Genomic DNA, 446,826 nt, shown 5'->3' with positions numbered 1-446,826 from the left:
TCAGCGGCGTGCACACCTCGCCGCCCGCCTGGTCCGGCGCCCTGGTGGGCGACGAGGTGTACGCGGTGCACGTCAACCGGCACGTCGTCCACGTGGTGAGCCGGATGCGGATCACCGACCTGGAGCGGGGCGAGTGCTGCGGCACCGCCCCCGGGAGCTGGAACGAACCCGCGTTCCCCGGGCACGGCGACTGGTCGATGCTCGGCGCCGGTGACTGCGGCGCCCGGGCGGTGCACATCGAGGCCACACCCGTGCGCTTCGACGTGCCGATCCCCGGCAACGTCCTCGCCGAGCTCATCTGGCGCAACCGCCGGGGCCGGACCCGGGCAGCTGAAGTACGTGGCCGACGGGCTCCTGGAACGCTCGATCAGCCTCCAGGGCTTCTACCGCCTCACCCCCGAATCCGCCGACGAGCTGACGAGCTGACGAGGATCGTGGACGGCACCGTCACCTGCTTCCTCGAGTGGGACCGGCAACCATCACCTACTCCAGCGCCGGCTATCCCCCGCCCGTGCTGTTGCATGCCAACGGCACCGCGGTGCTCCTGGACGACGCCACCGACCCGCCGCTGGACGCCCACCCCGAACCTAGCCCCCGCCCCCAGGCCGCCACCGGCAGGACAAGGCCGCCGGTACTCCTCATCATCCCCGGACAGACACTCCAACTCCCTGACGCCCGGCCAGCTCAGACGATCCTGGACTCCAGTCTCGGCGCTCCGGGTACCCGGCGGGGACGAACCGGAGCGGCGCAGCATCGACGGGGTGGCCGCGACCCCCTTGTCCGTGGGCTCTGGCCTGCAGAAACGTCACTTGTAGGGCGGCATGTTCTGGTTCGGGTTCCCGGGGCTCCAGTCCATGTGGGACACGAGGACGGCCAGAAGGAGCACCACCACGATCAGGACGAGCGCCCCCACCCAGAAACTGTCCGCGGGTCCGGGACGGTACGGGTCCGGTGAGCTGTCCGGCCGGTCACCGCCGCCCTCACCAGCCCGGTCCTCGGCATCGCTGTCCTCATCAGGTGCCACGGCCCCTCCTTGGGTCAGGGCCATGGCACCGCGCAGCACGGCAGCCGTCAAGACCGCCTGCAACGGCCAGCCTCCCCGGGCGGCGGTAGGCAGCGCCGACGGGGCCGGTCAGGTGCGGCGTCACCAGGCGCGGCCGCGCTCGGCGGCCGCGGCTTCGGCGACGGTCCGCTGCTGCTCGGCCGCCTCGGCTTCTCGGTGGGCGCGCTGGTAGGCCATGTCCTGGCAACAGCCGCCGCACAGCCGGTTGTCCCAGAGGGCCCGCTGCTCCGCCCGCCGCTCGTCCGAGAACGGCGCCGACCAGCGGGAGCAGGCCGGGCGGCGGCTCTCGCGTTCGGCGGCCTGCTTCTCACGGCGGGCCCCGTCGGCAGCCGCCCGCGCACCACGACACGGCGCCGGGGTGGTGTCCGGTCGGGCGGTGTCGCAGTCCGCTATCCGGCGGTGCGGCCGCTTCGCGCCGTGGCACGGATGCCGGCGACCAGCCGTCCGAGGAAGGCGGCGTTGACCAGTGCGGCCGTCGCGGTGGTGGCGATGAGGAGCGGGGGGCCGATCCATTCGACCGGGGTGTCCCAGAAGACCGCGGGCAGGGGCAGGGCCAGGAGGCCGGCAGGTGCGGTGGCGAGGGCGAGCCACAGGTTGGCGAACGCGGGGTCGTGGAGGACGTAATTGGCGTGGACGACGAGACCGACCGCGGCCGCCACCAAAGCCAGGTAGGCCAGCGAGAACATGTTGTCGAACGCGGGCGCCACAGGAGCGGGGATCCGGCGCGGGCGGGTGTCGGTGTCGCTGGCCATGTCTTCCATTGTTTCGGTTGCTGCTGCAGTGGGGTGGTTGCTGTCGCACCAAGAGTGGATCATCACCGCGGGCCCGGCCTGAGTAGAAGTGCTCATCCCGTCCGGCGCAGGTACGCAGCCTTCCGGGCCGGGCGGGCACCGGTGCCTCGTACGCGCCACGACGTTCTGCCACCGCTGGTGCGGCGCTCGGGTGCCCGCTCGGCGATCACCGGCGTCCATCCGGTCCAGCTCAGTCCGACTGCCGGACATGCCGGCGATGCCGAGGCCCACGATCAACGCACGTTTCTGCATGACTCCCCTCCTTGCTCCGGCTGCCCGCCGCCCGTGCCGGGCGGTGAGCAGCCGGAGAAGTCGGCACGGGAAGGAGTCGGGCCCTGGACGGAAGGGGTGGGGCGGGGGCTTACGGGACGAAGACGAGGCGCTCGCCGGAACGGGTGTCGTTCCATGTCTGCGCGATCCGGGCCAGCGGTACGGCCCGTGCCTGGACGTCGATGGCGCCTTCGGTCACCGCGGCAGCCAGCTCGGGGAGCTCGGCGATGAAGTCGCGGGGGGAGAGCGATCCGATGCCGCTGCCCACGATCTGCAACCGGGCCGAGCGCAGGGCCACGGACGGGACCGCGGCGGACGCGCCCGCGATGGAGCCGATCTGGACCCAGGTGAGCGGTGCGGATCGGTCGGTACGGGCGGTGAGGATCGGGAGCATGGTGCCTGCGGCGGGCGCGCCCCACACGAAGTCGAGGACGACGTCGACGTCGGCTGCGGCGGCGATCTCGTCGAAGGTGAGCGCCCGGTCGGCGCCGAGGGCGGGCAACTCCTTGAGGCGGGCGGTGTCGCGGCCCGCGGCGATGACCTGGGCGGCGCCGAACTGCTTGGCGATCTGGACGGCCATGCGTCCGGCGCTGCCGGTGGCACCCAGGACGAGGACGCGCTGGCCCTCGTGGAAGGTGATGCGGCGGCGCAGGGCGACCCAGGAGGACATGCCCGGGTTCATCGCGGCGGCGATCCGCACCGGGTCCACGTGGTCGGGCAGGACCACGCTCCGACGCGCGTCGATGACGGTGCGCTCGGCGAAGGTGCCGAGGGCAGTGTCGTCCAGGACCGCGTAGCGCAGGCGGCCCGCGGGGTCCCGGACGACGCCGTCGACGCCGGGGACCAGCGGGAGGACGCCGGAGGCGGAGTAGTGGGCGCCGCTCGCCTTGGCCCGGGCCAGGTGGTGCAGGGGCGCCGCGAGGACGTCCACGACCATCTCGCGCTCGCCCCGGGCGACGGGTTCGGGGTGCTCGCCGTAGACGGGCGGTGCGTCGTACGACGTGAGGACTGCTGCATGCATGGGGACTCCTTGGACGTTGGTTTGCATTACCAATCAAAACCAGAGTCATTGGTAATGCAAACAATGTCAAGTAGGGTGGTGGCCATGGCTCCCGACGACTCCGAAGAGGCCCTGATCGACGGCCTGGTCCGCAGCGCCTTCCAGGTCATGAGCGTGCTCACCCGCATCGGCGCCGAGCACGACCTGTCCCTCACCCAGCTGCGCGTGCTCGGCATCGTGCGCGACCGGCGCCCCCGCATGAGCGACCTGGCGGCCTTCCTCGGCCTGGACAAATCGACCCTCTCCGGCCTCATCGACCGCGCCGAACGACGAGGACTGCTGGCCCGCCAAGCCAGCCCCGAGGACAAACGCGCCGTCGTCGTCCTGATCACCGACGCCGGACGCGACCTCACCCAGCGCCTCTACGAGGAGGTGCGGGACGCCCTCGCGCCGGCCACCGGCCGGCTCGACGCGCAGCAACGCCACCAGCTCGCCCACCTGCTGGAGCCCGTCCTCACCCCGCCCCTGCCGGCCGCACCGCGCCCCGCCACCCGGCGCTGAACGATCCGCTCGCAAGCCGCCGCAGCAGGCGGCCAGCCGGGTGCCGGACCACCGCCGCCGAAACGGGCAAGTCAGGCCCACGCAGCTTCCTGAGCGAGCACCGCCTCCCGTTCGAGCGAGGTGTCCCGCAGCAACGCGGTGTCCTGGTAGGACGAACGCTTCCTGGTGATCTTCCCGTTCACGACGTCGGCCGGTTCGAGGACGTTCATCGCCCACGGGACGCCGTCGACGTCGGTGCCACTGCTGGTGGCCACGACCACGACACGAGTGCGGTCTTCGGCGATCAGCCCGTCGACACCGATGGTCGTGATGTCCAGTCCGGTCAGCCGGTGCATCCTGTGCCGTGCCGGCCCGATGGCGGCCCCTCTCTGGAAGCCTTGGCCACGGCGGATATGACCATTCCGGCGTAACTGTGCCCGACCAGTACCACGTCGGTGAGGTCCTCCCCGCGGAGGAGAGCGACGACGTCGGCGACGTGGGTGTCGAGTCCGACTTCCGGACCGAGCAGGTGCTCCCTGTCGCCGTGGCCGGTGAGTGAGGGGGCGAACACCCGGTGCCCGGCCCGGGTCAGCAGGGGTGCCACCCGGTCCCAGACGCGCCCGCTGTGCCAGGCGCCATGGACGAGGACGTAGTTTTTCGTTCGCGGCGTACTCATGGAACAGGACGCTACTGAGTCGATGGGTACCTCTTGGTACCTTCGGCCATGCGTGACTCAGCGGGAGACGTCTTCCTCGCCGACTGCCCGGCCCGGCTCGCCGTCGAGATCATCACCAGCAAGTGGGCGGTCGTCGTTCTGTTCGCGCTCAGCCGCAGACCGTACCGGCACGGTGAACTCGTCGATCTCATCGGCGGCGTCTCGCGCAAGGTGCTCACCCAGACGTTGCGCAAGCTGCAGGGTTACGGCCTGGTCGAGCGCCGTGCGTATGCCGAAGCGCCTCCACGGGTCGAGTACGGCCTGACCGGCCTCGGTCCGACCCTCGTCGAGCCGATCGCCGCCCTGACGAACTGGGCGCGGTCGTACGGTGAGGCCGTCGTCGGCTTCCAGGAAGCGGCGGAGGACGGACCGGCGACCGGCGCGTGAGCGCGGTGGGCACGGACGGCATCAGGATCGGCTGAACCGTCGACGGCAACGCCACTGCGTCTGTTTCGCGCGGTCCCGCCGGGATCGGGGCCGTCACCGACCGCGAGGACGGACGGACAGCTCCCGGCGCGCGCGGTCCGGCAGAAGACGGACGCCGCGTGCTCCGGGCCGCCGGTTCGGCGGCCCGGAGGGCGTTCATTGGCGGCGCCGAGGGCCCGCCGGGCGGTCCGCGATGCCGGACCGGGAGCGGCTTGCTGCGCCGGGTTGACGGGAGGTCAGCTCCCGGCGGCGATACGGGCGCCTTCGATCTGGGTGGCGAGGCCTACAAGGGCGCCCCCGCGGCGTAGCGGGTGAGGCGGCCGTGGGGTGACGGCGGCGGCGCTGTCGGCGCGGTGGACGGGCTCACTCGCCCTGGACATCGCGCCTGTACCTCGCCGACCGGGACGCCGAGGACGTCCTCGGGGTGCTCGGCGCGCAGATCGGCAGCAGCGCCGTGGAACTCTTCGCGTGCCGCCGGTACGCGCTGACCGGTGACGCGCGGGCGGTCGAGCGGTTCTGACGTTGCTGCCCAGGCGCCGCGGCTGCGGATCGCCGCGCGGGTGGGGAAGGCGGGGATCCCGCTGTCCTCCGGCAGGTGATCTTGACCGTTTGCCACACGATCTCGACTTTCGTAGTCCGCACGGCGCTGCACTTGATGCACGGGCGCACGCTGGTTGCCTGCGCCGTCCACATAGAACAGGACTGCCGACGGCGCAGCCCCCAACCGGGTCGGCCCGACGCTTGCCGACCGGGTCGTGGGCGCGAACGGCCCCGTTCCGGAGGTCGTCATCCTCGCGAAACGGGCCCGTCGTTGCCGGGTCTACAGCGTGGAAAGCTGGTGGACCAGGTCGTCGAGGCCGAGCGAGCCCTGGGAGAGCGCCTTCATGTGCCAGGCCTTGAGGTCGAACGCGGCGCCCTGCCGGCGGCGGGCGGCCTCACGCCCCTGTAGCCAGGCGCGCTCCCCGAGCTTGTAGCCGATGGCCTGACCTGGCCAACCGAGGTATCGGACGATCTCGCTGCTGCGCAGTTCAGCAGGGCTGCCGTTGTAGGTGGCCATGAACTCGGTGGCAAGCTGTGGGGTCCAGCGTTCGCCGGGGTGGAAGCCGGAGTCGGCGGGGATGGCCAGGCCGAGGTGCATGCCGATGTCGATGATCACCCGGATGGTGCGCAGCATCTGCTCGTCGAGGAAGCCGAGGCGGTGGGCGGGGTCGGTGAGGAAGCCGAGGTCGTCCATGAGTCGTTCGGCGTACAGGGCCCAGCCTTCGATGTTGGCGCTGACCATGCCCGAGGTGGTCTGGTAGCGGCTGAGTTGGTCGGCGAGGACGACCCACTGGGCGAGTTGCAGGTGGTGGCCGGGGACGCCCTCGTGGTACCAGGTGGTGACGAGCTGCCAGGTCGGGAAGGTGTCCCGGCCGAGGGTTGGCAGGTAGGTGCGTCCGGGGCGGCTGAAGTCCAGGCTGGGGCCGGAGTAGTACGGTGACGCGGCGCTGCCGGCCGGTGCGAGCCTGGACTCGACCCTGCGCAGTGGGCCGGAGATGTCGAAGTGGGTGCCGTCGAGGGCGGTGATCGCCTGGTCCATGAGCTGCTGCAGCCAGTCGCGGACCGCATCCTCTCCCTCGACCGCGTGGCCGTGCCGTTCCAGGTGGTGCATGGCGGCCTTGACGCCTGCTCCGGGCAGCACGCGTTCGGCCTCCGTTCGCATCTCGGCCGCCGTCCGGTGGAACTCGCTCCAGGCCCAGGCGTAGGCCTCGTCCAGGTCGAGATCGGCGCCGGAGTGGTAGCGCACGGCGAGCCGGTAGCGCTCCCGGCCCACGGCGTCCGGGGTGTTGGCGGTGACCGGGGCATAGGTGTCGCGCAGCCAGTCGCGGAACTCGGCGACTGCAGCGGTGGCCTTGTGCGCAGCGGCGTCCAGTTCGCCGCGCAGCCGCTCCGGGCCGGGGGCGACGAACTCGGCGAACCACCCCGCGCCGCCGGTGCCCTCGCCGGTCCAGGCGGTGAGCTGGTCGATGACCGCATCTGCCTGGCGGGGCGCGGCGAGCAGTCCCCGGGAGATCCCCTCGGTGAGCGTCGTGCGGTACCCGTCGAGCGAGGCGGGCAGGTTGCGCAGTCGCCCGGCCACCGCTGCCCAGTCGTCGTCGGTGGCGGTCGGCATGAAGGTGAAGATGTCCCGCACATGGTGGACGTGCGCGCCGATGTTGCGCAGCTGACGGAGGTTCTCGCCGCTGTCGTGCATGGCGAGTTCGGCGGTGAGGCGCTCCCGGAGCAGCCGGGCGCAGGCACGGTCAGTGGGGTCCTCCGTGGCGGGGGCGGCGTCGAGCGCGGTGAGGGTGTGCCGGGCGATGTCGGCGAGCGCCTCGAAACCGTCCGGCGAGAGGTCCGGCTGCCGGTCGTCACCTGGGTGCAGGCCGAGCCAGGCGGCCTCCAGCGGGTCGTGGGCGGCCACCTGGTCGAGGTGGCGGTCGGCGATGGTGCGTGGAGTGATCGTTTCATCGGCCATGTCGTCATCCTGGCGCACCCTCATGGTCGCTGAACAGGCCGAACAGGCGGAGTCACCGAACCGGTATCAAGATCATCGGCCTGTGCCAAAATCCGGTCCGATCTTCCTCCCATCGCCGGCCTGTTCACGCCTCTGAATTCAGCCTGTTTGATTCCCGACCTGGGCCGACGCTACCCAGAGGCTTGAAAACAGGTACTCGCTGGGCTTTTCGCCCGTAAACGGGTGGTTGATCCCGGTTTCTGGGGCGCCCAGGCTGCTGGCGTTCGGTGACGCTTGGGACTCTGGTGGCGGGAGAAACGCCGTTGCATGAATGTCCGCCGGAACTGTGCGCTTCCTCCTGTCTCATCCCCTGGAAGCCGGGCCTGAGCGTATTTGTCTCTCGAGAACCGCGCGACCTACGACAGAGGGAGAGAACACCCCCAACCAAGCCAGGGTCACGGAGACGAGCAGCAGGAACAGCCGCCGCGTAGGTGCCCGCGCGAGGCGCGGACACCTACGCGCGCGGACACCACGCGCGCAGACACGACGGTCCGCCTCACTCGAAGTCCTCGCCCAACCCGCCGCTTCACGTCTCGGCAAGCGCCGCGAGGGCCGCGGTCTCCGCGCGCCCGGGCGCCGTTACCGCACCCGGAAGCGCCGACGGCTCACAGAAATCCGGAGACGGCGTCGGGACGCAGCGGCAGGCGGCCGGAGCGGTGTGCCGGAAACGCCCCAAGACGGGCGCACCAGTAAGCCGGTCATGCGCCTGTGGGGACGACACCGCCCGTTTGCACCCTTGCCCTCCCCTCTTTGACGGCCGCGCTCGGATCCACGTCAGCTCGACACCCGGGGCCCAGTGGACGACATCAACCACGGAACCGGCGAGGCGCCCATGGCTGCTTCGTCCTTGCCGTCCTCGTCGTCGCTGCCGTCATCGCCTTCGTCCGGGCCTGGAATCAGCCCTGCGGGGACACCCCCAGCCACTGGCACCACCCCCATGATCCACCCCGCCCCTGGCCGGCCCACACGAACCGGCCGCCCCGGGCGCAGCACCGGAACCCGGCCCGGGCCGCCGAGGACGATGGGGCGGGGTGCAGCGGCGGTCGGCCGGGGAACGGCCTCCCCGGAGCGCCCCGGCAGGGCGGCCGCGGCGTGCGCGCAGTGGATGACTGGACGTCAGGCCGTGACGTCCACCAGGACTTTACCGACCGCGCGGCTCTCGACCGCTCGGTGCGCGTCGGCGGTGCGGTCGAGGGAAAAGCGGATCAGCGGCAGGCCGTGCTCCTCTCCGACCGGCAGCGCGCCGTCGCGCACTGCGGCGGCGACGTCCTGGGCGGCCGCGGCGCGCGCCTCCGGACCGGCCAAGTAGAGGATCAGGAACTGGAAGCGCGCGTTGAGCACCATGTTCTGCAGTACGTCCAGTTCGACCGGCGTGCCGCCGTCGTTGGCGTAGGTCGAGATCGTGCCGCGCGTTCGCAGCACGGCCAGGTCCAGTGCGAGGTTCGCGCCGAGCGCCACCTCGGCAATGATGTCGACGCCGTTTGGGGCGATCTTGCGGATCTCGGCGGCCGGATCGTCCCCGCGGTAGTTGATCACGTGGTGGGCTCCGGCGGCGGTGGCCAGCCGGGCTTTCTCCGGGCCGCTGATCGTGCTGATCACGGTGGCGCCGGCCCATCGGGCGAGCTGGATCACCGCGTGCCCGACCGCTCCGGCCCCGCCCGCAGCGAGCACCACCTTCCCGTCGAGTGCCCCGGGGTGCAGCTCTCTCTCTCTCTCTCTCTCTCTCTCTCTCTCTCTCTCTCTCTCTCTCTCTCTCTCTCTCTCTCTCTCTCTCTCTCTCTCTCTCTCTCTCTCTCTCTCTCTCTCTCTCTCTCTCTCTCTCTCTCTCTCTCTCTCTCTCTCTCTCTCTCTCTCTCTCTCTCTCTCTCTCTCTCTCTCTCTCTCTCTCTCTCTCTCTCTCTCTCTCTCTCTCTCTCTCTCTCTCTCTCTCTCTCTCTCTCTCTCTCTCTCTCTCTCTCTCTCTCTCTCTCTCTCTCTCTCTCTCTCTCTCTCTCTCTCTCTCTCTCTCTCTCTCTCTCTCTCTCTCTCTCTCTCTCTCTCTCTCTCTCTCTCTCTCTCTCTCTCTCTCTCTCTCTCTCTCTCTCTCTCTCTCTCTCTCTCTCTCTCTCTCTCTCTCTCTCTCTCTCTCTCTCTCTCTCTCTCTCTCTCTCTCTCTCTCTCTCTCTCTCTCTCTCTCTCTCTCTCTCTCTCTCTCTCTCTCTCTCTCTCTCTCTCTCTCTCTCTCTCTCTCTCTCTCTCTCTCTCTCTCTCTCTCTCTCTCTCTCTCTCTCTCTCTCTCTCTCTCTCTCTCTCTCTCTCTCTCTCTCTCTCTCTCTCTCTCTCTCTCTCTCTCTCTCTCTCTCTCTCTCTCTCTCTCTCTCTCTCTCTCTCTCTCTCTCTCTCTCTCTCTCTCTCTCTCTCTCTCTCTCTCTCCACGGCGCGGCCCGTCCTCGGCGACGGTAAGCGCGCGGTGCGCGGTCAGCGCGGGGACGCCGAGGGCGGCGCCGATGTCGAAGCCGACCTCGTCGGGCAACGGTACGGCCTGTTCGGCGGGCACGACGGTGAACTCGGCGGCGGTGCCGGTGGGCCGCCCGGCGGCGGCCATGAACAGCCAGACGCGCTGACCGACCCGGCTGGGGCCGACACCCTCGCCGACGGCGTCGATCGTGCCTGCGCCGTCGAGGTGCGGGGTGACCTCGGAGAACTGCTTGGGGTGGCCGGCGCCGGAGCGCGCCTGCCAGTCGGTCGGGTTGACCCCGGACACGGCGACCCGGACGCGAACCTCGCCGGGGCCGGGCTTGGGCAGGTCACGGTCGACGAACTGGAGAACGTCGGGGGTGCCGTTGTCGCGGTAGATGATGGCCTTCATGATCCGTCCTTGGAGCCTGGTAATGCGGGGTTCCTGGCGTGGCCTGGTGGTTCGTCAGGGTGTCCGGCGTGGGATGTGGTCGCGGCCGGGCCGCGTTGGTTCCGGTCAGCCGATGGGGACTTCGTTGGAGCGGGACTCGATGGCGTCGAGGGTGGCAAGCGTCGCGGCGTCGAGGGTGATCTCGCTGACCGCGATGTTGGTCTCCAGGTGGGGGGCGTCGGCGGTGCCGGGGATGAGCAGCACGTTCGGGGCGTGGTGCAGCAGCCAGGCCAGGCCGACCTGGGAGGGTGTGATGCCCAGGGACTCGGCCACGGCGTGCACCACCGGCTCGTCGGTCGCTTTGGGCAGGCCGGGGAAGGCCCCGCCGAGGGGGAAGAACGGCACCCAGGCGATGCCCTCGGCCGCGCACAGCTGAAGCATGTCCTCGTCGTCGCGGGAGACGAGACTGTAGGCGTTCTGGACGCAGACGATGCCGGCGGACAGGGCGCGGCGCAGGCCGTCGAGGGTGACGCTGCTCAGGCCGATCGCGCCGATCTTGCCTTCGTCGCGCAGGGCGGTCATCACGGCGAGCTGGTCGTCGAGGTCGACGACCTGGTCCCCCTCGGGGCGCAGCCCGGGACCGGTGTCCAGGCGGCGCAGGTTGACGACCGCGAGCTGGTCGACGCCGAGGCTGCGCAGGTTGTCCTCGACGCTGGCGCGCAGCTGTTCGGGTCGCTGTGCCAGACGCAGCGGCAGGTGACCGCCGGGGTTGGGATCGGCCCCCACCTTCGTGACGACCAGGACGTCGTCCTGGGGGCGTAATGCCTCGCGGATCACGTCGTTGGCGAAACCGAATCCGTAGAACTCGGCAGTGTCCACGTGGTCGACGCCCAGTTCGACCGCGCGGCGCAGGAGCGCGACGGCCTCGCCGCGGCGGTCGTGCAGGCGCTCGAGCTGCAATGCGCCGTAGCCGATCCGGAAAACGGTACGGGCGGCTAACGAAGCGGTCGTGGTGGTCATGACGCTGTCTCCTCGAACGGTGTTCGCAAGGCGGTGTACAAAAGTTCGGCCTGGTAGAGGGCCATTGCCGGAGGACACGGTGTTCGAGGGCGAGCAGCTCGGCCGGTGGGTCGTGGCCAGACCGGGGCCTGCCCGCGATGGATTTGCCAGACGGACGGCAGCCGGCCGGTGCGCATCGGCTCGGCCGTCGAACTCTCCGATCCCGCCCGGTCTGGAGGCCGACCAGCAGGACCTGCTGACGGCGATCGGCATCGAGGCGGACCCGAAGCTGGTGGCCGCAAAGGCGGCGGCGGAGGCGAAACCGAAGGTGTCCCGGGTGGACCGCTTCGCCCAGGGCCTGGCCGCTCTGGCGCGGTTCGTCGAGCGGGAAGTCCACGTCCGCGTCCCGCGCCCGCACAAGGAGCCGCTGGAAGTCGCAGTGGCCGGCCCCGGCGGCGAGGAGACCGTCGAGAGACGGGCGAAGCTGACGCCAGGGCAGCTGGCGCAGCTCGCCGAGCACGGCGTGGAGTGGGCGTGAACGGCCACAGCGAGGGCCTGGCGGGCGTGCACTGCGGGGGCGTCGGCTGCCACGGCGGGCACCTCCTCCCAGAGCCCTGGGACGCCACTCAGCAGCGGGCTGCACGTCGCGACCCCTGCATTGACACAGGCGCGCTTCGGCCCGACCAGCGGCGGGTGTTCGGCCGCCGGGGTCCCGACGAGCGCGCCGCCGACGCGTACGGCGACGACTACCTCGGCCCACCGCTCCGCTGGTACTGGTTGGCCGGTGGGCGGGTTGGCTTCTGCGGTGCTGAGGCGAGGCGTCCCGGCTCGGCCTGCCGGTCGGCGATAGGCTGCTGCGGCCCTGAGAAAGCCGCAACGCCGCCCGGCGTCGCCCGTGAACGCACATCGGCACCATGTGCACACCAGGCGGGCACGCCATGCAGCAGCGGCCTGCCCTGTCGCCGCTAGGCTGCACGGCCATGGACATGTTCACGGCCGTCGAACGGGTGGTGTCAGAGGCCGAGCGCCAGCTCGACGCGGGCGCGTGGGAACCGGCCGCACGCGACCTGGCGCTCGTCCGGCAGACCGCCGCGGCCCTGGACCTGGCGGTCGGCCCGGCCAACGTGCAAGAGGCCCTGCCGCGCATCGACCGCCTGGCGGGACTGCGAGAAGCCCTGGCGGCCATCGCTCTGACCGTCGCCCGCACCCACGGCCGCCTCGCCTGGTTCCTCGCCCAGTGCAGCAGCGAACTGGCGCCCGTCCTGCACTGGCGCGCCCTCCCGGCCCCCGACGGCCACGCCTTCGGCGCCGTCCTCCCCGACCTCGGCCAACTCGCCGACGCCGAAAGGGCGGTGCGCTTCCTGGCCGCCATGCTCGTCCGTACCGGCAACCGGCCCGGCACGCAGCACTGACTTCCCTCACGGGCGCTGCCCCGCCTCAACGACGCGCTCGCGGCGGTGTGTGGTGCCCGCGGGTGGTGTTGCAGGGCCGGCCGGTCGCCACACGCCCACTGGCGGGCCGGGGCAGGGTGCGGGGCGTAGCGTCGAAGATGGGGCTGTCCGGCTCTGCGGCCGCTGCGCTGGGGGAATCGACCGATCGGGGCCGCCATGGCCGACACCTTGTCCGAGCCGGCGAATCCGGAGCTGGCGCGGGAGTTTCTGGAGCAGGCTTACAACAACTCGCCGCACGTGCGGCTGACCGGTCCGGTGTCCGGCCGGCCGGTCATTTCGTTCGTCCAGGCCTGTGCGGGGCCGGTCAGCTCGGCCGAGGCGGAGCTGATGTCGGAGCTGTCCATGCAGATGGATCCGGGCGGTCTGGTGGCGGTGGACGTGTTCCGCGGCGGGACCATGGACCGCACCACCGGCCCGGCCATGGCCGCGAACGGCTGGCGGGTGCTGGCCGAGGGTGGGGAGGTCGGGGCGGGATGTCTTCGGGCGACCACGGAGCGTCGGCGATGAGGTCCGATCAGTGGTCACCGGGTTTCTGGCACACGGCTTTTGCTACTTTTCGACATATGCCTGTTGACTTGACCCTGTTCGGGTGGAAGCGTCGGTTTCAGCACCAGCGTCGCACGGGATACGGCACTGGTCGGTCAGGGATTGCGGTCCGGCAGCAGGACAGGCCGGAACAGCCTCCTTTGCGCCGGCCGCGTCCCGAGAGGCAGGTGTGACATGAGTACGCACGTGACGAGGCGTATCGCGACCGGGGTGGCGGCTGCTGCGGCGGCTGCTGCTCTCGGTGTGGGGACTGCGGCCACCGCCGAGGCGAAGATCCAGCCGGTGGACGTGTCCTGCACCAACAACGGCGGCCAGCAGCCCGGTGGCCAGCAGCCCAGCTGCACCGGCGGCGGGCTGACGCAGGACAGCGAGAACCAGAACCCCGCAACCCACGCCCCGCCAGGGCAGAACAAGTGACGTCCTGACAGGTCCGACGTCCTGACAGGTCCGACACAGGCCCCACCCGCAGCCATCCCGGGCACCGTCCTGTCGGGGTGGCTGCCACCCTGCGCGCCCCGTCCCACGACGGGCGCGGATCAACTCGCCGAATCGCATCCCACGATCACCAAGGCCTGGGTCGACACCGGCTACAAGACCCAGGCCGTCGAACACGGGGCGCAGCTCGGCGTCGACGTCGACGTCGTCCCGCGAAACTCCCAGGTCAAGGGCTTCTCGGTCGTGCCACGCAGGTGGGTGGTCGAGCACAGCTTCGCTGGATCATGATGCACCGCCGACTGGCCCGCGACTACGAGACCAAACCCGAGCACTCCGAGAGCATGATCCGCCTCGCGATGATCTCCAACCTCGCCAGGCGGGCAACGGGCGAAAGCACCATAAGCTGGCACAATCCATGAACTATCCCGCAAACGAGCAGGACGTCCTCTCAGACGGGCCCACCGGGCAGTGCGGTACGGCCCTGCGAGGCCGGCACTGCCGTGCCGCCCGCCGGACGGCCCGCCGCCTGTGCGTGGCGGTCGCGCCAGTACGGGTTGTCGTGCGGCAGCCGACCGCTGACCCGCCCGTACATGCCGAACGTCGCGATGAGCAGCCCCATGGCGAAGCTGAAGAGCACGTTGGGCATGCGGAAGGCCAGGACGTTGGCGGACGAGTCCAGCAGGGCGAGGTTGGCGAAGCCGCTGAGGACGAACAGGACCCCGACGGTGATGTTCACGGTGGAGGCGAGGTTGCCGCCGACCGCCGCACCGGCGACGAGCACGACGGCGACGACGATGGAGACCAGGCTGAGCAGGCCGTTGCTGGACAGGCCCGCGATGCGCTCGCCGTCGGTGCTGAAGAAGGACAGGCCGTCCGCCAGCCCCAGGCAGCCAAAGACCAGCAGGACCGCTCCGCACAGTCCGGCTCCGGCCCGGTACACCTGGGACAGGCGGTGGTCGACCGGGAGTTCCTCACGCAGTTTCATGGCCCGCTCCGTTCCGTCGGCATGACTCCGCCGCGCGCACCGCGCGGCGCCCCTCCCGGCTGGAAGCCTCGCTCCCGGGGATGCCGGGCCGTACTCGCAGCACTCGCGCAGCGTTTCGCCGGGGCGGCCCACGGTTCCACGGACCCGCGCTTCGGGAAAGCGGTGCAGAAAAACGGTGCAAAAACAGCGCGAGTGGGCTTGAGGGCTGAATCGCTGCAGCGTGAACGCGTGACGACGCTGACAAGGCCCCGGCCCACCATGGGATCTCCCCGCCGATCGGCAGCAGGGGAAGCCGACGAACTGTGCCGCCTCGTGACGGCGGTGGCCTGCGGCAGCGAGGAGGCGTTCGCCTCGCTGTACGACGCGCTGACGGGACCGGTGTACGGCCTCGCGCTGCGCGTCCTGCGCAATCCGGCGCACGCCGAGGAGGTGGCGCAGGAGGTGCTGCTCGAGGTGTGGCGCACCGCCGGCGCCTACCGGCCCGAGCGCGGCCGGGTGATGACGTGGGTGCTCACCGTCGCGCACCGCCGTGCCGTGGACCGCGTCAGGGCGGTGCAGGCGGCTGCGGACCGGGAGTCGCGGGTGACCTGGCAGGAACCGGCCCCGTGTGACTGCGACTCGGTCGCCGAGACGGTCGAACGGGAGCTGGACCGGGAACGGGTGCGGTCCGCGCTGGCGGGCCTGAGCGACCTCCAGCGCGAATCCGTGGTGCTGGCCTACTACGGCGGGTACTCGCACCGCGAGATCGCCGAGTACCTCGCCGTACCGTTGGGAACGGTCAAGACCCGTATACGGGACGGACTCGGTCGGATGAGGGCGGCGTTCGCAACCCACGCGGTGTGAACGGCGGTGAGCCGCATTCGCACGGCATCGCTCGGACCTCGTGCGGCCGCCCGACGGAGTGGTGAAAGTGCCGCCCGTTGGTCCTGCTCGATACGGTGCGCAAACGCTGCGAGTCCGCCGGCGGCGCCGTACGAGGAACCATGGAACCGCTCGGCCCCGTACCGCGAACGCCGCGGAAACCCGGAAGCGGGAGGACACCATGGCTCTCACCCAGCCCGCCGCAGCACAGGACCGCCCCGTGTCCGTCGTGCCGCCCACCGAGACGCCGGAGTGCGAGGCGTCGACCTGTGCCGGCATCTCCGTGCCCGAGTCGACCGAACTGCACACGGCCTGGCCCGGTTGGATCCCCCTGCTGGTCATCGCCGTCATGGTGGTGAGCTGCCTGGGCTTCCTCGTCGGACGGATCGCCGGATGGTGAACTCCCTGGGTGCGGACGGTCGTTCGCACCGCGACCCCGGCCGACCCGCGGTGCTCGGACCGCCGGCGCCCGTCGACGCGGGGGTGCCCACCGGGGGTGTGGCCCGACGCCTCGGGGTGTCGCCCACGACGGTCCGCTCGTGGGAGCGCCGCTACGGCATCGGTCCCTCGAACCGCGAGCCCGGACACCACCGCCGCTGGAGCCCCCAGGACATCGCCGTCCTGGAGGCCATGTGCCGTCTGACGGCCCGTGGCGTGCCCCCGGGCGAAGCCGCCAGGGTGGTCCTTGCGACCCAGGACGGTGCGGACGTGCGAAAGGACGCACCGCCGGCCCCCTCGAACACCCCGGACGCGCCCGAGGCCGACGGGGCCGGCCGCCCGGGCGGCAGCCGCGCGCTTCGGGTGGGAACGGTCCGCCCCGAGTGCCGCGGCCTCGCCCGGGCGGCCGTGCGCCTGGACGCGCCCGAAGTGGCCCGGATCCTGCGCGAGTCGATGGACTCCCTCGGAATCGTCGACACCTGGACACAGATCATGATGCCCGCGCTGCGCGCAGCCGGACGCAAATGGGCCGCCGAGGGCGAGCAGTACATCGAGGTCGAGCACCTGCTGTCCTGGCACGTCTCCGCCGTGCTGCGCGACGCGGCCGCGCGGCCCGCGGCGACCCGCCCGGTGCCGCCCGTCGTCCTGGCCGCGATGCCGACCGAACTGCACACCCTCCCGTTGGACGCCGTAGCGGCGGGACTGGCCGAACGCGCCCTGCCCTTCAGGATGTTGGGTGCGGCCGTTCCGCCCAGGGCACTGCTCGACGCGATGCAACGGACGGGCCCGGGCGCCGTGCTGCTCTGGTCCCAGGACCGGCGGACCGCCGACCGGGAACTGGTGCACCGGGTGACGCAGAGCGTGTGGGGCCCCCGCGGCTCCCGCAGCCGGGCCCTGGTGCTGGCCGCCGGTCCGGGCTGGAGTCGCGCCCGTCCCCCCGCCGGCACCGCCTGCCCCCGAGACCTCGTCAGCGCGCTGGCCCTGCTGGAGCAGGCCCTCGCCCTCTGAGCCGGCCCGACGGCTGTCCCACCGGCCCCGCGCGAGGACGCAGGTGTCGGCTCCGGTACGGGGTGGCTGCGTGGAACGCCGTCACGACCTGGCCAGGACCCGCGGAAGCCGCTCGGCGACGTCGTCCGCCAACTGTTCGAAAGTGCGCTTCAGGAGCGGGGCGGCGAGCCGGACGAGGCCCTTGAACCGCAGGTGGGCCCGGTATTCGACCATCGCTCCGCTCCCACTCGGACGGACGGTGATGTCGTCCGTGGCGGTGACCGTGCGGTTGTTCCCGACGAACCGCAGGCGCTGAGCGTCGTACCGGACCAGGCGGTAGTCCAGCACCGCGGTGCGGCCCCGGAAGCGCGAGGTGTTGGTCCAGCGGGACCCCACGACCACCGGGCCGGAGTCGAGCCGCACGCAGTCGACCGTGCCGGGGTCCCACTCCCTGGTGCGACCGAAGTCCGCCAAGTACGCCAGGACCTCCGGGGCGGACCGCTCGACCTCGATCCGTCGTTCCACCGACACCACAGCTCCTCCTCGGGCCGTTCTCGTCACGGCAGCCGCCTGCACGCTCGCCCGTTGTTCGGCGCAGGGCAGCGGATCGGATTGCCGGCCGGCCCGATTTCCCGGCGCGGCGGCCGCTACGGCATGTGCCGGAGCAACTGTTCCGCGGCCCCGGGCGCGGCCCGCGGCATCCGCGAGCGGCCCGCGCCCGGCATCGCTGAGCCAGCACCCGCGGATCAGCCCCGCCGCCCGGCGGGCGGCGGGGCTTCGCGCACCACCACGGGGCGGCGGCTACCCCGTGGGCAGGCTCGGCAGCTGCGCACGCGCCTGGTCCTTCACGGACAACTGCGCGCCGATCATGACCTGCGGCGAGCCGCTGCCGCTGCCTGCGCAGAAGCGCCCGTCCTTGACCGGGACGGGCAGGAAGAGCTTGCCCTCGTTGCGGGCCAGGACGAGCCGGGAACCGCTGGTGCAGTCGGCATCGGAGCCGGTCGGTGAGACCGACACCCAACTGACGGCGTGGTAGAGCGACTCGCCCGGATTGATCACCATCGATTCCTCCCTGGTGGTGATGAACCGCAAGGTGCCCAGTACACCGGTGGTGAGCTTGGTGTACGAGCCGCCCGTGCCGTCGGTCCGCACATCGGCGGGCCCGTACAGCTTGCAGGAGTACGGCAGGGTGTTGGTCACCTGGATGAGGCCGGAGTGCCGGGAGCCGCTCTCGTGCAGCTCGATCAGCTTGGCGGTGACATCGGCTGCCGACCCCGAGCCGCCACACACCGGATCCTTCGGGACGTTCGTCAAGGTGGGCCTGGCGCCGGCCACCGGCACACCGCCCTGGGTTGCGGACGCGGAGGCGGGCGCTGCGGCAGCGGGGCCCGCCGGGGCCGCCGCCGGACTCGCGTCGGACCCACAGGCAGTCAGCGCGAACGCCCCGAAAGCCACCACACCGGCCACGGTCAAGTGACGGATCTTCAAAAGAATTCTCCCGAAAGATGAACGGCCGCCCGCGGCGGGCGGGCCCACTCGCAGCACGCGGCCGAACCCTGTTCGGTTCCGCCCGTCCACCGACGTCGGTGGAACGAGCCGGCCTTCGCCGGGCGCGCCGCCTCCGGACCGGAACCGGTCGGCAGCAGGACGGTGTGCGTCGTTGGCCCGGCAGGGTGGCAACGCAGGAGGCGCAGTGGGTCTGCTGCCGATCGCGGCCGTGCCGGGACAGGCCGCACCCATGACGATCCGCATACCCGACGATGCCCTGACGAAGGTGCTCGGCAACACTCTGATCGCCCCGGACCCGGAGAGAGGGGAGGGCCGTGAACCGGCCTTCATGATCGCCCGGCGCACGATCCACACCAGCCAGCCCGACCTGGACATCCTGCGGGGCGGCCGGTCGAACCACTCGACGACCCTGGAGCGGGTGGATCAGCTGGATGCGCTGGGGATGATCTGGTCTGTGTCGGGCGCGAGGTTCGAGGCCGGCTTGGACTGGGCGCGGGTCTGGGCGAAGGGGCAGGCGGGCTCGCTCGCGGCTCCGGCGCGGGCGTCGATCGGCGGGTACGCGATCGGGACGTGGCTCGCCGAACTGCGAGCCGCCGCTCAGGTGCCTGCGGGCGAGCCGGGGGCGCTGGCGCCGGAGCGGCGACGGGAGGCGCACCGCTCGGCGGCTCACCGAGGTTACGCCACAGGTGGAACCGGTCGGCGCGAGGGCACCCGCCTCGCCCGGCCCGGTGGTCCGCCCCCGGCGCTGCCGCCGAGCAGCCTGCCGCCGCTGAGCCGGACACGGTCACCGAACCCGGCCCGGGCTTACCGCTCGGCGCCGAGACCACAGCCCCGGCCGCGTCACGAAGATCGAGTGCCCGGGGCGTGAGATGCCCGTGGGCCGCCCGAACACTAGACTGGATCGGACCTTCCGACCTCCTCGGGGAGGGTGTCATGCCCGCCGTGACCGTGGACAACGTCCTGGATCTGCCGCGTATCGCCGAGCCCGATCCGCAGGTCGCCGAGCAGCGGACGGTCACGACGGTGACCTCCGCGCCCAGCGGGTTCGAGGGTGAGGGCTTCCCGGTGTACCGGGCCTTCGCCGGTGTTCCGACACAGGCGCTCGACCCGTTCGTCCACATGGACCAGATGGGCCAGGTCGACTACGCACCGGGCGAACCCAAGGGGACGCCCTGGCACCCGCATCGGGGCTTCGAAACCGTCACCTACATGATCGACGGTCTCTTCCAGCACCAGGACTCGCACGGGGGCGGCGGTCTGATCACCGACGGCGCCACGCAGTGGATGACCGCGGGGAGCGGGATCCTGCACATCGAGACGCCGCCCGAGGCGCTGGTCGTCTCCGGTGGCCTGTTCCACGGCATCCAGTTGTGGGTCAACCTGCCCAGGGCCAGCAAGTGGAACCCGCCCAAGTACCAGAGCATCGAAGGCCCCGAGGTCACGCTGCTGTCCTCTGCCGACGGCGGCGCGCTGGTGCGGGTCATCGCCGGAGAGCTCGACGGACATGCCGGCCCCGGCTCGACGTTCACGCCGATCACTCTCGTACACGCCACCATCGCTGCCGGAGCGCGCCTGGCACTGCCCTGGCGCCCCGATTTCAACGCGCTGGTCTACGCGCTGGCGGGACACGGTTCGGCGGGGACCGAGGGTCGGCCCCTCGCCGCTCACCAGCTCGCGGTCCTCGGCGCGGGCGACGCCCTGACCGTCACGGCGAGCAGCCGGCCCGACGGCGACACGGCCGACCTGGACGTGCTGATCCTGGGCGGGCAGCCGATCCGGGAGCCGGTCTTCCAGTACGGGCCGTTCGTGATGAACACCAGGGCCGAAATCATTCAGGCCATGGAGGACTACGAGGCAGGCCGGCTCGGGGTGATCCCGGACGACGCGATCATGCCGCACACCGCGCGGGGAGCCGATCGTCGCCCGGAACGGTGACGGCAGGGCGTGGCTCCCGGAATCGTCGTTGCGCATCGTCGGCCGACCCGATACCCCTGTGCCACCGGCAGGTGGCTCCCCGGCCCCGACCTCTTCGGCGAGGCCCCGACGCGCCTGCTCACCTGAAGCGGCCCACCTCCGACTGCACACCGCCGACCCGTTCGTGCTGGAAGTCCGCGACCCGGTACACAGCAGGGTGACGGCGAGTGCGCCGCTGCACCTGCGCGACGGCTGGGCCGCCCGCACCGCCGCCCGGCTCGACCAGCTTCGCGCCGCACTCGCCGGCTACCCCTGAACGCACCCGCTGGGAAGGTGCGGGAGCCTGGGACAGCCCAGGGCCCGAGACCGCGCGATCATACGAGGCCGGACGCAGCACTCCGGCGCAGTGCAGAAAGCCTCACCACTCGGGCCGGCCTCGGAATGCCCGGCCGTCAACGCCGTCCTCGCGTCGACGGCCCGAGCGGCCATCCGGCGGGCATCGACAGCTGCTGCGCCGACGCCGGGATGGCTTGGAGAGCCCGCCAGCAGGACCTGCTGGCGGCGATCGGCATCGAGCCGGACGCCGAACTCGTCGCCGCCAAGCACGCCGCGGAGGCGAAGCCGAAGGCCTCCCGCGCCGACCGGTTCCAGCACGGCCTGGCCTCGCTCGCCGCGTTCGCCGAGCGGGAGGGCCACGTCCGCGTCCCGCGCCCGCACAAGGAGCCGCTGGAGGTCGCGGTAGCCGGCCCCGGCAGGGAGGAGAGCGTCGAGACTGTCCACGTCGGCCCCGGCGCATGGCTGAACAACCAGAAGGCCCGCCGTGCCAAGCTGACGCCGGGCCGGCTCGCGCAGCTCGCCGAGCACGGCATCGGGTGGGCGTAGGCCCGGCCTGGCGGGTGTACTGCTGGAGGCCGAGGACGCCGGCGGCTGGCAACGGCCGCCGCTCGAGCCCGCCGACGCAGACTTTCGGGCCGCCGAAGTGGCCCGCGCTTGGGAGGGTCTGTTGGAGGTCCGACGGCTGTCCGGCACCGCCGCTGCGCCGGCTACTTGGGAGCGGGCCCGTGCAATGTGGGCGGTCGCCCTCGCGCTCGAGGCCGCAAGGCTTCCGCCGTGCGAGGTGGACCACCGCGGTCGGCGCGTGCGCACCGGCTACCGCGTAGTGCCGGGCTCCACCGAGACCGAGGCCCGCGTGGAGTGGCGCGGGCCGGTGTCCTTCCGCACGCGCCAGGAAGCGGCACAGGTAGAGGAGGGGCGTCGGGGGTGGCGCGCGCGCGGCGGTGAGCGCGGCGTGCGCGGTCGCCTTCGTCGACATCCCGTACGCGGCGCTGGCGACGGTGCTGGGGGCGCGGCTGTCGGAGGCGCTCGCCGGGTGGGAGCCGTGGACGCGGGCGGTCGCGGCGCTCCTGCTGGCGGTGGTCGCGGTGCGCGGACTGTTGGGGCTGCGGCGGCCGGCACCGCGGCTGACGGAGGGTCGGGGACGGGGTCCGGCGGGGGCTCGGAGCGAGGCGTCGCGGGGACGTTCCTGCAGTTCACGGGCCTGACGATGGTCAACCCGACGACGGCACTGGACTTCGCCGCGCCGGTGACGGGAGGGGGCGGCCCGGGTGGTGCGGCGGCAGCGGGGCCGCGTTCGTGGCCGGGGTGTGCGTGGCCTCGCTGACGTGGCAGCAGTTCCTGGCGGTGGTGGGGGTGTCGATGGGGCGCGCGCCTCTCGCCGAAGGCGCGGCGACTGACCTACTGCGCCGGGTACGGGCTGGTGGGCTATTACGCTGTGCGACTGCTCTGGGCGTGATGGGTGACGGCTGTGGCTGGTGCCACCAAGACAGGTGGCGGAAGCGGGAACTCCGCTTGATTCGGTGACGGATCGTTATATGACGATCGCTTCGGGTGGAGCTCGCGGGCGGCTTCGCCGGGGCATTGGTGTGATCGGGGGCGCATTGGCGGCCTTTTCGATCATGAAAACCCCCTCAAAAGCTGTCATTTCCGGCGCGATTTCTTGATCCTTACCGCTGGTAACAGTCAACTGACCTGCGCCGTCAGGGAATCGCTTGATGACCGACCGCAACCGCCCGTAGCTTCATGGGCGGTGCAACGAGCACCACCCGGGTTCACCCCGATGCACGGCCCGCCGACTGACCCCCGGCGCGAGGGCCGTGCCCGCCGACCGGCCGAGCTCGGAACGGGCCGGCGGCGAGCGGGGAGACCGGGGCGGCACGGCACGTCGGACACGTGCCCGGCCGCCCGTCGAGTGAGGTGAGCGCAACGTGGGCCCCACCGGGGCCTGGTTCCGCATGCCTGCCCGGGGCTTGTCGAGAGGATGTTCATGACTTCCGGTCACGAGACCACCGCTGCCACCACCTCCACCAAGGCCACCACCAAGCGCAACCGAGTCCGCGTGGCCGTCGTGGCCGGCGCCGCCGTCGCGGCGCTGCCGGTGGCCGGACTCGTCTCGGCCCCCTCGGCCTCGGCCGCCTCCGCCTCGACCTGGGACGCCGTCGCCCGGTGCGAGAGCGGTGGCAACTGGTCGATCAACACCGGCAACGGCTTCTACGGCGGTCTGCAGTTCACCGCCAGCACCTGGCGGGCGTACGGCGGCACCGCGTACGCGCCGCGGGCAAACCAGGCCAGCAGGGCGCAGCAGATCGCCGTCGCCGAGAAGGTGCTCGCCTCGCAGGGCCCCGGTGCCTGGCCGGTCTGTTCCAGGAAGGCCGGTCTGACCAGGGGCGGCGCGCCGGCCCAGGTCGACACCGCCACCAAGGCCAAGCCCGCTCCCAAGTCCAAGCCCGCCCAGGCCCCAATACCCAACCGGAGCTCCACCGACGCCACGCGATCGGCGCGGACGCCGACCCCGTCGGCCCCGGTCAACTCCCCGAGGAACGGCGCCCCCACCGGCACCTACACCGTCAAGAGCGGCGACACCCTGAGCGAGATCGCGGTCAAGTTCGGCACCGACGTGCGGAGCCTGTACGCGAAGAACATCCGGACCATCGGCGGCGACCCGGACCTGATCTTCCCGGACCAGGTGCTGGATCTCTGACCCCTGGTCGGACCACGGCCGGCCACCCCTCCGAGGGGCGGCCGGCTCCGGCACGTGGGCCGCGGTGTCCAGCGCCGTGCGTGGACCCGTGCGCGGCCCTCGGCGTGCGACCGGGCGGGATCGCCCCGGTGTCCGCGTCAGTAGGCTCGCGGGGTGCCGAAGCTGATCAGTGACCGCGAGTTGACCGGTTCCCCCGTCGTCGCCAACAACACCATGAACCGCGAGCGGGGGCTGAGCGGCATCAACAGCTACGCCCGCGAACTGGGCTTCGACCCGGCGGTCCGGCTGGCCGCGGCCGGCGCGGACGCCGCCTGGCTCGACCTGTGCAGCGGCGAGGGCCGCGCACTGGTGGAGGCGGCGCGGGCGCTGCCCGCAGCGGCCGAGTTCACCGGCGTCGACCTGGTCGGCCCGCTCGCCACCCCGTCCGATCTGGCCGCGCTGCCGGCGCTGCGCCTGGTGACCGCGGCGCTCGCGGACTGGGAGCCGCGACGCCGGTACCACCTGATCACCTGCGTGCACGGCCTGCACTACCTGGGGGACCAGCTCGCCGCGATCACCCGGGCCGCCTCCTGGCTCACCCCGGACGGTCTGTTCGCGGCGCACCTGGACCCCGACTCGTTGCGGCGGGCGGACGGTTCCGCCGCCGCCCGGCCCGTGCTGGCGGCGCTGCGGGCGGCCGGGTTCTCCTACCGGGCGCGGCGTCACCTGCTGACGCTGGGGGGCGGACGCGAGGTGCGGCTGCCGTTCGACTACCTCGGGGCGGACCCGGCGGCCGGCCCCAACTGGACGGGCCAGCCGGCCGTGGCCTCGTACTACCGGGACGCGTCGCGCCACCGGGAATCGTCGTGAGGGGGCAGGCGTCCGATCATTTGTTGAACGTTGAACGCAATGTCCGAATGCCGCCGGACTCGTGATCGCCGACGTCCGATGATCGAGTCATGTCCGAGAACACGACAGCGAGTTCGGGGGAGATGACGATGAGCACGACCATGGCGGCCGGACGGCTGGCGGGCAAGGTGGCGCTGGTGACCGGCGGCAGCCGGGGCATCGGCGAGGCGGTCGCGCTGCGGCTGGCCGAGGAGGGCGCCGACGTGGCGCTCACCTACCGGGACAGCGCCGAGCGTGCCGAGGCGGTCGCGGCCAAGATCGAGGTAATGGGCCGCCGCGCCTGGGCCGTACGGGCGGACAGCGCCGACCCCGGGGCGATCCGGGAGGCCGTGGACGCGGTGGCGACGCGGTTCGGCCGACTCGACATCCTGGTGAACAACGCGGGCGTCGGCGTGGTCGGCCCGATCGAGGAGACCGACGAGGCCGACATCGACCGGGTGCTGGACGTCAACGTCCGGGGGCCGCTGCTGGCCTCCAAGGCGGCCATCGCCCACCTGGGCGAGGGCGGACGGATCGTCACCATCGGCAGCTGCATGGCCGAGCGGGTCGCCTTTCCAGGCGGCTCGGTGTACGCGACCAGCAAGGCTGCCCTGTCCGGGCTCACCAAGGCGCTGGCGCGGGAGCTCGGGTCGCGCGGCATCACCGCCAACCTGGTGCACCCCGGTCCGACCGACACCGACATGAACCCGGCCGACGGGCCGAGCGCCGACTTCCAGGCCGGCTTCACCGCGCTGGGCTCGTTCGGCACCCCGGCGGACGTGGCCGGCACCATCGCCCACCTGGCGGGCCCGGAGGGCCGGTACATCACCGGTGCCGCGATCGCGGTGGACGGCGGGTTCGCGGTCTGAGACCGGCGGGTCCTTCGGGAGCGCGGCCCCACCCGGGTGGTGAACCGCATCCGGGCAGGGCTGCGCGCCGGTCCGCGCTCGGCGCACGCCCGCGGGTCATCATCGGCGGGGGTGCCGGGAACGACCCGTCGGCAGCGGCGAAGCGGACGGCTTTCGTGGTGCCCGGCGGCGATGCCTCGCGGCACCGCCGCCGGGTGGTCGTCCCCGCCAGAGTGTCAGCAGCCGTTGAGGATGCTGGTGAGGGCGTTCTTCTCGGCGGTGTCGACGACGAGGCCGTAGTAGTACTTCACCTGGACCCGGGCGCGAACGTAGGTGCAGCGGTAGCTGGTGACGGAGGGGAGCCAGGTGGCGGGGTCCTGGTCGCCCTTGGCCTGGTTGACGTCGTCGGTGACGGCGATCGGCTGGGCCCACAGCAAGGTCAACCGACACAATTCGTTGGCCTGCGGTGACGCGGGACTTCCGAGGGGTCGGTTCCCGCCCGAAACAAGATCACTTCCCGGCTCGTCGGGCATGCGCGGATTACGCCGCCGAGGGCACCTCGGCTATCAGCGCCGCGGCCCCCGGCGGGACTTGCGATTACCTGTCGACGGCGTCGGTCACGCGCTTCCAGCTGTCCAGGTCTGCGATGCGTGCCTCCAATGCGGCGCGTATGCCCGTGGCGCCGGAGGTGCCGAGGGCCAGGCGCAGCGGAGGGTTGGGGCTGTCGACCGCGGTCCGGATGCCTGCGGCGATCCGCGCCGCGGAGGAAAACGCGGATGCCGGCAACTCTCCGATGCCTTTCTGAACCTCGCGGACGGTCTGGTCGTAGTCGGCCAGGCCGGCCGCGACATCGAGGTTGGCCAGGAAGGGGGTCGCGGTCAGCCCGGGCTGGATGATCGTGACCTTGATGCCGAGCGGTGCGACCTCGGCCACCAGCGCGTCCGACAGCCCCTCGACCGCGTGCTTGGTCGCGGCCAGCAGTCCCACGCCGGGATGGGCGGACTGCCCGTAGACGGACGAGCCCTGGAGGATGTGCCCGGATCGCTGGGCGCGGAGCACCGGCAACGTTGCGCGGAGCACGTTGAGCACTCCGAAGACGTTGGTGTCGAACACCGCGCGGATCTGCGCGTCGGAGGCCTCCTCGACAGCTCCGAACAGTCCGTAGCCGGCGTTGTTGGCCACCACGTCGATACGGCCGAACCGTGCGAGCGTGCGCTCCACCGCTTCCCGGACGGCCTGCTCGTCACGCACGTCCGCCTGGATGGGGAGCAGGCGCTCGCCGTGCACTCCGGTCAGTTCGTCCAGGGAAGCGGTGTCGCGGGCGAGCGCCGAGACGACGTCGCCGCTCTCGAGTGCCTGGAGCGTCAGTTCGCGGCCGATGCCGGACGTCGCGCCGGTGATCAGCCATGTGCGGGGGTGGGTCTGCTGGTTGGATGTTCCGTTCATGTTGCGACCGTAGTTAGTTAGATCGCAACGAGTCAAGCCGGTTAACGTTCCAGGTTGCCCGTTAGACGGATTAGTGCCTCTTCCTGCTGATGTAGGGTGAGGGCATGAGCAGTGCGGCAGCCGGATCTCCCAAACTCAGCCCGCGCACCGTCACACCGGCGGTGGAGACCGTGCTCGCGTTCGTGAACACGCGCGCGGACGGGTCCGGTCGGCGGGAGTTGTTCGGGGACGGGGACTCGTTCGCGGCGTGGCTGGCGGAGTACGACGAGTTCGGCGGCGAAACCGTGGCGACCGATGCCGATGCCGCGGCCGCGCGCGAGCTGCGCGATGCCCTGGTGACCGTGCTGCTCGCGCACTCGGGCGACGAGGAGAGCCTGGGTGAGCCGCTGCAGCATGCCGAGCGGCACCTGCGGCGCGCGGGTTCGCTCTACCCGCTGGCGACGGTGGTTACGGCCGGTGGCGTCGAGCTGGCATCGCCGCAGGCGGGGGTGGAGCGTGTGTTCGGAACCGTACTGGCTGCGGTGACGACCTTCGCCCAGAGCAGCGACTGGGGGCGCATCAAGGCGTGCCGGAACCCCCCATGCCATTTCGGTTTCTTCGACCGCACCCGCAATGGGGGCGGGCTGTACTGCAGTCCCGGCTGCGGCTCCCAGGTGTCCATGCGCAACTACCGCCGGCGGCAGCGCCAAGGAAGTCAGGCGCTGCCCCAGGCGTGAGGACGCACTGCCATCGCGGAGCCTTCTGCGATAGCAGGGCCGAGGACGGCGTCGACGAGCCCAGGGGCCTGACAGCGATTGTGAGGGTTTCGGGATCCCACCGCGCCGCGGCGGCTTTCCTGCTGATCCACCCCACCCCCGACACCCACCTGACCAGCCAAAACATATCGGGCCCTCCGCGAAGCGCGGAGGACCCGATGGCGAACTTGCAAGCAACGAGGCCAGTCGATCCGGCATTCCGTCGGATTGACCGGCCTCGTTCGGTCGAATGACCGGCAGGGCGGGTCGTCCTCGGCGGGCAGCAGGCACCCCGCGAGGTGATGGTTCGTCACTTGATAGTCGACGGTACATTCGCGGGGTTGACGGCAGCCCCGCATCGGCGTCTCACCTCTGCGGGAGTGAGTAGCCGTTGTTCAATCGAGCTTGGTGATCGTGAGTTCGAGTCTGACGACTCGGTCGGGTGCTCCTCTGGTCGGCTGGGCATGGAAGTGGGGCCTCCCGCACAACTCGGGTGCCAGGACACTGCCGGGCCAGTCCCGCGCCGACACAACGGTTCGAGCATGCCTACCGAGGGACAGACAGGCACCTGACCTGGGAAAACTTGACCCTGCCTTCGGATTGGGAATCGCTTCTGACGGCTGCTCAGCCGAGCTGCCCGGTCGGCCGCATGGTGATGTGGTTGATGTCCACGCCCGCAGGCTGGTTGAGGGCGAAGACGATCGTGTTCGCGATCTGCTCGGCGGTCAGCGCCGTCTCGGGGCTGCCGCCGCGCTCGTCCCAGAACGGGGTGTCCACCACCCCGGGAGCGACGACGGTCACGCCGACCCCGTCCTGGCCGACCAGCAGCCGGGTGTTCTCGGCCAGCGCGTGCACGGCCCATTTGGTGACCGAGTACAGGTTGCCGGGCGTGTGGCGCACTCCCGCGACCGAACCCATCAGCACGATCCGGCCCTTGGACTCCCTGAGCTGCGGCAGGGTCTCCCGCACCAGCAGCGCCGGGCCCAGGACGTTGGTGAGGACCATGGCCCGCATGTCCTCGGGGGCGTGGCTCTCCAGATTCCCGGGCAGCGAGAACCCGGCGTTGGCAATGACGTTGTCCAGCCGGCCCCAGGTGTCCACCACGCGGCGCACGGCGGCGGCGACGTCGTGCTCGTCGCTGGTGTCCCCGGTGATCGTCAGCAGCCGCTCGCCCGCTCCGGCCGTGGCGGCGAAGGCGGCCAGCTTGTCCGCGTCCCGTCCGGTGACAGCCACCCGGTGGCCCTCCTTGAGCAGGGCTCGGGCGGTGGCGGCACCAATGCCGGTCGATCCCCCGGTGATCAGCGTGACGGGTCCCATCGGACGGCCTCCTCGGCGATGCGGTCGGGGCACGGCCTTACCGACTGCCCCAAAACGCCTGCACTATAGCCCCGACTCCACCACCCAGGCCTGCTCCACCGCCCCCAGCGCCACCTCCCACGGGTACGCCGCCCGATCGCTTTCCTCCGGCGCCTTCGGCACGAACTCGCCTTCCCCGTACAGCACCCGCACGCCAGCCCCGCGCAGCGTCTCGACGCTTCTTTCAAACTGCGGATGCGCCGCCAGCGCGGAGTTGACGCTCGGCAGCATCACGAACGGTATCCGCGGCCGTTCGCGTGGCTGATGCGCTCACGCCGCCTGGCCTGCGACTACGAGAGCCGCACCGACACCTCGGAGGCGGTGATCCGATGGTCGTCGGCCGCGTCGGGCCGGTCGGTGGCGGGGGCGGAGAACTCCGGCAGGCCCAGGGGGCGACGGTCATCACTCATGATCGCCAGTATGACCGCCCGTCAGCAGGTCAAACAGCGCAGCTCCTCGTGGCCGGCCGGGACCGGTCCGCCGACCGAACCGGATCGTTGAGGTCTGCGGGCCTACTGGCCGGAGAGGGCGGCCCTGAATTCTTGGGTGGTCACGGACACCGACCCGGGTGCCGCCCGGTGGCCGCCGTCGACCTGGGGCTTCCCGGCCGTCTCGGCGGCGGTCCGCATCCGGGGCAGCCAGACCCGCTCGACCGCACCGGTGAACTCCTGCGGCACCGGCCTGCGATCGACGATCCCCACGATGACACCGTCTTGCGTCGCCATGCCGTATGTCTCGAAGCGCCAGCCGAGCGAGCGGGCGGCAGAGCGCATCGCCGAGCGCAGCAGGTCCAGCCCGCCGGCTTCCTCGGCCTCCTCGTGGGTCAGGCGGATCTCCCAGGATCCACCGTAGCCACCGGCCCGCGGCGGGCAGGAACGGGTGAGCAGCGGAGGCAGCACGGAGAGCAGGCGGTTGTGGCGGGGGTCCTTGGTGAGAGAGGGCACGGGCGGGAGCCTACGACGTCGGCAAGGGGTATTCGAGGAAGCTCGCAATAGTCCGACGAACGGTGGCGCGGTGCCCCGCTGGTGGTGATCGGTGCAGGTCGCGCGGGGTTTGATTCGCGCGACGGGTGGTGTATGCCGCGCGGTTCCATGCATTCGTCCGCGATTTGAGCGGTCCGGAAATCAGTGGCCCACAGGGGTTGATCGGCGCCGCGGGCTTCCTACTGTCTCGGCTCGTCAGATCACTGATGGAGTGTCAGCCTGCGGGGCCACCCGCCGCTGCTCGCGTCCCGGTCCGACGTCCACCACGGCGTCGGGACCATGGGAGAAGACCGTGGGTGAGATCGAGAGGCAGCCGCACGGCACCGGCTGCCGGCGGCGGCTGGCACGTTGGTGCGGTACCGGTGGTCCGGGCCACCGATCAGCTGCACCAGGGCGCCGGTCAGCAGGCAGGGCAGGGGCATGACCCGCGTCACAGGGGAGTGGCCGCCCCGGGCTACAGGGGGCTGACGCCTGTCACCCCCGGCGCTTACCGTGGGCGGATGGCAACTGAGGGCGGGGGCACTGCGCGGCGGATCGGTCTGCTGTACGTCGCGCTGAACGTGGTGGCGGTCGGGCTCTGGGTGCTCGTGCACTTCGGGTCGGAGACCCTGGCGGGCGCCGGGCTGGTGGGCGAGCGCGGCATGCTGAAGGTGACGAGCTGCCAGGATCGGCCGTATTCCACCGAGCGTGGCGGCAGCGGTACGACGCACCACTGCTACGGCGACTTCCGGCCCGACGACGGCGGCCCGGAGGTCGAGGGCGTCGAGCTGAGGGGCGGTTCGGGCGACGCGTACCTGACGCCGAACTCGTGCAAGGGCAGCCACCCGAACAAGCCCTGGTGGTGCGGGGGCCAGCATCCGGACTCGGTGCGCGCCCGGTACGTCCACGGCGATGCCTGGATCTGGGGCGGTGGCACGGTCCTCCCTACCGGGGTCGCCCTGATGGGGGTCGCCGCGGTCGGCGCGGGCCTGCTGATCGCCTCCCGCACCCTCAAGGAGCCCCGGCCGCGCTGGCTGGGCAGGGTCCCCGCGGCGCTCTGGGCATCCGTGACCGTCGGGTTTGCGCTGACCATGCTGGCCCTGGTGATGGAGAGTTAAGCCCTCTCCCCCGGATCTTGCCAGGCGTACGACGCCGGGCGCCCTCCCCCGACCTCCGGCCGGGTACCCCCACCCGCAAGGGGTGGATCATCATCGCGCACACGCTGTCGGGCCACAGCCGCAGCCGAGCTGTCCGGCGGTGCTGTGAAGCACCGCGGCCGGGTCCAGGCCCGCCGTAGCGGGGATCTCGTGCGAGGACATGATCCGTATCCTGCACCCGGCCTCGGACAGCCTGCGCTCACCCGCTGCCGGCCAGCCGTGCACCCCGGCAGTGCCCAGACCACCCACCGTCTTTAGCGAGCAACGGACTCTCGAGGGTCGCGTCAGGTCGTGGTCGGCGCCGGCAACTCCAGGCCCTCCGGAAGCGGCGCACTGTGCACCACGCCGAGCCGCTGCGTGGCGCGGGTCAGCGCGACGTAGAGTTCTGCGCGGCCGAACTCGGCGGGCTCGACCACCAGCACGCTGTCGAACTCCAGGCCCTTCGCCTGCGCCGGCGAGAGCAGGACCAGCGGGCGGGTGAGGTCCGGCTCGGGTCCGTGGTCGGCGTCGGGCAGCACTGCCGCCAAGGCGCCGAGCAGGCGCGCCGGCGCCACCACGGCCAGTCGCCCGCCCGCGCCGTCCGCCGGGACCGGCTCCGCCGCGACGCACGCCGCCACCGCGTCGGCCAGCCCGGTCGCCGCCGCGACCCTCCGCGCCCACGGGCGGACGCCCGTGGCCCGTACCGAGCGCGGCGGCTCGAAGCCGGGGTCCGTCGCGCGGATCACGCCCGCCGCGACGTCCATGATCTCGGCCGGGGTGCGGTAGTTGACGTCCAGCAGCACCCGCTCGAAGCGCTCGCCCACGTGCGGGCCCAGCGCAGCGGACCAGTTGCCGCAGCTGCCCGGTTCGGAGCTCTGCGCCGGGTCGCCGACCAGGGTCATCGAGCGGGTCGGGCAGCGTCGCATCAGCAGCCGCCACAGCATCGGGGTCAGCTCCTGCGCCTCGTCGACGATGACGTGGCCGAAGGCCCAGGTCCGGTCCGCCGCCGCGCGCTCCGCAGCGGTGCGCCGGTCCGCCTCCTCCTGACGGTCCGCCAGCCGTTCGGCATCGATGAGGTCGTGGGCGGCCAGCTCCTCGGAGTCCTCGTCCTCGCGGTCGGCGAACTCGTGGCTGCGCGAGCCGTAGGAGAGGTCCAGCACGCCCTGGGCGTAGGCGATGGCCTCTTGCCGCTGCGCTTCCTCCGCGGCGAGGCGGGCCGAGTCGTCCTCGCCGAGCAGTTCCGCCGCCTCGTCCAGCAGCGGCACGTCCGCCGGGGTCCACGGCCAGGCCGTGAAGGGCCCGCAGGGAGCGCGGCGGACGGCCTCGGCGTCGGTGTCCGGGAGGTGGGTGGGCTCCTCCAGGTAGTCGGCGACCAGCTGCTCCGGCGTCAGCAGCGGCCACAGTTCGTCGATCACGGCGTGGACCTGAGCGCTGGCGGCGACGCCCTTGCCGATCAGCGCCCGGTCGTCGGCGCCGAGCAGGTTCGGGCCGCCGTAGGGGTCGGCGCCGATCCGGTCCACCAGCTGGGCGGTGAGCCCGTCGATGACCGCGAAGGCGAAGTGCGGCCGGGCCAGGTTGTGCGGCAGCCGCGTGTTGTGGGCGCGTTCGCGGGCGGCTGCGACCAGCTCCCGGTCCAGCACCAGTTCGCCGTCCTCGTGGTCGATGCGCAGCTCCGGCCAGCCCATGGCCTGCCGGTCGCGGAGGTGGGCGGCGAGGGCGTCCGCCATGGCGGCGCCGCCCTTGACGGCTGCCGCTTCGGGCGAGTCCGTGCCGGTGGCGTGCACGCCGGGGAAGAGCTCACCGGGGGTGGCCAGCAGCACCCCGGTCTCTCCCAGCGAGGGCAGCACCTGGCCGATGTAGCCGAGGAAGGCCGGGTTGGGCCCGACGATCAGCACCGCGCGCCGGGCCAGCAGCTCGCGGTGGGCGTAGAGCAGGTACGCGGCGCGGTGCAGGGCCACTGCCGTCTTCCCCGTGCCGGGACCGCCCTCGACGACCAGCACGCCGCGGTGCGGGGCGCGGATGATCCGGTCCTGCTCGGCCTGGATGGTCCGCACGATGTCGTGCATCCGGCCGGTGCGGGCGGCGTCCAGCGCGGAGAGCAGCACGGCGTCGGCGTCCGCGCCCTCGTGGCCGGTGCGTTCGGCGTCGTCGAGATCGAGAATCTCGTCGTGCAGGGCGGTGACCCGGTTCCTTTCGGTGGTGATGTGCCGCCGCCGGCGGAGGCCCATCGGCTCGTGGCCGGTGGCCAGGTAGAACGGGCGGGCGACATCGGCGCGCCAGTCGACGACCAGCGGCGTCCGCTCCTCGTCGTCGGCGCGGATTCCGATCCGGCCGATGTGATGGTCGGTCCCGTCCCGGAATGCCAGCCGCCCGAAGCAGAGTCCGTGCTCTCCGGAGGAGTAGACGGCCAGCAGCCCGCTCTGCTCGGCCACCTGCAGGTCCCGCTCCAGCAGCATCTGCCCGCTGGTCGGCGCCTGCGCCAGCGCGGCGCCGACCCCGGCGGCGGCCTGCGCCTCCAGCTCGGCCAGGCGTCCGCGGAGCAGGTCGATGAATTCCTGCTCCCGGAGAATTTCGTCGTTTGACAATTCCGCTCCCGCTCGCATATACTGACGCCATAAGGTTCCAGGAGTTCAGATTCGAGCAATTCCGAAATGAACGCACGGAACCTCCTAATATACGAGGGAATTCCCCGGGACGCCAGTGCGTCTCGGGTTTTTTGTTGCCCGGGACGGCTTCCGGCTGTGCCGAACGTGGGTGTCTCGGGCCCGGTTGGGCGTGGCAGCGCCGAAGGTCATGGGCTGCCGCGCACGCTGGAGGTTACCGAGCTCTTTCAGGGGTGCAACTCCAGGGTGAGGACAGCCTTGGCCGCTGACATCAGCCAGTTCGGACTGCAGCGGGCGTGGCGGAAGATCCTCCAGCGCTTGAGCGCGGCCACGCCGCGTTCGACCGGGTGGCGGAGTCGGGCGTGGGCCCGGTTCAACAATCTCTGCCCGGCGCTGAGCTCCTTGCGAGGCGGCGCCTGGTCGGCACGGCGAACGTGCCGCCGGCGCCGGTGTGGGTCATGGCGGCCAGAGCGGGGATGCAGAGCCGGATGCGGGTCTTCACGAGGCGGTGGGAGCGGGCTGCGGTCGGGTCATGGGTGCCGCCGGGCAGGGCGCGGGAGATCCACACGAGCCTGCCTCCGGGGCCGGTGATGACCTGGAGGTTCACACCGTGGCGGCGGTGCTTGCCGGAGTAGTCGGCGTGCCCGTCCCCGACACGGCCGCACTCGGCGAGGGTGCCGTCGACCAGGACGTACTCCGGGTCGGCCTCGCGGAGGGCCCGGGTCAGGCCGGGTGCTTTGCGGGCGAGAAGGCCGGTGACCTGGTGCACGTAGGCGTGCGCCGTGCCGACGCTGATCCGGAAGTCGGCCGCGATCTGCGCGAGGGTGTCGTGCTTGCGCAGATACACCAGCGCCACCAGTGCCCGCTGCGAAGGCCGGGGCTTGCATCGGCGGTCACCCTCGCGGGTGACGATCAGCATCGTGACCCGCTCAACGAGCGCGTGCGGCAGGTCCAGTGCGGCAGGACAGGTGACCAACAAGGCTCCCTGGCCGGCTGCTTGAGACGTGAGACATCTCGCTCGACCGCCCTCAGGGCGCTGGGGGCGGTCGAAATACTCGGCGCGACCGGCCTGGTCCTGCCGCCGCTGACGGGCATCGCGCCCCAACTGGCGCCGGCCGCGGCCGGCGGCTTCGTACTCCTCCAGGCCGGTGCGATCGCCGTCCACCTGACCGGCGAAGACCGCCGGATCGCACTCAACGTCGGGCTCACCACCACCGCGGCTGTGACCATCTGGCTGGCCACCAGGCTGTGATGGGGCACACCCCTCGACTGGTGGACGCAACCACAGGGACAGCCGCCACACGACCGCTGTCATTCTCGTGAACATCGAACACGTCGCCATCCGCGCACTGCTCGGCGAGCGTACATCTGCTGTCGTAACCCCGTGAACGAAGCCAAGCGGACCTTCGCCCGGCTCCACCAGTTCAAGCGCCTGCGGATCCGCTGTGAGATACGCGCCGACCTCCACCATGGCCTGCTCCAACCCGCTTGCAGCCTGATCTGCAGTGTCGGTCGCCTGTCGGTCCGATGACAGCGGCGTGTCGGCGGACTCCGACACGCTTTCCGAGAACAGGCGGCCGCAGCTCATCGGCCAACCCGATCCCGAGGAGCCACCATGCACACCCCCGCCACGATCATCGGCGCCGGACTCAGCGGCCTCACGCTGGCCCGCGTCCTGCACGTTCACGGAATGCCGGTCACGGTCTACGAGGCCGAGTCCTCCCCGACGGAACGCACGCAGGGCGGGATGCTCGACATCCACGACTACAACGGGCAGCTCGCCCTGGAGACAGCGGGCCTGATGGATGAGTTCCACGCCATCACCATCGGAGGACGCCAGACGATGCGGCTCGTCGAGCAGGACGGGACCGTTCTGTTCGACAAAGCCGACGACGGCACGGGTGGACGCCCCGAGGTGCAGCGCAGCGACCTGCGACGGATCCTGCTCGACTCGCTCCCGGCCGGCACCGTCCGGTGGGGGCACAAGGTCAGCCATGCCCGCGCCCTCGGCAACGGCCACCACGAGGTGACCTTCGCCGACGGCACCACCGTCGTGACGAACCTTCTGGTCGGCGCGGACGGCGCGTGGTCGCGCATCCGGCCGCTGCTCTCCGACGCCGTGCCTCTGTACGCCGGCACGTCGTTCGTCGAGACCTACCTGTACGGCGCAGACACGCGGCACACCGCCGCCGCGAAGGTGGTCGGCGGCGGGTCGATGATCGCGCCCGCGCCGGGGAAGGAGATCTTCGCCCACCGGGAGAGCGGCGACACCCTGCACGCCTACGTGGCGTTGTCCAGGCCGCAGGGCTGGTTCGCCGCCATCGACTTCACCGATGTCCCCGCCGCGACCGCACGGATCGCGCGCGAGTTCGACGGATGGGCGCGTGAGCTCACCGCGCTGATCACGGACGCCGACACCGCACCGGTCCTGCGCCCCCACTACAGTCTGCCGACCGGGCACCGGTGGGACCGGGTGCCAGGGGTGACTCTGCTCGGGGACGCCGCCCACCTTGCGGCCCCGAACGGCGAAGGTGCCAACCTGGCCATGCTCGACGGCGCCGAACTCGGCAAGGCCCTCGCCGCGCAACCCGACGACATCGAGGCCGCGCTCGGCGAATACGAGCAGGCCATGTTCGCCCGCGGCACCGAGGCCGTCGCCTTTGAAGGCACCGAGGTCGTCCAGGGGATCAACTCCGAGGACAACACAGCCCAGGCCATGCTCAAGATGATCACCGGGCGGGAGCAATGAGCGACCATCCTCAAACCGAAGCCTTCACGCTTCGGTGGTGTGACGGACCTTCCGGGCCTAAATGCCCGGAATGCCCGGAATGCTGAGACCTGACTACGGTCCTTGGCAACAGCGATTCGACTACCTGCGCACGCTGCCGAGCGGGCTGGACGTCGAGCTGACCGACGAGCAGCGCGCCGACTCCGCCCGGCTGCGGGAGGCCGAACGGCAGGCCGCCCACGCTCTGGGACCGACGGCTACCGGGCCACCCTGGCGCCGCCGGACCGGATCGGCCACCGCGCCACCCTCACCCCGCACCGAGCTGCCCGGATAGCCGCTCCTGCTTGGGCCGGGCCGGTGATCGTCCGGCCCGGCCGCCGCGGCGCACCGTACCGGGCATGACGCTGGGCGGTGTGCCCCGTACACGACGGCCCGTGGTGCTGCGCCCACCGATCCCGATGATGCAGCCGGTCCTCACCCGCACCCTGCCGCCCGAGGCCGGGCGGCCCGGCGAGGTCCAGTACACCCCCGAGTGGGACGGCTACCGGGTACTGATCTGCGTGCAGGAGGACCACGCGCCGCTGATCCTGTCCCGGCGCGGCACCGTCCTCAACGCCCGATACCGTCGGCTCTGGTCCTCGAGCGGTCCGGCCGGGCGGACGAGGCGATCAGGTCGCTGGGCGCGGACGTTGCCGCTCGCCGGTACGGGCCGCGGAACACGGTCGAGTTCTACACCGAGCTGCTGGCGCGGCACGGACGGGTCGAAGAGCTGCGGGAACTCGCCACCGGCCCGCAGCAGTCCACCGCCGCGCCCGTACGTGACAGCCCTGGAGAACATCGAATGGGGTGCACTCGTACACCTCCCACCCGTCCCTGCCCACCCGGTCCATGTCCCAGACCAGCTCATTACCCACCGCACCTGCCCTTCAGAACCGCCCGCCCCATGGCTACCACCGCACACCGACATAACGCGCCGCCGGCCGAGGCCACCCTCCCGGACTCTCACTTTTCGAATCCCGGGTGCGCGCTGCCGTACGCTGATCCGACAAGATCCGAAAGAGAGGCCTTAGCTCTTCGCCGCGGTGAGTTCGCGGGCGCGGGCGATCACATCGCCGTGCTCCAGGTGCGGCGCGTAGGCCACCACCAGGCCGCGCCGGGCGCAGGTCCGCTGCAGTGCGGCAAGGAGCAGGCTCGGGTCGCCGTCCTCGGTGAGATCGTCGGTCAGCTGCGTCATGGTGTGGGACGCCCACCGGCCGGTCACCTCTTCGATCGCCTCGACGAGGTCGGCGGGCAGGGCCTCGTTCAGCACGGAGGGGAGGTAACTACCCGGGTCGGCGATGCGCCGCCACAGCTCCGCCACGGTCGGCCCGTCGAGGTGCCAGGGGCCGGGCCCGGGAACGGGTTCACCGGCCCGCAGGCGGTCGGCCCGCCCGATCAGGTCGCCGAACCGCGGGTGGGGCGCGAAGGTCAGCGCGATGCCGTACCCGGCTGCGAGGTCACGCAGGCCGGGGAAGACCAGGCTGCGGTCGTCGTCCGGCGCCAGTCCGTCCAGTACGCCGCTGATGTAGGTGAACATCCTTTCGTCGGCGGCGAGTTCGAAGTCGTCGAGGGTCTCTTCCGGGAACCACCTGGTCACGTCGGACCCGCAGTGGGCGAAGCCGTGGGCGAGCGCGTCCCAGATCCCGGCGACGGCGGTCTCGTCGAGATGGCAGGGGGCCGGCCCGGGGAGCGGCTCGCCCGCTGCGATCCGGCGGGCCCGCTCCAGGACGTCGCCGTGCCGGGGGTGCGGGGCGAAGACCGTACTGATGCCGTACTCGGCGAACTCGCGCCGGAACGAGACGAAGATCCCGCTGGGGTCGCCCTCGTCGTAGCCCTGCACAGCCGAGACGAGCACGTCGAAGAAGTCCGTGCCGGACCGTTCCTCCGCCTCCTCCTGCCACTCCTCCGGAAAGACGCCGTAGAGCATCCCCTCCACCCACAGCTTGTTGCCGAACACCTCGCGCGTGTCGAGCCAGATCTGCTCCACCTGTGCGGTGTCGAACTCCCAGACGGACATCGCGCCGTCGTTCTCTCCCTGATCCACGGCGAGGATGCTACCGACGGGCACGGACAGGGCCGTCGTCGCGGATCATGTGGTCGCCTCGCGTCGGCGCCATTGTTCAGGTCGTGGGGCGGGGCTCAGGCCGTGATCGGTCCGCTTCCAGAACGCCGACCAGCCGCTCGACGAAGAGGAACTCCTGGTGGTCCCGGTCGCACCCCGGCACGGGACCGTCCTCGTCGCCGTAGGGACACCGCGCATACCCCGTCAGGGTGCTGTGCACGATCCGGGCCCACGACGCCATGACCCGCCGGACGGGCCGGCCAGTGCTCTGACCGAGAAGGTTCACCGGGTTGGCGCTGGCAGGTCCTGAGCCGGTTGGATGTCGCGAGACGTCCCAACTCGGAGGAACGAGGCGAGTGGCAGAGCCGGTCAGGGTCCGAAGGCTTGCGGACCAGGAAGGCCAGCAGTTGCAGCGGACCGTGCGCCGGGGCAGCACGAACGCGGTGCGCTACCGGCGGGCGATGATGCTGCTGGCCTCGGCCGGCGGGAACCCGGGTTCCGGTGATCGCCCAACTGGTCCAGGCCGACGAGGACACGGTGCGCGATGTGATCCACCGGTTCAACGAGACCGGCCTGTTCAACGAGATCGGCTTGGCCTGCCTGGACCCTCGGTGGGCGGGAGGCCGTCCCCGCCTGCTCAGCCCTGACGACGGGGACTTCGTCGTCCAGACGGCCACCACCCGCCCGGCCAGGCTCGGGCAGCCCTTCACCCGCTGGTCCATCCGCCCGCTCGGCGGTCATGAGCCCTCCCGAGTACCCGCCCACGGCTCGGACCTGCCCCGCGTGGACCGCGTGGAGGTCGGTCACACCTACGGCGGCGCACGCCGGCCATCGGCCGCCCACCGCCGGACAGCCGTCCCCGGACGGCTGCCCGCAGCCGCCGCGCGGCGGCTGCGGGTGGGGATCGACGCCGACGTCGCGCAGCGCGGACGGTTGCCGCCTTGACAGCGGTCTCCTCGGCAGTGGGTCTGGTGGTGGTCAGCAGTGGGTGCGTGCCTGCTTGATGCCCGGTTCGGCACGGTGGATGTCGAAGGTGGTGGAGAACGTCTGCCGTGCGGTGGCGAGTGTGTCGGCGAGCGGCTGGTACTTCGTGTCCTCCAGGGCGGCCACCCGGGCCAGCTCTGCGGCCGTGTTCAGCCGGCCCACCGCGACGTCCCAGGAGTGGTCCGACGAGCCATCGGCCGGTTGGTCGGGCATCCGGTCGGGCAGCATCCGCACCAGCGTGCAGGCCAGCTCGCCGTCGCTGCTGACCTGTCGGCCGGCGGACCCGGCCGAGCTGCAGGCGGCGAGGGCCAACATCGCTGCGATCACTGGAACAAGACGTCTCATCATGTGCTGCTTCCTTCCCCCGGTTGAACGCACCTGATTACCTTAGGGGATGCGTCTCGACCCGGGGCAAGGGTGGCCGGCCGGGTGGCCGGCCGGCCAGGTGCGGAGCCGGTCGGGCCGGGCTCAGGCCCACTGCTCCGCGGGCCTCACACCCGGGATCGGCTTGCCGATCAGGGCGAGCGGGACGAAGAAGTTCACCTGCCCGATCGCAATCGTCAGCGTCGCCAGGGCCTTCGGGTCGTAGTGCTCGGCGGCCCGGGCGTAGAGCTCGCCGGTGACCCGCTCGGCGCCGGCCGGGGGCGGGGTGCAGCTCACCGAGGCCGGCGGCGGCCGCAACCTTTACCCCCTGCGGTCGACACCTACACCCTGCACGTCCTCCACGAGCACCCGCTCGCCGTGTCCCTCGGCTGGGCCCTCGACGACACCGTCGACTCCCTCGACCACTGGTGGCCTCCCCCAAGGAGGACGCCCGTGGAGCGCACATAGGACCCGCAGTCCTCCGGGACCGTCGGCAGAACGCGATGGAGCGACCCCTACAGACCTTGTAGGGGCTCACGTTCCGTCAGGTCGGAAGAATGCGAGCATTTTCTGGCTGGCGTCCGGCGACATCAGGATTTCCTGAATGTGCGCGGACTGCCGGCCGGCGGCGCTGGTGCGTTCGAACATCTCGCGTTCGTACTCTTTGACGGCGGCGAGCAAGTCGTCCGGGTGCGCGGCCAGTGCGAGGCCGAGCAGGGCACCGTCGAGCAGCGCCATGTTGGCGCCCTCGCCCACCGGCGGCATCAGGTGCGCGGCATCGCCGAGCAGCGTGACGCCCGGCGTCGACGGCCAGGTCAGACCGACCGGGAGAGTGGTGATCGACCGTGGCAGGATCGTGTCGTCGCAGGCTGCGATCAGTGCGGTGAACCGTGAGTCCCAGCCGGTGAACAGGTCGATCAGCCGCACCCGGGCGGCGGCCGGGTCGCCGAACGGGATCCCACTGGTCGCGAACCAGTCCTCGGCGGAGTTGTAGAAGCTGAGGTAGACGCGTACGCGGCCGTCACCGTTGCGCTGCGCCGCCAGGGATTGTCCGTTGCCGAGCACCCAGTAGTTGCCGCGTCCGACCATCGCCGCCAGGTCGGGGTGGGTGCGGTCGATGTCGGGAATTCCGAGCTCGATGACGTTTTGGCCGATATGTTCCGGTCGGGCGTCGGTGAGCTGCGCGCGGACGCGGGAGTTTGCGCCGTCGGCGCCGACCAGCAGGTCATACGTCGCGCTGCTGCCGTCGGCGAAGTGCAGCAGGCCGCTGTCGGCGGATTCGAACGCGTGGCCCCAGCGCACCGCGTGTTCGGGAAGAGAGTCCAGCAGCAGGTCGCGCAGATCGGCACGGTCGACCTCGGGTCGCTCGAGCGGGGCGTCGTCGGGCGTGTCCTCCTGGAGCAGCAGGGTGCCGTCCGGCTCGAGAAGACGCATGTCCTGCCCTGCGCGACGGGCGATGGCGTGGAACCGGTCGGTCAGGCCGGCCTCGCGCAGCGCCCGTTGCCCGGTCCCGGAGTGCAGGTCGAGCATGCCGCCCTGGCCACGCGCGTCGCGTGACGGCTCGCGTTCGTAGACGACGGCGTCGATGCCGTTCACGTGCAGCACACGGGCGAGAGCCAGGCCGCCGAGGCCGGCTCCGACGATGGCGATGGTCATGGTTGCTTCCCCCTTCGATACGCCGTACTGGCCGATACACTGTATCGACCGATGCGGTGTATCGTTGGCGCATGTTGGTGTGGGAGAGGCCGGAGCCGCCGGATCGACCCGTGCCGGCCCCGTTGAGCCGGGAGCGGATCGTGCGAGCGGCGATCCAACTGGCCGACGCGGACGGCCTGGACGCGGTGTCGTTGCGCAAGGTCGCCACCGCGCTGGACGTCCGTCCGATGCGGCTGTACGGCTACATCGCCAGCAAGGAGGAGTTGCTCGACCTGATGGTCGACGCCGTCCACGCCGAGATCCGGCCGGTCGGAGACGGCTGGCAGGAGGTGCTCCGGTCTCTTGCCGAAGCCACTCGGCATGCCGCTCACGAGCATGAATGGCTCGCCGATCTACTGGGCGGCCGACCCCAGCTCGGGCCGCACGCGCTGGCCAGCGGGGAGACCGTGGTGGCCGCGCTGGGCGGCGTCGACGTGGACGCCATCATGCCGGTGGTCGCCGCAGTCAACGCGTACGTGATCGGCGCGGTGCGTCGGGAGATCGCCGAGCGGCGTGCCGAGCGGGCCACCGGGATGGACGAGAAGCTTTGGCAGGCCTCACTCGGGCCCTATCTGGAGCGGACCTTCGCCACCGGCCGATTCCCCGCGCTGGCCACGGTGGTGCGCGATGCCGCCCACCTGGACGCCGACCACACCTTCCGGATCGGCCTCGACTTCCTGCTCGACGGCATCGAAGCCCGCATCTCACGGTGACGCGCGGCCGCGTCGTCCCACTGCGCACCAGCCCGCGGTGCCCCTGTAACGGTGGTGCCTGATGGTGCCGACTGTTCGGTCGATGCCGAGTACCCTCACACCGGCGGAGAGGAGTGCCGCCACGGGTCAGCCCGTGCAAGGCGGGGGTCGAGCTCATCCCCCCGCCCGAGCAGAACCCGGCCGCGCTGGCCGTGGTTGCTGCGGACCGCCTTCCGGAGATGGTCGACGGGCAGACCCCGGGGCGATGGCGGGGCCATCGAGACCGGGAGCGTCCAGCCGATCCGCAACTTCGTCGCCCACTGTGCGGCGGTGGTGGAGATCGAGCGGCAGCCGGCCACCGGGCGAACTACCTTGCCAACCACGCCGAGACCGTCACCAAGTACCGCGAGCACGCCGCCACGGTCGCGAAGCTCTACCGCGCCGCCTACGCGGCGGTGGCCGGGCGACCTGGAGCCGGGAGTACCTCCCGGACCAGGAGCAGGTCGCCGGCGGCTGCCCCGCCGACTTCCTCGCCGCCGTCGAACAGCGGGCCGCCGAATTCGTGCGCGCGGAAGCGCTCCACCTCGACGGCACCTCCTACCGGGGCAGCGGCGAGCCCACGGGCTGCCTCGACGTCGCCGACGGCCTCCTCACATGCCTTCCGGCCCCATCCATCTGCCGAGATACTTCACACGCGGGCAGCTAAGAAAAAGCGTGCAGATCAATACAGCAAAGGCTGCCTGCCGACCGCAGGTCGGCAGGCAGCCTTCATTCAGGTCTCGTAGTCAACCGGCGAAACGTAGTCCCACTCTCGGCGGTTGCTCCGGTGGTGCCGCAGGTGCCGTCGGCCGCGGAGGGCGTCGTGCTCTTGGCGGTCCGGTTGGAGTGCGCGTCGAACGCGTACTGGCGGGTGACGCAGCCGGTGACCGTGGTGCTCTGGTGGGCCTTGTGAGCCGGCCGAGCCGGTCGTAGGCGTAGGTGCGGGTCGCGGTGGAGCTGGTGTCCTTGGCGATCTGGCCCTGGGTGGAGATGTCGGTGCTCTGCGACCAGATCACCGCACCGTCCGAAAATTGCTACGGGAGGGCCGGCTTGAAGATGGTCGTGGGGAAGTCGTGGATCGGCCGGGCCACCTTGAGGCGGTATTCCAGGCTGACGTCGTCGATGAGGAACGGCGCGGTGTTGCCGCGCTCCTCCCAGTGGGTGAACTGCAGGCTCACCTTCCGGGTGGTGCCGCTGAAGAAGGAGTCCGGAAAGGTGACAGTCACCTGCTCGTAGCCGCCGCTGCCGCCAGCTGCGTTGTAGCGGGTGTACAGCGGGGTGCGGGTGCCGTCCTCGGTGACCGCCTCGACCACAAGCCGGTGGGTGATGCCGACGTAGTCGGCCTTCATCCAGAAGGACAGTACCGGAACCCGGTACGCCGGGATGGTGACGGTCTGGTCGATCCGGTGGCCGGCGTAGCCATAGCCGCCGAGCTTGGCCTTCCAGGTGCCGGAGTGGGCGGGGTAGGCCGGGTTGTCGGTTACCAGCTGCCCGTACATCCCGCGGACGTACCAGTCGTCCACCGACACCTGGCCCCACGAGTTGTCGTTGCCAGACTCGAAACCTGGGTTGACGATTCCCTGGTTCGCGGCGGCGGCGCCGGGGGCCGCGAGGAACACGCCGGCGGCGGCGAGGGCTATGACGCCGGTGGCGAGGCGCGCCGAACGCAAGGTCATTCTCATACTTCTCCTGTCACGCTACTGCTCTGAACCCCCGTCCGGGGGAACGGCCGTCCGGCCGGGGCCGGTACGGCGGTACGGACCGTTCGGGAGCATGTCATCCGTGTAAGGCCTCAGGCACATGCCCTGACGGGCTCTCATGAGGGTGGTACAGAAGACGGCGTAGCAGGCAGCCGTCCCGACCAGGTGCACACTCTACCGATCGCTACTGACGGGTTCACAAAGGCGGCGCGCACGCGGCCGATCAGCAGCTGCAGACGAGCCTGCTGCCGCTCGTACGATTCCGGGCGTGCGAAGAAGCGCCGGCCGGTGGGGCCTGCGGTCAGGGACCGAAGAGGGGCAGGACCCAGGCCACCCAGTGCCATCCGGCAGTATCGGCCCGGCCCGCGATTGATCGCAGGGTGTGGTGGCCCGGGCCCGGCTGATCCGACCTGGGAGGCCTGGTGCAGCGCCACGTAGGCTCTTGACCGACATCACCACGGAGGAGGGGGCTCAGGAATGGGCGGAACGGTCACGGGAGTCAGCAGCAACGGCGAGTACTCGTTCACCAAACCGAACCGGGACAGCATCACGTTGCTCGCGGGGCTCGGTGTGGAGGGGGACGTCCACGCCGGGGTGACGGTCAAGCACCGCTCACGGGTCGCGCAGGATCCCACCCAGCCGAACCTGCGCCAGGTCCACCTCATCCATGAGGAGCTCTTCGCCGAAGTCGGCCGCGAGGGATTCAAGGTGTCCTCCGGCGAACTCGGGGAGAACATCACCACCAGCGGCATCCACCTGCCCGGTCTGCCCGTCGGCACGCTTCTGCACATCGGTGAGGAGGCGGTCGTGGAGGTCACCGGCTTGCGCAACCCCTGCCTGCAGATCGACCACTTCCAGCGCGGGTTGCTGAAGCAGGTTGTCGGCCGCGACGAGGCCGGCAACCTGGTGCGCAAGGCCGGAATCATGGGCATTGTCCTGCGGGGCGGCGAGGTCCGGCCCGGCGACGCGATCCGAGCGGAGCTCCCGGACGGGCCGCATCGGCCTCTCGACCGGGTCTGACCTGCTTTCGGGTCTGACCTGCTTTCCCGGCGGGCCGTTACACGGACGTGGCCTCGCGGGTTCTTGTGGTGCGAACATCAAGCAGGCCCCCAGGGGTCAGGGCATTCGCTACCGGCCAGAGCCACTACGATTTCGCCGGATGACGCTGCGTAAAGGACCTGACGTTCCACCGGGTGCCCTTCACTCATGAAGGTCAAGACCTCGAGCTCCGCCTCCGCCTGAGCTCTACCCTGCGCGTGAGCAGGTGCCGGCCGAGGATCAGGAGCGCGGCGTCGCGCAGGTCGGCGGGCCGGCCCTCGGCGCAGGTCGCGAGCATCGCCTCCAGGTCTGCCTCGCGGACCGCGGGCGACTGCCTCTCGGGTGTTGCTCTTCGCCCACCGCGCGCGGAAGGCGGCGATCATCTCGCGGACCTCGATCGTGCCCGGCCGGGTCTTCCCGGGCGTGCTGCGCTCCTGCCAGGTGACCACGGACGACTTGTACGCGGACACCGTGTTCGGGTCGTACCGGCCACTGTTGATCATCCATCCGACGTACTCGATCAGGGTGGCCGTGGTGCACGGCAGGGCGACCCGGCTGCGCTCGGCGCACCACTGCTCGAAAGCTTGACCCGGTTCCGGGTGTTCCGGTCGGTGTTCTTCGGCCGGGCAGCGCGGACCAGACGGGCAGTCTCCGGACTGATGACGAAGTCCCGCGCGGTGTACTCCACGTGCCCGGCGGCCGCCGGGAGTGCCTCGCCAGTGATCAGGACGGTGTCCCTGTGGAAGCTGCTGACGTCCAGGTCCAAGGGGCTGTCGGCCGCCGACGACCGGCCCTGGCGGGGTCGACCAGTTCGCCGTCCAGGACCTCCGGTTCGGTGCTCACCGGCTGTCTTCCGTCGGGGTGGGGATGTGAGGGTGGGGGCTGTAGGGCACGCGGAGGGGGCTGCGGTCGACTTCCCAGCCTTTGCCGTGGTTCACCATCGGCCAGCCGCCGGGGATCGAGGTGTCGGCGAGCCCAGGATCGGCAGCGTGCCCAGCGACGATCAGAATCAGGCCGGTCGTTGAACTCCGGCCGTACCACGGAGAGTTGTCGGAGGGTTCGGGTTCGCTTGGTGCGCTTTGGGTGGCGGCCTTCCGTTCGCGTCGGTCCGCCGCCGCCTGGGCTGCGAGTGTGGTGCCCAGTTCGTCGATCCGCTGGCTGTACCTGCGCAGCTCGGCGGAGAGTCGCTCGGCCGCCCGGTCGGCCAATCCGGCGCGTGCCTCGGCGTCGGTGGCGCGGTGCTCGGTCGCGGCGGGGTCGTGACCGGCCCTACCAGCGGCGCCCGGGGTGTCGGAGTGCTGGGTCGTCACGTGCGAGGCCCTTCTGCTGAGGATCTCTTCTACAGAGGTTGCCTCGCATATTGCCACTTATACGAGGCTATCGGCGTTAGCGGTGGGCATGGGGCGCCGGAGGGTGCAGGTGGTCCGGGGTGGCCGGTCCGCACCCCCGGCAGCCCGTGTCCGCCTGGGCGGGCACGGGCCGGGTCGGGGTGCGGTTCAGTAGGGCAGGACGCGGACCGGGCGGCAGCCGAAGAAGTGGTAGGTGCGGCCGTCGGCGGGGTCGATGTAGGAGCCCTTGACGCAGGCTTCGGTGTCGCCGGCCTGCAGGCCGGAGGTCTCGGTGTCGAAGTGCAGCAGCATGTCGAGGTCTCCGTCCTTCAGCCCGGTGCCCGGGGTGTCGGTGTGTTCGACGACGTCGACCGGATGGCCCTGGCCGTGCGGTTCGGTGCTGCCGCCCGGCCCGGCGAACACCACCCTGCGCGGGCCGAAGCGCACGGTGGGCACCTGGATGCGGGTCGCGTCGAAGGCGAGCGGCAGCCCGTACTCCCCTGTGGCGGTGGTCAGCACTCCGACGGTGACCAGTCCGCGCGGGACGGTCACCGAGGCAGGGAGGGTGCCCTGGGGCTCGATGTCGATCGCGACCGGGAGGACGCAGTCCGCGGTGAACTCGGTCGGCCGGTGGTTGTTCGCCGGTTCGGGGTCGCTGTCGCCCTCCCGAGCGGGGGCGATCGTGGCCGTGAACCGGAAGGCGTGCGGGCCCGGCCGGTCGCAGCGCAGGGTGAAGGTGCTGTCGGCGGTGCGGGATGTGCCGGTGGCGAGGGCGGCCACGGACTGGGTGGCGGTGGCCGGGGTCACGGTGGCTCCCGGATCGGCGGCAGCCTGCATGGTCAGGGTGGTGTCCATCGGCGAGGAGGGACCGTTGTTGGCGGCGGCGGCGCGCAGGGTGACGTCGACCGGTTCGCCGACCAGGAGTTGGGTGGGTGGTTGCTGGGCCGTGAGGTCGGTGACGGTCAGGTCGGCGACCGCGACGACGGTAGTCTCGGTGGTGGCCGTGTCGTTGTCCGGCACCGGGTCGGGGCCCATCAGGTTGTCGACGGTCACCCGGTTGGTCAGGGTGACGGGCCCGCCGGCGTTGTGGACGACGTCGGCGGGGACGTGCGCGGTGATCGTCAGGGTCCGGCTCGCACCCGGCTGCAGGTGACCGACGCCGCAGTTGACGGTCTGTTCCTCCGCGCGGCAGCCGGCGTCGCTGGTGAGGAAGACGGCCTGCGGCGGCAGGGTGTCGGCCAGGACGGTCGCCGCGGACGGACGCGGGCCGTGGTTGGTGACGACGGCGGTGTAGGTGACGTCGGTGCCCGCCGCGACCGGGTCGGGCCCGTCGGTGAGGGTGACGCCGATGTCGGTGGTGTTCATCTCCTCGGCCATGGCGGTCCGCACGGCCAGCGGCGGCGGCGGGTCCTGCTCCACGTTGACCGGGCGTTGGCGGAGTTGCCGAAGTCGCGGAACGGCAGGGAGATGAACGGCCAGTCCTCGGCGCCGTGCAGGGTCGAGTCGGTGGTGTCGTTCGTGCAGTCCGTGGGACGGCTGGCGGACCCGATCGTGTCGAGGTTGACCGGGTCGATCGGCCGCCCGGATGCCGGGTCGCCGTCGCCGTCCCAGTCGGCGGGTTCGTTGAGCGGGCTCGGCGTCCTCCCGCCCCCCTTGGCGGTGAACACGAACTCGTTGACCGGGTCCGTGGCGTCCAGGACGGTCGGTTCGGTGAGGTGGTTCTCGACGAGGTCCGGCAGCGGCGCGACACCGCGGACGAAGCCCTGGGGCGTGATCCTCGGCGGCGAGAAGTCGACGATGTACCCGCCGCCGACGCGGTTGATGCCGTGTGACCCGTAGTTGTAGTTCATCGCGCTCACGTAGTTCGGCTTGCAGTTGCCCTCGTCGGGGCCGCCGTGCCGCAGGTTCAGGGTGTGGCCGAGCTCGTGCAGGATGGTCTCCGCGTCCGGGGTGAACACGACGAAGTCGTTGCCGCCGACCTCGCCGTGCCCGTCCTTGGGCGCGCAGTCCTTACCGGCCGGCTCGTCGTCGGTGGTGAAGGCGACGGACTGCGCGTAGCGGAAGATCCACCGGCGGCTCCTCTCGAAGTTCACCTTCTTGCTGTCGAAGAAGTTCCTCCCGAGCTCGCAGGTGTCGGGCGAGCCGGAGAGGATCTGTCCGCCGCCGAGGTCCTCGCCGGCGTGGCAGTCCGGGTCCTTGGCATCGGGCAGCCGGTCGTTGTCGTTGTCCTGGCCGTCGCGACAGTCGAGGGCCGGCTCCTCGAAACTGACGTCCAGTGGTTCGCCCTTGTTGCACTGGCCGTCGAGGCCGTCGATGCGGCCGTCGCCGTCCGGACTGACGGGGGTGTGCTCGTTGTCCTTGCCGTCGGCGCAGTCGCCGATCAACGGGCCCTCGGAGGCCTTGGGGTCGAGGGGGGCACCGGTGTCCACGTGCAGGGTGATGCCCGGCTTTCCGTCGGGGTTGGGCCGGGCGTTGCCCGCCCCGCCGTGCTCGGTCGCTCTGGTGCCGGCGTTGTCCGGTGCGAAGGCGAAGGCGTTCTTCACGGCCTGGAGGGTGGCCCGGGACGGGAAGTGGCCGGGCTGGGAGTCGATCTCGAGGAAGAGGTCCTTGTGCCGGGGGTCGGCGCCCATGGCGGGGAGGTCGACGTCGACCTCGGTGTCGTCGTCGTCGTTGTAGCCGTTGCGCTCCCAGCCGTCGAGCAGTCCGTCACCGTCCTCGTCGCCGCTGGCGGAGAGTGTGCTGATCTCCCAGCAGACCTTCACCCTCGGCCCGTCGTTCTCGCTGCCGTCCTCGCCGTCGCCGGTGGAGCACGACTGCGGCCAGTTGATCCGGTCGCCGGAGGGGGTGGCCGGGTCGCGCCACTTGCCGGTGGCGTAGGAGACGGTGAAGTCCAGGTTGTTGTCGTCGTCGTGGGAGCTGGAGTCGCCCAGGTCGTCGCCGCCGGGCGCGGCGTCCTCGTCCCAGACCTGGAGGGTGACCGGTACGTCGTCCAGGGTGTCGGGGACCTGGGCGGAGACCGTCCAGAACGGGTCGATGTCGGGGCTGTCGTCCCGGGTGGGCGTCCGGTGCTCCTCGCCGTTGATGAAGACCTTCACGAAGAAGTCGGCGTGGCCCTCGAACAGGCCCTCCAGGCCGACCTCGTCGCAGTCGTCTACGCACTCGATGTGCGTGACGGTGACGGCGAACAGCCGGGTGCCGGGCGCGTCGGCGCGGACCGGTGGTGGGGTGAGGGCCAGTGCCAGCAGCGCGGCCACCAGCACGGCTGCCAGCCGGCGCGGGCCGCCGCGGGCGGTCACGGTTCGCGGACATCGGAGAATTCGTGGCATCGGGGTCCTTCAGGGTGGCGGGATCGGACGACTGCGCTCGGGTAGGAACCGCTCTCGTCGTGCCCGGCTCTTCCCGGCCGTCCGGCATCGACGACCGGCAATCAGTTTGAAGACGAAGGGGCCTTGTGCGGCAGGCTCTCTGCGGCAGTCGTCTGACAGTGTGCCGTAGGCCGGGCGCCCCGCCCGGCAACGCCACGACGCGCCACGGCGACTCCACTTCAGGCTGTCCGGAGACCATCTGATGATCAGTTTGGAGAGTGCCGATCGCTTTGCCCCGGCCAGCAGCCGCGGATCGCGTTGGCCGCGAACGAGACGCTCGCGAACTTGCCGAGCAGGACCGCCAGGCACCAGGGGCGAGTACGGCTGCCTGTCCTTCAGCACCACCTCCCACTCCCCCTCGCTGGCCCACGGACGGCGGGCCACCACAGTGACGACAGTGGTCGGCAGGTCCTGCGGGTGGTCGCCACGGGACGGCCGGACGGCGACGTAGACCACCGCCGGGTACACCTCGCCGGTGCCGGCCCGGGTGAGCGAGTTCAGGACGTCGGCCACGCCCAGCCCCAAACGCCTACCGGGCTGCCGGCTCCGAACCGACGATCGTGGCGTTGCCGATCACCCGCACACTCGGCGCGCCCACCACCGGCCGAACCGCCGACGCCACATCGGCGGGACACAACATCGCCGAGTACTGCGTGTCCGCGCCGGCCTGCTGAACCGTACGCGGCGCAAGAGCCAGAAGATCGACCGCCAAGGCCGGGTGGTCTCTACTTTTCTCCACCGTGAGAGTGCTGTGGTGGCATGGGTGACTCGGCGATCAAGGTTCCGGACACCACCCGCGACCATCCGGCTGCGCTCGCCGAGGAACGCGGTATGACCACCGGCGGTCTGGTGACGGCCCCCTGGCCAACCAGGAACACACGGCCGAACAGCTCGCCGAGCGGGTCCGCAACAGCCGCCGCCTCATGCGCGAGCACGGCATCGAGGTCGACGACAGCGAGCCGGACGCCATGCCGAGCGTCCTGGAGAACGCGTACGCCATCGCGGCGGAGAAGTCCGTGCAGAACCTCAAGCGCGGCACCGCCGCGTGATCATCCTCGACACCTCGTCCGCCGTGACGCTGGCCGCCGGCCACCGGGCACTCGTCCGGCCCGCCGACAACGCCGCCGCATCCCCCTTCAGGCGCCTGGCCGTACCGGCCCTGTGCCTGCTGGCAGCGGAAGCCACGGCGCAGGAAGCCGGCACCTTCGCGCTCGCGCTACCCGCCATCGAGATCGAGCCCCTCGGCTCGGCAGCCGCCGTCACCGTGGCCACCATGGTCCGCGACGGCATCGGCGCCCAGGACACCTCCCACGCTCTCTACTGTGCCCTGCCGACAGGCTCCCACGGCACGATGCACATGATCCTCACCGACCAGGAAAACCACTACCCGCCTGAGGCGATCACCGTGCACATCGACGACCCCCGACTCCTCAGCCGAGCATCCGCTGATCGGCGCCGCCTCGCCGGGTCGGAGACGGCCTGGGTCATCGGGCAGGACCAGGGCGGCGCGATCGTGGCGATGGGCGGCCGTTGGGGCGTCGTCGTGCGGCTGCCGGAGCACGGGCCGGCGCGGTCGGCCAGGGCCGGCGCGACGCTTGACCACCAGTGCTCTGTGTTCGGCGGGCCGGCCGGAAGGGCGAACCGCGGTCGTCCCGTTGTCGTTCGCTCACCCAGCCAGGACCTGCCGCCGGGATGGTTGTGCCGAGGGTCCTATCGCGGTCGGCGTCCTGATTCGTGCTGCCAACGGTCGCGTAGGGCATCGAGGTCTGCCAGGGCGGCGCCGAGTCGCGTGTCCTTGCGGTGCCGCTGGGTGACCTGGGTGAGGTGCCGCCGCGCTTCGTCGTGCGGTGCCGTGTCGTCCTTGGCCGCCGCGAGTTCGGCCTGGGCTTCTGCGATCAGGTGCTTCTGCTGTTCGAGGAAGGCGTTCTCGTCGACGGCCGCGTTCTGCGCCCGGACGGCGAAGGCGCGTACGTCATCCTCGGGATGGTCTGCGTGCGGGTACATCTCGTGCCGGACACCGGTGTTCGGCAGGTCCAGGTAGAGGTGCGACTTGGTGCCCGACTGCTCGAAGCGGACGCGCAGGCCTGCAAGCGGGATCGTCTCGCCGGCGAAGATCAGGACGTGCTCGTGCAGTGTGGTCCTGCCGAGCTCGGCCAGGACCTCGCCGTGGCCGGGGTTTGTGAGTCTCTCCAGGCGCCGCTGTCCTGCTCGCACCCGCTGGTCGTAGGCGAGCCTCCGTGCGTGGGCCTTGGCCTGTGCCGTGGATATCTCCCGGCGGGCGGCCCACTGGATCTGCCGCACAGCGCGCCGGGCGTCGGCCAGCTCCTGACGTTCATCGGCATATGCACTGTCGAAGGCCCTGTCCCACCCTCCCGGGTAGCTCCACATCCGCCACCCGATGAAGCCGACACAGCCGAGAGCTGCAGTCACGACCCAGTACAAGGCTCCCACCCCGTCCCTTCCCGGCCCGCCCTACCCGAACACGGGGCCGCGGGCTCCAAGTATCGGACCAGCGGCATGACCGCAGAACGGGTTTGAGGTGCTTTCAGGCCAGTGGGCGCCCGTGTGCCGGCCCTCGCTACCGTGGCCGGCTGCCCACCGGTGCCCGGTCCGGTGCCGCGGCTGTTGGTCGTGGGCCGCGGTGATCTCTCCCGACCCCACGGACCTGCCGCTGTTCGGCCGGCAGATCCTGGGCCGCAACCGCAGTGAGCAGTGGACCGAGGCCGTCGCCACCGCGCTGCTGGGCGACTGGGCCGCCCCGCTGTACGACGGCACCGGACTCGGCATGGCCGAGCTCGGTCGGCTCCGGGAGGAAGCCCGGACCATCCACCGCCGGCTGGTTCCGCTGTGGCAGCGGCGGACCTACGGCAACAGACGGGTCACCTTGCTGGAGACCCCGGTCTACGAGGACGTGACCCTGCGGGATCTGCCGGCCAACCGGCACCTGCCCGACGATCCACTGCTCGACCAGGTCCCCGGCGGACCCGCCTTGCCGCCGTCCTGAACAGCTCGCCCGGGCCGAAAAGGACGTCCTCCTCACCCTCAGCCACCCCGGCGTGGCCACCTGAGCCGACGCCGCCGCGCCGGCCGGCAGCGACCAGCCGGACAAGGACGGGAAGAAGGTCCACCGCGCAGTCCAGGAACTGCGCCGACGCGACGAGCAGCGCACCGACGGACCGACCAGTTTGTGGCCACAGGTCCTGGAGCACGGAGGGTCCCGTCTGCGCAGCGGGCCCTGAGCGCGGCGCTGGAGCCGGGAGACGGCAATGACACGCCCCGGTGAGCCGGAGATCATGGCCTGGGCGTCCGGCCGCGGTGCGAAGGTGCCCGGCAGGGCGGTGCCGGGAGGCCCGGCACCGCCCCGGTGGCGGGTCAGGCGGTCGCAACGCCGTTCGAGTAGCTCTTCATGAAGTAGGTGCCGAATCCGTTCTGCACCGGATCGCCGCTGTTGTTGATGCAGTGCAGGATGCCGCCGCCGCCGGGGCCGTTGAGACAGACGGTCATCAGGTCGGTGAGGACGACGCCGGGGGTGTCGGGGACCTCGTAGGCCCGGTCGGCGTAGATGTCGGCCTGCAGGTTGAAGTAGCAGTAGCTGCCCAGGCCCCAGGCCCGGTGGTCGGTGACGGAGTCGGCGACCTTGTACGCGGCGTAGCCGCGGGTGCCGTGGTGGACCCAGGCGGACTGCGTGGGGACGTCGTAGGGGTGCTCGTTCTGGAAGAAGTAGGTGCGGCCGTGGTTGCCGTTCCAGAGCACCTCGTACTTCTGGAAGTGCTCGGCGAACAGGCCGTAGGTGGTGACCCGGTCGCCGTTGACGAGGAAGCCGGTGCCGGCGGGGTTGACCGACCAGCCGACGCTGCCGTCGAGGCCGTGGTCCGCGCGCCAGATCCAGATGTGGTCGACGATCACGTCGTTGCTGTCGATCCGGATGCCGACCTCGGTGCCGCCGGGCAGGACGCCGCCCACGCGGGCGAAGACGTCGAAGAGCGCGGTGGGGCGGCTGGAGTGGTTCCTCCGGCTGCGGCCGTTCCCGACCCGGAGCAGGACCGGGGAGCCGGCCGAGGCGGCCTCGAGGAGAAGGCCCGCGACGGAGACGTCGTCCACGTCGGCGACCTCGACGAGCGCGTTGCCGTCGACTGCCTGCAGGGTGGCCAGACCCAGGCCGAGCACGACGGTCCCGGGCCGGGACACCTGCAGAGGGGCGGAGAGCGGGTAGATGCCCGGGGTGAACAGCAGGTGCCGGCCCTGGGAGAGGGCTCGGTTGAGGGTTCTGGCGGAGTCGCCGGGCCGGGCCACGTGGAATCCGGACAGCGGGATGCTGTGTCCGGCGGCCTTGCCGGAGGCCCAGGTCGTCCCGGTGGAGTTGCGGCGCAGAGCGGGGACGAAGACGTGGAACGAGCCGTGGGCGTCCACGGTGAGGAACGGCTTCTCCCGGATGACGGGGGTGCGGTCGACCGTGGTCATCGGAGGGCTGGGGAAGCTCTGGGCGGGAGCACCCTGGGTGCCGACGAAGACCATGTTCCAGTTGGAGCCGGTCCAGCTGCCGAAGGTGTCGTTGCGGGACAGCCACTGCTGCTGCGAACCCGACTCGACCTGGCCGTCCACCAGGCTGTCGGCGAGGAATCCGCCGCTGGACCAGCGGTTGCCGGGCGGGCTGGGCCACAGGGTCATGTTGCCCTTGACGTGGGTGCGGCGCATCGGGGCCGCCTGCGAGACCGCCCAGCGTTCCAGGCCGTCCGGCGGGGCGATGCACAGGTTCTCGGCGGCCCGCCAGAAGTTCTGGGTGCCGTTGCCCTCGAACCACTGCGCGTCGGCGGTGACGTGCCCGTTGATCACGACGTCGTCGGGGCTCTTGCCGAGGCCCAGCACGTGCGTGTAGAAGCCGACGTTGATGTCGACGTTGTAGGTGCCCGGCTTGAAGGCCAGGGCGTACCGCTCCGTGCCGAACTGGTTGGACTCCTGGATCTTGAACACGGCATCGACCTGGGCCTGGATCGCCGCGTCGCCCATGGAGGGGTCGAAGACCAAAACGTTGGCGCCCAGGACGTTGGTGCCCAGGTCGGTGCTGCCGCGGGCGCCTGACGCAGCGGAGGCCGGGCCGGTCGCAAGACTGCCGGCCACGGGCAGTGCGGCGGCGATCGCTGCGCCGCGGAGCACGGTCCGGCGGGTCGGGGTGACAGACATGACTCTCCCTGGCGTGGGTGGATGGGGAGGGGGCCGGGACAGGTCCTCGGCACGGTGAGAGCGCTCTCTCACTCGCGGTGGAGAGTGAAGCACCGGGGCGATGTGGCGTCAATAGGGTTCAGGCATCGGGTGGTTCGGCTGTGGACTTGCGCTCGGAGCAGCACCCGCTGCCTGCTGTCGTCGATCACCAGCGTGAACGCTGCGTCGACCCGCACGGCCGGCGTGCCGGCGCCTGCGCCTCACCTGCGCCGGGATGGGACACGGGTTCGCGCCGATGTCACTCCCGTGGGGCGGCTACGCCCGGTCCGTGCCGACGTGGTGGTCGACGCGGGAGGGGCGGGTGTTCACTGCGGCCCCGCCAGGGGCAGGGGCCGCAGTCGGCAGTGCCGGCCCACAGGAGCAGGTCCAGTTCCATCCCCCGGCACGCCTTCCGCCGCAACGCTGCTCACCGCATTCCGGCCACCGTGACGGCCCACCTCGGAGCCACTCCAGCAGGACTTCGATGTCCTGCCTGCCAGAGGTGCTTGGGTGATTGCAAGGGCTGATGGCCGATCAGGGACGGTCCTCATGGGACCGCCCCTCGATCGTGTGCAGCCGGCACTGGTAGTGACATCGGCGGGAATCCGCCGGGTGGCGGCATCGCCAACCGCGGCGAGGAGCACCGACCACAACGGTGCTTCCACGAACGGGACTGCTCACTCCTCGACGTACAGGAACTCCGGCCCGTAGGTCTTCCCACTGCCGTCGGGCAGTTCCAGCTGTACGAGCTTCCGCGCCTCGGTGCGCATCCCGCCCATGCGGCCGATCGCCGTGAACAGCGCGTCCGAGTCACCCGTCTGCCAGGCTTCCTCCAGTGCCCGCAGCATTGCGCTGAAATGCGCGTTGAATGCGCCGAGCACCTGCTGCACCTCGGGCGCGGGCGCGTTCGGCCCGCCGTTGGCCCACCCGCCTTCCGGCACTCTCGCCATGGGGTAGGCCGGAGGCAACGGAACGTCATCGCCCTTGAAGTCCCAGACGACCGGGTTCTCCGACACCTTGATCAGCTTCTTGCCGCGGAACATCTCCCGGAACACGTAGAAGTGCGCCAGTTCGCCGGGCTTGCCGGGGAAGGGGTTCTCGGGTGAGGCGGAGGTCCCCTCGCCCTGCTCCTTGATGATCTCGATGGCGGCCCGGACCTTCTTGATGGTGTCGAGCGGAACGATCGTGTCGCCCTGGCCGTGGCTCTCCAGGGAGAACTCGATCTGCCGGTCGCCGCTGATCAGGTGCTGCTGCGTCTCGAACACCTCCCCGATCGCGGCGTAGAAGGCCCCGATGGTCGCGGAGGCGTCCATCTGGGCGACCGGATGCTCCGGGCGTTCGATCTCGGAGAACATCTCGACCGAGTCCTTGGTCAGACCCTCGAGGAAGATGATGAGATCGGGCCGCACGCCGCCCGGCAGAGCACGCTCGTACCTCGGGACCACTTTCGGATCGGCAAGGATCGGTGTCCCTCCGATGCTGGTGAGCATGTTGCACACGAGTCCCACATGGGTCATCTCGTCGAAGATGACCTCCCGGATGTCCTTGGCAACCGCCGCGTTCGGTTCCTTGATCGACCACAGGGCGCTCGCATACGGACCGATGGTCGCGATCTCCACCATGACTGCCTGCTGCAGGGAGTTCCTCAGCCACTCCGCATCGCGGTCCGCAGGGAGGACTCCCAGCAGCTCCACGATGGCATTGCTCTCGTACTCCAGGACCTGGGTCATGCCCCGCCTCTCTTCCGCATGCAGACAGAATGAAAGCCTTGCCCATTCAGCAGGCCGGTCAGGCGATGGGCGCGTGAAGCTCGCTGACGGTTCACCCGATCGCGGCGGCAGCGCAGCACGAGATCACCGCTTCATACGGACGCGCCACGGATATGACGAGCGCCGCGGCGCTGTCCCCGTCACGGTTGGCGTCGGCGGCGTCGTTCTCGCCGCCGCAGCTCGCAGCTTCACGGTGGCGGAGCGGACGGAGGACGGACGGAGGTGGGACTCCGCGGGCTGACCCGCCGCCCGGGCGAGACGCGCTCGCCCGCGGAGACAGACAGTGAACCTCTTTCATCCTGAGGCCGTCACCGTGCGCGGTGGCGGCTGTGGCTGCACGACGCGCTCGTACGGCCGCGTTGGCTCTGCCGGGTGGTCTCCTTGGAGTCGACTCCGGTGGCCGTCGGGCGTGCCGCCCGGCGGGATCGAGCCCGGTGCGTCAGCATGCCGGAGAGGCGCCGTACCCCGAAGCGGCAGCCCAGGTCGCCGTTGTCCCGTTCGTAGACCGGAGCGCCGGCGGGTCGTGTCCGCCGGCGCGGCTGGTCCCTGAAGAATCGGAGTTCTCCCTGATGGTGACAACCATTTTCCGCATTGACGCGCCCCCGATCGGCATCGAGATCACGGGCAAAGGATCCAATCCCACCGAGGAGGAGATGGAGGAGGAGCTGAAGGCCCGGCAGGCCTTCCTGGACGCCGTCTCGCCCCACCTCGCAGCGCTGAGGAAGCGGCCGGACCACCGTTCGGGCAACGTCGTGTCAGTGGACTTGCACGGCGCGGACGTGTGGTCCCGGCTGAATCAGTACCTGCTCATGGTGACTGTCGACATCGGCGATCCGCGCATCGACTTCGACTCCTTCCTGCCGACCGGCAGCACCGTCAAGCTGGTGGGAAGCGACTTCACCCCGCTCTCCCACTGGCCGGACGGCAACAAGACCTGACCAGCGCCCCGGCACTGGCCCCGGATCCTGTCGTGACGGGATCCGGGGCGGTCCTCTTCGATACGGCCGACCGGTGCAGGATGCGGCCGTGTCGGTGGCGTGCGAGGACTTGGCCGGGTGGGCCGGTGCGGGACACTCCCGTGGTGGGACGGCTGTGTACTCCCCTGCCGGCCGGATCCCGGTGTGCGGACGGCAGGACACCCTCTCCAAGCACAGGTGCTCAGGGCCCCGGCGCAGGTCGCGGGCTCGCTGCGCGGACCGGTCGGTGTCACCAGCCCTGCGGGCGGCGCTGCGCGAACCGTCCACTGCTGGGAGTCACCCGTGCCCGTACGGACGGGGGATCCTTGGTGGCACTTGCTGACTTCCCGCGGTGTCGCCTTGGTGCAGTTTCCGAGCACGCAGGCGTCGGGGGCCTCAGGGCAGGTCGAGGCGGGCAGACGGGCGCGGCATGTCCTGGACCGCCGCATCTGCATGGTCCGCCAGACGGCGGTCACGCCGGACGGCCGCTGCGCGGCGCGTTGCAGAAGACCGTAGATTCGCTCCTGTCGTCATGCAGAGAAGTTCCAGCATGGCAACGGAATCCGACAGAGCGCTCGTCCGCAGCTCGTCGAAGAGGTCCGGGAGTCACCCGAAGCGCGGAGACCTTCATCAGGCTGACCGGAATTCCCACAGGAACGGAAATCCATCCATGGCAGAGGCAGAACGCGCGGTGATCGCGCTGGAGCTCCACCCCAAGAGCGATGTGACGCCCGAGGACATCAAGGACGCGGTCGTGGACCACGTCGTCAGCCAGATGGCGCGGCTTCGCCGGGCGGGCAATGTGAGCGCGGTGCGCCTGCTGCGGGACCGCGCCGACGGCCGCCACCTCCTGCTGGTGTCGACGGACAGCTTCTGGGACCCGGACGGCACGATCGCGGAACTCGGGCCCCTCGCCGAGATCGACGCCCTCGGTGGGTTCCACTTCATCAGGCTGCCCTCCCTCGACCGGGGGCAGACCGACCCCGCCCGTGACTTCGGCAACGGCATTCGCCTCTTCGAGCTTCGTCCGGCCTCCGGACACACCGCCGACGACCTCGCCGAAGCGGTCGACACCCAGCTCGCCTCCCTGGTCGGCGCACCCCCCACCCGAGGCGGGAACGTCCTGAACGTCTCACTGCTTCGGCAGGGAACCGCCGACCGCCATCTCCTCTTCTTCGGCGTGGACACCGGTACGTCTCCCAGGAACGAGAGCCGCCTCGCCGCCCTCCGCGACACCTCGGACGTCAACGAGCTCGGCTCGTTCATCCAGCAGCCCCTGTCCTGACGGTCAGTCCTCTGCGAGGACGCCGGTCGCGACAGAGAGTCGCGCAACTTATCGTTACCGGGCAATCGCCCGGTGGCCCAGGGCTGTGTCGGCGATCTGCCACGACAGCCGTAGTTCGTGATCCGGCGGGTGTTCGTGCTGGTCGGCGAGGTGTGGGAACAGTCGGACATGACGAGGTGTGACTCACGATCAACACGCGGCGGCCGCGATCACAGTGGCGCACGAGCGGGATTCAGGCGTACCCGCTTGCCATACCCGGCACCGGCACTGCCCCCGCCCTGGCCCCCCTGGATATCAACGAAACCGACGGCCACCAGCGCCGGGCACGGCTGCGCCAACGTCGCCCACTTCATCGACCGCGTCGGCCGCGCGATCGCTTGATCCGACGCGCGGCGATTCACCGGCGGAGGTATCGGCCTGCGCATCGGCGGCGGTGCGCTCGGCCCGGCGGTCGGCGAGCATCTCGTAGCGCAGTGCGTGGGCCATGCGCAGCAAGCGCTGGGTCGCTGCGGGGCCCTGCTTCGACTGCGAGAGGCTGGACTGGGCGTTTCCTTCTGAGCTTGTTCTCAACGTCTGACATCGATCGGCTGTTCTCAGCCGCCCTCGTGGCAGCCCCATCCGCCCCTTCCGGATACCGGCGCCTGCCCGCAGTGCGAAAGCAGGGCCCAGGTAAGAGCCGAGCCGACGTCGCTGAGCACCACTCCAAGGCGTCAGTGACGTCGTTTTCCGCGCTGGTTGGGAGGCAGCCCACGCAAGGGGATGTCGAGTCCCATCCATCCTCACTCCAGTGGCGTTGCCAACGGGCAGAGGTGTCAACGAATCGACACTCTTGTGCTGGGTGCGAAGATCGGGGGTACTCGTCGCTGCCCCCGGTCGTCCCCTACTTGGCACTCTCGACGTCACTCCCTCGCCCCGAGCACCTCGAGAATCTCAGCCGCAGGCCCTGCGCCCCCTGATGCCTGGCCCATGTCCACTAGCTGTTCTGCAAGAAAGGCGCTGAATATGACGGACATCGCGACCATCGAGGCTGCGATCTCGGCCGCCACGGCGGCCATCGGCCTCATCGATAAATTCGGCGATCAAGTGGTGCGGTTCATCACGAAGAGGCCAGAACCGGCCGTGCCACCCGAATACCGTATGCAAATCGAGGAAGCTGACGGGGCCCTCGTCTCTCGATCCCATGGGCAGGAGGTGCAGCGAATCACCGTGGACGATCTGAAGCATCTGCCAGAGCCCCTGGTTCGGCATGTCTCCGTCCTGGAGGGGGCGATGGAGAGGCACTACAAGATCTGGGCAGCTGTCTATCCGCAACTCGCCACTATGGATGGCGTCCAGAAGGCAAAAGTAGAGTTGCAGTTGCAGGAAGTCATTCGAGACATGAGAACGGATCTGGATGGGATCCTGGCCTTCCTTGAGTCATGCGGGCTTCAACTTGACGACCACTACCAGCACATCCGCTATCTGGTACGTGAGGTCTAACCTCCGCGTTTCGGTTGGGGTGGTTGAGCTGGGTTGATCTTCCGGGTCGGTCGTGATGAGGCTGCTGTCGAGGAACGGGCATGCCGAGGGCCCGGCGCGATGGCCGGGTGCTCCTGTGGGTCCTCGGGTCGTGGGTGGTCAGTGGCGGTTTCGTCTGTCAGGTGGCCGGTCGGGGCAGTGCGATCAGGCGGCTGAACGCTGCGGTCAGTTCGTGTCGCCAGGGCCAGGTGGCGGCGATCCGCAGGCGTAGGCGGCGGGCTCCGCGGGTGATCCGGGCGGCGGCGTGCAGGAGGCGGTAGCGGAGCTTCTTGGGCTCGGCGGTGGCCAACTCGCCGTCCAGCAGCAGGGTTCGGGTCCAGGCGAGCAGGTCGATGGCGGTCAGGGACAGCTCCAGCCAGGCCTGGTTGATCGCGAAGTGGCGGGAGGGGAAGCGGCCGAAGCCGGAGCTCTTGCCGCAGCGGATGTGGTCCTCGACCCGGGCGTGGGCGCGGTGGCGGACCTCCAGATGCTGCAGTGAACCTTCGCCGGCGGGCGTATCGGTGAGGAAGACCTGGTGGCGCATGCCCTCGTCCTGGTCGAACAGGGACAGCTGGGCCCCAGGGTGGGGCCGCTCACGGCGGACGATGATGCGGGTGCCGTCCGGGTGTCCGGTGAGGTCGACCAGGCCGGTCAGCTCGGCGACCTCGGCCCCGGCACGGAGGGAACCGTCCTGTTCCAGCGCTGGGTGCCAGACCTGTTCGGGCAGTGCGCGAATGGCTCTGCGGACCTGGTCGGTGACGGCGTGCCCGACCGAGAACGTGGTCCGGATCCCGCGTTGCCGCAGGGCTCGCAGGTGGGCGAGGAAGGCCTTGGCGCCGCCCGCGCTGTCGGCGCGGACGAGGACCGGGGTGCCGTGGCGGTGGGCATCGGGGATCTGGGCGAGGGCCTGGTCGAGGACGGTGATGTGGTCGGCGGCGGTGTTCGCGCCGGCGTTGCCCGGTCGCAGGAGACCTGCCAGGGCCTCGCCGGTGTTGTCCAGGAAGCACAGCATCGGGTGGTAACCGAAGCCGCGTTTGTATGTGGCGGCGGCCTGTTCCTTCTCGGAGTGGCAGGTGACCAGGGTGGCGTCGATGTCCAGCACCAGACCCGGCAGTTCACGTCCTCCGGCATGCGATGCGGGTATCGGGCGTCCGGTCTCGCCGGCCTGCAGCCAGGCGACCTCGCGGGCCCTGGCCCGCGCTGCCCGTAGGGCGTTCAGGGCTGCCGCGTCGATGCCGGCCAGCACGCGCCAGGCGGTCGGGGTGGAGGCGACGGGGCCGAACACCTCGTGCTGGTCGCGCAGTACGGCGAGGTCACAAATCGCCTCGCCGCCGTCGGCGAGCATCACCGCCAGGTCCACCGCGACACGGCCGGGATCGTGCCCGGTCCCGCGTGGTCGCAGCCGGTGCAGGGCATCGGAGAAGGCACTGGTCAGCGTGGTGGCATCAGCCAGATCCGCGAGCAGACGCGAGCCGGCGTGGCTGACCACCCCGTGCCCGTCGGCGCTGACGACAAGCTTGGGACGTGAGCGGGTAGGGTGCACGCAGAAAGTGCCTTCCTGCTGGAACGACTGGGACCTTAGACAAGCCTCATCGTTGCAGCTCAGAAGGCACTTTCTCTTTTTCGATCATGATCCGGACGCAACCCCAGATGAAACGCGCAGGTTAGAAGCGAAAGCTCCTTCTCTGGCAGGCGCCCGCGCGTTGAGCGGGCCATCGTGACGGCACCCCAGTACGGGACCCAGGTATCCCCGCCGTGTCACCCAGCGGAACCCTGCATCAGCTGCGCGTCCCCTCGCGGTATCCAATAACGGCTGCATCCGGTACAACGAGCAGCTTGCCGGTGGTACGCCGAGCCTCCAGATCGCTGTGGGCCTGGGCGGCCTCGGACAATGCGTAGCGGCCCGTTACGGTGACCTCAAGCGCCTTGGAGCGCACCCACTCGAACACATCGGCGGCCCGTCGGAGCAGTTCGGACCGATCGGCGATGAAGTCCCCGAGGCTGGGCCGGATCAGGGTCAGCGAACCGCCCTGGGCGAGCCGAATCGGATCAAACGGCGGCACGGCACCACTTGCCGCGCCGAAGAGCACGAGATGGCCGCGGGTTCGCAGGCTGGCGAGGCTCGCATCGAAGGTGTGCGCGCCGACGCCGTCGAAGACAACCGGCAGTCCCTGACCGCCGTTGAGCCGCCTCACCTCGGCTGCGAGATCGTCGACTGCGGAGGAAAGGATCACCTCAGCGGCCCCGGCACGCTTCGCCAGCTCGGCCTTCGCCGCGGTCGACGTCGTGCCGATCACCCTGCCGCCGAGGTGGGTGATGAGCTGGGTCAAAAGGAGCCCCATGCCACCAGCAGCCGCATGCACGAGCACCGTGTCGCCCCGCTGGACCGGGTAAGCGTCTGTGACGAGATAGTGCGCGGTCATTCCTTGCAGGAGCACGGCGGCGGCGGTCTCGAAGCCGATATCGTCGGGCAGCGGCACCAGCCGCGAGGAGTCCACGACGGCCCGCTCGGCATAGGTGCCGGGAATCTCCACCCAACCGACCCGGTCCCCCACGGCGACGTCAGCCACGTCCGGTCCAACTTCGACGACCGTGCCAGCGCCCTCAGTGCCCGGGGTGAAAGGCAGCGGGAGGACGTATCGACCCTCGCGGTGGTAGACGTCGAGGAAGTTGACCCCGGATGCGGCGACCTCCACGACCGCCTCGCCCGGACCCGGCCGCGGCTGGTCCACATCGGCCTCCTGCAGCACCTCGGGACCGCCCACTTCGTACACCTGAATCGCTCGCATGACCCTCCAATGGTGGCTCTCATCCCCTACCAACCCCGTTGATGGGGACCCGATTCCCGGCATGCAGATCAACGCCCGCCGGCGCCACACGCCACGACCAAGATCATCGCACAGCAAGATCACTTATGGGACAGCCCTTAAGGGCTGTCCCATAAGTGACCGTTGAGATGGCCGGGACAAGGTGGGCTGATCGCCGGCGGGTCGGGCTATGCGGCCTGGAGAAGGTTGTGGAAGGCCCTAACAGAATGCTTGGACGCGCCGGTAGAGGATGAGGCAGGTGGCGAGTTGCAGGAAGCCGTCGTGGATGTCGTCGCGGTGCTCCCAGCGGATTCTGAGGTGGCGGAAGCCGTGCAGCCAGGCCAGGGCACGCTCAACCACCCAGCGGTAGGTGCCCAGTCCTGAACCGTGAGTCTGTCCGCGGCGGGCGATGACCGGGGTCACGCCCAGAGCACGGACCAGCCGGCGGTGGCTGTCGTGGTCGTAGCCGCGGTCCGCGTACAGCAGCCCGGGCCGGCGTCGGGGCCTGCCCACCCGGCCACGTACCGGTGGGATCGCCTGCAGCAGCGGGATCAACTGGGTGACATCGTTGCGGTTGCCACCGGTGAGCGAGACCGCCAACGGAGTGCCGCGCAGTTGGACATCTTGCGTTTGATCACGCGGGGGTTGGAGCGCAACCGCCTTGCAGGCAGGAGGCGTTCCGTGATCTCACGCAGGCTCCGGGTGGTGGCCCGGGCGAGTCGGGAGGGGGAAAGCGCCGCCTGCCCGGTCACATGGCGACGGACGATGCGGAGGGTGCGGGTAAAAGAGATCCGGTCCGGGTCGTGTCCGTCCCGCAGTGCGGCCCGGTGCATCAGGTCCCGCAGCGCGTGGTGGACCAGCAGGAACGCGAAGACCTCCTGCTCGACCCCGCGCGGGTGCTGCGAGCGCAGGACCAGGCTGGACCCGCCCTGGTGGGTCTTGATCTCGTCGAGGGTGTTCTCGATCTCCCACCGCTGGGCATACAGGGCGGCGAGCTCAGCGGCCGGTGCCTCGGCGGGATCGAGGATGCTGGTGATCAGCCGGTAGACGGTGCCGTCACCGCCGAGTGTGTACTCGACGACGCGCACCCGCTCCGGGTCCGTCCGCCGGTAGTGGTCCCGGGCGGCGACGATCTCCGACAGGTAGGAGCCGTCCTCGAGCGTCTCGACGACCGGCAGCACGACCACACTCCGCACCCGCCACAGCAGATCGGCGCCGCCCGCCTTCGCGGCCCGCCACAGATCCAGGCCGCAAAAGCCGCGGTCGGCCAGCACGAGCATGCCCTCGGCCAGTGCGGGGAACACCCCCTCGGCCAGGACGGTCTCGTGGACGGACAGCGGACCCACCTCGGCCGCGAACACCGCATGGGTGCCGCACTCGGCCAGCGCCACCACCCTGGCCTGCGGATATGCGCTGCGGCCCTGACCGCGGCTGGTGCCCGGTCGGCCGAAGAACTCCGCGTTCGCCGCCGTGTCCGGAACATCGAAGACCGTGCCGTCCACCGCGACCAGCCGCCACCGCCGGTACCAGGCGCCCGGGCGACGGCCACCGGCCGACAGACCCGGGCGAACAGCATGCGCAACGGCTCCGGTCCCAACCGCAGCCGGGCCCGGCCGATCGCCGCCGTCGTCGGCACCCGCCACACCTTCGCCCACCGGCCCTCGCCCTCGAGCCCCTGCACGAGAAGCCGGGCCACCTCCTCATAGCCCTGGCCGAAGAACAGGCACATCGCCAGGACGAAGTAGACCACCACCCGCGCCGGCAGCAACCGGTGCCGCTGCTCGACCCGGCCGCACTCCGCGACCACCTCATCGCTCAACTCCGGCGGAAACGCCCGCGTCAGCACCCCCAACGCGATCCGATCCGACAACCGGTCACCCACCGGCGACTTCACCTGTCCAGGACGTGGCACCTCGGCCGCCTTCCAGTCGGCGGTGTCCCCCCAGGTCGGCCCGATGCACGACAGGAGCTGCGCAAGCCCGCTCACGGCACCGGCTCCCCCGGCCTCGCTGCCGGCCGTCACAGCGTCGGTCCGGAAGGCGCATGCTCGCGCGTCGATTCCGCCCACGGCCCTGACGGCCCGCGCGTCGAAACTCTCGTCCATGACCGGGCACAGTAGCCGGTGGCGCCCGAGGACGGCCGGGCCGGCGTCGCGGCGACCTGCCGGACGCCCCTTCCCGGCCCCGTTGCCCATGGTCCCGTACGGGACGGGCCGGGCCCGCCGCTGCCACCGACCGCCCGGGCGCGCAAGCCGGCGGGTGTTTTTGTGATATCCGCCGCGTTCGGGGCTTTTTGCAGGAAAAGTCTGGACTCCGGCGTCGCCGGAGGGATAGAAAACCCCAACCCCGTCGGTCAGTGCACCGACCAATGTCCGCAGGGACCCTCGCGGTGCCGATCCCCGGCCGCACCGGGTACGTCCGCCCCGATGCGCCCTGCACGCCCACCGCCCCGCTCTCCTGCCGAGGTGACACCGTGACAGCGATCAGCGATTGCCCGCGGGACGGCCCCGTCCCCGGGCACGTGTCTCCGAGCCCACCCCGCGTCTGACCCCGCCGCCTCCTCAGCTGCTGCCACCACCGTGCCCGCCCGGCCCCTCGGACGCCCGGGGCGTCCGCCCGGGCAGCTCGTGCTGCCCGCAGACATCCCCCGGCCTTCCCGCGCAGCGCTGCCGTGTGTCCCGTTTCGCGCACCGTGCGCTGCGACCCGTCCCCCGTTCGTGCGACCTGTCGCCCCTTCTGTGTCCCGGAGCCCCCATGCCGAAGCACGCCCGACCGCGCCGCCTCCCGGCCGTTCTCCTGTCCGGCCGGTGGATCACCACCGCGGCCCTGGCGACCGCGGCCGTCGCCGTCACCACCGCCAATGCGGCCCCCGGCCACCCCGACGGCTCCGCTCAGGCCACCTCGGCCGGCAGCCGGACTCCGCAGCTCGAACCCACGGCCTGGAGCACTCCCCCGCCGGCCCGCCACACCGCTGCGACGAGCCGCACCACCGGCGCCATCCCCGCGCAGCGCACCGGCTCCCCCACGCAGCGCACGGCCGTGCCCGTACAGCGCAGCACCGGCACCAGGCACACGGCGGACCCCTCACCGCACGCCGTGCGCCCGACCGCCGCGCCGACGAGGGCGGCCCGCCAGCGGACGGCCGACCGGGCGGGCACCGCCGGGCCCGGCACCACCGCCCGGAGCACGACCACGCCGACCCAGGCCGCACCCTCGACGGCACCGATCGCCTCCACCGCCTCGAACGCCACCGCCCGGACGGGAGCCCCCGGCAGCGCGCAGCCCACCACGCCCTCCACCGCGGCGACGAGCCCCCAGCCGGCCGCCGCCCCCACCGCCCAGGCCGCCGGCGACCTGGACGGCTGGATCAAGGAAGCGCTGGCCGTCATGGCCGAGCACCACATTCCCGGCACCTACGACGGGATCCACCGCAACATCATGCGGGAGTCGTCCGGCAATCCGCGGGCCATCAACCTCACCGACTCCAACGCCGCCGCCGGACACCCCTCCAAGGGCCTCCTCCAGGTCATCGACCCCACCTTCCAGGCCTACCACGTGCCGGGCACCTCCACCGACATCTACGACCCGGTGGCCAACATCACCGCGGCCTGCAACTACGCCGCCCACTTCTACGGATCTATCGACAACGTCAACGGCCCCTACTGACCCCGACAGCCGCCGGGCCACCGGCGGCCGCCCCGGCCAGTCCGGCCGGGGCGCAGCGGGCGGTGTGGGGACGGTCGGCGCGGTGCCGTGCCTGCGGGTCCCGGGCGGTGCATGGGTCGGCGCGTGTTCGGCGGGCGCTTTGTCCTCGGCGGCCGTGGTGGGTGGGGGTTGCGAGTGGCCCGGGCGGGATGCGGGGTTGACGGGGCGGCAGATAGTCTCGCCGGAATGACAGCCATGCTGAACGGTTCCGTCCGGGCCCTGCTCGATGCGCCGGTACCCGCCGTCCTCGCCACCCTCAACCCGGACGGAAGCCCGCAGACGTCGGTGGTGTGGGTCGGCCGCGACGGTGACGACCTGCTCGTCTCGACGGCCGCCGGACGGCGCAAGGAACGCAATCTGCGCCGTGATCCCCGCGCCAGCCTCACCGTGTACGACCCGGCCGACCCACTGCGGTACGTGGAGATACGCGGCCTCGCCACCGTCACCGAAGACACCGGCCGCTCGCTTGCGGTCACGCTCGCCGAACAGTACGAAGGCCCCGGTGCCGGTCAGGAGTACCTCGACCTGCCGACGGAGGTGCTCCGCGTCGTCGTCCGCATCAGCCCGACCAGGGTGGTCGGGACCGCCGCCACCGCCTGACCGCTCGTCATCGGGGCGTTGCTGCCCGGGGCGGGTGCTCGCGGGGGCGGCGGGGGCGCCCCCGCCGCCCCCGCGAGCACCCGCCGGTGCGGGCAGGGGGCCAGGACTCCTGGCACCGGCGTCCGAGCGGGCCGGACACGGCGCCGGGGCGCAGCCGGACACCCGGCGGGTGGGGCGGACGGGACGTCAGGGGCCGGCCGTGCCCGGGGCGGCACACCGGCCCACACCCCGAAGGAACCGGCTGGCACCAGGCACCGGAGGCGACCCGCCGGGCATGCACTTCGCGGACGCCGACCGCCACGGCCCCGATCCCACCGGCCCGGGCCGGCCAACACGACGCGGCCCGGCGGCCGGCGACAGGACGGCACGACCAGGATCCTGACCGTGACGACCAGCGACGGCCGAAAGACCGACCCCGCGTCTCAGCACCCCGACGCGGCCGACGGACAATGGCCGAGGCCACGGACCGGCCACACCGGCCGCACCGATCAACGAAAGGCAGAGAACAGATGACCCTCGAGGAAGGCCGACGCGTCAGGCTGATGGAGGACCTCGCAATCGGCGAGGCAGTCGCCGGACAGCCCGCAGCCGTCGTCGGACTCCTCTCCCTGGGGGCCGGGGTCGAGGGCACTGTCGAACGGGTGGACGGGGAGCTCCCGGAAAGCCACGAGGTCCGCGAGTACCAGCGACTCAAAGAACTGTTCGAGGACTACGGGCACACCATGCCGGAAGCCAGCCGGAAACGGCTCGAAGCCGAGATCGCCGCACTGGAACCGGAATGGGCCGCCCACCAGGAGCAGGGCAACCGGGTGACGGTCCGGGTCCGCTGGGACAACGGCCTCGTCCTCGACGGGGCGCACCAGGACATCCTCACCCCGTTGTGAAACACCGGCCAAAGCCGGGCCCGGCCCGGTGTCCTGCCCGGCGGTCAGCGGAACCGGTGCAGGTTCTCGCCGAGGAAGGCCTCCAGGGTGCGCGGGGCGCGCCCGGCGAGGCGGTGGAAGGTGTCGTCCGGCGTCTCCCTGCGGACCACCGCGAGCTGCTGGATCTCCACCACGTGGGTGGCCAGCCAGTCCGGCATCCCGGCCCGGCCGACCAGGTGGGCGTGCAGCTCGGACGGGCCCAGATCGAGGTATCGGATCGGCCGGCCGAGCAACTCGCCCAGCAGCGTGGTGAGTTCCGGGTAGCTGTAGGCCCGCCCGCCGGTGAGCGGGTACGTGCCGCCGGCCGGCTCCGGGCGGGTGAGGACCGCGGCCGCGGCGTCCCCGATGTCCCGGACGTCCACGTAGTTGCACCGCGCCCGGCCCATCGCACCGTGCACCACCCCGGCCGCGGCGATGCCGGGCGCCAGGAGCAGCAGCTTCTGCATGAAGGCGTACGGCCGCAGGACGGTGGTGGTGATGCCGGAGGACCGCAGCCGCTCCTCGACCAGGTGGTGGCCGCGGGAGACGGCGACGGGAGAGTCCGGTTCGGCGGCGGGCGCGGAGACCTTGACGATGTGTTCCACGCCGCAGTCGACGGCCGCCTCGATCGCGTTCAGCTCGTACCGGACCTGGTGCGGGCCGTTGGCCATGGTGAGGAAGAGCTGATGCGCGCCGCGGAACGCCGCCCGCAGGGAGGGCGGGTCTGCTGCGTCGGCCGGGAGGACCACCGTCCGCTCGCGCGTGTGCCCGTCGAGTGCGGCGGCCAGGCGGGCGGGGTCGCGGCTCAGGGCGCGGCTCGGTGTGCCGAGGGCGGCGAGGCTGCGCAGGGCGGCGCCGCCGGTGGCGCCACCGGCGCCCATGATGACGATCATGACGACTGCCTTTCGGTTCGGGATGTGCTCTCGGGTCGGGGTGCGGTGGGGAGCCGGCGCTCCGGTGTGCGGGTCGGGCGGCTGCCGCGCCGGCGCCAGGTGGTGATGGTGGCCGCGATGGCCGAGGAGACCGGCAGGTCGATCGGCAGCCGCTGCGGCCACGGGCTGTCGGCGAGGGCCGGAACCTGCGGCAGCCAGCGGGCCGCGGCGAGGCCGACGGCCAGGCCGAGCGCCGCGGTGGCCAGGCCCAGGGTGGCGGCCGCGAGCGAGCGCGGCATCCGGGCCCGGGTGCGGACCGGACGGCGCCGAAGTGCGCCGAGGGCGGCGGCCACCAGGGCGGAGGTGCCGCCGATGGTGGTGAGCGCCGCGGTCACCAGGTGCGGCTGCCGGGTGACGGCCCCGCCGAGACCGGCCGTCACGGCGGGCATGGCGTAGGCGACCAGGACCTCGCGCCACAGGACGAAGCGCCCAGGGGCGCCGCGGGCCTTCTTGCTCATGGAATGTCCTTCCGACTGGTTGATCAGGTGATTAGGAACCTAACTATTTGTGCTTAGGTGCCTAACTATTTGGCCCGAAAGAGAGGCGGACCGCCTGGCGGCCCGCCCGAGTGGGGTCAGTCCCGGGTGAGTGCGTCGATGCCCGCGACCACCCGGGCCAGCAGGTCGAGGAAGGTGGCGCGCTCCTCGGGAGAGAGCCCGCCGACCAGCGCCTGCATCCTGGTGAAATGCTCGGGTGCCAGGTCGCGCAGCTTGTCGGCGCCGCGCGCGGTGAGGATCACCACGTTGCCGCGCCCGTCCTCGGTGGACGGCCGGCGGGCCACCAGGCCCTCCCGCTCCAGGCCGTCGACCAGGCCCGTCACGGTCGCCCGGGAGACGCCGAGGCTCGCCGCGAGCTGGGAGGGCGACTTCTCGCCGCCGTGGTCCTCCAGGTCGGCCAGCAGCCGGTAGCGGCCGGTCGAGAGGCCGAAGCGGCCGAAGTGCACCTCGCCCGCCTGACCGATCCGGGCACCGGCCGCCATCAGCCGCGCCGCGACCAGGACCGCCTGCGGATCGGCCGTCAGGCCGTAGCGGGCGATCTGGCGGCGCGCCTGGTCGAGAGTGGGGGCGCCGAGGCCGGTATCGGGATGCTGGGTCACGAGAAGTAATATGGCACCTAATCAGATCCCCGGTCAAGCAGCACCGAAGGCTCCCGGACGACGCGGGAAGCGATCCGGGACGGCGCCCGCCCGGCGCGCTCGAGGACGCTCCGGCCCGTCGCGCCGCACGGCGGCCGACCCGCACACGCCCCACCGCCCCCGGAGCCGGCTCAAGCGCGGCACCCCTTGAGGACGGCCTCGGCGGAGCCGTCCGTCATCCGGCCATCTCCGACGACGGCCGCCGGGGACGCAACATTTCCGGCACCCCGCCACGTGTAGAAGTCGACGCGGGGCACCACCGCCCCGGGCAACTCGGCACGGACGACGGAACCAGGGGCCGGGCACGGATGTCGCCGGAACGCGAGAAGTTGTTCGAACAGTTCGCCGCAGCCCGCTACGGGGCGCTGCGCCGCACCGCCTACCTGCTGTGCGGCGACTGGCACCTGGCCGAGGACCTGGTGCAGGCGACCCTGATCAAGGTGTACGCACGGCCGAAGCCGTCGGCCGGGTCGGCGGCCGTCACCGCGATGCCACCGCCGACTACGGCCGCGGTCGGCGCTCTCCGGTGGTCACCGGGCCCGGGACCACGGCGGGGTCGGTGCGGACGGCCCCAGCCGGGTCACCTCCGGCCGAGTCACCTCCGGCCCGGCGCCGCATCGGTGGCGGTGGCCGGCGCCGCCGCGCAGCGCCCGGTGCAGCACAGCCGCGAAGACGGACGGCCGGAACGGGACGACCCGCCTCGACTACGGCACCAGGCGGGCGACCCCGGCCGCCCGGTGCATCACCGCCTCCAGCGGACCACGGGCGAACCGTGCCGTCCACAGTCCGGCCGCCGCCAGCGTCCCGGCGACGAACGCGGCGAACAGCGGCAGCGGCGGCCCCGGATCCAGCTCGATCCCGAACAGCACGACCACCACGACGTGCCCCACGTACGCCGTCAGCGACAGCCGCCCCACAGCCGCCACAGCCGCCACCGCGGCCGCGCCGGCACCCGCCGCGGCCGGACGGGCGGTCAGTTCCACGCAGCCGGCGACCACCAGCAGCGCGAACCCCAGGGCGCCCAGCACCTCGAAGCTCGTCCCGGTGTGCGGCGCTGCGCCCAGCAGGCCGACCGGATCACCGAGGCCGACCACGCCCGACCCCTCCTCCGGCACCTCCGCACCCAGCAGCCGCACCGCGAGCCAGGAACCCCCGTACCCGAGCACCAGCAACCCGGCCCCGACCGTCGCGGCCCACCGCCGGACGGCCGGCCCGGACGGGTCGAGGCGCGCCAGGGCCATCCCCGCGAGCACGAACGGCATCCAAGTGGCGGCCGGATAGGCCCCGGTGAGCAGCGGTTCGGCGAGGCGCCGGGGCAGGACGTCGGCCGCCCCGGCCGCGCGCAGTGCGTACGAGAGCTGGGGTGCCAGCAGCGCCCAGGCCACGGCGAGGCCGGCCAGCGGCGCGGCGGGCAGGCGGAGCAGCGGCAGGGCGAGCAGGAAGTACGCGCCGTACGCGGCGAGGATGAGGCTGACGGGCGGGTCGAGCGCGTCCAGGGCGGTACCCAGCAGGATCAGCAGCGCGGCGCGGACGGCAATCCCGGCGGCCGTCCGGCGGCCGTTCTGCCCGGTCCCCGGACGGCGGCCGGCGAGCAGCACCAGCGAACAGCCGGCGAGCACCGCGAACAGCGCGGAAGCCCGCCCGTGGGCGAGGCGCATGGCGGCGCCGACCGGGCCTCCGACCTCCGGGTCGGGCCCGAGGTGTGCGGCGAACATTCCGAACACCGCGAGGCCCCGGGCCAGATCCAGCCCGACCAGGCGACCGGGGCGCGCCCCCGAGTGCTTCGGGCGGCCCTCGGAGGCGGTCGCGGTCCCGGCGGCGGTTTCTGACATGCCGTCCACTCTGCCGGGCCCGGACCCCGTACCGCATCGGGCGGCCGGGCGACGACACGACCCGCCGACCGGCGGGGTCGGCACGGCCCTCGCCCAAGCCGGTCGGCACGTCCCTGTGCCCACCGAGGTCGGCGGCCGGCGTCTCCTCGGCAGAGGCAAGGGTGTTGAAAGGGCCGGGCCTTGCCCCGGCCGCCGAGGTCACGTAAGTTCACCGGATGTGAACACCGGATCGGCGCTACGCCACACACGGATCGGCCACCCGGTGGAGGACTGATCGCATGCCGGGTGCGGACCAGGCACCCCGGCCCTCCACGCGGACCTCCCACCGCTCGCGCACCACGAGTCCCTTGTTCGTGCCGAGCAACAGCGAGGTCAGCCACATGGCAGTCACGTTCAACCACACCATCATCGCCGCCAAGGACCGCACCGAGTCGGCCCGGTTCTTCCGGGAACTGCTGGACGTCCCGGAAGCACCGTCCTGGGGCCCCTTCACCAACATCCAGCTCGACGACGGCGTGCTGCTCCAGTTCGCCGAACCGCCGGTGGAGATCCAGATGCAGCACTACGCGTTCCTGGTCGACGACGAGCTGTTCGACCGGGCGTACCGGCGGCTGTGCGACCGCGGCATCGAGCACTGGGCCGATCCGCAGATGCGACGCCCCGGTGAGATCAACAACGAGCACGGCGGCCGGGGGGTGTACTTCAAGGATCCCGCCGGCCACGCGATCGAGCTGATCACCCGGCCGTACCTGTAGCGCGGGAGGGCCTGGTCGGGCGACCGACCCGCGGCACCCGACCAGGCAACCGCCCCGCGGCGGGCCCGTACGCCATGACGGCCCGGCCGGAAGCCCAAGAGCCGGCCCGGCTCACCAGCGCAGCAGCATCACCCCGGCACTCGCCCCGCTGGCCAGGCCGAACAGGGCCAGTTCACTGCCCGGGCGGAGACGGCCCTGCCGGGCGGCGAGGGCGAGTTGGAGGGGCAGCGTCGCGGCGGCGGCATTGCCGGTGCGGGCGAAGGTGGGAACGATCCGGGCGGGGTCGATGCCGCACCGCTCGCAGAAGGTGCGGACGAACGGAACGGACGGCTGGTGGACGCAGATCAGGTCCAGGGTGTCGGGGTCGGCCTGCTGTTCCTTCAGCCACTGGCGGGCCTGCTCGTCCAGGCCGAGGAAGGAGGCCAGCAGGCGTTCGGAGTCGACGTGGAGCCCCTGGGGCCTGCCCGGGGCGTGGTCGCGGTCGAACAGGGTGGCGGCCGGCCAGCCCGCGGAGTTCGCCATGAAGGTGGAGGCGAGGATGCCGGGTTCCTCGGCCGCCTCGACCAGCAGGGCCGCGCCGAGGTCGGCCCCGGTCAGGGAGGTGAGCCCGGTCCGCAGCTCGCCGCGTTCCAGGTGCCAGCGGCTGAGCCGGCTGAGGGTCTCGCCGCAGGCCACCACGATCCGCCGGTGCCGGCCGCAGCGGATGAGTGCCTCGGCGACCTGGAGGGCGTTCAGGACGCCGTTGCAGGCGTTGGTGACGTCGAATGCGGGACAGCCCAGGCCGGCCTTCGCGGCGACGACGTGGGCATTGGCGGGTTCGCGGACGTCGGCGCTGACGGCGGCGAAGAGCAGCAGGTCGACGTCCCGGGGGCCGAGACCGGCCTGCTCCAGTACCCGGGCGACCGCGCGGGCCGCCAGGTCGGAGGGCAGCTCGCCCGCGGCGGCGACAACCCGTTCACGCAGTCCGAAGGTGCGCTCCAACAGGCCGTCCGGGATGCGCAGCGCCGGGCTGTTCCGCCGCAGCCGTTCCTCGATCTCGCCCGCGCTCTGGCGGCCGTCCGGCAGGTCGACGGCGGCCTGGGCGATGCGGGCGTGGGGGCTCATGAGGCACCCTCGTCGGCGGCCGCGCGCACGGTCGCGGCGGCCTGCGCCGTGGTGGCGGCCCGCACCGCGGCGGCGGCACGCGGCAGACCGGCGGCGGCGTGCTTGACGAGGTCGGTCAGGCGCAGCGGCAGGACGGTGTGCAGGGGGACGAGCAGTCTCGCGTCGTGCCCGACGACGCAGCGCGGCCGGGGCCGGCGGGCGGACAGGCAGTGCTCGATGGTCCTGGCCACCGGTTCCGGGCCCGGTACGTAGCGGTTGACGCTGCTGAACAGTCTGGTGGAGCGGTCGTACCCGAGGCCCGGTCCGCGTTCGGACCCGGGTCCGGCGCCACCCGCACGGGCCCGGGCCAGGTCGTCCACGGCCCGGTCGAGCATCGCGGTGGCGAACGCGCCGGGTTCGACCAGGCACACCTTGACCCCGAGGTGGGCCGTCTCGATGCGCAGGCAGTGGGTGAGGGCGCTGAGGGCGTGCTTGCTGGCGCTGTACCAGCCGCCCATGGGCCAGGGCACCCGCCCGAGCCCCGAGGAGACGTTGACGATCCGTCCGCTGCCGCGTTCGGCCATGCCCGGCAGGGTCAGGCGGCACAGGCGCATGACGCCGACGAGGTTGACCTCCAGCACGTGGCGGGCCCGTTCGTCGTCGACGTCCCGCAGGGCTCCTGCCTGGGGTACGCCGGCGTTGTTCACCAGCGCCCACGGTCCGCCCCCGGTCATCTCCTCGACCTGCGCCACGGCCTGCCGGCAGGAGTCCGCGTCGGCGACGTCCAGGACCACCGCACGCAGGTCGATGCCGCTCGCCGCGGCCCGGCCCACCAGGTCGTCCGCCTTGGCCCGGGTGCGTGCCGTGCCGACCACGTCCCAGCCGCGCGCGGCCAGCCGGACGGCCGTCGCCCGGCCGATCCCGCCCGTCGCCCCGGTGATCACCACACTGCGGCCGCCGCCGTGCCCGCTGCCCGCTGCCGTTCCCATTGCGCAACCCCGTCCCTCGCCGCCACGGCCTCTTCCCGGCTCCGGATGATCAACGATCCGGGGGCAGGGGGGTTGCGGGCGGACCGGTGCCGACGCGCCCCCGACCGGCATCGAGGTCGAGGGCGACGGGACCGACGAGGCCGGGACGGCACCGGGGCCGCCGGGGCCGGTGTGAGCGGTTCGCGGCCCCTCGGCCTCGAAGCGGACGACGTCACGGCCGGGCGGGCCGGACGGCGGACGGGCAGACTGCAGACAGGCACCGTCGGATGCGGCGCAGCCCGGGTGCAGCACGGCCCGGCCGCGCGGGGGACGGCCGGGCCGGTCGTCCAAGGAGGTCCGGCCCCGCACCGGCGTCCTGTCGGCAGAAGTTCACCCACATCGCGCAATCCGGTTCCGGTGGCCGGCCGGGCCGTCGCCCCGCCGGCAGCGGTCTGAAGGAGGAGCTGTGAACACGAGCACGGACCAGGGCGGGTTGGACGGTGCGGTGGTCGCGGTGGCGGGTGCCGCCGGCCCCGCGGGCCGGGCGGCGCTCATGCGGCTCGCCGAGGCGGGCGCCGCGGTCGTCGCCTCCGACGCCGACGCGGGCCGCCTCGCGGAGGCGGTGGACGCCGCCCGCTACGCGCACCACGGCGCCACCGTGACCGGGGACACCGTCGACCTGCTCGACCTGGACGCGACCCGCGCATGGGCGGACCGCACCGAGAGGGAGTTCGGCCGCATCGACGGCCTCGTCCACCTCGTCGGCGGCTGGCGCGGCTCCGCCACCTTCGCCGAGACCGACCTCGGCGACTGGAACGTGCTGGAGGACCTGCTGGTGCGGACCGTCCAGCACACCTCCCTCGCCTTCGAAGGCGGACTCGGCCGCAGCGGGAGGGGCCGGTACGTCCTGATCAGCGCCGAGGGCGCCAGTCGGCCCACCGCCGGAAACGCCGCCTACGCCGCCGCGAAGGCCGCCGCCGAGGCCTGGACGCTCGCGCTCGCCGACGCCTTCCGCAAGGCGGGCGGAGACGGCGAGCCGCCGGCCGCGGCCACCATCCTGGTGGTCAAGGCGCTGGTGCACGACGCCATGCGGGCCGAACGCCCGAACGCGAGGTTCGCGGGCTTCACCGACGTGAAGGAGCTCGCGGAGGCGATCGCCGGCCTCTGGGACCGGCCCGCGCAGGAGGTGAACGCCGCCCGCCTGTGGCTGGCCGCCCAACCCACCCCCTGACCGGCGCCACCCCTCGAGCGGCGGGCCGCGGCTGCACGAGGACCTGCGGCAGTGGCGGAGCGGGGCCGACAAGCCCCGGCGCGCACTCCTGCGCCCCGACCGGAGGATCGTGCCCGGTCGGCAGCCGGATGCCCCGGGGTGTGATGTGTGCCGGCTGTCCGGACCGGGCGGAATCAGGCCCCGGAGTCGGCGATGGTGGGGCTCGGCGGCGGGGCACGGGTCAGCTGCGGGTGAAGGTCCCGAGGCCGTCGTGGTTGAACTGCTCGACCACCACGCTCGAGGCACGCCCGTCGGGGCCCACGGTGAACGTGACGCCGGAGAGGCCGACCGCGTTCTCGCCCCGGGTCTGGAAGCTGAACACGTCGCCGTCGTAGTGCCGGAGCGGGAACTGCAGGTTGTCCGGGCCGAGGCTCATCACCAGGCCGCCGTTCCGGGCGGTCACGGTCAGCGGCCCGTAGTAGTTGTTGCGGTACGTCCCGACGTAGGCCGCGTCCGGCTCGGCCGGGGCTGCGCCGGCCGGCGGCTTGCTGTAGTCGGTCGGCGAGACGCCGACCAGTGCGGCGGCGGGGACGACCTTGCCGAGGAAGCTGAGCCAGTCGACCATCTCCCTGCCTTCCTGGGCGAAGTCGAAGAACGCCTCGGCCACCGCCTCCGGGACCCCGATCGGCTGACCGTTGGTCAGGACGACGATCCCGAGCTGCTCGGAGGGCAGCAGGGTCACCACGGTCGCCGCGCCCAGTTCGAAGGCGCCGGAGTGGTTCAGCCGGAGCCGGCCGTGGGAGTCCTGGTTGACGTTCCAGCCGAGGCCGTAGGAGCCGGCGTTGCCTGCGGGCGCCTTCGGCGGGTTGGAGACGATGTGCGGCACCCGGGTCTCGTTCAGGCCCGCCGCGTCGACGACCCGCCGGCCCTCGAACGTGCCGTCGGCGAGTTGCAGGCGCATCCACCGGGCGAGGTCCTGCACGGTGGAGCTCACCCCGCCGGCCGGGGACTGCGGGTCCGGGTTCTCGGTGGTACTGACCTGCCAGCCGGTGTCGGTCCGGACGTGCGGCACCGCCTTGTTCGCCGCGCTGTCGTATGCGGAGCGCAGCGAACTCGTGGAAGTCATCCCCAGCGGCTTGTAGAGGACGTCCGCCGCCAGGTCCTCCCAGGCCACCCCCTTGGCCTTGGCCACGGCGACCGCCGCCTCGGTCAGGCCGTAGTTGGTGTAGGCGTAGCTCGCGCGGAACGGTGCCAGCGTGTGGTCCCGCAGGTGCTGCAGGATGTAGTCGCGCTGGTAGCCGAGGTCCTCCAGCAGGTCGCCGGCGTGGTCCGGCAGGCCGCTGCGGTGCGAGAAGAGGTCGGCGATGGTCACATGGCTGCTCACCCAGGGGTCGGCCAGCGCGAAGCCGGGGTCGTGGGCGGTGACGGGGTCGTCCCACTTCACCGCCTTCTGGCCGACCACGCCGGCGACCACGGTCGAGGCGATCGGCTTGGAGACCGAGGCGAGCTGGAACACCGTGTCCGGGGTCACGGTCTCCGGCTTGCCGAGCTGGCGGACGCCGAAGCCCTTGGTGTGGACGACCTTGTCCCGGTAGACGACGGCGAGGGCCAGCCCCGGGACGCCCGTCTTCGCGATGGCGTTCTGCGCGTAGCCGTCGATCCGGGCCACGGCGGAGGCCACCTGTTCCTCCGTCAGCCGGGGCGGCGGCTGCGGCGGCGGTGCGGTGGCCGGGGCGGACGAGGGACTCGGCGAGGGGGCGGCCGTGGGATCGCCGGTGGACCCGGAGGTGCATCCTGCGAGCAGCAGGCCGGCCAGCAGCGGCGCGGCAGCGCGCACCCCGGGTCGGGCGACGGTCCTGCCCGACCCTGGAGCGGTCTGCCGGGCTGCGCCGTGACGATGCATCAACGTCCTCCCTCGTCCGGGCGGCGCGGCCCCGATCCGAGGGCGCCGCCGCCTCAGGGCGCGAGTATTCGACAGCCCTGGACGGCTCCGGCGGCCGCCGCGCGCCTCACCCTGCGCATTCCACCCGTCCGGCGGCGCCGGGGGCGGTACGGCCGGGTCTGGGCAGTGGCAGCGGTCTCACCGTGGCCGCGGGCCGGCCCGGGACGGCGGACCCGGTACGGGAGGGCGCAGCGCGAGGTGGAAGGATCCGTGTGCAACGCGCCCGTCGGTGGGCCGTCGCTCGGAGAGGACGCCGCTGTGAACGCTTTCGCCTGGTCCTGCCTGGCCGTGGTGTGGGCGTTCGCGCTCAGCACCTCGCTGCCCGCTCTCGCGCGGGGCCGGGTGCCGGGCTGGTGGCGCGCTGTCGGCGATCCGCGCCTGTGGGGGGCCGGCCAGTTGGTTCTCGCCGTCGGCGCCGCCTGGTCCATCACCACCGCCGGCACCCCCATGGCGGCCTGGCCCGTCGGCCCCGCCGCCGTGTTCGCGGGTCTGGGCGTCATGGAGTGGGCCCGCCGCAGGCGCCGCCGCCGCTGCTGAACCGACCGGGCCGGTCGCCGTCACCGCTCCCCGGCCGCGGGGTCCACCACCTGGACGGTGTCGCCGACCGCCACCTGCTCGAAGTACCAGCGGGCGTCCTCGGAGCGCAGTCCGATCTGCCCGAAGGTGAGGTTCTGCCGGCCGAAGGCGGAGGCTCCGTACCAGGGCAGGCTGCAGATGTAGTTGGAGTAGCCGTCCTGGGCGACCAGCCGGACGCACCAGGACAGGGTCAGGTCGTACTCCCCTCCTCCGGCGGCCGGCGCCAGGGTCGGCCCTGTGCTGGAGTTCACGTGGTACGAGGCCAGTTTCTCGGCGACGGTCATCGCACCGGGCCGGGTGGGGTGGTCGGGCCGGCCGGCCGTCGCGGGCAGGACCTTGAGCACGGTCGTGCCGTCCTCGACCCGGACCGTGTGCGCGGTGAGGTCGACCGTGGTCAGCACGCTCCTCGACGAGGGAAGTGCGGTCGGGCTCGGCGCCGGTGCGGTGGGCCTCTGCCGAAGCTCCGGGAGAAGGGCGCCCGAGCCCAGCAGCCCGAGCACGCAGACCGCCGCCACGGCGGCCAGCACTGCGGCCCGTCGCCTGCGCCGCCGGCGCGCACCCCGGCGGCGGACGGTGTCGTAGGGCAGTGGCAGTGCCGCGGGGGCCTGCGCCGTCAGCTCGCGCAGTGCCGACCCGATCACGTCCTCGTGTCCGCTACCCACAATGTCCCCCGGCTCAGGCACAGTTGTCCGTCCTTTCGGAGTGCCGTGGAGTGCTCCCGGCATCCGGTTCGTCGCGGAGGTGTTCCGCGAGTGCGGCGCGGCCGCGGGAGAGGCGCGCCTTGATCGTGCCGACCGCTGTTCCGGCCTCGTCCGCTATCTGCTGGACGCTCAGGTCGCACAGGTGGAACAGCACGATCGCCTGCCGCTGCACCGCCGGCAGCTTGCGCAGGGCTGCGACCAGCGCGGTGTGTTCGGGCCCGGGCCCGGGGGTGTCCTCCGGGACGGCGTGCCCGAGTTCGAGCACCCGGCCGCGGCGAGCCCGACGCCACCGGCTGACGGCCAGTCGCCAGGCGACCGTGCGTATCCACGCCTCGGGTGTGCCCTCGTCGGACGACAGCCGTGCGCGTCTCCCCCAGCCCCGTACGAAGGCCTCCTGGACCACGTCCTGGGCCTCGCTGAAATCCCCCGTCATGGCGTACAACTGCCGTACCAGTAGGGAGAACGAGGACAGGTAGAACGCGCTGTACTCCTCGTCGGTCATCCCGTGTGCCGCTCCGTCTTCTCGATCAGATGCCGGTGCATCCACCGTCGCCACGCACGGGACGGCGGACGGGTTGCGTCCATGTGCCGATCACGCCTGTGATCGTGATCACCGGGCGGGAACTCCCGGCCCGTCGTGCGTACTGCAACCTTTCCGTGCGGCGGCGCGTGGATCACTGCGGGGCCGGCCGCAGGGGCCGGCACAGGAGGGGGAACGACATGCGACGGTGGACCACCGCGCTGGCTGCCGTGATGCTCGCCACGGGGGTTGCGGCGACCGCGGTTCCGACGGCCTCGGCCGTCACCGCGAGTACTGCCTGCCCGGGCGGCTGGGGCAGTCTGGACCGGCAGGACCGGACCGTCCCGTACCAGCCGCAGGCGCTGGCGAACATCCGCACCGGCGCCCAGGAGTGCTTCGACCGCCTGGTGGTGGACGTCCCGGGCACCTCGGCGGCCAACCCGCTCGCCTACCGCGTGCACTACACGGACGGCAACGCCGTCTACCAGTCCGGCTCCGGCACCCCGATCCCGGTGCGCGGCGGCGCCGTGCTGGAGGTCGTGGTCGGCGCGACCGCCTACGACCCGGCCACCTGGCAGGCGGTCTACCCGGCCCGGTCGGGCGACCCGCTGCCGGGCGTCGACCTGACCGGTTACCGCACCTTCGTGGACACCCGTTTCGCCGGCAGCTTCGAGGGCGAGTCCCAGTTCGGCGTCGGCGTCCGGGCGCGCCTGCCGTTCCGGGTCTTCCAGCTCGACAACCGGCTCGTCATCGATGTCGCCCACAGCTGGGGCACCACCGCCTGACCGGCCGAGGACCCGGGCGGTCGCCTGCTGCGGCCCGGGAACAGCGCCGGAGGCCGCCACCCCTGCTGTGGGGGTGGCGGCCTCCGGGCACTACCGGCTCGAGGTCCGGCCGGTCGGCCGGTCAGGCACGGCAGCGCAGCATCTCCAGCGGCGGCTTCGCGAGGAGGTCCGCCCAGAAGTCGTCGCCGAACTCACGGATGCCGGCCTCGGACACCTGCAGCGGAACCCACTCCACCCCGCCGAACCCGGCCGCCTTCAGACACTCCTCGTAGACCTCGCGGCGCGGCGCCGTGGTGAGGATGCTGATCGGCTGCGGGTCGAGAAGGGCCGTGATCCTCACCCGCGGGCCCGTCTCGGCCTCCTCGCCGGTCGGCTCGCAGCGGAAGCCGTACGTCTCCAGGGACGGACAGTCGAACCCGTAGTCGGGCTTCTGGGCGAGCACGAAGAACTCCCCGCCCGGCACCAGGCTGCGGTGGATGTTGCGGCACATCCGCTCCATCTCCGCCACGGACTCGGCGTAGTTGAGGCACTGCACTCCCAGCGCGAGGTCGAAGCGCCGTTCGACGGGCCGCAGTTCGGCCACGTCACCGACCTCGTAGTGCACCCCCAGCGGGTCGCGCCGCTCGATGTCCTGCGCGGCGGCGATCATCTCGACGGAGATGTCGACGCCGAGGACCTCCGTGGCGCCGCGCCGCCTGAACTCCCTGCTGTAGAAGCCGGTGCCGCACGCCAGGTCGAGAACCGACCTGCCGGTCACGTCCCCGACCAGGCCGAGGAAGCTCGGCACCTCCCCGTGCCGCATCAACGGCAGTGACTTGAACCCCTCGAATGCCTCGCCGATCCCGTCGTACTGCTGCACGCTCACGCGCCGCCCCCTCCAGTGCTTCGTCCTGTGTGCGGCCGTGCCGACCCTCGGGTCTCAACAGCCCTTTCGGACCGCGGCCGTGACGGTCAGTCTGCTCCGCGCTGCCCGGCCGCCGTACTGGCAGATGGCACAAAGAAGTCGGCGGGCCGGTTCGGGCCGCGCCCTGCGATCACCCAACACCGATCGGCGCAGCGCCCGTCGGCCACCCCGGGGGCAGGTCGCCCCGGGCAGTGGATGATCATGTGGTCGGAGACCACGGTGCCCGGGAGGACGGGGAAGAACTGTGACATGGCTGAAGGCATCCAGTGCCGCACTGCCGCCGGCGGACAGGTTCGAGTGGTTCCTGGAGACGCTGGCCCGGGAGCTCATGCCCACGGCGGTCAGCACCACCGACCGGGCCGCGTTCCGGGCGGAGGCCGCCGTACCGGATCTCGGGGCCGTGCAGCTGTCGAGGTACTCCCACTCCCCGCTGCTCTCCCGGCGCACCCGGCCCTCATCAGGCGCCCCGGCCCGGAGGCCCGCCGCCGTCGGATGAGGGCCGGCACTCGAATCCACGTTTTGCCCGTCCACCGGTCGCAGCGGGGTCAGGGACGATCGGTGGCTTCCGTCTCGGCGGCGCGGGCGTAGTACTCGGCCGCGTCGGCGGTGAATCCGTCCTGCTCCGCGAGTCGTCCGGCGCGGCCGAAGTGCTCCAAGGCCTCGCCATGGCGGCCCAGCGCCACCAGGGCCTGCCCGCAGAGGTCCGTGAGCATCGCGCGGCGGGCGGGGACCTGGTCCTCCGGGGTGAGGCCGAGCCCGCGCCGGGCGAGCGCGAGGGCCTGCGCGGGCCGGCTGTTCAGCAGGTGGTGCCGGGCCAGGTAGTAGGCGGTGAGCATCTCCGTCTGCGGGCTGCCGGCGTCACGGGCGAGCAGCGCGGCCCGCCGGTAGCCCCGGCCGGCGCTCTCGGACCTGCCCAGCCGTTCGTGGAGCTGCGCCAGGTTGGCGGTCGCGATGGCCTCGCCCTCGGTGTCGCCGGCGCGCCGGGCGAGGTCCGGGGCGCATTCGAGGTGGCGGGCCGCCTCCTCGTGCCTGCCCTGCTCACCGAGGACCCAGCCGAGCAGAGTCCTGATCCGTGACTCGGCGTCGGCGTCCGCGAGTTCGGCCGCGGAGGCGAGGGCATGGCCCAGCGGGGCCTCCCACTCGGCTTCGGGCTGCTGGACGACGAGTGGCCAGAGCAGAGCTGCGAGGCGCCACGCCCGGTCGTGGTGGCCCGCCGCGGTGGCGGCGGCCACTGCGGCGACGAGAGTGCCCCGCTCCCGCGCGTACCAGGTCATCGCCTCGGCGCGGTCCGTGAACTCCGGAGCCAGTACGGGCAGTAGGACGTCCCCGGGGAGGCTGCAGCAGGGCTGGCTGCCCGCGACGGCCACGGCGGACGCGGCGAAGGCGCCGCACAGGTAGTGGTCGAGGAGCGGCAGGATGCGCCCGGGGCCGGGCCCCGGGCCGAGCGTGCGGGCGTACAGCCGGACGAGGTCGTGCAGGGCGTACCGGCCGTGTGCCCGTTCCTCCAGCAGGTTGGCGGCGAGGAGCCGTTCCAGTGCGGCCCTCGCGGCGGCCGGGGTGGCGGCCGTCAGCGCGGCCGCCGCGCCGAGGTCGATGTCGGGGCCGAAGTGGTGCGCCAGCAGGCCCAGTACCTCGGCTGCGGTGGGCGGGAGTTGCGCCACGCTGGCGCGCAGGACGGAGGCGAGGTCGAGGTCGTCGGTGGCGAGGAGTGCGATCCGCTGCCGCTCGTCGTGGAGTTCCTCGGCGGCCTCGCGCAGCGACCGCTCCGGCCGTGTCGCGAGCCGGGCCCCGGTCAGCCGCAGCGCCAGCGGCAGGCCGTCGCACAGCCCGACCAGCCGTCCGGCGGCCACCGGCTCGGCGGCCACCCGGCCCGGCCCGAGGACGCCGGCGAGCAGCGCGGCACCCTGCCGCGGCCCCAGCCGGTCCAGCAGCAACGGGCGTGCACAGTCGGCGGCGACCAGGCTCTCCAGCCGGTTGCGGCTGGTGACCACGGTGGCGCAGCCGGCGGCGCCGGGCAGCAGCGGCCGCACCTGGTCGTAGCTCACGGCGTCGTCGAGGACGACCAGGACGCGGCGGTGCCGGAGCAGCGCGCGGTAGAGGCTCTCGGCGGCCGTGGAGCCCTGCGGGACGTCGTCGGGCCGCGCGCCGAGGGCGAGGAGGAAGTCCCGCAGGACGAAGGCCGGGTCGGCGGCGGGCGCGGTGCCGGCGAAGCCGTCGAGCCGGGCGAAGAGCACGCCGTCGGGGAAGGCCGTGGCGGCGCGCTGGGCCCAGTGGGCGACCAGGGCGCTCTTGCCGACCCCGGCCGGTCCGGTGACCAGGCAGACGGGGGCGTCCGTGACGGGGGCGACGGCGTCGTCCAGGGCGGCGAGTTCGCGTTCCCGGCCGGTGAAGCCGGGCGGGCAGCGGGGCAGCAGGAGCGGCCGCGCCGTCTCGTCGGCGGGGCCGGTTTCCCCGGCGGGAGTTGCGGCGTGCTGCGCGGCGTCGGGTGCGGCGAGTATCCGGGCGTAGGCGCGGGCCATCGCGGGGCCGGGGCCCACGCCCAGTTCGTCGCCGAGCAGCCGGGCCGTCCGGTGGTAGAGGTCGATGGCGGCGGCCTGGCGGTCGGCGGCGAGCAGGGCGTCGAGCAGCGGTGCGACCAGCGACTCCCGCAGCGGGTGGCGGCCCGCCGGGCCGCGCAGCAGGGCGACGGCCTCCTCGGGGCGGTGCGCGGCGGTCAGGGCCTGGCCTAGTTCTTCGACGGCGTTCAGCCGCGACTCCTCCAACTCGGCGGCGAGGGAGACGATCAGGGGTGTGGTGCAGAGCCCGGCGAGGGCGGGGCCGCGCCACAGTGCGAGGGCCCGGCGCAGCGCGGGAACGGTGGCGGCGGGTGTGCCGCGGCCGTGCCGTGCTTCGGAGGCGGCGGCCCGGAACCGGTGGACGTCGGTCCGGTCGGCGGGCGTGCGGAGCAGGTAGCCGTCGCCGACCGTCGCGATCGTGGCGTCACCGGTGGGGTGCAGCAGGCGGCGCAGGTGGGAGATGTGGCCCTGGACTGCGGTCCTCGCGTGCTGGGGCGGCTCCTCGTGCCACAGGGCCTCGGCGAGCCGGTCGGTGGTGACCAGGGCGCCGTCGGCGAGCAGCAGCATCGCCAGTACGGTGCGGCGCTTCGGTGGCCCGAGGCCGACGGCCGTCCCGTCGCGGCGCACCTCCACCGGTCCGAGCAACCGGAATTCGAGCAACGCCCTCTCCCCACTGTTCGTCTGCTGAGCAGTGGGGAGCTACCCGGGCGAGGCGGTGCCCATACGTGTGCCCCCGATCACACAGAGCGATCGGGGGCGTGTCGGGAGCGGTACCGTCGGCTCCGTTACACGTGGGCGTTGACGACGTGCCAGAAGTAGGCGGTCGTCGCCATGACGGCGACGTTCGCGGCGTTCAGTGCGAGGTAGCGGTTGGTGATCCGGTTCCGCAGGGCGACGGTGCCGCCGGGGCCGCCGACGGCGACCCAGTCCCAGGTGCCGCCCTGGCCCCAGTTCGCCTCCACGGCCCCGTTGTCGTCCTGGAGGCTGCCGCCGAAGTCGTAGTTCTGGAGTTCGACGGCGCCGTCACCGCCGACCCGGGCGGTCCACAGGGCGTGGTGGTACTGGTTGCCGTACCAGAGCCTGCTGGCCTTGGCGACGATGCTGTTCCAGCTGTTCTCGCCCAGCCACTGGTCGGGTGCGTGCTGCGGGGCCAGGACGTAGTGCTGGCCGTTGTTGATCACCGTCTGCGCGGCCGTGGCCCGGGCGGCGGCCGGCGCGGGAACGGCTCCTGCGCCGGTCGCGCCCAGCGGCACCAGGACCAGTGCGGCGAGGGCGGCGGCGGTCAGCGCCTTGGCGCCCGGCAGGGTTCGGTGGATGCGCGCCATCGGATCAGCCCTTCTGCACGGTGAAGGTGACGTAGGTGTTGTCGCCGCCGCCGCCGTCACGGCTGCACGTGTAGCCCCTGGGCGCGTCGCAGCTGTACTTGTTGCTGCCGGCGTACGGGTTGTCCCACCAGATCTCGACATTGCCGACGCCGTACATGTTGTAGACGGCCCGGCCTTCCGTCCCGGTCATGAAGCCGTTGGACTCCGACTGCCAGGCGCCGTTGGCGAACGGGTACACCGCGTCCGGCGGCACCATGTTGTGGCTCCAGGTGCCGTGCTTCAGCGAGGAGGACGTGCGGTCCATCGTGGACGTCGTGCGGTTCTGCAGCGTGACGTGGGTGCTCCTGGCCGCGGCCACTGCGGTGGGGGCCGGGGCCGCGGGGGCGTCCTCGACCGTGCCGGCGACGAGGCCCGCCGGGCTGCCGCCCAGCGTGAAGGCGACCGAGGCGTTGTTGCCCCCGCCGCCCGTCCAGGAACAGGTGTAGCCCCGGGGGACGGAGCAGCTGTACGAGTTGCTGCCGGCGTACGGGTTGTTCCAGTGGATCACCACCTCGCCCTTCGCCAGCTGGTAGCGCGCCTCGCCCTCCGTGCCCGTCATGAAGCCGGAGGAGTGCGAGCCCCAGGATGCGGTGGTGGCGTTCCTGACCGACTCCGGAGGGGTGGCGTCGTCCCAGACCCCGTGCGACAGCGAACTGTAGTTGCGGTAGATCACGTCCGCGGTGCCGTTGTAGAGCGACACATGGGTGCTGCGCGCCGACCGCACCTGGGCGGGGCCCGCCGCGTCCTGCCCGCCGGCGGCGACGGCCGTCGGTGCGGCGGCGAGCACGAGCGCGGTGGCGGCCGTCAGCACGGCGGCACTCCCGACCGCACGCACACCCGTCGCCCAGGCCTCGGACGTACCGGTACTCCTCTTGCGGAACATCGCGCCTCCCTGTCGTCCGCCGCTCCGTGCGGCGTGCTCCCAAGGTCGGCGACGGCGCTAACGTTTGGCTGTCGCTCGACTGTCGCCGGCGGGCAGGAGCGGCAGCCGGCACGCGGCGCGCAGCTCCGGCGAAATCCGCACGCGGGCGCCGGGTCCGGTGGGAGGCTGACCGCATGAAGTACATGCTGCTGATGTACGCCGATCCCGCAGCGACCGCGGCGATGTCCGCCGCGGAACGCGCGGACGTCTTCCGCAGGCACGAGGAACTCCACCGGGACCTGGCGGACACCGGTGAACTGCTGAACGGGGCCGGGCTGGCCTATCCCAAGGACACGACGGTCCTGCGGCGGAAGGGCGGGGACGCGGTTGCGTCCGACGGTCCGCTCACCGGGGTCACCGAGCAGTTGACCGCCTACTACGTGCTCGAGTGCGCCACTGCGGAGCGGGCCCGGGAGATCGCCGAACGCGTGGTGGACTTCCACGTGGTGGCGGTCGAAGTACGGCCGGTCCACGACTCGTTCGGCATGGGCTGAGCCCGGGTGCGGTGCAATTGCTGCACCGCGGCCCCGGGCGGTGCAGCGCCCTTCGCCCCCGCTGCGCCTTACGGGCGGTCGGCCTTCGTCATCGGACCGGCTCCTGCCGCCACTGCTGGTTGGGCTTGTTGGTGCAGTCCCACAGGCGCGCCGGGGCGCCCCAGTTCATGCTCCAGTCCGCGATCTCCAGGCACATGAGGGTGGCCGACATGACGGGCATGAAGCCGCCCTGGGTGATCTGGAAGGCCTGGTTGTTGCCGCCGTTGCACTGCCACTGGTCCGCGATGGCGCCGTTCCAGTTGCTGTTCGCGCCCGCGATCTCCAGGCATGCGCCGCTGTTGACGTTGCGGTAGTAGCGCTGGATGGCCTTGCCGGGGGCGGTGTCGACGACCTTCACCCACTGCTGGTTGGCGCCGCCGGTGCACTGCCACTGCCGGACGGGAGCGCCCCAGTCCATGCGCCAGTCGGCGACCTCCAGGCACAGGTCGCTGTTCACGTTCTTGATGACCACCGTCTGCTCGTCGTAGGTGTAGGCCTGCGCCGGGGATATCGCCGGCCCGAGCAGCAGGGAGAAGGCCGCCAGTCCCACGACGGCAGAGCGGCGAGCGACAGATCGAACAGACATGAACACCTCAACTGGGCTTCGACGGAACACACGTTTCTGACGGTGGATCACCACCGAAGCGTGATCATTCCACGGCCCGCCCGCCCAGGCGTTGCGATTGCGAACTTTCCCCGGGCCCCGGCGTCACGGCCTGTCGATCAGCAGGTCCGCCCGACGAGGATCACCCGGGCCAGTCCGCCGGGGAGGCCTCCAGGTCGTTGCCCCGCACCCACACGGAGGAGGCGCCGAGGACGGTGCGGATCACCGCGAACCCGCCCTCCCAGCCGCTCGGCAGCCGGAGCCGGCCACGGCGGACCGCTCCGCTCGTCAGCCCCGTGTCCGCCGTGCGCAGCTCCCCCGTCCAGCCCGGCAGGCCGTAGCGGGGAACGCTACCGGTCAGTTCGGCCTCGACACGGATCTCCCGCCCGTCGGCGAGCAGAACTGCGGGACCCCGGTAGACCGGCGAACTCATGCCACCGACTCTGCGCGCCTCCGGCCACCCGCGCAACTCACACGCGACAGGAGCGCCGACCTGGCCGGTTGCGGCCGGTCCGCGATCGGACATTGTCCGCGAAGGCGTTCGACATTAGCGTTCTTCCCGCTCGCCGCCCGGCGGGCGAGGACACGGAAAGGCGCAGGTGAGAGGGTATGCGAGGGTCGGCGGTGGGAGTGATCCGCAATCCGGTGCTGCCCGGCTCGCACCCGGACCCGTCGATCCTCCGGGTCGGGGAGGACTACTACCTGGCCACGTCCACCTTCGAGTGGTACCCCGGTGTGCGCCTGCACCACTCCCGGGACCTGGTGCACTGGCGGCCCCTCGGCGGCGCCCTGGACAGCCTGCGCCTGCTCGACCTGACCGGCTGCCCGGACTCCGGCGGCGTCTGGGCCCCCAACCTGACCCATGCGGACGGCCTGTTCCACCTCGTCTACAGCAATGTCTCCACATACGCCGGCGGGTTCACCGACTGCCCCAACCACCTGGTCACCGCCCCCTCGATCGACGGACCGTGGTCCGACCCGGTGCCGCTGCACGCCCGCGGCTTCGACCCCTCACTCCTCCACGTCGGGGACGAGAGCCTGCTGGTCAACCTCGTCCACGACTGGCGCCCCGGCCACGGCGGGAGCGCCGGTCTGGAAGCCACCCGCTACGACCGCACCGCACGCCGCCTGGTCGGCGAGCCGGTACGGATCGAACTCCCGCCAGGGGCAGGATGGATCGAGGGCCCCAACCTCTACCGCCGCGGAGACCGGTACTACCTGATCACCGCCGACGGCGGCACCGGCTACGACCACCAGGTGACCGTCGCCCGCTCCCGGACCCTCGCCGGCCCGTACGAGCGCGACCCTGCCGGTCCTCTGCTCACCGCCCGCGACCACCCCGACCTGCCGCTGCAGAAGGCCGGACACGGCAGCCTCGTCGACACCCCCGACGGCTCCTCGTACCTCGCCTACCTCGCCGCCCGCCCCGAGGGCCGCCGCGGTCCGTGCATCCTCGGCCGCGAGACCGCCCTCTCCCCCGTCCACTGGACCGCGGACGGCTGGCCGCGCACGCCCACCGGGCTCCCCGAGGCGGCGGTCGGCGCACCGCCGACCGCCGTTCTCTACAGCGAGAGGAAGGAGAGCGCCGACCGCATCGAGGCACCGGTGCTCGGACCGGACTGGTCCACCCTGCGCCGACCGGCCTCACCCGACTGGATCTCCCTCGACGAAAGCTCCGGCCGGCTCCGTCTGCACGGCGGCCGCTCCCCGCAGAGCCTCTCCGACGCCTCCCTGGTGGCGCGGCGAGTGACCGCCCGGCGCTGCTCCTTCGAGACCGCAGTCGACTTCCGGCCCGCCGGCTTCCAGCACCTGGCCGGTGTCACTGCCTACTACAACACCCGCAACTGGTACTTCCTGCACCTGACCGCCGACGACACCGGCCGCACCGTGCTGCGCCGGGCCTCCTGCGACCGCGGCGTGACCACCGTCGACGAGCAGGGCGAGGAACACATCGCCGAACCCGCCGGGCTGCGTCTCGGCATCGACCTCGACGGCCCGACCCTGCGGTTCCGCCGCGACCTCGGCGACGGCTGGCAGCCCTTCGGCCCCGCGCTGGACGCCACGGTGCTCTCGGACGAGCACGCGGAGGAACACGACCCCGGCGGCATCCGCGCCCTCGGCTTCACCGGGGCCTTCGTCGGCCTGTGGGCCTGGGACCTGACCGGCCGCCAACTCGCTGCAGAGTTCAGCGATACGCACTACCGCACCCACTGACATCCGGCCCGTACTCCACTGGGTTCCGGCCGCCGTGGGCAACGTGCACCCGACCGACCGCACCTTCCCGACTTCGGCCCGGGCCGCTCGACGGACTGCCTGCCCGGGCCGAAACGCACGGACTCCGATGACGGATCAGCTGGGCAGCAGCCGGATGTCGAGCACGGCGGTGGGCGGGCCTGCGGGGCGGAATTCGGGTGTCAGCACGATGCGGCGCTGCCCGTTGCCGTGGTCGAGACGTGCGGTGTAGCCGACAGGCGTGTGACTGCCATTGGTGTCACGGAGCTTGCTCTGGTCGGCGAGCTGTGTGGCGCGGGTCTTGAGGTGCTGGACCCAGGCTTCCGGGCGGGTGCGCGAGGCCGGCGGTACGAGGTGCTGCAGGCCGGTTCGCACGAGCCGGTCCGCGAGGGCGTTCTCGGCCGAGGCGTAACCGCCGGTCGGCAGGGTGTCGACGAAGAGACCGACGGTCAGCGCCCACGCCAGCACGAAGTCCTGGACGTGCTCGAGCTCGTGACTGCGCACGGCCGCCTGGACGGCCGGGGTGATCTCCACGCACAGCTGCTGCGGCTCCAGGTCGGGGCCGGGGTCGGTGGCCCAGGTGACCGGGGGCTGCCCGGTGAGCATGTCGGCGCCGTCCGCGCCCCACGCACCGTTCGTGCGGCTGACCATGGTCACGGCGTGGATGCCGGCTTCGACGATGCACGGGTCGATGTTGGTCGAGTCGAACCGGTGGCCGCGGGCGACGAGCCCGCCGCCGGCGAACTCCAGGGCCAGGGCGTCCGCAGCCCACCGGTACCCGGTGTTGCCGAGCACCAGCTGCCGCCCGTGGACGTTGAGCTGCGCGAGTGGGGACCTTGCGGACGGTCGGCCGATTGACGACGCAACGCTGTATCACATCGGCGATGGAGACTCTTTGTTCTGTCATGCGGTACATCCCCTGGCGCCGGTGGCCCGGCACCCGCAGGAAGCCGTCGAACGGCTCCCCCTGATCGGCAGCCGGTCGGCCGCACCCCATCATCGGCCACCGCCCTCCTCCCCCGCAGGCCCTTCACGGCCGACCCTCGCGGACCGTGTTCAGGATGCGGTGAAGTCGCGGCTGTTCAAGGCGTGGACGGTGCAGGGGCGTCCCAGGACGCTGTCCTCGCGCAGGGGTGCGAACCCCAGGCGGCGGGCCACGGCGGTGGAGGCGGTGTTGCCGTGGTGGATCATGGCGGTGATCTGTGCGAGCCCCAGCGTGCCGAAGCCCCAGGCGAGCACGGCCCGGGCCGCCTCCGTGGCGTAGCCGCGGCCCCAGTGGCCCCTGGCGAAGGTCCAGCCGATCTCGGTCTCGTCGAACTGCTCCCACCAGTTGAGGCCGCAGCGGCCGATCGTCTCGCCGCTGTCGGCCAGTTCGACGGCGCACAGGCCGTGGCCGCGCTCGGCCCACTGCTGCTGGATGTCCCGCAGGCGGGTTGCGGCCTGCTCCGGCGAGTAGGCGCCGACGAACCGGCCCACCTCGTCGTCGGCATGGAGACGCACCCACCAGTCGGTGTCGGCTTCGGTGAGGGGGCGCAGTCGTAGGCGCGGTGTGGTGAGCACGGTCCTTCGGTCCTTGTCGTCCGTGGCGCGGAGTACCGGAGCACCCGCCCGAAAACAATCCTCGGTCGAACGGCATTCTGCCCCGGCCCGCCGGCACGCGTCGGTTCCGGCCATCGGGGAGGGAGCCCTCGAGAGACGGCCGGACGGGCCGTCAGGAAGCGGACGGACGGGCCAGTCTGGCCGCGCAGGCGGCGACCAGCGCGGGTGCCACCTCGGGCATCCGCTCGCCCCAGGAGACGTTGGCGTTCACCTCGCAGACCGTGAACGTGCCGTCCGCCTCGAAGAGCAGATCGACCCCGGCGATCACCAGGCCGATCTCCTTCGCGGCCCGCACCGCCAGCTCCTCCCCCTCCGGGTATCGACCGGGGCAGGGGTCGACGGACCCGCCGAGCGCGACGTTGGACTTCAGCCCGCCGTCCGCAGACGTCCTCACCGCGGCCGCCACCGCACGCCCGTCGACCACGATCACCCGCAGGTCGCGCCCGTGCGAGTGCCGCACGTAGTGCTGGAAGAGGTACGGCACATCGGGGCGCAGACTGCCCTGGAGGTCGGCCAGCAGGGCAGCGTCCGGTGCCAGGAACACCCTTGAACCGCCCTGGCCCCGCACGGACTTGACCACGCACGGTTCGGGGACCCCGGCTGCCAGGGCCTCGTCCAGCCGGGCGTCCGTGTAGGTCCGGGTGTCCGGGACGGGCAGGCCGGCCAGTGCGAGCTGCTGCAGCTGCCAGAACTTGTTGGCACAGGCCAGGACCGCCTCGATCGGATTGAGCACCTCGGCGCCCATCGCCCGCAGGTGGCGCAGCAGGGTGATCTCGCGGTCGTTGGTCAGGGTCGTGACGGGCAGCCGCGCGCAGGCGACCCTCGGCGGGCGGACGGCCCGTCCGGCCAGGTCGTGCAGGGTGAGCCGCCCGCCGGACACGCCCAGCAGCAGCTGGAACGTGTGAACCGCGGCGAAACGCGGGCCGAACTGCTCCGCGAACACCCTGCGGAGCAGCCGTGCCACCGGCGAGTCGTGGACGCCGTGTCCGAGCAGAAGCCACAGCTCGGCGTCGAGGCCCCCGTCCGGCCGGTCGGGGGCCTCCACCAGTGGTCTCCTTCGTGTCCGGGGGCGTTCCGGGGACGCCGCCATCATGGTCAGGGTCGCCGGGGCGGCCCGCGCGCCGCGCCCGCCGTACGCCCGAACGGACCGCGCGCCCGAACGGACCGTACGCCCCTGCGACCGGTCGGTTCGTGCGGGCAGGCAGGCAGGCAGGGGCGGCGGACCCGTCGAGTTTCACCCTCTAGCAGAATCGAGGCGTCGTCGCACGCGCGCACAGGCATCACCAACGGAAGAGCGGAATGTCACGGTTCGTCATAGTCACGGCAGCGATAGTCGTTCCGAAGCCGCGCCTGCAGGCATATCTGCGGGCACCGGTCGCACCCGCGTCCACCTGGACGGAACAGGACTGGGCCGGCCTCTGCGAACCCTGGAGCGACAGCGGCACACGACGCCGGTACCGTCGGGAGCTGGCCGGCGCCGTCGCCGAGTGCGACGGCTGGATCGACGGCGACTACGCCGGCCTGCTGTGCGGCCTCGACGGGGACGGCGAACCGGCGATCCGCTTCGACGAGGCGACCGGCTCGCTCACGGTGGACTTCGACTGCCGGGTCGACTTCCAACTCCCCTCAATGATCTGGGCTTTCACGGCCCTTCGGGGCATGGCCGGCTTCATGGCCGAGGACGACAGCGGGCTCGTGGCGGTCACTGCCGACTGGAGCGACGAGACGGTGCTGATGCACCTGTCGCCCGGCCGGTCGTCGTTCCTCGACCCGAACCGCGACACCGCCGCCCTGGCGAGGGCGCGGGATGCCGCATTCGACGCACGGTGCGCCGCCGGGGACGCCGACACCAACGAGTCCGCGACCGAGGTCGTCGAGCGCCTGCTGCGGCCTTGACGCATCCCTGTGCCGGTCCGCCCGAGTGGGCGCCTCGGCCCTGAGCCTTCGTCCCGAGAGCGCGTTCACGAGGAACCACTCCCGAACACCGGCCGATCTCACCACCTTGACCTGCGGCAATGCCCCAGGCGATCAGCCGCGGCACGGGACAAACAGATGGCTCCCCACCTGACCGGAAAGGCAGACGTTGCCGCGACCCCACCCGGCACCGGGCAGCACCGCCGCCGCCGGTGGGCATCAACTCTGCTCCCAACCAGGCACGTTGAAAGCATTGACGTGAACATACAACGCTGAAAAGCTCATGACACCGGTCTGGACCAGCACCTCTGAAAGCGCTCTCCCCATGCAGGCACGCCTGCCTGCCCGATCCGAGGAGAACCAACGCAATGAGGCACGTCAACGGCATACGGGCGGTACTGCCCGCCCTTCTCGCCCTCACCGCCCTGGGCTTCGGCCCGGCCACCGCATCGGCCGCACCCGACACCGCTCCGGCACCGGCGGTGGCGCAGGCCGCCCCCGACCCCGCGCTGGTCGGCGCGCTGCAGCGCGACCTGGGCCTGACGCAGGACCAGGCCCGCACACGTCTCGGCCAGGAGACGGTCGCGGCCCGGCTGCTACCGCAGGTCCGCGAACTCGCCGGGCCGGCCTACGGCGGCGCATGGTTCGACCCGGCCCAGGGCCGTCTGGTCGTCGGGCTCACCGACCCCGCGCGCGCCGGTGCCGTACGGGCCGCGGGCGCGGCCACCGCCGCCGTGGCCCGCACGGAGGCCTCCCTCGACCTGGCCAAGGCCGCCGTCGACACGGTGAGCAGAAACCGGCCCGCCCCCGCCGCGGTCACCGGCTGGCGCGTCGATCCGCGCCGCAACGCGGTGGTCGTCACCGTCTCGGCCGGCGCCCGCGCCGACGGCCGGGTGAAGGCATTCCTCGAGGCCGCCCGGGCGGCCGGGCCCGTAACCGTCGAGGAGACCTCGGAGCAGACCCCGCGCACCCTCTCGGCCGGTGTGGTCGGCGGCGACCCGTACTACATCAACGGCAACACCCGCTGCTCCATCGGGTTCGCAGTGCAGGGCGGGTTCGTCAGCGCCGGGCACTGCGGCCGGGCCGGCAGCAGTGTCGTCGGCTGGGACGGTTCGGCGATGGGATCGTTCGTCGACTCGTCCTTCCCCGGCAACGACTACTCCTACATCCGCATCGGCAACGGCTGGTGGACCGTGCCGGTCGTCCTCGGCTGGGGCACCGTCAGCGACGTGCTCGTCCGGGGCTCCTGGCAGGCTCCGGTCGGCTCCTCGGTGTGCCGGTCCGGGTCCACCACGCACTGGCACTGCGGCACCGTCCTCGGCCTCAACGAGACGGTCAACTACAGCCAGGGCGCCGTCTACCAGCTGACCCGCACCAGCGTGTGCGCCGAACCCGGCGACTCCGGCGGCTCCTTCGTCACCGGCGACCAGGCCCAGGGCGTCACGTCGGGCGGCTGGGGCAACTGCTCCTCCGGCGGCCAGACCTGGTTCCAGCCCGTCAACGAGATCCTCTCCCGGTACGGACTGACACTGGTCACCGCCTGACCGAGCCCCCGGCCCGCACCGCCCACGGCTCCGGCCCGCACCGTGGGCGGCGCGGGCCGGGCCTTCCGGTGTGGAACAGGCCCGGGGCCGACCACTGCCTTTACGGGTCAGGGCCGGCCCCGGGCGGCGATCAGACCGGCTCCGGCGACGGGCCGCGGCCTGCGACAACCGCGGCGTACAGCGGCCAGCCGTCGACCGTACGGACCACGGGGGCGTCCGGCTCCCAGCCGTCGGAGAGGGCCACGTCGAGGAGGGCGCGGGCGATGCCGGGCTCGTGCAGGTTCAGCACCGGGCCGTCCGCCGTGGCGACCGCGCCGGACGGGAGGAATCCGTCCGTCACCAGCCGCCCGGACCCGCCGGCAAAGGCGATCACCAGTCGGCCGGCGGCATCGGAGCGGCGCACCGAGAGCACGTTGCGGCACCCGCGCACGTACGCCGGATCGCCCTGGTGGTCGTGCCGGACCCACCACAGGTACACCTCGTCCCCGGCGACCATCCGCCGCGGGCTACCGTCCTTGCGCGCCATGGAGGGGACGGTACCCGCCGCACACTGCAGACCACGAGCCGCCCGGGCGGCAGGCCGCCCGCCCGGCCGAGGCCGCTCCGGAGAACGCCCCGGCTGCACCCCGGAAGCGCGAGGCGCTGCTGGCCTGGTCGGCCGAGTCGACCGAGTTGCTGCTGGGCGCCCTGCGCGAGGCCGGCCCGCACCGCGGCTGCTGGACGTGGTGGGGTGTGTACGCGTCGCCGCAGAACGCCGGGGCCGTCGCCCGGCACCAGGTCCAGGAGGCCACGGTGCACACCTACGACGCCCAGCTCACCGCGGGTGACCCACAGCCGCTGCCGGACGAGGCGGCACTCGACGGTGTCGGCGAGTTCCTGGCCACCTGCTGCACGACGCCGAGCGCCTGGCCGTACGAGGCCGCCACCGTCGACTACCACGCCACCGAGGGCCGCTCCTGGCGCCTCTCGCTCTCCGCCGACGGCGCAGGGGCCACCCGCATCCCCGCGCCCGGCGAGGACCCGGGCATCGTCTCTGCCCGGGGCACGGCCGGCGAGCTCGTCCTCGTCCTCTACGCCCGCATCCCGGTGGACTCCCTGAAGATCGATGGCGACCGACGCGTCCTCGGCCTGCTCCAGGCCTGGGAGCCGGAGGAGTAGCACGCGACGGTGCGCCACCTCGTACGCCCCGAGGGCACACCTCCGGTGACGGCTGCAGCAGCACCGTGGTGGCCCCGGGGCCGCTGGGCGCACTCTCCGGCCCGGGGCCCTGGGCGCCCCAGGCGGGCTCGCCATATCCGGCGGGACGCGACCGCTCGGCTCCGCCATCACCCTCCCGGTTCTGGACGGGCTGTCAGGGCCCGGGCAGCGGGGCGTCCCTGCGCCAGAGGTGGGCAGCCACCAGCACGACACCCTAATCCGCTACTAACGGCAGCCACGATGGACATGAGACCAGAGCGGCTGTTCGAGCAGCGAGCGATGCTCGCGGCGGCGGTCGCGTGGGCGCCGGACGGATGTCTGACGACACCCTGGCCTCGATGCCTCCCCACAGAGCGGCGACGTTCGGCGTCTTCGTGGCCGCCACCACCGTCGACACCGCCCGCTTGATCGCTCGTTGGTGTTGGTGGTGCGAGCCCGCCACACGGTGACCTCTTCGAAAACGCGAGCCGTCCGAGTTCCCGAATAGACCGAGGCCCGTGGGGCGAGCTGGTGCCACGAACGGCTACTGAGGTGGCGGACCGGCATCGCGCCGAGTCCTGGGATTAGGTCGCTGCGTGGCCCGCATGCGCTCGTGACCAGCGCAAACATCCGCACATCGGGGAAGACATCTTGATCTACTGCGGCATCGACTGGGCAGAGAGGACACACGACGTCGCCCTGGTCGACGACAGCGGCCAGCTGCTGGCCAAACGGCGCATCGCCGACGACTCGGCCGGCTACAAGGTCCTTCTGGACCTGCTCGCCGAGTACGGCGACACCGAAGAGAACCCGATCCCCATCGCGGTCGAGACCTCTCGCGGCCTGCTGGTCGCCGTCCTGCGGACCGGCAAGCGCCAGGTGTTCGCGATCAACCCGATGGCCGCCGCCCGCTACCGCGACCGGCACAGCGTCTCGCGCAAGAAGTCCGACCCCGGCGATGCCCTCGTGCTCGCGAACATCCTCCGCACCGACATGCACGCCCACCGGCCCCTGCCCGCCGACAGCGACCTGGCCCGAGCCGTCGCCATCCTCGCCCGGGCCCAGCAGGACGCTACCTGGAACCGCCAGCAGATCGCCAACCAGCTCCGCTCCCTGCTCCGCGAGTACTACCCCGCCGCCCTGGCCGCCTTCGAACCCTGGAAGAACGGCCTCTGCCGCCCGGAGGTCGACGAGCTCCTAAAAGCGGCACCGACGCCAACTCGGGCCGCGAAGCTCTCCCGCACTCAGCTCCAGGCGGCGCTCAGGCGGGCCGGCCGCAAGCGCGGCATCGAGGCCGCGGCCGACCGGCTCCGGGACGTGTTCTGCGCGGACTGGGCTCACCAGCCACCGCTGGTCGAGGACGCGTTGGGCAAGCAGATGCTCGCCCTCCTGGGCCAGCTGGAGGCGACGTCGAAGGCGGCCGACGACCTCGCCAATGCGGTGGGGGGTCTTCCCCCGGCACCCGGACGCCGAGATCATCCTGAGCTTCCCGGGCCTCGGCAACCAGCTCGGCGCCCGGGTGCTCGCCGAGCTCGGAGACGACCGCAGCCGGTTCGCGGACGCGCGCGGCCTGAAGGCATACGCCGGTGCCTCGCCCATCACCCGGGCCTCCGGCAAGAAGTCCAGCATCACCCGTCGCTGGGTCAAGAACGACCGCCTCAACCACGCCGGCTACCTCTGGGCCTTCTCGGCGATCACCGCCTCTCCCGGCGCTAAGGCACACTACCGGCGCCGCCGTGACCAGGGCGACTGGCATGCCGCCGCTCAGCGAAACCTCTTCAACCGCATGATCGGCCAGCTCTTCCCAGACCTATGACGAGGCCGTGGCCTTCCCTGAGGGGAGCGTCGCCGCACAGGCAGCAGCGGCTTGAGCTGTCGGGCCGACTACCGGACGGCACAGATTTCTGGCAACACCGAGGCGTCCATGCCTTCCTGGGCAAGAACCTGCTGCGCGAGTCCGCGCGCGCGGATCCACCCCGCATCGCTGGCCAGCGCCGCGGTTGCCCACCGGTCCGAGGACTCGTCGAGGGTCATCTCGTCGAAGATCGAATCGATCACCCGCAGGTCAGGCAGTACGTCACGGCTGAGGAGTCCGTCCTCCACAAGGCCCTCGGCCATGCGAAAGGCGTGATCGAAGTCGAGGGCGATCTCGTCCGTCATGACACTCTGCTTGTTCAGCCATGCCGTCTGAGCTGGTGCAGGTGCTGCCACGACAGTGAGCGCTTCCATCAGCAGGCGACGGCGCCACGAAGGTTCAGGAGTCTCCACGTCCAGATCATCCCACTCGTCCGCTCGGCAGAAGCCCTGCCTGTTCGACCGCGCTCAGCCGCGAACTTGACGCGCTAACCGCCTGAGGTGTCTGCCGGGCGCGTCCCACTGCTCGAGCGAGTCGCGTCGTGGGTCGATCGGGCGCCACTGCGGGTCGACGAGTTCGTCGATCCGGGGCTTCGGCCGTGCTGTCTGCCGTTCTCGTCACACGCGCCGAAGAGCCGGTGGTTCAGCTGGGCCTGGACCAATGAGGTGCTGTTGGCCCCGCTGAGCATTTCCTGCCGCTCGCCCGGGGCACGGCCGTGCCGAGTGGTCGGCCGGCTTCCCCGGGGCCGTGTTCGACGGCGCCCGGAAACGGGCCGTGGGCAAGGCGGTCGGGCTCTGTCACCACCGTTCATACAGGAAGAACGGCCGCACGCCCCGGCCGTGGCCGAAAGCGATGACGGGTCCATCGAGGTAGTTCAACGCGACCGAGATCCGGGTCCGCCACCCGGCCGCCAACCTGCCCGGCCGGAACCGCTTCGTCTCGGGCAAGAGCCGGATGAACGCCATGAAGGCACTGGTGGTCACCGCCGACCGGCGATCGGCAGCCCCGTCCCGGGCAACCGGAACGACTGCAAGGCCTGGGAAACGCGGCCTCCGGGATGTCCGCCAACGCGGAGGCCGTCCGGCCCCACTCCGGACGACCCCAGGGGCTTCAACGGTGTGTCGGCGGCGGTGCGCCCGACGTTCGGGCGTTGGCACCGTCAAAGCGCTACGGCAAAGCCTCCGAACCGGGTTGTGTCAGCAGGCTCCGTGCGAAGGCTCCCCGCTCACCTCATGAATGCAATCACCAGCGAGTCCGACTCCGGCGCGATGTAGTCATACGTCGCGGGGTCGACGTGGCAGTGATGACGCGCATTCGCTGCGGATGCGAAGTCCTCGATGTTGTCGGCAAGGAGGTCGAGGGATTTCCGCCCTCCCCGGATCCTCAGGACCGACTCCTCCACGACGATCGAAGCGTTGTCGAGCTCCGGATCCTCCCGGATCGCGATCCGCGACAACGACCTCTCGTAGGGAAAGGGGTGCCGGTCTTCCGCGAGATCACGGCTTCCCGCCTGCGCCCGCAGCAACTGCCCGAGCGCCAGGAGCTCCGAACGCGTCCCGGAGAGCTCGAGCTCTCCGGTTCCCCCGCTGTACAGAACCTGCAACATCGCACCCCCTACGGCCTGCTGATCCTACCGTTCACCAGGTGGATCGCTCGGCCTGGTCGGGGCTGCGGCTCCACGGCAGATCTCGAACCCAGCGGCGGCACGACCGCGCCGACCACTCCGGGATCCTGCGGCCGCGGAAGGTGAGCCCGGCGTCCGCTTCGGGCAGTCTGAGGTGATGGTCGGCGCCGTTCTCGGCCCGACGGGAAGACCACGCTCCGAGAGCGTGGCGCGGCCGAAGGGAGCCCGGGTGTCGGAAGACGACGAACCGATCCACGATCATCTGGTGGATGCGGCTGCGGTGCACCCCGACGGGTGCGTCGTCGACCTGGGTTGTGGGAGTGGCCCCACCCTGGCGGCCTTCGCGCGACGGCTCCCCGGGGTCCGCCTGATCGGCTTCGACCGGTCGGCGGCCGGTGTCGAGGCATCCCGTGCCCTGTTGGCGGACCACAGGGGCGGCGCCGAGGTCGAGGTGGCGGACCTGGCCGACCGGCTCCCGCTGCCGGACAACAGCGTTGACGCCGTGGTGTCCTACAACGTCCTCGAGTGCCTGCCGGATCCGGCTGCACTGCTCGCGGAGGCCGCCCGCATCCTCAAGCCCGGCGGCCGGGCGGTGGTGGCACACGTCGACTTCGACTCCCTTGTGATTTCAGGTGTTTGTCGGGAGCTGGACCGGCGGATCTGCCACGCCTTCACCGACGACCGGCAGCCCTGGATGGACCACGCGGACGGCAGGATCGGCCGGAAACTTCCAGGCTTGGTGAAGGCCTCGCCACTGCTGCTGGAGCGGGTCCACCCGTGGGTGACGAACTCGACCGAGCTGAGCGGTCATGCCGCCCGGCGGATCGAGCACATCCGGCATGCACTCACCGGCGCCGCCTCGAAGGGGCGCGGTCGGGTGTCTGTGGAGGAGGTCGAGGCCTGGCACGACGCAGTTCGGCTCGCGGCAGACCGGGGGCGCTTCTTCCTGGCCGAGACGGCGGTCGTCGTGACCGCCCGGGCCTGAGCCCCAACGCCGGCGCGGTCCACGGGTGACAAGGTGCCGACGATGGACGCAGCGGATGCGGAGGCGGTCCTCGACGCGGCCGTGACCGCCTACTGGGCAGGCAGCGCCGACCGACCCGGCCGACGGGGTCGCGGTGGGAGCGTTCCGACGTTGCTGCCCCATACGGGGAACGACATCGCCCGGGCTGTCGTCGCCCAGGAACCGAGGAATTCTGTTGGACACCCGGCCATGCCCCCCGCCGCGCCCGAGGCAGCCGTATGGGCGCGGCGGCCACGTCTCCTCGGCGAGGTCCCTCCGCGTCAGTCCCCGGTGAACCGCATGACCAGAGACTTGTCGAGTAGGCACGCCTGCCCCATGCCGCGGAGGCTCGCGAAGATGCCGGCCTCGGCCCGGGTCAGCTCCAGGCCCTCAATTCGTTCGATCTCCGCCAGCGTGAGTCCTGCCCAGTAGGCGTCGAAGACGTGGGACGAATGCGAGTCGAGCCTGAAGAGGGTAGGGAACCGGTCCGGCCCGAACCTCCGTACGGCGCGCCAGATCTCACCGTCCTCGAAGAGCGCGTCCAGCACCTCGTCCTGCGGGCCGGCCTCATCCTTCCGTCGGCCCCGGGCCTTCTTCCCCCTTGTCGCAGCGGGTTTGACGAGTTCCGCAGTGAACCCCACGAGGGCCTCCGCCTGTCCTGCCGACCACACCCTGAGGCATGTTCGCGCAGCGCAGCCGTCCGCCCGGGGTCGAGCGCCTGCGCCGGTGCCCGTTTCCCGCAGATCCGGCTCTCAGCGGGGGTGAAACATCGCCGGGCCGCCGTCGTGGACGGCGCGAAGCCAGGGTTGGCGGACGGCGGGGAGGCGGGCCAGGGTGTCGAGGAAGACCTGGTGGACAGGCCGCAGGGGCCGCGCGGGGTGCGGGGGCAGCGGGTCGTCGCGTTCGACGCCGTGCGGGAGGGTGCCGGTGGCGGGGACGAGTCGGCGTTCGTTGTGGAAGGCAAGGTGCATCCAGACGTTCGCGGCGAGCGGGACGGCGGTGGCGCCGGAGGGCGGCTCCCAAGGCTCGCCGGTCTGCGGGTGCTGCGGAACCAGGGCGATGTCCGGGGCGGGGTCGGGGGTGGGCAGTCCGGGTCCGGCCAGCGCCGCGTGCTTGGCGGGCGGGCCGGGAGGCAACAGGTGGTCGAGGTGCCGGCGGAAGGTGTCGGCGACGGGGCCGTCGGGCACGCTGACCGGTGAACCGCCCGAGGCGGCGACCAGGTGGGCCAGCGTCACCGCGACCGTCGCCTCCCAGCGGGGGCTCCATCCGCCGTTGGCCTCGACCGGCGGTGTGCTGCGGCGTTCGGCCGCCAGGGTCTGCCAGTCCGCGATCGGGCGGGCGGGGCCGGTGGGGACGCAGCGGACGGCGCTCGGTTCGAGCCAGGCCAGCTGCCAGAGTGAGCAGTCGTCGACGCGGGTCGCCACGGGGTGCCCGCAGCGGGCGCAGGCGAGGTTGGGGCCGTCCCGGCCGTCGAGGCCGCAGCAGAGTCCTTCGTTGCGTTCGGGGATGAGGACGGTACCGTGGACGTCGCCCGGGGCCAGGAAGACCGGGCCGGGTGTCCCGAACGACAAGGAACGGACGGGGGCGTACACCCCGCGGGCCTCCGCCTCGCTCTCGTCGATGTCGCCCCACTTCCGCCACGGCGGCCCGAAGGGTTCGGGGTCGACGGCGTACGTCCCGGATTCCATCAGCACCGGTACGGCATGGCCGTTGCCGTAGGTGTTGCGGCCGTACACGGGGAACGCGACCCGCGACACGGATGCGGTCAGTTCGGCTTCGCAGCTCCGGCACGCGAACACGTCCATGCACTCTCCCCCTTGTCCGCACCGGCACGCGAGTATGTCGGGCCCGGTGGGCAGGGGCCAACGCTTTTTTGCCTACCCGCGGCACCACGGACTGCAGCAAGGTCAACCTGCCGCCAATTCGTTCCCCGCGTGGGTGATTGACGACGTCACGGCGGGTTTCGGGCCTGCGCGGCGGCTAGGCTCGCCGCGTGCGAACAGTGTGCTCCCCCGCCATCGCCGTCGCCCCGCGCGTCCGGCTCGCCCCCGCCGTCCGTCCGGCCGCCGTGGGGGCCTGACGGTGGAGGTCTGGCTGCTCAACAACCTGTCGACGTTCACGCTGGCCATGGTCGTGGTGGGCGGCATCGTGGTGGTCGCCGTGCTAGGAAGTGCGCTGACGCGACGGCGCTACCCGCAGACCGCCAGCGGCGACCACAACGACATGGTCGGCGTGGTGCTCAGCATGTTCGGCGCGATCTACGGGGTGATCCTGGCCTTCGTGATCGTGACGCTCTGGACGCAGTTGGAGAACGCGGAGAACGTGGTCGCCGCCGAGGCCACCGCCGCTGCGCAGATCGTCCGGGACGCTCAGGCCTTCCCGCCCGCACATCGCGACGCGGTGGACAGGGCGGTCGACGGGTACGTGCACGTGGTGGTCGAGCAGCAGTGGCCGCTGATGCGGGACGGGCAGGGCGACTACAACCGGACCGCCGCCAAGCTGGAGGAGGTCTACCAGTCGCTGCAGGGCTACCAGCCGTCCTCCCACTCGGAGCAGACGTTCTACGACGAGGCGGTGGACAGCCTCGGCGACGTCGCGGGCCAGCGCCGGGCCAGGATCACCCAGAGCAGCCAGCAACTGCCGGTGCTGCTGCAGGTGCTGGTGTACGGCGGTGCGGTGGTGATCCTGCCGCTGACGTTCCTGTACGGCATCCGCAGCCGGCGTATCCAGCTGCTGTTCGTCGGCTCGGTGGCGGCGCTGATCGGGTTCAGCCTGCTGCTGGTGCTCGTGCTGGACCGGCCGTTCGCCGGGGAGTTGAGCGTGAGCCCGGCCCCGTTCAAGGAGGGCGCCCTCGCCAAGTTCTGGACGGGACCGGTCGTACCCGATTCCGGTGTGGCGGACGCACCGGCCGACCGCTGACCACAGCGCCTGTTCCCAGGCCGGTTCAGCCGGCCGGCTTCCAGCCGAGGGCGGGGCCGAGACGGGTGGCGATGTCGGTGAGGATCTGCACGTAGTCGTCGTGGCCGAAGGTGAACGGCAGCGCGAAGGCGACCTCGTCGACCTCCCGGAAGCCGGCGTGGGCATAGAGCCGCTCGGCGATCTCCGCCGAGCTGCCGACCAGGTCCGGGGCGAACAGCAGGCGGGCCGGCCCCTGGGGCGCGGTGGTGCGGGGCAGCCGGGAGCGGGCGTACTCCTCGTACCGGGCGCGCTGTGCGGCTGTGGCGCTGTCGGTGGGGATGACGACCAGGCCCTGGGAGACCCGGGCGCGCCCGCCGTCGGGGTGCAGCTCGCGGAAAGCCCGGATGTGCGAGCGCTGGACCTCGGCGAAGTCCTCGCCCTGCTCGGCCTTCACCACGCTGCTGGTCAGCAGGTTCATCCCGTTCTCCCCCGCCCACCGGGCGGAGCCCAGGCTGCCGGCGCCGTACCACATGCGGGCGGCCAGGCCCGGGGCGTGCGGCTGGACGCGGTCGGAGAACTCCTCGATGCCCTCGGTGCCGGCGAAGTCGGAGGCCGCCTCGCCCCGCACGAAGTCGAGCAGCCCCCGCACCCGGCCGTGGCCGAAGTCCTCGGCCTCCGCGGTGTGCGGGTACAGCGCGTCCTTCACCCCGTCCCAGTGCATCGGCAGGCCGGTGCTGACGCCGGGGTTGAGCCGGCCGCCCGACAGGACGTCCACGGTCGCCAGGTCCTCGGCCAGCCGCAGCGGGTTCTCCCAGCCCATCGGTGTCACCGCGGTGCCCAGCTCGATCCGCCGGGTGCGCTGCGAGGCCGCCGCCAGCACGGCCACCGGCGAGGAGATGCCGTACTGGAGATGGCGGTGCCGCACCCAGGCGCTGTCGAAGCCCAGCCGTTCCCCCAGTTCGAACAGCGCCAGGGTGGCCTCGTGCCCCGGGCGGGGGTCGGCACGGTCGAACAGACCGATGGTCAGGAAGCCGAGCTTGCGCAGCGGTTCCGAGGGGAGCGGCATCGGTTCTCCTCCTTGTCGGGCGAGGCGCACCGGGCGGTGTGCCGTACTGCCCGTGATCGTGGCACAGCCGCCCGGGGCGTCGTACCCGGCCGTGGGCGAAGGGGCGCGACGGCAGGGGCTGGCACAGACTGGGGGTGGATGATCCCGTCGTAGTGGGCGGGCGGTTCGGCCGTTCGGTGCACCCGGGTCCGTCGTGGTCCCGGCCCGCGCAGGGCGGCCCCGGCGATGTGGGGAGCACCGATGCTTCTGGGACTCGCCACCGCGCTCGCGGCGGCCGTCTGCTTCGGCTTCGCCTGTGTGTTCCAGGCCCGGGGCGCACGGGCCGCGCCGCCGGCGGACCGCATCCGGGCCGGGTTGGTCGCCCACCTCGTCCGATCGGGGCCGTTCCTGCTGGGCACCGGCCTGGACATCGCCGGGTTCGCGCTGAGCGTGGTCGCCCTGCGCACGCTGCCGCTGTTCCTGGTGCAGGCGGTGACCAATGCGGGTCTGGCCGTGACCGCGGGGGCCGCGGTGTGGCTGCTGGGCGCCCGGCTGCGCCGCAGCGACCTGGCCGGCATCGCCGCCGTCGTCGCGGGGCTCGTCCTGCTCGCACTGGTCTCCGGCCGGGAGGGCCGCGACCATGCCGGGCCGCTCTTCCATTACGCGCTGCTCGCTTCGGCCGCCGTCCTGCTGCTGCTCACCGCGCTGCCGGCCGCGCGTCGGGGCAATGCCGCCGCGGCTGCGCTGGGCGTGCTCAGCGGGGCGCTGTTCGGGATCACCAGTCTGGCGGTGCGCGTCCTGGACGTGTCGAGCGTCGGTGCGCTGCTCACCGACCCGGCGGCGTACGCGCTCGCGCTGGGCGGGCTCGGCGGCTACCTGGCCTTCGCGCTGGCCCTGCAGCGCGGCAGCGTGACGGCGGCGACCGCGGCCGGCACGGTGGCGGAGACCTTCGGCCCGGCGCTGGTCGGCGTCGTCGTCCTCGGCGACCAGGCGCGGCCGGGCACCGGCTGGGCGGCCCTGGTCGGCTTCGTCGCCGCGGTGGGCGGCACCTTCGTCCTGGCCCGGTTCGGCGAGATCGAGGCGCCGATCGGGGCGCCGCCGGACGGCTCGAGGCCGTCACCTGACGGCTCCCTCCCCCACACCGCGGAACCGCCCGCAGACCACTCCGTCCCCGCACCGCAGACAGGTGACCGCTGGTGAGCATCGACGACAGCACCGTGCCCCGGACGACGACGGCAGCCTCCGTCGGCAGTGAGGGACAGATCGGCCGGCCGGTCGCGCCGGTGGCCCTGATCACCGGGGCGTCCTCCGGGATCGGCGCCGCCACCGCCGTCCGGCTGCACGCCATGGGCTGGTCCCTGCTGCTGTCCGGCACGGACGCCCGCCGGCTGCACGCCGTCGCCGAACGCACCGGCGGCATCGCCCTGGCCCAGGACCTGCGCGGCCACGACGGGCCCCGGCGGCTCGCCGATCGCGCCCTGGCCGCCGCCGGCCGGGTGGACGCCCTGGTGGCCAGCGCCGGCATCGGCTGGCGCGGGCCGTTCACCACCATGCCGCCCGAGGTCCTGGACGAGATGGTCACCGTGGACCTGGCGGCGCCACTGCAGCTGTCCCGGGCCCTGCTGCCCGGAATGGTCGAGCGCGGGCAGGGCCGGATCGTCCTGATCGGGTCGATGGCCGGCCAGGTCGGGGTGGGCGGCGAGGCGGCGTACGCAGCCGTCAAGGGCGGGCTCTCGCTGTTCGCCGAGAGCCTCTGGTACGAGCTGCGCGGCACCGGCGTCGGCGTGCGGATCATCCTGCCCGGGGCCGTGGACACCCCGTTCTTCGCCCGCCGCGGCACGCCCTTCCACCGCTCCCGGCCCCGCCCGGTGCCGCCCGAGCGGATCGCGGACAGCATCGCCCGGACGATCACCGCTCCCGCCCCGCCCGGTGCCGGCAGCGCGAGTTCGCTCCGCACTGGCTGGCGCTGCCGGCCCGGCTGCACGGCATCGCACCGGGGGTGTTCCGGCGGCTCGCGGACCGCTTCGCGTGAGTGGGCCGGCGCGGGCTGTCCGGTGGGCGGCGGTGGGGGCCGTGGGTGTGGAGGTGCTGCACCTGGCGCCCGCCGTGACCCGGGTGCCCGCAGTGAGTCGGGTGGCTGCACGGCGCACGGCCGGCCACGGCACTGCCGGGCACGTCGCGCTGACCTTCGACGACGGGCCGGACCCGCGGAGCACGCCCGCGTTCCTGGACGCCCTGGACGCGCTCGGGGTGCGGGCGACCTTCTTCGTCCTCGGGTCGATGCTGGAGCGCTCGCCCGTGCTCGGACGGGAGCTCGTCCTGCGCGGGCACGAGGTCGCGGTGCACGGCTGGTACCACCGGCGTCCGTGGTACCCGCGGCCCGGCCGGGACCTCGCGGAGCTGCGGGCCGCGGCGGCCGCCGTCGCCGAGGTCTGCGGGGAGCGCCCGTCCTGGTACCGGCCGCCGTACGGGGTGCTGAGTTCCGGCCTGGCGGCAGCCGCACACCGGCTGCGGCTGCGCACGGTGCTGTGGACGGCCTGCGGCCGGGACTGGACGGCACGGGCCTCGGCCGGATCCGTGTACCGCACCCTGGAGCGGGACCTCCGGGGCGGGGCGACCGTGCTGCTGCACGACTCGGACTGCACCTCCGCCCCCGGCTCATGGCACGCCGCACTCGGCGCCCTTCCACGGATCGCGGACCACTGCACCGAGCTCGGGCTGACCCTCGGCCCCCTGCGGGAGCACGGCCTGAACCCATAGGGGGCGCATGGGGGCACCTGTGGGTGACCCCTCAGCCCTGTGGGTTTCCCTGGCCGTCGAGGCCGACGCGGGTGAGGGCTGCGGTGAAGGCGGTCTGCCAGGCGGCCGGGGTGGCGCTCGGGGACGGGGGCGGGGCCGGGCGGGTGAGGGCGGCCAGGGCGTTGCGGGCGACCTCGCGGGGGCGGGCGGAGGTGACGTCCGCGTGGCCGAGTTCGAGTTCGTGCTGGAGGTTGTCCCGGCCGTGGCCCTGGACGGTGTCGAGGAGCAGCAGGCGGCGGCCGAGGGCACGGGCCTCGCTGCAGGTGTCGCCGGAGCTGGTGACGACGAGGTCGGCGGCGGTCATGAGGGCGGGGATGCGGTCGGTCCAGCCGAAGGCGTGCAGGCGGGGCTGGCGGGCCTGGGCGGCGCGCAGGCGCTGTTCGAGGCTGTGGTTGCGGCCGGCGACGGCGAGGACGTGCGGGCCGGCGGCGGCGAGGGCGGTGGCGGTGCGGGCGAGCGGGCCGAGGCCCCAGGAGCCGGAGATCAGGAGGACGCAGGGGGCGTCGGCGGGCACACCGAGTTCGGCGCGGGCGGCGGGCCGGGCGGGTGGCCGGTAGAAGGGCTTGCGCAGCGGCGGGGGGACGACGGCGACCGGTGCGTCGGGGCGGTAGCGGCGGACGGCGCAGGCGGCGACCTCGGAGGTGACCAGGAAGAGGTCGGTGCCGTCCTGGACCCAGAGCCGGTGCGGGGTGACGTCGGTGCAGAAGACGAAGTGGCGCAGGCCGGGCCGTCCGGCGCGGGCCCGGTTGACGGCGGAGGTGGCGGTGGCGAAGACGGAGACGACGAGGTCGGGCCGGTGCCGGTCGAGCAGCAGCCGGACCTGGTGGGTGAGCCGGGTGCGGGCGGCGCTGTCGGCGAGCAGGGCGAGCCGGCCGCCGGGGCGCAGGGCGGCGAAGTGGAAGGCGTCGTAGAGGCCGGGTACGTCGTGCATGCGGCGGAAGACGGCTTCGCCGGCCCGGCCGGCGTTGGGGCCGAGCAGGGCCATGGCGTCGACGGTGGCGGTGTGCCAGCCGCGGGCGCGGAGAGTGTCGGCGCAGGCCTCGGCCATGACGTCGTGGCCCTGGCCGATCGACCCGGAGATCAGCAATGCGGTGGGCACGGGGTGCTCAGGGCCGGGGTCAGCGGGTGGTGCGGCCGGTGGGTGGCGTGGGGCCGGGGTCGGGGCGGGCGAGGTGCCAGTCGATGTAGCGGCGGACGCCTTCGGCGAAGCTGGTCTGCGGGGTCCAGCCGAGGAGGCGTTTGGCGCGGGCGGCCGAGATCCGGCGGGAGGTGTAGTCGGCGGTTCGGGCCTTGGTGTGTTCGATGGTGACCGGTCCGAGCAGGTGGTCGACGGTGTCGGCGATCTGCCGGACGGAGACGGCGGTGGGGCCTTCGAGGGCGAAGGTCTGGTCCTGGGCGGCCGGGGACAGTGCGTGGACGTGGGCGTCGGCGAGGTCCTCGACGTAGACGAAGTTGCGGGTCTGGCGGCCGTCGCCGGCGATGGTGATGGGCCGGTGGCCGAGGGCGGCCCGGACGAAGCGGGCGACGACGAGTTCGTCGCGCATCCGGGGGCCGTAGGGGATGCCGTAGCGGAGGACGGTGAAGTGCTGTCCGTAGAGCTCGCGGTAGCTGTGGACGAGCATTTCGGCGGCGAGTTTGCCGGCGACGTAGAGGTGGCCGCTGCGTTCGAGGTCGACGGGGAAGTGCTCGTCGAGTTCGCCGCGGTCGGGGCCGGGGTCGGTCTGGGCGGCGCCGTACACCCAGACGGTGCTGGCGAGGACGGTGCGGCTGAGTCCGGCCTGCCGGGCGGCCTCGAGGACGGTGGCGGTGCCGTCGATGTTGATGCGGACGGCGCGGACGGGGTCGGCGGCGACCTTGTCGACGTCGGCGACGGCGGCGAGGTGGAAGACGACCTCGGTGCCGTGCAGGGCGGAGGTGAGGGCCGGCAGGTCGAGGATGTCGAGGTGGGCGTGGTCGGCGGCCGGGTTGAGGTACTGGTCGGTGGTGTCGACGGCGAGGACCTCGTGGCCGGCGGCGAGCAGCCGGTCGACGACGTGGGAGCCGATGAATCCGCAGCCTCCGGTGACGGCTACGCGCATGGTGCGTTCTCCTTGGTCCGGCGGGTCATCGCGCGGCGAGTCGGCGGTGGACGGCGGTGACGGCCTCGATCACCCGGGCGCTCTCGTCCTCGGTCATGTCGGAGTGCACGGGGAGGCAGACGTGGCGGGCGCACACGTCCTCGGCGGCGGGCAGCGGCGGGCCCTGGTAGGGGCCGAGGACGGGCTGCCGGTGCAGCGGGAGGTCGTACACCTCGCCGGCGAGGCGGACGCCGAAGCCGTCGTACACCTCGCGCTTGAAGCGGGCGCGGTCGCTGCCCGGGGGCAGCAGGGCGATGTACTTGTAGATGTTGCTGCGGCAGCCGGGGGGCTCGGGCAGGGGTTGCAGGCCTTCGATGCCGGCGAGCGCGTCGTCGTAGCGGCGGGCGACCTCGCGGCGGGCCTCGACGAACTCCTTGAGCCGGCGGAGGTGGATCGTGCCGACGGCGGCGTTCATTTCGCTGAGCCGCCAGGCGTACCCCTCGCGGACGTGGTGGTTGGCGCCGAAGCTGCCCTTGCCCTGGTCGCGGTAGATGCGGGCCTCGTCGCGGACCTCGGCGGACGCGGTGAGGACCATGCCGCCCTCGCCGCTGGTGACGACCTTCGTCGGGTAGAAGGAGAAGGCGGCGCCGAGGCCGAAGGTGCCGGCTGCGCGGCCGTCGTGGCTGCTGCCGTGGGCGTGGGCGGCGTCCTCGATCAGGGGGATGCCGCGGGTGTCGCAGAGGGCGCGCAGGGCGTCGACGTCGGGGGTGATCAGTCCGCCGACGTGGACGAGGACGACGGCGGCGGTGTCCGGGGTGAGGGCGGCCTCGAGCGTGGCGGGGCCGAGGGCGAAGGTGGCGGGGTCGACGTCCGCGAGCACCGGGGTGCCGCCGGCGTGCAGGACGGCTCCGGCGGTGGCGTAGAAGGTGACGGCGGGGACGACGACGTCGCGGCCGCGGACGCCGACGGTGCGGAGCAGGATCTCCAGGGCCGCCGTGCCGCTGGACACGGCGACGGCGTGGGCCGCCGCGTGTTCGGCGGCGAAGGCCTGTTCGAACCGTTCGGTCCACGGGCCGAGCGTCAGTGCGCCGGTGGCGAGGATCTCCTCGGCCGCGGCGGCGACCGCCGCACGGTCGGCCTCGTCGAACACGATGCGCGCCGCGGGTACCCCCACGTGACACCTCCGGTTGCCTGGTGGGCGGCCCGCCCGTCCTCGGGCGGGGCATCTCAGGCTAAAACGGGCATCTCGATCAGGGGCGGCCGACGGGCCCCGACACCCCGCCGGTACACCGGTCCGGCCGCAGTGGCGGGGCCCCGGAGCCCTCACGGGGCGGTTCACCCACCCGAGTGGGGTCGCCCCTCCGGAACGGGGACGGGCCCGTAGGGGCGTCCCGTGCGCCTACGGGTTGGCCGGCAGGGCCGTGTGCGGGTGGTGGCAGGCGGCGGTGTGGTCCGTGCCGGGGGCGGCCTCGGTGGGGGGCGGGTCGTCCTGTTCGCAGCGGGTGCGCCGGTCGGTGTCGAGGGCTGCGTAGACGGGGCAGCGGGTGCGGAAGCGGCAGCCCTGGTGGCGGACGGTGGGCGAGGGCGGGTCGCCGGCCAGCAGCACCTTGGTGCGGCTGCGTTCGGCGGCCGGGTCGGGCAGTGGGACGGCGGAGAGCAGGGCGCGGGTGTAGGGGTGCCGGGGTCGTTCGAAGACCTCGTCGACGGCGCCGGCCTCGACCGTGCGGCCGAGGTACATGACGCTCACCCGGTCGGCGAGGTGCCGGATCACCGAGAGGTCGTGGGAGACGAAGAGGTAGGCGAGGCCGAGTTCGGCCTTGAGCTGCCGGAGCAGGTTGAGCACGCCGGCCTGGACGGAGACGTCCAGGGCGGAGACGGGTTCGTCGAGCACCAGGAGGTCGGGCTGCACGGCGAGGGCGCGGGCGATGGAGATCCGCTGCCGCTGGCCGCCGGAGAACTGGTGGGGGTAGCGGTCGGCGTGGTCGGGCTCGAGCCCGACCTGGCGCAGCAGGTCGGGTATCCGGCGGGCGATCTCGGCGCGCGGGGTGCGCTGGGCGAGGAGGGGTTCGGCGATGACGTCGCCGATCGGCATGCGGGGGTCGAGGCCGGCGGCGGGATCCTGGAAGACGATCTGCACGCGGGCGCGGAGCCGGTGGGCGGCGGCGCGGTCGAGGCCAGCGGTGTCGTGGCCGAGGAGTTCGATCCTGCCGCCCTGCGGCCGGGCGAGGCGCAGCAGTTCGTAGAGGGTGGTGGATTTGCCGGAGCCGGACTCGCCGACCAGGCCGAGGGTCTCGCCGCGGCGGATGTCGAGGTCGACGCCGTCGACGGCGTGGATCTCGCCGATCCTGCGCTTGAGGACGGCGCCCTTGAGCCGGGGGAAGGTCTTGGTGAGGCCGGTGACGCCGAGCACGGTCTCCCGTTCGGCGCGCGGCAGGTCGGGTTGGCGGGGGGCGGGGAGGTCGGGGACGGGGTAGACCTCGGCGGGGGCCGGGCGGCGTTCGGCGAGTTCCGCGGCGCGCAGGCAGGCGGTGAGGTGGCCGTCGCCGGGGGTGGTGGCGGTGAGGGGTGGTTCGGCGGTGCGGCAGTCGTCCTGGGCGAGCGGGCAGCGGGGGGCGAAGGGGCAGCCGGGGCCGCTCCCGCCGGGCAGGGGCGGCCGGCCGGGGATGGGGACGAGTGGTCCGCCGCGGCCGTCGAGGCGGGGGACGGCGCCGATCAGGCCGAGGGTGTAGGGGTGGTGGGGGCGGGCGAACAGATCGTCGACGGGGGCGGTTTCGGCGATCCGTCCGGCGTACATGACGGCGACCCGGTCGGCGCTGCCGGCGATCACGCCGAGGTCGTGGCTGACCAGGACGAGGGCGGCGCCGGTCTCCTGGCGGGCGGTGCGCAGCACGTCGAGGACCTGGGCCTGGATGGTGACGTCGAGGGCGGTGGTGGGTTCGTCGGCGAGGATGATGTCCGGGTCGTTGGCGATCGCCATGGCGATCATGGCGCGTTGCCGCATGCCGCCGGAGAACTCGTGCGGGAAGCTGTCGAGGGCGCGGCCGGGGGCAGGGATGCCGACGAGGTCGAGCAGGTCGGCGGCGCGTTTGCGGGCGGCGGCGCGGTCGAGCGGCTGGTGGATGCGGACGGCTTCGGCGATCTGGTCGCCGATCCGGTAGACGGGGGTGAAGGCGGAGAGCGGGTCCTGGAAGACCATGGCGATCCGGCGGCCGCGGATCGCGGCGAGTTCGCGGGCGGGGAGGCCGAGGAGTTCGCGTCCGTCGAGGCGGACGGAGCCTTCGACGCGGGCGGTGCCGGGCAGCAGGCCGAGGACGGCGAGGGCGGTGACGGATTTGCCGGAGCCGGACTCGCCGACGATGCCGAGGGTTTCGCCGCGGTGCAGCTCGAGGTCGATGCCGCGGACGGCGGGGCCGGTGCCGAAGTCGACGGTGAGGTCCCGGACGGTGAGGAGGGCGGGGGTCACGGGGTGCTCCGGTGCGTTCGGGGGGCTCGGTTCGTCCGGCGGGGTCGGGCGCGGCGGCGGCCGGGTTCGGAGGTGGGGTCGAGGGCGTCGCGCAGGCCGTCGCCGAGGAGGTTGACGGCGAGGACGAACAGCACCAGCAGGGCGGCGGCGAAGTAGAACAGCCACGGGAAGACGGGTGCGTCGGCGGTGCCGGCGGCGAGCAGGGTGCCGAGGGAGACGTCGGGGGCGCGTACGCCGAAGCCGAAGTAGGAGAGGGCGGCCTCGCTCATGACGGCGCCGCCGACGGCGATGGTGGCGTCGATGATGAGGAAGGAGGAGACGTTCGGCAGGATGTGCCGCCAGATGATGCGCAGCGGCCGCACCCCCATGAACCGTGCGGCGGCGACGAATTCGCGTTCGCGCAGCGAGCGGGTCATGGAGCGGACGACCCGGGCGGTGATCATCCAGTTGAAGAGGGCGAGCAGCAGGACGAAGGCGAGCCAGCCGGTACCGCGGAGCCGGGGCGAGACGATCGCGACGACCAGGAAGGCGGGGAAGATCAGCATCAGGTCGACCAGGAACATCAGCAGCCGGTCGGTCCAGCCGCCGAAGTAGCCGGCGCAGGCGCCGACCAGGGAGGCGAGCCCGGTGGAGAGCACCGCCACGAGCAGGCCGATGACGAGCGACTTCTGGAGGCCGCGGACGGTCTGCGCGAAGACGTCCTGGCCGATGCCGTTGGTGCCGAACCAGTGCTCGGCGGAGGGCGGTCTGCGGATCTCGCCGTAGTTGGGGGTGGCGTAGTCCCAGGGCGTCAGGTGGGGGCCGAGGAAGGCGAGCAGGAAGAGCAGCAGCAGGACGACGGCGCCCACCAGTGCGCCGCGGGAGGCGGCCAGGCGGCCGGCGACCAGGCGCAGCCGTCCGGCGGGTGCGGGCCGGTCGGCCGGGTCGGCGACGGTGGCGGTGGTGGTCTCGGGGAGGGCGGAGGTGGCCATCAGTACCTGACCCGGGGGTCGAGCGCGGCGTGCAGGACGTCGGCGAGGAAGCCGGCGGCGAGCACGGCCACGGCGGCGAACAGGTTGACGGCGACCACGGCGTTGATGTCCTGTTCGTTGACGGCCTGGATGAACCACTCCCCCATGCCGTGCCAGCCGAAAATGGTCTCGGTGAAGGCGGCGCCGGTGAAGATGCCGAGGAAGCTGTAGGCGAACATCGTCGACATCGGGATGACGGCGGTCCGCAGGCCGTGCTTGACCAGGGCGCGGCCTCGGGTGAGGCCCTTGGCCTCGGCGGTGCGCAGGTAGTCGGAGCCGAGCACGTCGAGCATGGTGGAGCGCTGGTAGCGGCTGTAGGTGGCGAGGCCGCCGAGGGCGAGGGAGAGGGTCGGCAGCAGCAGGTGCAGACCCCAGTCGGCGAGGTGGGCGCCGGGGCCGCCGACGAGGTTGGGGGTCTCGTAGCCGGTGAAGGGGATGACCTCGTGGCCGGCGGCGTCCTTGGCGGCGATGGCGCCGTTCTTGAGCAGCAGGGCGACGAGGAAGACCGGGGTGGAGAGCAGGACGAAGGAGAAGACGGTCAGCGCGCGGTCGGAGAGGCGGTACTGCCGGACGGCGCTCCAGGCGCCGCCGGCGACGCCGAGCAGCATGCCGAGCAGGCTGCCGACCAGCAGCAGGCGCAGGGAGACCCAGATGCGGCGGCCGAACTCCTCGTTCACCGGGGTGTTGTGGATGGTGCGGCCGAGGTCGGCGTGGCGGAGCAGGCCGCCGGCCCAGGTGGCGAAGCGTTCGACGACCGGGGTGCGGTCGTTGATGTTGAGCGCGGTGAGCTGTCGGTCGACGGCGGCCGCGGAGGGGCGGGGCTGCTTGGCCTCGAAGTAGGCGCGCGGGCCGAGGGCGGCGCAGGAGAGCGCGTAGGCGAGGAAGACCGCGGCGGTCAGGAGGACGGCGTAGTAGCCGAGCCGTTTCGCCAGATACCGGATCACGGTCTACCGCCCGGGTGGTGCGCACACCTGTCCAACATGGTCATATACCTTCGTTCGGAGGGTTTTTGACGCAGCTTCGCGCAGCAGTTGTACGGCACGGCCGGTCGGCCGTCCAGGGGGTGCTGCGGAGGGCCGTTCCGACGGTCGGTCGAACGCCCTGGTCACAGTCGATCAGACGGGTACGGACGGGATGTTGCGGCGGCGTTGCGCCGCATTTCTTTTCGATCAGTTCTGAACATCGGCCTCTAGTGCGTGAAGTGATGGGCTGTTACGTTCTGCCCCGTCGGCACCGACTTGGCTGCCCACGTTCAAGTGCCGCCACACCTGGCGGCCGTCGACTCTTCGAGACCCCGAGGACACCCGTGATGGACGCATCGCTCGCCACCCGCAGACTCGGCCGCGCCGCAGCCGCCGCGATCGCCGTGGCCCTGGCCGCCACGGCCTGCAGCAGCCCGGCCGACGGCTCGGCCGACGGAGCGGCGAAGACGGTGGTGCCGACCGTGGGCGCCGAGGACAACAACCCGCAGCCGCTGGACCGGCTCCGCGACGGCGGCGAGCTGCGCCAGCCGCTCCAGCAGTGGATCACCCAGTGGAACCCGTACCAGGTCGACGGCACGTACGGCGACGCGGTCGAGATCATGGGATACGTCGAGGCGAAGCTGTTCCGCTCGGACGCCAAGGGCGTCTACCGCCCCGTCCCCGAGTACCTCGCCTCCGCCGAGGTCACCTCCACCTCGCCGCAGGTGGTCACCTACCGGCTCAACCCCAAGGCCGTCTGGTCGGACGGCAAGCGGCTCGGCGCCGAGGACTTCAAGGCGGTCTGGCAGGCCTCCAACGGCAAGAACCCGGCCTACAACCTCGCGGACTCCTCGGGCTACGAGCAGATATCGAGCGTCGAACAGGGCGCCGGCCCCGGCGAGGTCAAGGTCACCTTCGCCGAGCCGTACGCCGACTGGCAGAGCCTGTTCAACCCGCTGCTCCCGGCCGCCGGGCTCGCCACCCCGCAGTCCTTCAACGAGGGCTGGATCGAGAAGGTGCCGGTCTACGGCGGGCCGTTCAGGATAGCCAACGCCGACAAGACGGCCCAGACCATCACCCTCGAGCCCAACCCCGGCTGGTGGGGCCCGAAGCCCAAGCTGGAGCGGATCACCTACCGCGTGATGGACTCCGCCGCCATCACCCAGGCCTTCCTCAACAACGAGGTGGACTACGCCTCGGCCGGCACCGCCACCGCGTACGGGCAGCTCAAGGGCGCCAAGGACGCCGCGATCCGCACCGGCACGCCCTGGGACGAGGTGCACATCTCCTTCGGCGGGAACGGCGCCCTGGCCGACCGGAAGGTCCGTCAGGCCCTCGGGCGGGCGCTCGACCGCGCCTCGCTGATCAAGATCGTCAACAAGGGCGTGCCGGTGGAGTTCAAGCCGCTGGACAACCACCTCTTCATGACCAACCAGAACGGCTACCGGGCCAACGCCGGGGACTGGGTGAAGTACGACCCGGCCACCGCCGGGAAGCTGCTGGACGAGGCCGGATGGAAGGACTCCGGCGGCACGCGGAGCAAGGACGGCCGGCCGCTGGAGCTCCACTACGTGATGAGCGACGGCTCCACGCAGGCCCAGTCCGACCTCGCGGCCGCCGTGCAGAGCATGCTCCAGCAGGTCGGGGTCAAGCTGTCCGTCGACAAGGTGCCCAGCAAGGAGTACTTCTCCAAGTACATCAACCAGGGCCGGTTCGACCTCGCCAGCTGGCGCAACACCGGCTCCTTCCCGCTGTCGCGGACCGTCCCGATCTACCGGGCGCCGCAGGGCGACAACGTCTTCGGCAACTACTCCAAGCTGAGCACCCCCGAGATCGACTCCCTGCTCCGCAAGGCCGCCGCCACCCTCGACCCGGCCGAGGCGGCCGACCTGTACAACCAGGCCGACGTCCGGATCTGGGAACTCGCCCACACCGTCGAGCTGTACCAGCGCCCCAGCATCGTCGCCGTCCGCAAGGGCCTCGCCAACTTCGGCGCCGGCAGCCTCGCGGACACCGTCATCACCTCGGTCGGCTGGGAGAAATAGCCTCGGACACCGCTTCGCCGGCAGACCTCTCAGGGCGCCGCACCGACAGCCGCTGTCGGTGCGGCGTGCGACGATCCCCGGCATGACCACCCACGACGACCTGCTGCACCGAGTCGCGGCGCACGCCCGGAACCTGTCCCGGGCACTGCCGCCCGCCGCCGGCCATGCGGACGTCGCCGAGGCGGAACGGCAGCTGGGATTCGGCCTGCCCGCCCTGCTCGGGCGGCTCTACACCGAGGTCGCGAACGGCGGCTTCGGCCCGGAGTACTGCCTGTTCCCCCTGATCGGCGAGGGCCGGACGGCCACCTCCGCCTACCGGGCCGAGTACGGCCCGGCGCACGGCCGGGCCGACCCGTCGCCGCACTGGCCGCGCGGCGTGCTCCCCGTCCTGGACCGGGGCTGCGCGATGTACGCCGCCGTCGACTGCCTGCACCCCGACGCCCCCGTGCTGCTCTTCGAACCCAATGCCGGGCCCGAGGACTGGGCGGACGCCTGGTTCGAGGACTCGCCGTCACTGGCCGCCTGGCTGGAGTCCTGGCTGTCCGGCGCGGGCTGGTGGGAGGAAGAGGTGATGCTCGGGCCGGCCGCCGTCGAACCCCGGCCCTGGCCGGATGCTTCCCGGCGCATCCGCGAGCACTCCTGACGCGGTGCAGCCGGCAGGCGTGAGGCGGGGAGGAGCCGTCCGGGTGTCGTCGGCGTGTCCTGCGAGCACGTGCGGCGTTGACCCGGCATGAAGACATCCTCCCTGCTCGGGGCCGCCGCGCTCGCCGTCGGCCTGCCCCTGTTCCTCGCCGCCCCGGCACACGCAGGACTCATTGACGGCGCCCTCAACAACGCCAGCGCCGCCAACCAGTCCAACGTGCTCGGGGCCCTGGTGAACAGCTCGCTCACCGACGCCTCGGACAACAATGCCAACACTGCCGCCGCCGGCGCGCTCGGCGCGGCCGGCCTCCTCGGTTCCATCGGCGGCCTCGGCCTGCCGCACTGACCCACCCGGAGGGCTGCCGACCGCCCGGTGGCGCTCCGGCGCACGGCCTGGCGCTCGACCACGGCCCGCGCCCCGGCCCCGCCCGCGCGGCTCCGGGGCGGTCGGCAGGTCGGAACCCACCGACTGCGGGCCCCCGCCGACGCCATCGCGGGCTTCGCGGGTCGGCCGGCCGACGCCCTGGCCAGGGCCGCCGTGCAGTCCGCCACGGCGCTCCGGGACGCCGAACACTCCGTCGCGGTCTGCACCCGTCGGACCGGTGCTCCCGCCAACGACCACAGGGCGAATGTGACGTGAACGACCGTCACCGAAGGATGGACATCACGGAGGTTGGTTAGGCTAACCTCACCTCCATGACCAGCGCCCACCTGGCCGCCACCGCGGCCGGATACACCATGCCTCCGCTCTGGCGGATTCTCACCAAGTCCGGCTACTTCCTCGCACTCTGCGGGGCCATCGGCGCCACCGTCACCTACGCGACCACCGTCCGCCCCGCACTGCGGACACCGGAGAGCACCCCCGAGGACGCCGCCGTGCTGCGCCGCCGCGCCGCCGGCCACCTGGCCTGGGCAGGCCTCGTCCTGCTGGCGGCCGGCTACTTCCAGCTCGCCGCCCGGCTCGCCCGCGCCGGCAAGGGCATGCCCTTCACCGACGCCCTCGCACCCGACCGGATCTGGGACTTCCTCCGCGTCCCGGCCGCCAAGGGAGCCTGGATCGCCCAGGGCACGGTCTACCTCGTCCAGAACGCCGTCCTGCTGCTGACCGCCGGCACTCTCATCGCCCTGTTGCTCCCGGCCGCCCGCCGCCACCTCGATGCCCTTGTGTTCACCGCGCTGCCGCTCGCGCTCGGCGTGACGCTCGTCGCCGCCGTCCCCGCGACCGCCCCCAAGGACGCCGACCGGGTCGTCGACCTCGTCCTCGGCCAGGTCCACATCGTCAGCGGCACGGTCTGGCTCGGCGGCCTCGCCCTGCTCGCCGTCCTCGCCGGCACCCGCCGCCGCCTCGGCAGCACCGCAGGCCTGCTCTGGGCGGACATCTGGCGGCGCTTCAGCCTGGTCGCCATGGTCTGCGTCGGCGCCGTCCTGGCCTCCGGCCTCTGGATAAGCTGGAAGCACGTCGGTGCGGTCGGCCAGCTCTGGACGACCACCTACGGCCTGGTCCTCCTGGTCAAGATCCTGCTGGTCGCCGGGCTGGTCGCGGCCGGCGGCGTCAACCAGTTCTGGCTGATGCCGCGGATCGCCCGGGCCCGCCGCACCGACGCCACCGGCTCGCTGCTCCACCTGACGCTGCGCCACTTCCCCAAGGTGGTCTGGGGAGAGATCGTGCTCGGCCTGGCCGTGCTCGCCGTCGTGCCCTTCCTCAGCGGCTCGGCCCGCGCCGAGGCCGGCAGCCCGCAGGCCGAGTCCACGGCCGGCCTCCTCGCCGCGGGGGCCGCCCTCGTACTGACCCTCGCCGTGTCCCTCTACGCCACGGCGAAGACCTCCGACGCCCTCGCCCGCCGACCCGCCGCCGGTACGCCCTGACGCACGGTCCTCGTACGCCGCGTCCGCCCGCGCGGGAAGGCCCGACCGCGACGCCGGCGGCCCCTCCCGTGCGGGCACCCGCCTGACCTGCGCATCCCCGCTTTCGCGTGCCATCCGGGGGTTGTCGGCGAGGGCCGCCGATGGGATAGGTTAGCCTTGCCTAATTCGAACGGCTGGAGGGTGTCATCCATGGGGCACGGCTGGGAGGGCGTTGTCCTCAAGCTGATGCGGGGCAGGGACTTCGAGTTCACGGTGACCGCGGTCGAGGAGGTCACCGAGCACTACCGGAGGGTGCGGTTCACCGACGGAGGCATGCTCGCCGCGACCGGCGTGCACCCGACGATGTGGGTGCGGATCTGGTTCGACAACGCGGGCAGGCCTCACCAGCGCGCCTACACGCTGGTCGATCCCAACCCTGTTGCAGGAACGTTCAGCCTCGAGTTCGCGCTGCACGACGGCTGCGCCAGCGACTGGGCGCGGAGGGCCGCACCGGGCGACACCGTCCAGGCGACCGTGCAGGGATCCGCCTTCACCGCGCCGGACCCGCTGCCCCGGCAGATGTTCGTGATCGGCGACTCGGCGTCCGTTCCCGCCGTCAACTCGCTGCTGGCGGCGCTGCCCGAGGTGCCGGCCACGGTCTGGCTGGAGACCCAGCACGACTCCGACGAGCAGCTGCCGCTGCGGGCGGACCCGGAACGGCACCAGGTCCACCGGCTCCCCCGCCGGGAGGCCGGGGCCCACCTGGTGTCCGAGGTCCGCGAGGCGCTTCCGCCGCTGCTCACCGACCCCGCCGGCGCCTTCGTGTGGATCGCCTGCGACACCGCCACCACCCGCACCCTGACCCAGTTCGCCCGCAAGGAACTGGCCCTGCCCAAGCAGAACGTCAACGCACTGGGCTACTGGCGGCCCTGACGACCCGTGGTGCCGGCGAGGGGACGGTCCCCCTCGCCGGCACCACGTCTGTTCGGACCGCCGCCACCGGTGCCGTCCGTCCCCTGTGCGCCGGCGCGGTGCGAACCGTACGACCCGTCCAACCCTTCAGAACGAGGAGAACCATGACCGCGCCCGCCGCCACCACCGCGCCCGAGGCCGTCCACGAGCAGACCGTGCCCGGCTTCGGCACCGTCACCGTCCGACCGCTGGACCCGGCCGGCGACTCCGTCCTGGTGCACGGCTGGGTGAACGAGGAGAGAGCCCGCTTCTGGGGCATGGTCGGTCACACCCGCGAGATGGTCCAGAAGATCTACGCCTACGTGGACTCGCTCGACACCCACCACGCCTACATCGTCCAGCGCGACGGCACGCCCGTGGCGCTGTTCCAGACCTACCAGCCGGAGCACGACCCGGTCGGCGAGTGCTATCCCGTCCAGCCCGGCGACTTCGGCATCCACCTGCTCATCGCCCCGGCCGACGACGAGCCCGCCCCCGGCTTCACCGCAGGCCTCGTCGCCGCCCTCACGGCCTTCGCCTTCGCCGACCCCGGCACACGGCGCATCGTCGCCGAGCCGGACGCCCTCAACGAGAAGTCGATCGCCCGGGTGCTGCGCACCGGCTTCGAACTCGGCCCGCAGATCGACCTGCCCCACAAGCGCGCCCAGCTGGTCTTCCTGACCCGCGAGTCCGTCGCCCACGTCCTCGCCGCCCGGGCGTAGCGCACCCCCGGCGCCCGGCCGCTCCGACAGCCCTCGGCCGGGCGGCGAAGGAACCCGTGCGGGTGTCCCGAGCCGCAACCACGCCCTCCGGCGGCACGGAATCCCGTAAGGTCGGCCAATGGCGAAGTACTTCGACGTGCACCCGCAGACCCCCCAGCTGCGCACCATCCGCACCGTGGCCGACAGTCTCCGGTCCGGAGCCCTGGTCGCGTACCCGACCGACTCCTGCTTCGCGCTGGGATGCCGGCTGGGCAACCACGACGGCATCGAACGCATCCGGTCCATCCGCCGGCTCGACGACCGCCACCACTTCACCCTGGTGTGCGAGAACTTCGCGCAGCTGGGGCAGTTCGTCCACATCGACAACGACGTGTTCCGTGCCGTCAAGGCGGCGACGCCGGGCAGCTACACCTTCATCCTCCCTGCCACCAAGGAGGTCCCCCGCCGCCTGATGCACCCCAAGAAGAAGACGGTGGGGGTCCGGATTCCCGACCACGTCGTCACCCGGGCCCTGCTCTCCGAGCTCGGCGAGCCGCTGGTCTCGAGCACCCTGCTCCTCCCCGACGAGAGCGAGCCGATGACGCAGGGATGGGAGATCAAGGAGCGGCTCGACCACGTGCTGGACGCCGTGGTGGACTCGGGCGACTGCGGCACCGAACCGACGACCGTCATCGACTTCTCCAGCGGCGAGGCCGAGATCGTCCGACGCGGGGCCGGGGACACGTCGCGCTTCGAGTGACGCCTCGGGTGCCACCGGGGGCGCGGGGAACTGCGCCCCTGTGGGTCACCCATGCACGTTCGACGACGGGGCCGGTCAGGTGGCGGAGGGGCCGGTCAGGCCAGGCCGCAGTCGGGGGCCGGTCAGGCCAGGCCGCCGTTCGTGAAGAGGACCTGGCCGTTGACCCAGCGCCCGGGGCCGGCCAGGAAGGCGACGGTCTCGGCGATGTCCTCGGGCGTGCCGAGGCGCTCCAGCGGGGGCTGGGCGGCCAGGCGGTCGACGGTCTCCCGGTCCTTGCCGTCGAAGAAGAGCGGGGTGGCCGTGGGCCCGGGCGCGACGGCGTTGACGGTGATGTCGCGGCCCCGCAGTTCGCGGGCCAGGATCAGCGTCATGGCCTCGACCGCGCCCTTGCTCGCGGCATAGGCGGCGTAGCCGGGGAAGGCGAGCCGGGTCACCGAGGTGGAGAAGGTGACGACTGCGCCGCCGGACCGGACGCGGCGGGCCGCCTGCTGGGCGACCACGAAGGTGCCGCGGACGTTGGTGCGGTGCATCCGGTCGAGTGCGGTCAGGTCGAAGTCGGCGACCGGGCCCAGGATCATCTGTCCCGCGGTGTGGACGACGACGTCGATCCCCCCGAACTCCGCCTCCACGGCGTCGAACGCCTGGGACATGGCGTCCTCGTCCGCGATGTCGCCGGCCACAGCGACGGCCCGGCCGCCGTCCGCACGGATCGCCGCCACGAGGTCCTCGGCAGCGGTCTTGTTGCCCGCGTAGTGGACACCGACGGCCATACCGTCGGCCGCGAGCCGCCGGGCGACGGCACTGCCGATGCCGCCCGATGCGCCGGTGACCAGGGCGACCCTGCCGGTGTCGGACCGGGTCGTGTCGGGGTTGGTGGTGTCGGTCATGGCGGTGCCTCCCGCGCGTCTGCTTTGAAATGAACGTCTAGTCCATATAAGCAGATGGTGAACGCTGCGTCCATATGACAGAGTGGGGGGCCTGCCAGCCACACGCATGCGGGAGTACGCCGATGACAGAGCCAGCGCAGGAGACACCCCCGCGTGTACGGCGCGGACGCGGACGGCGCCCGGCCGGCGAGGTCCGTGCCGAGGTCCTCACGGCCGCCGGAGCGATGCTGCTGGAGCAGGGCATGGCCTCGTTCACCATCGAAGGGGTCGCGGAACGGTCCGGCGCCAGCAAGACGACGATCTACAAGTGGTGGCCCTCCAAGGGGGCACTCGCCCTCGACGGCTACTTCCACGCCGTCGAATCCACCCTGGCCTTCCCCGACACCGGCGACATCCAGGCGGACCTGACCGCGCAGATCCGCGCCTTCGCCCGCCTGGTGACCACGACACCGGCCGGGCGCGTGATCGCCGAGCTCATCGGCCAGGCACAGACCGACCCCGACCTGTCCGCCGCGCTCCTCGAACGCTACTCCGGCCCCCGGCGGCAGCTCGCCGTCGAGGCGATGCAGCGCGCCCAGCAGCGCGGCCAGCTGCGCCCCGACGCCGACCCCGAGATCCTGGTCGACCAGCTCTGGGGCGCCTGCTACCACCGGCTCCTGCTGCCCAACCTCCCGGTGACCGAGGACTTCGCGGTCAGCCTGGTCACCAACCTCCTGCACGGCGTCCGGGCCTGACCTCGGCGCGCTCCCGGAGCGGCCCGGGCCGGCTGCTCAGGAGCGCAGGTGGCGGGCGCCGAGGCCGCGGCGGTCACGGAGGAGGGCGCGGAGCGGTCCCGGGCTCTCGTAGCCCACCCGGCGGGCGACCGCCGTCAGGGAGAGCGACGTCGCACGGAGCAGGTGCTCCGCCTGCTCCACCCGAAGGCTCTGCACCAGGCGGATCGGCGAGCAGCCCAGGGTGCGCGTGACCGTGCGCTGCAGGGTGCGCTCGCTGACGCCGAGCTCGCGGGCGGCCTCGGCGATCGAGATCGGCTCCCCGATGCGGACCCGCACCCACTCCTCGAACGCCGAGACCAGCGGGTCGTGCTGGGCCAGCGCGCTGGGGATCGTGTACGCGGCCTGCGAGGCCCGGTCGTCCACCACCAGGTAGCGCCGCACCAGGTCGGCGAGCGCCGGGCTGCGCATCCGGACGATCGCCAGGGCCAGGTCGAGATGGCTGAACGCGGCTCCGGCCGTGGTGACGCCGTCGCTGGTCGTCACCATGCGGCTCTCGTCGACCGTCACCCGGCGGTAGCGCTCCCGGAACACCGGGGCCAGCCACCAGCTGGTGGTCGCCTGCAGCCCGTCCAGCACCCCCGACTCGGCCAGCAGGAAGGTGCCGGTACAGGACGTGGCCAGCGCAGTACGCCGCTCCCTGGCCTCCGCCAGCACCCGGCGCGCCGCCCGCTGTGCGGGTGAACCGACGGCCTCCACCAATGCCTCCGGCCGGCGCTCCATGAGGGCCGGCACCACGAGGATGTCCGCGTCCTCGGCCTCGGCGACGCTTTCGGTGTCCACCCGGTGCCCGAGCCCGGTCCGCACCCGCCGCCGCACCCCGACGGTGCGGATGTCGAACCTCGGCGGTGCCGCCCCGGCCAGCTGCCCGCGCAGCGCATTGGCGGAGTGGAGCACGTCGAGAATCCCCGACACCCCTGAATCGAACGCCCCGTCCAGGACGAGCACCGCTGCTTTCATCCCGACACCCTAACCGGTCGCCGCGTGTCGGAATCGATGCGCGAGCTGCCGGTTCCGACACTCCCGTCGCCGTCTCCGGCGCACCTAGGGTCGAGCCATGACCACGTACGACATGGCCCCCGCCGACGCACCGAGCACCCGCAGCCGCACGCACACCTGGCAGCCGCGCCCCGACATGACTCCCGAGATCCTCGGCATGAGCGGCCTGGAGATCCTCCAGGCGGCAATGAAGGGCACGCTGCCGGCCGCCTCGATCATGAGCACCCTGGGCTTCCGGCTCACCGAGGTCTCCGAGGGGCTCGCCGTCTTCGAGGGCGACCCGGGCGATCACCTGCTCAACCCGATGGGAACCGTCCACGGCGGCTTCCTCGCCACGCTCCTGGACTCGGCACTCGGCTCGGCGGTCATGACACGCCTGCCCGCGGGAACCATGTACACCACCGTCCAGCTGGGCGTGCACATGATCCGACCGGTACTGTCCGACACGCCCACCCTGCGGTGCGAGGGCCGCGCCCTCCACGTCGGCCGCACCACCGCCACTGCCGAGGCCCGCATCGTCGACACCCTCACCGGCAAGCTCTACGCCCACGGCACCACGACCTGCGCCGTCCTGCGCTCCTGACGCTTCTGACGCCCTGGCAGCACTCGGGCCCGGCGGGGGTCGGCCCCGGCTGAGGTCGGGCTGGGTGGTGGGTGAGTCGGTCGACGGGTTGTCTCCTCTCCAGAAGTAGCCGCAGCCTGTCGCTCAGGTGGTGGGCAGGGCCGCGGTCGGACTGTCGGCAGCGGCAGGCGGAGCGGTGCGGTGAGCGCGTTCGACGGCCTGGCCCCAGTACGTTCCGGCGACCATCAGCACTGCACCGAGGGCGGCAGGGGCGGTCAGGTGTTCGCCGCCGAGGCCGATGCCGACCGCCACTGCCCAGACGGGCTCGGTACCGAGCAGCAGGCTGGCCCGGCTGGCGGAACTGCGCTGCACCGCCCAGGTCTGGGCGAGGAAGGCGAACACACTGCAGAACAGGGCGAGGTGGAGCAGCGAGCCCCAGGTCGATGCGCTCGCGTGGGCGAGGGCCGACAGGCCGGAGGCCGCGGGCACCGCGAACACCACTGTGCCGACCACGGTCTGCACTGCCGTCAGGTGCATCGGACGCAGCTCGCGTCCCGCGGTGAGCCTGCCGACCAGGGCTACGTGCGCGGCCCTGACCACTGCGGCGGCGAGCATCAGCAGGTCGCCGAGCCCCGGGGTCCGTAGCCCGGTGCCGGACATCAGCAGGCCGACGGCGACGATGCACAGCCCCGCGGCGGCGAAGAACCTGGCCGGTAGCGGGCCGCGCCCGCCGGTGCGGTCCAGGAACGGGGTCAGCACGATCGTCAGGCTGATGATCAGGCCGGCGTTCGCGGCGCTGGTGTGTGCCACCCCGTACGTCTCGATCGCCAGGACGGCGGCCTGCGTGAGGCCGAGGACCGAGCCGTGGCGCAGTTCATCCCGCCGGAACCGTGCGGACGGGCGGCGGCGCTCACGAAGGGCGCTGCCCGCGAACGCGGCACGGCGGGCACTGGCTGCACGGCCGGCGAGCGCGGCACCGACCGCGATCACGGCGAGGGCCGCGAGGGCGGAGAGTGCGTAGCGCGCGAACAGGACGACGAGGACGGGGACGGCTCCGGTCGCGGACTTCGCGGCGAGGTAGCTGGAACCCCAGACGATCGCCACGAGCAGCAGGACCAGGTCGGTACGGCGGGAATCAGGCACGGCCACCACGCTGCCCGAGCAACACAGTGAAGCCAAGGGCGACCTTCTGAAAGGATCTTTAAGCGCTGCCTACAGTGTTGCTTACACTGTCTGCATGGACGAACGGCAACTGCGGGTCCTGCGGGAGCTCGGCGAACTCGGCAGTGTCACTGCCGTCGCCGAGGCGATGATGGTGACGCCGTCGGCCGTCTCACAGCAGTTGCGGCTGCTCCAGCGCTCCGTCCCGGTGCCACTGACCGAGCGTGACGGGCGGCGGCTGGTGCTCACCGACGCCGGGCGGGCTCTCGCGGACGCGGCGATCGACGTGGCGGCGGCACTGGCCCGGGCCCGGCACGCCGTCGACCGGTACATCGAGCAGCCGCAGGGCGAGGTGTCGCTCGCCGCCTTCCACAGCGCGGGCGCAGCATTCTTCCCGCTGCTGCTGCGGCACTCGGCCGGCACCGCCGACTTTCCGAGGCTCGCCCTCGCCGACGAGGATGTCGCCCAGGACCGGTTCCCCCGGCTCACCCGGGACCATGACCTCGTACTGGCGCACCGCCTCGACCACACTCCGGGCTGGCCCCGGACCGTGGCGGTCACCCCGCTGCTCCACGAGCCGCTGGACGTTGCCCTCCCTGCCGGCCACCCACTGGCCGACCGCGCGGAGGTGACCCCGCACGACGTCGCCGGTCTGCCGTGGATCACCGTCCACGACGGCTTCCCGCTGCTGGCCACCATCGAGGCCATTGGCGCTGCTGCCGAGCGGCAGCTCGACATCGTCCACCGCATCAACGAGTTCACGGTGGCCGCGGAGGTCGTCGCCGCCGACGGCGGTGTGGCCCTGATGCCCCGGTGGACCGGCCCGCGGCACCCGGCCGTCGTCCTCCGTCCGCTGGCCGGTGTGCACGCACGCCGGCACATCGACGTACTGCACCGCCCCGAACGCACCGCCCGCCGGGCTGTCCGGACCGTCCTGCGGGCGCTGGTCCAGGCGGCCGACACCGTCCGCGGCAACGACCGCCCGTAGGCCGTGGGAGACCGCCGGCGCTGCGGCTGCGGCTGCGGCTGCGGCTGCGACTGCGACTGCGACTGCGACTGCGACTGCGACTGCGACGCCTCAACTGCCCAGCTCCCGGGCCAGATTCTTTCCGAAACGATCAGTTGCGTGACATCGCTGACGCGCCGTCAGCCGAGCGCCTACCGTGACGCGTGCCATCAACCGTCCAGCTTTCAAGGGGGCACCGTATGTCCCGGAGCCGGAAGCTCCACCGCCTCAGCAACCCCGATTCTGCCGAGCGTCGCGCGCAGCGCATGCTGTTCCGTCACCTCCGTGACGACACCACTGCGGAACGCGGCCGGATGGCGAAGCGGGTGCATGAGCTTCAGCTCCTCTTGGCGATGGACCCGGTCGACTTCGAGCAGCTCATAGCCCGGTTGATGGAGGCCATGGGCATGCGGGTGGAGCTCACTGCCCGGTCGCGGGACGGCGGAGTGGACGTACGCGGGATCGACTCGGACCCGTTCCGCGGCGGGAACGTGATTGTGCAGGTGAAGCGGTACCGGGACACCGTGACCCCGTCCGCCGTGCGAGACCTGTACGGGACGCTCCAGCACGATCGGGCCGCGACCAAGGCCGTCCTTGTGACGACCAGCAGGTTCGGGCCGAGCTCGCACCAGTTCGTCGCAGGCAAGCCGATCACGCTGATCAACGGCGCCGAGCTGGTGGGCCTGCTCAAGCACCACGGGTTCCACGAGGTGTTCGCAGCGGCTCGGCATGGTGCCGCCGGCGCCGACGGGGACGATCTGCCCGGTGTCGAGGTCGCTGCCGACCCGGCCCGGCTCCTCCTCCACTGGACCGGTGAGGAGGAGTACGACATCGCCGCCCTGGTGTGCCGGGGGAACAGGGCGCTGTCGGACGAGCACCTGGTTTTCTACAACAACGGCTCGACGCCTGACGGTTCGGTGCGGCTGGTCACCGGCTACGGCGATGCGAACGCCTGCCTGATGGTCGACTTCGACGCACTGCCCGCCGACGCCGACCGGCTCGTCATCGTCGCCGCGGCCGACACCCAGAACCACCCGACCGCGACCATGGCCGGATTCGCGGGACCGGCTCTGATCCTCGAACCGGGTGCCGACCAGGACCCGGCGGTGGTGCACCTGGCCGACGGCGCCCCGGCCAACACTGCGATGCGCCTCGGCCGGTTCGATCGCGACACCTCCGGAAACTGGGACTTCACCCCGGCCCTCGCCGGGTACCCGGGCGGACTGCACCAGGCGGTCGTGGCCTACGGCCTCGAGGTCGAAGACTCGTAGCGGGATCGGCGGAGTGGCGATGCCCTGTCCGGTATTGCGGCCAGGAGCGGGGCCGTTCCCTCCGTTGCCGTAGACCCGATGCGGTCGGTCGGCGGGCGCTCCACCGGGTCGGGCGCGCCGGGCCGATCCGTCCGGCCTTGGTGGAGAGGCGAGCGGAAGGACCGAGCGGCTGCTGTGGGCGCCGGCGGTGCGGATGTTGCCGGCCGGACGAGGTTGGAGGCAGCCGCCGTCCGGGCCGACACCGCCTCAGCGGACGAGGAGACCAGGGAACGCCCGACTCGCACTCGCTTCGGCGACCACGCATGCCTGACCAGTGTTGAGGTTCAGGAGGCGTCGCGCATGCGACTGCCGCGGCCGGCTTTGGCGACGGCGTCCTGGAGCTCGCCGCGGTTCATGGTGGAACGGTGCGGGATGTCGAGGTTGGTGGCGCGTTTGTAGAGCTCGCCCTTGGTCAGTTTCGACAGGTCCTCCCCCTCCGCCCGGCCGCCGGCGGTGACGCGCTTCTTCGCTCCGGCCGACTCCTTGCCGGCCTTGGCGGTGGTGGAGGTGGACTTCGTGTCCGCCGCCGCCTTGGGGGTCCGGCGGGACCGGGTTGCCCGGTCCCGGGAGGTGGACGATCCGGCCTCCGCGCCGCCACCACCGCGACTGCCGTCGCTGTCGCTGTCGCCGCCGGAGGCTGTGGCGGTCTTGCCGGTGCGGGCGGTGTCCACGCTGCGGCGCAGGACGTCCATGAGGTCGATGACGTTGGTGGACTCCGGGGCCGGTCCGGCGGAAAGGGTGAGCTCGCGGCCGGCCTGCTTGTCCTCGATGAGCTTGCGGACCTGCTCCTCGAAGGTGTCCTGGTACGCCTCCGGGTCCCAGTCGACGGCGAGCGCCTCGACCAGTTGCTCGGCGATGGCCAGCTCCTTGCCGGTGAATTTCGCCCTGCCGCCGGGCAGGTCGTCGATCTCCTGGCGCGGGTCGCGGACCTCGTCGGCGAAGTGCATGGTGTGCAGCTCCAGCAGGCCGCCCTCGGCGCGCACCGCGGTCAGGTACTCCTTGCCGCGCATCGAGAACATCGCCAGCCCGGCCCGGTTGGAGCGCTCCAGCACCTCGGTCAGCAGCTGGTAGATCTTGGTGTACTCGGAACCCTTGGGGCCCAGGTAGTACGTCCTGTCGAAGAAGATGGGGTCGACCTGGGCGAGGTCGACGAAGCCGGAGATGTCGATGGTCCGGGAGCGGCCCGGGGAGAGCTGTTCCAGCTCTTCGGGCTCCACGACGACGTACTCGCCGTCCTCGACCTCGAAGCCCTTGACGATGTCGCCGAACGCGACCTCCTCGCCGGTGCGCTCGTTCACCCGCCTGTTGCGGACCCGGTCCGCGGTGCCGCGCTCCAACTGGTGGAAGCGCACGGTGTGCGACTCGGTCGCCGTGTAGAGCGCGACCGGCACCGTCACCAGGCCGAACGTCAGCACCCCGGTCCACACCGGCCTGGCCATCTCGGCCTCCTCCATGACGTGCCTTGCCGTACCGTGCCGCGGCGCCGGCCTCCCGCCCGACCGCCCGCTCCGACCGTACGCTCCGGCCGGCCGCCGGGCCACCGGGCTTCTGCGCAGCAGGGCATCAGGTCGAACCGGCGCCCGGGTCAGGTCACCGTGTGCACGGCTGCCATCGCGTCGAGCACCTCCCGGTCGGAGGGCGGGTGGAAGTCCGCGTACCAGTCGCCGACGTCCCGCAGGTACCAGGGCCGGTGCAGGCACACCAGCTCGTCGACCACCGGCAGGACCGCGGCGGCGGCACGGGGCGCGCTCACGGGTGCGGCCATCACCAGTGCGGCCGGACGCCCGTCACGCAGATGGCAGAGCGCAGCGTGGGCGGCGACTCCGGAGGTGAGGCCGTCGCTGACGAGGATCACCGTACGCCCCTCCACCTGGGGGAACGGGCGGTCTCCGCGGTAGAGCGCCTCGCAGCGGTCGACCTCGGCCCGCTCGTCGGCGACGGTACCGCCGAGCCCGTGCGCGGTCACGCCCAGCGTCCTCAGCGCGTTCTCCTCCCAGTGCGGGGGCGCGCCGGGCAGGAGGGCTCCCACGGCGACCTCCGGGCGGTCCGGTACCCGGACGAGGCGCGCCACCATCACGTCGAACGGCGCCTCAAGCGCGGCGGCGACGGCCGCGCCGACCGGCACACCGCCGGGCGGCAGGGCGAGGACCAGCAGGTCGGGCGGGACACTGCCGAGCCGCCGGCAGAGCAGTTCGGCGAGTTCCCGTCCGGCCTGCTCCCGATCGTGGAAACGCATCACGTCCACCTTCTGCCTGCCGTTTCCTCTGTCGGCCGGCGCCTACCCACTGCAGGGAAATCCATGGCACATGGAGGTCGTCGGCCAATCTCCCCCGCCGCACGGGCGGGGGTGACGTGGCGTGATGGAGCGACTGCGCGGTCGACCGGAAACCACGGCGGGTTCTGGCGCGCTTTGCAGTCGCAGTCCGTGCACCGGCGTTGACGCCTTGTCGGGAAGCGCCGCGCAGGCCCTCAGTAGGGCAGCGGGCGTCCGGACGGCGTCCTGAGGTCCAGCGGGGGCCGCGGGCGGCCGCGGCCGGGCTGCACGGCAATCCGAATCCTGGCCATGACCCTCGCCTCCTCTGACCTCGGTACAGAGTGACGTCTGCCCAGGGCCGATGCTTTCCAAGCCTGCTGGACGAATTTCCGTACCGGACCGCACAACCGGGCCGTCACTGATGCCGCGTCCGGCTCAGGACGCCGCGCTCTCCGCCGCGATCATCGCGATCAGGCCGGGCCGCCCGTGTTCCGCCAGGTACCGGCGCTGGCGGTCGGCGCCGTTGCCCTCGGACAGCAGGCGGTGGACCAGCGGGGCCACAGCGCGGGTGTCGCCCAGGGCCTCCAGCACCGGGCCGAGCCGGTCCATCATGCCGCGGACGATCTCTCCGGCCGGTCGGGAGAGCCCGGTGTCCGGGTCGTGCAGGGTGTCGTCCAGGCCGTACCGGGCGGCGTGCCACGCCGCGCCCTCCAGGCTCTCCGGGGTGCGCGGTGCCGGCGGGCGCCCTGCGGCGGCGTCCTGGATCGCGGTGACGACCAGTGCGCGGACGAGTCCGGCCAGCATGACGGCTTCGTCGGCGCGCAGTTGGACGTCCATCGCGCGCAGTTCCACGGTCGGGAACTTCGCCGAGAGCCGGGCCTGCCAGTACAGCTGCCCGCGGTCGCGGATCAGCCGGGCCTCCAGCAGGTGGTCGATCCGGCGTTCGTAGTCCGCCGCGTCCGCGAAGTGGGGCGGGATGCCGCTGATCGGCCAGCGCCCGAAGACGACCGTGCGCCAGCTCGCGTAGCCGGTGTCGGAGCCGTACCAGAGCGGCGAGTTGGCCGACAGCGCGGTGAGCACCGGCAGCCAGGGGCGGAGGCGGTTGAGCACCTCGACGCCCGTCTGCGGGTCCGGGACGGCCACGTGCACGTGCATGCCGTTGATCATCGCCTCGTCGGCCAGCAGTGAGACGACCTGTCGGATGGTGTGGTAGCGCGGGGCGTCGACGATCTCCGGGGGCACGGAGGGCGCGTACGGGGCGGTGCCGCAGGCCGCGAGCCGGCAGCCCGAGGTCTCCGCGGCCTGCGCCAGGGCGTGGCGCAGGCGCAGCAGGTGCCCGCCGACCTCGTCGAGGTCCCGGCAGACCGGGGTGGCGACCTCCACCTGCGCCTGGAGCAGTTCGTTCTGGAGTTCGTCGTGATGGATCGCGGGGTGGAGTCCGGCGATCGCCCGCACCGCGTCGACCCGTGGGAGTGGCAGGCCGCTGTCCGGGTCGAGCAGCAGGTACTCCTCCTCGACCCCGACGGTCGGACGGTCGCCCGTGTTCTCGAGAGGTCGGCCCCCGTCTGCCGTGCCGGTGCCTGCGTCCATGTCTCCGGGCTACCACGTCCGCCCGATGACCACATCCGGGCGGGCACCCACCTGACGCTCTGATGAGCCGATCCCGACGTCGGGCGGCGGCCTGCGTGTCCGCGTGATCGACGTGCGTGCCGGGTACCGGGCGTCGTGGGCACCGAGTACATCTCGGTGATCGTCCAGGCACTCTCGGGATGCGGGGTCGGGCATGCCCGCGTGCCGTCATGCGCCTCCCGTGGCGGGCAGGTCGTTCTTCGCGGGCACGGCGGCGTCGCGGAGGGCGGTGACGAACCGGGCGGCGGGGGTGTCGTGGGGGCGGAGGGCGGCGTGGACGGTGCGGGTGGGGGGCTCGGTGAGGTCGCGGACGAGGACATCGGTGCGCAGCGCCGGGACGAGCAGGTCGGGGACCAGGGTGATGCCGAGGCCGGCGGCGACGAAGGCCTGCTTGCCGAGCAGGCTGCCGCAGTCGATGTCCAGGCGCGGGGTGAAGCCGGCCCGGGCGCAGAGGCCGGTGAGCAGGGTGGCGGAGCCGGAGTAGTCCTCGACCCAGGTCTCGTCGGCGAGTTCGGCAAGGTCGACTCGGGTGCGGCCGGCGAGGCGGTGGCCGAGCGGCAGCAGCAGCCGCAGGGGGTCGTCGAGCAGCGGTACGAGGTCGATGCCGGGCATCGCGGGCAGGCCGGGCGGATAGTCGGTGACGACGGCGACGTCCAGCTCCCCTTCCTGGAGCCTGGGGAGCAGCTGCGGGGTGACGTCCTCGGTGAAGGTGACCCGGACGGACGGGTCGTCGGCGGCGAAGCGGGTGAGGGCCCGTGGCAGCAGGGTCGCGGCCGCAGTGGGGACCGCTCCGACGCGGAGCCGGCTGCTGCGCCGGCGGCCGGCGGCGGCCACCTCCTCGGCGGCGCGGTCGGCGCGGGCGACGATGGCGTGCGCGTGGTCGAGCAGGATCGCTCCCGCGGCGGTCGGCCGTACTCCTCGCGCGTGGCGCTCCAGCAGGGGGCTGTCCAACTGCCGCTCCAGTGCGGCGATCTGGCGGGACACTGCCGACTGGGTGTAGCCCAGCACCTCGGCCGCCCGGCTGATCGACGCCTGGCGGCACACCTCGCGGTAGGACCGGAGGGCTGCGAGTTCCATGGGCCGATCGTACGTCGAGGTATGCGTACTGCGCATGGGTGGGGTGTCGGATATTCGCTTCCGGCAGAGCAGCTGGCGGGGCGAGGATGGCGGCGTCGGGCGCGGCCGTGCAGGGTGTGCGGCTGCCGAGAGGGAGAGTGAGTACGTCATGTCGGAGATCACCCGGATCGCGGCGCCCGCCGGGGTCGCGCCGAGCGGGCGGTACAGCCATGTCGTGAGCGGGCGCGGGCGGTTCGTCGCGGTGTCCGGGCAGGTGGCGCTGGACGAGGGCGGCAAGCTGGTGGGCGAGGGCGATGCGGTGGCCCAGGTCCGGCAGGTGTTCGCCAACCTGGAGCGCTGCCTGGCCGCGGCGGGTGCGGGCTGGCGGGACGTCGTCAAGATCACGTCCTTCCTGACCGATGTCGCCCATCTGTCGGCGCTGCGGACGGTCTGGGACGAGGTGCTCGATCCGGAGCATGCCCCGGCGAGTTCGGCGGTGCAGGTCGCGGCGCTGGTCCGGCCGGAGTTCCTGGTCGAGATCGAGGCGTTCGCGGTCGTGCCCGAGGAGGCGGCGCCGTGAGGGTCGCAGTGTGCGGGCTCGGACGGATGGGGAGTGCGTTCGCCGACGTGCTCGTCGCCGAGGGGCACGGGGTGACGGTGTGGAACCGCACGCCCGGGCGCGGGGTCGCGGGCACGGCGGTGGCGGAGAGCCCCGCGGCGGCGGCCGGTGCCGCGGAGGTCGTGGTGGTGATGGTGCTCGACGGGCCCGCGGCGCGCGAGGTGCTGTTCGGGCCGGACGGGGTGGCTCGCGGGGCCGCCGTCGCCGACGCGAGTGGCGGTGGGACGGTCGTGGTGAATGCGTCGACCGTCGGGCCCGGCGAGGCCCGGGCTCTGGCAGCGGAGGCGGCCGGGGCCGGGCTGCGGTACGTCGAGGCGCCGGTCCTCGGGTCGGTGCCGGCGGTGCGGGCGGCGACGCTGACCGTCCTGGTCGGCGGCGAGGACTCCGACGTGGCGGCGGCGCTGCCCGTCCTGCGGGCCTGGTCGCACGCCGGGCAGGTCCGGCACACCGGGGAGGTCGGGACGGCGTCGGCGCTGAAGCTGGTGGCGAACCTCGGGCTCGGCGTGGTCGCGGCCGGGCTGCGGGACGCGGTCGCCCTGGGGCAGGAGCTCGGGCTGGCCCGCGAGGCCGTCCTGGACGTCCTCGCCGACGGGCACTTCGGCCGCCTCGTGGCCGCCAAGCGCGAACGGCTCGACAAGGGCGACTACGGCGGGGCCGACTTCACGCTGGGGGCACTCGCCAAGGACCTCGGGCTGATGCTCGCGGCGGGCGGCCCCCTGCCGCTGCCCGTGGTCGAGGCGGCCGCCGGCGCCGTCCGGGCCGGAGTGGAGCGGGGCGGCGGGGACTCGGACATCGCGGTGCTGGGCGCCTGACCGGGCGTCGGTGCGAAGAGCGGCCCGCGTTCGCTCTCGGTGTGGGTGCGCCGGGATACCCTCCCGGTTCTGCCGGCCACCGACGCCGGGCCGTTCACCGAAGGGGACAGTCGTGAGCCACCACATGCACCTGCGCGCCGTCCGGGAGTCCGAGGTCCGGAAGGAGTACGCCCGGCTGGAGGAGTTCATGGCCGCTGCCTGGGGCGGGGACGTCCACCCCGCCGAGTGCGCCGCGGGTGTCGCGAAGTCCTTCGAGAAGGACTACGGCCTCGTGCACGAGCTCTACGAGGCGGCCGCCGGTCTTCCCGAGGGCGCAGGCGGGGCATGGGAGCTGCCCGTCTACGGCGGCGACGTCGTCCGCCACCCGACCGACGCGCAGCCGCCTTTCGCCCACCTGACGCCCGGGGCGACGCAACGGGCCTCGGCCTTCCTCACGGACGTCCCGTTCGACGCCCTCTGGGCATCGGCCGGTCGCCGTCTGCACGCCTCCTTCGGCCCGTCCTGGGCGGAGGAGGACGTCAGGGGCATCTTCGTCCGGCACCACGAAGGCATGCGGGCCTTCTACGACCGCGCCGCCACGGACGGCAGGGCCGTCGTCAAAGCCTTCTGGTACTGAGCCCTTCCCCGACCCACCGGGGGTCACCAGTCGGGACGGTGGTCCTGGCCTATCGCGGCGGCGAGGTCTTCGGCGGTGTCGACCGGGAAGGGCCCGCCGTTCAGCAGGACGGCGGATATCGTCACCTGGTCCGACCATTCGATGACCAGCCGCTCCCGGCCGCGCACGTAGCAGTTGCGGCCCCAGACCGTGCGGCGCCCCTGGATCTCCGGGAAGGCGGCAGGGCCGGGCTGCAGAACGCGCGACCAGCCTGCTCGCTCGATCTCCACATCCCAGAAGCCCGGGCCAGCGATCATGTCAACCTCCTACGAGGTGCACGATACCTTCACATCCAGGGCCCGGCGGGGCTGTCGCGGGGCCAATGCGGACCGGGGGTGCATCGGCGGCGCGCGGGAGGCTCCGCAAGCCCCGGAGCGGCGGACTCCGGAGCTCTCCACACCTCTGCTATCACCTGCTATCTTCACGGTATGGCGAAGACCCAGGTGAACCTCCGCATGGACGAGACCATCGCCGAAATGGCCAAGCACGCCGCGGAAACCCGCCGCATGCCGGTGAACGACTACGTGGCGCAGCTGATCCGCGACGACAACGAGAAGCTGCGGCACACCTTCCTGGCCGGCGCGCAGCAGGTGCTTGACGAGTACGGCGACCTGCTGGACGGGATCGAGGCCGCGTGATCCTGCACGTCGACCTCGCATGGATCCTCGAGGTCGCCGAGCGGGCGGGCGTGGGCGATCCGGCCCCCGTCGACCACGGGGTGGCGATCGCCGCCGTGGAGCGGCACCGGGCGGTGGTCGCCGGGCGGGACGTCTACGACGGCCCCCTCGCACGGGCCGCGGCACTCGCCCACACCCTGGGCCGGTTGCCCTGGCTGGAGCGTTCCAACCTCCGGGTGGCCGTCGCCGTCGCCCACGGCTACCTGCTGACCGGCGGACTCGCGGTCAGGCTCGACCAGGAACGGGTGACCGCCGTGGCCGAGGAGCTCAAGCGCCCGGGCTCCACCGCAGCAGACCTCGCCGCCGTCCTCCGGACCTGGACGGCCTGAGCGCCGGTCACGCCGAACGGGCCGTCAGGCCGTCACTCGCCGCACTCCCGGCCGTTCGTGTGGCTCCGAACGAGTGGACTCGCCGGGCGGCGTGCCGGGCCGGGGCTTCGGTGCCGGGCCGCGGTGGTGGTGTTGCCGTCCGAGCCCGTGACCTGGAAGAGGCGCCCCGACGTGCGACGTACCTCCTACCGCCGGCTGTTCGCCGCAACGCTGATCGTGGCGTCGGTGCTGGCCCCCATGACCGCGACTCCCGCCACGGACGTCCACGCCGCGAGCGCCGACCGGCACGACCGGGACGACTGTGCGGGTGACGGTCTCGGCCGCGAGCTGACCGCCCGTCTGGACGGGACGATCGAGGACGTCCGCCACCAGGCGGGCATCCCCGGTGTGGTCGTCGGGCTGTGGATGCCGGGCAAGGGGTGCTACGTCCGAGCGACCGGTGTCGCCGACACCGCCACCCGCGAGCCGATGCCCGTCGACACCTTCGTCCGGATCGGCAGCGAGACCAAGACCTTCACGGTCACGGCGCTGCTCGAACTCGTCGACGAGGGCAGGGTCGGGCTGGACGACCCCATCTCCGACTACGTCCGCGGCGTCCCCGGCGGCGACCGGATCACGCTGCGTCACCTCGCCGAGATGCGCAGCGGCCTGTTCCCGTACACCTCCGACCCGGACTTCATCCACGACCTGCAGAGCGATCCGGAGCGCCCCTTCAACCCGTGGGAGGTGCTCTCGTACGGCTACCGGCACCCGAACACCTTCGCGCCGGGCGAGGAGTTCCAGTACTCCAACTCCAACCTCGTGCTGCTCGGCCTGGTGGTGGAGAAGGTCAGCGGCCAGCGGCTCGCCGACTTCGTCCACCGACGGGTGCTCCGCCCGGCCCGGCTGCGGCACACGCTGTTCCCGAACGGGGCCGAGTTCCCCGAGCCGCACGCACGCGGCTACACCGACCAGACGCTGAGCGGCGCGGTCGAGGACGTCACCGACTGGAACCCCAGCTGGGCCTGGGCGGCCGGGGCGATGATCTCGAGCCTGCAGGACCTCCACCGCTGGGCGGAGGTCGTCGCCGGCGGAGAGCTGCTCAGCCCCGAGACCCAGGCGCAGCGGCTCAGGACGCTGCCGACCGGTTTCCCCGGCACCAGCTACGGCCTCGGGATCTTCGAGACCAACGGGTGGATCGGGCACAACGGTTCCATCCCCGGCTACGAGACCGTGACCGTCCACCTGCCCTCGCAGAAGGCCACCCTGGTCATCATGATCAACACGGACGTGAGCAGCCAGGGCCAGGAGCCGTCCACCCTGCTCGCCCGGGCGATCACCGCGGTCGCCACCCCGGACAACGTCTACGCCGGCGCAGTCGTCCCGCGCTAGGCGCTGTCGCCGGTCGGGCGAGCCATGAGGGGCGCCGGGGTACTTCCCGGCCGAAGGCCGGGGGCGGAACTGCGCCCCTGACGTGCTGCCCGACCGAGCGGTCGAGCGCTATGCGCCGCGTGGCAGGTGGAGCAGGATCTCGGTGTCGGCGGTGCGGCTGAGCAGGCCCGCCTCCTCCAGAGCCGCCAGGGCTTCGAGGAGGACGCCGAGCGGCAGGCCGAGGGCCAGTGCCGCATCCGCCAGGGGGAGCCGCAGATGCGGCGCCGTGCAGGCCCTGGGCGTGTCCTCGGCCAGGTCGGCGAGGAAGCCGCCGACCCTGGCCTGCCCCACGGACCGCGCCTCGCACACCCATTGCCCGACCGGGCCCTGCCACCAGTCACCGTCCACAGGACACCTCCGCCGTCCGGCACAGCTGCACCCAGGTCACCATGGTCCACCCGCACCACCCAAAGGGTGGTACACAAAGCATTCGTGTCGCCGCGTGGGCCGGTAACGATCCGGTCCCGGACGGCTCATCCTCCCGGGCCACGCACCTCCCGGGGTCGGGCCGGGCGTTCGGGGAGTACGAGGGGCGCCCCGGTGCGCGGATGTGCGAGCACTTCCACCGGGTGGCCGTAGACGTGGCCGAGCAGGGGTGGTTGCAGGACGTCGGCGGCCGGACCGTCGGCGACGGTGGTGCCATTGTCCATGAGGACGATGCGGTCGGCGTGGGCTGCGGCCAGTGACAGGTCGTGCAGGACGACCGCCACGCCGTCGCCGGCGTCGGCTCGCCGCCGCGCGACGCGCAGGACCAGTTCCTGGTGGCGCAGGTCGAGGGCGGCGGTCGGCTCGTCGAGAGCAGCAGCGGCGTGTGCCGGGCGAGTACCCGGGCGAGGGCGACGCGGGCGCGTTCGCCACCGGAGAGCGCGGTGAAGGGCCGTTCGGCGAGGTGGGTGCATTCGGTGGCGGCCATGGCCCGGTCCACCGCGTTCTCGTCCCAGTCGGCGGCGGCGGTGCCGTGCCACGGGGCCCTGCCCATCCGGACGACCTCTCCGGCGGGGAACGGGAAGGAGAGTTCGGCGGCCTGCGGCAGCAGCGCGCGGTGGCGGGCGAGTTCGGCGGTGGCGTACCGGTCGAGCGGGCGTCCGTGGAGGCGGACCCACCGGGGGCGAGGTCTCCGGCGCGGACGGAGAGCAGGGTGGACTTGCCGGCGCCGTTCGGCCCGAGCAGGGCGACGATCTCGCCGGCCCGCACGGTCAGGCCGGCGCCGGTGAGCGGTGAGCAGGGGCCGGCCGCGCGGGCCAGCCGGACTCCTTCGGCGGTGAGCGGTTCGGCCCCGGGTACGGGCCGTTCGGGGACGGCGGTCGGGCGGCTGTGCAGTCTCATGCCCAGCCTCCCTGGCGGTTCCGGGTGCGGCGCAGCAGCCAGAAGAAGAACGGGCCGCCGATCAGTGCGGTGAGGACGCCGAGCGGCAGTTCGGCGGGTGCGGCGAGGGTGCGCGCGGCGAGGTCGCCGACGACCAGGACGAGTGCACCGCCGAGGGCGGAGGCGGGCAGCAGGAAGCGGTGGCCGGGACCTGCGGCCATGCGCAGCAGGTGGGGTACGACCAGACCCACGAAGCCGACGAAGCCGCTGACGGTGGTGGCGGTGGTGGCGGCGGCGAGGCTAACCCAAGTCGATGCCTTGCCGACGGCACGTCGGAAAGGGGCCGGCCGTGGGGCGGGGTGCCTCCCGGCCGGCCGTGGGGCGGGGGTGTCGGGCGCAGCACAGCTCGGCGCCGGCCCGTCGGTGCTCCGCCGTCAGGTGGGGAGGCCGATGGCGCGTTCGCCGCTGCGGCGCTGCTGGATCACCACGGCGACGACCAGCAGGGCGCCCTGGGCGACGTTCTGCCAGAAGGAGTTGATGCCTTCGACGGTCAGGCCGTTCTCGAGGCAGCCGAGGAGGGCGACGGCGAGCAGGGTGCCGCCGATGCCGCCCTTGCCGCCCTTGAGGGCGCAGCCGCCGAGGGCGGCGGCGGTGATGGCCTTGAGTTCCAGGCCCTCGCTGCCGGAGGTGGGCTGGCCGCTGCCGGTGCGGGCGGTGAGCAGGATGCCGGCGACGGCGGCGACGACGCCGATCAGGGCGTAGACGGCGACCAGGTACTTGTTGATGTTGATGCCGGCCAGGCGGGCGGCGGTGTCGTTGCCGCCGATGGCGTAGATGTTGCGGCCGATGTCGGTGTACTTGAGCAGCAGGTGGACGGCGAGGGAGGTGAGGATGAGTATCCAGACCATCATCGGCAGGCCGGCGATCTTGCCGCGGCCGAGGAAGACGAACACGTCGTTGTTGAGGACGTAGCCCTGGGCGCGGCCGTCGGAGAGCAGCTGGGCGAGGCCCTTGTAGGCGGCGAGGCCGGCCAGGGTGGCGATGGTGGGGTTGACCCGGCCGTAGACGATGATCACGCCGTTGAGGATGCCGACCAGGAGGCCGACGCCGACGGCGGCGGCCATGCCGACGAAGGCGTTGGAGCCCGCACCGGTGAAGGCCATGGCGCTGACCACGGAGGCCACGCCGGCCTGGGAGCCGACCGAGATGTCGAGGCCGCCGCAGATGATGACGACGGTCTGCACCACGGCGAGCAGGCCGGTGATGGTGGCGGCCTCGGCGATGACCTGCATGTTGGAGACGCTGAGGTAGTTGTCGTTCAGCACGCCGAACAGGGCGAGCACCACGATCAGGGCGCCGATCAGGCTGAGGTTCTGTCCGCCGACGGAGGCGAGGAGGGCGGCGGGGCCCGCGTTCTTCCGGCCGGGGGCGCTGTCGGCGACGGGCGGGGTGGTCGTGGCGGTCATGCGGATGCTCCAGTCGCGGGGGCAGGGGCGATGTCGTCGGCCATGGCGAGGTTGAGGACGGCCTCCTCGGAGGCGTGGGCGCGGTCCAGTTCGCCGGTGATCCGGCCGTTCTGCATGACGACGATGCGGTCGGCGAGGCCGAGGACCTCGGGGAGTTCGGAGGAGATCACCAGGATGGCGACGCCCTCCTCCGCGAGGTCGGCGATGATCTGGTAGATCTCGGCCTTGGCGCCGACGTCGATGCCGCGGGTCGGCTCGTCCAGGATCAGCACCTTGGGCCTGCGGGCGAGCCAGCGGGCGAGGACGACCTTCTGCTGGTTGCCGCCGGACAGCTTGCGGACCTCGTGCTCGATGGACGGGGTGCGCACCCGCAACCGGTCGGCGTACTGCTGGGCGAGGTCGCGCTCGGCCGCCCGCCTGACGAAGCGGAAGCGGCGCAGCCGTTCCAGCACGACGGTCGAGGTGTTGTCGCGGATCGAGCGGTGCAGGAACAGTGCCTGCGCCTTGCGCTCCTCGGGGGCGAGGCCGAGGCCGGCGCGGATGACGGCACCGGGCCTGCCGGAGGGCAGCCGCCGGCCGTCGATGGTGACGGTGCCGGAGTGGATCGGCCTGTCGCCGGCGAGGGCGAGGGCGAGTTCGGAGCGCCCGGCGCCGATCAGGCCGGCCAGGCCGACGACTTCGCCGGCGTGGATCTGCAGGTCGATGTCGCGGACGTCGTCGGTGGTGACGCCGCGGACGTCGAGGACCAGGCGGTCGGTGGCGACGTGGCTGCGGGAGAACATGGTGGAGAGGTCGCGGCCGACCATGAGGCGGACGAGTTCGCCCTCGCCGGTGGTGGCCGCGTCCTGGACGCCGGCCAGCGTGCCGTCGCGCAGGACGGCGATGCGGTCGGCGAGTTGGAAGATCTCCTGCATGCGGTGGGAGACGTAGACGACGGCGACGCCGTCGCTGCGCAGCCGGCGGATCAGCGCGAACAGCGCGTCGACCTCGTGCTCGGAGAGCGAGGAGGTGGGCTCGTCGAAGGCGATGACCTTGGCCTCGCCGGTCAGCGCCCGCAGGATCTCGACCAGTTGGCGCTGGGCCGGGGTGAGTCGGGAGCCGGGCAGATCCGGGTCGAGGACCTTGTCGAAGCCGAGACGATGGAGGTCGGCGGTGATGCGGCGGCGCAGTTCGGCTCGGTCCAGGCGGCGTCCGGCGGTGCGGGGCAGCGCACCGGCGTAGACGTTCTCGGCGACCGAGACGTGCGGGATGATCTCCGGCTCCTGCGGGATGATCCGGATGCCGGCGCGGCGGGCGTCCGTCGGCGTGGCGAACTGGACCGGCTTGCCGTCGATGACGACGCTGCCCCCGGTGGGCCTGTGGTCACCCGTCAGGATCTTGAGGAGGGTGGACTTCCCCGCGCCGTTCTCGCCCATGAGGGCGGTGACCCGGCCGGCGGGGAAGTCGAGGGTGACGCCGTCGAGAGCCTGCACTGCGCCGAACCGCTTGGAGACGTTCCGCACACCGGCGCTGCCGGGGGGCGGTGCGGTGGGCGGCCCGGGATTCGGGTTCGCGTCGTGGGCCCTGCTCATGGTGTCACCTTCGATTCGTGCGGGAGGGTGGCGGGAGGGTGGGAGGAGCTCGTCGCGCGGGGCTGCCGGGGCCGGGCAGCGGCGGCCGGCCCGGGTGTTCGGGCCGGCCGGCCGAGGGGGTGTCAGCTGCAGGAGACGCCGGCGGACTTCCACGTGGTCGGGTCGACCATGGTGGTGGGCGCGAAGGCCTCCTTCGGGAAGTCCTTGCTGTTCTTGAGCTTGTCGTACATGGTCTGGACGGCGAGGGCGCCGACGTCCTTGCCGTTGATGAACAGGGCGGCCTTCATGCCGGTCGGCTTGCTGCCGCTCCAGTTCTTGCAGGCGAGGTACGCGCCGAGGCCGACGCCGATCACGTTGTCGGCGCCGACGCCGGCGTTCTCCAGGGCCGTGACACCGCCCTGGACGTTCTCGTCGTTGCAGCCCCAGACGACCCAGCGCTTGACGCCCGCGTTGGCGGTGATGGTGGCCGCGATCTTGTCCTGGGCGCCGGTCGGGGTGTTGTCGGTGGGGACGTCGATGTTCTGCACCTGGGCGCCGACGCCGGCCGCGAACGCCGCCTTGGCGGCCTTCACACGGTCGCCGCAGACGGTGACGTCCTGCTTCCAGGCGGAGACGGTCCGGGTCTCGGCCGGGTTCCAGCCGGCCTTCTTGAACTCCTCGGCGGCACGCTTGCCGACCTCGGTGCCCATCTGCTCGCCGGAGAAGCCGATGCGGGCGACGAGGCTGCCCTTGTCGCAGGCCGCCGGGTCCGGGCCGGTGGCGCAGATCTGGTCGTCGGAGGTCAGCAGGGCCACCTTGGCGTCCCGGCGATCCCAGGGCTCTTGCAAGGTCTGATTTCTCTGGCATTCGCGCTGGTCAACGGGGGATGCCGAGGAGGTCGAGGGGCTTGGTGAAGGGTTCGTAGGACAGGTCGCGGACGGCCGCGGCGATGTTGGTGGCGCCGTCGGCGCGCAGGTGGTTGAGCGCGGTGTTGCGCAAGCCGGCCATGTTCTCCGGGCCGTGACCGGTGCGGACCTGGGAACGGTCCTCGTCCCAGAGGGTGTCACGAACGTAGTGGATCTTGTTCTCGATGCCCCAGTGCCCGCGGACGGCCTGGGCGAGGTTCTCGGGCTTCGCCCGCGACGAGGGCAGGTCGGTGACCACGTAGACGGTCTCGCGGGTCCGCTTGCCGGTGGCCTGTTCGGTGCGGTGACGAGTGATCCGGGCGACCTGCCTGACGTGCGGGAACGCGAAGTGGGAGACGGTGAGGACCTGGACGACCCGGGTCTCGGTGCGACCGTGGCCCCGGCTGCGGTCGTAGTACTTGGCGGTGGCCTGCTTCCAGGGCAAGGCCCGGCAGCTGGCGTGCAGGGTCGGCTGGTTGGCCTTCACCGTCAGGACGAAGTGGGCCTTCTTGTCCTCGACCAGGAACCGGGCGGTCTCGACCTGGGTGTGCAGGGCGTCGGCGGTGACGACCGTACCGGAGATGTCCAGCGCCGCCAGCAGGTCCCGCAGGCACGGGATCTCGTTCGTCCCGTCCGGCACCCGCAGCTGAGCCAGCAGACGGTCGTCCTGGTCGACGACCGAGAGCAGGTGGGCGGCCTGCCGGTCTCGGGTGCGTGAGCCCCTCGCGCTCTTGCCGTCCGCCGCGAGCCGGCGTGGCCGGGGACCCGGCTCGCCGACCGGCTGCAGCAGGACAGCGAGCCCGGCCGGGTTCAGCTTCTCGACCACACGGCGCACAGTGTCCATCGACGCCGCCGGCCGCACGCCCAGCGCGCCGCGCGGCGGGAAGCCCAGCCTCTCCAGCGTGTGCTGCGGGGCGCGCCGTAGCCACTGACCAATCGCCGCGTACGAACGGGCCCCGGCCACCACCGCGCAGGCCGCCGCGCGGACCAGTGCGAGCAGTGGATACCGCCGTCCGCGCCGATCCCGCGGGTCCCACGCCTCGGGCCCGTCACCCGCACCGGTGACAACGCACGACAGCACGGCCGCGGGCATGGAAGACTCACAGAACACCGAAGCTCCGTTGGTAGTAAGCGACTTGAGAGGTCACTCACACCAACGGAGCTTCGGTCTTTCCGGTCACACCCCCGATGACCAGGCGCTTTGCAAGATCACATCGACCTTGCAACAGCCCTGCCGTTCACCGCTGCCGGCCGTCGCAACGGCGCCACCGTGGACCTTCTCCACTGCTCCCTGCCGTTCGAGCGCGTCGAGATCGCGCCGCACGGTCATGTCCGAGACACCCAGGCTGACCACGAGTTCCGAGACTCGTACGGCGCCGTCGCGCCGCACCGCTTCGAGGATCAGGGCACGCCGCTGCTGTGCGAGCAGTCCTTGGTCTGCCACGGCTTTCCCGGCCCTTCGTGGTACGCCCTGCCGACGGCTCCGAATATAGCGCAGCCGATCTTCGGCACCACCGGTCGGCCGAAACGGCCCCCGGGCGGTAAGCAATTTCCGGTCGGAACGGGCGGCGGAAACGGGCGGGCATGCGGCTTCCGGCCCCGAAATCGGTTATCGGGAGACCTTGACGCCGGCCGCCCCCAGTGCACGGGCGGGCCTCGCCCGACACGCGGCCGGTCCTGCAGCCGCGAGCGCTGCAGGACCGGCCGGCGTTGCCGATGGGAGATCAGGAGCAGGCCAGTCTGGGCGCGGCCCAGTCCGCGTGGTCGAAGTCGATTCCGTCGCCGCCGTCACCGACCTGCAGGGTCAGCTCGTAGGCGCCGGTGAGCGGGGCGTCGAGGTGCACGGCGCCGCCCGCGCCGGTGACCGTACCGCTGTCGGCCACCTTGGCACCGTCGGCAAGGATCTGGAAGCCGACCGCGCCCTTGCTGCCGACCTCCTCGTCCACGCCGACGTCGGTGCTCAGCACGCTGCACCTGCCGCCGAGGTAGTAGGTGATCGTCGAAGCGGCGTGGACGCCGAGGCCCTTGGCGTACGCGGTGCCGCCGATGGTGAGGGTCCGTCCGTCGCCGCCCGCGGCCTCGCCGTTGCTCCTGTCCCGCTCGACCGGGCCCCAGCCGCTGAGGGCGGTGGACCACGGCAGGTCGCTCAGCTCGTGGGTGCCGGCCGACGGTGCCGCCCCGCAGCCGATCCGGGCGCCGGCCCAGTCGGCGTGGTCGTAGGCCTTGCCGTCGCCGCCGTCGGTGACCACCAGCCGGAGGACGGTGCCGCCGGTGAGGTCCGCGGTCAGACGCAGGGCCGGGTCGGTGCCGCGCCGGACCCCGCTGTCGGCGACCAGCGCGGCGTCGCGGTAGACCTGGAACCGCACCGAGCCGCTGCTGCCGGCCTCGTCGTCGACGCCGACGTCCACGACGAGGCCGGTGCACGTCCCGCCGAGGTGGTAGCGGATCTCCGAATCGGAGTGCGTGCCGAGGCCCTTGGCGTACGCGGTGCCGCCGATGGTGAGGGTCCGTCCGTCGCCGGGCGCGGTCTCGCCGTTGCTGTGGTTGCGCTCGACCGGGCCCCAGCCGCCGCCGGCCGCCGTCCAGGCCGAGTCGCCGAGCTGGAAGGCCCCGGTGGGCAGCGGGGTCGGCGCGCTCGGGGTGACCCGGAACATCACCGTGCCGTGCGGGGGCACCGTGGCGCCGATCGCCCCGGTCGTGGTGGTGGTCTGCTTGGACCACAGGTCCTTGAGCGTGTACGAGGCGGCGCCGCCGATCCCGGCCGCCGCGGCGGTGGTGGAGACCGTCTGCGCGGTGCCGGTCTCGTTGGTCAGGGTGACGGAGCGGCCGCCGTCGGCCAGCGGCTTGCTCATCACGACCAGCCCGCCCTGGGAGGAGATCACCGTGCCCTGCCGGCCCAGCGGGTCCTGGTCGACGGCGATCACGTCGGTGTTGGTGAGGATCGCCATCGTCGCGGCGCTCGCGCTGCGCAGGTCGGTGCCGATCAGCAGGGGCGCCGCCATCTGCGCCCACAGGCTGAAGTGGGTGCGGTACTCGGTGTCGGTCATGCCGCCGTTGCCGACCTCCAGCATGTCGGGGTCGTTCCAGGCGCCGGGACCCGCGTACGGGGCCAGGGACTGGTTGGCGTGCGCGATGGAGATCATGCTGGACCAGGAGTCGGAGATGTCCCCGGTGGTGCGCCAGGAGTTGCCGACCTCCTGAGCCCACGTCCAGGGCCGGCTGCTCCCCCACTCGCAGACGGAGTAGAGGATGCTGCGGCCGGTCGCCCTGAGCGCGGCGCCCATGGCCTTGTACCGCTGCTGGGCGTCGACGCCCTGGTTGTAGCAGTTGTCGTACTTCAGGTAGTCGACGCCCCAGGAGGCCCACAGGTTTGCGTCCTGCTGCTCGTGGCCGAGCGCGCCGGGGAAACCCAGCCCGTCGCAGGTCCTGGTACCGGCACTGGAGTAGATCCCGAACTTCAGGCCCTTGGAGTGGACGTAGTCGGCGACCGCCTTGATGCCGTGCGGGAACCGGACGGGGTCGGGCACGAGGTTGCCGGAGGCGTCGCGGTTCGGCAGCGCCCAGCAGTCGTCGAGGTTGACGTAGGTGTAGCCGGCGTCCTTCAGCCCCCGCGAGACGAAGATGTCGGCGATGCCCTTCACCATGGCCTCGTTGAACTCGGCCCGGCAGTACGTGGAGTTCCAGTTGTTGAAGCCCATCTGCGGGGTGAGGGCCTGGGAGTTCTGCAGTGCGGCGGCCGGGGCGGCGGTCGCCAGGTCGAGGCCGACGAGGGCGGCGGCGCTCAGGGCACCGCCGCCGGCCAGCACGGCCAGGGTGGTCGCTAAGCCGACGACCCCGTGTCGATTCGTGTTGGAGATCCGAGCCATGGGCAGCCTCCAGGTCGCGATCAGCACACAAATGCACTGAACCGAACGGAACCAAGCATGGGAGAGCGTCGAGCCGGGCATGACCCTTGTCAAGAGAGTTCGCAACTCTTCGTCATCACGAGCCGACTCTCCGTCATCGAGCCGGGTCTCCGGTCGGCGACCCCCCGAGACTCCCGGCCGCCCCGGGGGCCCTTCCGGGGAGCCTCCGGCCGCGGCACCCCGGGGACAACGAGGGAATCCGACAGAAACCCACACGCCGAACACGGGCGTGAATCCACCCAATGGTCTGGACATATCCGATTGGTCCAGTCCATGATGGAAGACACGCCGGTGCACGCGCGCGACGCGCCGAGACGCCGGCACCGCTCGACGAGGAGTGGCAATGGCCGTCACGGAGGTTCACCGGACCGGCACCCGCACTGCGGTCTACCTTCGCTGTTATCCGTACGACAGCTGGCGGATGGACCTCCACCGGAGGGCCCTAGAGGATCACGCCCGGGAGATCGGCCTCGGCTCTCCGCACGTCTACCTCGACAACGGCTCGTCCTCCGGTGCCCTCAAGCCCGAGCTCCGTCGGCTCCTCGCCCAGGCCGCCCTCGGCCGGGTCACCGAGGTGCTGGTCCCGGGCCGCTGGGTGTTCTCCCTGAACGGCCGCACCGCGGACTCCGTCGTCGAGTTCCTCCGCGGGGTCGGGGTCGCGGTGGTCGAACTGCCGCAGCGCGAACCCCGGAGCGGCCACCGCCTCGCGTCCTGAGCGGACGAAGCGAGGGTGCACCCCACAGGTCGTCACACCGGCTGCGGCGCCACGTGCACTGACCCCGCCTCAGAGCGCCGGCGCCGGGCCGGTGGAGCCCCTGACGAACAGCAGGTCGCCAACCGCAATGCCGCCTCCACCGGACAGGTCCTCGACGTCACCGGTGTCTCCACCGCCGACGGCGCCCGGCTCCAGCAGTGGGCCTGCACCGGCGGCAGCGCCCGGTCCTTCCGCCTCACCGCGGTCGGCTGACCCCACCCCACCGTGCGGGGCGGCCGACGCACCGACCGCCGCTGTCGCAGCCGTGCCGCGCCGTCAGCGGTTCGGCGGCGACTGCGCGTGCTGCGTCAGGGGCGGTCGGCCGCGGCAGGGTCGAGCACGGCGGACATGCCGACCACGGCCACCAGTTCGAGCGGCAGTTCCTTGTCCCCCCTGGCCGACGGCTATCGCCAGCCAGCGGCCCGTCCCGGGGAGTGGCCATGCCTGCATGCTGCCGGCCAGCCGGCTGAGGAAGCCGATCGGCTCCGGCACCTCCTCGCCCTCGCAGCCGGCCTTCAGATACGGCCAGAGGTCGACGGAGATCGGGTCGCCCCAGCGTGCCGCGAGCGCTGCGACCAGGGCGTCGAGGCAGGCCTGCATTTCCGCGTCCGCCGCCATCAGGGCCCGGCCGTCCTCGTCGTCCCAGAAGTCCTGGCTCTGCTTCAGGAAGTACACGCGGTGGTCCGGGCCGGCGTGCCCGGCGGCGTCGCTGACGTGCCGCTCCGGGAAGGGCTGCGCGAGCAGCTCGTCGACCAGGACGAGGTGCTGCTCGAGGTCGGTGGTGGCCATGCGCGCAGGCTACGGCGCGGCACGGACAGTCGGCCGGTGGGGCGGGGCCTACGGACGGCTTGCCGTGCCGGGCGGGGCTTGTGACAGTCCGACCAGCCGGTGGAGGAAGCGGTCGACCTGCTCCTCCAGCGGGGGCCAGGCGCGGTCGGGCTCGTTGACGCGCAGGGAGACCGCGCCGTGGACGGCGGCCCGCAGGTCGAGGGCCACCTCGGCGGCGTCGGCGGCGGGGGCCAGTCCGGCATCCATGCAGCGCCGGACGGCGGCCGTCGTCGCGAGGCCCAGCTCCTCCTTGAAGGGCATGTCGGCCCGCCGGTTGAGGGTGCTCTCGTGCAGCACCTTGTACAGGCCGGGGTGGTCGTGCGCCCATGACCCCAGCACGAGGGTGCGGGCGCGCAGTCGGGCCGCGGCGTCGTCCGCGGCGTCCTCGGCCTGCTGCACGGCGAGCACCAGGTCCCGGTGGCAGCGCTCCAGGGCGGCGAGGACGAGGGCGTCGTGGTCGGGGAAGTGGAGGTACACCGAGGTCGCCGCCACGTTGATCTCGCGGGCCACGGCCCGCAGGGACAGTGCCTGGTCGTCGCCGAGTGCGTCCAGCATGCGCACGGTGGCGACGACGATCTCCTCGCGGAGGCGTTCGCCCTGACCGCGGGGGTTGCGTCCGCGCGGCTCTCGCTTGATCGGTGACTTGTCGTCCACGGCCGCTCATCGTATCCGCACGATCGTTGCCCTGCATTCGTAGCGCTACAGCTGTTCACATACAGCTGTTCACCTACGAGGGGGAGCCATGCAGAACGCACGACTCGAGGAGAACAAGCAGACCGTGCTGGCCTTCTACCGGGCGGCGATCAACGACAAGGACCACGAGGCGGCGGCGGAGCTGATCAGCCGCAGCTACGTGCAGCACAACCCCCGGATCGCCGACGGGCCGGACGGGCTCCGGGAGTTCGTCGAAACGCTCAGGGCCGATTTCCCTCGGCTCCGCGCCGAGGTGAAGCGGATCTTCGCCGAGGGCGACCATGTGATCGCCCATGTCCACGGCGTCCGGGTGCCCGGCGGCCCCGGGACGGCGATCGTCGACATCTTCCGCCTGGAGGACGGCAGGATCGCCGAACACTGGGACGTCATGCAGCAGATCCCCGACGAGGCCCGGAACACCAACGGCATGTTCTGACCGCCCGTCGACAGGCCCGCGCACGGGGGTGACGGCGGCGGGCTGCCCTTCGGTGTCCTCCGGGCAGCCCGCCGAGCGGTCAGGAGAGGTACTGCGCAAGGCCTGCGGGCCGCAGGCCGGCCGCGTCGGCTGCATCCAGCACCCGTGCCAGGTCGCTCGCGAGGGTGTCGGTGAAGTGCAGCAGCACCACGTCACCGGGGCGCAGCGGCCCGCCGTGGTAGACGTTGGACGCGCCCCAGCTGAAGTCCGCGGTGGCGGTCATGACCGTGGTGATGCCGCAGTTGGCGGCCGCCTGCAGGGTGTCGGCGTTCCAGGCCAGGTACGGCGGCCGGACGACCGCGGGTGTCGTCCCGGTGCGCCGCAGGACGGCGTCGCGGGCGCCGCAGATCTCCGCCTGCTGCTCCTCGGGGCTCAGGGTGGTGAGGTCGCGGTGCGAGACGCTGTGGATCTGGACGGAGGAGCCGGGCCCGGCCGTGACCTTGCGGAACCACTCGGGGTCGAAGCCGAGCGGCATCGGCAGCGGGAAGGCGGTGACGGGCACCCGGCGTTCGGCGACGAGGGCGGCCGCCTCGGGCGTGCGCTGCCAGCCGTCGTCGACGGTGACGAAGACGACCGGGTCGGTGGTGGGCACGTTCCACAGGGCGCGGGCGGGTGCCGGCGCGGGGCCGTCCACCCGTACGTCGTCGACGGCGTAGGCGCCCTGGCCGTACCAGCCGTGGAGGTAGAGGCGGACGGCGGTCGTCGCCGTGCCGGTGGTGAAGGAGGTGGTGAGCTGCCGCCATTCGCCGCCGGTGTCCGGGGTCCAGGCGGGTGCGGCGTCGTGTCCGGTGCCCTCGGCGCCCAGGAAGACGTACGCGCCGCGCACCCAGGCGGACACCGTGTAGGTGGTGCCCGGCCGGACGCTCAGGGTCTGCTCGCAGCGCCCGGTGGAGCCCTCCCCCGCGGGGGTCACGGTGAGGGCGGAGGCGCCGCTGCGGGCCGTCCCGGTGACGGCGGCCTCGCCCACGGTGCACTGCCAGCCGGGGATCGCGCCCCAGTCGTCCAGCGGCAGTGCGGGGATCTCGAATCCCGGGTTGGTGGCGAGGTTGGCGGCGGCCGGGGTGTCGGCGTGCGCGCCGGATGCGAACGGGCCGGCGACGGCCAGCGCCGTGCCCGCCGCAACGGCGGCGAGGCGGTGAAGAAGTCTGGACACGGAACAGCTCTCCGAGGGATCGGTGACGACTTGGAGGGGCTCCCCGAGGGAGGGGAGTTCACGCCGTCCGACCGCACCCGGACCGGGCCATACCCTGTCCGGGCCGGGGCCGCGCGTCAAGAGCCGCAGCCGCTCCGATCGACGATCCGTCAGAACTCTTGCAGGGCAGGCCCATCACCCGGTCGGACGGCCGTTGCCTCCTGGAGCACTGCATCAGCCGGCCGCAGCGCCGAACCACCTGGGCAGGGCGGCGAGGAGGTCCTTCTGGTCCTCGCCGACCCAGGCCACGTGGCCGTCGGGCCGCAGCAGTACGGCGGGTGCGTCCAGTTCCTCGCCGACGTCGACGACGTGGTCGACCCGGTCCGCCCAGCCCGCCACGGAGAGGCGGCCGGTCGGGTCGAGCAGCAGGCCGCGGCCGCCGTGCATCAGCTCGTACAGGCGTCCATGCTTCAGCCCGATGTCCCGCATGCGCCGGCCGAGCAGTTCGTGGCCCTCGCCGAAGTCGTAGCGGACGCCGATGGCCGTGATCTTCTCGATCAGGTGGCGGTTCACCTCCTCGAAGTCCATCAGTTCCGACAGCAGCCGCCGCACGGCCCGGGGGCCGGGCTCGGTGGACAGCAGCTCCATCTGCGCACGGGTGTTGTCCAGCACCTCGGCGGCCACCGGGTGCCGTTCGGAGTGGTAGGTGTCCAGCAGCCCTTCCGGTGCCCGGCCGTCGATCTCGGCGGCCAGCTTCCAGCCGAGGTTGAAGGCGTCCTGGATCCCGAGGTTGAGGCCCTGCCCGCCGGTCGGCGGGTGGATGTGCGCCGCGTCGCCGGCCAGCAGCACCCGGCCGACGCGGTAGTGCTCGGCCAGCCGGGTGGCGTCGCCGAAGCGGGAGAGCCAGCGCGGCGAGTGCACGCCGAAGTCGGTGCCCGCGACCGCCCTCAGCTGCTGCTTGAAGTCCTCCAGGGTCGGTGCGGCCGTACGGTCCTCGGCCACTCCCTCGGCGGGCACGATGACCCGGTACGCCCCGTCCCCGAGCGGCATGGCGCCGAACCTCAGCTGGGTCCTGCGGACTTCGGCCACCACCTCGGCCAGGGTCTCCGCCGGAACGTCCAGCTCCATCTCGCCCAGCAGCGTCTCCACCCTGGCGGGCTCGCCGGGGAAGCCGACGCCGAGCAGCCTGCGCACCGTGCTGCGGCCGCCGTCGCAGCCGACGAGGTAGCGCGAGCGCAGCCGTGTGCCGTCGGCCAGCTCGGCGCTCACCCCGTCCTCGTCCTGGCTCAGCCCGACCAGTTCGCAGCCCCGCCGGATCTCGGCGCCGAGCCCGGTGGCGTGTTCGGTCAGCAGGCGTTCGGTGACGCGCTGCGGAATGCCGAGGACGTACGAATGCGCGGTGTCCAGCCCGTCGGGCCACTGCTTGGCCAGGCCGGCGAAGAAACCGCCGACCCTGAACTGCTTCCCGAGTTCGAGGAACTTCTCCAGCAGACCGCGCTGGTCCATCACCTCGATGCTCCGCACGTGCAGGCCGAGCGCGCGGGACTGCACGGTCGGCTCCGCCGCCTTGTCGATGACGAGCACGTGGACGCCGTGCAGCCGCAATTCGCCGGCGAGCATCAGTCCGGTCGGTCCGCTGCCGACCACGATCACGTCAATCATGAAATCCCCGTCCGCCGAGAAGGGAACGCATTTCCGCGAATCCCCGGTTTTCCCCAGGTCCTGACCTCGGCCGACAATTCTGCGCCACTACGGGGGCCTTGCCGCAAGGCCCCCGGTGCGCTATATATTGAGAGTGGCAAGGAGCGTCGGTCTCCTTGCCTTTCTCATTGCGTTCGGCTCATTGCGTTCGGCTCATTGCGTGCCGCCGGGCCCGGGCGTCAGGTCCACTGCTCGGCGGGCTTCCGGCCGGGCAGCGGCTTGCCGATGAGGGCGAGCGGGACGAAGAAGTTGACCTGGCCGATCGCGAGGGTGAGCGTCGTCAGGGCCTTGGGGTCGTAGTGCGCGGCCGCCTCGGCGTACAGCTCGTCCGAGACCCGCTCTCCCCCGCCGGCCGGCGGGGTGAGGACGGCCTCGACCAGGGCGAGGGCCACGCGCTCGGCCGGGGTGAAGTACGGCGCGTCGTGCCAGGTCGCGACCGCGGTGATGCGCTCCTCCGACTCGCCGGCCTTCCGGAGGTTGTCGGCGTGCTGGACGGCGAGGTAGGTGCTGCCCACGATCTGGCCCGCGCGCAGCTGGACGAGGCTGATCGTGGTCCGCGGCACGGAGCGGTTGCCGGTGGCGCGGTACAGCCAGCCGCCCAGCTCCTGCAGCTCCGGCACCTGCGCCACCGGGTCGGACATCCGCGACCGCTCGGCGGCCCCCGCGGTGGCGGACGATGCGGTGGCGGACGATGCGGTGGTGCCGTTGGTGGTCGAAGAAGCGCTCATGGTCGGTGTTCCTCTCGGGATTCGCTCGATGCCGTCACTGCACTGACGGATCGCGGCGCAGCGATGTGACGGCCGAGCGCACCTTTTTCTGCGGCCCCTGCCAACGGCCGCCCGCTCACCCGTGGGCGGTTTCCCCGCCGTGGCCGTGCTGCTCGAAGAGGCGGTCGGCGAGCAGGGCGTGCGCCAGTGTGCCGCCCGCCCGGACGGAGGCGGTGACGAACGCGGTCTCGGCGAGTTCTTCGGCGGTCACGCCGTGCCGCCGGGCGGCGGCGGTGTGGACGTCCAGGCAGTAGGAGCACTGGGTGACGAGCGCGACCGCCACCGAGATCAGCTCGCGGTAGCGGCGCGGCACCGCCCCGTCCTCCCGGTCCACGGCCTGCTGGAAGGCGAGCCAGGCGGCGAACTCGGCCGGGGCGCCGCGGCCGACGGAACGGGCGCGGTGCAGGTCGTCGGGGTGCGCGTACACGGATGTGTCTCCTGCGGTGGTGGGTGGCGGCGGACCGGGTGCCCGGCGCCTGACACCACCTCACCGCGGGTGCCGCGGGCCCGTCCAAGACCGGTTTCGGAGGGCGGTGCCGTCCTCGGTATCGTGGCCGGTCATGGACCTGCGGGCGTTGCGCTGTTTCGTCGCCGTGGCCGAGGAGGGCCACTTCGGCCGCGCCGCGGCACGGCTGCATCTCGCCCAGCCGCCGCTCAGCCGCCGCATCCGTGACCTGGAGGCCGATCTCGGGTGCCGGCTGTTCGACCGCGTCCCGACCGGGGCGCGGCTCACCCCGGCCGGAGAGGTCCTGCTGACGGAGGCCCGGGACCTGCTGGAACGCGCCGAACGCGCCCGCCAGCGGGTCCGCGGCGCCGAGGCCGGACGCATCCTCGTCCTGGGCACCGCGGCGGGCGCCGGTCCGCAGGTCGGTCCGACGGCACTGGCCGCGCTGCGCCGCACCCGTCCCGAGGTCCGGGTACGGCTGCGGGAGGCGCCGATCACCGATCCGACGGCCGGCCTGCGGGAGGGACGGGTGGACTTGGCCCTCACCCGGCTGCCTTTCGACACCGACGGTCTGACGGTCCGTGTGCTCGGCGAGGAGGCGGTGGTCGCGGCCGTCCCGGCGGACGATCCGCTGGCGGCCCGCCCGCGCCTGCACGTCGGGGAGCTGGCCGACCGCCCGCGCTTCCGCCTGCCGCCGGGCACCGACGCCCGGTGGCGCGGCTACTGGCTCGCCGCCGGGGAGGACGACGCGCCCGGCCCGGTGGTGGCGACCGTCGAGGAGTGCCTGCACACCGTCCTGTGGGAGGGCGCCGTCGGTCTGCTCCCGGCCGGGGCGGCCCGCAAGTACGCGCGTCCCGGCATCGCCTTCGTGCCGGTCGACGGCCACCCGCCGAGCCGGGTCGTCACCGTCCGCCGCACCGCCGTCTGCGACCCGCTGGTGGACGCCCTCGCGGACGCACTCGCCGCAGCCGCGGGCCTGGACGCGCCGCGGGGCTGACTCCGGGTCAGCCCACGAACTCCATCTCCGGGTAGCGGGCGGAGGGCCCGTCGAGCAGGTCGCTGCAACGTCCCCGCAGCCACCGGTCGAAGTAGGCCGCCACATAGGCCTCCGTGGTGCGGATCGCGGTGGCCGGTTCGATCGTGCCGATGTCCTTCACCAGGGTGGCCGGCGGCAGGCCGAGCTGCGGGAGCAGTGCCTCGGCGTCCGTGAACGACGCGTGCTCCGAGCCGCGCAGCTTCAGCTCCCGCGCCCAGCCCGGGGTGTGGGCGCGGAACGCCTGCCAGCCGGGCCCGGTGTCGGTGTCGCCGTCCTTGCCGAGCAGCAGGAACGGCCGGGCGAGCCCGTGCTCGGCCACCGGCAGCGGCTTGCCGTCGAAGTCGGTCAGGTTGCCGTCCATGTCGATGCCGGCGGTGATCCTCGGGTCGGCGTCCATGGCGAGGGCCGCGGCCGTGCCGCCCATCGAGTGGCCGGCCATGCCGACCCGGGACAGGTCGAGGGCTCCGGCGAGACCGGCGGGCAGCGTCCTGCCGTCGGCGTCGGGGTTGCGGCCGGCGTTCAGCGCCTCCAACCGGTCCAGGACGAACCGGGTGTCGGCGACCCGGACGTCCAGGGCCTTCCGGATGAACGCGGCGGGGTCGCCCGGCGCGACCATGGTGGCCAGTGAGCCGTCCGGGAACTGGACCTCCGGTGCCTCGTAGGTGTGGTCGACGGTGACCACCGCGTAGCCCCGGCTCGCCAGGTCCGCCACCAGCGTGGTCCCCCAGGTCCGCGGTTCGCCGAGCCCGGGCGAGTAGACCACCACCGGCAGCCGTCCGGCCCGGGCGGCGACGGACGCACCGGCCACCGCGTGCGTACGGACGGCGGCCCAGTCGGCCTGCCCGGTCGGCACGTCGAGGCCGAGGAAGGTGTTGGCCGTCACCGCGTCGAAGTGCGCGGCGGCCTTCGGCAGCATGTACGGCGCAGCGGGGTGTCCGGCGGCCCGGTCCGCGGGGTAGTACACGGTGGCCATCAGCTCCCGGGAGCCGTGGTCCGGCTGCCACGGGTCCGTCCGGCTGTGGTCGACGAGGTGCAGTGCGACCTCCCCGACCCGGTGTCCGCCGGTCGGGGCCGGCAGGCTCGGCGCGGCCGCCCGGACGGACCGGGCCGGTAACGCCGTGGAGTCCGTCGCCGCCTGCGCCGGGAGGGCGGTCGCCAGGCTGCCGAGTGCGGCGGCCGCACAGACGGCAGCAGCAGTGAGGCCGCGCCGCCGGCGGCCGGGACGGTGGTTGGTCCGCATGATCGTCATATCGCCATCCTGCGGCCCGGCGTACGGCCGGCACCATCGGGAACAGCCCCGACTCCCGAGGTCGGGGATTCCCTAGGGGTGGGGTCCTGCGATGCGCTGACGGCTCGGGCAAATTCGCTGGTCGGCGGTGCAGGGGGAGTGATCTGATGCGCCCATGGCCGGAATGAGCATCACAGTGTGTCTGCCCGCGCAGGAAGCGGGGAGGGTGGAGGCGGCGGTCGCCGAGGCGATGGCGCCCTTCGAGCGCGACTACGAACGCGGCGACGACCTGGACATCTGGGACTCCTGGCGGATCACCGGCGGCACGGTGCACGGCGGCGGGTTCCCTGTGCTCCGGGGCCACGAGCGGGACAGCCGGCTGCTCCACGAGTTCCCGAGCCGGTGGCTGACCGGGCACGTACCGGTGGCCAACGACTTCGGCTGGTGCGCGGGCGGGCCTCGTGAGCTCCTCGACCTCTCCGCCTCGCGCGAGGTGGCGCGGGAGCTGGCCGACGCGGCGTGGCAGCGCTGGCACGACCTCGCGGCAGAGCTGCCGCCGGCCCGGCCGTGGCGCCTGTACCTCGATCGCCACAGCGCCGATCCGCGGGCCTACCCGTCCCGGCGCGCCAGCGAGGACTACGACGGTCAGCCCCTGCTGCAGGCGTACCGGAGCTACCTGAGGACGCTGCCCACCGAGTGCTACCGGTGGGACTTCCTGCGCCCGATGGACCCGGTTGCCCGCATCGGAGGCATGCCCCGCCAGGAGTTCGTCGAGTGGCAGACCGCCTACGCCCTGCCCACACGCAACCTCCTCACCCCGGCGGGGTGGTGGTACGAGGACGGTGGCGCGGGTGTGCACGGCACCTGTGACGACCCGTCCGACTGCCGGCACGAGCCCGATGTTCCGGCAGGCTACGACCACATCGACGCCTACCTGGCGGCTCTGCCGGGCGACATGCTCGTGGTCAACGTCCACTGCCACGTCTGAGACGCCGCCCGCCTCGGCCGAGGCGGGCGGCGGCCGGTGACGGGCCGGGGGGCACGGCGGCCGTATCCCCTCACGGGCGGGCCCGGCGGGCCTGTTCGGCCGTGTGCTGCAGGCGGGTGCGGTACTCCTCCCACCAGGCCGGGTCGTCCGATGCCATGCCGGTGTTGTTCTCGTTCATCCCCACGGCGCCGTCGAGGAGTTCGCGGAGGATGTCGGCGTGGCCGGCGTGCCGGTGGGTGTCGGCGATCACCCGTACCAGGGCGTGGTTCAGGGTCACTTCGTTCGCGTGGCTCGGCCACCACGGCACCTTGCCGACCGCGTCGAGCGGGAGTGCCTCGACGGTGGCGTCGGTGTGCGCCCAGGCCCTGCGGTAGCGCTCGACGATGTACTCGCGCGATTCGTCGGCGGTGGCCCACATGTGGGCGTTGGGTTCGGAGCCGTCGCCGAACAGGGGCCCCGGCTCGCCGGAGGGGCGGCCGAAGGCGTCGCCCAGGTAGCCGAATTCGGCGCAGCCCGCATGCTTGACCAGGCCCAGGAGGTTGGTGCCGGTGGGCGTCAGCGGGCGGCGGATGTCGTACTCCGAGAGCCCGTCGAGCTTCCACAGCAGGGCGTCGCGGGCGTACTGCAGATAGCGCCGGAGGTCGGTCTTGGGATCGTCCGGTGGAGTCATGACGGTCAGTCTGCCGCCCGGGCCGTCCCGGTTCACTTCGTTTTCGACCGGCCCTTCGGCGGCCGCGGCCCCCGCCGATCGACGGGTACGGACGCCCGCGGTCGGCGGGCCCGCGGGACCGGTCGGTAGGGTGATCCGACCGATCGTCGAGAGGTACCGCCCACATGTCCGAGAACCCGGCCGAACCGCGCTCCGCCACAAGGACGGCACTGCTCCGACTGACCGGGGTGAGCCGCTCGTACGGCGACCGGGAGGTGCTGCGCCCGGTGGACCTCGCGGTCGCCGCCGGCGAGTGCGTGGCGCTGGTCGGCCACAACGGGTCGGGCAAGTCGACGCTGCTGCGGATCGCGGCGGGCCGCGACCTGCCGACCGCGGGCACCGTCCGGTTCGACGGCCTGGCGATGGACGAGAACGATCCCCGGATCAGGGCCCGGGTGGCGGTCGTCGGCGACACGGTCGCCTGCTACCCGGATCTCACGGTCCGTGAGCACCTGCTGCTGGTCGCCGTCGCGCACGGTGTCGCCGGTGCCGCGGAGTGGGTCCGGCAGGTGCTGGAGGACCGGATGCTCGCCGAGCGGGCCGACGCGCTGACCTCGGCCCTCTCCTCCGGGCAGATGCAGTCCCTGCTGCTGGCCTGCGCCCTCGTCCGCCCGCGGGACCTGCTGCTGCTCGACGAGCCCGAGCAGCGCCTCGACCCCGGTGCCCGCCGGCGCCTCGCCGACCTGCTCAAGGCCGAACTCGCGGACGGCGTGGCGGTGCTGCTGGTCACGCACGACGCCGGGCTCGCCCTGGCGGTGGCCGACCGGGTGGTGGTGCTGGAGGAGGGCGCGGTCGTCCGGCAGGGCGTCCCCGAGGAGGTCCTGCCCGCCGAAGCCGCCAACGCGGCCGGAGGCGGCCCGGCCGTGTCGGCGGGTGCCCGGTGAGCGCCGTGGAGGAGACGGTCGACGGTGCGCCGGCCGAATGGACGGCGGACGACGACTGGACGGACGAGGCACTGGCCCTGCTGCGCACCCTGCGCGCACCGCACCGCTTCAACCGGGCCCGGCAGGCGGCCTACGTGCTCTACTGCACGGTGCTCGTCCTGGTCGTCTGGGGCGGTGTGCCGAGCTTCGGCCTGTTCGTACAGGCCTCGATGGGCGCCGACTACACCGCGCACGGGCCCGCACTGCTGGCGGCCATGCCGAGCGGGATCGCGGCCGTCGGGCTGGCCACGCTGCTGCTCGCCGTCCGCGACGGGCTCTGGCGCGGGCCGGTCGTGCCGCCGCGGGCGACCGTCGACTGGCTGCTGGCCCACCCGGTCCGCCCCCGGCCGGTGCTGCGGCCCTGGTTCTGGCTGTCCTGCGGGCTGGCCCTGTTCCCCGGCCTGGTGGCCGCCGCGGGTGCCGTGGTCGTGCTCGGGCTGACCGTACGGACCGGGCTGCCCGCCACCCTCGGCTGGTGCCTCGCCGGCGGTGTCTGCCTGCCGCTGCTGGGCGTCTGCGCCGCACTGGCCGTGCAGCGGAGCGGACGGGCGGCCCGCCTGGCGCGCCGCCTCACCCCGTACGCCACCGTGCTGGTCCTGGCTCTCGCCGTGCAGAGCGCCCTGGCCGCCGCGGGGCACTCCGTCCACTGGCTGGAGCGGGTGGTGCTGTGGTCCGGCCCGTGGGGCTGGGCGGGGATCGCCGCACTGGCCCCGACGCCGGCCGCCGTTCCGGGAGCCTGGGCGGCAGCCGTGCTGCTGGTCGTCTCGACCGCGGTGTGCCTGGTCCACGCCGACCGGGCCGCCGCCACGGTGTCACTGACCGTCCTGCGGGAGCGGGCCAGGAACGCCGCCGGTGTGCTCGCCGCCCTGCGGACGATCGAACCGCGCGCCGCGCGGCTGGCCGTGAACGCGGCCTCCGGCGGCGACCGCCGGCTGAACGTCCGCCTGCCGGCGCCCCGCCGGGCCTGGCTCGTCGTGTACTGGCGGGATGCGCTCGCCCTGCTCCGCTCGCCCGCCCGGCTCGGCCGCGCGGTGCTGCTGACCGTCCCGGCGCTGCTGTGTGCCGTACCCGCCCGCGGTGTTCCGGGCGCCCAGGCCTCGACCGCCACCGCCGTCGCCATGGTCTTCGGCTACCTGGCCGTCGCCCAGCTCCTCGAACCGGCCCGGATCGAGACGGACGACGTACGCCGGTCCTTCTGGACGCCCTACCCGTTCGCCGGCCTGATGCTGCGCCATGCCGTCGTCCCCACCGTGCTCGGCGTGCTGCTCGCCGCAGCCGGGAGCACCGTGGCCGTCCTCTGCGGCGCAGGCCCGGCGGCCTGGCTCGCCCCGGTTGCCGTCCCGCCGCTGGTCGGCGCAGCGCTGGTGAACGCCTGCCGGGGTGCGGCCCGCCGCGACCTGCTCTACCGCCCGGCCCGGGCGACCGGCAGCGGCGCGAACAACGTCCTGTCCTTCACCGCCTGGTACTCGGCGGGCCCGGCCGTGGCCGTGCCGCTGCTGGCCCTGTCGTTCTCCCCCGCCCTGCGCCACTGGACACCCGGGGCCTTCACCCAGGCAGCGGTGATCAGCGCCGTGGCCGCACTCGCCTTCCACTGGTGGGCCCGCTCCAGGGCCACCCGGCTCCCCGCCCAGGCCCGCCCGGCCCGAAGCAGCTGAGGGCCGGGGGCGGCAGGTGGGTCAGCCGGCGGGTGCGGCGGGTACCTCCAGCGCCTCCTGGACGAGCCGGTGGGCGTAGGGGGGTTCGAGGCCGTCGGGGCGGAACAGGATGCGGTACGTCATGGGTGCCACGATCCGGTCGAGGAGGGTCTCGACGTCCGGGGCGGGTTCGCCGCGCTGGGCCGCGCGGTCGAGCACGATCTGGAGCTGTTCCGCGGCGTAGGCAGAGCAGCGGCCGGCGTTGTCGCCGTCCGGGTCGCCGAGCAGGGCGTCGCGGACGTAGGACCGGCCTGCCGGGGAGGCCATCTCCTCGAGGAACTGCTCGGCCCAGTGCTGCAGGTCGGCCGCGAGTGAGCCGTGGTCCTCGGGCGGGGCGTCGGGGCGCAGGTGCTCGACGGCCACGTCGGACAGCAGTTCCTGCAGGTCGCCCCAGCGGCGGTAGACCGTCGACGGGGTGACGCCCGCCCGGGCGGCGACCAGGGGGACGGTCAGCGCCGAACGGCCCACCTCGGCGTCCAGTTCACGCACGGCGGTGTGGACGGCCTCCTGCACCCGGGCGCTCCGGCCGCCGGGGCGCACCATCGGTCTGCGGCTCATGGGACCATCCTAAAAGCAAATTTCGTGCGTCAGCCGAGTGCTGGCCCACCTACGAAAAGCACCCACGAAACCGACTCGAGGACGGGAGGGTGGGGCGTGGTCATGCCCGCCCGGCGGGGACGGGCTCGAGGCGGTAGGCCGCGCCGTCGCGGCGCACCAGGCCCGCGGTGGGCGGCGGGAAGTGGCTGCCGAGGAGCAGCGTGTCGGTGTCGGCGAGGGCGGCGAGGAGTTCGCGACGGGTCGCCCGGGCCTGCTCCGGGTCGATGTCGACGTGGCTGTGGATGTCGGGCGCGGCGAGCTGCACGGGGTGGTGGATGCAGTCGCCGGTGATCAGGGCCGCACTGCCGCCGCTGCCCAACCGGACGGCGACCTGGCCGGGGGTGTGACCCGGGGCGGGTACGAGGGTGACGCCGGGGGCGATCTCCAGGCCTTCCGCGGGCACGTCGACCGGATCGAGCAGCCCGCGGTCGTGGACGGGATGGACGGAGTCGCGGAACATCTGCCGGCGGGGCTCCTCCATGTCCATGGACGCCCAGTAGTCCCACTCGGTGCGGCTGGTGAGGTGGCGGGCGTTGGGGAAGGTGGGCTCCCAGGCGCCGTCCTGGAGGCGGGTGTTCCAGCCGACGTGGTCGGTGTGCAGGTGGGTGAGGACGACCAGGTCCACGGTCTCCGGGGAGAACCCGGCCCGCTCCAGGCGCTGCAGGTAGTCGGTGTCGAGGCGGTGCCAGGCGGGGTTGGCGCGGTCCTTGCCGTTGCCGATGCCGGTGTCGACGAGAATCCGCAGCCCGCCCGCATCCAGGGCGAAGGTGTGGCTGGCCAGGCGCAGGACGCGGTCGGCGCCGGCGAAGTCGGGCTGCAGCCAGGGGGCGGCGGAGACCGTCTCGGGCGTGGCGCCGGGCAGCAGCCAGGGGCCGGTCTGCGGCGGCAGTTCGACCTCGTCGATCCGGCGGACGACGAACTCCCCCACCGTCCAGGCCGGGATCGGGGTCTGCGGTGCAGGGGCGGTCCGCTGCGAGGACATGGCGATCCTTCCGACGGTGGAGCATGCGCTAACGCTCTGATGTTGCATTAACGGTAATCCTGGTGCGCCACTAACGCAAAGATTCAGCGATAGGACTTCGCAGGCTGCTCACCGCCGCCGAAGGGGCCGTGGAGTCGAACACTCCGCGCCGGCACGGTCCCGGGGGCCGGCCAGGCGGTCGAGTTCGTGCATCATCGCCTGCATGGCCGAGATGTAGTCGCGGAAGGCGGCGATCATCGTCCGGTCGTCGCCGGACACGTGGTCGATCGCATCCAGTGCGGCACGCAGTGCATCGACTTCGGCGACCAGTCCGACGAGGTGGGGGACCTCCCACGCCTGCATGCTGCCGCGGTGCACCCGCGAGGCGTAGCCCGCGACATGGCCGTCCAGTGTCAGCAGGTCCGAGTTCCAGTCCCGCAGGGCCTCCAGCGCCGGGTAGGGCGGGTACGGCATGCTCCGGAATCCGGCGAATGCGTCCTCGAACCTGCTTCGGTCGGTCATGCCGGGCCACGGTCCCTCTCGTGCTGGTGCGAGTCACTGGCCCTACCCGCCGGTAACATCAACTCCCCATGATGGCGTCCCCGGTCGCCGCGGGACACCCGCCGAACGGCCGCACCGGCACCCGCCACAGGACGGGCAGACCGACCCGCCCGCCCCCGGCCCCCGGCCGGCCCGCCGTCAGAGGGCCTGCACCGCGCGGCCCATCCTGGCGAGTGCCTCGCGGAGGACGGCCGGCGAGGTCGCGAAGTTCAGCCGGACGCATCCCGCCCCACCGGTGCCGAAGACGTGCCCGGAGCTGAGCGCGACCCGGGCCTCGTCCAGGAACATCCTCGCCGGCCCGGCCAGGTCGCTCACCACACCGGACCCCTCGGCGGGCCCGTCCTCGTGCAGACCGAGGTGCGTGCAGTCCAGCCAGGCGAGGTAGGTGCCCTCGGGCGGGAGGTACCGCACGCCGGGCAGGTGCTCCTCGACGAGCCGGCCCAGCAGGGTCCGGTTGGCGGAGAGTCCGGCCAGCAGGTCGTCGAGCCACTGCGTGCCGTCGCGGAAGGCCGCCGTGTGGGCGATGATCCCCAGGTGGCTGGGGCCGTGGCCGACCTCCTCCGGCATGCGGCGCAGGTCACCGGCCGCCTCCGGACCGGCGACGGCCAGGGCCGCCTTGAGACCGGCCAGGTTCCAGGCCTTGGAGGCGGAGGTCAGGGCGAAAGCGTTCTCGCCGCCCGGGACGCTGAGGAACGGGGTGAACACCGCCCCGGGCAGCACCAGCGGGGCGTGGATCTCGTCGGAGACCACCCGCACACCGTGTTCGCGTGCCAGCGCCGCCACCGCCTCGAGCTCCGCACGGGTGTGCACGGTGCCGGTGGGGTTGTGCGGGTTGCTCATCAGGAACGCGGCCCGTCGGCCGCGGCGCCGCGCCCGCACGAAGGCCTCGTCCAGGGCGGCGAGGTCCATGCGGCCGTCGGGGCCGAGCGGCGCCTCGATCACCTCGCGGCCGTCGTGGGCGACGAACGCGTAGAACGGCGGGTACACCGGCGAACAGACGACGACCGCGTCCCCGGGACCCGTCACCAGGCGCAGCGTCTCGACGATGCCCAGCATGACGTCCGGCACGAGGGCCGTGTTCTCGACCCGCAGGCCGTCCCACTTCCACCGTTCGGCGGCGAATCCGGCCAGGGCCTCCGCATAGGCCGTCCCGTGCGGGTACCCCGTGTCGCCGAGGTCGACGGCCGCACGCAGCGCCTCCGCCACGGCGGGCGCCAGTGGGACGTCCATCTCCGCCACCCACAGCGGGAGGACGTCCTCCGGGTGCACACGCCACTTCATGCTGGTGCGCTGCCGGAGCTGCGCCAGCGAGAGCCGGACGAGCGGGTCCGTCCGTCCGGCGTCCGCAGCATCGGTGGGCGGCTCGTTCGTGGGTCCGGTCACGCGGCACTCCCCTGCCCGGGTCTGTGGTGGCGGTGGCGCGCCTCACGGCGCCACCCCTTCACCTTCCCCATGGGCCGGGTACGGAACACCCGGGCGACCCGAGGGCCGGTCAGGACCGCTGCGCCGCCCCGTCCGGAACGAGAGTGCCCTGGTGGTAGTACATCCGCCAGCCGCAGCCGTCGTCCAGGCTGCGGATCCGCAGGAACAGGCCGTAGTACGGGCTTCGCACTCAGACCTGCTCGGTGGGGCGCACGAGCAGTTCGTTGACGGCCACGTGCCGGGGGCGGGTGACGATGTAGCCGATGGCGTCGGCGATGTCCTCGCCCTGGAGGCGCTCGATGTCGCCCAGGGCGGAGGCGATGTACTGCTGAACCACATCCGGGTTGTGGGTGCGCAGTTCGGTGTCGACGCTGCCCGGCTCGACGACGGAAACGCGGACATGCCGGCGTGCCAGTTCCTGGCGCAGCGATTCGGTGAAGGCTCCGACGCCGAACTTGGTGGCGCAGTACGCGGCGGACATGGCGAAGGCGCTGCGGCCGGCGAGGGAGCCGATGTTGACGATGTCGGCGACCTGGCGGGGGCCCTGGCCGGCCGCCTTGAGCAGGTGGGGAACGGCCGCGTGGGCGGTGTACATCAGGCCCATGAGGTTGATGTCGACCATGCGCCGCCAGTCGTCCGGGTTCGCGTCGGGGGCGGGCCCGAGCAGCATGAGGCCGGCGTTGTTGACCAGGATGTCCAGGCGGCCCAGGCCCTCGACGGTGCGGGAGACCGCTTCCGCAGCAGCCTGGGCGTCGGTGATGTCGGCGGGTACGACCAGCGCCTGTCCGCCGGCGCCGGTGATCTCCGTTGCGAGATCGGTGAGCCGGTCCTCACGCCGGCCCACCACGGCCACGGACGCGCCCCTGCGGGCGAGCTCCAGCGCAGTGGCGCGGCCGATTCCGCTGGAGGCCCCGGTGACCAGGGCGGCGGTTCCTTCAAGACGACGCGTCATGGTTCAGCCTTTCGAACGCCCGCGCTGCTGCGGGTCGTGACGGATGGGAGATCGATGGTCCTTGGGATCGCCGTACAGAGCTGGACGCTGCTCAAGGCCGGGCCGCGGGCACAAAGGTAAGTGCGCCCGGTCGGGCAGATCGGCAACGCCACGCGTGTCGGGATCACGATGGGCGAGGGCCGCCGGCCTGCGAGGCGTCCGCCGGGACCGGTTCCCCGACCGGACGGGAGGCAGGGCGGATCCGGCGGCTCATTCCGGACATGTCAGTGCTCCGGGTGGGGGGTGCGGGTCGGTGGACGCAGCCCGTCGGACGGGTCGCAGCAGGCCGTCGATGACGGCCTCGGCGGCCGGCTGCATCAGGTGGGCCTGGTGGGGTGGGCTTTCGAAGCCGCGCACCACGGTCAGGCAGATGTCGGCTGCGTCCCGGGGGCGGTCGGTGCCCGCCTGCTCGAAGACTTCGGTCAGGAGGGTGCGGAGGTGGGCGGTGAAGGCGGTGCAGATGTCGCCGCACAAGCGGGTTCGGGCATCCAGCAGTTCGGCGACGTGCGGGGAGTCCCTGAGCACCAGTACGAGATCCAGCTTGGCTGTGAGGATCCCCAGGGCCCGTTGCTCGGCGGTGGCGTCGGTGCGGTCGGCCGCGGCTTGTGCCGCGTCGAGCGCTCGGCGGTGCAGGCGCTCGGCGAGCAGCCGGAACGCCTGGTCCTTGTTGCGGACGTAGGTGTAGAGGCTCGACCGGGACAGGCCCGTACGCTGGGCGATGTCGTCCATCGTGGTCCGGCGCACCCCGTACAGCAGCAAACACTCGTAGGTGGAGTCCAAGACCGCCGAGAGTCGGTCGGCGGACATCGTCAGCCCAGCTGCCTGAGCAGTTCGACTGCGAGCGGGCCGGACGACATCGGGTTCTGGCCGGTGAGAAGGTTGCCGTGGACGACCACGTTCGGCGTCCACGGGGAAGCGACCTGCACGTCCGCGCCGATGTCCTCGAGCCGGTCCTCCAGCAGCCAGATCGCCTTGGCGGCCAGGCCGCCCTGGCGTTCCTCCTCGTTGGAGAAGGCTGTGATCTTCCGGCCGGCGAAGGCAGAGGTGCCGTCCGCGCGGTTGGCGGCCAGGTCGACCTCCTCCAGCTTCAGCGGCGCCGCCAGGGCGGAAATCCCGGCCGGTTCGGGAGCAACGTCGCGGCCGCCGTTGACCTCCGGTGCCAGGCTGCCCGGGTCGGCGGCCGGGACCACCCCGCCCGGTGTGGCGAGGACGACTTCGTGGCCCGCTTCGGTGAACACCTTGTACGGGGTGAGCAGTTCCTCGGCCCAGAAGCCGGTCGGATGCCGGGTGCCGTCATTGAGCGTCCAGTGGGTCGCACCGGTCACTACAAAAAGAAGCTTGGACATCAGGGTCTCCTTGCCATATGCCGTGGACCGGCAGTTCGACGTTCCACGCTCGGATCGTCGATCCGCCGGTGCGTCCACGACGCTAGGCCCCATAGTCACGCCCAGCAAATAGACTCTTCTATGTGATCGATAAGAAATCCAATGGGTCGCTGGACCTGGCGCAGCTGCGCACCTTCCTGGCCGTCTACCGCGCCGGTTCCCTGACCGCCGCGGCGCGGCTCGTCGGTCTGACCCAGCCGACGGTGACGACCCAGCTGCGAGCCCTCGAAGACCACATGGGCCGCCAGCTCTTCGAGCGCCTGCCCCGCGGCGTGACGCCGACCCCCGCCGCCGACGACCTGGCCGCCCGGCTCGCCGCTCCCATGGACGCCCTGGAGGCGATCACCGGCGGCGCCCTCGACGAGGCGGCGCCGGAGCCTCCGGTACTCCTCGGCGGGCCCGCGGAGTTCCTCGCCGCCGTCGTCGTCCCGAGCCTCGGCCCACTCCTGGACAAGGGTGTCCGGCTCCGCGTCACCACCGGCCTTTCAGAAGACCTCCTCGCGGGGCTCCGCACCGGCCGCTACGACCTCGTCGTCTCCACGATCCGCCCCCGCGGCCGGGCCCTGACCTCCGAACCTCTCGCCGACGAGGACTTCGTGCTGGTCGCCACCCCCGACTGGACCGACAAAATCGACCACGACCTCCTCACCCGTGACGGGCCCGCCGCCCTGGCCGACATCCCCCTCATCTCGTACGCCGACGACCTGCCCATTCTCCGCCGCTACTGGCGACACGTCTTCGACACCCGCCTGGTCGCCGAACCCGCCCTGGTCATCCCCGACCTCCGAGCCGTCAAAGCCGCCGCCCTCGCGGGTCTCGGCGCCACCGTCCTGCCCCGCTACCTGTGCACCACGGAAATCGCCAACGGTTCGCTCCGGCTACTGCTTGACCCCGAGGACGCCCCCATCAACACGGGCTTCCTCGCCCAGCGCAGCGGCGCCCACCCCCTCCCCCACGTCACCCTCGTCCGTGACCACCTCCTCCAGGTCGCACGCTCCTGCTGATCCGCAGGACCTCGAACTCCCCTCCCCGCCGGGTTGTGCCCGGGCAGCGGCCACCAGGAGCACGCCGCTCCGGGCTCGAAGCACTGTCGCGACAGGATCGGGGCAGCAATCGGCCACGGGCAGCCCGTCTTCCCGGAAGCCCCCGGCCCGCGCGGTGACCGTCGGCGCCTTCGGCCACCACCCGGCCTGCGGGCCGTTCCCGCGGCGCAGGCGCGGCCGCGCAGCAGGCTGAACCCCCGCCGGAGGAACCGTCCGGCCGGAGATCCCGGCGGCGGGCTCCGGCTCTCGGGCCGCGGAGCGCTCGGCCGGGCGGGCGATGTCGGATGCGGTAGCGGCCGCGGGTGCCGGGTGGTCGCGGCCGGGCCGGTTAGGTTTTCCCCTCGGGCCGTCGGCGGAGTGTGTCCGCCCGGCCGTGGCGCATCGACGGCGGCCGCGGCCCTCGGCGGCACCCTGGACCGGAAGCGGGGCTCCTGATGACCGACCGCCGTGCCTTCCCTGCCCTGCCCGCGCTCGGTGCGGACGAGTTCCGCGCGCTGCACGAGCGGGTCCGGCGCCCGGTGGGTGGCGGAGGTGCGGGGCGGGGCGCCCTGGAGCTGATCACGCCGGAGCGGGTGGTGGCGGCGGCGCGGGAGGTCCGTTCGGGGCGGCGGGTGAGTCTTGCGTCGCCGGTGGAGACCGTGCGCGGGCCCGACAATCCGGAGCCGGCCGGGCACCGGATGACGGGGGCCGTGGCCGGGAGCGTCGCCGGCGGGCTGGACTTCGCCCGGGACCACTTCGACATGAACGTGCACGGCGATGCGGACAGTCACCTCGACGCCCTGTGCCATGTGGTGTGGCACGGCACGCTGTTCGGCGGGAGGAGCACGGACGGGCTGACTGCGGACGGTGCCGCGGAGCTGTCCGTCGCGCTGGCCGGTGACGGGATCGTGGGCCGCGGCGTGCTGCTGGACATCCCGCGGCTGCACGGCGTGCCCTGGCTGGAGCCGGGCGAGCAGGTCGGGGCGGCGGAGCTGGCGGCGGCCGAGGCCGCCCAGGGCGTCCGGGTGGGGGCCGGCGATCTGCTGTTCGTCCGGGTCGGGCACCGGCGGCGCAGGGACGAGCGCGGGCCGTGGCGAGCCGCGGAGGCGCGGGCCGGGCTGCATCCGACGGCGGTGGAGTTCCTGGCCGACCGGCAGGTCGCGGTGCTCGGCAGCGACGGCAACAACGACGCCGCCCCGAGTACGACCGAGGGCGTCGCCTTCCCCGTGCACGTGCTCGCCGTGCACGCGATGGGCCTGCACCTGCTGGACTACCTGCAGTTCGAGGACCTGGCACCGTTGTGCGAGCAGGAGCGCCGCTGGTCCTTCCTGTGCGTGATCGCCCCGCTGCGGCTGCCCGCAGCGACCGGCTCCCCCGTCAATCCGGTCGCCGTCCTCTGACCGTCGGTCACTCGGCGACGGGGTGGGCGAACTGGTCGGCGGAGATACGGCGACGGAAGACGTGGTACGTCCAGCCCTGGTAGGCGAGCACCAGGGGGAAGAAGACGACGGCGACGACGCTGGTGACCTTCAGGGCGTATTCGCCGGCGGCGCTGTTCCGGACGGTCAGATCGAAGGCCGAGTTCGTGGTGGAGACCATCAGCCGGGGGTAGAGGTCGACGAAGAGGCCGAGGACGGTGGTGGCAACGGTGGCGGTGGTGGCCGCGAAGGCCCAGCCGTCGTGGCCGCGGACCACCAGGAAGGCTGCGGCGATCACTGCCATCACCGCGAGGAGCTGGGGGATGTTCGGCAGCACGCCCTTGCCCGCCGTGGAGTGCGTCCAGGGCAGGAAGGCCAGCAGGACCGGCGCGGTGACCAGGGCGATCGGGCGGGCCAGCCCGGCGGCCCGGTGGCGGACGTCGCCGGTGGTCCTGAGGGCGATGAAGGTGGCGCCGTGCATCAGGCACAGCAGGACGAAGGTGATGCCGGCGAAGACCGCGTAGCCCGAGAAGATGTCGCCGAGGTCGCCGGTGAACTCCTGGCTCCCGTCGATCGGAACGCCGTGCAGCAGGGCACCGAGGGCGATGCCGAGAAGCAGCGGGACGAGGAGGCTGCCGCAGATCAGCAGGATGTCCCAGGTGCTGCGCCAGCGTGCGCTGTCGACCTTGCCGCGGAATTCGAAGGACACCCCGCGGACGATCAGGCCGACCAGCAGGACGACCAGGGCGGGGTAGTAGGAGGAGAACATGGTGGCGTACCAGCCGGGGAAGGCGGCGAACATGGCGGCGGCGGCGACGATCAGCCAGACCTCGTTGCCGTCCCACAGGGGGCCGATGGTGTTGAGGGCGGCTCGGCGGCCGGCCTCGTCGCGGGCGACGGCGGTGTGCAGCATGCCGACGCCGAGGTCGAAGCCCTCCAGGACGAAGAAGCCGGCCCACAGGACGGCGATGAGGATGAACCAGAAGGTGGCGAGGGCCATCGGGCGGTCCCAGGGGTGGCGTGGTGTCAGTAGGACAGTGCCGGTACGGGCGTGTCCTCGGCGGGCGGTGGTGCGAGTTCCTTGCGCGCGTAGCGGGTGATCAGGAAGGCGGCGACGACGGCCAGGGCGGCGTACAGGAGGAAGAAGGCGACGAGGCTGGCGGCGACGGTGGCGGTGGAGACGGACGGGGAGACGCCGTTGCTGGTGAGCTGGATGCCCTGGACGATCCACGGCTGGCGGCCGCTCTCGGTGAGGAGCCAGCCCGCGGTGTTCATCAGGAACGGCAGCGGGGAGATCCAGACGGCGGCGCGGCAGAACCACTTGGCGGAGCTGAGCCGTTTGCGCCACAGCAGCCAGATCCCCCACAGGCCGACCAGCAGGACGACGACGGCGAGGTAGGCCATGATGCGCATCGACCAGTACTGGATGAAGACGTTGGGGACGTAGTCGCCGGGCCCGTACTGCTGCTCGTACTGGCTCTGGACGGCGTTCAGGCCGAGGACCTGGCCGTTCCAGTGGTTGGTGGCCAGCAGGGACAGCAGGTGCGGAATTTCGATGATCTTCGTGGGGGTCTCGTCGTTCTTGCCGCCGCCGATCTGGAACAGCGAGAAGGAGCAGGGCTGGCAGGTGTCCCACTGGGCCTCGGCGGCGGCGATCTTCATGGGCTGGTACTTGCCCTCGGTGACGCCGAGTTCGCTGCCGACGAGCATGGCCACCATGATCACGGGGACGAGGACGGTCAGGGCGAGGCGGGCGGAGGCGTGGAAGGCGAGCGGGGCGGCGCCCTTGCGCAGCTGCCAGGCGGAGACGGCGAGCATCACGACGCAGCCGGTGACCAGCGAGGCGAGCAGGACGTGCAGATAGCCCCGGAGGAAGACGGGGTTGGTGAAGAGCTTCCAGATGTCGTTGAGCTCCGGCCGGCCGGTGGACGGGTCGATGGTGTAGCCGACGGGGTGCTGCATCCAGGAGTTGGCGGCCATGATGAAGGCGGCGGACAGCATGCCGCCTAGGGCGACCATCCAGATGGTGGCCAGGTGGACGCGCTTGGGCAGCCGGTCCCAGCCGAACAGCCACAGGCCGAGGAAGGTCGACTCGAGGAAGAACGCGGCCAGGCCCTCCATGGCCAGCGGCGCGCCGAACACGTCGCCGACGGTGCGCGCGTAGGCCGACCAGTCCATGCCGAACTGGAACTCCTGGACGAGGCCGGTGACCACGCCCACCGCGATGCCGATCACCAGGATGGTGCCGAAGAACCGGGTGAGCTGGAGGAGTTCGGGGCGCCCGGTGCGGTGCCAGGCGGTCTGCAGCAGTGCGGTCAGGAAGCCGAGCCCGATCGTGACCGGCACGAACAGGAAGTGGTAGATCGACGTCATGGCGAACTGCAGCCTTGCGAGATCCAACTGGCTCATGCGGCTCCGGCTCCCATCGCGGACGTTCCGGCCCAGTGAAGCACCGGGCGGCCGCGCGGCCCGGCAGGACGTGGCACCGCTGGTCCGAACGAGTGCCCGCAGCCCGAGGGCCGGCGGACTCGGCACGGATGCCCCCAGGAGGTGCTCCGCGTCCTGAGGTGCCGCCCGACCGGGCGCGTTGTAGCTTGCACGTGACAGGCCTCCCGAGGGATGGCCGCAGGCGCAGGATCCCGGCACCGGCCGGCCGCCGCCTGTGCGGGGCACGGGCGCGGACAGCGCGGCCCGGGGCAGGCACCGACTCCCAGAATGGACACTCCGTGGCTGGCGAGCAGCACTACGACGTCGTGGTCATCGGCACCGGTGCGGGCGGCGGCACCCTGGCGCACCGCCTGGCGTCGACCGGCAAACGCATCCTGATGCTGGAACGCGGCGACTACCTCCCCCGCGAGCGGGACAACTGGAGTTCGACGGCGGTGTTCGTGAAGGGCCGCTACCGGGCTCCGGAGTACTGGTACGACAAGGACGGCAACGCCTTCCCGCCGGAGGTCAACTACTACGTCGGCGGGAACACCAAGTTCTACGGCGCGGCGCTGTTCCGGCTGCGGCCGGAGGACTTCCGGGAGATGCGCCACCACGGCGGGATCTCCCCGGCCTGGCCGATCGACTACGGCGACCTGGAGCCGTACTACAGCCGGGCCGAGCAGCTCTACCGGGTGCACGGGCGGCACGGCGAGGACCCGACCGGGGGCCCGGCGAGCGAGCAGTACCCGTTCCCGCCGGTCGAGCACGAGCCGCGCATCCAGCAGCTGAGCGACGACCTGGAGAAGCACGGCCTGCACCCCTTCCACCTGCCGATCGGCGTGGATCTGATCCAGGACGCCGACGGGCGGGCGACGCACACCAGTGCCTGCATCCGCTGCGACCGGGTGGACGGCTTCCCCTGCCTGCTGGGGGCGAAGTCCGACGCCCAGGTGATCTGCGTGGACCCGGCGCTCGAGCACGACAACGTCACCCTGGTCACCGGTGCGAACGTGCGCAGGCTGGAGACCGATCCCGCCGGGCGCACCGTCACCGCGGTGGTCGCCGAGCTCGCCGACGGCAGTACGGCACGTTTCTCCGGCGACGTGGTGGTGGTCTCCTGCGGCGCCGTCAACTCGGCCCTGCTGCTGCTGCGGTCCGCGAACGACCGGCATCCGGACGGCCTGGCCAACAGCTCGGGCGTGGTCGGCCGCCACTACATGCGGCACAACAACCTGGCGCTGATGGCGGTGTCCAAGGAGCCCAATCCGACGGCCTTCCAGAAGACGCTGGCGCTGCACGACTGGTACCTGGGCGCGGACGACTGGGACTATCCGCTGGGCGGCATCCAGATGCTGGGCAAGTCCGACGCCGAGCAGATCCACGGCGAGGCGCCGCGCTGGGCCGGTGCGGTCTCCCCCGACATGCCGTTCGAGGTGCTCGCGCACCACGCGGTGGACTTCTGGCTGTGCGGCGAGGACCTGCCGGACCCGGACAACCGGGTCACCCTGGACGCCGACGGCAACGTGCGCCTCGCGCTCGACGAGAAGAACAACACGGCGGGGCTGAAGCGGCTGCGGCACAAGCTCCAGGGGATGCTCGGCCGGCTCGGCATGCACGAGCACCACCTGCTGTCGCACAGCATCTACCTGCACAAGGGCATGCCCATCGGGGCCACCGCCCACCAGGCCGGCACCGTCCGGTTCGGCACCGACCCGGCGAGTTCCGCACTGGACGTCGACTGCAAGGCCCACGACCTGGACAACCTGTACGTCGTCGACACGGCCTTCTTCCCGAGCATCGGCGCGGTCAACCCGTCCCTGACGGCGATCGCCAACGCCCTGCGGGTCGGCGACCGGATCGCCGACCGGCTGCGCTGACCGTCCACCGGACGGCCGACCCGTCCACTCCACAGGAGGAGCGGAGATGACGACACGACAGACGGACGCCCTGGTGATCTTCGGTGCGACCGGGGACCTCGCCAAGCTCGAGACCTTCCCCGCCCTGGTCGGGCTCGTCGAGCGCGGTGTGCTCGACGTCCCGGTGGTGGGCGTCGCCAAGGCCGGCTGGGGGCTGGAGCAGTTCCGCGCCTACGCCAGGGCCTCGCTCACGCTCAACGGCATGGACCCGGACAGTCCGGCGGCGACCAGGCTGATGGGCCTGCTGCGCTACGTCGACGGCGACCTCGACGACGACGCCACCTACGCCGCGATGTCCGAGGCCATGGGGACGGGGCAGCGGTCACTGTTCTACTTGGAGGTACCGCCGCCGCTGTTCGGGCGGATCGCCCGCGGCATCGCCTCGGTCGGCCGGGCCGAGGGCGCCGGCATCATGGTCGAGAAGCCCTTCGGCACGGACCTCGAGAGTGCCCGCGAGCTGAACGCCACCATGCACCAGTACTTCGCGGAGGACTCGATCTACCGCGTCGACCACTGGCTGGGCCTCGACCCGGTGGAGAACGTGCTGTTCGCCAGGTTCGCGAACTCGGTGATCGAGCCGCTGCTCAACCGCACCCACGTCGAGAGCATCCAGATCACCATGGCGGAGGCGTTCGACGTGTCCGACCGCGGCCGGTTCTACGACCGCACCGGCGCCGTGCGGGACGTCGTCCAGAACCACATGCTGCAGGTGCTGGCCACCGTGCTCGCCGACCCGCCGGCCGGCCAGGGCCTGCAGGCCTGGCGCGACTCCAAGGCACACATCGTCTCCTCGCTGCGCCCGCTCACCCCCGAGCACATCGTGCGCGGCCAGTACGAGGGGTACCGGGACGTCGAGGGCGTGGCCCCGGACTCCGAGGTCGAGACGTACGCCGCGATCCGGCTGGCCTGCGATTCGTGGCGGTGGGCGGACGTGCCGATCGTCATCCGGGCCGGCAAGTGCATGCCGGTGACGGCCACCGAGGTGAACATCCGGTTCCGCCGCGCGCCGCACGACGTGTTCGGCCTGCGGCCGGCGCCGGCCACCAACACGCTGCGCTTCCGGGTCTGGCCGGAGACCCAGGTGGCGCTGACCCTCGCCGGCAAGAAGCCCGGCGGCGGGTGGGAGGCCAAGCACGAGGAGCTGTCCTTCAGCGAGCTGCCCGGCTCGGACATGCGGCCCTACGACCGGCTGATCGGTGCCGCCCTCGACGGCGACCGGTGGCTGTTCGCCCGGCAGGACACCGTCGAGGCGGCATGGCGGGTGGTCGACCCGGTGCTCGGCGATGCGGCGCCCGTCCACCCGTACGCCAAGGGCACCTGGGGACCCAAGGAGGCCGACGCCCTGCTGCCGAACGGCGACGTCTGGCAGGACCCGGCGGGCTGACCGTGCAGCGGGTGCCTGCAAGGCGTGGGCCGGCCACCCGTCCGCCGTGGACGGGTGGCCGGCCGGTGTCATGCGCCGCGCAGCAGGCGGGTGACCGCCAGCGGGTCCTCCCCCAGGGCCACCAGGCGCTCGCCGAGGCGCCTGATCTGCGCGTCCTTCTCGTTGTCGAGGGCGGCCACGTTCGCCAGCGCGGTGCGGGCGCCGTGCTCGGCCCCGCCCTCGAACACCCGCCGTACGAAGTCCTCGGCCGCCCGGCGGTCCAGGCCTCCGGTCAGGGCGAGCAGCTCGTCGACGTAGATCTCGGCGGATTCGAACTCCATGGCTTCATCAAACCGCCGTGGCAGCGCCGACGCACCGCGGGCGGCCGGACGGCCCCGGTCGTCACGGCCTCGCGGCAGCCCTCACGCCGGGAACGGGTCGGCGTCGGGCTTGAGGACCTGGCCCGGCCCGGGGGCGGTACGGTCCACCAGGTAGGAGGTCACCAGGGCGTTCAGCGCCTTGCTGCGGCCGACGGCGCAGTGCTCCACCACGTCGACGGTGACCAGGACGGCATTGCCGAGCTCCTGCTGCATGCGCTGCGCGAACTTGTACTGGGTGGCCGGGTCGAAGGTGTTGCCGATGACCATCACCGGGGTGGCGGTCCTCTTGTTCCACGGCCCGGTGTACCGCTCCGACCACAGCGCCGGGGCGGGCCAGGTCGCGCACGGCGGCGCGTCGAAGGCCTGGTAACGGCCGAAGGTCGGGGCCTCCTTCTCCCACACCCGGGCCACCAGCGGGAAGAGCCTGGGGGCCGGCGGGTACGGCTTGTCCTGGCAGTTGACGGCGTAGTAGGAGTCGTCCGCGCTGTACGGCGTGTCCGCCGGGGCCTCGCGGAGCGCCGCCGGGGCGGGCCGGGCGAGCAGGTTCGCCTCGTCCGTGGAGGGCGCGACGAGGCTCGGCTGCGGGTTGATCGCCAGGTGCAGCGCCTGCAGCGAGCGGGCCAGCGGCGCCTGGCGGCTCTGGGCGTACAGCGCGTTGGCGACCTGGCTGGTGAAGGTGGACAGCGTGACGGTGGCGCCGCCCGGCAGGGTGACGGCGTTGGTCCGCAGGTGGTCGCGGAGCGCGTCGAACTTGCCGCGGGTGTCCTTGTCGGCGAAGGCGCAGCGCGGGGCGCCCGCGGTCTGGCAGCGCCTCAGGTACTCGTCCAGGGCGAGTTCGAAGCCCTGGGCGCGCTGCCGGTCGTACTCCAGGCCGTTGTGCAGGCGCAGCTGCGGGTCGACGTTGCCGTCGATGATCAGTGCGCGGACCTTGTCCGGGTACATGTTGGCGTAGGTGGAGCCGATCAGCGTGCCGTAGGAGAAACCGGCGAAGGTGAGCTTGGCGTCGCCGACACCCTGCCGCATCCGGTCGAGGTCGCGGACCACGTTCATGGTGGACATGTGCTTGACGAGCTCGCCGGCGTTGCGGGCGCAGGCGTCGGTGTAGTCCTTGTCGGCGGCGAGGGTGCCGTCGATCTCGGTCTGGGTGGTCGGCACACCGGTCATCCGGTCGAAGACCGCGTTGGCCTCCTCGTCGGTGGTGAAGCACTTGAGCGGGTTGCTCAGGGCCACGCCGCGCGGGTCGAAGCCGATCAGGTCGAAGCTGTCCGTGACCCGGGGTTCGAAGCGGGTGGTGGTCGCCCACAGGTAGCCGCTGCCGCCCGGGCCGCCGGGGTTGAGGAAGAGGGAGCCGATCCGCTTGGCCGGGTCCCCGGCGCGGCGGCGCATCATCGCGATGCCGATCGTCTCGCCGGACGGCTTCGCGTAGTCGAGCGGGACGGGGTAGACGGCGCAGTCGTAGATCTTCGGGTCCGGCTTGGACGGATCCGGGTTGCACGGCTTCCAGTCGACCGGCTGCACCTTGGCCGCCTGGGCGGCTGACGGTGCGGCGGGCGGTGCGGCCGAAGCCGCGGCGGCGGTACCGGCGACAAGGGCGAAAGCGCTGGTCACAGCCACTGCGAGGGTCGAAAAGCGTAACAAGGGGCCTCCCGGTTTCGGCAAACCCGCTCAGCGTGCCAGTCGGCGGTCCGCATGGGAAGACCCGTACACGCCAAGAGTTTTCGGACAGGCCTTCCGGGGCTGACGGGTCGTCGGTGCGGCTGCGACGGTTCGGGGGTGCGCGCCGGCGGGATCGTGCAAGCGGGCGGGGGCGGGCGGCCGATCCGTGCGGATCGCGGGGCGGGCGCGGCCGCAGGGGGACCATTCGGGGACCGTCTACCCAGGAGGAGTGGCCATGTCGGCTCCCGTTCACCTGTCCGCGCTGCGCGAGTCGGCCGAAAGGCTGCGACCGGGCCTGGTCGAGCTGCGGCGGGCCCTGCACCGGGCACCCGAGATCGGGCTCGACCTGCCGCTGACCCGCGCCCGGGTGCTGGGTGCACTCGACGGCCTGCCGCTGGAGATCACCCTCGGCGAGAAGCTCTCCTCGGTCACCGCGGTGCTGAGAGGCGGCCGGCCCGGCCCGGCCGTCCTGCTGCGCGCCGACCTGGACGCGCTGCCGGTGCAGGAGGCCACCGCACTGCCGTACGCCTCGCAGGTGCCCGGGGCGATGCACGCCTGCGGCCACGACCTGCACACCGCGGCCCTGGTCGGCGCGGCCCGGCTGCTCGCCGAACGGCAGGAGCAGCTCGCGGGCAGCGTGGTGTTCATGTTCCAGCCCGGCGAGGAGGGCGGGGGCGGTGCCGCGCTGATGGTCGAGGAAGGCGTGCTGGACGCGGCCGGCGAGCGGGTCTCGGCGGCGTACGCGCTGCACGTGGGCGCGGCACTGCTGCCGGGCGGCTGGGTGACGACCCGGCCAGGACCGATCATGGCGGCCTCCGACACTCTCCGGGTGACCGTTCGCGGCCGCGGCGGCCACGGGTCGAGCCCGTACCTGGCGCTGGACCCCGTCCCGGCGGCCTGCGAAGCGGTGCTCGCCCTGCAGACCATGACGACCCGCCGGTTCGACGCCTTCGACCCGGTGGTGCTCACCGTCGGCACCTTCCACGCCGGCACCGTGGAGAACGTCATCCCCGACGAGGCGGTGTTCGCCGCGACCGTCCGCTCCTTCTCCCCCGAGGCGCGGGCCCTGGTCGCCGAGGAGGCCGTCCGGGTCGTCCGGGGCATCGGCGATGCCCACGGCATGACCGTCGACGCCGTCCTCGAGCCGGGCTACCCGGTGACCGTCAACGACCCGGCGGAGGCGGCGTTCGCCGCCGGCACCGCACGGCAACTGCTCGGCGAGGACCGGTACGTCGAGATGCCGCGCCCGATCGCCGGCTCCGAGGACTTCGGAGTCCTGGCCCGGCTGGTGCCCTCGGCCTACCTGATGCTCGGCGCCTGCCCGCCCGGCCGGGACCCGTTCACGGCCGCCTACAACCACTCCGCCGAGGCCGAGTTCGACGACGCGGTCCTGCCCGACGCAGCCGCCCTGCTGGCCGCCCTCGCCCTCGGCCGCCTCACCCGCGGCTGAGCCGACCCCGTCGGGTCAGCCGATCGCCCTCGGGGTGGGCCAGGGGTCGATGGGGACGTAGCCGTTGGAGCGGCCGTCCGGGGTGAGGAGGCGGCCGACCAGCTTGACCGTACGGAGGGTCACCATCCGTTCGCGGACCCGCAGGTGGGGGAAGCGGCCGGTCAACTCCTCCTCCAGTCGGCGGAGTTCCGACGTGCGGTGGACGACCAGGTAGAGCGCCAGGTTGGCCGGACCGACCGTCACCGCGCACATCCGCGCCTGCGGAAGGCCCGCCAGCCACCCGGTGGCCTCCTCCAGCCGGCCCGCCGGCACCTCCAGCCAGAGCATGGCGCCGAGCGGATGCCCGGTGACCCGCGGCGAGGCGTCGCACCGCAGCACCATCCGCCCGGAGTCCCTCAGTTCGGCCAGCCGCCGGCGCACCGTGGAGGCCGGCAGGCCGGTCCGTCCGGCGAGTTCGGCGTACGGCATCCGGCCGTCCCCGCCGAGCGCCTGCATCAGTGCGAGGTCCTCCTCGATCTGCCGGGAGGCGGGCACGCTCCGCGGTGCGGCCGGCTGTTCGGCGATCGCCCGGCGCTGTTCGGCGTCCAGTGCACCGTCGCTCCACCGGCTGCCCTCCCGGACGGTCCGTTCCACCAGCGAGGTGCGGGTCCGCTCGACGCCGGGCACGGCCGACACCTGTTCCAGCAGGTACCCGGCGAGCCCCGCCCGGTCCCCCGCGCCGACGGTGAGCAGCAGGTCGGCGCCGCCGGTGACCACCTCGATCGACGCCACCTGCGGGTGCCCGGCCAGTGCGGCCGCCACCTCGGCGACCAGGCCGGCCCGGCACTCCACCTCCACGAGTGCGGTCAGCCCGCGGCCGATCCGGTCCGCCGACGGGTAGCAGGTCACCCAGGCGTCGCCGTCCGCCTCCAGCCGTGCCCAGCGCCGGGAGAGGGTGGCCGGGTCCACGCCGAGCGGGCCGGCCAGCCTGGACCACGGTGCCCGCGGGTCCATCCGCAGGGCGTCCACCAGGGCCAGGTCCAGCTCGTCGTTCATGGCCGATCCTTGCGCGGAGAGGTCCGCAGATGCGAAATCGTGCGGTTCGGGGTCGTAGCGCCCCAGGTTAGCCATCCTTGCGGCCACCCCCAACGCCCTCCGGCCCCCAACGGATGTGTGCCCATGACCCAGACCGTCCCCGCCGCGGTCCACCCCGCCCGGGCTGCGGCCCGCGCGACCGTCCCCCTGCTCGTGCTGGTGGAGTTCGCCAGCGGAGTGCTGCAGGGCGGCTTCCCGATCCTGCTGCCCCGCCTGGGCGAGCAGCTCCACCTCGACGCGGGCGACCTGAGCCTCGCCCTCGGCGTCGAGTTCCTGGTCTCCGGTGTCGCCGTGCCGCTGACCTCGCGCCTCGGCGACCTGCACGGCCACCGGCTGCTGCTGCGGATCACCGTCCTGCTCACCCTGCTCGGCGCGCTGTGCACCGCCGTCGCCACCGACCTGCCGGTGCTGCTGCTCGGCCGCGCCCTGTCGGGCTTCCTCGCCTGCTGGCTGCCGCTGGAGTTCGCGATCCTGCGCGACGACCTGGGCGAGGAGCGCGGCGGCCGGGCGGTCGGACCGCTGGTCGGCTCGCTGACCGTCGGATCGACGCTCGGCGCCCTCGCCGTCGGCGGTCTCGGCACCGGCGACTCCGCCACCCGCCCGCTGCTGTGGGGCCTCGCGGTGCTCCCGCTGCTGGCGCTGCCGGTGGTGTGGCGGTTCGTGCCCGACTCGCGGACCCGGGCGGACGGGCGGACCGACTGGGCGGGCGCCGTCCTGCTGTCCCTGGGCCTGACCCTGCTGCTGGCCGGCCTCGGCGGCAGCGCCGTCCTGCCCGGCGCGGCCGCCGCGACGCTGCTCGTCCTCGGCCCGGTGCTGCTCGCCCTGTTCGTCCGCCACGAGCTGCGCACCGACCGGCCGATGGTGGACGTCCGGCTGCTCTCCCGGCGTGCCACCGCGCCGGTCTTCGCCCTGAGCTTCCTGCTCGGCTGCGCACTGTACGGCGCCCAGGGCCCGACACTGGCCTTCGAGGCCGCCGACCCGGCCGAGACGGGCTACGGCCTGGGCGCCGCCCCGCTGCAGCTCGGCCTGCTGTACCTGCCGCAGACGGTCGCCGCCATGCTCGGCGCGGTCACCGCCGACCGCCTCGCCCGCCGGTACGGCGCCGCCGCGGTCCTCGCGTCCGGCTTCGCGCTGTGCGCCGCCGGGTACGCCGCGATCGCCCTCGGCCACCACGCGTACTGGCAGTTCGCCGTGCCGGGTGCGGTCTGCGGGTACGGCGCCGGCCTGGGTCTCAGCCTGCTTCCCGGCCTGCTGATGCGGCGTCTGCCGCGCGACCAGACCGGTATCGGCACCGGCGTCTACAACACCCTCAAGTCCCTGGCGGGTGTCGCCGCCGGCGCGGGGGCGGCGGCCGTCCTGGACCGTCTGCTGCTGCGTCCGGCCGTACCGCAGGAGGGCGCCTACACCGCCGTCTGGACGGCCTGCGCCCTCGCCTGCGCGCTCGGCACGCCGATCGGACTCGCGCTGCGCGAGGGCCGCAGGTAGCCGCCTGGGGCTTCGTCCTCGGCGGCCGGCGCGAGCACGCTCTCGCGGGTGGTCTCCGGGCGCGTCATGGCGCTCTCGGCCTCGGCCAACTGCGCTGTCAGCGGGTCGGTCTGGCCGCGCAGTTGCTCGACGCGGTCGCGGGCGGCTCTCTCGCGCTCGGCCAGCCGTTCCAGCAGTGATCCCATCGTGTGCCTCCTGCCGTGCGCTGCCTCCTGCGCGCGGTGGATCGCGCCAGGCCGGCGTCCTGGTGTCGGCCAGGCGGCGGCACACATTCGGCGGTCTGCACGGCGCCCGTGAGAGCTTTGGGATCGCGGCCGAACGGAGCAGTTCCTCTTGAAAATCGCCTAGTCAGGTTTGATCTTGGCTCCATGAGCACTCAGCCGTGGGTAATCGTGGAGCCGCCCGACAGTCGCGGCCTTCGCAAGGTCATCATCAACGGGGAGGTGGTCGCCAGCGCCTGGTCACTTCGCGAACTGCGAAAGAACCTGAATCGCCTCGGCTGCCCGGAAACAATGGACATGGAGGACCCAACATACATACATTGGCGCGGAGGGGACAGCAACACGTGGCCCAGCCGTCCATGGAGAAGGCGCGGAATCCTGGCGCTGATGGTCGCGGGAATGCTCGGGTCCGCCATCATGCACATAACCATCGGCTGGCCGGACGCCCTCGGGGCACTTACTTTCGCGCAAAGAATTGTCGGTGCCATTTTTATCCTGATGGGCCTGCTACAGGCCGTGGCAATATTTGCAGCCCTTGACTACTGGGGAAGGCGACAGTCGAACATATCCGGAGCGATCGTCCTGCTCGGGGCCCTGTTTACACTTCCGACCAGCGCCATTCTTTTATTCATGTGGCTCGAGGAGAGGGAGTACACGCCCTACCTGTTTGCATTTATGCCACTTCTCCTCTGGTCTGCATGGGCACTCTATTTGCTCATTCGCGAAAAGGCTTGGCAGGGAATTCCGCACCCGAAGAAATTTGCGGCCGGGGTTGCTGCCACTGCGCTTCTGACAGCCGTCAGCATTGCCTATTCGACCATGTATCAACCCACCGCCGCGCCGATTCGATTTATCCTCAAGGCGGAATTCGGCACACCACAGGCAACCTCTGATCCCGCTTACGTCAACGTTCCACTCAAGCTGTATGTCAAAAATGACGGGGGGATCCCCGTGTACATCATCAACGATGACTACACCGTCTGGGGGGCGCCGATGATCCCCGCCGCCAATGGTGACGGCCTAGAAGAGTGGAGAACTGGTTTCAGCGAACGAGCCGAACGATACGCCCATGAAAGCACGGCTGAGGTAGTAAGTTCAGGACATTTCAACACGCTCGGCTCCCTGCTTGAAGCAGGAGAGGAATTCTCCTCTGAGCAAACAATTACACTGCCTGCGGATGCGCGATACGGCCAGTTGGAAGCGATATTGGGGATCGACTACATGAGAAGGGATCGCGGCAGGCTCGACCCGGAATACGGATATATTGCGGGGAACTCCTGGGACAAGGATGATGCGCGGTTCTACTGCCCTCCGGATGAATGCGGAGAGTACGTCGTATATTACAGCCGAGTGCGCCACAACAACAACATGGTCAATGTGACGCGCAGGCCGCGAAATTTGGCGGCCTTCTGGGGGCCGGAGACTAGCTACGACGACTTTATTTCGTCGGTCGACTTCGAAAAAGCGACTCGCGATATTTACAACAGAATCGACGAAGGAGAGATTTCCAGAGAGCGGGACAGCTATGGCCTGGGGAAAGTGTATACAAATTCCATAATGCCCGCATCGAAATTGTTGATCGTTTCCGAGGGCTAACAGATTGCGTACAGCCTGTCGCAAGGCGAGCCGAACGAGCTCATGTTAGGAGACCACGAGGCGGTGACAAGCTCCGACCTCATCCGGTAGAAGCCTGCGGCCGAAGATCAGCAGTACCGAATGACCAGAGCTTCACCGCACTCGGCCATTAGATAGGAGTCCTGATCGCGACGACTACGGCAATCGCCGGCACACAGCGGCAGGTGGGCGTCGTCCTCCACAACGGCGTGATGACTACTCATCGACCAATAGATCATCGATTCCACGCTGGTCGGCAGCGTCTCGCAGTCGCGAACCAAGCGCCGGTGCAGCATCAGCGCCCCGGGTCTGCTCGACCACCCAGCGCCTGGGCACCGGCGCGAACCCTTTGACGCCAGGATCTCGCTGGACGACTTCGACGTCGATGCCCAACGTGGCGCCGTGCACGACCACGGCTCTCCGGAGGCGGGTTTCTACGCATACGCTGGCGCCGAGCATCGAGGAGGCCGGCATGAACGAGAAGGAAGCACTGTTGCGGATCGCGTCCCTGCACAGTGACGACTACGACGAGGGCCGCCACTACTGCATCGACTGTGGGCAGTCATTGCCGTGCAACACGCTCCAGGTGATCGAGACGGTAGGGCAGTCGCTCTGGCATGCGAAGTCGGCTGATCTCTGATCGCGTGCCCCATCCGTGCCCCAAGAGACGGAGACGAGCGGCAACTGGCGGTCAATAGTGGGCCCCCGCTGATCAGGGGCTGAGATCGCTCAGAACAGCACAAATACACGTCAGGGCGGCTGCCCTGATGCGCACTTGGCGAGATTCCCAAGCTCAGGTCTGCCTGGCCGGCTCGACATCGGTCATTGAGAATCCGCCACCCGCGTGCATTGGCCCTGACACGAGGTGCTGCATCAGCTCTCTACGACCAGACGCACCCCTGGCGCGAAGGCAGTGACTGCGGCCTGGAGACGCACGGGGTCCAGCTCGGTCCACAACAGCTTCTTACTTGCCGGCGGGAGCTCTGCTGCCACGTTCTTCGGACGAATGTAATCCGGATGGCCGACGAGAGGTGGCGATCCGGCGCTTCGCTGAAGGCTTATGTACTGTCCCCTTGACCTCATACTGTTGCCCATTCGAAGGTGCCACACGCGAATCCCCTCGATGTCCTCCCATGGAACGGTCTGCGTACGGGAACGGGTTGGTAGTGGCACGCGGCCCAACGTGACTCCGTGGTGATCGATCCTGACGGCGACGCGACGGCTGCTGGCCACCACAGCCGTCGCGATGAAGCCGATGCCACCTGTAGTCAACGCGATCAGCCCGATGAACCACATCGGTTGCTGCAGGGCGATGGCGAGGGCAGTGGGAAGGAGGCCGAGAAGCGCTCCAACGACGGAGCGGCGGTGCCAGCCGTAGCGCGCCTCGTAGATCGAGGGGGGAGAGTCCATAGCCGTGATCATCTCCAACGCGGCCTGTGCGCGAAGGGGATTCTGACGGCAGCGTGACGGCAACGCCAGCGAACGCCACGGTCTCCAGCGGACAACCACGGACAACCGGCGACAGAGGTCCGCAGGCCGGAGGGCCGGTCACGTTGGACGATGAACTTGCCTGAAAAGCGACGCGAGGTGGCCCCCGCCCTAGCCCGGCTCGAACACGGCTGGTCCCCTCCACAGCGGACCGGCACTTAGGTTCTGTCCGGTGGGTCCCGGCGTCATAGGCCTCAGGTCACCCAAATCTGGGCAGATCCGCCGCAATTCGGCCGGTGGCCACCCAGGATCTGATGACCGGCTCCGCGGGCGATCCGAAGGCGCCCCCCAGCAGGATGTGCAGCAGGAGTTCGGCAGCCGTTGCGAACAGCATCGGGGGAGAATCATGATCGTAGCCCGCCCGGTCGATCACCAGTTGGCCGGCCGGTAGGGCCCCACTGGTAAGGGCATGCAGGCCGTCCGCCGCAGCATGATCCAGCTCTTCGGGCAGGCCCGGCAGCAGCGCACTGCGCAGCAACCCCTGCTGTGGCGTAGGCCAGACCGTCTCCCAGAACCTGACCCGCCAGGCCAGCCGATCGCCCTCTCCCGGCGCGAACTCGCCACCCACTAACGCGCTGAACCGCAGACCGCCGTAGTTCTGCTGCAGTTCCAGAACGGCACGGGACCGGACACCCGCGCTAATCGGGCGTGCGAGGGCCAGCCCGCTGAAATCCCGCTTGCCCAGGAGGCTGAACTCACGGCGGTCGTTGTCGACTGCCGCGCTTCGGCCGGACGTCCTCACCACGAACACACAGAACTCCTCTTACTTTCATCCAACGCCGTGAGGGCGACGGCCCCGGACGGCGGGGGGCGTGGCGTGGGCAGAGGGCCGGTGCGCCGCCAGGCGAGCGGGCCTTCCGATCACATGATCCACCGGACAGAGCCTACGGGCCTGAACGCCGGTCGACGCAGGGCAGGAGAAACCTATCCGGCGTGCCATCGCGGTGCCAGATCGAGCGGTACGCCACGGCATCGACCGGCATGCGCTCACGGGTAAATGGCGCGACTGGTGATATTGACCCGAAACGCTAAATTTCCGGCACCTCGGTGATGTAGCGAACGTGCGGGCCCTGGAAGTAGCCGCGGACGATGTGCGGCTGCTTCTGTCGGCGGCGGAAGAAGCGCCGGACCTCGTCGGCGAGCTGGTCGGCATTGCGGGCTCGGGAGGCCGGCAGCAGGGTTCGTTTCAGGTCGGCGTTGACCAGCTCGTCCGGGTTGGTCTCGGGCGCGTACGCGGGCAGCAGGTGCAGGGTGATGCGGCCGGGGTGATCGGCGAGCCAGGCACGGACCTTCTTGCTGCGATGGACGGAGTGCCGGTCGACGACGAGGTGGACCGGGCGGTCGAACTGCCTGTTCAGGCGGTCGAGGAAGTCGCGGAACACCTCGGCGGTGAACGATCCCCGGTAGACGGTGAACCACATCCGGCCCCGCGGGCTGATCGCGGACATCGCGTTGACCGAGAAGCGGTTGCCGGTCCGGCGCACGATCGGCGTCTGGCCGCACGGGGCCCAGATCCGGCCGGACACCTGGTCGGAGCGGACGCCGGTCTGGTCGGCGAACAGCACTTCGACACCTTCCTCCCGGGCCTTCACGCGGATGGCGGGCCAGGTCTCCTCGCGCCAGGCGCGGACCGCCTCCATGTCCTGCTCGATCGCGCGCTTGTCCGGGCGCTGGAACGACAGGCCCCAGCGCTTGAGGTACTTGCCCACACCCTGCTCGGTCAGCCGCACCCGGTACAGCAGGGCGATCAGGTCGCCGACGATCGCCCGGGTCCACAACTGCCCACCCAGGCCCAGGTCTTCGGGACGGTGGTCGATCAGGGCCTGCCGGACGCACTGCTGCCGGTCGGGATCGAGCACCTGGTGCTCGCCCACCCGCCGGCCACGGGTCCTGGACACCAGCGCCTCACGGCCGCCGGCCTGCCAGGCGGCCCACCAGTCGGTCACCGACTCCACGGTCACACCCAGGAACCCGGCCACCTCGCGCCGATCCCGGCCCGCCCGGAGCGCCGCAACCGCCCGCATCCGCAGAGCTTCCTGAGCCTTCGGCGACAGCCGCCGAGCGTCCCCCACCAGATCCATCGCACAGCCATAGGCCAACACGCGCTGTTGTGATCAACGAGCCCGTACTTCGGAACCTTACCATTTCGGGTCAATAGCACACCCACCTCGTCTTTCGCGGTTTTCATGATCGAAAGAGGGGGCTTGTGTCGTAGACGTGCGGAAGCATCGACGGGTCTGTTCCACCTCTGTCGAGGGGCCGTCGATGCTTCCACCGGGGACCGTACCCCCTTCGCTGTTACTCGTGCTGGCGGTCTTCCGGGATTGCTTCACCGCGCCGTCGTTCGAGACGCTCGCGGCGCTGGTCACGGGGACGGTGACACGTACTGGGCGGCGGACGGTGACCGGGATGCTGACCGGCGCCGGACTGTCGGCCCGGTGGCCGCACGACCGGGCCCACCGGTTCTTCGCCGCCGGGGTGTGGGACCTGGACCGGGTCGGCCTCGTGCTGGCCCGTCTGATCGTGGAGCGGCTGCTGCCCGCGGGGGCTGCGCTGCAGGTCGCCGTCGACGACACGCTGTTCAAGCGCACGGGGCGCAAGGTCTTCGGTGCCGCGTGGCAGTACGACGGTGCGGCCACCGGACCGAAGCCCATCGGGCGGGGGACCTGCTTCGTGGTGGTCGCCCTGGTGGTGCGCCTGCCTTTCCTCACCCGCCCGATCGCGTTGCCCATCCTGGCCCGGCTGTGGCGCCCCAAACAGGGGAAGACGAAAGTCGATCTCGCCCTCGACCTGGTCGCGCTGCTGGCCCGCGCGTTCACCGACCGGCGGATCGACGTGGTGGCCGACGGCGCCTACCACGGCCGCGCCCTGCGCGAGCTGCCCGGCACGGTGACGTGGACGTGCCGGCTGCCGGTCAACGCCGCCCTGTACGAACTCGCCCCGCCGCCGACCGGCCGCCGTGGCCGGCCGTGCCTGAAGGGCGCCAAGATCGGCACCCCGAAGAGCTGGGCCGAGCAGGCAGTCTTCACCGCGCACACCGTCACCCGGTACAACCGGCCGCCCGCGACCGTGCACATCGCCGAGCTCGTCTGCCTGTGGTACGGCAGCTTCCACACCCGCACCATCCGCGTCCTGCTCGTCCGCGACCCGGGCTCGACCAAGCCCTTCGACCTGGCCCTGGTCACCACCGACCTGACCACCCCCGCCGCCGAGCTGGTGGAACGCTACGCCGGCCGCTGGTCGATCGAGACCACCTTCGAGGAAGTCCGCGAACACCTGGGCGTCGGCCAGGCCCAGAACAGGGTCCGGGCGGCGGTCGAGCGCACCGTGCCGTTCGGCCTGTACGTCTACAGCCTCACCGTCATCTGGTACGCCCTTCACGGCCACCACCCCGCCGACGTCGCCGAGCACCGGGCCCGCGCCCCCTGGTACACCACCAAGACCACCCCGTCCTTCCAGGACATGGTCGTCAAGCTCCGGCGCACCGTCATTGCGGCCAGGAATATGCCCGAACACGCAGGTCAGCCCACCGACCACGAAATCGCCGCCGTCCACCGGGCCTGGGCCGCCGCAGCCGCGTAGCCCACAAGACGATCAAGAAAACCGCGAAAGACGAGTCCTAACTCGCGCGAGTTCGGTGCGTTGATCCAGGGGTTCCGCGCTGAAGAATTCTCCGGCAAGCGTGTCAGGCTTTCGGCGCTCATGCGCACTAAGAATGTTTCAGAGGCTGCTGCGATCTGGCTGCGCGTGGATGCTGGTGAGGAAGCAGTGGCATTCGAGAACACGGAGTCGGAGAGTCGCCGACTGAGTGGAACCAGCGGCTGGGTGAGGAGGGATATTGTCCTGGATGTACCGGCCGAAGGTGAGAAAATTCTCATCGGCGCGCTGCTGAGCGGTGATGGATGTGTGTGGGTTGACTCCTTTACCTTTGAGGTCGTGGGTGATGATGTCGCGCTCACCCGGGAGCCGCAACCCCCTCTCCCTGCCGGGCCCGTGAATCTCGACTTCTCCCAAGGAATCAACTGATCACGCGACATGGGTTCCCGGCGATGCAGCTGGGTAGTGGCCGCGTGCCAGGTTGGGCGGGGACCAGCGGTGAATCGGGGTGCTTGCGCGGTGCGACTGGCAGTTCAGCCGGCCAGGCATCTGGCCAGGTCGGCCCGGTTGGCCAACTCCCGTTCTCTTGAAGCCGGCGTCCACCCATCCCTTGGTGACGCCCGGGTTGCTTCCCCGCGTCCAGACCGGTCGTGGCTGCCGGGGCGTTGAGCGGGGCACCCACTGTCTGCAAGTCCAGAACCACAGCGGTGGGGTCCTCGGTCCGCCCGGCCTTCTCACGCACCTGCCAACGCAGCAGGTCATGGATGGCCTGGGTGGTGCCGTCGTCAAGCCACTTGGCGACGTAGTAGTACACCGCGCCGTACGGCGGAAGGTCGTGCGGCCGGTAGCGCCACTGACAGCCGGTCCGGCCTGATACCGGATCGCATTCACGATCTCCCGCAGGTCGTACCTGCCCTGATGGCCGCTGACCGACGGATGCGCGCCCTCCCACGCCGTCAGGACCGGCCGGATCAGCTCCCACCGCTCATCCGACAGATCGCTCAGGTACGGGGACACGCTCACCCGTACTCCCGCTCCAGCGCAACACAGCCGGACGTCAACTCCTATGACACCTGACCTACTTCAGCAGGCCAGGGCGACCCGGCGCCAGCGCCCCATAACGCCCTCCGAGTCACGCTCAGTCCGTCAGGTGGAGGCGCGGGCCCTCGAAGTAGTAGGTACGGGCCATGGACAACTCGACGACCTGACGCCCGGCCGCCAGGGCCCGCTCGGCTGCGTCCCGGCCGCCGAACTCCCGTAGGTCGCGGCGGTATTCGTAGAACCCCTCCAGGCGTACCTCGTTGTCGAGCAGCGCCATCGACTCGCGGTCGCCGACCATGGTGACCGACAGGAAGTCCTGGTTCAGCGGGTCCTTGTAGTAGTGACGCACCGCCGTGTAGCCGGTACCGGGCGGCAGCGGCGCGCTGCTGCCGCGCCAGCCCAGCGTCTCCAGGGCCGCCTTCCAGCGCCCTGCCACCTCGACCGGACTGCCGTCGACAGCCACGTACCGGGCCTGCATCCGCTGGCAATTGATCTCACCGACCCTCGCACCCTCGAAGGACCCGGGCCATACGCAGCGGTCCAGCACCGCGTCGCCGAGCAGCTCCGGGTGGCCCGGCAGAGTGGCGAGCGCTTCAGCCAGGCGCTGGTCCAGTCCCGCCCGCGCGATGCTGCTCGCCTTCGACACCTTGCCGGAGTTGGCCGGCCCGGCCCGGCAGCACCCAGGCATAGCAGTACCAGCCCCCGGCCACGAGGGCCCCCACCAGCACTGCCATCAGCAGCGACCGGCGCACCCGGGGAAATTTGGTTTCGGTCATCCGGCCGATGCTGCCAGCCGGGTGTCACGGCTCTGCCACCGCCCCGTCCGCGAACCGGCGCACCGTCAGGAAAACCCTCCGTCGCCCGGACCTCGTCCCGGTAGGCGGGCGGCGGCGCACAGGGCCGCGTCCACATCCACGTCGGCGCCGCGCCGCGACAGAGGGGGTGGCGGACGCGCTGCCGGGCTTCGGGCCGGCCGAGTCCGCGCCGCGTCTCGCATGAGCCGGACGAAGACTCGTGTAGCACCTCTCAGTGCGGTCCGGACGGGCGGCAGTACCGGCGGATCAGCTCCTCGTGGCCCGGGAAGCGTTCCAGCAGGTCGTCGACCCGGCCGAGGGTCATGTCGGCGAAGTCGAAGCCGGGCGCGACCGCCTCGCTGATCAGCCCGTGGTCCCCGGCCTCCAGGTGGGAGGCCTTCCAGACGCCGCCTGGCACGGCGAGCACGAGGTGCTGGCCCCGGCCGGGGTCCTGGCCGAGAACGGCGGTCTCCCGGCGGCCGTCCGGGTGGATCAGGTGGTAGGTGATCGGGTCGCCGTGGTGGTGGAAGTGCAGGATGTCGGACCGGTTGAGGTGCCAGTGCCCGATCGGCGACCAGTGGGTCAGCAGGTAGTGGATGGAGGTGAGGGTGTAGCGCTCGCCGTACGGCGTGGCAACCATCGCACGGTGGTCGGCCTGGAAGGTGCGCCGGAAGTACCCGCCCTCGACGTGCGCTTCCAGGCCCAGCGCCTCGATCCACTGATGCGCCGTCGGCATCGTGTCCTCCTCCTCGGTCGGTGGTTCGATTCTGCAGGCCCGGCGGCGTCGGCGGTCACCGGGCTCGGGCCGGGCGGGGCGCGGCGGCGAGGGCCGCGGCCGAGTTGGCGGCGACGATCGCCGCGATGGCCAGCCAGTCGACGAGCGGCAGGCGCTGGCCGAGCACGGCCCACCCCACCAGGGCCGCCATCACCGGGTGGACGCTCATGAAGACGCCGAAGAAGTGCGCGGGCACCGTGCGCAGCGCCAGCATGTCGGCCAGGAACGGCACCGCGGACGACAGCACCCCGGCCGCGGCGGCGCACCCCAGCGCCGCGGCGGTCGGCCGGTGGTCGGCGAAGACCAGGATGCCGACCGGCACGTACAGCAGGCCGGAGACGGCGGCCGCCGCACCCGAGCCCTCCGCGCCGGGCAGGCGCGTGCCGATGAGGCGGTTGAGCAGGATGTAGGCCGCCCAGCAGGCCGCCGCGGCGAGGCCGAGGCCCAGCCCGAGGTAGTCCGTGGTGGGTTCGGGGCGCAGCAGCACCAGGACGGCGGCGCCGGCGACCAGGGCGCACACCAGGTCGCGGGCGCGCCGGGACGCGGCCAGGGCGACGGTGAGCGGGCCGAGGAATTCCAGCGTGACGGCGAGGCCGAGCCCGATGCGGCTGACGGCCGTGTAGAGGGTGAGGTTCATGGTCGCGAAGACCAGGGCGAGCGAGAGGACCGGCCACCACTGCTGCCAGGTGTAGCTGCGCAGGCGGGGCCGCCCGACGGCGACCAGGACGACGGCGGCCACCCACTGGCGTACCGCGACGACGCCGGCCGGGCCGATGACGGGGAACGCCAGGGCGCCGGTGGCGGCGCCGAGTTGGTTGGACAGGGCGCTGCCGGTCATCGTGATGATGCCGGCGGGCCGGGCGGGACGGGCCGCCGGGGCGGTCGTCGCCTCGTGAGCGGGCGCGGAGGTCGTCATGACCGCAGGATGCGCTTCCTCGCGCGATACGAAAAATGCATGGACGCATCGATCGATACGCTGGGCGTATGGATCTGGAGCTGAGGCAACTGCGCTGTCTGGTGGCGATCGTCGACACCGGCAGCTTCACCGATGCCGCCATCGAGCTGGGCGTGTCACAGGCCGCCGTGTCGCGCGGCCTGGCCGGGCTGGAGAGCGTCCTCGGGACGCGGCTGCTGCACCGCACCAGCCGGAGCATCGCACCGACCGCGTCCGGCACCCTGGTGCTGGCGCGGGCCCGCCGCCTGCTCGCCGAGGTCGAGGACCTGGTCCGCGAGGCCGCCACCGGGCACACCCGCCTCCGGGTGGGGCACGCCTGGTCGGCGATGGGCCGTCACACGGCGGCGTTCCAGCGCCGCTGGGCACAGGCACACCCGGAGATCGAACTGCAGCTCGTCCGCACCAACACCTCGACCGGCGGGCTCGCCGAGGGGGTGTGCGACCTCGCGATCGTCCGCGGCGCCTTCGACGCCCAGCGCTTCGCCAGTTCCGTCGTCGGACTCGAGCGGCGCACCGTCGCCCTCGCCGCGGACGACCCGTGGGCCGGGCGGCGCTCCATCGGTCTGCCGGAGACCTGCGAACGGACGGTCGTCGTCGACCGGCGCACCGGCACCACCACCCCCGACCTGTGGCCCGCCGGCGCCCGGCCGTCGCTGGAGTACACCTCGGACGTCGACGACTGGCTCGCCGCCATCACGACCGGGCGCAGCATCGGCATCACCCCCGAGAGCACCGCCACGCAGTACCGGCGCGAGGGCATCGTCTTCCGCCCCCTGCGCGGCGCGCCGCCCGTGGCCGTCCACGTCGTCTGGCCGCGCCGCGACGCCCACCCGGCGACCGCCGAGGCGGTGGCCCTCGTCGCCGAGCTGTACGCGTCACCGCCGCGCTGAGCGCCCGTCGGGCCGCGGGGCGGCGTCCCGGCGGTCGACCTCCGGCGGCGGCGGGAAGATCCCGGTCTCCAGGAAGTAGGCCGCGCCGCCATGCCGGGTGCGCTCGCCCGGCGGCGCGGCGCCACCGCCGACCTCGTCCGCGCCACCGCGGACCACCGCACGGCCGGGCCCCTGTGACGACCGCAGGCGGCCCGGTGTGCGGTGGTCGGGTCCGGTCAGCCGCGCAGGTGGGCGAGGACGCTCCGCATCGCGTGCTCCACCGCGCGGCGGGCCTGCTCGGTGTCGCCGGTCGTGTCGAATCCGTGGCGCCCGTCCGGCACGTCGACCACCTCCACCTCGGCCTCGCAGGCCTTGGCCGCCGCCAGGAACTCCTCCACCGTGGCCGCGATCCCCTCGCTCTCCAGGCCCACCCGGGTCAGCACGATCGGCAGCCGCCCCGCACCGCGCACCGCGGCCGCCGGGCGGAACCTGGGCTCGACCGCTCCCCACCCGGGCAGCGGCGCGAGGACGGGGTAGGTCGCCGCCGTGCACCGCAGCCAGACCGGGGGCGCGGCGAGCCAGTCCGCGAGCAGCAGTCCGCCGGCCGAGAAGTGCCACAGGGCGATCCGCTCACCGTCCACCCGCGGGTCGGCACGGAGCAGCGCGACGGCCTCGGCGACGTCCTCGGCGGCGAGGGCGCAGTCCTCCAGGCTGTGCAGCCGGTGGTCCAGGGTCGCGCCGACCGCGCCCAGGCTCGCGGCGTACCGGGCGTGGCCGGCGATGCCCGGCCAGTCCCTCGGGGTGGGCCGCAGGTCGGCGGGGACGGGGCCGCCGTGGACGAAGAGCACCGCCGGCCGGGGCGTGCCGGGATCGGCGCCGCCGGGGACGTACAGGTCGACCCGGCCGACCCGCTCGCGGGGCAGCTCGGGCACGTCCAGCAGGAAGGGCCGCAGGTATCCGGGCTGCTCGCCGGAGGCGGTGATCCGGTGGCCGCCGCCCGCGGCCGCGTCCAGCAGTACCTCGGCCAGCTCGCCGGGGCGGGACAGCATCGGCCAGTGCCCGGTGGCGAGTTCGAAGAACCCCACCCGGGGGTCGGCGAGCGCCCGGAACTGCGGCAGCCCGCCCGCGACCAGGCTTTCGACCAGGGCGATGCCGTGTCCGCTCCCGGTGCAGAGGATGCCGGTGGTGGGCAGTGCGGCGACCGCGCCCGAGAGCCTGAGCGGCCGGGTCAGGGTGCCTGCGGGCTGCGGGCGGGCCAGGCCGGTCAGCCGGGCGAGTGCCTCGTCCGACAGGCCGGCCGTGCTGCCCCAGCGCTGCCACTCGCCGGGTGCGGGCACCGGGAGCGTCCCGCCGTCCGCGGCCGGTCCGGACGGGTCGAACAGGCTCCGGCGCACGGCCTGGTCCGGCACCAGTGCGGCGGCCGTGTCGCCGTCCTGCGGCATGCCCGCGTCCAGGTACACGATCCGGGTGACCCGCTCCGGGCGGCGGTCGGCGGCGCCGAGCACCGGGTGGATGCCGTAGTCGTGGCCGACGAGCACCACCTGCGGCGCCTCCACCGTGTCGATCAGGCGCAGCACGTCCTCGATGTGGGTCTCGAGGTCCGTGCCCGGGCCGGCCTCTGCGGGCCGGTCGCCCATGCCGGTGAGGGTCACCGGGTGCACCTCGGCCCCCGCGTCGCGCAGCCGGTCGGCCGCCTCCTGCCAGATCCAGCCGCCGGTGAAGCACCCCGACACCAGGACGAACGCCGTCATGATGGTCTCCTTGCCGTCTCGGTCCGCGCGGGCGGCCCGGTCGGCCGCCCGCGCCCGCCGGTACGGTAGGAACTCCACCTGGGGGAGGTTCAAGTCGTGCTGCCGGACGGGTTGTGGAGCATCGGCGAACTCGCCGAACGCGCGGGCGTCACCGTGAAGACCGTCCGCTACTACTCCGACCGGGGCCTGCTGCCCGCGGCCGCCCGGAGCGCCGGCGGCCACCGCCGGTACGGCCCCGAGGCGCTCGACCGGCTCCGGACGATCCGTTCCCTGCGCACCCTCGACCTGCCGGTCGCCGACATCGACCGTGTCCTCGACCGTGAGGACACGCTGGAGGACGTGGTCGCCGGGCAGTTGAAGGAGCTCGGCTCCCGACTGGCCGCCCTGCGCTGGCGGGAGGCCGCGCTGCGGCTCCTGCGGGACTGCACCGCGGAGGAGCGCGCCGACCGGCTGCGGCTGATCGGTGCGGTCTCCACCCCGCCGGACACCACCGCGCTGGCCCGCTACTGGCGACGCGTCCTGCCCGTCCGGCTGCCCGCCCGGCAGGTCGCGTGGATCACCGACGCGGCCGTGCCCCGGCCGCCCGCGGACCCGGAGCCGGCCCAGGTGCTGGCCTTCGCCCGGCTGCACGCCCTCGCCACCACGGACTGCCCCGCCCCCGACCGGCGGCCGCCGTCTCCCGAGCCCGGCACCGAGTACCGCCCCGGTGTGCTCTACGACGGTCTCGGTGAGGCGTACGAGCTGACCGCCCCGGCCCTGTGCGCCGGACGCGAGCCGCACGCGGGCGAGGCACTCGACTGCTTCGTCTCCGCCTACGCCGGCGCCCACGGCACCCGGGACACCCCGGCCTTCCGTCACAGCCTGGCCGGCCTCCTCGAGCGGTCCGCCCACCCCGTGATGGACCGCTACTGGCAGCTCGCCGGCGAACTCGCCGCCCCCGGCCACCCCACCCTCGGCGCCGCCCACGACTGGCTCCGCACCGCCCTGGACGGCCACCTCCGGCTACGGGGGCAGTGAGGCCGCGGCCGGGCACCGGCGCGCCGGCGACCGCGGCACACGGCACGGCCCCCGGGCCGGGCGGCTCCGGGGGCCTCGGACGAGCGGCAGTGCGGGTGTCGGGCTGCAGCCCCCCGTCACGTGAGGTGCCGATCTGTCGGCGCCTCAGCGTCCCGGCGGGTTCTCGGCGCGGCCCGGCGGAACGAACAGCCAGGACAACCGCGGCTCCACCAGCGGCCTCAGCACCCGGGCCGGCAGCGGGCTGCACAGCACCAGGGCCAGGGCGGCCGCACCCGCGGTCAGCAGCGCCTGGCCCGACAGCCGCTGCCACGGCGGCAGGTCGTAGAACCCGGCCGAGACCAGCCAGCGCTGCACGAAGGCATGCACGAGGAAGGCGTACATGGTGCCCGCCCCCAGCCGGCTCAGCAGGCTCTCCCGGCGGGGCACCAGGGCGAGGAAGGCCGCGGTCAGCACCAGGCCGCCGGCCATCAGGGCGGACGCCTCGAGCAGCCAGTGCACATAGGAGACGTCCAGGTCGGGCGCCCCCGAACTGCGGTACAGCCAGGCCGGCTCGAGCCGGTCGGCCAGCAGGTACGCCACCACGGCGCCGGCGGCGAGCACCGGGACCGCGGCGATCCGCAGCCAACGGGCCCGGATGAACCACTGCACGCGGGACTCCGTCATCGTCAGGCCGATGACGAAGAAGGGCAGGAACTGCAGGGTGCGGGTGATCGACAGCTGCGAACCGAGGGAGAACGCCCCCGCGCAGAGCGCGATGGCCGTGGCGGTCAGCACCGGCGCCCGCAGCATCCGCCACACGGGCGCGGTCAGCCGCCACAGGAACAGCGACACCAGGAACCAGGTGACCCACACCGGCGTCAGCGGCGCCAACCTCACCGCCCGGCCGTCCAGGTGGGCGGTGAACACCTCCAGCGCCGTCCCCCACACGAGGAACGGGACCAGCACGCCCGTCAACAGCCTGCGGAGCTGGTCGCTGCGGCCGGTGAAGCTCCGGGAGAAATAACCCGACATCAGCACGAAGGCCGGCATGTGGAAGGTGTAGACGAAGAGGTAGAGCGCGCGTACCAGGTGCCCGTGCGGGGTGCCGATCAGCGGCTCCCAGAAGTGCCCGCAGACGACCAGCACGATCGCCAGGACCTTCGCGTTGTCGAAGTACGCCGTGCGCTTCGCCCCCGTCGGCGCCGCTCCGGCCGGCGGGCGCCCGTCGGAAACGGGTTCCGCAACTCGCCCTGCGGACAGGGCCACGGGTATCGGCATGCACGACCTCATAGAAATCGAACGGGTGGCTGAACAGTGCGCCGGGATCCTATCCGCACGGCCTCCGGTGCGGCCCGGCAGCCCCCGCCGCGCCGGGGGCCGCCCGCGCAGCCCGGACGGGCACCGGTCGGACGCACACCGACCTGCCGCGGTGCGGTGTTCTCCTGACCGTGCGTCCGCGGAGGGGTACGGTCGCAGGTGTGGCCGATCACTCGAGCGTCGCCGTCCGCGGTATCCGGCTCTCCTACGGTGTGCAGGGGGAGCCGGGCGGTCCGCCGCTGGTGCTGCTGCATGCGCTGGGCGAGAGTGCCGCGGACTGGGACACCGTCGCACCGGTGCTCGCCCGGCACCGGCGGGTGTACGCGCTCGACCTGCGCGGCCACGGGCGCAGCTCCTGGCCGGGCACGTACTCGCTGGAGGAGATGCGCGACGACGTGCTCGCCTTCCTCGACGTCCTCGGGTTGGACCGGGTCGACCTGGTCGGGCACTCGATGGGCGGGGTCGTCGCCTACCTGCTGGCGCAGCAGCAGCCGCAGCGGGTCCGCCGCATGGTGCTGGAGGACGCGCCGCCGCCCCTCCCGCGCGCGCCGTCCACCCCGACCCGGCCGGACGGGCCGCTGGACTTCGACTGGGAGATGGTGCTCGCCCTGCGCAGGCAGATCGACGCCCCGGACCCGGCGTGGCTGCCGGGCCTGGCACGGATCACCGCCGAGACGCTGGTGGTCGCCGGGGGCCCGGAGAGCCATGTCCCGCAGCAGGGTCTGGCCGATCTCGCGCGGCGCATCCCCTCGGCGCGCCTGGTCACCATCCCGGCGGGCCACCTCGTCCACACCGCCGAACCCCGGGCGTTCACCGAGGCGGTGCTGGCCTTCCTGTCGGCCGACGGGGTCGACTGACCGCCCGTCGGGGTGGAGCGAGTGGGCGAACGGCGTGTCACACCGGCCGGCGGGCGGGGTGGCGCGGCGAGGATGGGCCGACCGACGAGGGAGGCCGCGGGTGCAGGCGAGGAAGCTCAGACGATTCGAGTCGCGCTCCACCGACCGGTTGATCTTCTTCTCCGATGCGGTGGTGGCGATCGCGATCACCCTGCTCGCGCTGGAGCTCCCGGTGCCCGAGGGGCCGGGCGTGGCCGAGTTCCGGTCGTCGGTCGCCGACGACCTCGACCACTACCTGGCGTTCCTGATCAGTTTCGTGGTGATCTCCGCGGCCTGGCGGCAGCACAACACCGCCTTCCGGTACGCCGAACGGATCGACTCCCGGGTGCGCACGCTCAACTTCTGGTGGCTGATGACGATCGTGCTCAACCCGTTCGCGACCAAGCTCCTCACCACCGAGGGCGACGACGTCGACACCATGCCGCTGCGCTTCGGCTTCTACGCGCTGCTGCAGTTCCTGGCGAACGCGGCGATCCTCGCCATGGTCCGCCGGATGTCCTTGCAGCACCTGCGCGACCCCGACGTCCCGCCCGCGTTCGCCGTCGCCGAGCAACGGGTGCTGTACGGCATGCTGGCCGGTTTCGGGCTGTCGATTCCCCTGTTCTTCCTCACCCCGTTCGCCTGGGTGCTGTGGATCGCGCTGCCGGTGGCCGCCGGGCAGGTGCGCCGGAACGTACGGGCCGACCCCACCGGCAGCTGAGCGGTCCGGCCGGCGGGGGCCGGCGGGGCTGCCTGCGGTCAGAAGACCAGCATGCAGAGGAAGACCACCGTACCGAGGACGATGCCGACGGCGATGGCGCCGACCAGTGCGGCGATCCATGCGCCCACATAGTCGGAGCCGTCCTGCAGTTCCCTGCGGGCCGCGGAGCGGAGGAGCCAGTGCGCGGGCAGGGCACCGGTGGCGAACACGGCGGCGGTGACGAAGCCGAAACTCAGGGCGCCGCCCGACGAGGTCTCGTACGCGCCGCCCTGCACGATCCTGACCGGCCGGCCGACCCCCTCGTGGTGGATCTCGGCGGGTTCGTGGAGGACCGTCGCACGGCGTTCACCGGCGGGCGCGGCGTAGGTGCCCCGGCAGGCCGATCCGAAGTCCTGGTCCTCCCAGCAGTGGCCGACGGTGAAGATGCCGTCCGTGCCGCCGAGCCCCGTGGTGGCCGCCAGCCGGGCACCGCCGGCCAGCCACGTCGCCACCGCCGTCCCGAGCAGGAGGGCGACGCCGGCCGCTCTCATCACGTACTGCGTCGGCCGCCGCAGTTCAGCCATGACTCCCCCACCCTTCCGCCGGTGCCGCCATTCTGTCCTGCCGTCATGACATCGCAACAACACGGCCTTTTGTGGAAGGGGAGTTGACGTCGGCGCGGGCGCATCCCCACCGGGGTTCTCCTGGTCCGCCCCCCACGGTGGCGCCGGGCCGCGGCCGTTCAGGCCCCGGCGGCCTCCCGTCCTGCCACCGGCTGCTGTGCCGTTCGGTGCCGGGCGGCGAGGTCGAGAACGGTCTCCACCGGCCAGTGGTCGGCGGCGTGTTCGCCGTGGTGCAGGGCGAGGATGCGGCCGTCGGGGCCGACCAGGAAGTCTGCGGGAAGGCCGAGGCGGCCGCCCAACGGCCGTGCCGCCGGGGGGCGTTCCTGCCCGCGGAGGGCGAGCGGGATACTCCGCGCCAGGGCCCGGGCGATGGTCGGCCACACCCGGGGGTCGAGCACGGCACGGGCGCCGCGCTCGACGCCGTAGGCTCGGTAGAGGGTCCGATCGGGGTCGGCGACGAGGGGGAAGGGCAGGCTGAGGTTCCCCCGCTGACCTGGACAGCTTGATACTGGGACGGATGGTCCCGGAGGAAGCAGCCCAGGTAGTGAGCAAGCAGAACAACAGGAGCAAGCGGTACACGGCCGAGTTCAAGCAGGACGCGGTCGAGCTCGCGCTGTCCTCGGACAGGACCGTCACCGAGGTGGCCCGGGATCTCGGCGTCAGTGCCGAGGGCCTGCGGAACTGGGTCAACCAGGCCAAGGCGGACCGGGGCGAGGGCCCGGTGGGCGCGCTGACCAGCGCGGAACGCGAGGAGCTCGCCCGGCTTCGGCGGCAGAACCGGGAACAGCAGCAGACCATCGAGATCCTGAAAAAAAGCCGCGGCCTTCTTCGCGCAGGACACGCTGAAGTAGGCACCCTGTGCGCCTTCGTCGACGCGGAGAAGGCCACCGACACCAACCCCGGCGGCTTCAGCGTGGCACTGCTGTGCCGCGCCCTGGGCCTGCCGCGCTCCACCTACTACGCGCACGTCGCGGCCGCCCCGGCCCGGCGGGCCCGGCAGCGGGCCGAGGAGAAGCTGGTGGGTGAGATCCGGCTCCTGCATGCCGGCTCGCGCGGCGCCTACGGCGTTCCCCGAGTCCACGCCGCCCTGGCACGGGCGGGCCGTGCGGTCAACCGCAAACGAGTCGAGCGGCTGATGCGTGCGCACGGCATCACCGGCATCACCCGCCGCCGACGCCGGGGGCTGACCCGGCAGGCGAAGCGGGCAGTGTTCGCGGCCGACCTGATCGGCCGGGACTTCACCGCCCCCAGACCCGGGATGCGGCTGGTTGGCGACATGACCGAACTGATCACCGAGGAAGGGAAGTTGTACCTGGCGACCTGCATCGACCTCGCAACGCGGGAGGTGGTCGGTTGGGCGCTGGCGGACCACCACCGGGCCGAGCTGCCGGTCGCCGCGCTGCGGCTGGCGGCCGGACGCGGACAGCTGGAGGCCGGCTGCATCATGCACACCGACCGCGGCAGTGAATACACCAGCAGTGAATTCCGCTCGGTGATAGGCGAGTTGGGCATGAGGCAGTCGATGGGCCGGGTCGGCTCCTGTTACGATAACGCCGCAGCGGAGAGCTGGTTCGCCCTGTTCAAGGCCGAGATCGGCACCACAGCGTGGGCCACTCGAGCCCAGGCTCGAGCCGATGTCTTCCGCTTCATCGAAGTCGAGTACAACCGCAGTCGGCTCCGCAGGCACCCCGAACTCGGGTACCTCACCCCGCTCGAAACCCGGGTCAGACTGCAGCGCGACTTCACCCCCGCAGCGTAGAAACCCGCTGTCCAAGATCAAGGGGGAACTTCAGCACGACATCCTCTTCGCATAGGGGGCACGGGAGAGACTATGGGCCGCAGCGCCCGCAGATCGGACGTTTCGTCAGATGCCGCTCTTACGCGGGCTTGCCGTGGGCGACAGTGCAGGCATCTGCACCGGCCGGGAGGCAGGAGGGGCACCGACCACCCGCTGCGATCTGCGGCAATGCTCGCTCGGGGAGCCACGCAAGGCTCGGCGCGTCGTGCGGGCGTCTTGGTGGAGGCTGGTCGCCATAATCGATAGATTGTCCTGGTTGGGCACTATTTGGACGCCTTCGCCCAGTCGACAGGGAAGCCCAGGACGGGGACCGTATGGCTGTGATGACCGACCCCGAGACACCGCTTGCGCTGTTCCCGGGCCGACCGGCCCACGCCGCGCGCACGCTGGTGGACATCCTGCGTGCGACCGCCGCGGCCCATCCGCACGAGCCGGCGCTGGACGACGGCCGCACCGTGCTCAGCTACACCGCCCTGATCGCCCAGGTCGAACAGGTGCGGCGGCACCTGGCCAGAGCGGGCATCGGCCTCGGCGACCGGGTCGGCATCCGGGTGCCGTCCGGCACCAACGACCTCTACGTGTCGGTCCTCGCCGTGCTGGCCGCCGGCGCCGCGTACGTGCCGGTCGACGCCGAGGACCCGGACGAGCGCGCCGAGCTGGTCTTCGGCGAGGCGGACGTCAATGCGGTGCTGGGCGCCGACGGCGCGCTGACCGGCGTGAAGCCGTCCGGGAACGAGGCGGCGAGCCCCTCCCCCGAGCACGACGCGTGGATCATCTTCACCTCCGGCTCGACCGGCCGGCCCAAGGGCGTCGCCGTCACCCACCGCAGTGCCGCCGCCTTCGTGGACGCCGAGGCGGGGCTGTTCCTGCAGGGCGAGCCGATCGGCCCCGGCGACCGGGTGATGGCCGGGCTCTCCGTCGCCTTCGACGCCTCCTGCGAGGAGATGTGGCTGGCCTGGCGGCACGGCGCCTGCCTGGTGCCGGTGCCCCGCTCGCAGGTGCGCAGCGGCGCCGACCTCGGCCCGTGGCTGGCCGAGCAGGAGATCACGGTGATCTCCACGGTGCCGACGCTGGCGGCGCTGTGGCCCGCGGAGGCGCTGAACGAGGTCCGGCTGCTGATCTTCGGCGGCGAGGCCTGCCCTCCCGAGCTGGCCGAGCGGCTGGTCACCGAGGGCCGCGAGGTGTGGAACACGTACGGCCCGACCGAGGCCACCGTGGTCGCCTGCGCGTACCTGCTGTCCGGCGAGGGCCCGGTGCGGATCGGCCTGCCGCTGGACGGCTGGGAGCTGGCGGTGGTCGACGAGGCCGGCCGGTGCCGATGGGCGGCAGCGGGCAGCTGGTGATCGGCGGCGTCGGCCTGGCCCGCTACCTCGACCCGGCGAAGGACGAGGAGAAGTACGCCCCGCTGGAGCCGCTGGGCTGGCGGCGCGCCTACCGCAGCGGCGACGTGGTGCGTGCCGAGCCGGAGGGCCTGGTCTTCCTCGGCCGCGGCGACGAGCAGGTCAAGCTCGGCGGCCGCCGGATCGAGCTCGGCGAGGTGGACGCGGCGCTGCAGGCCCTGCCGAAAGTGGCCGGTGCGGCCGCCGCCGTGCGCACCGCCCGCAGCGGCAACCCGCTGCTGGTCGGCTACCTGGTCGTCCGGGAGGGATTCGACCGGGCCGGCGCGGTGGAACGGCTGCGCAGCGAGCTGCCGGCCGCGCTGGTGCCGCTGCTCGCCCCCGTCGACGAGCTGCCCTGCCGCACCTCCGGCAAGGTCGACCGGGACGCCCTGCCCTGGCCGCTGCCCGACCTGGAGCAGGACGGCCCCGCCGAGGAGCTGTACGGCACCGAGGCGTGGCTGGCCGAGCAGTGGGCGGAGGTCCTGGGTGTGCCGGTGCGCTGCGCCGACGACGACTTCTTCGCGATCGGCGGCGGTTCGCTGGCGGCCGCGCAGCTCACCACCCGGCTGCGCACCCGCTACCCGGCGGTGTCCGTGCTGGACGTGTACCAGCAGCCCACGCTGCGCAAGCTGGCCCGGCAGCTGGAGCGCTGCACCCAGGCCGACCGCCCGGTCCGCACCGTACGGCCGACCCCGCTGCGCACCGGGCTCGTCCAGCTCGTGGGGCTGCTGCCGCCGGCCGCCCTCGGCGGGCTGCGCTGGAGCGCGGCCCTGCTGGCGCTCGGCAATGTGCTGCACATGCTCGGCGGCTACGCCTGGGCCCCCACCGCCTCCTGGTGGGCGGTGGCGGCCGGGGCGCTGGTGCTGTTCTCCGCCCCCGGCCGGCTCGCGGTGGCCGCCGGCGGGGCCCGGCTGCTGCTGCGCGGCGTCCGCGGCGGCACCCATCCGCGCGGCGGCGGCGTCCACCTGCGGCTGTGGGCCGCGGAGCAGTGGGCGGAGGCCGCCGGTGCCACCTCGCTGTCCGGTTCCTGGCTGGTCCGCTACGCGCGGGCGCTCGGCGCGCAGGTGGGCGACGGCGTGGACCTGCACACGCTGCCGCCGGTGACCGGACTGCTACGACTCGGCAAGGGCTGCGCCATCGAGAACGAGGTCGACCTCGCCGGCTACTGGCTGGACGGCGACCGGCTGGAGATCGGCGCGATCCGGGTCGGCTCCGGCGCGGTCGTCGGCACCCGGTCCACGCTGTTCCCCGGTGCGCGGGTCGGCAAGCGGGCCGAGGTCGCGCCCGGCTCGGGCGTCGCCGGGCACGTCCCGACCGGACAGCGCTGGGGCGGCGCCCCCGCCGTGAAGATCGGCAAGGCGGAGCGCGGCTGGCCCAAGCACCGGCCCGCGCGCACCGCCCGCTGGGCGGCCGTCTACGGGCTCACCGGCTCCGGCCTGGCCCTGCTGCCGGCGCTGTGCGCGGTGCCCGCGCTGCTCGTCGCCGGGCTGTTCGTCCACCCCGGCGACGACCTGCCTGCCGCCCTGCTCGGTGCGCTGGCCGCGGTCGTCCCCGCCACCCTGGCCTGGGGTCTGGCGTACGCGGCGCTGGTGCTGGCCTCCGTCCGGCTGCTCAGCCTCGGCCTGCGCACCGGCCACCACCCGCTGCACGGGCGGATCGGCTGGCAGGCCTGGACGGTCAGCCAGCTGATGGACGACGCCCGGCAGACCCTCTTCCCGCTGTACGCCGGCCTGATCACCCCGCTGTGGCTGCGGCTGCTCGGCATGCGGGTCGGCCGCCGCGCCGAGGTCTCCACCGTGCTCGCCCTGCCGAGCCTCACCACGGTCGGCGACGGCGCCTTCCTCGCCGACGACACGCTGATCGCCCCGTACGAGCTCGGCGGCGGCTGGGTACGGGTGGGAAGGGCAGCGGTCGGCCGCAAGGCGTTCCTGGGCAACTCGGGGATGACCGCGCCGGGCCGCTCGGTCCCCGACCGGGGGCTGGTCGGGGTGCTGTCCGCGACCCCGAAGAAGGCCAAGCGCGGCAGTTCGTACCTCGGCATGCCGCCGGTCAAGCTGCCCCGCTCGGCGGACGCCGCCGACGCCGGCCGCACCTACGACCCTCCGCGCCGGCTGCTGTGGGCGCGCGGCCTGACCGAGCTCGGCCGCATGGTGCCGGTGTTCGCCTCCTCCGCACTGACCGTGCTGACCGCCGCCGCGCTCTGCGCGCTCGACTCGCCGCTGCTGGCCGGCCCGGTGCTGCTCGCCGCGGGTGCGGCGGCCTGCGTCGCGGCCGCGGCCGCCAAGTGGCTGCTGGTCGGGCGCCACCACGCGGGCGAGCACCCGCTGTGGAGCGGCTACGTGTGGCGCAACGAGCTCGCCGACACCTTCGTCGAGGTGCTGGCCGTGCCCTGGCTGATCGGCCGGGTGCTCGGCACCCCCGTGCTCAACCTGTGGCTGCGGGCGATCGGCGCCCGGGTCGGCCGCGGCGTGTGGTGCGAGAGCTACTGGCTGCCGGAGCCCGACCTCGTCACCCTCGGCGACGGGGTGAGCGTCAACCGGGGCTGCGTGCTGCAGACACACCTCTTCCACGACCGCATCATGAGGCTGGACACTGTGGTTCTCCGCGAGGGCGCTACTCTGGGCCCGAGCGGAATCGTGCTGCCCGGCAGCACGGTCGGGGCCCGTTCCACCCTCGGCCCGGCCTCCCTCGTGATGCGTGCGGAGACCGTTCCCGCCGACACCCGCTGGCTCGGCAACCCGATCGAGGCCTGGCACGAGCCCGACCACCGAGCCCGATGACCGAGACCGCGCACGGAGAGAACGAACCGGTGAGCCCCAAGCAGGCCGCGGCCGCTGACCCGTACTTCCCGAACAACGGCGACCACCGGTACCGGGCCCACCGGTACGAGCTCACCCTCGACTACCGCCCGGGGCCCAACCGGCTGGCCGGCGCCGCCCGGATCACCGCCATAGCGGGCCGGGCGCAGCTGCGCGAGTTCGCCCTGGACCTGGCCTCGTTCAAGATCGGCCGGGTGCTGGTGGACGGGCGCCCGGCGCGGTACACGCACCGCGCCGGCAAGCTGCGGATCGCCCCGGCCAAGGCCCCCGCCGCCGGTGCCGCCTTCACCGTGGAGGTGCACTGGTCGGGCAACCCGAAGCCGGTCCGCAGCCCGTGGGGCGGCCTCGGCTGGGAGGAGCTCACCGACGGCGCCCTGGTGGCCAGCCAGCCGGTCGGCGCGCCCTCCTGGTACCCGTGCAACGACCGCCCGTCCGACAAGGCGAGCTACCACATCTCCGTCACCACCCCGTCGCCGTACACCGTGGTCTCCGGCGGCCGGCTGCTGACCCGCACCACCCGCGCCTCCGCGACCACCTGGGTGTTCGACCAGCCCGCCCCCACGGCCAGCTACCTGGTCGGGCTCTCCGTCGGCGTGTACCGCACCGTCCCGCTGGTGATGCCGCGCCCGGGCGCCGTGGTGCAGACCGGCCACGTCCCGGCCAGGCTGCAGCGGCACTTCGAGTACGACTTCGCCCGCCAGCCGCAGATGATGGAGCTGTTCGAGCAGCTCTTCGGCCCGTACCCGTTCGCCGAGTACGCGGTGGTGGTCGCCGACGAGGAACTCGACGTCCCCGTCGAGGCACAGGGGCTGGCGACCTTCGGCACCAACCACCTCGACGGCACCCGCGGCAGCGAGCGCCTGGTCGCCCACGAGCTCGCCCACCAGTGGTTCGGCAACAGCGTCACCATCGCCGGCTGGCGCGACATCTGGCTCAACGAGGGCTTCGCCAAGTACGCCGAGTGGCTCTGGTCCGAACGCTCCGGCGGCCCGTGCGCGCAGCGCAAGGCGGAGGCCGCGTACCGCAAGCTCAGCGCGCTGCCCCAGGACATCCGGATCGGTGACCCCGGCAAGCAGCTGATGTTCGACGACCGGGTGTACGAGCGCGGCGGCCTGACCGTGCACGCCCTCCGCTCCACCCTCGGCGACCAGGCCTTCTTCCGGATAGTCCGCGACTGGACGACCGCGCACCGGCACTCCGTCGTCACCACCGCCGACTTCACCGCCCACGCCGCCCGCTACGCCGACCACCCGATCGGCAGGCTCTTCGATGCCTGGCTCGCCCGCCACCCGCTCCCGCCGGTCCCCTCCCTGCAGCAGGCCCCGCAGCACCTGTGAGCGCCGGCGGGGCGTGCTGCGGGCGGGCGGTGGCAGCCGGTCCCGGGGTGTCTCCGGGGTAGGCTCGCGCGGTCCGGGCAGGCCGGATCTTCGGGTGGCGGGGGCGGCCGTATGACGTTTCTTCAGCAGAAGGTGCGCGACCACGACCTGGTCCGCGTCGCGGTCACGGAGTCGCCCGGCGGGCAGATCCTGCGGGCCGTCGTCGAGGAGGTCTGTTCGCGCCGCGAGTTCGATCTCCGGCCGGGCACCGGGTTCACCTTCGTCAGCCAGCCGGGCCACTGGGGCCAGCGGGTGCTCGGCGCCGGCTGCCGCGCGTTCGTCTTCCTCCGCCGGATCTCCGGGAAGTGGTACGAGGACGCCTGGCGGGGCGACCTGCCCATCGAGGAGATCGACGGGGTCCAGTACGCCCTGTACCAGCACGACTTCCGGCTCCTCACCGCCGCACCGGGCATCCCGGACGAGCTGAGGACCGGCTGGCGGCCGCATCCGGACCGACGGGAGACCACCTGCTTCGAGCTCGCGGCGACGGAGGCCCACCTGCGCGCCCTCGTCGACCGGGAACACGGCCCCGGCCGTCCGGCGGAGCCCGTCGGCCGGCGCCCGTCCTGGCGCCACCGCCCCTGAACCGCCTGGACGGCCTGCGCCCAGGTGTGATCGACTACGGCCCGGCCGGGCGTGGCACGGGGGCGGATGCGCGGTCGCGACGCCGATCCACCCGGGTCAAGTCCGGCGGTGGGACAGCACCTTGGGAGGGGTCATGGCTGCGGCTGCGGACGAGGAAACGGGCAAGGACACGGGTGGGGCGACGGGTGAAGCCGCCGGCGCGGACACGGGCGGGGCACCGACGGGCGAAGGATCACCGACGGGGACGTCCGCCGGCAACCGTTCCGCCGCTCTGGCCTCGTTCCTGAAGCGTTCCGTCGACCCGGACCCGGATGCCCGGCCCTCGTGGAGCCGGCTGGCCGTCGCCTCGGCCGTGGCAGGCCTGATCGGGCCGCTGTGGCCCGTCGGCCTGCCGGCGGGCATCGTGGCGCTGGTGCGCATCCGGCGGTCGAAGCGAGGCGGCCTCGCCTTCGCCGTCGCGGGGATCGTCCTGAACTCCGTCTGGGCGGCCATGTTCTTCGTGGCCGACACCGGCAGGTCCGACCGCGACCACGTCCGGACGGTCAGCGGGTACGACCTCCGGGCGGGCGACTGCTTCGGGCGCACGCCGTCCGAGGCCCGGCTGCTCCCCGAGGTACTGGCCGTTCCGTGCGGACAGACCCACCACGGCGAGGTCGTCGGCCTCGCAGACCTCGGCGACGCGGTCGCCGGCAACCGGGCCGACTGGGCGAAGAAGGCCGAAGCGGACTGCAGCGCCCTGCTGCGCGGCTACCTGGCCGCCGGGCAGGACCTGCCCGTCACCGCCGGCATCGACTTCCTGCTGCCCCGCGGCAACTCGGTGGTCGTCCGGACGCAGACCGGGGTCGTGTGCGCCGTCGTGGACGACGGACCCGGCTGGACGCGTTCGCTCCACGAGTCGGGCGCAGCGGCGGGATCCGCCGGGTAAAGCTCGGCAGGCATCAGCAGGAGCGGTCGTCGGCGGCACTCGGGTACCTCCGACGACCGCTCTGCCGGTACTCAGCACTGAGGGCGGCGGCCGTGGTTCGCCCCGCGCCTGGCACGTGCCTTCTTCTTGCGGCGCCGCTTCGATGACATGGCCTCTCCTCTCGCCACACCTGCGTGGTCCCCCGATCCACGGTTCCACAGGAGGCTCCGGGCAGCACGCGGTGGGCGGGGCCTCCCGGGCGCTCGGCCCGGCTCAGCCGCCCGCGCTGTGCTCCCTGCCGTTGGCGTTGAAGCCCCTGAACGGATGGATCCCCGTGCCCTCGTCGGGAGGCATGCCCGGCCGGCTCTCCCCGGCCCGGCGGTCCGCCGTGAAACCGCTGACGAGGTGGGCGACCCGAGCCAGCAGGGACGGCTTCCGGGAAGGCGCGCCGCCCTCGGTGCGCACGTAGTGCGGCCTGGCGGAGCGGTCGTGGCCTGCGGGGCGTTCGTCTGCCATGCGGACCTCCTCGCGGGGGGGCGCGATCCCAGGTACTCGTTCTACTCCTGCCCCGAGCGGCGCCCGACCACGCAGTGGAGTCCGGCCGGGCAGCACCCGGAACGGTGTCAGGCTTCGCGCCGGTGTCCGCGCGCGGCACGGGCGCGTGCGTCGGCGAGCAGGGAGCGTGCCAGGCCGGCGGTGTCCGGTCCGGGGTTGAGGATGCAGACCCAGCCCTGGACGGCGTAGGCGGGGTGGGGAAGCAGCCGGTCCGTGGCGGTGTAGTCGTACTCGGTGTGCCGGTCCGCGTGTGCGGCGGGCGGGTGGCCGACGAGCTGTTCGAAGGCCTTCCGGCCGACGGCGATGCTCAGGCGGAAGACGCCGGGCCGGTCGAGGTCCGAGGCGGTGTCGTAGCCGTCGTAGTCCTTGACGACGAGGGTGGCGAAGGGCATCCGGCGCGGAGAGTCGCTGTCCGGGTCGTGGAAGAAGAACGTGTCGCCCCAGGCGGCCTCGGGCGATCCGTCGCCTTCGCCGGCGGTGACCGCAACGACGCCGGGCAGCCCGCCGGCGTACGCGATGATCTCCTCCTCGGTCATGGCGGGGCCGTTCTCCTCGTGGGACGTGTCCGTGGGCAGGATTCGCGGTGATTCCATGCCTTCAATTTTCTCATTCAACTCCTATTGGAGGGTTCTCGCTCCTGTGGGCCTTGCGGTGCCGGAGGACTGTCCCGATAACCTTCAAATTCAGGATGAAGGCCCGGTCGAGGCGGAGGTCAGTGGTGGATCACCGGGGAGCGGGCCTGCGCCCTGTGGATCTGGCGCGCGCGGCGGGGATCTCCACCCAGCAGATCCGCAACTACGCGGACGCCGGAATCCTGCCGCCCGCCCCGCGGACGGCCGCCGGCCACCGGCGCTTCGACGAGAGCCACCTGGACGCCCTGCTCGCCTACCGCGCGCTGGCCGGGGGCTGCGGACCGCAGGCCGCGCAAGCGATCATGCTGGCGGTCGACGCCGCCGACGCCGCCGGTGCACTCGCGGGGCTCGACGCCGCCCATGCGTCCCTGCACGAGCAGCGCCTCGCCCTGGCGGCCACCCGGGAAGCCGTCGAAGCGGTCGCCGAACAGGAGCCCGCGCTGCCGTTGCGGCCGTCCTCCGGGCTGCCGATCGGCAAGGTCGCCGCCCTCCTCGGCGTACGCACCTCCGCCCTGCGGACCTGGGAGTCGGCCGGTCTGCTGTCACCCGGCAGAGAGCCCGGCACCGGCTACCGCCGCTTCGGCCCGGCGGACGTCCGCGACGCCCGCATCATCGCGGTGCTGCGGCAGAGCCACTACCGGCTGCCGCAGATCCGGTCGGTCCTCGACGACCTGCGGCGGACCGGCGGCAGGGAGGCGCTGCGCGCCGCCCTCGCCGACCGGAACGCCACCCTCGTACGGCAGGCCACGGCCCTGCTCGAGGCGGCCGGGCACCTGCACCGCTGTCTCGCGCGGCTCGCGGCCGATGAGCTGCCGTCGCCCACGGCGGCGCGGTGACCGCTACCCGCTGGTGACTGCGGCCCGCTGCCCGCTGCTGACTCTGCTCCTGTCGGTGGACGACCGTACGCACGAAGGTGGAGACCGTGCCGCCCGTCCATCAGCCTCCGGTGGCACACGGTCTCGACTCCCGGCCGATGCGGTGGCAGGCCGTGGCGGCCGAGCATGGTGGCGTGTCCGAAAGCATGACGGTACTTCAGATGTCCCTGCCGGAAATCCTTGTGGTGCTGGGGGCGGTCGCCCTGGTGCTGGTGCGATGGCTTCCCGAGCGCGTACGTCGGCCGGTGGCCGTCGGCGCGGTGGCGGTGGTCGTGCTGTCCGCCGCGGGGGCGACAGTGGCCGGTCCGCTGCGCTGGCAACTGGCCCCGGTGCTGGTGGCCGCGGCGCTGGTCGCTCCCTTTGCGGTCGCTCCGCTGCTGCCCGGCCGGGCAGGCCGACCACCGCGGAGGGTCCGCCGGTGGCTCGCACTGCCGGGCTCGGCGGCCTGCCTCCTGCTCATAGCCGTCGGCCCGCTGGCGGCCTGGGCGTTCCCGGCACCGGCGTTTCCCCAGCCGTCCGGCCGGTTCGCGGTCGGCACCACCGTCCTCGAGTGGACGGACGGGCAACGCCCGGAGACCGCGACTGCCGACCCGGCCGACCGGCGTACGGTCGTGGTCCAACTCTGGTACCCGGCCCGACCGTCCAAGGGCGCGCCGCGCGCCCCGTATCTCGGACGCACCGAGCAGGAGGCCGAGATCGTCGCCGACGGCCTCGCCTCCTACGCGGGCCTCCCCGGGTTCCTGCTCGACGGGCTCCCGCGGGCCCGGACCCGCTCGGTCCACGACGCCGCGGCGGCCGACTGCGCCGGCCGGTTCCCGGTCGTCCTGTTCTCCCCCGGCCTGGGCGGCGTCCGCTCCCAGAACACGGCGTGGGCGGAGGAGTTGGCCAGCCACGGCTATGTGGTGGCAGGCCTGGACCACCCCTATGACTCCGCCGCCGTGCTGCTGGCCGACGGCCGGGTCGTCCGGACGGCGGTCACCGCCACCGGCGACCGCGCCGAGGACGAGCAGCACGCCGTCCGCTGGACGGAGGTCCGGGCTGCCGATCTCGCCTTCGTCCGTAGCCAGTTGGACAGGATGCAGCGAGGGGAGATCCCCGGCCCGCTGACCGGCCGGCTCGACACCGCCCGGGTCGCCGTCACGGGCCACTCCCTCGGCGGGGCCGCCGCCCTCATGGCCGCACGCCAGGACGCCGGGTTCGCCGCCGTCGTCGACCTGGACGGCGCCCCGCACGACCCCGCACCAACACCGTTCCACCAGCCCGTGCTGGCGCTCACCCAGGCCATCGGCCCGCAGACCGACCCCGACTACCTCCCGCACCTCACCCGGGTCCTGGCCCTCAGCACCGCAACGACCTACCGCCTGACCGTGCCCGGCGCAGCCCACCTCACCTTCACGGACGCACCGCTCTACCTTCCGTCCGTACCCTCGCTCGTCGGCTCCGCCGACCGGTCGGACGTCCCCGGGCCGACCGCCGCCGCCTGCCTCGCCTTCCTCGACCACACCCTGCGCGGCACACCGGGTGACCCGGCAGCCGCCCTGACCGCTTACGGCGAGCTGACCGTGCACCATGCGGGCGGCGGTGCCTGACGGCGGAACCCGGACCGTCCGCCCTCTTGGCGCGTCGTCAGGTCATGGCCGGGGTGCGGTGCGGTCCCGGGCCTGGCAGGCGGGCTCGTGCCAGGTGGTGCGTACCGGCGTTCCACAGGGCAGCAGGCGCTCGCTCGCCCATGTGCGGCAGCAGCGGCTCGGGCCGCCGCCGCGGTGCCGGGCGGGATCGGCCGTGGCCACGGGCCGCCCGACTGCGGAACGGACGATCACGGAGGGGGTGGGCACGGCGGCCGGGCCTGCCCGGTGGCGGCGCCGACGGTGGCGGCTGGTCGATGAGTTCGTCACGCCCGAGCTCTGCCCGCGCACGGTCATCACCCAACCCCGAGTCACCCGATCGGGTGACTGATCGATGTCGCCGACGCTTGCGGGCGGAGACCTCGGCCGATGCCCGAGTCGATGGCGCCTCGGCAGTTGGAAGCGGCTCAGACCTTCTCAGCGCGGATCGAGTAGGTGAGGGGGGTCCGCGGAGTGCCTGCAGGATGCCGGTAGACGTCGCCGTCGTGGGACTCGAGCGACTGGCGTTGGAGATAGAAGGTGTGGTCGTGCTCGTGGAGGAACTGGATCCGCAGCCCGGCTCCGGCGATCGCCGAGACGACGGTCGACAGACTGTGCCGCCACTCGACGGTCGCGTTGTGTTCGGTCGTCGCCGCCTCGTCGGCGTAGCTGCCGGGGCCGCCAGAGGCCTCCGGGCCTTCGTCGAAGTAGTCGTGGGTGACCGTGCTTCCGGTCTCGTCGTCGAGGACGAAGCTGAAGGGATGGAACTCCGCAAGGTAGAGGCACCCGGCCGGGGCGAGCAGTTCGGCGGCCACCGACGCCCAGCGGCTCATGTCGGGAAGCCAGTTCAGCGCCCCGAAGCTGGCATAGACGATGTCGAAGGTCTCCCCCTCGACCGCCGAGACGGCGTCGTAGACGTCCGCGGTCAAGAAGCGTGCATCGATGCCGAGTTCGGTCGCGAGCCGGGAAGCCGCCTCGATCGCGGGCGGAGAGAAGTCCAGCCCGGTGACCTGTGCTCCCCGTGCCGCCCAGGACAGCGTGTCCCGGCCGAAGTGACACTGCAGGTGGATCAGGCGCTTGCCTCTGACATCGCCCACCTCGGCCTTCTCGAAGTCCTTCAGCGAATCCGGCCGGGCGCGGAACCCCGCCGTGTCGTAGAAGGTTCCGTCCAGATGGATGGGCACCCGCTCGTCCCAGTACGCCTTGTTCAAGTCCCGCCAGCGCCCTGCCAGGTCAGCCATGAGCCCGGACGATACACGGACACGGACCGGGCGCACTACGATGCCGGACCCGCCGACCGTTCGGTGGTCGCGGACAGCTCGGACTCGGCAATTCCATGGCCGGGATGCCGCTGCGCATGACACGATCGGCTGCATGAACGACTCCTCTGCACGGAAGGGCGGCCACCGCCCCGAACGGTGAAGCGGCCGAACCGGGAGGTGGCACCGGGAGCCGCCGCGGCACCCTCCGCATCCGTCCGTTTCCTCGCCAACCTGGCGAATCTGCGGTCGGCCCCTCCCCCGCACTGGCCTGGTCTCGACGCTGCGCTGCAGGCCGACGTCCGGGAGGCCGCGATCCATCTGCCGGACGCCGGACGGGAGTGGGGTCGGGTGCTGTACGCGCTCGGGCGTGAGCACCATGCGTACGCCGTCACGGCCGCGCTCCTGGCCGAGCCCGGGACCCGGGAGGCCGGCGCCGCGATGGCCCGCGAGGCATGTCACAACTGGCGTGCGGCTCCGGTGCAATTGTTGCCGCTGCTGATCCTCCACAGCGGGCGAACGGTCGGCCCGGCCATGGCGAAGGCGCTCAGGACCGCCTCGATCTCGCGGTCGGCCATGCAGGTGCACGGCAGCCTGGCGGCCACCGTCGCGCTCACGCCGTATCCGAGACCCCGTTGCCCGCGACAGCACGCCCGGCCGACGTACAGCAGCACGTCCGCTGCCGCACTCCTCGCGGCCAAGCCTGTCGGTGTCGCCCGTCTTTCGGACGCCCCAGAAGTCTTCGGGGCTCTGCTGGATGCAGGGCCGCTGACATTCCGCCAGGCCGCCCAGCTGTACAACCTCACCTTCCGATGGCCCGGACGGATGCAGGCCCTGTGCGCACCGCTCTGGCTGCGGCACGCGGGTCTGTCCGCCCTGCCCCGGCTGATGGGCCTGATCACGCCGTACATCGGTGACTACGCGGTCGGCGAGCACTACCTGACCTGCCTGGCGCGCATGGGCCGTTACGCGCTGCCGGCCCTGCCCGCGGTGGCCGGGGTGATCGAGCGGCGTACCCGGATCCCCGTCAACGACTCGACCCGGGACGCCGAGACGGAGATCGACGAACGCCTGTTGGCCGCTGCCCTGGAGACCCGACACGCGATCCTCGCGGACTGCACCGCCACGTTGCTCGGCGGATAGGGTCGATGACGCTCGTGTGATCGCCGAAGCCCTGGTCGGGGCACCGAGGAGACGTCGATGCGCCGCTGCGAATCCCAGTACGCGGCGCGTCTCGCTGCCTACGGGACCGTGGCTACCCGCCTGGCCCTGCTGAGCGACCGGCGACTCGGTGACGCCGTGGCGTCCGCCTCCTCGGTCGGATCCGGCATCGGCGGCAGGTCCGCGGAACTGGACGTCGACGGGACACGGGTCTTCGTCAAGAGGGTGCCCCTGACGGACCTCGAGTCCCGTCCGGAGAACGTCCGGTCCACGGCGAACCTCTTCGGCCTGCCGATGTTCTACCAGTACGGCGTCGGCTCGGCCGGGTTCGGTGCCTGGCGGGAGCTGGCCGTGCACACCATGACCACCAACTGGGTCCTGGGGAGGGAGTACGAGGGCTTTCCCCTGATGTACCACTGGCGTGTCCTGCCCGACTCCCCTCCCGAGGGCTTCGTGGACGAGTTCGGGGGCATCGACGGAGCGGTCGCCCACTGGGAGAACTCCCGGGCCGTGCGCGAGCGGCTGGAGGCCGTCGGCCGGTCCTCCTGCAGTCTGGTGCTCTTCCTGGAGCACGTGCCGCAGACGGTCGGGGCGTGGCTGCACGAGCAGCAGGAGACTGCGGCACCGGCCGTCGACGGCTCCGCCTACTCGTGGGTGGAGGATTCCGTGGCGCGGAGTGCCGCGTTCATGAGCTCTCGCGGGCTGGTGCACTTCGACGCCCACTTCCGCAACCTCCTGACCGACGGCCGGCTGATCTACTTCGCGGACTTCGGACTGGCCCTCAGCTCGGGTTTCGAACTCTCGGCGGCCGAGGGGCGGTTCCTCTCGGACCATCTCGCATACGACCGCCACTACACCGCAAGCCATCTGCTCCACCACCACCTCGTCGACCGCCTCCGGGGCGGTACGGAAGCAGGCGTGTTCCTGCAGGAGTGGATCGCAGGTCGACGGCCCGAGGGTGTTCTGCCGGAGGTCGCGGCGATCATCGAACGGCATGCCCGGACCGCCGTCGTCCTGGAGGGCTTTCACCGCCGGCTGCTGACGGAGAGCAAGCGGACACCCTTTCCGGTCGCCGAGCTCAACCGCGCCACGGCCGAAACCGCGACGGCACACTGCTGAGGAAGCGCGCGACTCACTACTGTTCGCATGCAACCGGGCGTCGATCGATCACCGTCCTCGACTGCGGGGTGCCGGCCGGTACCCCGCCATCGAGGAAGGGAATCCGTACGGATGCCTGAGAATCCGATCGCTCGACGGAGTCTGCTCAGGACGGCGGCCGCGGGGGCCGCCGCCCTGCCGCTGGCGGCCACTGCCGACGCTGCGGCCGCCGATGCCACAAGTCCTGCCAGGCCCGGTTCGCCCGGCGGAACGGGCCCGGTGTTCCGGTGGCTCGGCACGGCGGGCTGGCGGATCGAGGGGGCGGGGAAGAACGTCCTGTTCGACCCGTACATCACCCGATTCGACACGGGCCTGTTCAAGTCGCCGTTCAACAGCGCTACGCCGTTGACGGTCGATGGCGGCCTGGTGGACCGGCATGCCGGCAAGCCCGATCTGATCCTGGTCAGCCACAGCCACTGGGACCACATCAACGACGTTCCCCATCTGGCTGCCGGCAGCACCGCCCCGGTGGTCGGTACCGCGACCACCTGCCATCTGCTGCGGGCCATGGGCGTGCCCGCCTCCCGCCTGGTGGTGGTGAAGGGCGGCGAGGTCCTCGACTTCGGCTACTGTGTCGTCGAAGTGGTGGCCGGCCTGCACAGCCGCAACGCCGAGTACCGCTACTTCGCTCCGGGCACGCTCACCGCTCCGCCCGCCGCACCGCCCGCCACCATCGCGGACCTGCCCGAGGGCGACACCCTGGCCTTCCAGATCCGCTTCGGTGACGGGCCGTCGGCGTTCCTCATGGGTGCCAGCGACTTCGTGGCACGCAACCTCACCGGGCTGCGGCCGGATGTCGCGATGGTCGCCGTGCAGAGCAGCTCCTCCACGCACAGGTACGCCGAGCGTCTGCTGACCGCGCTGGACCTGCCCCGCACCGTCGTGCCCGTGCACTGGGACAACTTCGAGGTTCCGCTCGCGGACCCGGCCGTCCGCGACCCCGGCGCCGACCTGGACGGCCTGGTCGCACGTATCCGCCGCCACTCGCCCCGGACCCGCGTGATCGTCCCCGAGCACCTCGCCCCACTGCGGTTCTAGCGGCCATGGGGTGCCGGCCGCCGCGCGAATCCCCAGGGGTTCGGGAGTCCTGGTGACCGCACGGTGGCTGGCACGGTGGGACTGCATCTCCGTCATCCCTCGGCGGGGCAGAGGACGTCGTGCTCGGGGCGGCGGCCGTCGGCGAGGAAGCGGGACACCAGGGCGTCGCCGCAGGCGTTGCCGTTCGCGGCGTAGGCGTCGTGGCCGCCGGCGTCGACGCTGACCATGCGGGCCCGGTCTCCGAGTGCCGCCCGCAGTTTGAGCGCGCCGCGGTACGGCGTGGCCGGATCCCGCAGGTTCTGCACCATCAGGATGTTCGACGGCCCGCGGTCGGAGACCACCACGGGCGCCTCCGCGGGGGCCGTGGGCCAGAAGGCGCAGGGCATCGCGTTCACCGGCATCCCGGCGGTCAGCGGGTACTTGATCCGGTCGGCCGCGACCTCCCGGGCGTAGCCGTCGGCGGAGCGGGGCCAGCTGACGTCGTTGCAGAGGGTGCCGACGGACACCGCCACGGAGTTCTGCATCGCCTTGTCCGGCGGGGTGCTGGCGGTGGGCAGCCCGTGCTTGCCCTGGGCGGCGAGCATCAGCTCGGCGAGGCGCGGGAACCGGGCGTCGGCGTAGAGGGTGTCCAGCAGCGCCGCGCGGAGGGTGTTGCCGTCGAGCCGGGCGGGGTTGGCCCCGGGCCAGGGCAGCGGGGCGCTGTCCAGCTGCGCGGCGAGGCGGAGGAACAGCTCGCGGACCTGCTGGGGCGTGTCGGCCAGCCGGTGGTCCGTGTTGGCCGGGTCGGAGGCCCAGGCGGCGAAGTCCGGGAAGCGGTCCTCCACGCCGACGGCGTAGGCCGCCAGCCAGCCGCGCTCGACGCGGGTCGGATCGGGGTCGTCGTTGCTGTCCAGCACGATCCGGTCGGTGTGCTGGGGGAACATGGTGGCGTAGACGGCGCCCGCGTAGGTGCCGTAGGAGACGCCCCAGGCGGAGATCCGGCGTTCGCCGAGGGCCCGGCGGATGCGGTCGATGTCGCGGGCCTCGTTCCTGGTGCTGAGGGAGCGCAGCACCGGACCGCCGTTGCGGGTGCAGGTGTCGGCGATGCGCCGGGCGGTTTCGAGGTTGCCGGTGATCGAGCCGTCGGGGGCCGGCCACGGGAGCAGGGTGGTCATCGAGAGGTCCTCGTGGGCGAGGCGGCAGTCGACGGGGGTGCTGCGGCCGACGCCGCGCGGGTCGAAGCCGATGAGGTCGTATCGGTCGAGGACGGACCGGGGCAGCCGCTTCACGGCGCTGGTCGGGCCGTTGAGCCCCGGGTTGCCGGGGCCGCCGGGGATCATCACCAGGGCGCCGCGGCGTTGGTCGGGACGGGCGGCCGGTATCCGGGAGACGGTGAGGGTGATCCGCGGGCCGGCCGGGTCCCGGTGGTCGAGCGGCACGGGGAGTGTGGCGCACTGTTGGCGTGCGTCCGCGGCGGCGTCGGCGCAGGACGTCCAGACGAGCGGGGCCGACGCGGCGTCCGCGGCGGCGGACGGGGCCGCAGCTGCCGGCACGGCGGTGGCGGCGGGCGCGGTGAGGGCGAGGACGGTGGTGACGGCGGCGCCGAGGTGAAGGATTCGCATGCCGAGTAGTCTTCGCCGCGCGGCGCTGCGGGACGATCCCGCCAGCATCCGGGTTTTTGCTGGTGCTGGCTTCACCTCCGTTCGGGTGGATGCCCCCGCAGGAGCCCGGGTTGACGCCGTGTCACTCGCGCCGGTGCGGGCGTCGGCGGTCCTGCCCGACGTGATGAGGACCGGTCCGGACGGCGTGATCGGAAATGGGGCGACCGGCGCATCCGCCGGCTGGCATGCTGGTCGTGTGGAGAGCGCGGAGATCTGGATCGACTTCGACCCCCCGTTGCACACCTTCGTCGGTGCCAAGAGGCGGGCCGGCCGGTCGCCGGTGCGGACGGACGTCACCTCGACGCTCGGGCACGTCGTGGAGTCGCTGGGAGTGCCGCTGACCGAGGTCGGCGGCCTGCTGGTCGACGGCGTGCACGCGGACGCCTCGCGCGTGCCCGCGTCCGGCGAGCGGGTGTCCGTCCTCGCCGTGGCCAGGCCCCAGCACCTCGCCGGGCCGCCGCGTTTCCTCCTGGACGTGCACCTGGGCACGCTCGCCCGCCGGCTGCGCCTGCTCGGGGTCGATGCCGCGTACGAGAGCGTGGACATCGGCGACCCCGCGCTGGCGGCGCGCTCGGCCGCCGAGCAGCGGGTGCTGCTCTCGCGGGACCGCGGGCTGCTGCACCGCCGCGAGCTGTGGGCCGGCGCCTACGTCTACAGCCACCGGCCCGCGGACCAGCTCCGGGACGTGCTGTCCCGGTTCGCTCCCCCGCTCGCCCCGTGGACGCGCTGCACCGCCTGCAACGGCACGCTGCGCGAGGCCGCCAAGACCACGGTCCGCAAGCACCTGGAGGACGGCACCGAGCGCTCGTACGACGTCTTCGCCCAGTGCACCGCCTGTGAGCAGGTCTACTGGCGCGGTGCGCACCACGGCCGGCTGAGTTCCCTCGTGGCGGAGGCCTTGGCGGAGTTCGGCGGCCACCGGGCGCAGCCGGGCTCGCCGCCCGGCCCGCTGAGCACGAGCATCGCGCCGCAGCGGCGCGGCCGGCGGGAGCTCTCCCCGGAGGTGCGGGAGGCGTAGCCGGGGCCGGCGGCCCGCCTGCCGGGCGGGGCGACCACCGCGATCAGCGGGTCCTACGTTGTTGGTGGGTTGGACGGGCCGTCGTAAGGTCCAGAGGCCCAGAGACGCCGGGTATGGCTTTCAGCGGGTTGCACTCGATGGTTCGACCGCACCTGGCCGCCCGGTGTCTCACGACGACTCGGCCGCTGATTAGGAGCTGCGAGCCCCTGCGGGTGCATCGCTGAGTAGGACCACGCTGGCGAGGTCGTTCGGGAGAACAGCGCACACCGACGAACCGGAGGATCCCGTGCCCCAGATATGGGCGGGCGTGGACATCGGCAAGACCCATCACCACTGCGTGGTCCTGGACGCCGAGGGCAAGCGACTGCTGTCGCGACGCGCGCTGAACGACGAGCCGGAACTGCTTGCCCTGCTCGCCGACGTGCTGGCGATCAGCGAGGACGTCGTATGGGCGGTCGATGTCACCGAGGGCATGGCCACGCTGCTGATCAGCGTGCTGCTCAACCACGGCCAGCAGTTGCATTACATCCCCGGCCTCGCGGTCAACCGGGCATCGGCCGGCTACCGGGGCACCGGCAAGACCGACGCCAAGGACGCCACCGTCATCGCCGACCAGGCCCGGATGCGCCGCGACCTGACCGTTCTGCGGCCGGATGATGAACACACCATCGAGCTGCGAGTCCTCACCAACCGCCGGGCCGACCTGAACGCCGACCGCACCCGCCGGATCAACCGTTTGCGGGGCCAACTCACCACCGTTTTCCCCGCGTTGGAGCGGAGCCTCGACCTGGGAAACGTCGGCCCGCTGACCTTGCTCACCGGCTACCAGACCCCGGCCGCCCTGCGCCGCACCGGCCGCAGACGCCTGGAGACCTGGCTGCGCAACCGCAAGGTCCGCAGCCCCGAAGTCCTCGCCGACGCCGCTGTCGAGGCGGCCGAGCGCCAGCACACCGCCGTCCCCGGAGAGAAGATCACCGCTCAGGTGATCCACACCCTGGCGAAGGAGGTGATGGGCCTCAACGAGCAGATCGCCGAGATCGACAAGCTCATTGCGGCCCGGTTTCGCGAGCACGAACTCGCCGAGATGATCTCCAGCATGCCCGGAATCGGTCCACTGCTGGGCGCCGAGTTCATCGCCGCCACTGCAGGCGACATGAGCCGCTTCGGCACGGCCGACCGCCTGGCCAGCCTTGCCGGAGTCGCTCCGGTGCCCCGGGATTCCGGCAATGTCAGCGGCAACCTGCACCGCCCCCGGCGCTACCACCGCGGCCTGCAGCGCGTCTTCTACACCTCCGCACTGATCAGCATCCGCAGCTGCGACGCGTCCCGTCGTTTCTACGAACGCAAGCGCGCCGAAGGCAAACGGCACACCCAGGCCGTCCTCGCCCTGGCCCGGCGACGGGTCAACGTCCTGTGGGCCCTGATCCGTGACGGACGGTGCTTCCAACATGAACTCCCGGTCACAGCAGCGGCTTGACAACATCATTAGGAGGTGCGGAGTGCGGCCGTGCCGTGGAGTGCGGCCCCCTGTGCCCGTGCGTCCTCGAGGGCGGCGGCGAACGTCTCCATCCGTTCCTGCCCCGCCGGGCCCGGGGTCCCGGTCGGCCAAGTCCCCGGCGGGACGATGACCACCAGCACCCTGCCCCGGTGTTCGGCGGCCGCCCGCCAGGTCCCGGAGGCCACCGGCTGCGGCTGCGGCTCCCACGCCTGGCGTCCGCCGACCAGGACCAGCCGTTCCACGAGGCCTTCGTGCAGTTCCACCACCGCCGTGGTGTCGGGGGCGTTCCCGGCCGCCAGGACGAATCCGCTGTCCACGGCGTCGCCGACCAGGTCCGCGTGCCGGTCCCGGGTGACCTCGACGATCACCTCCGCGGCCGTCTCCCCGTCCTCTCGCTCCCGCACGACCAGTGCCCACACCATCGGCTCGGGCTCGCCGCCCGTCTCGTCCACCATGACGGGACCAACGAGCCGGACCCGGGAACGCATGCCCGACGTGAGGACGGATTCGGCGCGCGTTCGTCGACCGGGAGGGCCGCCGACGGCAGGTGGCGTCAGGCGGGGCGGAGTGGCGGCGGGCCCCGCCGGCGGCGCAGGAGGACGTCGCCGGTCGCGCCGATCCCGCCGGCCGCGCGAGCCTTGACACGGTGGTCCACGCCTGGATTACTGGGTTTCCGAACGACCTGACCGAACGATCGGTCGGCAGGCTTGGCGGGAGGCGCGATGGGCGGCAACGGCACTGGGGATCCGCGGCACGGAGCGGGCCGCCTCGGCGAGCCGCTGCCGGCCGACCTGCGCGACGCCGGGGAGCGCCTCGACCCGCGCGAGCTGGCCGACCTCCAGCTGCGCCGACTGCAGCAGACCCTGCAGCACGCCTACAAGAACGTCGAGTTCTACCGGCGCTCCTTCGACGCGGCCGGCGTCCGCGCCGAGGACTGCCGCACCCTCGCCGACCTCGCGCGGTTCCCGTTCACCACCAAGGCCGATCTGCGGGACAACTACCCGTTCGGGATGTTCGCCGTGCCGATGGCCGACGTCCGGCGGGTGCACGCCTCCAGCGGCACCACCGGCCGGCCCACGGTGGTCGGCTACACCGAGAACGACCTGTCGATGTGGGCGGACGTGGTCGCCCGCAGCATCCGCGCGGCCGGCGGCCGCCCCGGCCACAAGGTGCACATCGCCTACGGGTACGGGCTGTTCACCGGCGGCCTGGGCGCCCACTACGGCGCCGAACGGGCCGGCTGCACCGTGATCCCGGCCTCCGGGGGCATGACCGCGCGCCAGGTGCAGATCATCCAGGACTTCCGGCCCGAGATCATCATGGTCACCCCCTCCTACATGCTCACCCTCCTCGACGAGTTCGAACGGCAGGGCATCGACCCGCGCAGCTCGTCGCTGCGGGTGGGGATCTTCGGCGCCGAGCCGTGGACGGAGGAGATGCGGCGCGAGATCGAGGAGCGCCTCGACCTGCACGCCGTCGACATATACGGCCTCTCCGAGGTGATCGGCCCCGGCGTCTCGGCCGAGTGCGTGGAGACCAAGGACGGCCTGCACATCTGGGAGGACCACTTCTACCCGGAGATCGTCGACCCGTTCTCCGACGAGCGGCTGCCCGACGGCGAGAGCGGCGAGCTCGTCTTCACCTCCCTCACCAAGGAGGCGCTGCCGATCATCCGCTACCGCACCCGCGACCTCACCCGGCTGCTGCCCGGCACCGCCCGGCCGGCGTTCCGCCGGATGGAGAAGGTCACCGGCAGGTCCGACGACATGATCATCCTGCGCGGGGTCAACCTGTTCCCCACCCAGATCGAGGAGATCGTGCTGCGGACCCCGGCCGTCGCCCCGCACTTCCAGCTGGAGCTGACCCGGCGCGGACGGATGGACCACATGGCGGTGCGCGTCGAGTGCCGCCCGGACGCCACCCCCGAGCAGCGCGAGGCGGCTGCCGCGGCCATCGCCGCGGGCGTCAAGGACGGCGTCGGCGTGAGCGTCGCCGTGGAGATCGTGCCGCCCGACACGCTGGAGCGTTCGGTGGGCAAGCTGCGGCGGGTGGTCGACGCCCGCGACAAGTAACGGCGACAGGTCGCAGCGGCCGGCCGCTGCCACGCCCCCGAGGCGCGGCGGTGGCCGGCCGCTGTCCGTCAGGCGTCCTTGTTCGCCTTGAGCTTGCGCCAGACGGTGCCGAGCGCCTGGAGGTCCTCCCGGTCGAGGACGTCGGTGAAGACGGGCGCCAGGCACTCCCGCCGGGTGGCGTCGGCCTCCTCGAAGACGCGGCGCCCCTCGGTCGTCAGCGCGACCTCGACGGAGCGGGCGTCGCGGGCGGAGGGGGTGCGGGAGACCAGGCCGCGGGCCTGGAGGGCGTCCAGCACGCGGGAGACCTGGCTGCGGCTGAGCATCGCGCTGTTGCCGAGCACGGAGGCGGCGACCGGCTCCTCGCTGCCGGCGAGCCAGAGCATCACCTCGAACCAGGACACCGGCAGGCCGTGCGCCGCGGTCAGGGCGCGGTCGACGCGCTCGGTGAGCACCGTTCCGGCCCAGACCAGGCCGTAGAAGGCGTGGTCGGCCTCGGACATCTCCGCCGGGGTGAGCTTCCTGGTCGCCATGGCAGGGATCATACCGGGTTGCGTGTGTGCGCACGCAATGCTTATGGTGTGTGTGCACACATCGAATCACGGTGTGCGCCGCACCCGTCCCGGAAGGACCCCCACCATGTCCCCCAAGGTCGTCCTGATCACCGGCACCTCCTCCGGCATCGGCCTGTCGGCCGCGATCGCCGCAGCCAGGGCCGGCTGGCGCACCGTCGCCACCCTCCGCGACCCCGACCGCGCCGATGCGCTCCGCAAGGCCGCCGCCGACGCCGGCGTCGAGCTCGACGTCCGGCAGCTCGACGTCGTCGACGAGGCCTCCGTCGCCGCTGCAATCGACGGTGTGATCGCCGACCACGGCCGACTCGACGCCGTCGTCAACAACGCGGGCGCCGGGCACCTCGGCACCCTCGAGAACGAGACCGTCGCCGACGTCCGCGCGGTCATGGAGGTCAACTTCTTCGGCGTCCTCAACGTCTCCAAGGCCGCCCTCCCCCACCTGCGCGCGACCGGCGGCCGCCTGATCACCGTCACCAGCGTCGGCGGCGTCGTCGGGCAGCCCTTCAACGAGGCCTACTGCGCCGCCAAGTTCGCCGTCGAGGGCTACATGGAGAGCCTCGCCCCGGTGGCCGCCTCCGTGGGCGTGGCCGTCAGCGTCGTCGAACCGGGCGCCGTCGCCACCGAGTTCGTCAACAACATCCGGCTCGACCTGGAGGCCGAGATCGCCGAGGCGGGCCCGTACGCCCCCGCCCTCACCGCCTACCTCGACCGCACCGTCGCCCAGTTCCTCAACGGCGCCCAGACCCCCGACGCCGCCGCCGAAACCGTCCTCGAGGCCCTGACCGCCGACCGTCCGGCCTTCCGGCTCCAGACCTCCGACTGGGCGCGCGGCTTCACCGGCACCAAGCTGAACGACCTCGACGGCTCCGCCGTGCTCGGCATGACCGGCAGCTGGGTGGGCTGACCACCCGCGCCGGGCACGGCCGTCGGGCCGACGGCACCGGCCTGCAGGCGTCGAGCACCTGCAGGCCGGCCGCAGCCGCAGCCCGCGCGAACGCTACGCCGCCACCGCCCGCGCCCGGCCGCGCAGCGGCGACCGCCACACCGCGGCCGCCGCGGTCGCACTGCCGAGGACCACGGCCGCAAGGACGAACGCCGCCACCGGGCCGGCCCGGTCGGCGAGCAGTCCGGCCGCGGCCGAGCCCAGTGCGCCGCCGAGGTTGTACGCGGTGTTCACCCAGGCGCCCGCCTCCGTCCGCGACCCGGCCGGCACCAGCTCCTCCACCAGCAGGTAGGCGGTGACCAGCAGCGCGTCCGTGCACGCACCCGCGCCGAGCAGCGCCGTCGCGGCCCCCGGCGGGGCGAACAGCAGCGCCGGCAGCGTGCAGCAGGCGGTCGCCGCCGCGGCCAGCACCAGCAGCCGTCGTCCGGGGGCGGCGCGCCAGGCGAGCCGGCCGTACACCAGGCCACCCACCACCCCTCCGACCGAGAACAGTGCCAGCAGGGGCCCCGCCGCGCCCGCGCCCCACGCCACCACGACGGCGATCTCGTCGACGGCGATCGCGGCCGACACCGCCAGCACCACGGCCAGCAGGGGCACGAAACCGGGCGAGCGCAGCGGCCCGAGGACGACGCCGCCACCCTCCGCCGTCTGCGCGTCCGCCTTCCGGCCCCGCAGGGCCCGGCCGAAGGCGGCGAAGCCGGCCACCGCCAGTGCTGCGCAGGCCACCAGCGCCCACGCGGGCGACGTCCGGGCAGCCAGCAGCCCGCCCAGCAGCGGGCCGCAGGCGAACACTGTCGACTCGGCCACCGTGTCCAGGCTCAGCGCACACCGGCGCTGCTCCTCGCCGGTGGTCAGTTCGCCCCACAAGGTACGCATCAGCGGCCCGACCGGCGGCGGGAACACCCCGGCGGCCGCCGCCAGCAGCACGGCGGCCCAGGCCGGCAGACCGGCGGCCGCACCGGCCGCGAGCGCCCCCAGCAGCAGGGCGTAGCAGGCCGTCAGCACCGTCAGGGTGCCCGGGCGGCGTGCCACCAGCCGGGCGCGCAGCGGCCCGAGCAGGGCCGACACCAGGCCGAACAGGCCGACCGCCGAACCGGCCGCGGCATAGGAGCCGGTGCCGTCGCGCAGGGCCAGGAGCAGCGGCAGTGGAAGGACGCCGTAGCTCAGCCGCGCGGCCAGCGCGGCGACGAAGGGCATCCGGACATGCGGAAGTGCGAGGACAGCGCGATAGCCGGCGCTGCCCCGAGAAGGTCGGGACACGGGATTTCTCCGGTACTCGGGGTGAACGTGACGGGTCGACAGGGCGCCGCCCGGCCCGCGCGCGGCGCGGGGGCGGACGGCCGGTGTCGGCCTGTCAGTGCGGCCCGGAGATGTCCATGGCGCTGATCGTAGGCGTACCGGGCCTCCGGGCGCCACACCCTTGTGGATGCCCGGGAATCGCCCGTTCCCGCCGGGCCACGGCCCGTCCCTGTCGGGACCGGGGCGGCGGGCGCGCCACGTGTGGTGTCCCAGGGGGCCGGAGCCGACAATGAAGTCGGCGCGCGGCGCCGTCGGGGGGAGGTCGTCGGGGGAGATCGGAGACCGTCATGGCAGCCCTGACCGTGTGGCGCTTCCCCACCTCGGAGGGAGCCCAGGCCGCCCTGGACACCCTGCAGGACCTGCAGCGCCAGGAACTGATCACCGTTCAGGACGGGGCGGTGGTGAGCTGGCCGGAGGGCGCCAGGAAGCCGAAGACCCGGCGGCTGAGCACCCTGACCGGTATGGGCGCGCTGGGCGGCACCTTCTGGGGGCTGCTGATCGGCATGCTCTTCTTCGTCCCGGTGCTCGGCATGGCCATGGGCGCGGCAGCCGGCGCCACCGCCGGACACTTCGCGCACTTCGGCATCGACGACGACTTCATCAAGCAGGTGCGGGAGCGGGTCACCCCCGGTACCTCGGCCCTGTTCGTCCTCAGCTCGCACGCCGTCCTCGACAAGGTCCGGCCGGCGTTCGAGGGCCTGCAGGCCGAACTCATCGAGACGAACCTCACCGCCGAGCAGGAGGCGCAGCTGCGCGAGACGTTCACCGAGGAGGACTGACCGCCGGCGTTCCCGCCGGCGGCCGTCCTCGCGCCGGTTCAGCCGGTGACGGCGACGGGGGCGTCCCAGGCGTTGCGGTCGACGGTGAGGGTGGCGCCGCCGTAGGTCTCGCGCTGGTTGACCTGGTACTGGTGGCCGCGGCGGTGGCCGGTGAACAGGCCCGCGGCGTAGGGGAAGCTGCCGGTGGTGTCGGCGGCGCCGTCGTACTTGGCGTACCAGAGGGCCTCGGGCAGGTCGGGCTTGCCCTGCGAGGCGGCCTTGGCGATGCCGGCCGCGGAGGAGGAGGCGAAGCCGTAGAACCCGGGCCGGTAGGCGCGGGCCTTGAGCGCCCGGTCGAAGGACTGGGTGTAGGCGAGGACGGCGTCGCCGCAGGCGGTGTCGGCGGCGTTGTAGGCCTCCACGTCGAGGTAGACCGTGCTGCCGGCGCGCATGCCGAGCGCCGAGGCCTTGGCGGCGGCGTCCGCGCCGTCGGCCGCACCGAGGGAGACCGCGGTGTCGGCGGTGATCTTCTCCGGGCTGCTGCCGGTCTGGCACGGCGGCTGGGCGCCGACGTACAGCGGGATCAGCTTCCAGCCCGAGCCGGCGACCGAGCGCACCCAGGAGGCGGTCAGCTGGGGCTGGGCGCAGCCGCGGTTCTTGCCGCCGATGTAGACGGCGATCGCGCCGTACGGGGAGGTGCCGCTCCAGGCGTTCATGGTGGTCAGCGGCGGGGCCGTGCAGGTGTCGAAGGCCAGCCCGGTGAACACGCTGCCCGACGACGTGCCCGCCGGGGCACCGCCGGCCGCACCCGGCGCCTTCGACGCACCGGCGGACGGGCTCCCGGACGCCGACGCCGAGGCCGAACCGGAGGCGGACGCGGAGGCGGAGGCCGACGCGGACGCCGAGCCGGAGGCCGAAGCGGAAGCCGACGGCGAGCCCGAGACCGACGCCTCCGGGACAGCCGACGCACCGGCCCCCGCCACGTCGGCCGCAGCGGCCGCCCCACGCTTGTCGTCCGCAGGCTTGGCGCACGAACTCAACGCCAGCGCACCCGCAGCGATCAGACAGGCGGCGGACAGCGCGGCGCTGCGCCGCGGACGGATGGGGCCGTTCGGCACGGGGTTCCTCACAGGAGTGTGTCCGCTGGGACGCGGAGAGCGACTGTCGGTATGAATATCACCTGGTGATCGCTCCGCTCCAGTCAGGGTGTACGGAAACGGTTCCGGTGCACCGCGCAGCGTTCGGCAGGTGCGTTCGGGCACCTGCCGATCGCCTCTGCGATTCGGTGTCGGCTCCTACGCGTGCAGCTCCAGGGTGAGGTGCGCGGACAGGGCGCGGAGGAAGTCGGGGGCGTCGAAGATCTCGCCGGCGGAGGCGACGCCGACCGTCCGGGTCCGGCCCGTGAGGATGCGGTCGACGGCCTCCACCGCGAGCGGCGCGGTGACGGCGTAGATGTCCCGGCCCCTGGCCACGGCGCGCCGCTCGGTGTCGCCGGAGCGCACGACGACGTCGACGAGGAAGGTCTGCGCGGACCGCCCGCGTTCGTCGGCCCCGGTCGGTGCCGGTGTGTCGGGCGCCGACAGATCCCTGGCCGCCTCGACCGTCATGTAGCAGCGCACCTCCGGGACGGACAGGTGGCTGGGGACGGTGACGACGTCGGCCATGGTGAACTCCCCGATGACGGACCGCGTCCCGAGCGGTTCGGGGAACGGCCACTCCAGGGTGGGCGGGTTGTCGTCCCGGTACTCCAGCCGCCCGTCGGCGAAGCGGACGCGCCGGCCGTCCCGCCGCTGCCGGGAGACCGCGCCGGCGGTACGCGTCCCGGCCGTGGGGTGCCAACTGCTCAGCCCGTACGCGACGTGCACCTCGTCGGCCGCCGTCCAGTCCCCCATCGCCGCGGTGGCCAGCAGGTCGCCGAGGCCGCCGAAGAAGGCCATCGCCGGGACGACCACCGCTCCGCGGGCCCGGGCACGGTCCGCGAAGTGCGCGAACGTGTCGGCGTTGGCCTCGATTTCGGCCGCCACGTCCACGTACGGGATTCCGGCGCGCAGTGCCGCCTCGGCCACCGGCGCGGCCGTCGTGGCGAAGGGGCCGGCGCAGTTGACCACGGCTGCCGCCCCGGCGAGGGCGCGGTCGAGCGCGGCCGGATCGTCGACCGCTGCCGGACGGGTGTCCAGTCCGGATTCGGCTGCCAGTGCCTCCAGCTTCTCGGCGTCGCGGCCGCTGAGCAGCGGGACGAACCCGCGGTCCAGCAGCTCCGCCACCACGAAGCGGCCGGTGTGCCCGTACGCGCCGTACACCGCCACCGTGGGCCCTGATCCCATGGGTACTCCCCCTGCTTCCCTGCTCGAACGGTCCGCTCCGGCCCGTCATCCGTTGTGAACATCCTGACGAGGACGGCTGCCGGACCGTGAGTGTCCGGAACGCCATGGCTCGTACAATTCCGGACATGGGAACTGCCGCACTGGCCGTCACCGGCGGGATGCTGCACTGTCTTTGGCGTACGAGGTCTTCGGCTCCGCGCCGGCCGCGGTGACGGTCCCCTGGTACGACGTCACGCTGTGCGGACCGGGCGCCGTCCGGATCGAACGGTTCCGACTGGAGCCCGACCACGGGCTGGAGCGGCTCCCCGACGCCGACACCGTGATCGTGCCGGGCTGGGCCGACGTCGACGAGGAGCCTCCCGCCGAGCTCGTCGACGCGGTGCGCGCCGCCCACGAGGCAGGTGCACGCGTGGCCTCGCTCTGCACGGGGGCTTTCGTGCTGGCCGCAGCCGGGCTGTTGGACGGACGCCGCGCGACCATCCACTGGGTGCACACCGACGCCCTGGCCGCCCGCCGGCGGTCGTCGTGACGGCAGGGCAGGCCGGGGACACGCCCGCGTTCACGACCGTCATGGCGGCGATCAGCGTTCCCCGCACCGGCCCTGGGCAACCGCGCACCCGGCCCGACACGGTGATCGCGGATCACCCTTACTCGGCTCGCGCGATCCGTTCCCACCTGCGGGAACGCCGTGTCCGTGCGGTCGTCCCGCAGCCGGTGCACCAGGTCCGCAACCGGCTGCGGCGCGGCTCGTGCGGCGGCCGACCGCCCGGCTTCAACGCCGAGACCTCCTAGGGCGTTTATCGAAAACGCCTGGTCATGATGACGGAGAGCCCATTTGTGATCCAGAATGATTGGGTGGTCACGCTTGAGACTCCCCGTTTGGTCCTGCGTCGCTGGCGCGAGGAAGACGTTGCGCCCATGGCTGCCATCAATGCCGACCCCGAGGTCATGCGGTGGATCCGTGACGGCAGCGTCCGTGACGAACAGCAGACTCGCGGCGGGGTCCAGGCATGGGAGAGCGAGTGGGAGTCACAGGGCTTCGGCCTGTTCGCCGTGGAGATCCGGTCCACCGGCGAGCTGGCCGGGTTCACCGGCCTTTCGGTGCCCGACTTCTTGCCGGAGGTGCTGCCGGCGGTTGAGGTCGGCTGGCGGCTGGGACGTTCCCACTGGGGGCAGGGCTTGGCCACTGAGGCCGCTGCGGCCGCCGTCCGGTTCGGGTTCGAAGAACGAGGGCTGGAGCGGATCGTCAGCATCGCTCAAGTGGGCAACGACGCCTCCGAGCGGATCATGACCAAACTGGGGATGCATCCGGTCCGTGAGACCGTCAATCCCACCAGCGGTCGGCGAGTACGGGTGTTCGAGCTGTCGTCGGACCAGTACGTCACAACCACTCGTTGACGGCGGCAGCGAGGACGGTAGCCCCGTAGCGGACCGCGAGTTCGTCGTACCCGGCGGCCACGGCTCGATGTCTCTCGAGGCGATCGATGCCGCACCTGACCGCGTGCCGGGCCCTGCAGCCCTCCGGGTCGAACTTCGGTGGCCCGCCGCCACGGGAACCGCGCTTCCTGCGGTTGCACGCCTGGTCGGCTCTGTCCGGGATGGTGCGGCGAGTCCCCCGCTGCCCTGCCGTCACCACGATCCCCACGGCCCGTACTCGACGGGCACATCCCGCCACGGCGCCCCGGCGCGGACCCGGAACCGCAGGGCGCGAGCCGGTACAACAACGGCGCCGCACTGAACGGCAACCTCTTCCAGGACGTCTCCTGCCTGCACCAGAGCCAGAACCACTACGGTCTTGGCGTCTGGTTCGCCGGCCACCGGAACGGCGCCTCCGGCCTGGCCGGCCCCAACACCGCCGACATCGACCACCACAAGGCCGCCGTCTACTGGATCAAGGCGCAGATCGACGCCGACTCCGCCAACCTCGGCAACGACACCCGCTTCTGGGTGCAGGTGCCCGCCATCTGAGGTCCGAACCACCGGGCTCCCACCCACCGCTGCGCGCCATCGCGGCCTACCTTGCGATGGCGCGCACCGGCGTCCGCGCTGCGTCCGGGCCGTTTCGTTCGGATCGGAGTGCGGGTCCTGCCCCTCGAAAAGCAATCGGCGCTCGGGGTGCACTGCTGTTGACTGTGTGCATGGACACTGATGCGGTCGGTTTTGGAACACCGGAATCGATACAGTTGAGGCGCTTCCAGGAGGGCGACTCGGTGGAGGAGCTGACGCTCCTGCTCCACCGCGCGTACGCGGATCACGCTGCGGCCGGCCGGGTCTTCTTCGCTTCCTACCAGTCCCCGCAGGACACCCGCCACCGCCTGAGCAAGGGCGAGTGCTGGGTCGCTCTCGACGAGGACGACGCGCTGCTGGGCACCGTCACCGTCTCCGCGCCCTTTGCCGCGCCGGCCGGCTACCCGGCGCCCGGGGAGGCGGGATCGTTCTGGCAACTCGCCGTGGATCCGTCGCAGCGGGGCAGTGGGCTGGGTCAACGGCTGCTGGCACTGGCGGAGTCCAGAATTGCAGCCCTGGGGTCGAGGCACGTCGTCATCGACACGTCCGCCGCAGCAGATGACCTTGTGGCCTGGTACCGGCGACGCGGCTACGCCCCGGTCGGGACCTGGCGGTGGACCGTCACGAACTACGACAGCACCGTCCTTGCCAAGCGGCTGCCGACAGGGCCGAAGGCTTGCCGAGTTCCACCTCGCGGACCAGTGGCCGCACCCCCGCCACGGTCTAGAGGAGCACGAAGTAGAGCACTGCTCCGTCGACGACCGCGAACAGTGCGAAGAGCAGCGGAAGGCGGGAGGAGTACGGCGGTTCGCTCTCGCGGGTGGCGAGCGGTGCGCTGTCGATCGGGGCGGGTTTGGCGAGGCCAGTCCAGGCGCGGTGGGCCTTCGGGCGGACGCGTACGTGCCACGGCCGCTCGGGGTCGTACTCGACGGGTATCGTCCGGCCGGCCCGGAAGAGGTCGAGGTCCATCACGTTGACCTGTGCCTTGGTGTCGACGCGGTAGGCGGACCGGTCGGCGGGTGCCACGGTGAGGTCGAGCCGTACGGTGTGGTCGGGGCCCTCGTCGAGGGCGGTCGCGGACTCGACCCTGGCGACGGCCGGGGACATCGGGCCCGTCGTGGTCAGTCCCAGCCGGCGCCGGTGGCCTGCGCGCAGCAGGGCCACGGCGAGCAGGGCCGTCCACGGGACGGCGTTGACCCCGATCACGAACGGGCCGATGCCGGCGCCGCTGCCCAGCTCGGCCGCACCGGACGCCACCGCCCCGAGCTCCCAGCCCACCAGGCCCCACAGGGCCACGCCGATCCAGAACACCGCTCCCCCAGCCTCTCGTGCGGTCCCGCCGGGCCCGCCTCGGTGCGGATGGTACCGACTCGGAGTACACGGCGGCTGTCCGGACGGACGGCAGGGCGGGGTCGTGCCGGTGGCACGGCCCCGCCCCGGGTGCTTCAAGCGGCGATCCGCCGTCGGCCCGTCAGGACGGTTCCACGGCGAACAGTGCGCCGCGGACGGCCTCGGGCGTGACGGGCGGGCAGCCCGTCACGCGGATGACGGCCTGTTCGCCGGGGAGCAGGGTCAGCAGGCCGTGGTCGGCCGATGCGGTCGGGGCGAGCCGGTCGGCCTGGAGCAGCAGGTCTCGCACGAGGGTGCGGGCGGTGACCGTGACGTCCACCGCCCCGTCGGCGCCGGGCACCGGCCGGACGCCGACCTCGTACTCGGGCTGCGGGTAGGCGAACACCCGGTCGGTCACCGGGAAGTGCACGGCGCGCAGCCCGTCGGCGTCGGCGGTCAGGAACTCCTTGGCGGAGCCGTCGGCCGGGGCGAGGGCCGCCGGGACGGCCAGGCGCGTGACCGAGCGGGGCGCCACCGTGGTCTCGGTTGCGGTGTCCGCGGTGGCGGTGCCGTCGGCGGCGAGGCGGCGCAGGCGCAGGGTGGTCGTCCAGGGTTCGGCGGCCTGGTTGACCAGGGCGACCTCGAGGGTGCCGTCGGCCGTCGACTGCACGGTGAGCAGGCGGTCGGCGTAGAGGCGGCGCAGCTCGTGCCAGAGCGGCTTGAGCCGGCCGTCGCCGTCGACGGCGGCCCAGGAGGAGACCGGCCAGCAGTCGTTGAGCTGCCAGACGACGGTGCCGGCGCAGCGGGGCCAGTGGGAGCGCCAGTGCTCGATGCCGGTGGCGATGGCGCGGGCCTGGACGACCTGGGCGAGGTAGTGCCAGCGGTCGAAGTCGGCGGGGAGTGCGAAGTGGCGCTCGATGCCGCGGTCGAGCTTGCCGTTGCCGTCCTCGGCCTTCTGGTGGTGGAGCATGCCGGGCGAGTCGGCGGCGAGCCGTTCGCCGGGGAGGGCGCGCTGCAGGGTGGCGTGGGCGGGGGGTGCCTGCCAGCCGAACTCGGCGACGAAGCGGGGCACGCTGTCGCGGTACTCGGTGTAGTCGCGGCGGTTCCAGACCTCCCAGGAGTGGTGGGTGCCGTGGTCGGGGTCGTTGGGGTGGTGGTCCCAGGAGCCGGACCAGGGGCTGCCCGCGGTGTAGGGGCGGGTGGGGTCGAGTTCGGCGACGATGCGGGGCAGCAGGCCGAGGTAGTAGCCCTCGCCCCAGGAGTCTCCGGCGAGTTCGGGCTCCCAGCCCCAGTCGCGGAAGCCCCAGAGGTTCTCGTTGTTGCCGTTCCACAGGACGAGGGAGGGGTGCGGGGTGAGGCGGGTGACGTTGTCGCGGGCCTCGGCCTCGATCTCGCCGCGGAGCGGCTGCTCCTCGGGGTAGGCGGCGCAGGCGAAGAGGAAGTCCTGCCAGACCATCAGGCCGAGTTCGTCGCAGGTGTCGTAGAAGGCCTCGTCCTCGTAGATGCCGCCGCCCCAGACGCGGACGAGGTCGATGTTGGCCTCGGCGGCCTGGGTGAGGCGGGTGCGGTAGCGCTCGGGGGTGACGCGGGTGACGAGGGTGTCGTCGGGGATCCAGTTGACGCCGCGGACGAAGAGGCGCTCGCCGTTGACGACGAGGGTGAAGCCGGTGCCGTCCCGGTCGGCGGAGCGGTCGAGTTCGACGGTGCGGAAGCCGATGCGCTGCCGGCGGGTGTCGAGCGGCCCCGTGGGGTCGGCGAGGGTGACGTCGAGGTCGTAGAGCGGCTGGTCGCCGCGGCCGCGGGGCCACCACAGGGCGGCGTCGGGGACGTCCAGGGCGAGGACGGCGGTGTCGCCGTCGAGGACGGTCTCGGCGGTGCGGCCGTCGACGGCGGCGCGGACGGTGAGCGGCCGGCCGGCGCCGGTGGCGGTGCGCTGGACGGTGAGGTGCAGTTCGACGCGGCCGGTGCCGTCGGCGACGGTGGCGAGGGGGCGGACCTCGGCGAGGCGGGCGGTCGACCAGTGTTCGAGCCTGACGGGCCGCCAGATGCCGGAGGTGGGGAGGGTGGGGCCCCAGTCCCAGCCGAAGCTGCTGGCCATCTTGCGGATGTACTGGAAGGGCTCGGGGTAGACGTTGGGGCGCTCGCCGGTGATCGCCCGGACTTCGGCGGCCTCCTGGTAGGGGCTGGTGAAGTGGACGGCCAGGTCGCCGGCGAGGCCGGTGACGTCGAACCGGTAGGTGCGGTGCATGTTGCGGGTGCGGCCGAGCTCGGTGCCGCCGAGGGTGATGCGGGCCGCGGTGTCGAGGCCTTCGAAGACCAGGTCGGTGCGCTCGTGGGTGCCGGCGGCGGTGATCCGGGTGGAGTACGTCCAGCCACGGTGGCCGATCCAGGCGACGTCGTTCTCGTTGGCGTGGAGGTACGGGTCGTCGATGAGCCCGGCGTTCAGCAGGTCGGTGTGGACGCTGCCCGGGACCTGGGCGGGGAGGAGCTCTCCGTCGTGGTGCAGGCTCCAGCCCTGGTCGAGCTGGGTGACGTCCTTCATGTTCGGCTCCTGTTCGTTCGGCCGGGCGGTGACGTGCGGCGCGTGCAACCGTAGCCCGTCGGTGAGGGTCTGTCCATAAACCGGTTTTGCTGGCGCGGCAACCGTCAAGAATGTGCCGCTGAGCTGGATGTTTCCTGATGGATTGCAGCCGTCCGCCAGCCGAATCCTTGGATTAGCAAGGGCTTGACTTGACCGGTTCAGTACGGTCGGCGGACGGGGTCAGCGGGCAGCGGTGCGCTGCGCGGCGGACCACTTCCTGTTGAGGTCGGAGAAGAAGGCGTCCCGGCCGCCCGGGGCGGCGCCACGGGCCACGTCGATCAGCCGCTGCCGGTACTCGGGTGTGTCGAGGGCGATGCCGGAGGCCTTCTCGATCGCGCTGACGGCGGCCGCGCCGTCCTGGGTCTGCACCACGATCCGCACGCCCCGCTCGTCGAAGGGCTTCAGGACGTCGGGCAGCGGTGTGCCGGTGACCGTGGAGATGGCCTGCTCGGCCCGTGCGCTGCCGGACTGGGTGATGTACCAGTAGATCCAGGCGCGCGCGGCGTCCTTGTACCTGGAGTGCTTGTTGACGGCGTACTTGTAGTCCGGGCTGGCCACCGAGCAGTGGTGGCTGTTGGTCTGCGCCGGGAAGGGCATGAACCCGATGTCGTCGGGGTTGTGCCCGGCGGCCCCGGCGGCCTTCCGCATCTGCGGCACGGCCCAGGAGCCGAGCAGCATCGTCGCGACCTTGCCGCTGCCCATCAGGGCCTTGGACTGCTCCCAGTCCGTGGCCGTCGGGTCGCCCTCGGAGAGCTTCTCGTGCACCACGTCGAAGAGGAGGCCGTCGACGGCGTACGGGTCCTGGCCCGCCCGCCACGGCTCGGCGGTGGAGGCCAGCGCGTCCTTGGCGGTGTTGCTGCAGCTCGGCGCGCCGATCACGTCCGACCACTGGCGCAGCGGCCAGGCGTCCTTGTAGTTGGTGTAGTACGGGATCGCACCGGTCGCGGCCTTGATCGCCTTGAGGTCGGTGATGAACTCCCCTCCCGTCCTGGGCCATTCGGTGATGCCGGCCTCCCGCCAGACCGCCTTGTTGTAGACCAGGCCGGTGGCGATGCCGATGTTCGCCAGGCCGTAGACCTTGCCGCCCACGGTGGCGTACTCGGTGAAGTCGAAGGTCGGTGCGAGGTCGTCGGCGCTGCCGAGGGGGTCGAAGTAGGCCGGGAACCGGCCGATGGCCAGGCTGTCGGGGATCAGCAGCACATCGCCGGGCCGATCCCCTTTCAGGCGCTTCATCGCCTCGCCCTCGTAGTCGGTGAACCCCTCGAAGCGGACCTCGACGTCGGGGTAGACCTTGCGGAAGGCGTCGGCGTAGCGCTCGAGGGTGCCGTCCGAGACCTGGTCGGTGCGGTTGGTCAGCACGGTGATCTCGCCGGAGACCCGCTCGGGGTCGACGCCCGCCAGGGCCGCGGAGGGCGGGGGCGTGCCGCCCTCGCTGCCGCAGGCCGTGAGCGCCACCATGGTCGCGGCCGCGGCGGCCGTCCACCTTCTTCGCATCGTCGGAGGTCCTTCGCTGAGGTCGTGGAGTCGTCGGGGGCGCGGCGCTACGGCCCCGGGCGCGGAGTGCGGGGCGGGCCGGGGCAGTCCGGGGCGAGCGCGGCACGGTGTGCGCAGCAGGGGCGCGCAGGTTCGGCGCACGGAGGCCGGCCGAGGGTGGGTGGCGGTGCGGACGGAGTGTTGGGGCGTCCGTCCGCACCGCGTCCGTGGGGCCGTCGCGATCACCGGACGGCGACCGACCGCACCGCGCCGGAGCGGCTCGGCCCGGCGGGGTCGACGGCGTGCGGTCGGCCCTGTCGGCAACGGCCGACGGGAGGTTGTTAACCGCTTAATGAACATTCACCGTACGGCCGCACCAAAGCCCTGTCAATGGCGGATTTACCGGTTTCGGTTTCGGCCTCGCCGGGAACCCTGGGCAGGCGACAGCGGTGACCGGAGCCGTAGTAGCTTGAGGGGAGCACACCGCTTCATCGGTTCAGAAGGGTCTCGTGGATCAGGTGTCCCAGCAGCAGAGTCCTCCCGCGCGCCGGCCCACCATCACCGACATCGCCCGGATCGTCGGGGTGTCGAAGGTGTCCGTCTCCAACGCGCTGAACGGGCAGCCCGGCGTCTCCGAGGCGACCCGGCAGCGGATCGTGGCCGTCGCCGAGGAGATCGGTTTCGTCCGCAACAGCGCCGCCCGGGCGCTCAGCGGCGCGAAGGCCGCGGCCGTGGGCCTGGCGCTGTGCCGGCCGGCCCGGATGCTCGGCACCGAGCCGTTCTTCATGGAGCTCATCGGCGGCATCGAGAACGTCCTGTCCGACGCCTCCTACTCGCTCGCCCTGCAGGTCGTCTCCGACCACGAGCGCGGGCTCGAGGCCTACCGGCGCTGGTGGGGCGAGCGGCACATCGACGGCGCGATCCTGGTCGACCTGCGGGAGGACGACGAGCGGGTGCCGGCCCTCGAGCAGATGGGCCTGCCGACCGTGGTGATCGGCCACCCCTCCGGGTCCGGCTCGCTGACCCCCGTCTGGTCGGACGACGCCGCGGCCGTCCGCGAGACCGTGGAGTACCTGGCCGCGCTCGGCCACCGGCGGATCGGCCGGGTGGCCGGGCTGAGCGGCCTGGTCCACACCTCGATCCGCGACCGGGCCTTCGCCGCGGCCTGCGCCGACCTCGGTGTGGAGGCGCTGCCCACCGTCCACACCGACTACACCGGCGAGGACGGCGCCCGGGTCACCCGCCGCCTGCTGCTCTCCCCCGTCCGTCCGACGGCCGTCCTGTACGACAACGACATCACGGCGGTCGCCGGGCTGTCCGTCGCCCAGGAGATGGGCCTCCAGGTGCCCCGCGACCTGTCGATCGTCGCCTGGGACGACTCCCCGCTGGTCCAGGTGGTGCGGCCCCCGCTCACCGCACTGACCCGCGACATCCACGCCTACGGCGCCAACGCCGCCCGCACCCTGCTCGCGCTGATCTCCGGCCGCGACACCGGCGGGTACGAGGACCTGGCGCCGCAGCTCACCCCACGGGGCAGCACGGCGGCACCGCAGGCGTGAACGGCCGGGCCGGCGTGCCGAGGGGTCAGTCGCCGCGCGGCGGCGGGGCGGTGGTGCCGCGGGGCACCAGCACGGGGGCGCCGATGATCCGGGACGGCGCGTGGCCGTTGTCCAGCAGCTCGAGCAGGCAGTGGGCGACCTCGGCGCCGAAGGCGAACGGGTCGTGGCTGAGGGCCGACAGGGCGGGCCAGGTGATCCGGCACAGGTCGGAGTCGTCCCAGGCCACGATCGACACGTCCGCCGGCACCCGCAGACCCATCTCGGCGGCGACCGCGACACCGGCCACGGCCATGATGTCGTTGTCGTAGAGGATCGCCGTCGGCCGGTCGGCCCCGGCGAGCAGCTGGCGGGTCGCCCGGGCCCCGCCGTGCGCGGACAGGTCGGTGTGGACGCTCGGCGCGTCCGCCAGACCGAGGTCGGCCGCGGTGACCTCGAAGGCCTCCGCCCGCAGGATGCTCCGGCCGAGCGCCGCCGGCCCGCGGACATGGGCGATCCGGCGGTGCCCGAGCGCCGCCAGGTAGCGCACGGCCTCCGTGGTGGCCGCGGCGTCGTCGCCGGTGACCGCCGGGAACGGGCCGCTGAACTGCGGCGGGGCCACCGCGACCACCGGCATGCCGAGGCGCTGGACCGCCTCGATGCGCGGGTCGTCGGCCGACACCCCGATCAGCACCGAACCGTTGACCCGGCCGGACTGCCACCACTGCCGGTACAGCGCGAGCTCGGCCTCCGGGTCGGCCGCGATGTGCAGCAGCAGGGCGCAGGGGCGTTCGGTCAGGACGCTCTCGATGCCGCCGATGAGCGCCATGTGCACGGAGTCCAGGCCGGCGCCGGCGGTGTCCCGGGTGATCGCCATGCCGATGGTGTGCACCTGCGCGCCGCGGGCCAGGGAGCGGGCGGCGAGGTTGGGCGACCAGCCGAGGTCGCGGGCGGCCTCGACGATGCGGCGCCGGGTCTCGGCGGAGACGCCCGGCCGGTCGTTGAGGGCGAGCGAGACGGCCCCCGCGGAGACCCCGGCCCGGGCGGCGACGTCGCGGATCGTCACCCGGCGTCCCATGCTGCATCCCTCTCGTCGACCCGGCGGGCGGGCCGCGGGTGCGGCTCGCCCGGTCCATCCTGTCAGGTCGGAGGGGGTGGGCGGTCACTCGGGCGGCGGGCGGGGTGGGTCAGCGGGTGGGGGTCATGGCCTTGGCGTGGGCGGCGAAGAGTCGGGCCGTGGTGCGGGTGGGGTTGGCGGGGTCGTCGAGCCACATGACACGGTGGCCGTCGTAGTCGGGGTAGCAGGAGCCGTCGTCGACGCGGGAGGTGAGCAGCCAGAACTGGTCGCCCGCGCCGCCGGCGGTGCGGACGGCGTCGGTCCAGGCGGTGTAGGCGCGGTCGCGGGCGGCGGTGTCGGGGATGTCGCGTCCGGCGTCGATCTGGAGGCCGAACTCCTCGACGACGACGGGCTTGCCGAGGGTGCGGCCGTCGCGGATGTGGTCCTCGATCCACCTGGTGCCCCAGGCGGTGGCGTCGGCGCCGGGCTTGGAGCCGCTGGTCTCGCCCCAGTTCTGCGGGTAGACGTGGACGGTGCCGTAGTCGACGACGGGATCGCTCGGCGGGTCGCTTCGGGGCGTCACGACGGCATGGGCCGAGCCGCAGTTCGCACGGTGGCCCGCATCCGAATTGCGCAGTTCCCGCGCCCCTGGAGCGACCACCCGAGCGCCTGTTGAAGACCCGCGCCGGTCGGGTCAGGGAACGCGGGCCCGGAAGAGGGTGGCGTTTCCGTCGAGTACGGCTTCGGTGCCGGCCGGGAGGTAGGCGCTGTCGCCGCGGTTCAGGGTGAGGGCGGGGCCGGTGCGCCCGGTGAGCCGGGCGGTGCCGGCGGTGCAGAGCAGGATCTGCGGGCCCGGGTCGCGGAGGGCCGTAGGGCCGGCGAGGTCGAGTCGGGAGAGGGCGAACTCGGCTGCGGGCGCCGGGTAGTGGGTCTCGCCGCGGCCGTCGGGGCGGGCCTCGACGAGGGCGGGGGCGGTCGGGGTGAAGTCGACGACGGCGGCGAGGGCTCCGGTGTCGATGTGTTTGGGCGTCAGGCCGCAGCGCAGCACGTTGTCGGAGTTGGCCATGATCTCGACGCCGGTGCCGCGCAGGTAGGCGTGCGGGACCCGGGCGTCCAGGTAGACGGCCTGGCCGGGCCCCAGCCGGACGTGGTTGAGCAGCAGGGCGGCGATCAGGCCGGGGTCGCCGGGGTAGTCGCGGGCGGCGGCCGCGTAGGCGGCGTAGCTGTGGGCGTGCGGTCCGGGCCGTTCGGCGGAGCGGGCCAGGGCGGTGGAGAGTTCGGTGGCGGCGCCGGTGGCGCGGGCCCGGCCGGGCCCGAGGGCCTCGGTGAGGACGGTGCGCAGAGCGGTGGCGGGGTCGGCGGTGCGCAGGACGTCGAGCCAGGGCCCGAGTGCGGGCACGTGCAGGGCGGCGAGGAGGTCGGCGGTGGCGGCGGGGTGGCGGAAGCCGCAAAGGGCGTCGAAGTCGTCGAGCGCGCAGAGCATTTCGGGCTTGTGGTGGCGGTCCTTGTAGAGGCGGTGCGGTGCGTCGGCGGGGACGCCGGCGGCCTCTTCGGCGGCGTGTCCGGCCGCAGCCTGCTCCTCGGTCGGGTGGACCTGGACGGAGAGGGCGTGTTCGGCGGCGAGGACCTTCAGCAGGAAGGGGAGGCGGGGGCCGAAGCGGGCGGTGACGGCGGTGCCGAGTTCACCGTCGGGGTCGCGGGCGATGACGGCGGTCAGGGGTTCGGGGCCGGTGCCGCGGTCCAGGCGGGAGGGTGCCTGGGGGTGGGCGCCGAGCCAGAGTTCGGCCTGGGGTTCGCCGGTGGGCGGGGTGCCGAGCAGGTCGGGGATGGCGGTGGTGGAGCCCCAGGCGTAGGGGCGGATCCGGTTGCTGAGCAGACCCGCGGCGGGTCGGTGCTCGGTCATGGGGTGCTCCGGTTCGGGTGGTCCGGTCCGCCCCCGCTCTCCTTGACCCTCAACAGGGAGGCGGGGGCGGACCGGGGTCTGGGCCGCGGTCAGGCGGCGCGGGGCGGGGCGCTGCTGCCGCGCGGGAGCAGGACCGGGGTGGGCGCGGGGCCGGAGGTGACGGGCCGGCGGTCGATGAGGTCGTAGAGGCTGCGGGCGACCTGGGCGCCGAAGCCGTGCACGTCGTGGCTCATCGCGGAGAGCGGCGGGTGGGTGAGCCGGCACAGCTGGGAGTCGTCCCAGGCGATCAGGCTGAGGTCGCCGGGGATGTGCAGGCCGAACTCGTGGGCGACGGCGGCGCCGGCGACGGCCATGATGTCGTTGTCGTAGATGATCGCGGTGGGGCGGCGGTCGGCCGAGGCCAGCAGGATGCGGGTCGCGCGGGCGCCGGCCTGTCCGGAGAAGTCGGTGGGCAGGCTGCGGGCCGGTTCGAGTCCGAGTTCGGCGGTGATCCGTTCCAGGGCGCGGGTGCGGATGGCGGTGTGGCCGAGGGCGGGGTCGCCGCCGACCCGGGCGATCCGGCGGTGGCCGAGCATGGCGAGGTAGCGGACGGCCTCCTCGACGGCTGCGGCGTCGTCGGTCCAGACGGCGGTGGCGCTGCCGCCGGTGAGTCCGGGGTGGCCGGCGGCCACGGCGGGCATGCCGAGGCGGGCGAGGGCGGGGATGCGGGGGTCGTTCTCGGTGAGGTCGACCAGGACGCAGCCGCCGACGCGCCGCTCCTTCCACCAGGCCCGGTGGACGCTGCTCTCCTGCTCCCGGTCGGCGACCAGCCGCAGCAGCAGCGAGGCGGACCGTTCGGCGAGGACGCTCTCGATGCCGGAGATGAACTCCATGTAGAAGGGTTCGAGGCCCAGTTGGCGGGCGGGGCGGGAGACGACCAGGCCGACGGTGTCGGTGTTCGGGGTGGCCCTGGCGAGGCTGTGGGCGGCGGGGTTGGGCACCCAGCCGAGTTCGGTCGCGGCGGCGCGGACCTTTGCCCGGGTGGGTGCCGACACTCCTGGGCGGTCGTTGAAGACCAGCGAGACCGCCCCGGCGGAGACCCCGGCCCGGGCCGCGACGTCGCGGATGGTGACGCGCAAACTCACGTACCCTCCCTGCTCGTTCGGCGGCCCGGCGCCGCGGCGCAGGTGCGGTGCCGGGCCGGGGCGGCGGTCACTTGGTCGATCCGGCGGCGAAGCCGCTGTAGATGAAGCGCTGGAGGGCGAGGAAGACCGCGAGGGTCGGCAGGATCACCAGGACGGTGCCGGCCGAGATGGTCTCCCAGTGGGCGCCGAAGGGCCCCTTGAAGCGGAACAGCGAGGTGGAGACGGTGCCGAGGTCGGAGGCCGGCATGTAGAGGAAGGGGATGTAGAAGTCGTTGTAGACGGTGATCCCCTTGATGATCACGACGGTGGCGACGGCCGGCTTCAGCATCGGCAGGATGATCCGCCAGTAGACGGTGAAGCTGTTGGCGCCGTCGAGCCGGGCGGCCTCGTCGAGGGAGACTGGGATGGAGCGGATGAACTGCAGGAAGACGTAGATGGAGACGATGTCGGTGCCGAGGTAGAGCAGGATCGGGGCCCAGCGGGTGTTGAAGGCGCCGAGGTCGTTGACGATCTGGAAGGTGGCGACCTGGGTGGTGACGCCGGGGACGAGCGTGGCGACGAGGAAGAGCCCCATCACCAGCTTCTTCAGGCGGAAGTCGAACCGGTCGATGGCGTAGGCGGTCATCGAGCCGATCAGCACCGTGCCGGCGGTCGACACCAGCAGGATGACCGAGGTGTTGACGAAGGCCTGGAGCATCTGCCCCTCGTCGAAGGCCGTCAGGTAGTTCCCGAGGTTGAACCAGTTGTCGGGCGGTGTCAGCGGCCCGGTGGTCTGGGCCTCCTTGCTGTCCTTCAGCGAGGTGAAGAGGACGACCACCAGCGGGACGAGGACGATCGCACTGGCGGCGAGCAGCGACAGGTACTTGGCCGTGCCGCCGGCGGTGACGCGGGGCGCCCGGCGGGTGCGGCGGGCGGCGACGGCGGTGTCGGTAGTGGTCACGACAGTTCAACCCTCTCCTCCGGCACCAGGCGGCGCTGGATCCAGGTGACGAGCAGGATGACGAGGAGCAGCACGACGGCGCCGGCGGAGGCGAGGCCGACCTTGTCGAACCGGAAGGCGAGCTTGACGGTCTGGATGACGAACGTCTCACTGCCGTTGGCGCCGCCGGTCATGATGTAGGGGATCTCGAAGACCGCGAGGGAGCCGGAGATCGCCAGGATCATGCTGAGGCTGATGATCGGCTTGATGCCGGGGGCGATGATGTGCCGGAACTGCTGCCAGCGGTTGGCGCCGTCGAGGGCCGCCGCCTCGTACAGGTGGCCGGGGATCGACTGGATCGCGCCGAGGAACAGCACCATGTTGAGGCCCGTGTAGCGCCAGACGGAGACGCCGGCGAGCGACTTGTTGACGAGGTCCGGATCGCCGAGCCACATCAGCTTGCCGTGGAAGCCCAGGAGGTCGAGCACCGAGTCGAGGGTGCCGCCGGGCTGGAAGAAGTACAGGAAGACGAAGCCGATCGCGACGCCGTTCACCAGGTAGGGGAAGAACAGGATGCCCTTGAAGACGTTGCGGAACCTGGTGTTGAAGCTCAGCACGGTGGCGAAGTACAGCGCGGCAGCGATCTGGACGAAGGACGCGGCCAGGTAGACACCGCTGACCAGGAAGACCTTGAACAGCTCGGGCCGGGTGAACAGCTGGACGTAGTTGTCCGCGCCGACGTTCTCCTTGGTGGGGCTGAGGCCGTCCCAGTCGGTGAGGCTGTAGCCGAGCATGTCGACGATCGGCAGGTAGGTGAAGGTCACCAGGAGGGCGAGCGGGACGAGCAGGTAGAGCCAGGGGGTGAACCACCAGTGCCTGCGGGCGGGCCGCCGGTGCAGGACCGGCTTCGTCGGTGCAGCCGGCTCGGCCGGGGCGGCCGCGGCCGGCCCCTGCTTCCTGTCCTTCTGCAGTGCAGTCATCATCGTTCCTTCGTTGTGCAGGACGCCGGGAGAGCGGCGCGGCGGTGCCGGCCTGACGGAGGGGCGGCGGGAGGCCGCCGCGCCGCTGTTCCGGGGTGTGTCAGCCGGCGACCGTCTTCTGCGCCTCGGACCACTTCTTGTTCAGGTCGGCGAAGTAGCCGTTCTTGTCGCCCTTGGCCGCGCCGCGGGCGATGTCGATCAGCTTCTGTCGGTAGTCCGGGGTGGTCAGGCCGATCTCGGAGGCCTTGTCGATCTTGCTGATGGCGGCCGCGTTCTCCTGCTTCTGGCCGAGGAGCATGGTGACGCCCTTCTCCTCGAAGGGCTTCAGCACGGTCGGCATGGCGCTGCCCTTGACGGAGGACACGGCCTGCTCGGCCGCCGCGCTGCCGGACTTGTTGATGTACCAGTCGATCCAGGCGCGGGCGGCCTCCTTGTGCTTGGAGTGCACGTTGACCGCGTACTTGTAGTCGGGCTGCAGGACGGTGCAGAGCTTGCCGCCGGTCGCCTGGGGGAACGGCAGGAAGCCGATGTCGTCCGGGTTCTGACCGGCCTTCTTGGCGGCGTCCTGCATCTGCGGGACGGCCCAGGAGCCGAGGACCATGCTGCCGACCTTGCCGGTGGCCAGCAGGTTCTTGGAGTTCTCCCAGTTGGTGGTGGTCGGGTCGTCCTCGCTGAGCTTCTCGTGGACGATGTCGTAGAGCAGGCCGTCGATGGCGCCGAGGTCCTGGCCTGCGGCCCACGGCTGCGTGGTCCTGGCGAGCGCGTCCTTGCCGGACTGGTTGCAGCTGGGGACGCCGATGCTGTCGGTCCACTTCTGGATCGGCCAGGCGTCCTTGTAGTTGGTGTAGTACGGGGTCGCCCCGGTCCTCTCCTTGATCGCCTTCAGGTCGGCGATGAACTCCTGGGCGGTCTTGGGCCATTCGGTGATGCCGGCCTTCTGCCAGAGCGCCTTGTTGTAGACGAAGCCGGTGGCGGTGCCGTAGTTGGGCAGGCCGTACACCTTGCCGTTGACGGTGGTGTACTCGGTCCAGTTGTACGTCCGCGACAGCTCGGACGCGTCGCCCAGCGGGGCGAAGAAGGTCGCGTACTGGTTGATCGACACGTTGTCCGGGATCAGCAGCACGTCACCGTAGTTCTCGGTGTTCATGCGGATCTTGGTCTCACCCTCGTAGTCGGTGAGGCCCTCGAACTTGACCTTGACGTTCGGGTAGGTCCTGGCGAACTCGGCCGCGTACTTGTCCAGCGAGCCGTCCTTGATCTGGTCGGTGCGGTTGGTCAGCACCGTGATCTCGCCCGAGACCTTGCCCGGGTCGGAGCCGGCGGTGGCCGCGGAGGACGAGCTCCCGCCGCCCTGGCTGCTACAGGCCGTGAGCACAACCATGGTCGCGGCCGCGACGGCCACCCATCCTCTTCGCATCTTCGCCCATCCTTCGCACTGATCGTTCATGGAGATCCGAGAGCACAGCCGCGATCCGGGAGACCGGCCGCTCGGGCTGTTGGACGCTTAACGTAGACGTCACATCTCGCCGTGTCCATAGACCGGTCAACATTGATATCCAGGGGATCTGTTAACTCACGGGGCCTAATTTACTAAACGATTACCTAACTCGATGACGATTCAGTCACTTCGGGAGACTGTCGTGCGGCACGCCTGGACATCGTTGTCGGGGGCGCTCCAGAATCGGCGGGACGACCCGGCACAGCCGTGCCCAGACGCCGGGCGCTCCCCCGTCACACCCGCGGAGACGTCACAATGAGTTACAACACTGCCGTCGCCGTCGATGACCGGCGCACCCTCGCCAAGCCACTGCTGGCGGCCCTGGACATCGGCGGAACCAAGATCGCGGGCGGCCTGGTCGACGCGGACGGCACCCTGCTGCACCATGTCCAGTTGCCCACCCCCGCCCGGGGCAGCGCCCGCGAGATGCGGGACGCGGTGGACACGGTCCTCGACCGCCTGGCCCGGCACCCGCTGTGGGCCTGCGTACGGGCCGTCGGCATCGGCAGCGCCGGCCCGGTCGACACCCGGGCCGGCACCGTCAGCCCGGTCAACATCCCCTCCTGGCGGGCCTTCCCGATCCGCGCGGAGGTCGCCGCCCACCCCGCGGTCCAGGACCTGCCGGTCGTGCTCGGCGGCGACGCCGTCGCCATGACCGCCGCCGAACACTGGCGCGGAGCCGCCCGTCCCTACCGCAACGCCCTGTGCCTGGTCGTCTCCACCGGCGTCGGCGCCGGCCTCGTCATCGACGGCCGCCTGCACACCGGCCCCAGCGGCAACGCCGGCCACCTCGGCCACATCAGCATCGACTTCGCCGGCCGGCCCTGCCCGTGCGGCTCACACGGCTGCCTCGAAGGACTGGCCAGCGGCACCGCCATCGCCCGCCACGCCGCCGAGAACGGCTGGCAGGCACCCGGTGGCGACACCACCGCGGCAGCCGTCGCCGCCTCGGCGGAGCAGGGCGACCCGGTCGCACTGCGCGCCTACGACCGGGCCGCCCGGGCACTGGCCGCCGGCATCGCCGCCACCGCCACGCTGATCGAGATCGATGCGGCCGTCGTCGGCGGCGGGGTCGCCAAGGCCGGGGACGTCCTCTTCGACCCGCTCCGCAAGCACCTCGCCGCCTACGCCGCACTGCCGTTCGCCGCCCGCGTCCTGGTCGTCCCGGCCCACCTGGGCACGGACGCGGGCCTGGTCGGGGCAGCCGCACTCGCGCGGCCGGCGATCACGGCACACTGAGCCGCACCCTGACCTGCGAAAGCGGCCACCCGAAGAGGCGCTGGGGGACCGCGGAACTGCGCAAGGCGGGAGGGTGCGGCAACCGGCCTTCCGCCTCACGCAGTTCCCGCCCCCCTCGGGATGCCCGGGTACACAGCGCTCGGCCCCTGGACACCTGGCCCATGTACGCGGGCCTCTAGGTACGCCCCTGCGGTCAGGCCCAGGGGAGGGAGGCGCGGGTTCGCCAGTACCGGTCGGCGGGTTCGGCGAGGGAGGTGAGGGCGGCCAGGTCGGCGGGGGTGAGGTCGAGGGCGGCGGCACCGAGGTTGGAGAGCAGTTGGTCCTCGGTGGCGGCGCCGGAGAGCACGATGTCCGCCCAGGGCTGGGCGGCGGCCGCGGCCAGGGCGAGGGCGTCGCAGGTCGCGCCGGTGCGGTCGGCGACGTCGCGGAGTGCAGCGGTGCCGGGGCCGGTGGCGTTGCGGTCGGCGAGGCGTCCGTTGGCCATGCCCTCCTTCACCACCACCAGCCATCCGGCCGCGTGGGCCTCGGCCAGCGCCGCTCCGGCGGACGGCTCCAGCACGTTCCAGGTGGACTGGACGGCGGCGAACAGCGGCCGGCCGTCGACCTCCACCGCGAGCGCCGCGCGGACGGCCGCTGCCTGCGCCGGGCCGCTGGTCGACAGTCCGACCCGGACACCCTCCGAGGCCAGCGCCGCCAGCCGGGCGTGCAGGGCGGGGTCGGTCAGGGCCAGGCTGTCCGGGGTGACCGAGTGCACCAGGTACACGTCCAGGTGCCGGCCGAGCAGCCCCCTGGTCTCGGCGATCTGGCGGTCGAAGACCTCCGCCGAGTGCTCCTTGACCTCGTGGACGGGCACCCCGGAGGCCTGCCAGCCCGCGGTGTAGGTGTAGCCCCACTTGCTGCCGACCACGGCGTCGGCCGCGGCCTGCGGGCGCGCCGCCAGCCACTCGGCGACGAACTCCTCGGCGCGGCCGTACGAGCGGGCGGTGTCGAAGTAGCGCACCCCCGCGGCGTATGCGGCGTCCAGCAGTGCGTGCGTCCGCTCCCGCAGCGCCTCGACCGTCCGTCCGGCGGGCAGGTCGCGGTCGCGCCCGAGTGTGATGTAGCCGGGCCTTCCCACGGCGGCCGTGCCCAGGCCGAACCGCGCGAGCGGCGGGCTGTCGGCGGGTCCGGTGGCGGGTGCGGCCGGCATGGCGGGTCCCTTCGGTGGTTCCGGCGGGCGGGGCGGCGCGCCCCACCTGCACCCGAACCCTATCCGCCGTCCCCGCACCGGCCGGCCGCCGACTACCGCAGGCGCGGCCGGGCGCTGCCTGCCCGGGGTGCCGCACGGCAGCCGGGTGACCTCCGCGGGCGGGCCGCCGTGGCTGCGGGGGTCGGACCTGTCCCGGCATCAGACTGGCCGGCATGAGCGGATCGGGGACCGGGGTGATGGGTGGCGACTACGGCCGGCACGCGGCTGCCCAGCACGCCGGGGCGCAGGCGGCGTCCGCGATGCTCGGGCGGGCGCTGGCGGCCGTCCCGGTGCCCGGGGACGGGCGGGCCTTCCGGGCGGCGGACCTGGGCTGTGCGTCCGGGGCGAACGCCCTGGAGCCCATGCGGCAGGTGGTGGCCGCCGTGCGCGGGCGGGACGGCTCGGTGCCGGTCTGGGTGACCCACACCGACATCCCGGGCAACGACTTCAACGCGCTCTTCGCAACGGTGACCGGCCCCGGCGGCTACACCCGGGAGCCCGGCGTCTTCGCCTGTGCCCAGGCCCGCTCGTTCTACGAACGGCTGTTCCCGGCGGGCGAGCTGCACCTGGCGTGGAGCACCATCGCCGTGCACTGGCTGTCCCGGGTGCCTCGGCCGATCGACGGGCACGTGTACTCCTCGCGGTCGACCGGGGCGGCGCGGGACGCGCTGCGTGCGCAGAGCGCGGCCGACTGGTCCGATTTCCTGGAGCACCGGGCAGCCGAACTGGCCCCCGGCGGGCAGCTGGTCGTGGTCGGCGGTGCGGCGACCGACGACGGACTCAGCGGCGCCGAAGGGCTCTTCGACCTGGCGCTGGCGGAGCTGGAGGCACTGGTGGCGGCCGGGGGGATGGCCGAGGACCGGCTCGCCGCGATGACCGTGCCGACCTGGAACCGCACCACGGCGGAGTTCCTCGAGCCGCTGCGCTCGGGGCCGCTCGCGAAGGCGTTCCGGCTGGAGGAGCACGAGTTCGTCGTCCTGGCGGACCCGATGTGGCTGCGCTTCGCGGCGGACGGCGACCTCGACGCCTACGCGCACGAGGTCGCGGCCTCGTTCACGGCCGCCTTCGGCCCGTCGCTGTTCGCCGGTCCTGCGGCTGCCGGACCCGGTGCTGCCGCGCGCTTCGAGGCCGGCCTGGCGGCCCGGGTCCGTACGCAGCCGGAGGCCGGGGCGGCACGGTGGCGCGTCCAGTTGCTGCGGGCGACCCGCCTGGACGCGCGCTGAGCGCGGCAGCCGGGTTCAGGCTCCGCGGGCGGCCTCGCGGCGGCGGCGCTTGCCGAGTGCGGCGAGCGAGAGGTCCTCGGCCTGGGAGCGGAGGTTCTTGTAGCCGTAGCCGCGTTCGGTGAGCCAGGTCCCGGCGGCGGCCTCGGCGCGGGCCGTGGCGGTGAGGATGTCCTCCTCGGCCTCGCCGGTGTCGGCGAAGCGGAAGGTGAAGGCGGTGCGGGCGGCGATGTCGTAGCTGAGGTGGCCCTCGGTGGTGAAGGCCGCCTGCAGGACGTCGTGCTCCGCGGCCCGGGCGAGGAGTTCGGCGCGCTGCGCGTCGCTCAGGCCGTCGAAGACGCCGCGGACGGTGATTCGGAAGTCACGGGTGCTCACCCGCCCACCCTAGGCAGCCGCCGGGCGCAGGCGCACCGGGTTTTCCGCCGCACCCGAACCGACGGTCCGCCAGGGGCGCGCGAGGTGCTTCCGCCGCTGCACGGTGGAGCGGCTCCCGGGCGGCGGAGCGGCTCATGCCAGGGCGGTGATCGCGTCGCCGATGTACTCGGTGCCGAGGACGGCCAGCACGGTGGTCACGATGGCGGTGTGGTGGGCGGCCACCCAGGCCTTCCCCTCGCCGAGGACGTGCGCCGAACGGTCGCCGCCGACGAGGTGCACCACGAGCGGCAGCAGGGTGCACAGCGATCCGACGAGAACCATGAGGGCGGCGGCGACGGCCTTGCCGCCGGCGGAGGCCGGGCTTGCCGCCACCGCGGCGGCGCCGCCGACGGCGAGGACGACGTTCTTGGGGTTGGCGACGACCAGGGCGGCGCCGAGCCCGGCCGACCTGGCGGCGGTGAACCGGTCGAGGGCCTGCATCCACACGGGCGGCGGGCTGACGTGTCCCTCGCGCGGCCGGGCCCACCACTGCCTGACCGCCAGCAGGACGAACAGCACGCCCAGGGCGAGCCTGAGCCAGTACGACCAGGTGGGTCTGCCCTCGTCGGGGTTCAGCCCGCTCCCGGCCACGACGACGGCGGCTACCAGGGCGGCCAGTGCGCCCGTCCAGCCGGCGGTGAACGCGATCCCGTTGGTCCGGCCGCGCGGGGTGCCCAGCATCAGGATCACCGCGATCAGCGGCAGCGGGCTGATGGCGATGCCCACCGCCGACGTCAGCATGGAGCCGACCGCCTCGCCCATCGCCGTCCCTCTCCTCGCTCCGGTCGGAGCCGCGACACACCTTATGCACCGGGTGGCTGCGGCCGCCGTGCACCACTCGCCGCCGAGAGGGTGAAGGCCGGCGAGTGCCTGCCGCCGGGCCGGGGCGCCGTCACCCCTCCGGCGGACAGTGGTCGCGACGGGTGGCGGCTGCCGAAAGGGTGAAGAGGGCGCCCGGCCGCCGCCCGGGCCGTGCCGCCGAGGGGAGGGGCGGACCCGCGGCAACGAGGAGGAGCGGCACACGGTGGACACCACACGCGAGGACGGCGGGCAGCGGCGGATCGACGCCGGCAGGCGCGACCGGGTGATCGGGGCGGCGGCAGCGGCCGGGCTGGTGGGCGAGCGGCACGTCGCGGCGGGATTCCTCGACGTGGACGGGGTGCGGGGGACCGTCGCCGGCCTGCGTGCGGCGTTCGGCACCGGCGTGCCCGTGCTGCACACCTTCGCGGTGAAGGCGGCGGCGCTGGTGCCCGTGCTGCGGCTGGTCGCCGAGGCGGGGATGGGCTGCGAGGTGGCGAGCCCCGGCGAGCTGGCGCTGGCGCTGGCCGCGGGTGTCCCGGCCGGGCGGATCGTGCTGGACTCCCCCGCCAAGACCGGCGCCGAACTCGCCGGGGCACTCGGCCTGGGCGTGGCCGTCAATGCGGACAACTTCCAGGAACTGGACCGGATCGCCGGTCTGCTGGACGGGCGCGCCGGCGCCCCTACGCTCGGTCTGCGGGTCAATCCGCAGGTGGGGGCCGGTTCGATCGGCGCGATGAGCACGGCCTCCGAGCATTCCAAGTTCGGCGTGCCGCTGCGCGACGCGGGCGCCCGCGAGCGGGTGCTGGCGGCCTTCGACCGGTACCCGTGGCTGAGCCGGCTGCACGTCCACGTCGGCTCGCAGGGGTGCTCGCTCGACCTGATCGCGGCCGGTGTCAGGGCGACCTGGGAACTCGCCGAGGAGGTCAACCGGCGGGCCGGGCGCCGCCGGGTCGACAGCATCGACCTCGGCGGCGGACTGACCGTCAACTTCGACGACGACGCGGTGCGCCCCTCGCACGCCGACTACGCGGCGCACCTGCGCGCCGCGGTGCCCGGCCTGTTCGACGGCGGGTACGCCCTGGTCACCGAGTTCGGGCGGTCCGTCGTCGCCAAGAACGGCTTCACCGCGGCCCGGGTCGAGTACACCAAGGAGGTCGGCGGCCGCCGCATCGCCCTCACCCATGCCGGCGCGCACCTGGCCACCCGTACGGTGCTGATGCCGGACGCCTGGCCGGTGCGGGTGGACGTCCACCGGCCGGACGGGACGCGGCGGCACGGGCCCTCGGAGGTCCAGGACGTCGCCGGGCCGTGCTGCTTCGCGGGCGACGTGGTGGCGCGCGGCCGGGCCCTGCCCCGGATCGAGCCGGGCGACCTCGTCGTGCTGCACGACACCGGCGGCTACTACACGTCCGCGCCGTGGGCGTACAACAGCATCCCCCGGCCGGCGATCCACGGCTTCAGCACGGCCGGCGGCGCGGTGCGCTTCGCCACCGTCCGCCGCGAGCAGAGCCTCGCGGAGCTCACCGCGGAGGCGGGCGGCGAGTACGCCGACGCGCTGACCGCGCTCGGCGGCCGGCTCTGAAGGGCAGCCCCCTCGGGGTGGTGGCCGCTGCGCAATCGGGCACGGCCCCGGGTGGCCCTGTGCGGTCCCGGTTCCTGGGGAATCCCGCCTTCCGCTCGGGCCGCGGCGGTGGCAAGATCGCGAAGTGTGAGGGAAGTACGTACGAACGACGCCGACACCTGCCCGGTGTGCTCGGGCCCCGTGGCCGGCAACCCGCGGTTCACCTCCTGGTGCCCGGCGTGCGAGTGGAACCTCGACCCCTCCCCCGCCCCGCCGCCGAACGGGACGTCCCGCGGGCGGCGGCGCGCCGAGCGCCGGGCCCGGAAGGACGAGGCCACCCGCCGGGCCGTGCGCGCCAGGGTGGAGCGGGTGTACGCGGCCGCCTCGGCCGACCGTTCGGCGGTCCGCGACCCCGCGTGGCTCGGTGCCACCGTCCTGGCAGGCCTGGTGCACCTGGCGACCGTCGTCCTGGTGGTCACCGCCGTCGGACTGCTGGTCGCGGCACCGACCTGGCCGCTGCGGGTGCTCGGGTTGTTCGCCGCGCTGCTGGTCTTCGCGCTCCGCCCGCGGCTGGGCAGGGTGCCGCGGCACGGCGTACGGCTGACGCGCAGCGAGGCCCCCGCGCTGTTCGGCCTGACCGACCGGGTCGCCGGGGCTCTCGGCGGCCGACCGGTCGACCTCGTCGTGATCACCTCCGATTTCAACGCCGCCTACGGACTGGCGGGCCTGCGGCGGCGCCGCGTGCTGCAGATCGGCCTGCCGCTGTGGTCGGTCCTGGCTCCGGGTGAGCAACTGGCCGTGCTGGGCCACGAGATCGGGCACCAGGTCAACGCGGACAGCCGACGCGGCCTCTGGCTGGGCTCGGCGCTGGACGCCCTCGAGGAGTGGGAGCAGCTGACCAGGCCGGACCTGTACCGGCAGTCGTTCGGCACCTTCGTGGAGGCGTTCGCCTCGGCGGTGCTCCAGTTGCTGGTGCGCCCGTTCAACCTCGCGGCCCGGCACCTGCTGGGGCTGCTCGGCCGGCTGACCCTGCGATCCGGCCAGGCGGCCGAGTACCGGGCGGACGCCCTCGCCGCCGCCCTCGCCGGCACCGAGGCCACCACCGGCATGCTGCGCACACTGATGCTGCACCGGACGGTCAGCACCAGCCTGCTGCGGATGCGCGCGGAGCTGGCGCGCCGCCCCGGCCGTTCCGGCGCGCAGACCCCGGTGCAGCCGTGGGCCGAACTGGCTGCGCGGATCGCCGAGGTGCCGCCGTTGGAGCGTGAGCGGCTGCTGCGCGTCTCCGCCCGCGAACTCGGCACCGTCGACGGCTCGCACCCGCCGACCCACCTGCGGCTGCGCCGGCTCTCCGAGCGGCCCGCCGTGCAGGGCAGGCTTCGGTCCGACACGGCGGAGCAGGCCGCGATCGCCGCCGAACTCGCGCCCGCCGCCCGGCTGATCGCCGCCGACCTCGGCCTGGGGCGCTGAGCGGCTGCCCGGCCGACGGGCCGTCCACGGCCGGCATCGGGGGCCGGCCCCGAACGCGGCCCGCCGCTCTCCCGCCGGGGACCGCGCACCCGTCCGGTCACACGGGCTGCGGGTCCGCCCGGGGCTGCGAGTGGAGTGCCGGGGCCAGGATCATGTCGACCAGGTGGTCGAGGGCCGCCGGGGCCTGCGGGTCGTCGGGTCCGGCCTCGGGCGCGAGTTCGGGTGCGGTCCTGCGCAGTTCCAGCCAGCCGAGGTAGGCGGCGTACGCGGCGAGGGCCCGGTGGCGGGCGTCCTGGGGGCCGAAGCCGACGCCGGTGAGGATCTCGGCGAGGAAGGCGAGCCGGGCCCGGGTCACGCGGTCGACGACCTCGGCGACGGCCGGGTGGGAGGTCTGGGCCGCAAGAGCCGGCTCGAGTCCGGCGATCTTCTCGCTGCCCAGTGCCTCGGCGAACAGCGCCCTGGCCCGCACCAGCGGGTCCTCCAACTGCCGGACGGCCGCGATGACTTCGGTGGTGGCGAGGAGTTCCCAGGTCTCCAGGGCGGCCACCAGCAGGGCCTCCCGGTTCTCGAAGTGCCAGTAGAAGCTGCCGCGGGTGACGCCGAGTTCGCGTGCCAGCCCGTCCACCGCCACCGCGGCGACCCCGCCCCGCGCCAGTGCGCGCAACGCGCCCATCGTCCAGTCGTCCTTGCTGACTTTGCCCTTGGCCATGTTCCGTACAGTACTGTACGGAACATCCGTACAGTTGTGTATGGATCTGCCCTTCGGGCAGGACAGGGGAGTCGGGAAGGGGTGGCACGATGAACGCCAAGGAGTGGCTGCTGGGGCCGGCCGGGGAGGGTGCACCGGAGACCGGGGCGGGGGTCCGTCCGGCGGCGGCGGTCGCGGGGGCGGGGCTGCTCGCGGCGGGGGCGCTGCACGCGGTGTGGGCCTTCTCGCCCTGGCCGCTGGCCTCGCGGGCCGAGTTCGCCGAGGTCGTGGTCGGGGTCGACGAGTCGCAACTTCCCTCGGCGCCGCTGACCGTCGCCGTGGCCGGGCTGCTCGGCGCCGCCGCCTGGCTGGTCGTCACCGGCGCCCGGCCGGAGAGCGGTCTGGCCGCTTCGCGCCTGGTCCGGGCCGGGATGTGGACGGTCGCCGGGGTGCTCTCGGTGCGCGGGCTCGGCGGCCTGGCCGTCTCGGGCCTCGAACTGGGGGACGCCCCCGCCGCGTTCCGCCACTGGGATCTGGCGCTGTACTCGCCGCTGTGCATCGCCCTGGGCGGGCTGACCGGCTTCACGGCCGCCCGCACCCGGCGCCGCCGCATCGGCAGCCTGCGCCGGGCCTGAGCCGGGCGGTCGATTCAGGGGCGCGTGGGGGGCACCTCACGCGCCCCTGCGTCCGCGGCACCGGTTCGGCCGGAACGGGGTGCCCGGATTCGGCCAAGCCGCGGAATTTCTCCGTACACGACTGCACGCGGGTTCGTTGGTGTGCTATCGGTTGACCCGGGCAACCGTTCTGCTGCCCCAGCCCTCCGCCCCCGAGGAGCCGCGATGCAGGTGACCGTCGATCAGGACCGCTGCTGCGGTTCCGGCCAGTGCGTCTCGACCGCGCCCGCCGTCTTCGACCAGTCCGAGGAGGACGGCCTCGTCCGTCTGCTACTGCCGGGCCCCGACCGGGCGCTGCCGGCGACCGTCCGGCTGGCCGCCGCCCTCTGCCCCGGCAACGCCATCACCGTGCTCGACGACTGACCGCAGCGCCGCGCCCGGGCAGCCCACGGCCCCGACCGGGTGCGCCGCACCACCGCGTGGAAGGACCCGGCATGACCACCGCACCCCACCGCCGCAGCCCCGTCGATCCGGCCGCCCCCGACCTTCCGGCCCCGCGCGGCAGCTGCCCCTTCGCACCGCCGCCCGCGTACGAGGAGGCCCACCGCACCGCACCCGCCACCCGGGCCGACCTGTGGGACGGCACCTCCTGCTGGCTGGTCACCGGACACGCCCAGGTGCGCGCCGTCCTCGGCGACCACCGGTTCTCGGCCGATGCCCGCCACCCCGGCTTCCCGTTCCTCTCCCCCGGCCGCCGCGAACTGCTCAAGCGCTCCACGCCGACCTTCCTGCGCCTCGACGGCACCGAGCACGCCCGCCAGCGCCGCATGCTCACGGGCGACTTCATCGTCAAGCGGATCGAGGCCATGCGGCCGCGCATCCAGCAGACCGTCGACGAGGCGCTCGACCGGATGACCGCGGGCGGTGCCCCCGCCGACCTGGTCCGCGACTTCGCGCTGCCCGTGCCGTCGCTGGTGATCTGCCACCTGCTCGGCGTCCCCTACGAGGAGCACGGCTTCTTCCAGAGCCGCAGCGCCGTCCTGCTCGACCTCGCCGCGCCCGTCGAAACGGTCGGCACCGCACAGCGCGAACTCAACGCCTATCTCGCCGACCTGACCGCCCGCAAGCGGCGCCGACCGGACGACAGCCTGCTCGGCCGCCTCGCCGCCCGACCCGACGTCTCCCCCGAGGAGGCCGCCGCCACGGGCGTCCTGCTGCTCGTGGCCGGCCACGAGACCACCGCCAACATGACCGCCCTCGGCACGCTCGCGCTGCTCCGCCACCCCGAGCAGGCCGCCCGGCTGCGGGCCGAACCCGCCCTGGTGAAGGGCGCGGTGGAGGAACTGCTGCGCTGGCTCAGCGTCGTCCACCTCGGCGTCCCCCGGGTCGCCCTCGAGGACGTCGACCTGGACGGCGCGCAGATCCGCGCCGGCGAAGGCGTGCTGTGCATGGTGTCCACGGCCAACCGGGACGCCGGGGTGTTCGCCGACGGCGACCGGCTGGACGTCACCCGCGACGCCCGCCGCCACTTCGCCTTCGGCTTCGGCGTGCACCAGTGCCTGGGCCAGCCGCTCGCCCGGGCCGAGCTGCAGATCGCCCTGGAGACCCTCTTCCGCCGCCTGCCCGGCCTGCACCTCGCCGTCCCGTACGAGTCGCTCCGCTACCGCACCGACATGATCGTCTACGGGGTCCAGGAGCTCCCGGTGGCCTGGTAGGACCGCGCGCCCGCCGGGGCGGCGAGGTCGGTCAGACCAGTGATCCGAGGTCGATGACGGTGTACCCGCGGGACTCGACGGCGTCGACGATGTACGGCAGGGCGCGGGAGTCGACGTTCGGCCCGGAGCCGTCGCTCGCGCCGAGGTGCATCTGCAGGATCGTCCCCGGCCCGATCGCTGCGACGGCCCGCGCGACGGCGTCGTCGACACCGATGCCGCCGGCCTCGCCGAGGTAGCCGAGGGTGTCGTCGGTGAACTCGATGTCGGCGTAGCCGAGGGCGTTGACCTCGGCGATGGCGTCCGGGCTGGTCTCGCTGTAGGGGAACCGGTAGAAGGGCAGCGGTTCGGCGCCGGTGGCCCACCGGATCGCCTCGTCCGCCCTGGCCACCTCCTCCCGCAGCCCCTGCGCGTCGAGGTCGTCCAGCTCGGGGTGGCTGTACGAGTGGCTGGCGACGCCGTGCTCCGCGGCGAGCGCCTCGGCCGCGTCGGGATGCGACTCGGCGAACTGGCCGGTCAGGAAGAAGGTGGCCGGTACGCCGCGGGCGCTGAGCTCGTCGAGGACGGTGTCGATGCCGTCCTCGTTCCATGCCGCATTGAAGGTCAGGGCCACCACGCGTTCGTCGGTGGGAATCCGCCGGATCTCCTCGCCGAACAGCTGGGGCAGCAGGCTGCGGCCCGGCTTCGCCCCGCCGGGAGCGCCGGGGCGGGGTGCGGCGGTGGACAGCCCCAGGAGGTCCGTCCGGCTGCCGAGCGGCAGCGCGAAGGCCGCGCCGGCGGCGAGCAACGACCGGCGGCTGAAGGATTTCTGACGATCAGTCACTTCCGCAGTATCCGGCGGCTCGATCACTCCCGCCGTCCGACACGCGCGCCGCGGGTGAGGGGCCACCCCGCCCGGCCTCCCGCGGGCCGCCCTATCGGCGGACGGCGCAGAGGCCCCAGATGACGAAGACGCAGGCGGCCATGACGGTGAGCGACCAGAGCGGGTAGTACGGGATGGACAGGAAGTTGGCGACGATCAGCAGGGACGCCATGACCACGCCGACGATCCTGGCCCACAGGGCGAGGCGGAACAGGGCCAGGCCGGCGAGGAGTGCGAGCACCCCGAGGGCGAGGTGGATCCAGCCCCAGGCGGTGGTGGAGAACTGGAAGGTGTAGTCCGGGGTGCGGGCGAAGACCTCGTCCTCGGCGATGGCCATGACGCCGCGGAGCAGGTCGAGCAGGCCGGCCAGCAGCAGGATCACGGCGGCCGCGGCCACGGTGCCGCTCGCCAGTGCGTTCCGGTCCGCCCGGTCGTTCAGTGCATTCGCCATGGTGCCGCCTCGGTCCGGTCCCGCGGTCGCGGCCGGCCCTGCCCGGCGGCGCCGCCCGGGACGTCCTGCCCTCGGCCCATCGCAGCACCGAACGGGCCGGTCCGGCGGCCCGGGCCGCCTCGACACGCCGACCCTCACCCCTCCGGACGGCATCCGGCGGCATCTTCGCACCACGCCGACGGGAAGGACGTGCCGGGTGCGCGCCCTGGGGCCAGGACGCGCACCCGTGCGGACTACGGGCCGGGGGGAGCCGTAGTAGCCCCGCCATACTATCGGGTCATGTACGCGTCAGGAAAGTGGGCCCGGAGACCTGGCCGGCCGACGGTCGGCCGAGGCTCTCGGCCGCCCTGGTCATCGGGCCCCCGGCGTCGCCCGTGTTGATCGTTCCCGCCGGCTCGAACAGCAGGATCGCGGTCTCCTCGTCCGCCGTGGGGCAGTGTTCGACCCCGCGGGGCACCACGAACAACTCACCGGGCTGAAGCACCACATCGGCGTCCCTCAGCCGAATGGTGAGCCGCCCGCTGACGACCAGGAACAGTTCGTCGGTGTCCTCGTGCGAGTGCCAGACGAATTCCCCCTTCAGTTTGGCCAGTTTGACCTCGTAGTCGTTGACCACAGCCACTTTCTTCTGCGACCACAGCTCACTGAAATGCGACAGCTTGTCGGCGAGGTTGACCGGAGCAACGGGCTCGGACATCCAACATCCTTCCTCGGGACGGTTCGGCCGGGAGCGGATCCTCAGGCCCCCGACCGGCATCACGAGCCTGCCGCACCCCGGCGCCACCGGTCTTGTACGTTCCTGACATGACCGGAGACCGGCCCCGCACGTCCGTCACCGCATGGAAGCCGTCGGTCCCAGGAATCGCCGAGGTCTTCCACGCGCACTTCACCGAGCACGCGTACCCGGCCCACACCCACGACACGTGGGACCTGATGATCCTGGACGACGGCACGGTCGACTTCGCACTCGACCGCCGCCGCCACGGGGCGACCGGCACCGCGAGCGTCCTGCTGCTGCCTCCCGGCGTTCCCCACGACGGTCGGACGGTCACGGCGTCCGGCTTCCGCAAGCGCGTGCTCTACCTCGACGACTCGGTGCTCCCGCAGCGTCTGGCCGGCCGCGCGGTGGCCGATCCGGTCATCGGCGACGGGGTGCTGCGCCATCGGATCAACCGGCTGCACGCCGTCCTCGCCCGGCCCGGAGACGGGTTCGAGGCCGAGTCCCGCCTCTCGTTCATCCGCGAACGGCTTCACCTCCACCTCGACGCGCTCCGCCTGCGCCCACCGGGACGGGAGGCCGGCCGGCTCGCCGCCCGACTGCGGGAACTGCTGGACTCGCGGATCCCCGACGGCATCTCCCTGCAGGAGGCCGCCGCCCTCCTGCACGCCCACCCCACCCACCTGATCCGCTGCTTCAAGCAGGCCTACGGCCTGCCGCCGCACACCTGCCTCACCGGCAAGCGCATCGACCGGGCACGCCGGCTCCTTCTGGACGGCCACCGGCCCGCCGTGGTGGCCACAGCCGTCGGGTTCCACGACCAGGCCCACCTGAACCGGCACTTCACCCGGCACGTCGGCACCACACCCGCGCGGTACCGGCACACTCGCGCCGGGACGGTCGGCCGGTGACCGGCTGCAGGCCCGGGAACGAGCAGGGCGGTGTCGCCCCGCACCGGCCGGGGCGAGTGGGACGATGGAGGGGACGGCGGCCGTGTCGGCCGTGTCCGGCCGTCCGGGTGTGTGTTGCGCGCTCCCGGGGCGGGAGCCGATCCGATGAGCGTGTTGTGCTGTGTGCCGTGCAGCTCCCGTGGACGGGAGCCGGTCGGTGGCGGGGTCGGGGCGGGGGCCGGGCCGTGAGCGGCGGGGGCGGTGCGGGGGTGCCGTGGCTGCGGGTGGCGGTGGTCGGGTCGGGGCCGGCCGGACTGTACACGGCCGAGGCGCTGGTCAAGCAGGCCGGGCAGGCGCCCGGCGGGGCGGGTGTCGAGGTCGCGGTGGACGTCCTGGACCGGCTGCCCACGCCGTACGGGCTGGTGCGATACGGCGTCGCGCCCGACCACCCGTCGATCAGGTCGATCGCCGACTACCTGCGGCGGGTCCTGGAACACCCGAGGGTCCGGTTCCTCGGCGGGCTGCGCCTGGGCGGGGAGGTCACCCGGGAGATGCTGCTCGCCGGGTACGACGCGGTGGTGTACGCGACCGGCGCGCCCGAGGACCGGCGGCTCGGCATACCGGGCGAGGAGCTGCCGGGGAGCGCCGCGGCGGCGGACTTCGTCCGCTGGTACTGCGGGCACCCGGACGCCGACCCGGGCCTGTTCGACCTCGGCGCACGGTCGGTGGCGGTGATCGGTGCGGGCAATGTGGCGCTCGACGTGACCCGGATACTCGCCAGGCCGGCCGCCGATCTCACCGCCACCGACGTGCCGGAACCGGTGCTCGCGGCCCTCGCCGCCAGCCGGGTCGAGGAGGTGCACGTCGTCAGCCGCCGCGGCCCCGCCGAGGCCCGCTTCACCACCAGGGAGCTACGGCAGCTCGGCGACCTCCCGGACGTCGACGTCACCGCCGACCTCGCGGGCACCACCAGCGCGGACGGTGTCCCCGACCGCCGGGTGCAGGGGAACCTCACCGTGCTCGCCGACTGGGCCGCACGGCAACCGCGGGGCTGCCCGCGGCGGGTGTCGGTGCACTTCTGGCGCCGGCCGGTGGAGATCCTCGGCGACGAGCGGGTGACGGCCCTGCGCCTGGAGCGGACGGCGGCCCGCGGGGACGGCCGGGTCGGCGGCACCGGCGTGTACGAGCTGCTGCCCGTCCAGCTGGTGCTGCGCTCGGTCGGCTACCGGTCGGTCCCGCTGCCCGGGGTACCGTTCGACCCGGTGCGGGCCGTGGTGCCGAACGCCGGAGGGCGGGTGCTGGGCCCGGACGGCCGGCCGCTGCCCGGCGAGTACGTGGCCGGCTGGCTCAAGCGGGGGCCCACCGGGGTGATCGGCACCAACAAGGCGGACGCGGCCGAGACCGTCCGCGCCCTGCTCGCCGACGAGGCCCCCGGCGCGATCGCGGCGCACCGGGCCGACCCGGCCGCCCCGCCGCTGGCCGAACGGCTCGCCGCCCGCGGCGTGCACCCGGTCACCTACGCGGAGTGGCTGGGCATCGACGAGCTGGAGCGGAAGAACGCCGCCGCCCTGGGCCGCGGCGAACGCGTGAAGTTCGGCGGCCGGCCCGCCTGAAGGAATGTACGGGCTGAAGGAATGCACCGGCGCACCGCACGGCCGGCCCGGTCGTACGGTGCGCCGGAGGGGGCGGTCAGCTCGGCGGGGCCGGCTTGGCGGCGGTGTACAGCCAGGCGTCGAAGAGCGGTCCCAGCCTGCGGTGGGAGATCTTCTCGGCGAGCCCCTGGAGGTCGCGGGTGCTCGCGTTGCCGTACCGGTAGGTGTCGGCCCACTCCCGGAGCAGGGCGAAGAAGTCGCGGTCGCCGATGGTGGTGCGCAGCGCGTGGAGGGTCATGGCGCCGCGGAGGTAGACCACGTCGAAGTTGAAGATCTCGTCGCGGCCCGGGTCCGCGGTCTTCAGGTTCCAGAACGGGTCGTCGGCGGGGGTCGCGTAGAGGCTGTCGAAGGTCTGCTGCACGGTGGGGCCGCCGTGGTCCTCCTGCCACAGCCACTCGGTGTAGGTGGCGAAGCCCTCGTTCAGCCAGATGTCCCGCCAGGTCGTGGGGGTGACGCTGTCCCCGTACCACTGGTGGGCGATCTCGTGGACGACGGTGAGCTCGTCGGGGGCGCCGTCGTAGACGGGCCGGCTCTGCGTCTCCAGGGCGTAGCCGACGCCGATCCGGTCGACGATTCCGCCGGTGGAGTCGAACGGGTAGCGGCCGAAGCGCTTCTTCCCCCAGGCCAGTGCCTCGGCCGTGGTGCGGTGGAGTGCGGCGTCGGTCTCGCCGCCGGCCGGGTCGTAGGCGGTGATGTTGGGGATGCCGCCGTCGGTCGTCCGGGTGACGTGGAAGTCGCCGATGGCGACCATGGACAGGTAGCCGGCCATCGGCTTGCGCATCTGCCAGGTGGCGGTGGTGCGGCCGTCGCGGGTCTGCGGGGCGCCGTCCGGCTCGCCGTTGGCCAGGGCGGTGACCCCGGCCGGGGTGGTGATCCGGAAGGTGTACGTCGCCTTGTCGTTCAGGTCGTCGTTGAGGGGGTACCAGGTGCGGGCCCCGTCGGGCTCGTTGAGGGCGACGGCACCGTCCGGGGTGTTGATCCAGCCGTAGTCGCCGAGGGCGGGATCGGAGATCCGCTCGGGGGTGCCGCGGTACTGGACGCGGACGATGAACGGGGAGCCCGCGCGGATCGGGCGGGCCGGGACGACGGTGAGCTTCTGGCCGCTGCGCCGGTAGGGGGCGGGCCTGCCGTCGACCAGCACCTGCTGCACGGCCGGGCCGGAGTAGTCCAGGTCGAACTGGTGCAGCGGCCGGTCGGCGATCGCACTGATCGCCGCGCGGGCGTCCAGCAGGTGGCTGGCGGGGGTGAAGTCCAGGTCGAGGTCATAGTGGCGGACGTCGTAGCCCTGGTTGCCGCTGAGCGGGAAGTACGGGTCCGGCGGGACGACCACCGGGGAGGCGGCCCGGAGGGCGTGGGCGGGAGCGGCGCCGAGGAGCAGCAGGGCACAGGCGGCGTACGTGACCGCCGTCGCCCGGGTTCGTCTCATCATTCGCCCCATCGTCGGACAGGGCTGCGCCCGGGCCGGCCTGACGCGCCGGAGGATACGGACACATAGCCCGGACGGGTGCCCTGCTCCTCCGCCTGGGCCCGCCGGTGGAGTTCGGCCCGCCCTCCGTCAAAGCCTTTTCGGCCAGGCCGGGGCAGGGGCCGGCCCGTCCGATCCGCGGCAGAAATCCGGGCCGCTTCCGCGCGGTGGCGCCCGTTGCGGCGGGGTCTTGCGGGTACGTTGGGCCGCATGTTCGTTGTCACCGTGGACTACACGGCGTCCCCCGCCGAGGTCGACCCGCACCGGGCGGCCCACGGCGAATGGCTGAGCGGTCTCCTCGCGGAGGGCCTGCTGCTGGCCGCGGGCCGCCGGCCCTCCCTCACCGGCGGCGTCTACCTCGTCCCCGCCATGCCCGCCGAGGCGCTCGACCGCCTGTTGGCCGCCGACCCCTACCTCGCCCACGGCGTGGCCGCCCACACCGTCGTGGAGTTCACCCCGATGCTGGTCGCCCCCGGTCTGGAGGGCCTCAAGGCCTCCTGACCGTCCGGCAGCACAGCAGCGGTGGTGCTTCCCCGAACCCGGCCATGCTCGGACGGCACCTGTTCTGGCGGGCCGATCTCGCGCACTACGTCGAGCGGTACCACCTGCGGCTTCCTCCGGCGTTCCTGGAGCATGCCGCCGCGAACGGCTGGGTGCCGCCCTGCCCGGACGAGCGGCAGACGGACGCGCTGCTCGGCGACGCCGGTTCGGGCTGAGCCGAGGCTATTCGGCGGCCGGGGCGATGCCGTGGAGGACGGCGGCGACGGCGCGGGCCGGGTAGTCGGGCCCGAGGGGGCGGCGGCGGAGGACGACGCGGAGCCAGACGGCACCCGCCAGCAGGTCCATGACGAGGGCCGGCTCGACGTCGGCGGGGAGTTCGCCGCGGGCGGCGGCGCGGTCGAAGACGGCCTGTTCGCGGGCGATCCGGTCGGCGAAGAAGTCCGCTGCGGCGTCGGCGAGTTCCGGGGCCCGGGTGGCCGCGCCGAGGGCGGCGACGACCACGTCGGAGGCGGGCGGGGCGGTGAGCAGCGAGACCACCTGGCGGACGAGGGCCTCGAGGTCGCCGCGGAGGCTGCCGGTGTCGGGGACGTCGAGTTCGAGGCGGCCGGCGCCGATCAGGGCGGCCCGGACCAGGGCGCCCTTGGTGGGCCAGTGCCGGTACAGGGTGGTCTTGTTGACGCCGGCCCGGAGGGCGACACACACACACACACACACACACACACACACACACACACACACACACACACACACACACACACACACACACACACACACACACACACACACACACACACACACACACACACACACACACACACACACACACACACACACACACACACACACACACACACACACACACACACACACACACACACACACACACACACACACACACACACACACACACACACACACACACACACACACACACACACACACACACACACACACACACACACACACACACACACACACACACACACACACACACACACACACACACACACACACACACACACACACACACACACACACACCGGAGGGCGACGCCCTCGACGGTGAGCCCGTCGTAGCCCTGGTCGGCGAGCAGGTCCAGCGTGGCGTCGAAGATCTCCCGGGACTTCCGTGCGCCCTGGCTCCGACCGGCGGCCCCTGCGGTGGCCTGCGGGTTCTCCTGCATGGCGCGACGTTAGCACGAATGCAACGCAACGTTGCGTTGCATTCGGTGTACCGTGGCCCCATGGAGCCCGTCGAGCAGGGGCTGCCCGTCGTCCTCGCGCACGGAACGCGTGTCAGCGGCACGATGTGGGCACCCGTCATGGAACGCATCGCGCACCGCCACCCCGCAGCCGCACCCGACCTGCCCGGCCACGGCAGCAGGCGCGGCGAGCCGTTCACCCTCGCCGGGGCCGCCGCGGCGGTCCTCGAGGCCGTCGACGCACTCGGAGGGCGGGCGCTGGTCGTCGGCCACTCCCTCGGCGGGTACGCGGCCCTGGAGGCCGCCCGCACCCGGCCGGAGGCCGTCCTCGGCCTGGTGGCCGTGGGCTGCACCGCCCGTCCGCGCGGGCCGCTGCTCGCGGCCTACCGGGGCGCGGGCCGCCTCGCAGCACGGCGCCCGGAGGCTGCGGACCGGTTCAGCCGGTGGGCCTTCCGCCGCGCGCTGCCGGGTGCGGCCGGGGAGGCGATGCTCCGGGGCGGGCTGTCCGGCGAGGTCGTGCCCGCGGTCGTACGGTCCGTCGCCGCGGCCGACCCGGTGGCCGCGCTGCGCTCGTACCCGGGGCCGGTGTGGCTGGTCAACGGCGAGCGCGACCACTTCCGCCGCGACGAGCGGCTGTTCCTCGGCGCCTGCCGCGACGGGCGCCTGCAGATCGTCCCGCGGCGCGGACATATCGGGGTCCTCGCCGAACCGGCGGCGCTCGCCCGTATCGTGCTGGACGCGGCGGCGGTCGTCACCGCTGCCGCGACGACCGCGGACCAGGAGGCCTGCCGATGAACAACGCACGGGTTTGGACCGTCGAGGAGTCCCTGGAGTTCCCGGCGGTGGCACCGGGGACGGTCTACCAACTGCTCGCCGACGTCCGGAGGATGAAGGAGTTCAGCCCGGAGGTCGTCGGCGTCTGGCGGCGCGGCCGGACGTTCGTCGGATTCAACCGGCGGGCCTTCTGGATCTGGTTCACCACCTGCCGGATCGCCACCGCCGACCCGGACCGGGAGTTCGCCTTCGACGTCACCACCTTCGGTCTGCCGGTGGCCCGTTGGGGCTACCGCCTCGCGCCGGCCGCGGACGGCGGCACCCTGGTCACCGAGTACTGGATCGACCACCGCCGCGGCGGCCCGGGCGCCCGCACCGCCGAACTCCTCGGACTGGTCTTCACCGGCACACCCGCCGCACAGCGCGCCGAACGCAACCGCGCGAGCATGCGCACCACCCTCCACCGCCTGCGGGAAGCCTGCAGCCGGCCGGCCGCCTCGGGCGGGTGAAGCGGCGCCGTCAGGGGGTGTTCGACAGTGGTTCAGGCTGCCGCAGACGGTTCGGGCCGGAGGACCATGAGCGAGTCCTCCAGGCTCGCCACCATGGCGAAGGGGAACCGGTCGAGCTCGAGACAGAGTGCGATGTCATCAGGATGGGCTCCTTCGCGCACGCCCTCCGCCAGCTCGGTGGCGGCACGGGACTCGCCGGCACGGCGGAGGAACTCAGCCGCATCCGTCCCGGCCCCGGCGGCCCTCCGGGCGATGTACTGAGCGCACGCCAGATCCTCGTCGGCCTGCCCGTCCTCGCCGGTGACCACGAACGTGACACTGTCGCACCCACGCGTCCGCAGGAACCGAGCCGTCGCCTCCGCCACCACGAAGCCGGCACACAGCACCAGCGACGCCTCCTTGACCGCAAGGGCACCGACCGTCCCTGCCGTGGTCTTCTGCACGACGGTCCGTCCGCCGAGGTCGACGGACCGCAGCAGGCCCGGCGAGTTGACGGCGTCGAACCCGGGCGCCGGCGGACCGTCCTTGAGCGCCACCCACTCCGGGTGCCGGGCCTTGAGCGCAAGGGCCTCGTCCGGCGACTCCGCAAGAACGATCTTTTCCGCCCCCTGGCCGAAGGCCCAGGCGGCCACCGTGAAAGCACGCATGACGTCGACCACGACCGCCACGGACGGGACTTCGACCAACTCGGCGATGCCGAGGAAACGAGCGTCCATCCGGCCATGATCGCGCATGCCCGACCCGAAGCACCGAGACAGTGATGCGCATCACTCCGGCCCTCCGGGAGCCGCCGACCGTCGGGACGGTGGATCGCACTCGGACGGAACGCCCCGCTCCGGGCTATGCTGCCGCCGGATCCGCCGTCGTGGAGGGGTGACACCGTGTCGGTTCATGAGTTGCAGCTGCCCGCGGGCTACCGGGGGCGGCCTGCCGCGGCCGGGGACGTCGGCGCGATCCACCGCCTGGTCGCGGCCTGCGAGACGGAGCTGTACGGCCGGGCGGAGACCGACCCGGGCGGGATCGCCGCCGACCTGGCCCGGCCGGGCCTGGAGCTGGCGTCGGACACCGTGCTGATCCACGACGCGAACGGGTGCCTGGCCGCCAGGGCGTGGGTGAACCGCCGCTCGGAGGTGGACGTCCACCCCGAGCACCGGGGCCGCGGCCTGGGCGCCGCGCTGCTGGACTGGGCCGGGGATCGGGCGCTCCGGGCGGGCGGCGAGCGGATCGTGCAGACCGTGCCCGACGAGGACACCGCGGCCGTCGGCCTGCTGCACTCCCGCGGCTACGAGCCCATGGTGACGGCCTGGCTGCTGGCCTTCGCCATGCCGCAGGAGCCGGACGTGCCCGAGCCCCCGGCGGGCATCACCGTCCGCTCCTTCCGGCCGGGCGACGGGCCCGCCCTGCACGAGCTCACCGAGGACGCCTTCGACGAGTGGCAGGAGCGCCGCAAGCCCTACCAGGAGTGGGCCCGGCACACGGTGGAGCGCCCCAGCTTCGCCCCCGCGATGTCGGTGCTGGCCCTCGCCGACGGCCGGCCGGTCGGCGCCGTCCTGGCGCTGGACCTCCCCGACACCGGCGAGGGCTACGTCGAGCGGGTCGCGGTGCACCGCGACCACCGCAACCGGGGCATCGCCCGCCTGCTGCTCCGGCACACCTTCCGCGCTTTCCACCGCGAGGGCCGGCCGGCCTGCACCCTCTGGACGCACTCGAGCACCGGCGCCCTCGACCTCTACCTGAGGGTCGGCATGACCGTCCGGCGCAGCTCCACGGTCTTCAGCAAGCACCTGACGGCCGACCTGCCCTCCTGACCGACCGCCCGGGGCCGGACGACAAGGTCGCCCGGTACTCTCTGCACGGACGGCGGCCCCGACGCAGCGGCCGACAGGACTCGTACGGCCCTCCGCCGCAAAGCGCCGGAGGAATTCCGGGGGTGGGCAGCAATCGAACTCATCGACACCTACACGCTGTGGCGGACCATGCCCATGCCGCGGAGCAGCCGTCCCGAACTCAGGGAGTTCTACGGCGACCTGGCGCTCGCCGACCTCTACGCGGGGGTGGCCGGGCGGTACGTCGAGTGCGGCATCGTCCGGCTGGCGCCCCTCGATGTACTGGCTCACTTCGACCACCTGATGCTGAGGATCGACCGGGTGATGGAGGGCGCGGACGCCGAACTCCTGGCCGCCGCACGCCCCTACCACGCCTTCGCAGCGCTTCAGCGCCGGCTGTACCAGCAGTTCCTGGACGAGGCCGGCACGGCAGAGGCCGGTCCGGCAGACGCTCCCGCCGCCCGCGGCTGCCGGGACCCGCACACCTTCGCCCACCGCACCCGCGTGCCGGCCGAAGCCGTCACCGACCGGTACTGCGGGCCCGCGACCGTCCGCTACGAGGATCACCGACTACCGGTCCACGCCGAGCTGGTGAAGACCCTCATGGACGGGGAGGAGGACTGGAGCGGAGTGATCGAACCGCCGGCGGACGGGCCCGACCTCTTGGAGGTCTTCCACGCCGAGTCGACGACCGTCCACATCTCCGAGGCGTCGGGCGGCTTCCGCGGCATCGAGTACCGGGTCGACCGCCGCAGCATGCCGATCACCGGCGAGGGCCCCGCGCCGTTCTGACGGGGTCGGCGGCCGGCCAGGGCGTGTCGGCAAGTAAGCCCTTCTGACGGGGCGTGGGCTGCGTCAGTCGTACGCTGAGCGGAACGGCCGCGCCGGAGGTCCCGGCGCCGCGAACTCTGGAGGCTGACAGGTGACTTCTCCCGGCGACGACGCGCCGACGGCCTCGTCCGCGCCCGCCCGGCAGCTCGCCGCGCACCCCGCACCCGCGGCCCGCGTGGACGCGCTGATCCACGACGGCGAGGGCCGGATTCTGCTGGTGGACCAGGCGGGCGACGGCAGTTGGGCGATGCCCGGCGGGATGCTGAGGGACGAGGGGCCCGATGCCGGGCTGGTGCGTCTGGTCGACGAGGTCCTCGGGCTGCCGGTCGAGGTCGGGCGGCTGCTGGCCGTCGACACGCTCCCGGCCGAGGTGTGGGGGCGTACGGTGCTCTGCTTCGTCCATGCCGCCCACATCGGGGACGGTGCGGGTGCGGCGGAGATCCCACCGCAGTCCGGTCCCGGCAGCGCTCTCGCGGCCCGCTTCCTCCCGGAGCCGGAGGCGCTGCGGCTCCTCGCCCCTGCGGTCGGGCGTCGGCTGGGGGCCGCGGCGGCGGCCGGGCGCGGTGCGCACACCGCCGTCCTGCACGACGGCACACGGCGGCCGACGGGGCCGCGGGACCACTACGCGCAGTTGCCGTCACCGATGATAGCGGCCACGGTGGTGCTCACCGACACGGCGGGCCGCGTGCTGGTCCTGGAGCCCGGCTACAAGCCGCACTTGGAGCTGCCAGGTGGGATGGTGGAGGCCCACGAGTCCCCGTCGGAGGCGGCCGCCCGGGAGTTGGCGGAGGAGCTGGCGCTGACGGTGCCGGTGGGCCGGCTGCTGGTGGTGGACACGGCCCCGGCGTCGGCGGCCAAGCACGGCCGTGCGCTGACCTGCATGGTCTTCGGGGCGGCCCCGCTGACGCCCGAACAGGCCGAGGGCCTGGTGTTCGCGGACGGGGAGATCAGGGCGGCGCACTGGCTGGAGCGTCCGGAGGCCCTGCGGCGGCTGCGGCCGCGCCTGGCGGCGCGCGTCGATGCGGCCTTCCGCGCGCTCGCCGCCGGCACCGTCGTCCACCTCGAGGCCGGCCTGCCGGCAGGGCTCGCCGCGGATGTCCCGGCACAGGCCCCGGCCGACTGACCTTCGGTGTTCGTCGACGCACGGACGTCGGCCGGCCGGGGAGCTGCGCCCGAGTGCCTTTGCCGGCAGGTCTCAGGACGGCGCGCGGAGCAGCGCGAGGGCGGCGCCGACGGTGTCGGGGAGGGTTTCCCTGACGGGTGCGCCGTAGTGGTGCGCGAGGTGGATCAGGTAGCGGTTGCGCCGCGGGTCGGGACAGTCGGGCGGGCAGCCGAGAACGGTGCGGCCGGTGGTCACGTCGTGCCCGAACTCGACGTTGGTGGTGAAGCCGGGCAGGGTCCGCAGGTCACGCGGAATCCAGAAGAGGACGGCGGTGGCGGCCGCGCGGGCGGCGGTCTCCCAGGCGAACTGGTCGTCGTAGTGGACGGCACGGAAGCCGCCGCGGGTCTCGGGGGTGAGGACGGTCAGCGGCTGCGGTCCGTCCCACTGCGCGGCGAGCAGGTCGACGGCCTCGGGCCGCCAGGACGGGACGTCCTCGCTGCGCGGCGTGGGGCCGGCCAGGAAGACGCTCGGCGCGCCGGTGGCGGGGAGTTCCTCGTGGGCCCACACCAGGTTGAGGTTTTCGGACACTGTGCTCCTCTCGTCATCGACGACAGTACCCGGCGGGCGCCGGGGGCCCGGCGGCCGCGTGATCAGCCGGCCCGCCGGTGAAGGCCGTCCAGCACGGCCAGTTCCTCACCGCCGAGGCGCAGCGCCCCGGCGGCCACGTTCGCAGCCAGGTGGTCCGGGTCGCCGGTGCCGGGGATGGCCAGCATGTGCGGCCCCCGGTGCAGCGTCCACGCGAGCCGGATCTGTGCCGTGCTCGCCCCGTGGGCGCGGGCGACCGCGGCCAGCTCCTCGGCGGCGGCACTGCCGTCGGTGCCCGCGGTGCGGCCCGGTCCGGCGATCGAGTAGAACGGCACGAAGGCGATGCCCTGTTCGCCGCAGGTGCGGACGAAGGTGTCATACTCGGGCCGCACGCCGAGGCCGTACATGTTCTGCACGCAGACGACGGGGGCGACGGCCAGGGCCTCGGCGAGGTGGTGCGGGTGGATGTTGGACAGGCCGAGGTGGCGGATCAGCCCGGCACGTTGCAGGTCGGCCAGTGCGCCGAAGCGCTCGGCGATCGGGTCGGCGCCGACGATGCGCAGGTTCACCACGTCGAGGTGGTCGCGGCCCAGTTGGCGCAGGTTCTCCTCGACCTGGCCGCGCAGCTGCTCGGGGGTGGCGTGCGGCAGCCACTCCCCCGACGGGCCGCGGCCCGGGCCCACCTTGGTGGTGATCACGAGGTCCTCGGGGTACGGCCGGAGGGCCCGGTTGATCAGCTCGTTGGCGGAGCGCAGCTGGGAGAAGTAGAACGCGGCGGTGTCGAGGTGGTTCACGCCGAGTTCGACGGCGCGGCGCAGTACGCCGATCGCCCGGTCGGGGTCGCGCGGGGCGGCGTCGGGGTCGAAGGCGGCGCCCTCCTGGGGCAGGCGCATGGTGCCGAAGCCGATCCGGTTGATGCGGAGGTCGCCGAGGGTCCAGGTGCCCGAGGCGGCTGCGGTGGTCGTCCCGGTGCTGCCGGTGGTCGCTGTGGTCATGCCGGAAGGATCTCCGGGCGCTAGTCTGGCGGCCATTGATTCGGGCTCAGCCGAATCCTGGGGGTGGTGATGCCGGCGGAGCTGGCGTTCTCGGCGGGCGATCTGGCGCGGCTGCGGTTCGCAGTGTCGCCGATGTGGCAGGTGGGCGGCAGTTTCCGGCTGCTCGCCTCGGGTGCTGCCGATGCGGTGCACCGGCGCTGGCTGGAGCAGGTCGCTCCACGGGTGGCCGCGGCCGGGCTGGACCGCGGCTGGCTCGCCGAACTGGTGCCGCCCTCGGGCTACGTCCCGGACTTCCTCAACCCGGCGCCCGCCGGCCCGGCTCCCGCTCTCGTGGAGGAACTGGCGACGATCATCGCCGTGCCCGCCGAACGGGTGCGCCGCGACCTCGACCACCTGCGGCACCACCGGGGCGGCCCGGGGCCGCGGCTGCGCGCCCTGTACGAGGACCCGCAGGCCCACTTGCCGCGGGTGGCGGAGGAGGTCGCGGCGTACTGGGACGTCGCGCTGGCGCCCTACTGGGAGCGCATCCGGGCGGTGCTCGACGCGGACGTCTTCCACCGCGCCCGGCAGGCCGCCGAGCACGGCGCCGGGCACCTGCTCAACGAGCTGCATCCGCTGGTCAGTTGGGACGACCGGGTGCTTCGGGTGGTGCGCCGGCCGCGGACCCTGCACCGGGACGGCTCCGGTGCAGGGCTGCTGCTCGTCCCCGCCGCGTTCAAGGGTCCGGGGCTGTCCACCCGCCTCTCACCGCCGGACCCGCCGCAACTCGCCTACCGGGCCCTCGGCGTGGGCACTCTGTGGGAACGGCGCCCGGCGGCCGGGAGCGCCGCCCTGGCGGCGGTGCTCGGCCGGTCGCGCGCACTGCTGCTGGCCGAACTCGAGCACCCGGCCTCGACCACGGACCTGGCCCGGCGCACCGGTGTCTCCCCGGCCGGTGTCTCCCAGCACCTCACCGCTCTCCGCGGGGCCGGCTTCGTCACGGCGCACCGGGCCGGCCGTTCGGTGCTGTACGCCCGTACCGCCGTGGCCGAGGCCGTGCTGGCCGCCGCCGGGCAGACCGGAGCGTGTGCGGGCCCGCAGGCGTGACGGGTGCGGCGCAGGGCCCCCCGGATGCGGGGCCCTGCGCCGGCGGTCAGGCCGTGGCGCCGACGTACAGGGCGATCGCGTCGCCCGCTCCGACGGTGGCGGTGAAGGTGCCGCTCGCGCTGACCGTGTAGGTGGTGCCGGTGCACCCGCCGCCGCTGGTCGGGTCGGCGTGCTGGACGTCGCAGTAGGTGCCGGCGGGCAGCGCGGTCTGGAAGGTGCGGGTCAGGGCGGTGGATTCGCGGTTGATGGCGACGTAGCCCTTGCTGCCGCGGCCGAAGGCGATGGCGTTGTTGCCGTTGGACCACCAGTTGGTCACGGACGTCCCGGTGACCGCGTTGCGGAAGCCCACCATGTTGGCGATCTGCCGCCACTTGTGCTGGCACTTCCAGCCGTCGGAGAAGCAGGCGTTGACGGTGCCGCCGTTCGGCGGGCCGGCGTCGATGTCCGAGAACTCGTAGCCGGAGTAGACGTTGGGCGAACCGTAGGGCCAGGCCAGCATGTAGACGTTGGCCAGGGTGTAGGTGGAGCCGTACTTGTAGTTGAGGGTGGAGCCGTTCCGCTCGGTGTCCCAGTTGTCGGTGAAGGTACGGGAGTTGGCGCTTGGCAGGTAGCCGGCGCCCCAGGACTCGCCCCAGTTGTTCAGGTAGGCGAGCTTCTCGCTGGTGAAGATCCGCTTGAGGTCGTAGGCGCCCATGAAGGCGTCGACGTCGCCGTTGCCGGTGTACTCGTTCGGCTGCACGGCCTCACCGGCGCCGTAGATGACCTCCTGCGCCCAGTAGATGCCCGGCTTGCTGAGCTTCGCCTTGATGGCCGCCAGGTCGCCGGCGGCCATGTGCTTGGCCGCGTCGATCCGGAAGCCGTCGGCCCCCATGGAGATGAGGTTGTTGAGGTACCCCGCGATGGTGGAACGGACGTAGTCGGAGCCGGTGTTCAGATCGGCGAGGCCGGACAGCTCGCAGTTCTGCACATTGGACCGGTCGCCGTAGTTGGTGATCGGGGAGCGGCAGGAGTGGAAGTCCTGGGTCTGGTAGTAGCCCGGGTAGTCGTACTTGGTGTACGCCGTGCCGCCGGTGCCGGTGCCCGACCCGGCGCTCATGTGGTTGATCACCGCGTCGACGACCACCTTGACGCCGGCGGCGTGGCAGGTGCTCACCATGCTCTTGAAGGCGGCGGTGTCGCCGAGGCGCCCGGCGATCTTGTAGCTGACGGGCTGGTAGGACGTCCACCAGGTGGCGCCCTGGATGTGCTCCTGGGGCGGGGAGACCTCGACGTAGCCGTAGCCCTTGGGCCCCAGGGTGGCGGTGCACTCCTTGGCGACCGAGGCGTACCGCCACTCGAAGAGGGTGGCGGTCACCGTCCTGGTGCCGGGCGGGGTGGCCTGGGCGCTGGGGGTCAGGGCGAGGCCTGCCGTCACCGTGAGGCCGAGGGCGGCGGTGGCGGCGGTGGCGGCGCCGGCCAGCCGCGACCGGCGGTGTCTGCGCCGCGGCGCGCGGGCGGTGTGGTCCATGCTGTCTCCTTGGGGTGGGGCAGCCGTCAGACCGGTGGGGCGGGCCTCGGGCTGGTCGGAGAGACACAAATGCAAGGCCGGTCATGGCCTTGCGGCAAAGTCATTGAAACTTGCTGGAAACTTTCTGCCCGCAACCTAGGCGCCTGACGAGGCGTCGTCAAGACTCGGCGCACATGCCCTCGGCCCGACGGGGCGACGCTGCCGCTCGAACACCCTTGGGCGGAAGCGTCGGAGACGGCACGTCAGAACGACGGCCCGCCGCTCTCCGCTGCGCAGCACGGAACCGGGCCCGCACCGCGGTGCGCTGCCGGCGACGGGGGCGGTCTGCGTCTCCGCCGCACGGGCAACTGCGCCCGGGGGCGGGCCCGGTGGGCCGGATGTGCGGCTACTCGTCGAAGACCAGGTCCTCGGCGGGGTGGGTCATGCGGACGGTGCTGTTGACGACCTCGACCACGAAGTCGAGACCGGTGGTCGGGTGGCCGGTGGACAGGATGAAGTACTTGTCCGCCTCACGGGCGAGGTAGCCCTCGAAGCCGGCGAGGGACGGGTTGCCGGGGCTCAGGCGCAGGTAGTCGACCAGGCGGCGGAAGAGCTTGGGCAGGATCACCACGTCGTCGGTCAGCGACGACAGGCCGGTGACGGTGGCACCCGAGATCGTCACGTCCTTGGGCCAGAGGCCCGCGCCGGCCGCCTGCGCGGCGTGCACGGCGGCGGTGAACTCGTCGCGCAGGTCGGGGAACAGGTTGGTGTAGTACGTGGGGTGGGCCATGCCGGTGCTGAGCAGGTGGTGGTTCGCGGTCTGCTGCAGCATCGGGATGTCCACGTGGACCTGGGTGCCGCCGGCCGCGGGCGGCGCCCCTTTGCCGACCAGCGCCACGCAGCGGCCGTAGTCGTCGGCACCGCGGGTGAGGATGTAGCCGGGCAGGCCGTCCGTGTCGACGGCGGTGACCGTCTCGTTGCCGTCACGGCTCACGCCGGTGAAACCGAGGAAGGCCAGCAGTTCGTCGGCTCCGGCGTGGGCGAACTCCAACGGCTGGTGCACCTCCCGGCCGCTGCGGCCGTAGTGCGTCTCCAGGGTGTCGATCGCGTCGAGGCGCAACTGGGTGCGGCCGACCCCGTTGTGCTGGACCGGCCTCCCCGGGCCGTTGAGCAGGTTCCACGCGGTGGGATCGTCGGGTGTGAAGTGGATGGAGTCCCCGTCCGGGCGCGCGCCCTTGATGTGGAAGGCTCCCTCGATCAGCAGCATGGGCATGATTCAGCCCCCTCGAATTGCCAACTTTCCTTCATTCAAACACTCGTGGGATTCGCCCGCGCAATCGGGAGCCGTCGCCATTTCGACCCGGGCAGTTCTGCCCACAGCCTGTCGGCATGCCCCGTCGGTATGCGGAGTCGGCCCGCCGGGTGGTGCCACGAACGGGTGGTGTTCGGCGGGAAGCCCGGACAGGCCCCGGCCGGGTCCCGAGGATGTGCCCATGACGACGACCGTGAACGACGGACAGCCGTGGCGCGCACAGTGGCAGGCGGCGGCTGCCGAGGAGGACCGGGCCCAGGAGTTCTCCGACCTGCTGCGCACCCCGGCCGGGAGCGGGCGGAGAGGCCCGGAGGGCGTGCATGGCTGTGCGTTCGCCGCCGCGGAGGCGGCCGAGGCCGCGCGTGACGCCCTCGGCCACGGCTTCGCCCCCTGCACTCCGCAGCAGGCCGCCGCGGTGGCCTCCGCGCTGCTGTCGCAGCTGTCCGCCGGCGCCGCGGCCCTGCAGCACCTCGTGTCGGCGCTCCAGGCCGTGCAACTGCGCGGCGAGGCCGGGCTGCCCGACGGCGGCCCGCTCGGTGAACCGGTGAACTCCGCCCGGGCGATGCACACCCTGGACGCCCTCGGCGAGGCCGTCGGCCGGCTCGTGGAGCGGGAGGGGGTCCGGGCGGTCCGGCAGATCCAGGCGATCCCGTCCGCGCTCGGCCTCCCGGCCGGCTCGCACGACACCCCCCTCGCCCGGCTGACCGCCTCATCGGTGAAGGGGTCCGGCTGATCGATTTTTCCGCACGACGAGGACGCGGAGTACCGGGACGAGGGCGAGTCGGGCTGCTCGTGCCAGGTGAAGGGCGAACACCACGGTGCGGCCTGACCGATCCACCGCATCGACGGCAACCGGACGGTGATCGAGCCGTCGTCCGTGGGCGGACAACAGGGCCCACCGTCGGACCGAACTGTCCGTCACCGGCGCCCTCCCCCGCCCGGAGCACCTGCTCGCCGGCGGACGCGCGCCGGTACGGGCTGCCGGCGCCCCGTCAGCGGAGGGCGGTCCAACCGGCGGCGACGTCCTCGGCGACGTCGTGCAGCAGGGTGAGGAACACAGCCACCAAGGGCGTGAGGACGGTGTCGGCAGGGGTCACCGCCCAGAGCCGGCGGTGGAGTTGCGGGTCGGCCACGGCGCGGGCGGCAGTGCCGGCCGCCCCGGTCAGGGCGAGCCGGGAGACCAGGGCGACGCCGATGCCAGTACCGACGAGAGCCTGGGCGACATCGTACGAGGCGGTCTCGAACCTGATTCTGGGCGTGAAGCCGGCTGCTTCGGCAGCCCGGTCGAACTGCTCCCGGGCGGCGTGTCCGGCCAGAATGGTCACCCATGACTCTTCGCGGAGCTCCTCCAGACGCAGCGGGGTGCCGCCGGGTCGTTCGGCGGCCAGCGGGTGGTCGTCGGGGAGGACCACGACCATCGGGTCCAGCAGGAGCGGGTGGACGGCCACGTGCGGCGGCGGCTGCGGGGGCGCGCCCCAGGAGGAGACGACCGCGAGGTCGAGCCGGCCCGCGGCGATCTCGTCGATGCCGTGCTCGGACAGCAGGTCGCGTACGGCCACGTCCGCGTCGGGGTGCCGGTGGCGCAGGGCCGTCAGGGCGGGCGGGAGCAGGTGGAGCGCCGCCGCCTGGAAGGCGCCGACCCGCAGGCGCAGCGCGAGGTGCCCGAGGTGGGCGGCCAACCGGTCGGCGGCGTCGCGGGTCTCACGGTCGATGATGTGCCCGTGGGCCGCGAGGACGGCTCCGGCGGCGGTGAGGGCTGCTCCGCGCGGTCCGCGCAGCACCAGGGGCGCGTTCCAGTCCCGCTCGGCGCGGGCCACCTGCTGGGTCACGGCGGCAGGCGTGAGCCCGAGCGCGTGGGCGGCGGCCGTGAGCGAGCCGTGGCGCTCGATCAGTGCGAGCAGGCGGAGCTGTCCCGGATCGTCCATTCACCGATCTTAATACTGACCAACTCTGCGCTAACTTCTCTGAATGTCCGGCGGGCGCCAGTGTGGGTGTCGAGAGCACCACCCGAGAGAGGCCGGCGCCATGCCCACCCACCTGTCCGCGTTCCTGGTCACCACCTGGCTGCTGGCGATGCTCCCGGGCGCCGGGCAGGCGCTCATGATGCGTCAGACCCTCGAGGGCGGGACCCGGATCGCCCGGGCCACGATCGCGGGCACCGCCACGGGCCTGCTGCTCTGGTCCGGCACTGCCGCGGCAGGCCTGTCCGCCGTCCTGCTCGCCGAACCCGCGGCCTACCGCGCGCTGCGGATCGCCGGCGGGGTCGTGCTGGCCGTCCTCGGGATCAACACGCTCAGGTCGGCCCGAACCGCCCCGGGGTCGGGGCCGGACGCGGCGCCCGGAGCTGCCGGACGCCGGACGGGTCTTCGGGCTGCGTACCTCGCCGGGCTCGGCACGAGTCTCGGCAATCCCAAGGCGGGGGTGTTCGCCGTGTCGGTGCTGCCGCAGTTCGTCACCGCCGACGGGCCCGTCCTCGTGTCGGGCATCGCGCTGGGCGCGGTCTGGACACTGGTGACGGCCTGCTGGTACCTGCTGTTCACCTTCGCGGTCGCCCGGGGCCGGGCGCTGGTGTCCCGTCCGGCCGTCCGGCGGGGCCTGGCCGTCGCCACCGGGGCCGTCCTGCTGGCTCTCGGCGCAGCCGTGGCGGTCGGCGTCTGACCTGCGGGTGCACGTCGGCGGCCGGGCGGGCCTGGGGCAGGGACGGCCAAGGATGTACTCGATCGCTCTGCGGTCCCGGGTGTCTGCCGGCGCAGAGGTGGGGCCAGAGGTCATGCGCCGATCCTCCTGCCTTCCTCCGCAGGGTCCCACAGGTTGAGGACCGGGCTCAGGTCGCGCTCGTCCTCGCCTGTGTCACGCCGTTTCGGCAGACGGGACTCTGACGAGGCAGAACTCGTTGCCCTCGGGGTCTGCGAGCACCCGGGCGGTGACCCCGTCCTCCGAGACCTCGTCCACCACTCCTGCACCGAGCCCGACCAGACGGTCCGTCACCTCCTCCGGATCGGTGACCGTGAAGTCCACATGCATCCGGTTCTTGCCGGTCTTCGGCTCCTGGACGCGCTGGAAGGCCATGGCCGGAGCGCCGCTGTCCGTCGGTGCCAGGATCACGTACTGCCTCCACCGCTGCGCGATCCCGACGCCGAGGGCCTCGGACCAGAAGGCCGCGAGGGTTTCGGGGTCACGGCAGTCGACGACGATGTGGGAGACCCGGAGCTGCATTCCACCAGTGTGCCGGGCAACGGCCGTCGGGTGACCCGGCGGGTGCCGGACCGGCACAGTGGAGTCGTGCCGTCGGCTGCATGTCGACGGCGATGAGCATCGGCATGTCGGCCGTGCGTGCTGAAGTGGTGGGCATGGACAATCCACGATTTCTTGCCTGTCTGGCGGCCGATTTCGCGCGGCTTCGGGCCGTCGCCGCGGCCGACCTCTCGGGGGCGGTGCCGAGCTGCCCGGGCTGGACGGTTGCCGACCTGGTCCGCCATGTCGGCGGGGTGTACCTGCACAAGACGGCGGCGATGCGGGAGGGCGCCGAGCCGGAGCAGTGGCCGCCGGAGGAGCTTGCGGAGGAGGAGCCCCTGGCGCTGCTCGACCGCGCATACGCCGGCCTGACGGCCGAGTTCGGGGCACGCCGGCCGGAGGACCCGGCCGGCACCTGGTACGCGCCGGACCAGACCGTCGGGTTCTGGATCCGGCGGATGGCGCAGGAGACGGTCGTCCACCGGATCGACGCCGAGCTCGGCACCGGGCAGCCGGTGGCGCCCGTCCCGGAGGACCTGGCGGTGGACGGCGTCGACGAGCTGCTCAAGGTGTTCGTGGCGTACAGCGTCGCCGAGTGGGGCGACTACTTCACCGATGCACTGGCCGGCTCGCCGGGCCGGACGTACCTGCTGCGGACGGAGGGTGCGGCCTGGCTGGCGCGGTCCGGCCCGGGGGCGTTCACGGTGGCGGACGGTGCGGGCGACGGATCGGCCGATGTGACGGTGAGCGGCCCGCCCGCGGCCCTGCTCCGCTGGGCGTGGAACCGGGAGGACCCTGCCGGGCCGAGCGGTGTGGCGGTCGACGGCGCTCCGGAGGCGGTCGCCGAGCTCCGGCGCTGCATCGTCACGGCCACCCAGTAGCACCGGCCCGGACCCTGCCGAAAGCGGCCTGTCAAGGGACGCACGTGGGTGCGGACTTGGACTGTTGTTGCGGGTCGGAGGGGGTTTGCGGCAGGTGTCGGCACGGCTCTTGACACTGCGCCGCGGCCGCTGCCACGGTGTGCTCGAAGCTGCTTCAAAGAGGCACTTAGCAAGCAGTTTCGAGCACACCCCTCCGGAGCGCGCCGCTTCGAGCACGCTGCCGCCGCGCCCTCCCCCGGGCGCCCGCCCGCAGCCGACCCCACAACGGTGCATCACCCCACGAAGGAGTACCGTGCCCTCCCCCCTGCGCAGTTCACTGACCGCCGGGCTCGCCGCCGCGGCCCTGGCCCTGGCCACCGCGGCCACGGCCGCACCCCCGGCCTCCGCCGCCCCGCCGTCCGGTGCGACCTACACGGTCACCGTCGGCCGGCCGGTGGTGTACACGCATCCCACCGACACCCCGGCCGCGCCCTACGTCGACAAGGACGGAACCTTCTGGTTCCAGCAGTCGGCGGCGCTGTACGGCGCGAACGACCCCCGCTACTGGGACTTCTTCACCGGCACCGACTTCGACACCGCCACCCGGTCGGCCGCCGTCAGCAACTACGTGAACCCGGCCAACGCGAACGACAGGAACAACGACACCACCTGGCGGTGCAACAACAGCCCGACCGGCCGCGGGGCCACGGCCGCCGCGGGCAGTACGAGCTACGCCCACCGCAACTACTGCGACCTGGCGGGGGTGTGGGTCGACCCGGACACCGGTGACTGGTACGGGCTGGTGCACAACGAGTTCACCCCGCAACCCTTCGGCGACGGGCTGCACTTCGACGCGATCGACTACGCGGTCTCCACCGACCAGGGCCGCACGTGGACCGTCAAGGACCACGTCATCACCTCGCCGTACAGCACCGCACGCGGCGACACCGCGGCCTTCCCCAACCAGACGTACTACTACGGCGCCGGCGACCAGCGGCTGTTCGTCGACACCGCCTCCGGGTACTTCTACGTGTTCTACGGCTCCCGGGTCGTCGACAAGTCCGGTGGCTGGAAGGCCTTCCACGAGCACGTGGCCCGCGCGCCGATCTCCGCCAAGATGGCGCCCGGCTCCTGGCAGAAGTGGTACGGCGGCGCCTGGACGCAGCCCGGCGTCGGCGGCCGGGAGAGCAACACGGTGCCGGTCGACGGCTCGAGCACAACGGGGTGGACCCCGGTGTCCGGCGAGTACGACCCGGCGAACACCGGCACCGCCGCACAGCAGATCGCGGCCGGGAAGATGCCCGCGACCTCGCCGCTGTTCGTCATGGACATCACCTGGAACGCCCATCTGGGGCTGTACATCGGCGAGCCGCAGGCCGTCGACCAGAGCGGGAACGCGCCGCAGCAGTTCTACGCCACCGACAACCTCGCCGCCCAGAAGTGGTACCCGATCGGCGACACCGGCAGCTACCACACGGCCTCCTGGTACCGCTGGTTCCTGGACGGCGCCAACCGGACCAGCTCCGCGATCGTCGGGAAGACCTTCCGTTCGTACTGCTCCTTCGGCTGCTCCGGCGGGGCGTCCGGCGAGTACGTCGACGTGACGATCGGCTCCTCCGCGCCGGCCGCTCCCCCGGTGGACCTCACCAAGGCCTACCGGATCGCGAACGGCAACGGCCGGGTGCTCGCCCAGGTGGCGGGCGGTTCCGCCACCACCTCGCTCGCGGCGGCCGGCGGCTCCGCCCTGGAGTCCTGGGTGTTCGCGGCCAACGGCGACGGCTCGTACCGGATCGCCAACTCCTCCACCGGCCACCTGCTCGGCGTCGCCCCGGCCACCGCCGGCCGGGCCTGGGGCGCCCCGCCCACCGCGACCGCCGCACCGGCGGGCGGCCCGACCGTCGGGCAGCAGTGGTTCGTCGTCGCCGGCACCGACGCCTCCGGGGCCGCCAACGGCGGGTTCAAGCTGGTCAACCGGTACAGCGGCCTGGTGCTCGGCCTGTCCTCGACGGCCGGCCGCTCGCCGAGACGACCCCCGCCCGCAGCTGGACGGACGCCGGCGGCACCGCCGTCGGCGGCGGGCGCAGTGCGGCCGAACAGACCCTGACCCTCACCGCGACCGGTTCGGCCCCGGAGACCGTCACGGTCGCCAACCCGGGCGACCAGTCCACCAAGGTGGGCACCGCGGTCTCGCTGCAGCTCTCCGGCAGCGACTCGGCCGGCAAGTCGCTGACCTACTCGGCGACGGGGCTGCCCGCCGGGCTCTCCGTCAGCGCCTCGGGCCTGGTGTCCGGTACGCCCACCGCCACCGGGTCGTCGACCGTGACCGTCACCGCCTCCTCCGGCACCGCCACCGGCTCCACCGTCTTCACCTGGGCGGTGAACCCGGCGCTCACCGGCACCCACACGCTGACCGCCTCCGGCAAGGCGTTGGACAATCCGAACCACTCCACGTCGCCCGGCACCCAGCTGATCACCTGGGCCGCCAACGGCGGCCCCAACCAGAGCTGGGTCTTCACCCCGCAGGCCGACGGCAGCTACCAGGTCGCCAACGGCGAGTCGGGCCTCTGCATGGACGTCAGCGGCGGTTCCACGGCGGCCGGCGCCCAGGTCATCCAGTGGACCTGCACCGGCGGCAGCAACCAGCGCTGGCTGGTCACCGCCACCACCGGCGGGTACCGGGTGGTCTCGCAGAAGAGCGGGCTCCTGCTGACCACCGCCTCCACCGCCAACGGCGCCCTGGTCACCCAGCAGCCCGACACCGGCTCCGCCCTCCAGCGCTGGACGGTCGGCTGACGGCCGGACGGAAGTACCCTGCGCCGGCCCCGCGGGAACCCGCCCGCGGGGCCCGGTGCTGCCCGTTGCAGGCGCAATCAGGTGCCGCCGAGGACGGTCAGGACGCTGCGGCGGGGCAGGGTGCGGGCGGCGGCGGTGAAGAGCCGGTTCGCGGCGCCGGGGACGACCGTGGGCCGGTTGCGCCGCCGCAGCGCGTCCAGCGCGGCGGCGACCACCTGCTCCGGCGTCCGGACGAGCACGGCGGGGGTGTCGTGGTGCGGCTGCGACTCGGTGGCGGTGGGGCCGGGGCACAAGCCCATCACATGGACGCCGCGGTCCTTGTGCTCGGCCCACAGCGCCTCCGACAGGGAGGCCACGAAGGCCTTGGTGGCGCTGTAGACGGCGAGCCCGGGGGCGGGTGCGAAGGCGAGTGTGGAGGCGACGTTCAGCAGGGCGTCACCGGACCGGGCCCGGGCGAGGAAGGCGTGCGCGAGGGCCAGCAGGGCGTCGCAGTTCAGCCGTACGGTCTCCAGCGCCCGGGCGAGCGGGACTTCGGCGAAGCAGCCCTCGACCGCGGTGCCCGCGTTGTTGACGAGCAGGTGAACCCGCTGGTGGGCCAGCACCTCGGCGACCTGCTGCCGGCCCGGCTCGGTGGCGAGATCCGCCGCGAGACGGCTGTGGCCGGGGCCGAGTTCGGCGAGGAGCGATCGGAGCCGGTCCTCTCGGCGGGCGACGGCGATCACCCGGTGGCCGTCCGCGGCCAGCCGGCGGGCGAACTCCCGGCCGATGCCGCTGCTCGCCCCGGTCACCAGCGCGGTACGCGGCCCGGGGCTTTCGGCGGGTTCAAGACCGGGGCCGGGCGCGGGCGTTCGGTGCACCGGCTGGTTCACGGCGCGGAGGGCCTGGTCGCCGGCTGCGACCGGAACGAGAACGCCTCCATCAGGCGCCGGTGTCGGGTCTTCTGGACGGCGGCGATCCGCCAGGTACCGTCGGCCCCGCGGACGACCGTGTACGTGGCCAGCTTGCCCAGCCGCTTCGGGCGGCCCTTGTGCACCTCGCCGCGGGTGACGGCCACGGCGGCGTCGGCGCCGAGGAAGCGCAGGTCGATGACCTCGACGGTCAGTGCGGTGCCCTTCAGGAAGCTGTCGAACAGGGCCTGGTGGGCGCGGCCGATCTCGTCGCCGCCGCGGTAGACGGTGCCCACGAAGGTGACGTCGGTGGCGTCCTCGGTGAAGTGCCGGCCGTACCCGGCGCCGTCGCCACGGCCCCAGGCCCGGCAGCTGCTGTCCAGGAGGGCCCGCACGGCGGCGCGGTCGGCCTCGCGTCCGGGGTCGGTGCTGTGGGTGGTGTGGGCGGTCACTTCTCGGCCTCCGGCTCGGTCGACGGGTCCCAGACGAAGGAGATGCGCTCCATGACGCGCTGGCGCCGGGTGTTGTGGAAGGCGGCGATCCGCCAGCTGCGGTCGCCCTGGCGGACGAGCGTGTAGGACTGGGTCTTGGTCAGGTCGGCGGCCTTCTGGGGCTTGCCGCTGTAGGTGTCGCCGCGGCTGGTGACCACGGCGGTGTCCGGGCCGTAGAAGCGGACGCCGAGGTAGGAGTCGGCCAGCTTGGTGCCCTTGAGGAATCCGCCGAACAGGGCCCGGTGGGCCTCGGTGATGTCGCTGCGGCCCTGGTAGTGGGTGCCGAGGTAGGTGGTGTAGGTGGCGTCCTGCGTGAAGTGCTCGCCGTACGCGATGGCGTCGCCGCGGCCCCAGGCGTCGGTCAGCGAGCGGATCGTGTCGCAGACGGCCTGCTGGTCACCGGCGCCGGGCGCACCCGCGGGAGTCGGGGTGGTGACGGCGGCGACGGCGGTGCAGTCGCTCACGCCGAGGTTCTGCACGTCCGCGGTGGCGTCGAGCCAGAGGTACCCGCCGCCGGCGGCCGCGGCAGCGACCAGCACGGTGGCGCCCAGGATGCGGACGGCGGCGCGGCGGCGCGGTGCCCTCCGGGCGGACGGTTCGGCCTGCTCGGTGCTCATGAGGTCCCCTCCCATGGTAACTTCACAAGTGAAGTTACTGCGTCGAAGATTTCTCTTCCTTGAGGAAGAGATTATGGAGTGGAGGAGCCCGTGTCAACGCCGGGGATGCGATCGGACGCCAGCGAGGTCTACCGCCGTTACCTGAGTGCGGTGATGCTGCACGGCCATGCGAGCGCGAGGGCCTGCGAGCTCGGCGCCACCGACCTCTACGCCCTCAACATCCTTCACCTGTCCGGGGCGATGACCCCCGGCGAACTCTCCGCCCGCACCGGCCTCACCACCGGGCCGACCACCCGCCTCGTCGACCGCCTGGAGCAGGCCGGGTACGTGCGGCGCGCGCCCTCACCCGACGACCGCCGCAAGGTCATCGTCGAACCGGTCGGCCGCCCCGCCGACCTCGACCGGGTGATGGCTCCCGCCCGGCAGCGGATCGGCGACATCCTCGGCGGCTACTCCCCCGACCAACTCGACGTCCTCTTCGACTACTTCGCCCGGGCTGCGCGCGCCTACCAGGAAGCCGCCGAGGAACTCCGCACCGAGGCCCCGGACCACTGACCGGCCGGCCCGCAAGAAGGCGCAGGGTGCACCGTCGAGGGGCGCGCGGGGGCACCCCCGCGCCCCTTGGGGCAACCCGCGTCAGGGGTTCCAGCGGGTCAGGGCGGCTTCCACGGCGTGGCGGCTGATGCCGGACGCCCGCAGGTCGCACACCAGGATCGCGCGGAGCCCGGGGTCGTAGGCGGACACGGCGGGCCCACTGGTCAGCAGCGGGGAGCCGGGCAACGGGTGGGCCAGCAGCCAGGTGCCGCCGAAGCAGGCGGACCGCACCTCGACGGCGGCCACCTCCGACCACGGCACGACGAGCCGCAACCGGCCTTTCACGAATACGAGTTGACCGGCCGAGAACTCGAGCCGCCCGCGGTGCCGGCCGATCCCGACGACCAGCGCCGGCAGCAGGAAGAAGAGCACGAAGGTGCCGGCCAGGCAGACCGGCATGCCGACCGGGTGCGCCTCGAAGTAGCTCGGCTCCGCAGGGTCCCGCAGGACGTCCCGGTCGGCGATCCCCGGGAGCGAGGCCAGCATCGCCATCATGCCGAGCACGAACACCCCGCCCAGCACCCAGAGCGCGCTGCCGTGCAGATCACCCGTCCGCCCGCCCTCCAGAACGGTCACCGGCCCCGAGGCCGCCGTACCTGCCGGTGCGGACGCCGGGAGGCTCCGCCACCGTGTCCCGCTCAGTTCCCGGTACATCTGGAACACCAGCACCGTGGCCAGCACTCCGCAGGCCGCCATCGCCCCGTACCACCAGGCCGGCGGCAGGCCGACCCCGTCGGTCACCACATTCGCCGCCAGCGAGAACAGCGCCGGAGCCACGGCCACCACAACCAGCCGGACCCGGTTCCCCACTGATCCATCCCCCTCCGCGCACCGGTCGCCCGGTCTCACCATGCCCCGTCCGCCCCGGCGGTAGTCACCGCCGGCCGCGCTTCCACCTGCTGTACACGACAACTGACGGACCGTCGGAAAAGTGCCGAGCACCTGAATCCGGCTCCGGACACGCCCTAGGATGCGGGCATGACCGGACATCGGGCACCGTCCGCCCGCAGAGGCGGCCACCGCGGCCGCCGCGGGCTGTGCTGTGCCCGTCCGTGTCACCCGTCCTGCTGTTGACCCTGCCGGTGCGTCCGCCCGCCCGGCTGCGGGCGGACGCCGATCCGCCCTGCAGGGCCGGCCCGGTGCGCCCTCCTCGGAACGGATGGCACATCTTCATGGACGAACACGCCTACGACACCCTGCGGCGGCGCCAGTGGCTCGCCGGCGAAGCACGCGCCGACGGCACCGACCGCCGAACGCTGCTGCGGATGCCGGCCGCCGCCGGGGTGCTGGCCGCACCCGCCCTGCTGCCGCCCGCCCGCGCAGCGGCCGCGGCCACCACTACGGCTACGGCGGGCCCGGTGCCCGGCATCGTCAAACCGCTCCCGCCGGAGTGGTCGTGCCGCGCGGCACCAACGCCGAGATGCGCTGGGACGCGCTCGCCGGCACCGGCCTGCACACCCCAACGAGCGGTTCTTCGTGCGGAACCACACCAGTACGCCGCTGATCGACCCGGCCGGCTGGCGGCTCGTGCTGCACGGTAGCGGGCTGCGCGGCACGGGCGCCGCGTTCTCCCTCGCCGAGCTGCGGCGGATGCCCTCCCACCGGATCGACGCGCTGGTCGAGTGCGCGGGCAACGGCCGGAGCTTCTACACCCGCCAGCAGGGCCAGGCGGCGCCCGGCACACCGTGGGAGCTCGGCGGGGTCGGCTCCGCGCAGTGGCGCGGTGTCCGGCTGGGCGACCTGCTGCACCGGGCGGGTCTGCGCCGCTCGGCCGTGGACGTGCTGCCGTCCGGCCTCGACCCGGAGGTCCGCGCGGCCGACGGCAGCGCCATGGGGCACGTGCGGCGCCCGCTGCCCCTGGAGAAGGCGATGGACGACGTCCTCGTCGCCTACGAGATGAACGGCCGGCCGCTGCCGCCGGACCACGGCGCACCGGCCCGCCTGGTGGTGCCCGGATGGGCGGGCATCGCCTCAGTGAAGTGGCTGGGCGACATCGAGGTGGCCGACCACCCGCTGTACTCGCCGTGGAACACCGACCTCTACCGGCTGTTCGGCCCGGACCACCCCGCGGGCGGCAGCGCGCCGCTCACCACCCAGGCGGTCAAGAGCGCCTTCGAACTCTCCCGCGGCGCCGTCCTCGCGGCGCAGCGCACCCACCGGCTGCACGGCCGGTCGTGGTCGGGCGCGGCGGCCGTCCGCACGGTGGAGGTCAGCACCGACGGCGGCCGCGTCTGGCAGCCCGCCCGCCTCGCCGACCGGCCCCGCCGGTACGGCTGGACCCGCTGGACCGTCGACTGGCGCCCCGCCGCCCCCGGGCCGTACGACCTGCGGGCGCGTGCCACCGACCGGTCCGGCAACACCCAGCCGGCCACCGCGGTCTTCAACCGCGAGGGCTACCTCTTCGGCGCCGTGGTTGCGCACCCGGTGACCGTCGCCTGAGACCGACCGGCACCGCCCGGCCCGCTCGGCCCGACCCGCGGCAGAGCGGGCCTTCCGCCCTTTCGCCCGAGGCTTCATGACGGTGCAACAGACGGCAATCCGCAGGGGCCGTTCGTGGCTCCCTGCAACGGGGCCGTGAAATCCCCGTGTTGCGCCCGGCAGATCCGTAGCGGCTCGCGGAACCGCTCCCCTACGGTCACTGCCGGGCGCCGGGGAAGCTCCCCCGAGGCCCCGTTGGCCGGCCCGTCCGCACGCACACCTCTGCTCCTCGAGCCGCCGTGCCCGCCACCGGCCCTGCCCGGGTACGCGGCCGGCGCTGCGGCGGCGTGCCGCAGCCGGCCGCCTACCACCGCCCGTCGTCAGTTCCGCCTGCCACGAAAGGGACACGCCATGAGCCGAACCGAGCCGAACCGGGTGGGACGGCGGGGATTCCTCGCCGGCGCGGCCGCCGTCGCCGCCGCAGGCGCCACGCCCGCACTGGCCGGCCGGGCGGCCGCCGAACCTGCCGAACCGGCCGCCGCCCGCCCCAACATCCTGGTGATCCTCACCGACGACCAGCCCAAGCACACCGAATGGGCCACCCCGAAGACCGTCGACTGGCTGGCCGGCCACGGCGTCCGGTTCACGGCGGGCCATGTCGCCACCCCGCTCTGCGCACCGTCCCGGTCCTCGATCTTCTCCGGCCGGCAGGCGCACAACCACGGCGTCCTGGACAACAGCAGCCCCTACAACCTGGACCAGCACACCACGGTGCAGCGGTACCTGCACCAGGCCGGCTACCGCACCGGCCTGTTCGGCAAGTACCTCAACGCCTGGCACGCCGCCGACAACCCGCCGCACTTCGACGAATGGCTGCTCGAGAGCCCGGTGACCTACAACGACGGCACGTACAACGACAACGGCACCCTGCGCACCGTCAACGGGTACAGCACCACCGTCATCCGCGACCGCACCCTCGCATTCCTCGACAAGGCCGCCACCGACCGGCGACCGTGGTTCGCCTTCGTGGCCCCCAAGGCCTCCCACGAACCCAACACCCCCGAGGCGAAGTACGCCGACACCGCCGTCCCCGCCTGGGACGGCCGGCCCTCCGTCACCGAGGCCGACCGCAGCGACAAGCCGGACTTCATCCAGGCCGCCACCGGCACCCTCGCCGACGCCCGCGCCCTGCGCCGGCGCCAGCTGCGCACCCTGCTCTCCGTGGACGACGCCGTCCAGGCCTTCCACGACAAGCTCGCCGCCCTCGGGCAGTTGGACAACACCCTGGTCTTCTACATCGGCGACAACGGCTACACCTGGGCCGACCACGGCTGGCTGAAGAAGTCCGTGCCGTACCGGCCCGCCGTCGAAGTGCCGTTCTACGTCTCCTGGCCGGCCGGCGGCCTCGGCTCCGGCACCGTCGACAACCGCCTGGTCGCCAACATCGACATCGCCCCGACCATCCTCGACGCGGCCGGCATCACCCCCGACACCCCGCAGGACGGGCACTCGTTGCTCGGCACGTACAGCCGCGACCACCTGCTCGTCGAGTGGTGGAAGCACGGTACCGCCGCCGGCGGCCCCCACACCTGGTCCTCGTACCTCAGCGCCACCGAGCAGTACACCGAGTACTACCGCATCCACACCGACGCCGCAGGGAAGCCCGCCGGCACCGGCGAGGTGCTCTTCCGCGAGTACTACGACCTCGCCGCCGACCCGTACCAGCTCACCAACAAGCTGTACGGCGCGACCCCGCAGGACGAACAGCGCCTCGGCATCCCCGCGCTCGCCACCACCCTGGCCGCCGACCGGACAGCCTGACCGCGGCACCCGCCGCACCCGTCGGCCGTCCGGGTACCCCGACCCGGGCGGCCGACGGCCCCGCCCTCCACCGCCCTTCCGCCGCCTGCGGACCGCCGCCGCCGGCCGACCCCTGGACCGCCGATGCGCGCCTGCTGCTCCCCCTCCCACCCGCCGCACGACACGCCGCACGACCCGGGCGCCGCCGGCCCCGTCCTGCTCACGATCGGCGCCCGCCCGGCCGAACCGGCACCCACCGCACCCGCCCGCTCCGCAGCGGCACTCCGGGTGGTGCGCGGTCTGCTGGACCTGCCCGGCGGCCCGTTCCTGATGGGCGCCGACGATGCCGTGGGCTTCCCGGCCGACGGCGAGGGGCCGGTGCGCGAGGTCCGCCTCTCGCCGTTCCGGATCTCGCCGACCGCCGTCACCAACGCAGAGTTCGCCACCTTCGTGAAGGAGACCGGCCACACCACGGACGCCGAACGGTTCGGCCACTCCTTCGTCTTCGCCGGCTTCCTGCCGCCCGGACTGCGCGGCGTCTCCCGCACGGTGGCCGCGGCACCCTGGTGGCACGCGGTCGAGGGCGCCGACTGGCGGCATCCCGAAGGGCCCGGTTCCGGCTTCGCCACCCGCCAGAACCATCCGGTGGTGCACGTGTCCTGGAACGACGCGCTGGCCTACTGCACCTGGTCCGGCACCCGGCTGCCCACCGAGGCCGAGTGGGAGTACGCCGCACGCGGCGGCCTGGAACGGCGCCGCTACCCCTGGGGCGACGAACTCGCGCCCGGTGGGCGGGAGATGCTCAACATCTGGCAGGGCGCCTTCCCGACCGTGTACACCGGCCGCCACCGCGGTACCGCTCCCGTCCGTTCCTACCGCCCGAACGGTCACGGTCTGTACAACGCCGTCGGCAACGTGTGGGAGTGGTGCGCCGACGTCTTCAGCCCCGACTTCCACCGCACCGGCCCCCGCACCGACCCGACCGGCCCGCCGACCGGCACCTCCCGGGTCATCCGCGGCGGCTCCCACCTGTGCCACGACTCGTACTGCAACCGCTACCGGGTGGCCGCCCGCAGCTCCAACACCCCGGACAGCTCCACCGGCCACACCGGCTTCCGCATCGCCGCCGACGCAGCACCACCGACCGCGGCGCACGGCCCGTCGTAGGACCCGGCCCCGCACCCGTCCCGCCGCCGCCACCACCACCCGAACCTGTCACGCCAAAGCTTCGGGAATTCACACACTGACGGCACGTCAAGTCGATGGGGAAGACGGGTGCAGCAGGTCGGCCATCGGGCACGGGGGCCGCGGCTACCAGGAGCGGGCAGCGCCGGGCGGCCTCGCGGCGGTGGGGCGGGGCGGTGGCGGGAGAGGGGCGAGGTGGGCGTGGACGGTCTTGCCGCTGGCGGTGTCGAGGGTGACGGAGACGGTGTCGCACAGGGCGGCGACCAGGGCCAGCCCGCGGCCGTCGAGGGCGGTGCCCGGTTCGGCGAAGCGCGGCTGGGGCAGCAGGCGGCTGGTGTCGCTGACGTCGACGTCCAGGCCGCCGGGGCCGTTGGCGAGGTGGAGGCTGCCGGGGCCGTGGGTGTGGTGGACGGAGTTGGTGACGAGTTCACTGATGACCAGCAGGGCGTCCTCCCGCAGCGGCCGCGGCAGGTGGGCGCGGGTCAGGAAGGCGCGGGCGCAGGCGCGGACCTCGGCGACGCACTGCACCGCGTCGGTGAACGACACGCTCCATTCGAGGGTCTGCGCGGGCGCGACGTGCGGCGCGGGCGGCGCCGGCGGTGGGAGGAGGGCGGTGTTCATGGCAGGTGGTCCTTGAATCGCTCGGGCCCGGTGCGGCGCGCAGGGCCGAGGGCGTGCGGAGAGGGGAGGGCGAGGCCCGGCGCCGCGGGGCGCCGGGCCTGCCGTGCGGCCGTGCAGGGTGTGGGCGTCAGCGGCAGTACCAGCCGGCCGGCACCCAGGTGCGCTCCCAGTGCGCGTGAATCCACTTCCAGTGCCAGCCGGGCTTGTGCCAGACCTGGTGCCAGTAGCCGTGGTGCCACTGGTGGTGGTTGTCCCACCAGCCGGGGTGCCAGACGTTCTGCCAGTACCCGTGGTGCCAGACCTTCTGCCAGTGCCCGGCGACCCACTTGTTCTCCCAGTGCGCCTGGTACCAGCGGCACTCCTTGTCGTGGGAGACCGAGGACGCGGCGGACTCCGCGGTGGTGGCCGAGGCGGTCGTGGCCGAGGTGGCCACGGCGGCGCCGCCGCCGAGCATCACGCAGGTGGCCGCAGCGGCCAGCGAGCGCTTCGTGCGGGTCATGGTCATCGCTCCGCACCTCCTTCCTGATCGCCCGTCACCTCTTGCCGGCGGCCCGTCGGGTCGTCCGACTCGTGGTGCGGCGGGTTTTCCATGACCTTGATTCGGACACGAACTGCCGCCGGACGGGCCGGACGGGCCGCGGATTTCGCTTGAATCCTCGACACTCGGACGACCTACGTTCCGGGCCTCCGGCCCACCGCACATGGCTGTGGGCCACCCCTCGGGGGTGGCCCATCTGCCTACGGCTCCAGGGCGGTCCGGAAGGTACCGGGTGGTCAGGAGGCCGGCATGAGGACGGTGTCGACGATGTAGACGGTGGCGTTGGCGGTCTGCACGTTGCCGCACAGCACCTTGGCGGTGCCGTTGACCGTGAAGTCCTCGCCGCCGCCGGTGACCGTGACGGTGCCGCCCTCCAGGGTCTTGTGCTCGCCGGCCAGGGCCGAGGGCGCCAGGCGCTCGGGGACGACGTGGTAGGTGAGGATCTCGGTCAGCTTGTTCTTGTCGGCGAGGACGGCGTCCAGGTCGGCCTTCGGGATCTTCGCGAAGGCGTCGTTGGTGGGCGCGAACACGGTGATGTTCTGGGCCGAGTTGAGCGTGTCGACCAGCCCCGCCTTGGTCACCGCCGTCACCAGCGTGGACAGCATCGGGTTGTTGGAAGCGGCGGTGGCCACCGGGTCCTCGGCCATCCCGGCGAAGGAGCCGGCGCCGTCCGCCGGGACGGCCGAGCAGGCGGCGCCGAACGGGCCACCGGCCGGCATCGCCGAGGCCGCGCCCGGCGACGAGGCGGCGGCGGACGAGGACGGCGCCATCGCTGCGCCGCCCGAGGCGCTGCCGGCGTTGCTCGAACTGCCGCTGCTGCCGCACGCGCTCGCCCCGAGGGCGAGGGCTCCGGCGGCGAGCAGGACGGCGAACGACTTGGTGCGGGTCGTACGGGACATCAGGTGCTCCTCGGGGGCTCGGGGTTCACGTGGTCGCGCGTCCGGCCCCGGCCGACCCGAACGGTCGGGGCCGGCCAGGGCGGCGAGCGCCACTCACGTCCCCCATTCGGAGTCCGCGGCCGACCGGATGGGTCGGCAGCACCACGAACACGGCCGCCGGCGGATCACCCGCGGCCGGCGACTACCCTGACCGCATGGACCACCCCCTGCTCCGCGAGGTCTTCCCGGACCTCGTCACCGAACTCGCCGCCCTCCTGGAGGAGGAGGGGGAACGTGCGCTGGCCGTGGCGGTGCAGGACGTCCGGCTGGTGGCGGAGTGCGGGTGCGGCGACGACTTCTGCCAGAGCCTGCGCACGGCGGACCACCCGGCAGGACAGCCCTACGGTCCGGGCCACCGGTGCATCCCGCTGCTCCCCGAGCAGGGCATGCTCGCCCTGGACGTCGTCGACGACCGGATCATGTACGTGGAGATCCTCGACCGCCCACCCGTGCAACGCCGGGCCACGCAGCCCTGACGCGCAGCCGGCCCCCGTCCGGAGGCGAGTGCCGGCGGCCCTAGCGGCGCCGCGGCAGGGTGCGGATCAGCAGGGTGAACAGGCCCGCGGACAGCACCGCGCCCGCCAGTCGGCAGAGCGCCCCCACGGGCTGCGCCGACTCCTCGGGGACGGCGAGGAAGAGGGGCCACAGCACCAGGGCGGCCGGCTGGGTCGGTCCGGCCAGCACCCGGGCCGCCTGCTCCGCGGCGGGAACAGTCGGCGCCAGGGCGATCGCGGCGACGGAGAGCCCCACGTAGGCACGCCCCCACCAGGAGGACAGGGCCGCAACGGGGATACGGCACACGGCTGCTGCGCAGGTCACGCGCGTCATTCTGGCAGTGCGGCCGGGAGCCGCGGCACCCGGGCCCGCCGGTCGGTGCGTCAGGCGTCGGGGCCCTGGGCGCGCAGGCGGCGGACGTGTTCGAGGGATTCGCGGAGTTCGGTGAGCCAGCTGTCGGAGTGGCGCTGCACCAGGCGGACGCACCAGGCCAGCGCGTCGCTGCGGCTGCGTGCCACGCCGGCTTCGACGAGGGTGTCGAGCACCTGCCGTTCGGGCTGGCGCAGGCGGGTCATGACGGGGGCGGAGACGGTGGTGAACAGTCCGCGGACGCCGTCGCACTCGGCGCCCCAGGACACCTTGCGGCCGTAGCGCCGCTCGGCTTCGCGTGCGACGGCCATCCTGGCGTCGCGGGTCCGCTCGCGGAATTCGGCGATGCGGCCCTCGACGGCCGCCTCGCGTTCGGTGTCGGAGACGTCGGCGGCGAGGTCGGGTGCGGGGATGCGGCCGACCACGGTGATCTCCTCGCGGTCCACCGCGATCTCGACGAGTTCGGTGTACAGGCCCTCGGGGAGGCGGCCGGTGAACCACCCGCGGAGGACCTCCTGCTCTGATGTAATCATGTAATCATCATTACTCTGCAGGCAGCCCGGATCAAGGCCCCGGGCCGGATCACCCGGTGGCGGCCAGCAGCAGGAGGGCGATGTCGTCCCGGTGCTGCCCGGTGGGCCAGCGGTGGTGCACCAGGTCGTCGATGATCCCGTCGAGCGAGGCGGCCGTGGTCTGCGCGAGGTGGTCGGCCAGGTCGGCGGCGGCCCGGTGCGGGTCGGTGCCGGGGGCTTCCACCAGGCCGTCCGTGTAGAGGGCGAGGACGGTGCCCGGCGGCAGGGGCAGGGTGGTCAGCGGGTAGGCGGACCCCGGCTCGACGCCCAGCAGCGGTCCCGGTTCGACGTGCAGGACGTGGGCGCGGCGGCCCGGCCGGCGCAGCAGCGGGGGCGGGTGGCCCGCGCTGGCCAGGGTGGCCTGGCGGCGGACGAGGTCCAGGTGGACGTAGAGGCAGGAGACCAGGAGGTCCGGCTCCATGTCGGTCAGCAGGCGGTTGGTGCGGGCGAGCACCTGGTCGGGGGCGGCGCCGGCGCTGACGTACGCGTGGACGGCGGTGCGGACCTGGCCCATCAGGGCGGCGGCGGCGACGTTGTGGCCCTGGACGTCGCCGATGACCGCGGCGGCCGTCCGGCCGTCGAGGCGGATGAGGTCGTAGAAGTCGCCGCCGATGTCCTGGCCGAAGCCCGCGGGCAGGTAGCGGGCGGCGAAGTCGAGCCCGTCGATGCGGGGCAGGGTGCGCGGCAGCAGGGCGGCCTGCAGGCCGTGCGCGAGGTCGTGCTTGGCGTCGTACAGGCGGGCACGGTCGAGGGCCTGGGCGATCAGTCCGGCGAGGGAGGTGAGGACGGCGCGCTCGTCGGCGGTGAAAGCGTGCGGGCGGCTGTGGGACACGATGCAGATGCCGACCGCGCGGCCGGAGACGATCAGCGGGAGGTACGCCCAGGCCTGTCTGCCGCTGATCCGGGGCGCCTCCGGGTAGCTCCGGGCGAGTTCCTCCGGGTGGGCGAAGAAGGACGGCGTGCCGAGGGTGAGCGCCTGGCCGGCCGGGGTGAGGTCGGTGTCCAGCGGCAGGCCGTCCAGGCGCTCGACGGCCTCGGCGGGGTAGCCGCGGTGGCCGATGATCTTCAGCCGGCCGGCGTCCGCGGCACACAGGACGAGCCCGTCCGCGCCGAAGGCGGGCAGCACCTGGTCCGCCACCATGCCGACCACGTCCCGCACCCCGACGGCCTCGGTCAGCGCCGCCGACAGGTGCATCAGCTGGTGCAGGCGGCTGATCGTGGAGACGTCCGCCGGCAGGTGCGCCGCCTCCCGGTCCGGCGGCCCGGGGTGCGGGGCGTCGGCCGCGGCCCCGTCGGGCCGGGCGGCGGTGCCGGGCGCGATCCGGACGCTGATCCCGCCCGTGTCGGGGAAGAGCTGGAAGTCCAGCCAGTGGTCGGGCGGGCGCAGCGCCGTGAAGGCGGTGGGCTCGCGGCTGATGACGGCGGTGCGGTAGGGCGCCTCGAGGACGGGGTCGTCCAGCCAGGGCAGCACCTGCCAGGGCAGGGCCCCCAGCAGTTCCTCCTCGGTGCGGCCGAGCAGGCGGGCCGCGGTCGCGGTGAGGAAGGTGATCCGCCCGTCCAGGTCGAGGGCGATCGCTCCTTCGGGCAGGCGCTCGGCCCAGTCGGCGGCGGCCTGTCCGCGCTGCACCGGCCGCGGGTGCACCAGTTCGTCGGGGAGGACGCGCGGCAGTTCGGGGAAGTCCGGCGGGTTGTCGGCGCGGTCGAGGATGCGGGCGATCCGCCGGGCGCTCGCGGTGATCCGGCTGCGTTCGCGGCGCGCGGCGGACGGCGGGTGCCCGGCGGGCCACATCAGCTGCAGGCCGCCCCAGCAGCGGTCGGCGCCGAGGACCGGGGTCGCGGCCAGCGCGAACCGGTACGGCAGGGCGGCGGCCACCCGCGGATAGGCGCGGGCCATGTCCTCCTGGTCGCCGATCCAGACCAGCCGCTCCTCGCGCACCGCATCGGTGACCGGCGTGGGCGCGCTCAGCGGCAGCCGCTGCCACGGCGCGACGAAGTCGAGCGGCACGCCCCACATCGACACCAGGCGCACCAGCGGCTCGTCCGCCTCGAGCAGGAACAGCCCGACCACCGAGGCCCCGGCCCGGCGCACGGTGCCGGCCAGCACCTCGTCGAGCGCCGCGTCCGGCCCCGGCCCGCCGGCGGACGGCGGGGGCGGGACGCCCGGCACCTCACCGACCTCGGCCATCCAACGCCCCCTGCACACGTCCGGGCCGCTCATGCCCGCCGGACGGGCGCAGCACCGGATCGGCAGGCGTACCGGCCGCGGACGCGCCGCACGGACGGCCCTCCGCCGCCGGCCCGACGGGCGGCGGGGCCGCGCACCAGGCACACCGCGCAGCGCCCATACCCGGACCGTACGCCCGCGTCCCGGGGTCGGCCCGCCGGACGCGCCACCGGTCCGGGCCCTCAGTGTCCGGCGAGCTTGACGGCGACGACGGCGAGGCCGATGGCGGCGTCCACGGCGCCGGCCACCAGGGCTGCGGGCAGGCCGCCGCCCATCCGGAGGCCGCTCACGCAGCCCCAGACGAACAGCGCCGCGACGCTGAGCCCCGCCGCGGCGAGCAGTGCGCTGTGCAGGGACATCAGACCGATCCCCGCGGCGGCGATCAGCAGCAGCGGGCCGACCGCGGAGAGCAGCAGCGGGCTGCTGACGAAGAGCATCCTCCTCAGCTCGTGCCCCGAGGCGACCCGGCGGTGCACGATCCGGTAGGCCTGCTGGTCCGCGACGAGCGTGGCGAGCCAGAGGCCGAGCGCCGTCGCCAGGACGGCGCTCGCGGCCTTCCAGGTCCCCAGGTGGTCGACGGCGGACAGGCCGACCACCACGGCGACCATCGTGATGGTGGCGTAGATGCGCTCCTTCAGCTGCTCGGTGCGCACTTCCAGGTTGTTCCCGGGGGCGGTCGCCCCGTCCTCTGCCACGGCCGGCTGCTCCTCCTCGTACGCGGTGCCCGATGGCGACAGTGTCCGCGAGGGAGGCCGCCCCGGCCGGTCGCCGCACCGGGCAGGGCGACCGTCCCGGATCGGGACGTGCGGCGGAGCCGGAGACGCCGCGTCCGGCGGCCCCGGGTGCGGGCCGCCGGACGCGGCGGTGTCGACGGTGTGCGCCGGCGGTGTCAGCCGACGTGGACGCGCGGGCGGCGCGATCGGTCGGGTTCGGCCTCGCGCAGGACCTCGCGGGTGACCGGGGCGACCTCGCCCTGGCCGAACAGGAAGAACCGCAGCAGCTGGGCGAAGGGGTTGCCCTCGGTCCACTCGAAGTACATGTGGGGCTGCCGGCCGGTGGCGTCCCGGACGTGCAGGAGCAGGGCCGCCAGGGCGTTCGGGATGGAGGAGTGCTCCAGGCTGAGGATGCGGTAGCGGTCGTGCAGGACCTCGCCGCGCACCTTCAGCTCGGTCTCGAAGTCGGACGGGTCGCGGACGGTGACCTCCACGAAGACCACGTCGTCCTCCGGCGGGATGCCGTTGTCGGCGCGGATCTGGTTCACCTTGTCGCGGTACTCCGCGAGGTCGCGGCCGCTCGGCTCGTTGGCGACCAGCCGGATCGAGCGGTGCGCGCAGTCGTTGACGAACCGCTCCGCCACCGGGTCGAGGACGACGTCGGTGACCCGCAGTTCGAAGGAGCGGGCCAGCCGGGAGGCGAGCGAGATCAGGATGATGCCGGCGATGAAGCAGGCGCCGATCTTCACGCCGTCCGGGCGTTCGGCGATGTTGAGGCCGGTGGTGTAGAGGAAGACCGCGGCGATCACGGCGAAGGCGGCCGTCCAGCCGTGCTGGCGGGCCCGGCGGGCGGCGATGGTCACCGCGATGGCGGCGGAGCTGATCAGGACGAGCACACCGGTCGCGTAGGCGCCGCCCTGCTTGTCCACGTCGGCGTCGAAGATCCAGGTGACCAGGAAGGCCACCGCGGTGAGCACCAGGACGGTCGGCCGCACGGCACGCGCCCAGTGCGGTGCCATGCCGTAGCGCGGCAGGTAGCGGGGCAGCAGGTTCAGCATGCCCGCCATGGCGGAGGCACCCGCGAACCACAGGATGGCGATGGTGGAGACGTCGTACACGGTGCCGAAGGCACTGCCCAGGTACTCGTGCGCCAGGAAGGCGAGGGCACGGCCGTTGGCCTCGCCGCCGGGCTGGAACTGGTCGGCGGGGATGAGCAGCGTGGTGATGAAGCTGGTGGTGATCAGGAAGACGCTCATGATCACTGCGGCGGTGGTCAGCAGCCGGTGGGTGCCGCGGATGCGGCCGGTCGGCCTCTCCTCGGTGTCCCCGGGTGCGCCCTCGATGTGCGGCATGACGGCGACACCGGTCTCGAAGCCGGACAGGCCGAGCGCCAGCTTCGGGAAGACCACCAGGGACACACCGATCATGGCGATGATGCTGCCGTGGTCCGCGGTGAGCGCGTGCGACCAGTCGGTGATGACGTGCGGGGCGGTGAGCACGTGCCAGAGGCCGACCGCGACCACCACGACGTTCAGCGCCAGGTAGACGCCGACCAGGCCCACGGCCAGGCCTATCGCCTCGCTGAAGCCCTTCAGGAAGACCGCGCCGAGCAGCGCGATCAGGAAGAGGGTGATCAGCACCTGCCGGCCGTGCAGCGCCTCCGAGAGGTGCGGGTTCTCCACCAGGTGCGCGGTGGCGTCGGCCGCCGACAGCGTGATGGTGATCAGGAAGTCCGTCGCCGCGAAGCCCAGCAGGACGAGGACGAAGAGCTTGCCCTGCCAGAAGCTCAGCAGCCGCTCCAGCATGGCGATCGAGCCCTCGCCGTGCGGGCTCTCCTTGGCCACCCTGCGGTAGACCGGCAGCGCCCCGCAGAGCGTGACCACCACCAGCACGACGGTCGCCACCGGCGACAGCAGGCCGGCCGCCAGGGCGGCGATGCCCGGCTGGTAGCCGAGGGTCGAGAAGTAGTCCAGGCCGGTCAGGCACATCACCCGCCACCAGCGCTGCCCGTGCTGCGCGGGTGCCTCGGCATGCGGGCCGGGGTGCTGCTTGGCCCGGTCCGACAGCCCCTCCAGCAGCCACGCCCGCAGCCGACTCGGTGCCGCGGGTTGAGGGGGGACCGGCGGGGATGTTGTGGACACGGTGGACTCCGTCGACGGCGCAAATGATCAAGCCGCCCGGTGGGCGGCGACGCCAGAGTAGACAGCCCGGTCGTCGGCCTCTTTCGCCACCGTGTACAACATGCGGACCCGCTCCTGGCAGGAGCGGTCGTACCGCGCACCCGCCGGACGGCCCCGCCGAGCCCGGCCGCCGGTGCCGGAAACCCGCGCCCGGGTCGGGCTGCACGGCGGCGGCGTGCGGGTTGAGCCGCAGGTCAGGACGGTCGGCTTCGGGTGGCGACGGTGTCCGCGCAGGACGGCGCGCCGCCTCCGGGCAGTGGGGTGGCGGCCGGGGACCGGGCAGGCCGAGCCCCGGCCCGTCCCACAGGACGGACGGCCCGCCCGACGGGCACGGGAGCGAATCCTTGACGGATCTTTAACGCCCTGCGGACCGTCCGCCCGGCTCCGGCCCCTCATCGACTCCGGAACCGGTTCGCAGGCGGACCGAAGGCACCGTCACCACCGCGCCGTGCCCGCGGCCCGCAGGTCACGGCGTCGGTCCCGGGGTCCGGGATCTCCGGGTCGAGGCGCAGACCGTCCGCCCTCGGCGAGTGCCCCGGGTGCTACTTCTCGGTGACCGTGCGGTAGGTACAGACGTTGACGCCGGTGGCGCTGGTGACGGTGGAGACCAGCTCGAGCGTGTGCTTCGCGCCCTCCGCCGGGAAGATCGACTTGCCGCCGCCGAGCAGCACCGGCATGACCATCAGCCGGAGCTCGTCGACCAGGCCCTCGGCGAGGAGGGTGCGGGCGAGGGTGGGGCTGCCCATGACGAGCAGGTCGCCGCCCTCGGCCTTGTGCAGCTCGCGCAGGCGGTCGACGGCCTCGTCGCCGCCGATGCGGGTGGTGTTCGCCCAGGTCAGGTCGGAGTCGCCGAGCGTCCGGGAGACGACGTACTTGGGGATGGCGTTCATCCGGTCGGCGAACGGGTCACCGGCGCGCTCGGGCCAGGCCGCGGCCATCGTCTGCCAGGTGCGGCGCCCGAACAGCAGGGCCTCGGCCTTGCCCAGCGCGTCGTCGAAGGCGCCGCCGACGACCTCCGGGTCGAAGAAGGGGTGCGACCATCCGCCGTGGGCGAAGCCGCCGTCGGTGTCCTCCTCCGGGCCGCCGGGGGCCTGCACGACGCCGTCGAGGCTCATGAACTCGCTGATGACGATGCGCACGGGACTTGCTCCTCCACTGGTTCCAGGTGCGGCCGCCCCTGTTCCTCGCGCCGCTCCGGCATCATGGCACCCGCGACTGACAAACCGTCACCGTCCGGCTGCACGAAGGGGCGCCGCGTCGCCGCAGGGCTTCTCCGCCGGCCGCGGAAGCACCGGTCGGAGGGTGCGGGCAGCAGGGTCAGCCGTACCAGGAGGCCTCGGTCGGCCGGGCGTGTCGGGGGATCTCCCGCTCGGGCATCGGCAGCTCCGCACCGCCGTCCAGGAGCGTGCAGGACGGGATGCCGCTCACCCGCCCGGGCAGGTCGACCCGGACCTCGACCCTGCGCGGCGGCTCGAGGGGCAGCACGACCGCGAGGGTGAGCTCCTCCGCGTGGTGTCCGTGGACGCGTTCGAAGGCCACTTCCTTGCCGTCCACCAGCACCTCCACCTCCCGGTCGCCCCCGAAGCGCACCCCCGCGGTGACCGAGCAGCCGGCGTGTTCGAGGTGGAAGTGGTACTCGCGGCCCATGCCCGCCTCCCGGTCGTTGCTCCCGACACGTGCTTCCGTCGTGTGGACCCTGCCTCTTCATCGTGACACCGGTCCGCGGCGAACGGCGGGCCGGTGCATTCACCAGGGCCGGTACCAGGGGCGGGGCGGGAGGCGGTCGGCGAAGAAGGCTTCGGCCTCGGCGCGCCGGGGCCCGTCGAGAATGCGCTGGGGCAGGAAGGTAACGGTGCGGTTGGCGTGCTCCAGGTACCAGAAGCCGCCGCTGCTGGTCATCTGGCGGTGCAGGCCCCACGCCGCGGTGGTGCGGCCCGCCGCGGTCCGCATCTCGTACCCCTCGTCGGTGAGGCGGACGGTCCACGGCTCGGCCGTCAGCCGGGCGTTCGCGCGGGCCGTGAGGCGGACGATGCCGAACTCGGACACCAGCAGCAGCACGAGCCCGGGGGCGAAGTACCGGGGCTGGAGGCGGCCGTCCAGCACGGACAGCAGTGCGGCGGCCGGCATCGCCAGGACGCCCAGGACGGTGAGGAACCGCACCAGCGGGAAGCGCCGCGCCGCGCGGCGGCACTCCTTCGGCGTCACCGTGAAGGTCGCGGTGATGTCCATGGTCCTGCACACCTCTCTGCTCCGGATGCCGGAACGCGTCCGGTCCGGCCGGCGCGTCCGGACGGATGACATGTCCGTCCGGAAGGAGCAGCGGCCGTAACCCCGCCGGTGTCACACCGTTGGCGGCACAGACCGTCTTCCGTGGAGGGAACAGCATGCCAGTCCTCGCCCGAACCGCCGTCGCCGCCGCCCTGTTCGGTGCGGCCACCGTGGCGGGCACCGCCGCTGCGGCCGCCGCCGGGAACGCCGCGTACCCGGCGCCCTCGAAGCAGGAGCACCTGTACACCGTCCCGGTGGGGGGCGTGACCGACCTCGGTGACCTGACCAAGCTGGGCCTGCTCGGCTACGACTTCGCCGGGCTCCTGGGCGGCTGACGGGGCGTCGCTCCACCGGCGGGCCGTCAGAGGTCGAGGACGATGTCGCGGTCCGGCCGGGAGCAGCAGATCAGGGCGTTGCCGGGGCCGGGCCGCTCGACCGGTTCGGGGTCGTAGGCGACCCGGCCCTCCAGGAGGCGGGTCTCGCAGGTGCGGCAGACGCCGGTGCGGCAGGACCAGCGGACGGCGATGTCGCAGGCTTCGGCGAGTTCCAGCAGGGTGCCGTACTCGGGCTTCCACGGGACGGTGATGCCGCTGCGGGTGAAAGCGACCGCGGGGCCGTCGCCGGGGGTTCCCCCGGGCGGGTGCGGGGTGCGGGCCGGGCCCGCGGCGGCGATGCCGGGGGTGAGGCCGCTCGCGGCGGCGAAGAGTTCGGTGCGGATGTGCTCGGGTGCCAGGCCGGCGCCGGTCAGTGCCGCGGTGAGGTCGGCCATGAACGGGGCCGGACCGCAGAGGTGGGCGTGGGCGTCGGCGGGCAGGCCGAGTCCGGCGACGAGGTCCGCGGTGAGGCGGCCCCGATCGGTGTAGTCGGTGCCGGGCCGGCCGTAGTCGGCGCCCTGCCGGTCCTCGGGGCGCGGGCGGCTGTAGCAGATGCGCACGTGCGACCGGGGCAGCCGCTGCAGCAGGCGCCCGGTCTCCGCCGCGAAGGGGTGGTCCGCGCCGTTCCGCGCCCCGTGCAGCCACCACACCTCCCGGCCCGGCCGGGCGGCCGCCAGGGCGTGCAGCATGGCGAGGACGGGGGTGGCGCCGACGCCCGCCGAGGCCAGCACCACCGGGGCGTCCCCCGGGGCGAGGGTGAAGGCGCCGCGCGGAGCGGCGGTCTGCAGGGTGTCGCCGACCCGCAGGTTGCGGTGCAGCCAGGCGCTGGCGACGCCGTCGGGCTCGCTCTTGACGCTGATCCGGTACCGCTGCGCGCCGGGCGGGCCGGAGAGCGAGTAGCTGCGCAGCAGGGCGGGCCGGTCGGCGTCCGGGGTGAGGCGGACGGTGAGGTACTGGCCGGGTGCGGCGGCGGGCAGCGGGGCACCGTCGGGGTCGGCCAGCCAGAGGGAGAGCACGCTGCGGCTCTCGATGGCGGTGGCGGCGACGGTGAGCGGCCGGAAGCCGTCCCAGGCGGGCCGGGGGTCGGCGCCGTCCGGGTTGAGGCCGGGGTTCCCGGCCGGGGCGCCTTCGGTTGCGGCGTCCGCCTGCTGCAGGAGGGCGCGGAAGGAGCCCTGCCAGCCGGGGCTGAGCGCGGGGATGCGCAGGGCCCTGGCGATGCGGTCGCGGGGCCGTTCGGGGAGGTAGAGCAGGCCGTCGGTCTCGGCGACGGTCATCCGCTCCGGCCCGTCGGCGATCTTGACGATCTCCTGGCCGGCCTCGACCTCGCCCTCGGTGAGCACCCGCAGGTAGAAGCCGGGGCGGCGGTGGCTGACCAGCAGCGCGGGCATACGGGGTTCGTCCATCCGCAGCCCGACGCGGTAGCAGGTCACGCGCGGCTGGGTCACTTCGAAGACCGCACTGCCGATCCGGTAGCGGTCGCCGATGCAGACCTCGTCGTCGGGGAGCCCTTCGACGGTGAAGTTCTCGCCGAACTGGCCGTGGGTGAAGTCGTCGCGGCCGAGGACCTGCTGCCAGTGGCGGTACGAGTCCAGCTGGTACACCATCACGGCCCGCATCTCGCCGCCGTGTCCGGCCAGGTCGCCCTGGCCGTCACCGTCGAGGTTCAGCCGGCGCACGGTGCACGGCCCGTCGACCGGGTGCTTCCAGATGCCGGTGCGGACGGTGCGGCCGCGCCAGCGGACGTCCTTCGGCAGTCCGACGTTGACGGAGACGAGCTTGGCCACGGTGTCCGCCCTGCAGGTCGACGCGGGCCCCCCGGTCCCCTCCGATCGTAGCCGCGGACCTGCGGCCGGGCGGTACCCCGGACGGCGAGTCCGGGCTCGTACCGGAAGGTCGCCGCGACGGTGTCCGGGTCCTCGAAGCCGGTGCCGACCCGGCCGGGTGCGGCGTCCCACCGGCCCGGCAGGTCCGGGTCCGGCCGGCCTGGCCACCACTGTGCGGAAACCGCCCCCGTTTGCCATGCGCCGTACGCGATCCTGTATGTGACTTGATGTCAGCTGCGTGCACGCAGCCGCACGCACATGCACGGGGGAGTGCGAGGCTTGAGCGACACCTACGGCGGAAATCCTTGGCAGTACACCTACGACCAGCCGCCGCCCGCGCCCCGCAGCCGGTGGCGGCGCGGGTGGATCCCGGTGGCGGCGCTGCTCGGGCTGGTGCTCGCGGTGGTCGCGGGCGTCCTGGTCTGGCGGTCGGCGGAGCCCGACGTACCGGCGGCGAACCGGGCGCCGTTCTACCGGGCGGTGCAGAACCTGTTCGGCGAGCCGGTGGTGCACTACACGGGCACCGCGTCCGGCGGCTCGCCGGGCTGGGACGTGAAGGTCACCGGCGACGGCGCGATGTCCGGCACGGTCACCAGTGACGGCGAGCGGATCGACGTCCTGGCCGTCGAGGGGCGGACGTACGTCAAACCGCCGAAGTCCCTGCTCACCGGCCTTCCGGACGGCGCCTCCGGCTCCTCGCTGGAGGGCAAGTGGGTCACCGGCTCCGACCGGCTGGCCCGGCCGCTGCCGCAGGGGCTGGTCTCCCCCGCCGAGCTGGCCGGCCGGCTGTGGGCGGCGCTGGACGAGGCCGACTTCCCGCCGCCGGGCGCCCCGACCACCCGGGTCGGCGACCGGAAGGCCGTGGCCGTCCGGACGTCCGAGGGTGTGCTGTTCGTCTCCGCCGACGCGCCCTACCGGGTGCTGCGGCTGGCGCCGGCCACGGCGGCCGGGGCCGGCGCCCCGGCGGGTGCCGCGCGGGTGGCCGACCGTGCCGCGGCAGCACCGGCGGCGTTCCGGGCCGGTGCACCGGCAGCCGTCGGCAAGGCCGCCGCGCTCGGGCCGGTCGACTTCGAGCCGATGTCGCCCGCGGACGTCGGCCGGGCCTACGACGAACTCATCGACCGGACGAAGGCGCTCGGCAGCGCCGTCGACCTCGGTGTCGACTTCACCTTCAACCAGACCGGCAACCTCAGCTGCTCCCAGTCCTGCACCGTCACCGAGAACGTCGTCACCCGGACCACCGCCAAGCCCGGTGTGAAGGTCTCCGGGACGGTCACCGCCGTCATGAACGCCGACGTCACCGTCAACGGGCGGGGCGCCGGCGGCTGCAGCCAGACCGCCACCCTGCCGGTCAACGGCAGCGGCACGATCAGCTGCGTCGCGGCCGGCACCGCACCGGTCGTCGAACAGATCCGGGCGGAGAAGCAGCGCGAGGCCGACCAGCAGGCCCGTGCCACCGGGCGGTCCGTCAACCTCCAGTACACGCTGGACTTCCGGGCACGCGTCCGGATCACCGCCCAGGCCGTCGCGCAGGCCGAGCTCGAACGGACCGTCCGCGCCCAGCAGTCGGGGCGCGACAGCGCCGTCAAGAACGCCGAGCGGCGGGCCGGCTGCGCCGGTGGCGGCACGGTCTCCGGAGCGGCCCTGCGGACCGGCGGCCCTGCGGCGGTACCGGCGGCCGACACCCCGGCCCCCGGCAAGGAGTGCACCACCACGGTCTACCGCGTGCAGACCGACCACCCGGACAGCAAGCGGCTCGGCGTGGACAAGGACGGCAACATCACCCGCCAGGGCAATGGCAACCTGTACCTCAACATGAGCGGAGACATCGCGCACTCACAGACGTTCCGCGGCGGCAGCGGGCAGATCATCGCCTTCGAGGTGCCGACCTCCCGCGTCGAGCGCATCCTCGACGCGGCCCTGCCGCAGCGCATGCCGCGCGGCTACACCGGCTCGCGCCGCGAGTGGAACCAGGCCCGCAAGAACGCGCCCGAGATCGCCGACCCCAAGCTCTCCCCCGGGCTGATCGGCCTGCCGCAGCACCTGCTCGACGAGTTCCTCGACAGCATCGTGCCCGGCTCCGGGCGCATCGTCCGGTGAGGCCCGCCGTGCCGCACCGCTACGCGGACGAACTCGCCCGCCTCGCCGCCCGGCCCGCCGTCACCGCCGCACCCCCGGGGCTGACGGCCCTGGCGGTCAGGCCGATCGGGGATCTGGAGGCGTACGCGCGGCGGCTGCGCGAGATCCTGTCCGCCGCCGTACGGGCCGCCGGTGAACAGGACTTCGATGCGGACCCGCTCGACGAGAGCGGGATTCCGCCGTGGTTCGCCGCGGTGACCGACCCCACCGGCACGGCCGGGACGGTCCACACCGACGTTCCGCCCGAGGCGGTCGCCGGGGCCGCCCGCTACGGCCCGGCCCGCGGCGAGGACCCGTGGGACCTCCAGGAGTGGCTCTACTGCTTCGACCCGGAGCTGCGCCGCTGGCGGTGGTGGGACGCCACCACCCCCGACGGCCGGACGGCCGTCCTGTGGCTCGACACCCGCGGCGAACCGGTCGTGCCCTGCGAGGAACTCCGCTGGGCCGCCCACGCCGCCGGCGCCCACGGCGTCACCGGCCCCACACCGGCCCCGACACCCGACTGGCCCGACCAGCCGAGCATCGGACTCCCGGCCTGAGACAGCGTCGGCGGCAACTCCCGGGAACGGTCTTCAGGGGCACTCGGGGGTCAACTCGGGGACGCGTGGGGGCACCCATGACCTCCGAGGAGACGCCATAAGCTGTCCGGCGATCGTCAGGACAGCGAATCGGGAGGGACCGCATGGCAGCCGGCGGGGGAACGGAACGGGCGCAGGAGGCGGTGCGGGCGCTGCTCGCACTGCGCGCGGTGGACGGCGTCGAGGTGCTCGACGGCTTCGGCGACGCGGAGATGGACGGCTGGCCGGTGCCGGTGCCCGAGGCCGTGCGGACCGTGCTGCGGGTGGCGGGCGGTGTCCGTACGCGCGACGAGGAGCACGTCTTCGGCCCGCGCGCCCTGCGGCCGTCCTCGTTCGCCGACGGCTACTGGGGGCTCGGCTCCTACCACCGGACGGAGAGCACGGTGATCGTCGGCGTGGGCGACCCGGAGGCCGCGGACTGGGGCCCGGTGGTGGCGATCCGGCAGTGGGACGATCCGGAGGCCGTCGTCGAGGCCGAGACGTTCGGCGACTGGCTGCTCGCCCTCGCGGCCCGCCTCGCCGACCCCGGCGCGGACGCCTGCCGCGGCGGAGCGCCGACGGCCTCGATCGCCGCCGTGCCCAGCGTGGCGGCCGCCGAGGGCCCGGACGCCGGGCTCGCCGCCCTGGTCGGCCGCGGCGACCCGCTCGCCGACGTCGCCGACCTGCGCCGGCTGCCCGGTCTCCCCTGCCGGATCGACTGGGAGCCGTACCACTCCTTCGCGTACAACACCGCCGACACCGGCGGCAGCGAGATGGAGTTCCGGATGCTGGGCGGCGGTCGGGCGCTGCTCTTCCGCAGCATCGTCAGCGGGGACTTCCTGGGCCGCCCGGTGCGGCGGCACACCGTGCCCGCGGACGCTCCGCAGCGGGCGGTGGCCGAGCTGCGCGCCCTCGCGGCCGCCCACCCCGAATCAATCCGCCTCGAACCGGGCTGCACGGACGCGGAGATGGACGGCTGGCCCGTCCCCGTGCCGCCGGAGGTCCGGGCGGTGGTCCGGGAGATCGGCGGTGTCGCGGTGGCCGGGCTGCCGGTGCTGCGCCTGCTGCCGGGCGGGCCCGAGCACCGGGCCGACCCCGAGGTGCACCGGATGCTGGGCGGCGACGGCACGTACTGGCCGATCGCCCTGGTGTCGTACGGACAGCACCGGGCGCTCGCCCAGATCCGGATCGACCCGGACAGCGGGGAGTGGGGCTGCGCCGTCACGGTGTCGGCCGAGGAACGGCTGCTGCGGGAGTACCCGGAGCTGACGCTGCTCGGGGAGTCGCTGGCGGACCTGCTGCTGACCGTCGCCCGGATCGCCCGCGAGGCGGCCGCGGCAGCGGACTTCGCACGCTCGGCCGGCGCGGCGAGCGGCTGGTTCTTCCCCAACACGGGCGAGCCGTGGGTCCTCCCCGAGCCGGTCGCGGACTGGGCGAAGTCCGAGGACCCGCTGCTGGCCGCCGCCGCGGCCCTGCCGGAGGGCACCTTCGCAGGCGACCTGCGGGCCGCGCCCGCCCCGGGCGACCTCTGCTTCTACCGCGCCGAGGGCTGGCCCTACGGGGCCCGCCTGGACCACCTCGTCTTCCTCGGCGCCGGCCGCGTGGCCGCAGCCGCCCCCACCGTCCTCCACACCTCCAAGGGCTGACCGCCTCCCGAAGGGGGCCGTCCGGACAGTCCGGGCGGCCCCCTTCGGCATGTCGCGGCGGACCGGGCTGGCGTTGATGGCACAGAGTGTGTTCTATTAGGGGAACTGAGTTCCCTCTCTGTGGATCGTGTTCCGCCAACGGCTGCGCGGGACGGACTGGAGCACCAGAACCATGAGCAACTCCTTCGATCTGTTCCGCTTGACCGAGGAGCACGACATGCTCCGTGACGCGGTGCGGTCGCTGGCCGAGGCGAAGATCGCCCCGTTCGCGGCCGAGGTCGACGAGCAGGGCCGGTTCCCGCACGAGGCGCTGGAGGCGCTGCAGGGCAACGACCTGCACGCGGTGCACGTGCCGGAGGAGTACGGCGGCGCGGGCGCGGACGCGCTGGCCACCGTGATCGTGATCGAGGAGGTCGCCCGGGTCTGCGCCTCGTCCTCGCTGATCCCCGCGGTGAACAAGCTCGGCTCGCTGCCCGTCCAGCTGTCCGGCTCGGAGGAGCTGAAGGCCAAGTACCTGGGCGCGCTCGCCCGCGGCGAGGGCATGTTCTCCTACTGCCTGTCCGAGCCGGAGGCCGGCTCGGACGCGGCCGGCATGAAGACCCGCGCGGTCCGCGACGGCGACTTCTGGGTGCTCAACGGCGTCAAGCGGTGGATCACCAACGCCGGCGTGTCCGAGTTCTACACCGTCATGGCGGTCACCGACCCGGCGCTGCGCTCCAAGGGCATCTCCGCGTTCGTGGTCGAGAAGGGCGACGAGGGCGTGTCCTTCGGCGCCCCGGAGAAGAAGCTCGGCATCAAGGGCTCGCCGACCCGCGAGGTCTACTTCGACAACGTGCGGATCCCCGCCGACCGGATGATCGGCGCCGAGGGCACCGGCTTCGCCACCGCGATGAAGACCCTCGACCACACCCGGGTCACCATCGCCGCGCAGGCCATCGGCATCGCCCAGGGCGCCCTCGACTACGCCAAGGGCTACGTCCAGGAGCGCAAGCAGTTCGGCAGGGCCATCGCCGAGTTCCAGGGCATCCAGTTCATGCTCGCCGACATGGCGATGAAGCTGGAGGCGGCCCGCCAGCTCACCTACGCCGCCGCCGCGAAGTCCCAGCGCACCGACGCCGACCTGACCTTCTTCGGCGCCGCCGCCAAGTGCTTCGCCTCCGACGCCGCGATGGAGATCACCACCGACGCCGTCCAGCTCCTCGGCGGCTACGGCTACACCCGCGACTACCCGGTCGAGCGGATGATGCGCGACGCCAAGATCACCCAGATCTACGAGGGCACCAACCAGGTCCAGCGCATCGTCATGGCCCGCAACCTCCCGTAACGAAACCTCCGTCAGAAAGGAGCAGGCACCGTGACTCTCAAGATCGTTGTCTGTGTGAAGTACGTGCCCGACGCGACCGGTGACCGTCGCTTCGCGGACGACACCACCACCGACCGGGATGGCGTGGACGGCCTCCTGTCGGAGCTGGACGAGTACGGCGTGGAGCAGGCGCTGCGGATCGCGGAGGCGTCCGGGGACGCCGAGGTGACGGTGCTGACCGTGGGCGGCGACGACGCGAAGGACGCGCTGCGCAAGGCGCTGTCGATGGGCGCGGACAAGGCCGTGCACGTCAACGACGAGGACATCCACGGCTCGGACGTGATCGGCACCTCGGCGATCGTGGCGAAGGCGCTGGAGAAGACCGGCTTCGACCTGGTGGTGTGCGGCATGGCCTCCACCGACGGCACGATGGGCGTGCTGCCCGCGCTGCTCGCCGAGCGCCTGGGCGTGCCGCAGGCCACCCTGCTGTCCGAGGTCGCGGTCGACAACGGCACGGTGAGGGGCCGCCGGGACGGCGACGCCGCCACCGAGCAGGTCGAGGCCCCGCTGCCGGCCGTGGTGTCGGTCACCGACCAGTCCGGCGAGGCCCGCTACCCCTCCTTCAAGGGCATCATGGCCGCGAAGAAGAAGCCCGTGCAGGAGTTCGACCTGGACGACCTGGGCATCGACGCCGACACCGTCGGCCTGGCCGGCTCCTGGACCAAGGTCGGCGAGATCACCGCCCGCCCGCCGCGCACCGCCGGCACCGTCGTCACCGACGAGGGCGACGGCGGCAAGCAGCTCGCCGCCTACCTCGCCGAGCAGAAGTTCATCTGACCCGCCCGCGCGCATCCAACGAACGATCAGGAGCAAGAACCAATGGCTGAGATCCTGGTTCTCGTGGACCACGCCGACGGCGCGGTCCGCAAGCCGGCCCTCGAACTGCTCACCCTGGCCCGCCGCATCGGCGAGCCCTCCGCCGTCGTCCTGGGCGCCGGCGACCACACGGCGGCGATCGCCGCCAAGGCCGCCGAGTACGGCGCCGCCAAGGTCTACACCGCCGACGCCGACCGGTTCGGCAGCCAGCTGGTGGTGCCGAAGGTCGACGCCCTCACCCAGATCGCCCAGGCCGCCGGCGCCGCCGCCGTGCTGGTCACCTCCTCCGGCGAGGGCAAGGAGATCGCCGCCCGCACCGCGCTGCGGCTCGGCTCGGGCATCATCACCGACGCCGTCGACCTCGAGCCGGGCGAGACCGGCCCGGTCGCCACCCAGTCGGTGTTCGCCGCCTCCTTCCAGGTCAAGTCGACCGTGACCGCCGGCGCCCCGGTGATCACCGTCAAGCCGAACGCCGCCGCCCCCGAGCCGGCCCCGGCCGCCGGCACCGTCGAGCCCGTGACGGTGGAGTTCACCGGCAACGCCGCCACCGTCACCGCCCGCACCCCGCGGGTCTCCTCCGGCCGCCCCGAGCTGACCGAGGCCGCGATCGTGGTCTCCGGCGGCCGCGGCGTCGGCGCCGCCGAGGGCTTCGCCGTCGTCGAGGAGCTCGCGGACGCGCTCGGCGCGGCCGTCGGCGCCTCCCGCGCCGCCGTCGACGCCGGCTGGTACCCGCACACCAACCAGGTCGGCCAGACCGGCAAGCAGGTCTCCCCGCAGCTGTACGTCGCCGCGGGCATCTCCGGCGCCATCCAGCACCGGGCCGGCATGCAGACCTCGAAGACCATCGTCGCGGTCAACAAGGACCCCGAGGCCCCGATCTTCGAGCTCGTCGACTACGGCGTCGTCGGCGACCTGTTCACCGTCCTCCCCCAGCTCACCGCCGAGGCGAAGGGCCGCTGACCCGACACCGGGTCGGTTCGACCGGGCACCGCATCGGTCGTCCGGGGATCCAGCAAGAACGCTCGGCCGGGGTTTCCCCGGCCGAGCGTCTTCGCGTTCACGGGTGTCCGGTCCGGAACAGGTCCTACGACTCCAGGTGCACGCCCGCTTGTTCGATCTGCTGGACGAGTCGCCCGAGTGAACGCCGCGGCAGCGCAGCACGAGCCGAGGGCCGGCTTCGCGGAGAGGCGGCGGCCCCGGGCGGGTGGCGGTCAGTCGTTGTTGAGGCTGGCTTCGACGTCCCTGACGACCCGCCACATCGGGGTGCGCCGCTTGGTGATGACGACGATCACGTCCTCCTCCTCGTCTGCGCCGGGCTGGGCCTGCGGCTTCGACGACCAGGTGTTGCGGACGTACTCGAGGGCGCGGTCGACCTCGGCCTCGGCGTCGCCCTGGCCGTTGGCGCGCAGCCAGGAGCGCAGCCCGTGATTGTGCGCGGCGACCACGGAGGCGGCAATGGCGTCGGCGCGCAGCGTGCCGTCCTTGCGGGCGGCGAAGCGACCGCGGAGGAACTCCGCGAGGGTGCGCTCGTACCGCCAGACGACCGAGAGTTCGTAGGTGCGCAGGCCGGGGACCTGGCGGGTGAGGCGGTAGCGCTGCACGGAGAAGGTGGGGTTCTCGGCGTACATCCGCAGCACCAGGCGGGCGGCGTCGCAGACCCGCAGGACGGGGTCGTCGGTGTCGGCGCTGTCCTGCAGGAAGGCGGTCATGTCCGCCAGGCACTGCTCGTGGTCGGGGAAGACCACGTCCTCCTTGGAGGGGAAGTAGCGGAAGAACGAGCGGCGGCCGACGCCGGCCAGGCCGACGATGTCGTCGATGGTGGTCTGCTCGTAGCCCCGGTCCAGGAACAGCTGGAAGGCGGCCGCGATCAGGGCGTCGCGCATTGCGGGCTTCCCGGTGGCGGCCGTGGCCTCCGCTTCGGCCTTCTGCGCGTTGGTCATGCGCTGAAACCTAGCACCATCCGCGGATTACGGCACTCAGTGCACCGTGTACACGGTACTCGGTGTTGCATATCACCCCGCCGTGTCGAGTGCGCGGACCTCGCTCAGGACGTCCAGCACCGGTCCGGGGTCGGAGCCCTCCGGGCCGTGCACCGCGAGCCGGTCGACGAGGCCGGCGTAGCGGCGGTGGATCTCCCGGGCGGCCTCGGCCGGCTCGCCGGCCACCGCGAAGGCGTCGAAGACCTCGTCGTCGACGAGATCGCCCATCTCCTTCCACCGGCCGCGGACGGACAGCGGGTGCAGCTCGTCGTGCAGCCCGCCCCAGCCGTGCGTCTCCAGGACGGGCCGGTAGGCGGGGGTGGAGGCGTAGAAGGCGATCCGCTCACGGATCCCGCGGCGGTTCTGCTCGAGTTCCTCCTCGGTGCGGCCGGTCGCGGTGAGCACCGAGCCGACCACCTCGAACGGCCGTGCCGTCCAGGGCGAGCCGGCGCTCTCGGCCTCGGCCCGGGCGGCCCGCACACCGGGCAGGACGTGTTCGGCCAGATGGCGCACCGAAGTGAAGGGGTGGGCGATCAGACCGTCGGCGACGGCACCCGCAGCCCTGGTCATCAGCGGTCCGACGCCGGCGAGCAGAATCGGCGGGGTGCCGGACTCGACCGGGCCAGGGGCGAACACCGGGGTCATCAGGGTGTGGGTGTAGAACTCGCCCCGGAAGGCCAGCCGCTCACCGGTCTGCCAGCTGTGCCAGATGGCGCGGACGGCGGCGACGTACTCGGTCATCCGGGCCGCCGGACGGTCCCAGGGCATGCCGAAACGGCGGACGATGTGCGGCTTGATCTGCGAGCCGAGGCCGACGACGGCCCGTCCGCCGGACGCCTCGTGCAGGCCCCATGCCTCGTAGGCGAGGGTCATCGGCGTGCGGGCGAAGGCGATCGCCACGCCGGTGGCCAGTTCGATCGACTCCGTGCGGTCGGCGGCGCGGGCCAGCTGGAGGAAGGGGTTGTGCGCGGTCTCGGACATGCTGAACCGGCCGATCCCGCGGCGCTCGGCCTCCGCCGCCGCAGCGGGAATCCCGGCGGGGCCGACCGTGGCGATCGCCTCCAGACGGAGCGGTGCGGGGGCCTTGGGCATGGGTTTCTCCTCCGTGGGACACCGGCCGGCCGGGCGTGATCGCGGACGGCCGGTGTCCATGATGGGGTGCAGTGTCCTCCGGAGGTGCGGTGGGCGGGCGACGAGTTGACGGGGTGCCGGGCTTTCGGGGCGCAGGGGTGCGGGAGAGGGAGGACGGCTCGGGTGGGTCGCCTTCCGGATTCGCGCAGTTCCCCGCGCCCCTGAGTGGCTTGCCATCAGCCCCGGTGGGGCGCGGGGGTGCGGGAGACCGGGGACGGCTCGGGTGGGTCGCCTTCCGGATTCGCGCAGTTCCCCGCGCCCCTGAGTGGCTTGCCATCAGCCCCGGTGGGGCGCGGGGGTGCGGGAGAGGGAGGACGGCTCGGGTGAGTGGCCTTCCGGATTCGCGCAGTTCCCCGCGCCCCTGAGTGGCTTGCCCGTCTCTCAGGGGGCCGGGGCGTAGCCGGTGGGGCGGGTGGTGAAGGTGCCGCGGCCCTGGGTGCGGCTGCGCAGGCGGGTTGCGTAGCCGAACAGTTCCGCCAGCGGGACGGTCGCGGTGACGACCGCCGTGCCCGCCCTGGCCGCCTGGCCGGTGACCCGGCCGCGGCGGGCGGCGAGGTCGCCGATCACCGCGCCGACGGCGTCGTCGGGCACGGTGGCGGTGACCTCGACCACCGGTTCGAGCAGGGTCATCCGGCAGGCGCGCAGCGCGTCCCGCAGGGCGAACCGGCCGGCGGTGCGGAACGCCGTCTCGGAGGAGTCCTTGACGTGGGTCGCACCGTCGGTGAGGGTCACCCGCACGCCGGTCACCCGGTGGCCGCCGAGCGGGCCCTCGGCGAGGGCGTCGCGGCAGCCCGCCTCGACCGCCTGGACGTACTCGCGCGGGACGCGCCCGCCGGTGACGGTGGAGCGGAACTCGAAGCGGCCCGCACCGTCGCCGCCGTCCGCCGCCTCCGGGTCGGGGTGCAGCGGTTCGACGTCGATGACGACGTGGGCGAACTGGCCCGCGCCGCCGTCCTGCTTGACGTGCCGGTACACCAGGCCGGTGACGCCGGCGGCCACGGTCTCCCGGTAGGAGACCTGGGGGCGGCCGACGGCGACCTCGACGCCGTTGGCGCGGCGGATCTTCTCCACGGCGACCTCCAGGTGCAGTTCTCCCATGCCGGACAGCAGGACCTGTCCGGTCTCGGGGTCGGTGCGGACGGCGAGCGACGGGTCCTCCTCGACCAGTCGGGCCAGGGCGGTGGCGAGCCGCTCGGTGTCGGTGTTGCGGCAGGCCTCGACGGCGACCGAGACGACCGGTTCGGCCGTGGTCGGCGGTTCGAGGACGAGCGGGGCGGCGGGTGCGCACAGGGTGGCGCCCGCGCGGGCCGCCTTGAGTCCGATCGCCGCGACGATGTCTCCGGCAGTGGCCGTGTCGGTCTCGGCGTGCCGGTCGGCCTGGACGCGTACGAGGCGGGCGATCCGCTCGGTACGGCCGGTGGCGGTGTCGAGCACGGTGTCCCCCTTTCGGACGGTTCCGGAGTAGATGCGCAGGTAGGTCAGCCGGCCGGTGGCGGTCGAGTTGACCTTGAAGGCGAGGGCGGCGAACGGTGCCGCCGGGTCGGCGGGCCGCTCCTGCACCTCGCCGCCGAGGGTGCCGCGGACGGCCGGCACGTCCAGCGGGGACGGCAGGTAGTCCACGACGGCCTGCAGCAGCGGTTCGATGCCGCGGTTGCGGTAGGCCGAGCCGCAGAGCACCACGACGGCCTCGCCGGTGCGGGTGAGGTCGCGCAGGGCCGCGGCCAGCGTCGTGGCGCCGAGGGTGCCGTGGGTGCAGAACTCCTCCAGTGCGGCGGGGTGGAGTTCGGCGACCGCCTCCTCGAGTGCGCGGCGGCGCCGCTCGGCGTCCTCGCGCAGGGTCTCGGGCACCGGCCCCTCGTGGGCGCCGTCGGTGCCGTCGGACCAGGTGAGGGCACGCATGCGGAGCAGGTCCACGACGCCGGTGAAGCCGTCCTCGCGTCCGATCGGCAGCTGGACGGCCAGCGGGGCCGGGTGCAGCCGTTCGCGGATCGAGGCGACCGCCGAGTCGAGGTCGGCGCCGGCCCGGTCGAGCTTGTTGACGAAGGCGATCCGGGGCACGCCGTGCCGGTCGGCCTGGCGCCACACCGCCTCGCTCTGCGGTTCGACGCCCGCCACCGCGTCGAAGACGGCGACGGCGCCGTCGAGGACGCGCAGGGAGCGTTCCACCTCGTCGAAGAAGTCGACGTGGCCCGGGGTGTCGATCAGGTTGATCCGGTGCCCGTCCCAGCTGCAGCTGACGGCCGCGGCGAAGATGGTGATGCCGCGGTCGCGTTCCTGGGAGTCGAAGTCGGTGACGGTGGTGCCGTCGTGGACCTCGCCGCGGCGGTGGATGGCGCCGGTGAGGTAGAGGACCCGCTCGGTGACGGTGGTCTTGCCCGCGTCCACGTGGGCCAGGATGCCCAGGTTGCGGACGGCCGCCGGCAGGTCGGCCGGGCGGGAGACGGCAGGGCGGTCGACGGTGGAACGGGTGACGATGGAGCGGTTCAGGTCGGTGCGCACGGCCCGGTGCCTTTCGAGCGTTGGGGAAAGGGCGGCGCGATGGGCGGACGACGCGGGTGCGGGACATTCCCCCGCGGACGGACCTCGGGCACACCGCCGTCGCAGGCCGCGCTGCCGGACGGTCACGGGCCGTACGGCGGAGCGGGTGGGGCGGGTGCGCAGGTCAGGCGTTCGTCACGGACCTCCGGTGCAGGGCGCGCAGCCGGCACCGGGTCGACGAAGACACCAGGATCACCTCGAAACGCGACGGGGGGACGACGACAGCGGTGCAGGTACGCACGGCCCGACTCCCCTCGATTCGTCACGGCGCACGCCCGATCCGGTGGCGTGCGGCTCGCGGCGAGTCTAGGGAACACCCCGGCGGCGGGGCACCGGATTTATTGCACCGGCCTGACGGGGCGTCGGCGGGGAGGTACGGCCGAGGACGCCGGGGCGACGGGCGGCGTGCACCCTGCGGCGGGCGTACCTGAGCGACGGTGGCGCAATGATCTTGCAACGCGGGTAGACGCCCTGCTTACTGGGAGGACTCGGGCAGGATGCTCTAATGGCCGGGTGATTTACTGCGACAGCTCCGCACCGGTGGAGTACGAGGTTGCGGTCGGCCGCTACCTCGCCGCCGCGCCGCTCGGCGAGGGCTCGCGGCGCGTCTACCGGATCGCACTGGCGAACTGGTCCTGGCTGATGGCCGACCGGCCCGTCCCGGTCGGTGCCGCCCGCCGCGGCGCCCGGCCCCCGGTGCTGCCGCTCGCCGTACTGGACGGCCCGGCGGCGCCGGCGCTGCTGCAGTCCGCGCTGGCCCGGCGGGCCGCCGACGCGGACCCGCGCACCCTCAACCGCGAGCTGTCCATCCTGCGCGGCGCCCTGGCCTGGTGGCAGGAGCAGGGCTGGCTCGCCGCCGACCCGGCCGCGGGCCTGCGCCCGCTCCCCCGCCCGGAGGCCGCCGCGCCGCTCGGCCCGGACGAACTGCGGGCGGTACTCGCCCTGCGGGCACCGCTGCGGGAGCGGGTGACGTGGCGGCTGCTGCACGAGAGCGGCGCCCCGGTGGAGTCCGTGCTCGCACTGGACGTCGACCACCTGGACCTGCTCCACCGCTGCACCCTGCCCGGCCCCGGCCGGCCCGCCCTGCGCTGGCGGGCCGCAAGCGCCCGGCTCCTGCCGCTGCTCGTCGCCGGCCGCACCGGCGGGCCGCTGCTGCTCACCGAGCGCCGCGCCCCGGCCGGCACGCCCGCCGCCGACCGCTGCCCCGGCACCGGCCGCGGCCGCCTCTCCTACCGCCGGGCCGCCGAGCTCTTCACCACCGCCACCCGCCGCATGGACCCCGCCGGACGCGGCTACACCCTCCACCAGCTGCGCCCGGGCCCTGTGGGCGAGGAGGCCTGACGCACCGACAGGGCGTCCCCGGCCTCGTCCTCGGACGCGCATCGGGTGGGCCGTCAGGCGCGGAGGATCGCCTCGACGAGGTAGCCGATCGGGCAGAGGCCGGTGTCGGTGGCGGAGGCCTTGACCCGGGCGACGGAGACCTTGGAGTCGCCGTCCTGGACGGGGACGCCGACCCGGCCGCCGGCGGCGGTGACCGTCAGGCTGGAGACCCGCCACGACCGGGAGTTCTCGTTCCAGACGGCGATGCGCAACTGGGCGTCGCCGAAGTCGCAGCCGAACGAGAGGTAGACGGGGCCCCATCCGACGGCACCGCCGTTCTGGGGCGGCAGCGGGATGAGGGTGCTGTTCTCGGGGTGGCCGTCCAGGAAGCCGGGCTTGACGTCTCCGATGACGAGTGCCACGGGTGTCACCTCACTTCTTCGTCGAGTCGGCGCCGGTCGGCGGTGCCGGTCGGGGGAAAGCGGAACAGGTCGGGCATCGGCCCGGGGTCGGTGTGGTCGTTCTCCGGGACCTGCGAGTGGCCGTAGTGGCCGCTGCGGGTGTTCCAGGTGGTGGCGGAGCGGTTCGCGGACCAGGTGGGTGCACCCATCGGCCAGACGTCGGGGACGCCCCAGGAGCGCAGCCAGGCGACGATCCGGTCGAGTCCGGTGCAGGGGGCGTCGGCGAGGGTGGCGTAGACCCTGCCGCCGACCCGGCAGTACGGGAAGAACAGGCTCTCGATCTGGATGCAGATGTCACCCTTGCGGTTGGTCTCGACGCCGCCGGGGGCGTTGACCACCGACTTGCTGCGGGAGGTGGCGGCGAAGAACTGGGCGGTCCGGCCGGTGAACGGGTCCCAGAGGACGTGCGGTGCCGCGCCGGAGCCCGACCCGGTGAAGTAGTTGGCGAGGTTGTCGAAGGGCAGCAGGTCGGCGGGGGCGTCGGCGGTGGCGTTGCGGTCCCAGGTGATGTGCCAGATGGTGCGGGCGCCGCCGTCTCCGGCCATGGGCGCGTCGTCGAGCCGGCGCTGTTCGGCGCCGGGGAGGTTGAGGTCGGCCATCGGTACCCCTTCGTGGTGCGGCGGGCCGGGCGCACGCGGCGGCGGGCCGCCGGTGGGCGGCCGCAACGGCCCTGGGGTGGGGGTGGCGTGGGGGCGCCGCGGGCAGGTCCGCGCGGCCCCGGTCGTCGATCGGCAGGGGTTGTGCTCGACGCCGGGCGTGCCGCGGGCCGTACGACGGCGGGGCGGCTGCTCCTGACGTCCTGTCATCCGGTATGTGCCCGCACGGATGCGCCTGGAACATGCCGATGATCCGAACGGGCTGCTCGACCGGGGTACCCCCGCCCCCGGCCGCACCCTTCAGTGGCGGCGGAACAGGCGGCGGAGGAGACCGGGCTTCGGGACGGCGGGGGCGGTGGCCGGGGTGTCGTCGGCGGGCTCTTCGGCGAGGGTGCGGGCCAGGGTGAGGGCTCGGGCGTCGGCCCAGGGGCAGACGAGCATCAGGGTGCAGAGCGACTGAAGGATCGTCACCTCGCGCCGGCGGGCGGCCTCGGCGGTGTGGCGGAGCCGGGTGTGCAGGTGATCGGCGATGTCGGTGCGCGTCTCGGGCTGCGTCCAGCCGACGGCGGCCAGGGCGAAGCCCGCGGCCTCGACCGTCCAGTCGTCGGCTCCGTACAGGAGGTCCAGCAGCACCTCGCGGCGCTTCGAGTCGGCCCAGGGCTGGTCGGTGCGGTGGTGCGCGATGCCGAGGCAGGCGAAGACCTGGACGGCGCGCACCCACAGTTCGGGCTGGTGGGCGAGCAGCGCGCGGCCGAGCTCGTCCTCGCGCGGGGCCGGCGGATGGGCGAGGGCGCCGAGCAGGTCCTCGAGCGGCAGACCGGCGAGCCGTACGGCGTGGTCGTAGGCGGCCGGCGGGGCGGGCCAGGCGATCTCGGCGGTGTCCCGCAGCAGTTCGGCGGCGTCGGCCGAGGGGGCCGGGACGGCGGGGGCCGGTTCGGTGCCGTTCCAGGTCCAGACCCGGGTGCCGACCGGGCGGACGGGGTTGCGCGGGTCGGGCTCGGGGATGCTGCCGTACGCGACGTCGGCGGCCGGGAAGGCGAGCCGCACGGCCAGCCGGGAGCTGGGCGGTTCCAGCTGCGAGGCGGTGATCTCGAGTTCGCTGTCGCGGGTCGCCGTCGGCGACTCCAGGCACTGGTGGAGGACGTTCACGGTCGCCTCGCGGGCGCCGGGGACGATGCCCAGCCAGGGCTGCTGCCGGACGAGGTGGGCGAGCAGCTCCGGGGCGTAGTCGTGGTCCGGGTGGGCCCGGTGGTGGTCGGCGAGGGCGACCAGATGCACCGTGCCGCCGTCGATGCGGTGCCGCAGGCCGTGCCGGGCGGGGCCGGCCTTGGGGTGGTCGGGCTCGGCGGCGAGGACGCGGTCCAGCCAGGGCAGGCCCTTCGCGGGGCGGCCGGTCGCCCCGTACAACTCGGCGACGTCGACGGCGAGGTGGGTGTCGGACGGGTCGCGGGCGAGTTCGGCCTCCCAGACGGCCAGGGCGCGCCCGGTGTCGCCGTGGGCGCGCAGGGCGTTGCCGAACATCACCGCCGACAGGTGTCCGGGGGCGGCCCGGTGGGCGCGTTCGGCGAGCCGGACGCCCTCCTCGGTGTCGCCGAGGCGGCGGACCAGGCCGGAGGCGAGGGCGAGCAGCGCGGCATGGTCGGGGTGGCGCCGCACCGCGGCCCGCACCAGGTCGGCGAACGGCCGCACGGCGGCCGCCAGGTCCTCGGGCATCGGATCGGGCAGGCCGCTCATGGCGCGGGGCAGTGCCTGGACCACGGCGTCGGGGGTGACCAGCTCGGCGAGGTCCTCGCGGGCGAACCAGGCGGCGTGCGCCCAGGGTGTGGCGGGCTCGAAGCCGATCGCGGAGGCGATCAGACCGACCGCGTCGTCCCAGTCGCCCGCCGCCGCCTCGATGTGCGCACGGCAGACGAGGGTGCCCAGGTAGATCCGGCCCTCGAGCGGGAAGTACGTGCGGGCGGCGGCCGCGCCGCCCGCCCGGGCGCACAGCTCGGCGAGCGCCTCGTACAGGTCGGGCTGCTGCGGGTCGTGGAGCATGGCGTCGGCCAGGTGGTCGGCCGCGTGCGGGAGGTCTCCGGAGTCGAGCGCCAGTCTGGCCACGGCGATCTCGCCCTCGGCCGCGAGCTTCCCGTCGCCGCACTCCTCGTGCCCCATCGCCCGCTCCCCTGCCCTGTCGACCGGCTTCCGGCTCCCGGTCGCCGGCTGCCGAGGATATCCGCAGGCCGGACGGCATCCGGCGGCGCCCCCGGGGGCGGTTCCGCAGTACCGCCCGGGGTGCCCGGCGCGGCCCGCGGGCGTAGCGTCGCTGGTATGGGCGATGTCCGGATGACGCTGTGGCCTGCGCCGCCTCCCCGGCCGCCGGGCGTTCCGGGCATGCGGGGAGCCCCCCGTGCCGGCCGGCGGTGACCGCGGCCGGGCGGGCTGGGACGGGCGGATCGACGGCGCGCTGACCGGTCTCGTGGAGATGTGCGGAGCCTCCTCCGCATGCCTGTTCCTGCTCCCGGAGGACGAGGACGTGCTGCATCTCGCGGTGGTCCGCGGCCTCCCGGCCGAGTTCGTCGCCCCGTGGACCAGGGTCGCGGTGACGGCGCCTTTCCCGGTCGGCGACGCGGTGCGGCGGCGGGCCCTGGTGTGGTCGGGCAGCCAGCAGGAGTTCGCCCGCCAGTACCCCCGGTCCGCGGTGACCATGCCGTACCACTTCGCGCTGGCCGCGGCCCCGGTCTGCGCGGGCGAACGCTGCCTGGGAGCGCTCCTGCTGCTGTGGCCGAGCTCGCACCCCCAGGAGCTGGGCGAGGCCGAGCGGGCCGTGGTCGCGGCCGCGTGCGACCAGTTGGGCGAACTGCTGGCGGGCACGAGGCCCACCGTCCCGGCGAGGCCGCGGGTGCTGCCGCTGCGGCTGGCGGCGGCGAAGCTGCCGGAGATGGCGGCCCGGGCGTTCGCCGAGCGGCTGCCCGGCGGCAGCTGCGCGCTGGATCTGAACGGCCGGATCGTCTTCCTCACCGACGGGGCCTGCGCCCTGCTCGGCGCCGGCCCGGAGAAGCTGCTCGGCGCACTGCCCTGGCAGGCGCTGCCGTGGCTGGACGACCCGGCGTACGAGGACCGCTACCGCTCGGCGATCATCAGCCGCGAGCCGTCCGCGTTCACCGCCATGCGCCCGCCGGACCGGTGGCTGGCGTTCCGGCTGTACCCGGCCGAGGACGGGATCAGCATCCGGATCACCCCGGCCGACGACGGGCCCGAACCGGTGCCGCCGGCCCGGCCGGTGCCGGTCTCCCGGGCGGGCCAGATCTACCAGATCATGCACCTCGCGGCGGCCCTCACCGAGGCGGTGTCGGTGGACGACGTGGTGTCGCTGGTCGCCGAACAGGTGCTGCCCTCCTTCGGGGCGCACGGCCTGGCGCTGCTGACCTCCGAGCACGGCCGGCTCCGGGTGTCCGGCTACCGCGGCTACACGGCGGAGGCCATGGCGCGCTTCGAGGAGATCCCGCTCGCCCTGCGGAACACGCCCACGGTACGGGCGCTGAACACCGGGATCCCGGGCTTCTTCGGCAGCTCCGAGGAGCTGGCGGCCGTCTATCCGGACGTCCCCCAGGTCACCGGCAAGCAGGCCTGGGCGATCCTGCCGCTGATCACCTCCGGCCGTCCGGTGGGCTGCCTGCTGCTCTCCTACGACCGGCCGCACCCCTTCGCCGCCGACGAGCGCACCGTACTGACCTCGCTGGCCGGCCTGATCGCACAGGCCCTCGACCGGGCGCACCTGTACGACACCAAGAACCAGCTCGCCCACGACCTGCAGCAGGCCCTGCTGCCGCACACGCTGCCCACGATCGACGGCCTGCAGGTCGCCGCGCACTACCTGCCGACGACCCGGGGCATGGACGTCGGCGGCGACTTCTACGACCTGATCCGGCTCGGCCCTTCGGCGGCCGCCGCGGTGATCGGCGACGTGCAGGGCCACAGCTTCCCGGCCGCCGCACTGATGGGCCAGGTCCGTACGGCCGTGCACGCCTCCGCCGGCGCCTCCCCGGAGGAGGTGATCGGGCGCACCAACCGGCTGCTGTGCGACCTCGACCCCGGCCTGTTCACCACCTGTCTGTACGCGCACCTCGACCTCGCGGCGGAGCGGGCCCAGCTGGTCAGCGCCGGGCATCCGCCACCGGTGCTGCGGCCTCCGGGCGGTCCGGCCCGGGTGCTGGACATCCCGCCGGGCCCGCCGATGGGAATCGACCCGCACGCCGTCTACCCGGTCTCCGAAGTGCCGTTCGCCACCGGCTCACTGCTGCTGCTCTACACCGACGGCCTGGTGGAGGCACCCGGTACGGACCTCGGCCGGGCGATCGCCTCGCTCGCCGGGCAGGTCGACCACTCCCTGGCGGCGGACCTCGGGGTGACGGTCCGTGAACTGGTCGCACGGGCACGGCGGGCGGGCCGCCGCTGGGACGACATCGCCACCCTGCTCCTGCAGTCCGGGCCACGCCAGGAGAACCGCACCCCTCCCCCGCCGGCGGTATGAGTGCCGGTCCGGCTGCTGCTGCACGGGGCCCCCGAGAACGGCTCCCGGGGCGACCGTCAGGCGGGGACGCGGCGCAGCATGAGGGTGTTGTCCGTCCGGGTGGCGGGGAGGCCGTCGGGGCCGGTCATCGGCTGGACGTGTTCGGCGCTGCGGAGCAGTTCCCAGGCCCCGGCGGGCAGCCGGAGCGCCTCGTGGACCTCGGCGGGTGTGGGCAGCGAGCCGTGCGCGTGGCCTTCGTCCGTGCCGTCGAGCCAGGACGGCGGGCCGCTGTGGCCGACCACCAGCAGGACGCCGCCGGGGGCGACGGCCTCGGCGGCCCTGCGCAGGATCGCCTCCCGCGGGAGCTCGACCGCGGAGTGCAGGAACTGCGCGGACACCAGGTCGTAGGCGCCCTCGGGGAACCCGGTCGCGAGGTCGGTCCGCCGGAAGTCGATCAGGTCGGCGACGCCGGCCTCCTCGGCGTGCTCGGCCGCCCGGTCGAGGGCGACCCGGGAGATGTCGACGGCGGTGACCTGCCAGCCCTGCCGGGCGAGCCAGACCGCGTCGGCGCCCTCGCCGCAGCCGAGGTCGAGGGCGCGGCCGGGCGGCAGGTCGGCGGCCTCGCGGACCAGCGCGGCGTTGGGGTTGCCGCTCCAGATCCGTTCCTTCTCGCCGTACCGGTTGTCCCACCACTCCTCGGTCGACGGCGATCCCGCGCCGTCCGCTCCGCCGTGCCGGTGGCCGTGGCCCTGGTGGTCCTCGTGGCCCTCGTGGCCCTCGTGGCCCTGGTGGCCGTGCCGGTGGCCGCCGGGGGTGGGCCGGCATGCGGCGCGCTCGCCGCCACCGTCTGCCGGGTCCGGGATCTGCCGGGTGTCTGTCGTCATGGTGCGTCCCTCCGTTCACCTGCTCCGATCGTGGACCCGAACCGCCGCATCCGACAAAGCCTGTTGCCGAACCGGCAAACCGCGGCCGCCGGGGCGCAGGCGCGCGGCGGAACGGCCCGCGCCCCAAGGACCCGCGTGTGTGCCCGAACGGAGGAGTGACCACCGGCGCGGAAGATCGTTGACCGGCATGGCGCGGCGGTGGGCCGCGGACTGCCGTGGAGGGGATGTCATGACGAGCGCTGGGAACGCACCGGCGGGCCGGGCGGTACTCGCCGCACGCTGCCGGGCCCTGACGGAGGCGCCGCTCTTCGGGCTCGCCGTGTTCGCCGCCATCCTCGCCAATGCGGCTCTGCTCGGCGTGGAGACGTACAGCGGCCTGGCCGCCGAGTACCAGCAGGCCCTGCAGGCCGCCGAACGCGCCTGCCTCGCCGTCTTCACCGTGGAGATGCTGCTGCGGCTCGGCGCGCACGCCGACCGGCCTGCACGGTTCTTCCGCGACCCGTGGAACCTCTTCGACCTGGCCGTCCTCGCCTCGGCCTTCCTGCCGCTGGTGCGGGAGAACACCACGGTGCTGCGGCTGCTGCGGCTCGCCCGGGTGCTGCGGACGGCCCGCTTCCTGCCGCAGCTGCGCATCCTGCTCGTCGCCGTCGGCCGCAGCCTGCCCGGCACGGTGAGCTTCCTGTTCGTCGGCGCGCTGGTGCTCTACGTGTACGCGATGGTCGGCTGGGTCTGCTTCGCCGACAGCGACCCCGGGCACTACGGCTCCATCGGCAGGGCCCTGCTCACCCTCTTCCTGCTGATGACCCTGGACGGGCTCGGCGAGGCCGTGCACGCCGGGCTGGAGATCTCGCGGCTGAGCGTCCTCTTCTACGCCTCGTACGTCCTGCTGGCCTCGTTCGTGCTGGTCAACGTCCTGATCGGGGTGGTGCTGAACTCGCTGGACGAGGCCCGCGCGATGGAGGCCGGCGAGGACGGCGCGGCGTCCCTCCCCCGGGCAGCGACACCGGGCGCGCCGGAGCCGGCGGAACACGCGGAGGAGCTGCGCGAGCGGATCGCCGCCGTACGCCTCGCCCTGGCCGAACTCGAGGCGGGCCTCGGCCGCCCGGCCGGTGCCCCGGCCCCGGCCGCTCCGCCGCAGGTGACGGCGTCCGACATGGACACCGTGGCCTGACCGGAAAGCCCCTGATCCGCCGTCACCCCCGGCAGCCGTCACCCGAACGGCTCCCCCGGTACGCAGAGCCCTGGATAGCATACGCAGCGTCAGCAGGAGCTGCCCCGGGGCGGCGCACCGAGCAGGAGCAGACCATGGTCACGCAGATCCCTCCGGCAGGTCCCGCCGAGCAGCCGGGCGGCGGGGCTCCGCCGGCCGTGCCCGAACTGCCGGAGGAGGAGGTCGCGCGGTGGCGCTCCGCGGGCCTGGGAATGGCCGACCTGCTGGCCTCCGCCGCGGCCCTCGGCCCGGTCGCGGCCTTCCGGCTCGGCCCTGCGCCGACGGTGGTGGTCACCGGGCCGGAGGCCGTCCAGCACGTCCTCGCCCGGCACCCGGACCGCTACGTCAAGCGGTCGCACCGCGGCCGCATCCTGCTGGGGGACGGCGTGCTCTCCGCGGCCGGCGAGCCGTGGCGCTCGCAGCGGCGGCTGCTGCAGAGCCAGTTCACCGGCCCCGGGATGCGCCGCTACGAGCAGCGGATCACGGAGGCCGCACAGGACTGCGCCGAGCGGTGGGCGGGCCATGCAGGCTCCGGGCGCAGTGTCGACCTGCGCGAGGAGATGCGCCGGTTCGCGCTGGACACCATCTGGCGCTCCCTCACCGGCCACCCGCTGGAGGACGGGACGGCCACCGAACTGGCCGCACTGGACGCCGTGGTCGCCGCGCTGCCGGTGCTGCCGACCGATGCGGAGGACGCGCGGGCCGCCGTCGCCGGTGAGCTCGCCCGCATCGACGGGGTCGTGCTGCGCGCCGTGGAAGCGGCCCGCTCTGAGCCGCCGGGCCCGCACGGCCCCGGGCTGCTGCACGTCCTGCTGGAGGCTGCGGCCGACCGCCCCGAGTACACCGACCGGCTGATCCGGGACGAGTTCGTCACCCTCATGGTGGCCGGCCACGAGACCACCGCCACCACGCTGACCTGGCTGCACCTGCTGCTGGACGCCCACCCCGGGGCTCGGGTGCGGGCGCTGGAGGCGGGCCCGGCGGGTTCGCCGGAACGCCGGGCGGCCCTGCAGGCGCTGGTCAGCGAGACCCTGCGGCTCTACCCGTCGGCGTGGATGCTGCCCCGGCACGCCACCGAGGACGACGTGCTGGCCGGACGGCGTGTCGCGGCCGGTACGGACGTGCTGGTCTGCCCCTACCTGGTGCACCGCGATCCGGTGCTGTGGCCCGACCCGGAGCGCTTCGACCCGGAGCGCTTCGCCCCCGGCCGGCGGCCCGCCCATCCGGGCGCCTATCTGCCCTTCGGGATCGGTGCCCGGGCCTGCCTGGGCCTGCAGTTCGCGCTCCGTGAGGCGGTCGCGCTGCTGGAGCGGCTGCTGCCCGCCTTCGTCCCGCGCCTGGCGGGGCCCGCCCCCGCGCCGGTCTTCGACCTGGTGGTGCGGCCCGGCGCACCGGTCACGGCGACGATCGCGCGGGCCGGCTGAGCCCGGCGCGGGCTCAGGGGGTGTCGCCGCGCCAGTCCCAGTGGCGGGTGTCGCCCTCCCTGGGCGCGTAGGTCGCGCGGCCGCCGGGGCCGTGGGAGCCGATCTCGGTGGGCAGGGCGGCGCCCTCGGCCAGCTCGGCCTCGCTCCAGCCCGTCACGTCCAGCAGCAGCCCGTCCAGCGGGCCCGCCACCAGTTCGCGGTAGGCCCGCCCCGGCCTGGGCCCGGGGTCGGGATCGTCGTAGTCGGCCCCGTAGACGCGGCCGCGCATCAGGTGCTCGTCCATACCGGCAGCATCGCAGCCTGCACCGACACTGCCGGGCATCCGCCCCGCGAGGCGGCCCGGTGGCGTTCGGCCGGGCCGTCGAGCACGGTCGACGGCGGCTCGGCACGGCGGCTCCCGCCACCGGCTACCAGACGAGGACGCCGCCGCCGACGGCGCGTGCACGGTCGCAGGCGTCCTCGATGTTCCGCAGGCGCGCCGAGATCTGCCGGACGTGCTCCTCGGGTGCCTTCGCCGAGTCGGCGCCGCGGGCCACCCGTTCGAGGTCGGCCCGGAGGGCCGCGCACTCCCGGCGGAAGTCCGGCACCTGCTCGGCGGCCACCCTGAGGTCCCCGGTCGCGAGCACCGGGAAGAACTCCGTGCCCAGCGAGCGGACCGCCTCGGAGCCCCACACGGTGGTGCGCCAGCTCTCGAAGCCCGCCAGGTCGGACACGCCCTCCGGCACGTCCAGCACCTCCGTCCGGCCGTCGGCGCCGGTGACGAACACGTCCACGGACAAGGTCATGGCCTCATCCGACCACGGCCGCGGTGCCCCGGTCCACGGGGTTTCCCCCGGCCCGCCACGGCTGGGGCCGCTGCTCGAGGGACTCGGTCCACTCGTCGACCGTGACGACCTCCGGCTGCCGCGGGAAGCTCCGTTCGACGAGGGCCCGCCCTCCGGCCGGGGCGCCGTTCATCGCGGAGGCCGGCGCTCGAGGTCTGCGAGAGCCGCCTCGACCGCCTCCAGGACCGCCTCGCGGCCGGCGGTGGCATCCACACGCAGCCCCGGCTCGCCGGCCCGCAGCGGCTCCAGTACTTCGTACTGCGATGTGATGAGGGCCGCCGGCATGAAGTGCCCCGCCCGGTGCGCGACCCGGGCGCGCGCGTCCGCGGGATCCAGGTCGAGCTGAAGGAACCAGACACCGGGCCCGGCCGCCCGAAAGAGCTGCCGGTACGCGTACTTGAGGGCGGAGCAGGAAATCACAGCGCCCTCCCCGGCCTGCGTCGCCGCGCCAATCCGGGCGGCGACGGCACGGAGCCACGGCACACGGTCCTCGTCGTCCAGCGGCTTTCCCGCCGACATCTTCGCGATGTTCGCCGCCGGGTGGAGATCGTCGCCCTCCACGAAGGGCACACCGCGGCGCCGGGCGAGCAGCCTGCCCAGGGTCGTCTTCCCCGAACCGGACACTCCCATCACCACGACGATTGTTGGTGCCGTCCCCGATGTACCCATCGTGCTCCCCGCGTCGTTCCGAGGTTGCTCCCGGGAAACTCTTCCGCATGTTCGGGCCGATCCGGCCCGGCCTTCGCCGCACACCCCGCTTGGTGCGCCCGGACGGCCGAACAGCCCGACGGTCGGGGTACGCGCGCTGGAGGCGTCCGGCGGTGCCGCGCCGACGTAGCCGGCCGACCGCTCACAGAGCGTCATGACGACCCAGAAACACCTTTCTGCCGGACCGCGGTCACCGGGGCCGATCGGGTGACGGTCGCCGTGTCTGCCCGCCTGCGGCAGTGCCGGTCCGCGGAATGCGATTCAATCCCACGGTGCCCCAGGCACTCGACAGGGAAGGCGGCTGTGACCGACGAAGAGATCCTGCTGGGTATCGCCCTGACCGTCGCCCTCGCCACCGGTTCGCAGGTCCTGGCGAACAAGCTGCGCGTCCCCGCGCTGATCGTGCTGCTGCCGGTCGGGTTCACCGCCGGTGCCCTGACGGACGTCATCCATCCCGGACGGCTCGTCGGGCCGGACTTCCCCGCGCTGGTGTCGCTGTCCGTCGCCGTGATCCTCTACGACGCCGGCCTCGGGCTGAACCTGCGCAACCTCACCGGCCGCACCCGGGGGATCGTCGGGCGGCTGCTGGTCATCGGCATCCTGGTCACGTTCTTCGCCGTGTCGGGCATCGGCCCGGCGCTGTTCGGCATCCCCCTGCGGGTGGCCGCGATGATCGGCGTGATCCTCGTCGTGTCGGGCCCGACCGTCGTGGGGCCGCTGATGGAGTTCGTCCGCCCGACCGACAAGGTGCGGCGCATCCTGATCTGGGAGGGAACCCTCACCGACCCGATCGGCGGCATCCTCGGCGCCATCGTCTTCCACGCCGTCGCGACCACGGGGCGGATCGACATCGGCCGGGGCTACCAGATCGGACAGTTCCTCATCAGCATGGGCGTCGGCCTCGCGGGCGGCGCCGTCGGCACCGCCGTCCTCTGGCTGGCACTGCGCAAGCTGCGGCTCGGCGAGACACTCGGCACCCTGGCGCAGCTGGCGACGGTGGTCGTCGTCTCCGCGGGCTGCGACATCGCCCGGGACGACACCGGCCTCATCGCCGCGATCGTCACCGGACTCGCCGTCACCAACCTGCCGGGCCTGGACATGCCGGCCCGCCGGCCCTTCCTCGAAACACTCGTTCAGCTGATCATCGGCCTGCTGTTCATCTCCATCTCCTCCTCCGTCCCCCCTTCGTCCGTGGTGCCCGTGCTCGTCCCCTCCCTGATCCTGATCGCGGTCCTCGTCCTCCTCGTCCGGCCGCTCGTCGCGTGGGCGGCCGCCCGCGGCTCGGAACTCACCACGGGCGAGTGGGGCTTCATCGGGTGGATGGCGCCGCGCGGCATCGTCGCCGCCTCGACCGCGTCCGCGTTCGCCGCCGCCCTCGTGGAGAAGGGACTGCCCGGCGCATCCAAGATCCTCCCGATCACCTTCCTCGTGATCGTGGGCACGGTCCTCCTCTACGCGCTGACCGCCGCACCCGTGGCCCGGCGCCTCGGCGTCGTCCGGCCGAGCCGGACCCGGCCGCTCCTCGTCGGCGGCGAGCCGTGGGTGATCGGTCTCGGGAAGGCCCTGCAGTCGGCGGGCCTCGACGTGCTGATGTGGGCGGGCCTCGACGAGGAACGCGAGCAGATCAGGGCGGCCGGCCTCGAACTCGCGCACGGGGAGATGCTGGCGACCGCGACCAACCCGCGGGCACGCCTGGAGGGCGTCACCGCGGTGTTCCTGCTCACCGACGACGACGACTTCAACGCGCTCGCCTCGGTCGTCGTCAAGGACAACGTGGAGGGGCCCGTCTACCGGGTGGGGCCGCCGCAGGACAGCCACGGCGTGGTCGCGCCGTTCACGGGAGGCGACATCCTCTTCGGCCGCGAACTCGTCCGGCACCGCCTGGCGGCCCGCTTCGCGCAGGGTGCCCGCTTCCTCGTGCAGCCGGCCTCCCGGCCGATCCCGCCGGACCACGACGTCCTCTTCGTCGTCCGCCCCGACGGCAAACTGGACCCGGTCACCGAGTCGCGGCCCGCCGCCCTGTCACCGGACGACACCGCCGTGCTGCTGGGCCCCGCATGACGACCTGGGCAGCCCGGTTCCGGCTGCGGCAGTACGCCAAGGCCAGCCTGTGGATCGTCCCGCTGTTCGGGCTCGTGCTCGGTGTCGCGCTGGCCGAGGCCGCGACCGCCGCGGACGGGGCGTCCTGGCTGCCGAAGACCTGGGACTACTCCGCGACGACCGCGAGCAGCGTCCTCAGCTCCGTGGTCGGCTCGATGATCGCGCTGCTCGGCTTCGTCGTGACCATCGGCGTCCTGGTGATCCAGCAGGCCACCGGAACGCTGTCCCCGCGCTACATGCGGCTGTGGTACCGCGACCGGCTGCAGAAGGCCGTACTGGCCACCTTCACCGGCACGTTCTCGTTCGCCTACACGTTGCTGCGGAGCATCGAGTCCGACTCCGTCCCCAACCTCGGCGTCACGCTGGCCGGCATCGCCGTCTCCGTCAGCCTGCTGCTCCTGCTGATCTACCTCAACCGTTTCACCCACAACCTGCGCCCGGTGGCGATCGCCGACCTGGTGGGACGCATGGGCGAGCACGTGCTGCACCGCGCCGCGGCGGGAGTCCGGGAGGCGGCCGTGCGCGAGGCCGGGCCCGTCCTGCCGGGCGGGTCGGTGACCCGGGTCCGGGCCGAGCGGGGCGGGGTGATCCAGGCGTTCGACGCGGCCGGGATGGTGTCGCTGGCGACCCGGCACGACTGCGTCCTCGTCATGGCCCACGTGGTGGGCGACTTCGTGTCGCCCGGCGCCGTCGTCGTCGAGATCCACGGCAACACCTCGGCGCCCGACCCGCAGGAGGTGGCCGGGCGCCTCGCCCTCGGTGCGGAGCGGACCATCGAGCAGGACCCCGCCTTCGCCCTGCGCATCCTGGTCGACATCGCCGTCAGGGCGCTCTCCCCGGCGGTCAACGACCCCACCACCGCGGTGCAGGTGCTCAACCACGTCGAGACGTTCCTGCATGCGGTCGGGCGCGTCGGGCTCCGCGGCCACTACGTGCTCGGCGACGGCGGCGGACGGCCCCGGCTCGTGGTGCCGGGCCGGGCCTGGGAGGACTACCTCCGGCTCGCCGTCACGGAGATCCGCGACTACGGCGCCGGCTCCGTCCAGGTCTGCCGACGGCTCCGGGCGATGCTGGAAGGGCTCCTGGAGACCCTGCCCGACGCGTGCGGGCCGGCCCTCCGGGCGGAGCTCGCACTGCTCGCGGACGCGATCGGACGGGAGTTCACCGATGCGCCCCGCCGGGCCGAGGCCGAAACGGCGGACCCGCAGGGCATCGGCGGAGGACGGCACCCGGGCCCGAGCGGTGACATGGGCTCCTGACCACCCGTCGGGCCGAAGCGGGCGGGGTTCACGCCCAGCCGCGGCGGGCCGCCTGCCAGCCGAGCTGGATGCGGGTCTCGACGCCGGCCCGGGCCATCAGGTCGGTGATCCTGCGCTGGACGGTGCGGCGGGAGATGCCGAGCTGGCCGGCGGCGGCCTGGTCGGTGAGACCGGCCAGCACCAGGGCGAGGATGCGGGAGTCGAGTTCGTCGATCTCGTCCGGCCTGCTCTCCGCGAGGCCGTCGCCGACGGTGTTCGCCGCGATGGGGAAGGCCGCCTGCCAGGACGTCTCGAAGTACGCGATCAGCGCGTCGAGCAGGCCGCCCGCGTGGACGAGGACGGATGCGGCGGCGGTGTTCCGGGCCGAGCTGAGCGGCACCATGGCGACGCTGCTGTCGGCGATCACGAGCTTGACCGGGACGTGGTCGGCGACGCGGAGCTGCTCGCCCTCGGCGAGGCTGGCGAGGACGTCCGCGACCATGCCCGGCCCGGTGAGCGCCGAGCGCTGCAGGATCGCCCGGTAGCGCACTCCGCGGCGCAGTCCGGCGCGGCCGGCCTCGTTCTGCGGGTGCGGGACGACGGTGAGGTTCGGCACGATCATCGAGCGGACCTGATGGCGGGCCGAGTGCTGGATCTGGGCGAAGCGGTGGCGCACCGCGGTGATGTCGGTGAGGACCTCGACGGCGCCGGAGGCGCGGTCGCGGGCGGCCCGGTGGTGCTGGTCGGCGAGTTCGGCGAGGCCTGCCTCGGCGGCGTGCAGTTCGTCCCGCCGCTGGCGGAGCACCGCACCGAGGGCGATGTCCGGCGGTGCGGCGGTGTAGACCGTGCCGGCCTCCCGGCCTTCGGCGCCCGGGGCGGCCGTGGCCAGTCCGCGGGCGGCGAGCGCGGCGAGCAGGCCGCCCACCTCGTCCGTGGTCCGTCCGGTGTCGGCGGCGAGTTCGGCGACGCTTCGGTCGACCCGGGCCGCCAGAAGCCGGTAGACCTCCTCCTGGGCGGGGTCCAGCCCGAGCGCAGCGAACATGAGCAGTCCTCACTTCACGGTCCTGGCGCGCGAGGATACGACAGACGGCCCCGAGGCGGAACGCCCGGGGCCGTCCTGGCGGCAGAGGCCCGCGTCTTCCGGCGGGCCTGCGCCGCCCCGGCGGGTCGCCGACCCGCCGGGGGCGACAGGAGCTACGGCTCTGCGCGGCCGTGGCGCACGGGGCCGGACAGCCCGTACGCCCTGATCACCTCCTGGGTGACGCGGTTGCCGGCGCTGTCCCGGGCCGTCGCGCGGAGGGAGACGAAGCCGCGGGAGGGGGCGTCGAACCGGGCCGTCCAGCGCCCGGCGGCGGTGCGCTCCAGGCCGACGGGGTGCCAGGCGGCACCGTCGTCGTAGGAGACCTCGAGGGTACCGTCGGTGACGGCGCCGGTGCCCGCGGCACCGGGCAGGTGGCTCGCCGACAGGCCGACCGTCTGCCGCCCGCCCGGCCGGTTGCCCGCCAGGTCGGTGGAGAGCTGGTAGTCCAGCTGGAGGAGTGCCATCACGTCGACCTCGTACGGATCGGTCACCGGGGCGGACCTGACCGTCCACACCGAGTGGGTACGGGGTGTGAGCCGGTAGAGCGCGGGGTCGCGTTCGGCCTTCAGGTCGAGGGTGTAGGTCACCGGACGGTCCGGCACCGTGTCGAGGTAGAGCGACGGCCAGGCCGAGGTCTTCACGAGTTCGCCGTCCTGGTAGGCCTTCAGCGTCACCGTGTTGGCGTCGTCCACCATGATGCCGCCGTGGTCGGTGCCGCTGTCCGTCCACGGCTGGATGTTGATCTCCACGTAGCCCGACTGCCGGCTGGACCACCAGAAGCCGCTGCCGTTGCGGGGGTGCGCGACCGGCGCGTACCAGTCCCGGGTCGTCTCGGTGTGCGGTCGGTAGGTCACCATGCCGGACCGGGACTCGAGCACCAGGCCCGGCCCGGTGAGGGAGTCCTCCGCCCATGTGGTGCCGGGCTGGGCGGAGACGTGGTCGGTACGGGTGCCGGGCATGTCGACCCGCTGCAGGAAACCCACCGAGTAGGCCCGGTAGGGGCGGTAGTCCCAGCGGTACTCGCCACTGGAGTAGGTGGTGTCGCCGTGGAAGCGCATCCGGACGGTGGCGAGGTCCTCCGCCTTCGGCCGGTACGTCAGGTCCGCCGGGATCCGGTCCGGCTTCGGGTCCACCAGATCGTAGACGTACGGCGAGTTGCGCACACCCTTGAGCGCCAGCTCGGCGCCGCCGCGGTCGGCGGCGGCGAGCAGGGGCGCACCCTCCCCCGCCGTGACGGAGACGACGGGGACGGCGCTCTCGGTGCCGGCGTCCGTGCCCACCCACTCGTAGAGCTTGCCGGGGCCGTCGTCGACCACGATCAGCAGAGCGGCGCCCGCGTCCGCGGCGGCCCGCGCCCGCTGGCTGCCGGTCAGCCCGGGGGACGCCGTGACGACCGCGATCCTGCCCTTCACCCGGTGGCGCGCGTAGTCGGCGGGTGTGCCGGTGCCGGCGTGGACGGCCTCCAGCCGGGCGGTGCCGTCGTACACCGCCGATCCGGCCTGGTACTGGAGCGTGACGGGCCGTCCGTTCCGGCTGACGGTCAGCTGCGGTGCGGCCTTGCGCCAGCGGGTCTCGTACTCGAACGCGCCGCGGGTCACCGCGCGGGTGGGCAGCACGAACAGGCTGTCGTCGGTCGGGGAGAGGATGTACTGCCCGGCAATGGTGCTGCCGGCGCCGTCGGATCGGTACCAGTCGGCCGACACCAGACGGTCCTCGGCCTCCTGCGGCACCTGCGCGGTCGCCTCGACCGCTCGGGAGGCGTCCAGGTCGATACTGCGGTCGCCGTCGAGGACGATCTCCGGGTCTCCCAGCAGCGCCAGGCCGACCGAGTCGGCGCCGTGGCTCCCGGCCACCCGGAGGTAGCAAACGGCGCTGTAGGTGCCGGCGGGCAGCCGCACATCGGCCCGGCCGGTGGCGTCGACCGCGATGAACGACGGGTCGGGGACGCCGAACGTCTGCAGCTCGACGGTGCCCGCGGCGGGCCGGCCGGCGCGGTCCTTGAGCGAGATGTGCAGGGTGTGGCGCTGGTCCTCCTTGTACAGGCCGAGCTGCGTCCGGGCCCGGACGGTGCCGGAGGCGTCGGTGGCGGTGACCCGGCCGAGATAGCGGCGGCCGTTCGCGCCCATCCGCGGCTCGGCGGTCGCGGTCACGCTCGCGGTACCGTGCGCGGGCACCGTGACCGTGTCGGCGGAGAGCGAGAACATCCCGGCGGGCGCGGCGGCGCCCGCGTCGGCGCCGGGGTCGACGTCGTACGGGCCGCCGGCCACGGCCGCGCTCTCGGCGAGCCGCAGCACGAGGTCCGTGCCGCCGTCGTTCCGGTAGGTGACCGTGCGGGAGACGGCCGGCTCGTCGGTGTGCGGCCACGCGTCGAAGCCGAACCAGACCGAGCCGGTGCCGGTGACCGTGGATGCGACCGAGGACGTCAGGTCGACCCGGCCGGCGCCGACCTGGTAGGCCGTGGTCCCGGCCAGCGGGGCGGACGTGCTCATCAGCGCGTCCTTGAGCCGGCTGCCGGTCCAGTCCGGGTGCTGCTGCGCCAGGACGGCCGCCGCACCCGCGACGTGCGGAGTCGCCATCGACGTGCCGCTCATCGCCTGGTAGTAGCCGCCCGCGGCGGTGCCGCCGGCCTTGGCCGCCAGGATGTCGACGCCGGGTGCGGCGATGTCCGGCTTGAGGGCGTAGTCGCCGTGGCGCGGTCCCATGGTGGAGAAGGACGCGAGCCGGTCCTCGTCGTCGACTGCGGCCACGGTCAGGGCCGCGTCGGCGGCACCGGGCGCGCCCATCACCGCCTCCTGCCCGGCGTTGCCGGCCGCGACCACGAACAGGGCACCGCTCTGCGCGCTGAGCCGGTCGACCGCCAGGCTCAGCGGGTCCGTGCCGTCGCTGGGGTCGGAGCCGCCGAGGCTCATGCTGACCACCTTGGCGTGCTGGGCCGCGGCCCACTCCATGCCTGCGATGACCCACGAGTCGTCACCGGAGCCGTCGTCGCCCAGTACTTTGCCGATCAGCAGGTCGGCGCCGGGTGCGACGCCCTTCTCCCGGCCGTCGGAGGCTGCGCCGCTGCCGCCGACGGTGGAGGCGGTGTGCGTACCGTGGCCGTTGCCGTCGTCGACGCCCTCCCCCGGTACGAAGCTCTCGGCCTGTGAGACCCGACCGTTCAGATCCGGGTGGCCGCGGTCGATACCGGTGTCGAGCACGGCGACCTTGACGCCCTTGCCGTCGAGGCCTGCGGCCCAGGCCCCCGGGGCGCCGATCCGGGCGGTGCTGGTCGCCAGCGAGGCTTGCACCTTGCCGTCCAACCAGATCCGGTTGACGCCGCCCGACAGCCGGGCGGCGACCGGCTGCGCCGAGGCCGGCACGGCCGCCGCGCCGGCGGTCGCGGCCACCGTGTCCCAGGTGTCCCTGGTGTGCTTCTTGGCGACCTTGAGAGCGGCGCCGTTGATGCTGGGCAGTGTCCGCACCGTTGCCGAGCCCTTGGGAGCCCGCCCCGCGCCGGGTGCGGCACCAGTACGGGGGACGGCCGCGTCGTAGCCGACGATCAGTGGAATGCCGTCGCTGTGCGCGTCGTCGTAGCCCTGGGCGATCAGTGACGTGACGTCGAACAGCCGCCGGTCGAGCGCGCCCGCGGCGAGGAAGGGCACGGCCTCGTCGGGGAGGACGTACAGGTCCTTGCCGATGTTCTCGGTCCGCACGCCGCCGGGCGCGCCGGGCGGTCTGGCGACGTCGACGGCCTGCCGGCCCTGTCCGAGGTCCATGACCCGGACGACGTCGCCGGTGATGAGGGTGACGCTGTGGGTGGCGCCGCCCGGTCGCGCCGCGGACACCGTCGGAAGCGCGCCGCGCGCCGTCGCACCGTCGGCCGGTCCGGCCACGAGAACGACCACCGACGTGCAGGCCACTGCTGCGGTCAGGATCCTCCGACCGGGGCGGTGGCGGGGTATGGGGGGAGTCATGTGACGGTCCTACAGGTGCGCGACACAGCCCCGGAACGGCCCCGGCCTGGCACAAAAGAGCCAGGTCCCACATGTGCCACCACCGCCTGCAGCCACCGGCCCGCATCCCTGACCGGGGTTCACCCGGCAAGGCGCCGGCCGGTCGCGGACGCCCTGGTGCCGGCCGTCGGGCCGGCGAGGGAGCGGAGCCTGCCGAGCGGGGCGGCCACGCCGATCACGGACGGTGCCGACAGCGGTGGCCGCCCACTTGAGAACTTCGCCGATCCGGTCGGCCAGGGCCCGGCCACCTTCTGGCGTGGTGCCGGGTCAGGGGCCGGCGATGATCCAGATCACGAATACGCCTGCCGTGGACCCGCGGTAGCGGTACACCACGCCGATGCGGTCGCCACTGTCGGCGGCCGGGTCGGAGCGGGCGGCCGGGTCGGAGCGGGCGGCCGGGTCGGAGCGGGCGGCCGGGTCGGAGCGGGCGGCCGGGTCGGAGCGGGCGGCCGGGTCGGAGCGGGCGGCCGGGTCGGAGCGGGCGGCCGGGTCGGAGCGGGCGGCCGGGTCGGAGCGGGCGGCCGGGTCGGAACTCGCGGTCATGTGCGGGACAGCCTGTCCAGCAGGGCCGGCCCGTCGATGGCTGCCTGCCGCTCCGGCTCGGTGAAGTGCTCGCCGAGGGAGCGCGCCGGCCACTCCTCCCGGCGCGCCGCCGGGGTCGAGGCCGCGGCGGACCAGGCCGCGTTCGTCGAGGGTGGCGAGGGTGGCGGCCATGGACTGCGGGCGGACCCGCTCGGCGGCCGCCAGGCTGCTCGCACACGCCGGGCCGTCCTGGTCGAGCCGGCTGAGCACCGACATCTGCGAGGGCGTCAGCCCGTCGGCGTGGTACGTCTCCGCCAGGCGCCGCCGCAGCCGGCCGAACACCACCCAGGATGTCCCGGGCCACCCGTACGGCGGGCTCGGAAACGGCTCCGGGGTCTCCCCCATGTTTCCCACGGGAGAACCGTCAGGCCGGACTGTCCAGTTTTGCTGTACAGCTTGCCTGTGAAAGTACAGCGCGGGCAGGTCTCCCGGGGTGCGGGCCGGGCCGGGCGGTGCCCGAATCGGAAGTACGGGCCCCGAACGGCCCGCCGGCCGGAGGGAGAGCACGTGGAAGGCTTCGACGCCGTCGCAGACGGGCTGTACGCGCTGCCCCCGGCCGAGTTCACCCGGGCCCGCAACCAGGCCGCCGCCGACGCCCGGAAGGCCGGCGACCGGGCACTCGCGGCCCGGCTCACCGCACTGCGCCGGCCCACCCAGAGCGCCTGGGCGGTGAACCTGCTGGTGCACCGCCACCCCGACCGGGTCGACACCCTGCTCGAGCTGGGCCGCCGGCTGCGCCGAGCCCAGGCCGAACTCGACGGACCCGCACTGCGGGAGCTGTCGGCGGAGCGCCACCGGACGGTCGCCGCGCTCACCGCCGCGGCCCAGGAGGCCGCCGCCGAGGCCGGCGCCCGCCTCGCCGACGCACAGCTGCGCGAGGTCGAGCAGTCGCTGTGGACGGCACTCGCCGGCGAGGAGGCGGCCGAGGCCTTCGCGACAGGACGGCTGACGGCGGCGCTGGAGGAGGGCGGCGGCCTGCCGTCCGGCGGCGCAGCGGGCGCGGAGGTGTCCGCCGACGGCCTCACCGCGGCCCGGGGCCTGCCGCCGGCCGGTGCACCGATGCCGGCCCACGGACGGAAACCGGCGAAGCAGGCGGCCGAGGATACGAGGAAGGCACTCGCGGCCGCCGAGCGGGAGGAGCGGGAGGCGGAGAAGGAGGCGCAGCGCCGGGAACAGGCCGCCGAGCGCCGGGCCGCCGCCGAGCAGCAGGCCGCCGACCGCGTCGAACGCGCCCGCGCGGCGCTGCAGGCCGCCGAGGAGGGCCTGGCCGCGGCCCGCGGGACAGCCGCCGAAGCCCGCCGGGAAGCGTCCGACGCAGCAGACCGCCTGGCGGAGGCCCGCACCGCGGTCGAACGCGCCCGAACGCAGCTCTCCTAACTCCCGGACTCCGCCTCGCCCCGCCGACGGTCCACTCGGGGCGCGCCTTCAGGGCGGGCTGAACAGGTCTCCCCACGACGGCAGTTCGGGACATCCACGTGAGGGCACCCTCACGGCTGCGCGCGTACACCCCCGGCGCCGCCGGGCCCGACCGGTGCCCGGCGGCGCGCCGCTCGGCGCGGAGGGCATGTCTGCGGGTCCGGTCAGGCCGCGGGGCGGGGCGCGTTCGGCCAGGGGACGCCCGGTGCGGGTGCGGGCTGGAGGGCGGTGGGGTCGTAGACCACCCACCCCCGGTCGGACGGTCCGCTCCCCCAGCGGACGAGGGCGACCCAGACGGTGCTGCCGCGGTGGCGGCGCCAGGTGGTGAGCTCCGCCGCCCGCCAGCCGCCGCCGAGCCGGATCTGCACCCACCGCCAGCGCGGAGCCACGTCCCGGCACAAACCGGGGCCGTTCATCAGGCCCTTCGGCGCGAAGACCACGTCCCCCGGCACGGTCGGGGGCCGCGCCGCACGCGGGAACGGGGCATCGGCGGTCACACTCCCATTCTCGAACACCTGTTCCCATGGGGCAACGCCTGCCCGCTCCCTGTCACCAGAACTATTCGATCTTGGGCTGGGTGTCAGGTGCTGGAGGTGTGCTGCGCGGGGTGGGGGGTGTTCCAGCTGGCGAGGAGGTCGAGGGTGTCGGCGTCGCGGCTACCGGGCGGGACGCTGCACAGGACGAGGTACAGGCCGTCGTCGGCGGTGAGCCGGGTGGTCTCGTAGGTGAAGGTGAGTTCGCCGACGAGGGGGTGGTTGATGCGTTTCGCGCCGGCGCGGTGGTGGCGGACGTCGTGTCGGGCCCAACGTTGGCGGAAGGTGTCACCGCGGGTGGACAGTTCGCCGATCAGGTCGGACAGGGCCTTGTCGTAGGGGTTGCGGCCCACCTCGGCACGCAGGGTGGCGACGTTCTGGTCGGCGACGGCGTCCCAGTCGGGGTAGAACGCGGGGGCGGCGGGGTCGAGGAAGGTGAAGCGCGCGGCGTTGGCGGGGCGGGCGGGGCTGTCGAAGACCGGGGCGAACAGGGCTCGGGCGAGGGTGTTACCGGCGAGAAGGTCCAGGCGGGCGTTGCGGATGTAGGCGGGGACGCCGCTGATCGTCTCGACGAGGTTGCGCAGGCCCGGGCGGACGGGCTGCCGGGTCGGGCCGGGCGGCGTGCCGGTGCCCGAGGCGGCGGCGTTGGCCGCGCGGACGAGGTCGAAGAGGTGGGCGCGTTCGGCGTCGTCCAGCAGGAGAGCGCGGGCGATGGCGTCGAGGACGGCGTCGGTCGCGCCGCGGGCGTCGCCGCGTTCCAGGCGGGTGTAGTAGGGGACGCTGACGCCGGCGAGCTGGGCGACCTCCTCGCGGCGCAGGCCGGGGACGCGGCGCGCGCCGGAGAGCGGGGAGAGGGTGAGGCCGGCCTGCTCGGGGGTGACGCGGGCGCGGCGGGTGGTGAGGAAGTCGCGGATCTCGCTGCGTCGGTCCATGCTCCGACCCTACGACCGGGTGCCTTGCGGGACACGGGTGTGGGGGACCTCGTCAGGGTCTGCTTCACGGCCCCGGCGGCACGGCTGCCGGTGTTGGCTGGAGGACATGTTCAACCGGCCCGCCCGAGGAGGCGCCCCGATGCCCGCCACCGTTCACGCCGCCGACCACTCGACGAGGAAGAACACCGTGCAGCACGTCACCCTGAACAACGGCGTCCAGATGCCCGTCCTCGGCTTCGGCGTCTACCAGATCCCCGCCGACAAGACCGAGCAGGCCGTCTCCGACGCCCTCGCCGTCGGCTACCGCCTCCTGGACACCGCTGCCGCCTACGGCAACGAGGAAGCCGTCGGCCGCGCCATCAAGAACAGCGGCATCCCCCGCAAGGAGCTGTTCGTCACCACCAAACTGTGGGTCCAGGACGCCCCCGCCCAGGACAACACCCGCCGCGCCTTCGAGACCTCGCTCACCAGGCTCGGCCTCGACCATGTCGACCTGTACCTGATGCACCAGCCCTATGGCGACGTCTACGGCCAGTGGCGCGCCATGGAGTCACTCAGCCGCGAAGGCCTCACCCGGGCGATCGGCGTCGCCAACTTCTACCCCGACCGGCTCCTGGACCTGATCTTCAACAACGAGGCCACCCCGGCGGTCAACCAGATCGAAACCCACCCGTTCTTCCAGCGCACCGCCGACCACGGGCTCATGCGCGAGCACGGGGTGCAGCACCAGGCGTGGGGCGGCTTCGCCGAAGGCAGGAACGACCTGTTCGTCCACTCCGTCCTCAGCGAGATCGGCGAGGCGCACGGCAAGTCCGTGGCCCAGGTCGTTCTGCGCTGGCTGATCCAGCGCCACATCGTGACGATCCCCAAGTCGGTCAATCCCGACCGGATGGCGCAGAACATCGACGTCTTCGACTTCGAGCTCACCGACGAGCAGATGTCCGCCATCGCCGCTCTCGACACCGGCAGGACGCTGTTCTTCGACCACCACGACCCCGAGATGGTCGCCTGGCTCAGCAAGCGCCGCCTGGACAGCTGAACCCGAGCGGGAACGCACCGCGCCGAACCCGAGCACCCCGGCACACGATGCCGGGGCACTCGCCGCGCCGGCCCGGCGGGCCCCGGCGCCGTCCTGCTCGCCGACTTCTCCCGACCGGGCGAGAACTACTACTACGGCGGGCGCACACACGCCTCGCCGTCGGGAACGCCGATGCCCGGGTAGAAATGCGGCTCCAGAACCTCGGCCTGCCGACCAGGTGAACGACCCGGCCCCCTGCCGAACAGACCCGCGGCGGTACCGGACCAGCCACGCTTGATCTCGGCGACGACCATCGCGCCCAGGTGATACCCATCGCACTTCGGCACGATGCGCCGGGGATACCCGTAGGATTCCCGGCCTGCGCACGCACGTTTCCCCGAGAGCCGGGTACACGCGCTGCGACCCGAGCAGGCACGGCAGAGGGAGGTGCACGCGATGACAGACGACCGGCCGACCGCACCACCGCGGGACCCGACGGCGCTGGAGATCGTGTGCGAGGCCGTGGGCGAGGACGGGGCCCTGTGCCGTATCACCGGGACGCTGACCGCCGACAGCCTGCACCAGGCCGGGGACGGACTCGACATCACACTGCGCACCGGCGCCCGGCTGCTCGTCCTCGATCTGGCCAGGATCCTGGTGTGCGACGCCTCCTGCTTCGACCACCTGCTGCGCCTCCGGCAGGACGCCGTCGCCGCCGGGGTCGAGATCCGGCTGTCCGCCGTCAGCCCCGCGGTGGAACGGGTCCTCGACGAGACGGGCCGCCGCTCCGACTTCGCCGTGTTCGAGTCGGTCGCGGACGCCCTGAACGGCTCGCCGCCGGCGCCCGGGTGCCCTGTCGTGCCCGGTCGGCCCGGCTGACAAATCCGCCAGGGGTCGACCGGGCGGCACGGGGCCGCTCAGCCGAGCAGGCGGACGGGTGCGCCGTCGAGGTGGGCCCGGATGTCCTCCACGGCCTGACCGTAGTACGTCTCGTAGTTGGCGCGGGTCACATAGCCCAGGTGCGGGGTGGCGAGCAGGCGCGGGGCCGAGCGGACGGGGTGGTCGGCGGGGAGCGGCTCGATGTCGTAGACGTCCAGGCCGGCTCCGGCGATCCGCCCCTCGTGGAGGGCTGCGAGCAGGGCGTCCTGGTCGACGATGGCGGCCCGCGAAGTGTTCACCAGGTAAGCAGTGGGCTTCATCAGGGCGAGTTCGGGAGCGCCGACCAGTCCGCGGGTGCGGTCGCCGAGGGCGAGGTGGACGGAGACGAAGTCGCTGCCCGCGAGCAGTTCCTCCTTGCCCGGGGCGAGGGCGACGCCGACCTCGGCGGCCCGCTCGGCGGTCAGGTTCCGGCTCCAGGCGGTGACCTCCATGCCGAAGGCCAGGCCGACCCGGGCGACCCGGCTGCCGATCTTGCCGAGCCCGAGCAGTCCGAGGCGGCGGCCGTGCAGGTCCGCGCCGAGGGTGCTCTGCCAGGGACCGCCGGTGCGCAGGGCGGCGTCCTCGGTGGTGAGGCCGCGGGCAAGTCCGAGGATCAGTGCCCAGGTGAGCTCGACCGGCGGGGTGGAGAGGCTCTGGGTGCCGCAGACCGTGACGCCGCGCTCGGCGGCCGCCGCGTAGTCGATGGCGGAGTTGCGCATGCCGGAGGCGACGAGCAGTTGCAGCCGGGGCAGCCGCTTCAGCAGCGACGCCGGGAACGGGACGCGTTCGCGCAGCGTCACGACGATGTCGAAGTCGGCGAGCACGGCGGCCAGCCCGTCCTCGTCGGCGATGTGCTCGCGGAAGCAGACGACCTCCACCCGGCCCTCCAGCGGGGACCAGTCCGCGACGCTCGTCGCCATGCCCTGGTAGTCGTCGAGTACGGCGCAGCGCAGGCGCATCGGGTCCCCTTCGGGTGGCGGTCGGCGGTCGGCGGTGATCATGCGCAGGGTACCCCCGGCGGCAGCGGGTGCCGTCAGGAGGCGGTGCGGGCCCGGTAGGAGTCGACGACGGCGGAGAGGATCTCCTCCCAGGGGGTGGACTTCAGGCCGAAGGCCTCCTGGGCGGCGGTGGAGTCCATGACGAAGGGCTGCCGGAGCTGGTAGACGGTCTCGCGGGTGGCGCGGAGGAGCGGGTTGACCAGGCCGAGCAGGGCGACGGCCGCGCCGGGGATCGGGGCGACCCGGACGGTCGGGATTCCGGCGGTGCGGGCGAGGTCCTCGACGACCTGGCGCTGGGTGCGCGGGGCGTTGCCGGGAACGTGCCAGGGGCGGCCCCAGGCGCGTTCGTCGCCGCCGACGGCGACCAGCAGGCGTGCGGCGTCGACGGTGTACGTCCAGCTGTGGGGGGTGTCGGGGCTGCCGAGGACCTGGATGCTGCGGCCGGCGAGCAGCCGGGGCAGGATCCGGTCGCCGAGGATGCTCTGGGCGCCGGGGCCGAGGTAGTCGGAGCCGCGGATCTCGGTGGCGCGGATGCGGCCCTCCTGGTGGAGGGCGTGCGCGTCCTGCCACATGCGGGCACGCACGCGGCCCTTGACCGAGTTGGGGGCGAGCGGAGTGGCTTCGGTCATCGGGCCGTCGACCGCGCCGTAGCCGTAGAGGTTGCCGACGGTGGCGAGGACGGCGCCGGTGCGCTCGGCGGCCTGCAGCAGGGCGGCGGCGAGCGGCGGCCAGTCGGTGGCCCAGCGGTGGTAGGCGGGGTTGGCGCAGTTGTAGAGCACGGCGGCGCCGGTGGCGGCCTCGGTGAGGGCGGCGGCGTCGGTGGCGTCGAGCCGGAGGTGGCGGATGCCGGGCAGGGGCGCGGCCGCGGCGCCGGACCGGGTCGCCACGGTGACGTCCTCGCCGCGCTCGGCGAGCAGTCGGGCGGTGGCGGTGCCGACGGGGCCGGCGCCGACGATCAGGTGCTTGCTCACGGTGGTCTCTCCGAACGCGTGGAAGACGGGTGACGACAGGCGGTGCGGGACGCGCGGGCGGGCCGGGCCCCACTCCGGGAGAACACCGTTCTCGCCCGATGACGAGCCTGGCGGATACGGGCGCCGCTGTCAAGAACACCGTTCTCGCTCGGATACGCCGTTCTCCACCGGCATGCCCGTGCTCGGTTGTTGCCACTGTTCTCGGCCCCTGCCACCATGGGCGCCATGCCCGCCGCCCCGAAGCCGCTCACCGCCCGCGAGCGCGCCCGCATCGAGTTCACCCGGGACATCAAGGAGGCCGCCCGCCGGCAGCTCGCCGAGCACGGCCCCGACGGCCTCTCCCTGCGCGGGGTCGCCCGGGACATCGGCCTGGTCTCCGCGTCCGCGCTCTACCGGTACTTCCCCGGACGGGACGCCCTGCTGACCGCGCTCATCACGGACAGCTACCAGTCCCTCGGCGACGCGGCCGACGCCGCCGCGGAGGCTCTGCGCGACCGGTCCACCGCCGCCCGCTGGATCGGCGTCTGCCACGCCGTCCGGGACTGGGCCGTGGCACATCCGCACGAGTACGCCCTGATCTACGGCTCCCCCGTGCCCGGCTACGCCGCCCCGGAGGACACCACCGGGCCCGGCACCCGGCTGCCCCTGCTGATCGGCGCACTGTTCACCGAGGCCGCCACGGCCGGGGCCTACCGTCCGGGCGACGCCCCCGCCGCACCCGAGGACGCCCGGGCGGCGCTCGAACCGCTGCTGTCCCGCCTGCCGGGCGAGACCCCGGCCGACCTGGTGGTCGCCGGCCTCTCCGCCTGGACCTACCTGTGCGGGGCGGTCTCCTTCGAGGTGTTCGGCCACCGGTCGGCGATCGTCACCGACCCCCGGGCGTACTTCGACCACGAGATCCGCCGCATCGGCACCCTGCTCGGCATCATCCCGCCGCCGACGCCCTGACCGGGTGACCACCCCTCTGACGGAGCACCTATGCGCCGGAGCGGACGATCTCGTGCCAGGTGGCGGGCGGGCACATGCCCTGCGGCCTGGCGGTCCGGAACTGCCCGTACGGGACCTCGCGGCGCACCAGTTCCAGCCAGTGGGCCTTGCCGGACGTCTGGTCCCAGCCGTCGTTGGGGATCCGGATGTGGTCGCGCCGGTGGTCCTTCGGCTGACTGGTGATCTGCAGCACGGACGCATGGCCGTCGTGGTTCTGCAGGATCACGCAGTAGTGGCGCAGCACCCGGCTGCGGTCCTCCCGCAGCGGGACGTGGGCGAGCCAGACCTCGCCCGGGGCCGGGCGGCGGCCCGCGGCAGGCGTCGTGCGGGGCCGGACGGGGGCGGTGAAGTAGCCGGTGCGCCGGCCCCACCCGCGGAGCACGTAGAAGGCGACGGCGGCGGCGATCCCCGCGGCGACCGTGCCGAGGACGCCGATGAGCATCGCCCTGGCCGCGTCCCTGGTGGCCGCGTCGCCGAGCGACGGGTCGGCGGCGAGGCGCTCGGCGGCCATGGACGCGCCGACGACCGCGGCCGCGGCGGCCGCCCCGATCACCGCGGTGTGCACCAGCAGCACGACCGGCTTCGGCCGGCCCCGGCCGCCGGCCATCCAGGCGAGCAGCAGTGCGGTGAGCGCGGAGATCGCCCACAGTACGGCGAGCTGGGAGGCGTGCAGCCCCTGGTGCGGTTTCTCCGGGGAGGAGTCCATGACGGCCGGCAGCACGGCCGGCAGTGCCAGGAAGTACCCCGCAATGAACCAGCCGGGAAGGAGCAGCAGGGCCGCGCACCCGCCCCCGCCGCCCGACGGGCCGTACCGCTGTGTCATGTGCCGCCCCCGGTGTCGCCGTCCTGTTCGAGGAGACGATAGCGGCGGCACCGGTGGTGCGGGGCGGCGTTGCCGGGAGAGGCCCGACGGGGCGTCAGGCGACGAGCTCGTAGATGCTCCGGCCGGCCAGCCAGAGGCCGGCCAGCAGGCAGATGGTGATGATCAGCTGGTCCTGGTGGGAGTCGATCCAGGTCCGCATTGCGTTCAGCCGGGCGTTGGCGGCGGCCGGGGCCCACACCGTGTACATCTCCATGACGATCAGGCCGAGGGTGGCCAGCAGGCAGTACCCGGTGAGGGCGAGCCAGGAGCCGAGGGTGGAGAGGTCGGCATCGACCGCGGAGGCCGCGCCGGCGCCGACCAGCCCCCACGGCTGGAGGAGCCAGGCCAGTCCGGCGGCCGTCCAGACGGAGGCCCGGTCCACCATCGCCATCCAGCGCGGCGGGGCGTGCGGGCGCGGCGGCCTGCGGCGGCGCCGCTCGCCGTACAGCACGAGGGCCAGGCCGATGGCGAGCTTGGCGGCGATCACTCCGGTGGACGGCGCGGTGTTGCGGTCGGGGGGCGTGCCGCCGGTCAGCAGGAGGACGCAGGCGATCACCGCCACCAGGTTGGCCAGCCAGGACAGCAGGAACGCCAGGCCCTTGCGGACGCCGCGTTCGGCGGAGAGCAGCAGGATGAAGGCGCTGTTGTGGATCGGTCCCAGGGTGATGGCGGTGCCGATCACGAGCAGGTCGACGACCATTGGTGCAGCCGCTCCTCGCCGGGTCGGGGCTGCCCGCCGTCTCGGGGGCGGGCGGGTGGGCGGGCGGCCTCGGGCAGCGGGGCCGACGCGCCGCATGCCGACTCTGCGGGGCGCGGGGCGGGCGGTCAAGCAGGGCGCGCACGGTTGGTCCGAATGCCCCGGCGAAGCCCGGGACGCGGCGCACCGGGGCCCCCTCGGGAGGTGCACCCGCGGGGGCCCGGTGGACAGCGCCGGGTGGTCGGGGCAGGGTCAGCGGAGCTGCTCGGTGCGGCTGGCGACGAGTTCGCCGTCCACGTAGCCCTCGACGCGGGCCGAGTTGGCGGCGGCCGCGTCCGGCACGGTCACGTCCGCGTGTCCGTTGAGCAGGTCGACGGAGGCCTTCGGCCGCTGGTCGATGTAGACGTCCAGGCGGTCGATGTTGGTGGTCTTGACCTTGAGCCGCAGCGCGCCGCCGGTCGTGGCGGCGTCGGTGATGGCCACCGCGTGCGGGATCATCGCCTTGAGGAGCTCTCCGGCGCGTTCCATCAGGTCGGCGTTGCCCTCCAGGAGGTCGCGCCGGGTGATCCGGTGGAGTTCGTCGGGGGTGACGCCGAGGTCCTCCACCGGGGTGCCGGACTGCGCGCCGACGCGCAGGGTGCGGCGGATGGCCACGCGCATGCTCGCACCGTTGGGCAGCGGCCGGTACGGCGTCGCCGGGTCGTCGGCAGCCAGCTCGGAGAGCAGCTCGTGCGTCCACACGTTGGCCCCGCCGGCGCCGGTGGTGCGGTCGACGCCGAGCACGGTGCCGATCCGGTGGTCCTGGAAGCCCGCGGTGAAGATGTCGGTCGCCGAGTAGCAGCGGGCGTTGGTGACCAGGACGACCGGCCCGAAGTAGCGCTGCCCGATGGCGTTGGCGCCGTCCTCGGGGGTGATCGGGAATGCGCGGGAGAAGGTGGCGCCGACCTCGACTGCCTGTTCCATGGACGGCACCCAGACGCCGAGGTCGATGTCCGGGTCGTTCTGGTGGTGGCGGCAGATCCGCAGGTTGAGCGGGGTGGCGACGAACTGGGTGGGCTCCGGGGTGATCCGGCGCGGGGTGAGCGTCTGCAGCGCGAACTCGGCGGCGAAGATGTGGCCGCCGCCGTTGTCCCGGACGTCCAGGATCAGGCCGCGCTCCGGCAGCAGGCCGAGGAGGCGGACGAACTCCTCCACGAAGGCGATCGGGTCGTTCACGTTGAAGGTGAAGATCCGCAGGTGGCCGAAGGTGCCGGAGGCGGTGGTGACCTCGCGCGCCTTGAAGACCTTGGGCATGGTGGTGGGGATCTCGCCGGCCTGCAGGTCGGGTGCGGGTTCGCCGGCCTCGACCGCCTTCTCCTGGGCGACCACCCTGGGGGCGAAGAGCAGCACCTTGGCGCGGCCGACCTCGTCCGTCTCCAGGTCGATGCCCTGGGCGGCCCCGGCGGTGCCCAGCGCGTCGGTGCCGACGAGCGGGGGCAGGTTGTCGACGATCTGCCAGTTCTCGCGCAGTTCGCGCGGGGTGCCGTCGGCGTCGAGGTAGGTGACGGTCACCCACTCCTCGAACGGGGGCAGGTGGATGCGCAGCGGGCGCAGGGTCAGCGACTGGACGCCGCGGCTGCGGCGGGCCTCGGTGTTGCTGCCGGCGAACCGGGCGGCGTGCAGGTCGACGGCGGTGGAGATCGGGATGCCGCTCCAGTGGGTGATCTCGGTACCGGGCCCGAATCCGGGCGGCGCGAAGCCCTGGGCGACCCGGGTGACGAGGAAGCGCTCGGTGGCCGTGCCGCCGCTCTGCTCGGTGAAGCTCTCGACCAGGAACGGCAGGAAGGCGATCTTGCCGTTGAAGGGGGCGGGCAGCAGGTAGTTGGTGTGCAGGTCGCGGACGGAGTGGAAGATCTCGGACATCTCCGCGTGGAAGGTCCACTCGGGCGGCATGTCGGCGTCGGTCTGCCGTTCCAGGCGCCGGCCGAGCAGGCGCAGCCGCTGCACGGGGTTCACGGCGTACATGGCGGCCTTCAGCGGCAGGTGCACGTAGTTCTGTTCGAGCAGGACGAGTGCCTGGTCGACGATGCGGCGGCGCCTTTCGAGGGTCAGGGTGCCGGCGGACTCCAGGAACGGCGCCAGCGTGGTCGCGGCGGCCAGGTGGTCGCGGACGGGTGCCGCGGCCTTGGCGATGAAGTCGGGAACGGGCCGGTCCGTATTGGTGGTCATGTGGCCTCCGAAGGGTGGGGCGGAGTTGGGGGGCTTGCGCATCGGTTTATCGGACGCACACGACCGGTGAATGAGGCCGCCCGCCGGTCTTCGCCCGATCGGCGGGCGGCACGGGGGCGCGAAAGTGACGTATCGTCAGGTGCCTGCGCAGGGCGCACGCCGGAGTTGACCTCACGATCCGTCAGTACCTGCGTCTGAACCCCTGCCGAACCTTCCGCACAGCAGTCGACTTCGATGGCCCGCTACCCAGTGCGGTGGAATGGCTGGTTATCTGAGGCTACGGAGCCACGTCCGCAGATCAGAGCCACTGATGATCGTTCAAGCGGCGGCGATCGCCTCCGTCGTCCACCTTGGTGGCGAGCCGCTTTTATGGCTGCCGTCAGTCATCGCCTGGGAGACGAGCGCGGTGGCGGGCTTCGCGGCACCGACGATCCGTGCGCTTGCGCTGCGGCTTCACTGTCCGGCCGAGGTTGCCCGCGGATCTCGGGTGAGGCTGGTCTTGGTGGCCTGGGTCAGTAGCCTCACCACGGCGCCGAGCACCACGAGGTCGAGAAGCATCTGAACGCTCACGAGCAGGCGGGCGGTGTCGGTTTTCGGTGTGATGTCGCCGAATCCCACGGTGGAGAAGACGGTGATGGTGAAGTAAAGGGCTGTGCTGTGGTTGAGCGGCTCGCTGAAGGTGGACTGCGAGGCGACGGCCATGGACAGGTAGGTGGTCGCGAAGACGACGAAGAACAGCGGGATCACGCTCGCCAAGGCCTCGACCGCCCGCACCCCCGGCAGCTCGGCTCTTAAGATCCTTCGGGTCTGCCGCAGTAGAACCAATGCGAACAGCACCACCCCGATGGCGAGGCGCACGACGGCGGCGCCTTCGAAGTGGCTGCCGATCGGGAGGAGATAGTAGACAGCCGTCAGCACGACCCAGGCCAGCGCGATCGACGTCGCGGCACGCAGCATCGCCCGCCGCCGAGGACCGCGCTCCAACTCCAGCACGCGCTGCGGGCTCACGGCGCCGACTCTCGCGTGCCTCGGACCGGCACCGTTACCGCCTGTGGTGGGCGGGCCCGCCGACAGCCGGGCGTAGCCAGTCGTACTCACTGCCCAGGCGTTCGAGCGCGGCGAGGAACTCGGATCGTGTGCCGCGCCAGTGGTCGATGGCACGGCGGGCAGCGTCGGCCTCCAGCTTCTGCGCGGTCGCGTCATCCGGGCAGCGGATCACCAGCCCGGCCCCGCGCCCACCGGCCTGGTCCAGCAGTTCCCGAACCCGCTCGGCCCCGGCCCCGACACGCGCCTCGTGGGCGCGCACCGCCCCGGCCCCCGCTCTGGCGCCCTTGAGGGCCGAGCCCAGGCCGTGGAAACCGACCATGATGGAGACCGACATGCCCATCGCGGCAGCCACCACGCCGCTGGCCGTGACGAACCTGGATTGGACGAGCCGGAACGCGCCGCTGTCCCGGTCGCGGGTGACGACGAAGGCTCCGGCTCGGCCGTGGCGGGCGTCGAGTCGAAACGCCCGGCCCAGGTGCACGACCGCGCGCTCGGCAACGCCGCTGCTCGGAACGGTCGCCAGGACGATCCAAGGCTCGTCCGTGCCCGGGGAGGCGGCTGGACCGGGAGACGGCGTGGCCGCGCCCGTCTCGGACGCGCCGCGATCCTGACCGCTCCGGTCAGCGTCGCCAGGCCCTTCCGGGGGGCCGGAGGGAGACTTCATGGTCACACCTTTGCCTGCGTCTGAGATGCTTTGCCCTGTTTGGGTTGATCGCGAGCCTATCCAGGACTGCTCGAGGCAGGCGTCACGTATCCATCGGACATCACCACGGTTCACTACATCGGGTCGATGCGGGAGAGTGAGTTCGGTGCGGTGGTTCGGGGCTGGTCTCGGTGGCGGTCACCGTGGTGACCGCCGGGGCGATCAGTCCCGTTGGGCTTCACGGGACTTCGGCTGACCGGCTCGGCGGGGGGACCGGCGGGTGATGCGCTTGGCCATGAGCGTGATCGCGGCCAGGGTGATCAGCGCTTCGGAGTGCTGGACGAGGCGTTCGCAGTCGCGGGCGTGTCGGCGGGCGCGCATGACCCAGGCGATCGGACGTTCGGCCACCCAGCGGCGGGGCAGGACGAGGAACCCGACCGCATCCTCGGGCCGGCTGACGGTCTTGACCGTGAGGTTCGGGTACTTCTTCGCCCAGGTCACGAGCTGTCCGGCATAGGCCGAGTCGGCCCAGACGATCGTGATCTCCGGGTACATCAGCCGCAGCCGGAACAGCACTTCCTTCGCCACGTCGCGGTCGGTCATGTCGGCAGGGGTGACCATGGCGAACAGCAGCAGGCCCTTGGTGTCCACGACCAGGTGGCGCTTCAGTTGCGGCCGTTGATCTTCTTCGCCGCGCCGTAGCCGCGCGAGTCCTTGCCGACGGTTTCCGCGGCCTTCACGGACTGCGAGTCGATGACGGTGGCGACCGCGCCCGGCTCCAGCCGAACCGCGTCCAGGATCGCGGTCCAGGAGGTGCGGCCGGTCTCCAGTGCTGCCACGACCGAGTACGGCCAGCCCGGAATCGTCCGATGCTCGTCCTTGCCCCGGCCATACGTGTGGCAGAACGAGCGGTCCGGGGCGGTGGCCGCGTCCGGCCGCAGCCATGACGAGACATCCACCGCCAGAACCAAGCGACCGTCCGCGGCCCGAGGCAGCGGCAGGCCCGCCAGCGTTCGCCGCAGTCGCTCGACATCCAGACGCCCCTTGTTCAGCGCGCCGTACAGGGCTCCGTGCCCGCGCCGATGCTCAGGCGAGAGCGACAGGCCCACCAGCGTCTTTACCGGCCCGTCGGTGCACAACAGCGCATCGGCCAGCTCGAACAGCGCATCCCTGCGCCCGCTCAGGCAGTCGTAGAAGTCCGCCCGGAAGCGTGACAGTTCGGCGAACGCCTTCCGCCGGACATCATGCTGCACCACACTCATCACTACGGCCTTCGCGTTGATTCCCGTATCTCGTCGCAGAGTTCAGGATCATGTGAGGGCCGCCTCATCGTCCGGGGAATCCTCGTGTGGGTGAACGTTGGGATGCCGTTGCGGTCAGAAGCCGCCGGGGAACCTGCTCGGCTCTCCGGTCGCCGGATCGAGGCCGGCACTCCACCGGGTCTCCTGCACCTGCCAGTGCACGAAGCTCGGCGCCGGGTTCAGCAGCAGCGGGCGCCCGATACTGAGCGGCCACCGCTCCCAGGCCGTCGAATCCTCACACAGCAGTCGCCGGAGAAACTCGGCCATGCCGAACGGGTGGATCGTGAACATCGGTCGGGTGTGACGGCCGATGATCAGCACCGGCCAGCGGTCGGGATCGTCGTCCGAGGTCAACCAGCACAGCAAGTCGGGACCAGACGTCACACCCCATGCCAGGATGCGGTTCGGGTCGACATCCAGGACAGCCCGGCCGCCCTCCATCTCCCAGACGTGGCGAGCGTCTGCCGTCACGTCCGCCATCGACGCGACCAGGGTGGTTTCGACGAGCACGGGAGTGAGAATGTCTGCCTCGTCGCTGATCGAACCACTGCCGTACACCGCCATGAAGGCCCGATAGTCCTCGGGGAAGGTGACACCCCAGCTCACCAGGGCGGCAGCCCAGTCAGCACGCTCACCGGCACCGTGCTCCGACGACATGACCTGGGAAAGTCTCTCGATGCCAGGGTGCACAAGCCTCGCCTTTCGTCTCGTTCCGGCGACAACCTAGCCGAGACGAAGGACGCTGATCCGCCTCCGTGATCTTGGCGACGTTAAACGACAAGCTCAGAGTTCCACGCCGAGGTGGGCGGCGGCCTCGTCGGCGGCGGTCGAGGCCCGCCCGCGGCGGGCCGCCGCGAGGACGAGCTCGGGCACCAGCGGGTGCGCGCGGACGGCCTGCGGGGCGAACCGGTCGGCGGCCAGGAGTTCGCGCAGCGCGGCGTCGTCGTCGCCGGCCCTCGCGTGCACCCGGGCGCGGTCGATGCCGTGCCGGGCGCGCCGCCCGCGCGGCAGCACGGTCAGATCGACGGCGGCGATCCGCTCGAGCGCCTCGAGGTCCTCGCCGAGTTCGAGGGCGGCGTGGACGGAGTGGACGGCGGCCTCCGCCGCCGAGAACTCGGCGATCGGGGCCGGGCCGAGCAGGTCCACGGCAGGGGCGCCGAGCCGACCGGCGGCACCGGCAGCCCCGGCCAGGTGGTCGGCGGCCTCGGCCTGACGGCCCCGCTGGGCCTCCAGCACGGCGGCCACCGCGTGCAGCATGCCCCACAGGCTCCACAGGGCCCGGTCGGAGCCGGCCCCGCGGTCGGCCGCTGCGTCGAGGCCGGTACGGCCGAGCAGGCCGTCCAGCCGGTCCAGCCCGCCGGCCACCAGGGCGCGGGCCTCGTCGGCGGCTCCGACGGCCGCGCAGACCTCGGCCCGGAGCCAGTCGGCGGCGGTGACCTGCAGCGGGTCGCCGGTGGCGATGGCGGTGTGCAGGGCCTCGGCGGCGGCGAGCGCAGCGAGGTCCGTACGGCCGAGTCTGCGGGTCAGCGTCGAGGCCAGGTGCAGCGTCTCGCCGAGCAGGTACAGGGCCACGGCGCGGTCGTCGCCGGAGGCGTCGGCGGCTGCGCCGCGCAGCCCGTCGAGGAGCGGCGGCAGGAGCAGGCCGAGGTCGTCGTACCGGGCGTCGCGCTGCAGCCGGCGGGCCTCGTCGACCCCGCGGCGCAGCGGGTCCGCTTCGGCGGGTCGGTCCTGCGCCGGTTCGGCCGCCGGGGGGAGGTCGACGCGGAGCAGGGCGTGCCGCAGCGCGGGGACGGTGCGGCGGGCCCGGCGCAGCTGCGGGTCGCCGTGGCTGTCGGGTGGGAGCAGCAGGTCGCCCGGGTCGGTGCCGAGGGCGTCGGCGAGTGCGTGGATCATGGTGTAGCGGTCGAGCTGCAGCCCGCCGCCCTCCAGGGATCTCAGCCACTCGCGGCTGCGGCCGACCGCCTCCGCGACCTCCTCGCGGCGCAGTCCGAACGCCTCCCGGTACCGCCCGGCACGCTGCCCGATCGAGAGCGGAGCTGCCACTGGTTCCTCCGGGGTTCGGTGCCGCCCTCCACGGTAGGCCGTACCGGGCGGGTGCGCCCGCGGCGCGCGTCAGCCCGTGAGGGCCCCGGCGGCGGTGGCCGGGGTCCGCGCGGCGGCGGCCTCCCGGTCGGCGTTGGCCGGGCCGTGCTCGCCGCGGTCCACCACGACCTCCACCCGGTAGTGGCGCCGGCCGACCGTGAAGACCACGGCGGGCGAGCAGCGAACCGGTGGACCGTCCCTTTTCCGCCCTCTGCCAACGGGAGTGACTGGTCATCAGGGACGTCATCCGTCCGTACTGCCGTGCGAGCGTGTGGCCCGGACGGCGCAGCGGGGGCGGCGTGCGCTCGGCCGGTCGGGGCGATTCTGCGGTGCAGGCCGCTGGGAGGCGGGTGCCGGGGGCACGCATCAGCGGCGGGGGCCGTGCCCGCGGCCCGCAAGCACCGCTTGTCGCCTGTCGTCTGTCGTCGGGAAGGGACGGAACCGTGTCCACGAGCAGCGCCCAGGATTTCTCCCCCGGGGTCGGTGATGCCTATCGCATCGCCCGGGACTTCGTCTTCGAGGATGCCGCCCTGGGCCGGCTCCGCTACCACCTGCTGCGGCTGACCACGGCCGGCCTGGGCCACGAGGAGGTCGACGACCTGCGCGCGCTCGGCAGGCTGGCCTTCGACGGCGCCGACACCTCCGAGCTCGCGGTGCGGATCAGGGACCGGGCGGGGGCCAGCCGCCTCGCGGTGGCCTTCGTGGACGTCGTCGAGCAGGCCGGCCGGGAGGACGAGCGCGGGCCGGTGCTGGTCGGCGCGGTACTCGGGGCGTACGCGAGTCTCGGCCGGGTCGGCCGGGCGGACACGCAGGCCGCGGCGCTGCTGGGCGCGGTCGGCGGCGCCGTCGTGGCGGCGACCAGGCCCTTCGTCGACCGGCGCATCCAGCAGGAGGGCCTGGACGCCTACCTGGGCGAGGACGACTGACGGGCCGCCGTCCGCGCCCCTACACGTCGTCGGGCTCGCCGAAGGCCTGCACCAGGGCCGCGCGGACGGCGTACTGGCCGCCGATCTTGAAGCCGTACTCGCTGGTGTCGACGATGTGGGCGCGGGCGTCGGTCAGCACCACGCGCACGGCGGCGGTCACCGTCTCGGCGTGGTCGGCCAGCTCCTGGCGGACGCCGGCCTCGGTGGCGGCGAAGAACATCGGCAGGTCGTCGGGCCACTCCCAGTCGGCGAGCACGCCGTCCCGCACCTCGAAGACGACGCCCTCCGCAGCGGGCTCGAAGTCGAGCGTGACGTCGATGTACGGCCCGCACCCTCCGACGGCGCGCTTGCGGTAGCGCACGGAGCGGAGCGGCTCGGTCGGGAAGCGTCTGCCGTCGGCCATGCACGCACCCTACCGGCCGGCCGGGCCGACCGGCGCTATGGTCCAGACCTATGGACGGGCCGGGGGACGGCCGGGACACTGCTCCGATGACACGCCAACCCCTCTCCCCCGAGATCGAGTTGCACCGGCTGGACGTGCCCGACCGCGGCCTGCTGCCCTTTGCGATCGGCACCTTCGACACCATCGGCCCGCTCGCCCGGGCCGCATTTCCGCACCGGCACTCCTTCCACGAGATCGCCTATGTGACCCGCGGCCGGGGCTGCCACGTCGTCGATCTGGTCGAGCACCCGCTGCGGCCGCCGCAGCTGTGCGTCGTCGCACCGGGCCAGGTCCACCACTGGGCGCGGGCCGGCGGCGTGGCCGGCTGGGTGCTGCTGTTCGAGGAGGACTTCCTGCTGCGCCACCCCGAGGACGCCGGCCTCGTCCGGGAGTTGGCCGCCGCTCCGCCGCTGTGCCCCGACCGCGCCCAGGACCGCGTGCTCACCGGCCTGCTCGCCGACCTCGAACGGGAGCACCTGGCAGCCGAGGACGGCCGCCCCGGGGTGCTCCAGGCCCTCCTCCACGTGCTGCTCGTCCGGGCGGTACGGGCGCTGGCCGGACGCCCGGGAACGGCGGCCGCCGCACGGCCCCACCCGCTGGTCGTGCAGTTCCGGCAGCTCATCGCCGACCCCGCCCGGCCGGACCGCACCGTGGCCTCGTACGCCCGCGAACTCGGCGTCTCCACAGGGCGGTTGCACGAACTGGTCCGGGAGGCCACCGGCCGCACGCCCGCCCGCCTGGTCCGGCAGCAGCAGACCCTGGAGGCCAAACGGCTGCTCACCTCGACGGATCTGACCGTCCGTCAGGTCTCCGTGGCGGCGGGGTTCGCCGACCCGGCCTACTTCTGCCGATTCTTCCGCCGCGAAGTCGGGCTGACGCCGGGGGAGTTCCGTGCGAGCGAGGGCGGAGGAATGCACCACAGCACGGGTGGCCGGTCCATCGACCGGCGCGCCGCACCGCCGTAGCGTCGGAGCACACCGGGCGCACACCGCAGGGCCCCGGCCGGGCACATCACCTGTCATGCCCAGGACGGGCCGGTGCCGCCCCTCCCCCACATCCCGAAACGGAGCGACCAGCCATGCCCGTACCGCCGAACGACAGGCCCGGCGAGCCGACGCTCACCCGCAAGAACCTCCTCAAGGCCGCCGTACTGGCCGGCGCCGCCCCCGTACTCCTCGGCGGCGGGGCCGCGCTCGCCCGCGACAGCGCGGGCGGCCCGGTGGGGCTCACACCGTCCTGCCACGACGGCGACGAGCCGACCGCCGAACAGATCGAGGGCCCGTACTTCAAGCCCGGTTCGCCGCTGCGCACCGTACTGACCACCCCCGGTACCCCGGGCACTCCGCTGACCGTGAGCGGCTACGTCTTCGGCCGGGCCTGCCGGCCGGTGGCGGGCGTCCTGCTGGACTTCTGGCAGGCGGACACGGCAGGTGCCTACGACAACGCGGGCTACACCATGCGCGGGCACCAGTTCACCGACGACCAGGGCCGGTTCTCGCTGACCACCGTGGTGCCGGGGCTGTACCCGGGCCGCACCCGGCACCTGCACGTGAAGCTCCAGGCGCCGGGGCGGCCGGTGCTCACCACGCAGCTGTACTTCCCCGGCGAGCCGCGGAACTCCACCGACACCATCTTCGACCCGGCCCTGGTGATGACCGTCCGTCAGTCGGGCCCCGGACGGGAGGCCTCCTTCGACTTCGTCCTGGACGTCCCGCAGTCGCCCTCCCCCACCCCGACCGGCCCCACCCCGACGGCCTCGCCGACGACTCCCGGCGGCACCTGGCGGGCGGGCACCGCCTACCGCGTCGGCGACGTCGTCACCTACGGCGGCCTCGGCTACACCTGCATCCAGGCCCACACCGCCTTCGCCGGCTGGGAACCCCCGAACGTCCCCGCCCTCTGGCGCCGCAACTGACCGTTCGGCCGCATCAGGGGCGGGAGGGGTCACGCCCCTGATGCGGTCGCCCTCAGGCGGCGGGCTGAGGGCGTTCGGTGGCGATGCGGAGGGCGAAGGCGGCGAGGAGGGTGCCGGTGGCCCAGCCGTGCAGGCGCTGCAGCAGGGGCCGGCGGGCGAGGAAGCCCGCCAGTGCGCCGGCGGTGAGGACGAAGGCGGCGTTGCCGAGGGTGCCGACCGTGATCTGGGTGAGCCCGAGGACGGCGCTCTGCAGGGCGACGCCGCCGCGTTCCGGCTCCACGAACTGCGGGAGCAGGGTGATGTAGAGGACGGCCAGCTTGGGGTTGAGCAGGCAGGTCAGCACACCCATGCCGAACAGCTTCGCCGGCCGGTCGTGCGCCATCTCGGTGGCACGGAACGGCGAGTGGGCCGGCGACCGGAAGGCTCGCCAGGCCAGCCACAGCAGGTAGCCGGCGCCGGCCAGCTTGAGCACCAGGTAGGCGGTCGGCACCAGGGCGAAGAGTGCGGAGAGCCCGGCAACGGCCGCGGCCAGGTAGGCGAGGAAGCCGAGGACGACCCCGCCGAGCGAGATCAGTCCGGCGCGACGGCCCTGGCTCACCGACCGCGAGACGCAGTAGATCATGTTCGGGCCCGGGGTCATCACCATGCCGAAGGAGACGGCGGCGATCCCGCCGACGGCACTCGCACTGATCATCCGACGACCCTATCCCGGCCTCCGCGCAGGTGTTCGACCGCCTCCGCCACCGGACAGTCCGAGCAGGGAATGGTCGACAAGGTCGATGCCGATCCGATACCGACTGACCATTGTTCGACAATGTCGAATGACCTAGCGTCGTATGTGACCGGGCCGCCTCGGCGCACCCACCGGCACATGCGCGCCTCCGGAGACCCGGCCGTGCCGCAGCGCGATGCCGAGGAGCCGCAGATGTTCACCTTCACCAGCAGCGACGGACTCGAGATCCACGTGCACGAGTGGCTGCCCGGCGGCCCGCCCCGCGGCGTCGTCCAGCTCGCCCACGGCATGGGCGAGCACGCCTGCCGGTACGCCCGGCTGGCGGCCTCCCTCACCGCACAGGGCTACGCCGTGTACGCCGCCGACCACCGCGGCCACGGCCGGACGATCACCGGCACCCCCGGACACCTCGGCGCGGACGGCTGGAACCTGCTCGTCCAGGACATGGTGGCGCTGTCCGACCTCGTCGAGGACCGCCACCCCGGCCTGCCGCTGGTGCTCGTCGGCCACAGCCTCGGCTCCTTCGCCTCCCAGCAGTACATCCTCGACCACTCCGAGCGGCTGGCGGGCGTTGCGCTCTCCGGCACCACCGCGCTCGACCGGCTGCTCACCGCCCTCGCGGCGGCCGGCGGCGATGCGGCGGCGGCCTTCAACGCGCCCTTCGAGCCGGCCCGCACGCCCTGCGACTGGCTCAGCCGGGACGAGGCCCAGGTGGACGCCTACCTCGCCGACCCGCTCTGCGGCTTCGCGCTGGACGCCCGCGGCATGGAGGACCTCGCCGCGGCGGCCCACCGCCTCACCTTCCCGGAGGGCGTCCGGCCCGACCTCCCGGTCTACGTCGCGGTCGGCGACCGCGACCCGCTGAACGCCGAGCTCACCCTCTCCGACGTGGTCGTGGAGCGCTACCGGCACGCTGGCCTGACCGACGTCACCTACCGCACCTACGCGGGGGCCCGGCACGAGATCCTCAACGAGACCAACCGCGAGGAGGTCGCGGCCGAACTGGTCGCCTGGATCCTCTGCGTCACCAGCCGGGTCACGGCCGCGGCAGCCTGAGCCCCGCAGGCCGAGCCCGCCCGGCCGGGGCCGACCGGCCCCGGTGTGACGCAGCACTCGCCCGCCCGCCATATGCACCTAGTTGCACAATCGGGCCCCGGAGGTCTACAAAGGGCACACGACGACCCTGCTGGAGGCCTCGGATGACCGCCTACCCCCACCTGCTCAGCCCGCTCGACCTGGGCTTCACCACCCTGCCCAACCGGGTGGTCATGGGCTCGATGCACGTCGGGCTGGAGGAGGCCCCCAACGGCTTCGAGCGGATGGCCGCGTTCTACGCCGAGCGGGCCCGCGGCGGCGTCGGCCTGATCGTCACCGGCGGCATCGCACCCAACGAGGCCGGGCGCCCCTGGGAGGGCGGCGCCATGCTCACCACCGGCACCGAGGCCGCCGAGCACCGGGTGATCACCGACGCCGTGCACGCCGCCGGCGGCCGGATCGCCATGCAGATCCTGCACTTCGGCCGCTACGCCTACCACCAGGACCTGGTCGCCCCCAGCCCGCTCAAGGCCCCGATCAGCCCGTTCACCCCGAACGAGCTGACGGACGAGCAGATCGAGCAGACGATCGAGGACTTCGCCCGCTGCGCCGAGCTCGCCCGCTCGGCCGGCTACGACGGCGTCGAGATCATGGGCTCCGAGGGCTACCTGATCAACGAGTTCATCGCCGCACCGACCAACCACCGCACCGACCGGTGGGGCGGCTCGTACGAGAACCGGATGCGGTTCCCGGTGGAGATCGTCCGCCGCGTCCGCGAGCGGGTCGGCGAGGACTTCATCCTGATCTACCGGCTCTCCATGCTCGACCTGGTGCCCGGCGGCTCCACCCTCGAGGAGGTCGTGCAGCTCGCCAAGGCGATCGAGGCCGCCGGCGCGACCATCATCAACACCGGCATCGGCTGGCACGAGGCCCGCATCCCCACCATCGCGACCTCGGTGCCGCGCGGCGCGTTCACCTGGGTCACCGAGAAGCTCATGGGCTCGGTCGGCATCCCGCTGGTCACCAGCAACCGCATCAACACCCCCGAGCTCGCCGAGAAGATCCTCGCCGACGGCCACGCCGACCTGGTCTCCATGGCCCGCCCGCTGCTCGCCGACCCCGCCTTCGTCGCCAAGGCCGCCGCCGGCACCCCCGAGGCCGTCAACACCTGCATCGGCTGCAACCAGGCTTGCCTGGACCACACCTTCAGCCTCAAGATCACCTCCTGCCTGGTCAACCCGCGGGCCTGCCACGAGACCGAACTCGTCCTCTCCCCCACCAAGCTGCGCAAGCGGATCGGCGTCGTCGGCGCCGGCCCGGCCGGCCTCGCCTTCGCCGTCTCCGCGGCCGAGCGCGGGCACGCCGTCACCCTCTACGACGCCGCGGACACCATCGGCGGCCAGCTCAACGTCGCCCGCAAGGTCCCCGGCAAGCAGGAGTTCGACGAGACCGTCCGCTACTACCGCCACCAGCTCGACGCCCACGGGGTCGAACTGCGCCTGGGCACCACGGCCACCGCCGAGGGCCTCGCCGCCGAGCGCTACGACGAGATCGTCCTCGCCACCGGCGTCACCCCGCGCACCCCGGACATCCCCGGCGTCGACCACCCCAGCGTCGTCGGCTACCTGGACGTGCTGCGCGACGGCGCCCCGGTCGGCGACCGGGTGGCGATCCTCGGCGCCGGCGGCATCGGCTTCGACGTCGCCGAGTTCCTCACCGACCCCGGCGAGCAGGCCGCCCTCGACCCCGAGGTCTTCTTCGAGCAGTGGGGTGTCGACACCGACCACACCACGCCCGGCGGCCTCACCCCGCCGGTGCGCCGCACCTCGCCGCGCAGCGTCCACCTGCTGCAGCGCAAGACCGGCAAGGTCGGCGCCGGCCTCGGCAAGACCACCGGCTGGATCCACCGCACCGAGCTCAAGCACCGCGGCGTCACCACCGTCGCCGGCGCCACCTACCAGCTCATCGACGACCAGGGCCTGCACTTCCTGCTCGACGGCGAGCAGCAGCTGCTCCAGGTCGACACCGTGGTGCTGTGCACCGGGCAGGAGCCCCGCCGCGACCTCCAGGAGGAGCTGCGCGCGCACGGCATCGAGGCCCACCTCATCGGCGGCGCGGACGTCGCGGCCGAGCTCGACGCCAAGCGCGCCATCGACCAGGGCACCCGCCTGGCCGCAGCGATCTGACCGGCCCCAGGCGGCCCCGGCCCCGCGCAGCCCCCGAGGGCGGGCACGGAGCCGGGGCCGACTCGGGTATCAGGGCTTGCGCGGGGTCAGGGCGTGCAGTGCGCCGTGCCCGTTCCCCACTACGCCGTAGGACGATTCGGGGACCTGGTTCCAGGCGCCCGCGAGGTCGCCGAGGGGCTCCGACACCACGATCCGCGTTCCGTCCGCGACCTCGTGCAGCACCGGGATCTCCGGGTGGAGGGCGCGAAGCGTGCGGACGTCGGTGCTGAAGAAGAGCGAGCGCGAGTTGTGCTCGCTCGAGTAGCGGAAGGCCCAGAGCCGGCTGCCGTCGGAGACCGCCACGGTCATCTGGAGCGGGTTGGGTACGCCGCGGCGCTCGCCGACGTCCTCGATCAGGCCGATCATGCGTTCCACCGCGAGCGGGGCGTCGTCCTGCAGGCCTAGGCTGAGCGCCACGTAGAACATCAGCTCGGAGTCGGTGGAGCCCTCGACGAAGGGGTAGAGCAGGGGGTCGACGGCGAGCGCCAAGTCCCTTTTGAGTGCGGGGAATTCGTGGATCGCCCCGTTGTGCATCCAGAGCCACTGGCCGTACCGGAAGGGGTGGCAGTTGCTCTGCTGGACGGCCGTGCCGGTGGAGGCGCGGATGTGGGCGAGGAAGAGCGGCGAGCGGACGCAGCGGGAGAGTTCGAGGAGGTTGCGGTCGCTCCAGGCCGGGCCGGTCGCGTGGAAGATCGCCGGTTCCGGCTCGACCTCGCCGGGGCCGGTGCCGCCGCTGGTGTCCGGGTACCAGCCGACGCCGCACCCGTCGCCGTTGGTGGTCTCCACGCCGAGCCGGGCGTGCCGGCTCTGGTCGATCAGCGAGTGCTCGGGCTTGTAGAGCAGGTCGGCCAGGGCGATCGGCGACCCGGAGTACGCGAGCCATCTGCACATTCTTCCCACCGTCCCTCTCGCCACCGCACTGCACGGGCAGGGGCGGCTACCCGGACGCGGCGGTAGGGCCAGGTGCCGTCACCCGCTTTCCACCGTAGGCGGGGCCGCCCCGCGGGGCCCGCCGAGGAAATGCTCCGCATACAGATGACACTTGCCCCGCAAGGGCAGGAGCAGTTTCAGTCTGGAGCGGGGCGGACGGTGAGCACCTCGTCCGTGCCGGTCACGGCCAGCAGCCGGCGCACCTGGTCGGGCGGGTTCATCAGCAGCAGGACGGTGCCGCGGTCGCGGGCCTGCCGGTCCGCGTCCAGCAGGACGTTGAGCCCGCTGGAGTCGCAGAAGGTCACCGCGGCGAGGTCGACCCGTACGGCGGTCGGCACGGTGCGCGAGGCCCAGGGCTGCCGCAGGGCGTCGGCCAGCCGGGGCGCGGTCTCACGGTCCATCTCGCCCGCCACTTTCAGCAGCGGTCCGCCGGCCTGCTCCAGGACCACGACGCCCAGGTTCGACGGTGTGCGGGCCATGACGGAACGCTCCCTCCGGCTCAGCGGTGGACGACGCGCCTCGCCCGGATCCGCCGAACGGCGCGCCCCTCCCCACCGTAGGCCCGCCGGACGGGCCGCGCGGACCGGGCGCGGAGCCGTACGGACCGGGCGGCCGGCGCGGCCGGTCCGCGCAGGAGGGGTCGGTCAGCCGCCGTCGATCAGCCGCTGCAGGGCCGGTGCGCAGAGGTCGGCGAGGTGTCCCGCGGCGGCCTGCCCGGTGCCGCCGCCGTCCCGGTGGATGCTCATCGTGGCGCCGAGGCCGAGCAGCTGGCCGAGGATCAGCTCGGCGCGCAGCTCCGGTTCGGCGCCCGGGAGCCGGTCGGCCAGGCGGCGGGTGGCCTGCTCGCGGAAGCGGTCGCGCAGGACGCTCCGCTCGTCCTCGATGCCGAGCGAGAAGACCACCCGCAGCAGCGGGTCGCTGCTGCGCTCGCGCCGGGTGCGCACCAGGGAGAGCACCATGTGGCGGCCGAGCGCCTCCAGCGGCGCGTCGAAGAGCTCTTCGGCGTCGGCGGAGAAGTCGGTGGTCAGCGCGAACAGCTCCTCCTTGCTGCCGAACAGCTTCACGATCAGGGAGGCGCTGACCTCGGCGTCGGCGGCGATCCCGCGCAGGGTCACCTGGGCGTACGGCTGCAGCGCGAACGCCCGCCGGGCGGCGCGCAGGATCGCCTGGCGGCCGGTCGGGGCGGCGGAGCCGGTCATGACCGGCCCTCCCCCGCGGACGCGGTCGGAAGGCCGGCGGCGGCCGGCTTCCCGTCCGAGCCGCCTTCCCGCCTTCCGGCCGGGCCGTCGGCGGCGGGCCGCTGCCGTCCGGGCAGGGCGAGGGTGACCAGCAGGGCGAGTACGGCGGCGGCGGCCGCGACGAGGAAGACCACGAGATAAGCATGGAGCGTCGGCGCCGTGCGGCCGTCCACCCGGAAGGTCAGGTTGGCGAGGACGGCGGCGACCACGGCGCTGCAGACCGCCTGGCCGAGCGAGCGCATCAGGGTGTTCAGGCCGTTGGCGGCGCCCGTCTCGGCGGCGGGAACCGCCCGGATCACCAGGGCCGGCAGGGCGCTGTAGGCGATGGCGGTGCCGGCCGAGACGACGGTCGCGCCCGCGATGATCATCCACAGCTCGTGGCTGGTGAAGAACCGGACGACGTAGCCCACCGCCATCACGCCCGCGGCGACGGCCAGCGTCACCTTCGGCCCGAAGGCGGCGGAGATCCGCGCCGACACCGGGGAGAGCGCCACCATGGAAACTCCGCCCGGCAGCAGGCACAGCCCGCTGACCACGATCGAGGCGCCCAGTCCGTACCCCGTGCTCCTCGGCTCCTGCACCATCTGTGCGGTGACCAGCGAGTTGGCGTAGAACGAGAAGCCGATCAGCAGTGCCGCCACATTGGCCAGCAGCACCGCCGGGCGGGCCGAGACCCGCACGTCCACCATCGGGGAGGTGCGGCGCAGCTCGTACGCCAGCCAGAGCGGTGCCAGCAGAACGGCGGCCGCGATCAGGCCGAGCGTGCGGCCCGAGGTCCAGCCCCACTCGGCGCCCTGGGTGACCGCGAGGAGCAGGCTCACCAGGACGGCGGACAGGCCGAGCGCGCCCACCACGTCGAAGCGGCCCGGTGAACGCACCGGCGACTCCGGGACCTTCCACAGCACCAGTGCCATGTCCAGCAGCCCCAGGGCGGCCGACACCCAGAACATGGTGTGCCAGTCCGCGTGCTCGACCACCAGGGCGGCCACCGGCAGGCCGACCGCCGCGCCGATGCCGAGCGTCGAACTCATCAGCGCCACCGAGGGGAGCACCCGGGCGGGCGGCAGCTCGTCCCGCATGATGCTGATGCCCAGCGGCACCACCGCCAGCGCGGCACCCTGCAGGGCCCGGCCCGCGATCAGCACGCCGATGTGGGAGCTGACCGCGCAGAGCACCGAGCCGGCGACCAGCACCCCGAGGGAGGCGAGCAGGACGCGCCGCTTGCCGTACATGTCGCCGATCCGGCCGAGCAGCGGGGTGCACACGGCACCGGTCAGCAGTGTCACGGTGACCAGCCAGCTGGCGGCGGTCGGGGTGCTGCCGGTGAGTTGCGGGACGTGCGGCAGCAGCGGCACGACGAGGGTCTGCATCAGCGCCACGACGACGCCGCAGAAGGCCAGGATGCCGACCAGGAACGGGGGCGCCGGCGCGGCCTCGGCGCGCGGTGCCTCGACGGGGCTCACGACGTTCCGTCCGAGCAGCTGGGGATGGGTGCACAAGCGTTCACCCGTCCAGGGTAAACACCTGTGCACCCCTGGCGGTGAGCGGGGGTGGCCCGAGCCGGGAGGTGCCCCCACGCGCCCCCGAGCGACCGCCCGAGTGCGTTCTGCCCCCGGTCGGTGCTGTGGGCCGAGCGGGGGCTGTGCCGGGGCCGGGCGGGTGAGGTCCGCGTCGTGTCGGCCGCGTGTCGGCGGCGGGACGTGCATCGGTGGGAGGGCGGCGCCCGAGGGCGGCCGCTGCCCTGTCCCCGAGATCCGGAGTGTCCTGTGCCGTCCACCGCGTCGAACCCGCACCGCGCCCTGCGTGTGCTCCTGGCCGTCCTCAGCGCCGCATGCGTCTGGGCCGGCACCGAGGCCGGACGGGCCGCGGAGGCCGCGGCACCCGAGGGCGGGGAAGTGGACTGGGACCGGATCGCCGCCTGCGAGAGCGGCGGCCGCTGGCACCTCAACACCGGGAACGGCTACTACGGCGGCCTGCAGTTCAACGCGGCCACCTGGCGCGCCAACGGCGGCACCGCGTACGCCCCGCGCGCCGACCTCGCCTCCCGCGAGCAGCAGATCTCCGTCGCCCGGCGGCTGGCCGGGCGCAGCGGCCTGCGGCCGTGGCCCTCCTGCGGCGCCCGCGGGGCCGGACGGAAGCCCGCGCACGGCACGCCGTCCGAGCGGCCCGCCACGGCGGGGGCGGGCGGACGCACCGCGGAGAGCGCGGCGGCAGAACCGGTCGAGAGCGCCGCCGAGAGCGCCGCCGACGGCCCCGCGGAGCAGACCGCCGCACAGTGGACGGTGCAGGAGGGCGACAGCCTGGCGGGCATTGCGGAGGCCCGGGGCGTCGCCGGGGGCTGGCAGGCCCTCCACGACCTGAACCGTGACCTCATCGGCGACGACCCCGACCTCATCGTGCCGGGCCAGGTCCTGCGTCTCCCCGCCCCGGAGGCCGAGAGCGCCGAGAGCGCAGACGGCACGGAAGGCGCCGATCCCCGGTAATCCCGCTTGCCGCGCCTAGGACCCCTAGTTTAAAACTAGGAGTCCTAGGAAGCGAGGTGGGCACATGGCGCGGGCCGGGCTGACGGCGGATCGCGTGACGGCGGCGGGCGCCGAGCTGGCCGACGAGGTCGGGCTCGAGCGGGTGACCATGTCACAGGTGGCGCGGCGGCTCGGCGTGAAGGACGCGAGCCTCTATGCGCACGTGCGCAGCCTGGAGGACCTGCGCGGACGGATCGCCCTGCTGGCGGCCGACGAGAAGACCGTCCGCATCGCGGAGGCGACCGCCGGCCGGGCGGGCAGGGACGCGCTGGTCGCGTACGCGAACGCCTGGCGGGAGTACGCCCACGAGCACCCCGGCCGCTACACGGCGACACAGGTCCCGATCCGGATCGACCCCGAGCTGGCCGCACAGGCGTCCGGGCCGCGGCGCGCCGTCGAGCTGACCTACGGCATGCTGCGCGTCTACGGCCTGGCCGAGCCCGACCTGACCGACGCGGTGAGGCTGCTGCGCAGCACGTTCCACGGGTTCGTCTCCCTGGAAGCCGCGGGAGGGTTCGGACACGAGCGCCCGCCGGAGGAGTCCTGGGTCCGCGCCCTCGACGCCCTGCACTCGCTCCTGGAGCACTGGCCCCCGCCCCGAGAAGGAGATCCCCGATGACCGCCCCGACCACCGGCCGCCTGCGCGTGAACGGCGCGACCCTGCACTACGAAGTACGCGGCCGGGGCCCGCTCCTGCTGCTGGTCCCCGGCGGGACGGGCGGCGCCGCCTCCTTCGACGCCGTCGCCGACGATCTGGCCGCCGAGTACACCGTCGCGACCTACGACCCGCGCGGCCTGTCCCGGAGCACGCTGGACGACCCGGAGGCCGGGCAGCACGTGGCCGAGCACGCCGACGACGCGTTCCGGCTGCTGGAACTGCTGTCACCCGGCGAGCCCGGCCGGGTGTTCGGCACGAGCTCGGGCGCGATCGCGGCCGTGCACCTGCTCACCGCCCACCCCGAGCGCATCGCCCGCGTCGTCGCGCACGAGCCGCCGCTGGTGGAGGTCCTGCCGGACGCCGCCGAGCACCGTGCCCTCCTCGCACGCGTCCAGGAGACCTTCCGCACGCAGGGGCTCATGCCGGCGATGGCGGTGTTCGCCGCCGGCCTGCAGAAGGACGGCGGTGCCTCCGGGCCGCCGCAGGCCGCGGTCGAGCTTCCGCCGCAGGCAGCCGCCCGGGCCGAACGGACCGTCGCCGGGCTGCCGTTCTTCGTCGGCCGCATCGTGCCCGCCTTCATGTCCTACACCCCGGACATCGCCCGCCTGGAGGTGGTGTCGGACCGGCTGGTCCTCGCCTGCGGCCAGGATTCGCGCGGTGAACTCCCCTGCCGCCCGGCCGCGTTCCTGGCCGAACGCCTCGGCACCGAACTCCGGCACTTCCCCGGTGGACACACCGGCCTCACCACCCACCCCGCCGAATTCGGCGAACACCTCCGCAAGGCCCTCCGGGGCTGAGAGGTGCGCAGGGCCGTTCGGGGGACCCGTGTTCGGCCGCGGGGGCGGGTGGCACGCTCTAGGATCGGGCCATGGTCGCTCGTACCTCTGCCCAGGCCGGATCGCTGTTCTCGCTCTGGTCGAAGGACTCCGTCCTGTCGATCGGGTCGGTCGGCTCCGCGCTGTCCATCGGCTCGGTCGGGTCGGTGCTCTCCGTCGGGTCGGTCGGCAGTGCGCTGTCGGTCGGTTCGATCGGTTCCGCGCTGTCGCTGATCTCGGCCGGTTCCTGGCTGAGCACCGGCTCGCTGCTGTCCGCCCAGTCCTGCTGGTCGGTGCTGTCGTGGCGGTCCTCGCGCGGGCTGATGGCCGCCGGCGCCGTGGCCGCCGTGGCCGGCACGGTACTCGTCGGCAGCCACCGCGCCCGGCGCGCGGGCTGATCCCCGACCTCGGACACGGCGTCTCCGAGTTCCCTACCCGTACGTCCTCCCGGCGGCTGTCGGCGTGTCAGCAGGGTGGCGGAGGGCCGCGGGCCCGCCGCCTCCGGCAGTCGGCGCCCGACACGGCCCCGGCGGTGTCGCCGGCCTGACGGGCACGGCTCCCGCGTGCCGTCAGTCGGACGGGGTGTCGCAGGCCTTGGCCCGGAACTCCTCGACGGTGACGGTGCGCGGGATCTCCCGGCCGTTCCGGTCGATCTCCGTGTAGCGGACCTCGCCCGGCTTCAGCGCCGCCAGGTCCGCGGTGCTGAAGCCGATCGAGGTGGACGTCCAGTCGTTCCCGGACCACGCCCGGAAGTCGAGCCGGGTCTCGCCGAGGGGTGCCATCGGCCGGGTGACGGTCCAGTCCGCGTCGCCCGTGGCCAGCGGCCAGCTGTCGTAGCCCCGCAGCGGACGGCTGCGCTGCCAGCTGCCGAACGGCTCCCGGCCGTCCTGCGCGTCGTAGGGCCGGAGATGCGCGGTGGTGATCTGCCCCTGGCAGACCATCACCACCCCGACCGGGCCGCCGTCCGGGCCGACCCCGACGGCGGTCACCGCACCCACCGGCACCGTGCACCCGGAGAGCGCGGCCGCCCCCAGCGCAACGCCTGCCGCAGCAACGGCAGTCCGCCGCCCCATATCGTGCTCCCGTCTGCCGCGGCTGCCGCGGAGTGTCCGCGGACCCCGGCCGAGGGCCGGGGGTGAACTGTACAGGTGGCCTTGAGGCGCGCCCTACGCCCGGAGGAACTCCAGGACGGCAAGTACCCGGCGGTGGGTCTCCTCGGCCGGGGGCAGGTCGAGCTTCATCAGGATGTTGCCGATGTGCTTGCCGACGGCCGCCTCGGAGACCGTCAGCTCGCGGCAGATCGCCGCGTTGGACCTGCCCTCGGCCATCAGCACCAGCACCTCGCGCTCGCGCGCGGTCAGCCGTTCCAGGGGGTCGCGTCGGCGCCGCAGCAGGTGGCGCACCACTTCCGGGTCCACGACGGTGCCGCCGGCCGCCACCGTGCCGACCGCCGCGAGGAACTCCTCGACCTGCCCGATCCGGTCCTTCAGCAGGTACCCCACGCCGGATCCGTCCCCGGAGTCCAGCAATTCGGCGGCGTACGCGCGCTGCACGTACTGGCTGAGCACCAGCACCGGGAGGCCCGGGCACCCGGCGCGCAGGGCGACGGCGGCGCGCAGGCCCTCGTCGGCCTGGCCGGGCGGCATCCGGACGTCGGTGATGACGATGTCGGGACCGTGCTCGCCGACGGCCGCGCCCAGGGCGTCGGCGTCCCCGACCGCGGCGACCACCCGGTGGCCGAAGCGGTCCAGCAGGCCGATCAGGCCCTCGCGCAGGAGCACGCTGTCCTCGGCGAGCACCACGCGGAGCGGCCTCACGGGCTGATCGGGGTGCACGGGATCTCCACACGCAGCAGGGTCGGGCCTCCGGGCGGGCTGCTCACGGTCAGCGCGCCGTCGACCACGGAGACCCGGTCGGCCAGCCCGGTGAGGCCGGTGCCGCCGGCCGGATCGGCGCCGCCGCATCCGTCGTCGGACACCTCGATGGTCAACAGCCCGTCAGCGTACCGCCCGTCGACGCGGGCGGAGCGGGCACCGCTGTGCTTGGCGATGTTCGCCAGTGCCTCCGCCACCGCGAACCAGCCGGCCGACTCGACCGCGGCCGGCAGCCGCCCCGGCAGTTCGAAAGTGACGTCGACCGGCACCGGCGACCGGTCGGCGGCGTCCGTACAGGCGTCCGGCAGCCCGCGGTCGGTGAGCACCTGCGGGTGGATGCCATTGATCAACTCCCGCAGCTCGGACAGCACTTCACCCGCCTCACGGTGCGCCTGGGCCAGCCGGTCGGCGAGCGGGCTGCCGGGCGGCGCGTCCAGCCTGGCGAGTCCGAGCGTCATCGCCAGGGCGACCAGGCGCTGTTGGGCGCCGTCGTGCAGGTCCCGTTCGATCCGGCGCCGTTCCGCCTCGAAGGCGTCCACCAATCGGGCGCGCGAGCTGACCAGTTCGCCGATCCGCAGCTCCTGGCCGCCCGGCGCCAGCACCGCCCGGACGAGTGCGGCCCGCGCCGCCGCCACCGCGGTCAGCGGATAGGCGAGCAGCGCCGCCGCCAGCACTCCGCCGAGACCCAACGCCGCTGCCACGTACGGGGAGTGGACCTGCCAGAGTTTGAGGACGTTCACCTGTTCGCCGTCCAGCAGGAGCAGCGGCAGCGCCGCCAGCAGGTAGCCGGGCACCGCGAGGGCGAAGCCCGCGACGACCAGGTCGATCGGCCACAGGACGAAGGCGGCGAGCGCGGCGAAACCCAGCTCCCGCCAGGTGGCCCGCTCGCGGTAGCGCAGCCGCAGCCAGGCCGAGAGCCCGGGGCGGGCCGGTACCAGGTGCGGGCCGGGCACCGGCGCACCGTCCAGCAGCCGTACCAGCCACCGCTCCCACGCCGCGAACGGCACCCCGACCAGGCCCAGCGCCAGCAGCAGGGGCAGCCCGACCAGCAGCACGGCGAGCACCCCGGCGACCGTCCCCGCCAGCAACAGCCCCGCGCAGAGCAGCAACCCGGCCGTCCCGGAGGCGAGCAGGTAGCCGGCGGCCCGCCAGGGCAGCGCGCCGCGCAGGAATCCCGGCCGGGTCAATGCGTTCCAGAGCATCCCGCCCGTTCCGGTCACCCCGGTCATTCGTCGAGCCCCTCCCCCGTCGCGGCGTCCGCCCCACCCTAGGCCGCCCCGGCGCTCTGCGCGGTAGGGCTGGCCCTACCCCGGAAGGTAGGCCCTGGCCTGCTGATCCGGCCCGGCGCCGGCGGTTGGCTGGGGGGCATGAGGATGATGCGGATCGCGCTGAAGTCGCTGAGGGTGCGCTGGGTGTCGTTGCTGGGCGCGTTCACGGCGCTGGCGCTCGGGGTGGCCATGACGGCGGTGATGCTGCTCGGTCTGGCCACCGCGATGTCGTGGCCCGGCGGCGGCGAGGCCATGGTGTCGCTGGTCGCCGCACTCGGTACGGCCGGCGGGGTGAGCGCCTTCGTCTCGGCGTTCGTCGTCGCCTCGACCTTCTCGTACACGGTCGCCCAGCGCCGTCGCGAGCTCGGCCTGCTCCGGCTGGCCGGCGCCACCCGGGCGCAGGTGCGGCGCGCGGTGCTGGCCGAGGCGCTCGTGCTCGGTGCCGCCGCCTCTGCCGCCGGGTGCGCGCTGGGCCGGCTGGGCGCGCCGCGGATGGTGCGGTGGCTGGCGGACGTCGGGATGGCCCCGCCCGGGTTCACCGTCGGCCAGGGGACCTGGCCGCTGGTCGCCGCGTTCTGGACCGGCCTGCTGGTCGCCCTCGGCGGTGTCCTTGTCGCCGCCCGTCGCGCCGGGCGTCTCGGTCCGCTGGACGCACTGCGCAGCGCCGATCTCGACACCGGCGTGATGACCGCCGGCCGCTGGTTCTGGGGCCTCGGGCTGCTGACGGCAGCGGCCGGGCTGATCGGCTCGGCCCTGCTCACGGACCCGGTCGACCTGCTGCACCGAAAGACCTACACCGTCCAGCCGATGGTGCTCATCTCCGCCTGCGGGCTGCTCGCGCCGGTCCTCGCCCGGCCGCTGCTGCGCCTGCTCGGCCGGCTGCCGGCCGGGCTGTCCCGCTGGTCGGGCCGCCTGGTGCGGGAGAACGCCGCCGCCGCGCTGCGCCGCACCGGGGCGGTCGCCGCGCCGGTGCTGGTGTCGGTGGCCCTGACCGGCTCGCTGGCGGGCGCGCTGGACACGGTGAGTGCCTCCCGGACGGCCGAGGCCCGGGCGCGGACCGCCGCCGACTTCGTCCTCACACCCGGTGCGGGCCGCCCGGGGCTGGTCGAGGCCCTGCGGGCCGTTCCCGGGGCGGTCGTCTCCCCCACCGGGCCGACCCGGCTCGCGGTGGTCGAGGCGGACGGCACCGAGGTCCGCTCCGAGGCGCGGACGGCCGATCCCGGCGCGCTGGCCGGCGTCGCCCGGCTGCCGGTGGTGACCGGATCGGTGGCCGCGCTGACCGACGACGGCATCGTGCTGCCGCAGGAGTGGGGGCACCGGGCCGTCGGCGAGCCGGTGCCGGTCGTGCTCGCGGACGGCCGCCGGGTGACCCTCAAGGTCGCCGCCGTGCTGCGGGACGGGCTCGGCGACAACGGCCTGTACGTGACCGCGCGCAACGCACCGGGTTCTCGGGTGGACCGCATCGACGTCCGGGCCGTCACCGGGGCGGACCGCGTCGCGCTGGAGGCGCAACTGCGCGCCACCGCAACCCGGTTCGGCGCCCGGGTCGACACCCGCGAGCAGTGGCTGGCCGCCTCCGCCCCCGCCAGCGGCCGGATCGCCCGGCTGCGGACCGTCCTGGTGCTCGGCCTCGCCCTGACGTACACCGGCATCGCGCTCGCCAACATCCTCGCGATGGCGACCGTCGACCGCCGCCGGGAACTCGCCCTGTTGCGGCTCACCGGCGCCACCCGGGCGCAGGTGGTCGGGCTGGTGACCGGCGAGTCACTGCTCGTGGTGACGGTGGGCGCGCTGCTGGGCTGCGCGGTCGCGGCCGTCCAACTCGGGGCGATGAACGGCGCACTGGCCCTGCTCGGCAGCCCCCCGCCGCTGGTCCTGCCGTGGCGGCCGGTCGGTGCGGTGACCGGCGCCTGCCTCCTGCTGACCGCCCCCTGCGCAGCCCTGGCCGCCCTCTGGTCTCTGCGCCACCGCCCGGTCGAGGCGGCCCGGGGCTAGGAGTCTTCGAGCTCCCGCTCCGGGACCGGCCGGAACGATCCCGGGGCCGCGGCCGTCCCGTCGGTGCGCCGTCCGGCCCCGGGGCCGGCTCAGCCCGGCGGGTCGGCCAGCGCCCAGCCCGCGGCGAGCAGGGCGTCGACGGCGTCCAGGGCCTGCCGCAGCCGCTCGGCGCGGTCGCCCCGCAGTTCCAGCCACGGCACGCCGGCCACGGCGAGCACCTCGCGGAAGCGTCCGGTCATCCACGGCCGCAGGTGCTCGCCGTCCCGCAGCCCGTCGTCGTCGAAGTCCACACCCTCGTCCGAGGTGAGCAGGTACAGCGCGCGCGGCGGGAGCCGGTCGGCGAGACGGCGGACCGGCTCGGTGGCCCGGCCGCGGTAGCGCTCCTGCCAGACGGTGGTGGCCAGGGTGTCGGTGTCGCAGACCAGCACCGGCCCGCCGGCCCGGGCGGCGCGCTCCTCGGCCTCGTTCTGGCGGCGGCCGACCAGCTCGAAGTCGGCGTCGGTCCACTCCAGGTCGAAGACGGTCGGCACCGGGCCGCCCGGGTCGGCCCGGCCGCGGGCGACGGCGAGCTTCGCGGCCGTCAGCTCCCTGCCGTACTCAGGCACCCAGCGGGTCGGCGCGTGCGGGCCGCCGCGGGCGCGCAGCGCCGCGGCGAGGTCCCGGGAGAGCGTGGTGGTGCCGGTGGACTCCGCACCGACCACCACCACCCGCCGGGCGAACCAGGCCCGCACCGGCGGCTCCAGGTCGTCCCAGTGCGCGACCGGGTCGGCGCGCACCGCGGTGCCCGAGACGGCGAAGGTGTCCCGCGGCACGTCCAGCAGCACGGGCGCCGCGTCGAAGCGGTGGGCGAGCTCCGTGCCGTACGGCTCCGAGCTGAACACCGCGTCGACCGGTGGGGCGGGCGGTGCCGCGGCCACGGCCTCGCGCATCAGGGCCACGTGGCCGGCCCAGATCTCCGCGCTGTCGTAGTCGACCGGCAGGTCGTCCGCGATCCCGACCACGGCCACCTGCGGCTCGGCGGCCCAGTGCTCCCGGATCCAGGCGACCCGGTCGGCCAGGGGTATCGACTCGCGGGCGGCCGCCATGACGACCACGGTGACCCGCTCGCAGGCGTCCGCGGCCGAGCGGATCAGGAAGTGGTGGCCGGCGTGCGGCGGGTAGAACTTGCCGATCACCAGGCCGTGCGCGAACCGGTCGGCGGCGGCCGGCGCGTCGTCCTCGGCGGGCGTGCGGTCGCGGGCGGCGGCGCGGGCGCTCATGCCGGCACCCCCACCGGGGCGGCGAGCGGGCGGGCGGCCAGTTCGCGGTGCCAGCCGCGCAGCCCGATGCCGCACAGGGCGAGGAAGAGCACGTACACCACGGCGGTCAGCACCAGGCCCCTGGCCGCGTACAGCGGGATGTAGACCAGGTCGGCGGCGATCCAGAAGTACCAGGTCTCCAGCTGCTTGGCGTTCAGCAGCCACTGTGCGGCCAGTGACAGCACGGTGGTCAGGGCGTCCCAGAACGGCGCGCTGTCGTGCACCCGGGTGAGCAGCAGGGTGAGTGCCCAGGTCGCCGGGACGAGCAGCACCCCGAGCACCAGGAGCGTGGCCGGCGAGGCGTGGCCCATCGGGCGGCCGGTGCGGTGTTCGCCGCCGCGCAGCCAGCGGTACCAGCCGTGCGCGGCCAGCAGCAGGAAGACGATCTGCAGCGCGGCGTCCGCGTAGAGCCGGGCGCTCCAGAACAGGGCGAAGAAGAACAGGTTGTTGGCGATACCGACCGGGAAGTTCCAGGAGCTGGCCCTGACGCACAGCCAGACGCAGACGGCCCCGGTGGCGAAGCCCAGCAGTTCGGCCGTGGTGACGGCGTCCCGGCCGAGCAGGAAGAGCTGGTGGTTCAGTGGTGCGAGCAGCCCGCTGAGGGTGTCGGCGACGGACACGGGTTCCCCTTCGTCGTTAACGTCGGTGTGACGATAAGGGGTGACCGGCCGGCCGCGCAACGTCCGACCTGCGGGATCCGCAGCCGCCCCGGTCGCGGAGCGGGCGGCACGGGGGCCGGACGCGCCACCCGGCCGGACCGGGCGCCGTCCCCTCAGGCCGGGAGGACGGCCACGGCGCGGGTCCAGCCGGCGCCGGCGCCGGTGATCTTGACGGGGAAGCAGCTGACGGTGAAGCCGGTCGGGGCGGGCAGGTCCTCCAGGTGGGCGAGGCGTTCGATCTGGCAGTACTCGCGCTCCCGGCCGACGAAGTGGGCCGGCCAGAGGCAGCTGCGGTCGCCCGTCTCCCGGTACTTCTCGATCATGGTCCGGAAGGGGGCGTCGAGGCTGAACGCGTCGGTGCCGATGACCCGGACGCCCTGGTCGAGCAGGAAGTGGGTGGCGGAGCCGTCGAGCCCGGTGAAGCGGCTGAAGTACTCGGGGGTGCCGGCGAGCCGGGACGCGCCGGTGCGCAGCAGCACGATGTCGCCGGGCGCCAGGCGGTGCCCGATGCGGTCCAGTTCGCGGCGCAGGTGGGCGGCGTCGACCGCGCCGGGCTCGGCGGTGCCGATGTCGAGGACGACGCCGGGGCCGTGGAACCACTCCAGTGGGAGTTCGTCGACGTGGCGGGGACGGCCGTCGCCGTAGCGGGCTGTGGAGCCGTAGTGGGAGGGGGCGTCGATGTGGGTGCCGGTGTGGGTGGTGAGGGTGAGGGTGTCGATGGTGAGCAGTTCGCCGTCCGGCAGGACGGACGGGTCGAATTCCAGGCCGAAGTGCTCGAGCATTTCCGCGCTCATGTGCTTGGCGCCGTCGGCGGCGGACATGATGCGGTGCTCGACCGGTTCCGGCTCCCAGCCCGCCGCGTCGATCGGGGTGGAGAGGTCGATGATGCGCACGGGTCTCCTCGGTGTTCGGGGGGCGGCAGCCGTACGGTCTGCCGGGGGAAGGGGAACGGGCGGCAGGGGCCTCAGGCGCGCAGGCTCAGGCCACCGTCGGCGGTGACGACCTGGCCGTGGATCCAGGCGGCCTCGTCGCTGCAGAGCAGGGCCACCGCCCGGGCGAGGTCCGCCGGGGTGGTGAGGCGGCCGGCGGGGGTGCGCTCCGCCAGGACGCGGACGGCGGCGGCGTCCGCGGTGCCCGGGCCCTTGTCGAGCTTGGCGGCGGCGACCGCGTTGACGGTGATGCCGAGCGGTGCCAGCTCGACGGCCAGGTAGCGGATCTGCGCCTCCAGGGCGGCCTTCGCCACACCGGCCGCGACGTAGCGCGGCACCACACGGCGGGCTCCGTTGCTGGAGACGGCGACGATCCGGCCCGGTCCGCCGGCCATGGCGTCGACCAGGGGGCGGATGCCCAGGACCAGGGGGGCGAGGGCGGTGGTGAGGTCGCGCCGGAGCAGGTCGGCGTCCGGCCGGGCGGCGTCCATCGGGTGGAAGGAGGCCGCACTGTGGACGAAGACGTCGAGGCGGCCGCGTTCCCCGCGGATGCGCCGCAGCAGGCGCGGCAGGGTGTCGGGCCGGGTGACGTCGGCCTTGAGGACGGTGGCGGGGCCGGGCAGTCCGGCGAGGGCCGCGAGGGCCTCCTCGGCCGCCGTGTCGTCGTGGGCGTGGTTGAGGTAGACGTGGCAGCCCCGGGCGGCGAGTTCGTGGGCGACGGCCAGGCCGGTCCCCCGGGTGCCCCCGGCGATCAGGGCGGTCCTGTTCTCCCAGCGGGTCACGTCAGGCCGCCTCGGCCGCGGCCCGGTTCACCAGGGCGAGGAACTCACCGGGGGTCCGGGCGGTGCTGAGGGCGTCCTCCGGGACGCGGACGTCGTATTCGCGCTCGATCCGGCTGACCGTCTCCAGGAGGGCGAGCGAGTCGTAGCCCAGGTCGCTGAAGAGCACGTCGGCGATGTCGCCGTCGAGGTCGATCCCCTCGGCCTGGCCGGCCCCCTCGCGCATGATCCTCTTCAGGTCGGCTTCGGTGATCATGGTCGTTCGCTCCTCGGGTCGTGATGGAGGCAGTACGCCCTCGAGACTCGCCGCCCGCGCCGGAGCGCCGCTCGAATCGGCGTGGAGCGCCGCTCCATCCCGCTTCGAGCCCGTCTCAATGCGGCCGCGGGACGGTGGGCCCTCCGCACCGGCACCCGGAAGGAACCGCGATGGCCCGCGCAGCAGACACCAGGACGGCGGCCCGGTCCGCCCGTACCCCGTCGGCCGACCACGCCGCCCGGCTGGCCCGTTCGGCGGCAGCCGTCGACGGGGTGGAGGAGGTGTCCGGCTGGCTGGCCGACCGGCGGCGGGCCGGCACCTTCGAGGTCGAGCGGATCCCGTTCGACCGGTTGGAGAAGTGGCACACCGTGCCCGGGACCGGCGACCTGGTGCACGAGACGGGCCGGTTCTTCTCGATCCGGGGCCTGGAGGTCCGGGAGGAGGACGGGCGGACCTGGTCGCAGCCGATCATCTGCCAGCCGGAGACCGGTGTCCTCGGCATCCTGGCCAAGGAGTTCGGCGGCGTCCTGCACTTCCTGATGCAGGCCAAGACGGAGCCGGGGAACATCGGCACGGTCCAGCTCGGCCCGACCGTCCAGGCGACCCGCAGCAACTACACCCGCGTGCACCGGGGCCGGCCCACCCCGTACGTCGAGTACTTCCTGGCCGCGGAACGCGGCACCGTGCTGACCGACGTGCTGCAGTCCGAGCAGGGCGACAGCTTCCTGCGCAAGCGCAACCGGAACCTGGTGGTCGAGGTCACCGGCGACGTCGAGGCGGGGCCGGACCACCGCTGGCTGACGCTGGGCCAGATCCACCGGCTGCTCGCGGTCGACAACCTGGTCAACATGGACGCCCGGACCGTGCTGTCCTCACTGCCGCTGCCGCCGGCCGGGGACGCGGACGCCGGAGGACCGCACTCCGACACCGAGGTCCTCAGCTGGCTCGCCGAGCTGAAGGCCCGGCACGGCCGCGAGGTCGGGCTGGTGCCGCTGGACCGGGTGGCCGAGTGGCGGCGGACGGACACCGAGATCGCGCACGTCCGGGGGCGCCACCAGCGCGTCGTCGCCGTGTCGGTGGTCGCCGGCAACCGCGAGGTGACCCGCTGGACGCAGCCGCTGCTGGCCGCGGAACGACCGGGGCTGGCAGCCCTGGTCGTGCGCCGCTCTGCGGGCGGGCCGCAGCTGCTGCTCCAGGGCCTGTCGCAGCCTGGCACCTTCGACGCGGTCGAGATGGCGCCGACGGTGCAGTGCGTCTCGGACGGGTTCTCCGACCTGCCGGAGCCCCCGCCGTTCCTGGACCGGGTGCTGGCCGCGCCGCCGGAACGGGTGCTGTACTCGGCGGTCCTCTCCGAGGAGGGCGGCCGCTTCCACCGGCGCGCCAACCGGTACCTGATCGTGGCGGCCGGCGACGACTTCCCGGAGGAGCTCCCGGACCGCTACTGCTGGGTGACGGCCGATCAGGTCCGGCGGTTCATCCAGTTCGGCAACCACTTCACGGTGGAGGCCCGCACCCTGGTCGCCTGTCTCGGGTCGCTGCAGGGCCGGGAGGACCTGGGGGGCCCGTGGAACGCCTGAACGTGGGGGTGCTCGGGTGCGCGTCCATCGCCCGGCGCAAGATGCTGCCCGCACTGACGGCCTGCCCGTTGACCCGGGTCGCGGCGGTGGCCAGCCGCTCCGGCGAACGGGCCGGGGAGTTCGCCGCCGAGTTCGGCACCGAACCGGTCACCGGCTACCGGGCGCTGCTCGACCGCCCGGACGTGGACGCCGTCTACGTCCCGCTGCCCGCGGGGCTGCGCGCGGAGTGGATCGTCCGGGCGCTGGAGGCCGGGAAGCACGTGCTGGCCGAGAAGCCGCTCACCACCGCTGCGGCCCCGGCCCGGGAGGCCGTCGACCTCAGCCGCCGGCGCGGGCTGCTGCTGATGGAGAGCTTCATGTTCCTCCACCACAGCGCCCACCGCCGGGTACGGGACCTGGTGGAGTCCGGGCGGATCGGCGAACCGCGCTCGTTCTCGGCCGAGTTCACCGTCCCACCGCTCCCCGCGGGCGACATCCGCCACCGCCCCGAGCTGGGCGGCGGCGCGCTGCTCGACCTCGGCGCCTACCCGGTCCGCGCAGCGCAGCTCTTCTGCGGCCCCGGCCTGGAGGTGGCCGGAGCGGTGCTGCAGTACGACCCCGCGACCGGGGTGGACACCGCCGGCTCCGCGCTGCTCGCCTCGCCGCGGCTGACGGCCGTGCTGTCCTTCGGCATGGAGCACCACTACCGCTGCCGCTACGGCCTGACCGGGAGCGAGGGGACGATCACCCTCGACCGGGCGTTCACCCCGCCGCCGGACCACCGGCCGGTGGTCCGGATCGAACGCCGAGAGGGCACCGAGGAGTTGCTGCTCCCGGCCGACGACCACTTCGCCAACATCGTGGACGCCTTCGCCCGAACCGCCCTCTCCGGCCGCGGCTTCGCCGACCACGGCGACCGCATCCTCCGCCAGGCGGACCTGCTGGAACGGATCCGCCGGGCCGCCGTCACGGCCTCCCCCGCCGGATAGGAGCTCTCGATGCAGATCGTCGGCCGCGGCTTCCTCGCCCAGAGCCTCCGGCCCCTGACGGCCCGCCACCCCGACACCGTGGTCTTCGCCGCGGGCGTGTCCAGCGGCACCAGCCATGCGGACGCCGGCTTCGCCCACGAGGCCGACCTGCTGTACGACGTCCTCGCGGGCTGCCTGCGCGGCGGACGGCGGCTGGTCTACTTCTCCACCTCCTCGGCCGGCCTGTACGGCGTGCAGCAGCGCCCGTGCCGGGAGGACGGGCCGGTGCGCCCCGCCTCGCCGTACGGGCGGCACAAGTTGGCCATGGAGGAGGTGATCCGCGGTTCGGGGGCGGACCACGTGATCCTGCGCCTGGCGTACCCCGTGGGGCGGGCGCAGCGCCCCCACCAGTTCCTGCCGTCCCTGGTGGGGCAGGTCCGGTGCGGCCGGGTGCGGGTGCACCGCGGGGCGCGGCGCGACCTGATCGACGTGGGGCACGCGGTGGCGCTGATCGACGCGCTGCTGGCCGTCCGGGTGCCGTGCGGGGTGGTGAACCTGGCCTCCGGCTGGTCCGTCCCGGTGGAGGACATCGTCGGGCACATCGAGCTCCGGCTGGGGGTCACCGCCGAGCGGCAGGTCGTCGAGGTGCCGCCGGAGGACCCGGTCTGCACCGAGCGGCTGCGGCGGCTGGTGCCGGCCGCGGCCCGGATGGGGTTCGGCCCGCACTACTACCGCCGGGTGATCGACGCCTGTCTCGCCCGGACCCGACTTCCCGAGGAGCCCTCGTGACGACCGCACCTTCCGATGTGCCTTCCGACGCGCCTTCCGAGACGACCGCGGACGTCTGCGTGGTCGGCGGCGGACCCGCCGGTCTGGCGCTCGCCCTGCTGCTGCTCCGGTCCGGCCTGCGGGTGACGGTGGTGGAGCGCTCCTCCTCGCTCGACCGCGAGTACCGGGGGGAGATCCTCCAACCGGGCGGGCTGGCGCTGCTCGACCAGTTGGGGGTGCTCGCCGCCGCGGAGGCCCGCGGCGGGCACCGCCTGGACCGGTTCCAGCTGGTGGAGCGGGGCAGGCCGCTGCTCGACATCGACTACACCCGGCTGCCCGGCCCCCACGGCCGGCTGCTGAGCATCCCGCAGCAGCATGTGCTGGCCGAACTTCTCTCCTCCTGCCGGGAGTTCGACGGATTCCGACTGCTGGCGGGGTGCCGGGCGACGGAGCTGGTCCGGGAGGGCGGGGCGGTGCGCGGCGCGGTGGCCGACGGGCGGGGCGGGCGGCACACCGTCCGGGCCGCGGCGACGGTGGGCGCGGACGGCCGCTTCTCCAAGGTGCGCCGGCTGGCGGGGATCCCCGCCGACCGGGACGACGTGTTCGACTTCGACGTGCTCTGGTTCAAGCTGCCCGGTTCCGGGGCGCCGGGCCGGGCGGTCCGGGTGTTCCGCGACGGCGGGCGGCCGGTGCTGGCGTACCCGTCCCACCCGGACACGGTGCAGCTCGGCTGGACCCTGCCGCACCGGGGGTATGCCGAACTGGCGCACCGCGGGCTGCAGTTCGTGAAGGACGAGATCTGCCGGGCGGTGCCCGAGTACGCCGACCCGGTGCGGGAGCGGATCACCGCGCTGACCGATCTGACGCTGCTCGACGTCTTCGCCGGCCGGGCCCGGGAGTGGGTCCGCGACGGCCTGGTGCTGATCGGGGACGCCGCGCACACGCACAGCCCGCTCGGCGCCCAGGGGATCAACCTGGCGCTCCAGGACGCCGCGCTGCTGCACCCGGTGCTGGTCGAGGCGGTGCGAGCCGGGGACGTGTCGGCCGGGCGGCTGCGCGCCTACGCCGAGCCGCGGGCCCGGGACATCGACCAGGTGATGCGGATGCAGACCCTGCAGGCCCGGGCGATGCTCTCGCAGGGCCGGGTCGCGCGGGCCGTCCGACCCCGGCTGGCCTCGCTGGTGCAGCGCACCCCGGCCGGCTCCAGGATCACCGGCCGGATCGCCTTCGGCAACCCGGCCGCCCGGGTGCACTCCGAACTGTTCGTCCCGGAGGTCCCGGTCGCGCCCGGGCCTTCGAACGCGCTCGGGTGACCACCGACAACCCGTCAGGAAGAGAAGAGGAGTCCACGAGATGGTGCACACGACGACGGTGCCGCTGGAGCGGCTGCGTGCCGACATCGAGCAGTTCTACGCCCGGCACATGCAGCTGCTGGACAGCGGCCGGGCCGAGGAGTGGGCCGCCACGTTCACGGAGGACGGCACCTTCCAGTTGCCCGGGCGACCCGCGCCGAGCCGCGGGCGTGCCGAACTGGCCGAGGGTGCCCGCCGTGCCCGGGCCGCCCAGGAGGCGGCGTGCGAGACCCACCGCCACTGGCACGGCATGCTGGACGTCGAGGCGCGGCCGGACGGCGGTGTCGGGGTGCGCTGCTACGCCCTGGTGTACCTGACGCCGCGCGGCGGCGACCCGCGGCTGCACCGCGCCTGCGTCTGCGAGGACGTGCTGGTGCGGGTCGACGGCGCGTGGCGGGTCCGCACCCGGGTGGTGACCCGGGACGGCCACTGACCGGGCGCCCGGCGGACGACACGGCCGCGACGATCGGAGGGCGGGCCCCCATCCACGGGTGGGGGCCCGCCCTCCGGCCGTCCGGTCCGTGCCCGGCGGCCCCGCCTCAGGTCTCCCGGGCCTCGACGGCCACCGCCGAGTTGAAGCCGCCGTACCCGCGGGCGAGCACGAGGGCTCGGCGCAGCGGCTGCCGGCGCGGTGCGGTGACCAGGTCGAGCGCGTACTCCGCCGCGGGGCGGACGTTGACGGTCGGTGGGATCACCCCGTCGCGCAGGGCGAGCAGGGCGGTCGCCACGTCCAGCGGGCCGCTGCCCGCGGCGAGCCGGCCGGTCATGGTCTTGGGGGCCGTGACCGGTACTCCGTGCGGGCCGAACAGGTCGGCCAGGGCGGCCGCCTCGGCGCGGTCGGCGGCGGGTGTGCCGGCCGCGTCGGCGAAGACCACGTCGACGTCGGCGGGTTTCCAGCCGGCCTGGTCGAGGGCCTGGCGGGCGGCGCGGGCGAGGCCCGCGCCGCGGTCGGTGCCGGTGCGGCCGTCGAAGGAGGTGCCGTAGCCGGTGAGGAGGCCGTGGATGCGGGCGCCGCGGGCCCGGGCGGCCCGTTCGTCCTCGAGGACCAGGATGGCGCCGCCCTCGCCGAGGACGTGGCCGCAGGCCCGGTCGTCGAACGGCAGGTAGGCGTCGGCGGGGTCCTCCCGGGTGCTCAGTGCGCCGCCGGTGAGCTGGGCGGTCCAGCTCCAGGGGCAGAGCGATCCGTCGACGGCGCCGCTGACGACGGCCGGGGTGCCCTTGCGGATCAGCCGCCGGGCCTGGGCGAGGGCGTCCAGGCCGCCGGCGCCGTCGGCGACGACGACGCCGCTGGGTCCGCGCATGCCGTGCCGGATGGAGATCTGGCCGGTGTTGACGGCGTAGAACCAGGCGAAGGACTGGTAGGCGCTGACGTGGGCGCTGCCCTTGGACCAGAGGTTCTGCAGTTCGCGCTGGCCGAACTCGAAGCCGCCGGCGGTGTTGGCGGTGACGACGCCGATGCCGTACTCGGGCAGTTCGGCGGGGTCGAGGGCGGCGTCGGCGAGGGCCCACTCGGCGGCGGCCAGGGAGAGCCGGGTGATCGGGTCGGTCTGCGGGAGCAGCCGGTTGGGCAGGTGGACGGCCGGGTCGAAGCCGGTGATCTCGCCGGCGAGCCGGGACGGGTAGGGCTCCGGGTCGAACCTGGTGAGCGGGGCGATGCCGCTCTCGCCGCGCAGGGTGGCGGACCAGTACGCGTCCGGTCCGACGCCGTTGGGGGCGAGGATGCCGAGGCCGGTGACGGCGGCGGTCATGCGGCGTGCTCCCCGGTCCGTGCGAGCACCATGGCGCTCTGGAAGCCGCCGAAGCCGCTGCCGACGGTGAGGACGGTGTGCAGGTCCTTGCGCCGGGCGTGGAGCGGCACGTAGTCGAGGTCGCACTCGGGGTCGGGGGTGTGCAGGTTGGCGGTGGGCGGGACGATCCCGTGCTTCAGGGCGAGGGCGCAGGCGGCGATCTCGATGGCGCCGATGGCGCCGAGGGAGTGGCCGACCATCGACTTGATGGAGCTCATGGGCGTCTCGTACGCGTGGGCGCCGAGGGCCAGTTTGACGGCGGCGGTCTCGTGCCGGTCGTTCTGTTTGGTGCCGGAGCCGTGCGCGTTGACGTAGTCCACGTCGCCGGGGCGGATGCCGGCCTCGGCGAGGGCGCGGCGGATCGCCTCGGCCATCTCCTTGCCGTCGGGGCGCAGTCCGGTCATGTGGAAGGCGTTGCAGCGGGAGGCGAAGCCGGTGATCTCGGCGTAGACCGTGGCGCCGCGGCGCACCGCGTGCCCGTGCTCCTCGAGGACGAACATCGCCGAGCCCTCGCCGAGCACGAAGCCGTTGCGGGTGACGTCGAAGGGGCGGGAGGCGTGTTCGGGGTCGTCGTTGCGGGGTGTGGTGGCGCGGATGGCGTCGAAGCAGGCGAGGGTGATCGGGGAGATGGGGGCGTCGGTGGCACCGGTCACCATGACGTCGGCGCTGCCCTCGGCGATCAGTTCGCGGGCGTGGGCGACCGCGTCGAGGCCGGAGGTGCAGCCGGTGGACACGACGGCGGCCGGGCCCCGGGCGTCGACCCGGCGGGCGATCTCGGCGGCCATGGAGCTGGGCACCAGGTGGCCGTAGAGGTGCGGGACGGCGTAGCCGTGGTCGACGAGCCAGTCGCGGCCGCCGTTGCTGACGGCGACGTACTCGCGTTCCAGGCTGGTGGTGCAGCCGACGGCGCTGCCGACGGTGACGCCGAGTCTGTCGGGGTCGACCAGGTCGTGGGCGAGTGCGGCGTCGGCGACCGCCTCGTCGGTGGCGACCGCCGCGAACTGGGTGGCCCGGTCCATCCGCCGGATCTCCTGCGGGGTCAGGCCGTGCAGTTCGGGGTGGAAGTCGCACTCGGCGGCGACGCGGGAGCGGAAGGCGCCGGCGTCGAAGAGGGAGATGGGCCGGGTCGCCGTCCGGCCGGAGGTGATGAGGTCCCAGAAGGCCTTGGTGCCCGTCCCTCCGGGGGCCACCAGCCCGATGCCGGTGATGACGACGCGCCTGTTCATCGGTGTCCTTCCCTGGGGTGCGGGGCCGGCTGCCACCAGTCCCGGTGCTCGCGGTACCAGCGGACGGTGTCGGCCAGCCCCCGGTCGAGCGGGATGCGCGGTTCGAAGCCGAGCCTCGTGCGGATGCGGGTGTCGTCGACGGAGTAGCGCCGGTCGTGCCCCTTGCGGTCGGGCACCGGACGGACGCTGTCCCAGGAGGCGCCGCAGAGGTCGAGCAGCCGGCGGGTGAGGTCGGCGTTGGAGAGTTCGACGCCGCCGACGTTGTACGCCTCTCCCGGTTCGCCCTTCTCGAGGACGAGTTGCACGGCCCGGCAGTGGTCGTCCACGTGCAGCCACTCGCGGACGTTCAGGCCGTCCCCGTAGAGCGGGATCCGTTCGCCGTCGAGCAGGCCGGTGACGAACCGCGGGATGACCTTCTCGGGGTGCTGGTGGGGGCCGTAGTTGTTGGAGCAGCGGGTGACCGAGACGTCGAGGCCGTGGGTGCGGAAGTAGGCGCGGGCCATCAGGTCGGCGCCGGCCTTGGACGCGGCGTAGGGCGAGTTGGGCAGGAGCGGGCGGTCCTCGGTCCACGACCCCTGGGCGATGGATCCGTACACCTCGTCGGTGGAGACGTGGACCATCCGCGGGACGCCGGTGACCAGGCAGGCGTCCAGGACGGTCTGGGTGCCGACCACGTTGGTGTGGGCGAAGACCGAGGCCTCCGCGATGGAGCGGTCGACGTGCGACTCGGCGGCGAAGTGCACCACCGCGTCGTGTCCGGGCAGGACGTCGAGCAGGGTGGGCCGGTCGCAGACGTCGGCGCGGACGAGGGTGAGGCGGGGGTTGTCGAGGGGGAGGTTGGCGGTGTTGCCCGCGTAGGTGAGTTTGTCGACCACGGTGACGTGGGCCCTCGCGTAGCCGGGGTAGGCCCCGGAGAGCAGGCTGCGCACGTAGTGGGAGCCGATGAATCCGGCGCCGCCGGTGACCAGGATCCTCATGCGAGCACGCGGAGTTCGGTGTGGTCGCCGACGACGAGCCGGTGCCGTCCGTCGCCCGGCGGGGAGATCCCGACCCGGGCGGAACGGCCGATGACCGATCCGTGGATGCCGTTGACGTCGGTGACGGTCGCCCGGTCGAGCAGGATGGTGTGCGAGACGCCGGCGTCGGTGAGGACGCAGTCCTCGCCGATCGAGGTGTGCGGGCCGATGTAGCTGTCCTCGACGAGGGTTCCTGCGCCGACGATCAGGGGGCCGCGCAGGTGCGAACGGACGATCCGCGCGCCGGATTCGACCACGACCGGGCCGAGCACGGTGCTGGCCTCGTCGATGCTGCCGGCGACGTGGGGTTCCACCCGGTCGAGCAGCAGCCGGTTGCAGTCGAGGATGTCGTCGATCCGTCCGGTGTCCCGCCACCAGCCGGTGATCTCGGCGGCCCGGACGTCGCGGCCTTCGGCGACCATCAGCTGGACGGCGTCGGTGATCTCCCATTCGCCGCGCAGGCTGGGCCGGATGCGGGCGACGGCGTCGTGGACGAGCGGGGAGAAGAAGTAGGCGCCGGCCACCGCGAGGTTGCCGCGCGGGGAGCGGGGCTTCTCCCGGAGCGCGGTCACCCGGCCGTCCGGGCCGGCGTCGACGATGCCGTACTCCTCGGGGTTCGGCACCCGGACCACGGCGACCTGGGCGGCGGGCCGGGTACGGCGGAAGGTGTCGGCGAGGGCGGTGATGCCGTCGGAGAAGACGTTGTCGCCGAGGTACATGACGAAGTCGTCGTCGGCGAGGAACTCCCGGGCCAGCAGCACGCAGTGCGCCAGACCGAAGGGGGCCTCCTGCTGGATCCAGGTGATCTCCAGGCCGAAGCGGGAGCCGTCGCCGACCGCCTCCCGGATCTCGCGGTGCCAGTCGCCGACGACGACGGCCGCCTCGGTGACGCCGGCCCGGCGGATCTGTTCGAGGCCGTGGAAGAGGACGGGTTTGTTGACGACGGGGACGAGTTGTTTGGGCATGGCGTGGGTGAGCGGGCGCAGCCGGGTCCCCATGCCGCCGGCCAGGACCAGTGCCTTCAAGGCGTTTCCTCTCTCTGCGGTTCGGGACGCATTTCCCCCTTGGTATCCCGCCGCCCCCACAGGCCCGGTCGAGCCGTGCTCGAAGCGGTCCGGCCGGTCCGCCGCCGGCTTTCGAGCGGAGTTCGAGTGCGCGGTCGTAGGTTTCCTGCCCCGGTCACCGGCGCCCCCGTCGGTCGGTCGGGGGCATGTCGACTCGAGGAGGAAAACGTGATCCCACAGGGCGGCGAGCTCTACCTGGACCTGGTGAAGCGGGTGCTCGCGAACGTCATCTACGAGGACGCGCCGGTCGGTTGGTACGGCGACGTGGACGGCTACGACGCCGGTCTCCGCTCGTCGGGGCGGGACCTGCCCACGACCGCGCACACGATGGTGGGGCTGCAACGGCTGGACGACGTCCAGTCGTGCGTCGCCCGGGCGCTGGAGGACGGGGTGCCCGGTGACCTCATCGAGACGGGGGTGTGGCGCGGCGGTGTCTGCATCCTCATGCGGGCCGTGCTGGAGGCGTACGGCGTGCGGGACCGCCGCGTCTGGGTGGCGGATTCGTTCGAGGGCGTGCCGGTGGTGCACTCCGGGAGCCATCCCCTGGACCGGGAGATGTCCCTGCACCGGATCAACGGGGTGCTGAAGGTCACGCGCGAGGAGGTGGCGGAGAACTTCGCCCGGTACGGGCTGCTCGACGAGCAGGTCCGGTTCCTGGAGGGGTGGTTCGAGCGGACGCTGCCCTCGGCGCCGATCGACTCGCTGGCGGTGATGCGCCTGGACGGCGATCTCTACGAGTCCACCGCGGATGCGCTGACCCACCTGTACCCGAAGCTGTCGGTCGGGGGTTTCGTGATCGTCGACGACTACAACATCGAGCCGTGCCGGCAGGCCGTCACGGACTTCCGCGAGCGGCACGGCATCAGGGAGCCGATCGTGCCGGTCGACGGCTGCGGCGTCCACTGGCGCCGGGAGGGGTAGCCCTCAGCTGGCGAGGCGGGGCGCCCAGGGGCCGGGTGCCGCGGGTGCCCCGCCGAGCCGGTCGAGCAGCAGGTTCCCCTCGGCGTGGTCGGGCCCGTGTTCCAGGGCGGGGTCGGCGGCGAGCATCGCCCGGTGCAGGCCCTGGATCCGCAGGGACGGTTCCAGTCCGAGTTCGCCGACCATGTGGTCGCGGAGCCGGCGGAAGACCTCCAGTGCTTCGGGGCAGCGTCCGCACCGGTAGAGGGCGAGCATGTGCTGGGCGTGCAGGTTCTCGTTCATCGGGTACTGGCCGACCAGGGAGGCCAGTTCGCCGGGGAGTTCGTGGTGCCGGCCGAGCCGGAGCCTGGCGTCGACGCGCTGCATCAGCGCGGTCAGGCGGTTCTCCTCCAGGCGGCGGATCTCGGCGTCGAGCAGCGGGCCGGGCTTGACGTCGACCAGCGGGGCGCCGCACCAGAGTTCGAGGGCCTCGGTGAGCAGCCGGACGGCCGTCTCGTCGTTGCCGTCGGCGAGTGCCTGCCGGCCTTCGGCGAGCAACCGCTCGAACTCGTGGGCGTCGATGTTGCCGTGGCGGACGATCAGTTGGTAGCCGCCGAACTTGGTCACCAGGACCTTGCGGGCGACCTCGCCCGCGGAGATGCCGAGGGCCCGGCTGAGCATGCGGCGGACCTGCAGGACGTAGGTCTGCAGGGTGGTCTGGACGCTGGCCGGGGGGTTGTCCCCCCAGAGTTCTCGGGCCATCGCCGCGGTGGGGACGACCCGGTTCGCCTGCATGACGAGCAGGGCGATGATCTTGCGCGGTTTGGGTGCGGTGAGTTCGTCCACCATGTTGACCCCGTCGGCGGTGCGCAGCCTCAGGGCGCCCAGAACGTGAATCTTGAAGCACTCATGACGATCACTCGCGATCATTTCAGCCCCCGGGACTCTGTCGGCGATCCAGCGTCGTGCTATCACGAAACTAGTATCATGAGATTAATTGTTCATGTCAACTTTGTTCTTCGAGGCCACCACCCCGGGGGCGGGACGGCGATCCTAAGGCCATTCCCACGAAACCCCTGGTCAACCGCCCTGGCGCGGCCGGGCGGGGCGCCCCCGCGACATCGACGACGGTGCGGGCACGGAGAGTGTTCAACCGCCCCAGGCAAACCCCTGGTCACAAATGTGGAGGTCCTGCAAAGCCGCTGGCCCTGATGCAATCCGTACCGGCCGGAACATCCACCCCGGTTACCCGCAGTGCAGCACGACCCCTCCCCTGTGATCTGCGTCACGAGGAGCGCGCTCTCCCGTACGCCCCCGGCCTCCACCGCGGCTCAAGCGGATCGCCAGGCCGCGGCCACACGATGCTCTGGCGAACCGTCAGCACCCGCCGCACCCAGGGAGACCGGATGACCGACGACCGAGTACCGACCGTCACCAGGCAGGAACTGCTCACCATGATGTCCGCGGTCCGCAAGACGGGTGTGCTGCGGGCCGGCGTCGACCTGAAGGTCTTCGACGCCCTCGCGGACGGGCCGGCCGCCCCCGGGGCGGTCGCCGCCGCGTGCGGGGCCGATCCGCGCGCCGTGCACGTCCTGCTCAACGCCCTCGCCGCGATCGGCCTGCTGGAGACGGACGGTGACCGCTTCCGGCTCGCCCCCGGCGCCGACGGCGTCCTCGTCAGCACCCACCCCGACTACTACGGCCACGCCGTCCGGCTCGCCGCCAGCGACTACGAGTGGGACGCGATCAAGCGGCTCGGCGAGGCCGTCCGCAACGGCGGCACCGTGATGGAGCAGAACGCCGAGACGCCCTCCTACACCTTCTGGGAGGACTTCGCCGCGCTGGGCACGCTGAACACCCGGCCCATCGCCGACCTCGTCGCCGACACGGTGCTCCCCGTACCCACGGCGCCCGGCCGGAGCGGCCCCGCGGTGCTCGACGTCGCCTGCGGGCACGGCCTCTACGGCTACACCCTGGCCGCCCGCGACCCCCGCGCCCAGGTCTGGTCCCTGGACTGGCCCAACGTGCTCGCCGTCACCGAGACCAACGCCGAGAAGCTCGGTGTCCGCGACCGCGCCCACTTCATCCCCGGCGACATGTTCGACGTCCCGCTCGGCGGCCCGTACGACATCGCCGTGGTCGCCAACGTGTTGCACCACTTCTCGACCGCCCGCGCGACCGAACTGCTCGCCCGGACCGGGAGCGCCCTGCGGCCCGGCGGCAAGCTGGTGGCCATCGCCATCAGCACCGACGACACCGCACCGCACCTCGACCCGGTCCCCCACCTGTTCTCCGCGCTGATGCTCGCCTGGACCTCCGAGGGACAGGTGCACCCCGTCTCCGCATACGAGGACATGGTCGTCGAGGCCGGCTTCACCCGGCCCAAGCCGTACACCCTGCCGCACAACCCGCTGCGGGTGCTGATCGCCGAACGCCTCTGAGGAGCACGATGGAGATCGTCGGACGCGGCTTCCTCGCCGGCAGCCTCCGGCCGCTGGCGGCCGCCCACCCGGGCACGGTGGTCTTCGCGGCCGGCGTGTCCAGCGGGCACAGCACCTCCGACGCGGAGTTCGCCCGCGAGGCCGAGCTGCTCTACCAGGTCCTCGCCCGCTGCGAGCGGAACGGCCGGCGGCTGGTCTACTTCTCCACCTGCGCCAGCGGCATGTACGGCGCCGGCAGCCGCCACAGCCGCGAGGACCGGCCGGTCTTCCCGAACTCCCCCTACGGCCGGCACAAACTGGCGATGGAGGGCGTGCTGCGCGCGTCCGGGGTCGACACCCTGGTGCTGCGGCTGGCCTACACGGTGGGCCGGGCCCAGCGCAGCCACCAGCTGCTGCCCTCGCTGGTCGCGCAGATCCGCTCCGGCTCGGTGCGGGTGCACCGCGGCGCGCGGCGCGACCTGGTGCACGTGCTCGACGTGGTCGCCGTCATCGACGCCCTGCTTTCCCGGGGCGTCTCCCGCGAGGTGGTGAACGTCGCCTCGGGCCACGCCGTGCCGATCGAGGAGATCATCGCCCACCTGGAGGACCGCCTCGGCACCGTCGCCGCGAAGGAGGTCGTGGACGTCGCGGACGACCACTCCGTCTCCAACGCGAAGCTGCTCCGCCTGCTGCCCGCCGGGGCGCACCCCGCCTTCGGGCCCGACTACTTCCGGACCGTCATCGACCGCTACCTGGAAGCCCCTCCCACTCCCGTCACCGGAAAGGCATGACATGACCCTTCTCGCCCAGACCTCCGGCCCGACCTCGGTGGCGCGCGCGCTGCTGCGGCTGAACACCTCCTACTTCCAGGCGAAGGTGCTGCAGAGCGCCGTGGAGCTCGACCTGTTCGGGCTGCTCGCGCAGGGGCCGGCCACGGCCGGGGAGATCTTCGCCCGGCTCGGCCTGCGCCCCCGCCCCGGTGCCGACTTCCTGGACTCCCTGGCCGCCCTCGGCCTGCTGGAACGCGGGGACGACGGCCGGTACGCCAACCACCCGGAGGCCGCCGAGTTCCTGGTGCCCGGCAGCCCGCGCTACCTCGGCGGCTCGATCGCCCAGCACTCCCGGCTGCACTTCCGCTCCTGGGCCTCGCTGACCGACGTGCTGCGCAACGAACCGGCCAAGGTGCAGCGGGACTTCCGCAAGGACTTCGAGGACCTCGACAACGTGCGGGGGCTGATGGCGCACATGGACGCCTTCAACAGCTTCGTCGCCCACGAGCTGGACCACCGCGTGGACTGGTCCCACCGCACCTCCTTCGTCGACATCGGCGGGGCCCGCGGCAACGTCGCCGCCCACCTGGTGCGGGTCCATCCGCACCTGCAGGGCGCGGTGTTCGACCTGCCGGCGGTGGAGCCGCTGTTCGACGAGCACATGGCGGCCCTCGGCACCTCGGACCGGGTCCGCTTCGAGGCCGGCGACTTCTTCGCCGACCCGGCGCCCGCCTCCGACGTCGCGATCATCGGCCACGTCCTGCACGACTGGCCGCCGGCCGCCCGCGCCGAGCTGCTGAAGCGGGCCTTCGAAGCCGTGAACCCCGGCGGGATCGTGGTCGTCTACGACGCGATGCTCGACGACGGGCGCACCGACGCCGTCCCGCTGCTGCAGAGCCTGAACTGCGGGATCATGCGCGACGGCGGCTCCGAGTACACGGTCGCGGAGTGCCGCGGCTACGCGGAGGACGCCGGCTTCACGTTCGTGTCGGCCGAACCGGTCGACTCCCTGACCGGCGACCGCGTCCTGATCGCGGCCAAGCCGTCCTGACCCCGCGGAGTCGCTGTGCGCGTCCTGTTCACGACGGCGGCCTGGCCGTCGCACTACATGTTCATGGCCCCGCTCGCCTGGGCCTTCCGCGCCGCCGGCCACGAGGTCCGGGTGGCGGCCCAACCGCACGTCGTGGAGACCGTCCTGGCCTCCGGCATGACCGCCGTGCCGGTCGGCCCGGACCTCGACTTCGCCCGGCTGCACCGCAAGTTCGTGGCGGAGACCGATCCCGGGCTGTACCGGACGCGGGACGCGATCATCACGATCTTCCACCGCGTCGCCGAGATGATGGCGCCCGACGTGGTCGCGCTCGCCGGGGCGTGGCGGCCGGACCTGATCGTCCGCGACCCGGTCGCGTTCGCCGCGTCGGTCGCCGGGCAGGTGGTGGGTGCCCCGGTGGTCCGGCACGCCTGGGGGCCGGACCTCTACGGCACCGACCCCGGCAAGTGGCTCGCCCACCACGTCCTGGAACGCCTCGGCCCCACCTACGCGCTGTACGGCGCCGAGGCCCCCGGTGCCTTCGACCGGCTCGCCGTCGACCCGACGCCGCCGAGCCTGCGCATAACCGCGCCCGGGCCGTCGCTGCCGATGGAGTACGTGCCGTACAACGGACCGGGCGTGGTGCCGCCGTGGGTGCTCGAACCGCCGGTCCGGCCCCGGGTCTGCATCACCTGGGGCACCTTCACCTCCACCGCGACCGACCAGCCCGAGATGTTCCTCGTCCCGAAGATCCTCGACGCGCTCGCCGGTCTCGACGTGGAGCCGGTGCTGGCGGTCACCGCCGCCGAGCGGGAGCTGCTCGGCGACCGCGGGCCGGAGGTCCGGATCGTCCAGGACCTGCCGATCCACACCGTCCTGCCGAGTTGCTCGGCGGTGGTCCACCACGGCGGCGCCACCACGGTGCTCTCCGCGGCCCGCTTCGGCGTGCCGCAGCTGACCATGCCGCACCTGTTCGAACAGCGGCTCAACTCCGACCTGTTGGAGGCAGCCGGCGCCTGCATCCAGCTGACCGCCGAGCACGCCGACGCCCCGGCGATCCGCTCCGCGGTGGCCGAACTGGTCCGACCCGGTGCACCGCAGGCCACCGCCTCGCTCGGGCTGCGCGAGGAGATCCTCGCGATGCCCCCGCTGGCGTCGGCGGTGGACCGGATCGAGGCGTGGCTCCGGGCCGGCGCCACCACGGACATCGACGGCTGAGGGGGCACGGTGGAGTACGACGTCGTCGTCGCGGGCAGCGGGCCGGTCGGCCTGATGCTCGCGGCGGAACTGCGCCTGGCGGGCGTCCGCGTCCTGGTGGTCGAACGGCTCACCGAGCCCGCCGGCCACGACCGTGCGGGCGTGCTGCACACCCGCACGGTCGAGTACCTGGACATGCGCGGCCTGCTGGAACGTTTCAAGGACGGCATGGCGACCGTCTCCGGCCTGCCGTTCGGCGGCATCTTCAGCCGGGGCCTGGACCACACCCTGGTGGAGACCGGGCACCCGTACAGCCTCCTGGTGCCGCAGTCCAGGACGGAGGAGCTGCTCGCCGAACACGCCGCCGCCCTGGACACCGAGATCCGGCGCGGCCACGAACTCACCGGCCTCGCCCAGGACGCGGACGGGGTCACCGTCACCCTCGCCGCCCCCGACGGCGAACGGCGCGTCCGGGCCCGCTACCTGGTGGGCTGCGACGGCGGCCGCAGCACGGTGCGCCGGCTCGCGGGCATCGGCTTCCCCGGGTTCGCGCCCTCGGTGAGCGCACTGATCGGCTACGTCACCCTCACCGAGCGGGACGTGCCGAAGCGCTGGCTCCGCACCGGGAACGGCGTGGTGGTGCTCGCCTTCCCGCCGGAGGGCGGCACCGGCCGGGTGGTCGTCATCGAGTACGGCCGCCCCCACCCGTCGCCGCAGCAGCCGGTCACCCTGGAGGAACTGCGGGCGGCCGTGCACCGCGTGCACGGCCGTGAACTCGACCTGGTGGAACCGGTGCTGTGGATGTCCCGGTTCAGCGACGCGACCCGGCTCGCCGAGACCTACCGGTCCGGCCGGGTGCTGCTGGCCGGGGACGCCGCCCACGTCCACTTCCCGATCGGCGGCCAGGGGCTGAACACCGGCGTCCACGACGCCGTCAACCTGGGCTGGAAGCTGGCGGCGGAGATCCACGGCTGGGCCCCGCCCGGCCTGCTCGACACCTACCACCGGGAACGGCACCGGGCCGTCGAACGGGTGCTGCTGTACACCCGGGCCCAGCTCGCCCTGATGAACCCGGACGAGCACCACGTCACCGCCCTGCGGCAGGTGTTCGAGGAACTGCTGTTCCTCGAGGACACCAACCGGCACCTGACCGCGGCCCTCAACGGGCTCGACCTGCGCTACGGCGAGGAGGAGGGCCCGGACGGCGGCACGGCGGACCGGCACCCGCTGGAGGGCCGGTTCGCCCCCGACCTCGACCTCGAGGCGGACGGCCTGCCCACCCGCACCGCCGAACTGCTGCGCCGCGGCCGGGGGGTGCTGATCGACCTGACCGCCGGCGGCGCACCGGCCCGGACGGCCGCCCCCTGGCGGAACCGGATCGACATCACCACGGCCCGGGCACCGCAGGACGCACCCACCGCCCTGCTGGTCCGGCCGGACGGCCACGTCGCCTGGGCCGCCGCACCCGGCCCCGCCGGCACGACCGACGGGCTGGCGGCGGCACTGACCCGGTGGTTCGGACCACAGGACTGGAGGTAGCACGGCATGGAGCACCGGTACCTGGGCCGCAGCGGGCTGCGGATCAGCGAGCTCGTCTTCGGCAACCTGCTCTACCCGCAGGACAGCACGCCCGACGAGAGCGTGCTCGCCTGCCTGCGGGCGGCCCTGGACAGCGGGATCACCACCTTCGACACCGCGGACATCTACGGCATGGGCCGCTCCGAGCAACTGCTCGGCCGCGCCCTGGCCGGGGAACCGCGGGACGGCGTGGTGATCTGCACCAAGGTCTTCTTCCCCACCGGCACCGGGCCCAACGGCTCGGGCCTGTCCCGCAAGCACGTCCGCGAGGCCCTGCACGCCTCGCTGCGCCGGCTCGGCACCGACTACGTCGACCTCTACACCGCACACCGGTACGACCCGAACACCCCGCTGGAGGAGACCGTGTCCGCCTTCGCGGACCTGGTCCGGGCCGGCCAGGTGCTCTACCTCGGCGTCTCCGAGTGGACGGCCCCGCAGATCGCCGAAGCGGCCCGGCTGGCCCGGGAGCTGAACGTCCAGCTGATCTACAACATGCCGCAGTACTCGGCGCTGTGGCGCGAGCCGGAAGCGGAGGTCGTCCCCGTCTGCGAGTCGCTGGGGATCGGCCAGATCCCGTACTTCACGCTGGCCCAGGGGGTGCTCACCGGGAAGTACCGGCCGGACTCCCCCGCCCCGGAGGGCTCCCGCGGGGCCGCCGAACTCGTCGGCGGCCGGGCGAGGTTCATGCGGCGGCTGCTGACCGACGAGGTCCTGGAACGGGTCGCACGGCTGGAACCGGTCGCCGCGGAGGCCGGCCTGACCCTGCCGCAGCTGGCCGTCGCCTGGGTGCTGCACCGCCCGAACGTGGCCGGTGCGGTGATCGGCGCGTCCCGGCCGGAGCAGGTCCGGGAGAACGCCGCCGCGTCCGGGACGAAACTCGACCCGGAGACCATGGCGCGGATCGACGACGTCCTCGGCCCGGTGGTGTCCCGGGGGGACCTCGATGGCTGAGCCCCGGAAGTCCCTGCCCACCCGGGAGCGCACCGGACGCGGCGCCCCGTCCCGCTACGCGGCCGAACTCTTCGAGGGGCTGTGCCGGTGGCCGGGCCGGACCGCGCTGCGGGACGGGGACCGGAGGGTGGGCTTCGGCGAGCTGGTGGAGCAGAGCAGCCGCATCGCCCGGGCCCTGGAGGACATGGGGATGACCCACCGCGAGGGCGTGGTCTGCCTGGCCGGCAACTCCCCCGAGCACGTCGCCCTGCGGCTCGCCGCGCACCTGCTGGGCTGCCGGTTCGCCGCCCTGCACGCGGGCGACCCGGCGGACGTGGCCGCCGCCCGGGAGGTGGCCGCCGAACAGCGGCCCGCGGTCTTCGTGGTCGACCGGTGGGGCGCCGGGGCCCTGGGCACGCCGGAGCCCGGCGTGCTCTCCCTCGGCGTGCCGGGCTTCGGCACCGACCTGTCCGCCCTGGCGGCACGGATGCCGGGCGGACCGATGCGGCCGCGTGCCCGGGAGCAGGACATCGCCCTGGTGGCGTACTCCCGCGGCACCACCGGCCGGCGCCGCGGCGCGGTCCACCGGTTCTCCGCGATGAACGTCACCTGGCGGCGGCCGCACGAGGGCGAACTCGGCGACTTCCCGGCCGGGGTGACGACGCTCGCGGTGAGCCCGCTGGCCGGCAACGGCGGCGAGGTCGCGCTGATGCTGATGCGGGCGGGCTGCACGGTCATGCTGATGAACGGCTTCGACGCCGGACGGGTCCTGGCCACCGTGGAGTCGGAGCGGATCACCAGCACCTACCTGCCGGCGCAGCACTTCGCCGAGCTGGTCGCCCACCCGGACCTGGAGCGCACCGACCTGTCGAGCCTGCGCTACCTGCCGTACGGCAACGGGCCGGTGCGGGCGTCCGTGGTACGGCGGGCGGTGGAGGCGTTCGGGCCGATCCTGTCGCAGAACTACGTGAGCAGCGAGATCCGCGCGATCAGCCTGCTGCGGCAGGAGGACCACCGGGCGGCGGCGGGGGCCCGGCCCGAACTGCTCGCCTCGGTCGGGCAGCCGCTGCCCGCGGTCGACGTGCGGGTGTGCGGTCCGGACGGCGAACGGCGGCCGGCGGGCCGCTCCGGCGAGATCCGGCTGCGCGCCCCGCACATGATGAGCGGGTATTGGCGCGACCCCGCCGCCACCCGGCGGGCCCTGGCCGGGGGTTGGCTGCGGACCGGTGACCTGGGCCGGGTCGACCACGAGGGGTACCTCTACCTGGAAGGCCGCCTGCCGGGGTGACGCACCCCCGGGGCGCGCGGGGAGTTCACCCGATGCGGGGAGCCCGGGGAGCCGTCAGGCTCCCCGGGCTCCCGTGCGGTGTGCGTCAGGCGTTCTCACGGGCGAAGGTGCGGGTGCCGACCGCGACGCAGACGGCGGCCAGGGCGACCGAGACGAGCGTGCCCTCCAGCACGGCCGCGGTGGCGTAGTGGCCGGCGAACAGGTCGCGGATGGCCTCCACCACGTACCGCAGCGGGTTCAACCGGGAGAGCACGTCCAGCCAGGTCGGTGCGAGGCTCATCGGCAGCAGGATGCCGGCGAGCAGCATGATCGGCAGGGCGGCCGAGGTGAGCAGTGGGGCGAACTGGTCCTCGGACTTGAGGGCCACGCCCAGGGCGAGCGAGAGCGAGGCCAGCGCGGTGCCCAGCAGGACGACGAGGACGACGGCGGCGAGGATGCCGAGGACGCCGGCCCGCAGGCCGAGCAGGACGCCCACCGCGACGATGATCACCGACTGGGTGAGCAGGATGGCGATTTCCCGCCCGACCCGCCCCATGAGGAGGGCGAAGCGGCTGACCGGGGTGACCCGCAGCCGTTCGATCACACCGGAGCGGACGTCCGAGATGATGCCGAAGCCGCAGAATCCGGCGCCGAAGAGTGCGAGGTAGACCAGGACGCCGGGGACGAAGGTCTGCCAGGTGTCGCCGTCGCCGCCCATGCCGCCGACCTTGGTCAGCAGCGGGCCGAACAGCACGAGGTAGAGGACGGGTTGGACCAGACCGAGGACGATCGTGATCCTGTTGCGGAAGGTGAAGCGGACCTGGTTGTCGAAGACGAGCAGGGTGTCGCGAAGTGTCTGCATGTCAGCCCCCTGTTCAGACGGCGCCGGCGGTGGCGGGTTCCTCGGAGCGGCCGGTGAGGGTGAGGAAGACGTCGTCCAGGGTCGGACGGTCGACCTGCACGGACACCGGTTCGACCTGGCGCGCCTCCAGGGCGCGGAGCAGGTCGATCATGGTCCGGCTGCTGTGCCCGGCGCGGAAGCGGAGGGTGTCGCCGGCGGTGGTCAACCCGTACGTGCCGGGCAGCCCCTCGACCACGGTGGCGGCCTCCTGCACGGTGCCGGGTGCGACCTCGATGGTGACGGCGTCGCCCTCGACCCGCCGCTTGAGCTCCTCGGGGCTGTCCTCGACGAGGATGGTGCCGCTGTCCATGATGAGGATCCGGTCGCAGAGCGCGTCGGCCTCGTCCAGGTAGTGGGTGCTGAGGAAGACGGTGGCCCCGAGTTCGTCGCGCAGACGGCGGATGTGCTCCCACAGGTTGCTGCGGCTGGTCGGGTCGAGACCGGTGCTGGGCTCGTCCAGGAAGATCAGCGGCGGGCGGTGGACCAACCCGAGGGCGATGTCGAGCCGGCGCCGCTGGCCGCCGGAGAGGCTGCCGACGAGCCGCGTCCGGAGGTCCTGCAGGCCTAACTGGGCGGCGAGGGAGTCGATCTGGGTCCGGGCGTCGGCCTTGGACATGCCGTACAGCCGGGCCTGCAGCATCAGCTCGTTGGCGACCAGTTCGGCCGGGTTGGCGCCGCCGCCCTGGGCGACGTAGCCGATCCGGCGGCGGACGCCGACCGGGTCGGCGAGCAGGTCGGCGCCGGCCACGGTGGCGGTGCCGGCGGTGGGCCGCAGCAGCGTGGTCAGCATGCGCAGGGTGGTGGTCTTGCCGGCGCCGTTCGGGCCGAGGAAGCCGACGATCTCACCGGCGGCGACCGTGAAGTCGACGCCCCGCACCGCGTTCACCTCCCCGTGCGGCGCCTGGAACGTCCGGGCGAGCCCGTGGACTTCGATCATGTTCATGTGTGGACCTCCGTGGTCGGTTCGTCGGTCTCGTCGGCCGGGTCGGCCGGGTCGGCCGCACCGGGGTCGTCGGCGCCGCCCGTGGGGCGGGGGCCGGAGGCGTCCGCGACGGCCTGCTCGATGACCCGGTCCAGGTCGTCCTGCCAGGCGAGTTCGGCGTCGAGCTGGATCACTCGGCGGCGGAACATCACCGCGTCGAGCGGGCCGATCGCGCCGGCGCTGTGCAGGGCCTCGCCCTCCGCCGCGATGCCGTCGCGCAGCACGCGGAGCGCCTCGCGGCGGCGCTTGAGCAGGCCGAGCAGGGTGGGCAGGTCGTCGGTCCGGGTGAAGAGCAGCGCGACGCCGAACGGGTCGGTGCCGTGGTGGATCTCCGTGACGGCCTCTTCGCGCAGGGTGCGCAGCTCCGTCTCGCCCTGGGCGGTGATGCGGTAGACGGTTCTCGCCGGCCGCCTGCCCACCTGTTCGGTGCGGACGGACTCGACCTGGCCGGTCTCGTCCATCGTCCGGAGCTCACGGTAGAGGGCGCCCACGCTGACGCCGCCCCAACTGCTGACGCTCGTCACCTCGGCGATGCGGCGGATTTCGTGGCCGTGGAGCGGACCACTGTTCTGCAGCGTCCCGAGGACCATGAGTCGAGTTAGATTCACGGCTTTAGTATCGTGAGAGTAGTATCGAGAGTCAAGTTCATCGGACGGCATGGGAGGAGCCCCAGTGAGCCACACGGACCACGTCCCGGGCGGGGATGTCATCGAGATCGTCGGCGCCAGGACGCACAACCTCAAGGACGTCAGCGTCACGTTCCCGAAGAACAAGATCGTCGCCTTCACCGGCGTGAGCGGCAGCGGGAAGACGTCCCTGGCCATCGACACCGTGCACGCGGAGGCCCAACTGCGCTACCTGAACGGCATCTCGCCGTTCTTCCGGCAGTTCATCTCCCCCAAGGACCGGCCCCAGGTGGACCGGATCAGCGGGCTCGGCGTCACCCTCGCGGTCGACCAGCGACGGCTCAACCGCAGCCCCCGCTCGACCCTCGGCAGCATCAGCGGGCTGAACGACTTCCTCGGGCTGCTCTTCGCCCGGATGCCCGCGCTCGGCCCGCTCGCCGTCGAGCACCCCGAGCTGCGCAACCTCACCAGCGCCTACTTCGACCGGTACAGCATGGAGGGGCGCTGCAAGCGGTGCGCCGGTATGGGCCACACCGACAGCGCCGAACCGGACCGGATCATCACCAGGCCCGACCTCCCGCTGTTCGGCGGCGCGGGCGAGTGGTTCGGGCGCACCAACTCCGGCGAGCACCTGGCACTCCCCGCCCTCGCCGCGGCGCACGGCGCCGACCTGGACCTGCCCTGGTGCGAGCTCCCCGGGGCCTTCCGGCACGCCGTCCTGCACGGCACGGACGGCGAACCGGTCACCTTCAAGATCACCAACCGGCACAAGAAGTCCGGCACCGAGACGGTGATCGAGCGCAGCGTCCCGCTGATCGGCGCCGTCCGCGAGGTCACCCGGTTGTACGAGGCCTCCGGCACCGACACCGCGCGCGAGGCCTACGCCCGCTTCATGGTCCGGGTGGCGTGCCCCGCCTGCCACGGCACCGGCTTCGGCGAGACCGCCCGGACCCTCGAACTCGGCGGCCTCACCTACCCGGAGGTGATCAAGCTGCCGGTGGAGGAGCTGCGCACCTGGGTGGACGGCATCGACGCCACCCTCACCCCGATGCAGCGGGAGGTCGCCGTCAACGTGCTGCCGGACCTCGCGCGCCGGGTCCGGCTGATGGTCGAACTCGGCCTCGGCCACCTCCAGGTGACCCGTACGGCGCCGTCGCTGTCCGGCGGCGAGCTCCAGCGGGCCCGGGTCACCGCCCAGCTGAACATGGACCTCAGCGGCATCGTCTTCGTCCTGGACGAGCCGAGTGCCGGCCTGCACCCCGCCGACAAGCACCCGCTGCGCGAGATCCTGACCGACCTGCGCGACGCCGGGAACACCGTGCTGCTCGTCGAGCACGACCCCGAACTCATCGCCCTCGCCGACTGGGTGGTGGACCTCGGCCCCGGCGCAGGACGCCGGGGCGGCACGCTGGTCGCCTCGGTGCCGACCGCCGAGCTGAGCGACCACCCGCAGTCGGTCACCGGCGCCTACCTCGCCGGGCGCGGCCCGCGGGTGCACCGCCCCCGGCGGTTCGACGCGCGGGCGGCCGCGCGCCTGAGCCTGCTCGGCGTCGACGTCCACAACGTCCGACTCGACCGCGTGGACATCCCGCTGTCCACCCTGACCTGCATCACCGGGGTGAGCGGCAGCGGCAAGAGCAGCCTGCTGCACCGGGCGCTGGGCGCCGGCCTGGAGGCCGTGCTGCGCGGCGAGCGCCCGACGGCGATGGCCGGCGTCGAGGGCGCCGGGCGGCTCGGCTGGGTGACCGTCGTCGACCAGGACCCGATCGGCCGCACCCCCCGTTCCAACCCCGCCACGTACACCAAGGCCTTCGACACCGTCCGCAAGCTCTTCGCCGCCACCCCGCGGGCCAAGGCGCTCGGCCTGGGCCCCGGCGCGTTCTCCTTCAACTCCCCCGGCGGCCGCTGCGAGACCTGCACCGGCTACGGGCGGCGCCAGGTGGACCTGCACTTCATGCCCGACATGTGGGTGGAGTGCGACGTCTGCGAGGGCCGGCGGTTCACCCCCGAGGTGCTGGGCGTCACCTACCGGGGCAAGGCGGTGGACGAGGTCCTCGCCATGACCGTGGACGAGGCGGCGGAGTTCCTCACCGAGCCCGCGGGCCTGGCCACCACGCTGCGCGCCGTCCAGCGGGCCGGCCTGGGCTACCTCCAGCTCGGCCAGAGCGGCACCGAGCTGTCCGGCGGCGAGGCGCAGCGGCTGAAGCTGGCCAACGCGATCCTGCTCGGCACCACCGGGCGCGGCCGCGGCCTGGTCCTCCTGGACGAGCCGGTCACCGGGCTGCACCCCTCGGACGTGCAGCGGATGGTGGACGCCTTCGACATCCTGCTGGCGAACGGCAACTCGGTCGTCATCGCCGAGCACGACCTGCACGTCGCCGCCTGCGCCGACTGGATCATCGACATGGGTCCGGGTGCCGGCGACCGCGGCGGCCGGGTGGTCAACGAGGGGACGCCGGCCGAGATCGCCGCCGGGCCCGGGGTGACCGGCGAGTACCTGCGCCGGGTCCTCCCCGTCTGACGGCCGGGCGGGCCGGACCCGCCCGTCGTCCAGTGCACCTCAACCGTTTGTCGAGTCGCGTCCGGGACGCTCCCGATCACAGGGACCGTCCCGGGCGCGGGACGGTCCGGCCCGGGCCCCCGCCCGCCCGACCGGCCGGCGGTCCGCGTCATCGACAGGAGTTGAGGAGCCATCATGTCTGCCACGCCCGAATGCCGCATCTGCGGCGGCGCCCTGCACGAGTTCTTCGACTTCGGCCGACAACCGCTGGCCGACGCGTTCGTCGACCCGGCGGGCGGCACCGAGGAGTTCTTCCACCGTCTGGCGGTCGCGATGTGCGACGCCTGCACGATGGTCCAGCTGCTGGAGGACGTCCCGCGGGAGCGGATGTTCCGGACGGACTACCCGTACCTCTCGTCCGGCTCCACGGTCATGCAGGAGCACTTCCGGGCCACCGCCCGGCACTTCCTCGACACCGAGCTGCGCGGGCCCGACGCGTTCCTGGTCGAGTTCGGCAGCAACGACGGCATCATGCTCGACACCGTCCACCGGGCCGGCCGCCGCCACCTCGGCGTCGAGCCGTGCGCGGGCGTGGCGGAGGCCGCCGCCGCCAAGGGCATCCGGGTGCGCAACGCCTTCTTCGAGGAGTCCACTGCGGCGGAGATCGCCGCCGCGGAGGGGCCCGCCCAGGTCGTCTACGCCGCCAACACCTTCTCGCACATCTCGTACGTCGACTCGGTCTTCCGCGGCGTCGACGCCCTGCTCGCCCCGGAGGGGGTCTTCGTCTTCGAGGACCCGTACCTGGCGGACATCTTCGAGCGGACCTCGTTCGACCAGATCTACGACGAGCACTTCTACTTCTTCACGGTCCGCTCCGTGCAGGCGATGGCCGCCCACTACGGCTTCGAGCTGGTCGACGTGGAGCACCTGGACGTGCACGGCGGCGAGATCCGCTACACCGTGGCGCGCCGCGGTGCCCGCACCCCCACCCCGGCGGTCGGCCTGTTCCTGGAGCGGGAGAAGGCGGCCCGGATCACCGAACGGGACACCCTGGAGCGGTTCGGGGCCGCCGTCGACAAGGTGCGCGACGACCTGCGCGCGGTCCTGGAGCGCTGCCGGGCTGAGGGCGCCACCGTCGCCGCCTACGGCGCCACCGCCAAGAGCGCCACCCTCACCAACTACTGCGGCATCGGCCCCGAGCTGGTCGCGTACATCGCCGACAGCACGCCGGCCAAGCAGGGCAGGCTCAGCCCCGGCTCGCACATCCCGGTGCGCTCGCCGGAGGAGTTCGCCGCCGCCTACCCGGACTACGCCGTGCTCTTCGCCTGGAACCACGCCGAGGAGATCATGGCGAAGGAGGAGGGGTTCCGGCGCGCGGGCGGGCGGTGGATCGTCTACGTGCCCGAGGTGCGGATCGTCTGAACCATGGCGCCGCAGCGGACGGGCCGGCCCCGCTCGATCGTCGAGCGGGGCCGGCCCGTTCACGGCGTGCGGGTCACGGTCCGGGGGTGCGCCCGGCGAGGACGGCCGCCAGTTCGTCCAGCGCCTCCGGCAGGTCCCGCCGGGGGCACCAGCCGGTGACGGCCCGGAACGCCGAGGCGTCGACGACCGTTCCGGCGGCGTCCGCGGGTGTCGCCGCCGCGGGCGGCGGCACGGAGACGACCGGGACGGGCGGGCGGCCGGTGCGGGCCGCGACGGCCCGGGCGACCGCGGTGAAGAGCTCCCGCACCCGGACGGGCCGCCCGGTGCCCACCGTCCAGTGCCGGCCGGCGAGTTCGGCGCCGTGGTCGAGGCAGGCGGCGAACGCGGCGGCCGTGTCGGTGACGTGCAGCAGGTCCCGCACGACGCTCCCGGTGCCCCAGACGGTGAGCGGCTGCCCCGCCAGGGCGCGCAGCGCCATCGCGGCGACCACCCCGTTGCCGTCCGGCCCGGGGCCGCTGCCGTAGACGGTGGGCAGGCGCAGCGACACGCCGCGCAGCACGCCTTCGGCGGTGGCCGCCCTCAGCACCGCTTCGGCGGCCGTCTTCTGACGGGCGTACACGGTGGCGGGCCGGTCGGGGCCGGTGCCGTCGACCGGCCCGCCGCGGCCGGCCTGGGAGGCGGAGCCGGCCAGGACCACCAGCGGGGGCGGTGTGCCCGGCGGGCGGCGGGCCGCCCGCAGGGCGTCGGCGATCTCGTGCACCAGGCCGACTCCGAGCCGTTCGCCGAGCCGTTCCCCGTCGCCCTCCGCGGCCCGCCAGCCGACGGTCCGGTCGAGGTGGGCGACCAGGTCGAGGACGGCGTCGGCACCGGCCACGGCCCGGGCCCCCGCGCCGGGCACGGACAGGTCGGCGGGGACGTCCTCGACGACCGCGGCGCGGTCCGCGGGCAGCACCGCGGGCCGCCGGGCCACCAGGCGCAGCCGGACCGGCCGCCGGGCGAGTTCCGCCACGACGGCCGATCCGATGTATCCCGAGGCCCCGAGGACGACGACCAGCGGTGCGCGGCTGCCGCCGGGGGCCGGCCTCATGTCCCGGCCGCGGCGAGGTCGCACAGTGCGCGGGCGACCTCGCGCGGGGTGGGCTGGTCGAGGATCTCCCGTTGCAGGCGCCGGGCGGCGACGGCGTGGGAGTCGTCCCCGAGCACGGCCGCGGCGGCGGCGCGGACGTCGTCCGGCCCGGTGCGTTCCGCGGGCAGGATCCGGGCGGCGCCGGAGGCGGCCAGGGCCTTCGCGTCGCTGATCTGGTTGGGCAGTTGCGGCAGCAGCAGCTGCGGCACGCCGTGGTGGGCCGCGGTGAGCGCGGTCATGAAGCCGCCCTGGTGGACCAGCAGGGCACAGCCGGGCAGCAGCACGTGCAGCGGCAGGTTCTCCAGCACCCGGACGCCGGGCGGCGGTGTGCCGAGGCGTTCCCGTTCGTCGGCGGTGACGGCGACGACGATCTCCGCGTCGAGTCCGGTGAGCCCGGCGAGGACGTCGGCGAGGCGGGTGCCCGTGCCGTCGAGGACCCCGGTGGTGGAGGTGCCCCAGGTGAGGGCGATCCGCGGCCGGCCGGGGGCCGGTCGGCCCACTCGGGCACCGTGCCGGGGCCGTTGTAGGGCGGCCAGCGCAGGTGCAGCCGGGTCGGTGCGGGCGGTGCCTGCAGGCTGGGCGGGCAGGGTGAGACGGTGCGGTGGGCCGGGTCCTGCCCGTGCAGGTCGAGGCCGTGCCGCCGGTAGGGCTCCCAGTAGCCGGGGAGGATGTCGAGGATCTTCTCGCCGCCCTCGGAGCCGAGGATGTCCGGGCCCCAGAGGTGGCGGATGCCGGGCACGCCGAGGACGTGCGCGGCGACCAGGGCCGCCGGAGCCATGGTGTCGCCGATGACGAGGTCGGGCCGCCAGGCCCGGGCGAAGGCCACGGTGTCGTCCAGGGCGGCGGTGGTGGCCTCGGCCCAGGCGCCGAACAGGCCGCCGTCGTCGGCGCCGGCCGCCTCGCGGATCTCCTCGGCGGTGCCGGGGGTGCCGTCCGCCTTCTCCTGGGACAGGGTCCGGCGGCGCACCGCCAGGTAGTCGACGTCGGGCCCGACCGGGACCATCGGCATGCCGGAGCGGACGATCGCCGGCCGCATGGACGGCTGGGCGGCGACCCGGATCTCGTGGCCGGCGGCACGCAGGGCCCAGGCGAGCGGCACCATGGCCATGTAGTGGGTGGGCCAGCCGGAGGCGGTGACCAGGACGCGCATCTCGCTCATTTCTCCACCAGGTGCGTCGCCTCGGCCGAACGCGGCTGCGGCGCACCGCCCGGGGTTGTGGTGATCGGCAGGGGCGGGACGTCGCGCGGGCGCAGCAGCCGGACCATCGGGCGTTCGACCAGCCGGTGGATCAGCCAGGCGGCGGCCAGCGCGAGAAGGAACTGGGCGGTGAAGGAGAGGAGTCCGACCCACCAGGAGAGCACCGGCAGCGGTACCGGCAGCAGGTCGGCGTCGACGCCCGCGGTCCACAGGCGGCTGAACAGCTGCTCCTGCACCAGCAGGTGGGTGAGGTAGAAGGAGAGGGAGATCTCGCCCAGCCAGACCAGCGGGCGCCAGCGCAGCGGGGACCAGCCGCCGGTGATGTCGGCGCGGCTGAGCGCCGCGATCAGCAGGGCGAACGGGATCACCATGCCCGCACCCAGCGGCAGGTAGCTCGGCAGGTGGAGGTTGACGCCCCAGCCGGCGGCCGTGAGCAGCAGGGCGAGGGCGACGCCGGGGCCGCGCCAGGCGCCCCGGCGCACGAGCAGGGCGAGCGCGATGCCGATGACGAACTCCGCCATCCGCATCGGCGGGAAGACGTAGGCGAACCAGTAGCCGATCGGCCCGCCGTAGTCCCCGGTCGGGACCATCTCCATCGGGTCGGGGTGGGTCAGCGCGAAGGTGCGGGAGACCACGTGCGGCAGGGCGAGGGCGAGCACGGTGCAGATCGCCGCGGCGGCGTACAGCTGCCGGTTCTTCGCCCGTGCCAGGACGGGGACCAGGACCGGGAAGCAGAGGTAGAAGAACGCCTCGCAGCTGAGCGACCAGTCGAGGCCGGTCATGGTCAGGTAGTACCACTGGCTGGGCACCCAGTTCTGCACCAGGAAGACGTGGGCCAGGGTGACCTTGGCCCCGGGGACTCCGTAGTCGACGGCGACCAGGACGAACGCGATCGCGGCGGTGACCAGGTGCACCGGGTAGATCTTGGCGATCCGCCGCCGGTAGAAGGAGCGCGCGGTGTCGCCGGGCCGTGCGATGTAGGTCAGCACGAAGCCGCTGAGCAGGAAGAAGCAGGAGACCGCGGGGCCGCCGGAACGGGAGAACAGGACGTGGAAGACGTCCTGCACGAATGCCGAGTCGAAGGTCCCCCCGGCGAAGCTGAAGGAGAGGAAGAAATGCGCGCCGAATACGGTGATGGCGAGGATTCCGCGCAGTCCGGTGAGTGACACCAGGTGGCCTGCGGTGGATCCGTCCGGAACGGCGGTGGTGGACGGTGCTTTTCTCATGAATGCCTCTCTCTGCTGAGACGGGGGTGCCCCCGGGTGGGGTTCGGATCCGCCGGTTTTCGGCCGGCGCGGGTGGTCCGGGGAATTCAGGCCAGCTTTTCGAGTTCGGCGACGACCTCGGCCGGGGCGGGCTGTTCCGCGATCTCCGCGGCGAGTTTCCGGGCGGCGTCCCGGTAGGAGGCCCCGGCGAGGACGGCGGCGACCCGTTCGCGGATCGCGGCGACCGGGTCGGCCTCCCGGGCGAGTTCGCCGTAGGTGAGGTGGATGCCGGCGCCGGTGGCGGCCTGGCGCTCGGCGTTGAGGGTGGGCTCGGGCCGGCGGGTGACGGTCACCTGGGGGACGCCGGCGCCGGCCGCGGTGAGGGTGGTGCCGGCCCCGCCGTGATGGACCACCGCGGCGCAGCCGGGCAGCAGCAGGTGCAGCGGCAGCGAGACCGCGGTGCGCACCGAGGGCGGCAGTTCCCCGAGCAGGTCGCGCTGGTCGGCGGTGGTGGCCAGGACGACCTCCACCGGCAGGCCGGCGACCGCCTCGACCGCCTGGCGGAGCAGGTCCGTCATGGCGGAGCCGAGCAGTTCGGCCGTGGTGGCGCCCCAGGTGACGCAGACCCGCGGGCGCTGCGGCGGGTCGAGCAGCCAGGACGGCATCGTGCCGGGGCCGTTGTAGGGGACGTACCGTTCCTGCCGGACGTCCGGCAGCGGGCCGAACCCCATGCTCGGCGGGCACGGGTCGATCCAGGCGGCGGGCCGGGTCCGCACGTCGGCGCCGACCCGGTCGAAGAGCGCGGCGTAGCCGTCCTGCGGCTCGTCGCCGAAGCCCTTCATCTCGAGTTTCTGGAGGCCGGGGCTGCCCCAGAGGTGGCTGACGTTCGGCACGCCGAGGGCGGCGGCGACGACCGGGCCGGCGTACGAGACGGCGTCGTGGACGACGAGGTCGGGCCGCCAGTGCCGGGCGAAGGCCAGCAGGTCGTCCAGCATGCTGCCGGCCATGGCGAACTGCCGCTGTCCGAGGGCCTCCAGCAGTCGCTTGCGGGAGTCGTCGAGCAGGCCGGGCTCGACCGGCCAGCGGGCCGGCCAGCGGTCGTGGTCGTGCCAGGCCGTCAGGTCGCGGTTGCGGGCGCTGCCGCCGAGGCTCACCGCGGAGCCGACCTCGACCATGGGGAGCCCGGAGGCGGTCACGGCCGCGGTGAGGGAGGGCGCGCTGGCGACGCGCACCTCGTGGCCGGCCGAGCGCACCGCCCATTCCAGCGGAACCATCGGGAAATGGTGGGACGGCGAGGGGAAGGTCGTGAACAGCACGCGCATTTTCTGGGCCCTCCGAATCCTGGGCCGGTTCGGCCCGCCCGCAGTTTCCCGCGCGCGGACCTGAGAAGCGGTCGAGCCCGGCTCGACCCTGAATCGAGGAGCCGATTCCGCCCTATTCCGGGGAGGCCCGGCTCTGCCATGGTGGGGCGCATGAGGATTTTGCTCACCGCGGCGCCCATGTACGGGCATGTCCTGCCGCTCGTGCCCATTTCCTGGGCACTGCGGTCGGCGGGGCACGAGGTCCTGCTGGCGGCGCCCGGGGAATTCCCCGACGTGGCGGCCGGGGCGGGTCTGCCCGCGACCGCGAACGCCGGCGGGGTGTCGATGGGCGGGATGATCGGCTTCGAGCGGGACGGGACGCCGGCGGCCCGGCCGGCCGACCCGGAAGGACGGGTGCGGCGCAGCGGCCGTGGTTTCGGGCGGCTGGCCGCGCACGTCCTGGAGCGGACCGTGCGGATCGCCGAGCGGTGGCGCCCGGACCTGGTGGTCAGCGAACCGACCGAGTACGCGGGCCGGTTGGTCGCCGCGCACCTCGGTCTGCCCTGGGTGGAGCACGGCTGGGGCCTGCGCCTGTCCGGACTGTACGCCGAGGCGGCCGAGCAGGAGCTGGCCCCGGAGCTGGCGGCGCTGGGTCTGCCCGGGTTGCCGGCGCCGCGGCTGCTGCTGGACCCGTGCCCGCCGCGGCTGCAGCTGCCGGGGGTTCCGGCCGCGCCCGTCCGGCGGGTGCGCTACCTGCCGTACAACGGCCCCGCCCCGGTGCCGTCCTGGGTGCACCGTCCCCGGGAGCGTCCCCGGGTCTGCGTGACGCTGGGCAGTGCCTTTCCCGCCGTCAGGTCCGAGCTGCTGGCGGCGCTTCCGGAGGCCCTGCACGGGGCGGGGGTGGAGACGGTGCTGGCGACCGGCGAGGGCACGGCCGCCGGGCCGCTGCCGGAGTCGGTGCGTGCCGTCGGCTGGCTCCCGCTGGACACCGTCCTGCCGGCCTGCGACCTGGTGGTCCACCACGGCGGGCCGGGCACCGCGATGACCTCCCTGGTGCACGGGCTGCCGCAGCTCGTCCTGCCGTACTACCTGTCCGACACCACCGTGTACGCGCAGCGGCTGGCGGAGCTGGGCGCGGGCCGCTGGCTGCCGCCCGAGCGGGCCGACGCGGCGGGGGTCGCGGACGGCGTCCGGGCGCTGCTGGCCGACCGGGGGGCCCGGGGGGCCGCGGCCGGGCTGGCGGAGGAGATCGCCGGCCTCCCCTCGCCGGCGGAGGCCGTCCCGGTGCTGGAGGACGTGGTGCGGAAGGAGCGTGCGGCATGCGTCCGTTAGCGGTGGAGGGGGCCTGGGAGGTCGAGCTGCGGCCGCACCACGACGAGCGCGGCACCTTCACGGAGCTGTACTCGGTGGGCCGGCCGACCGCGCCCGGCGGGCCGGTGCCGGTGGCCCTGGCCGGTCTCTCGGTCTCCCGTCGGGGCGTGGTCCGCGGCGTCCACTACGTCGCCACCCCGCCCGGGCAGGCCCGGTACGTCACCTGCGTGGCGGGCGAGGTGCTGGACGTGGTGGTCGACGTCCGGGTGGGCTCTCCCACGTTCGGGCAGTGGGACTCCGTCCGGCTCGGTCCCGGCCGCCGACGGGCCGTGCAGCTGTCGCCGGGGCTGGGCCACGGCTTCGCCGCCCTCACCGAGGGCGCGACGGTGCTCTACCTCTGCTCCGCGCCGTACCGGCCGGAGCTGGAGCGGACGGTCCACCCGCTGGACCCGGAGCTGGCCCTGCCGTGGCCGGACACCCCGGGCCGGCTGCTCTCCGAGCGCGACCGGCGGGCCCCGACGCTCGCCGAGGCGCGCCGGTCCGGGCTGCTCCCGGTGGCCCCGGCCGCGCTCCGGGCCCGCTCCCGCTCCGGCCCCGCCGGGGCCACCGACCCCGCCGGGACCACGGCCGGGACCACCGACACTGCCAGGAGGCGGACATGACGACGGCGGAGAAGGGCCCGGCGGCACCGCCGGACGGGCCGCGGGTACTGGTCGCGGGCGCCGGCCCGGTCGGTCTGATGACCGCGTTCGAGCTCGCCCGGCGCGGCGTGCCGGTGCGGCTGGTCGACGCGGCCGACGGTCCCGCCGTCACCAGCCGGGCGATGGCGACGCACGCCCGCTCGCTGGAGGTGTACGACCAGCAGGGCGTCCTGGCGGACATGATGCCGCGCGGCCGGGTGGTCCAGCGGTTCACCATGCACCTGAACGGCCGTCGGCTGGCCGTCCTCGGGCCGGACTACTCGCGGGTCCCGACCCGCTTCCCGATGACCCTGATGGTGGATCAGGCCGCCACCGAGGACGTGCTGCGCCACGCCGTCGCCAAGCACGGCGTGGAGATCGAGTGGGGGGTGCGGCTGGAGGGCTTCGAGCAGGACGACGACGGGGTGACCGTCGAACTGAGCGGCCCGGCCGGCACCGAACGGGCCCGGGTCGACTGGCTGGTGGGGTGCGACGGCGGGCACAGCACCGTCCGGCGGCTGCTCGGGCTGCCGCTGATCGGCGACTCCACCGAGACCTGGTTGATCGCGGACGCCGAGGTCGACGTGGACCTGCCGCAGAACAGCATCCACTGGATCAAGGTCGGCAGCGGCACGGTCATGGCCGTCCCCTTCCCGCAGGAGGGCAAGTGGCGGCTGCTGGACACCGCCGACACCTCCTACGGGGGCGATCCGCAGGACGTGGCCGAGCGGTTCGCCGGCAAGCTGCGCCGCGGGCTCGGCCGGCCCGTCACCGTGCACCGGCCGAGCTGGGTGTCGGTCTTCACCATCCAGCAGCGCATGGTCCCCGCCATGCGCGGCGGCCGCTGCCTGCTCGCCGGGGACGCCGCGCACGTGCACAGCCCCGCCTCCGGTCAGGGCCTGAACACCGGCCTCCAGGACGCGTACAACCTCGCCTGGAAGCTCGCCCTGGTCGCGCAGGGCCTGGCGGCGTCCGCCCTGCTCGACAGCTACTCGGCCGAGCGGGTGCCGGTCGGCCGGGCACTGCTCGGCTCCACCCGCCGGGCGACCCGCCTGGTGCAGCTGCGGAACTCGGCGGCCGGCGCCGCCCTGCCGCTGGTGTTCGCCCTCGTCCGCAACCTGGCCCCGCTGCGCGGCCGGATCGAGCGGAAGATCATCGGCACGATGTCCGCCCTGTCGCTGGACTACGCGGACAGCCCGCTGACCGTCCCCGACCGCCGCCCGGACGGGGCCGTCGGGCCGCGCTCCGGCAGCCGGATCAGCCAGGTCGCCGCGGAACGGGCCGACGGCCCCGGGTGGAGCGCCCTGCTCGACGAACTGCGCGACCTCCGGCCCAGCCTGGTGGTCGCCACCGGCCACGGGGGCGCGGCCGGGGCCGCCGCGACGGCCCGCGAGGAGCACGGCGCCTGGCTGTCGGTGCGCACCGTCGGCGGCGACGGCCCGGGCGGCCTGCCGGACCCGGACGGCGCGCTCCGCGCCGACCTCGGCCTGCCGCCGGGCGGCTGGCTGCTCGTCCGGCCGGACGGCTACCTGTGCGCCCGCGGCGGGCCCCTCGCCCCGGCGGACCTCGCCGAGGCCCTCGACGTGCTGCGCGGCATCCGCCCCGCCGCCCGGGAGGTGTGACCGTGGACCTCGGACTCACCGACCGGACCGTCCTGGTCACCGGCGCCTCGGCCGGCATCGGCCGGCACACCGCCCGGGCGTTCGCCGCCGAGGGCGCCCGGGTGGCGATCACGTACCGCACGGGCGGGGAGCGGGCGCGGGCCCTCGCCGAGAAGCTCGGCGCCGCCGCGGGCCGGGCCCTCGCCGTGCCGTACGACCTGGGCGACCCGTCCTCCGTCGATGCGGCGCTCGCCGAGGTCGAACGGTGCTGGGGCGGCGTCGACGTCCTCGTCGCCAACGCGCTCCGCCGCGGCCGGCGCCGCCCGCCCGGCAGCCGCACCGAACAGGTGCCGGCCGGGGAGTGGCAGCCGCTGCTGCGGGACAACCTGGAGCAGACCCTGCGCACCGTCCAGCTGGTGCTGCCCGGGATGCGCGCCCGCGGGTGGGGCCGGGTGGCCCTGCTCTCCTCCCACCTCGCCCGGGACGGCGCCCCCGGGCAGGAGTTCTACGCCGCGGGCAAGGCCGCCCTGCACGGCTTCGCCCGCAGCCTCGCCTGGGACGCCGGGCCGGACGGCGTGCTGGTCAACGTGGTCAGCCCCGGCCTGACACGCACCGACGGCGTCCTCGCCGACCTGCCTGCCGAGGTCCGCGAACGCGAGACCCTCCGCACGCCGACCGGGCGGCTCAGCACGCCCGACGACGTGGCGCGCACGATCGCCTTCCTGTGCTCCGCCGCGAACGGCAACATCACCGGCTCCGTCGTCGACGTCTCCGGCGGACGCTGACCGGCGGCCCCGCCCGGCCCCGGACTCAGCACCGCCGGCCCCGAACCCGCGGGCCCCGCACGGCCCGTGACCTTTTGGAACCAGATCCGTCGAGAGGAAACACAGCATGTCGACCACGCACACCGTCCGGCACAACGCGATCGTCCGGGCACCGGCCGGGCTCTGCTTCGACCTGACGGCGGACCTCGCCGCCTGGGTGCAGCACTTCGGCCCCGCCGTGCACGGCGAGGTCCTCGAGGAGGACGCCGACGGCACCCAGCTGGTGCGCCGCTGGGCGCTGACCGGCGGCACCGGCGTGCACGCGTGGGACGCCCGCCGCCGGCTCGACCGCGCGAACCTGCGGATCGCGCTGGAGCAGGTGGCGCCGCCGGCGCCGCTCGAGTCCGCCACCGCCACCTGGACGTTCACCCCGCACGGCGACGGTGCGACCGCGGTGGAGCTCGTCCACACCTTCACCGTCGCCGGCGACGACCCCGAGGCGGTGGCCCGGACGACGGCGGAGCACGAGGAGCGCGCCCCCGCCCAGGTGGAGTCGCTGCGCGGGACCGCCGAGCAGTGGGGCGACCTGGAGCCCCGGGTCATCTCCTTCGAGGACCCGCTGTTCATCGGCGGCCGGCTGGAGGACGTCTACGAGTTCCTGTACGCGGCCGACCGGTGGCCCGAGCGGGTCCCGCACGTCACCAAGCTCGACATGACCGAGGACACCCCCGGCATCCAGTTCTTCGACATGCACACCCACACCCCGGACGGGAGCGAGCACACCACCCGGTCCGTCCGGGTCTGCCTGCCCGAGATCAACAAGATCGTCTACAAGCAGATCAACCTCCCGGCCCTGCTGGACGGCCACACCGGCCACTGGGTGTTCGAGGAGACCCCGGAGGGCGTCATCGCCAGGGCCCGGCACACCGCCACCGTCAAGCCCTCCGCCCTGCACCTGCTCGGCGAGGGCACCACGGTCGCCGACGCCCGCGCCTACCTGCGCCGGGTGCTCAGCACCAACAGCCTGCAGACCCTGCGCTACGCCCAGCAGTTCGCCGAGGAGCGCCTCCGTGCGGCCCGCTGCTGACACCGTGGTCGGCCCGGCCCCCGCCACCGGTCCCGACCTCCGGCTCGACGGCCTGGTGCCCGACCTCCCGCTCGACGGCCTGCTGCGCCGGGCCGCGGCCGAGGCCCCCGACCGGGTCGCCGTCCGCACGCCGCTCGGCGACACGACCTACGCGGACCTCGACGCCGAGGTGGACACCGCGGCCGGCGCGCTCACCGCGGCGGTCGGCCGGACCGGTGCGGTGGTGGGCGTGGTGGCGAGCCTGGACGTGCCGTTCGTGGTCGCCTACTACGGCGCCGTCCGGGCCGGCCACACGGTGGCCGTCGTCAACCCGCTGATGGGCGACGACGCGATGGTCCACGCCCTCGGCACGGCGGAGGTGGCCGTGGTGGTCGCCCCGCCGCACGTCGCCGAACGGCTGGAGCGGCTGCGCCCGCGGCTGCCGGGGCTGGGCGGGGTGATCACCGCCGAGCGGCTGCCCATCGGGCTGCTGCCGCCCGGCGAACGCGACCCGGCGCCCGACCTCGACTCGGTGGCGTGCATCCAGTTCACCAGCGGCACCACCGGCGACCCGAAGGCCGTGCAACTGACGCACCGCAACCTGGTGACCAACGCGGCGCAGATCGCCGCCGTGCACGCCCTGGACGGCGACTCCGTCACCGTCAACCACCTGCCGCTGTACCACCCCATGCACCTCAACTCGGCCGTGTACGCGGCGGCGACGCAGGTGCTCTGCCCCGACTCGGCGCCCACCGCCGCCGTCGCGGCGGCCAACCGGCACCGGGCCACCCACCTCTACAGCCTGCCGGTCCGCCTCGCCGCCCTGGCCGCCGACCCGGCCCTGGAGGAGCTCGCGCTGGACACCGTCAAGGCGGTGCTGTCCGGCGGGTCCGCGCTGCAGCCGGCCCGGGCCCGGGCGCTCGGCGAGCAGTTCGGCGTCCCGGTGGTGCAGGGCTACGGGCTCGCCGAGACCTCACCGCTGACCCACTGCGAGCTGCCCGCCGACCCCCGCCCGGGCTCGGTCGGCCGGCCCGTCCCCGGAACGGAGTGCCGGGTGGTGGACGTGGACGGCCGGGCCCCGCTGCCGGCCGGGGAACGCGGCGAGGTCCAGGTCCGCGGTCCGCAGCTGATGGCCGGCTACCTGCACGCCGACGGCCCGGCGACCGACGCCGACGGCTGGTTCTCCACCGGCGACGTCGGCTACCAGGACGAGGACGGCCACCTGTTCCTCGTCGACCGGATCAAGGACGTCTTCAAGCACGAGAACTGGCTGGTCTCCCCGACCGAGATCGAGCAGGTCCTGATCCGCCACCCGGCCGTCCTGGACTGCGCCGTCGTCGACCACCCCGAGGCGGCGACGGGCGCGGTGGCGCACGCCTTCGTGGTCCTCGCACCGGGCGCCGGCGCGGCCGCCGACCCGGGCCCCGACCTCGACGAGCTGGCCGCCTTCGTCAACCACCGGCTCCCCTACTACCAGCACGTCAAGTACCTCGACGCGGTCGAACGCATCCCCCGCTCGCCGAACGGCAAGATCCTCCGCCGCAGTCTGCGCGAGGCCGTCGGAGCGTCGGCCTCCCCCTCGGAGCGACCCACAGGAGACAGGACATGATCACGGTCATCAACCGGCTCACGGTGCACGGCGACGTCGAGACGTTCCGGAAGGTCCTCACCGGCATCACCGAGCACATGAGCAGCCAGCCCGGCTTCCTCAGCCACACCCTGTACCGCTCGACCCGCAGCCCCGAGGTGTTCGTCGAGACGGCGCGCTGGACGGACGCGCAGTCGCACCGGGCGGCGATGAGCGCCGACGCGTTCCGCGAGAAGGTCCGCGACCTCGGCAGCCTCGCCACCCCGGAACCCGACGTGTTCGAGACCGTCGAGGAGGACTGACCGGCCCGCGGCCCCGACACGCGACCGCCGCGCCCCCGGATCCCTTCCGGGGGCGCGGCGGTTCGGCCCGGGGCCGCACGGCTCAGGGCTCGCGGGGCCACCCCTGCGGGAAGAGCTCCACCGCCAGCGCCCGCTCCAACGGGGTGAGTGCGAGGTCGGGGCGCAGCCGCTCCGGGTGCCGACCGGACGGGCCCCGCCCGGAGGCCGCGTCCGGGAACAGCCCGCAGACCATGATCCCCCCGGACGCCATCAGCCCCCGGGCCACGAACCTCAGCAGGCGTTCGGGCCACCGCCTGCGCTGCGCGGAACTCTGCTCCACCGGTACCTCCCGAGGCTCGACCGTCGCGGTGTGCAGGCCCGATCCTCCGACCGCCCCCTCGCGGTCGCCTCGAAGCACGATCGCGGCGCCCCGGGAGCCACCCGGACGGGCGAGGGAGGCGACCCGATGGCACCGCGCGCAGGCGGAGTGGTGTCAGAACCACGGCCGGACCGGTGGCCCGTGGTCCCCGCGTCGGACCGGACCCGGTCGACCTGCCCGCCGCTCGAACGCGTCGGCATTCGCCGCCCTGTGCGGCGCCGGCCCGATCGAGGAGCCCTCCGGGAAGACCCGGCGCGGGCACCTCAACCGCGGCGGCGACCGGCAGGCGAACTCCGCGCTCTGCACCATCGTGCCGGCCCGCCTCCGCCGGGACGCCCGCACCCGCGGCTGCGTCGGACGACGCATCGCCGAAGGCAGGACCCGACGCGAAGCCCTCCGCTGCCTCAAACGCCACGTCGCCCGCGAGATCCACCGCCTCGGTGGCCCCGCCGGCCACGGCCTCACTCCTCCGCGCGGAGCTCGAAGACCCCGTACGAGAAGCCCTCGGCGACGACCCGGGAGCCGGCCACGGTCACCCGGTCGACCTCCAGCGGGCGCGGGTCGGCCGGGCGGAGGGCGGTGCCCAGGTCGGCCCCGGCCGGTTCGCGGCGCGGGTTGACCACCACCAGGTGGGTGCCGCCGCGCAGGTAGACGAACGGGTAGCCGCTGTGCAGGACTTCGATCCCCGAGCCGCTCCCGAGGGCCGGGTGCGCGCGGCGCAGCGCGATCAGGCGGCGGACGCGGTGCAGCAGGGAGTCGGGGTCGGCGAGGGCGGCGGCGACGGTCGGGCGGTCGGCGGCCGGGTCGACCGGCAGGTAGAGGCGGTCGGCGGGGGCGGTGGAGAACCCGGCGTTGGGGCCGTCGTCCCACTGCATGGGGGTGCGGGAGCCCTGCCGTACCTGCCCGTCGTCGAGCTGGGCGCCCTCCTTGTCGGGAGTGCCGGGCACGTACCGCATGCCGATCTCGTCGCCGTAGTAGATGGTCGGCAGGGTGGGCCAGGTGAGCTGGAAGGCGAAAGCGGGGGCGGTCATGTCGCGGGTGCGGGTGCCGCAGGCCAGCCGGGAGAAGTCGTGGTTGGCGGTGGGCAGGGCGACGTGCCCGGAGCCGGCGACGGAGGCCGCCGCGGTCTGCCAGGCGGCCAGGAAGGGCTCCATGCTGCCGCCGCCCTCGGGGGCGAAGAAGCACGGGTCGGTGCCCCAGTCCGCGCGGTGGCTGCCCTGGGCGTTGCCCCACAGCGAGCGGAGGGCGTCGCCGACGAAGTGCAGGAAGAAGTCGGCGTGGAAGCCGGCCGGGACGGAGACCGCCGGGTCGCCCCATTCGGCGATGAGGGCGCAGTCCGGGTGGGTCGAGTCGATCCACTCGCGCATCTCGGTCCAGAGCTTGCCGGTCTCGGCCAGCCCCGGGTCGTCCTTGACGAGCGAGAAGGCCATGTCGACGCGGAAGCCGGCGATGCCGCGGTCGAACCAGTACTCCATGATCTCGCGCAGCGCGGCCCGGTTGGCCTGCGGGCCCGGTGCGTCGACGCCCTGCCGCCACGGCTCGTCGGGGTGGGGGCGGGCGTAGCCGAAGTTGAGTGCGGGCTGCACGGGATAGAAGTTGGCGAGGTAGTAGCCCTCGCGGGTGCCCGGTGCGGGGATCCAGTGCGAGACGGGGGTGCCGATCCGGTCCGACCAGATGTACCGGTCGTCGTCGGGGTCGGCCGCGGAGGCCCGGAACCACGGGTGCAGGTGGGAGGTGTGTCCGGCGACGAGGTCGAGCATCACGCGGATGCCGCGGCGGCGGGCCTCCGCGACCAGCCGGACCAGGTCCTCGTTGGTGCCGTAGCGGGGCGCGACCGTGAGGTAGTCGGCGACGTCGTAGCCGGCGTCGCCGAAGGGGGAGGCGAAGCACGGGCTGAACCAGATGACGTCCACCCCCAGCTGCTCGAGGTGGTCCAGGTGGTCGAGGACGCCGGGGAAGTCGCCGATGCCGTCGCCGTCGGAGTCGGCGAAGGTCTGCGGGTAGATCTGGTAGATCACCGCGTCGGCCAGCCAGGCAGGGGTCCGGCGGGCGGGCGGCGGAAGCTGCGGAGTCATCGGAGGCGGTTCTCCTTCGGCACGGCGAAAGGCGAAAGGGGCCTGGACGGCATGCTGCCAGGTGCCTACCCCGCGGGGCCGCCGCCCAAGGCAGACGGGCGTTTCGTCAGCCGACGAGATCGCTCAGGGTGACGTAGCGGACGATCCGGCCGTCGGACGCCTGCATGCCCACGCACCGGTCGCGCCGGTCGAACAGCCAGCCGTTGGCACGGCAGGTCTCGTGCGGGAGGTTCAGGCGGCGGACGATCCCGTCCTGGGAGAGGCCGGCCGTACTGCCGATCACCTGGGTGCGGAAGCAGTTGCCGGAGCCGCAGCCCGCGTCCTGCGAGATCACGGTGAGACCGTCCGGCAGCGGCGGGAGGGCGCTCGCCGGCGGCATGGAGGCGCCGCTGTTCGCCAGGGCGTACAGCAGGCCGCCGGAGAGGGCGAGGACCACCTGGACGGCCAGCAGGCCGGCGGTGCCGCGGCGGTGGTGCGACCACTCCTCCGGACCGGGGCCCTCCTGGGCGCGTTCGACGGCGAGGCCGACGGCGATCAGGGCGGCGGCGGCGAGGGCGAAGAGGAAGTGGGCGTCGGGCCGCGGCACCTCGACCAGGCCGTGCTGGGCCGCCACCAGGAGAACGGCGGCGGCCAGCAGGGCGAAGGCGACTGCGGGGCCGGCCTGGCGGGTGCGGGCGATGCGGCACCAGGCGAAGAGGGGTGCGGCGGCGTAGAGCAGGCCCAGCACGGACCAGGCGACCCACATCAGGAGGAACCTCCGACGACGAACGACAGCAGTACGACCGGGGACGCCCGGCCGCCCCGGCACGGTTCCCCGGGAGGGCCGGTTCCCCGGGAGGGGGTGTCTCCCGGGGTGCCCGACTTCGTCGGCGGGTGGCTGCGTCAGGTGAGGGTGACGCGGCCGGCGCGGGCGTGCACGGTCAGGCCGTTGCCGTCCACGGTGACGGCGTCCGCGGCGAGGCCGGCGGGCAGGTCGGGCAGCGGCCGGTCGCGGTCCCGGAAGACGGCGGCGAACCGGCCGTCGGCCGGGTCGAGCGGGCGGCCGGCCAGGGTCGCGGACACCGGGCGGATGCCCACCGTGCCGTCGGCGAGCCGGACTTCGGCGGTGACGTCGAGCGGCAGGCCGAGGACGGTGCGGGTGAGGCGGAGCCGTCCGTGGTCCGCGGCCACCGAGGTGTCCTGCCCGACCGCGGAGGCCAGGGCGTCGAGCGGGACGGTGAAACGGGCGTCCGCCTTCGCCGCCGTGTAGCGGCCGGACCGCTCGGTGACGTCCCGCAGGCCGACGGCGGCTTCGACCGGCAGCCCGGAGGCGGCGACGGCGTCCGCCCGGATCTGCACGGTGGGGAAGCTGCCGCGGGCCGCGTCCACCAGGAACGGGAACCCGCCGAGCGTCACCTGCGGTGTGCCGGTGACGGCAGGCTGCCGTGCGGCGAGGCGGTGTGCCAGCCGGTCCTCGGCAGCGCCGGCGGCCACCCGGTCGGCGCCGAGGGCCGCGGCGGCCAGACCGGCCAGGGCCGCAGCCGCCCACCGGCGGCGGGTGCGGCCACGGGCAACGGGAGCGATCGGGCGCGGCCTGCGGGCGGTGCCCGCCGCGGGCCTCACTGGGCACCTGCCGCGGTCGGGAGGGCGGTGTCCCGGGCCTCGTCGCCGGTGCTCCCGTCGCCGGTGCTCCCGTCGCCGGTGCTCCCGTCGCCGGTGCTCCCGTCGTCGGTGCTCCCGTCGTCGGCGTGCTCGTCCGGGGCGTGGGTGTCGGCGTGCTCGTCGCCCTCGATGTCGATGTGCGGGAGCAGGGCGTCCAGCCACCGCGGGAGCCACCAGTTGCCGCGGCCGAGCAGGACCATGGTGGACGGCACCAGGATGCCCCGTACGACGGTGGCGTCCAGGGCGACCGCGGTGGCCAGGCCGATGCCGAACATCTTGACCACCGGGTCGTCGGAGAGCAGGTAGCTGAGGAAGACGCTGACCATGATCAGGGCCGCCGAGGTGATGATCCGTCCGGTGCCGCCGAGACCCTCGACGACCGCGCGGCGGTTGTCGCCGTGCCGGAGGTGGGCGGAGCGGACGGCGCTGAGCAGGAACACCTCGTAGTCCATGGACAGGCCGAACAGCACGGCGAACATCAGCAGCGGGACGTAGCCGGGGATCGGCACCGGTCCTTCGAGGCCGATCAGCCGGGCGCCGTGGCCGTCCTGGAAGACCGCGGTCAGCAAGCCGTACGCGGCGCCGACGGAGACCAGGTTCATCACGGCGGCCTTGAGCGCGACGATCGGTGCGCGGAAGGCGAGCAGCAGGAGCAGCCCGGCGACGACGAGGACGAAGCCGACGACCAGTGGCATCCGGCCGGAGAGCCGGTCGTTGAGGTCGGCCTGGGCCGCCGGGGTGCCGCCGACGTGGACGGTGTGGCCGGCGCCCGCCACGGCGGGCAGGGTCTCGGCGCGCAGCCGGTGGACGAGGTCGGCGGTGGCCGGGTCGGCCGGGGCGGTGGCGGGGGTGACCTGCCAGCGGACGGTGTGCCGGTCGGCGCCGATCTGCGGCTGCCCCGCCGCGGCGACGCCGGGGGCGGCCTGCAGGGCGCGGGTGACGGCGGTGATGCGCTCGTCGGTGGGGCCGGTCGCCGCCTCGGCGAGGGTGTCGGTGACCAGCAGGGTGCCGTTGACGCCGGGTCCGAAGGCGTCGGCGAGCCGGTCGTACGCGGTGCGGCTCGCGGTGCCCGAGGCGTTGGAGCCGGCGTCGAGCTGACCGAAGGACAGGTGGGCGGCGGGCACTGCGAGGGCGCCGGTCAGGACGGTCGCGGCGAGCAGGAAGCGCCAGGGGCGGGCCGCCACCCGGGCGGCGGTCCGGCCCCAGCCGCGCGGGCCGTCCGCCCCGGCCTCGCCGCTGCGACGGGCGGGCTTCGGCGCCAGGCGGGGCGCGAGCAGCACGAGCACGGCCGGCAGCAGGGTGAGGTTGACGGCGACTGCGACCAGGACGGCGATGCCCGGGGCGAGCGCCAGTGCGTACAGCAGCGGGAGCCCGCCGAGGGCGAGTCCGGCGAGGGCGGCGACGACGGCGCTGCCCGCGAAGGCCACGGCCTTGCCGGAGCCGGCGGTGGTGCGGACGGCCGCCTCCACGCGGTCGGTGCCGGCGGCGAGCAGTTCGCGGAAGCGGGTGAGGCCGAAGAGGGTGTAGTCGATGCCGACGCCGAGGCCGATCATCGCGGCGATGGTCTCCCCGGAGGAGGGCATGTCGACGAGGTGGCCGACCAGGGCGATGGCCGACAGCGCGATGCCGAGGCCGAGGCCGCCGGCCACCAGCGGGAGCCCGGCGGCGACCAGGCCGCCGAGGGCGACGGTGAGGACGACGAAGGCCGCGGCGAGGCCGATCGCCTCGCTGTGCCCGGTGGAGCCCTTGTCCACGGCGGCGGCGAGGTGGCCGCCCGGGGTGACCTCGATGCCGGCCGCGGTGGCGGGTGCGGCGGCCCCGGTGATCCGGTGGGTGATCTCCGGGGTGATGTCGCGTCCGGTGACGTCGAGTTCGACGGAGAGCCAGCCAGTGTGCCCGTCGGCGCTGATCGTCCCGGCGCCGGCCGCGTCGTACGGGGTGGTGACGGCCACGACGTGGTCGACCCCGGCGATGGCGCGGGCGGCGGCGCGTACGGCGTCGGCCGTCGCCGGGTCGGTGAGCGGGGCCGCGCTCGCTGCGGTGTGCAGGACGAGCGGCTGGCGGCCGGAGGCCGACCCGGGGAAGGCCGCGTCGGAGACGTCCCGGGCCGCCTGGCTGTCGCTGCCCGGGATGGACACGGCGTCGGTGGTGACCCGGCCCGCGGCTGCGACCGCGAGCAGGGCCGCGGCCAGGAGCAGCAGCCACGCGGCCACCACCCGCTTCGGTCTCCGGGCGCACCAGCGCCCCACGGTGGCGAACATCGGCGCACCGGCCTTCCGTACGGGACGGGGCGCCTCGACCCCCCGCCAAACTCTTTGCACTCCCCGTGCAATCAATACGTTTGCACTGGCGGTGCAATAATGTCAACGAGGCAGGAGGAGGCCCCGGCATGCCGCAGAACCCCACCCCCGCAGACACCCCGGCGGACGCCGCCGCAGGCACGCCCGCACGGAAGGCCGCACCGGCCGCGGACGGCCGCACCGAGCGGGGGCGCCAGACCCGCGAGAAGATCGCCGACGCCATGCTGTCGCTGCTGGACGAGGGCCAGACCCACTTCCCGGCCGAACGCGTGGCCGAACGGGCCGGCGTGTCACGGCGCCTGGTGTTCCATCACTTCGCGGACATGGCCGAACTGACGGACATCGCGGTCGGCCGGCGGATGGACCAGCTGTACGCACGGATCAGGCCGCTGCCCACCGAGGGACCGCGGGAGACCCGGGTGGCCGCCCTGACCGAGCAGCGCGCCCGCATCCTGGAGTGGCTCACCCCGACCAGGCTCGCCGTCATGCGCCTGGAGAACCCGTCGGACCGGGTCCTGGAGGCCGTCCGGCTGATGCTGGACTTCGGCCGCGTCCGGCTCGCCAAGATCTTCGCCGACGAGCTCGACCGCCTGCCCGAGCAGCACCGGACGGACCTGCTCAACGCCCTCGACGCGGTGACCACCTGGAGCGCCTGGCACCACTGGCGCAGCAGCGGCCTCGACCAGGAGGCGGCCCGGCGCACCATGGGAACGGCCGTGCACGCCCTGCTCGCCGCCACCGACCACGCCGCCACCGACCACACGGACGCCGACCGCCAGGACGCCGACGGCCGGGACCGGCGTGCCGTTCAGGCCCCGGTGGACGGGACCTCGGAATGACCTGCCGTCAGACCCGTTCCGGCCCTCTCACCAGGGCGTAAGGGCGGTCCGTGTACGTTCGGGCGCAGGTCGATCACAGCCCGCGCAAACCCTGTCCGCGCCCGCCACAGGTCCCCCTAGAGTATGGCGCGTGACCCAGGACAATCCGGAGACCGTCGCCGGCCGCTACCAGCTCGTCGAGCGGATCGGGCAGGGCGGAATGGGCCGCGTCTGGCGCGGCACCGACCAGCACCTGTTCGGCCGCGAGGTCGCCGTGAAGGAGATCCTCTTCCCGCCGGGGCTGGAGGACAACGAGCGCAGCATGCTGCTCAGGCGGTTCACCAGCGAGGCCCGGGCCGCGGTCATCCTCAACCACCCCGGCATCATCACCATCCACGACGTGGTGGAGCACAACGGCGCCCCGGTGATCGTCATGGAGTTCGTCCGCGGGCAGTCGCTCGCCGCCGCGATCCGTGAGCAGGGCCGGCTGCCGGTCCGCCGGGTCGCCGAGATCGGCATCACGATGCTCGGCGCCCTGTCCGAGGCGCACCGGGCGGGGATCGTCCACCGCGACATCAAGCCGGACAACGTGCTGCTGACGAAGGACCGGGTGGTCATCACCGACTTCGGCATCGCCCACCTCGCCGACGCCACCACCAAGCTCAGCCACAGCGGCACGATCATCGGCACGCCCCAGTACATGTCGCCGGAGCAGCTCGAGGGCAAGCGGCCCACCGCCGCCAACGACCTCTGGGCACTCGGTGCGACGCTCTACCACGCCGTCGAGGGCCGGCCGCCGTTCGAGGCCGAGGGCCTGCACGCCCTGGCCATCGCCATCTTCACCCAGCCGCACCGGCCGACGTCCGCGGCGGGCCCGCTCGCCCCCGTCCTGGAGGCGCTGCTCACCAAGGACCCGGATCGACGGGCCACCGCCGAGCAGGCCGAGGCACTGCTGGCCGCCGCGCTGCGGAACGCCGACGCCGACCCCGCGCCGGGAGTTCCGGCCGGCACGCCCTCCCCCACGCCGGTGCCGCCCGCCTCACCGGTGCCGCCGGTGCCGACGCCGACCGCCCTGGACGCCGGGGCCGACCCCGAGGTGTACGAGCTGCCGCAGCCGCAGACACCTGCGGAGCAGGCCCGGGTACCGCAGCCGGCGGACCTTCCCACGGACACTCCCCCGGCCCCCGTCCCGGCCCCGCCGGACCTGCCGCCGACCGACCGGATGTGGGGCGGTGTGCTGTTGGGCGGTGCGGCCGGGCCGGACGGCGGCACGCCGGTGCCCGCCGGGGGCGGGCAGCACGAGGATGTGACGGCCGTTCCGGACGGCCGCCCGCCCGCCCGGCAGGGCGCCGCGCGACGGACCACCGTCCTGGCGGTGGCCCTGGCCACCCTCGCCGTGGGCGGCATCCTGACCTGGACCCTCACCCGCGACACCGGCAAGGGCGGTGGCACCGGCGGCTCCGCCGGCAACGACTCGGCGTCCACCACCACCGTGGTGATCGGCCTGGACGCACCGCTCACCGGCGACCTCGCCTCGCTCGGACTCGGCATCAAGAACTCCGCCGACCTGGCGGTGAAGACCGCCAACCAGACCCAGGCGGTGCCCGGCATCACCTTCGAGCTGCAGGCGGTGGACGACCAGGCGCAGCCCGCGGTCGGGCAGCAGAACGCCTCCCGGTTCGTCGCGGACACCAAGGTGCTCGGCGTGGTCGGGCCGCTCAACTCCAGCGTCGCCCAGGCCATGCTGCCCGAGCTCACCACGGCCCGGCTGGTCGACGTCTCCCCCTCCAACACCAACCCGGCGCTCAGTCAGGGCAGCGACTGGGCGAAGGGCACCAAGTCCCGCCCCTACCCGTCGTACTTCCGTGTCGCCACGACGGACGCGATCCAGGGCCCGTTCGCCGCCCGGTACCTCCACCTGGAGGCGAAGAAGTCCAAGCTCTTCGTCATCGACGACCAGAAGACGTACGGCGCGGGCCTGGCCGCGGGCTTCAGGAGCGAGTTCACCCGGATCGGCGGCACCGTCGTCGGCGCGGAGCACATCAACCCGGGCGAGCACGACTTCGCCGCCCTCGCCGCGAAGGTCCGGGGCAGCGGCGCCGACGCGGTCTACTACGGCGGCGAGTACCCGGAGGCGGCACCGCTCTCCCAGGCACTCAAGCAGGCCGGTGCGAACGTGCCGCTGATGGGCGGCGACGGCATCTTCGACGCCTCGTACCCGACCTCGAACAGCAGCACCGAGGGCGACCTGGCCACCTCCATCGGCGCGCTGGCGAGCGAACTCTCCGGCGGGCAGAAGTTCCTCGCCGACTACAAGGCGGCCGGCTACGCCGAGGACGCGGGGATCTTCGGCGGCTACGGCTACGACGCGGCGTGGGCCGTCGTCGAGGCGGTCAAGGCCGTGGTCGCCGCCAACGGCGGCACGCTCCCCTCGGACGCCCGCGCCAAGGTCGCGGACGCCATGGAGGACGTGGCCTTCGACGGCGTCACCGGCCGGGTCGCCTTCGACGAGTACGGCGACACCACCAACCGGCAGCTCACCGTCTACGCCGTCCGCAGCGGCCAGTGGAGCACCGTCAAGACCGGCACCTACGCGCCCTGACCCGGCTTCCGGCCGGACTGCAGGCGGCGCAGCAGGTCGGCGGCGGGCGGGTCGACGTCCCGGGAGGTGTTGCCGAGGACGCCGACCGCGACGCCGGTCTCCGGGTCGAACCCGGCGAAGGAGGCGAAACCGCCGGTGCGGCCGTTGTGCCAGACCTGGAGGTGGCCGCCGTGCCGCGGGTGCAGCCGGTGGGCCATCCAGCCCAGGTGCACCCAGGAGAACGGGCTGGTGCGGTGCTCGGGCCGACGGGTGAGGGCGATCGCCTCGGCCGTGCCGTCCGGTGCCGCACCCAGCTGGGCCTGCAGGAAGGCGGCGATGTCGGCCGCGGTCGAGCGGAGCGCACCGGCGCCGGCGAGCGCGGCGAGGTTCCACGGCGCGGCCGGCCGGCGGCGCGGGTCGTGGCCCTGGGCGAGGCGCCGGGCCCGCTCGGCGTCCACCGTCACCACGGTGTCGGCGAGGCCCAGCGGTGCACAGACCTCCTGCCGGACCAGTTGCTCGTAGTCGGTGCCGGCCCGGTGCGCGAGGGCGAGGCCGAGCAGTCCGGCGCCCAGGTTGGAGTACCGGAAGGTGCGGCCCGGCTCGGACTTGAGCTTCGTACGGGCCAGCCCGCCGAGCAGCGTCCCGGCGGTGCAGCGGGCGTACGGGTCGACGGCGTGCGGGCGCAGCAGTGCCTTCAGTGCCATGCCCTTCGGCAGCCGCGGCAGGCCGGAGGTGTGCATGGCCAGGTGCTGCAGGGTGATCCGGCTGCCGCCGCGCCCGGGCACGGTGCTGCCCGCGGGCAGCACGTCGGCGAGCGGTTCGTCGAGCGCGACCCTGCCGTCGACCGCGGCCCTCGCCAGCGCCAGCGAGGTGAACACCTTGGTCACCGACCCGATCTCGAACAGCGTGTCCGCCCCGGGCCGGCCCCCGGCCGCCCCACCGGCCCGCCCGCTGCCGCGGATCTCCACCACGCCGTCCGCGATCCCGACGACCACCACCCCGACCTGTCCCTCCGCCAGCCGATCGGCGGTCTGCCGGACGAGTTCCCCGAGCTCTCCCATGCCCAGAACCCTATGCCGCCGACTCCCCCCGCCCCGTCCCCCCGCATGAGGAGCCACCCACCCCCCGTTCCTCCGCCAGACGTACACCTGCGGGACTACACCCGGTGACGGATTCAACCCGGTCCGAGTCCTGCCGCACTGAAAAGCCCTCATTCTGCGTTGGCCCCACGGCCTCTGACGGACCGCCGTGAACGCTCCGACAGGGCGGCAATTCGTCTGCGGATCGTCCGGCGATCATTGCGTCTCGGCAGGTGGGACGGGTTGTGCGCAGCATCTTGACAGGGAAGAAAGGGTTACCTAAGTTCTGCTGCCATGTCCCTGCACCGCACCGATGACGCCGACCTTTCCGCCGGGGTGGCGTCCTTCGTTTTCGATGTCACCGCCGACGAGATCCGGCGGCGATCCCTGGCGGCCGCCTCGCTCGGGCCCAACCGGGACATCGCCGAGGAGGAGCGCCGCGAGGCCGAGGCGTACGCCCTGCTGTACTCCGGTCTGGACGCCGAGCAGCAGCGGCTCTACGACGACCTCGTCACGGCGGGCGTGCTGCCGATGGAGGAGCGGGCCGATGCTGCCCATTGACCCGCAGGCCGACATCGGTCGCCGCGCGTGGATCGCCTGCCCCAACTGCGACGACGCCCGCGACTGCGTGCCCTGCGGGGAGCGCCGCTCCTGCTCCGTGCACTGGCGCTACCTGATCTCCAACACGGGGAGCCTGCTGCACCTGCAGTGCCCGGGCTGCACCCACGTGTGGGACCACGAGAGCGGCTTCGGCGCGACCCGCTCCGCCCTCGGCCACGTCCCGCCGCAGCGCCGCGACGAGCCGGCCGCCGAGCCCGCCGCGGGCACCGCACCGGAGCAGGACACCCCGTAGGTGCTTGATCACGGCAACCGCCGCAGGCTCTAGACTGCGCGGCATGAACGCCATGCCGCAGGACAAGCTCGAACGCCTCGTCCGCCTCGCCTCCGGGAGCTACCTGCTGGTCACCACCTACAAGAAGGACGGCACGGCGGTGCCGACCCCGGTGTGGGTGGTGCGGGACGGCGACGCCCTCGGCATCTGGACGGTCTCCGACTCCTGGAAGGTCCGCCGCATCCGCAACCGTGCGGACGTGCTGGTCGGCCCGTGCGACGTCCGCGGCAACCCGACCGGCGAGCAGGTCCCCGGCACCGCCGAGATCCTCGGGCCGGAGAGGACGGCCGCCTACCGCACCCTGCTGCGCCAGAAGTACGGCCTGCTCGGCGTGCTCACCCTGCTCGGCAGCCGCGTCCGCCGCGGCGAGCGAGGCACCCTCGGCATCCGGATCACCCTGGCCTGACCAGACCGGACGGCATGGCAGGGCAGGCAGGTCACGGCTCGAAGCGGTACCCCATGCCCGGCTCGGTGACGAAGTGCCGGGGGCGGGACGGGTCGTCCTCGAGTTTGCGGCGCAGCTGCGCCATGTAGACCCGCAGGTAGTTGGTCTCGGTGCGGTAGGCCGGCCCCCACACCTCCTGGAGCAGCTGCTTCTGGCCGACCAGCCGGCCGGCGTTGCGGACGAGCACCTCCAGCAGGTGCCATTCGGTCGGGGTGAGGCGGACGTCGGCGCCACCGCGGTTCACCTTCTTGGCGGCGAGGTCGACGGTGAAGGAGCCGGCGGTCAGCACGGCCTCGGTGCCGCCCGCCGGTATCGGTTCGGCGCGGCGGACGGCGGCCCGCAGCCGGGCCAGGAACTCGTCCATGCCGAAGGGCTTGGTGACGTAGTCGTCGGCGCCCGCGTCGAGGGCCTCGACCTTCTCGTCGGAGGCCTGCCGGGCGGAGAGCACGATGATCGGGACGCGGGTCCAGCCGCGCAGGCCGCGGATCACCTCGGTGCCGTCCATGTCGGGCAGGCCGAGGTCGAGGACGACCACGTCCGGCGGCCTGGCGGCGGCCGCGGCGAGGGCGGCGGCGCCGTCGTGGGCGGCGTCGACCTCGTACTTCCGTGCCTTGAGGTTGATCACCAGGGCGCGGACGAGCTGGGGTTCGTCGTCCACCACGAGGACCCGGGTCATGGATGTGCGCCGCCTTTCTGCGGTTGCCGGGGAGGGGGTGGTCACGGGGCGGTCGCCGTACGGGCCGGGGCCTTCGGCAGGCCGGGGACGGCGGCTGCGGGGAGGGAGACCACCATGGTCAGGCCGCCGCCGGGGGTGTCCTCGGCGGTGAGCCGGCCGTCCATCGCCTCGGCGAAGCCGCGGGCGACGGCCAGGCCGAGGCCCACGCCGTTGCCGCGCGGTGCGTCGCCGTGCCGCTGGAACGGGGCGAAGATCCGTTCCCGGGCCTCCTCGGGGACGCCGGGGCCGCGGTCGACCACCCGCAGTTCGATCCGGTCGCCGCCGGCGAGCCGCAGCACGTCGGCGCGGACGGCGACCGGGACGCCGGGCGGGCTGTACTTGACGGCGTTCTCCACCAGGTTGGCGACGACCCGCTCCAGCAGGCCGGAGTCGGCCCGCACCAGCGGCAGGTCCTCCGGGACGTCCAGGCGCACGGCCTCGGCGGGCACCCCGGCGAGGGCGAGCGGGACGACCTCGTCCAGGTCGACGTCGCGCTGCAGCGGGGTGACGCTGCCGGTCTGCAGCCGGCTCATGTCGAGCAGGTTGTTGATCAGCAGGTTGAGGCGGTCGGCGCCCTCCTCGATGCCCGCGAGCAGCTCCGCCTCGTCCTCCGGGCTCCAGGCGACGTCCTCGGAGCGCAGCGAGGTGACGGCGGCCTTGATGCCGGCGAGCGGGGTGCGCAGGTCGTGCGAGACGGCGGCGAGCAGGGCGGTGCGGATGCGGTTGGAGTCGGCGAGCCGGCGGGCCTCGGCGGCCTCCTTCGCGAGCCGCTGGCGTTCCAGGACGGCGACGGCCTGGGCGGCGAACGCGCCGAGCACCCGGCGGTCCTCGGCGGGCAGCACCCGGCCGGTGAGCACCAGGGCGAGCCGGTCGCCGACCGGGACGTCGACGGCGGCGTCCTCCGGGCGCCCGGCGGGCCGGTGGCCGACCGCGGCCCTGGTCTGCCAGGGGCCGTGGTCGCCGGCGCGTTCCAGCAGGGCCACCGACTCCATCTGGAAGGTCTCCCGGACCCGCTCGAGCAGTTCGTCGGGGCCGTCGTCGCCGCGCAGCGCACTGCCCGCGAGGAAGGCCAGCGTCTCGGCCTCGGCCCGGCTGCGGGCGGCCTGCTGGGAGCGGCGGGCGGCCAGGTCGACGACGGAGGCGACCGCGATGCCGACGCCGACGAAGACGCCGAGGGCGAGGATGTTGGCCCGGTCGGTGATGGTGAAGGTGTGGGTGGGCGGGGCGAAGTAGTAGTTGAGCAGCAGGGAGCCGACCAGCGCGGAGGCGATCGCCGGGAAGACCCCGCCGGCCAGGGCGGCGCCGACGGTCAGGGTGAGGAAGAGCAGCACCGCGGTGGGCAGGCCGGCGCCGGGGCCGAGGGCGAGCAGCAGGAGGGTGAGCAGCACCGGGCCGAGGCAGCCGAGCAGCCAGCCGGCGGCGGTGCGCAGCCGGCCGAGCTTGACGGGCAGTCGGCCGGGCAGGCCGGGGCGGCCGCGGGCGGCGTGCTCGTGGGTGACCACGTGCACGTCGACGTCGCCGGACTCGCGGATGACGGTGGCGCCGACGCCGGGGGCGAGCAGTGAGCGCCAGGCCGGGCGGCGGCTGGTGCCGACGACGATCTGGGTGGCGTTGACGCCGCGGGCGAAGTCGAGCAGTCCGGCGGGGACGTCCTCGGCGAGGACGGCGTGGTAGGTGCCGCCGAGCTCCTCGACCAGGCGGCGCTGGGCGGCGAGTTCGCCGGGCGGGGCGCCGGGCGGGCCGTCGGGGCGGACGATGTGGACGGCGAGGAGTTCGCTGCCGGAGCCGCGGGCGGCGATCCGGGCGGCGCGGCGGATCAGGGTGCCGCCCTCGGGGCCGCCGGTGAGGCCGACGACGATACGTTCGCGGGCCGGCCAGGTGGCGGCGATGCCCTGCTCGGTGCGGTAGCGCTGGAGGTACTCGTCGACCCGGTCGGCCGTCCAGAGCAGGGCGAGTTCCCGGAGCGCGGTGAGGTTGCCGGGCCGGAAGTAGTGGGAGAGGGCGGCGTCGACCCGGTCGGGCGGGTAGACGTTGCCGTGCGCGAGGCGGCGGCGCAGCGCCTGCGGGGACATGTCGACGAGTTCGATCTGGTCGGCGCGGCGGACGACCTCGTCGGGGACGGTCTCGCGCTGCCGGACGCCGGTGATGCCCTCGACGACGTCGCCGAGCGACTCCAGGTGCTGGATGTTGACGGTGGAGACGACGTCGATGCCGGCGGCGAGCAGCACCTCGACGTCCTCCCAGCGCTTGGCGTGGCGGCTGCCGGGGACGTTGGTGTGGGCGAGTTCGTCGACCAGGGCGACCTCGGGGCGGCGGGCGAGGACGGCGTCGAGGTCCATCTCGGTGAACCGGGCGCCGCGGTACCCGGCCTCCCGGCGGGGGACGGCCTCCAGGCCGTCGAGCAGTTCGGCGGTGCGGGCGCGGCCGTGGTCCTCGACGAGGGCGATCACCACGTCGGTGCCGCGGGCGGCCCTGCGGTGGGCCTCGCCGAGCATGGCGTAGGTCTTGCCCACCCCGGGGGCCGCCCCGAGGTAGATCCGCAGCTTGCCGCGCGCCATGTGCACCATTCTCGTTCCGCTGCGCCCGACTGCTTTCGGACGCCCGTTCGCCGCCTCCGAGCGTAAGTCCCGGCCGGGGCGGAACGCCCGGTTCGTCGGGTTCGGCCGGGATATCCTGGCGCGTTCTTGACGCGGTGGGCGCGGGCGTCGGGTGTCCACAAGGGGGATCGACTCCGGACGGGTGCCACTATTGCATATGACTTGCAAGAGATAAGTAGTTGCGTCAGCATGGGGGCGCGGGGTCGGCCGGTCGGCCGTCCAGGGGCGCGGCGCGTCCTTCCTGACCGACGATCGTCTTCCCAACCGGCGCCCGCCGGGACGCGGCCGATCCCGTACCGCCTGCTGTGCCGCGGCGCCGGCCGGCGGGGTGCTCCCCCGCCGGCCGGCGCTCCGGGTCACGGTGCCCAGGGGCCGTCGACCGACCAGGTGGTGTCGGCGACGAAGCCGGGGGTGTTGCCGTCCCAGGCGTTGGGGCCGCCGTAGGTGGCGATCCACACCTGCGACTCGATGTGGCGCAGGTAGCGGTCCGGGTAGTTGTAGGCGGTGAAGCGGACGCCGCCGGTGCCGGGCCGGGCGCAGAAGGTGGCGTCGGCCTGGTAGAGCGCGCCGCTGCCGGCCTCCCGGTAGACGCGGCTGTCGCGGTGCCGCAGGTACTCCCCCGGGTAGTTGCGGGACTCGAAGGAGTAGCAACTGCCGTCGGCCAGGCCCGGCACGATCTTCCAGGTGGCGTCGGCCTTCAGCAGGGCGCTGCTGCCCGCGTCGACCACGTCGGTGTTGGCGAGGCCGTCGTAGTGCCGCAGGTAGCGGGTGGTGCAGCAGGCGGTGGTGACCCGCAGCGACTTGTAGGCGCCGGTCTGCAGCACCGGGTTGCCCGGGGTGGTGCGGGAGGCGTCGATCAGTGCGAGGTTGGCGCTGCGGACGCGGTTCTGGTCGACCTTGACCACCTGGCGGTCGTAGGTGAGCAGGCCGTTGGCCTCGTTCTCCACGTCGGTGATCTCGGTGTAGACCGAGGCGGAGAGCCCGGCCGGCATCTGGTTGAGCCGGATCGAGTCGAGCAGGCCGGTGAAGCGGTCGTTCAGCGCCGCGGTGCTCGGCTGGTCCTCGTAGCTGAACCCGCCGCCGGGGAACCACTCGTGACCGGCGACGCGCCGGCCGAGGCCGCCGTACTCGCCGAGGACGGCGGCACGGGTGGCGGAGGGCTGGGTGGCGCCGGGGCCGACGTAGACGTGGTTGTCGACCACGTCGCCGTTGCCGCCGTCGACCGAGCCGCAGCAGTTGACGCCGCTCATGTTGTCGACCAGCCGGGACGGGTCGTACGCCTTCACGTCGTTGGCGATCCGGGCCTGGTCGTACTGGCCCCAGCCCTCGTTCTCGTCGACCCAGAGGACCAGTGCGGGCGAGCTGCGGTGCTGGTCGATGATCCGGTGGTACTCGGCCTCCCACTGGGTGCGGGCGGCGGCGTCCGGGGTGCGGGTGTCCATCGCGGGCATGTCCTGCCAGACCAGCAGGCCGAGCCGGTCGGCCCAGTAGAACCAGCGCTGCGGCTCGACCTTGATGTGCTTGCGGACCATGTTGAAGCCCAGGTCCTTGTGCTTCTGCAGGTCGAAGCGGAGCGCCTCGTCGGTGGGCGCGGTGTAGATGCCGTCCGGCCAGTAGCCCTGGTCGAGGGTGCCGGTCTGGAAGACGAACCGGCCGTTCAGCACGGGCCGCTTGACGCCGTTGACGGTGGCGACGGCGATCGACCGCATGCCGGTGTAGCTGCCCACGGAGTCGGCGGTGGCCGAGCCGGAGACGAGGTCGGCGCGGACGTCGTAGAGGAACGGGTCCTCCGGCGTCCACAGGTGCGGGTCGGGCACGGCGACGGAGAAGGTGCTGCCGACCGGGCCGGTGACGGTGGCCACGGTGGTGCCGCCGGTGGAGACGGTGATCCGGGCGCTGTGGCCGCCGGCGTTCTCGCCGAGCACGGTCACCCGCAGGGTGTTGTCGGCGAGGCTGGGCACCAGGTCGAGCCGGGTGATGTTGGCGGTGGCGACCGGCTCCAGCCAGACGGTCTGCCAGATGCCGGACGCGGCGGTGTAGAAGATGCCGCCGCCGGAGTGCGGGAGCACGCCGTTGGTGTTGCGCTGCTTGCCGACCGCGCCGCCGCCGGTCTGGCTCGGGTCCCAGACCGAGACCACGATCTCGTTGGTGCCGCCGCCCAGGTACGGGGTGATGTCGTAGGAGAAGGCGTCGTAGCCGCCGCTGTGCACCGCGCCGACCTGGCTCCCGTTGACCCAGACGGTGGTCTGCCAGTCGGAGGCGCCGAAGTTGAGCTTCACCCGGCGGCCGTTCCAGTCGGCCGGCACGGTGAAGGTGCGCTTGTACCAGAGCCGGTCGTTCTGGGTGATCCGGCGCTGGATGCCGGAGAGGGCGGACTCCGCGGCGAACGGCACCCGGATCTGCTCGCCGAACACCGCGGGCCGGCCCGCGGTGGCGGCGGTCACCGCGAAGTCCCAGATGCCGTTGAGGTTGGCCCAGTCGGGGCGGGTCAGCTGCGGGCGCGGGTACTCCGGCAGCGGACGGTCCACGGACACCTGGGACGTCCACGGGGTGGTCATCGGCGGGGACTTGGGCGTCCATGCGGCGGCCCTCGCCTCCGGGACGCCGGCGGCGAGCAGGCCGGCGACCGCCAGGGCGAGCACGGTGAGCAGAGTGGTGAGCCGGTGCAGGGCACGCGGTGGTGCGGACATGCGGGATCTCCTCCGGTACGGGTGGGGGTGGGGCGGAGGGTGCGTCAGCGCAGCCGCCACAGGTGGTCGGCCGTGCCGTTGTCGGCGAACTGCACCACCGGGGCGCTGTCCGCGGTGGACATCAGGTCGACGCCCAGCACCTTGCCGGAGCGGGCGTTGCGGATGCGGAACCGGCCGGCGCCGTCGTGCACGAGGCGCCACCGGTGGTCGTCGGTGCCGTTGTCGGCGAACTGCACCACCCGGGCGCCGTCCGCGGTCGACATCAGGTCGACGCCCAGCACCTTGCCCGAGTGCACGTTGCGGATGCGGTACCAGCCGTCGGCGTCCGCGAGGAAGGTCCACAGGTGGTCCTCGGTGCCGTTGTCGGCGAACTGCACGACCTGGGCGCTGTCCGCCGTGGACATCCGGTCCACACCCAGCACCTTGCCGGAGTTGAGGTTCTCGATCCGCAGCTGCCCGTCCGGGTGGAACAGCCAGAGGTGGTCGTCCGTCCCGCTGTCGGCGAACTGCACCACCTGGGCGCTGTCGGCGGTCGACATGCCGTCCACGGCAAGCACCTTGCCGGCGTGCCGGTTGCGGATGCGGTACCAGCCGTCGCCGTTGTCGACCGGCTGCCACAGGTGGTCGGCCGTGCCGTTGTCCGCGTACTGCACCACCCGGGCGCCGTCCGCGGTCGACATCAGGTCGACGCCCAGCACCTTGCCCGAATGCACGTTGCGGATGCGGTACCAGCCGTCGCCGTTGTCGACCGGCTGCCACAGGTGGTCGGCCGTGCCGTTGTCGGCGAACTGCACCACCCGGGCACTGTCGGCGGTCGACATGCCGTCCACCGCGAGCACCTTGCCGGAGCGGCGGTTGCGGATGCGGAAGGCGGCACCGGGGGCCGCCCACGGCACGCCGTCCGGGGCCGCGGTCGGGAAGGCGGAGATCCGCAGCCGGGCGGCGGCCATCGGGATCAGGGTGACCGTCTCCACGGATGCGGCGCTGCGGGCCGGGCTGTCCTGCAGCGGGGTCACGACCTGCTGGGAGTCGGCCTGCCACTCGGCGATCCTGCGGGCGGGGGCGGTGATCCGGTGCGGATTGTCCGCCTGGGTGAAGGGGTTTGCGGACAGCGCGCCGCCGCGGGTGGTGAAGGCGAGGGCCGCGGCGGGGGCGGCCGGATCGAGGGCGAGGCCGTAGTTCCAGGGGGTGGTGGCGTGCACGTCGTACTGCGGGAAGGTGTCGCTGCCGCCGGTACGGACCCAGTTCTCGCCGATCTGCAGGGCGTAGCTCAGCGGGCCGCGGTCGACCGAGACGGAGCGGTGGTTGGCCGCCCAGGTGCGCACGGTGATCCGCTGGGGCAGGCGCAGGGTGATCCGGTCGCCGCTGTTCCAGGTGCGCCGGAGGGTGGTGAAGGCGGGGCCCGCAGGGGCGCTCACGGCCTGTCCGTTGACGGCGAGTTGCGGGTCGGGGCACCAGCCGGGGATGCGCAGCACCAGCGGGAAGGCGACCGGCCGCGGGGCGGTGACGGTGAGGGTGACGGTGTCGCCGAAGGGGTACTCGGTGTCCTCGCGGACGGTGACGGTGGTGCTGCCGTCGCCGACCGCGGCGGCTACCGTGCACGGGGCGTACATGGCCGCGGCGAGGCCGCCGTCGGGGGTGCCGAGCCACAACTCCTGGGTGAACCAGGGCCAGCCCATGCCGTAGTTGTGCGGGCAGCAGCGGTACTGGTCGACGCCGGCCATGTAGGACTGCATGGCGAAGCCGTTCTGGAACTGGCCCTGGGTCTTGGGCCGGTCGTCCAGGTCGGTGCTGTTGGCGCTGGTGATGTAGTGCACGGCCCTGCCCTGCGGATCGAGGGAGGGCGGCAGGGAGTTGAAGGCGAGCTCCTCGCAGCGGTCGGCCCAGACCGGGTCGCCGGTGAGCCGGGTGAGCAGTTCGTGGCTGGCCATGAACTCGACGACGCCGCAGGTCTCGAAGCCCTGCCGGGGATCGCCGAAGCCGGGGCGGGCGTTCTCGTCGCCGGCGAATCCGCCGCCGGGGAACTGGCCGTAGCGGCCCATCACCGTGTCGTAGGTGCGGTAGGCGGCCGCGGTGTCGGCGGCGAGGCCGGAGCGCTGGGCGTACTGGGCGGGCTCGCGGAAGCCCTGCGCGATGTTGACGTTGTGCCAACTGGGCACGGTGTTCGTCCAGTCGGCGCCGTTGCGGTGGATGCGGTCCAGCAGGTCGAGCAGGAAGGCGTCCCGGGTGCGGTTGTAGAGCCACACCACGGTGTCCAGGCCGTCGCCCCAGCGGACGGACACCCAGCTCTGGTTGAAGGCGCCCGGGCCCTGGGCGTTCATGAACCGCAGGAAGGCGGTGAGGAAGGGAACGATCCGGCTGTCGCCGGAGTACTCCTGCCAGGAGCGCAGGGCCTGCAGCAGCGGGAGGTGGGGCCAGAAGTCGGGGCCGCCGCCGAGCGAAGTGCGCAGCGCGGCGGGGCCGAAGAAGCCGTCCGGCTGCGCGGTGGCGAGGATCGCGTCGATCCAGCGGCGGGCGGTGGCGAGCGCGCCGGCGTCGCGGGTGGTGATCGCGAGGTCGACGTAGCCGCGCAGCCAGTACGGGACCTCCTCCCAGCCGCCGCGCTCGGGGTGCGCCCAGCCGGTGGTGGCGAGGTCGAGGAAGTGCGAGGTCTCTGCGAACCGGCCGCAGAGGCCCGCGAGTTGGAGGGAGAGCTGGCCGGCGAGCCAGCCCGCGGGGCGGATCGCACCGGGCGGCAGCCGCAGCAGGGCGGTGGGGTGCAGCGGGGCGGCGTTGGGGTGGTGGAGGCCGCCGGGGGCGGGCGGCAGGCCGGCTGCTGCTGCGGCGGGTACAACGGTGAACCCGAGAGCGTGGGCGCCGGCGGACGCTCCGACGGCGGTCAGCAGGCTGCGGCGGGACAGGGACGGCATGGGCACTCCGGCGGGGGTGGCGCCGTGACGGCGGCGGTCGGCGGTGCTGGGCTGGTCCGTGCTCGTGCGGTGCGGTGCTGGGCTGGTCTGGTCTGGGCGTCCGAGGGTTCTCACCGGTGGGGCGGTACGGCCGGCTCCGGATTGCAACGTTGGAAATAGCTGCGCCAAGCGGAATGACAGCATGCCGTCAGACTGTTGTCCAGACCTCCTGCAGAAACTGACGTTTCGTCAATTGCCTTGTACGAAACGGAACTCGGTGCGACTGCGGAAGACCTCGCCGGGTCGGAGCACGGTGCTGGGGTACTCCGGGCGGTTCGGCGAGTCGGGCAGGTGCTGGGTCTCCAGGCAGATGCCGGCGTGCTGCGGCAGCGGCCGGCCGTCGGCTCCGGGCACGGTGCCGTCGAGGTTGTTGCCGGTGTACACCTGCACGCCGGGCTCGGTCGTCCAGACCTCCATCCGGCGGCCTGCGGACGGCTCGGCGAGGGTGGCCGCGTGCCGCAGCTCCCCCGGCTCGGCGGGGCGCAGCAGCCAGCAGTGGTCGAGGCCGCCGACGGCACTCACCTGTGGGTGGGCGGCGGAGAGCCGGTCGCCCACCCGGGTGGGCCGCCCGAAGTCGAACGGTGTGCCGGCCACCGGTTCGGCGGGCCCGTACGGGATGCCTTCGGCGGTGACCGGCAGGTAGTGGTCGGCGGACAGCTCCAGCACGTGGTCGTGGACGGTGCCGTGCCCGGCCAGGTTGAAGTAGGCGTGGTTGGTCGGGTTGACCACCGTGGGGCGGTCGGTGACGGCCAGGTAGTCGACGGCGAGCGTGCCGTGCCCGGCCAGGCTGTAGGTGGCGCTGAGGTCGAGCGCGCCGGGGAAGCCCATGTCGCCGTGCGGGCTGTGCAGCCGCAGCTCGACCCCGGTGCCGTCGGCGGTCGCGGCGGCCTGCCAGACGCGGCGGTGGAAGCCGTCCGGGCCACCGTGCAGGGCGTGCCCGCGGTCGTTGACGGGCACCCGGTGCGGCACGCCGTCCAGGGTGAAGCGGCCGTGCGCGATGCGGTTGGCGTACCGTCCGACGACCGGGCCGAGGTACGGGTGGTCCCCGGCCCGGACCCGCAGCGAGGGCAGGCCCAGCACCACCGGGCCCGGCGATGCGCGCGGGGCGGGGGCGGTCAGGGCGGCCAGGCTGGCGCCCAGGGTCAGGACGGTGGCCCGCAGGCCGCCGGGCGCCTCGAGGGTCCAGGCGTGCACCGCCCGGCCGTCGGGGGTGGTGCCGTACGCGTCCTTCCGGACGGTGGGTGACATGCCTCGCTCCTGCGGCTGATGGGCGGGCAGCCCCGCCAGGGTGGTCAATTCAGGGGCGCGTGGGGGCACCTCCCGCGCCCCTGGGATGCCCCCGGGTGACCTCCCCTAGCGGGTCCGCCCCACGGTGGAGTCGCGTACGACCAGGCGGTGGCCGGGGCGGGCGCGGCGGGGCTCCGTTCCGGCGGTGCCGGCCAGGCGGTCGACCAGGCAGTCGACGGCGAGCCGGGCGATGGCCTCCTTGTCGGGCGCGACGGTGGTCAGCGGGGTGTGCGCGAACCGGCTCTCGTCGATGTTGTCGAAGCCGACCACGGCGACGTCCTCCGGCACCCGCAGCCCGCGGTCGGCGAGGGTGCGCAGCGCGCCGACCGCGATGGTGTCGTTGTAGGCGAACACCGCGTCCGGGTGCGGGCCGCGGTCGAGCAGGGCGGCCATCGCCCGGGCGCCGTCCTCGCGTCCGTACGCCTCGGTGGCGACCACCAGGGCGTCGTCGGCGGGCAGTCCGGCGGCGGCGAGCTCCTCCCGCCAGCCGCGCAGGCGCAGGTGCGCGGGGCGGCGGGCGCTCTCCTCGCGGGCGCCGAGGAAGGCGATCCGCCGGCGGCCGGTGTCCACCAGGTGGCGGACGGCGAGTCTGGCCGCGGCGACGTTGTCGATCGCGATGTGGTCGTACGGGGCGTCGTACTCCCGCTCGCCGAGCAGGACGAGCGGGGAGGTGTCGGTGCGCGCGAGCAGGTCCTCGGACTCCAGCTCGATCGGGCTGAGGATCAGCCCGTCCATGACGTGCGCCCGGAAGCCCTGGCAGACCAGCAGTTCCTGGTCGCGGCGGCCGCCGGTGTGGTCGAGCAGGACGGTGTAGTCGTGCCGGGCGGCGGCGTCGATGACGGCGCCGGCGAGCTCGGCGAAGTACGGGTTGCCGAGCTCCGGCACGGCCAGCGCGATGATGCCGGTGCGGCCCTTGCGCAGGTGGCGCGCGGTCAGGTTGGGCCGGTAGCCGAGCTCGTCGATGGCGCGCTGGACGCGTTCGCGCATGGCGGGAGTGACGTGCTGGTAGCCGTTCACCACGTTGGAGACGGTCTTGATCGACACTCCGGCGCGCTGGGCGACGTCCTTCAGACTGACCACGGTGTTCCTCTCGGCGGGCGGGCTCTCGGGTCATTTCTACGGGGTGGAACGAGTGCGGAAGAGGTATCGCTGCGCGAGGACGACCACAATCAGGAATCCGCCGCTGACCACCGACTGGTAGGAGGAGTTCAGCGAGCCGATCTGGTTGATGAGGTTCTGGATGACGGCGAGCAGCAGGACGCCCCACAGGGTGCCGCCGACGGTGCCCGCGCCGCCGGTCAGCAGGGTGCCGCCGATCACCACGGCCGCGATGGCGTCGAGTTCCATGCCGGCGCCGACGATGGTGACCCCGGAGGACAGCCGGGCGGCGCTCAGTGCGCCGGCGAGCCCGGCGAGCAGGCCGCTCAGCAGGTAGACCAGCACTCGGGTGCGGGCCACCGGCAGGCCCATCAGGGTCGCGGCGTCGCTGCTGCCGCCGATCGCGAACACCGACTGGCCGAACGGGGTCCGCTGCAGCAGCACCCCGCCGAGGCCGAACAGCGCGAGGGCGATCAGCACCGGGTACCCGAAGCCCCACACGGTGCCCTGGCCGAGCTCGGCGAAGGCCGAGCCGCGCGGCACCAGGTAGGTGGTGGCGCCCTCGTGGGTGACGGCGAGCAGCAGGCCGCGCGCACCGAGCAGGGTGGCCAGGGTGACGATGAACGGCGCCATCCCCGCGCGGGCCACCAGCAGTCCGTTGACGGCGCCGATCGTGCCGCAGACCGCGAGCGGCAGCAGCAGCGCCGGGGCGAGGCCCCACTGGGAGGCCCAGGCGGCGAGCACACCGCCGAGGGCGAACACCGAGCCGACCGAGAGGTCGATGCCGCCGGTGAGGATCACCAGCGTCATGCCGAGGGCGACGACGGCGAGGAAGGAGGTCTGCACGGTGATGCTGCGGGCGTTGTCCAGCGTGCCGAAGGACGGGAACAGCACCGTGGAGACCGCGACGAGCAGGGCGAGCACGGCGGGCACCGCCTGCCGCTGGAGCAGGCCGAGCAGCCTGCCGGGCAGCGGCGCGGGGTCGGCGCCGGACGGCGCGCGGAGGACGGGCCGGGCGAACGGGGTGGGGCCGAGGACGGCGGGCTTCTTCATCGGGACCTGCGCTCCCGGGCGGTGTAGACGGCGGCCAGGATGATGGCCGCCTGGGCGATCTGGGCGGTGGAGTCGGGCAGGTCGTGCTTGACGAGGGTGGCGCGCAGCAGCTGCATCAGCAGGGCGCCGGTGACCGTGCCGAGGACGCGGACGGAGCCGCCGGTCAGCGGGGTGCCGCCGACCACGACGGCGGTGATGGCGGACAGCTCCATCAGGGTGCCGAGCGCGGACGGGTCGCTGGCCGTCAGCCGGGCGGTGGCCAGCACGCCGGAGAGTGCGGCGAGCACTGCGCACAGCACGTACACGCCGGTGAGCACCCGGCGGACGGGGAGGCCCGCGAGGGCGGCGGCGGTGCGGTTGCCGCCGATCGCGACCAGCCGGCGGCCGAAGGAGGTGCGGTGGACGAGGCCGGCGACGAGCAGGGCGAGCACCCCGGCGATCAGTACCGTCCAGGGGATGCCGAGCAGGCTGCCGGAGCCGAGGGCGAGCAGGTCGGGGTTGGCGATCTGCTTGAGCTGCCCGTCCGCGACGACCAGGGCCAGGCCCCGGCCGCCGACGAACAGCGCCAGGGTGGCCACGATCGGCTGCAGGCCGACCACCGAGACCAGCGTGCCGTTGACCAGGCCGACGGCGGCGCCGGCCAGCAGTGCGACCAGCAGCGCCGGGACGAGGCCGTAGCCGAGGTAGAGCGGCAGCAGGGCACTGGCCAGGGCCATGGTGGAGCCGACCGAGAGGTCCACGCCCTCGGTGCCGATGACCAGTGCCATGCCCAGCGCGACGATCACCACGGGGGCGACCTGGACGAGCTGGGTACGCAGGTTGTCGGCGGTCAGGAAGTGCTCGGTGAAGGCGGCGTTGAACAGCAGCAGGACGGCCACCGCGAGGTACACGCCGTACTTCTGCAGCCAGGCCCCGTCCGGGAGTTTGAGTGCGGCCGGGCGGCCGGCGAGTGCGGGCTGGGTCATCGCGGTTCCTCCTGGGCCGGGTCGGCGGGCGCAGGGGCGGACGGAGGTACGGCCGCGGGTGCGGCCCGGTCGGCGAGCAGGGCCAGCAGGTCGGCCTCGGTGACCTGTTCGCCGGTGAGTTCGCCGGCCACGGCTCCGGCGTGCAGCACGGTGATCCGGTCGGCGCCCTCCACCAGCTCCTCGATGTCGGAGGAGATCAGCAGCACGGCCAGGCCCTCCCTGGCGAGTTCGTCGATCAGTGTCTGGACCTCGGCCTTGGCGCCGACGTCGATGCCTCGGGTGGGCTCGTCCAGCAGCAGCACCTTGGGCTCCAGGCAGAGCCAGCGGGCGAGCAGCACCTTCTGCTGGTTGCCGCCGGAGAGTTCGCCGACCTTCTGCTCGGGGCTGGACGCCTTGATCCGCAGCCGCCGCATGAAGACCTCGACCAGGCGGTCCTGGCGGCGGCGGGAGACCAGGCCGAACTTCGAGAGCCGCGGCATGGCGGCCAGCACGATGTTCTCGCGGACGGACAGGCCGGGGATGATGCCCTCGGCCTTGCGGTCCTCCGGGAGCAGGCTGATGCCGGCCCGGATGGCGGCCGCCGGGGAGCGGCGGGCCAGTGGGCGGCCGGCCACCTCGACGCTGCCGGCGTCCAGCGGCAGTGCCCCGGCCAGGGCCTTGGCGGTCTCGCTGCGGCCGGAGCCGAGCAGGCCGCCGAGGCCGAGCACCTCGCCGGGCCGCAGTTGGAGGCCGACGCCGTGCAGCAGGTGCCGCTTGGTCAGGCCCTGCGCGGTGAGCACCGGTTCGCGCTCGGCGCGGTGGCCGTCGCCGAAGCCGGTGACACCGTGCCGGCGGACCTCTGCGGCGTCCCGTCCGAGCATCATCGACACCAGGTCGAGCCGGTCCAGGCCGGCCAGGTCGCCGGTGTGCACCAGCCGGCCGTCGCGCAGCACGGTGACCCGGTCGCACAGCCGGTACAGCTCGTCCATGCGGTGGCTGACGTAGAGGATGGCGATGCCCTTGGCGTGCAGTTCGCCGACCACCCGGAAGAGCGTCTCCACCTCGCGCGGCTCCAGGGCGGAGGTGGGCTCGTCCATCACCACCACCCGGGCGTCGACCGACACCGCCCGGGCGAGGGCGACCATCTGCTGGGCGCCGATGCCGAGGGTGTGCAGCGGGCGGCGCGGGTCGACGGCGACGCCGAGCCCGGCCAGCAGGTCGGCGCTCTCGGCGTACATCCGGGCGAAGTCGATCAGGCCGAGGCGGGTGCGCGGCTCGCGGCCCAGGAAGACGTTCCGGGCGACGCTCATCAGGGGGACGAGGTTGACCTCCTGGTAGATCGTCGACACCCCGGCCTGCTGGGCGTCGAACGGCCGGTGCAGGGTGACGGGGCGTCCGGCGATCCGCAGTTCGCCGGCGTCCGGCCGGTGCACGCCGGTCAGCACCTTGATGAGGGTGGACTTGCCGGCGCCGTTCTCCCCGACCAGGGCGTGGATCTCGCCGGGGCGCAGGGCCAGGGAGACGTCGTCGAGGGCGACGACGCCGGGGAAGCGCTTGGCCACGCCGATCGCCTCGAGCGCGGGCGGCGCGGCGGCACCGTCCTCGGGCGGGACGGCCGCCGGGGCGGGTGGGGCCATGGGAAGGACCTCCGGGGGCAGAGGGATGCAAGGAGAGGGGACGGGCCGGGGCGCCCGGCCGGGGCCGGGCGCCGCGGGGTCAGTACGCGCCGCCGACCGAGGCCGCGGCGTTGCCCGGGTCGTAGGCGCGGTCGGTGATGATCACACTGTCCCCGATGGACTCCCCGGCGAGGAACTTCTGCAGGGTCTCGAAGGCCAGCGGGCCGAACCGCGGGTTGGACTCGATGACGCCGTTGTAGTCGCCGGCGGCGAGCGCCTGGACGGCGTTGCGGGTGCCGTCGATGGAGACGATCTTGACGTCCTTGCCGGGCTTGCGGCCCGCACCCTTGAGGGCGGTGACGGCGCCGAGACCCATCTCGTCGTTCTCCGCGTACACCGCGGTGATCTCCGGCTTGGACTGGATGAGCTGCTCCATCACCTGCTGGCCCTTGTCGCGGGCGAACTCGCCGGTCTGCTGGGCGACGATCTCCATGCCCGGCGCCTTGGCCTTCAGCTGGTCGACGAAGCCGTTGGTGCGGTCGGTGGTGACGTTGTTGCCGGAGGAGCCGAGCAGGATCGCCACCTTGCCGGTGCCGCCGGTGGCCTGGATCAGCGCGTCGGCGGCCCGCTTGCCCTGCTCGACGAAGTTCGAGCCGATGAAGGTCAGGTAGTCCTTGCAGGCGGTGGCGTTGACCTTGCGGTCGATGGTGATCACCGGGACGTGCTTGGCGGCCGCGGCGGCGAGCGCGGGCTGCAGGCCGTCGGAGTTCAGCGGGGCGACGATGAGCAGCTGCGCGCCCTGGTTGAGCATGTCCTGGATGTCGCTGATCTGCTTGGACAGCTGGGACTGCGCGTTGGTGGTGAGCAGCTTCTTGACCCCGAGCTTGGCGGCCTCGTCCTTGATGGACTGGGTCTCGGCGATCCGGAAGGGGTTGGCCTCCTTCTCCGACTGGGAGAAGCCGACGACGGCGTCCTTGAGGTCGATCTTGGGCGTGCCGGTGCTCTGCAGGGTGCAGCCGGCTCCGGCGGCCGGGGCGGAGGCCGCACCGGTGGCGGCCTGGGCGGCCTGGCCGTCGCCGGAACCGGTGGACGGGGTCTCCTCCTTGGCGCAGCCGGTGAGGACGAGGGCGGCGGTGGCGAGCAGGGCGGCGGAGGCGAGCAGGCGGGATCTGCGGGGGCTGGTCATGCGAGGACGCTCCTTGACGGGTGGGTCCGGCCGGGGGCGGCGCGGTTCCGGGCGTGCCGGGGCACGCCGGGGCGCACCGATGGCGGGCCGGATCGGGAGGCAGGGGGAAGCTTCGCTGACGTGCGGAAAGAGCGGCGCGCACCGGGGATCGCGCTCTCCGGCGGGCGTTTACAACGTTATACAACCGGCCCTGCAAGGCCGACAAGAGTCGCGGCACACCCCGTCGAATCCCGTATCGACACCGCCTGCGGCGAGTTGACGGAACGACGGCCCACCCGCCGGACGGACCGTGCGGCCCGGCCCGCCGCGACGCGCGACCGCGCCCGACCCGCAGCACGCGACCGGAACACCGCCTCCCGCCACTCCTGGCGCAGGCTCCCGCAGCCCACGGCACTCCCCGTGACCAGGAGTGCAGGGTTAAAAAGGTCACACTGGATTGATCTGCTGCCGACCTGCTAACGGGCACTAACCTGCACTCATGACGGTCCTGCCCGAAGGGCTTCCCCTGGCCGCCGAGTTCCCGGATGCGACCCGCGAGCAGTGGCAGCGCCTCGTCGAAGGCGTGCTGCGCAAGTCTGGTGTGCAGAACGCGAGCGGCGTACAGGCTGAGGAAGCGCTCACCACCAAGCTTCAGGACGGGCTCAGCGCCCGCCCGCTGTACACCGCCGAGGACGCCCCGGCCGACGCCGGCCTCCCCGGCTTCCCGCCGTACCTCCGGGGCGGCCGGCCACAAGGCTCGGCCGTATCCGGGTGGGACGTGCGGCAGCGCCATGCCGGCACCGACGCGGTGCGCACCAACGAAGCGGTCCTCGCCGACCTCGAGAACGGTGTCACCTCGCTCTGGCTGACCGTCGGGGACGGCGGCCTGCCGGTCGCCGCGCTGCCCGCCGCACTGGAGGGCGTCTACCTCGACCTGGCCGCGGTGGCCCTCGACGCGGGTGCCGAATTCCGGCCCGCCGCCGAGCAGTTGTTCGCGCTGCTGACCGAGCGCGGGGTGCCGTCCGACACGGCGTCCGGCAGCCTCGGCGCCGACCCGCTGGGCCTGCTCGCCCGCACCGGCGACGACAGCGCCACCACCGCGCAGCTCGCCGAGGCCGCCGACCTGGCCGCGCACTGCGGCCGCACGTACCCGAACCTCCGCGCCCTGACCGTCGATGCGCTCGTGTACCACGACGCCGGCGCCTCGGCCGCCCAGGAGCTCGGCTGCTCGCTGGCCGCCGGCGTCGCCTACCTGCGCGCGCTCACCGCCGCCGGCCTCACCGCCGACGAGGCCGCCGGCCAGCTGGAGTTCCGCTACGCGGCCTCCGAGGACCAGTTCCTCGGCATCGCCAAGTTCCGTGCCGCCCGCCGCCTCTGGGCGCGCGTCGCCGAGGTCTCCGGGATCACCGGCCCGGCCGCCGCGCAGCGCCAGCACGCCGTCACCTCGTCCGTGATGATGACCTCCCGCGACCCGTGGGTGAACATGCTGCGCACCACGGTCGCCTGCCTGGCCGCCGGCGTCGGCGGCGCCGACGCCGTCACCGTGCAGCCCTTCGACTCCGCGGTCGGTCTGCCGGACGCCTTCGCCCGCCGGATCGCCCGCAACACCCAGTCGATCCTGCTGGAGGAGTCGAACCTGGCGAAGGTCATCGACCCGGCCGGCGGCTCCTGGTACGTGGAGCAGCTGACCGACGAACTGGCGCAGGCCGCCTGGGCCTGGTTCCAGGAGATCGAGCGGGCCGGCGGCCTGCGCGCGGCCCTCGCCGCCGGGCTGGTCGGCGAGCGGATCGCCGCGACCTGGGCCGAGCGCACCGCCAAGCTCGCCAGGCGGCGCGAGCCGGTCACCGGCGTCAGCGAGTTCCCGCACCTCGGCGAGCAGCCGCTGGTCCGCGAGCCGGCGCCCGCCCGCCGTGGCGGCGGCCTGCCGCAGGTCCGCCGTGCCGAGGCGTACGAGGCGCTGCGCGACCGCTCGGACGCGCACCTGGCCGCGACCGGCGCCCGGCCGAAGCTGTTCCTGGCCTCGCTGGGCACCGCCGCCTCGCACACCGCGCGCACCACCTTCGCCGCCAACCTCTTCCAGGCCGGCGGCATCGAGACCACCGCCGCCGAGGGCACCGACGCGGCCGCGCTGGCCGAGGCCTTCGCGGCGAGCGGTGCGGGCGTCGCCTGCCTGTGCTCCAGCGACGCGCTGTACGAGGAGCACGGCGAGACGGTCGCCAAGGCGCTGAAGACCGCGGGCGCCGCCAAGGTGCTGCTGGCCGGGCGCCCCGGCGAGCTGCGCGAGGCTTTCCAGCGGGCGGGAGTGGACTCCTTCGTGTTCGCGGGCTGCGACGCGGTCGAGGTCCTGACCTCCCTCCTCGACGAGATCGGAGTGGCCCCATGATCCCCGACTTCACCACCATCGGGCTGGGCGGGGGCGCCGCGGCCGGCGACGGCGCGCAGTGGCGCGACGCCTGGCAGCAGGCCACCGGCAAGGACGTCGAGGAGCAGGTCTGGGAGACCCCGGAGGGCATCGGCGTCAAGCCGCTGTACACCGCGGAGGACCTGGCCGGCCTGGACTTCCTGGGCACCTACCCGGGCATGGCGCCGTTCCTGCGCGGCCCCTACCCGACCATGTACGTCAACCAGCCGTGGACGGTCCGCCAGTACGCGGGCTTCTCCACCGCCGAGGAGTCCAACGCCTTCTACCGCCGCAACCTGGCGGCCGGTCAGAAGGGCCTCTCGGTCGCCTTCGACCTGCCGACCCACCGCGGCTACGACAGCGACCACCCGCGGGTCACCGGCGACGTCGGCATGGCCGGCGTGGCCATCGACTCCATCTACGACATGCGCCAGCTCTTCGACGGCATCCCGCTCGACAGGATGTCGGTGTCGATGACCATGAACGGCGCGGTGCTGCCCGTACTGGCGCTCTACATCGTGGCCGCCGAGGAGCAGGGGGTGCCGCCCGAGAAGCTGGCGGGGACCATCCAGAACGACATCCTCAAGGAGTTCATGGTCCGCAACACGTACATCTACCCGCCGCAGCCCTCGATGCGGATCATCTCGGACATCTTCGCGTACACCTCGCAGAAGATGCCGCGGTACAACTCGATCTCCATCTCGGGCTACCACATCCAGGAGGCCGGGGCCACCGCCGACCTGGAGCTGGCGTACACCCTCGCGGACGGTGTGGAGTACCTGCGGGCCGGCCTCGGCGCCGGACTGGACGTGGACGCCTTCGCGCCGCGGCTGTCGTTCTTCTGGGCGATCGGCATGAACTTCTTCATGGAGATTGCCAAGCTGCGCGCGGCCCGCCTGCTGTGGGCCAAGCTGGTCAAGCAGTTCGACCCGCAGAACGCCAAGTCGCTGTCGCTGCGCACCCATTCGCAGACCTCCGGCTGGTCGCTCACCGCGCAGGACGTGTTCAACAACGTCACCCGCACCTGCGTGGAGGCGATGGCCGCGACCCAGGGCCACACCCAGTCGCTGCACACCAACGCCCTCGACGAGGCACTCGCCCTGCCGACCGACTTCTCCGCCCGCATCGCCCGCAACACCCAGCTGATGCTGCAGCAGGAGTCCGGCACCTGCCGGGTCATCGACCCGTGGGGCGGCTCGGCGTACGTCGAGAAGCTCACCCACGACCTGGCCCGCCGCGCCTGGCAGCACATCCAGGAGGTCGAGGCGGCCGGTGGCATGGCCAAGGCCATCGACGCCGGCATCCCCAAGCTGCGCGTCGAGGAGGCCGCCGCCCGCACCCAGGCACGGATCGACTCCGGCCGCCAGCCGGTGATCGGCGTCAACAAGTACCGGGTGGCCAACGACGAGCAGATCGACGTCCTCAAGGTCGACAACTCCTCGGTCCGCGCCCAGCAGATCGAGAAGCTCCGCCGGCTGCGCGCCGAGCGCGACGAGCAGGTCTGCCAGGACGCCCTGCACGCGCTCACCCGCGCCGCCGAGGCCGGCTCGCAGGGCTCCTCGCTGGACGGCAACCTGCTGGCGCTCGCGGTGAGCGCCGCCCGCGCCAAGGCCACCGTCGGCGAGATCTCCGACGCACTCGAGAAGGTGTACGGCCGGCACTCCGGGCAGATCCGTACCATCTCCGGTGTGTACCGAGACGAGGCAGGGCCGTCCCAGAGCGTGCAGCGCACCCGGGAGCTGGTCGAGAAGTTCGAGGAGGCCGAGGGCCGCCGCCCGCGCATCCTGGTCGCCAAGATGGGCCAGGACGGCCACGACCGCGGCCAGAAGGTGATCGCCACGGCCTTCGCCGACCTGGGTTTCACCGTGGACGTCGGTCCGCTGTTCCAGACCCCGGCCGAGGTCGCCCGGCAGGCCGTCGAGGCGGACGTGCACATCGTCGGCGTCTCCTCGCTGGCGGCCGGTCACCTCACCCTGGTGCCGGCGCTGAAGGCCGAGCTCGCCGAGGCCGGCCGCGAGGACATCACCATCGTGGTCGGCGGCGTCATCCCGCCGCAGGACGTCCCGACGCTCCTGGACATGGGCGCCGCCGCGGTCTTCCCGCCCGGCACGGTGATCCCGGACGCCGCGTACGACCTGCTCACCACGCTCGCCGCCGACCTCGGCCACGAGCTGTGAGCCGCTGAACCGTGGCCCGGACGATCGACCTCGACCAGTACCGGCAGGGTGTCCTCGACGGCTCGCGCGCCTGGATCGCGCGGGCCATCACCCTCGTCGAGTCCATCCGGCCCGACCACCGCGAGCTCGCCCAGCGGCTGTTGGTCGACCTGCTGCCGCACTCCGGCAGGGCGGTCCGGGTCGGCATCACCGGCGTGCCCGGAGTCGGCAAGTCGACCTTCATCGAGGCCCTCGGCACCATGCTCACCGGCAAGGGCCACCGGGTCGCGGTGCTCGCCGTCGACCCGACCTCCAGCCGCACCGGCGGCTCCATCCTCGGCGACAAGACGCGGATGGAGAAGCTCGCCGTCGACCCGAACGCCTTCGTCCGGCCCTCCCCCACCTCCGGGACGCTCGGCGGCGTGGCCCGCGCCACCCGCGAGTCCATGGTGGTGATGGAGGCCGCCGGGTACGACGTCGTCCTGGTCGAGACGGTCGGCGTCGGGCAGTCGGAGACCACCGTCGCGGGCATGGTGGACTCCTTCCTGCTGCTCACCCTCGCGCGCACCGGCGACCAGCTCCAGGGCATCAAGAAGGGCGTGCTGGAGCTGGCCGACCTGGTCGCCGTCAACAAGGCGGACGGCCCGCACGAGCGGGACGCCAAGGCCGCCGCCCGCGAACTGGCCGGCGCCCTGCGGCTGCTCCAGCCCCCGGACGCCGCCTGGACACCGCCGGTGCTCACCTGCAGCGGCCTCGGCGGCCTCGGGCTGGACGTCCTCTGGGACCGCCTCCAGCAGCACCGCACCCTGCTGGACGCCACCGGGGCGCTCGACGCCAAACGGCGCGACCAGCAGGTCGACTGGACCTGGGCGATGGTCCACGACCAGCTGCTCGCCCGGCTCCGCGAGCACCCCGAGGTCCGGCGGCTGGTCCCCGCCGTGGAGCAGGAGGTCCGGCAGGGCACGCTGACCGCCACCCTGGCGGCCCAGCGCATCCTGGACGGCTTCAACTCGGCGAACTGATCCGACGCCGACGGCCGGCGGCAGCGCGGCACGCGCCTGCCGCCGGCCGTCGGCGTCCGCGGGGCGCGTCGCGCGGCAACGGCCCCGGAACCACTCGATGGGGGCACACGGACGGCGTGTCCCTGTGTCTTTTCGGGCGGGCTGCGCTGTCCTGATGGGCATCGATTGCGACGGCCGCGCCCGGGGGTGGGGCGGGCCGCCGCCCCGTTCCGTGCGTCCGGAGGTTCCCCGATGTCCATGACCGCCGTCTTCAGCGTGGAAGGCATGAGCTGCGGCCACTGCGAGCGGACCGTCACCGCAGGCCTCGCCGCCATCCCCGGAGTCACCGGCGTCGACGCCCGGGCCGCCACCGGCCAGGTCACCGTCGAATCCGCCGCCGACCTCGACGAGACCCTGGTCCGCACCGCGGTCGGCGAAGCCGGCTTCACCCTCGTCGGGCGGATCTGACGCCGGATCCGACGCCGCCGGATCTGCCGCCGCCGACCGCTGTCGACCGTCCCCCCGCGCCCGGCGCGCTCAGGCCCGCTCGGGCACCGGCGGCCGGCTCCGGCCCGGGAGGAGCGGGGTCAGCGCCGCGGCCAGGGCGCACCAGGTCAGCAGGCCCAGGCCCTCCGCCCGGAGGACCGGCAGGCCTCCGGCGTCGACGTAGTACCCGGTCGCGAGTGCGGCGTTCACCAGGGCCGTGCTGACCGCCATCTGCGCCTCGGCCTCGTGCCGGGCGAACAGCGTGCCGAGACCGCGCGACAAGGACTTCTGCAGCACCAGCAGGACGGGGCACAGGACCACGGTCATGATCAGCGCCACCCACCAGGCCGTCCGCGAGGAGAGCAGCAGGGCGGTGCCGGAGACCATGGTGACCGCCACCGCGACGAAGAGCCCGCCGGTGCCCTGGGCGAGCTGCGGCGTGGGGCGGTCGATCCACATCAGGAAGGCGAGAACGAGGAAGGCCGCCACCCCGAGCAGGCCGGCCCACCCGACCGTCCAGGAGCCGAACGCCACCAGCTGGGCGGCGATCACCGTGCCGCCGGCGAGCGCACTACGCCGCAGGGCCGAACTCCGGGCCGTCAGCGGTTCTGCCGGTTCTGCCGGTTCTCCCGGCCCGGTGGGCTGCACGGGCTGTACGGGCGAGGCGGCGTGCGGGTCCGGCAGTCCGTGCGGGTCGGTTCCGGCCGGTTCGCGGGTTCGTCCGCCGGGGACGCCGGTGCGGGACGGGGCTCCGTCGAGGGCCATCGGAGGGGGCGGGGGCGCCGCGGGCGGCCACCCCCCGGCGGTGGCGGGGCCGGCGCCGGTGGACGGCGCTGCCGGGTGATGCCGGTGGTGCGGGGCCGGCGGTGCCAGCAGGCCTTCGATGAGGCCGACGACCTGCTCCGCGCTGCCGGGCCGATTCTCCGGTTCCTTGGCCAGCAGGGCGAGGACCAGCGCGTCGACCCCGGCCGGGACGGCGGGACGGACACCGCTGGGCGGCTCGGGCTGCCGGGTCAGGTGCTGGTGGAGGACGGCCAGCGGGGCGCCGGTGAACGGCGGACGGCCCGTCAGCAGGGTGTACAGCAGACATCCGACGGCGTAGAGGTCGGCTGCCGGGCCGATGCCGCGGTCGCCGCGGGCCTGTTCGGGGGCCATGTAGGCGGCCGTTCCGATGGCGTGGCCG

406 protein-coding genes and 30 pseudogenes (1 of these 436 only partly in view) are annotated in these 446,826 nt (G+C 73.1%); 194 read left to right on the top strand and 242 right to left on the bottom strand.

Annotation, left to right across the window (positions count from 1 at the left end):
* Positions 1–805: 805 nt before the first annotated feature.
* From ACQ614_RS38275 to ACQ614_RS38260, 4 genes and pseudogenes are all read right to left on the bottom strand, one after another.
* A complete protein-coding gene (locus ACQ614_RS38275) occupies positions 806–1,024 on the bottom strand; it encodes a hypothetical protein (protein ID WP_431683742.1) in 219 nt (72 codons plus the stop codon).
* Between the two features lie 428 nt (positions 1,025–1,452).
* Positions 1,453–1,815 (bottom strand): SCO4225 family membrane protein, encoded by a 363-nt coding sequence (locus tag ACQ614_RS38270; RefSeq protein ID WP_431683741.1) that lies wholly within the window; start codon positions 1,813–1,815, stop codon positions 1,453–1,455.
* Positions 1,816–1,985: 170 nt separating this feature from the next.
* Positions 1,986–2,106: pseudogene (locus tag ACQ614_RS38265) on the bottom strand (FAD-dependent monooxygenase); the annotation flags it as partial.
* Positions 2,107–2,215: 109 nt separating this feature from the next.
* Positions 2,216–3,145: a quinone oxidoreductase family protein gene (locus ACQ614_RS38260; protein WP_431683740.1), complete on the bottom strand. Its 930-nt coding sequence runs from the start codon at positions 3,143–3,145 to the stop codon at positions 2,216–2,218.
* A gap of 84 nt (positions 3,146–3,229) precedes the next feature.
* On the opposite strand from ACQ614_RS38260, the gene ACQ614_RS38255 reads away from it, so the two are divergent.
* Complete coding sequence (locus tag ACQ614_RS38255) at positions 3,230–3,685, top strand: MarR family winged helix-turn-helix transcriptional regulator (RefSeq protein ID WP_431683739.1); 456 nt, start codon at positions 3,230–3,232, stop codon at positions 3,683–3,685.
* Between the two features lie 71 nt (positions 3,686–3,756).
* On the opposite strand, the gene ACQ614_RS38250 is transcribed toward ACQ614_RS38255, so the two are convergent.
* A complete protein-coding gene (locus tag ACQ614_RS38250) occupies positions 3,757–4,020 on the bottom strand; it encodes a hypothetical protein (protein WP_431683738.1) in 264 nt (87 codons plus the stop codon).
* 44 nt (positions 4,021–4,064) lie between these two features.
* A pseudogene (locus tag ACQ614_RS38245) lies at positions 4,065–4,340 on the bottom strand (alpha/beta fold hydrolase); the annotation flags it as partial.
* A gap of 48 nt (positions 4,341–4,388) precedes the next feature.
* Between ACQ614_RS38245 and ACQ614_RS38240 the strand changes: the two are divergent.
* A complete protein-coding gene (locus ACQ614_RS38240) occupies positions 4,389–4,766 on the top strand; it encodes a winged helix-turn-helix transcriptional regulator (protein WP_431683737.1) in 378 nt (125 codons plus the stop codon).
* 859 nt (positions 4,767–5,625) lie between these two features.
* On the opposite strand, the gene ACQ614_RS38235 is transcribed toward ACQ614_RS38240, so the two are convergent.
* The 4 genes and pseudogenes from ACQ614_RS38235 to ACQ614_RS38220 all read right to left on the bottom strand — a co-directional run bounded on the left by ACQ614_RS38235 (position 5,626) and on the right by ACQ614_RS38220 (position 11,188).
* Positions 5,626–7,302, bottom strand: coding sequence for a DUF885 domain-containing protein (locus tag ACQ614_RS38235; RefSeq protein ID WP_431683736.1), 1,677 nt, complete (start codon positions 7,300–7,302; stop codon positions 5,626–5,628).
* A gap of 1,155 nt (positions 7,303–8,457) precedes the next feature.
* Positions 8,458–9,756, bottom strand: coding sequence for a zinc-binding dehydrogenase (locus ACQ614_RS38230; RefSeq protein WP_431683735.1), 1,299 nt, complete (start codon positions 9,754–9,756; stop codon positions 8,458–8,460).
* Between the two features lie 148 nt (positions 9,757–9,904).
* Positions 9,905–10,189, bottom strand: a pseudogene (locus ACQ614_RS38225) (alcohol dehydrogenase catalytic domain-containing protein); the annotation flags it as partial.
* A gap of 105 nt (positions 10,190–10,294) precedes the next feature.
* Positions 10,295–11,188, bottom strand: coding sequence for an aldo/keto reductase (locus ACQ614_RS38220; protein ID WP_431683734.1), 894 nt, complete (start codon positions 11,186–11,188; stop codon positions 10,295–10,297).
* Positions 11,189–11,267: 79 nt separating this feature from the next.
* Here ACQ614_RS38220 and ACQ614_RS38215 point away from each other — a divergent pair, with 79 nt between their 5' ends.
* The 5 genes and pseudogenes from ACQ614_RS38215 to ACQ614_RS38195 all read left to right on the top strand — a co-directional run.
* Complete coding sequence (locus ACQ614_RS38215) at positions 11,268–11,705, top strand: hypothetical protein (protein ID WP_431683733.1); 438 nt, start codon at positions 11,268–11,270, stop codon at positions 11,703–11,705.
* Positions 11,706–12,147: 442 nt separating this feature from the next.
* Positions 12,148–12,579 (top strand): hypothetical protein, encoded by a 432-nt coding sequence (locus tag ACQ614_RS38210; protein WP_431683732.1) that lies wholly within the window; start codon positions 12,148–12,150, stop codon positions 12,577–12,579.
* A gap of 195 nt (positions 12,580–12,774) precedes the next feature.
* The gene (locus ACQ614_RS38205; RefSeq protein WP_431683731.1) at positions 12,775–13,125 is read left to right on the top strand and encodes a hypothetical protein; all 351 of its coding nucleotides are present in this window, start codon (positions 12,775–12,777) and stop codon (positions 13,123–13,125) included.
* A 213-nt stretch (positions 13,126–13,338) separates the two neighbouring features.
* Positions 13,339–13,581, top strand: coding sequence for a hypothetical protein (locus ACQ614_RS38200; RefSeq protein ID WP_431683730.1), 243 nt, complete (start codon positions 13,339–13,341; stop codon positions 13,579–13,581).
* Between the two features lie 117 nt (positions 13,582–13,698).
* Positions 13,699–14,018 (top strand): annotated as a pseudogene (locus ACQ614_RS38195) (transposase); the annotation flags it as partial.
* A gap of 29 nt (positions 14,019–14,047) precedes the next feature.
* Here the strand turns inward: ACQ614_RS38195 and ACQ614_RS38190 are convergent.
* Entirely contained in the window at positions 14,048–14,584 is a 537-nt protein-coding gene (locus ACQ614_RS38190) for a DUF4383 domain-containing protein (protein WP_431683729.1), read from the bottom strand.
* Between the two features lie 258 nt (positions 14,585–14,842).
* On the opposite strand from ACQ614_RS38190, the gene sigK reads away from it, so the two are divergent.
* The 3 genes from sigK to ACQ614_RS38175 all read left to right on the top strand — a co-directional run bounded on the left by sigK (position 14,843) and on the right by ACQ614_RS38175 (position 16,891).
* Entirely contained in the window at positions 14,843–15,427 is a 585-nt protein-coding gene (gene sigK / locus ACQ614_RS38185) for an ECF RNA polymerase sigma factor SigK (protein ID WP_431684122.1), read from the top strand.
* A gap of 199 nt (positions 15,428–15,626) precedes the next feature.
* On the top strand, positions 15,627–15,845 hold the full coding sequence (locus ACQ614_RS38180) for a DUF6480 family protein (protein ID WP_431683728.1): 219 nt from the start codon (positions 15,627–15,629) through the stop codon (positions 15,843–15,845).
* Positions 15,839–16,891, top strand: a complete 1,053-nt coding sequence (locus ACQ614_RS38175; protein WP_431683727.1) for a MerR family transcriptional regulator — start codon at positions 15,839–15,841, stop codon at positions 16,889–16,891. The genes ACQ614_RS38180 and ACQ614_RS38175 overlap by 7 nt, the downstream gene beginning before the upstream one ends.
* A gap of 81 nt (positions 16,892–16,972) precedes the next feature.
* On the opposite strand, the gene ACQ614_RS38170 is transcribed toward ACQ614_RS38175, so the two are convergent.
* The gene (locus tag ACQ614_RS38170; protein ID WP_431683726.1) at positions 16,973–17,401 is read right to left on the bottom strand and encodes an SRPBCC family protein; all 429 of its coding nucleotides are present in this window, start codon (positions 17,399–17,401) and stop codon (positions 16,973–16,975) included.
* A 270-nt stretch (positions 17,402–17,671) separates the two neighbouring features.
* Positions 17,672–18,160: a hypothetical protein gene (locus ACQ614_RS38165; RefSeq protein WP_431683725.1), complete on the bottom strand. Its 489-nt coding sequence runs from the start codon at positions 18,158–18,160 to the stop codon at positions 17,672–17,674.
* Between the two features lie 403 nt (positions 18,161–18,563).
* Between ACQ614_RS38165 and ACQ614_RS38160 the strand changes: the two genes are divergently transcribed.
* From ACQ614_RS38160 to ACQ614_RS38135, 6 genes are all read left to right on the top strand, one after another.
* Positions 18,564–19,247, top strand: coding sequence for a hypothetical protein (locus tag ACQ614_RS38160; protein ID WP_431683724.1), 684 nt, complete (start codon positions 18,564–18,566; stop codon positions 19,245–19,247).
* Positions 19,248–19,312: 65 nt separating this feature from the next.
* Positions 19,313–20,314, top strand: a complete 1,002-nt coding sequence (locus tag ACQ614_RS38155; RefSeq protein ID WP_431683723.1) for a pirin family protein — start codon at positions 19,313–19,315, stop codon at positions 20,312–20,314.
* 504 nt (positions 20,315–20,818) lie between these two features.
* Entirely contained in the window at positions 20,819–21,175 is a 357-nt protein-coding gene (locus tag ACQ614_RS38150; protein WP_431683722.1) for a helicase associated domain-containing protein, read from the top strand.
* Between the two features lie 1,441 nt (positions 21,176–22,616).
* The gene (locus tag ACQ614_RS38145; RefSeq protein WP_431683721.1) at positions 22,617–23,330 is read left to right on the top strand and encodes a transglycosylase family protein; all 714 of its coding nucleotides are present in this window, start codon (positions 22,617–22,619) and stop codon (positions 23,328–23,330) included.
* Positions 23,331–23,483: 153 nt separating this feature from the next.
* Positions 23,484–24,179, top strand: a complete 696-nt coding sequence (locus ACQ614_RS38140) for a class I SAM-dependent methyltransferase (protein ID WP_431683720.1) — start codon at positions 23,484–23,486, stop codon at positions 24,177–24,179.
* Positions 24,180–24,301: 122 nt separating this feature from the next.
* Positions 24,302–25,066, top strand: coding sequence for an SDR family NAD(P)-dependent oxidoreductase (locus tag ACQ614_RS38135; RefSeq protein WP_431684121.1), 765 nt, complete (start codon positions 24,302–24,304; stop codon positions 25,064–25,066).
* Between the two features lie 215 nt (positions 25,067–25,281).
* On the opposite strand, the pseudogene ACQ614_RS38130 reads toward ACQ614_RS38135, so the two are convergent.
* Positions 25,282–25,506 (bottom strand): annotated as a pseudogene (locus ACQ614_RS38130) (hypothetical protein); the annotation flags it as partial.
* A gap of 136 nt (positions 25,507–25,642) precedes the next feature.
* The gene (locus ACQ614_RS38125) at positions 25,643–26,491 is read right to left on the bottom strand and encodes an SDR family NAD(P)-dependent oxidoreductase (protein ID WP_431683719.1); all 849 of its coding nucleotides are present in this window, start codon (positions 26,489–26,491) and stop codon (positions 25,643–25,645) included.
* Between the two features lie 104 nt (positions 26,492–26,595).
* On the opposite strand from ACQ614_RS38125, the gene ACQ614_RS38120 reads away from it, so the two are divergent.
* Positions 26,596–27,207, top strand: a complete 612-nt coding sequence (locus tag ACQ614_RS38120) for a CGNR zinc finger domain-containing protein (RefSeq protein ID WP_431683718.1) — start codon at positions 26,596–26,598, stop codon at positions 27,205–27,207.
* A gap of 642 nt (positions 27,208–27,849) precedes the next feature.
* Here ACQ614_RS38120 and ACQ614_RS38115 read toward each other — a convergent pair.
* The 3 genes from ACQ614_RS38115 to ACQ614_RS38105 form a co-directional block, all read right to left on the bottom strand.
* On the bottom strand, positions 27,850–28,542 hold the full coding sequence (locus ACQ614_RS38115) for an SDR family oxidoreductase (RefSeq protein WP_095878598.1): 693 nt from the start codon (positions 28,540–28,542) through the stop codon (positions 27,850–27,852).
* A 63-nt stretch (positions 28,543–28,605) separates the two neighbouring features.
* Positions 28,606–28,815: a hypothetical protein gene (locus ACQ614_RS38110; RefSeq protein ID WP_431683717.1), complete on the bottom strand. Its 210-nt coding sequence runs from the start codon at positions 28,813–28,815 to the stop codon at positions 28,606–28,608.
* Between the two features lie 278 nt (positions 28,816–29,093).
* Positions 29,094–29,525 carry a hypothetical protein gene (locus ACQ614_RS38105; RefSeq protein WP_431683716.1) on the bottom strand — a complete coding sequence of 144 codons (432 nt, stop codon included), beginning with the start codon at positions 29,523–29,525 and terminating at the stop codon, positions 29,094–29,096.
* A gap of 539 nt (positions 29,526–30,064) precedes the next feature.
* On the opposite strand from ACQ614_RS38105, the gene ACQ614_RS38100 reads away from it, so the two are divergent.
* The gene (locus ACQ614_RS38100; RefSeq protein WP_431683715.1) at positions 30,065–30,661 is read left to right on the top strand and encodes a hypothetical protein; all 597 of its coding nucleotides are present in this window, start codon (positions 30,065–30,067) and stop codon (positions 30,659–30,661) included.
* 323 nt (positions 30,662–30,984) lie between these two features.
* Here ACQ614_RS38100 and ACQ614_RS38095 read toward each other — a convergent pair whose 3' ends face one another.
* Complete coding sequence (locus ACQ614_RS38095; RefSeq protein ID WP_431683714.1) at positions 30,985–33,282, bottom strand: HelD family protein; 2,298 nt, start codon at positions 33,280–33,282, stop codon at positions 30,985–30,987.
* A gap of 227 nt (positions 33,283–33,509) precedes the next feature.
* Positions 33,510–34,258, bottom strand: a pseudogene (locus ACQ614_RS38090) (transposase family protein).
* Positions 34,259–34,306: 48 nt separating this feature from the next.
* Here ACQ614_RS38090 and ACQ614_RS38085 point away from each other — a divergent pair.
* The 3 genes and pseudogenes from ACQ614_RS38085 to ACQ614_RS38075 all read left to right on the top strand — a co-directional run.
* Positions 34,307–34,534 (top strand): annotated as a pseudogene (locus tag ACQ614_RS38085) (DoxX family protein); the annotation flags it as partial.
* A gap of 363 nt (positions 34,535–34,897) precedes the next feature.
* On the top strand, positions 34,898–36,031 hold the full coding sequence (locus ACQ614_RS38080) for an FAD-dependent oxidoreductase (protein WP_431683713.1): 1,134 nt from the start codon (positions 34,898–34,900) through the stop codon (positions 36,029–36,031).
* A gap of 79 nt (positions 36,032–36,110) precedes the next feature.
* Positions 36,111–36,344: a hypothetical protein gene (locus tag ACQ614_RS38075; RefSeq protein ID WP_431683712.1), complete on the top strand. Its 234-nt coding sequence runs from the start codon at positions 36,111–36,113 to the stop codon at positions 36,342–36,344.
* A gap of 732 nt (positions 36,345–37,076) precedes the next feature.
* Here the strand turns inward: ACQ614_RS38075 and ACQ614_RS38070 are convergent.
* On the bottom strand, positions 37,077–38,093 hold the full coding sequence (locus tag ACQ614_RS38070; RefSeq protein ID WP_431683711.1) for a hypothetical protein: 1,017 nt from the start codon (positions 38,091–38,093) through the stop codon (positions 37,077–37,079).
* 374 nt (positions 38,094–38,467) lie between these two features.
* Here ACQ614_RS38070 and ACQ614_RS38065 point away from each other — a divergent pair.
* Positions 38,468–38,843 (top strand): annotated as a pseudogene (locus ACQ614_RS38065) (helix-turn-helix domain-containing protein); the annotation flags it as partial.
* A gap of 246 nt (positions 38,844–39,089) precedes the next feature.
* Here the strand turns inward: ACQ614_RS38065 and ACQ614_RS38060 are convergent.
* From ACQ614_RS38060 to ACQ614_RS38050, 3 genes and pseudogenes are all read right to left on the bottom strand, one after another.
* A complete protein-coding gene (locus ACQ614_RS38060) occupies positions 39,090–39,443 on the bottom strand; it encodes a hypothetical protein (RefSeq protein ID WP_431683710.1) in 354 nt (117 codons plus the stop codon).
* Positions 39,444–39,563: 120 nt separating this feature from the next.
* Positions 39,564–39,740 (bottom strand): annotated as a pseudogene (locus ACQ614_RS38055) (carboxymuconolactone decarboxylase family protein); the annotation flags it as partial.
* A gap of 252 nt (positions 39,741–39,992) precedes the next feature.
* A complete protein-coding gene (locus ACQ614_RS38050) occupies positions 39,993–41,114 on the bottom strand; it encodes an FAD-dependent oxidoreductase (RefSeq protein WP_431683709.1) in 1,122 nt (373 codons plus the stop codon).
* A gap of 71 nt (positions 41,115–41,185) precedes the next feature.
* Here ACQ614_RS38050 and ACQ614_RS38045 point away from each other — a divergent pair, with 71 nt between their 5' ends.
* Entirely contained in the window at positions 41,186–41,866 is a 681-nt protein-coding gene (locus ACQ614_RS38045) for a TetR/AcrR family transcriptional regulator (RefSeq protein ID WP_431683708.1), read from the top strand.
* Between the two features lie 424 nt (positions 41,867–42,290).
* Here ACQ614_RS38045 and ACQ614_RS38040 read toward each other — a convergent pair whose 3' ends face one another.
* Positions 42,291–42,428: a hypothetical protein gene (locus tag ACQ614_RS38040; protein ID WP_431683707.1), complete on the bottom strand. Its 138-nt coding sequence runs from the start codon at positions 42,426–42,428 to the stop codon at positions 42,291–42,293.
* Between the two features lie 490 nt (positions 42,429–42,918).
* Positions 42,919–43,560 carry a hypothetical protein gene (locus tag ACQ614_RS38035; RefSeq protein ID WP_431683706.1) on the bottom strand — a complete coding sequence of 214 codons (642 nt, stop codon included), beginning with the start codon at positions 43,558–43,560 and terminating at the stop codon, positions 42,919–42,921.
* 501 nt (positions 43,561–44,061) lie between these two features.
* On the opposite strand from ACQ614_RS38035, the gene ACQ614_RS38030 reads away from it, so the two are divergent.
* Together ACQ614_RS38030 and ACQ614_RS38025 are read left to right on the top strand one after the other, a co-directional pair.
* Positions 44,062–44,604, top strand: a complete 543-nt coding sequence (locus tag ACQ614_RS38030) for an MOSC domain-containing protein (RefSeq protein WP_431683705.1) — start codon at positions 44,062–44,064, stop codon at positions 44,602–44,604.
* Positions 44,605–44,964: 360 nt separating this feature from the next.
* A complete protein-coding gene (locus ACQ614_RS38025; protein ID WP_431683704.1) occupies positions 44,965–45,210 on the top strand; it encodes a hypothetical protein in 246 nt (81 codons plus the stop codon).
* A gap of 251 nt (positions 45,211–45,461) precedes the next feature.
* Here the strand turns inward: ACQ614_RS38025 and ACQ614_RS38020 are convergent, their stop codons facing one another.
* The 3 genes from ACQ614_RS38020 to ACQ614_RS38010 all read right to left on the bottom strand — a co-directional run bounded on the left by ACQ614_RS38020 (position 45,462) and on the right by ACQ614_RS38010 (position 49,246).
* Positions 45,462–45,932: a hypothetical protein gene (locus ACQ614_RS38020; protein ID WP_431683703.1), complete on the bottom strand. Its 471-nt coding sequence runs from the start codon at positions 45,930–45,932 to the stop codon at positions 45,462–45,464.
* A 186-nt stretch (positions 45,933–46,118) separates the two neighbouring features.
* Positions 46,119–47,369, bottom strand: a complete 1,251-nt coding sequence (locus ACQ614_RS38015; RefSeq protein ID WP_431683702.1) for a DUF11 domain-containing protein — start codon at positions 47,367–47,369, stop codon at positions 46,119–46,121.
* Positions 47,312–49,246 (bottom strand): hypothetical protein, encoded by a 1,935-nt coding sequence (locus ACQ614_RS38010; protein WP_431683701.1) that lies wholly within the window; start codon positions 49,244–49,246, stop codon positions 47,312–47,314. The genes ACQ614_RS38015 and ACQ614_RS38010 overlap by 58 nt, the downstream gene beginning before the upstream one ends.
* A 992-nt stretch (positions 49,247–50,238) precedes the next feature.
* Here ACQ614_RS38010 and ACQ614_RS38005 point away from each other — a divergent pair.
* Complete coding sequence (locus tag ACQ614_RS38005; RefSeq protein ID WP_431683700.1) at positions 50,239–50,364, top strand: hypothetical protein; 126 nt, start codon at positions 50,239–50,241, stop codon at positions 50,362–50,364.
* A gap of 661 nt (positions 50,365–51,025) precedes the next feature.
* Here ACQ614_RS38005 and ACQ614_RS38000 read toward each other — a convergent pair.
* The gene (locus tag ACQ614_RS38000) at positions 51,026–51,616 is read right to left on the bottom strand and encodes a hypothetical protein (RefSeq protein ID WP_431683699.1); all 591 of its coding nucleotides are present in this window, start codon (positions 51,614–51,616) and stop codon (positions 51,026–51,028) included.
* Positions 51,617–51,956: 340 nt separating this feature from the next.
* On the opposite strand from ACQ614_RS38000, the gene ACQ614_RS37995 reads away from it, so the two are divergent.
* Positions 51,957–52,319, top strand: a complete 363-nt coding sequence (locus tag ACQ614_RS37995) for a hypothetical protein (protein ID WP_431683698.1) — start codon at positions 51,957–51,959, stop codon at positions 52,317–52,319.
* A gap of 368 nt (positions 52,320–52,687) precedes the next feature.
* Here ACQ614_RS37995 and ACQ614_RS37990 read toward each other — a convergent pair whose 3' ends face one another.
* On the bottom strand, positions 52,688–54,496 hold the full coding sequence (locus tag ACQ614_RS37990) for an adenylyl cyclase (RefSeq protein ID WP_431683697.1): 1,809 nt from the start codon (positions 54,494–54,496) through the stop codon (positions 52,688–52,690).
* Positions 54,497–55,191: 695 nt separating this feature from the next.
* Positions 55,192–56,244 (bottom strand): ferritin-like domain-containing protein, encoded by a 1,053-nt coding sequence (locus tag ACQ614_RS37985; protein ID WP_431683696.1) that lies wholly within the window; start codon positions 56,242–56,244, stop codon positions 55,192–55,194.
* Between the two features lie 473 nt (positions 56,245–56,717).
* Between ACQ614_RS37985 and ACQ614_RS37980 the strand changes: the two genes are divergently transcribed.
* Together ACQ614_RS37980 and ACQ614_RS37975 are read left to right on the top strand one after the other, a co-directional pair.
* Complete coding sequence (locus tag ACQ614_RS37980) at positions 56,718–57,221, top strand: hypothetical protein (protein WP_431683695.1); 504 nt, start codon at positions 56,718–56,720, stop codon at positions 57,219–57,221.
* A gap of 688 nt (positions 57,222–57,909) precedes the next feature.
* Positions 57,910–58,524, top strand: a complete 615-nt coding sequence (locus tag ACQ614_RS37975) for a hypothetical protein (RefSeq protein WP_431683694.1) — start codon at positions 57,910–57,912, stop codon at positions 58,522–58,524.
* 294 nt (positions 58,525–58,818) lie between these two features.
* Here the strand turns inward: ACQ614_RS37975 and ACQ614_RS37970 are convergent, their stop codons facing one another.
* The gene (locus ACQ614_RS37970) at positions 58,819–59,010 is read right to left on the bottom strand and encodes a hypothetical protein (protein ID WP_431683693.1); all 192 of its coding nucleotides are present in this window, start codon (positions 59,008–59,010) and stop codon (positions 58,819–58,821) included.
* Positions 59,011–59,526: 516 nt separating this feature from the next.
* On the opposite strand from ACQ614_RS37970, the gene ACQ614_RS37965 reads away from it, so the two are divergent.
* Entirely contained in the window at positions 59,527–60,003 is a 477-nt protein-coding gene (locus ACQ614_RS37965; protein ID WP_431683692.1) for a hypothetical protein, read from the top strand.
* A 157-nt stretch (positions 60,004–60,160) separates the two neighbouring features.
* On the opposite strand, the gene ACQ614_RS37960 is transcribed toward ACQ614_RS37965, so the two are convergent.
* From ACQ614_RS37960 to ACQ614_RS37945, 4 genes and pseudogenes are all read right to left on the bottom strand, one after another.
* A complete protein-coding gene (locus ACQ614_RS37960; RefSeq protein ID WP_431683691.1) occupies positions 60,161–61,564 on the bottom strand; it encodes an IS1380 family transposase in 1,404 nt (467 codons plus the stop codon).
* A gap of 235 nt (positions 61,565–61,799) precedes the next feature.
* Positions 61,800–62,810 (bottom strand): quinone oxidoreductase family protein, encoded by a 1,011-nt coding sequence (locus tag ACQ614_RS37955; RefSeq protein WP_431683690.1) that lies wholly within the window; start codon positions 62,808–62,810, stop codon positions 61,800–61,802.
* 237 nt (positions 62,811–63,047) lie between these two features.
* Positions 63,048–63,437, bottom strand: a pseudogene (locus tag ACQ614_RS37950) (transposase); the annotation flags it as partial.
* Between the two features lie 116 nt (positions 63,438–63,553).
* Positions 63,554–64,740: pseudogene (locus ACQ614_RS37945) on the bottom strand (IS4 family transposase); the annotation flags it as partial.
* A gap of 841 nt (positions 64,741–65,581) precedes the next feature.
* Here ACQ614_RS37945 and ACQ614_RS37940 point away from each other — a divergent pair.
* From ACQ614_RS37940 to ACQ614_RS37930, 3 genes are all read left to right on the top strand, one after another.
* Positions 65,582–66,493 (top strand): transglycosylase SLT domain-containing protein, encoded by a 912-nt coding sequence (locus tag ACQ614_RS37940; RefSeq protein WP_431683689.1) that lies wholly within the window; start codon positions 65,582–65,584, stop codon positions 66,491–66,493.
* Between the two features lie 225 nt (positions 66,494–66,718).
* Entirely contained in the window at positions 66,719–67,132 is a 414-nt protein-coding gene (locus ACQ614_RS37935) for a PPOX class F420-dependent oxidoreductase (protein ID WP_431683688.1), read from the top strand.
* A 509-nt stretch (positions 67,133–67,641) separates the two neighbouring features.
* On the top strand, positions 67,642–68,016 hold the full coding sequence (locus ACQ614_RS37930; RefSeq protein ID WP_431683687.1) for a hypothetical protein: 375 nt from the start codon (positions 67,642–67,644) through the stop codon (positions 68,014–68,016).
* A gap of 44 nt (positions 68,017–68,060) precedes the next feature.
* On the opposite strand, the gene ACQ614_RS37925 is transcribed toward ACQ614_RS37930, so the two are convergent.
* The 4 genes from ACQ614_RS37925 to ACQ614_RS37910 all read right to left on the bottom strand — a co-directional run bounded on the left by ACQ614_RS37925 (position 68,061) and on the right by ACQ614_RS37910 (position 71,933).
* A complete protein-coding gene (locus ACQ614_RS37925; RefSeq protein WP_431683686.1) occupies positions 68,061–68,927 on the bottom strand; it encodes an NmrA family NAD(P)-binding protein in 867 nt (288 codons plus the stop codon).
* Positions 68,924–69,424 (bottom strand): hypothetical protein, encoded by a 501-nt coding sequence (locus ACQ614_RS37920; RefSeq protein ID WP_431683685.1) that lies wholly within the window; start codon positions 69,422–69,424, stop codon positions 68,924–68,926. The genes ACQ614_RS37925 and ACQ614_RS37920 overlap by 4 nt, the downstream gene beginning before the upstream one ends.
* Before the next feature lie 116 nt (positions 69,425–69,540).
* A complete protein-coding gene (locus tag ACQ614_RS37915; protein WP_431683684.1) occupies positions 69,541–70,062 on the bottom strand; it encodes a MarR family winged helix-turn-helix transcriptional regulator in 522 nt (173 codons plus the stop codon).
* 743 nt (positions 70,063–70,805) lie between these two features.
* Positions 70,806–71,933, bottom strand: coding sequence for a DUF418 domain-containing protein (locus ACQ614_RS37910; protein WP_431683683.1), 1,128 nt, complete (start codon positions 71,931–71,933; stop codon positions 70,806–70,808).
* Positions 71,934–72,313: 380 nt separating this feature from the next.
* Here ACQ614_RS37910 and ACQ614_RS37905 point away from each other — a divergent pair, with 380 nt between their 5' ends.
* Entirely contained in the window at positions 72,314–72,688 is a 375-nt protein-coding gene (locus tag ACQ614_RS37905; RefSeq protein WP_431683682.1) for a VOC family protein, read from the top strand.
* A gap of 111 nt (positions 72,689–72,799) precedes the next feature.
* Here the strand turns inward: ACQ614_RS37905 and ACQ614_RS37900 are convergent, their stop codons facing one another.
* A complete protein-coding gene (locus ACQ614_RS37900) occupies positions 72,800–73,792 on the bottom strand; it encodes a 3-oxoacyl-ACP synthase III family protein (protein WP_431683681.1) in 993 nt (330 codons plus the stop codon).
* A complete protein-coding gene (locus ACQ614_RS37895) occupies positions 73,789–74,760 on the bottom strand; it encodes an SDR family oxidoreductase (RefSeq protein WP_431683680.1) in 972 nt (323 codons plus the stop codon). The genes ACQ614_RS37900 and ACQ614_RS37895 overlap by 4 nt, the downstream gene beginning before the upstream one ends.
* A gap of 445 nt (positions 74,761–75,205) precedes the next feature.
* Between ACQ614_RS37895 and ACQ614_RS37890 the strand changes: the two genes are divergently transcribed.
* On the top strand, positions 75,206–75,970 hold the full coding sequence (locus ACQ614_RS37890) for an SDR family NAD(P)-dependent oxidoreductase (RefSeq protein ID WP_431683679.1): 765 nt from the start codon (positions 75,206–75,208) through the stop codon (positions 75,968–75,970).
* Between the two features lie 220 nt (positions 75,971–76,190).
* Here the strand turns inward: ACQ614_RS37890 and ACQ614_RS37885 are convergent, their stop codons facing one another.
* Entirely contained in the window at positions 76,191–77,852 is a 1,662-nt protein-coding gene (locus ACQ614_RS37885) for a serine hydrolase (RefSeq protein ID WP_431683678.1), read from the bottom strand.
* A gap of 297 nt (positions 77,853–78,149) precedes the next feature.
* Between ACQ614_RS37885 and ACQ614_RS37880 the strand changes: the two genes are divergently transcribed.
* On the top strand, positions 78,150–78,428 hold the full coding sequence (locus ACQ614_RS37880; RefSeq protein WP_431683677.1) for a hypothetical protein: 279 nt from the start codon (positions 78,150–78,152) through the stop codon (positions 78,426–78,428).
* Between the two features lie 20 nt (positions 78,429–78,448).
* On the opposite strand, the gene ACQ614_RS37875 is transcribed toward ACQ614_RS37880, so the two are convergent.
* Complete coding sequence (locus ACQ614_RS37875; RefSeq protein ID WP_431683676.1) at positions 78,449–79,129, bottom strand: L,D-transpeptidase; 681 nt, start codon at positions 79,127–79,129, stop codon at positions 78,449–78,451.
* A gap of 13 nt (positions 79,130–79,142) precedes the next feature.
* Positions 79,143–79,670 carry a SigE family RNA polymerase sigma factor gene (locus tag ACQ614_RS37870; RefSeq protein WP_431683675.1) on the bottom strand — a complete coding sequence of 176 codons (528 nt, stop codon included), beginning with the start codon at positions 79,668–79,670 and terminating at the stop codon, positions 79,143–79,145.
* Positions 79,671–79,888: 218 nt separating this feature from the next.
* Between ACQ614_RS37870 and ACQ614_RS37865 the strand changes: the two genes are divergently transcribed.
* Positions 79,889–80,473, top strand: coding sequence for an AMIN-like domain-containing (lipo)protein (locus tag ACQ614_RS37865; protein WP_431683674.1), 585 nt, complete (start codon positions 79,889–79,891; stop codon positions 80,471–80,473).
* Positions 80,474–80,594: 121 nt separating this feature from the next.
* Here the strand turns inward: ACQ614_RS37865 and ACQ614_RS37860 are convergent, their stop codons facing one another.
* The gene (locus tag ACQ614_RS37860; protein ID WP_431683673.1) at positions 80,595–81,338 is read right to left on the bottom strand and encodes a class I SAM-dependent methyltransferase; all 744 of its coding nucleotides are present in this window, start codon (positions 81,336–81,338) and stop codon (positions 80,595–80,597) included.
* 283 nt (positions 81,339–81,621) lie between these two features.
* Between ACQ614_RS37860 and ACQ614_RS37855 the strand changes: the two genes are divergently transcribed.
* A complete protein-coding gene (locus ACQ614_RS37855; protein ID WP_431683672.1) occupies positions 81,622–81,873 on the top strand; it encodes a hypothetical protein in 252 nt (83 codons plus the stop codon).
* A gap of 49 nt (positions 81,874–81,922) precedes the next feature.
* On the opposite strand, the gene ACQ614_RS37850 is transcribed toward ACQ614_RS37855, so the two are convergent.
* The 3 genes from ACQ614_RS37850 to ACQ614_RS37840 all read right to left on the bottom strand — a co-directional run bounded on the left by ACQ614_RS37850 (position 81,923) and on the right by ACQ614_RS37840 (position 86,179).
* The gene (locus tag ACQ614_RS37850) at positions 81,923–84,592 is read right to left on the bottom strand and encodes a BTAD domain-containing putative transcriptional regulator (protein ID WP_431683671.1); all 2,670 of its coding nucleotides are present in this window, start codon (positions 84,590–84,592) and stop codon (positions 81,923–81,925) included.
* Positions 84,593–84,717: 125 nt separating this feature from the next.
* A complete protein-coding gene (locus ACQ614_RS37845) occupies positions 84,718–85,257 on the bottom strand; it encodes a hypothetical protein (protein ID WP_431683670.1) in 540 nt (179 codons plus the stop codon).
* A gap of 4 nt (positions 85,258–85,261) precedes the next feature.
* Entirely contained in the window at positions 85,262–86,179 is a 918-nt protein-coding gene (locus ACQ614_RS37840; RefSeq protein ID WP_431683669.1) for a Crystal protein ET79, read from the bottom strand.
* 173 nt (positions 86,180–86,352) lie between these two features.
* Between ACQ614_RS37840 and ACQ614_RS37835 the strand changes: the two genes are divergently transcribed.
* On the top strand, positions 86,353–86,712 hold the full coding sequence (locus ACQ614_RS37835) for a YciI family protein (protein WP_431683668.1): 360 nt from the start codon (positions 86,353–86,355) through the stop codon (positions 86,710–86,712).
* Positions 86,713–86,800: 88 nt separating this feature from the next.
* On the opposite strand, the gene ACQ614_RS37830 is transcribed toward ACQ614_RS37835, so the two are convergent.
* On the bottom strand, positions 86,801–87,301 hold the full coding sequence (locus ACQ614_RS37830; RefSeq protein WP_431683667.1) for an RICIN domain-containing protein: 501 nt from the start codon (positions 87,299–87,301) through the stop codon (positions 86,801–86,803).
* Positions 87,302–87,497: 196 nt separating this feature from the next.
* Positions 87,498–87,788, bottom strand: a complete 291-nt coding sequence (locus ACQ614_RS37825; RefSeq protein ID WP_431683666.1) for a hypothetical protein — start codon at positions 87,786–87,788, stop codon at positions 87,498–87,500.
* Between the two features lie 176 nt (positions 87,789–87,964).
* Between ACQ614_RS37825 and ACQ614_RS37820 the strand changes: the two genes are divergently transcribed.
* Entirely contained in the window at positions 87,965–89,569 is a 1,605-nt protein-coding gene (locus ACQ614_RS37820; protein WP_431683665.1) for a glycoside hydrolase family 43 protein, read from the top strand.
* 135 nt (positions 89,570–89,704) lie between these two features.
* Here ACQ614_RS37820 and ACQ614_RS37815 read toward each other — a convergent pair whose 3' ends face one another.
* From ACQ614_RS37815 to ACQ614_RS37805, 3 genes are all read right to left on the bottom strand, one after another.
* On the bottom strand, positions 89,705–90,382 hold the full coding sequence (locus ACQ614_RS37815) for a hypothetical protein (protein ID WP_431683664.1): 678 nt from the start codon (positions 90,380–90,382) through the stop codon (positions 89,705–89,707).
* Positions 90,383–90,643: 261 nt separating this feature from the next.
* Complete coding sequence (locus tag ACQ614_RS37810; protein WP_431683663.1) at positions 90,644–91,147, bottom strand: GNAT family N-acetyltransferase; 504 nt, start codon at positions 91,145–91,147, stop codon at positions 90,644–90,646.
* A gap of 151 nt (positions 91,148–91,298) precedes the next feature.
* Entirely contained in the window at positions 91,299–92,231 is a 933-nt protein-coding gene (locus ACQ614_RS37805; RefSeq protein ID WP_431683662.1) for a RimK family alpha-L-glutamate ligase, read from the bottom strand.
* Positions 92,232–92,485: 254 nt separating this feature from the next.
* Between ACQ614_RS37805 and ACQ614_RS37800 the strand changes: the two genes are divergently transcribed.
* A complete protein-coding gene (locus ACQ614_RS37800; RefSeq protein WP_431683661.1) occupies positions 92,486–93,082 on the top strand; it encodes a hypothetical protein in 597 nt (198 codons plus the stop codon).
* A 386-nt stretch (positions 93,083–93,468) separates the two neighbouring features.
* Positions 93,469–94,644, top strand: coding sequence for a S1 family peptidase (locus tag ACQ614_RS37795; protein ID WP_431683660.1), 1,176 nt, complete (start codon positions 93,469–93,471; stop codon positions 94,642–94,644).
* Between the two features lie 130 nt (positions 94,645–94,774).
* Here the strand turns inward: ACQ614_RS37795 and ACQ614_RS37790 are convergent, their stop codons facing one another.
* Positions 94,775–95,170, bottom strand: coding sequence for a hypothetical protein (locus ACQ614_RS37790; protein WP_431684140.1), 396 nt, complete (start codon positions 95,168–95,170; stop codon positions 94,775–94,777).
* 53 nt (positions 95,171–95,223) lie between these two features.
* On the opposite strand from ACQ614_RS37790, the pseudogene ACQ614_RS37785 reads away from it, so the two are divergent.
* Both ACQ614_RS37785 and ACQ614_RS37780 read left to right on the top strand, forming a co-directional pair.
* A pseudogene (locus tag ACQ614_RS37785) lies at positions 95,224–95,802 on the top strand (maleylpyruvate isomerase N-terminal domain-containing protein); the annotation flags it as partial.
* 654 nt (positions 95,803–96,456) lie between these two features.
* A pseudogene (locus ACQ614_RS37780) lies at positions 96,457–97,621 on the top strand (IS110 family transposase); the annotation flags it as partial.
* 83 nt (positions 97,622–97,704) lie between these two features.
* Here the strand turns inward: ACQ614_RS37780 and ACQ614_RS37775 are convergent.
* The 4 genes from ACQ614_RS37775 to ACQ614_RS37760 all read right to left on the bottom strand — a co-directional run bounded on the left by ACQ614_RS37775 (position 97,705) and on the right by ACQ614_RS37760 (position 99,281).
* A complete protein-coding gene (locus tag ACQ614_RS37775) occupies positions 97,705–97,980 on the bottom strand; it encodes a hypothetical protein (RefSeq protein ID WP_431683659.1) in 276 nt (91 codons plus the stop codon).
* Positions 97,981–98,162: 182 nt separating this feature from the next.
* Positions 98,163–98,363 carry a CPCC family cysteine-rich protein gene (locus ACQ614_RS37770; RefSeq protein WP_431683658.1) on the bottom strand — a complete coding sequence of 67 codons (201 nt, stop codon included), beginning with the start codon at positions 98,361–98,363 and terminating at the stop codon, positions 98,163–98,165.
* A gap of 109 nt (positions 98,364–98,472) precedes the next feature.
* Positions 98,473–98,658 carry a hypothetical protein gene (locus ACQ614_RS37765; RefSeq protein ID WP_431683657.1) on the bottom strand — a complete coding sequence of 62 codons (186 nt, stop codon included), beginning with the start codon at positions 98,656–98,658 and terminating at the stop codon, positions 98,473–98,475.
* Between the two features lie 242 nt (positions 98,659–98,900).
* A complete protein-coding gene (locus tag ACQ614_RS37760; protein ID WP_431683656.1) occupies positions 98,901–99,281 on the bottom strand; it encodes an Imm32 family immunity protein in 381 nt (126 codons plus the stop codon).
* A 175-nt stretch (positions 99,282–99,456) separates the two neighbouring features.
* Here ACQ614_RS37760 and ACQ614_RS37755 point away from each other — a divergent pair, with 175 nt between their 5' ends.
* The gene (locus ACQ614_RS37755) at positions 99,457–100,284 is read left to right on the top strand and encodes a methyltransferase domain-containing protein (protein ID WP_431684120.1); all 828 of its coding nucleotides are present in this window, start codon (positions 99,457–99,459) and stop codon (positions 100,282–100,284) included.
* Between the two features lie 299 nt (positions 100,285–100,583).
* Here the strand turns inward: ACQ614_RS37755 and ACQ614_RS37750 are convergent, their stop codons facing one another.
* Together ACQ614_RS37750 and ACQ614_RS37745 are read right to left on the bottom strand one after the other, a co-directional pair.
* On the bottom strand, positions 100,584–100,943 hold the full coding sequence (locus ACQ614_RS37750) for a hypothetical protein (protein ID WP_431683655.1): 360 nt from the start codon (positions 100,941–100,943) through the stop codon (positions 100,584–100,586).
* Positions 100,944–101,054: 111 nt separating this feature from the next.
* A complete protein-coding gene (locus ACQ614_RS37745; protein ID WP_431683654.1) occupies positions 101,055–102,107 on the bottom strand; it encodes a hypothetical protein in 1,053 nt (350 codons plus the stop codon).
* Between the two features lie 277 nt (positions 102,108–102,384).
* On the opposite strand from ACQ614_RS37745, the gene ACQ614_RS37740 reads away from it, so the two are divergent.
* Complete coding sequence (locus ACQ614_RS37740; protein WP_431683653.1) at positions 102,385–103,221, top strand: NADH-quinone oxidoreductase subunit J; 837 nt, start codon at positions 102,385–102,387, stop codon at positions 103,219–103,221.
* 25 nt (positions 103,222–103,246) lie between these two features.
* Here the strand turns inward: ACQ614_RS37740 and ACQ614_RS37735 are convergent, their stop codons facing one another.
* Positions 103,247–104,266: an LLM class flavin-dependent oxidoreductase gene (locus tag ACQ614_RS37735; protein WP_431683652.1), complete on the bottom strand. Its 1,020-nt coding sequence runs from the start codon at positions 104,264–104,266 to the stop codon at positions 103,247–103,249.
* 240 nt (positions 104,267–104,506) lie between these two features.
* Here ACQ614_RS37735 and ACQ614_RS37730 point away from each other — a divergent pair, with 240 nt between their 5' ends.
* From ACQ614_RS37730 to ACQ614_RS37720, 3 genes and pseudogenes are all read left to right on the top strand, one after another.
* Complete coding sequence (locus ACQ614_RS37730) at positions 104,507–105,445, top strand: hypothetical protein (protein WP_431683651.1); 939 nt, start codon at positions 104,507–104,509, stop codon at positions 105,443–105,445.
* Positions 105,442–106,017 (top strand): annotated as a pseudogene (locus tag ACQ614_RS37725) (SDR family NAD(P)-dependent oxidoreductase); the annotation flags it as partial. The gene ACQ614_RS37730 and the pseudogene ACQ614_RS37725, both read left to right, overlap by 4 nt.
* Positions 106,018–106,378: 361 nt before the next feature.
* Positions 106,379–107,005 carry a polysaccharide deacetylase family protein gene (locus tag ACQ614_RS37720; RefSeq protein WP_431683650.1) on the top strand — a complete coding sequence of 209 codons (627 nt, stop codon included), beginning with the start codon at positions 106,379–106,381 and terminating at the stop codon, positions 107,003–107,005.
* Between the two features lie 31 nt (positions 107,006–107,036).
* Here the strand turns inward: ACQ614_RS37720 and ACQ614_RS37715 are convergent, their stop codons facing one another.
* The 6 genes from ACQ614_RS37715 to ACQ614_RS37690 form a co-directional block, all read right to left on the bottom strand.
* Complete coding sequence (locus tag ACQ614_RS37715) at positions 107,037–108,143, bottom strand: MGDG synthase family glycosyltransferase (protein WP_431683649.1); 1,107 nt, start codon at positions 108,141–108,143, stop codon at positions 107,037–107,039.
* 19 nt (positions 108,144–108,162) lie between these two features.
* Positions 108,163–109,122 (bottom strand): NAD-dependent epimerase/dehydratase family protein, encoded by a 960-nt coding sequence (locus ACQ614_RS37710; RefSeq protein ID WP_431683648.1) that lies wholly within the window; start codon positions 109,120–109,122, stop codon positions 108,163–108,165.
* A gap of 25 nt (positions 109,123–109,147) precedes the next feature.
* On the bottom strand, positions 109,148–110,275 hold the full coding sequence (locus ACQ614_RS37705) for a DegT/DnrJ/EryC1/StrS family aminotransferase (RefSeq protein WP_431683647.1): 1,128 nt from the start codon (positions 110,273–110,275) through the stop codon (positions 109,148–109,150).
* Between the two features lie 225 nt (positions 110,276–110,500).
* Positions 110,501–112,564 carry a dipeptide ABC transporter ATP-binding protein gene (locus ACQ614_RS37700; protein WP_431683646.1) on the bottom strand — a complete coding sequence of 688 codons (2,064 nt, stop codon included), beginning with the start codon at positions 112,562–112,564 and terminating at the stop codon, positions 110,501–110,503.
* A complete protein-coding gene (locus ACQ614_RS37695) occupies positions 112,561–113,535 on the bottom strand; it encodes an ABC transporter permease (RefSeq protein WP_431683645.1) in 975 nt (324 codons plus the stop codon). Before ACQ614_RS37695 ends, ACQ614_RS37700 begins: the two co-directional genes overlap by 4 nt.
* Entirely contained in the window at positions 113,535–114,518 is a 984-nt protein-coding gene (locus tag ACQ614_RS37690) for an ABC transporter permease (protein WP_431683644.1), read from the bottom strand. Before ACQ614_RS37690 ends, ACQ614_RS37695 begins: the two co-directional genes overlap by 1 nt.
* A 365-nt stretch (positions 114,519–114,883) precedes the next feature.
* Here ACQ614_RS37690 and ACQ614_RS37685 point away from each other — a divergent pair, with 365 nt between their 5' ends.
* The 7 genes from ACQ614_RS37685 (at position 114,884) to ACQ614_RS37655 (ending at position 121,480) form a co-directional block, all read left to right on the top strand.
* Positions 114,884–116,581, top strand: coding sequence for an ABC transporter family substrate-binding protein (locus ACQ614_RS37685; protein ID WP_431683643.1), 1,698 nt, complete (start codon positions 114,884–114,886; stop codon positions 116,579–116,581).
* An 82-nt stretch (positions 116,582–116,663) separates the two neighbouring features.
* A complete protein-coding gene (locus ACQ614_RS37680; protein ID WP_431683642.1) occupies positions 116,664–117,224 on the top strand; it encodes an SMI1/KNR4 family protein in 561 nt (186 codons plus the stop codon).
* An 87-nt stretch (positions 117,225–117,311) separates the two neighbouring features.
* The gene (locus ACQ614_RS37675; RefSeq protein ID WP_431683641.1) at positions 117,312–117,569 is read left to right on the top strand and encodes a hypothetical protein; all 258 of its coding nucleotides are present in this window, start codon (positions 117,312–117,314) and stop codon (positions 117,567–117,569) included.
* A 350-nt stretch (positions 117,570–117,919) separates the two neighbouring features.
* Entirely contained in the window at positions 117,920–119,089 is a 1,170-nt protein-coding gene (locus ACQ614_RS37670; protein ID WP_431683640.1) for a CopD family protein, read from the top strand.
* 189 nt (positions 119,090–119,278) lie between these two features.
* A complete protein-coding gene (locus tag ACQ614_RS37665; protein ID WP_431683639.1) occupies positions 119,279–120,001 on the top strand; it encodes a siderophore-interacting protein in 723 nt (240 codons plus the stop codon).
* Positions 120,002–120,144: 143 nt separating this feature from the next.
* Positions 120,145–120,741: a GNAT family N-acetyltransferase gene (locus ACQ614_RS37660; RefSeq protein WP_431683638.1), complete on the top strand. Its 597-nt coding sequence runs from the start codon at positions 120,145–120,147 to the stop codon at positions 120,739–120,741.
* A gap of 118 nt (positions 120,742–120,859) precedes the next feature.
* Positions 120,860–121,480: an L-threonylcarbamoyladenylate synthase gene (locus ACQ614_RS37655; RefSeq protein ID WP_431683637.1), complete on the top strand. Its 621-nt coding sequence runs from the start codon at positions 120,860–120,862 to the stop codon at positions 121,478–121,480.
* Positions 121,481–121,602: 122 nt separating this feature from the next.
* Here ACQ614_RS37655 and ACQ614_RS37650 read toward each other — a convergent pair whose 3' ends face one another.
* Positions 121,603–122,367: an SDR family oxidoreductase gene (locus ACQ614_RS37650; protein ID WP_431683636.1), complete on the bottom strand. Its 765-nt coding sequence runs from the start codon at positions 122,365–122,367 to the stop codon at positions 121,603–121,605.
* A gap of 122 nt (positions 122,368–122,489) precedes the next feature.
* On the opposite strand from ACQ614_RS37650, the gene ACQ614_RS37645 reads away from it, so the two are divergent.
* Positions 122,490–123,101 carry a TetR/AcrR family transcriptional regulator gene (locus ACQ614_RS37645; protein ID WP_431683635.1) on the top strand — a complete coding sequence of 204 codons (612 nt, stop codon included), beginning with the start codon at positions 122,490–122,492 and terminating at the stop codon, positions 123,099–123,101.
* 36 nt (positions 123,102–123,137) lie between these two features.
* On the opposite strand, the gene ACQ614_RS37640 is transcribed toward ACQ614_RS37645, so the two are convergent.
* Entirely contained in the window at positions 123,138–124,097 is a 960-nt protein-coding gene (locus ACQ614_RS37640) for a GlxA family transcriptional regulator (RefSeq protein ID WP_431683634.1), read from the bottom strand.
* Positions 124,098–124,194: 97 nt separating this feature from the next.
* Between ACQ614_RS37640 and ACQ614_RS37635 the strand changes: the two genes are divergently transcribed.
* Positions 124,195–124,719, top strand: a complete 525-nt coding sequence (locus ACQ614_RS37635; protein ID WP_431683633.1) for a PaaI family thioesterase — start codon at positions 124,195–124,197, stop codon at positions 124,717–124,719.
* Positions 124,720–124,842: 123 nt separating this feature from the next.
* Here the strand turns inward: ACQ614_RS37635 and ACQ614_RS37630 are convergent, their stop codons facing one another.
* The gene (locus ACQ614_RS37630; protein WP_431683632.1) at positions 124,843–125,841 is read right to left on the bottom strand and encodes a DMT family transporter; all 999 of its coding nucleotides are present in this window, start codon (positions 125,839–125,841) and stop codon (positions 124,843–124,845) included.
* A gap of 94 nt (positions 125,842–125,935) precedes the next feature.
* Between ACQ614_RS37630 and ACQ614_RS37625 the strand changes: the two genes are divergently transcribed.
* Together ACQ614_RS37625 and ACQ614_RS37620 are read left to right on the top strand one after the other, a co-directional pair.
* On the top strand, positions 125,936–126,847 hold the full coding sequence (locus ACQ614_RS37625) for a LysR family transcriptional regulator (protein WP_431683631.1): 912 nt from the start codon (positions 125,936–125,938) through the stop codon (positions 126,845–126,847).
* Between the two features lie 182 nt (positions 126,848–127,029).
* Positions 127,030–128,136: a restriction endonuclease gene (locus ACQ614_RS37620; protein WP_431683630.1), complete on the top strand. Its 1,107-nt coding sequence runs from the start codon at positions 127,030–127,032 to the stop codon at positions 128,134–128,136.
* A 323-nt stretch (positions 128,137–128,459) separates the two neighbouring features.
* Here ACQ614_RS37620 and ACQ614_RS37615 read toward each other — a convergent pair whose 3' ends face one another.
* The 4 genes from ACQ614_RS37615 to ACQ614_RS37600 all read right to left on the bottom strand — a co-directional run bounded on the left by ACQ614_RS37615 (position 128,460) and on the right by ACQ614_RS37600 (position 133,135).
* Positions 128,460–129,614 carry a Ku protein gene (locus ACQ614_RS37615; RefSeq protein WP_431683629.1) on the bottom strand — a complete coding sequence of 385 codons (1,155 nt, stop codon included), beginning with the start codon at positions 129,612–129,614 and terminating at the stop codon, positions 128,460–128,462.
* 146 nt (positions 129,615–129,760) lie between these two features.
* Positions 129,761–130,411 (bottom strand): phosphoribosyltransferase, encoded by a 651-nt coding sequence (locus ACQ614_RS37610; protein WP_431683628.1) that lies wholly within the window; start codon positions 130,409–130,411, stop codon positions 129,761–129,763.
* A 453-nt stretch (positions 130,412–130,864) separates the two neighbouring features.
* Positions 130,865–132,019: a carboxylate-amine ligase gene (locus ACQ614_RS37605; protein ID WP_431683627.1), complete on the bottom strand. Its 1,155-nt coding sequence runs from the start codon at positions 132,017–132,019 to the stop codon at positions 130,865–130,867.
* A gap of 207 nt (positions 132,020–132,226) precedes the next feature.
* The gene (locus tag ACQ614_RS37600; RefSeq protein ID WP_431683626.1) at positions 132,227–133,135 is read right to left on the bottom strand and encodes a LysR family transcriptional regulator; all 909 of its coding nucleotides are present in this window, start codon (positions 133,133–133,135) and stop codon (positions 132,227–132,229) included.
* A gap of 148 nt (positions 133,136–133,283) precedes the next feature.
* Here ACQ614_RS37600 and ACQ614_RS37595 point away from each other — a divergent pair, with 148 nt between their 5' ends.
* The 3 genes from ACQ614_RS37595 (at position 133,284) to ACQ614_RS37585 (ending at position 135,161) form a co-directional block, all read left to right on the top strand.
* Positions 133,284–133,694 (top strand): RidA family protein, encoded by a 411-nt coding sequence (locus tag ACQ614_RS37595; RefSeq protein WP_431683625.1) that lies wholly within the window; start codon positions 133,284–133,286, stop codon positions 133,692–133,694.
* On the top strand, positions 133,691–134,545 hold the full coding sequence (locus tag ACQ614_RS37590; protein WP_431683624.1) for an NAD(P)-dependent oxidoreductase: 855 nt from the start codon (positions 133,691–133,693) through the stop codon (positions 134,543–134,545). Before ACQ614_RS37595 ends, ACQ614_RS37590 begins: the two co-directional genes overlap by 4 nt.
* A 112-nt stretch (positions 134,546–134,657) precedes the next feature.
* Positions 134,658–135,161: a DUF1877 family protein gene (locus tag ACQ614_RS37585; RefSeq protein ID WP_431683623.1), complete on the top strand. Its 504-nt coding sequence runs from the start codon at positions 134,658–134,660 to the stop codon at positions 135,159–135,161.
* Positions 135,162–135,184: 23 nt separating this feature from the next.
* Here ACQ614_RS37585 and ACQ614_RS37580 read toward each other — a convergent pair whose 3' ends face one another.
* A complete protein-coding gene (locus tag ACQ614_RS37580) occupies positions 135,185–135,457 on the bottom strand; it encodes a hypothetical protein (protein WP_431683622.1) in 273 nt (90 codons plus the stop codon).
* A 171-nt stretch (positions 135,458–135,628) separates the two neighbouring features.
* Between ACQ614_RS37580 and ACQ614_RS37575 the strand changes: the two genes are divergently transcribed.
* From ACQ614_RS37575 to ACQ614_RS37565, 3 genes are all read left to right on the top strand, one after another.
* The gene (locus ACQ614_RS37575; RefSeq protein WP_363492857.1) at positions 135,629–135,838 is read left to right on the top strand and encodes a hypothetical protein; all 210 of its coding nucleotides are present in this window, start codon (positions 135,629–135,631) and stop codon (positions 135,836–135,838) included.
* Positions 135,835–136,206 carry a fic family toxin-antitoxin system, toxin component gene (locus ACQ614_RS37570; RefSeq protein ID WP_431683621.1) on the top strand — a complete coding sequence of 124 codons (372 nt, stop codon included), beginning with the start codon at positions 135,835–135,837 and terminating at the stop codon, positions 136,204–136,206. The genes ACQ614_RS37575 and ACQ614_RS37570 overlap by 4 nt, the downstream gene beginning before the upstream one ends.
* A 171-nt stretch (positions 136,207–136,377) precedes the next feature.
* The gene (locus ACQ614_RS37565; protein ID WP_431683620.1) at positions 136,378–137,577 is read left to right on the top strand and encodes a serine hydrolase domain-containing protein; all 1,200 of its coding nucleotides are present in this window, start codon (positions 136,378–136,380) and stop codon (positions 137,575–137,577) included.
* A 108-nt stretch (positions 137,578–137,685) separates the two neighbouring features.
* On the opposite strand, the gene ACQ614_RS37560 is transcribed toward ACQ614_RS37565, so the two are convergent.
* The 10 genes and pseudogenes from ACQ614_RS37560 to ACQ614_RS37515 form a co-directional block, all read right to left on the bottom strand.
* Complete coding sequence (locus ACQ614_RS37560; protein WP_431683619.1) at positions 137,686–137,907, bottom strand: hypothetical protein; 222 nt, start codon at positions 137,905–137,907, stop codon at positions 137,686–137,688.
* 182 nt (positions 137,908–138,089) lie between these two features.
* Positions 138,090–138,942: pseudogene (locus ACQ614_RS37555) on the bottom strand (heme ABC transporter ATP-binding protein).
* Positions 138,939–139,187, bottom strand: a pseudogene (locus tag ACQ614_RS37550) (iron chelate uptake ABC transporter family permease subunit); the annotation flags it as partial. The pseudogenes ACQ614_RS37555 and ACQ614_RS37550, both read right to left, overlap by 4 nt.
* A gap of 168 nt (positions 139,188–139,355) precedes the next feature.
* Positions 139,356–140,387: an ABC transporter permease gene (locus tag ACQ614_RS37545; protein WP_431683618.1), complete on the bottom strand. Its 1,032-nt coding sequence runs from the start codon at positions 140,385–140,387 to the stop codon at positions 139,356–139,358.
* The gene (locus ACQ614_RS37540) at positions 140,384–141,958 is read right to left on the bottom strand and encodes a sugar ABC transporter ATP-binding protein (protein WP_431683617.1); all 1,575 of its coding nucleotides are present in this window, start codon (positions 141,956–141,958) and stop codon (positions 140,384–140,386) included. Before ACQ614_RS37540 ends, ACQ614_RS37545 begins: the two co-directional genes overlap by 4 nt.
* Positions 141,959–142,080: 122 nt before the next feature.
* On the bottom strand, positions 142,081–142,785 hold the full coding sequence (locus ACQ614_RS37535) for a substrate-binding domain-containing protein (protein WP_431683616.1): 705 nt from the start codon (positions 142,783–142,785) through the stop codon (positions 142,081–142,083).
* Positions 142,786–142,813: 28 nt separating this feature from the next.
* Complete coding sequence (locus tag ACQ614_RS37530) at positions 142,814–143,935, bottom strand: ISAs1 family transposase (RefSeq protein ID WP_431676013.1); 1,122 nt, start codon at positions 143,933–143,935, stop codon at positions 142,814–142,816.
* 156 nt (positions 143,936–144,091) lie between these two features.
* A pseudogene (locus ACQ614_RS37525) lies at positions 144,092–144,286 on the bottom strand (DeoR family transcriptional regulator); the annotation flags it as partial.
* 280 nt (positions 144,287–144,566) lie between these two features.
* Positions 144,567–144,989, bottom strand: a pseudogene (locus ACQ614_RS37520) (NPCBM/NEW2 domain-containing protein); the annotation flags it as partial.
* 33 nt (positions 144,990–145,022) lie between these two features.
* A pseudogene (locus ACQ614_RS37515) lies at positions 145,023–146,708 on the bottom strand (NPCBM/NEW2 domain-containing protein); the annotation flags it as partial.
* 382 nt (positions 146,709–147,090) lie between these two features.
* On the opposite strand from ACQ614_RS37515, the gene ACQ614_RS37510 reads away from it, so the two are divergent.
* Positions 147,091–147,462 (top strand): hypothetical protein, encoded by a 372-nt coding sequence (locus ACQ614_RS37510; protein ID WP_431683615.1) that lies wholly within the window; start codon positions 147,091–147,093, stop codon positions 147,460–147,462.
* A gap of 15 nt (positions 147,463–147,477) precedes the next feature.
* Complete coding sequence (locus tag ACQ614_RS37505; RefSeq protein WP_431683614.1) at positions 147,478–147,714, top strand: RICIN domain-containing protein; 237 nt, start codon at positions 147,478–147,480, stop codon at positions 147,712–147,714.
* Between the two features lie 63 nt (positions 147,715–147,777).
* On the opposite strand, the gene ACQ614_RS37500 is transcribed toward ACQ614_RS37505, so the two are convergent.
* Positions 147,778–148,290 carry a hypothetical protein gene (locus tag ACQ614_RS37500; protein WP_431683613.1) on the bottom strand — a complete coding sequence of 171 codons (513 nt, stop codon included), beginning with the start codon at positions 148,288–148,290 and terminating at the stop codon, positions 147,778–147,780.
* 48 nt (positions 148,291–148,338) lie between these two features.
* The gene (locus tag ACQ614_RS37495) at positions 148,339–148,983 is read right to left on the bottom strand and encodes a TetR/AcrR family transcriptional regulator (RefSeq protein ID WP_431683612.1); all 645 of its coding nucleotides are present in this window, start codon (positions 148,981–148,983) and stop codon (positions 148,339–148,341) included.
* Between the two features lie 88 nt (positions 148,984–149,071).
* Here ACQ614_RS37495 and ACQ614_RS37490 point away from each other — a divergent pair, with 88 nt between their 5' ends.
* The gene (locus ACQ614_RS37490) at positions 149,072–149,458 is read left to right on the top strand and encodes a nuclear transport factor 2 family protein (protein ID WP_431683611.1); all 387 of its coding nucleotides are present in this window, start codon (positions 149,072–149,074) and stop codon (positions 149,456–149,458) included.
* A 79-nt stretch (positions 149,459–149,537) separates the two neighbouring features.
* Here ACQ614_RS37490 and ACQ614_RS37485 read toward each other — a convergent pair whose 3' ends face one another.
* The 4 genes from ACQ614_RS37485 to ACQ614_RS37470 form a co-directional block, all read right to left on the bottom strand.
* Positions 149,538–150,650, bottom strand: a complete 1,113-nt coding sequence (locus tag ACQ614_RS37485; RefSeq protein WP_431683610.1) for a polysaccharide deacetylase family protein — start codon at positions 150,648–150,650, stop codon at positions 149,538–149,540.
* 213 nt (positions 150,651–150,863) lie between these two features.
* Positions 150,864–152,291, bottom strand: a complete 1,428-nt coding sequence (gene rox, locus ACQ614_RS37480) for a rifampin monooxygenase (protein WP_431683609.1) — start codon at positions 152,289–152,291, stop codon at positions 150,864–150,866.
* Positions 152,292–152,509: 218 nt separating this feature from the next.
* Positions 152,510–153,058 carry a carboxymuconolactone decarboxylase family protein gene (locus ACQ614_RS37475; protein ID WP_431683608.1) on the bottom strand — a complete coding sequence of 183 codons (549 nt, stop codon included), beginning with the start codon at positions 153,056–153,058 and terminating at the stop codon, positions 152,510–152,512.
* 115 nt (positions 153,059–153,173) lie between these two features.
* The gene (locus tag ACQ614_RS37470; protein ID WP_363492846.1) at positions 153,174–153,524 is read right to left on the bottom strand and encodes a carboxymuconolactone decarboxylase family protein; all 351 of its coding nucleotides are present in this window, start codon (positions 153,522–153,524) and stop codon (positions 153,174–153,176) included.
* 133 nt (positions 153,525–153,657) lie between these two features.
* Here ACQ614_RS37470 and ACQ614_RS37465 point away from each other — a divergent pair, with 133 nt between their 5' ends.
* The gene (locus ACQ614_RS37465) at positions 153,658–154,539 is read left to right on the top strand and encodes a LysR substrate-binding domain-containing protein (protein ID WP_431683607.1); all 882 of its coding nucleotides are present in this window, start codon (positions 153,658–153,660) and stop codon (positions 154,537–154,539) included.
* 7 nt (positions 154,540–154,546) lie between these two features.
* Here the strand turns inward: ACQ614_RS37465 and ACQ614_RS37460 are convergent, their stop codons facing one another.
* A complete protein-coding gene (locus ACQ614_RS37460) occupies positions 154,547–155,827 on the bottom strand; it encodes an alpha/beta hydrolase family protein (RefSeq protein ID WP_431683606.1) in 1,281 nt (426 codons plus the stop codon).
* A gap of 163 nt (positions 155,828–155,990) precedes the next feature.
* On the opposite strand from ACQ614_RS37460, the gene ACQ614_RS37455 reads away from it, so the two are divergent.
* Entirely contained in the window at positions 155,991–156,794 is an 804-nt protein-coding gene (locus tag ACQ614_RS37455; RefSeq protein WP_431683605.1) for a hypothetical protein, read from the top strand.
* Positions 156,795–156,864: 70 nt separating this feature from the next.
* Here the strand turns inward: ACQ614_RS37455 and ACQ614_RS37450 are convergent, their stop codons facing one another.
* On the bottom strand, positions 156,865–157,464 hold the full coding sequence (locus ACQ614_RS37450) for a DinB family protein (RefSeq protein ID WP_431683604.1): 600 nt from the start codon (positions 157,462–157,464) through the stop codon (positions 156,865–156,867).
* A gap of 164 nt (positions 157,465–157,628) precedes the next feature.
* Here ACQ614_RS37450 and ACQ614_RS37445 point away from each other — a divergent pair, with 164 nt between their 5' ends.
* Positions 157,629–158,387: an ABC transporter ATP-binding protein gene (locus ACQ614_RS37445; protein WP_431683603.1), complete on the top strand. Its 759-nt coding sequence runs from the start codon at positions 157,629–157,631 to the stop codon at positions 158,385–158,387.
* Positions 158,384–160,081, top strand: coding sequence for a hypothetical protein (locus ACQ614_RS37440; RefSeq protein WP_431683602.1), 1,698 nt, complete (start codon positions 158,384–158,386; stop codon positions 160,079–160,081). The genes ACQ614_RS37445 and ACQ614_RS37440 overlap by 4 nt, the downstream gene beginning before the upstream one ends.
* A 21-nt stretch (positions 160,082–160,102) precedes the next feature.
* Here the strand turns inward: ACQ614_RS37440 and ACQ614_RS37435 are convergent, their stop codons facing one another.
* From ACQ614_RS37435 to ACQ614_RS37405, 7 genes are all read right to left on the bottom strand, one after another.
* On the bottom strand, positions 160,103–160,678 hold the full coding sequence (locus ACQ614_RS37435; protein WP_431683601.1) for a TetR/AcrR family transcriptional regulator: 576 nt from the start codon (positions 160,676–160,678) through the stop codon (positions 160,103–160,105).
* Positions 160,679–160,778: 100 nt separating this feature from the next.
* Positions 160,779–161,699 carry an MBL fold metallo-hydrolase gene (locus ACQ614_RS37430; RefSeq protein WP_431683600.1) on the bottom strand — a complete coding sequence of 307 codons (921 nt, stop codon included), beginning with the start codon at positions 161,697–161,699 and terminating at the stop codon, positions 160,779–160,781.
* Between the two features lie 108 nt (positions 161,700–161,807).
* Positions 161,808–162,200, bottom strand: coding sequence for a hypothetical protein (locus ACQ614_RS37425; protein WP_431683599.1), 393 nt, complete (start codon positions 162,198–162,200; stop codon positions 161,808–161,810).
* A gap of 177 nt (positions 162,201–162,377) precedes the next feature.
* Positions 162,378–163,622, bottom strand: a complete 1,245-nt coding sequence (locus tag ACQ614_RS37420) for a MalY/PatB family protein (RefSeq protein WP_431683598.1) — start codon at positions 163,620–163,622, stop codon at positions 162,378–162,380.
* A gap of 229 nt (positions 163,623–163,851) precedes the next feature.
* Positions 163,852–164,613, bottom strand: coding sequence for an SDR family NAD(P)-dependent oxidoreductase (locus ACQ614_RS37415; protein ID WP_431683597.1), 762 nt, complete (start codon positions 164,611–164,613; stop codon positions 163,852–163,854).
* 249 nt (positions 164,614–164,862) lie between these two features.
* Complete coding sequence (locus ACQ614_RS37410; RefSeq protein ID WP_431683596.1) at positions 164,863–165,432, bottom strand: TetR/AcrR family transcriptional regulator; 570 nt, start codon at positions 165,430–165,432, stop codon at positions 164,863–164,865.
* A 29-nt stretch (positions 165,433–165,461) separates the two neighbouring features.
* Complete coding sequence (locus ACQ614_RS37405; RefSeq protein ID WP_431683595.1) at positions 165,462–165,998, bottom strand: type 1 glutamine amidotransferase domain-containing protein; 537 nt, start codon at positions 165,996–165,998, stop codon at positions 165,462–165,464.
* 122 nt (positions 165,999–166,120) lie between these two features.
* Here ACQ614_RS37405 and ACQ614_RS37400 point away from each other — a divergent pair, with 122 nt between their 5' ends.
* Both ACQ614_RS37400 and ACQ614_RS37395 read left to right on the top strand, forming a co-directional pair.
* Positions 166,121–167,041 carry a LysR family transcriptional regulator gene (locus ACQ614_RS37400; RefSeq protein WP_431683594.1) on the top strand — a complete coding sequence of 307 codons (921 nt, stop codon included), beginning with the start codon at positions 166,121–166,123 and terminating at the stop codon, positions 167,039–167,041.
* Between the two features lie 473 nt (positions 167,042–167,514).
* Entirely contained in the window at positions 167,515–168,459 is a 945-nt protein-coding gene (locus ACQ614_RS37395; RefSeq protein WP_431683593.1) for a cyclase family protein, read from the top strand.
* A gap of 7 nt (positions 168,460–168,466) precedes the next feature.
* Here ACQ614_RS37395 and cydB read toward each other — a convergent pair whose 3' ends face one another.
* Together cydB and ACQ614_RS37385 are read right to left on the bottom strand one after the other, a co-directional pair.
* Complete coding sequence (cydB, locus tag ACQ614_RS37390; protein ID WP_431683592.1) at positions 168,467–169,477, bottom strand: cytochrome d ubiquinol oxidase subunit II; 1,011 nt, start codon at positions 169,475–169,477, stop codon at positions 168,467–168,469.
* A gap of 26 nt (positions 169,478–169,503) precedes the next feature.
* The gene (locus ACQ614_RS37385) at positions 169,504–170,886 is read right to left on the bottom strand and encodes a cytochrome ubiquinol oxidase subunit I (protein WP_431683591.1); all 1,383 of its coding nucleotides are present in this window, start codon (positions 170,884–170,886) and stop codon (positions 169,504–169,506) included.
* A gap of 317 nt (positions 170,887–171,203) precedes the next feature.
* Between ACQ614_RS37385 and ACQ614_RS37380 the strand changes: the two genes are divergently transcribed.
* Both ACQ614_RS37380 and zwf read left to right on the top strand, forming a co-directional pair.
* Complete coding sequence (locus tag ACQ614_RS37380; protein ID WP_431683590.1) at positions 171,204–172,784, top strand: GMC oxidoreductase; 1,581 nt, start codon at positions 171,204–171,206, stop codon at positions 172,782–172,784.
* A gap of 46 nt (positions 172,785–172,830) precedes the next feature.
* The gene (gene zwf, locus ACQ614_RS37375) at positions 172,831–174,207 is read left to right on the top strand and encodes a glucose-6-phosphate dehydrogenase (protein ID WP_431683589.1); all 1,377 of its coding nucleotides are present in this window, start codon (positions 172,831–172,833) and stop codon (positions 174,205–174,207) included.
* A gap of 68 nt (positions 174,208–174,275) precedes the next feature.
* Here zwf and ACQ614_RS37370 read toward each other — a convergent pair whose 3' ends face one another.
* The gene (locus tag ACQ614_RS37370; protein ID WP_431683588.1) at positions 174,276–174,527 is read right to left on the bottom strand and encodes a hypothetical protein; all 252 of its coding nucleotides are present in this window, start codon (positions 174,525–174,527) and stop codon (positions 174,276–174,278) included.
* A gap of 81 nt (positions 174,528–174,608) precedes the next feature.
* Positions 174,609–176,174 carry an alpha/beta hydrolase gene (locus ACQ614_RS37365; protein WP_431683587.1) on the bottom strand — a complete coding sequence of 522 codons (1,566 nt, stop codon included), beginning with the start codon at positions 176,172–176,174 and terminating at the stop codon, positions 174,609–174,611.
* Between the two features lie 283 nt (positions 176,175–176,457).
* On the opposite strand from ACQ614_RS37365, the gene ACQ614_RS37360 reads away from it, so the two are divergent.
* Positions 176,458–177,672, top strand: a complete 1,215-nt coding sequence (locus ACQ614_RS37360; protein WP_431683586.1) for a M20 metallopeptidase family protein — start codon at positions 176,458–176,460, stop codon at positions 177,670–177,672.
* Positions 177,673–177,687: 15 nt separating this feature from the next.
* Here the strand turns inward: ACQ614_RS37360 and ACQ614_RS37355 are convergent, their stop codons facing one another.
* On the bottom strand, positions 177,688–178,707 hold the full coding sequence (locus ACQ614_RS37355) for an Lrp/AsnC family transcriptional regulator (RefSeq protein ID WP_431683585.1): 1,020 nt from the start codon (positions 178,705–178,707) through the stop codon (positions 177,688–177,690).
* A 123-nt stretch (positions 178,708–178,830) separates the two neighbouring features.
* On the opposite strand from ACQ614_RS37355, the gene ACQ614_RS37350 reads away from it, so the two are divergent.
* Positions 178,831–180,231 carry an MFS transporter gene (locus ACQ614_RS37350; protein ID WP_431683584.1) on the top strand — a complete coding sequence of 467 codons (1,401 nt, stop codon included), beginning with the start codon at positions 178,831–178,833 and terminating at the stop codon, positions 180,229–180,231.
* On the opposite strand, the gene ACQ614_RS37345 is transcribed toward ACQ614_RS37350, so the two are convergent.
* Positions 180,147–180,416, bottom strand: a complete 270-nt coding sequence (locus ACQ614_RS37345; protein WP_431683583.1) for a hypothetical protein — start codon at positions 180,414–180,416, stop codon at positions 180,147–180,149. The two genes, ACQ614_RS37350 and ACQ614_RS37345, sit on opposite strands and share 85 nt — an antisense overlap.
* 183 nt (positions 180,417–180,599) lie before the next feature.
* On the opposite strand from ACQ614_RS37345, the gene ACQ614_RS37340 reads away from it, so the two are divergent.
* Positions 180,600–182,048 (top strand): hypothetical protein, encoded by a 1,449-nt coding sequence (locus tag ACQ614_RS37340; RefSeq protein WP_431683582.1) that lies wholly within the window; start codon positions 180,600–180,602, stop codon positions 182,046–182,048.
* Between the two features lie 107 nt (positions 182,049–182,155).
* Here ACQ614_RS37340 and ACQ614_RS37335 read toward each other — a convergent pair.
* Positions 182,156–182,504: pseudogene (locus ACQ614_RS37335) on the bottom strand (hypothetical protein); the annotation flags it as partial.
* A gap of 34 nt (positions 182,505–182,538) precedes the next feature.
* On the opposite strand from ACQ614_RS37335, the gene ACQ614_RS37330 reads away from it, so the two are divergent.
* Entirely contained in the window at positions 182,539–182,706 is a 168-nt protein-coding gene (locus ACQ614_RS37330) for a hypothetical protein (RefSeq protein WP_431683581.1), read from the top strand.
* Positions 182,707–182,939: 233 nt separating this feature from the next.
* Here the strand turns inward: ACQ614_RS37330 and ACQ614_RS37325 are convergent, their stop codons facing one another.
* The 3 genes from ACQ614_RS37325 to ACQ614_RS37315 all read right to left on the bottom strand — a co-directional run bounded on the left by ACQ614_RS37325 (position 182,940) and on the right by ACQ614_RS37315 (position 185,578).
* Positions 182,940–183,476 (bottom strand): hypothetical protein, encoded by a 537-nt coding sequence (locus ACQ614_RS37325; protein WP_431683580.1) that lies wholly within the window; start codon positions 183,474–183,476, stop codon positions 182,940–182,942.
* Between the two features lie 277 nt (positions 183,477–183,753).
* On the bottom strand, positions 183,754–184,305 hold the full coding sequence (locus ACQ614_RS37320) for a hypothetical protein (protein ID WP_431683579.1): 552 nt from the start codon (positions 184,303–184,305) through the stop codon (positions 183,754–183,756).
* Positions 184,306–184,582: 277 nt separating this feature from the next.
* Positions 184,583–185,578, bottom strand: a complete 996-nt coding sequence (locus tag ACQ614_RS37315; RefSeq protein ID WP_431683578.1) for an IS630 family transposase — start codon at positions 185,576–185,578, stop codon at positions 184,583–184,585.
* A gap of 241 nt (positions 185,579–185,819) precedes the next feature.
* On the opposite strand from ACQ614_RS37315, the gene ACQ614_RS37310 reads away from it, so the two are divergent.
* Both ACQ614_RS37310 and ACQ614_RS37305 read left to right on the top strand, forming a co-directional pair.
* Positions 185,820–187,136 (top strand): IS701 family transposase, encoded by a 1,317-nt coding sequence (locus ACQ614_RS37310; RefSeq protein ID WP_431676575.1) that lies wholly within the window; start codon positions 185,820–185,822, stop codon positions 187,134–187,136.
* Positions 187,137–187,196: 60 nt separating this feature from the next.
* Positions 187,197–187,580 (top strand): hypothetical protein, encoded by a 384-nt coding sequence (locus ACQ614_RS37305; RefSeq protein ID WP_431683577.1) that lies wholly within the window; start codon positions 187,197–187,199, stop codon positions 187,578–187,580.
* A gap of 175 nt (positions 187,581–187,755) precedes the next feature.
* Here ACQ614_RS37305 and ACQ614_RS37300 read toward each other — a convergent pair.
* From ACQ614_RS37300 to ACQ614_RS37285, 4 genes and pseudogenes are all read right to left on the bottom strand, one after another.
* Positions 187,756–188,174: pseudogene (locus ACQ614_RS37300) on the bottom strand (transposase); the annotation flags it as partial.
* Positions 188,175–188,289: 115 nt separating this feature from the next.
* On the bottom strand, positions 188,290–188,838 hold the full coding sequence (locus ACQ614_RS37295; protein ID WP_431683576.1) for a hypothetical protein: 549 nt from the start codon (positions 188,836–188,838) through the stop codon (positions 188,290–188,292).
* Positions 188,839–189,218: 380 nt separating this feature from the next.
* Entirely contained in the window at positions 189,219–189,722 is a 504-nt protein-coding gene (locus ACQ614_RS37290) for a cupin domain-containing protein (RefSeq protein WP_431683575.1), read from the bottom strand.
* A gap of 55 nt (positions 189,723–189,777) precedes the next feature.
* Positions 189,778–190,677 (bottom strand): EamA family transporter, encoded by a 900-nt coding sequence (locus ACQ614_RS37285; protein ID WP_431683574.1) that lies wholly within the window; start codon positions 190,675–190,677, stop codon positions 189,778–189,780.
* 68 nt (positions 190,678–190,745) lie between these two features.
* Here ACQ614_RS37285 and ACQ614_RS37280 point away from each other — a divergent pair, with 68 nt between their 5' ends.
* On the top strand, positions 190,746–191,606 hold the full coding sequence (locus ACQ614_RS37280) for a LysR family transcriptional regulator (protein ID WP_431683573.1): 861 nt from the start codon (positions 190,746–190,748) through the stop codon (positions 191,604–191,606).
* Positions 191,607–191,821: 215 nt separating this feature from the next.
* Here ACQ614_RS37280 and ACQ614_RS37275 read toward each other — a convergent pair whose 3' ends face one another.
* Positions 191,822–193,336 (bottom strand): alpha/beta fold hydrolase, encoded by a 1,515-nt coding sequence (locus tag ACQ614_RS37275; RefSeq protein WP_431684119.1) that lies wholly within the window; start codon positions 193,334–193,336, stop codon positions 191,822–191,824.
* 96 nt (positions 193,337–193,432) lie between these two features.
* Here ACQ614_RS37275 and ACQ614_RS37270 point away from each other — a divergent pair, with 96 nt between their 5' ends.
* Positions 193,433–194,353 (top strand): MerR family transcriptional regulator, encoded by a 921-nt coding sequence (locus ACQ614_RS37270; RefSeq protein WP_431683572.1) that lies wholly within the window; start codon positions 193,433–193,435, stop codon positions 194,351–194,353.
* 144 nt (positions 194,354–194,497) lie between these two features.
* Here the strand turns inward: ACQ614_RS37270 and ACQ614_RS37265 are convergent, their stop codons facing one another.
* Positions 194,498–195,610, bottom strand: coding sequence for an acyltransferase family protein (locus ACQ614_RS37265; protein ID WP_431683571.1), 1,113 nt, complete (start codon positions 195,608–195,610; stop codon positions 194,498–194,500).
* A 200-nt stretch (positions 195,611–195,810) separates the two neighbouring features.
* On the opposite strand from ACQ614_RS37265, the gene ACQ614_RS37260 reads away from it, so the two are divergent.
* Both ACQ614_RS37260 and ACQ614_RS37255 read left to right on the top strand, forming a co-directional pair.
* Positions 195,811–196,506: an alpha/beta fold hydrolase gene (locus ACQ614_RS37260; RefSeq protein ID WP_431683570.1), complete on the top strand. Its 696-nt coding sequence runs from the start codon at positions 195,811–195,813 to the stop codon at positions 196,504–196,506.
* Positions 196,507–196,606: 100 nt separating this feature from the next.
* A complete protein-coding gene (locus ACQ614_RS37255; protein ID WP_431683569.1) occupies positions 196,607–197,245 on the top strand; it encodes a TMEM175 family protein in 639 nt (212 codons plus the stop codon).
* Positions 197,246–197,283: 38 nt separating this feature from the next.
* Here ACQ614_RS37255 and ACQ614_RS37250 read toward each other — a convergent pair whose 3' ends face one another.
* Together ACQ614_RS37250 and ACQ614_RS37245 are read right to left on the bottom strand one after the other, a co-directional pair.
* Entirely contained in the window at positions 197,284–197,808 is a 525-nt protein-coding gene (locus ACQ614_RS37250; protein ID WP_431683568.1) for a hypothetical protein, read from the bottom strand.
* Between the two features lie 158 nt (positions 197,809–197,966).
* On the bottom strand, positions 197,967–198,320 hold the full coding sequence (locus ACQ614_RS37245; protein WP_431684118.1) for an AhpC/TSA family protein: 354 nt from the start codon (positions 198,318–198,320) through the stop codon (positions 197,967–197,969).
* 71 nt (positions 198,321–198,391) lie between these two features.
* Between ACQ614_RS37245 and ACQ614_RS37240 the strand changes: the two genes are divergently transcribed.
* The 5 genes and pseudogenes from ACQ614_RS37240 to ACQ614_RS37220 all read left to right on the top strand — a co-directional run bounded on the left by ACQ614_RS37240 (position 198,392) and on the right by ACQ614_RS37220 (position 206,729).
* The gene (locus ACQ614_RS37240; protein ID WP_431683567.1) at positions 198,392–199,606 is read left to right on the top strand and encodes an IS3 family transposase; all 1,215 of its coding nucleotides are present in this window, start codon (positions 198,392–198,394) and stop codon (positions 199,604–199,606) included.
* Between the two features lie 353 nt (positions 199,607–199,959).
* Positions 199,960–203,804 (top strand): annotated as a pseudogene (locus ACQ614_RS37235) (Pls/PosA family non-ribosomal peptide synthetase).
* 29 nt (positions 203,805–203,833) lie between these two features.
* Positions 203,834–205,180, top strand: coding sequence for a M1 family metallopeptidase (locus ACQ614_RS37230; RefSeq protein ID WP_431683566.1), 1,347 nt, complete (start codon positions 203,834–203,836; stop codon positions 205,178–205,180).
* A 111-nt stretch (positions 205,181–205,291) separates the two neighbouring features.
* Positions 205,292–205,804 carry a hypothetical protein gene (locus tag ACQ614_RS37225; RefSeq protein ID WP_431683565.1) on the top strand — a complete coding sequence of 171 codons (513 nt, stop codon included), beginning with the start codon at positions 205,292–205,294 and terminating at the stop codon, positions 205,802–205,804.
* Between the two features lie 133 nt (positions 205,805–205,937).
* Entirely contained in the window at positions 205,938–206,729 is a 792-nt protein-coding gene (locus tag ACQ614_RS37220) for a DUF4190 domain-containing protein (protein WP_431683564.1), read from the top strand.
* 252 nt (positions 206,730–206,981) lie between these two features.
* Here the strand turns inward: ACQ614_RS37220 and ACQ614_RS37215 are convergent, their stop codons facing one another.
* Entirely contained in the window at positions 206,982–207,224 is a 243-nt protein-coding gene (locus ACQ614_RS37215; RefSeq protein WP_431683563.1) for a hypothetical protein, read from the bottom strand.
* A 107-nt stretch (positions 207,225–207,331) separates the two neighbouring features.
* A complete protein-coding gene (locus ACQ614_RS37210) occupies positions 207,332–207,856 on the bottom strand; it encodes a DUF6194 family protein (RefSeq protein WP_431683562.1) in 525 nt (174 codons plus the stop codon).
* A gap of 95 nt (positions 207,857–207,951) precedes the next feature.
* Here ACQ614_RS37210 and ACQ614_RS37205 point away from each other — a divergent pair, with 95 nt between their 5' ends.
* Together ACQ614_RS37205 and ACQ614_RS37200 are read left to right on the top strand one after the other, a co-directional pair.
* Positions 207,952–208,731, top strand: a complete 780-nt coding sequence (locus ACQ614_RS37205; protein ID WP_431683560.1) for a MerR family transcriptional regulator — start codon at positions 207,952–207,954, stop codon at positions 208,729–208,731.
* A 200-nt stretch (positions 208,732–208,931) separates the two neighbouring features.
* Complete coding sequence (locus ACQ614_RS37200) at positions 208,932–210,359, top strand: alpha/beta hydrolase family protein (protein ID WP_431683558.1); 1,428 nt, start codon at positions 208,932–208,934, stop codon at positions 210,357–210,359.
* A 443-nt stretch (positions 210,360–210,802) separates the two neighbouring features.
* Here ACQ614_RS37200 and ACQ614_RS37195 read toward each other — a convergent pair whose 3' ends face one another.
* A complete protein-coding gene (locus tag ACQ614_RS37195) occupies positions 210,803–211,615 on the bottom strand; it encodes a class I SAM-dependent methyltransferase (RefSeq protein WP_431683556.1) in 813 nt (270 codons plus the stop codon).
* Positions 211,616–211,984: 369 nt separating this feature from the next.
* On the opposite strand from ACQ614_RS37195, the gene ACQ614_RS37190 reads away from it, so the two are divergent.
* The 3 genes from ACQ614_RS37190 to ACQ614_RS37180 all read left to right on the top strand — a co-directional run bounded on the left by ACQ614_RS37190 (position 211,985) and on the right by ACQ614_RS37180 (position 214,990).
* Entirely contained in the window at positions 211,985–212,776 is a 792-nt protein-coding gene (locus ACQ614_RS37190; RefSeq protein WP_431683555.1) for a hypothetical protein, read from the top strand.
* Between the two features lie 57 nt (positions 212,777–212,833).
* Positions 212,834–213,913 (top strand): protein kinase family protein, encoded by a 1,080-nt coding sequence (locus ACQ614_RS37185; RefSeq protein WP_431683553.1) that lies wholly within the window; start codon positions 212,834–212,836, stop codon positions 213,911–213,913.
* Positions 213,914–214,024: 111 nt separating this feature from the next.
* Entirely contained in the window at positions 214,025–214,990 is a 966-nt protein-coding gene (locus tag ACQ614_RS37180; protein ID WP_431683551.1) for an MBL fold metallo-hydrolase, read from the top strand.
* Positions 214,991–215,082: 92 nt separating this feature from the next.
* On the opposite strand, the gene ACQ614_RS37175 is transcribed toward ACQ614_RS37180, so the two are convergent.
* A complete protein-coding gene (locus ACQ614_RS37175) occupies positions 215,083–216,591 on the bottom strand; it encodes an alpha/beta hydrolase (protein WP_431683549.1) in 1,509 nt (502 codons plus the stop codon).
* A gap of 235 nt (positions 216,592–216,826) precedes the next feature.
* On the opposite strand from ACQ614_RS37175, the gene ACQ614_RS37170 reads away from it, so the two are divergent.
* Both ACQ614_RS37170 and ACQ614_RS37165 read left to right on the top strand, forming a co-directional pair.
* The gene (locus ACQ614_RS37170; RefSeq protein WP_431683547.1) at positions 216,827–217,648 is read left to right on the top strand and encodes a Mut7-C RNAse domain-containing protein; all 822 of its coding nucleotides are present in this window, start codon (positions 216,827–216,829) and stop codon (positions 217,646–217,648) included.
* A gap of 286 nt (positions 217,649–217,934) precedes the next feature.
* On the top strand, positions 217,935–219,125 hold the full coding sequence (locus ACQ614_RS37165; RefSeq protein ID WP_431678574.1) for an IS110 family transposase: 1,191 nt from the start codon (positions 217,935–217,937) through the stop codon (positions 219,123–219,125).
* Between the two features lie 8 nt (positions 219,126–219,133).
* Here the strand turns inward: ACQ614_RS37165 and ACQ614_RS37160 are convergent, their stop codons facing one another.
* Positions 219,134–219,601: a hypothetical protein gene (locus tag ACQ614_RS37160; RefSeq protein ID WP_431683545.1), complete on the bottom strand. Its 468-nt coding sequence runs from the start codon at positions 219,599–219,601 to the stop codon at positions 219,134–219,136.
* Positions 219,602–219,868: 267 nt separating this feature from the next.
* On the opposite strand from ACQ614_RS37160, the gene paaK reads away from it, so the two are divergent.
* Complete coding sequence (gene paaK, locus ACQ614_RS37155) at positions 219,869–221,218, top strand: phenylacetate--CoA ligase PaaK (RefSeq protein WP_431683543.1); 1,350 nt, start codon at positions 219,869–219,871, stop codon at positions 221,216–221,218.
* Positions 221,219–221,286: 68 nt separating this feature from the next.
* Here the strand turns inward: paaK and ACQ614_RS37150 are convergent, their stop codons facing one another.
* Positions 221,287–221,748 (bottom strand): MarR family winged helix-turn-helix transcriptional regulator, encoded by a 462-nt coding sequence (locus ACQ614_RS37150; protein WP_431683542.1) that lies wholly within the window; start codon positions 221,746–221,748, stop codon positions 221,287–221,289.
* On the opposite strand from ACQ614_RS37150, the gene ACQ614_RS37145 reads away from it, so the two are divergent.
* A complete protein-coding gene (locus tag ACQ614_RS37145; protein WP_431683540.1) occupies positions 221,747–222,694 on the top strand; it encodes an SDR family oxidoreductase in 948 nt (315 codons plus the stop codon). The two genes, ACQ614_RS37150 and ACQ614_RS37145, sit on opposite strands and share 2 nt — an antisense overlap.
* A gap of 93 nt (positions 222,695–222,787) precedes the next feature.
* Here ACQ614_RS37145 and ACQ614_RS37140 read toward each other — a convergent pair whose 3' ends face one another.
* Positions 222,788–223,930: an MFS transporter gene (locus ACQ614_RS37140; RefSeq protein WP_431683539.1), complete on the bottom strand. Its 1,143-nt coding sequence runs from the start codon at positions 223,928–223,930 to the stop codon at positions 222,788–222,790.
* Between the two features lie 389 nt (positions 223,931–224,319).
* Between ACQ614_RS37140 and ACQ614_RS37135 the strand changes: the two genes are divergently transcribed.
* Complete coding sequence (locus ACQ614_RS37135) at positions 224,320–224,811, top strand: DUF1269 domain-containing protein (RefSeq protein WP_431683538.1); 492 nt, start codon at positions 224,320–224,322, stop codon at positions 224,809–224,811.
* Between the two features lie 38 nt (positions 224,812–224,849).
* Here ACQ614_RS37135 and ACQ614_RS37130 read toward each other — a convergent pair whose 3' ends face one another.
* On the bottom strand, positions 224,850–225,557 hold the full coding sequence (locus tag ACQ614_RS37130; protein ID WP_431683536.1) for a glycoside hydrolase domain-containing protein: 708 nt from the start codon (positions 225,555–225,557) through the stop codon (positions 224,850–224,852).
* On the opposite strand from ACQ614_RS37130, the gene ACQ614_RS37125 reads away from it, so the two are divergent.
* Positions 225,550–225,963, top strand: a complete 414-nt coding sequence (locus ACQ614_RS37125; protein WP_431683535.1) for a hypothetical protein — start codon at positions 225,550–225,552, stop codon at positions 225,961–225,963. The genes ACQ614_RS37130 and ACQ614_RS37125 overlap by 8 nt on opposite strands.
* 122 nt (positions 225,964–226,085) lie before the next feature.
* On the opposite strand, the gene ACQ614_RS37120 is transcribed toward ACQ614_RS37125, so the two are convergent.
* Positions 226,086–227,114 carry a saccharopine dehydrogenase family protein gene (locus ACQ614_RS37120; protein ID WP_431683534.1) on the bottom strand — a complete coding sequence of 343 codons (1,029 nt, stop codon included), beginning with the start codon at positions 227,112–227,114 and terminating at the stop codon, positions 226,086–226,088.
* Between the two features lie 125 nt (positions 227,115–227,239).
* Here ACQ614_RS37120 and ACQ614_RS37115 point away from each other — a divergent pair.
* The 5 genes and pseudogenes from ACQ614_RS37115 to ACQ614_RS37095 all read left to right on the top strand — a co-directional run.
* Positions 227,240–227,628, top strand: a pseudogene (locus ACQ614_RS37115) (DJ-1/PfpI family protein); the annotation flags it as partial.
* A pseudogene (locus tag ACQ614_RS37110) lies at positions 227,583–227,897 on the top strand (IS5/IS1182 family transposase); the annotation flags it as partial. The pseudogenes ACQ614_RS37115 and ACQ614_RS37110, both read left to right, overlap by 46 nt.
* A 72-nt stretch (positions 227,898–227,969) precedes the next feature.
* Complete coding sequence (locus ACQ614_RS37105; protein WP_431683533.1) at positions 227,970–228,512, top strand: GNAT family N-acetyltransferase; 543 nt, start codon at positions 227,970–227,972, stop codon at positions 228,510–228,512.
* A 138-nt stretch (positions 228,513–228,650) separates the two neighbouring features.
* Positions 228,651–229,082 carry a hypothetical protein gene (locus ACQ614_RS37100; protein ID WP_431683532.1) on the top strand — a complete coding sequence of 144 codons (432 nt, stop codon included), beginning with the start codon at positions 228,651–228,653 and terminating at the stop codon, positions 229,080–229,082.
* A 56-nt stretch (positions 229,083–229,138) separates the two neighbouring features.
* A pseudogene (locus ACQ614_RS37095) lies at positions 229,139–229,714 on the top strand (GNAT family N-acetyltransferase); the annotation flags it as partial.
* A gap of 130 nt (positions 229,715–229,844) precedes the next feature.
* Here ACQ614_RS37095 and ACQ614_RS37090 read toward each other — a convergent pair.
* From ACQ614_RS37090 to ACQ614_RS37080, 3 genes are all read right to left on the bottom strand, one after another.
* Positions 229,845–230,432, bottom strand: coding sequence for a hypothetical protein (locus ACQ614_RS37090; RefSeq protein ID WP_431683530.1), 588 nt, complete (start codon positions 230,430–230,432; stop codon positions 229,845–229,847).
* Positions 230,433–230,592: 160 nt separating this feature from the next.
* Positions 230,593–232,992 carry a glycoside hydrolase family 2 protein gene (locus ACQ614_RS37085; protein WP_431683529.1) on the bottom strand — a complete coding sequence of 800 codons (2,400 nt, stop codon included), beginning with the start codon at positions 232,990–232,992 and terminating at the stop codon, positions 230,593–230,595.
* 219 nt (positions 232,993–233,211) lie between these two features.
* Positions 233,212–234,525 (bottom strand): ABC transporter substrate-binding protein, encoded by a 1,314-nt coding sequence (locus tag ACQ614_RS37080; protein ID WP_431683528.1) that lies wholly within the window; start codon positions 234,523–234,525, stop codon positions 233,212–233,214.
* A 488-nt stretch (positions 234,526–235,013) separates the two neighbouring features.
* Here ACQ614_RS37080 and ACQ614_RS37075 point away from each other — a divergent pair, with 488 nt between their 5' ends.
* Positions 235,014–236,063, top strand: a complete 1,050-nt coding sequence (locus tag ACQ614_RS37075) for a LacI family DNA-binding transcriptional regulator (protein WP_431683526.1) — start codon at positions 235,014–235,016, stop codon at positions 236,061–236,063.
* A 25-nt stretch (positions 236,064–236,088) separates the two neighbouring features.
* Here the strand turns inward: ACQ614_RS37075 and ACQ614_RS37070 are convergent, their stop codons facing one another.
* The 7 genes from ACQ614_RS37070 to ACQ614_RS37040 form a co-directional block, all read right to left on the bottom strand.
* Positions 236,089–237,117, bottom strand: coding sequence for a LacI family DNA-binding transcriptional regulator (locus ACQ614_RS37070; RefSeq protein ID WP_431683525.1), 1,029 nt, complete (start codon positions 237,115–237,117; stop codon positions 236,089–236,091).
* 109 nt (positions 237,118–237,226) lie between these two features.
* Entirely contained in the window at positions 237,227–237,679 is a 453-nt protein-coding gene (locus ACQ614_RS37065) for a hypothetical protein (RefSeq protein WP_431683524.1), read from the bottom strand.
* Between the two features lie 111 nt (positions 237,680–237,790).
* Complete coding sequence (manA, locus tag ACQ614_RS37060; protein WP_431683523.1) at positions 237,791–238,999, bottom strand: mannose-6-phosphate isomerase, class I; 1,209 nt, start codon at positions 238,997–238,999, stop codon at positions 237,791–237,793.
* A gap of 89 nt (positions 239,000–239,088) precedes the next feature.
* Positions 239,089–240,123 carry a LacI family DNA-binding transcriptional regulator gene (locus ACQ614_RS37055; RefSeq protein ID WP_431683522.1) on the bottom strand — a complete coding sequence of 345 codons (1,035 nt, stop codon included), beginning with the start codon at positions 240,121–240,123 and terminating at the stop codon, positions 239,089–239,091.
* A gap of 67 nt (positions 240,124–240,190) precedes the next feature.
* Positions 240,191–241,063 (bottom strand): carbohydrate ABC transporter permease, encoded by an 873-nt coding sequence (locus ACQ614_RS37050; protein ID WP_431683520.1) that lies wholly within the window; start codon positions 241,061–241,063, stop codon positions 240,191–240,193.
* Positions 241,060–242,022 carry a carbohydrate ABC transporter permease gene (locus ACQ614_RS37045; RefSeq protein WP_431683519.1) on the bottom strand — a complete coding sequence of 321 codons (963 nt, stop codon included), beginning with the start codon at positions 242,020–242,022 and terminating at the stop codon, positions 241,060–241,062. The genes ACQ614_RS37050 and ACQ614_RS37045 overlap by 4 nt, the downstream gene beginning before the upstream one ends.
* Before the next feature lie 100 nt (positions 242,023–242,122).
* Positions 242,123–243,439, bottom strand: coding sequence for an ABC transporter substrate-binding protein (locus ACQ614_RS37040; protein WP_431683518.1), 1,317 nt, complete (start codon positions 243,437–243,439; stop codon positions 242,123–242,125).
* A 336-nt stretch (positions 243,440–243,775) separates the two neighbouring features.
* On the opposite strand from ACQ614_RS37040, the gene ACQ614_RS37035 reads away from it, so the two are divergent.
* Complete coding sequence (locus tag ACQ614_RS37035) at positions 243,776–244,759, top strand: ROK family protein (RefSeq protein WP_431683516.1); 984 nt, start codon at positions 243,776–243,778, stop codon at positions 244,757–244,759.
* A gap of 193 nt (positions 244,760–244,952) precedes the next feature.
* On the opposite strand, the gene ACQ614_RS37030 is transcribed toward ACQ614_RS37035, so the two are convergent.
* Positions 244,953–245,948, bottom strand: a complete 996-nt coding sequence (locus ACQ614_RS37030; RefSeq protein ID WP_431683514.1) for an aldo/keto reductase — start codon at positions 245,946–245,948, stop codon at positions 244,953–244,955.
* Between the two features lie 212 nt (positions 245,949–246,160).
* Here ACQ614_RS37030 and ACQ614_RS37025 point away from each other — a divergent pair, with 212 nt between their 5' ends.
* Complete coding sequence (locus tag ACQ614_RS37025) at positions 246,161–247,210, top strand: hypothetical protein (RefSeq protein ID WP_431683513.1); 1,050 nt, start codon at positions 246,161–246,163, stop codon at positions 247,208–247,210.
* A gap of 15 nt (positions 247,211–247,225) precedes the next feature.
* Here ACQ614_RS37025 and ACQ614_RS37020 read toward each other — a convergent pair whose 3' ends face one another.
* Together ACQ614_RS37020 and ACQ614_RS37015 are read right to left on the bottom strand one after the other, a co-directional pair.
* Positions 247,226–247,582 (bottom strand): DUF6204 family protein, encoded by a 357-nt coding sequence (locus ACQ614_RS37020; protein WP_431683512.1) that lies wholly within the window; start codon positions 247,580–247,582, stop codon positions 247,226–247,228.
* Between the two features lie 132 nt (positions 247,583–247,714).
* Positions 247,715–248,383 (bottom strand): GAP family protein, encoded by a 669-nt coding sequence (locus ACQ614_RS37015; RefSeq protein WP_431683510.1) that lies wholly within the window; start codon positions 248,381–248,383, stop codon positions 247,715–247,717.
* 262 nt (positions 248,384–248,645) lie between these two features.
* Between ACQ614_RS37015 and ACQ614_RS37010 the strand changes: the two genes are divergently transcribed.
* Positions 248,646–250,004, top strand: coding sequence for a diaminopimelate decarboxylase (locus ACQ614_RS37010; protein ID WP_431683508.1), 1,359 nt, complete (start codon positions 248,646–248,648; stop codon positions 250,002–250,004).
* A 180-nt stretch (positions 250,005–250,184) separates the two neighbouring features.
* Entirely contained in the window at positions 250,185–251,453 is a 1,269-nt protein-coding gene (locus ACQ614_RS37005) for a M48 family metallopeptidase (protein ID WP_431683507.1), read from the top strand.
* A gap of 97 nt (positions 251,454–251,550) precedes the next feature.
* Here ACQ614_RS37005 and ACQ614_RS37000 read toward each other — a convergent pair whose 3' ends face one another.
* Positions 251,551–252,162 (bottom strand): TetR/AcrR family transcriptional regulator, encoded by a 612-nt coding sequence (locus ACQ614_RS37000; RefSeq protein ID WP_431683506.1) that lies wholly within the window; start codon positions 252,160–252,162, stop codon positions 251,551–251,553.
* 89 nt (positions 252,163–252,251) lie between these two features.
* Here ACQ614_RS37000 and ACQ614_RS36995 point away from each other — a divergent pair, with 89 nt between their 5' ends.
* The 3 genes from ACQ614_RS36995 (at position 252,252) to ACQ614_RS36985 (ending at position 254,470) form a co-directional block, all read left to right on the top strand.
* A complete protein-coding gene (locus ACQ614_RS36995) occupies positions 252,252–252,776 on the top strand; it encodes a DUF3995 domain-containing protein (RefSeq protein ID WP_431683505.1) in 525 nt (174 codons plus the stop codon).
* Between the two features lie 204 nt (positions 252,777–252,980).
* Positions 252,981–253,178, top strand: coding sequence for a ferredoxin (locus ACQ614_RS36990; protein WP_431683504.1), 198 nt, complete (start codon positions 252,981–252,983; stop codon positions 253,176–253,178).
* A gap of 71 nt (positions 253,179–253,249) precedes the next feature.
* Complete coding sequence (locus ACQ614_RS36985) at positions 253,250–254,470, top strand: cytochrome P450 (RefSeq protein WP_431683502.1); 1,221 nt, start codon at positions 253,250–253,252, stop codon at positions 254,468–254,470.
* A gap of 31 nt (positions 254,471–254,501) precedes the next feature.
* Here ACQ614_RS36985 and ACQ614_RS36980 read toward each other — a convergent pair whose 3' ends face one another.
* The 3 genes from ACQ614_RS36980 to ACQ614_RS36970 all read right to left on the bottom strand — a co-directional run bounded on the left by ACQ614_RS36980 (position 254,502) and on the right by ACQ614_RS36970 (position 256,477).
* The gene (locus ACQ614_RS36980; protein ID WP_431683501.1) at positions 254,502–255,290 is read right to left on the bottom strand and encodes a polysaccharide deacetylase family protein; all 789 of its coding nucleotides are present in this window, start codon (positions 255,288–255,290) and stop codon (positions 254,502–254,504) included.
* Positions 255,291–255,381: 91 nt separating this feature from the next.
* Complete coding sequence (locus ACQ614_RS36975; protein WP_431683500.1) at positions 255,382–255,780, bottom strand: DUF7144 family membrane protein; 399 nt, start codon at positions 255,778–255,780, stop codon at positions 255,382–255,384.
* A gap of 277 nt (positions 255,781–256,057) precedes the next feature.
* The gene (locus tag ACQ614_RS36970; protein ID WP_431683499.1) at positions 256,058–256,477 is read right to left on the bottom strand and encodes a cupin domain-containing protein; all 420 of its coding nucleotides are present in this window, start codon (positions 256,475–256,477) and stop codon (positions 256,058–256,060) included.
* Positions 256,478–256,584: 107 nt separating this feature from the next.
* On the opposite strand from ACQ614_RS36970, the gene ACQ614_RS36965 reads away from it, so the two are divergent.
* The gene (locus ACQ614_RS36965) at positions 256,585–257,409 is read left to right on the top strand and encodes an AraC family transcriptional regulator (RefSeq protein WP_431683498.1); all 825 of its coding nucleotides are present in this window, start codon (positions 256,585–256,587) and stop codon (positions 257,407–257,409) included.
* Between the two features lie 224 nt (positions 257,410–257,633).
* Entirely contained in the window at positions 257,634–259,001 is a 1,368-nt protein-coding gene (locus tag ACQ614_RS36960; RefSeq protein ID WP_431683497.1) for an FAD-dependent oxidoreductase, read from the top strand.
* A gap of 76 nt (positions 259,002–259,077) precedes the next feature.
* Here ACQ614_RS36960 and ACQ614_RS36955 read toward each other — a convergent pair whose 3' ends face one another.
* Positions 259,078–260,469, bottom strand: coding sequence for a M1 family metallopeptidase (locus ACQ614_RS36955; protein ID WP_431683496.1), 1,392 nt, complete (start codon positions 260,467–260,469; stop codon positions 259,078–259,080).
* 246 nt (positions 260,470–260,715) lie between these two features.
* Between ACQ614_RS36955 and ACQ614_RS36950 the strand changes: the two genes are divergently transcribed.
* Positions 260,716–261,006, top strand: coding sequence for a YciI family protein (locus tag ACQ614_RS36950; protein ID WP_431683494.1), 291 nt, complete (start codon positions 260,716–260,718; stop codon positions 261,004–261,006).
* A gap of 44 nt (positions 261,007–261,050) precedes the next feature.
* Complete coding sequence (locus ACQ614_RS36945; RefSeq protein ID WP_431683493.1) at positions 261,051–261,221, top strand: hypothetical protein; 171 nt, start codon at positions 261,051–261,053, stop codon at positions 261,219–261,221.
* 7 nt (positions 261,222–261,228) lie between these two features.
* On the opposite strand, the gene ACQ614_RS36940 is transcribed toward ACQ614_RS36945, so the two are convergent.
* Complete coding sequence (locus tag ACQ614_RS36940) at positions 261,229–261,708, bottom strand: TetR/AcrR family transcriptional regulator C-terminal ligand-binding domain-containing protein (protein ID WP_431683491.1); 480 nt, start codon at positions 261,706–261,708, stop codon at positions 261,229–261,231.
* Positions 261,709–262,249: 541 nt separating this feature from the next.
* Here ACQ614_RS36940 and ACQ614_RS36935 point away from each other — a divergent pair.
* Positions 262,250–263,002: an alpha/beta fold hydrolase gene (locus ACQ614_RS36935; protein ID WP_431683490.1), complete on the top strand. Its 753-nt coding sequence runs from the start codon at positions 262,250–262,252 to the stop codon at positions 263,000–263,002.
* Positions 262,999–263,490, top strand: a complete 492-nt coding sequence (locus ACQ614_RS36930; RefSeq protein ID WP_431683489.1) for an SRPBCC family protein — start codon at positions 262,999–263,001, stop codon at positions 263,488–263,490. The genes ACQ614_RS36935 and ACQ614_RS36930 overlap by 4 nt, the downstream gene beginning before the upstream one ends.
* A 32-nt stretch (positions 263,491–263,522) precedes the next feature.
* On the opposite strand, the gene ACQ614_RS36925 is transcribed toward ACQ614_RS36930, so the two are convergent.
* On the bottom strand, positions 263,523–264,206 hold the full coding sequence (locus ACQ614_RS36925; RefSeq protein WP_431683488.1) for a 2-phosphosulfolactate phosphatase: 684 nt from the start codon (positions 264,204–264,206) through the stop codon (positions 263,523–263,525).
* Positions 264,207–264,371: 165 nt separating this feature from the next.
* Here ACQ614_RS36925 and ACQ614_RS36920 point away from each other — a divergent pair, with 165 nt between their 5' ends.
* From ACQ614_RS36920 to ACQ614_RS36910, 3 genes are all read left to right on the top strand, one after another.
* Positions 264,372–265,298 carry a GNAT family N-acetyltransferase gene (locus tag ACQ614_RS36920; RefSeq protein WP_431683487.1) on the top strand — a complete coding sequence of 309 codons (927 nt, stop codon included), beginning with the start codon at positions 264,372–264,374 and terminating at the stop codon, positions 265,296–265,298.
* 174 nt (positions 265,299–265,472) lie between these two features.
* On the top strand, positions 265,473–266,108 hold the full coding sequence (locus tag ACQ614_RS36915; protein WP_431683486.1) for a hypothetical protein: 636 nt from the start codon (positions 265,473–265,475) through the stop codon (positions 266,106–266,108).
* Positions 266,109–266,238: 130 nt separating this feature from the next.
* The gene (locus ACQ614_RS36910; protein WP_431683485.1) at positions 266,239–267,270 is read left to right on the top strand and encodes an NUDIX domain-containing protein; all 1,032 of its coding nucleotides are present in this window, start codon (positions 266,239–266,241) and stop codon (positions 267,268–267,270) included.
* A gap of 72 nt (positions 267,271–267,342) precedes the next feature.
* Here ACQ614_RS36910 and ACQ614_RS36905 read toward each other — a convergent pair whose 3' ends face one another.
* Together ACQ614_RS36905 and ACQ614_RS36900 are read right to left on the bottom strand one after the other, a co-directional pair.
* Positions 267,343–267,837 (bottom strand): nucleoside 2-deoxyribosyltransferase domain-containing protein, encoded by a 495-nt coding sequence (locus ACQ614_RS36905; RefSeq protein ID WP_431683484.1) that lies wholly within the window; start codon positions 267,835–267,837, stop codon positions 267,343–267,345.
* 62 nt (positions 267,838–267,899) lie between these two features.
* On the bottom strand, positions 267,900–268,829 hold the full coding sequence (locus tag ACQ614_RS36900) for an aldo/keto reductase (RefSeq protein ID WP_431683483.1): 930 nt from the start codon (positions 268,827–268,829) through the stop codon (positions 267,900–267,902).
* 69 nt (positions 268,830–268,898) lie between these two features.
* Here ACQ614_RS36900 and ACQ614_RS36895 point away from each other — a divergent pair, with 69 nt between their 5' ends.
* A complete protein-coding gene (locus tag ACQ614_RS36895) occupies positions 268,899–269,915 on the top strand; it encodes an ArsR/SmtB family transcription factor (protein ID WP_431684117.1) in 1,017 nt (338 codons plus the stop codon).
* 46 nt (positions 269,916–269,961) lie between these two features.
* Here ACQ614_RS36895 and ACQ614_RS36890 read toward each other — a convergent pair whose 3' ends face one another.
* On the bottom strand, positions 269,962–271,422 hold the full coding sequence (locus tag ACQ614_RS36890; RefSeq protein WP_431683482.1) for an alpha-amylase: 1,461 nt from the start codon (positions 271,420–271,422) through the stop codon (positions 269,962–269,964).
* A 385-nt stretch (positions 271,423–271,807) separates the two neighbouring features.
* Complete coding sequence (locus ACQ614_RS36885) at positions 271,808–272,674, bottom strand: nuclease (protein ID WP_431683481.1); 867 nt, start codon at positions 272,672–272,674, stop codon at positions 271,808–271,810.
* A gap of 220 nt (positions 272,675–272,894) precedes the next feature.
* Here ACQ614_RS36885 and ACQ614_RS36880 point away from each other — a divergent pair, with 220 nt between their 5' ends.
* Positions 272,895–273,446 carry a hypothetical protein gene (locus tag ACQ614_RS36880; RefSeq protein WP_431683480.1) on the top strand — a complete coding sequence of 184 codons (552 nt, stop codon included), beginning with the start codon at positions 272,895–272,897 and terminating at the stop codon, positions 273,444–273,446.
* Between the two features lie 259 nt (positions 273,447–273,705).
* On the opposite strand, the gene ACQ614_RS36875 is transcribed toward ACQ614_RS36880, so the two are convergent.
* The gene (locus ACQ614_RS36875) at positions 273,706–274,638 is read right to left on the bottom strand and encodes a LysR family transcriptional regulator (protein ID WP_431683479.1); all 933 of its coding nucleotides are present in this window, start codon (positions 274,636–274,638) and stop codon (positions 273,706–273,708) included.
* A gap of 100 nt (positions 274,639–274,738) precedes the next feature.
* On the opposite strand from ACQ614_RS36875, the gene ACQ614_RS36870 reads away from it, so the two are divergent.
* Entirely contained in the window at positions 274,739–275,371 is a 633-nt protein-coding gene (locus tag ACQ614_RS36870) for a LysE family translocator (protein ID WP_431683478.1), read from the top strand.
* 192 nt (positions 275,372–275,563) lie between these two features.
* Here ACQ614_RS36870 and ACQ614_RS36865 read toward each other — a convergent pair whose 3' ends face one another.
* A complete protein-coding gene (locus ACQ614_RS36865; protein WP_431683477.1) occupies positions 275,564–275,929 on the bottom strand; it encodes a VOC family protein in 366 nt (121 codons plus the stop codon).
* An 80-nt stretch (positions 275,930–276,009) separates the two neighbouring features.
* On the opposite strand from ACQ614_RS36865, the gene ACQ614_RS36860 reads away from it, so the two are divergent.
* Both ACQ614_RS36860 and ACQ614_RS36855 read left to right on the top strand, forming a co-directional pair.
* Complete coding sequence (locus ACQ614_RS36860) at positions 276,010–276,828, top strand: maleylpyruvate isomerase family mycothiol-dependent enzyme (RefSeq protein WP_431683476.1); 819 nt, start codon at positions 276,010–276,012, stop codon at positions 276,826–276,828.
* A gap of 292 nt (positions 276,829–277,120) precedes the next feature.
* Positions 277,121–279,600: pseudogene (locus tag ACQ614_RS36855) on the top strand (RICIN domain-containing protein).
* 77 nt (positions 279,601–279,677) lie between these two features.
* Here ACQ614_RS36855 and ACQ614_RS36850 read toward each other — a convergent pair.
* The 3 genes from ACQ614_RS36850 to ACQ614_RS36840 form a co-directional block, all read right to left on the bottom strand.
* A complete protein-coding gene (locus ACQ614_RS36850; protein ID WP_431683475.1) occupies positions 279,678–280,388 on the bottom strand; it encodes an SDR family NAD(P)-dependent oxidoreductase in 711 nt (236 codons plus the stop codon).
* A 77-nt stretch (positions 280,389–280,465) separates the two neighbouring features.
* A complete protein-coding gene (locus tag ACQ614_RS36845) occupies positions 280,466–280,939 on the bottom strand; it encodes an SgcJ/EcaC family oxidoreductase (RefSeq protein ID WP_431683474.1) in 474 nt (157 codons plus the stop codon).
* Positions 280,936–281,595 carry an SgcJ/EcaC family oxidoreductase gene (locus tag ACQ614_RS36840; protein ID WP_431683473.1) on the bottom strand — a complete coding sequence of 220 codons (660 nt, stop codon included), beginning with the start codon at positions 281,593–281,595 and terminating at the stop codon, positions 280,936–280,938. The genes ACQ614_RS36845 and ACQ614_RS36840 overlap by 4 nt, the downstream gene beginning before the upstream one ends.
* Before the next feature lie 105 nt (positions 281,596–281,700).
* Between ACQ614_RS36840 and ACQ614_RS36835 the strand changes: the two genes are divergently transcribed.
* Complete coding sequence (locus tag ACQ614_RS36835; protein ID WP_431683472.1) at positions 281,701–282,150, top strand: MarR family winged helix-turn-helix transcriptional regulator; 450 nt, start codon at positions 281,701–281,703, stop codon at positions 282,148–282,150.
* Between the two features lie 81 nt (positions 282,151–282,231).
* On the opposite strand, the gene ACQ614_RS36830 is transcribed toward ACQ614_RS36835, so the two are convergent.
* Positions 282,232–282,999, bottom strand: coding sequence for a hypothetical protein (locus ACQ614_RS36830; RefSeq protein ID WP_431683471.1), 768 nt, complete (start codon positions 282,997–282,999; stop codon positions 282,232–282,234).
* 362 nt (positions 283,000–283,361) lie between these two features.
* Between ACQ614_RS36830 and ACQ614_RS36825 the strand changes: the two are divergent.
* From ACQ614_RS36825 to ACQ614_RS36815, 3 genes and pseudogenes are all read left to right on the top strand, one after another.
* Positions 283,362–284,628 (top strand): annotated as a pseudogene (locus ACQ614_RS36825) (sulfite oxidase).
* Between the two features lie 390 nt (positions 284,629–285,018).
* Positions 285,019–286,428: a sulfatase family protein gene (locus ACQ614_RS36820; protein WP_431683470.1), complete on the top strand. Its 1,410-nt coding sequence runs from the start codon at positions 285,019–285,021 to the stop codon at positions 286,426–286,428.
* A gap of 123 nt (positions 286,429–286,551) precedes the next feature.
* Positions 286,552–287,574, top strand: a complete 1,023-nt coding sequence (locus ACQ614_RS36815) for a formylglycine-generating enzyme family protein (protein ID WP_431683469.1) — start codon at positions 286,552–286,554, stop codon at positions 287,572–287,574.
* 144 nt (positions 287,575–287,718) lie between these two features.
* On the opposite strand, the gene ACQ614_RS36810 is transcribed toward ACQ614_RS36815, so the two are convergent.
* From ACQ614_RS36810 to ACQ614_RS36800, 3 genes are all read right to left on the bottom strand, one after another.
* Positions 287,719–288,213, bottom strand: coding sequence for an ATP-binding protein (locus ACQ614_RS36810; RefSeq protein WP_431683468.1), 495 nt, complete (start codon positions 288,211–288,213; stop codon positions 287,719–287,721).
* A gap of 127 nt (positions 288,214–288,340) precedes the next feature.
* On the bottom strand, positions 288,341–288,718 hold the full coding sequence (locus ACQ614_RS36805) for a hypothetical protein (RefSeq protein ID WP_431683467.1): 378 nt from the start codon (positions 288,716–288,718) through the stop codon (positions 288,341–288,343).
* A 269-nt stretch (positions 288,719–288,987) separates the two neighbouring features.
* The gene (locus tag ACQ614_RS36800) at positions 288,988–289,650 is read right to left on the bottom strand and encodes a fasciclin domain-containing protein (RefSeq protein ID WP_431683466.1); all 663 of its coding nucleotides are present in this window, start codon (positions 289,648–289,650) and stop codon (positions 288,988–288,990) included.
* A gap of 194 nt (positions 289,651–289,844) precedes the next feature.
* Between ACQ614_RS36800 and ACQ614_RS36795 the strand changes: the two genes are divergently transcribed.
* Complete coding sequence (locus ACQ614_RS36795; RefSeq protein WP_431683465.1) at positions 289,845–290,165, top strand: hypothetical protein; 321 nt, start codon at positions 289,845–289,847, stop codon at positions 290,163–290,165.
* Positions 290,166–290,205: 40 nt separating this feature from the next.
* On the opposite strand, the gene ACQ614_RS36790 is transcribed toward ACQ614_RS36795, so the two are convergent.
* The 8 genes from ACQ614_RS36790 to ACQ614_RS36755 all read right to left on the bottom strand — a co-directional run bounded on the left by ACQ614_RS36790 (position 290,206) and on the right by ACQ614_RS36755 (position 298,471).
* Complete coding sequence (locus tag ACQ614_RS36790) at positions 290,206–290,508, bottom strand: hypothetical protein (RefSeq protein WP_431683464.1); 303 nt, start codon at positions 290,506–290,508, stop codon at positions 290,206–290,208.
* A 59-nt stretch (positions 290,509–290,567) separates the two neighbouring features.
* Entirely contained in the window at positions 290,568–291,086 is a 519-nt protein-coding gene (locus tag ACQ614_RS36785; RefSeq protein ID WP_363494322.1) for a hypothetical protein, read from the bottom strand.
* 49 nt (positions 291,087–291,135) lie between these two features.
* Positions 291,136–293,310 carry a SpoIIE family protein phosphatase gene (locus ACQ614_RS36780; protein ID WP_431683463.1) on the bottom strand — a complete coding sequence of 725 codons (2,175 nt, stop codon included), beginning with the start codon at positions 293,308–293,310 and terminating at the stop codon, positions 291,136–291,138.
* 221 nt (positions 293,311–293,531) lie between these two features.
* Positions 293,532–294,044 carry a hypothetical protein gene (locus ACQ614_RS36775; protein WP_431683462.1) on the bottom strand — a complete coding sequence of 171 codons (513 nt, stop codon included), beginning with the start codon at positions 294,042–294,044 and terminating at the stop codon, positions 293,532–293,534.
* Positions 294,045–294,238: 194 nt separating this feature from the next.
* Complete coding sequence (locus ACQ614_RS36770) at positions 294,239–296,203, bottom strand: amino acid transporter (RefSeq protein WP_431683461.1); 1,965 nt, start codon at positions 296,201–296,203, stop codon at positions 294,239–294,241.
* Positions 296,204–296,784: 581 nt separating this feature from the next.
* Positions 296,785–297,381, bottom strand: a complete 597-nt coding sequence (locus tag ACQ614_RS36765; RefSeq protein WP_431683460.1) for a dihydrofolate reductase family protein — start codon at positions 297,379–297,381, stop codon at positions 296,785–296,787.
* Positions 297,382–297,559: 178 nt separating this feature from the next.
* Positions 297,560–297,889: a hypothetical protein gene (locus ACQ614_RS36760; RefSeq protein WP_431683459.1), complete on the bottom strand. Its 330-nt coding sequence runs from the start codon at positions 297,887–297,889 to the stop codon at positions 297,560–297,562.
* Between the two features lie 99 nt (positions 297,890–297,988).
* Positions 297,989–298,471: a hypothetical protein gene (locus ACQ614_RS36755; protein ID WP_431683458.1), complete on the bottom strand. Its 483-nt coding sequence runs from the start codon at positions 298,469–298,471 to the stop codon at positions 297,989–297,991.
* 155 nt (positions 298,472–298,626) lie between these two features.
* Here ACQ614_RS36755 and ACQ614_RS36750 point away from each other — a divergent pair, with 155 nt between their 5' ends.
* Complete coding sequence (locus ACQ614_RS36750) at positions 298,627–298,845, top strand: hypothetical protein (RefSeq protein ID WP_431683457.1); 219 nt, start codon at positions 298,627–298,629, stop codon at positions 298,843–298,845.
* Positions 298,846–298,871: 26 nt separating this feature from the next.
* On the opposite strand, the gene ACQ614_RS36745 is transcribed toward ACQ614_RS36750, so the two are convergent.
* On the bottom strand, positions 298,872–300,668 hold the full coding sequence (locus tag ACQ614_RS36745; protein ID WP_431683456.1) for an MOSC domain-containing protein: 1,797 nt from the start codon (positions 300,666–300,668) through the stop codon (positions 298,872–298,874).
* A gap of 318 nt (positions 300,669–300,986) precedes the next feature.
* Between ACQ614_RS36745 and ACQ614_RS36740 the strand changes: the two genes are divergently transcribed.
* The 6 genes from ACQ614_RS36740 to ACQ614_RS36715 all read left to right on the top strand — a co-directional run bounded on the left by ACQ614_RS36740 (position 300,987) and on the right by ACQ614_RS36715 (position 308,188).
* On the top strand, positions 300,987–302,807 hold the full coding sequence (locus ACQ614_RS36740; RefSeq protein ID WP_431683455.1) for a hypothetical protein: 1,821 nt from the start codon (positions 300,987–300,989) through the stop codon (positions 302,805–302,807).
* Positions 302,804–303,385 carry a hypothetical protein gene (locus tag ACQ614_RS36735; protein WP_431683454.1) on the top strand — a complete coding sequence of 194 codons (582 nt, stop codon included), beginning with the start codon at positions 302,804–302,806 and terminating at the stop codon, positions 303,383–303,385. The genes ACQ614_RS36740 and ACQ614_RS36735 overlap by 4 nt, the downstream gene beginning before the upstream one ends.
* Positions 303,386–303,528: 143 nt before the next feature.
* A complete protein-coding gene (locus ACQ614_RS36730; RefSeq protein ID WP_431683453.1) occupies positions 303,529–305,049 on the top strand; it encodes a hypothetical protein in 1,521 nt (506 codons plus the stop codon).
* A 172-nt stretch (positions 305,050–305,221) separates the two neighbouring features.
* Complete coding sequence (locus ACQ614_RS36725; protein ID WP_431683452.1) at positions 305,222–306,373, top strand: acyl-CoA dehydrogenase family protein; 1,152 nt, start codon at positions 305,222–305,224, stop codon at positions 306,371–306,373.
* 30 nt (positions 306,374–306,403) lie between these two features.
* Positions 306,404–307,189, top strand: coding sequence for an electron transfer flavoprotein subunit beta/FixA family protein (locus ACQ614_RS36720; RefSeq protein WP_431683451.1), 786 nt, complete (start codon positions 306,404–306,406; stop codon positions 307,187–307,189).
* A 42-nt stretch (positions 307,190–307,231) separates the two neighbouring features.
* Entirely contained in the window at positions 307,232–308,188 is a 957-nt protein-coding gene (locus ACQ614_RS36715) for an electron transfer flavoprotein subunit alpha/FixB family protein (protein ID WP_431683450.1), read from the top strand.
* Between the two features lie 251 nt (positions 308,189–308,439).
* Here ACQ614_RS36715 and ACQ614_RS36710 read toward each other — a convergent pair whose 3' ends face one another.
* The 3 genes from ACQ614_RS36710 to fusA all read right to left on the bottom strand — a co-directional run bounded on the left by ACQ614_RS36710 (position 308,440) and on the right by fusA (position 312,837).
* Entirely contained in the window at positions 308,440–309,111 is a 672-nt protein-coding gene (locus tag ACQ614_RS36710; RefSeq protein ID WP_431684116.1) for a TetR family transcriptional regulator, read from the bottom strand.
* A gap of 129 nt (positions 309,112–309,240) precedes the next feature.
* The gene (locus ACQ614_RS36705) at positions 309,241–310,299 is read right to left on the bottom strand and encodes a TIGR03617 family F420-dependent LLM class oxidoreductase (protein WP_431683449.1); all 1,059 of its coding nucleotides are present in this window, start codon (positions 310,297–310,299) and stop codon (positions 309,241–309,243) included.
* Between the two features lie 420 nt (positions 310,300–310,719).
* Complete coding sequence (gene fusA, locus ACQ614_RS36700) at positions 310,720–312,837, bottom strand: elongation factor G (RefSeq protein ID WP_431683448.1); 2,118 nt, start codon at positions 312,835–312,837, stop codon at positions 310,720–310,722.
* Between the two features lie 552 nt (positions 312,838–313,389).
* Here fusA and ACQ614_RS36695 point away from each other — a divergent pair.
* Positions 313,390–314,217: a hypothetical protein gene (locus tag ACQ614_RS36695; RefSeq protein ID WP_431683447.1), complete on the top strand. Its 828-nt coding sequence runs from the start codon at positions 313,390–313,392 to the stop codon at positions 314,215–314,217.
* 53 nt (positions 314,218–314,270) lie between these two features.
* On the opposite strand, the gene ACQ614_RS36690 is transcribed toward ACQ614_RS36695, so the two are convergent.
* The 3 genes from ACQ614_RS36690 to ACQ614_RS36680 form a co-directional block, all read right to left on the bottom strand.
* A complete protein-coding gene (locus ACQ614_RS36690; protein WP_431683446.1) occupies positions 314,271–314,618 on the bottom strand; it encodes a hypothetical protein in 348 nt (115 codons plus the stop codon).
* A 5-nt stretch (positions 314,619–314,623) separates the two neighbouring features.
* Positions 314,624–315,256 carry a hypothetical protein gene (locus ACQ614_RS36685; RefSeq protein ID WP_431683445.1) on the bottom strand — a complete coding sequence of 211 codons (633 nt, stop codon included), beginning with the start codon at positions 315,254–315,256 and terminating at the stop codon, positions 314,624–314,626.
* 297 nt (positions 315,257–315,553) lie between these two features.
* Positions 315,554–317,407 (bottom strand): tetratricopeptide repeat protein, encoded by a 1,854-nt coding sequence (locus ACQ614_RS36680; RefSeq protein ID WP_431683444.1) that lies wholly within the window; start codon positions 317,405–317,407, stop codon positions 315,554–315,556.
* A gap of 235 nt (positions 317,408–317,642) precedes the next feature.
* On the opposite strand from ACQ614_RS36680, the gene ACQ614_RS36675 reads away from it, so the two are divergent.
* Positions 317,643–319,766 (top strand): SpoIIE family protein phosphatase, encoded by a 2,124-nt coding sequence (locus ACQ614_RS36675; RefSeq protein WP_431683443.1) that lies wholly within the window; start codon positions 317,643–317,645, stop codon positions 319,764–319,766.
* 56 nt (positions 319,767–319,822) lie between these two features.
* Here the strand turns inward: ACQ614_RS36675 and ACQ614_RS36670 are convergent, their stop codons facing one another.
* Positions 319,823–320,629: an SAM-dependent methyltransferase gene (locus ACQ614_RS36670; RefSeq protein ID WP_431683442.1), complete on the bottom strand. Its 807-nt coding sequence runs from the start codon at positions 320,627–320,629 to the stop codon at positions 319,823–319,825.
* A 229-nt stretch (positions 320,630–320,858) separates the two neighbouring features.
* Here ACQ614_RS36670 and ACQ614_RS36665 point away from each other — a divergent pair, with 229 nt between their 5' ends.
* Together ACQ614_RS36665 and ACQ614_RS36660 are read left to right on the top strand one after the other, a co-directional pair.
* Entirely contained in the window at positions 320,859–321,800 is a 942-nt protein-coding gene (locus tag ACQ614_RS36665; protein ID WP_431683441.1) for an ion transporter, read from the top strand.
* 134 nt (positions 321,801–321,934) lie between these two features.
* On the top strand, positions 321,935–323,263 hold the full coding sequence (locus tag ACQ614_RS36660) for a cytochrome P450 (RefSeq protein ID WP_431683440.1): 1,329 nt from the start codon (positions 321,935–321,937) through the stop codon (positions 323,261–323,263).
* Between the two features lie 13 nt (positions 323,264–323,276).
* Here ACQ614_RS36660 and ACQ614_RS36655 read toward each other — a convergent pair whose 3' ends face one another.
* The 3 genes from ACQ614_RS36655 to ACQ614_RS36645 form a co-directional block, all read right to left on the bottom strand.
* On the bottom strand, positions 323,277–323,546 hold the full coding sequence (locus ACQ614_RS36655) for a hypothetical protein (protein WP_431683439.1): 270 nt from the start codon (positions 323,544–323,546) through the stop codon (positions 323,277–323,279).
* 124 nt (positions 323,547–323,670) lie between these two features.
* Positions 323,671–324,048 carry a hypothetical protein gene (locus ACQ614_RS36650; RefSeq protein WP_431683438.1) on the bottom strand — a complete coding sequence of 126 codons (378 nt, stop codon included), beginning with the start codon at positions 324,046–324,048 and terminating at the stop codon, positions 323,671–323,673.
* A 168-nt stretch (positions 324,049–324,216) separates the two neighbouring features.
* Positions 324,217–324,717 carry a gluconokinase gene (locus ACQ614_RS36645; protein ID WP_431684115.1) on the bottom strand — a complete coding sequence of 167 codons (501 nt, stop codon included), beginning with the start codon at positions 324,715–324,717 and terminating at the stop codon, positions 324,217–324,219.
* 381 nt (positions 324,718–325,098) lie between these two features.
* On the opposite strand from ACQ614_RS36645, the gene ACQ614_RS36640 reads away from it, so the two are divergent.
* Together ACQ614_RS36640 and ACQ614_RS36635 are read left to right on the top strand one after the other, a co-directional pair.
* A complete protein-coding gene (locus tag ACQ614_RS36640; RefSeq protein ID WP_431683437.1) occupies positions 325,099–326,856 on the top strand; it encodes a cation:proton antiporter in 1,758 nt (585 codons plus the stop codon).
* Positions 326,853–328,154: a DUF2254 domain-containing protein gene (locus ACQ614_RS36635; protein ID WP_431683436.1), complete on the top strand. Its 1,302-nt coding sequence runs from the start codon at positions 326,853–326,855 to the stop codon at positions 328,152–328,154. The genes ACQ614_RS36640 and ACQ614_RS36635 overlap by 4 nt, the downstream gene beginning before the upstream one ends.
* Positions 328,155–328,182: 28 nt before the next feature.
* Here ACQ614_RS36635 and ACQ614_RS36630 read toward each other — a convergent pair whose 3' ends face one another.
* The 3 genes from ACQ614_RS36630 to ACQ614_RS36620 all read right to left on the bottom strand — a co-directional run bounded on the left by ACQ614_RS36630 (position 328,183) and on the right by ACQ614_RS36620 (position 334,133).
* The gene (locus ACQ614_RS36630; RefSeq protein WP_431683435.1) at positions 328,183–329,175 is read right to left on the bottom strand and encodes a helix-turn-helix domain-containing protein; all 993 of its coding nucleotides are present in this window, start codon (positions 329,173–329,175) and stop codon (positions 328,183–328,185) included.
* A 152-nt stretch (positions 329,176–329,327) separates the two neighbouring features.
* The gene (locus ACQ614_RS36625) at positions 329,328–333,038 is read right to left on the bottom strand and encodes a S8 family serine peptidase (RefSeq protein ID WP_431683434.1); all 3,711 of its coding nucleotides are present in this window, start codon (positions 333,036–333,038) and stop codon (positions 329,328–329,330) included.
* Between the two features lie 435 nt (positions 333,039–333,473).
* Positions 333,474–334,133, bottom strand: a complete 660-nt coding sequence (locus ACQ614_RS36620; RefSeq protein ID WP_431683433.1) for a MarR family transcriptional regulator — start codon at positions 334,131–334,133, stop codon at positions 333,474–333,476.
* A 162-nt stretch (positions 334,134–334,295) separates the two neighbouring features.
* On the opposite strand from ACQ614_RS36620, the gene ACQ614_RS36615 reads away from it, so the two are divergent.
* On the top strand, positions 334,296–335,165 hold the full coding sequence (locus ACQ614_RS36615; protein ID WP_431683432.1) for a hypothetical protein: 870 nt from the start codon (positions 334,296–334,298) through the stop codon (positions 335,163–335,165).
* Between the two features lie 203 nt (positions 335,166–335,368).
* On the opposite strand, the gene ACQ614_RS36610 is transcribed toward ACQ614_RS36615, so the two are convergent.
* Together ACQ614_RS36610 and ACQ614_RS36605 are read right to left on the bottom strand one after the other, a co-directional pair.
* Positions 335,369–335,701, bottom strand: a complete 333-nt coding sequence (locus ACQ614_RS36610; protein ID WP_431683431.1) for a hypothetical protein — start codon at positions 335,699–335,701, stop codon at positions 335,369–335,371.
* Positions 335,702–335,784: 83 nt separating this feature from the next.
* Positions 335,785–336,669: a helix-turn-helix domain-containing protein gene (locus ACQ614_RS36605; protein WP_431683430.1), complete on the bottom strand. Its 885-nt coding sequence runs from the start codon at positions 336,667–336,669 to the stop codon at positions 335,785–335,787.
* Between the two features lie 187 nt (positions 336,670–336,856).
* On the opposite strand from ACQ614_RS36605, the gene ACQ614_RS36600 reads away from it, so the two are divergent.
* Entirely contained in the window at positions 336,857–337,708 is an 852-nt protein-coding gene (locus tag ACQ614_RS36600) for an aldo/keto reductase (RefSeq protein ID WP_431684114.1), read from the top strand.
* 435 nt (positions 337,709–338,143) lie between these two features.
* The gene (locus ACQ614_RS36595) at positions 338,144–338,566 is read left to right on the top strand and encodes an STAS domain-containing protein (protein WP_431683429.1); all 423 of its coding nucleotides are present in this window, start codon (positions 338,144–338,146) and stop codon (positions 338,564–338,566) included.
* A gap of 38 nt (positions 338,567–338,604) precedes the next feature.
* On the opposite strand, the gene ACQ614_RS36590 is transcribed toward ACQ614_RS36595, so the two are convergent.
* Together ACQ614_RS36590 and ACQ614_RS36585 are read right to left on the bottom strand one after the other, a co-directional pair.
* Positions 338,605–339,564, bottom strand: a complete 960-nt coding sequence (locus ACQ614_RS36590) for a D-2-hydroxyacid dehydrogenase family protein (RefSeq protein WP_431684113.1) — start codon at positions 339,562–339,564, stop codon at positions 338,605–338,607.
* Between the two features lie 74 nt (positions 339,565–339,638).
* On the bottom strand, positions 339,639–340,574 hold the full coding sequence (locus ACQ614_RS36585; protein WP_431683428.1) for an NAD-dependent epimerase/dehydratase family protein: 936 nt from the start codon (positions 340,572–340,574) through the stop codon (positions 339,639–339,641).
* A gap of 225 nt (positions 340,575–340,799) precedes the next feature.
* On the opposite strand from ACQ614_RS36585, the gene ACQ614_RS36580 reads away from it, so the two are divergent.
* Positions 340,800–341,522, top strand: a complete 723-nt coding sequence (locus ACQ614_RS36580; protein ID WP_431683427.1) for a TetR/AcrR family transcriptional regulator — start codon at positions 340,800–340,802, stop codon at positions 341,520–341,522.
* A gap of 28 nt (positions 341,523–341,550) precedes the next feature.
* Here ACQ614_RS36580 and ACQ614_RS36575 read toward each other — a convergent pair whose 3' ends face one another.
* The 10 genes and pseudogenes from ACQ614_RS36575 to ACQ614_RS36530 form a co-directional block, all read right to left on the bottom strand.
* Positions 341,551–342,384: a hypothetical protein gene (locus tag ACQ614_RS36575; RefSeq protein ID WP_431683426.1), complete on the bottom strand. Its 834-nt coding sequence runs from the start codon at positions 342,382–342,384 to the stop codon at positions 341,551–341,553.
* A gap of 94 nt (positions 342,385–342,478) precedes the next feature.
* The gene (locus tag ACQ614_RS36570) at positions 342,479–343,123 is read right to left on the bottom strand and encodes a GAP family protein (protein WP_431683425.1); all 645 of its coding nucleotides are present in this window, start codon (positions 343,121–343,123) and stop codon (positions 342,479–342,481) included.
* 249 nt (positions 343,124–343,372) lie between these two features.
* A complete protein-coding gene (locus tag ACQ614_RS36565) occupies positions 343,373–345,328 on the bottom strand; it encodes a S41 family peptidase (protein WP_431683424.1) in 1,956 nt (651 codons plus the stop codon).
* Between the two features lie 453 nt (positions 345,329–345,781).
* On the bottom strand, positions 345,782–346,336 hold the full coding sequence (locus ACQ614_RS36560) for a potassium channel family protein (RefSeq protein ID WP_431683423.1): 555 nt from the start codon (positions 346,334–346,336) through the stop codon (positions 345,782–345,784).
* A 34-nt stretch (positions 346,337–346,370) separates the two neighbouring features.
* A complete protein-coding gene (locus tag ACQ614_RS36555) occupies positions 346,371–347,039 on the bottom strand; it encodes a hypothetical protein (protein ID WP_431683422.1) in 669 nt (222 codons plus the stop codon).
* Positions 347,040–347,240: 201 nt separating this feature from the next.
* Entirely contained in the window at positions 347,241–347,669 is a 429-nt protein-coding gene (locus tag ACQ614_RS36550) for a transposase (RefSeq protein ID WP_431683421.1), read from the bottom strand.
* 83 nt (positions 347,670–347,752) lie between these two features.
* Positions 347,753–348,280, bottom strand: a pseudogene (locus ACQ614_RS36545) (transposase); the annotation flags it as partial.
* Between the two features lie 114 nt (positions 348,281–348,394).
* Positions 348,395–348,976 (bottom strand): SMI1/KNR4 family protein, encoded by a 582-nt coding sequence (locus tag ACQ614_RS36540; RefSeq protein ID WP_431683420.1) that lies wholly within the window; start codon positions 348,974–348,976, stop codon positions 348,395–348,397.
* Between the two features lie 126 nt (positions 348,977–349,102).
* On the bottom strand, positions 349,103–350,362 hold the full coding sequence (locus ACQ614_RS36535) for a helix-turn-helix domain-containing protein (protein WP_431683419.1): 1,260 nt from the start codon (positions 350,360–350,362) through the stop codon (positions 349,103–349,105).
* Between the two features lie 69 nt (positions 350,363–350,431).
* Complete coding sequence (locus ACQ614_RS36530) at positions 350,432–350,569, bottom strand: hypothetical protein (RefSeq protein WP_431683418.1); 138 nt, start codon at positions 350,567–350,569, stop codon at positions 350,432–350,434.
* 275 nt (positions 350,570–350,844) lie between these two features.
* Here ACQ614_RS36530 and ACQ614_RS36525 point away from each other — a divergent pair, with 275 nt between their 5' ends.
* Entirely contained in the window at positions 350,845–351,327 is a 483-nt protein-coding gene (locus ACQ614_RS36525) for a hypothetical protein (RefSeq protein ID WP_431683417.1), read from the top strand.
* Positions 351,328–351,346: 19 nt separating this feature from the next.
* Here the strand turns inward: ACQ614_RS36525 and ACQ614_RS36520 are convergent, their stop codons facing one another.
* Positions 351,347–351,730: a hypothetical protein gene (locus ACQ614_RS36520; RefSeq protein ID WP_431683416.1), complete on the bottom strand. Its 384-nt coding sequence runs from the start codon at positions 351,728–351,730 to the stop codon at positions 351,347–351,349.
* Between the two features lie 86 nt (positions 351,731–351,816).
* Here ACQ614_RS36520 and ACQ614_RS36515 point away from each other — a divergent pair, with 86 nt between their 5' ends.
* A complete protein-coding gene (locus tag ACQ614_RS36515; protein WP_431683415.1) occupies positions 351,817–352,734 on the top strand; it encodes a helix-turn-helix domain-containing protein in 918 nt (305 codons plus the stop codon).
* Positions 352,735–352,847: 113 nt separating this feature from the next.
* Positions 352,848–353,684: a carbohydrate-binding protein gene (locus ACQ614_RS36510; RefSeq protein WP_431683414.1), complete on the top strand. Its 837-nt coding sequence runs from the start codon at positions 352,848–352,850 to the stop codon at positions 353,682–353,684.
* Positions 353,685–353,736: 52 nt separating this feature from the next.
* On the opposite strand, the gene ACQ614_RS36505 is transcribed toward ACQ614_RS36510, so the two are convergent.
* On the bottom strand, positions 353,737–354,378 hold the full coding sequence (locus tag ACQ614_RS36505) for a LysE family translocator (protein WP_431683413.1): 642 nt from the start codon (positions 354,376–354,378) through the stop codon (positions 353,737–353,739).
* A gap of 177 nt (positions 354,379–354,555) precedes the next feature.
* Here ACQ614_RS36505 and ACQ614_RS36500 point away from each other — a divergent pair, with 177 nt between their 5' ends.
* Both ACQ614_RS36500 and ACQ614_RS36495 read left to right on the top strand, forming a co-directional pair.
* Entirely contained in the window at positions 354,556–355,473 is a 918-nt protein-coding gene (locus tag ACQ614_RS36500; protein WP_431683412.1) for a lysophospholipase, read from the top strand.
* A 143-nt stretch (positions 355,474–355,616) separates the two neighbouring features.
* Entirely contained in the window at positions 355,617–357,638 is a 2,022-nt protein-coding gene (locus ACQ614_RS36495; RefSeq protein ID WP_431683411.1) for an FAD-dependent oxidoreductase, read from the top strand.
* A gap of 69 nt (positions 357,639–357,707) precedes the next feature.
* On the opposite strand, the gene ACQ614_RS36490 is transcribed toward ACQ614_RS36495, so the two are convergent.
* The 4 genes from ACQ614_RS36490 to ACQ614_RS36475 all read right to left on the bottom strand — a co-directional run bounded on the left by ACQ614_RS36490 (position 357,708) and on the right by ACQ614_RS36475 (position 361,308).
* On the bottom strand, positions 357,708–358,568 hold the full coding sequence (locus ACQ614_RS36490) for a class II glutamine amidotransferase (RefSeq protein ID WP_431683410.1): 861 nt from the start codon (positions 358,566–358,568) through the stop codon (positions 357,708–357,710).
* 176 nt (positions 358,569–358,744) lie between these two features.
* Positions 358,745–359,086, bottom strand: a complete 342-nt coding sequence (locus ACQ614_RS36485; RefSeq protein ID WP_431683409.1) for an STAS domain-containing protein — start codon at positions 359,084–359,086, stop codon at positions 358,745–358,747.
* 165 nt (positions 359,087–359,251) lie between these two features.
* Positions 359,252–359,806, bottom strand: coding sequence for a TetR family transcriptional regulator (locus ACQ614_RS36480; RefSeq protein ID WP_431683408.1), 555 nt, complete (start codon positions 359,804–359,806; stop codon positions 359,252–359,254).
* Complete coding sequence (locus tag ACQ614_RS36475) at positions 359,803–361,308, bottom strand: MFS transporter (protein ID WP_431683407.1); 1,506 nt, start codon at positions 361,306–361,308, stop codon at positions 359,803–359,805. The genes ACQ614_RS36480 and ACQ614_RS36475 overlap by 4 nt, the downstream gene beginning before the upstream one ends.
* Positions 361,309–361,611: 303 nt before the next feature.
* On the opposite strand from ACQ614_RS36475, the gene ACQ614_RS36470 reads away from it, so the two are divergent.
* The 4 genes from ACQ614_RS36470 to ACQ614_RS36455 all read left to right on the top strand — a co-directional run bounded on the left by ACQ614_RS36470 (position 361,612) and on the right by ACQ614_RS36455 (position 364,238).
* A complete protein-coding gene (locus ACQ614_RS36470) occupies positions 361,612–362,328 on the top strand; it encodes a transglycosylase family protein (protein WP_431683406.1) in 717 nt (238 codons plus the stop codon).
* A 64-nt stretch (positions 362,329–362,392) separates the two neighbouring features.
* Positions 362,393–362,986, top strand: coding sequence for a TetR/AcrR family transcriptional regulator (locus ACQ614_RS36465; RefSeq protein ID WP_431683405.1), 594 nt, complete (start codon positions 362,393–362,395; stop codon positions 362,984–362,986).
* The gene (locus tag ACQ614_RS36460; protein WP_431683404.1) at positions 362,983–363,822 is read left to right on the top strand and encodes an alpha/beta fold hydrolase; all 840 of its coding nucleotides are present in this window, start codon (positions 362,983–362,985) and stop codon (positions 363,820–363,822) included. The genes ACQ614_RS36465 and ACQ614_RS36460 overlap by 4 nt, the downstream gene beginning before the upstream one ends.
* A 71-nt stretch (positions 363,823–363,893) precedes the next feature.
* On the top strand, positions 363,894–364,238 hold the full coding sequence (locus ACQ614_RS36455; protein ID WP_431683403.1) for a hypothetical protein: 345 nt from the start codon (positions 363,894–363,896) through the stop codon (positions 364,236–364,238).
* Positions 364,239–364,409: 171 nt separating this feature from the next.
* Here ACQ614_RS36455 and ACQ614_RS36450 read toward each other — a convergent pair whose 3' ends face one another.
* The 3 genes from ACQ614_RS36450 to ACQ614_RS36440 form a co-directional block, all read right to left on the bottom strand.
* On the bottom strand, positions 364,410–364,829 hold the full coding sequence (locus ACQ614_RS36450) for a hypothetical protein (RefSeq protein WP_431683402.1): 420 nt from the start codon (positions 364,827–364,829) through the stop codon (positions 364,410–364,412).
* A 177-nt stretch (positions 364,830–365,006) separates the two neighbouring features.
* Positions 365,007–365,639, bottom strand: coding sequence for a LuxR C-terminal-related transcriptional regulator (locus ACQ614_RS36445; protein ID WP_431684112.1), 633 nt, complete (start codon positions 365,637–365,639; stop codon positions 365,007–365,009).
* Between the two features lie 14 nt (positions 365,640–365,653).
* Complete coding sequence (locus tag ACQ614_RS36440) at positions 365,654–366,943, bottom strand: sensor domain-containing protein (RefSeq protein WP_431683401.1); 1,290 nt, start codon at positions 366,941–366,943, stop codon at positions 365,654–365,656.
* Positions 366,944–367,081: 138 nt separating this feature from the next.
* Between ACQ614_RS36440 and ACQ614_RS36435 the strand changes: the two genes are divergently transcribed.
* Positions 367,082–368,977 carry an FtsX-like permease family protein gene (locus ACQ614_RS36435; protein WP_431683400.1) on the top strand — a complete coding sequence of 632 codons (1,896 nt, stop codon included), beginning with the start codon at positions 367,082–367,084 and terminating at the stop codon, positions 368,975–368,977.
* 89 nt (positions 368,978–369,066) lie between these two features.
* Here the strand turns inward: ACQ614_RS36435 and ACQ614_RS36430 are convergent, their stop codons facing one another.
* From ACQ614_RS36430 to ACQ614_RS36410, 5 genes are all read right to left on the bottom strand, one after another.
* Positions 369,067–370,236, bottom strand: coding sequence for an AAA family ATPase (locus ACQ614_RS36430; protein ID WP_431683399.1), 1,170 nt, complete (start codon positions 370,234–370,236; stop codon positions 369,067–369,069).
* Complete coding sequence (gene pnuC, locus ACQ614_RS36425) at positions 370,233–370,895, bottom strand: nicotinamide riboside transporter PnuC (RefSeq protein ID WP_431683398.1); 663 nt, start codon at positions 370,893–370,895, stop codon at positions 370,233–370,235. Before pnuC ends, ACQ614_RS36430 begins: the two co-directional genes overlap by 4 nt.
* 152 nt (positions 370,896–371,047) lie before the next feature.
* Positions 371,048–371,827, bottom strand: coding sequence for a cyclase family protein (locus tag ACQ614_RS36420; RefSeq protein WP_431683397.1), 780 nt, complete (start codon positions 371,825–371,827; stop codon positions 371,048–371,050).
* A 71-nt stretch (positions 371,828–371,898) separates the two neighbouring features.
* Positions 371,899–372,645 (bottom strand): SDR family oxidoreductase, encoded by a 747-nt coding sequence (locus ACQ614_RS36415; protein ID WP_431683396.1) that lies wholly within the window; start codon positions 372,643–372,645, stop codon positions 371,899–371,901.
* Position 372,646: 1 nt separating this feature from the next.
* Entirely contained in the window at positions 372,647–372,898 is a 252-nt protein-coding gene (locus tag ACQ614_RS36410) for an acyl carrier protein (protein ID WP_363494067.1), read from the bottom strand.
* 170 nt (positions 372,899–373,068) lie between these two features.
* On the opposite strand from ACQ614_RS36410, the gene ACQ614_RS36405 reads away from it, so the two are divergent.
* From ACQ614_RS36405 to ACQ614_RS36385, 5 genes are read left to right on the top strand one after another with little or no spacing between them, the layout of a single operon-like run.
* Positions 373,069–374,475, top strand: coding sequence for an NDP-hexose 2,3-dehydratase family protein (locus ACQ614_RS36405; protein WP_431683395.1), 1,407 nt, complete (start codon positions 373,069–373,071; stop codon positions 374,473–374,475).
* Complete coding sequence (locus tag ACQ614_RS36400; RefSeq protein ID WP_363494071.1) at positions 374,463–375,443, top strand: Gfo/Idh/MocA family protein; 981 nt, start codon at positions 374,463–374,465, stop codon at positions 375,441–375,443. Before ACQ614_RS36405 ends, ACQ614_RS36400 begins: the two co-directional genes overlap by 13 nt.
* 9 nt (positions 375,444–375,452) lie before the next feature.
* On the top strand, positions 375,453–376,211 hold the full coding sequence (locus tag ACQ614_RS36395; protein ID WP_431683394.1) for an NAD-dependent epimerase/dehydratase family protein: 759 nt from the start codon (positions 375,453–375,455) through the stop codon (positions 376,209–376,211).
* The gene (locus ACQ614_RS36390; RefSeq protein ID WP_431683393.1) at positions 376,208–377,503 is read left to right on the top strand and encodes an FAD-dependent oxidoreductase; all 1,296 of its coding nucleotides are present in this window, start codon (positions 376,208–376,210) and stop codon (positions 377,501–377,503) included. Before ACQ614_RS36395 ends, ACQ614_RS36390 begins: the two co-directional genes overlap by 4 nt.
* A gap of 40 nt (positions 377,504–377,543) precedes the next feature.
* A complete protein-coding gene (locus ACQ614_RS36385) occupies positions 377,544–377,975 on the top strand; it encodes a nuclear transport factor 2 family protein (protein WP_431683392.1) in 432 nt (143 codons plus the stop codon).
* A 106-nt stretch (positions 377,976–378,081) separates the two neighbouring features.
* Here the strand turns inward: ACQ614_RS36385 and ACQ614_RS36380 are convergent, their stop codons facing one another.
* From ACQ614_RS36380 to ACQ614_RS36365, 4 genes are read right to left on the bottom strand one after another with little or no spacing between them, the layout of a single operon-like run.
* Positions 378,082–379,290 (bottom strand): ketosynthase chain-length factor, encoded by a 1,209-nt coding sequence (locus tag ACQ614_RS36380; protein WP_431683391.1) that lies wholly within the window; start codon positions 379,288–379,290, stop codon positions 378,082–378,084.
* Positions 379,287–380,555: a beta-ketoacyl-[acyl-carrier-protein] synthase family protein gene (locus ACQ614_RS36375; protein WP_431683390.1), complete on the bottom strand. Its 1,269-nt coding sequence runs from the start codon at positions 380,553–380,555 to the stop codon at positions 379,287–379,289. Before ACQ614_RS36375 ends, ACQ614_RS36380 begins: the two co-directional genes overlap by 4 nt.
* Positions 380,552–381,532, bottom strand: coding sequence for a dTDP-glucose 4,6-dehydratase (rfbB, locus tag ACQ614_RS36370; protein ID WP_431683389.1), 981 nt, complete (start codon positions 381,530–381,532; stop codon positions 380,552–380,554). Before rfbB ends, ACQ614_RS36375 begins: the two co-directional genes overlap by 4 nt.
* Positions 381,529–382,596 (bottom strand): glucose-1-phosphate thymidylyltransferase, encoded by a 1,068-nt coding sequence (locus ACQ614_RS36365; protein ID WP_431683388.1) that lies wholly within the window; start codon positions 382,594–382,596, stop codon positions 381,529–381,531. Before ACQ614_RS36365 ends, rfbB begins: the two co-directional genes overlap by 4 nt.
* Positions 382,597–382,803: 207 nt before the next feature.
* On the opposite strand from ACQ614_RS36365, the gene ACQ614_RS36360 reads away from it, so the two are divergent.
* On the top strand, positions 382,804–383,556 hold the full coding sequence (locus ACQ614_RS36360; protein ID WP_431683387.1) for a TylF/MycF/NovP-related O-methyltransferase: 753 nt from the start codon (positions 382,804–382,806) through the stop codon (positions 383,554–383,556).
* A gap of 3 nt (positions 383,557–383,559) precedes the next feature.
* On the opposite strand, the gene ACQ614_RS36355 is transcribed toward ACQ614_RS36360, so the two are convergent.
* Positions 383,560–384,462 carry an AfsR/SARP family transcriptional regulator gene (locus ACQ614_RS36355; RefSeq protein ID WP_363494089.1) on the bottom strand — a complete coding sequence of 301 codons (903 nt, stop codon included), beginning with the start codon at positions 384,460–384,462 and terminating at the stop codon, positions 383,560–383,562.
* Positions 384,463–384,938: 476 nt separating this feature from the next.
* Between ACQ614_RS36355 and ACQ614_RS36350 the strand changes: the two genes are divergently transcribed.
* Genes ACQ614_RS36350 through ACQ614_RS36320 form a run of 7 tightly spaced genes read left to right on the top strand, consistent with a single transcriptional unit; the run spans position 384,939 to position 392,745 of the window.
* The gene (locus ACQ614_RS36350; RefSeq protein WP_431683386.1) at positions 384,939–385,973 is read left to right on the top strand and encodes a methyltransferase; all 1,035 of its coding nucleotides are present in this window, start codon (positions 384,939–384,941) and stop codon (positions 385,971–385,973) included.
* An 8-nt stretch (positions 385,974–385,981) separates the two neighbouring features.
* Entirely contained in the window at positions 385,982–386,743 is a 762-nt protein-coding gene (locus tag ACQ614_RS36345; protein ID WP_431683385.1) for an NAD-dependent epimerase/dehydratase family protein, read from the top strand.
* 1 nt (position 386,744) lies between these two features.
* Entirely contained in the window at positions 386,745–387,773 is a 1,029-nt protein-coding gene (locus ACQ614_RS36340) for a methyltransferase (protein WP_431683384.1), read from the top strand.
* Between the two features lie 15 nt (positions 387,774–387,788).
* Positions 387,789–388,970, top strand: a complete 1,182-nt coding sequence (locus tag ACQ614_RS36335; protein WP_431683383.1) for a nucleotide disphospho-sugar-binding domain-containing protein — start codon at positions 387,789–387,791, stop codon at positions 388,968–388,970.
* 9 nt (positions 388,971–388,979) lie between these two features.
* The gene (locus tag ACQ614_RS36330) at positions 388,980–390,488 is read left to right on the top strand and encodes an FAD-dependent monooxygenase (protein ID WP_431683382.1); all 1,509 of its coding nucleotides are present in this window, start codon (positions 388,980–388,982) and stop codon (positions 390,486–390,488) included.
* A gap of 6 nt (positions 390,489–390,494) precedes the next feature.
* Complete coding sequence (locus ACQ614_RS36325) at positions 390,495–391,478, top strand: aldo/keto reductase family protein (protein WP_431683381.1); 984 nt, start codon at positions 390,495–390,497, stop codon at positions 391,476–391,478.
* The gene (locus ACQ614_RS36320) at positions 391,471–392,745 is read left to right on the top strand and encodes an AMP-binding protein (protein WP_431683380.1); all 1,275 of its coding nucleotides are present in this window, start codon (positions 391,471–391,473) and stop codon (positions 392,743–392,745) included. Before ACQ614_RS36325 ends, ACQ614_RS36320 begins: the two co-directional genes overlap by 8 nt.
* Positions 392,746–392,830: 85 nt before the next feature.
* Here the strand turns inward: ACQ614_RS36320 and ACQ614_RS36315 are convergent, their stop codons facing one another.
* From ACQ614_RS36315 to ACQ614_RS36305, 3 genes are read right to left on the bottom strand one after another with little or no spacing between them, the layout of a single operon-like run.
* Positions 392,831–393,586: an ABC transporter permease gene (locus ACQ614_RS36315; RefSeq protein ID WP_363494105.1), complete on the bottom strand. Its 756-nt coding sequence runs from the start codon at positions 393,584–393,586 to the stop codon at positions 392,831–392,833.
* Between the two features lie 13 nt (positions 393,587–393,599).
* Positions 393,600–394,568, bottom strand: a complete 969-nt coding sequence (locus tag ACQ614_RS36310; RefSeq protein WP_431683379.1) for an ATP-binding cassette domain-containing protein — start codon at positions 394,566–394,568, stop codon at positions 393,600–393,602.
* Positions 394,565–395,215 (bottom strand): PadR family transcriptional regulator, encoded by a 651-nt coding sequence (locus ACQ614_RS36305; RefSeq protein WP_431683378.1) that lies wholly within the window; start codon positions 395,213–395,215, stop codon positions 394,565–394,567. Before ACQ614_RS36305 ends, ACQ614_RS36310 begins: the two co-directional genes overlap by 4 nt.
* Positions 395,216–395,279: 64 nt before the next feature.
* On the opposite strand from ACQ614_RS36305, the gene ACQ614_RS36300 reads away from it, so the two are divergent.
* Both ACQ614_RS36300 and ACQ614_RS36295 read left to right on the top strand, forming a co-directional pair.
* On the top strand, positions 395,280–397,754 hold the full coding sequence (locus ACQ614_RS36300; RefSeq protein ID WP_431683377.1) for an excinuclease ABC subunit UvrA: 2,475 nt from the start codon (positions 395,280–395,282) through the stop codon (positions 397,752–397,754).
* Positions 397,755–397,928: 174 nt separating this feature from the next.
* Entirely contained in the window at positions 397,929–399,155 is a 1,227-nt protein-coding gene (locus ACQ614_RS36295; RefSeq protein ID WP_431683376.1) for a class I SAM-dependent methyltransferase, read from the top strand.
* A gap of 73 nt (positions 399,156–399,228) precedes the next feature.
* Here the strand turns inward: ACQ614_RS36295 and ACQ614_RS36290 are convergent, their stop codons facing one another.
* The 5 genes and pseudogenes from ACQ614_RS36290 to ACQ614_RS36270 form a co-directional block, all read right to left on the bottom strand.
* A complete protein-coding gene (locus tag ACQ614_RS36290) occupies positions 399,229–400,242 on the bottom strand; it encodes an NAD-dependent epimerase/dehydratase family protein (RefSeq protein WP_431683375.1) in 1,014 nt (337 codons plus the stop codon).
* Positions 400,239–400,781, bottom strand: a complete 543-nt coding sequence (locus tag ACQ614_RS36285) for a glycosyltransferase (RefSeq protein WP_431683374.1) — start codon at positions 400,779–400,781, stop codon at positions 400,239–400,241. The genes ACQ614_RS36290 and ACQ614_RS36285 overlap by 4 nt, the downstream gene beginning before the upstream one ends.
* A pseudogene (locus ACQ614_RS36280) lies at positions 400,766–401,383 on the bottom strand (nucleotide disphospho-sugar-binding domain-containing protein); the annotation flags it as partial. The gene ACQ614_RS36285 and the pseudogene ACQ614_RS36280, both read right to left, overlap by 16 nt.
* Before the next feature lie 53 nt (positions 401,384–401,436).
* Positions 401,437–402,705, bottom strand: a complete 1,269-nt coding sequence (locus ACQ614_RS36275) for an acyltransferase family protein (RefSeq protein WP_431683373.1) — start codon at positions 402,703–402,705, stop codon at positions 401,437–401,439.
* An 86-nt stretch (positions 402,706–402,791) separates the two neighbouring features.
* On the bottom strand, positions 402,792–403,958 hold the full coding sequence (locus ACQ614_RS36270; protein ID WP_431683372.1) for a nucleotide disphospho-sugar-binding domain-containing protein: 1,167 nt from the start codon (positions 403,956–403,958) through the stop codon (positions 402,792–402,794).
* Between the two features lie 198 nt (positions 403,959–404,156).
* Here ACQ614_RS36270 and ACQ614_RS36265 point away from each other — a divergent pair, with 198 nt between their 5' ends.
* The 7 genes from ACQ614_RS36265 (at position 404,157) to ACQ614_RS36235 (ending at position 411,297) form a co-directional block, all read left to right on the top strand.
* Positions 404,157–405,317 (top strand): nucleotide disphospho-sugar-binding domain-containing protein, encoded by a 1,161-nt coding sequence (locus ACQ614_RS36265; protein ID WP_431683371.1) that lies wholly within the window; start codon positions 404,157–404,159, stop codon positions 405,315–405,317.
* On the top strand, positions 405,305–405,958 hold the full coding sequence (locus tag ACQ614_RS36260; RefSeq protein ID WP_431683370.1) for a dTDP-4-dehydrorhamnose 3,5-epimerase family protein: 654 nt from the start codon (positions 405,305–405,307) through the stop codon (positions 405,956–405,958). Before ACQ614_RS36265 ends, ACQ614_RS36260 begins: the two co-directional genes overlap by 13 nt.
* Positions 405,955–407,598 (top strand): FAD-dependent oxidoreductase, encoded by a 1,644-nt coding sequence (locus ACQ614_RS36255; RefSeq protein ID WP_431683369.1) that lies wholly within the window; start codon positions 405,955–405,957, stop codon positions 407,596–407,598. Before ACQ614_RS36260 ends, ACQ614_RS36255 begins: the two co-directional genes overlap by 4 nt.
* Before the next feature lie 2 nt (positions 407,599–407,600).
* Positions 407,601–408,362 (top strand): SDR family NAD(P)-dependent oxidoreductase, encoded by a 762-nt coding sequence (locus tag ACQ614_RS36250; protein ID WP_431683368.1) that lies wholly within the window; start codon positions 407,601–407,603, stop codon positions 408,360–408,362.
* Between the two features lie 106 nt (positions 408,363–408,468).
* Positions 408,469–409,428: an aromatase/cyclase gene (locus ACQ614_RS36245; protein WP_431683367.1), complete on the top strand. Its 960-nt coding sequence runs from the start codon at positions 408,469–408,471 to the stop codon at positions 409,426–409,428.
* Positions 409,412–411,016, top strand: a complete 1,605-nt coding sequence (locus tag ACQ614_RS36240; RefSeq protein ID WP_431683366.1) for a class I adenylate-forming enzyme family protein — start codon at positions 409,412–409,414, stop codon at positions 411,014–411,016. The genes ACQ614_RS36245 and ACQ614_RS36240 overlap by 17 nt, the downstream gene beginning before the upstream one ends.
* A complete protein-coding gene (locus ACQ614_RS36235; RefSeq protein ID WP_431683365.1) occupies positions 411,013–411,297 on the top strand; it encodes an antibiotic biosynthesis monooxygenase family protein in 285 nt (94 codons plus the stop codon). The genes ACQ614_RS36240 and ACQ614_RS36235 overlap by 4 nt, the downstream gene beginning before the upstream one ends.
* Positions 411,298–411,379: 82 nt before the next feature.
* Here the strand turns inward: ACQ614_RS36235 and ACQ614_RS36230 are convergent, their stop codons facing one another.
* Positions 411,380–411,616: a DUF6059 family protein gene (locus tag ACQ614_RS36230; RefSeq protein ID WP_431683364.1), complete on the bottom strand. Its 237-nt coding sequence runs from the start codon at positions 411,614–411,616 to the stop codon at positions 411,380–411,382.
* On the opposite strand from ACQ614_RS36230, the pseudogene ACQ614_RS36225 reads away from it, so the two are divergent.
* Positions 411,528–411,986, top strand: a pseudogene (locus ACQ614_RS36225) (transposase); the annotation flags it as partial. The gene ACQ614_RS36230 and the pseudogene ACQ614_RS36225 overlap by 89 nt on opposite strands.
* Positions 411,987–412,116: 130 nt before the next feature.
* Here ACQ614_RS36225 and ACQ614_RS36220 read toward each other — a convergent pair.
* The 4 genes from ACQ614_RS36220 to ACQ614_RS36205 all read right to left on the bottom strand — a co-directional run bounded on the left by ACQ614_RS36220 (position 412,117) and on the right by ACQ614_RS36205 (position 417,632).
* On the bottom strand, positions 412,117–413,730 hold the full coding sequence (locus tag ACQ614_RS36220) for an alpha-amylase family glycosyl hydrolase (RefSeq protein WP_431683363.1): 1,614 nt from the start codon (positions 413,728–413,730) through the stop codon (positions 412,117–412,119).
* Between the two features lie 106 nt (positions 413,731–413,836).
* Complete coding sequence (locus tag ACQ614_RS36215; RefSeq protein WP_431683362.1) at positions 413,837–414,475, bottom strand: MFS transporter; 639 nt, start codon at positions 414,473–414,475, stop codon at positions 413,837–413,839.
* 137 nt (positions 414,476–414,612) lie between these two features.
* Complete coding sequence (locus ACQ614_RS36210; protein WP_431683361.1) at positions 414,613–415,332, bottom strand: LmeA family phospholipid-binding protein; 720 nt, start codon at positions 415,330–415,332, stop codon at positions 414,613–414,615.
* Complete coding sequence (locus tag ACQ614_RS36205) at positions 415,329–417,632, bottom strand: MMPL family transporter (protein WP_431683360.1); 2,304 nt, start codon at positions 417,630–417,632, stop codon at positions 415,329–415,331. The genes ACQ614_RS36210 and ACQ614_RS36205 overlap by 4 nt, the downstream gene beginning before the upstream one ends.
* A gap of 128 nt (positions 417,633–417,760) precedes the next feature.
* On the opposite strand from ACQ614_RS36205, the gene ACQ614_RS36200 reads away from it, so the two are divergent.
* The gene (locus tag ACQ614_RS36200) at positions 417,761–418,510 is read left to right on the top strand and encodes a TetR/AcrR family transcriptional regulator (RefSeq protein WP_431683359.1); all 750 of its coding nucleotides are present in this window, start codon (positions 417,761–417,763) and stop codon (positions 418,508–418,510) included.
* Positions 418,511–418,640: 130 nt separating this feature from the next.
* On the top strand, positions 418,641–421,091 hold the full coding sequence (locus tag ACQ614_RS36195; RefSeq protein WP_431683358.1) for a bifunctional serine/threonine-protein kinase/ABC transporter substrate-binding protein: 2,451 nt from the start codon (positions 418,641–418,643) through the stop codon (positions 421,089–421,091).
* On the opposite strand, the gene ACQ614_RS36190 is transcribed toward ACQ614_RS36195, so the two are convergent.
* Positions 421,079–422,131, bottom strand: a complete 1,053-nt coding sequence (locus tag ACQ614_RS36190) for a serine hydrolase domain-containing protein (RefSeq protein WP_431683357.1) — start codon at positions 422,129–422,131, stop codon at positions 421,079–421,081. The two genes, ACQ614_RS36195 and ACQ614_RS36190, sit on opposite strands and share 13 nt — an antisense overlap.
* Positions 422,132–422,443: 312 nt before the next feature.
* Between ACQ614_RS36190 and ACQ614_RS36185 the strand changes: the two genes are divergently transcribed.
* Genes ACQ614_RS36185 through ACQ614_RS36175 form a run of 3 tightly spaced genes read left to right on the top strand, consistent with a single transcriptional unit; the run spans position 422,444 to position 423,447 of the window.
* Positions 422,444–422,710, top strand: coding sequence for a DUF6400 family protein (locus ACQ614_RS36185; RefSeq protein WP_363487802.1), 267 nt, complete (start codon positions 422,444–422,446; stop codon positions 422,708–422,710).
* Complete coding sequence (locus ACQ614_RS36180; RefSeq protein ID WP_363487804.1) at positions 422,697–423,002, top strand: hypothetical protein; 306 nt, start codon at positions 422,697–422,699, stop codon at positions 423,000–423,002. The genes ACQ614_RS36185 and ACQ614_RS36180 overlap by 14 nt, the downstream gene beginning before the upstream one ends.
* Positions 423,003–423,045: 43 nt before the next feature.
* Complete coding sequence (locus tag ACQ614_RS36175) at positions 423,046–423,447, top strand: PPOX class F420-dependent oxidoreductase (protein ID WP_431683356.1); 402 nt, start codon at positions 423,046–423,048, stop codon at positions 423,445–423,447.
* A gap of 31 nt (positions 423,448–423,478) precedes the next feature.
* Here ACQ614_RS36175 and ACQ614_RS36170 read toward each other — a convergent pair whose 3' ends face one another.
* From ACQ614_RS36170 to ACQ614_RS36125, 10 genes are all read right to left on the bottom strand, one after another.
* Complete coding sequence (locus ACQ614_RS36170) at positions 423,479–424,162, bottom strand: response regulator (RefSeq protein WP_431683355.1); 684 nt, start codon at positions 424,160–424,162, stop codon at positions 423,479–423,481.
* Between the two features lie 41 nt (positions 424,163–424,203).
* Positions 424,204–426,759 carry an ATP-binding protein gene (locus ACQ614_RS36165; protein ID WP_431683354.1) on the bottom strand — a complete coding sequence of 852 codons (2,556 nt, stop codon included), beginning with the start codon at positions 426,757–426,759 and terminating at the stop codon, positions 424,204–424,206.
* Positions 426,760–427,154: 395 nt separating this feature from the next.
* Complete coding sequence (locus ACQ614_RS36160; protein ID WP_431683353.1) at positions 427,155–429,488, bottom strand: AbfB domain-containing protein; 2,334 nt, start codon at positions 429,486–429,488, stop codon at positions 427,155–427,157.
* A gap of 44 nt (positions 429,489–429,532) precedes the next feature.
* The gene (locus tag ACQ614_RS36155) at positions 429,533–432,397 is read right to left on the bottom strand and encodes an RICIN domain-containing protein (protein ID WP_431683352.1); all 2,865 of its coding nucleotides are present in this window, start codon (positions 432,395–432,397) and stop codon (positions 429,533–429,535) included.
* Between the two features lie 228 nt (positions 432,398–432,625).
* Entirely contained in the window at positions 432,626–433,684 is a 1,059-nt protein-coding gene (locus ACQ614_RS36150; protein WP_431683351.1) for an aldose epimerase family protein, read from the bottom strand.
* 105 nt (positions 433,685–433,789) lie between these two features.
* Entirely contained in the window at positions 433,790–434,803 is a 1,014-nt protein-coding gene (locus tag ACQ614_RS36145) for a LacI family DNA-binding transcriptional regulator (RefSeq protein WP_431683350.1), read from the bottom strand.
* Between the two features lie 36 nt (positions 434,804–434,839).
* A complete protein-coding gene (locus tag ACQ614_RS36140) occupies positions 434,840–435,874 on the bottom strand; it encodes an ABC transporter permease (RefSeq protein WP_431683349.1) in 1,035 nt (344 codons plus the stop codon).
* Positions 435,871–436,839 (bottom strand): ABC transporter permease, encoded by a 969-nt coding sequence (locus ACQ614_RS36135; RefSeq protein WP_431683348.1) that lies wholly within the window; start codon positions 436,837–436,839, stop codon positions 435,871–435,873. The genes ACQ614_RS36140 and ACQ614_RS36135 overlap by 4 nt, the downstream gene beginning before the upstream one ends.
* Positions 436,836–438,455 (bottom strand): sugar ABC transporter ATP-binding protein, encoded by a 1,620-nt coding sequence (locus tag ACQ614_RS36130; RefSeq protein WP_431683347.1) that lies wholly within the window; start codon positions 438,453–438,455, stop codon positions 436,836–436,838. Before ACQ614_RS36130 ends, ACQ614_RS36135 begins: the two co-directional genes overlap by 4 nt.
* A gap of 79 nt (positions 438,456–438,534) precedes the next feature.
* Positions 438,535–439,620, bottom strand: a complete 1,086-nt coding sequence (locus ACQ614_RS36125; protein ID WP_431683346.1) for an ABC transporter substrate-binding protein — start codon at positions 439,618–439,620, stop codon at positions 438,535–438,537.
* A 478-nt stretch (positions 439,621–440,098) separates the two neighbouring features.
* Here ACQ614_RS36125 and mutA point away from each other — a divergent pair, with 478 nt between their 5' ends.
* The 4 genes from mutA to ACQ614_RS36105 all read left to right on the top strand — a co-directional run bounded on the left by mutA (position 440,099) and on the right by ACQ614_RS36105 (position 445,625).
* The gene (gene mutA, locus ACQ614_RS36120; protein WP_431683345.1) at positions 440,099–441,982 is read left to right on the top strand and encodes a methylmalonyl-CoA mutase small subunit; all 1,884 of its coding nucleotides are present in this window, start codon (positions 440,099–440,101) and stop codon (positions 441,980–441,982) included.
* The gene (gene scpA, locus ACQ614_RS36115; RefSeq protein WP_431683344.1) at positions 441,979–444,177 is read left to right on the top strand and encodes a methylmalonyl-CoA mutase; all 2,199 of its coding nucleotides are present in this window, start codon (positions 441,979–441,981) and stop codon (positions 444,175–444,177) included. Before mutA ends, scpA begins: the two co-directional genes overlap by 4 nt.
* A gap of 11 nt (positions 444,178–444,188) precedes the next feature.
* Positions 444,189–445,178 (top strand): methylmalonyl Co-A mutase-associated GTPase MeaB, encoded by a 990-nt coding sequence (meaB, locus tag ACQ614_RS36110; RefSeq protein ID WP_363487819.1) that lies wholly within the window; start codon positions 444,189–444,191, stop codon positions 445,176–445,178.
* Between the two features lie 231 nt (positions 445,179–445,409).
* Complete coding sequence (locus ACQ614_RS36105) at positions 445,410–445,625, top strand: heavy-metal-associated domain-containing protein (RefSeq protein WP_431683343.1); 216 nt, start codon at positions 445,410–445,412, stop codon at positions 445,623–445,625.
* A gap of 69 nt (positions 445,626–445,694) precedes the next feature.
* On the opposite strand, the gene ACQ614_RS36100 is transcribed toward ACQ614_RS36105, so the two are convergent.
* A protein-coding gene (locus ACQ614_RS36100) for a serine/threonine-protein kinase (protein WP_431683342.1) crosses the window boundary here: on the bottom strand, positions 445,695–446,826 show its 3' portion. The gene runs 509 nt beyond the window's last position; the window shows 1,132 of its 1,641 coding nt (coding positions 510–1,641); its start codon lies off the right edge, out of view — the gene reads right to left on this strand; the stop codon is at positions 445,695–445,697.

The sequence above is a fragment of the Kitasatospora dryopteridis genome, from assembly GCF_050749075.1.
In the GTDB taxonomy this organism is placed as follows: domain Bacteria; phylum Actinomycetota; class Actinomycetes; order Streptomycetales; family Streptomycetaceae; genus Kitasatospora.
The sequence above is the reverse complement of the archived record's forward strand: the minus strand, read 5'-3'. Positions and strand labels throughout refer to the sequence as shown.

Excerpts from the sequence above, each read along its gene's own strand:
- ACQ614_RS38270 (WP_431683741.1), bottom strand. The coding sequence starts at position 1,815 with ATGGCCAGCGACACCGACACCCGCCCGCGCCGGATCCCCGCTCCTGTG.
- ACQ614_RS38260 (WP_431683740.1), bottom strand. The coding sequence starts at position 3,145 with ATGCATGCAGCAGTCCTCACGTCGTACGACGCACCGCCCGTCTACGGC.
- ACQ614_RS38255 (WP_431683739.1), top strand. The coding sequence starts at position 3,230 with ATGGCTCCCGACGACTCCGAAGAGGCCCTGATCGACGGCCTGGTCCGC.
- ACQ614_RS38250 (WP_431683738.1), bottom strand. The coding sequence starts at position 4,020 with ATGCACCGGCTGACCGGACTGGACATCACGACCATCGGTGTCGACGGG.
- ACQ614_RS38240 (WP_431683737.1), top strand. The coding sequence starts at position 4,389 with ATGCGTGACTCAGCGGGAGACGTCTTCCTCGCCGACTGCCCGGCCCGG.
- ACQ614_RS38235 (WP_431683736.1), bottom strand. The coding sequence starts at position 7,302 with ATGGCCGATGAAACGATCACTCCACGCACCATCGCCGACCGCCACCTC.
- ACQ614_RS38220 (WP_431683734.1), bottom strand. The coding sequence starts at position 11,188 with ATGACCACCACGACCGCTTCGTTAGCCGCCCGTACCGTTTTCCGGATC.
- ACQ614_RS38210 (WP_431683732.1), top strand. The coding sequence starts at position 12,148 with ATGGACATGTTCACGGCCGTCGAACGGGTGGTGTCAGAGGCCGAGCGC.
- ACQ614_RS38205 (WP_431683731.1), top strand. The coding sequence starts at position 12,775 with ATGGCCGACACCTTGTCCGAGCCGGCGAATCCGGAGCTGGCGCGGGAG.
- ACQ614_RS38200 (WP_431683730.1), top strand. The coding sequence starts at position 13,339 with ATGAGTACGCACGTGACGAGGCGTATCGCGACCGGGGTGGCGGCTGCT.
- ACQ614_RS38190 (WP_431683729.1), bottom strand. The coding sequence starts at position 14,584 with ATGAAACTGCGTGAGGAACTCCCGGTCGACCACCGCCTGTCCCAGGTG.
- sigK (WP_431684122.1), top strand. The coding sequence starts at position 14,843 with ATGGGATCTCCCCGCCGATCGGCAGCAGGGGAAGCCGACGAACTGTGC.
- ACQ614_RS38180 (WP_431683728.1), top strand. The coding sequence starts at position 15,627 with ATGGCTCTCACCCAGCCCGCCGCAGCACAGGACCGCCCCGTGTCCGTC.
- ACQ614_RS38175 (WP_431683727.1), top strand. The coding sequence starts at position 15,839 with ATGGTGAACTCCCTGGGTGCGGACGGTCGTTCGCACCGCGACCCCGGC.
- ACQ614_RS38155 (WP_431683723.1), top strand. The coding sequence starts at position 19,313 with ATGCCCGCCGTGACCGTGGACAACGTCCTGGATCTGCCGCGTATCGCC.
- ACQ614_RS38150 (WP_431683722.1), top strand. The coding sequence starts at position 20,819 with ATGGCTTGGAGAGCCCGCCAGCAGGACCTGCTGGCGGCGATCGGCATC.
- ACQ614_RS38145 (WP_431683721.1), top strand. The coding sequence starts at position 22,617 with ATGACTTCCGGTCACGAGACCACCGCTGCCACCACCTCCACCAAGGCC.
- ACQ614_RS38135 (WP_431684121.1), top strand. The coding sequence starts at position 24,302 with ATGACGATGAGCACGACCATGGCGGCCGGACGGCTGGCGGGCAAGGTG.
- ACQ614_RS38125 (WP_431683719.1), bottom strand. The coding sequence starts at position 26,491 with ATGAACGGAACATCCAACCAGCAGACCCACCCCCGCACATGGCTGATC.
- ACQ614_RS38120 (WP_431683718.1), top strand. The coding sequence starts at position 26,596 with ATGAGCAGTGCGGCAGCCGGATCTCCCAAACTCAGCCCGCGCACCGTC.
- ACQ614_RS38115 (WP_095878598.1), bottom strand. The coding sequence starts at position 28,542 with ATGGGACCCGTCACGCTGATCACCGGGGGATCGACCGGCATTGGTGCC.
- ACQ614_RS38100 (WP_431683715.1), top strand. The coding sequence starts at position 30,065 with ATGGCAACTGAGGGCGGGGGCACTGCGCGGCGGATCGGTCTGCTGTAC.
- ACQ614_RS38095 (WP_431683714.1), bottom strand. The coding sequence starts at position 33,282 with ATGCGAGCGGGAGCGGAATTGTCAAACGACGAAATTCTCCGGGAGCAG.
- ACQ614_RS38080 (WP_431683713.1), top strand. The coding sequence starts at position 34,898 with ATGCACACCCCCGCCACGATCATCGGCGCCGGACTCAGCGGCCTCACG.
- ACQ614_RS38075 (WP_431683712.1), top strand. The coding sequence starts at position 36,111 with ATGCTGAGACCTGACTACGGTCCTTGGCAACAGCGATTCGACTACCTG.
- ACQ614_RS38060 (WP_431683710.1), bottom strand. The coding sequence starts at position 39,443 with ATGATGAGACGTCTTGTTCCAGTGATCGCAGCGATGTTGGCCCTCGCC.
- ACQ614_RS38050 (WP_431683709.1), bottom strand. The coding sequence starts at position 41,114 with ATGACCATCGCCATCGTCGGAGCCGGCCTCGGCGGCCTGGCTCTCGCC.
- ACQ614_RS38045 (WP_431683708.1), top strand. The coding sequence starts at position 41,186 with ATGTTGGTGTGGGAGAGGCCGGAGCCGCCGGATCGACCCGTGCCGGCC.
- ACQ614_RS38035 (WP_431683706.1), bottom strand. The coding sequence starts at position 43,560 with ATGACCTTGCGTTCGGCGCGCCTCGCCACCGGCGTCATAGCCCTCGCC.
- ACQ614_RS38030 (WP_431683705.1), top strand. The coding sequence starts at position 44,062 with ATGGGCGGAACGGTCACGGGAGTCAGCAGCAACGGCGAGTACTCGTTC.
- ACQ614_RS38005 (WP_431683700.1), top strand. The coding sequence starts at position 50,239 with ATGCGCGAGCACGGCATCGAGGTCGACGACAGCGAGCCGGACGCCATG.
- ACQ614_RS37990 (WP_431683697.1), bottom strand. The coding sequence starts at position 54,496 with ATGTCTGTCACCCCGACCCGCCGGACCGTGCTCCGCGGCGCAGCGATC.
- ACQ614_RS37985 (WP_431683696.1), bottom strand. The coding sequence starts at position 56,244 with ATGACCCAGGTCCTGGAGTACGAGAGCAATGCCATCGTGGAGCTGCTG.
- ACQ614_RS37975 (WP_431683694.1), top strand. The coding sequence starts at position 57,910 with ATGGCAGAGGCAGAACGCGCGGTGATCGCGCTGGAGCTCCACCCCAAG.
- ACQ614_RS37970 (WP_431683693.1), bottom strand. The coding sequence starts at position 59,010 with ATGGCCCACGCACTGCGCTACGAGATGCTCGCCGACCGCCGGGCCGAG.
- ACQ614_RS37965 (WP_431683692.1), top strand. The coding sequence starts at position 59,527 with ATGACGGACATCGCGACCATCGAGGCTGCGATCTCGGCCGCCACGGCG.
- ACQ614_RS37955 (WP_431683690.1), bottom strand. The coding sequence starts at position 62,810 with ATGCGAGCGATTCAGGTGTACGAAGTGGGCGGTCCCGAGGTGCTGCAG.
- ACQ614_RS37940 (WP_431683689.1), top strand. The coding sequence starts at position 65,582 with ATGCCGAAGCACGCCCGACCGCGCCGCCTCCCGGCCGTTCTCCTGTCC.
- ACQ614_RS37935 (WP_431683688.1), top strand. The coding sequence starts at position 66,719 with ATGACAGCCATGCTGAACGGTTCCGTCCGGGCCCTGCTCGATGCGCCG.
- ACQ614_RS37930 (WP_431683687.1), top strand. The coding sequence starts at position 67,642 with ATGACCCTCGAGGAAGGCCGACGCGTCAGGCTGATGGAGGACCTCGCA.
- ACQ614_RS37925 (WP_431683686.1), bottom strand. The coding sequence starts at position 68,927 with ATGATCGTCATCATGGGCGCCGGTGGCGCCACCGGCGGCGCCGCCCTG.
- ACQ614_RS37920 (WP_431683685.1), bottom strand. The coding sequence starts at position 69,424 with ATGAGCAAGAAGGCCCGCGGCGCCCCTGGGCGCTTCGTCCTGTGGCGC.
- ACQ614_RS37910 (WP_431683683.1), bottom strand. The coding sequence starts at position 71,933 with ATGTCAGAAACCGCCGCCGGGACCGCGACCGCCTCCGAGGGCCGCCCG.
- ACQ614_RS37905 (WP_431683682.1), top strand. The coding sequence starts at position 72,314 with ATGGCAGTCACGTTCAACCACACCATCATCGCCGCCAAGGACCGCACC.
- ACQ614_RS37900 (WP_431683681.1), bottom strand. The coding sequence starts at position 73,792 with ATGAGCCCCCACGCCCGCATCGCCCAGGCCGCCGTCGACCTGCCGGAC.
- ACQ614_RS37895 (WP_431683680.1), bottom strand. The coding sequence starts at position 74,760 with ATGGGAACGGCAGCGGGCAGCGGGCACGGCGGCGGCCGCAGTGTGGTG.
- ACQ614_RS37885 (WP_431683678.1), bottom strand. The coding sequence starts at position 77,852 with ATGCATCGTCACGGCGCAGCCCGGCAGACCGCTCCAGGGTCGGGCAGG.
- ACQ614_RS37870 (WP_431683675.1), bottom strand. The coding sequence starts at position 79,670 with ATGACCGACGAGGAGTACAGCGCGTTCTACCTGTCCTCGTTCTCCCTA.
- ACQ614_RS37865 (WP_431683674.1), top strand. The coding sequence starts at position 79,889 with ATGCGACGGTGGACCACCGCGCTGGCTGCCGTGATGCTCGCCACGGGG.
- ACQ614_RS37845 (WP_431683670.1), bottom strand. The coding sequence starts at position 85,257 with ATGGCGCGCATCCACCGAACCCTGCCGGGCGCCAAGGCGCTGACCGCC.
- ACQ614_RS37840 (WP_431683669.1), bottom strand. The coding sequence starts at position 86,179 with ATGTTCCGCAAGAGGAGTACCGGTACGTCCGAGGCCTGGGCGACGGGT.
- ACQ614_RS37835 (WP_431683668.1), top strand. The coding sequence starts at position 86,353 with ATGAAGTACATGCTGCTGATGTACGCCGATCCCGCAGCGACCGCGGCG.
- ACQ614_RS37825 (WP_431683666.1), bottom strand. The coding sequence starts at position 87,788 with ATGAGTTCGCCGGTCTACCGGGGTCCCGCAGTTCTGCTCGCCGACGGG.
- ACQ614_RS37820 (WP_431683665.1), top strand. The coding sequence starts at position 87,965 with ATGCGAGGGTCGGCGGTGGGAGTGATCCGCAATCCGGTGCTGCCCGGC.
- ACQ614_RS37800 (WP_431683661.1), top strand. The coding sequence starts at position 92,486 with ATGTCACGGTTCGTCATAGTCACGGCAGCGATAGTCGTTCCGAAGCCG.
- ACQ614_RS37795 (WP_431683660.1), top strand. The coding sequence starts at position 93,469 with ATGAGGCACGTCAACGGCATACGGGCGGTACTGCCCGCCCTTCTCGCC.
- ACQ614_RS37790 (WP_431684140.1), bottom strand. The coding sequence starts at position 95,170 with ATGGCGCGCAAGGACGGTAGCCCGCGGCGGATGGTCGCCGGGGACGAG.
- ACQ614_RS37775 (WP_431683659.1), bottom strand. The coding sequence starts at position 97,980 with ATGACGGACGAGATCGCCCTCGACTTCGATCACGCCTTTCGCATGGCC.
- ACQ614_RS37770 (WP_431683658.1), bottom strand. The coding sequence starts at position 98,363 with ATGCTCAGCGGGGCCAACAGCACCTCATTGGTCCAGGCCCAGCTGAAC.
- ACQ614_RS37760 (WP_431683656.1), bottom strand. The coding sequence starts at position 99,281 with ATGTTGCAGGTTCTGTACAGCGGGGGAACCGGAGAGCTCGAGCTCTCC.
- ACQ614_RS37755 (WP_431684120.1), top strand. The coding sequence starts at position 99,457 with ATGGTCGGCGCCGTTCTCGGCCCGACGGGAAGACCACGCTCCGAGAGC.
- ACQ614_RS37745 (WP_431683654.1), bottom strand. The coding sequence starts at position 102,107 with ATGGACGTGTTCGCGTGCCGGAGCTGCGAAGCCGAACTGACCGCATCC.
- ACQ614_RS37735 (WP_431683652.1), bottom strand. The coding sequence starts at position 104,266 with ATGCCGCTCCCCTCGGAACCGCTGCGCAAGCTCGGCTTCCTGACCATC.
- ACQ614_RS37730 (WP_431683651.1), top strand. The coding sequence starts at position 104,507 with ATGCTTCTGGGACTCGCCACCGCGCTCGCGGCGGCCGTCTGCTTCGGC.
- ACQ614_RS37710 (WP_431683648.1), bottom strand. The coding sequence starts at position 109,122 with ATGCGCGTAGCCGTCACCGGAGGCTGCGGATTCATCGGCTCCCACGTC.
- ACQ614_RS37695 (WP_431683645.1), bottom strand. The coding sequence starts at position 113,535 with ATGGCCACCTCCGCCCTCCCCGAGACCACCACCGCCACCGTCGCCGAC.
- ACQ614_RS37685 (WP_431683643.1), top strand. The coding sequence starts at position 114,884 with ATGGACGCATCGCTCGCCACCCGCAGACTCGGCCGCGCCGCAGCCGCC.
- ACQ614_RS37680 (WP_431683642.1), top strand. The coding sequence starts at position 116,664 with ATGACCACCCACGACGACCTGCTGCACCGAGTCGCGGCGCACGCCCGG.
- ACQ614_RS37675 (WP_431683641.1), top strand. The coding sequence starts at position 117,312 with ATGAAGACATCCTCCCTGCTCGGGGCCGCCGCGCTCGCCGTCGGCCTG.
- ACQ614_RS37670 (WP_431683640.1), top strand. The coding sequence starts at position 117,920 with ATGACCAGCGCCCACCTGGCCGCCACCGCGGCCGGATACACCATGCCT.
- ACQ614_RS37665 (WP_431683639.1), top strand. The coding sequence starts at position 119,279 with ATGGGGCACGGCTGGGAGGGCGTTGTCCTCAAGCTGATGCGGGGCAGG.
- ACQ614_RS37660 (WP_431683638.1), top strand. The coding sequence starts at position 120,145 with ATGACCGCGCCCGCCGCCACCACCGCGCCCGAGGCCGTCCACGAGCAG.
- ACQ614_RS37655 (WP_431683637.1), top strand. The coding sequence starts at position 120,860 with ATGGCGAAGTACTTCGACGTGCACCCGCAGACCCCCCAGCTGCGCACC.
- ACQ614_RS37650 (WP_431683636.1), bottom strand. The coding sequence starts at position 122,367 with ATGACCGACACCACCAACCCCGACACGACCCGGTCCGACACCGGCAGG.
- ACQ614_RS37645 (WP_431683635.1), top strand. The coding sequence starts at position 122,490 with ATGACAGAGCCAGCGCAGGAGACACCCCCGCGTGTACGGCGCGGACGC.
- ACQ614_RS37640 (WP_431683634.1), bottom strand. The coding sequence starts at position 124,097 with ATGAAAGCAGCGGTGCTCGTCCTGGACGGGGCGTTCGATTCAGGGGTG.
- ACQ614_RS37635 (WP_431683633.1), top strand. The coding sequence starts at position 124,195 with ATGACCACGTACGACATGGCCCCCGCCGACGCACCGAGCACCCGCAGC.
- ACQ614_RS37625 (WP_431683631.1), top strand. The coding sequence starts at position 125,936 with ATGGACGAACGGCAACTGCGGGTCCTGCGGGAGCTCGGCGAACTCGGC.
- ACQ614_RS37615 (WP_431683629.1), bottom strand. The coding sequence starts at position 129,614 with ATGGCCAGGCCGGTGTGGACCGGGGTGCTGACGTTCGGCCTGGTGACG.
- ACQ614_RS37610 (WP_431683628.1), bottom strand. The coding sequence starts at position 130,411 with ATGCGTTTCCACGATCGGGAGCAGGCCGGACGGGAACTCGCCGAACTG.
- ACQ614_RS37605 (WP_431683627.1), bottom strand. The coding sequence starts at position 132,019 with ATGGACGCAGGCACCGGCACGGCAGACGGGGGCCGACCTCTCGAGAAC.
- ACQ614_RS37600 (WP_431683626.1), bottom strand. The coding sequence starts at position 133,135 with ATGGAACTCGCAGCCCTCCGGTCCTACCGCGAGGTGTGCCGCCAGGCG.
- ACQ614_RS37595 (WP_431683625.1), top strand. The coding sequence starts at position 133,284 with ATGTCGGAGATCACCCGGATCGCGGCGCCCGCCGGGGTCGCGCCGAGC.
- ACQ614_RS37580 (WP_431683622.1), bottom strand. The coding sequence starts at position 135,457 with ATGATCGCTGGCCCGGGCTTCTGGGATGTGGAGATCGAGCGAGCAGGC.
- ACQ614_RS37575 (WP_363492857.1), top strand. The coding sequence starts at position 135,629 with ATGGCGAAGACCCAGGTGAACCTCCGCATGGACGAGACCATCGCCGAA.
- ACQ614_RS37545 (WP_431683618.1), bottom strand. The coding sequence starts at position 140,387 with ATGACCGCCACGACCACCCCGCCCGTCGCCGACAGCGCCCCCGGCCGG.
- ACQ614_RS37540 (WP_431683617.1), bottom strand. The coding sequence starts at position 141,958 with ATGAGCAGGGCCCACGACGCGAACCCGAATCCCGGGCCGCCCACCGCA.
- ACQ614_RS37530 (WP_431676013.1), bottom strand. The coding sequence starts at position 143,935 with ATGCCCGCGGCCGTGCTGTCGTGCGTTGTCACCGGTGCGGGTGACGGG.
- ACQ614_RS37510 (WP_431683615.1), top strand. The coding sequence starts at position 147,091 with ATGGCCGTCACGGAGGTTCACCGGACCGGCACCCGCACTGCGGTCTAC.
- ACQ614_RS37500 (WP_431683613.1), bottom strand. The coding sequence starts at position 148,290 with ATGGCCACCACCGACCTCGAGCAGCACCTCGTCCTGGTCGACGAGCTG.
- ACQ614_RS37490 (WP_431683611.1), top strand. The coding sequence starts at position 149,072 with ATGCAGAACGCACGACTCGAGGAGAACAAGCAGACCGTGCTGGCCTTC.
- rox (WP_431683609.1), bottom strand. The coding sequence starts at position 152,291 with ATGATTGACGTGATCGTGGTCGGCAGCGGACCGACCGGACTGATGCTC.
- ACQ614_RS37475 (WP_431683608.1), bottom strand. The coding sequence starts at position 153,058 with ATGAGCGCTTCTTCGACCACCAACGGCACCACCGCATCGTCCGCCACC.
- ACQ614_RS37465 (WP_431683607.1), top strand. The coding sequence starts at position 153,658 with ATGGACCTGCGGGCGTTGCGCTGTTTCGTCGCCGTGGCCGAGGAGGGC.
- ACQ614_RS37460 (WP_431683606.1), bottom strand. The coding sequence starts at position 155,827 with ATGACGATCATGCGGACCAACCACCGTCCCGGCCGCCGGCGGCGCGGC.
- ACQ614_RS37455 (WP_431683605.1), top strand. The coding sequence starts at position 155,991 with ATGAGCATCACAGTGTGTCTGCCCGCGCAGGAAGCGGGGAGGGTGGAG.
- ACQ614_RS37450 (WP_431683604.1), bottom strand. The coding sequence starts at position 157,464 with ATGACTCCACCGGACGATCCCAAGACCGACCTCCGGCGCTATCTGCAG.
- ACQ614_RS37445 (WP_431683603.1), top strand. The coding sequence starts at position 157,629 with ATGTCCGAGAACCCGGCCGAACCGCGCTCCGCCACAAGGACGGCACTG.
- ACQ614_RS37435 (WP_431683601.1), bottom strand. The coding sequence starts at position 160,678 with ATGAGCCGCAGACCGATGGTGCGCCCCGGCGGCCGGAGCGCCCGGGTG.
- ACQ614_RS37430 (WP_431683600.1), bottom strand. The coding sequence starts at position 161,699 with ATGTCCTCGCAGCGGACCGCCCCTGCACCGCAGACCCCGATCCCGGCC.
- ACQ614_RS37425 (WP_431683599.1), bottom strand. The coding sequence starts at position 162,200 with ATGACCGACCGAAGCAGGTTCGAGGACGCATTCGCCGGATTCCGGAGC.
- ACQ614_RS37415 (WP_431683597.1), bottom strand. The coding sequence starts at position 164,613 with ATGACGCGTCGTCTTGAAGGAACCGCCGCCCTGGTCACCGGGGCCTCC.
- ACQ614_RS37405 (WP_431683595.1), bottom strand. The coding sequence starts at position 165,998 with ATGTCCAAGCTTCTTTTTGTAGTGACCGGTGCGACCCACTGGACGCTC.
- ACQ614_RS37395 (WP_431683593.1), top strand. The coding sequence starts at position 167,515 with ATGACCGACCGCCGTGCCTTCCCTGCCCTGCCCGCGCTCGGTGCGGAC.
- cydB (WP_431683592.1), bottom strand. The coding sequence starts at position 169,477 with ATGGCCCTCGCCACCTTCTGGTTCATCCTCATCGCCGTCCTGTGGGCC.
- ACQ614_RS37385 (WP_431683591.1), bottom strand. The coding sequence starts at position 170,886 with ATGAGCCAGTTGGATCTCGCAAGGCTGCAGTTCGCCATGACGTCGATC.
- zwf (WP_431683589.1), top strand. The coding sequence starts at position 172,831 with ATGACGACACGACAGACGGACGCCCTGGTGATCTTCGGTGCGACCGGG.
- ACQ614_RS37370 (WP_431683588.1), bottom strand. The coding sequence starts at position 174,527 with ATGGAGTTCGAATCCGCCGAGATCTACGTCGACGAGCTGCTCGCCCTG.
- ACQ614_RS37360 (WP_431683586.1), top strand. The coding sequence starts at position 176,458 with ATGTCGGCTCCCGTTCACCTGTCCGCGCTGCGCGAGTCGGCCGAAAGG.
- ACQ614_RS37355 (WP_431683585.1), bottom strand. The coding sequence starts at position 178,707 with ATGAACGACGAGCTGGACCTGGCCCTGGTGGACGCCCTGCGGATGGAC.
- ACQ614_RS37350 (WP_431683584.1), top strand. The coding sequence starts at position 178,831 with ATGACCCAGACCGTCCCCGCCGCGGTCCACCCCGCCCGGGCTGCGGCC.
- ACQ614_RS37345 (WP_431683583.1), bottom strand. The coding sequence starts at position 180,416 with ATGGGATCACTGCTGGAACGGCTGGCCGAGCGCGAGAGAGCCGCCCGC.
- ACQ614_RS37340 (WP_431683582.1), top strand. The coding sequence starts at position 180,600 with ATGAGCACTCAGCCGTGGGTAATCGTGGAGCCGCCCGACAGTCGCGGC.
- ACQ614_RS37330 (WP_431683581.1), top strand. The coding sequence starts at position 182,539 with ATGAACGAGAAGGAAGCACTGTTGCGGATCGCGTCCCTGCACAGTGAC.
- ACQ614_RS37325 (WP_431683580.1), bottom strand. The coding sequence starts at position 183,476 with ATGGACTCTCCCCCCTCGATCTACGAGGCGCGCTACGGCTGGCACCGC.
- ACQ614_RS37315 (WP_431683578.1), bottom strand. The coding sequence starts at position 185,578 with ATGCGGGCGGTTGCGGCGCTCCGGGCGGGCCGGGATCGGCGCGAGGTG.
- ACQ614_RS37310 (WP_431676575.1), top strand. The coding sequence starts at position 185,820 with ATGCTTCCACCGGGGACCGTACCCCCTTCGCTGTTACTCGTGCTGGCG.
- ACQ614_RS37290 (WP_431683575.1), bottom strand. The coding sequence starts at position 189,722 with ATGCCGACGGCGCATCAGTGGATCGAGGCGCTGGGCCTGGAAGCGCAC.
- ACQ614_RS37285 (WP_431683574.1), bottom strand. The coding sequence starts at position 190,677 with ATGACGACCTCCGCGCCCGCTCACGAGGCGACGACCGCCCCGGCGGCC.
- ACQ614_RS37280 (WP_431683573.1), top strand. The coding sequence starts at position 190,746 with ATGGATCTGGAGCTGAGGCAACTGCGCTGTCTGGTGGCGATCGTCGAC.
- ACQ614_RS37275 (WP_431684119.1), bottom strand. The coding sequence starts at position 193,336 with ATGACGGCGTTCGTCCTGGTGTCGGGGTGCTTCACCGGCGGCTGGATC.
- ACQ614_RS37265 (WP_431683571.1), bottom strand. The coding sequence starts at position 195,610 with ATGCCGATACCCGTGGCCCTGTCCGCAGGGCGAGTTGCGGAACCCGTT.
- ACQ614_RS37250 (WP_431683568.1), bottom strand. The coding sequence starts at position 197,808 with ATGGCTGAACTGCGGCGGCCGACGCAGTACGTGATGAGAGCGGCCGGC.
- ACQ614_RS37225 (WP_431683565.1), top strand. The coding sequence starts at position 205,292 with ATGACGTTTCTTCAGCAGAAGGTGCGCGACCACGACCTGGTCCGCGTC.
- ACQ614_RS37220 (WP_431683564.1), top strand. The coding sequence starts at position 205,938 with ATGGCTGCGGCTGCGGACGAGGAAACGGGCAAGGACACGGGTGGGGCG.
- ACQ614_RS37215 (WP_431683563.1), bottom strand. The coding sequence starts at position 207,224 with ATGGCAGACGAACGCCCCGCAGGCCACGACCGCTCCGCCAGGCCGCAC.
- ACQ614_RS37210 (WP_431683562.1), bottom strand. The coding sequence starts at position 207,856 with ATGGAATCACCGCGAATCCTGCCCACGGACACGTCCCACGAGGAGAAC.
- ACQ614_RS37205 (WP_431683560.1), top strand. The coding sequence starts at position 207,952 with ATGAAGGCCCGGTCGAGGCGGAGGTCAGTGGTGGATCACCGGGGAGCG.
- ACQ614_RS37200 (WP_431683558.1), top strand. The coding sequence starts at position 208,932 with ATGTCCCTGCCGGAAATCCTTGTGGTGCTGGGGGCGGTCGCCCTGGTG.
- ACQ614_RS37195 (WP_431683556.1), bottom strand. The coding sequence starts at position 211,615 with ATGGCTGACCTGGCAGGGCGCTGGCGGGACTTGAACAAGGCGTACTGG.
- ACQ614_RS37185 (WP_431683553.1), top strand. The coding sequence starts at position 212,834 with ATGCGCCGCTGCGAATCCCAGTACGCGGCGCGTCTCGCTGCCTACGGG.
- ACQ614_RS37180 (WP_431683551.1), top strand. The coding sequence starts at position 214,025 with ATGCCTGAGAATCCGATCGCTCGACGGAGTCTGCTCAGGACGGCGGCC.
- ACQ614_RS37175 (WP_431683549.1), bottom strand. The coding sequence starts at position 216,591 with ATGCGAATCCTTCACCTCGGCGCCGCCGTCACCACCGTCCTCGCCCTC.
- ACQ614_RS37160 (WP_431683545.1), bottom strand. The coding sequence starts at position 219,601 with ATGGTGGACGAGACGGGCGGCGAGCCCGAGCCGATGGTGTGGGCACTG.
- paaK (WP_431683543.1), top strand. The coding sequence starts at position 219,869 with ATGGGCGGCAACGGCACTGGGGATCCGCGGCACGGAGCGGGCCGCCTC.
- ACQ614_RS37145 (WP_431683540.1), top strand. The coding sequence starts at position 221,747 with ATGGCAGGGATCATACCGGGTTGCGTGTGTGCGCACGCAATGCTTATG.
- ACQ614_RS37150 (WP_431683542.1), bottom strand. The coding sequence starts at position 221,748 with ATGGCGACCAGGAAGCTCACCCCGGCGGAGATGTCCGAGGCCGACCAC.
- ACQ614_RS37140 (WP_431683539.1), bottom strand. The coding sequence starts at position 223,930 with ATGCCCTTCGTCGCCGCGCTGGCCGCGCGGCTGAGCTACGGCGTCCTT.
- ACQ614_RS37135 (WP_431683538.1), top strand. The coding sequence starts at position 224,320 with ATGGCAGCCCTGACCGTGTGGCGCTTCCCCACCTCGGAGGGAGCCCAG.
- ACQ614_RS37120 (WP_431683534.1), bottom strand. The coding sequence starts at position 227,114 with ATGGGATCAGGGCCCACGGTGGCGGTGTACGGCGCGTACGGGCACACC.
- ACQ614_RS37085 (WP_431683529.1), bottom strand. The coding sequence starts at position 232,992 with ATGAAGGACGTCACCCAGCTCGACCAGGGCTGGAGCCTGCACCACGAC.
- ACQ614_RS37080 (WP_431683528.1), bottom strand. The coding sequence starts at position 234,525 with ATGCGAAGAAGGTGGACGGCCGCCGCGGCCGCGACCATGGTGGCGCTC.
- ACQ614_RS37070 (WP_431683525.1), bottom strand. The coding sequence starts at position 237,117 with ATGGGACGCCGGGTGACGATCCGCGACGTCGCCGCCCGGGCCGGGGTC.
- manA (WP_431683523.1), bottom strand. The coding sequence starts at position 238,999 with ATGACCGAGCACCGACCCGCCGCGGGTCTGCTCAGCAACCGGATCCGC.
- ACQ614_RS37045 (WP_431683519.1), bottom strand. The coding sequence starts at position 242,022 with ATGACTGCACTGCAGAAGGACAGGAAGCAGGGGCCGGCCGCGGCCGCC.
- ACQ614_RS37040 (WP_431683518.1), bottom strand. The coding sequence starts at position 243,439 with ATGCGAAGAGGATGGGTGGCCGTCGCGGCCGCGACCATGGTTGTGCTC.
- ACQ614_RS37035 (WP_431683516.1), top strand. The coding sequence starts at position 243,776 with ATGAGTTACAACACTGCCGTCGCCGTCGATGACCGGCGCACCCTCGCC.
- ACQ614_RS37030 (WP_431683514.1), bottom strand. The coding sequence starts at position 245,948 with ATGCCGGCCGCACCCGCCACCGGACCCGCCGACAGCCCGCCGCTCGCG.
- ACQ614_RS37025 (WP_431683513.1), top strand. The coding sequence starts at position 246,161 with ATGAGCGGATCGGGGACCGGGGTGATGGGTGGCGACTACGGCCGGCAC.
- ACQ614_RS37015 (WP_431683510.1), bottom strand. The coding sequence starts at position 248,383 with ATGGGCGAGGCGGTCGGCTCCATGCTGACGTCGGCGGTGGGCATCGCC.
- ACQ614_RS37000 (WP_431683506.1), bottom strand. The coding sequence starts at position 252,162 with ATGGCCAAGGGCAAAGTCAGCAAGGACGACTGGACGATGGGCGCGTTG.
- ACQ614_RS36995 (WP_431683505.1), top strand. The coding sequence starts at position 252,252 with ATGAACGCCAAGGAGTGGCTGCTGGGGCCGGCCGGGGAGGGTGCACCG.
- ACQ614_RS36990 (WP_431683504.1), top strand. The coding sequence starts at position 252,981 with ATGCAGGTGACCGTCGATCAGGACCGCTGCTGCGGTTCCGGCCAGTGC.
- ACQ614_RS36985 (WP_431683502.1), top strand. The coding sequence starts at position 253,250 with ATGACCACCGCACCCCACCGCCGCAGCCCCGTCGATCCGGCCGCCCCC.
- ACQ614_RS36975 (WP_431683500.1), bottom strand. The coding sequence starts at position 255,780 with ATGGCGAATGCACTGAACGACCGGGCGGACCGGAACGCACTGGCGAGC.
- ACQ614_RS36970 (WP_431683499.1), bottom strand. The coding sequence starts at position 256,477 with ATGTCCGAGCCCGTTGCTCCGGTCAACCTCGCCGACAAGCTGTCGCAT.
- ACQ614_RS36965 (WP_431683498.1), top strand. The coding sequence starts at position 256,585 with ATGACCGGAGACCGGCCCCGCACGTCCGTCACCGCATGGAAGCCGTCG.
- ACQ614_RS36955 (WP_431683496.1), bottom strand. The coding sequence starts at position 260,469 with ATGATGAGACGAACCCGGGCGACGGCGGTCACGTACGCCGCCTGTGCC.
- ACQ614_RS36950 (WP_431683494.1), top strand. The coding sequence starts at position 260,716 with ATGTTCGTTGTCACCGTGGACTACACGGCGTCCCCCGCCGAGGTCGAC.
- ACQ614_RS36945 (WP_431683493.1), top strand. The coding sequence starts at position 261,051 with ATGCTCGGACGGCACCTGTTCTGGCGGGCCGATCTCGCGCACTACGTC.
- ACQ614_RS36935 (WP_431683490.1), top strand. The coding sequence starts at position 262,250 with ATGGAGCCCGTCGAGCAGGGGCTGCCCGTCGTCCTCGCGCACGGAACG.
- ACQ614_RS36930 (WP_431683489.1), top strand. The coding sequence starts at position 262,999 with ATGAACAACGCACGGGTTTGGACCGTCGAGGAGTCCCTGGAGTTCCCG.
- ACQ614_RS36925 (WP_431683488.1), bottom strand. The coding sequence starts at position 264,206 with ATGGACGCTCGTTTCCTCGGCATCGCCGAGTTGGTCGAAGTCCCGTCC.
- ACQ614_RS36915 (WP_431683486.1), top strand. The coding sequence starts at position 265,473 with ATGCCGCGGAGCAGCCGTCCCGAACTCAGGGAGTTCTACGGCGACCTG.
- ACQ614_RS36900 (WP_431683483.1), bottom strand. The coding sequence starts at position 268,829 with ATGACCACAGCGACCACCGGCAGCACCGGGACGACCACCGCAGCCGCC.
- ACQ614_RS36895 (WP_431684117.1), top strand. The coding sequence starts at position 268,899 with ATGCCGGCGGAGCTGGCGTTCTCGGCGGGCGATCTGGCGCGGCTGCGG.
- ACQ614_RS36890 (WP_431683482.1), bottom strand. The coding sequence starts at position 271,422 with ATGGACCACACCGCCCGCGCGCCGCGGCGCAGACACCGCCGGTCGCGG.
- ACQ614_RS36885 (WP_431683481.1), bottom strand. The coding sequence starts at position 272,674 with ATGCCCATGCTGCTGATCGAGGGAGCCTTCCACATCAAGGGCGCGCGC.
- ACQ614_RS36880 (WP_431683480.1), top strand. The coding sequence starts at position 272,895 with ATGACGACGACCGTGAACGACGGACAGCCGTGGCGCGCACAGTGGCAG.
- ACQ614_RS36875 (WP_431683479.1), bottom strand. The coding sequence starts at position 274,638 with ATGGACGATCCGGGACAGCTCCGCCTGCTCGCACTGATCGAGCGCCAC.
- ACQ614_RS36870 (WP_431683478.1), top strand. The coding sequence starts at position 274,739 with ATGCCCACCCACCTGTCCGCGTTCCTGGTCACCACCTGGCTGCTGGCG.
- ACQ614_RS36865 (WP_431683477.1), bottom strand. The coding sequence starts at position 275,929 with ATGCAGCTCCGGGTCTCCCACATCGTCGTCGACTGCCGTGACCCCGAA.
- ACQ614_RS36860 (WP_431683476.1), top strand. The coding sequence starts at position 276,010 with ATGTCGACGGCGATGAGCATCGGCATGTCGGCCGTGCGTGCTGAAGTG.
- ACQ614_RS36840 (WP_431683473.1), bottom strand. The coding sequence starts at position 281,595 with ATGAGCACCGAGCAGGCCGAACCGTCCGCCCGGAGGGCACCGCGCCGC.
- ACQ614_RS36835 (WP_431683472.1), top strand. The coding sequence starts at position 281,701 with ATGCGATCGGACGCCAGCGAGGTCTACCGCCGTTACCTGAGTGCGGTG.
- ACQ614_RS36820 (WP_431683470.1), top strand. The coding sequence starts at position 285,019 with ATGAGCCGAACCGAGCCGAACCGGGTGGGACGGCGGGGATTCCTCGCC.
- ACQ614_RS36815 (WP_431683469.1), top strand. The coding sequence starts at position 286,552 with ATGCGCGCCTGCTGCTCCCCCTCCCACCCGCCGCACGACACGCCGCAC.
- ACQ614_RS36810 (WP_431683468.1), bottom strand. The coding sequence starts at position 288,213 with ATGAACACCGCCCTCCTCCCACCGCCGGCGCCGCCCGCGCCGCACGTC.
- ACQ614_RS36805 (WP_431683467.1), bottom strand. The coding sequence starts at position 288,718 with ATGACCATGACCCGCACGAAGCGCTCGCTGGCCGCTGCGGCCACCTGC.
- ACQ614_RS36800 (WP_431683466.1), bottom strand. The coding sequence starts at position 289,650 with ATGTCCCGTACGACCCGCACCAAGTCGTTCGCCGTCCTGCTCGCCGCC.
- ACQ614_RS36795 (WP_431683465.1), top strand. The coding sequence starts at position 289,845 with ATGGACCACCCCCTGCTCCGCGAGGTCTTCCCGGACCTCGTCACCGAA.
- ACQ614_RS36785 (WP_363494322.1), bottom strand. The coding sequence starts at position 291,086 with ATGATTACATCAGAGCAGGAGGTCCTCCGCGGGTGGTTCACCGGCCGC.
- ACQ614_RS36780 (WP_431683463.1), bottom strand. The coding sequence starts at position 293,310 with ATGGCCGAGGTCGGTGAGGTGCCGGGCGTCCCGCCCCCGCCGTCCGCC.
- ACQ614_RS36760 (WP_431683459.1), bottom strand. The coding sequence starts at position 297,889 with ATGGGCCGCGAGTACCACTTCCACCTCGAACACGCCGGCTGCTCGGTC.
- ACQ614_RS36755 (WP_431683458.1), bottom strand. The coding sequence starts at position 298,471 with ATGGACATCACCGCGACCTTCACGGTGACGCCGAAGGAGTGCCGCCGC.
- ACQ614_RS36750 (WP_431683457.1), top strand. The coding sequence starts at position 298,627 with ATGCCAGTCCTCGCCCGAACCGCCGTCGCCGCCGCCCTGTTCGGTGCG.
- ACQ614_RS36730 (WP_431683453.1), top strand. The coding sequence starts at position 303,529 with ATGGCAGCCGGCGGGGGAACGGAACGGGCGCAGGAGGCGGTGCGGGCG.
- ACQ614_RS36725 (WP_431683452.1), top strand. The coding sequence starts at position 305,222 with ATGAGCAACTCCTTCGATCTGTTCCGCTTGACCGAGGAGCACGACATG.
- ACQ614_RS36715 (WP_431683450.1), top strand. The coding sequence starts at position 307,232 with ATGGCTGAGATCCTGGTTCTCGTGGACCACGCCGACGGCGCGGTCCGC.
- ACQ614_RS36710 (WP_431684116.1), bottom strand. The coding sequence starts at position 309,111 with ATGCGCGACGCCCTGATCGCGGCCGCCTTCCAGCTGTTCCTGGACCGG.
- ACQ614_RS36705 (WP_431683449.1), bottom strand. The coding sequence starts at position 310,299 with ATGCCCAAGGCCCCCGCACCGCTCCGTCTGGAGGCGATCGCCACGGTC.
- ACQ614_RS36685 (WP_431683445.1), bottom strand. The coding sequence starts at position 315,256 with ATGGCCGACCTCAACCTCCCCGGCGCCGAACAGCGCCGGCTCGACGAC.
- ACQ614_RS36680 (WP_431683444.1), bottom strand. The coding sequence starts at position 317,407 with ATGGGGCACGAGGAGTGCGGCGACGGGAAGCTCGCGGCCGAGGGCGAG.
- ACQ614_RS36670 (WP_431683442.1), bottom strand. The coding sequence starts at position 320,629 with ATGACGACAGACACCCGGCAGATCCCGGACCCGGCAGACGGTGGCGGC.
- ACQ614_RS36665 (WP_431683441.1), top strand. The coding sequence starts at position 320,859 with ATGACGAGCGCTGGGAACGCACCGGCGGGCCGGGCGGTACTCGCCGCA.
- ACQ614_RS36660 (WP_431683440.1), top strand. The coding sequence starts at position 321,935 with ATGGTCACGCAGATCCCTCCGGCAGGTCCCGCCGAGCAGCCGGGCGGC.
- ACQ614_RS36655 (WP_431683439.1), bottom strand. The coding sequence starts at position 323,546 with ATGGACGAGCACCTGATGCGCGGCCGCGTCTACGGGGCCGACTACGAC.
- ACQ614_RS36650 (WP_431683438.1), bottom strand. The coding sequence starts at position 324,048 with ATGACCTTGTCCGTGGACGTGTTCGTCACCGGCGCCGACGGCCGGACG.
- ACQ614_RS36645 (WP_431684115.1), bottom strand. The coding sequence starts at position 324,717 with ATGGGAGTGTCCGGTTCGGGGAAGACGACCCTGGGCAGGCTGCTCGCC.
- ACQ614_RS36635 (WP_431683436.1), top strand. The coding sequence starts at position 326,853 with ATGACGACCTGGGCAGCCCGGTTCCGGCTGCGGCAGTACGCCAAGGCC.
- ACQ614_RS36630 (WP_431683435.1), bottom strand. The coding sequence starts at position 329,175 with ATGTTCGCTGCGCTCGGGCTGGACCCCGCCCAGGAGGAGGTCTACCGG.
- ACQ614_RS36620 (WP_431683433.1), bottom strand. The coding sequence starts at position 334,133 with ATGGGGGAGACCCCGGAGCCGTTTCCGAGCCCGCCGTACGGGTGGCCC.
- ACQ614_RS36605 (WP_431683430.1), bottom strand. The coding sequence starts at position 336,669 with ATGGACCGACGCAGCGAGATCCGCGACTTCCTCACCACCCGCCGCGCC.
- ACQ614_RS36595 (WP_431683429.1), top strand. The coding sequence starts at position 338,144 with ATGACAGACGACCGGCCGACCGCACCACCGCGGGACCCGACGGCGCTG.
- ACQ614_RS36590 (WP_431684113.1), bottom strand. The coding sequence starts at position 339,564 with ATGCGCCTGCGCTGCGCCGTACTCGACGACTACCAGGGCATGGCGACG.
- ACQ614_RS36580 (WP_431683427.1), top strand. The coding sequence starts at position 340,800 with ATGCCCGCCGCCCCGAAGCCGCTCACCGCCCGCGAGCGCGCCCGCATC.
- ACQ614_RS36575 (WP_431683426.1), bottom strand. The coding sequence starts at position 342,384 with ATGACACAGCGGTACGGCCCGTCGGGCGGCGGGGGCGGGTGCGCGGCC.
- ACQ614_RS36570 (WP_431683425.1), bottom strand. The coding sequence starts at position 343,123 with ATGGTCGTCGACCTGCTCGTGATCGGCACCGCCATCACCCTGGGACCG.
- ACQ614_RS36565 (WP_431683424.1), bottom strand. The coding sequence starts at position 345,328 with ATGACCACCAATACGGACCGGCCCGTTCCCGACTTCATCGCCAAGGCC.
- ACQ614_RS36555 (WP_431683422.1), bottom strand. The coding sequence starts at position 347,039 with ATGAAGTCTCCCTCCGGCCCCCCGGAAGGGCCTGGCGACGCTGACCGG.
- ACQ614_RS36540 (WP_431683420.1), bottom strand. The coding sequence starts at position 348,976 with ATGTCGTCGGAGCACGGTGCCGGTGAGCGTGCTGACTGGGCTGCCGCC.
- ACQ614_RS36520 (WP_431683416.1), bottom strand. The coding sequence starts at position 351,730 with ATGGCCGACGGCAGACGCTTCCCGACCGAGCCGCTCCGCTCCGTGCGC.
- ACQ614_RS36515 (WP_431683415.1), top strand. The coding sequence starts at position 351,817 with ATGACACGCCAACCCCTCTCCCCCGAGATCGAGTTGCACCGGCTGGAC.
- ACQ614_RS36510 (WP_431683414.1), top strand. The coding sequence starts at position 352,848 with ATGCCCGTACCGCCGAACGACAGGCCCGGCGAGCCGACGCTCACCCGC.
- ACQ614_RS36505 (WP_431683413.1), bottom strand. The coding sequence starts at position 354,378 with ATGATCAGTGCGAGTGCCGTCGGCGGGATCGCCGCCGTCTCCTTCGGC.
- ACQ614_RS36500 (WP_431683412.1), top strand. The coding sequence starts at position 354,556 with ATGCGCGCCTCCGGAGACCCGGCCGTGCCGCAGCGCGATGCCGAGGAG.
- ACQ614_RS36495 (WP_431683411.1), top strand. The coding sequence starts at position 355,617 with ATGACCGCCTACCCCCACCTGCTCAGCCCGCTCGACCTGGGCTTCACC.
- ACQ614_RS36490 (WP_431683410.1), bottom strand. The coding sequence starts at position 358,568 with ATGTGCAGATGGCTCGCGTACTCCGGGTCGCCGATCGCCCTGGCCGAC.
- ACQ614_RS36485 (WP_431683409.1), bottom strand. The coding sequence starts at position 359,086 with ATGGCCCGCACACCGTCGAACCTGGGCGTCGTGGTCCTGGAGCAGGCC.
- ACQ614_RS36480 (WP_431683408.1), bottom strand. The coding sequence starts at position 359,806 with ATGACCGGCTCCGCCGCCCCGACCGGCCGCCAGGCGATCCTGCGCGCC.
- ACQ614_RS36465 (WP_431683405.1), top strand. The coding sequence starts at position 362,393 with ATGGCGCGGGCCGGGCTGACGGCGGATCGCGTGACGGCGGCGGGCGCC.
- ACQ614_RS36460 (WP_431683404.1), top strand. The coding sequence starts at position 362,983 with ATGACCGCCCCGACCACCGGCCGCCTGCGCGTGAACGGCGCGACCCTG.
- ACQ614_RS36455 (WP_431683403.1), top strand. The coding sequence starts at position 363,894 with ATGGTCGCTCGTACCTCTGCCCAGGCCGGATCGCTGTTCTCGCTCTGG.
- ACQ614_RS36440 (WP_431683401.1), bottom strand. The coding sequence starts at position 366,943 with ATGACCGGGGTGACCGGAACGGGCGGGATGCTCTGGAACGCATTGACC.
- ACQ614_RS36435 (WP_431683400.1), top strand. The coding sequence starts at position 367,082 with ATGAGGATGATGCGGATCGCGCTGAAGTCGCTGAGGGTGCGCTGGGTG.
- ACQ614_RS36430 (WP_431683399.1), bottom strand. The coding sequence starts at position 370,236 with ATGAGCGCCCGCGCCGCCGCCCGCGACCGCACGCCCGCCGAGGACGAC.
- ACQ614_RS36410 (WP_363494067.1), bottom strand. The coding sequence starts at position 372,898 with ATGATCACCGAAGCCGACCTGAAGAGGATCATGCGCGAGGGGGCCGGC.
- ACQ614_RS36405 (WP_431683395.1), top strand. The coding sequence starts at position 373,069 with ATGGCCCGCGCAGCAGACACCAGGACGGCGGCCCGGTCCGCCCGTACC.
- ACQ614_RS36395 (WP_431683394.1), top strand. The coding sequence starts at position 375,453 with ATGCAGATCGTCGGCCGCGGCTTCCTCGCCCAGAGCCTCCGGCCCCTG.
- ACQ614_RS36385 (WP_431683392.1), top strand. The coding sequence starts at position 377,544 with ATGGTGCACACGACGACGGTGCCGCTGGAGCGGCTGCGTGCCGACATC.
- ACQ614_RS36380 (WP_431683391.1), bottom strand. The coding sequence starts at position 379,290 with ATGACCGCCGCCGTCACCGGCCTCGGCATCCTCGCCCCCAACGGCGTC.
- ACQ614_RS36375 (WP_431683390.1), bottom strand. The coding sequence starts at position 380,555 with ATGAACAGGCGCGTCGTCATCACCGGCATCGGGCTGGTGGCCCCCGGA.
- rfbB (WP_431683389.1), bottom strand. The coding sequence starts at position 381,532 with ATGAGGATCCTGGTCACCGGCGGCGCCGGATTCATCGGCTCCCACTAC.
- ACQ614_RS36355 (WP_363494089.1), bottom strand. The coding sequence starts at position 384,462 with ATGATCGCGAGTGATCGTCATGAGTGCTTCAAGATTCACGTTCTGGGC.
- ACQ614_RS36350 (WP_431683386.1), top strand. The coding sequence starts at position 384,939 with ATGACCGACGACCGAGTACCGACCGTCACCAGGCAGGAACTGCTCACC.
- ACQ614_RS36345 (WP_431683385.1), top strand. The coding sequence starts at position 385,982 with ATGGAGATCGTCGGACGCGGCTTCCTCGCCGGCAGCCTCCGGCCGCTG.
- ACQ614_RS36340 (WP_431683384.1), top strand. The coding sequence starts at position 386,745 with ATGACCCTTCTCGCCCAGACCTCCGGCCCGACCTCGGTGGCGCGCGCG.
- ACQ614_RS36325 (WP_431683381.1), top strand. The coding sequence starts at position 390,495 with ATGGAGCACCGGTACCTGGGCCGCAGCGGGCTGCGGATCAGCGAGCTC.
- ACQ614_RS36320 (WP_431683380.1), top strand. The coding sequence starts at position 391,471 with ATGGCTGAGCCCCGGAAGTCCCTGCCCACCCGGGAGCGCACCGGACGC.
- ACQ614_RS36315 (WP_363494105.1), bottom strand. The coding sequence starts at position 393,586 with ATGCAGACACTTCGCGACACCCTGCTCGTCTTCGACAACCAGGTCCGC.
- ACQ614_RS36310 (WP_431683379.1), bottom strand. The coding sequence starts at position 394,568 with ATGAACATGATCGAAGTCCACGGGCTCGCCCGGACGTTCCAGGCGCCG.
- ACQ614_RS36295 (WP_431683376.1), top strand. The coding sequence starts at position 397,929 with ATGTCTGCCACGCCCGAATGCCGCATCTGCGGCGGCGCCCTGCACGAG.
- ACQ614_RS36290 (WP_431683375.1), bottom strand. The coding sequence starts at position 400,242 with ATGAGGCCGGCCCCCGGCGGCAGCCGCGCACCGCTGGTCGTCGTCCTC.
- ACQ614_RS36275 (WP_431683373.1), bottom strand. The coding sequence starts at position 402,705 with ATGAGAAAAGCACCGTCCACCACCGCCGTTCCGGACGGATCCACCGCA.
- ACQ614_RS36270 (WP_431683372.1), bottom strand. The coding sequence starts at position 403,958 with ATGGTTCCGCTGGAATGGGCGGTGCGCTCGGCCGGCCACGAGGTGCGC.
- ACQ614_RS36265 (WP_431683371.1), top strand. The coding sequence starts at position 404,157 with ATGAGGATTTTGCTCACCGCGGCGCCCATGTACGGGCATGTCCTGCCG.
- ACQ614_RS36260 (WP_431683370.1), top strand. The coding sequence starts at position 405,305 with ATGCGTCCGTTAGCGGTGGAGGGGGCCTGGGAGGTCGAGCTGCGGCCG.
- ACQ614_RS36255 (WP_431683369.1), top strand. The coding sequence starts at position 405,955 with ATGACGACGGCGGAGAAGGGCCCGGCGGCACCGCCGGACGGGCCGCGG.
- ACQ614_RS36245 (WP_431683367.1), top strand. The coding sequence starts at position 408,469 with ATGTCGACCACGCACACCGTCCGGCACAACGCGATCGTCCGGGCACCG.
- ACQ614_RS36235 (WP_431683365.1), top strand. The coding sequence starts at position 411,013 with ATGATCACGGTCATCAACCGGCTCACGGTGCACGGCGACGTCGAGACG.
- ACQ614_RS36220 (WP_431683363.1), bottom strand. The coding sequence starts at position 413,730 with ATGACTCCGCAGCTTCCGCCGCCCGCCCGCCGGACCCCTGCCTGGCTG.
- ACQ614_RS36215 (WP_431683362.1), bottom strand. The coding sequence starts at position 414,475 with ATGTGGGTCGCCTGGTCCGTGCTGGGCCTGCTCTACGCCGCCGCACCC.
- ACQ614_RS36205 (WP_431683360.1), bottom strand. The coding sequence starts at position 417,632 with ATGTTCGCCACCGTGGGGCGCTGGTGCGCCCGGAGACCGAAGCGGGTG.
- ACQ614_RS36200 (WP_431683359.1), top strand. The coding sequence starts at position 417,761 with ATGCCGCAGAACCCCACCCCCGCAGACACCCCGGCGGACGCCGCCGCA.
- ACQ614_RS36190 (WP_431683357.1), bottom strand. The coding sequence starts at position 422,131 with ATGGGAGAGCTCGGGGAACTCGTCCGGCAGACCGCCGATCGGCTGGCG.
- ACQ614_RS36185 (WP_363487802.1), top strand. The coding sequence starts at position 422,444 with ATGTCCCTGCACCGCACCGATGACGCCGACCTTTCCGCCGGGGTGGCG.
- ACQ614_RS36180 (WP_363487804.1), top strand. The coding sequence starts at position 422,697 with ATGCTGCCCATTGACCCGCAGGCCGACATCGGTCGCCGCGCGTGGATC.
- ACQ614_RS36175 (WP_431683356.1), top strand. The coding sequence starts at position 423,046 with ATGAACGCCATGCCGCAGGACAAGCTCGAACGCCTCGTCCGCCTCGCC.
- ACQ614_RS36170 (WP_431683355.1), bottom strand. The coding sequence starts at position 424,162 with ATGACCCGGGTCCTCGTGGTGGACGACGAACCCCAGCTCGTCCGCGCC.
- ACQ614_RS36165 (WP_431683354.1), bottom strand. The coding sequence starts at position 426,759 with ATGGCGCGCGGCAAGCTGCGGATCTACCTCGGGGCGGCCCCCGGGGTG.
- ACQ614_RS36160 (WP_431683353.1), bottom strand. The coding sequence starts at position 429,488 with ATGTCCGCACCACCGCGTGCCCTGCACCGGCTCACCACTCTGCTCACC.
- ACQ614_RS36155 (WP_431683352.1), bottom strand. The coding sequence starts at position 432,397 with ATGCCGTCCCTGTCCCGCCGCAGCCTGCTGACCGCCGTCGGAGCGTCC.
- ACQ614_RS36150 (WP_431683351.1), bottom strand. The coding sequence starts at position 433,684 with ATGTCACCCACCGTCCGGAAGGACGCGTACGGCACCACCCCCGACGGC.
- ACQ614_RS36140 (WP_431683349.1), bottom strand. The coding sequence starts at position 435,874 with ATGAAGAAGCCCGCCGTCCTCGGCCCCACCCCGTTCGCCCGGCCCGTC.
- ACQ614_RS36135 (WP_431683348.1), bottom strand. The coding sequence starts at position 436,839 with ATGACCCAGCCCGCACTCGCCGGCCGCCCGGCCGCACTCAAACTCCCG.
- ACQ614_RS36130 (WP_431683347.1), bottom strand. The coding sequence starts at position 438,455 with ATGGCCCCACCCGCCCCGGCGGCCGTCCCGCCCGAGGACGGTGCCGCC.
- ACQ614_RS36125 (WP_431683346.1), bottom strand. The coding sequence starts at position 439,620 with ATGACCAGCCCCCGCAGATCCCGCCTGCTCGCCTCCGCCGCCCTGCTC.
- mutA (WP_431683345.1), top strand. The coding sequence starts at position 440,099 with ATGACGGTCCTGCCCGAAGGGCTTCCCCTGGCCGCCGAGTTCCCGGAT.
- scpA (WP_431683344.1), top strand. The coding sequence starts at position 441,979 with ATGATCCCCGACTTCACCACCATCGGGCTGGGCGGGGGCGCCGCGGCC.
- ACQ614_RS36105 (WP_431683343.1), top strand. The coding sequence starts at position 445,410 with ATGTCCATGACCGCCGTCTTCAGCGTGGAAGGCATGAGCTGCGGCCAC.